We start from the raw sequence: 441444 nt of genomic DNA, 5'->3' as shown, positions 1-441444 counted from the left end.
GTCGAGCGCCGCTTCCGAGGCAGGTGCGCGATCGGGTTTGTCGACCTTCAGCATGCGCGCGGCTTCCCGCAGCTGCTGGATCTCGCGGGCCAGCCGGGCCTGTTCGCGGGCGCGCTTCTTGTAGCCGCGCACGGTGTCGGAAATGTCGGCCAGGTAGCGCACCCGCGCGGCCGGCACCACGGGGGTCTGGTTGGTGCTGTGGCGCCCGGAGACCGCCGGCAGGCGGCCTTCCTTGAGCTTGAGCCCGACCTCGGTCAGCCGCGGCTTCAGCGCCTGGTACAGGGCGGTGACGCCGTCGTCGTTGAAGCGGGCCGCCATGGTGCCGAACACCGGCATCTGGTCGGGACTCTTGCCGAAGGCTTCCTTGTTGCGCTGCACCTGCTTGGAGACGTCGCGCAGCGCATCGGCGGCACCCTTGCGGTCGAACTTGTTGATCGCCACGAACTCGGCGAAATCCAGCATGTCGATCTTCTCGAGCTGGCTGGCGGCGCCGAACTCCGGCGTCATCACGTACATGGGCACATCCACCAGCGGCACGATCGCCGCGTCGCCCTGGCCGATGCCGGAGGTCTCGACCACCACCAGGTCGAAGCCCGCGGCCTTGCAGGCGGCGATGACGTCGGGCAGGGCGGCGGAGATCTCGCTGCCGAAGTCCCGCGTGGCCAGGGACCGCATGTAGATGCGCGGGCCGTTCTGCCAGGGCCCGATCGCGTTCATGCGGATGCGGTCGCCCAGCAGCGCTCCGCCGCTCTTGCGGCGGGAGGGGTCGATGGAGACGACCGCCACGCGCAGCTGGTCGTCCTGGTCCAGGCGCAGGCGTCGGATCAGTTCGTCGGTCAGCGAGGACTTGCCCGCACCGCCGGTGCCGGTGATGCCCAGCACGGGAATGCGGCGCTCGCCGGCGGCGGCCTTGACTGCTTCCATGAGCTTGGCGTCGGCCGAGCCGTTCTCGATGGCGGTGATGAGCTGGGCCAGCGCGCGCCAGGCCATCTCGCCGTGGCCCTGGATCGCCTTCAGGTCGCGCGGCGCGAACTCGCTCAGGTCCTTGTCGCTGCGCGCCACCATCTCGCCGATCATTCCCGCCAGCCCCATGCGCTGGCCGTCCTCGGGGCTGTAGATGCGCGCGACGCCGTAGGCGTGCAGTTCGCGGATCTCGGGCGGCACGATCACGCCGCCGCCGCCGCCGAACACCTGGATGTGGGCGCCGCCGCGTTGCTTGAGCAGGTCCACCATGTACTTGAAGTACTCGACGTGGCCGCCCTGGTAGGAGCTGACCGCGATGCCCTGCACGTCTTCCTGCAGCGCGGCGGTGACGATGTCATCGACGCTACGGTTGTGGCCCAGGTGGATCACTTCGGCGCCCATGCCTTGCAGGATGCGGCGCATGATGTTGATGGCGGCGTCGTGCCCGTCGAAGAGGCTGGCCGCCGTGACGAAGCGAACCTTTTGGGTAGGGCGATAGCTGGCGAGCGCCTTGAATTCGGCGGACAGGTCGGTCATGGGTACTCCAGGGCAACCCGTACCTTAATTGACGTTTACGTAAACGTCAATTGGGCGTCCGAAAACACCCCAAAAGATGGGGCACGGGCGCCCGCTCAGCCATACAGGTACTTCGGCAGCCACAGCGTCATTCCGGGCCACAGGTACATGAACACCATGCAGACGATCACGATGAACATGTAGGGCATCATTCCCGAGAAGATCTGGTTGATCGTCACATGTGGTGGCGACACGCCCTTGAGGTAGAAGGCCGACATCGCAACCGGCGGCGACAGGAAAGCCGCCTGGAGGTTGACGAACACCAGCACGCCCCACAGGATCGGGTCGATCTGGAAATGCTGCAGCAGCGGCAGGAAGATGGGCACGAAGATCACGATGATTTCGGTCCACTCCAGCGGCCAGCCCAGCAGGAAGATGATCGCCTGCGAAATCAGCAGGAACTGCAGCGGCGACAGGTTCATGCCCAGCACCCATTGCTCCACCACGTGCTGGCCGCCCAAGATCGCGAACACCGCCGAGAACAGGGCCGAGCCGACGAACAGCCAGCACACCATCGCCGTCGTCTTGGCTGTAAGGAACACAGCTTCCTTGATACGCTGGAAGTTCAGCGTTTTCGCCTGCCATGCCATGAGAAAGGCGCCGGCGGCGCCGACGGCGGCAGATTCGGTGGCGGTGGTGAGGCCAAACAGGATCACCGCCAGCACGACAAACGTGAGGATGCCCAACGGCATCACCGAGGAGACCAGCATGCCCAGGATTTCGAACTGCTCCGCGTCGAAGCGCGCGTAGTACCAGGCGAGCGCGGCGAGCGTGATCAGGCAGGCGATGCCGAAGCCCCAGTAGAAGGTTTTCGGCACCGGCTCAGTCATGCGAGACTGGTAGTCGTCCGGGTCGCCCATCTGCTTGAGCGGCTCGTCGGTGCCAGGCGGCGCGGCCACGCGGCCGGCATCGCGCGCTGCGCCGGGTGGCTCCTGCACCCCGCCGGCCCCGGGGGGCTCCTGGACGCCGCCCGAAGACGGCGGCTCCTGCACGCCGCCGCTGTCGGACGGTGGTTCCTGGACGCCACCCGCATCGCTGCTCGATGCCGCCGGCTGCGCGCCAGCCGCTTCTTGCTTCTGGACCTGCGCGGTGGCAGCCTGCACCGGGGCATCCCCCTGCTGTGAGTGAATCACCACATACCACCAGACCAGGCCTAGCGTCACCGCGGCGAGCGCCAGCGGCACGAGGGCCCTGCCCAGGCTGGCCAGCAGCAGGCCGCGCGTGATCGGGCGATTCCCCTGGTATGCCAGCGCACGCGATGGCGACGCGACGGCCGTCAGCAGAGCCGGCAGCATGCGGCGCGAATAGTTTGTCGACAGGTGCACGAGCCAGGCCGGCAGGTTCACCTTCATCTGGTCGGGCGGCAGTTTCGGCGCGATCTTGGGGTTGATCATCACCCAACCGACGACGTACACCAGGTACAGCAGTGCGAGGAAGAAGCCAGGGAACATCGCCGCCGCATACAGCTTGACCACCGACTGGCCGGCGACGGCGGCATAGACGATGATCATTACGGATGGCGGGATCAGGATGCCCAGCGTGCCGCCGGCCGTGATCACGCCCGAGGCCAGCCGAACGTCATAGCCGGCGTTGAGCATGGGCCGCATCGCGATGACGCCCATCAGCACCACCACGGCGCCGACGAGGCCGCTAGCGATGCCCCAGAACGTGCAGATGATCAGCGTGGTGACCGCGAGCGAGCCGGGCACGCTGCGGAAGGCCAGCTGCACGCTGTGGAACATCTTGTCGACGAGAGCCCCGCGTTCCATCACGTACCCCATCAGCACGAACAGCGGGATGGAAATCAGCGTGTCGTTGGTCATCGCGCCGAAGGCGCGCTGCACCATGAGATCGAAGACGCGGTTGTCCCAGAACGGCAACGCCGGGTCGTAAAAGGCGATGTAGCCGAACATCATGCCCAGCCCCATCAGCGTGAAGGCCGTGGGGAACCCCAGCATGATCACGACCACGATCAGGGCCAGCATGGTCATGCCCAAGGCAGCGTTGCTGATGATCATGTCTTGTCCCCCAGGCCGCGGGTGCGCGCTGCCTCGTCGATGTCCTTCGCGCGGGCGATCGCCGCTTTGCGGGCCTCGTCATCGACCAGCGTGCTGGCGGCCAGCTGCTGTTCGACCACGTCGATCTCTTCGGCGTCTTTCAGGCGCGCAGGCCACGCACCCGTACGAAGGCAGACGACGCAGCGGACCATCTCCGCGATACCCTGCATCAGCACGATGGCGCCTGCGACCGGGATCACGAACTTGAACGGGTACAGCGGCAGCGGAACCGCGTTGAAGGTTTGCTCGTGCATGCGCCACGAGTCGTTGAAGTAGGTCCAGCCGGCCCAGGTGAGCGCCACGATGCCGGGCAGAAAGAACAGCACGTACAAGATCAGGTCGAGCGAAGCCTGGCGGCGCGGCGGCATGCTGCCATACAGGAAGTCACCGCGCACATGTGCGTCCTGGGCGAGGGCGTACGCACCCGCCAGCATGAACAGCGTGCCGTACATCATGTTGCTGGCGTCGAAGATCCAGGCCGTGGGCGCGTTGAGGATGTAGCGCTTGAAGACTTCCGTGCAGATCACGAGCATGAGAACCACGATCAGCCAGGCCGCGGCTTTGCCCACCCAGGTGCTGATGCTGTCGGCCGTGTGCAGCAGTCGTTGCGTGTTCATTCTTGTGTTTGTAGCGACTTTGCAAAAAAAAGCCAGCAGTCCGGGCTACGAACTGCTGGCCGCCGGTGGGGATCGCGGGTCAGACCTTCTTCGGGGTGTTGGCTCCGCCAAAGTACCGGTTCCAGGCCGTCTTGAAGTCAACCATGTAGTCCGACTGCCAACGGCCCGCGCGCTCGGCGAACGAACGCTGGGAATCGAGCACCTTCTTGAAGAAGGGGTTGTCCTTCTGCTTGTCGACCATGATCTTGTCCCAGGCATCGAGCTGGTTGCGCAAGATGGCGTCGGGCGTCTTGTAGAACTTCACGCCCATTTTCTTGAGTTCGGTGTAGTCCTGGCTGTTGCGGTGCGCGGCCTTCCAGCTCATGTCCGCGCTGGCGGCCTCCGCGGCAACCTCGATGATCTTCTTGAGCTCCGGCGCAAGCGCGTTGTACTTGGTCCTGTTGAACAGGATCTCGAATTGCTCGCCGCTCTGGTGGTAGCTCTGCAGCATGCAGACCTTGGACACATCCTGGAAGCCCAGCGCCTTGTCCGACGAGGAGTTGTTGAATTCGGCGCCGTCGATCAGGCCGCGGTCCAGCGCCGCCACGATTTCGCCGCCGGGCAGGGGGTTCACCGCCGCGCCCTGGGCCGTGTACATGTCGACCGCCAGCCCCACGGTGCGGAACTTCATGCCCTTCATGTCCTCGACCTTGGTGATCGGCTTCTTGAACCAGCCGTAGGGCTGCGTCGGCATGGGGCCGGACATCCATGAGATGACGTCCATGTTGAGCGACTTGTAGATCTCTTCCAGCAGTTCCTTGCCGCCACCGTAGTAGTGCCAGGCCAGCACCAGGTTCGGCTCCATGCCGAAGGCCGGGCCCGAACCCCACAGGGCCAGCGCCGTGTTCTTGCCGTAGTGATAGGCCACGACGCCGTGCCCGGCATCGAGCGTCCCCTTGCTCACGGCTTCGAGCAGTTGAAAGGCAGGCACCACCGCACCAGAGGGCAGCACTTCAATCTTGAGCCGCGCGCCGGCCATTTCGTTCACGCGTTTCGCGTAGTCGTTGGCGTACTCGTGGAAGATGTCCTTCGCAGGCCAGGTGCTTTGCAGGCGCAAGGTCGTGGTCTGCGCGATGGCGACCATCGGGGCCGACATCGCGCCAGCGGCGACTGCCGCGCCCTTGAGCAGACTACGGCGGCGGGGGAGCTTTGGTGCTGTCATGTTTGTCTCCAGGGTTCAACGGGAATGAGAAAAACTATCTTTGGCGCTGCCCCTTAAGCCTTCAAAGAGGGTTTGTACCGAGCACGTACCATTTCCCAAAGCCGTAAGCCGTCCAGCATGAGTGCTAAGTCCTACAAGACGCTCGGGCGGGGGTCCTACACTTCACGGATCCGAGGAACTCGCCATGCCGTCCCCGATCCAGCTTTTCGACCCGGCGTCCAGCACGTATACCTATGTAGTCTTCGACGAGTCCACATCGGAGGCTGTGATCATCGACCCTGTGGATGAGCAGCTCGACCGTGACTTGAGCGTGCTCAAGGAGCTTGGGCTCAAACTGGCGTGGACCGTGGAAACGCATGCTCATGCCGACCACATCACCAGCGCCGGCCTGCTGGCCGAGCATGCCGGTGCACGCACCGCGGCGCCCGAGGGCTGCAACATCGGCACGGCGTCCGTGCAGTTGAAGCATGGCGACACGCTTCGCTTCGGCAGTGAGGAACTGCTTGCCCTGCACACCCCCGGCCACACGGCGGGCAGCATGTCCTATGTCTGGCGCGGCAACGTCTTCACCGGCGACGCCCTGCTCATTGGGGGTTGCGGCCGCACCGACTTCCAGTCGGGAAGCTCCGCCGCGCTGTACCGCAGCATCACCGAGGTCCTGTTCGCCCTGCCGGACGAAACCATCGTCTGGCCCGCGCACGACTACCAGGGCCGGACGCACTCGAGCATTGGCCAGGAGAAGCGCACCAATCCCCGGATCGCCGGGAAGACGCTGGCAGAATTCACGGCGATCATGGAAGACCTGCATTTGCCCAAGCCCAGGCGGATCGACGAGGCCGTCCCGGCCAACCTGACATCCGGCCTGCGGCACGACGCCGGGGGCGGCGCGCTCTCGGTGCGGGTGGCACCCGGCTATGCCGGCGATGTGTCGCCCGAGCTGGCCTGCCAATGGTGGCGCCGGGGCGACGCCGTGCTGGTCGACATCCGCTGCGATGCCGAGCGGGAGTGGGTGGGCTACATCCCCGGCGCGGCGACGGTCTGCTGGAAGCAGTGGCCCGGCATGAAACTGAATCCGGTCTTCGACGAGTCGCTCAAGGCGGCGGTGCCGCCGGGCAAGAAGGCGCTGCTGCTGTGCCGCAGCGGGGTGCGTTCGATCGCCGCGGCCAAGCGCGCCACCGAGCTGGGCATCGAGGCGTACAACGTGCTCGAGGGCTTCGAAGGCGACCCCGACGAGCACGGGCAGCGCGGGCACCGCGGCGGCTGGCGCATGCGCGGCCTGCCCTGGCGCCAGGGCTGATCTCCCCAGAATCCTTTCGACGATTTCCAACGAGGCAAGCAATAGCATGGCTGTCAATCTGTCCGCTCCCCGGGCCGAGGACCTGCGTCCGGTCGCGGGGCTGCGCATCGGCGTCGCGGAAGCCGCGATCCGTAAAGTGAACCGAAAAGACCTCACCGTGGTCCTGATCGATGCGGGCGCCTCGGTGGCCGGCGTGTTCACCCAGAACCGCTTCTGCGCCGCGCCCGTCCAGGTGTGCCGCGAGCACCTCGCGGCCGGCGACATCCGCGCCATGGTGATCAACACCGGCAACGCCAACGCCGGCACCGGTGAAGACGGCCTGGCCCGCGCGCGGGCGACCTGCGCCGCGCTGGCGCGCCAGTTGAACATCGCGCCGCAGCAGGTGCTGCCCTTTTCCACTGGCGTGATCATGGAGCCGCTGCCCCTGGACCGCATCGAGGCCGGCCTGCCGGCGGCGGTCGCCGACGCGGCGCCGGGGCACTGGCTGCGCGCCGCCGAAGGCATCATGACCACCGACACGGTGGCCAAGGCCTTCAGCCGCAGCGTCAAGATCGATGGCGCCGAGGTCAGCATCACCGGCATCAGCAAGGGCGCCGGCATGATCCGGCCCAACATGGCGACCATGCTCGGCTTCATGGCTACGGACGCGAAGGTGGCGCCGGCCCTGATGCAGCAGCTGGCGCGCGAACTGGCCGAAGGCTCGTTCAACCGGGTGACCGTGGACGGCGACACCTCGACCAACGACTCCTTCGTCGTGATCGCCACCAACAAGGCCGCGCACGCGACCATCACTTCGCTGGACAGCCCGGCGGGGCGGGCGCTGCGCGAAGCCATGCTCGAAGTCGCCCGCCAGCTGGCGCAGGCGATCGTGCGCGATGGCGAAGGCGCGACCAAATTCATCGCGGTGCGGGTCGAAGGCGGCAAGACCGGCGAGGAGTGCCGCCAGGTCGCCTATGCCATCGCGCATTCGCCGCTGGTCAAGACCGCCTTCTTCGCCAGCGATCCCAACCTCGGGCGCATCCTGGCGGCGGTCGGCTACGCCGGCATCGCCGACCTGGACCAGACGAAGATCGACCTGCACCTGGACGAGGTGCATGTGGCCGTCAAGGGCGGACGCCATCCGGCCTACCGCGAGGAGGACGGCCAGCGCGTGATGAAGAAGAGCGAGATCACGGTGCGCGTCGGCCTGGGGCGCGGCGATGCCGCCGACACGGTCTGGACCTGCGACTTCAGCCACGACTACGTGAGCATCAACGCGGATTACCGCTCATGAACGAGCAGGTCGAACAGCTGATCCGGCGCGCCAGCCAGCTGCTGGAGCGCATCGAGGCGATCCTGCCGCAGCCGCTGTCGGCGCCCGACTGGGGCGCGTCGGTCGCCTGGCGCTACCGCAAGCGCGCCTCGGGCCACGGCGTGCTGGAACCGGTGCGCCACGTGGCCACCATCCGCCTGACCGACCTGAAGGAGATCGACGGCCAGAAGGAAAAGATCCAGCGCAACACGCTGCAGTTCGTGCGCGGGCAGCCGGCCAACAACGTGCTGCTCACCGGCGCGCGCGGCACGGGCAAGTCTTCGCTGGTCAAGGCCTGCCTGAACGAATATTCGTCCGAGGGCCTGCGCCTGATCGAGATCGACAAGACCGACATGGTCGACCTGCCCGATATCGTCGAAGTGGTTGCCTCGCGGCCCGAGAAGTTCCTCGTCTTCTGCGACGACCTGAGCTTCGACGAGGGCGAGCCGGGCTACAAGGCGCTCAAGTCCATCCTCGACGGCTCGGTGGCGGCGGCCACGCCCAACGTGCTGATCTACGCGACCAGCAACCGCCGCCACCTCATGCCCGAGTACATGAAGGAGAACCTGAGTTACAAGCACACCGACGATGGCGAGGTTCACCCGGGCGAGGCGGTGGAGGAGAAGATCTCGCTGTCCGAGCGCTTCGGGCTGTGGGTCAGTTTCTATCCCTTCAGCCAGGACGAATACCTGGCCATCGTGGCGCAGTGGCTCTCGGCCTTCGGCGTGGGCGCGCCGGCGATCGAGGCGGCGCGGCCCGAGGCGCTGGTGTGGGCGCTGGAGCGCGCCTCGCGCAGCGGCCGGGTCGCCTACCAGTTCGCGCGCGACTACGCGGGCCGGCTGTGACCGTGCTGGTGGCTGACGGCGACCGCCCGCGCGAGGGCGGGCCCGACCGCAAGGAGGTCGAGGTGGCCGTCGGCGTCCTGGTCCGCGGCGACGGCGCCTTCCTCCTCACGTCGCGTCCGCCGGGGAAGGTGTATGCGGGCTACTGGGAGTTTCCCGGCGGCAAGGTGGAGCCCGGCGAGACGGTGGAACAGGCGCTGCGGCGCGAACTGATCGAAGAGATCGGCGTGGTCATCGGTGCGGTGCATCCCTGGCAGGTGACCCGGGTCGACTATCCGCACGCGTTGGTGCGCCTGAACTTCTGCAAGGTGTTCGACTGGCAGGGCGAACTGCACATGCACGAGGGCCAGAGCTTCGCCTGGCAGACGCTGCCGGTGCAGGTCAAGCCGGTGCTGCCGGGCACGGTGCCGGTGCTTGCGTGGTTTGCCACAGAGCGCGTCTTCACCGGCGCCACTCACGACAGCTGACTAGCGCTCCTTGGGGTCGCCGAAAGGCTGGTCTTCGGGCGGGGCTTGTTCCGGCACCCGGAAGCTTTCGCTGGCCCAGGCGCCCAGGTCCAGGTTCTTGCAGCGCTCGCTGCAGAACGGCCGCCAGCGGTTGGACGGCGCGTAGACGCTGTCGCCGCCGCAGGCGGGGCAGCGCACCATGCGCGGCTTCGCGGATGGGTCCTGCTCTTGCATCAGGAGCAAAGCGTGAGTTCGAACTGTGCGTCTTCGGTGCTGGGTTGCAGCTTGTCGGGGCCGTCCTGCCGCATCAGCCGCACTGAAATCATGAGGCGGTTGCCGCTGATTTCAGGCACCAGGCCGAGCTCGGGGTTCAGGCGAAGCCGCAGCAACTGGAATGTACGGCCTTGCGGTAGGTTCTGCTGCAACTGGCCATGGCTGGCGAGCATTTTCTGGGGGGTGCCCGAGTCGCGCAGGAGCTTGAGCAGCAGATGGATCGACTCGGCCAGGGGCGCCAGCGTGGACGCCCAGCGCTCGAGGTCGGCGCGTCGCGATGCCGCGTCGCGCTGCTGCCAGGCGTAGTAGGCGGGCAGGTCGAATTCGCAGGTACCGCCTGGAATCCCCACGCGGCTGCGGATGCTCATGAGCCACTCGTTTTCGGTGAGCGACTGGCCCGCCTTGCCCGGCAGCTTGTTCAGGGTGTCGAAGCAGCGATCGAGCTTGCCGATGATGCCCTCGAGGGCCGCCTCGGAGATGGCCGGGTTGCCGCGATAGCCATTGAGGGCGCCGCGCTGCCGGTCGAGGTCCTTCATGACGTCGGCCTTGAGGTCGGCTCGCGCCGCCACGTCCATCACTTCGAAGATGGTGGCCAGCGCATAGTGGTGATCAATCGGGTGCGGGCGCGGCACCAGCTCGCCGAGGCGGCGGAACAGGTGCTCCAGACGCAAATAGGTGCGAATGCGCTCGTTGAATGGGTATTCGTAGAGGATCACGCGCGCATCATAGCCCCAAGCTGCGCGCAACCTCCTTCACTTTTGCGGCCAGTTCGTCCAGTGACAACCCCTCGTTGGAAATCACGATGTCGGCGGCCGCCAGCCGTTGCTCGCGCGAAGCCTGGGCGGCCATGATGCCCCGCACCGCTTCGGGGGCCAGGCCGCTGCGCTGGACCACGCGCGCCACCTGGGTCTCGGGCAGGCAGTCGACCACGAGCACCCGGTCCAGCTGGCGGCGCCAGCGGCCCGACTCCACCAGCAGCGGGATGTCGAAGACGATGCAGCGCGCCCCGGCCGCCAGCGCGGCATCGACCTGACGGGCGCTCTCCTGGCCGACCAGCGGATGGACGATGTCTTCCAGGGCCTTTCGCGCCCCCGCATCCGCGTACACATGGGACCGCATGCGCTCGCGATCGAGCGCGCCGTCGGGAGTGATGAAGTCCGCGCCGAAGCGCTGCGCGATGGCGGGAATGGCCGCGCCGCCGGACGCGGTCGTGGCGCGCGAGATGGCGTCGGCGTCGATGACCGCTGCGCCCAGGCCGGCCAGCATCGCCAGCACCGTGCTCTTGCCGCTGCCGATGCCGCCGGTGAGTCCGACACGCAGGGCGGTCATGGTCAGAGTCCTACGGCCTGCAGGATGGCGGCCGGGCCGAACACCATGGCGGTCAGGCCGGCGGCCGCGAGAAAGGGCCCGAAGGGCACATAGCCGCCCTCGCGCAGGCGGCTGAAGATCTTCATCAGGATGCCGATGATCGCGCCGATCACGGACGCCATCAGGATGATGGGAACCAGCGCCTGCCAGCCGAACCATGCGCCAAGCGCGGCGAACAGCTTGAAGTCGCCGTAGCCCATGCCCTCCTTGCCGGTCGCCAGCTTGAAGGCGTGGTAGACCAGCCAGAGCGAGAGGTAGCCGCCGACCGCGCCCCAGACCGCATGCGACAGGGGCAGCGGCGTCCAGCGCAGGGCGGCGAACACGAGGCCCGCCCACAAGAGGGGCAGGGTGATGTCGTCCGGCAGGAGGGTGGTGTCCCAATCGATCAGCGCCAGTGCGACGATGGCAGCCGAGAACAGGCACCAGGCCGCGCCTTCGGTCGTGGGCCCCCAGTGGCGGACGCAGAAGTAGAACAGCGCGCCGGTCGCGAGTTCGACCAGGGGATAGCGCAGGCCGATCGGGGTGCCGCAGCTGGCGCACTTGCCGCGCAGCGCCAAGTAGCTGGCCACGGGGATGTTTTCCCACCAGCGAATCTGGTGGCCGCATTGGCGGCAGCGCGAGCGCGGCCGCATCAGGTTGAATTCCTCGGCTGCCGGCGGGGCGTGGCCCGCCAGTTCGGCGCACTCGGCCGCCCACTGCCGCTCCATCATCTTCGGCAAGCGGTAGATGACGACGTTCAGGAAGCTTCCGACGAGCAGGCCGAACACGCCGGCCAGGCCGGCGTGCAGCAGGGAGGGGTCGAGCATCAGACGACGGAGCCGAGCTTGAAGATGGGCAGGTACATGGATACCACGATACCGCCGATCAGGCCACCGAGGAACACGATGATGATCGGCTCCATCAGGCTCGACAGGCCCTCGACCATGTCGTCGACTTCCGCTTCGTAAAAGTCGGCGGCCTTGCTCAGCATGTGGTCGAGCGCGCCGGATTCCTCGCCGATGGCGCACATCTGCAGCACCATGGTGGGGAACACGTTGGCGTTGGTCATGGCCGCCGTCAGGCTGGTGCCGGTGGAGACTTCCGTCTGGATTTTTTGCGTGGCGCCGACGTAGACCGAGTTACCCGACGCGCCGCCGACCGAGTCGAGCGCTTCCACCAGCGGCACGCCGGCGGCGAACATGGTGGCCAGCGTGCGGGTCCAGCGCGCGATCACCGACTTGTACACCAGGTCGCCGAACACCGGCAGCTTGAGCATGAGGCGGTCCATGAACACCTGGACCTTCTCGCTTCGCTTCCAGGCCTGGAAGAAGAAGTACACCCCCCCGCCCACGCTGCCGAAGATCAGCCACCAAAACTTGACGAAGAACTCGCTCAGGGCGATCACGAACAGGGTGGGCGCGGGCAGGTCCGCACCGAACGAGGTGAACACCTCTTTGAAGGCGGGAATCACGAAGATCATGATCACCGACACCACCACGAAGGCAACCACCAGCACCGAGATGGGGTACATCAGGGCCGACTTGATCTTGCTCTTGATCGCCTCGGTCTTTTCCATGTAGACCGCGAGCCGGTCCAGAAGGGTTTCCAGAATACCGGCCGCTTCGCCGGCCTCGACCAGGTTGCAGTACAGGTTGTCGAAGTACAGCGGGTACTTGCGGAACGCCGAAGACAGGGAGGTGCCGGTCTCGACGTCCGTGCGGATGTCGTTGAGCAGCTTCATCACGCTGGCGTTGGAGTTGCCCCGGCCCACGATGTCAAAGGCTTGAAGCAGCGGCACGCCGGCCTTCATCATGGTGGCCAGCTGGCGGGTGAAGATCGCGATGTCCTTCGGCTTGATCTTCTGGCCGGAGCGCATGCGGCGCTTCTTGATCTTGGTCGGCGTGACGCCCTGGCGCCGCAGGGCGGCCTGCACCTGGTTCTCGCCCGCGGCGCGGGTCTCGCCACGGACCTGCTTGCCGTTGCGGTCGCGGCCTTCCCACTCGAAGACGAATTCCGTCACTTTGGTTGCAGCTGCGGTAGCCATAGGCAAACTCCTCCTGTCCTTCTTGATTTATCCGTCAGAGGTTGGTGCAGCCCAAGACCTCTTCCAGCGAGGTGACTCCGAGCTTGACCTTGTTCAAGCCGGATTGCCGCAGGCTCTTGACGCCTTCGGACTCCGACTGCTTGGCAATGTCCATGGCGCTGCCGTCGGCCAGGATGATGCGCTGCATGTCCTCGCTGATCGGCATGACCTGGTAGATGCCGACCCGGCCCTTGTAGCCGTTGTTGCACATGGAGCAGCCCACCGGCTTGTAGGGGGTCCAGGTGCCGTCCACGTCTTCGTCCTTGAAGCCGGCTTCCAGCAGCGTCTCGTGGGGGATGTCGGCCGGCGCCTTGCAGTGGGGGCACAGCCGCCGCGCCAGTCGCTGCGCGGTGATCAGGATCACGCTGGAGGCGATGTTGAACGGCGCGATGCCCATGTTGCGCATCCGCGTGAGCGTGGTCGGCGCGTCGTTGGTGTGCAGGGTCGACAGCACCAGGTGGCCGGTCTGCGCCGCCTTGATGGCGATGTCGGCGGTTTCCAGGTCGCGGATTTCGCCGACCATGATCACGTCCGGGTCCTGGCGCAGGAAGGACTTCAGCGCGGCGGCGAAGGTCAGGCCGGCCTTGTCGTTCATGTTCACCTGGTTGACGCCGGGCAGGTTGATTTCCGACGGGTCTTCCGCCGTCGAGATGTTGATGCCCGGCTTGTTCAGCAGGTTCAGGCAGGTGTAGAGCGACACGGTCTTGCCCGAGCCGGTCGGGCCGGTGACCAGGATCATCCCGTAGGGCCGGTTGATGGCCTCGAGCAGGCGAGTCTTCTCCTCGACCTCGTAGCCGAGCGCGTCGATCCCCAGCTTGGCGCTGCTCGGGTCCAGGATACGGATCACGATCTTCTCGCCGAACAGCGTGGGCAGCGTGCTCACGCGGAAGTCGATCACCCGCTCCGGCCCGATCTTGAGCTTCATCCGGCCGTCCTGCGGCACGCGCTTCTCGGAGATGTCCATCTTGGAGATCACCTTGATGCGCGAAGCGAGCTTTTCCTTGATGGCGGTCGGCGGCGAGGCGATCTCGCGCAGCTCGCCGTCGATCCGGAAGCGAACCCGGTAGGTGTGCTCGTAGGGCTCGAAGTGCAGGTCGGATGCGCGCATGGTGAACGCGTCCACCAGCATCTTGTGCAGGAACTTGACGACCGGCGCGTCCTCGACCTCGGAAGGGGTCTGGTCGCCCTCGTCGGCGCTCTCGGAGTCCATCGTCGACTCGTCGAACTCGAAGTCGTCGCCGATGATGCTGTCCATGACCTCGCTCGCCGAAGTGGCGCTGGCCTCGATCATCTTGGTGAGCTTGTCGTACTCCGTGATGATCCAGTCCACGCCCATCTGCGTGGAGAACTTGATCTTCTCTGCCGCCTGCTGGTCGCTGGGATCGGCCGTGGCCACGATCAGGCGGTTGTTGCGCTTGGCCAGCACCAGCACGCGCAGCGCCTGGCACATCTTGGAGTCCAGCAGGTTCTTGGGCAGACGCTGCGGGTCGACGGCTTCCAGGTCCAGCAGGGGCGCGCCGAACGCGCCGGACATGGTGTGCGCCAGGTCGGTGGCCGACACCGCGCCGGAGCCGACGAGCTCGGCAATGAAACTGGTTCGGTTGCCCTGGGCCTTGCGCGAGACGTCCTCGGCCGTTTTTTGTTCCAGCTTGCCGGCTGAAATGAGCGCCCGGGCCAGGCCCGGCAGCGCGACGGAAGGCGAATCAGCGGCTAGGACGGAATCGGCGGCGGCCATGCGGAGTCAGTGTTTCTTTACCCGCTGGCTCAAGCTCAGCAAGGCCTTGCGATCATCGCTGATCAGTCAAGCTGTGTAAATCTCCCTCACAAGGGCAGTTGGCCGGATGAGACGAGAAGGCCGCCTGTTGCCAACAGTTGCAATTCAGGCCCGCGCCAGCTCGAAGCAGGGGTGGTAGCCAGCCACATTGCACAGCTCGATATCGATGCCGCCCAGGTTGGTGAAGTCGCAGCGGGTCCGTCGCGCGGAAGCCAGGAAGCGCTGCGTCCGCTCGGGAAAGCGGGAGATGCGCTCGAGCTCGTGCAGGCGGCTGTCGAAGTCCGGGCCGGCCTTGGCATTGAGCGAGTTGAACCATTGCTGCAGCTCGGCAATCACGGGCGTGGCCTGCGCCGGCGTGGCGTAGCGCGGCAGGCCTTCCCAGCGCAGGCGCTCGATGAACGCGGCCGGCGCGCTGTCCAGCGTCCGCCGCGGCAGCACGGGGGGCTCGCCGGCGATGGCGGCGAAGAGCGAGGCGCGGCGGTTGATCGCGGGCGCCGGGAGCGCCAGCGGACGGCGGCCCTCGCGGATGACCGCCGCCGCCGCTTCGATGTCGACCTCGCCCAGGGGCCGGTCGAAATGCGAATAGAAGGGCTCCCCGGCCCGGTAGCGCACCTCCAGCAGCGCCGCCTCCGGCAGCAATTCGGGCGCCGCGGCATGGCGGGACGCCAGCACGGCCGTGCCGGCGTGGCCGGCTTCGACCAGCACCCGGCCGAGCACTTCCAGGTTGGAGGTTGAAAAGAACAGGAAGTAGTCCAGCTGCCGCATCAGGGCAAATACCCGGTCGTGCTCGACAGGGGGCTGGTAGCTGAAGAGATCGTCGCGCCCGGTTTGCGCCTGCACTTGGCGGGCCACCGCCGCCGGGTCGCAGCTGGGCGAGTGCACCGCGCCGACGGCCAGCAGCCGGTAGCGGCCGGGCTCGGTCCGGTTCAGTTCGAGCAGCAGATCGACCTTCTGCGGGAAATTCTTGTCCTCCGACAGCCGCCCCAGATGGCCGAGCGTGACCACGCCCTCCGGGCGGCGCTGGCCCGCGGCCAGCGCGGGGGCGTCGGCCGCCAGCACGGGTTCGAAGAGGTGGATGAACTCCGCGCGCAGGTGCGGGAACAGCTGCAGGCTGAGCGCGCGCGAATACTCGGAGGTCGCGAGCAGGGCGTCGCCGGGACGCAGGAAAGGCTCGCACAGGCTTTCCTGCAGCAGGTAGCCGCTCCACAGGGCGGTCTTGATGTCGCGGACGATGCGAAAGCCCAGGCCCAGGCGGTCCCGCAGCGCGTGGTAGTAGTGGGCGTGCGGGCCCACGTTGCAGACGACGCAGTCCACCGGCGCCAGCGTTCGCGCCGCATAGTCCTCGTCGCGCAGCAGGCGCGGGAAGTCGTGGAAGCCCACGTCCAGCCCGGGGTGCGGCTGCTGCGATCCCAGCAGGCGGTTGATTTCCGCGTGCGCGAGGTTCACGCCATCGCGCTGCGGCAGCGCCGGGTCGCTGTCGAAACAATGCAGGCTGACGCGGATCATTGCAGCCGGTCGATCCCGTCGAAGTCTGCGGGCAGCGGTTCGCCCAGCAGGCCGAGGAGGATGGCGCCCACGTCCTCCAGCGCGCCGCGGCCGGCGACGGGCCCCGGCCCGACTCGCGGCCCGCTCACATACATCGTGCTGGTCAGCGCGACATCATGCGCATTGTGGCTGCCGGTGCGGAAGTACGGCACCGGCCCGATGCGGCCGAAGCGCGGCGACTGCGCGGCGTCGACCGGCACCTCGTCCTGGAACACCACGATGAGGTCGGCGGGCGTCTTGCGCGGATCGGCGTCGAAGGGGTCGTCCCGCACGCGGATCACGCGCTGCACCAGCGGCCGGCCGGAGCGCGGGTCCACCAGGCCGGCGAGCTCGCGGGTGATCTCCTCGCAGGTCGGGATGAACGCGTCGGCCGCCACCAGTCCTTGCGCCTCCCGCCCCGTGACGTTGAGCCGGATGTAGCCGTCCGCCACCGAGGGCATCGCGAACGCCCGCATGCGTGGCCACGCCGGCAAGTACCAGTTGGCCGGGCACCAGTTCATCGGGTCGCCGCGCGCTTCCTGCGCCGCCGGCGACTCCAGTTCGGCTTCGCCCTCGGGCGTTCGCAGGTCCCACACCTCATGCTTCCAGTGGCGGCGGAAGTGCAGGCGCGGCGGCGGCACGCCGGCCGACGCGTCGCCGGCGGCGAGCGCGGCCCGGCCGCCGAAGTTCCAGCGGTACATGAACTCCGGCAGCAGCAGGACACGTGCGCTCTCGAGGCAATCGGCGACGATCTGGTCCAGCGTCAGCACGGCCAGGTGGACGTCCGGGCCGCACGCGGCCGCGAGTTCGCCGATGGAGGCGTCCACCGCGCGGTAGACCTCGAGCATCGGATCGGCGCCGTCGCGGCGCAGGACGTTCAGGGGGTGCGGCTGGCTCAGGTGCCACAGCAGGTGTCCCGCGGTGTGGATTTCCGAGTACTGGGCCAGAAACAGGTCCCAGGGCTGCTCGCGCAGCAGATCGAGGCAGGCGCGGGTGCGCCGCTCCACCGACTGCACCTGCCCCTGCGCGTAGTCCAGCAGGGCCCGGGTGTCGTACATGCTCGGCACGACGTACGACAGGCCCTCTTCGCCCGACAGCGCATTGGTGATTGACGCCGCGCGGGTCATCTTGGGATCGGGCCCGTGGCGCGCGATCAGCTCGGAAATCAGTCCCGCGGGCCGAGAAGCCGGGTAAGCCTCGTTCAATTCGGTGGCCCAGCCGACCACCTGCGCGCCCTGCACGCCGTCCATCAAGGGCGCGGTCAGGTCGAAGGTGACGACCTCGCGGCGGTCACCGAGCGCGTAGAAGGCGGGCGCCTGCAGCCAGTGGTAGATGGACGCCTCGGTGTAGCGGTAGTGGCGCGGATCCCAGTGGTCCAGCCAATGGTCCCAGCGCTCGCGCTTGCGACCGGTGAGCATCGGAATCCAGCAGTGCTCGTTGCTGAACCGTTTGGTCGAATGCAGCTCGACCACCGCCGAGCGCTCGCGCAGCGCCGCGAGCTTGGGCAGGTGGCCGGCGGCCATCCAGTCGCGCAGCAGCGCCTCGTTGGGTGCGTCGAGCACGATCACAAGGACGCGGGGTCGGGTCATCGCGCGCCCGCTTGCCTGCAAAGGGGACCGGCCATGGCGAGCGCCTGCGCCAGCAGGGCGCGTTGGCGCGCATCGGCGGGCTCGCCCAGGCGGTGAATGGCATCGACCCGGTCCACGGGCAGGCCGTTCGCAATGATTTCGGCCGCATCCAGGGCGCACAGCAGCCCGGTCAATTCCCTGTCGACGAGCAGGCGCCCAGCCGCCTCGAAACCGTCGCGCACGGGCTGCCCGCGCATGCGCCCGTCGATCCATGCGCCTTGCGCGCTGGCCACGCCGTTGCAGCCGAGCGAGCGCGCCATCGCCAGCAGCTGCTCCGGCGGCGCGGCGCCGCCGCTGCTCACGAGCGCGAGGTGCACGGGCACGCGGCCGTCGCCTTCGACCAGTCGCCTGACGATGAGCTCATACACCTCGGGGGCGGTGCTGTAGCCGATCTGCGGCTTGGCGTTGACTTCGATCACCACGCCACCCGTTTCGCGCCAGGACTGGCGGATGTCGGGCAACAGCATGTCGACCCCGCACAGGTCCAGCCCCACGGCGCGGGTGGCGTCGATGGCAAGGGCGAGGTTGTCGGGATGGGCGTCCTCGGGCTGCACCAGCGTCTGGATGCCGCCGGCGGAGATATTGCACTTGCGGCGCAGCAGCACGCGCCGTCCCGCTTCGGGAACCTGATCGCGGCGCAGGCCCTGTTCCGCCAGCAGGGACAAGGCCTCGTCGTCGATGTCCAGCACCCGGCGGCCGGTTTGGCGCACCGCCCTGCGAAGGCGCGGTCCGGCCAGGTCGATCTCCACCAGTTGATCGACTGTGTGGATGCCGTCGCCGTCCACGGCGCCGGGGCGGCGGTGCAGGATCTTGATGACCTTGCCGTCGAGCACGTTGATGCGGTAGTCGGCGCCGGAATGGTGCTTTTCCACCAGCACGACGGCGCTGAGCGCTCTCGCCTCGGCAAAGGCCTGGCGCACCGCGGCTTCGTCCTCGAGCCCCGCGGCAACGCCCCGGCCCTGCTCCTGGTCGTCCGGCTTGATCACCACCGGAAAGCCGATGCGCCGCGCGGCCTGCACTGCCGCTTCCGCGTCGGCCGCCACTTCATGCCTGGGCACCGGCAGGCCGTGCATGCGCAGCACCTGCGCCGACGTCCGCTTGCTGTGGGCGATCTGCACCGCGAGTCCTGAGGTGCGATCGGTCATGGTGCTGTGCAGCCAGCGCAAGCGCGCGCCCTGGCCGAAGCGGAACATGCCGGGCAGCATGGGGGAGGTGGGGATGCCGAGCGCATGGCCGGCCTGTACCAGGTAGAAGTTGTTGGTGCCCTCCAGGGCTTGCTTGCGCAGGTCCAGCAGCAGTTGCGAGAAGCCGTGCTGCAAACCCGCGGCATCCCCGCTGGCCTCGCCCTCGCCCTCGGTTGCGGCCATCGCATGGGCGAGCCAAGCGAGGGTGCGGCTCGCCGCGGCCGGGGTGTGAAAGGGCAGGGCGACGTGGAAGCACAAGCCCCCGTCGACCGCGGTCGACGCGAACACGCGTCCGTCGCCGAATACCGGCACCCGCTGGCTGCGCTGCACGAGTCCGTACCACTGCAGCAGCCGCTGGACCGCGGCCTGCGGCGGGGGCAGCGCGGCGTCGAGGACGGGCGCCGGCTCGTCGAGCAGCTGCGCCATGACGGCATCGAAACGGTCCTGCCGGCCGGGGTCGGCCGCGACGAGCAGCTGTCCGGTCATCGTGGACTGCCCGATGCCGTGCGCGGCGCCGCGCAGGCCCGTCCACTGCTTGCTCAGGACGATGCCTCGGACGGGTACGGGCGGGGAGCTCATGGACGCTGCGCCTCGCGCAACAGGTGCTCGACCTGCTGCACGCGCTCCTGCACGGACGCGGCCTCGTTGGTGACGAAGAGCACCGGCACCTTGGTGAACTGCCGCGCCAGGGCGGAGGTGACCAGCCAGTTCAGCAGCGTGCCGCTGAACTTGAGGTTGCGGCGCATCTCCATCTCGTTCCTGTCTTCCGCCACGCCGGGCCGGCGCAGGGGCAGGATCACGATTGCTGAAAGCTGCTCCGACTTGCGTTGCACCTCGTAGAGGAATTCGCCCGTGACCCGGTCATCGGCGTGCGGCGCCATGGTCACCAGCCAGAAATCCATCAGGTCGGCCTCCCAGCGGTCGGCGACGAACCCGCCGGGCCGGCGGTACGCCTGCTCGCGCGCGGCGACGCATTGGCGGTAGGCCTTCACGCACGACTGGACCGCGGGCTTGAGTTCTTCCTGCGTCACCGCGGTTTTCTGCCGCAAGCGGCGAAACCGGGTTTCGGCATTGACCAGTGGCGCCATGCCCTCGGCCAGCGCGGGCACGCCCCAGTGGGCCGCGAGCGCGCTCACGAGCGTGGTCTTGCCAGAGCCCACGGGCCCGCAGACGGCGACTCTCTGTTGAGTTGGGTCCATTTCCGCGATGGTATCGACAGCGCCGATGGCGGATGGACTGGTCGGGGTGAGAGGATTCGAACCTCCGGCCTCTACGTCCCGAACGTAGCGCTCTACCAGGCTAAGCTACACCCCGATTTGCTCCACACAACCGGCTCTGATTTTGATCTCAGGCGCGGCGCTGAAGCAGTTGAGCCGCCAATTGTAGCAAACCCTCGCTGCATTCGTTGCGCGGCAGTTGGCGCGCCGCTTCAATTGCCCGATTTGCTTCGGCGGCCGCGGCCTCGCGGGTGACGTCGAGCGCGCCGGTTTCGCGCACGATGGCCACGATTTTCCCGAGCTCGCCCGAGCCGCCCGTCTGGATCGCATGCTCGATCAGCGCGCGTTGGTCGGGCGTGCCGCGCCGCATGGCGGCAATCAGGGGCAGCGTCGCCTTGCCTTCGCGCAGGTCGTCGCCGAGGTTCTTGCCCATCTCGCCGGCGTCGCCGTCGTAATCGAGCACGTCGTCGATCACCTGGAAGGCGGTGCCCAGGGCCTGGCCGTAGTTCGCGCAGGCTTCCTCGATCTGCGCGTCGGCGCCGGCGAGCACCGCGCCCAGGCGGGCGCTGGCCTCGAACAGCTTGGCCGTCTTGGAGCGGATCACGCGCAGGTAGCCCGCTTCGTCGAGGGAGGCGTCGTGCATGTTCATCAGCTGCAGCACTTCACCCTCGGCGATGACGTTGGTGGCGTCGGCCAGGATCTCCATCACCCGCATCTGTCCCGCATCCAGCATCATCTGGAAGGCGCGCGAGTACAGGAAGTCGCCCACCAGCACGCTCGCGGGGTTGCCGAAGCTCTCGTTGGCCGTGGCGCGGCCCCGCCGCAGGGTGGATTCATCGACCACGTCGTCGTGGAGCAGGGTGGCCGTATGGATGAATTCGACGACCGCCGCCAGGTTGAAGCGCTGCGCGCCGGTGTAGCCCAGTGCCCCGCACACCAGCAGCAGCAGGGCCGGGCGCAGGCGCTTGCCGCCGGCCGAGATGATGTAGCGTGATACTTCGCCCACCAGGGGCGCGCCGGAGTCGAGGCGGCGCGCGATGACAGCGTCCACCTCGGCCATGTCGCTGGCGATCAGGGATAGCACGGAGGCGGTACTGGCGGAGGAATCGGTCAAGGCGGCGAACTGCTGAAAGTTCGCCCGATTATAGGAACGAGGTACTTGCCCCAGGATGGCCGGGCAGGGTGGCTTCGTGAGTAAACACAAACTATGCTATACTCGCTGGCTTCGCGGAAATCCGTCTGCGAATCTCCCCATTTCACGAGGTCAACATGTACGCGGTCATAAAAACCGGTGGCAAGCAATATCGCGTTGCTTCCGGCGAAAAGATCAAAGTAGAACAGATTGCTGCGGACGTAGGCCAGGAAATCGTGATCGACCAAGTTCTCGCCGTCGGCAACGGCAGCGAGCTGAAGGTCGGCACTCCCCTGGTGTCCGGTGCCACTGTCAAAGCCACGGTCGTGGCGCACGGCTTGCACGACAAGGTCCGCATCTTCAAGATGCGCCGTCGCAAGCACTACCAGAAGCGCCAAGGGCATCGCCAGCAGTTCACCGAGCTGCAAATCGGCGCCATTGCCGCCTAAGGAGCAGGAACCATGGCACAGAAAAAAGGCGGCGGCTCTACGCGAAACGGGCGGGACTCCCAGCCCAAGATGCTCGGCGTGAAGGCATTCGGCGGTGAACTGATCAGCGCCGGTTCCATCATCGTGCGCCAGCGCGGCACCAAGTTCCACCCCGGCACCAACGTCGGCGTGGGCAAGGACCACACCCTGTTCGCCCTGGTGGACGGCCACGTGCAGTTCCAGACCAAGGGCGCGCTCAACAAGCACACGGTAAACGTGGTCCCGGCCTGATCGATCACTTCGATTGGCCAGATCGAAGCCCCGATTCGTCGGGGCTTTGTTTTTTATACTGGGTCGCCCATGAAGTTCGTTGACGAAGCCTACATCGACATCGCCGCCGGCGACGGGGGCAACGGCTGCGTGTCGTTCCGTCACGAGAAGTACAAGGAGTTCGGCGGCCCCAATGGCGGCGATGGCGGCCGCGGCGGCCATGTCTGGGCGCTGGCCGACCCCAACCTCAATACGCTGGTCGATTTCCGTTTCTCGCGCCGCCACGAAGCCAAGCGCGGCGAACACGGCATGGGCTCCGACATGTTCGGCGCGGCGGGTGACGACATCCTGCTGAAGATGCCGGTGGGCACCATCATCAGCGATGCCGAAACGGGCGAAGTGCTGTACGAGCTGCTCACGCCGGGCGAGCAGATCATGATCGCCAAGGGCGGCGACGGCGGCTTCGGCAACATGCGCTTCAAGAGCGCGATCAACCGCGCGCCGCGCCAGAAGACGCCTGGCTGGCCCGGCGAAAAGAAGAACCTGAAGCTGGAGCTGAAGGTGCTGGCCGATGTCGGCCTGCTGGGCATGCCCAACGCGGGCAAGTCGACCCTGATCGCGGCCGTCTCGAATGCGCGGCCGAAGATTGCCGATTACCCCTTCACCACGCTGCACCCGAACCTGGGCGTGGTGCGCGTCGGTCCGGAGCAGAGTTTCGTGGTGGCCGACGTGCCCGGCCTGATCGAGGGTGCCGCCGAGGGCGCGGGCCTGGGGCATCAGTTCCTGCGCCACCTGCAGCGCACGCGCGTTCTGTTGCATCTGGTGGACCTGGCGCCCTTCGACGACAGCGTCGATCCGGTCGCGCAGGCCAAGGCCATCGTCGCCGAGCTGAAGAAGTACGACCACGCGCTTTACGAGAAGCCGCGCTGGCTGGTCTTGAACAAGGTCGACATGATCGACGCGGCCGAGCGCGAGGCCCGCGTCAAGGATTTCGTCAAACGTTTCAAGTACAAGGGCCCGGTGTTCCAGATCTCGGCGCTCACGCACGAGGGCTGCGACCAGCTGGTCAAGGCCGTGTACCAGCACGTCCATTCGCTGCAGGTGGCCGAGCAGCCCGCGGCGGAAATCGATCCCCGCTTCCAGGATGTCTGACAAATCCTCCTCCGTGCTGCACGATGCCCGTCGCATCGTGGTCAAGGTCGGCTCCAGCCTGGTGACTAATGAAGGCCGCGGCCTGGACGAACAGGCCATCGGCGAATGGAGCCGCCAGCTCGCGGCGCTGGCGCGTGACGGCCGGGAAGTGATCATGGTGTCCAGCGGCGCGATCGCCGAGGGCATGAAGCGTCTGGGCTGGACCACGCGTCCGCACGAGATCCACGAGCTGCAGGCCGCCGCTGCGGTCGGGCAGATGGGCCTCGCCCAGATGTACGAGACCAAGCTGCGCGAACACGGCATGGGCTCGGCGCAGGTGCTGCTCACGCATGCAGATCTCGCCGACCGCGAGCGTTACCTGAACGCCCGCTCGACCCTGCTGGCGCTGCTGCGGCTGAACGTCGTGCCCGTGATCAACGAGAACGACACGGTTGTCAACGATGAGATCAAGTTCGGTGACAACGACACGCTGGGCGCGCTGGTGGCCAACCTGGTCGAAGCCGATGCGCTGGTCATCCTGACCGACCAGAAGGGCCTGTACAGCGCGGACCCGCGCAAGGACCCGGGCGCAACCTTCATCCATGAAGCGCGCGCCGGCGACCCGGCACTTGAGGCCATGGCCGGCGGCGTCGGCTCCAGCCTGGGCCGCGGCGGCATGATCACCAAGATCCTGGCTGCCAAGCGCGCGGCCGGCTCCGGCGCATCCACCGTGATCGCCTGGGGCCGCGAAACCGACTGCCTGTTGCGCTTGGCGCGCGGCGAGGCCATCGGCACCCTTCTGGTGGCGCCCACGCAGAAAAGCCAGGCGCGCAAGCGCTGGATGGCCGATCACCTGCAATTGCGTGGGTCCGTCACCGTGGACGAAGGCGCGGCCGCGAAGGTGCGTGCCGAAGGCAAGAGCCTGCTGCCGATCGGCATGACGGCGGTGGAGGGCGAGTTCTCGCGCGGGGACGTGATCGCGGTGCGCGACCCATCAGGCGGCGAGATCGCGCGCGGCCTGGCCAACTATGCGAGCGCCGAGGCGCGCCTGCTCTGCCGCAGGCCCTCGGCCGAGATCGAGCGGCTGCTCGGTTACGTCGCCGAACCCGAGATGATCCACCGGACCAACCTGGTGGTCACGCGCTAAGCGGATCGCCGCTAGCGCGCCTCCGTCCGGAAGCGCATTTCCGGCGAGGCCTTCAGGTCGCGCAGCACCTGCGCCGCCGACATGTTGGAGGCATTGCCGACGCAGGCGCCGTTGCGCGCGATCGCCAGCGTGTGGCGGGCCGCCGCCACTTCGTGGATCGGACGCCAGTCGTCCTGCGCCGGCGTCCATCCCGCCCCGGGGGTGTGACGCGCATACACCCGGTACAGCGCCCTGTCGCAGCGGATGCCTTCGTACATCGCGTTGACCGCGCCCGAGGTGCTGGTGGCCACCACCACGTACCTCACGACACGGTCGCTGCCGACGGTCACCGAATCGGGATCGACGCCGAAGCGCAGGGCAGAACCGGACAGGTCCACGCCGACCAGCTTGTCCGTGCGCAGCGCCGGCGGCGGCGGCGGCGCGGCTTCCCGCCAGTCGGGGTCGGAAGGGTTCAGCTGGGCAGAGGCTGCGAATGCGGCGCAGGCGGCCGCCAATCCCGCCAGTTCACGGCGCATGCTTGTCCTTGGCCTGTTGGCGCGCCACCGCTGCCTGCGGGTCGGGCTCGAAGGTGGCGCCGGGCGGCAACTCGAAGGCCGGTCCGTGCGCGACGTCATGGTGATGCGCGTGATCGGCGCTGTCGTGATCGCGCGCGCGCATGCCGCTGCGCAAGTAGCGGTTGCGGTGGTCGTGGCGAGGAAGGAAGCGCGCCAGTTCGGTCAGCGCCATCTCGTAGACGCCACGCTTGAATTCCACCACGACGTCCAGCGGCACCCAATAGTCGTTCCAGCGCCAGGCGTCGAACTCCGGGTGATTGGTCGCACGCAGGTTCAGGTTCCAGTCCTGCCCCATGAGTTGCAGCAGGTACCAGATCTGCTTCTGGCCCTTGTAGTGGCCGCGCGCGTCGCGGCGGATGTAGCGATCGGGTACCTCGTAGCGCAGCCAGTCGCGGGTGCGGGCAACGATCCGCACATGCTCAGGCATGAGGCCTACTTCCTCGTGCAGTTCGCGAAACATCGCCTGCTCAGGGGTCTCTCCGCGATCGATGCCCCCCTGCGGGAATTGCCAGCTGTGGGTGCGAATCCGCTTGCCCCAGAACACCTGGTTCTTCTGGTTGAGCAGGATGATGCCGACGTTGGGCCGAAAGCCGTCCCGGTCAAGCATAATCAACCCCAATTCTTAAACTGAGTTCATTATGCACGGCGCTAGGCGCGTCTGCCATAGGCTCAGCAGCAAGTGCCCACCCCCCGGACTCGATGAAAGCCTCCCAGTTCCTCATTTCCACCCAGAAGGAAGCCCCCGCAGACGCCGAAGTTGCCAGCCACAAGCTGATGATGCGCGCCGGCATGATCAAGAAGCTCGGCGCGGGCATCTATACCTATATGCCGATGGGCCTGCGGGTCATCCGCAAGGTCGAGGCCATCGTGCGCGAGGAAATGGACCGGGCCGGCGCCGTCGAGCTGACCATGCCGGTGGTCCAGCCGGCTGAACTGTGGCAGGAGAGCGGCCGGTTCCAGGCCTACGGGCCGGAATTGCTGCGTATCAAGGACCGCCACGAGCGCGATTTCATCGTGCAGCCGACCAGCGAGGAGTGCATCACCGACATCGGCCGGCAGGAACTGCGCAGCTACAAGCAGCTGCCGCGCAACCTCTACCAGATCCAGACCAAGTTCCGCGATGAGCGCCGGCCGCGCTTCGGCTTGATGCGCGGGCGCGAGTTCACCATGAAGGACGCGTACAGCTTCGACCGCGACCTCGATGGCGCCAAGCGCAGCTACCAGCAGATGGCCAAGGCCTACCGCGCCATCTTCGACCGCTTCGGCCTGCGCTACCGGGCGGTGGCCGCCGACAGCGGCGCCATCGGCGGCGACGTGAGCCAGGAGTTCCAGGTGATCGCTGCGACCGGCGAAGACGCTATCGTCTACTCCCAGGGCAGCGAGTACGCAGCCAACATGGAGAAGGCCGAGGCGCTGGCCCCTGCCGCTCCGCGCCCGGGGCCCGCGCGTGCCATGGAAAAGACGCCGACGCCGGGCAAGAGCACCTGCGAGGATGTGGCACAACTGCTGTCCGTGCCGCTGCAGACCACCGTCAAGTCGCTGGTGCTGGCCACGGAACGCCTGAACGAGCAGGGCGAGATCGTTGAAACCCTGGTCTGGCTGCTGCTGATTCGCGGCGACCACGACATGAACGAAGTGAAGGTCAGCAAGGTTGCGGGCCTGAACAAGGGCTTCCGCTTCGCCACTGCCGCGGAAATCGTTGACCACTTCGGCGCCGAGCCCGGCTACCTGGGGCCGATCGGCACCCACAAGCCGGTCAAGGTGGTGGTGGACCGCGAGGTCGCCGTCATGGCCGACTGGATCTGCGGCGCCAACGAGGAGGACTTCCACCTCACCGGCGTCAACTGGGGCCGCGATCTGCCCGAACCTGACCTGGTCGCCGACATCCGCAACGTGGTGGAAGGCGACCTGTCGCCGGACGGCCAGGGGCGGCTGTCGATCGAGCGCGGCATCGAGATCGGCCACATCTTCGTCCTCGGCACCAAGTACAGCGAGGCGATGGACGCCACCTTCCTCGACGAGGACGGCAAGCCCAAGCTGTTCCAGATGGGGTGCTACGGCATCGGCATCACCCGCCTGCCGGCGGCGGCGATCGAGCAGAACCATGACGAGCGGGGCATCATCTGGCCGGACGCGCTGGCGCCGTTCACGGTGGTGGTGTGCCCGATCGGCATGGACCGCAGCGCCGAAGTCAAGGCGGCGGCGGAAAAGCTCTACGGCGAACTGGCCGCGGCGGGCGTCGACGTGATCCTCGACGACCGCGGCGAGCGCCCGGGCGCCATGTTCGCCGACTGGGAACTGATCGGCGTGCCCCACCGCGTGGTGATTTCCGAGCGCGGCCTGAAGGAAGGCCAGTTCGAATACCAGCACCGCCGCGACGCTGCGGCCACCAAGGTCGCGGCGAGCGAAGCCCTGGGCTTCGTCAAGGGCCGCCTCAAGGCGTGATCGCGCGGCGCGCGTGCCTGCGCGTGGCGCCCCTCGCGCTGGGGCTGTCCATGCTGCCCCCGCTCGCGAGGGCGGGCGCCCAGATCGAGGAGCCGCTGGCCGACTCGATCCGCACCGCGCTCAGTTCGGCGATCGCCAATGCCGCTCCACCGAAGCCCGAGTTCGAGAGCACCGAGGCGCGCCTGGCCCACTTGCGATGGCTGGGCGAGATGAGCCGGCGCCTGCAACGACGCAAGCCCGAATGGCAGGAACGCAGGGAATTCCTGGAAACGGTCTGGTACGAGAGCCGGCGAGCGGCTCTGGATCCCAGCCTGGTGCTGGGCCTGATCCAGGTCGAAAGCGCTTTCCGCAAGTTTGCCGTGAGCCGCGTGGGCGCGCGCGGCTACATGCAGGTGATGCCCTTCTGGTCGCGCCTGATCGGCGATGGCGATGCCGGCAAGCTGTTTCACATGCAGACCAACCTGCGCTTCGGCTGCGTGATCCTGCGCCACTACCTGGTGGACCGTGAGCGGGGTGACCTGTTCATGGCCCTGGGGCGCTACAACGGCAGCCGGGGACGCCCGGAGTACCCGAACGCCGTGCTCGCCGCGAAGAAGCAGTGGGAGTGGAAGGACTCGCCGGACAAGCTCGCCGGCAACTAGCGCCCTGGCGCCTACTGCAGGAAGCCCAGCTTGCCCTTGGCGGCGGGCTTGGGCAGGTCTTCCACCCAGATCTCGTCGCGGCCTTCCAGCCGCGCATTGCCGAAGCCGGTCATCAGCGCACGCCGCATGTCACGCGGCGCCAGCAGCGCGAGCTGGTCCAGCACCTCGGCGCGCGGCTTCGGTTCGAAACGCCCGCCCCAGCCGTGTTCGGCTCGGATGCTGACGTACAGGCTGCAGGCGATCGCGCGCGCGGCGTCGGCCGAGGGCGGCTCGATCTCGAACACGTTCATGCGGTTGAGGATCGGCTCCGGGATGCAGCGCTCGTCGTTGGCGGTCATGATCCAGATCACCTGGCTGGCGTCGATCGCGACCTCGGCGAATTCGTCGATGAAGTCCGCGGCGGTATCGTGCTCCAACAGGCTGTACATGGCGCCCAGCGGGTCGTACTGCGCATCGGCGTTGGCCTTGTCGATCTCGTCGACCACGATCACCGGATTGGCGTACTGGCCTTCGACCAGGGCCTCGAACACCTTGCCGGGCTTGGCCCCCTTCCACTGCGAGGACGCGCCGGACAGCAGCCAGCCGGCCGTGACGGAGCACATGGGCACCAGGTTCATGCCGGTCCCTAGCAGTTCCGCCAGCTTGCGGGCGAAATGGGTCTTGCCGATGCCGGGCGGCCCGAGCAGCAGCATGGGCGTGACTTCGAGCCCGTCGCGCGAATCCTGCGCGAGCGCCACATGGCGCTTCACGTCATCCAGCGCTTCGGTGAAATTCGGCAACTGCTCGTAGAGCGCTGCCATGTCTGGCAGCCCGCTTGGCTTGACCTGGAAGCGCTCCGGGCCGCGCTCCAGCATGCGCTCATAGGTGGTGCGCAGGCTTTCGTGGTCGCGGCCGGGGAGCTTGGCCAGCTTGCGCTCCACATCGTGGGGCCTGAAGACATTGCGCAAGCTGGCGATCGGCAGCTTGAACGACGAGGACTGATGAGGAACGAGACTGCGCGCACTTTCCATCGGGTACTCCTAGAGTCTTCCCGTTCATTCCAGCATAAGCCATGCCAGAACTCAATGGAGTGGGCCGCGGGTAGGACAATCGCGCAACAGCCCTTCGCGATCCGCGCGTGACGGTGACGGCGCTTGCTGCGCGAGGGCGTTTACTGCGCCGTGGTTCCGAGCACCTGCTGCAGTTCGCCGCTCTGGTACATCTCCATCATGATGTCGGAGCCGCCGATGAATTCACCCTTGACGTAAAGCTGCGGGATGGTCGGCCAGTTGCTGTATTCCTTGATGCCCTGGCGGATCTCGTCGTCCTCGAGCACGTTCACCGTGGTGACCGACTTCGGGTCGACGCCGCAGGCCTTGAGGATCTGGATGGCACGGCCCGAGAAGCCACACATCGGGAAGCTGGCGCTGCCCTTCATGAACAGCAGGATGTCGTTGTTCTTGACGAGGTCGGCGATGCGGTGCTGGGTGTCACTCATGAAATTCTCCGGGGGCGCGCGTTCACTTGGATAAGCTCGATTATCCCGATTCGGGCCACGTTCCGCCGCTGCAGCGCTCAATGCCCGCCAGGTCGCGGCGGCTGGCCACCTGGCCGAAGCCGGCCGCCTGCAGCAGCGCGCGCACGTCGGCCGCCTGGTCATGGCCGTGTTCCAGCAGCAGCCAGCCGCCGGCATTCAGGCGGGCGGGGGCCTGGGCCACGATGGTGCGGATGTCGCGCAGGCCGTCGGGTCCCGCCGCCAGCGCATCCAGGGGCTCGTGCCTGAGCGCCGGCAGGTGCGGATCGGCTTCGGCCACGTAGGGCGGGTTGGAGACGACCAGGTCGAAGCGCCCGTCCACGCCCTCCAGCCACGACCCCTGCCGCAGCCCGACTTCCAGGCCGAGCTCGCGCACATTGGCGGCCGCCACTTCCAGCGCGCCTGCGCTGGCGTCCACCGCGCTCACCGCGGCGTCGGCGCGGTGCTGCTTGATCGCCAGGGCGATGGCCCCGCTGCCGGTGCCCAGGTCGACCACGCGCGGCGCTGCGCGCGAGCGGATGGTCTCGAGCGCCCATTCCACCAGCGTTTCGGTGTCCGGCCGCGGGACCAGCACGCGCGGGTCGACCTGCAGCGACAGTCCGAAGAATTCCTTGTGCCCGGCGATGTAAGCGAGCGGCTCTCCTGCGGCGCGGCGCTCGCATAGCGACCGGAAGCGCTGTGCGGCGGCCGGTTCGATCTCATCGGTGTCGTGCGCCAGCAGCCAGCCCCGGTCCGACCCCGGACGGCCGAGCGCCTCCAGCAGCAGGAGCTGGGCATCCAGCCGCGCCAGCCCGAGCGCGGCGGCCGAGGCCAGGGCATGGACAAGCGTCATTGGACAACCTCCGCCCTACGGGCTGCGGTGCCATGAGCCTTCGAAGCGGCTGTGCGGCTCATTGGATAACCTCCGCCCTACGGGCTGCGGTGCAATGAGCCTTCGGAGCGGCCGTGCGGCTCATGCCAGGCCGAGTTCTTCGAGTTGCTCGGCCTTGCGCGCCAGCAGCAGCGCCTCGATCACCTCGTCGAGCTCGCCTTCCATGATGAAGGTCAGCTTGTACAGCGTGAGGTTGATGCGGTGGTCGGTCAGCCGCCCCTGCGGGAAGTTGTAGGTGCGGATGCGGTCGCTGCGGTCGCCGCTGCCGATCAGGCCCTTGCGCGTGGCGGCCTCCTTGGCCGCGCGCTCGGCGCGTTCCTGCTCGCGGATGCGCGCCGCCAGCACCTGCAGAGCCTTGGCCTTGTTGCGGTGCTGGGAACGGTCGTCCTGGCACTCGGCCACGATGCCGGTCGGGAGGTGGGTGATGCGCACCGCCGAGTCGGTCTTGTTGATGTGCTGGCCGCCGGCGCCGGAGGCGCGGAAGGTGTCGATGCGCAGGTCCGCCGGGTTGATCTGCACGGCCTGCGCTTCGTCCGGCTCGGGCAAGGCGGCCACGGTACAGGCGCTGGTGTGGATGCGCCCCTGCGTTTCGGTGGCGGGCACGCGCTGCACGCGGTGGCCGCCCGATTCGAACTTGAGCTTGCCGTAGACGCCGTCGCCGACCACGCGGATCACCACTTCCTTGAAGCCGCCGACCTCGCCGGCGCTCTCGCTGACCACCTCGCAGCGCCAGCCCTGGCGTTCCGCATAGCGCGTGTACATGCGCAGCAGGTCGCCCGCGAACAGCGCCGACTCGTCCCCGCCGGTGCCGGCGCGGATTTCGAGGAAGGTGTTGCGCACGTCATCCGGGTCCTTGGGCAGCAGCAGCCGCTGCAGCTGATCCTCCAGCTGCGGCAGTTCGGTTTCCAGCGTGGCGGCTTCCTCGCGCGCCATGTCGCCCATTTCGGGGTCGCCCGCCATCTCCCGCGCCTGCTCGAGCTCGCTTTCCCGCTGCAGGTAGAGGCGGTACTGGCCGGCCACTTCGGAAACCTCGGCGTGCTCGCGCGTGAGCGCCCGATAGCGCTCCATGTCCTGCACGACCTCGGGCTGCTGCAGGAAGAAGTCGAGCTCCTGCAGGCGGACCGGGTAGCGTTCGAGTTGCTGGCGAAGGAAGGATTTCACGTTGGATCAGGGAATGTCTCGCTGCGCTTCGAAGGGGCGCGGCGCGCTGGGCAGCGTGGCCGCGCGCCGGTTTGCGCGGCGCCGGCGCTAACGCTCTTTGCGCAGGAAAAAGTGCTGGATCGCGCTCGTGGCGCGGTCGCGGGAGGCAGCGTCGCCGCTGCGCAGTTCGGCCATCGCGCCGTGCAGCATCTTCTGTGTGAGCCCGCGCGACAGCGCCTCGAGCACGGCCTCGACATCCTCGCCCTTGGCCAGCTGCTTGCGGGCGCGCGCCAGCTCCAGGGCCCGCCATTCGTCGGCCTGGGCATTGAGCTGCAGGATCAGGGGCACGTGGTGACGCTGGTCCATCCAGTGCAGGAAGCTCTGGACCCCGGCATCGATGATGGCTTCGGCCTGCTCGACCGCGGCCTGGCGGCTTTCCTGGCCGGTCTGCACGACGCTGGCCAGGTCGTCGACGGTGTAGAGGTACACGTCTTCCAGCGCCTTCACTTCGGGCTCGATGTCGCGCGGGACCGCCAGATCGACCATGAACATCGGCCGGTGGCGGCGCGCTTTGAGCGCGCGCTCGACCGCGCCCAGGCCGATGATCGGCAGCGTGCTGGCCGTGCAGCTGATGACGGCGTCGAACTCGTGCAGGCGCGACGGCAGGTCCGCCAGGCGCATGGTCTCGCCGCCGAAACGGGTGGCGAGCCGCTCGCCGCGTTCCAGCGTCCGGTTGGCCACCGCGATCGCCTTGGGGTTGCGGGCGGCGAAATGCGTGGCCGCCAGCTCGATCATCTCGCCCGCGCCCACGAACAGCACGCGGATCTGCCCCAGGTCCTCGAACAGCTGTCCCGCCAGCCGCACCGCGGCCGCCGCCATGCTGATCGAGTGGGCACCGATCTCGGTGGAGGTGCGCACCTCCTTGGCCACCGCGAACGAGCGCTGGAACAGCTGGTTGAGGGTGGTGCCCAGCGCGCCCGCCCGGTCGGCGGCGCGCACCGCGTCCTTCATTTGCCCGAGGATCTGCGCCTCGCCCAGCACCATCGAGTCCAGGCCGCTGGCGACGCGGAAGGCGTGCCGCGCCGCGTTGCCGTCCTGCAGCAGGTAGGCATGCGAGCGCAACACGCCGGGCTGCACGCCACCGGAATGCGCGAGCCAGTCGAGCGTGCGGTCGATGTCGCTGTGCTCGCCGGCGCAATAGATCTCGGTGCGGTTGCAGGTGGAAAGGATGGCGGCTTCGTGCCGGCGTGCAAGCGACTCGCGGAAGGCCCGCAAGGTCGGTTCGAGCTGGTCGACGGCGTAGGCGAACCGTCCGCGCAGGTCCAGCGGCGCGGTGGTGTGATTAATTCCCAGTGCCCAGACAGCCATCAGCGGCGTCCCCGGCGTCCGCAGGCCGCCATCCACCTCTGGTTGAGGCGGGAATCCGGGCGAGCTGGGCGGAGCGGCATCGGGGGATTATAAAATTTGCTGAGTTATCAAGTACTTGCGCCACCGCAATTCCCCCGAATGAGTCCGCTCGCGCTGTTCTGGCATCTGCTGAGCTTCATCGCCCCCGCCCTGGTGCTGGCGCTGCTGGTGGCCGGCGCCGGCCGCCTGCTGTTCCCCGGACGCGGGCGCTGGTGGGTGCATGTCGCCTGCCACACCGCCGCCGGCGGCGTGGTGCTGGCCCTGGGCCTGTGGCATTTCGGGGTGGACGGCAAGATGGCAAGCTACGCAGCCCTGGTGGTGGCCGTGGCGACCAGCCAGTGGCTTTGCAGCAGGGCCTGGCGCTGACCGGGCGGCGGCCGCGCCGAAGACGCGCTGAAGCGGTACGCTGGCGCAAAATGATCGGGTAAGCATGGGACAGACACAGCAAATCACGCCGCAGCTGCGGCAATGGATCGTCGACCAGGCCCAGGCGGGCAACAGCGCCGAATCGGTGCTCCAGGCCATGCTGGCTTCCGGCTGGCAGGAAGACGTGGCCATCGAGGCCATGGAGACGACGCTGCGGGGGCATCTCGAGCAACGAGCGGCCGAGCAGGGACTGCCGCCCGCCGTGCCGGTGCCGGAGCCCCATCTCGACGACGCGCCGCTGTACGTCGATGCGGGCGATCGCAAGGTCTGCGTGCTGCAGTCGATGTACAACCCGCGCGTGGTGGTCTTCGGCGACCTGCTGTCCGACCAGGAGTGCGAGCAGCTGATCGAGTTCGCGCGGCCGCGGATGGCGCGCTCGCTCACCGTGCAGACCAAGACCGGCGGCGAGGAGGTGAACCAGGACCGCACCAGCCAGGGCATGTTCTTTGCGCGGGGCGAGAACGAGCTGATTGCACGCATCGAGGCCCGCATCGCCCGTCTGGTGAACTGGCCAGTGGAAAACGGCGAGGGCGTGCAGGTGCTGCGCTACGTGCCCGGCGCCGAATACAAGCCCCACTACGACTATTTCGATCCCAACGAGCCGGGCACGCCGACCATCCTGCGGCGCGGCGGCCAGCGCGTGGGCACGCTGATCATGTACCTGGCCGAGCCGGAAAAGGGCGGTGGCACGAGCTTCCCCGACGTCCACCTGGAAGTCGCGCCCAAGCGGGGCAACGGGGTGTTCTTCAGCTACGACCGCGCGCATCCCTCGACCAAGAGCCTGCATGGCGGCGCGCCGGTGCTGTCCGGCGAGAAATGGATCGCCACCAAGTGGCTGCGCGAGCGGCGCTTCGAATGACCGGGCGGCGCACTGGCGGTCGGGGAGGGCACCCATGACAACGCCTGAACAATCCCAGCTTGGCAAGCCTTCGGCCTACGCCGACAGCTACGACCCCGCGCTGCTGTTCCCGATCTCGCGCGAGCCCAAGCGCCTGGAGCTTGGCCTGCGGCAGCCGCTGCCGTTTTCCGGCGCGGACCTGTGGACCGCGTTCGAGCTGTCCTGGCTCACACCGCGCGGCAAGCCGCACGTGGCGATCGCCCACCTCACGGTGCCCTGCGAGACGCCCAACATCGTCGAGAGCAAGTCCTTCAAGCTCTACCTCAACAGTTTCAGCAACACGTCCTTCGGGTCGGCCGATGAAGTGCGCGAGCGCATCCGCGCCGACGTGAGCGAAGCAGTCTGGCGCGGCGCGCCCACGCGGGCCACGGTCGGCGTGCGCCTGCTCGGCCCGGAGCAGTTCGACGCCGAGCCGATCCACGAACTCGATGGCCTGTGCCTGGACCGGCTGGACATCGAATGCAGCCAGTACACGCCGGCGCCGGAGCTGCTGACCGCGGCATTCGACGAGCAGCCGGTGGACGAGGTGCTGACCAGCAACCTTCTCAAGAGCAATTGCCTGGTAACCGGCCAGCCGGACTGGGGCAGCGTGCAGATCCGCTACTGCGGGCCGCAGATCGACCAGGGCGGCCTGCTGCGCTACCTGGTGAGCTTTCGCAACCACAACGAATTTCACGAGCAATGCGTGGAGCGCATCTTCGTGGACCTGTGGAAGCGTTGCCAGCCGGCCAAGCTGGCGGTATACGCGCGCTACACGCGCCGCGGCGGCCTGGACATCAATCCCTTCCGCAGCAGCCACCCGATGGCCGCGCCGCGCAACGTTCGCACTGCCCGCCAGTAGCCAGCCGCCGAACGGTCAGTCGCCGAAGGACTTCAGCGGCGCCAGCGGGGCGAACTCGCCCGCGCGTTTTTGCTTCATCGCGGCGATCGCTTCGCGCACATGGGCGTTGCTCCAGATCGCGCCCTGCACCCAACCCATCTGCTTGAGGGCGTCGTCGACCGAATGGTCGCGTGCGTAGTGGATCACCTGCTTGGTGCCCCAGATGGCGACCGGCGGCTTGCTCGCGATCTCGGCCGCGCACTGCAGGGCCGCCGCCAGCATCGCATCCTGGCTGTCGAACAGCTCGTTCACCAGCCCGCAGGCCAGCGCCTTCTGCGCGGGCAGCCGCCGTCCGGTGTAGGCGAGCTCCTTGGCCAGTCCCAGCGGGATCAGCTTGGGCAGGCGCTGCAAGGTGCCCACGTCGGCCACCATGCCGATGTTGATCTCCTGCACGCAGAAGAAGGCGTCGGCCGTGGCGTAGCGGATGCAGCAGGCGGTGACCATGTCCACCGCGCCGCCGATGCATCCGCCGTGGATTGCCGCGATCACCGGGATGCGAAGCGACTCCAGTTTGGTGAACGTGGACTGCAGGTCGCCCAGCAGGTCGAACACCGCCGCCCGGCCTTCGGGCGAGCTGTCATCCAGCGAAATCGCGCCGCCGAAGGTCTCCAGCGCCATGCCGGCCGAAAAATGCCTGCCGGTCGAGGAGATGACCAGCGCCCGCGCGCTGCCCTCGCGATGCAGGCTGGTGAGGACTTCGTCCAGTTCGCGCCAGAACGCCGGGTTCATGGTGTTCATCGCCTCCGGGCGGTTGAGCACCAGATGGGCGACATGGTCGCGGACCGTCAGCGCGAAGCAATCCATGGCAATCCTTTCTTGCGGTGATCCACGAATGTAGCGCCCGCCCCCTTCAGGGCGTGGCAAAGGCGGGACAGGCGAGCGTCTTATCGAGCGACTCGAGCGGCTTATCGCGCAGCGGCCGACAGCCAGTCACAGCGCAGCTTGTGCTCGCGGTGCGCGCGCAGCCGCCAGCCGACGTACAGGCCTGGCGCGGCCATGCCCAGCACGCACAAGGGGAAGCCCCACCAGTAGTCGAAGACGTATGAAGGCAGCAAGCCGACCCAGCCCGTGACCCACACCGTGAGCATCGCATCCCAGGCGTGGTACTCGATCGGATGGTCGTGACGGTGCGCCACATGCCACTTCTTGATTCGTTGCAACTCGTCCAGCGTCATGGCAACCTCACTGGCGGGGTGGTTCTGTAAGTTCCGCGTCAGGTTCAATGTAAGTTCCGCGTCAGCTTTCGTCAACTGGCGCATCGGGACTGCCGCTGCCGTGGTTGAGCTGGGCGCTGCTGCTGCGCTAGAACAGGTCGAGGGTGCGCTCGCCTGGCGCCGGTTCGGCCACTCGATGCGCGGACGCCGATTCGCCACCGCCTGTCGCTGCCTGCGCCGTCTCCGCCTTCGCCAGCTTGCCGACGCGAACACCGAGCAGGCGCAGCCGCCGCGACAGGTCGACGCGCTTGAGGCATTGGCCGGCGATCCGGCGGATCATGGCCGGATCACTGGTGAAGTCCGGAATGGTGTGATCGCGCGTGGCGGTGCGGAAATCCTCGAAGCGCAGCTTGATGCCGATGGTCTTGCCGACATAGCCCTTGCGCCGCAGGTCGCCCGCCACCTGCTCGCACAGGTGGGTGAAGATGGCACCCAGTTCGGCCCTGTCGCGCACCGCGTGCAGGTCGCGCTCGAAGGTCGTCTCCCGGCTCATGGAGACTGGTTCGCTGTAGGTCACCACCGGCCGTTCGTCGCGCCCCCAGGCCGCATCGTGCATCCAGCCGCCGTAGGCCTGGCCGAAGTTGTCGATCAGCCAGCCGCGCTCCTGCGCGGCAATGTCGCCGATCGCGTGCAGGTGCAGTTTCGCCAGCTTGGCTTCGGCCTTGGGACCGATGCCATTGATCTTGCGCACGGGCAGCGGCCAGATCCTGGCCTGCACGTCCTCCGGGTACACCACGGAGATGCCATTGGGCTTGTCGAACTCGCTGGCCATCTTGGCAATCAGCTTGTTGGGCGCCACGCCGATGGAGCAGGTGAGGCCGGTGCGCTCGAAGATCGCCTGCTGGATGCGGCGCGCCAGTACGCGGCCGCCTTCGAGCTGGCCCGAGGGCACCTCGGTGAAGTCGACATAGACCTCGTCGATGCCGCGGTCCTCGATCACCGGGGCGATCTCCGCGATCGTCCCCTTGAACAGGCGCGAGAAGCGGCGCACCTCCTCGAAGTCCACCGGCAGCACGATCGCCTGCGGGCACAGGCGAGCGGCCTTCATCATCCCCATGGCCGAGCCCACGCCGAACTGCCGCGCGGGATAGGTGGCCGTGGTGATGACGCCGCGGCCGACATAGTCCTTCAGGACCGGGAAAGCGTCCGGCGGGATCTCCGACAGCGGCAGGCCAGTGAAGCGCTCGCGCAGCAGTTCGTCGGCGCGCCGGCGGCCGCCCCCGATGACCACCGGCAGGCCCTTGAGCTGGGGAAACCGAAGCAGTTCCACGGACGCGAAGAAGGCATCCATGTCCAGATGGGCGATACGGCGAATCGCGGTCACGCCGCCATTTTCCGTGCTCTGGCCGGCGCTGGCCGGGGGCGTCTTCGCGTTTTGCTGAACTTCGGCCAGAATGCCTCACGCAAAAACCGGAGGGACAAGCATGAAGCGCTGGTTGAAGTGGGTCTTGGGAGTGATCGCCGCCGTCCTGGTCGTGGCCCTGGCGGCGGGTTTCGTGGGCTGGCAGATGGCCGCGAGCAAGATGGCGCGGCGCGTGGAGGTCCAGCCGCGCCCCGTCGCCTTTGTGAGCGACGCGCAATCGCTGGAACGCGGCAGGTACCTGTTCGAGTCGCGCGGCTGCGTGGATTGCCACGGCGCCAACGGTGGCGGGCGCATGTTCGTGAATGACAGCAATGGCTTGAAGATCGCCGGCCCCAACATCACACCGGGCGGTGTGACTGCCGGCTACAAGCCCGAAGACTGGGAGCGCTCGATCCGGCACGGTGTCGACCCGAAGGGGCGTCCGCTGATGGTGATGCCCGCCGAGGACTACAACCGGTTCACAGATGCCGACCTGGCCGCGCTGGTGGCGCATGTGCGCTCGCTGCCGCCGCAGAGCGGCGGCGCCGCCATCGTCGAGTTCCCGCCGCCGGTGCGCATCCTCTACGGCTTTGGCGCCATCCACGATGCCGCCTCCAAGATCGACCACACGCTGGCGCCGGCGCAGCCGGTGCCGGCCGGCGTGACCGCGCAGCACGGCGCCTACGTGGCCAACATGTGCATCGGCTGCCACGGGGACGGGCTGTCAGGCGGCCGGATCCCGGGCGGGCCGCCCGACTGGCCGCCGGCCGCCAACATCACGCCGGGCGAGGGCAGCGCGATGACGCGTTACCCGGAAGCGGCGGCGTTCACGGCCATGCTGCGTTCCGGCAAGCGGCCCGACGGCACCGCGATCAAGGTCATGCCCTTCGAGTCGCTGGCCAAGCTGAGCGACCTGGACGCCCAGGCGCTGCACGCCTACCTCAAGACGGTGCCGGCGCGCCCGGCAGGCGGCCGCTAGGCATCAGTGCCGGCCGGGCAGGAGGATGCTCCTGTCCACCGTGTTGATGTCGGTGCGGCCGCAAAAGGCCATGGACAGGTCCAGTTCGCGCTGAATGATGCGCAGCGCCGCCTCCACGCCCTGCTGGCCCATGGCGCCCAGGCCATACAGCATGGCGCGGCCGATGTAGGTGCCCTTGGCGCCCAGCGCCACGGCCTTGAGCACGTGCTGGCCGGAGCGTATGCCGCCGTCCATGTGAACTTCGATCCGGTTGCCCACGGCGTCCACGATCTCCGGCAGCGCCGAGATCGAGGAGGGCGCGCCGTCCAGCTGGCGGCCGCCGTGGTTGGAGACGATGATCGCATCGGCGCCGGTGGACACCGCGATCTGCGCGTCCTCGACGTCCTGGATGCCTTTCAGGATCAACTTGCCGCCCCAGCGCTTCTTGACCCACTCGACGTCGTTCCACGACAGCGCCGGGTCGAACTGCTTGTTCGTCCATTCGGACAGCGAGCCCATGTCCTCGACCCCGCGCACGTGACCGACGATGTTGCCGAACTGGCGCCGCTTGGTCCCCAGCATGCCCAGGCACCAGCGCGGCTTGGTCATCAGGTTCATCAAGTTGGCCAGCGTCGGCTTGGGCGGCGCCGACAGGCCGTTTTTCAGGTCCTTGTGGCGCTGGCCCAGCACCTGCAGGTCCAGCGTCAGCACCAGCGCCGAGCACTTGGCCGCCTTGGCGCGGTCGATCAGCCGCTCGATGAACTCGCGGTCGCGCATCACATAGAGCTGGAACCAGAAGGGGTGGCCGCCGGTGGCTTCGGCGATGTCCTCGATCGAGCAGATGCTCATGGTCGACAGCGTGAACGGGACGCCGAAATCCTTGGCCGCCCGCGCCGCCAGGATCTCGCCGTCGGCATGCTGCATGCCGGTCAGGCCCGTGGGCGCGATGGCCACCGGCATGGCCACATCCTGCCCGATCATGCGGGTGCGGGTGCTGCGGTTTTCCAGGTTCACCGCCACCCGCTGGCGAAACAGGATGCGCTCGAAATCCGCCTCGTTGGCCCGGTAGGTGCTTTCGGTCCACGAGCCGGTGTCGGCGTAGTCGTAGAACATCCGGGGCACGCGCCTCTTGGCGAGCACGCGCAGGTCTTCGATGTTGGTGATCACGGGCAAGCTCGTCTCCTGACTCTTCTGGATGCCCGAATGCTAGCCGCTGGCGCGGCCGTTGGTCTTGAGCAAATTTGACGGCCGTCGGAAATCTGCTCAAAACCGGCGCCGAAGCGCCTCAGCCCAGGCGCGTGCGATGCCGGGCGATCTGCGCCCGCACCTGCGCCGGCGCCGTGCCGCCCAGCGTGTTGCGGGCATTGAGCGAGCCACGCAGCGACAGCACGTCGTAGACGTCCTTTTCGATCACCGGGCTGAACTGCTGCAGCACCGACAGCGGCAGCTCGGACAGGTCCACGTTGTGCGACACGGCCGCCTTCACCGCGTGCGCGACGATCTCGTGCGCGTCGCGGAAGGGCAGGCCCTTCTTCACCAGGTAGTCGGCCAGGTCGGTCGCGGTGGCGTAGCCCTTGAGCGCGGCCTGTTCCATGGCCTCGCGCCGCACCGTGATGCCGCCCACCATCTCGGCGAAGATGCGCAGCGTGTCCTTGAGCGTGTCCACCGTGTCGAACAGGGGCTCCTTGTCCTCCTGGTTGTCCTTGTTGTAGGCCAGCGGCTGGCCCTTCATCAGCGTCAGCAGCCCCATCAGGTGCCCGACCACGCGCCCGGTCTTGCCGCGCGCCAGTTCCGGCACGTCCGGATTCTTCTTCTGCGGCATGATCGACGAGCCCGTGGTGAAGCGGTCGGCGATCTGGATGAAGCTGAAATTCTGGCTCATCCACAGCACCAGTTCTTCCGACAGCCGGCTGACATGGACCATGGCCAGCGAGGCGGCGGCGGTGAATTCGATGGCGAAGTCACGGTCGCTCACCGCGTCCAGCGAGTTCTGGCAGACGCCGTCCATGCCCAGGCTGCGCGCCACCATCTCGCGGTCCAGCGGGTAGCTGGTGCCGGCCAGGGCGGCGGCGCCCAAGGGCAGTTGGTTCACGCGCCGGCGCACGTCGGCCATGCGTTCGGCGTCGCGGCTGAACATCTCGACGTAGGCGAGCATGTGGTGGCCGAAACTGACCGGCTGGGCCACCTGCAGGTGGGTGAAGCCGGGCATCACGGTGTCGATATTCGCCTCGGCCAGCGCCAGCAGCGCCTTCTGCAGTTCCACGTACAGCAGGCCGATCGCATCGATCTCCGCGCGCAGCCACAGGCGGATGTCGGTGGCGACCTGGTCGTTGCGGCTGCGGCCGGTGTGCAGGCGCTTGCCGGCGTCGCCCACCAGCTGGGTCAGGCGGGCCTCGATGTTCAGGTGCACGTCTTCCAGTTCCAGCTTCCATTGGAAGGCGCCGGACTCGATTTCCTGGGCGACCTGCGCCATGCCCTTTTCGATGGCCGCCAGGTCGGCGGCCGAAATGATGCCCTTGGCGGCCAGCATGCGGGCGTGCGCCAGCGAGCCGTCGATGTCGGCGCGCCACATGCGGCGGTCGAAATTAACGCTGGCCGTGTAGCGCTGCACCAGCTCGCTCACGGGCTCGGAAAACAGGGCGGACCAGCCCTCAGACTTTTTATCGAGTTGGCTCATAGGCGTGGCATGGGGCGCGCGGATGGTTGGCCCCTGGAGTCGGGTCGGGCAAGATCACCAATAATCGGCGCAAAACCGCTTCTCGATGAACGATTCGCAAATTTTATCGACCTTCCCCACCCCTGCCGCCGCGGCCGGGCCGGCGCGCCGTCCGCTGGTCTACGACGCCTGCCAGGTCGGGGTGGTGCTGCGCGCCGTGCTGTTCGTCGAGACGGTGATGGCGGTGGGCGCCCTGTTCAGCGCGGGCAGCGTGGCCGACTGGCTGCTGCAGACGGCGGTGCTCAGCGGCGCGGCCTTGCCGGCCACGCTGGCCTGGCTGGTGGTGAGCTGCGGCCTCAAGAGCGTGCTGGCGCGCCTGCCGGCCGCCGGCCAGCAGGCTTTCGGCGTGCTGCTCGGCGCCCTGGCCGGACTGTACGGATGCGCTGTCCTGAGCATGTACGGTTTCATCGTCCGCGCGCCCTGGGTGGCCTCGGCCGCCGCCGGGGCGCTGCTGGCCGCGGCCCTGGTGGCGGCCCTGGTGCTGCGCGCCAAGGGCCGCATGCCGGCCGATGCGCAAGCCCGGTTGTCGGAACTGCAGGCGCGCATCCGGCCGCATTTCCTGTTCAACACCCTCAACAGCGCGATCGCGCTGGTGCGCGAGGACCCGGCCCGCGCGGAAGCGATCCTCGAGGACCTGAGCGACCTGTTCCGGCATGCCCTGGCGGCGCCGGGCGAATCCGTGACGCTGGGCGAGGAAGTGACGCTGGCCCGGCGCTACCTCGACATCGAGCAGGTGCGCTTCGGCGAGCGGCTGGAGGTGGCGTGGTCGCTCGATCCGGCCGCCGACGGCGCGCGGGTGCCGCCCCTGATGCTGCAGCCGCTGGTGGAAAACGCCGTCAAGCACGGGGTCGAGCCTAGCGGCGCGGGAGCGCAGGTGAGGATCAAGACGCAGCGCCGCAGCGGCAGCGTGGTGATCAAGGTGACGAACACGGTGCCCGCCGGACAGGGCGAGCGCGGCCTGGGCGTGGCACAGGACAACGTGCGCGAGCGGCTGCGGCTGCTGCACGACGTGGAGGGCCAGTTCCAGGCGGTCCTGAAGGACGGGGTCTACCAAGTGCGCGTCGAGGTGCCGGTGGAGCCGGCATGAGTCTGCAACCATGAGCCTGCAACTGCTGCTGGTGGATGACGAAGCGCTCGCGCGCTCGCGGCTGCGCACGCTGGTGGCCGAGTGCGCGCCGGTGGCGGTGGTGGCCGGCGAGGCCGCCAATGCCGTGCAGGCGATGGAGCAGCTGGCCCACAAGGAATTCGACGCCGTGCTGCTGGACGTGCGCATGCCCGGCACCGACGGCCTGTCGCTGGCCGGCGCCTTGCGCGCTTCGCGCCGGCGGCCCGCCATCGTGTTCGTGACGGCGCACGCCGAACATGCGGTGGCGGCATTTGAGCTGGAGGCCGTCGACTACCTGACCAAGCCGGTGCGGCTCGAGCGCCTGCGCGCCGCCCTCGAGAAGGTGGAACGCCATGCGCGCATGCCCGTTGCGGTCGAGGACGCCGAAACGGTGTTGCTCATCCAGGATCGCGGCCGCACCGAGCGCGTCCCCATGGCCGAGGTGCTGTACCTCAAGGCCGAGCTCAAATACATCACTGTGCGCACTTCAGCCAGAAGCTATATCCTCGATGCGTCGCTCAGCGAGCTCGAGGAACGCCACCAGGCGCACTTCCTGCGCGTGCACCGGAACGCGCTGGTGGCCCGGCGAGCCCTGCGCGCGCTGGAGAAGCACGACGACCCGGAAGAAGGCGAAGGCTGGGCAGTGCGCTTGAACGGCATCGACGAACTGGTCGCGGTTTCGCGGCGGCAGTTGAGCGCGGTGCGGGAGGCGCTTGCCGGCTGAGGGCAGGCGCATGCACAAAGCAGACCCGGAAATCGAGAAGGTGGCTCGCGAGCCCGGCGCGCCGCCGCTCGTCGCGCCGGGGCCCGCCGACTCCGACGATGCGTCGAACGCCTTGCTGCAGGTGCCGGTGCAGGTGCGCAGCGCCACGCTGATCGTCCTGGCGGTCCTGCTCGTGGCGGCAACGCTGAAATGGGCCAGTGCCTTCTTCATCCCGCTGATGCTGGGATTGCTCCTGAGCTACGCGCTGTCGCCCATCGTCGATGCGCTGCAGCGCCTGCGCGTCCCGCGCGCGCTCAGCGCCGGGGTGCTGATCCTGGGCCTGCTGGCCGGCGCGGGCGCGTCCATCTATTCCTTTGCCGACGACGCGAACGCGTTGATCGATTCGCTGCCCGAGGCGGCAGAGCGCGTGCGCGATGCGGTCCGCAAGCGCACGGCAAACGGCGCGCCACTGGACACCGTGCAGAAGGCGGCCCAGCGGCTCGAGCAGGCGGCGGCCGCGGCCGGTCCCGGGGCGCCGCCCCCGCCCCGGGGCGTGCAGCGGGTGGTGATCGAGAAGCCGCACTTCGACCTGCGCGAGCATCTTTGGAGCGGCACCCTGGGGCTGGCCAGCCTGATCGGGCAGACCCTGGTGGTGATCTTCCTGACTTTTTTTCTGCTGCTGTCAGGCGACACCTTCCGGCGCAAGCTGGTGAAGATCGCGGGACCGGAACTGTCCACCAAGAAGATCACGGTGCAGGCGCTCGACGAGATCACGGGGCAGATCCAGCGCTACCTGCTGGTGCAGGTGGCTACCAGCATCCTGGTGGGCGTGGCGACCGGCCTGTCGTTCTGGGCGCTCGGCCTCAAGCATGCCGGCGTCTGGGGCCTGGGCGCGGGCCTCTTGAATCTGATCCCCTACATCGGCTCGGCAGTGATCACCGGTGCCGCGGCGCTGGTGGCTTTCCTGCAATTCGGCGAGTTCGACATGGCGTTCTACGTTGCGGCGGCTTCGCTCGCCATCCACATCGTCGTCGGCAACCTGCTGGTGCCCTGGCTCACCGGCCGCGCCAGCCGCATGAATCCGGTCGCCGTCTTCATCGGCGTGCTGGCCTGGGGCTGGCTGTGGGGCGTTTGGGGCCTGCTGCTGGGCATTCCCATCCTGATGGTGGTCAAGGCCGTCTGCGACCGCGTCGACCAGCTCAAGCCGGTGGGCGAACTGCTGGGGGACTAGGGGGTTCTCAGCCGGTATTGCGCAAGGCGGCGGCGATGCCGTTGATCGACAGGTGGATGCCGCGCCGGGCGCGCTCGTCGAGCTTGCCTTCGCGGTGACGGCGCACCAGTTCGACCTGCAGGTGGTGCAGCGGGTCGATGTAGGGAAAGCGGTGCCGGATCGAGCGCTGCAGCGACGGGTTGGAGGCGAGCCGCTGGCGCTCGCCGGTGATCTGCTGCAAGGCGTCGACGGTCAGGTGCCACTCGGCTTCGATCAGCGCGAACACGCGCTTGCGCAGGCGCGCGTCGCCGACCAGCTCGGCATAGCGCGAGGCCAGGGCCAGGTCGCTCTTGGCCAGCACCATGTCCACGTTCGACAGCAGCGCGCGGAAGAACGGCCACTGCTTGTACATCTTCTGCAGCAGCGCCAGGCCCTCGCGCCGCGGACGCTGCGGGTTGTCGTCGAGGAAGTCGCGCACCGCGCTGCCGAAGCCGTACCAGCCGGGCAGCGTGAGGCGGCATTGGCCCCAGCTGAAGCTCCAGGGGATGGCGCGCAGGTCCTCGATCTTCTGGGTGGCTTTGCGCGAGGCCGGGCGCGAGCCGATGTTGAGTTCGGCGATCTCGCGGATCGGCGTCGAGTCGAAGAAGTACTCGGTGAAGCCGGGGGTGTCGTACACCAGCGTGCGGTAGGCCTGCATGCTGATGGCCGACAGGGATTCGGCGGCGGCCAGGAACTCCTTGGGCGCCGTCTTGGTCGGCTGCAGCAGCGTGGCTTCCAGCGTCGCCGCCACCAGGGTCTCGAGGTTGCGCCGGCCGATCTCGGGGTTGGCGTACTTGGAGCCGATCACCTCGCCCTGCTCGGTCAGGCGGATCTGGCCGCGCACGGTGCCGGGGGGCTGCGCCAGGATGGCCTGGTAGCTCGGCCCGCCGCCGCGGCCCACGGTGCCGCCGCGGCCGTGGAACATGCGCAGCCGGATGTTCAGCGCGCCGGCCATCTGGTCGAACAGTTCCACCAGCGCGATCTCGGCGCGGTAGAGCTCCCAGTTGCTGGTGAAGATGCCGCCGTCCTTGTTGCTGTCGCTGTAGCCGAGCATGATGTCCTGCTCGCTGCCGGAGCGCTGCACCAGCCGGGCGATGCCGGGCGTTCCGTAGAACTCGCGCATGATGGGCGCGGCGTGGCGCAGGTCCTCGATGGTCTCGAACAGCGGCACCACGATCAGGTCGGCGCTCGCCTTCTCGTCGAGCGTGCCGTGCAGCAGGCCGACTTCCTTTTGCAGCAGCAGCACCTCCAGCAGGTCGCTCACGCTTTCGGTGTGGCTGATGATGTAGTGGCGGATCGCCTGCGCGCCGAAACGCTCCCGCATGCGGCGGGCGGTCTCGAACACGGCCAGCTCGCGCCGCGCGAGTTCGCTGTAGCTGGCGCCCAGCACCCGCAAGGGCCGGGCGTCGGACAGCAGCCGCACCAGCAGGGCGCGGCGCGCCGATTCCTGCAGCCGCGCGTAGTGCGGTTCGATGCGCGCCACCGCAAGCAGTTCGGCGATCACCGCCTCGTGCTGGTCGGAGCTCTGGCGCAGGTCCACGGTGGCGAGGTGGAAGCCGAACACCTCGACCGCCCGGATCAGCGGATGCAGGCGCTGCTGCACCAGCGGCTGGCCGTGGTGCGCCAGCAGCGAGGCTTCGATGGTGCGCAGGTCCACCAGGAAGTCTTCCGCCTGCAGGTACGGGTTCTGGGGCGGCACCGCGTGGCGCGCCGCCTCGCCGCCGGTCAGTTCCCTGAGGCTGGCGGCCAGCCGCGAATACATGCCGGTGAGCGCCCGCCGGTAAGGCTCGTCGAGCCGGTGCTCGGTGACGTCGGGCGAGCTGTCCGCGAGCGCGCGCATCCCGGGCGTCACGTCCACCAGCAAGGCGGACTGCGACAACTCGCCGCCCAGGTAGTGCACCTCGGTCAGGTAGTGGCGCAGCGCCACTTCCGATTGCCGGCGCAGCGCGTACTCCAGCGTCTCGGCCGTCACGTTCGGGTTGCCGTCGCGGTCGCCGCCGATCCATTGCCCCATGCGCAGGAAGCTGGCGACCGGCTGCTGGCCGAGCTCGCGCTCCAGCTCGGCGTAGAGCTTGGGAATCTCGCGCAGGAAGGTCGCCTCGTAGTAGGACAGGGCGTTCTCGATCTCATCGGCGACGGTGAGGCCGGTGAAGCGCAGCAGGCGCGTCTGCCACAGCTGCAGGACGCGGGCGCGGATCTGCGCCTCGTTGGCGGCCAGCTCGCGCGGGGCCAGCGCGTCCTTGGGCAGGGCGCTCGCCTTGATTTCGTCACGCGCCGTGAGCAGGGTGGCGATCACGCGCTCGGCGTCCAGGATGCTCTTGCGCTGGACCTCGGTCGGGTGCGCCGTCAGCACGGGCGAGACATAGCTTTGCGCCAGCGTCTGCGACACGGTGCGCGGCGCGATGCCGGCCCAGCGCAGGCGGGCCAGCGCGACCTCGATGCTGCCTTCCTGCGTGTCGCCGGCGCGCTCATGGATGATGCGGCGGCGGATGTGGTGCCGGTCCTCCGCCAGGTTGGCCAGATGGCTGAAGTAGGTGAAGGCGCGGATCACGCTCACGGTCTGCTCGGTGGTGAGCGACTTGAGCAGGGCCTTGAGGGCGCGGTCGGCGTCGTGGTCGGCGTCGCGCCGGAACGCCACCGAGAGCTTGCGCACGCGCTCGACCAGGTCGAAGGCGTCGACGCCCTCCTGCTCGCGGATCACGTCGCCCAGGATGCGGCCCAGCAGCCGGATATCCTCCACCAGCGGGCGTTCGTTGTCGCGCGCGCGTCGCGACGGGGAAGGGCTGGCTTCAGGGGCGGAGGTCGGCATGGCTGGCTGTGTGTGCTTAGTTTTTCAGCAGCGCGCATGCTAGCATCCGCGGCAGTAGAAGCATTGCAGGTGACGATCTTGGGCCAGCTAGTGATTGCCACGCGGGAGAGCCGGCTCGCCCTGTGGCAGGCAGAACATGTGAAGGCGCTGCTGGAGCAGCGCGGGCATCCGGTGTCGCTGCTGGGCATGACCACGCGGGGCGACCAGATCCTCGACCGCTCGCTCAGCAAGGTCGGCGGCAAGGGCCTGTTCGTCAAGGAACTGGAAGTCGCGCTGGAAGAGGGGCGCGCCCACATTGCCGTCCATTCGCTCAAGGACGTGCCGATGGAACTGCCGGCCGGCTTCATGCTGGCCTGCGTGATGGAGCGCGAGGATCCGCGCGACGCCTTCGTCTCGAACCGGTACGCCACGCTCGACGAACTGCCGCAGGGCGCGGTGGTCGGCACCTCCAGCCTGCGCCGCGTGGTGCTGCTGCGCGCGCAGCGGCCCGACCTGCGGATCGAGCCGCTGCGGGGCAACCTGGACACGCGCCTGCGCAAGCTCGACGAGGGGCAGTACGACGCGATCGTGCTGGCCGCGGCCGGACTGAAGCGGCTGGGACTGGCGTCCCGCATCCGCGCCATCTTCGAGCCGGAGCAGATGCTGCCGGCCGCGGGGCAGGGCGCGCTCGGCATCGAGATCCGCAGCGATCGCGGCGACCTGGCCGAATTGCTGGAGCCGCTGTCGCACCATGCGACCACCCTGGCCGTCGCGGCCGAACGCGAGGTGAGCCGCGCCATGGGCGGCAGTTGCTCGATGCCGCTGGCCGCCCACGCGGCCTTCTCCGGCGAGTACCTGCAGCTGCGCGCCGCCTGGGGCGACCCCGAGGGTTCGGGCGCGCTGGTGCGGGCGCAGTCGGCGGCCGCCTGCGCGGACCTTGCCGCCGCGGTGCAGCTCGGCGCGGAAGTCGCGGCGCGTCTGCGCGCCGGCGGCGCGCACTCCTAGCGCGAACAGGCCCCGGCGATGCGCGTGCTCGTCACCCGGCCGCTGGCGGAAGCCGGCCCCTGGGTGCGCCAGCTGCGGGAGCGCGGCTTCGACACCCTGGCCCTGCCGCTGATCGATATCCGCTGCGTGCCCGATGCCGCACCCCTGCACGAGGCCTGGCGTGCACTCGCTTCTTTTCGGGCGGTCATGTTCGTCAGTGCAAACGCCGCGCGCGCGTTCTTCGCGCACCGGCCGGCCGATGCGACGTGGCCCGGGTCGACGCGTGCCTGGGCGCCCGGCACCGGCACGCGCCGGGCGCTGGCCGCGGAAGGGCTGCACGACGGCCAGATCGATTCACCCGCCGACGATGCGCCACGCTTCGATTCGGAAGCCTTGTGGGAACAGGTGGCGGCACAGGTGCAGCCGGCCGACCGGATCCTCATCGTGCGCGGCGGCGAGGCCGGCCAGCGCCAGGACAGTGGTCGCGACTGGCTCTCTGTCCAGCTGCGCGCCGCCGGCGCCCGGGTGCAAACCGTGATGGCCTACCTGCGCGCAGTGCCGGCGTGGACCGCGGCCGAGCGCGAACAGGCGGCAGCCGGCGCGAGCGGCGCCGTGTGGCTCTTCAGTAGCTCGCAGGCGGTCGCCAACCTGCAACTCTGCCTGCCCGGCCAGGACTGGGCCCGGGCCCGTGCGCTGGCCACGCATCCGCGCATTGCGCAGGCCGCGCGCGAAGCCGGTTTCGGTGTTGTTTGTGAATCACGGCCCGCCGTGGCCGATGTGACGGCAGCCCTAGAATCTTTCGAATGACATCGGATTCGGCAGGCCAGCCCCTCGACTCGAGCCGGGTTCCGGCCCCAGGGGAGCCGGAAAACCTCGCGAGCTCTCAGGGCGAGACCAGCGCCCCGGGCGCGGTGGTGGTGCCGCGCGCCCTGATGTACGGTTTGATCGTGGTGGCCGCGGTGTCGCTGGTGGCCAGCGGCATGCTCTGGCAAAAGCTATCGAACATCCAGGAGCAACTCGCCCGACAGAGCCAGGATGCCGGCAACAACGCCGTCGAGGCGCGCGCGGTGGCCAGGCAGGCGCAGGAGCTGGCCCGCGAAACCGCCTCGCGCCAGACCGTGCTCGACACGCGGCTGGGCGAAGTCGCGCTGCAGCGCTCGCAGGTCGAAGAGCTGATCCAGAGCATGTCCCGCTCACGCGACGAGAACATGCTGGTGGACATCGAGTCCTCGCTGCGGCTGGCGCAGCAGCAGGCGCAACTGACCGGCAGCGTGGAGCCCCTGCTCGCGGCCTTGCGCAGCGCCGACCAGCGCCTGGAGCGCGGCGGCCAGCCGCGGCTGGCGCGGGTGCGTGGAGCGATCCTGCGCGACATCGACCGGATCAAGTCGGCGGCCGTGACCGACGTCCCGGGACTGCTCGCGCGTATCGACGAAGTGGCGCGCCAGGTGGACGAATTGCCGCTGGCCAATGCCGTCGCTCCCGCGGCGCCGGAGCCGGCGCGACGGCAGGAAGCGCCATCCAGGCCTTCATGGTGGGAAGTGGTGCTGGCCGACATCGGGGAAGAGGCGCGCAAGCTGGTGCGCGTGAGCCGCATCGACCAGCCCGAGGCCGTGCTGGTGGCGCCGGACCAGGCCTTCTTCCTGCGCGAAAACCTCAAGCTCAAGCTCCTGAACGCGCGCCTGTCGCTGCTGTCGCGGCAGACCGAGGCCGCGCGGGCCGACACCGCCGCCGCCTCGGCGGCGCTGCGCAAGTACTTCGATCCGAACTCGCGCAAGACCCAGGCCGCGGCGACCCAGTTGCAGCAGGTGCAGGCGCAGCTGCGCGGACTGGAGCTGCCGCGCATCGACGAGACGCTGGCGGTGCTTGCCACCGCGGCGGCCGGGAGGTAGTCGCCGGTGCGCGCCGCTCTCTGGCTGCTGGCCCTGTTCGGGATCGCTGTCGCCATCGCGCTCTTCGCCGGCAACAACGAGGGCACCGTCACGGTGTTCTGGGCGCCCTACCGGGTGGACCTGTCGCTGAACCTGGTGCTGGTGCTGCTGTTCGCGGCCTTCGTGCTGGTGTACGGCGCGGTGCGCGCGCTCTCCGTGCTGTTCGACATGCCGAGGCAGGCGCTGCGCTGGCGCGCGCAACAGAAGGAGCGTGCCATGCATGGCGCCGTGCTCGATGCGATGTCGCACCTGCTGGCCGGCCGTTTCATCCGCGCGCGCAAGGCCGCGGAGGCCGCGCTTGGACAGGAGCATTCGCTGGCCACGGGCGGCCACGCGCCGGCGAACGGCGCGCAGTTGCGCACGCTTGCGCATCTGCTCGCGGCGGAAGGCGCGCACGCGTTGCAGGACAAGCCGGCACGCGAGGAGCACGTGAAGCTGGCGCTGGAGCAAACCTCCGCGCGCGACGCGCAGGAGACCCACGAGGGCGCGCTGCTGCGGGCGGCGCGCTGGTCGCTCGACGACCATGATCCGGACGCCGCCATGGGATGGCTGCGCCTGCTGCCGCAGGGCGCGGCGCGGCGCACGCTGGCGCTTCGCACCCGGCTGCAGGCCGCACGCCTGTCGCAGCAGACGCCCGAAGCCCTGGAAACGGCGCGCCTGCTGGCCAAGCACCGCGCGTTCTCCAGCGTCGCCGCCGACAGCATCGTGCGCGGCCTGGCGGTCGATTTGCTCAACGGCGCGCACGATGCCGTGCAATTGCAGCGCGCCTGGACTTCGCTGGAGCCGGGCGAACGCGCCATGCCTGAGCTGGCCATCCACGCGGCGCACCGGCTCACGCAGCTGGGCGGCGACGCCCAGCTCGCGCGCGACTGGCTGCTGCCCACTTGGGAGCAGCAGCACGGGCTGCCCGAAGCAAGCAAGGTCAAGCTGGTGCGCGCGCTGGAGTCGGGGCTGGACAGCATCGACGCCGGATGGTTGGCGCGCATCGAGACGGCTCAGCGCCAGGACCCGCGCGATGCCACGCTGCAATACCTGGCGGGCATGGCCTGCATGAAGCGCCAGCTCTGGGGCAAGGCGCAGCAGCTCATGGGCCAGGCCGTGGTCGGCCTGCAGGATGCCGGGCTGCACCGCGGCGCTTGGCGCGCGCTGGCCGAACTGGCCGAGCAGCGCGGCGATGCCTCAGCGGCCGCGCAAGCCTGGAAACGGGCGGCGACGCAGTAGCGCGCCGCGGCCCGGCCGGTACTTCTTACTGAACCGGAAGGCTGTCCTGCTCGAAGGGCAGCTGCAGGTTGCGCAAGTCGCGCTTGGTCTCCACCAGCACCAGCGGGCCCTCGTCCAGCACGATCACCGGCGGGCGTTCCCGCGGCACGCGCACCGGCTTGGGTTCGGCCGCGATCGCCGCTCGGACAGCCGCGATCTTGTCGGCATCCGAGTTGACCCACTGCAAGCCGCTGCCCTCGGCCACCTCGAGCAGCTGGGCCACCGGCAGTTCGTAGGCGCCCACCTTGGGCAGCCCGTGCGGTGCCGCCGGAGCCGGGGCCGGGGCCGGCGCAGGGGCCGGCGCCGCCACGGCAGGGGCGGGCGCCGCAGTCGCAGGGGCGTCCGCCCTCACGGGCTCGGCCGCAGCCGCCGCGGGCTCCTCGCTCACGAAGCCGGTGGGGTAGCGCGGACGCTCGGCGCGGTCGCCCGCGGCTTCGTCCTGCTGCGCAGGCGTCGCCGCCTCGTTGGACACCGGAGCGCCCTCTTCGCGCGGCTGGCGCTCGCGGCGGTCGCGTCCGTAGCGGTCGCGCGAGCGGCGTTCGCGGCGCTCTTCGCCTTCCTCGCGGCGGGCTTCCGGCGCTTCGGCCAGGCCCTCCATCGGCAACTGCTGCTGATCGACGGCGTCCGGCACCGGACGGTCGGCCAGATCGGCGGCAGGCAGGGCCTCGCGCGGACCGCGCTCGCCCCGGCGGTCGCCGCGCTCGCGGCGGCCTTCGCCACGCTCACCGCGCTCGCCGCGTTCACCGCGTTCACCGCGCTCGCGGCGACCCTCGCCGCGTTCACCGCGCGGCGGGCGCTCCTGGCGCTGCTCCGCCGGCACGCCATCCGTGACCGCGGCGGCTTCGGTGGGCAGCTGCGCGTCGCGGCGCTCACGCGGCTCGCGTTGTCCCTGCTGGCGCTCGCGGTTGTCGCGCTGCTCGCGGTCCGCGCGTTCGCCACGCTCCTGGCGTTCGCGACGCGGCTGTTGCTGGCCTTCGCCTTCGGCGCCCACGCGCTCGCGGCGCTCGTCACGCCGGCCTTCGCCGCGCCGGCCGCCTTGCTGGCGGTCGCCGCGCTCACCGCGTTCGCCACGGTCGCCGCGTTCGCCACGCTCGCCGCGGCCGCCACGGCGGCCTTCGCCACCGCGACCCTCGCGGCGCTCTTCCTTCTTGGCTTCGGGCGCGGGGGCCGGCGGCGTTGCGACCGGTGCAGCGCCGATGCCGAACAGGTTCTTGATCCACTTGGCAAAGCCGGTTTCGGCCGGGGCATGCACCGGTGCCGGCGTGGGCGTGGGGGCCTTGGCGGCCGGCTGCGGCCGGGCGGCTTCGGGCCGGGGTGTTGCCACCGGCGCCGGTGCGTCGGGCAGCACGCCCTTGATCAGCGGCTCCTGCTTGTTCACGCGCTCGTGCGTGCGGCGCGTGACCGTGGTCTCGTCCTCGAAGTCCTCTGCCATGTGGTAGCTGGCCTTCAGGTTGTCGAGGCGGGCATCGTCGTGCTTGAGGCGTTCGAGGCGGTAGTGCGGCGTCTCCAGCGTCTTGTTGGGCACCATGATGACGCTGATGCGCTGCTTGAGCTCGATCTTGGCGATCTCGGTGCGCTTCTCGTTCAGCAGGAAGGAGGCGACTTCCACCGGCACCTGCACGTGCACGGCGGCGGTGCCGTCCTTCATCGATTCTTCCTGGATGATCCGCAGGATCTGCAGCGCCGAGCTTTCGGTGTCGCGGATGTGGCCGTGGCCGCCGCAGCGCGGGCAGGGGATGGAGGCGCCTTCGGACAGGGCCGGGCGCAGGCGCTGGCGGCTCATTTCCATCAGGCCGAACTTGCTGATGGTGCCGAACTGCACGCGCGCGCGGTCCTGGCGCAAGGCATCGCGCAGGCGGTTCTCGACTTCGCGGCGGTTCTTGCTTTCCTCCATGTCGATGAAGTCGATCACGATCAGGCCGCCCAGGTCGCGCAGCCGCATCTGGCGCGCCACTTCGTCGGCGGCTTCCAGGTTGGTGCGGGTGGCGGTTTCCTCGATGTCGCCGCCCTTGATGGCGCGGGCCGAGTTGACGTCGATGGAGACCAGCGCCTCGGTGTGGTCGATCACGATCACGCCGCCGGAGGGCAGCTTGACCTCGCGCGCATAGGCCGATTCGATCTGGTGCTCGATCTGGAAGCGCGAGAACAGCGGCGCGTCGTCGCGATAGCGCTTCACGCGCGCCGCGTGCTCGGGCATCACGTGCGACATGAACTGGTGCGCTTGTTCGTAGATGTCGTCCGTGTCGATCAGGATGTCGCCGATGTCGTGGTTGAAGTAGTCACGAATCGCGCGGATGACGAGCGAGGACTCCTGGTAGATCAGGAACGCGCCCTTGCTGCCCTTGGCCGCGCCGTCGATGGCGGTCCAGAGCTTGAGCAGGTAGTTGAGGTCCCACTGCAGCTCGGCGGCGCTGCGGCCGATGCCGGCGGTGCGCGCGATGATGGACATGCCGTTGGGGTACTCCAGCTGGTCCATCGCCTCCTTGAGCTCGGCGCGGTCGTCACCCTCGATGCGGCGCGACACGCCGCCGCCGCGCGGGTTGTTGGGCATGAGCACCACGTAGCGCCCGGCCAGCGAGACGAAGGTGGTCAGCGCCGCGCCCTTGTTGCCGCGCTCTTCCTTTTCGACCTGGACCAGCAGCTCCTGGCCTTCCTTGATCACGTCGTTGATGCGCGCCTGCGAGACCGGCACGCCCTGGGCGAAGTAGCTCTTGGAGATTTCCTTGAACGGCAGGAAACCGTGGCGGTCCTCGCCGTAGTCCACGAAGCAGGCCTCCAGCGAAGGCTCGACCCGGGTCACCACCGCCTTGTAGATGTTGCCCTTGCGCTGTTCGCGCCCTTCGATTTCGATTTCGTAGTCGAGGAGCTTCTGTCCATCGACGATCGCCAGGCGCCGTTCCTCGGCTTGCGTGGCATTGATCAGCATCCGCTTCATTGCGTCACCCTTTTTGTTGTGAGCATCACAGACCCATGACGGGTCAACGGTGCCGGGCAGGCGCCTTGAAACGGAAGGAATTGCCGGTGTTGCGACCGGGCAGCCGAGGGTCTAGCTCAGCAGCCGGGGCAAAGGCACTTGGATGAGGGCGAGAGGTGGGCCGCTTTCGCGGCGGTGCTGCAGTGCTTCAAATTTCGTAGCACCGGGAGCCCGGATCAGGCGGGCTTGGGGCGATGCAAAGCCGCGGGCGGGGGCGGTGAGCCACTGCCAGCAAGCCAGGATGATCGCCATCAACACAGGAGTTCTCGCTTCGATCCGTCCGCAGCCATCCGCTGGCGGACTGGTATTCCGTATCGGTGTTTCAAGGGCGCCGGCTTCACGCTGGCTCGAGGCGGGCCCCGCCAGGTTCTGCCTGGCTGGCTGCGCGCTTCGGGCCGCGGTGGCACCGACCTTCCAGCGCAACCGGTGGCAATGCGTGGACTAAACTCCAAGGCAAATCAACCACTTACAGCGTTACGCTAGTGAAACGGATTATAGGGGGCGCCGCATCCCCCGCAAGCGCGCAGGTGAAATGGCTGGAGGTGGGGGAAGAATCCGCCGGCCAGCGCCTGGACAACTTCCTGATGCGCGAGCTCAAGGGCGTGCCCAAGACGCACGTCTACCGGATCATCCGCAGCGGCGAAGTCCGCATCAACAAGGGCCGGGCGGCCGCCGACAACCGGGTCGCCGAGGGCGACGTGGTGCGGGTGCCGCCCGTCCGCGTTTCGGCCGAGCCGGCCGGGGGTGACCGGCCGGCGCCGGCGCGTGAGTTCCCGCTGCTGTTCGAAGACGAGCACCTGCTGGCGATCGACAAGCCGGCCGGCACGGCTGTCCATGGCGGCAGCGGCGTCAGCTTCGGCGTGATCGAGCAGCTGCGCCAGGCCAGGCCGAGCGCCCGCCTGCTGGAACTGGTTCACCGGCTGGACCGGGAGACCTCCGGCATCCTGCTGGTGGCCAAGAAGCGCTCGGCGCTGGTCAAGCTGCAGGACCAGTTCCGCGACCGCGAAACCGGCAAAACCTACCTGGCGCTGGTCGCCGGGGACTGGCCCGAGCGGAAGAAAGTGATCGACCTGCCGCTGCACAAGTACCTGCAGGCCGATGGCGAGCGCCGGGTGAAGGTGGTCACCAAGGACGATCCGAACGGCATGCGGGCGATCACGCTGGTGAAGGTGGCCAGGAAGCTCGAAGGATTCACGCTGCTGGAAGTCACGATCAAGACCGGCCGCACCCACCAGATCCGCGTGCACCTGGCCGCCCAGGGCCATGCGATCGTGGGCGACGACAAGTACGGGGACTTCGAACTCAACAGGTCGCTGCAGAAGAAAGGGCTCAGGCGCATGTTCCTTCATGCGTGGCGGTTACAGTTCGCTCATCCCGCCAGCGGCGAGCGCATCGAATTGCTCGCCCCGCTGCCGCCGGACCTCGCGAAGTTCGCCGCCCATGAGATCCACCCGACCGCGCCGCTTTGACCTGATCGCCTTCGACTGGGACGGCACCCTGTTCGATTCCACCGCCATCATCGTGCGCTGCATCCAGCGCGCCGTCGCCGACGTGGGCGGCCGGGTGCCCAGCGACAGGGAAGCGGCCTACGTCATCGGCATGGGCCTGATGGAGGCGCTGGCGCACGCGGCGCCCGACGTGCCGAGGGACAGGTATCCCCAGCTGGGCGCGCGCTACCGCCACCACTACTCGGCGCACCAGGATGACCTGAGCCTGTTCGGGGGCGTGTTGCCCTTGTTGTCCGAGCTGAAGGCCCGCCATCACTGGCTCGCCGTGGCCACCGGCAAGTCGCGCCGGGGCCTGGACGAGGTGCTGCAGGGTTCGCCGCTCGCCGGTGTGTTCGACGGCTCGCGCACCGCGGACGAAACGGCAGGCAAGCCCGACCCGCTGATGCTGCGTGAGCTGATGCGCGAGTTCGGCACCGAGCCGGAGCGCACCCTGATGATCGGCGACACCACGCATGACCTGCAGATGGCCGTCAACGCCGGCTGCGCGGCCGTCGGCGTGAGCTACGGCGCGCATGAGCCGGGCGAGTTCGCGGCGCTGCGTCCGCTGTTCGTGGCGCGCTCGGTGGGCGAACTGCACGGCTGGCTGGTGGAGAACGCATGAGCGGCGGGGCGGCTGTGCCGCTGTGCAATTCCCGCGAGCTCGTCGATGGCGGCGTCGCCGTGCCCTTCGACGTGATCTACGGCGGGCAGACCTGCCGCGCCTTCGCGATCCGTTACCAGGGCCGGGTGCAAGCCTACCTGAACCGCTGCGCCCACGTCGCCATGGAAATGGACTGGCAGCCCAACCGTTTTTTCGACGACAGCGGCCGCTGGCTGCTGTGCGGCACGCACGGCGCCGTCTACCAGCCCGACACCGGTGCGTGCGCCAGCGGCCCTTGCCGCGGCGGCCTGGTCAGGATCGCCACCAGCGAACGGGACGGCGTCGTCCACTGGCATACTGACTACAACCTGAAACCCCTCGATTTCTAGCCGATAGATAGCGACAGATGAACGAACCCCAACCGCCGGAATACCCGCATGAAAGCGAGGCGCGCGCTCGGGCGGAAGCGGAACGCGCAACGCACGTGCAACCTTCCTGGGAACGCGCGACCGTGGAAAAGCTGCTGTTCGACTCGCTGGCGGAGCAGCGCCTGGCGCGTCGCTGGCGCACCGTCCGCAGCCTGGCCTGGCTGGCCTTTCTCGTGTTCCTGGCGTGGGCCCTGATGCACCGGGGCACGGCCAGCACGGACAAGACCGCGCCGCACACGGCGGTGGTCGAGATCAAGGGGGAGATCGCGTCGGACAGCGATTCGAGCGCCGAGGCCATCGTGGCCTCGATCCGCAGCGCCCTGGAGGACAGCGGTTCGCAGGGCGTGGTGCTGTTGATCAATTCGCCGGGCGGCAGCCCGGTGCAAGCCGGCATCATCAACGACGAGATCCGGCGGCTGAAGGCCAAGCACAAGAAGCCGGTCTACGCCGTCGTCGAGGAATCGTGCGCGTCGGCGGCCTACTACATTGCGGTCGCCGCCGACAAGATCTACGTCGACAAGGCCAGCATCGTGGGCTCCATTGGCGTGCTGATGGACGGCTTCGGCTTCACCGGGCTGATGGAAAAGCTCGGCGTCGAGCGCCGGCTGATGACCGCCGGCGAGAACAAGGGCTTCCTCGATCCGTTCAGTCCGCAGACCGACAAGCAGCGCGCCTTTGCGCAGCAGATGCTGGACCAGGTGCACAAGCAGTTCATCGATGTGGTGAAGGCCGGGCGCGGCGACCGCCTGAAGAGCGGCCCCGAGCTGTTCAGCGGCCTGTTCTGGACCGGCCAGCAGGCCGTCGAGATGGGCCTGGCCGACCAGCTCGGCAACCTGGACTTTGTCGCCCGCGAGGTGGTGAAGGCCGAGGATCTGGTGGATTACACGCGGCGCGAGAACGTGGCCGAGAAGCTGGTGAAGAAGTTCGGCGCCGCGATCGGCGAAGGTGCCATCCGCGCCATGAGGACCGTGCCCGCGGTTCGCTGACCGGCGCGCCTAGCGCCCAATCGCGAACACCGCCGGCCGGTCTTTCGCCACCGGCGCCGGGCGCGTGCGCCATTGCTGCACCGGCGCCATCGCCACCACGCACTCCGGCAGCGTGAGCGCGCTGGCCACTGCGATCCGCGTGTCGGGCCGCAGCACCTGGCACAGGGATTCCCACAGGGTCAGGTTGCGATAGGGCGTTTCGATGAAAAGCTGGGTCTGGCCCGTTTTCAAGGCCAGGCTTTCGAGCTCGCGCAGCCGCTGCCCGCGCTGCGCCGGGTCCTGCGGCACGTAGCCCACGAAGGCGAAGTGCTGGCCGTTCAGCCCGCTGGCCGCCAGCGCGAGCAGCAGCGAGACCGGCCCCACCAGGGGCACGACCGCGATGCCCAGGTCGTGCGCCGCGCGCACCACCGACGAGCCGGGATCGGCAACGGCCGGCATCCCCGCCTCGCTGAGCAGCCCCAGGTCATGCCCCTGCAAGGCCGGCGCCAGCAGCGCCGCCGCGTCGAAGCCGCCGGCGTGATCGCCCTTCTTGTGCACTTCGCGCGGCAACTCCGCGATCTGCTGTTCGCGCAAGGGCAGCGCGAGCGGGTGATGTTCGCCGATACGCTTGAGGTAGGCGCGCGCCGTCTTGGCGTTCTCGCAGACCCAGTGGGTGATGGCGGCCGCCTGCGCGAGCGTGCCCTCCGGCAGGACCTGCGCGAGCGGCGCCTGCGCGTCGCAGCCGAAGTCCAGGGGTGCCGGCACCAGGACGAGCCGGCCCGGGGCAGCGCCCGCCGTCACAGGATAGGCACTCCGGCCGCGCGCAGCATGCGGCAGGTGCGGATCAGCGGCAGGCCGACCAGTGCGGTGGGGTCGTCGCTTTCGATCGCTTGCAGCAGCGCGATGCCCAGGCCTTCGCTGCGGGCGCTGCCGGCGCAGTCGTAGGGCTGCTCGGCCCGCAGGTAGGACTCGATTTCGCCGTCGCCAAGGTCCCGGAACACGACCCGGACCGGCGCGAGGTCCAACTGCTCGAAGCCGGTTTCCGCGCACACGACGGCGACGGCGGTCTGGAACACGACGGCGCGGCCGCGCATGCGGCGCAACTGCGCCACCGCGCGTTCATGGTCGCCGGGTTTGCCCAGCGGCTCGCCGTCGAGGTCGGCCACCTGGTCGGAGCCGATCACGGCCGCGCCCGGATGCTGGCTGGCGACCGCGCGCGCCTTGGCCAGCGCCAACCGCAGCGCCAGGTCGCGCGGGGTCTCGCCTGCGCGCGGCGACTCGTCCACGTCCGGCACGGCGACCTCGAATGGCAGCCGCAGTCTCGAGAGCAGTTCGCGCCGGTATCGCGAGCTGGAACCGAGCACGACCGGGCGGCGGGGCAGGGTGGCGAGGGGCTCAGGCATGACGCGATTCTCTTACACTGATCGAATGAAGACCTTCTCCGCCCGGCGCCTCGATGTGCAGGCCTTTGCCGAAGATGGCGGCGAGCTCTCGGGCCAGGAGCCGCTGCGCGCCTACCCGCGCCTGCTCGCGGAAACCCAGGGGCGCGATCCGGACTCGCCGGTCAGCTGGACGGCCAGCGCGGAAATGCGCAACCCGCGCCATGTGCATCCGCAGGTGTGGCTGCACCTGAAGGCGCAGGCGCAACTGTCCCTGACCTGCCAGCGCTGCCTCGCGCCGGTGGAGATGCCCGTGGAGGTCGACCGTTCCTTCCGCTTCGTGGCCGACGAGGACAGGGCGGCGGCCGAGGACGACCAGTCCGAGGAAGACGTGCTGGCGCTCAGCCGCGCTTTCGACCTGGTGGAACTGGTGGAGGACGAACTGCTGATGGACCTGCCGCTGGCGCCCCGGCACGACAACTGCCCGCCAGTGAGCGTGAAGCTGGGCGAGGAGGACCTGGATGCGGCTGGGCCAGAGCGCGAAAATCCGTTCGCGGTCCTGGGCAAGCTGAAGCCCCCGCCCAAGTGATGAACCGGGTATGAGGGAAAGCCCGGGCATTAAGCTATAATGGTGGGCTTCGCACTGGCGGGAGCTACTTTTCGCTTGCGCTCTTTCCACAGTCTTTAACCGCCTCGCGGCACCCGCGGGGCCACTCGAATCCAGGAGCCCGTCATGGCCGTCCAGCAAAACAAGAAGTCGCCTTCCAAGCGTGGCATGCACCGTTCGCACAACGCGCTGAACGTGCCCGGCATCGCGGTGGAGCCCACCACCGGCGAGACGCACCTGCGTCACCACATCAGCCCCACCGGCTTCTACCGCGGCCGCAAGGTCCTGAAGACCAAGAACGAAGCCTGAAGCAGGCTTCGCTATTCCCCAGGGCCCGGCTGCGTCGCAGTTCGGGCCTTTGTTTTGCACCTTTCTCCAGCATCAGGCGCTCGCTGTCGTAGCGCTCTACATTTGAGGCCATGACTACCCTGGCTGTGGACTGCATGGGGGGCGATCACGGCCCCCGCGTCACCCTGGCCGCCTGCCGGCACTTCCTCGAGCATGAGCGCGACGCCCAGTTGCTGCTGGTCGGCCAGCCGCAGGCGTTCGCCGGATGGAAGCACCCGCGCGCCGTCGTCGTCGAGGCTTCGGAGGTGGTGGCGATGGACGACCCGGTCGAGATCGCGCTGCGGAGGAAAAAGGATTCGTCGATGCGCGTGGCGATCCAGCTGGTCAAGGACGGCCGCGCCCATGCGGCGGTGTCGGCCGGTAACACCGGCGCGCTGATGGCGCTGTCGCGCTACCTGCTCAAGACCGTGGAAGGCATCGATCGCCCCGCGATCGCCTATCCGCTGCCCAACGCCAAGGGAGGCGCCACCACGGTGCTGGACCTCGGCGCCAACGTCGATTGCACCGAGCAGCACCTGCTGCAGTTTGCCGTGCTCGGCTCCGCCCTCGTGTCCGCGCTCAAGCATGTCGACGCGCCCTCGGTGGGTCTGCTGAACATCGGCGAGGAGGCGATCAAGGGCAGCGAGATGATCAAGCGCGCCGGCGAACTGCTGCGATCCGCCGCCAATTCCGGGGACCTCAATTTCCACGGCAACGTCGAGGGCAACGACATCTACAAGGGCACCACCGACATCGTGGTGTGCGACGGCTTCGTCGGCAACGTCCTGCTCAAGACGAGCGAAGGCCTCGCCACCATGATCGGCGGGTTCCTGAAGGAAGAGTTCTCCCGCAACCCGGTCACCAAGCTCGCCGCCGCCATCGCCTACCCGGTGCTGAGGGCCTTCAAGAGCCGTGTCGACTACCGGCGCTACAACGGCGCCGCGTTGCTAGGCCTGCGCGGGCTGGTGTTCAAGAGCCATGGCTCCGCCGACGCACTCGCATTCGAGCGCGCGCTCGCCCGGGCGTATGATGCGGCCCGAAACAACTTGCTCGAACGCGTCCAGGCGCGCATCGCCCATGCCCGGCCCCTGCTGGCCGCCGGCGAACAGGATGCGCGAGCCGCCAACGCAGTCGCCTGATGAACAGATATTCCCGCATCACCGGCACCGGCAGCTACCTGCCGCCGCGCCGCGTGACCAACCAGGACCTCGCGGCCCAGCTCGCGACCACCGGGGTCGAGACTTCCGACAACTGGATCGTGGAGCGCACCGGCATCCGCGCGCGCCACTTCGCCGACCCCGGCACCACCACCAGCGACCTCGCGGCCCACGCCGCGCGCCGGGCGCTGGAAGCGGCGGGCCGCGTGCCGGCCGATATCGACCTCATCATCGTGGCCACTTCGACGCCCGACATGGTGTTCCCGTCGGCGGCCTGCATCATGCAGAACAAGCTCGGCATTGCCGGCTGTCCGGCTTTCGACGTGCAGGCGGTATGCAGCGGCTTCGTGTACGCGCTGACGGTGGCCGATTCCATGATCCGCACCGGCGCCGCCAGCAAGGCGCTGGTGATCGGCGCGGAAATCTTCTCGCGCATCCTCGACTTCAAGGACCGCACCACTTGTGTGCTGTTCGGCGACGGCGCCGGGGCCGTGGTGCTGGAGGGCTCCAATGAGCCCGGCATCCTGGCCACCGATCTGCATGCCGATGGCCGCCACGTGGGCATCCTGTGCGTGCCGGGCACCGTGGCCGGCGGCCAGGTGAGCGGCGATCCTTTCCTGAAGATGGACGGCCAGGCGGTGTTCAAGCTGGCGGTGGGCGTGCTGGAAGACGCGGCGCGAGCGACGCTGGCCAAGGCCGGCCGCACCGACGCCGACATCGACTGGCTGATCCCGCACCAGGCCAACATCCGCATCATGCAGGGCACGGCCAAGAAGCTGAAGATGCCGCTGGACAAGTTGGTCGTCACCGTCGATGAGCACGGCAATACCTCGGCGGCCTCCATTCCGCTGGCGCTGGACGCGGCGGTACGTGGCGGCAAGGTCAAGCGAGGCGACACGTTGATGCTCGAGGGCGTCGGCGGCGGCTTCACCTGGGGCGCCGTCCTGGTCGATTTCTAGTCCCGTGCGCCCCCGGAGGGCGCACCGGCCCATCCCAATCCAACCCAAGAATCACATGAAACCGTTCGCTTTCGTCTTTCCGGGACAGGGCTCGCAAGCGGTCGGCATGCTCGACGCGTGGGGCGACCATCCCGAGGTCGCCGCGGTGTTGCGCGAAGCCTCGGACGCGCTGGGCGAGGACGTCGGCAAGCTGATCAAGGAAGGCCCGAAGGAGGCGCTCGCGCTGACGACCAACACCCAGCCGGTGATGCTGGTGGCAGGCGTCGCGGCCTACCGCGTGTGGCGCGTCGAAGGCGGCGCCGAGCCCGTGGTGATGGCGGGCCATTCGCTGGGTGAGTATTCGGCGCTGGTAGCGGCCGGCGCGCTGACGCTGGCGCAGGCCGCGCCGCTGGTGCGCTTTCGCGCCCAGGCGATGCAGGAAGCCGTACCGGTGGGCGCCGGCGCCATGGCCGCCATCCTCGGGATGCCGGCGAAGCAGGTGATCGAAGGCTGCGCCGAGGCGGTGCGCAGCTTCGGCAGCAACACCGATGAAGTGGTGGAGGCAGTGAATTTCAACGACCCCGCGCAGACCGTCATCGCCGGCAGCAAGGCGGCGGTGGAAAAGGCCTGCGAGGTGCTCAAGGCGAATGGCGCCAAGCGCGCGCTGCCGCTGCCGGTGTCGGCGCCCTTCCATTCCAGCCTGATGAAGCCGGCGGCGGACAAGCTCAGGGAGCGGCTGGCGCAAACGCCGATGGAGGCGCCGCGCATCCCGGTCATCAACAACATCGAAGTGAAGGTCGAGAGCGATACGGCCCGCATTCGCGGCGCGCTGTACGAGCAGGCTTTCGGTCCGGTGCGCTGGGTCGAATGCGTCCAGGCCATCAAGGCCCGCGGTGTGACGACCATCGTCGAGTGCGGGCCCGGCAAGGTGCTCGCTGGCATGTGCAAGCGCATCGATGCGGAACTGACGGGCCTGGCCCTGTTCGATCCGTCATCGCTGACCGAGGTCAAGGGGCAACTTGCATGACCAGCATCAAGTTCGAAGGACAAATCGCGCTGGTCACCGGCGCATCGCGCGGCATCGGTGCGGCCATCGCCGCCGAGCTGGCTCAGCAGGGCCTCAAGGTGATCGGCACCGCCACCACCGAGGACGGCGCGGCACGGATCAGCCAGGCGCTGTCTGCGCATGCCGGCTGCAAGGGCGCGGCGCTGGACGTCAACGACGCGGCCGCGGCCGAGCGGCTGGTCGATGCGATCGTCAAGGAGCACGGCGCCCTGCACGTGCTGGTCAACAACGCCGGCATCACCCGCGACATGCTCGCGATGCGGCTGAAGGACGAAGACTGGGACGCCGTGCTGGACACCAACCTGAAGGCGGTGTTCCGGATGAGCCGGGCGGTGATGCGCACCATGATGAAGCAGCGCTACGGCCGCATCGTGAACATCACTTCGGTGGTGGGCGCCTCCGGCAACCCCGGGCAGGCCAACTATGCCGCGGCCAAGGCCGGCGTGGCAGGCATGACCCGCGCGCTGGCGCGCGAACTGGGCAGTCGCGGCATCACCGTCAACTGCATCGCCCCGGGCTTCATCGAAACCGACATGACGGCCAGCCTCCCGGAAGAGCAGCAGAAGTCGCTGCTCGGGCAGATCCCGCTGGGGCACCTCGGCAAGCCTGCCGACATCGCCCACGCGGTCGCCTTCCTGGCCTCGCCCCGGGCCGGCTACGTCACCGGCCAGGAAATCCACATCAACGGCGGCATGTTCATGGCCTGACCGGCCGCGCTAGGCGCCCCTAGGGTCGCCCAGCCGCCGGACGCTAGAATTGCCGATTCACCCACAACCCTCTGAGGGAACCAAATGAGCGATATCGAAGCACGTGTCAAAAAAATCATCGCCGAGCAACTCGGCGTGGAAGAGTCCCAGGTCACCAACGAAAAGGCGTTCGTCGCTGACCTCGGTGCCGACTCTCTCGACACGGTGGAACTGGTGATGGCGCTCGAAGACGAGTTCGGCATCGAGATTCCCGACGAGGACGCCGAGAAGATCACCACGGTGCAGAACGCCATCGACTACGCCAACGCGCACCAGAAGGCCTGATACCGCATGCGCCGTCGTGTCGTCGTGACGGGCCTGGGCTGCGTCAGCCCCGTTGGGAACTCCGTCGCCGAATCCTGGGCCAATCTGCTGGCAGGCCAGACCGGTATCGATGTGGTCAAGTCGTTCGACGCCTCGGCCCTGTCGGTCAGATTCGCCGGCGAGGTAAAAGGCTTCCAGATCACGGATTACCTGCCGGAAAAGGAAGCCCGGCACATGGATCGCTTCATCCATCTCGGGCTCGCCGCGGCCTGCCAGGCGGTGGAAGACGCCGGCCTGCCCACGGGCGACGCGCTGAACGGAGAACTGGCGACCCGCATCGGCGTGAACATCGGCTCGGGCATCGGCGGACTACCGATGATCGAGGAAACGCACAGCGAGCTGGTCAACCGCGGCCCGCGTCGCATCTCGCCCTTTTTCGTGCCCGCGTCGATCATCAACATGATCTCGGGCCATGTCTCCATCAAGTACGGATTCCAGGGACCCAACATCGCGGTGGTCACGGCCTGCACGACGGGCCTGCATGCCATCGGCCTGTCGGCCCGCATGATCGAAAGCGGCGATGCCGACGTGATGGTCGCCGGCGGCGCAGAGTCCTGTGTGTCGCCCCTGGGCATTGGCGGCTTTGCGGCCGCGCGCGCACTGTCCACGCGCAATGACGACCCCAAGACGGCTTCGCGCCCCTGGGACAAGGACCGCGACGGCTTCGTGCTGGGCGAGGGCGGCGGGGTGATGGTCCTTGAAGAATACGAACACGCAAAGAAGCGCGGCGCGAAGATCTATGCGGAGCTGTCCGGCTTCGGCATGAGCGCCGATGCTTTTCACATGACCGCGCCCAACGTCGACGGCCCCAAGCGCTCCATGCTGGCTGCCCTGCAGAACGCCGGCGTCAACGCCGACCAGATCGACTACCTGAATGCGCACGGCACCTCGACGCCGCTGGGCGACGTCAACGAGACCAACGCCATCAAGCTGACGCTGGGCGACCATGCGAAGAAGACCGTGGTGAACTCCACTAAGTCGATGACCGGCCACTTGCTCGGTGGCGCCGGCGGCATCGAATCGGTCTTCACGGTGCTTGCGGTTCATCACCAGAAGAGCCCGCCGACGATCAACATCTTCAACCAGGACCCTGAGTGCGACCTGGACTACTGCGCCAACACCGCGCGTGACCTGAAGATCGAATATGCGCTGAAGAACAACTTCGGCTTCGGCGGCACCAACGGCACGCTGGTGTTCAAGCGCTTCCAGTAAGCAGGGCAAGCCCGCCCCAGCCGACACCCAATGCACAACGCCCCATCGGTGAACTACCCGGTGGGGCGTTCGCGTTTGCAGGGAGCGCTGCTGGCGGCCGCCTGGACCGCGGGCGCGCTGGCGGTAGCCGGGTGGGCCTGGCAGGTGCAGCCGGCGCCCGGCCGTGCCGTGCCGGCGTTGCTTGCGGTGCTGCTGGCCGGGGCCTTTGCCGCGCGCCGCTGGATCCGTGGCCCGCGCGGCGTGCTGGCCTGGGACGGCCAGTTCTGGTGCTGGACCGTGGGCGACACGGCGCTCCAGGCTCATCCCGAGGTGGTGCTGGACCTGCAGCAGGCCATCCTGCTGCGCCTGGGCGCGGGCCGCGGGGCCCAATGGTTGTGGCTGGAGAGGCGCGCGGCGCCCGCGCGCTGGGATGACTTGCGCCGCGCGGTGTATGCGCGCGCCAGAACCGAGGGGCTGCCCGGCGCCCAGCCGCCGGCAGCGACACGATGACAAGAACGCCCTCGGCCACGCCTGCCCCGTCCGAGTCGGACCTGATGCTGGTCGAGCGGGCCACGGCCGGGGACCAGCGCGCGTTCGAACTGCTTGTGCTCAAGTACCAGCGCCGCATCGAAAGGCTGATCGGCCGCATGGTGCGCGACGCCGACCTGGTCGAGGACATCGCGCAGGAGACCTTCATCCGCGCCTACCGGGCGCTCGGCCAGTTCCGCGGCGAAGCGCAGTTCTATACCTGGCTGTACCGGATCGCGGTCAACACGGCCAAGAAGGCGCTGGTGGACCTCAAGCGCGACCCGCTGGTGTCGGAAACGGCGCTGAAGGCAGGGTCAGAGGACGAGGATGAAACTTCCGCGGTGGAGAATGAACTAACCAGCGCGGAGACGCCGGAGACGGTGCTGGCCGCCAAGGAAATCGCCGCCACGGTCAACTCGGCCATGGAAGCATTGCCCGACGAACTGCGCCAGGCCGTCACCTTGCGCGAGATCGAAGGCTTGAGTTACGAGGAAATCGCCGAAGTGATGAATTGCCCGATCGGCACCGTGCGGTCCCGGATCTTCCGGGCGCGCGAGGCCATATCGGCCAAGGTCAAGCCCCTGCTGGAGAACCAGGCAGGGAAACGTTGGTGAGTGGGATGGGGCGTAGCGACGTGATGGAACAGATCAGGACCAGGGAATTGATATCGGACATGGCCGACGGCCGGCTGGAAGGCGATGCCTTCACGCGCGGCGTGGAGCTTGCGGCCTCGGACCCAACGGCCCGGGAGGCGTGGCATGCCTACCACCTGATCGGCGACGTGCTTCGTTCCAGCGAACTCGCCGCGGGCACGCCGTCTCAGGCTTTCTTGAGCCGGCTGCAGGTACGGCTGCAGGGCGAGGAGGTCGACGCGACGACGCTTGCGCAGCAGCAGCCCCTCGTCGATCCGCGCGCGCTGGAGCCCGCCGCCAACGACAGCAGCTTCCGCTGGAAGCTGGTGGCCGGCCTCGCATCGCTGGCCGCGGTCGGCGCCGTCGCATGGACCGTGGTGGGTTCGCCCAGGCAGGACGCGGGCCAGCTGGCCACGACCCAGCCCGGCACCGTGCTGGCCGGCAGCGAGCGCGGCGTCATGATCCGCGACCCCCGGCTGGATGAACTGATGGCCACGCACCGGCAGCTCGGCGGTGGGTCATTGGTTCCCCCGGCAGGCTACCTGCACAACGCCACCTTCGACGGCCAGGGGCGCTGACGCATGCGCCTCGCCATGGCCGAAGCCTTGTCGTCCAAGCGCGTGTTCACCCGGGGCTTGCTCGCCTTCGGGCTGGGTCTCGGGTTGAAGTGGGGGCATGCGCAGCCGCCACCGGCCGGGCCCCCGGGCAGTGCCTCGCAGCCTAACGAGCGCGGCGTCAGCGAATGGCTCGCCCGGATGCACGACGCATCGCGCGGCCGCAGCTATGTCGGCATCTTCGTGATCTCGGCCAACAACGGGGTGATGTCCAGCGCCCGCATCTGGCACGGGTCCGAGGGTGACGTGCAGGTCGAGCGGGTGGAAGCACTCACCGGCGCGCCGCGTTCGGTGTTCCGCCGCAACGAGCAGGTCGTGACCTTCCTGCCGGAGTCGCACGTGGTGCGGACCGAGCGCCGCGAGTCGCTCGGCATCTTCACCAGCCTGGTCAAGAGCAGCGACAGTCCGATCCCCGACTTCTACACGGCGCGCCGGCTCGGCTCCGACCGGGTGGCCGGCTTTGAGGCCGACGTGGTGCAGCTGGCGCCCAGGGACAACCTGCGCTGGGGCTATCGCATCTGGAGCGAGAAGAAGTCAGGCCTGGTGGTGAAGCTGCAGACCCTGGACGGCGAAGGCAATGTCCTAGAGCAGTCCGCTTTCTCCGAGCTGGCGCTGGACGTGCCGGTGCGCACCGATAGCATCACGCGCATGATGACAGCCACCGAGGGCTGGCGCGTCGAGCGGGCCGAGGTGCTCAAGACCACGGCAGATGCCGAGGGCTGGCAGTTGCGGTCCGTGCCCGCCGGCTTCAAGCCGGTCAGCTGCTACAAGCGGCCGGTGCTGGGCGCGCCTGTGCCGGAGGGCACCATGCAATGGATTTTTTCGGATGGGCTGGCGGCGGTGTCATTGTTCGTGGAGGCCAATGACAGCCGGCGGCATGGCCAGGAAGCTCTTTTCGCGAGCGGTGCCACGCACACCCTCACGCGCCGGGTCCAGGAATGGTGGCTCACGGTCGTCGGCGAGGTTCCGCCGCGCACGCTTCGCGCCTTTGCGCATGGGCTGGAGCGGCGCAAGTAATGGCGGCCTGACCCCCGCGGATGAACCTTTTCGTGTCTACTGGTTCCCAGCGTTAATCGTTTCTCGAAAGGTCGACATGCACAGCATCGATAGGAAGAAATTGCGAGCCTGGAGCCTGATGCTGGCTCTGGCGTTCGGAGGGATGGGCATGGCCGCCGCGCAGCAGCCGGTGGCGGCTCCGACGCGAGCGCTGCCCGACTTCGCCGACCTGGCTGAGCAGGTGGGTCCGGCGGTGGTTGGCATCCGCACCCTGGAACGAGCTCGGCCCGGCAATGCGCCGTCCGGCAACATGGACGAGGACATGCAGGAGTTTTTCCGGCGCTTCTTCGGCCAGCCGATGCCCAATCCGCCCGGGCGGCAGGGACCGCGGCCCAACCGGCCGCAGCCCGACGACGAGCAGCAGCAGTCGAGGGGCCTGGGCTCCGGCTTCATCCTCACGCCCGACGGTTTCGTGATGACCAATGCGCACGTGATCGACGGCGCCGATGAGGTGATCGTCACGCTGACCGACAAGCGCGAACTCAAGGCCCGCATCGTCGGCCTGGACAAGCGCACCGACGTCGCGGTGGTCAAGATCGAAGCCACCGGCCTGCCCACGGTGCGGGTCGGCGATGTCGGCCGGCTGCGCGTGGGCGAATGGGTGCTGGCGATCGGCTCGCCCTTCGGCCTGGAGAGCAGCGTCACTGCCGGCATCGTCAGCGCCAAGCAGCGCGACACCGGCGACTACCTGCCGCTGATCCAGACCGACGTGGCGATCAACCCGGGCAATTCCGGCGGCCCGCTGATCAACATGCGCGGCGAAGTGGTCGGCATCAACAGCCAGATCTATTCGCGCTCGGGCGGCTACATGGGCATCTCGTTCGCCATCCCGATCGACGAGGCGATCCGCGTCAGCGACCAGCTTCGCGTGGCAGGGCGCGTGACCCGCGGCCGCGTCGGCGTGCAGATCGACCAGGTCACCAAGGACGTGGCCGAGTCCATCGGCCTGGGCAAGCCCATGGGTGCCTTCGTGCGCAGCGTCGAGAGCGGCTCGCCGGCGGACAAGGCCGGTGTCGAGGCCGGCGACATCATCACCAAGTTCGACGGCAAGGTGATCGATCGCGCCACCGATCTGCAGCGCCTGGTCGGCAACACCAAGCCGGGTGCGCGCGCCACCCTCACCGTGTTCCGCAAGGGCGCCTCGCGCGACCTCAACGTCACCGTGGCCGAGTTCGAACCCGAGAAACCGATCCGTCCCGCGGCGGCCAAGGAATCGGACAAGCCCAAGTCGTCGCCGGCGGCGCAATCGGTCGGGCTGGCGGTCAGCGACCTCACCGAGGCGCAGAAGAAGGAACTGAAGATCAAGGGCGGTGTCAAGGTGGAGGGCGTCTCCGAGAGTGCCGCGCGCGCGGGCATCCGCGAGGGCGACATCATCGTCCAGATCGGCAATGTCGACGTCAACAACGTGCGCGAGTTCGATGCCGCGCTGGCCCGCGTCGACAAGAGCAAGGCGATTCCGGTCCTGCTGCGACGCGGCGAACTGGCTTCCTACCTGGTCATCCGGCCCGCGCGCGGCTGAGGACCGGCCTAAAGCCCCAGCGCCCAGTCGGGTTTGGGGCTTTTTCAGGTTTCTCTGGTCGCCGAAAAGCGACGGGCTACGGAAGAGTTGTAAGTTTGCGTATGCTAACTTGGCTCGGGCTCAACTGCCTGATTCGATAGAATCGGACGCTTCCGGATCGACCTTGAGGCATATGGACCCCGGGTCCGGGCCGCAAGGTTGAGACTATTTCGCACCTGCGCCGCCGATCCACAGATCGCCCACAACTTGTCCCAGAGCCGGCGCCCGCCAATTGTTAATAAGCTGTGAGTAAGTTTCTTGTTGCTGACCTGCAACGACCGGTTTCGGCGCTCCCCGCGGCTGTACGTCCGGGGCTTTTTGCCTACAATGAAGCTCCAACTATCGCAGTTGCCATAGATTGTTGGTTCAGGGCGCGTCGCCACTCGACGCGCCCTTTTTTCTTTGTCAGCGCCGTTTGAATTCAAATACTTAAGCGTCCCCTTTGATGAATCACATCAGAAACTTTTCGATCATCGCGCACATCGATCACGGCAAATCGACGCTGGCTGACCGCTTGATTCAGCGTTGCGGCGGACTGTCGGAGCGCGAGATGGAAGAGCAAGTGCTCGACTCGATGGACCTCGAGAAAGAGCGTGGGATAACCATCAAGGCGCAGACCGCGGCGCTGCGCTACGAAGCGCGCGACGGCACGGTCTACAACCTCAATCTGATCGACACGCCGGGCCACGTCGACTTCTCGTACGAAGTCTCGCGCTCGCTCAGCGCCTGCGAGGGCGCGCTGCTGGTGGTGGATGCGAGCCAGGGCGTCGAAGCGCAGACGGTGGCCAACTGCTACACGGCGCTGGACCTCGGCGTCGAGGTGGTGCCGGTCCTGAACAAGATGGACCTGCCGCAGGCCGACCCCGAGAACGCCAAGCGCGAGGTCGAGGACGTCATCGGGATCGACGCCAGCGAGGCGATTCCCTGCTCCGCCAAGACCGGCCTGGGCATCGACGAGATCCTGGAGGCGATCGTGGCCCGCATCCCGGCGCCGCGCGGCAACGCCCAGGGACCGCTGCGCGCCATGATCATCGACAGCTGGTTCGACAGCTACGTGGGCGTGGTGATGCTCGTGCGGGTGGTTGACGGCCGGCTGGCCAAGGGCGAACGCATCAAGCTGATGGCCAGTGAGGCCACCTACGAAGCCAACCAGCTCGGCGTCTTCACGCCGGCCAACGAGTCGCGCGAGTCGCTGGAAGCCGGGGAGGTGGGCTACATCATCGCCGGCATCAAGGAGCTGCAGGCCGCCCGGGTGGGCGACACCGTCACCTTGATCAAGGCCGGCAGCGGCGGCGCCGCCTTCACCGCGACCGAGCCACTGCCGGGTTTCAAGGAAATCCAGCCGCAGGTCTTCGCCGGCCTGTACCCGACCGAGGCCAACCAGTACGACGCGCTGCGCGACAGCCTGGAGAAGCTGAAGCTCAACGATGCTTCGCTGCACTACGAGCCGGAAGTGAGCCAGGCCCTGGGCTTCGGCTTCCGCTGCGGCTTCCTGGGCCTGCTGCACATGGAGATCGTGCAGGAGCGGCTGGAGCGCGAATTCGACCAGGACCTGATCACCACCGCGCCCAGCGTGGTCTACCAGGTCGCGAAGAACGACGGCGAGGAGCTGATGGTCGAGAACCCGGCCAAGATGCCGGACCAGGGCCAGATCCAGGAGATCCGCGAGCCCATCGTCACGGTGCACCTGTACATGCCGCAGGACTACGTCGGGGCGGTGATGACGCTGGCCAACCAGAAACGCGGGGTGCAGATCAACATGGCCTACCACGGCCGGCAGGTGATGCTCACCTATGAGCTGCCGCTGGGCGAGATCGTCCTGGACTTCTTCGACAAGCTGAAGTCGGTGAGCCGCGGCTACGCCTCCATGGACTACGAGTTCAAGGAGTACCGGCCCTCCGACGTCGTGAAGGTCGACATCCTGCTCAACGGCGAGAAAGTGGACGCGCTGTCCATCATCGTGCACCGCAGCCAGGCGCAGTACCGCGGCCGGGCGGTGGTGGCCAAGATGCGTGAGATCATCAGCCGGCAGATGTTCGACGTCGCCATCCAGGCGGCCATCGGCGCGAATATCATCGCGCGGGAAACCGTCAAGGCGCTGCGCAAGAACGTGCTGGCAAAATGCTATGGCGGTGACATCACCCGCAAGCGCAAGCTGCTCGAAAAACAAAAGGCAGGCAAGAAACGAATGAAGCAGATCGGATCGGTCGAAGTCCCGCAGGAAGCCTTCCTCGCCATCCTGCAGGTCGAGGAATGAGCCGCCGCCTCCACGCCGGCCCGCGGAGGGCCGCATGATGCCGCTGCTCACCACCGCCGTCCTCGCGGCTTTCGTCGCCTATGCCGGCGCCTGGTACCTGGGCGCGCTGGAAGGCAATTTCGCACTGCTGCTCTTTGTCGCCACCGTGGTGACCGGCCTGTACTGGCTGGCCGAGCGCTTTTATTTCCTGCCGCGCCGCCGTGCCGCGGCGGCGACCCTGCAGGCGCAGGGCACACAGCGCCGCGCCGAACTGGCCGCCCGCGGCATCACCCAGGTCGACGGCGACCTGGCCGAAGCGCGCCAGCGCCTGCTGATGCAGCCCTGGTGGCTCGATTGGACCGCGGGCCTGTTCCCGGTGATCCTGGCGGTGTTCGTGCTGCGCTCCTTCCTGTTCGAGCCGTTCAAGATTCCGTCCGGCTCGATGATCCCCACGCTGCTGGTGGGCGACCTGATCCTGGTGAACAAGTTCGCCTACGGCGTGCGGTTGCCGGTGATCCATACCAAGCTGACCGAAGGCACGTCCCCCCAGCGCGGCGACGTGATGGTGTTTCGCTATCCGCCCAAGCCGAGCCTGGACTACATCAAGCGCGTGGTGGGCGTGCCGGGCGACGAGGTCGCCTACCTGAACAAGCGCCTGACGATCAACGGCAAGCCGGTCTCCAAGGAGCCGGTGTCGGACTTCTTCGACGAGGACGCCATGGCGTACTACAAGCAGTACGAGGAAGTGCTCGGGACCAGGCGCCACCGGATCCTGAACGACGACAAGGGCGCCGCATTCGTGCCGGGTGTGGAGAATTTCCCGAACCAGGGGAATTGCCGCTACAGTTTGGAGGGGGTCGTCTGCAAAGTGCCGGAAGGCCACTACTTCATGATGGGCGACAACCGCGATAATTCAGCCGATTCGCGCTTTTGGGGATTCGTCCCCGACCGGAACATCGTGGGGAAGGCCTTCTTCATCTGGATGAACTTCGGCAGCTTCAAGCGGATCGGGTCATTCGAGTAGTCAAATTCTGGAGGAGCGGGGGAATGAAACAAGGGCGCAAAGGGCAGGCGGGGATGTCCATGTTCACCCTGCTGTTCGTGGTGGGGGTGCTGGCCTGTGGCGCCGTGCTGGGGGCCCAGGTGTTTCCCACGACGGTGGAATACCAGGCCATCCTCAAGGCCGCGCAGCGGGCCTCGAACGGCAACACGGTGGCTGAAGTGCGCCAGATCTTCGACAAGGCGGCCCAGGTCGACGACATCAAGTCGATCGACGCCAAGGACCTGGAAGTCTCGAAGGACGGCGACAAGGTGGTCGTGAAGTTCGCCTACAACAAGGAATTCCACATGTTCGGTCCGGCGTTCCTGGTCGTGAAATACGCCGGCCAGTCCAAGTAAGGCCGGCGTGGATGGTCCCCTGGTCGCGTTGCAGGAGCGCTTGCAGCATCGGTTCGGCAACCCCGGCCTGCTCGCGCGCGCGCTGACGCACCGCAGCTTCTCGGCGGACCACAACGAGCGGCTCGAGTTCCTCGGGGACTCGGTCCTCAACCTGGCCGTCGCGGCGCTGCTGTACGACAGGCTGCAGGCCCTGCCGGAAGGCGACCTCTCGCGCGTTCGCGCCAACCTCGTCAAGCAGGACACCCTGCATCGCCTGGCGGTCGAACTCAGGCTGGCCGAGGTCATCCGCCTGGGTGAAGGCGAGGCGCGCTCGGGCGGCCACCGCCGTCCCTCGATCCTGGCCGATGCGCTCGAAGCCATCATCGGTGCCGTGCACCTGGATGCCGGCTACCCGGCGGCCGAGGCGCTGGTGCACCGGCTCTACAGGGGCATCGAAATCAACCCCGGCATGGCGGCCGGCGCCAAGGACCCGAAAACCGAACTGCAGGAATTGCTGCAAGGGCGGAAAATGAAGCTGCCTGTCTATCGCGTGGCCGGCACGCTGGGCGCGGCGCACAAGCAGACCTTCAATGTGGAATGCGAGGTGTCCGAGCTGGGCGTGGTCGAGCGGGGCATCGGTGCCTCGCGCCGCGCGGGCGAGCAGGCTGCGGCCGCCGCCATGCTACTCACGCTCAAATCGAAGGCTCGATGACCGACACTCCCGCACAGCGCTGCGGCCTGATCGCCATCGTCGGCAAGCCCAATGTCGGCAAGTCGACGCTGCTCAACGCCCTGGTAGGCCAGAAGGTCAGCATCACCTCGCGCAAGGCGCAGACCACGCGCCACCGCATCACCGGCATCCGCACGGTGGGTGCGTCCCAATTCGTGTTCGTCGACACCCCGGGCTTCCAGACCCGGCACGGCACGGCGCTGAACCGGTCGCTGAACAAGACGGTGCAAGGGGCCGTGGGGGATGTGGACCTGGTGCTGTTCGTGGTCGAAGCGGGGAAGTTCACGCCCGGCGACGCCAAGGTGCTTGCGCTGCTCAAGCCCGGCATCCCGGTGGTCCTGGTCGCCAACAAGCTGGACGAGCTGAATCGCCGGGCCGACGCGGCGCCCTGGCTGCAGGAGACGGCGGGCAAGCACGAGTTCGCCGAGATCGTCCCGATGTCGGCCAAGAACCGCAAGGACATCGAGCGGCTGTTCCCCATCTTCGAGAAATACCTGCCCGAGCAGCCCTGGTGGTACGGCGAGGATGAGTTGACGGACCGCAGCGAGAAGTTCCTCGCCGGCGAGACAGTTCGCGAAAAGCTGTTCCGCCTGACGGGCGATGAGCTGCCCTACACCTCCACCGTGGTGGTGGACAAGTTCGACGAGGAGCCGAGCCCCAAGCACAAGCGCCTCGTGCGCATCGCCGCCACCATCATCGTCGAGCGCGACAGCCACAAGGCGATGGTGATCGGCGACAAGGGCGAGCGGCTCAAGCGCATCGGCACCGAAGCGCGCACAGAGCTGGAGAAGCTCATGGACTGCAAGGTCTTCCTCGAACTGTGGGTGAAGGTGCGCTCGGGCTGGGCGGACGACGAAGCGCGCGTGCGCAGCTTCGGCTATGAATAGGGAGGCCCTGGGGCGGCTTGGCGCCGGCCTGGTCGCCTATGGCTAAGCGCATCGGAGACGAGCCCGCCTTCGTCCTGCACCGCTACGACTGGAGCGAATCCAGCCTGATCCTGGAAACCTTCACGCGCCACTACGGGCGCATCGCGCTCGTGGCCAAGGGCGCGAAGCGGCCGAGTTCGAACTTCCGGCCCGTGCTGCTGCCCTTGCAGCCGCTGCGCATCGCGTTCGGCGGCGACGCGGAAATCCGCACTCTGAAGGGCGCGGAGTGGACGGGCGGGCAGGGCATGCCCGCCGGCGGTGCGCTACTCTCGGGCCTGCACATCAACGAGTTGCTGCTGCGGCTGCTGGCGCGGGACGACCCGCATCCGCGCCTGTTCGACGCCTATGCCGGCGCCGTTGGCGTGCTCGGCTTCCAGCAGGCCGAGGCCATCGAGCCCGCGCTGCGGGCCTTCGAGCTGATCCTTCTGCGCGAAGTCGGCCTGCTTCCGGCCCTCAACATGCAGACGCTGACGCTGGCGCCCGTGGAAGCGGAGGAGCTCTACACCCTGCTGCCGGAAGCGGGCCTGATCGCCATGGGCGAGCAGGACGAACGACCGGGCCTGCCCGGCGATCACTGGTCGGCACTGGAGGCCGCCCTCGGCGACGCCGCGCCGTTCCAGGCCACCTTGCGCGCGGCGGCCTCGTGCGGACCCGGGCTGAAGCCGCAGCTGCGCGCGCTGCTGCACTACCATTGCGGGGTCAGCCAGCTTCGCACCCGCCAGCTGATGATCGATCTCCAGTTGCTATGAGCTCCGCTGCCCGCACCGCGCTCTCGGTCAACCTGAACAAGGTGGCCCTGGTGCGCAACACCCGCCACCTGGGCATTCCCAGCGTCACCCGCGCGGCGACGCTTTGCCTGCGGGCCGGGGCGCAGGGCATCACCGTGCATCCCCGCCCCGACGAACGTCACATCCGCGCCCACGACGTGCGCGAACTGCACGAGTTGCTGAAGGCCTGGCCGCGCGCCGAGTTCAACATCGAAGGCAACCCGTTCCACAACCTGATGGACTTCGTGCGCGAGCTGCGCCCGCACCAGTGCACGCTGGTGCCGGACAGCGAGGGCCAGTTCACCAGCGACCACGGCTGGGACATGCAGGCCAACGCCACCCGCCTAAACCCGATCATCGAGGAGGCGCGGGCCCTGGGCGTGCGCGTCAGCCTGTTCATGGATCCGGTCGCGGCCGCGATGCCCCTGGTGCGCGATGCCGGGGCCGACCGCATCGAGCTGTACACCGAGCCCTATGCCAAGGCCTTCGGCACGCCGGCCCAGGCCGAGGTGCTGCGCAGCTACGCGCAGGCGGCGCAGGCCGCGCTGGACTGCGGGCTGGGCGTGAACGCCGGCCATGACCTGAACCAGGCCAACCTCACCGAATTCCTGATGGCGGTGCCCGGCGTCAGCGAGGTCTCCATCGGCCATGCCTTCATCTCCGAGGCGCTGGAACAGGGCTACGAAGCCACGACCCAGGCTTACCTGGCGAGCATCGACGGCGCCTTCGCCCCATCATGATTTACGGCATCGGAACCGACGTCTGCGACGTGCGGCGCGTGCGTGCCTCCTTCGAGCGGCACGGCGAGCGCTTCGCGCGCAAGGTGCTGAGCGACGGCGAACTGGCCGTGTGGAAGGCGCGCTGCGCGCGCTGGCCCGAGCGCGGGCTGCGCTACCTGGCCACGCGCTTTTCCGCCAAGGAGGCCTTCAGCAAGGCGGTTGGCCTGGGGATGCGAATGCCCATGACCTGGCGGCTGTGCGAGATCGCCAACCTGCCCGGCGGCCGGCCCGCCATCGTGCTGCACGGCGGCCTGAAGGAATGGTTCGAGGCGCGCGGGCTCACGGCCCACGTCAGCGTCACCGATGAAAGCGAGTACGCGGCGAGCTTCGTCGTCGTCGAAAAGAAAGAATAGTGTCCTGTCTCGCAAATAACTTGCATTTCGTTCGGATGCCTGCGGGGATGATCGGCGGGTGGCCAGAGGGGGTCAAGACTGGGCGTCTTGACCCCCTCTGGGCGCACGCCGAGGGCCCCGCAGGCGCCGAACCCTTCGGGCTGCGCCGTATCGGGGCGCACGCCGCGTTGCGGCCACGGGTCAAGCCGCCCAGGCTTGACCCGCACCCGCGCCTTGCCTGCGCCCCGATACGGCGCAGCGAAACGCAAGCTATTTGCGAGACAGGACACTTGCAATGACCGAACATGCGCCCTTGGTCCTGGATATCGCCGGGACCGAGCTGACCGAGATCGACCGCGAGCGCCTCGCGCATCCGCTGACCGGCGGCATCATCCTCTTCGGCCGCAACTGGCAGGACCGCGAGCAACTCACCCACCTGTGCGCGCAGGTCAAGTCGGTCCGGCCGGACCTGCTCATCACCGTGGACCACGAGGGCGGCCGGGTGCAGCGCTTCCGCACCGACGGCTTCACCCACCTGGCGCCGATGCGCGCATTCGGCGAGATGTGGATGAAGGATGCGATGGCGGCCACCAACGCGGCGACGGCGGCGGGCTTCGTGCTGGGCGCGGAGCTGCGCGCCTGCGGCGTGGACTTCAGCTTCACCCCGGTGCTGGACCTGGACTGGGGCGAAAGCGGCGTGATCGGCGACCGCGCCTTCCACCGCGACGCGCGGGTCGCCGCGCTGCTGGCCAAGAGCCTGATGCAGGGCCTGCTGCGCGCCGGCCTGGCCAACTGCGGCAAGCACTTTCCCGGCCACGGCTTCGTGCGTGCGGACTCGCACACCGACATCCCGGTCGACACCCGGAGCTTGGCCGAGATCCTGGCGGAGGACGCGGCGCCCTACCGCTGGCTCAGCACCACGCTCGCCAGCGTGATGCCGGCCCACGTCATCTATCCGCAGGTCGATGACAAGCCCGCCGGCTTTTCCGAGCGCTGGCTGGAAGAGATCCTGCGCGCCGACCTGGGTTTCCAGGGCGCGATCATCAGCGACGACCTGAGCATGGCCGGCGCGCGTCAGGTCGGCGGCCGGGAACTGAGCTTCACCGAGGCTGCGGTGCTGGCGCTGAATGCCGGCTGCGACATGGTCCCGCTGTGCAACCAGTCGGTACAAAGTGAAGGCGGATGCGCGATCGACGAACTCCTGGACGGCCTGGCGCAGGCGCAGGAAGAGGGCCTGTGGCTGCCCAGCGAAGCCAGCGAGGAGCGCCGGCTGGCCCTGCTGCCGCGCGGGCCGGCCCTGAGCTGGGATGCGCTGATGGCGCACCCCGAGTACATGCACGCGCTGGACCTGTTGCCCTGACTACCTGAGCGAACCGGCGTACGCGAGCCCAGACGCGACGCCGCCGAAAAGGTCGCCCACGATCAGTTCCGATTCGGGGAACTCCCGGCGCAGCAGCTGCTGGAACGGCCGCAGCGCCGACGAACCGCCGGTGAGATAGAGGCCATCCAGCTGCGACGGTGAGAGTCCGGCGCGCCGTACGCACTCGTGGCCGCAGTCGACCACCGACTGCAGCAGCTCGGCCAGGTCCGCGGCCGAGGCCTCGGCGCTCAGGGCGGGCGCGAGCGACGCCTCGATGCACGACAGGTCGATCGCCGTGCCCGCCGCGGACATCGAGGTGCGGATCTTGGCCTGCTCGACTTCGCTGGCAATGCGGTGTCCCAGCCTGTCGCCCAGCACCTTCATGAGGCGATCGTGCAGCGAGGGGTCGCCGTAGTCCACGCGCAGGTCCTGCGCCTGCCGCAGCGCCTTGGGCGTGTAGAGCCAGTTGATCAGGTGCCAGGTGGCCAGGTCGAAGAAGACGCCGCTGGGCACTTCACGCCCGGTCGGGCCGGTGTGCCGCAGGCCCAGCAGCGGCATCACCCGCGCCAGGCTCAGCTTGCGGTCGTAGTCGGTGCCGCCGATATGCACGCCGGTGGTGGCCAGCACGTCGTCGCCGCGCTCGCGGTGGCGCGCGCGTGCCGGCCCCAGCCTGACGATGGTGAAGTCCGAGGTGCCGCCGCCGATGTCCACGATCAGCACCACGGTCTCGCGGTGCACGCGCCGCTCGTAGTCGAAGGCCGCTGCGATCGGCTCGAGCTCGAGCGAGATCTCCTCGAAGCCCGCGGCGGACGCCGCTTCGGTCAGCGCCTGCTGGGCGCGGCGATCGCGCCGCGGGTCGTCGTCGACGAAGTGCACCGGCCGCCCCAGCACCACCCGCCGTACGTCGTGGCCCAGGCGGGAACAGGCACGCGTGCGCATCTCGCGCAGGAAGCGCGCGATCACGTCCTTGAAGTTCACCATGCCCTCGGGCACGCGGGTCTGCTCCTCGAGCAGGCTGCTGCCCAGCAGGCTCTTGAGCGAGCGCATCAGGCGCCCGTCGACACCGGTGAGGTAGAGCGCGATCGCCTCGCGCCCGAAATGGATGCTGCGCTCCTCGGCGTTGAAGAACACCGCGGTCGGCAGCATCGGCTCGCCGCCCTCCAGCGGCACCGGCCGCGCCTTGCCATCCGGCCCGACGAAGGCGATCGCCGAATTCGAGGTGCCGAAATCCAGGCCGAGCGTGCCGGCGCGGCTCATGTACGCGTCAGGATTCGCGGCGCAGCGCGGGGAACAGGATCACGTCGCGGATGCTGGGACTGTCGGTGAGCAGCATCATGAGCCGGTCGATGCCCACGCCGCAGCCGCCGGTGGGGGGCATGCCGTACTCGAGCGCCCGCACGAAGTCCTGGTCGTAGAACATCGCCTCGTCGTCGCCGGCGTCCTTGGCGCCCGCCTGGGCCGCAAAGCGCGCGGCCTGGTCCTCGGCGTCGTTCAGCTCGGAGAAGCCGTTGCCGAACTCGCGGCCCGTGATGTACAGCTCGAAGCGCTCGGTGACCTCCGGCCGCTGGTCATTGGCGCGCGCCAGCGGCGAGATCTCGGTCGGGTGCTCCATGATGAAGGTCGGCTGCCAGAGCTTTTCCTCCACCGTCTCCTCAAAGTACATCACCTGCAGCGCGGCGAGCGAGCGCGTGGACAAACGGTTCTTCTCTTCGGTCAGGCCCAGCTTGCGCAGGGAATTGATCAACCACTCGCGGTCCAGGACCTTGTCGCCGGCGTCGGTGTGCTTGCGGATGGCCTCGGGGATGGTCAGGCGCTCGAAACGCTGCGTCAGGTCCACCGGCTTGCCGTCGTAGGTCAGCTGCAGCGTGCCCACGGCCTTCTGCGCGGCGTCGCGCACCAGGGCCTCGGTGAAGTCCATCAGGTCCTGGTAGTTCCAGTACGCCGCGTAGAACTCCATCATGGTGAACTCGGGGTTGTGGCGCACCGAGATGCCTTCGTTGCGGAAGTTGCGGTTGATCTCGAACACGCGCTCGAAGCCGCCGACGATCAGGCGCTTGAGGTACAGCTCGGGCGCGATGCGCAGGTACATCGCCTGGTCGAGCGCGTTATGGTGGGTCACGAAGGGCCGCGCGTTGGCGCCGCCGGGAATCGGGTGCAGCATGGGCGTCTCGACTTCGAGGAAGCCGTGCGACACCATGAAGTCGCGCATGCCGCTGATCGCCTTGCTGCGCGCCACGAAGCGGTCGCGCGTGGCCGGGTCCATCATCAGGTCCACGTAGCGCTGGCGGTACTTCACTTCCTGGTCGGCGACGCCGTGGAACTTGTCGGGCATCGGCCGCAGGTTCTTGGTCAGCAACCGGATGCTGGTGGCCTGCAGCGACAGCTCGCCGGTGCGCGTCTTGAACAGCTTGCCTTCGGCCCCGATTATGTCGCCCAGGTCCCAGTGCTTGAAGGCGGCATAGGCTTCCTCGCCGACGCCGTCGCGCGTGACGTAGATCTGGAAGCGCCCGGTGGCGTCCTGCAGGGTCGCGAAGCTGGCCTTGCCCATCACGCGCTTGAGCATCATGCGCCCGCCGACGCTCGCCTGGACGGCTTCTTCTTCCAGCCGCTCGGGCGCCTTGCTGCCATGGTGCGCCAGCAGGTCGGCGGCGCGGTGGCCCGGCTTGAAGTCGTTGGGGAACGCGACGCCATTGCCCTGTTTCACGGCCTCGCGCAGCGCTTTCAGCTTCTCGCGGCGTTCGGCGATCAGCTGGTTTTCATCCTGGGGCGGGGTGGGTCGTTCTTGCTCGGACATGGGTTTTGGGGGGATTTTCGAAGCCGGCGCGCGGCCGAACCCGGCATTTTAAGTTTTTGGCCGGGCTCCTTGCCCGGGTAGCCCGTTCAGTGAGTGATGCCCTCGCGCCGCACCACCTTGACGAAGGTCAGGGCCATGATGCGCAGGTCCAGCGCCAGCGTGCGGTGCCTCAGGTAGTAGGCATCGAGCTGCACCTTCTCCGGGATCGGAATCTCGTCGCGCCCATGGATCTGGGCCCAGCCGGTCAGGCCGGGCCGCAGCTCGTGCACGCCGTGCTCGGTGCGCAGCGCCACCAGGTCGTTCTGGTTGAAGAGGGCGGGGCGCGGGCCGACGATGCTCATGTCGCCCTTGAGGATGCTCCACAGCTGCGGCAGCTCGTCGAGGCTGCTCTTGCGCAGGAAGCTGCCGATCGGCGTCAGCCACTGCTCCGGCGAGGCGAGCAGGTGCGTGGCGACCTCGGGCGTGTCGACCCGCATGCTGCGGAACTTGGGCATGCGGAAGATCCGGTTGCCGCGGCCCACCCGGTCGGACCAGTACAGCACCGGCCCCCGCGAGGTCAGCCTGACGGCCAGCGCGACCAGCGCGATCGGCAGCGCCAGCACGGCCAGGGCGCCCAGCGCCAGGGCGAAGTCGATGGCACGCTTCAGCATGGCGCGAGGAACCCCTTGGCCGCCTCGCGCACGCCTTCGGCGGCGGAGCGGGCCGGCATCCATCCCAGCAGGCGCCTTGCCTTGCCGGCGTCCACCTGCAGCGAGTCGCACAGGCTTTCCGCGATCCGGCCGCGGCCGGTGGCCCATGCCGCCAGGCGCAGCGCCTGCGGCGGGCAGCGCAGCAGGTGCGGCGGCCGGCCCAGCCCGGCGGCGATGCAGCGCACCATCTCGGGCGTGGACAGGTCCTGCGAATCCGCGGCGAGGAACAGCTCGTTGGTGGCCGCGGGGTGATCCAGGCACAGCGAGATCAGGTCCAGCAGGTTGTCGATACCGACCAGGCTGCGTGCGTTGTGGATGCCGGCGAGCGGCAGCCACCAGCCGCGCGCGACGGCGCCGACCAGGCGGGCGAAGTTGCCCGGGGCGCCCGGTCCATAGATCAGCGGCGGGCGGATGATGGTCAGGCTGGTCGCCGAGGCCCCCAGCACCTCGGCCACGGCCTGCTCCGCACGCAACTTGCTGCGCGCGTAGGGCTCGACGGGGCCGGGCGCATCGGCCTCGGTGAAGGGCCGCTGCTCTCGCGTGCGGTTGCCGTTGACGCCGATCGAGCTGATGAGTACGAGACGGCCGACGCCGGCGTCCCGGGCGGCCCGGGCGACGGCGCTGGCGCCGCGCACGCTGGATTCGAAGGCCTGATCGCCGCCGCCCCGATGCGCGCGTGCCGCCAGATGCACTACGGCTTGCATGCCGGCGAAGGCGCGGGCCAGCAGCGCGGCGTCTTCGTAGCCGGGCACGGTGAGAGCGCGCACGCCGCCGGGCCAGCCCGCGGCGGCGCGCGACAGCGCCACGACATCGCCGGCGTCCCGCGCCAGTCGCGCCAGCAGCGCCCGGCCGACGAAACCCGAAGCGCCCGTCACCGCCACCCGCAAGGCCTTGTCTGCCGCCATCTCAGAACTTCCGGTACTTGCGCAGCGCGTTGAACGCGTAGCGCGAGAAATGCCAGGCGGCGGACGGCAGCGCCAGGCCTTCGACCTGGCGATAGGTCTTCCACACCTCGCGCGCGGAGCGCCCCTTGTTGCGGGACACCGATTGCGCCATGACGCGGTAGCGCATCAGGTCCTCGTCAAGGCCATGCGCGACGAAGCCGCGCTTGAGGATGCCGAGCCAGCACACGAAGTCGTCGTAGTACACGCGCTGCATCCGCACATCGCCGCAGATCGACCGGTCGACCAGCACGGTCGAGGTGGCGATAGCCGTGTTGCCCAGCAGCTGGCCGTAGCTGAGCGTGGGCGGCACCCCGATGTAGTCGCCGGTGCGCGACTCGTCGTGGCTGACGCGCCGGAAGCCGGTGAACACCAGGGGCGAGCGGTGCGCCTGCGCATGCGCCAGGCTGCGTTCCAGCTTGTTGGGCAGCCACATGTCGTCGCTGTCCAGGAACGCGACCCAGCGGCCCTGCGCCTTGGCTAGGGCGGCATTGCGGGCCGCCGCCGGTCCGCCGTTGCGCTCGAGCGGGATCAGCTGGATGCGCGCATCGCGGCGCGCCCACTCCGAGACCACCGCGCGCGTATCGTCGGGCGAGCAGTCGTCGGCGATCAGCATTTCCCAATGGGGGTAGGTCTGCGCGAGCACCGAATCCACCGTGCGGCCGATCACGCCGGCAGCCTTGTAGGCCGGTGTGATGATGGAGACCAGCTCGTCCTTCACGCAACCGCCCCCTTGCGTTGTGCCCTGGTGGCCGCCAGTGCCGCGCCGCCATGCATGCCGATCGACAGCAGCAGGGCGAGCCAGGCGAAGTCGGCCAGCGTGGCCGCCGCGCCGCGCATCGCCAGGGCCGCGGCCCAGACCGCGCACAGGCCGCCGCCCACCAGCAATTGCAGCCACAGCATCTTGCGCTCGTGGCCGCAGATCGTCAAAAAGCTCGACCAGAAATCGGAAAGCCGCAGCGCGCCGGCCGCGAGCACCGGCCAGAGAATCGCCAGCGCGGGTTCGTAGGCCGGATACCAGCGCTGCACGGCGGCCGACAGCGCCAAGCCCGCCGGAACCGCCAGCAGCACTGCCGCACCGAGCAGCGACAGCGACACGCGGGCGCTCAAGGCATAGGTGGGGGCCGCGCCCTGCAGGGCATAGCGGCGGGCCAGGGCAGGGTAGATGGAGGCGTTGAGCATGGCTTGGGTCGACTGCGCGATCAGCACCAGGACGCCGGCAAAGGCGTATTGCGCAAACTCGCGCGCGGGCAGCAGGGCGGCGGCGAACCAGCGGTCCGCGGTCAGCACGGCCGACGCCGCCAGCGAGATGCCGAGGAAGATCAGGGCCGTATTCCAGCGGGCGCGCCGGATCGTGCGCCAGGCCGCTGCGAGCAGCGTGGGGGCGCGCGCGCCGTGCGCCGCCGCCATGCGCGACAGCGTCGCCGCCGACAAGGCCAGGGACATCGCCGCCTCCACGCCCAGTGCCAGCGGCGCCGAGCCGGACAGCGACGCGGCCGCCGCGCTGAGAGCGGTCACGCTCACTGCGCGCCCCAGGTTTTGCAGCGAATAACGCACCGGCTGTCCCAGACTGCGGCTTTCGGTGGTGGCGACCAGGAACACCTGCTGCGAGAGGCCGTGGACGATGGCAATGGCGAACACCGGCGCGCTCAGCCCGGCCGCGCCCACGCCCAGCGCGGGGATCAGCAGAAGCACAACCGCGCAGAGGCAGGCCACCAGCGCCGACTGGAACAGCAGCACCAGCGCGCGCCGCACGCGCCCGCGCGCGGCCATGACCGGCATGTCCCGTTGCAGCAGCGATTGCAGGCCCAGGCAGGCCAGCATGCAGAAGGTGGTCGACACCAGCAGGCCCGCGCTGTAGATGCCGAAGGCGGCCACGTCGAGCAGGCGCGCCATCACCAGGATGCGCGCCATCATCAGCGCCATCGCCGTGCCCAGCAGGGGCAAGTACCAAAGCTGCGCGGCGCGCCAGGGCGCGATCGGCCGGGCGGGGCGTGCGGGCGCGGAAGCGGGTGCCATCGGCGGCTTCAACGGTCGCCCACGGGCATCTTTTCCCGGATGTAGTCGATGGGCCGCAGGAGCCAGCGCCGGTTCACGCGCACCGAGGGGTCGTCGGCATCGGCGGCCGGCGGCGCCACCAGCGCGCGCCACTCGCCGCGTTCCATCTGCACCAGCACCTCGTCTTCCGCGGCCTCGCTGTCGGCGAAGGACGCGTCGTCGGCCTTCAGCTGGCCGGTGCGTACCAGTTCGAGGAAACGCTGCGGATCGGCGCCGGGGGCGTAGCGGTAGGCCGAGGACGACAGGGCGCGCACCTGCTGCGCGTACTGCGGCAGGCGGCGCGACATCGCGTAGCAAAAGCGCAGCGCCAGCCGGCGTGCGCGCCGCTGGGCGGCGGCCTGCTGCTGCGCCGGCAGCTCGACCTGCAGCACGAGCTCCTGCAGCCGCGCAGGATCGGACGCGTCGGTCCGGAAGCCGGCTTCCTGGTAGATCGACGGCGCGGTGGCGATCACCTGCTTGCCCATGGCGGCCGCTTCGAGCGCGGCGCTGCCGCTGGCGACCACGATCGCATCGCAGTGCGCGATCAGGTCCATGGTGCTGGTGCTGTCGGCGCTGGCGATGACGTGGATGCCGCGCGCGCGCGCCCAGTCGGTGTAGTGGCGCTCGGGCAGCCGTCCGTCGTTCTTGCCGATGCGCTCGCCCCAGTTGGGATGGCAGCGCAGCACCAGGTCCTGCGGCGACAGGCCCAAGCGCTCCATGATCGCGTCGTAGGCGTCGGTGGGATCGCGCCAGGCCGACTCCCAGCCGGGATCGCCCCAGATCTCGTTGAGGCTGCCCGGCAGCAGCAGCAGCTTGCGCCGCCCGCCCTCGACCGGCCAGGCCGCGCGCGCGGCCTGGGTGTTGTAGGCCCGCCATTCGGTGGTATTGGTGCGTGTCAGCCGGGCAGCGACGCGGCCGGCCGCGTGCAGCGCCTGCGCGCGCGTCAGCGGCCGGAAGGACCACTCGTCCACCAGCGCGTGCACCGAGCGAAGGCCCAGGCAGTTCTCGTCGGGCAGCAGCTGCAGGCCGTCGCCGAACCAGCTGCGCTCCAGGCTGATCACGCGCTTGCCGCTGTCCCGCGCGGCTTCGAAGATGGCCCGGGTGGCGTCCATGCGGCCGTTGAACACGCACACGGCGTCCAGCCGCTCGCGCGCGATCCACTGGCGCGCCGCGCTGTAGGCCCGCTGCACCGAAGGCGCCAGCCGCCCGCGCAGCGCGGCGAATTCGGCGCTGCGGTAGTCCTCGGCCGACTCGAAGCGCCCCAGCGTGCTGGCGCTGGAGGCGGCCCACTCGAGCGCCTGCGCCGGTTCCGGGCGCGAATCTGCGCTGTCCAGCGCGCCGATGGAGCTCACGCCGCTGGCGGTGAACGACCGCACGCCGCCGACCCGGCAGAACAGGCATTCCATCCAGTCCGGCCGCACGTCGCGCAGTTCGCGCGTGTAGCAGGCGGGCAGGTCGGCGTCGCAGGCCAGGAAGACGGTCTCATGGCCGGCCTGGCGCGCAAGGCCGGCAAGGAACATCAGGTGTTCGACATGGGGGCGCCAGGCGTAGACCGAAGCAAACCCGATCCTCATGCGAAGAGGTCCCAGGTCACGGGCGTGCCGCGCTTGACCGCCCGCGCCACCGCGCGGCCGATCACCTGGCCCAGGAACTTGGGCGGCAGCCCCGATCCTGGCCGTATGGCGCGCACGTTCTCGGCGCTGAGCCGGGTGCCGGCCGGGAGGTCGGCCACCACATAGAGCGAGCGGCGGAACTGCAGCGACTTCTGCTCGGCGGCCGTGGGTCCGTAGCTCACCTGGCCCAGTGCTTCCCAGGCGCGCCGCGTTTCGGTGACCAGCGCGGCCATTTCAGCCGGCTCCAGCGAGAAAGTGCTGTCCACGCCGCCATCGGCGCGCGCCAGCGTGAAGTGCTTTTCCACCACGGTCGCGCCCAGTGCGACGGCCGCGACCGCGACGCCGGTGCCCATGGTGTGGTCGCTCAGGCCCACCTCGCAGCCGAACAGGCTGCGCATGTGCGGGATGGTCGTGATGTTGGTGTTCTGCGGCGTCGCCGGGTAGGTGCTGGTGCACTTGAGCAGCACCAGGTCGCGGCAGCCGGCGTCGCGCGCGGCCCGCACGGCCTCGTCGATCTCGGCCACGCTCGCCATGCCGGTCGAGACGATCAGCGGCTTGCCGGTGGACGCCGCCTTGGCGATCAGCGGCAGGTCGACGTTCTCGAACGAGGCGATCTTGTAGGCCGGCGCGCCGAGGGATTCGAGGAAATCGACGGCCGCGGCGTCGAAGGGCGTCGAGAAGCAGACCAGGCCCTTCTCGCGGCAGCGCTCGAAGATCGGCCGGTGCCAGTCGTAGGGCGTCGCGGCTTCCTGGTACAGCTCGTACAGGGTGCGGCCGTTCCACAGGCTTGTGGGGTCGCTGATGGCGAACTCGCCTTGCGCGATGTCCAGCGTCATCGAATCGGCGGTGTAGGTCTGGATCTTCAGCGCGTGCGCGCCACTGGCCGCCGCGGCGTCCACGATCTGCAGCGCCCGCTCGAGCGACTGGTTGTGATTGCCGGACATTTCGGCGATCACGAAAGGAGGAGCATCGGGCCCGATCGGCCGCCCCGCGATTGAGAAACCCATGTTTTGTTCGCTCAGTTCACCAAGTGAAGTTCGAACCGATGGCAGTCCACACCTTGGTGCGAGGCAAGGGCTTCCTGGAAGCCCATCCCGCGAAAAATCTGCAATGAGGCTGCATTATCGGGCTTCACCCAGGCCACCAGCGCGGGTGAGGGGACGGCGGCGCGCAGCGCCGCGATGGCGCCTTCGAGCAGGGGGCGCGCCAGCCGCAGGCCCCGGAACGCCGCATCGAGCGAATAGCTCACCGTCCAGCTCGAGCCCTCGCGCTCGAAGCGGACCTGCCCGACCGGCGTACCGGCCGGCGAGCGCGCGATCAGGATGCGGCAGTCGGCGGGCCGCGCCAGCCGCGCGCTGAACCACAGGTGGTGCCCGCGCGGCGCGATCGCGCCGGGGTTGAGGGCATGGCGGCGCGCCTCGGGGTCATTGGCCCAGTGCAGCAGCAGGGTCTCGTCGCCGGCTTCGGCATTGCGCCAGGCCAGCGGTGCGCCGGCGGACAGGGCCAGCGCGGCGGCCACGCGGGCGCTGCCCAGGCCGTCCACCAGCTCGCGGGTGCCGCGCACCAGCGCCAGCCGGCGGCGCGGCGACTGCACCAGCGCCTGCACGGCCGCGCCCAGCGCGCGTTCGTCCGGGTCCCCGGCGGCCAGCCACTCGATGGCGCCCAGCGCCGCCAGCTGCGGCAGCACCGCGCGCTGGTTCTCCGCGATCTGGATCGCCAGCGTGGGCGCGCCCAGGCAGCAGCGCTCCCAGGCGGCCACACCGCCCGAGCCGATCTGCAGGTCGTGCCGGGCGAAGAATCCGGACAGCTCGGGCGCATCGCACAGCACCCGCGTGCCCGGCCATCGGCGCGCCAGTTCGAGGTGGCGGTCCAGGTGCGGATTGCGCGACGAGGACACCAGCTCGATCTCGCCCTGGAAGCCCGCTTGCTCGCGGCAGGCGAGCAGGGCGCGCGAGCTGAAGTCGAGCGGGTCGGCCCCGCCCATGAAGATGCCGATGCTGGCCGCCTGGCGGCGAAATCGGTAGCGCTTGGCGTCGCGGTACGGCGGCGCCAGCAGCGCATAGCGCGGGCCGCCGAGCAGGCGCGTGCCGGCGGCGATCCGGCCCGCGTACTTGAGCGCGTGGTCGGCCAGGTTCTGGTCGACCAGCAAGGCGGCGGCGATGGGCCGGTCAGCCAGGTCGTCGATGACGGCGACACGGCAAGCGAGGTCCTGCGCGACCCGCGCATGCCAGCGCGCATCGAAGGCGTAGTGGTCCACCAGCACCCAGTCGGGCCGAAAGTCGCGCAGCGCGCCAATGGTTTCGCCGGCGTCCTGCGACCACGAGCACGCGGCCCAGGCGGCGTGCGGCGGATCGTTCGCGTCGGGCGTGCATCCGGCCGGCGCCGGCAGCCATGCGTGCGGCAGCCCGGTGTCGGCGATGAGCTGGCTGACCTCGTCGTGCGGCCTGCCGACGAACAGCAACTGCGCGCCTTCTTGCTGCAGGGCCTGCGCCAGCGAGATGCAGCGGCGCAGGTGGCCGGTGCCGATGCGGCGGGAAGCGTCCGTCCGCAGGGCAATGCGCATGCTAGTGCCCTGCCATCAGCGCACCCGGAACAGAGGCTCCAGCACTTCGCACTCGAGCATGGGGCGGATACTCGATCCGAGGCCGCGCGTGATGACGCCGAACACCTCGTCGTACACCGCCTTCAAGCGGTCCAGGTCGGCCTCGCTGTGCGCATAGCTCATGTTGTGCGTGCCGTAGCTGAGCACGCCGCGCTTGAGCATCTCCTGCATGAACAGGGTCTTGATCTCCCACATGCTGTGGCCGCGCGCGTCCTGGAATTGCAGGAACGACCAGGTCGGATGGCCGGCCAGCGAGAACACGTCGGCCAGCCCGTGGCGGTCGATCAGCGCCTGCGTGTCCTTCAGCAGGCGCTCGCCGCGCGCGGCCATCGTGGCGATGACCGGTTCGCGCTCCAGCTTGTCCAGGGTGGCGAGCGCGGCCGCCAGCGACAGCGTCTCGCCGCCGAATGTGAAGGAGAAGAACACCTCCTCCATCAGTTTCATCACCTCGGCCCGGCCCGCCACGGCCGACACCGGGTAGCCGTTGGCCAGGCCCTTGCCGAAGGTGGCGAGATCGGGCGTGACGCCGAACAATTCCTGCGCGCCGCCCTTGGCGTAGCGAAAGCCGGTGATCGTTTCGTCGAACACCAGCACGGCGCCATGGCGACGGCACAGGGCCTGCACTTCCTGCAGGAAGCCGGGCTTCGGCCAGGCCACGTTCATGGGCTCGAGGATGACCGCCGCGAACTCGCCGGGATGCTCGGTGAACAGTTTCTCCAGCGAAGCGGGCTCGTTGTACATCCAGGTGTGGGTCAGGGCCCGCACGGCCTCGGGCACCCCGAGGTGACGGGCGGTGGAGCCGATGTACCAGTCCTGCCAGCCGTGATAGCCGCACACGGCCACGCGCTCGCGCCGCGTATAGGCGCGCGCGATGCGGATCGCACCCGAGGTCGCGTCCGAGCCGTTCTTGCCGAAGCGCACTTTCTCGGCGCAGGGCACCAGCTCGACCAGCTTCTCGGCGACCTGGATCTCCAGTTCACTGCTGAGCGAGAAGATGGTTCCGCGCTGCAACTGCCGCTCGACGGCGGCCGTGACATCCGGATCGCAGTGGCCCAGGGTCACCGAGCACAGTGCGTTGATCAGGTCGAGGTATTCGTTGCCGTCGGCGTCCCACACGCGGCTGCCCAGGGCCCGTTCGGCGAAATAGGGCGAGACGCCGTGGGGAAACTGCGTGCGGCTCTTGCTGAAGGTCTGCGCGCCCAGCGGAATGACTTTTTCGGCACGCGCCAGCAGCGCCTCCGATTGACTGTATCGGTTCATCTTTCGTCTATCGCCGCATAGCCGGCGTTGATGTCCTTGTAAAGGACCTGGATCGCGAGACGTTCGCCCGCGTCGGTGTCGAAGCTGTCGGCGTGATGGGAAAAGGAGCGTTTCTCCACCAGCACGTACTGGGGGAAACCGAGGAACATGCGGGCGTGGTCGGTCTTGTAGCTGCTCACGCCCGCGGCATGGCTGTAGCGCCGCCGCACCGGCAGGCCGGGATCGAAATCGACGATGGCGAGGTAGCCGCCGCTCTTGAGCACACGGTCGGCTTCCGCCACCACGCGCGGCAGCAGGGCGCGGTCGGTGACGTAGAGGCAGAAGCCGAACCAGACCAGGTCGAACGAGGCATCGGCGAAGGGAAGCGCGTCGGCGGTGCCCACGGCCAGTTCGAGCGCCGGGAAGTCACGCTGGCCGGCCTGGATGGCCGTGGCGGAAGGATCGACGCCGCTGCCTTGCACGCCCGCGCGCTGCCGCAGCGACTCCAGGTTGAGGCCATTGGCGCAGCCGATTTCCAGCACGCGCGCACCGGGCTGGAGATAGCGCTCGATCACCGACAGGGGCAAGCTGACCCGGCCGGCATTCGAAGCGGCATACCCGCCGGCGTTGCGCTGGAAGTAGGCGTCGCCTTCGCCGCCCAGGAAGATGTCGCGCTGTGAAGTCGTGCTCATGCCGCCGCCCCCGCCTCGGCCGCCAGCGAACGCGCGTAGCCTTCGTTTCGCGCCAGGCCGGTGTTGATGCGGGCCAGTCGCGGCTCGCGCCGCAGCAACTCCAGCACGTCGTTCATGCGGAAGTCGGGTTGCACAGGGTACAGGTGCTCGAACACCTGCGAGACGAAGACGAAGTCGCTCGGCTCGTCCACCGTCCAGCGCAGCGCCGACAGGTCGGCCTCCTGGCGCACCTGCCGCAATGCAAAACGCTCGGGCTGGGTGTGGATGAAGGGGGTCACGTGCTCGCGCTCGCTGGGCTTGCGGGCCTCGCGCCAGGCCTGTTCCAGCACCTCGGCGCGCATGCATTCCACATCGAGCCCGTCGGGGAAGGTGGGCACCAGCGCATTGGACGCATAGTCCACGCCCGGCTCGCGCGCAGCCGAGACCACACGGCCGATGACGTCGGGGTCGATCAGCGGGCAGTCGCCCGTGAGCCGCACCACCCAGCCGGGGGCCAAGGGGCGCGCGGCGCCCATGAAGCGGTCCAGCACGTCGTCGAGGCTGCCGCGATGGCAGGGCACGCCCAGTCCGTCGCACAGCGACTGCAGCGGATCGTCGCTGGCATCGGTGCTGGTGGCCACGACCAGCTGGTCGATCTGCGGGCACCGCCGGGCGCGCTCGATCAGGTGTTGCAGCAACGGCTTGCCGCAGCTTCGCAGCAGCACCTTGCCGGGCAGACGGGTCGAGCTCATGCGAGCCTGGACGATGGCGACGGTCGGTCGGGCCGGGGAATTCAAGAACGCGGCTTCCAGAGTCGGGGATCGGTAAAGGCGGTATTGTCCACCGCCCATCCGGACCAGTCCATGGACGGCGCGCCGTCCCAGGCGGCGAGCAGTTCGCCGAGCTCGCCCGGATGGGACACGCCCACCACGGCGGCCGAGAACTGCGCGTGATGGCGGAAGTACCCGAGGCAGGCCTGCTGCGGCGTGACACCGCGCTGGACGCACTCCCGGTGGAAATCCACCAGCCAGGCGGCCTGTGCACCAAAGCGGTCGGCGGCAAAGGCGGCGGGCGCGAGCAGCACGCCCTGCAGGAACAGCGAACGCACGTGGATTTCCACGCCGGCCGCGTGCAGGCGTTGGGCGCTGCCGTCCTGCAGCAGGCGCTGGTCGGCGATGTTCGAAGGCAGCTGGACGACATCGAGCTCGAACCGGTCGAGCAGCGCGGCGATCTCCTGCCCGTCGTACACCGAGGCGCCGATGCGGCGGGCGAGACCGCGTTGCTTTTGCTCTCTCATCCACGCGTAGAGCGCGTCACCGCCGGGAACCAGCAGGTCCTGCGCCTGGTGCACCAGCAGGGCGTCGACCTGAGACTGGCCCAGGCGCTGCAGGGATTCGGCGAAGGCCGCATCGACTGCCGCCACGCCGGCCCGGTCCACCTGCCCGCTGCGCAGGGGCAGGGTCTTGGTGATCACGCGCCAGGCGCGGCCCGTGGCCGGCAGCAGCGAGCCGAGCACCTGCTCGGAATCACCGTAGGCGCGCGCGGTGTCCAGCAGCCGGACGCCGCCCGCCCAGGCTTGGTCCAGCAGCTGCGCCGTTTCGGTTTCGGGCACGCGCCCGCGCGCATTGGTGACGCCGTAGTCCAGCCCGAACTGGGCCGTGCCGAGCACGAGCTGTTGCATCAGGCGAGCTCGGCGCGCAGGGCCTCGATCACCTGGGTCACCTCGTCGTCGGTGAGTCCGGCGTGCATGGGCAGGCTGAAGGCGCGCTCGTAGTAGCTTTCCGCAGCCGGGAAATCGCCGCGCGAAAAGCCCAGCGCCCGGTAGTAGGGCTGCGTGTGGATCGGGATGTAGTGGACGTTGACGCCGATGCCGCGGCGCCGCAGGCCCTCGAACACCGCGGTGCGGCGCGCCTCCTGCCCCTTGGGCAGCTGCACCGGGTACAGGTGCAGCGCCGAGCGGCCGTCCTCGTCGGCCGGCGGCAGCACCAGCGGCAGGGCGGCGAGCTCGCGGTCGTAGCGCGCGCGCACCTGCTGGCGGCGGGCGATGAATTCCTCGATGCGTTCGAGCTGCTTGATGCCGAGCGCCGCCTGCAGGTCGGTCAGGCGGTAGTTGAAGCCCAGAAGCACTTGCTGGTAGTACCAGGGCCCATCGGGCGGATGGTCCATCTCCGGCGCTTCGCGCGTCATGCCGTGCGAGCGGGCGAGCTGCATGCGGCGCGCCAGCTCGGCGTCGCGGGTGAGCGCGAGGCCGCCCTCGGCGGTAGTGATGATCTTGACCGGGTGGAAGCTGAACACCGTGATGTCGGCCCAGGGATGGCCGCCGACCCGGTGCCCGCGGTAGGTCGAACCCACCGCGTGCGAGGCGTCCTCCACGATGGCGAAGCCGTATTCGTCGGCCAGCTGGCGCATGGGCTCCAGGCGGGCCGGGCGGCCCGCGAAGTCCACCGGGATCACCACCTTGGGCAGGCGCCCGGCTTGCCTGGCGTGCCCCAGCTTTTCGCGCAGCGCCTCGACGGACATGTTCATGTCGTGCGGATCCATGTCCACGAAGTCGACGTCCGCGCCGCAGTAGAGCGCGCAGTTGGCCGACGCCAGGAAGCTGTTGGGGCAGGTCCACACCAGGTCGCCCGGTCCCACGCCCAGCGCGATGCAGGCGATGTGAAGCGCCGAGGTGGCGCTGTTCACTGCCACCGCATACGGCGCGCCCACGTACCCGGCCACGGCCGCCTCGAAGGCGGGCACCCGCGGGCCCTGCGTCAGGAAATCCGAGCGCAGGACCTCGATGACGGCGGCAACGTCCTCGTCGGAGATCTGCTGGCGGCCGTACGGGATCATGCGGCCATCGCGCGCTGGTTGAATTCGCGGATCTCGGCGGGCGACAGGAAGCGCTGGTTGTTGCCCGAGTTGTATTCGAAGCCTTCGGGCACCGGCTTGCCCTCTTCACCCAGACCGTCCTTCGTGTAGTCCATGTCCACGTTGTAGAAGCGGATGGTCGGGCGGATCACGTAGTGCTTGGGGAATTCCAGCGTCAGGTGCGAATCGTCGGCCGGGCACATGATCTCGTGCAGCTTCTCGCCGGGACGGATGCCGATGGTGTGCGTCGGCAGCTCGGGTGCCATGGCCTGGGCCAGGTCCGGCATGCGGATGGATGGGATCTTGGGCACGAAGATCTCGCCGCCGCGCATGCGGGAAAAATTCTCCAGCACGAAATCCACGCCCTGCTGCAGGCTGATCCAGAAGCGGGTCATGCGCGGGTCCGTGATCGGCAGGCTCTTCGCGCCTTCGCGGATCAGGCGCTCGAACAGCGGCACCACCGAGCCGCGCGAGCCCACGACATTGCCGTAGCGCACCACGGCAAAGCGCGTGCCGGCCGAGCCCACCATGTTGTTGGCCGCCACGAACAGCTTGTCCGAAGCGAGCTTGGTGGCGCCGTAGAGGTTGATCGGGTTGGCCGCCTTGTCGGTCGACAGGGCGATCACCTTCTGCACGTTGTTCTCGATGGCCGCCCGGATCACGTTCTCGGCGCCGTGCACGTTGGTCTTGATGCACTCCATCGGGTTGTATTCCGCGGCGGGCACCTGTTTCAGGGCAGCGGCGTGGATCACGATGTCGACGCCGCGCATGGCCTGCATCAGGCGATCCGGGTCGCGCACGTCGCCGAGGAAATAGCGCATGCAGCCGGCGTCGAAGCGCTGCTGCATCTCATATTGTTTCAGCTCGTCCCGGGAGAACACCACCAGGCGGGCGGGCTTGTAGCCCGCCAGCAGGGTCTGCACATAGCGATGGCCGAAAGAACCCGTGCCGCCGGTGATAAGGATGGACTTGTCGTTGAACATGTAAGAAGCAAACGGGCGAAAACACGCCGGCCCGGGCGGCGGGGGAATTGACTGAGGGACAATAGGATACCTCCATGCCATCGCCCGCCCTGTCCCCGCACCTGATTCGCCCCCTCCACGTCGTCGTGGACGCGGCGCTGCTGTTCATCGCCTGGTGGATCGCGTTCTGGCTTCGGTTCAACCTGGACATGCCGGCGGAGTTCATCCCGGTGGCATGGGTGTCGCTGCCCTGGATGCTAGCCGCCAACCTCGGCATCCTGATTTTCGGCAACGTCTACCGGCAGGTCTGGCGCTATGTGAGCCTGTCGGAACTGCGCCAACTCGGCGTGTGCGTGGCGATCGGCGGAGCGACCACGGCTGCCCTGGTGCTGATGCAGCGCTACGAGGCCTTTCCCCGCACGGTGCTGGTGTTGCATCCGCTGCTGGCCGTCCTGTTCCTCGGCGGTGTGCGGGTGGCCTGGCGCATGCAGACCGAGCGCGGTTTCCCGGCCGTCGCCCAGATGCGGCCCCTTCTCATCATCGGGGCGCTGTCAGACGCGGCTGCCGCGCTGCGCGCGCTCAAGGGTTCGCACCACTGGGAGCCGGTCGGCATCCTCACGCCCCAGCCAGAGGACCGCGGCCGCTGGCTGCAGAACGTGCCGGTGCTCGGCACCATCGAAATGATCGCCCAGGCCGGCCAGCTGGCGGGCGCCAGCACCGCCCTGGTGGCCTCGCCCCCGGGCTCGCCGCAGCGGCGCGAAGCGCTGCTGAAGGCCAGCGGCTCCGGCGTGACGCTGCTGACGATGCGGCGGGCCGATGAGTGGCTGCAGCACGACCCGGCCGAGCCGCGCAAGGTGGAGATCGATGACCTGCTGGGGCGCGACCCGGTGCAGCTGGACGTCGCCGGCCTGGCAGAACTGTTCTCCGGGCAGACGGTGCTCGTGACCGGCGCGGGCGGCTCGATCGGGTCGGAGCTGTGCCGCCAGGTCTCGCGCTTCGGTGTCGGCAAGCTGGTCTGCGTGGACGTGTCGGAGTACGCGGTCTACCAGCTCGAGCAGGAGCTGCAGGCCGCGCATCCCCGCATGCACGGCGTCTACTACACAGCGAACGTGCGCGAGGTGGACCGGCTGCGCGCCATCATGCAGCGCCACCGCCCCGCCGTGGTCCTGCATGCCGCAGCCTACAAGCACGTACCCCTGATGGAGGAGCACAACGAGATCGAGGCGCTGCGCACCAACGTGGCAGGCACGCTGCACGCAGCGCGCCTGGCCGGCGAGTGCGGCACCCGGCGCTTCGTGCTGATCTCCACCGACAAGGCCGTGAACCCCACTAACGTGATGGGCGCAAGCAAGCGGCTGGCCGAGATGATGGTCCAGGCGCTCGCCGCGCGCTACCCGGACACGCGCTACGTGTCGGTGCGCTTCGGCAATGTGCTGGGTTCCAGCGGCTCGGTGGTGCCCAGGTTCACCACCCAGATCGCCCGCGGCGGGCCGGTGACCGTGACCCACCCGGAGATCGTGCGCTATTTCATGACCATCCCCGAGGCCGCGCAACTGGTGCTGCAGGCCGGGCTGATGGGCCGTTCCGGGCAGATCTTCGTGATGGACATGGGCGAGCCGATGAAGATCCTGGAGCTGGCGCGCATGCTGATCCGGCTTTCAGGCAAGACCGAGCAGGACATCCCCATCACCTTCACCGGGCTGCGTCCGGGCGAGAAGCTCTACGAGGAGCTGCTGGCCGACGACGAAACCACCGAGCCCACCCCGCATCCGAAGCTGCGCGTGGCCAAGACCGCGGCGGAGCCCCGTGACGAGGAAGCGGTGCTGCGCTGGATCGAGGACGTGGGGCCGGAGCCGCCGGGCGAGCAGGTTCGCGAGTGGCTGCGCGCCCAGGTGCCCGAGTACGGGCCGGGCAACGGCAAGCCCTGAGCCGGCGAGGCCTTACCCGGCGATCCCGGTGCGGGCCAGCACGTCGCTCACCAGCTCCAGCCGCACCAGAGGGTTGTCCAGCTCCATCAGGCGCTGCTTCAGCGCCAGCGGCAGTGGCAGCAGTTCGCACCAGCGGTTGGCCACCCAGCCGCAGTCGTCGAGCTGCCAGGGCCGCTGCATCGGCAACTGGCCGCCTTCGCCGGCCTTGGCTTCCAGCGAATGAATCAGCTGTTCCAGCGCGGTGGCCGCCAGCTTCAGGTCGTCCGGCACGGTCACCGGAAGGTCGGGCGGAAGCCGCTCGACATCGGCGACCCAGAGCCCATGCTTGAGCTGGTCGCTGTTGCGGATGCGGAAACGCTGCGCGCCGGTGGCGCGGATCATCATCAGGCCGGCGCGGGGCGCCTCGAACTCGCTGATGGTCGCCAGCGTGCCGACGGTGGAGAAGCTCTCCTGCACGCCGGGCTGCCGCACCTCCGCGCCCTGCGTCAGCGCGACCACGCCGAACGGGGCGCCGGCCTTGTGGCACTTGCCGATCATGTCCAGGTAGCGGACCTCGAAGATCCGCAAGGGCAGCAGGCCGCCGGGGAACAGCACCGTGCCCAGGGGGAACAGCGGCAGCGACTGCAAGGTGAGGGTGGAGGTCATTTCCCCCGCTATCATCCCACGACCCACTGAAGAGCGCGCGCCCGATGGCCTACCAAATCCTTTCGTTCTTGCTCGACGTTGCCGCGGGGCTGCTGGGCGGGGCGTGCCTGTTGCGCCTCTACATGCAATACCAGCGCATTCCGTTCGGCAACCCGGTGGGGCGCTTCGTGTTCGCGCTGTCCGACTGGATCGTCCTGCCGCTGCGCAAGGTCCTGCCCGCCGTGCGCCGCGTGGACACGGCCAGCCTGGTGGCCGCGTATCTCATCGAGCTGGCTCAGTTCGGGCTGCTGTGGCTGGCGACCGGCGGCGTGGGCGGGCTCGAGGTGCTGCCGCTGCTGGCCCTGTTCGGCCTGGCGCGCCTGGTCATTTCGGGCCTGACGGGCTTGGTGATCGTCTACGCGATCATGTCCTGGGTGCAGGCCGACTCGCCGCTCGTCGACGTGATCGACCGGTTGTGCGCGCCACTGCTGCGGCCGTGGCGCAAGATGGTGCCGCTGATCGGCGGCATCGACCTGTCGCCGCTGGTGTTCCTGGTGGTGCTGCAGGTCGCGGCCATCATCCTGGCCTACCTGCAAGCCGCGGCGCTGCGCTAGCAGGTAGTCGCAAAACTACTGCGCGGGCCGGTCCTTCGGCTGCGCTGCTCTGCGTACCGTTCGTACGCTTGCGCACCTCGCCGCCAACCTCGATTAGCTCACCGCGTCGGCCGGCTGGCGTTGCAGCATCGCCAGCGCATTAGCCACCGTCTTGCGCAAATCGCGCCGGTCGCAGATGAAGTCGACGGCGCCCTTTTCCTGCAGGAACTCGGAGCGCTGGAAGCCCTCCGGCAGCTTCACCCGCACGGTGGATTCGATCACGCGCGGCCCGGCGAAGCCGATCAGGGCCTTGGGCTCGGCGATCACGATGTCGCCCATGAAGGCAAAGCCGGCGCTGACGCCGCCGGTGGTGGGGTCGGTGAGCACGCTGATGTAGGGCAGGCCCTTCTTGGCCAGCCGCGTCAGGGCGGCATTGGTCTTGGCCATCTGCATCAGGGACAGCAGGCCTTCCTGCATGCGGGCGCCGCCGGTGGCGGTGAAGCAGATAAAGGGCACCTTCTGCTCGATGGCCGTTTCGACGCCGCGGGCGAAGCGCTCACCCACCACGCTGCCCATGCTGCCGCCCATGAAGTCGAACTCGAAGGCGGCGGCCACCAGGCTGATGCTGTGTACCGCGCCGCCCATGACGATCAGCGAGTCGGTCTCGCCGGTGTTTTCCAACGCTTCCTTCAGACGCTCGGGGTAACGGCGGCTGTCCTTGAACTTGAGCGCATCCACCGGCAGCACTTCCTGGCCGATTTCGTACCGGCCCTCCGCGTCGAGGAAGGCATTCAGGCGGGCGCGGGCGCCGATGCGGTGGTGGTGGGCGCAGGTGGGGCAGACGTTCTGGTTCTGCTCTAGGTCGTTCTTGTACAGCACGCTCTCGCAGCTGGGGCACTTGATCCACAGGCCTTCGGGCACCTGCCGGCGGTCGGCGGGGTCTGTCTGCTGGATTTTTGGCGGGAGCAGTTTTTCGAGCCAGCTCATGAGTGGTCCTGAAGGAGCGGAAGGGGGATTATGCGTCCAGCGCCGACCGGACTTCCGACAGGAAGCCGGCCACGGCTGGGATGACCTGGTCGCGTGGCAGCTCTTCGACGAGCTGAATGATCTTCGTGCCGATGACCACCGCATCGGCCACCCGGCCGATGGCGCGGGCCGTGGCCGCGTCGCGGATGCCGAAGCCCACCCCGACCGGAACCTTCACATGGCGGCGGATCCGCGGCAGCATCTGCTCGACCGCATCGATGTCCAGGTGGCCGGCGCCGGTCACGCCCTTGAGCGAGACGTAGTAAACATAACCGCTGGCGACCTGCGCGACCTCCTGCATGCGCTCATCGGTGCTGGTCGGCGCCAGCAGGAAGATCAGGTCCATGCCATGCGCCTTGAGCTTGGCTGCGAACTCGCCGCACTCCTCCGGCGGGTAGTCGACCACCAGCACGCCGTCGACCCCGGCCTCGGCCGCGTCGCGGACGAAGGCATCGGCGCCGTGCACCTGCTCGTAGCGCTCGACCGGGTTGGCATAGCCCATCAGCACCACGGGCGTGGCGTCGTCGGTGCGGCGGAACTCGCGCACCATGTCCAGCACCTGGCGCATGCCGATGCCCAGCGCCAGCGCCTTCTCGCCGGCGCGCTGGATCACGGGGCCGTCGGCCATGGGGTCGGAGAAGGGCACGCCCAGCTCGATCACGTCGGCGCCGGCCCGCACCATCCCGTGCATCAGCTCGGGGGTGATGTCCGCATGCGGGAATCCGGCGGTGATGTAGGGAATCAGGGCCTTGCGCCTGGCGTCGCGCAGGCGCGAAAAGGAGGCGGCGATACGGCTCATGCTTGATCTCCGCCCTTGACCTTGAGCCCGCGCATCGATGGCCGGTCGTAGAAGTCCACGCCCGCCAGGTCGGCCACGGTGCCGATGTCCTTGTCGCCGCGGCCGGACAGGTTCACCAGGATGCTCTGCTCCGGCTTCATGGTGCGCGCGAGCTTCATCGCGTAGGCGACGGCATGGCTGGATTCCAGCGCCGGGATGATGCCTTCGGTGCGGCACAGGTAGTGGAAGGCCTCCAGCGCCTCGCGGTCGGTGATGCCCACGTATTCGGCGCGGCCGGTGTCCTTGAGCCAGGCGTGCTCGGGGCCGACGCCCGGATAGTCCAGGCCGGCGCTGACGCTGTGGGTCTCGGTGATCTGGCCGTTCTCGTCCTGCAGGATGTAGGTGCGGTTGCCATGCAGCACGCCGGCGCTGCCGCGCTGCAGCGAGGCCGCATGCTTGCCGCTGTCCAGGCCTTCGCCGGCCGCTTCCACACCGACCAGGCGCGTGTTCTCGAACGGGATGTAGGGGTGGAAGATGCCCATGGCGTTGCTGCCGCCGCCGACGCAGGCCACCACGACGTCGGGCTGGCGGCCGGTCATCTCGGGCATCTGGGTCAGGCATTCGTTGCCGATCACGCACTGGAAGTCGCGGACCATCATCGGGTAGGGATGGGGCCCGGCCACGGTGCCGATGATGTAGAAGGTGTTCTCGACATTGGTGACCCAGTCGCGCATCGCCTCGTTGAGCGCGTCCTTGAGCGTCTTGCTGCCCGACTCCACCGGCACCACGCTGGCGCCCAGCAGGTTCATGCGGTAGACGTTCGGGCTCTGGCGCTTGACGTCCTCGCTGCCCATGTAGACCACGCATTCGAGGCCGTAGCGGGCGCAGATGGTGGCGGTGGCCACGCCGTGCTGGCCGGCGCCGGTCTCGGCGATCACGCGTGGCTTGCCCATGCGGCGCGCCAGCAGCGCCTGGCCGATCACGTTGTTGATCTTGTGGGCGCCGGTGTGGTTGAGGTCTTCGCGCTTGAGATAGATCTGGGCGCCGCCCTGTTCGCGGCTCATGCGGGCCGCGTGGTAGACCGGCGAGGGCCGGCCCACGAAATGGGCGAGCTCGTCGTTGAATTCGGCCAGGAACTCCGGATCCTGGCGGAAGCGTTCATAGGCATCGCGCAGCTGCGCGATGGCATGGGTCAGCGTCTCGCTGACGAAACTGCCGCCGTAGGCACCGAAGTGGCCCGCGCGGTCAGGTTGCTGATAGCTGGACATGGGTGGACTTTGCAAGAAGCGCGTCGGCGGCACGCACGGCCGCGACGAACCGATTGATCTTTTCCGGGTCCTTGATGCCTTTGGCGGCCTCGACCCCGGAGCTCACATCAACGGCCAGCGTTCTGCAACGCGGCCGCACTTGCACGATGCCATCGGCCACGTTTGCAGGTGTCAACCCACCAGACAAGACGAGGTGAGCGTTGACGTTTGCTGGAAGACGTGACCAATCGAATGCTTTCCCGGCGCCGCCGTAGCCCTCCACATGCGCATCCAGAAGGATGGCCTGGGCCCGTGCGTGCTCCGAGGCGAATCTTACCAAGTCGAAGGGCGAGCCATCGAGCGGGATGCGGGCGGCCCGCAGGAAGGCGTGTCGGCCGTCGCCGGTCGCTTCCTGGCACTGGGCGGGCGTCTCGTCGCCATGGAACTGCACCAGCGCCCCGGGCACGCGCTCGCAGCAAGCCAGGACCTGCTGCGGCGACTCGTTGACGAACAGCAACACCGGGGTGACGAAGGGCGGCAGTCGCGAGGCAAGCTCCGCGGCGCGCGCGATGGGAACGTGGCGCGGACTCTTTTCCCACAGCACGAAGCCGACCGCATCGGCGCCGGCGGCCACCGCCGCGTCCAGGTCCTGTTCACGGGTGAGGCCGCAGATCTTGATGCGTGTGCGCGCTGCCGTCATGGCAGCCAATCATACGCAGCGGTGCGACTCGGCAATTGCCACTTCGGGTCGTACACCGGCCCGACGAAATAGAGGCCGTCGGGCGCGAAGGTGGGGGCGGCCGCGTCCCGGCTCTTCGCGGCCAGCACGCCCTGCATCCATCCCGGCGGCTGCTGGCCCTGGCCGACGGCCAGCAGGCAGCCCATGATGTTGCGGATCATGTGGTGCAGGAAGGCGTCCGCTTCGAAGTCGAAGCGCCAGTAGGCGCCGCGGCGCGTGATCTCGATGCGCGTCATGGTCTTGACCGGGCTTCGCGCCTGGCATTCGGAGGCGCGGAAGGACGTGAAGTCGTGCTGGCCGACCAGCAGCGCCGCCGCCTGCCGCATGGCGTCGCCGTCCAGCGGCCGGAACACCCAGCCGACCCGGCCGGCGTCGAGGCTGGGGCGCACCGGCGACTCGAGCACCACATAGGCGTAGCGGCGCGCGACTGCGCAGGCACGCGAGTGGAATTCGTCGGGGACGTACCGCGCCCATTGCACCGCGATGTCGGCGGGCAGGTAGCGGTTGGTGCCGCGCACCCAGGAGAACTCCTCGCGGCGCAGCGGCGTGTCGAGATGGGCCACCTGCATCAGCCCGTGCACACCCGCGTCGGTGCGGCCCGCGCAGACGGTGGAGACGGGTTGCGCGGCGAACTGGGAGAGCGCGTGCTCGAGCCGGTCCTGCACGGTGCGGCCCGAGGGCTGGCTTTGCCAGCCCTCATAGGCCTGTCCGTGGTAACTGATGCCCAGCGCCAGCCGCATCGCCGCGACTTTACCGGGAGTTCGTTCTAGCCGATTTCCGCGAGCAAGCGCTGGGCCGCGGACTTCAGGTCGCCGGAAGCCTCGGTGAGCACTTCCTGCGCCAGGCTGCGGGCGCCATCCGGGTCGCCGATCGAATGGAACTCGCGCGCCAGCGCCAGCTTGGTGGACAGCGGGTCGTCGCCCATGTCGTCGAACCCGGCGGCGCCGAGCGGCGAACCTGCCGTCGTGGCCAGCGAGTCCTCGGTATCGGGACCGGTGTCGACCGCCTTGGCCGAGGTGCCGATGTCCAGTGACAGGGCACCCAGGTCGAACTCGATCATGCCGGCATCGGCGACCGGCGAGGCAGCGGCTGCCGCAGCTGCAGCCGCCACGGGGGCTGTCGGGGTGTCCAGGTCGAAGCTCAGCGCGTTCTCGTCGAGCGTCAGGTCGGGCGCATCCAGCCGTACGGCCGAGGGCGCTGCGGCGCTCGCCGGGGGCGTGATCGCGCCGAAATCCATGTCGAGCGAGGGCATGGGCTCGGCGACCGCCGCTTGCATGGGCTGCGTCTGCTCGTTGGCCGGCACCGGCGCAGGAGCGGACAGCGGCTCGTCGCCGATCGAAAAGTCCAGGTCCAGGTCGATGTCCGGGGCCGCGTCGGCTGCGGGCTCGACCGCCGGTGCGGCGGCCAGGGCCTGTGTCTGCACGGCGCTCGACGGTGTCACCACCGCGCGCGCGCCGGGCTCACCGCCGGGACGGTACAGCGAATTGGAGGGGTCGAGTTCCTGGCCCAGTTCGCACACGCGTTCCCATTCGGTACCGGTGCCGTGGGTCAGGCCATAGGCCTCGGTCGCGATCAACTCGAAAGCGCGGGCATCGCGGCGCTTGGCGTAGATTTCGAGCAGCTTGGCGTGGATGGCAACGCGCTGCGGCTGCGTGCGCATGGCCTCCTTCAGGATCTCCTCGGCCTGCAGGTCGCGGCCATACGCGAGGTACACATCGGCCTCGGCGACCGGGTCCACATCGCCGGCGGCGTCGAGCTGGCTGGGCGAATACACCAGCGAAGAGCCGCTGACGTTGCCTTCATTGGTGTCGATGCGCTGACCGCCGCTGGCGCCGAAGAATGAGTCGGGCTGCAGGCGGCTTTCGAGGAAGGAACTGTCGACGGTCGTCGACTTCTTGCGCTGCCGCAGACGGTAGAAGCCGAAACCGCCGAGCAGGGCGGCGACCGCGCCCAGGGCGCCGGCCGGGAGCATCCAGTTTTCGATCAGGTCGTCGAGCAGGCTGGGCTCGGGCGGCGGCGGGGGCTCCGCGCGCTTGACTACGGGCTTGGGCGCCGAAGCCGGCGCCGCGGCGATCACCGGCGCGGCAGGGGCTGCGGCGGAAGCAGCCTCGGCAGCCGGAGCGGCGGCGCTGGCGCTTGCCACGGCAGCGGAAGCGGGGGCAGCCGCTTCAGGCGCGGCCGCCGCGACCGGCGCAGCCGCCGAAGCGGGCGAAGCCGATGAGGCTGCGACCACGGCCGGCGTGGTGACGGGAGCGGGTGCGGAAGCGATCGCCGCCGGGGTCTTGGCCGCGGCAGCGGCGGCCGGGGCGGACGTGCTTGCCGCTGCGATGGAGGCGCCGACCGGGACCGGCACGCCACCCTTGGCGGCGCTGGCGGAAGCCGCAGGCGCTGCCGGGGCCGTCCCGATCTTGTTCAGGTCGGAAATGTTCTTGCTCAGTTCGGCCACGCGCGTCGCCGTATCCTGGGCGGCGCGGTCCCGCGCGATCTTCTGCTCTTCGGCGCCGGCCTTGCCTTGCGCGTTGCCCTTGGACAGGGTGAGCTTGTCGGGCGCCGTGGCGGCCGGCTGCTTTTCCTCGACCTGCGCCGTGATCTTGCCGGAGGCCTCGCGGTCCGCCGGGTTCACCTTCGTGACGGGCAGGCTTTCGGCGAAGCGGCGGCGGAACTCGTTGAAGTCGCGGCTTTGGGCGACCAGCACCTGCTTGGCCTCATCGGCCGGGATCTGGGCGGCGTCCTGGGCGCTCGGCACGTCGAGCACGGCGCCCGAGCGCAGGCGGTTGACGTTGCCGCCGACGAAGGCATCCTGGTTGGCGCGCAGCAGCGCGACCAGCATCTGGTCCAGCGAAACGTCGGCGGGCTTGTTGGCGGCCGCGATGCGGCCGGCGGTATCGCCGCCCTTGACCGTGACTTGCTTGGCGCTGCCTTCGCTGGCCGGCGCGCGGGGCGTTTCGGCCGCCACGGCGCGGGGCGCTTCGGCCGGCGCGGTGCGCGCGGCCCGAGCTGCAGCCGCGGGCGCAGCAGGCGCCGCCGCCGGGGTGGCGCGCGTCGCCGGGGCCGACGGGCTCAGCTCGGCGGCGAGCGGCTGACCCTGCCGCAGACTGGGCGGGTCGAACAGCATCGTGTAGTCGCGCAGGATGCGTCCGGACGACCAGGTGCTTTCAAGGATGAGGTCGATGAACGGCTCGTTGATCGGCCGCTGGCTGCTCAACCTCAGGAAGTGCCGGCCATCGGCCCGTTTCTCGAGCGAGATGCGGATGCCGGTCAGCGCGGGATTGAAGTCGAAGCCTGCAGACCTGAACGCCTCGGGTGCGGCGATGTTGGCCTTCAAGGACGCGAGTTCATCGGCGTCGATCTCCGGGATCTCGATCTCGGCGCGCAACGGTTCGCCCAGCGCCGACTGGACATTGATGCGACCCAGGGCGAGGGCATGCACATCCGTGGTGGAAATCCCGAGCAGGACGGCCGTGGCGAATGCCAGGGCGGTCGTCCGCCACTGCGGCTTTTCCGTGGATGGTTGAGCCCTCATTGCCTGGTCAGCAGGCAATTTTTTTCTCTTCATGCGGACAAACGCCTTGACGCTGAAATTGCTAAAAGGACCATAACATCAATGTCTTAGGGTGACAAGCTGAGACAAGTTTTTAACTTCGCGGCCACCTGTACCGCGTATTTACCCGCACTGGCTCGTTGTCACATGACAACGGCCTGTAACCGGTGATTACAGGCCGTCGCTACGGAAGAGCTTGGGAGAATTATGCGTCAAGCAGGATGCGCAGCATCCGGCGCAGCGGCTCGGCCGCGCCCCACAGCAATTGGTCGCCGATCGTGTAGGCGCCGAGGTATTCCGGACCCATGGCCATCTTGCGGATCCGGCCCACAGGGATGGTCAGCGTGCCGGTCACGGCCACCGGCGTGAGGTCCTTGAGCGTCGCTTCCCGGTTGTTGGGCACCACCTTCACCCAGGCGTTGTCGGCCGCGATCATGGCCTCGATGTCGGCCAGCGGCACGTCCTTCTTGAGCTTGAAGGTCAACGCCTGGCTGTGGCAGCGCATGGCACCCACCCGCACGCAGAAGCCGTCCACCGGGGTCGCCTGGGTGCCGAAGCCCTCGCCCTGGCCCAGGATCTTGTTGGTCTCGGCGCCGGCCTTCCACTCTTCGCGCGACACGCCGTTGCCCAGGTCCTTGTCGATCCAGGGGATGAGCGAACCGCCCAGCGGCACGCCGAAGTTCTCGGTCTCGGCGCCCGACATGGACTGCTGGCGGGCCAGTACCTTGCGGTCGATCTCCAGAATGGCCGACTTGGGGTCGTCCAGGAGGGCGCGCACCTCAGAATTCAAAGTGCCGAATTGCGTGAGCAGCTCACGCATGTGTTGCGCGCCGCCACCGGAGGCCGCCTGGTAGGTCATGCTGCTCATCCACTCGACCAGGCCGGCCTTGTAGAGCGCGCCCACGCCCATCAGCATGCAGCTGACGGTGCAGTTGCCGCCGATCCAGTTGCGCCCGCCCTTGCCCAGGGCGTTCTTGATCACCGGCAGGTTGACCGGGTCCAGGATGATGACCGCGTCATCCTTCATCCGCAGCGTGGAGGCCGCGTCGATCCAGTGGCCGTTCCAGCCGGCCGCGCGCAGCTTGAGGAACACCTCGGTGGTGTAGTCGCCGCCCTGGCAGGTGATGACGATGTCGCACTTCGAAAGCGCCGCGATGTCGAAGGCGTCCTTGAGCTTGCCTTCGTTCTTGGCCTGCGCGGGCGCCTTGCCGCCGGCGTTCGAAGTGGAGAAGAACACCGGCTCGATCAGGCCGAAGTCGCCTTCGGCCTCCATGCGATCCATCAGGACCGAGCCGACCATGCCGCGCCAGCCGACCAGGCCGACCAGCGGTTGTTGTTGGTTCGAGAGAGTCATCGTTGCGCGCCTTTCAGTTTTGAAACCTGGTTTCCCCGGCTCGTCTTGGGCCGGGGAGGGCGCGCGACGAACCGGAGCTTGCTAGCTCTTGGTAATGGTCTTTTTCGTGATCGCGGCGACCACGGCATCGCCCATCTGGCGGGTGCCAACCTTGGTGGTGCCTTCGGAATGGATGTCCGCCGTCCGCAGGCCCGCGGCCAGCACGTCCTTCACCGCGGACTCGATCCGGTCGGCGGCTTGGGGTTGGTTGAGGGAAAAGCGGAGCATCATGGCAGCAGACAGTATTGTAGCCAAAGGATTAGCTACCCCCTTGCCGGCGATGTCGGGTGCGCTGCCGTGGCTCGGTTCGTACAGGCCCTGGTTGGACGCGTTCAGGCTGGCCGAGGGGAGCATGCCGATCGAGCCGGTGAGCATCGCGGCTTCGTCCGACAGGATGTCGCCGAACATGTTGCCGGTGACCACCACGTCGAAGGCCTTGGGCGCCTTCACCAGCTGCATCGCCGCGTTGTCCACGTACATGTGGTCGAGCTTGACGTCGGGGTACTGCTGGCCGACCTCGGTCACCACGTCCTTCCACAGCTGGAAGGTTTCCAGCACGTTGGCCTTGTCCACGCTGGTGACGCGCTTGCTGCGCTTGCGCGCGGCCTGGAAGGCCACATGGGCGATGCGCTCGACCTCCGGGCGCGTGTAGCGCATGGTGTCGAAGGCTTCCTCCGCGCCGGGGAAATGCCCGTCGGGCGCGCTGCGGCGTCCGCGCGGCTGGCCGAAATAAATGTCGCCGGTCAGCTCACGGATGATGAGGATGTCCAGCCCGGCGATCAGTTCCGGCTTCAGGCTGGAGGCGCCCACCAGCTGCTCGTAGCAGATGGCGGGGCGGAAGTTGGCGAACAGGCCCAGGTTCTTGCGCAGTCCGAGGATGGCCTGCTCGGGGCGCAGCGCCCGCTCGAGCTTGTCGTATTTCCAGTCGCCGACCGCGCCGAACAGCACCGCATCCGCTTCCTTGGCCAGCTTGAGCGTGGCCTCGGGCAGGGGATGGCCGTGGGCTTCGTAGGCGGCGCCGCCGACCGCGGCGGTCTCCATCTCGAACTTCAGGTCCAGCACCTGCAGGACCTTGACGGCCTCGGCGACGATCTCGGTGCCGATGCCGTCACCGGGCAGCACTGCAATTTTCATTGGGCGTTCTTTCGTTGCAAAAACTGCCTTCACTTCCGCAGTGAAGGGATGTCGGGCTTCAGAGCGTATGGGCGAGCCAGGGCTTGGTCGCGAGGCGGTGGGCCTCGAATTCCTGGATCTTCTTGGCGTGACGCAGGGTCAGCCCCACATCGTCGAAACCGTTGAGCAGGCAGTACCTGCGGAAGGCTTGAACCTCGAACGGCAGCTCCTCGCCCTGCGGCGCCACGATCACCTGGCGCTCCAGGTCGATCGTCAGCTCATAGCCGGGGAAGGCATGAACCTGGTCGAACAGGCGCGAAACCTGCGACTCGGGCAGCACGATCGGCAGCAGCCCGTTCTTGAAGCAGTTGTTGAAGAAGATGTCGGCGAAGCTCGGCGCGATGACGGCGCGGAAGCCGTACTGGTCCAGCGCCCAGGGCGCGTGCTCGCGCGAGGAGCCGCAGCCGAAGTTCTTGCGCGCCAGCAGGATCGAGGCGCCCTTGTAGCGCGCCTGGTTCAGCACGAAATCGGGGTTCGGCTTGCGGCTGGCCGGATCCTGGCCGGGATAGCCGGGGTCCAGGTAGCGCCATTCGTCGAACAGGTTCTGGCCGAAGCCGGTCTTGCGGATCGACTTCAGGAACTGCTTGGGAATGATCGCGTCGGTGTCGACGTTCTCGCGGTCCATGGGGGCCACGAGTCCCTTGTGCACAACAAAACTCTTCATTTGGAACGCGCGGCCCAAGGGGCCGCTTCCTGAGGGTTACTTTTTCGCGGCGTTTTCGATGGCGTTGCCGGCCTTCTGGACATCTTCGCCGAGGCCGCGCACGGTGTTGCAGCCGGCGAGGGCCGCGAAAGCGGCGATTGCGGCGAGCAGGGAAGCGATCTTTTTCATGGCAAGTTTCCTTTCAAGCGAACTGTCTTATATCAACGAAATGGCCATGCACCGCCGCGGCGGCGGCCATGGCCGGGCTGACCAGGTGGGTGCGGCCGCCGGCGCCCTGGCGGCCTTCGAAGTTGCGGTTGCTGGTGGAAGCGCAGCGCTCGCCCGGCTCCAGCCGGTCGGCGTTCATGGCCAGACACATCGAGCAGCCGGGCTCGCGCCACTCGAAGCCGGCCGCCTTGAAGATCTCGTGCAGGCCCTCGCGCTCGGCCTGCTCCTTCACCACGCCCGAGCCGGGCACGACCATGGCCAGCTTGATGTTGCGGGCCACTTTCTGGCCGAGTTTCTTGACCACCGCGGCCGCCTCGCGCATGTCCTCGATGCGGCTGTTGGTGCAGGAGCCGATGAACACCTTGTCCACGTACAGGTCGTTCAGGGCCTTGCCCGGCTCCAGGCCCATGTAGGCCAGGGCGCGCTCGATCGCGCCGCGCTTGTTCGGGTCCTTTTCCTTGTCCGGGTCCGGCACCCGGCCGTCGATGCCCAACACCATCTCGGGCGAGGTGCCCCAGGTGACCTGCGGGAGGATCTTGGTTGCATCCAGCTCGACCACGGCGTCGAAACTGGCGTCGGCGTCGGAGTGCAGCGTCCGCCAGTAGGTGACCGCCTGCTCCCACTCCACGCCCGTGGGCGCCAAGGGCCGGCCCTTGACATACTGGACGGTGGTGTCGTCCACGCCGACCAGCCCGGCGCGGGCGCCGGCCTCGATGGCCATGTTGCACACGGTCATCCGGCCTTCCATGCTGAGCGAGCGGATCGTCGAGCCGGCGAACTCGATGGTGTAGCCGGTGCCGCCTGCTGTGCCGATGCGGCCGATGATGGCCAGCACCACGTCCTTGGCGGTGACGCCGCGCGCGAGCGGGCCCTCGACCTTGATCAGCATGTTCTTGGCCTTCTTGGCCAGCAGGGTCTGGGTGGCCATCACGTGCTCGACCTCGCTGGTGCCGATGCCGTGGGCCAGCGCGCCGAAGGCGCCGTGGGTCGAGGTGTGCGAGTCGCCGCACACCACCGTCATGCCCGGCAGGGTCGCGCCCTGTTCCGGGCCGATCACGTGCACGATGCCCTGGCGCTTGGACAGGAAGGGGAAGTAGGCGGCCGAGCCGAACTCGCCGATGTTCTTGTCCAGGGTGGTGACCTGCTCCTTGCTGATCGGGTCGTCGATCCCGTCGTAGCCGCGCTCCCAGCCGGTGGTAGGCGTGTTGTGGTCGGCCGTGGCGACGATCGAGCTCACGCGCCAGACCTTGCGCCCGGCCTCGCGCAGGCCTTCGAACGCCTGCGGGCTGGTCACTTCATGGACCAGGTGGCGGTCGATGTAGAGGATGGCCGTGCCGTCCTCCTCGGTGTGGACGACGTGCTCGTCCCAGATCTTGTCGTAAAGGGTGCGTCCCATCGGTACTTCCTTCGAATCAGACATTTTATTCAGCGCGGCGGGCGAGCCTGCTCCGACTCATCCGCGACGGCTGGACCGCAGGAAAGCGTTGTGTACTAGACTACTCCACGTTGGGAGACCGCTCATGTTCGTCCGCCTCTTTCAAGCCATCGCCTTCGCGCTTGCCACCTCCGCTGCCGCCGCCGGCGAGGTGCAGGTGGCCGTCGCGGCGAACTTCGCCGCGCCCATGACCCGCATCGCCGAGGACTTCACCGCGGCCACGGGCCACACCGTGAAGCTGTCCGCTGGATCGACGGGCAAGTTCTATTCGCAGATCGTCAGCGGCGCGCCCTTCGAGGTGCTGCTGGCCGCCGACGACGAGACGCCCACGCGGCTGGTGAAGGAAGGCCATGCCGTCGCGAGCTCGCAGTTCACCTATGCCGTCGGGCGGCTGGCGCTGTGGAGCGCGACGCCAGGGCTGGTCGACAACAAGGGGGCGGTGCTGGCTTCCGGCAAGTTCAAGCACCTCGCGATCGCCAATCCCAAGCTGGCGCCCTATGGCGTCGCCGCCTACGAGGCGCTCAAGTCACTGGGCCTTGAAGGGGCAGTGGCGCCGAAGGTGGTTCTCGGCGAATCCATCGCCCAGACCTACCAGTTCGTGGCCACGGGCAACGCCGAGCTCGGTTTCGTGGCCGTGTCGCAGGTGACCGTCCCCGGCAAGCCGGCCACCGGCTCCTGGTGGCTGGTGCCGCCCCACCTGTACACCCCGATCCGCCAGGACGCCGTCCTGCTCAAGGCGGGCGAGAACAACCCGGCGTCGCAGGCCTTGCTGCTCTACCTCAAGCGGCCGCAGGTCCGGCAGCTGATCGCCTCCTTCGGTTATTCATGACGCCGGCCGAGTGGAGCGCCGTCCGCCTCACCGCCGAACTGGCCGCGGTGACCACGCTGCTGCTGCTGTGCGTGGGCACGCCCATCGCCTGGTGGCTGGCTCGCACGCGTTCATCCTTCAAGCCGGTGCTCTCCGCGGTGGTGGCGTTGCCGATCGTGCTGCCGCCCACCGTACTCGGCTTTTACCTGCTGCTGCTGATGGGTCCCCAAGGCCCGGTGGGCCATCTCACCACGGCGCTGGGATTGGGGCGGCTGCCGTTCACCTTTGGCGGGCTGGTCGTGGCCTCGGTGCTGTACTCCATGCCCTTCGTGGTTCAACCCCTGCAGCAGGCTTTCGAGGCGATCGATGAGCGCATGCTGGAAGCGGCCGCCACCCTGCGGGCGGGGCGATGGGATCGCTTTGCGAGCGTGGCTTTGCCGCTGGCCCGGCCTGGGTTCCTCACGGCGACCGTGTTGGGCTTCGCGCATACGGTGGGCGAGTTCGGTGTCGTGCTGATGATCGGCGGCAACATCCCGGACAAGACGCGCGTGCTCTCAGTCGCGATCTACGACCACGTCGAGGCCCATGAACTCGCGGACGCGCACCGGCTTGCGGCCGGCATGGTGTTGTTCGCGCTGATGGTGCTGGTATCGCTGTATCTGCTGAACCGGCCGGCCCGCGAGCGGGAGCTGGCGGCGTGATCGAGATCGACCTGCGCCTGGCGTACCCCGCGTTTTCGCTGGAAGTGCAGCAGGCCCTGCCGGCGCAGGGCATCACGGCTTTCTTTGGCCCTTCGGGCTGCGGCAAGACCACCCTGCTGCGGGCCATCGCCGGCCTGGCCCGCGCGCAAGGTCGTGTGTCCCTGGGCGCCGAGAGCTGGCAGGACGATGCCCATGGCGTGTTCATCCCGCCGCACCGGCGCAGCCTGGGCTACGTGATCCAGGAAGCGGCGCTGTTTCCCCACCTGGACGTCCAGCGGAATCTCGACTTCGGCCTGAAGCGCACCCGTCCCGTCGAGCGCCGCATTCCCCTGGACCAGGTCATCGAACTGCTGGGGATCGCTCACCTGATGCAGCGCCGCACCACCACCTTGTCGGGCGGTGAGCGCCAACGGGTGGCGATCGCGCGCGCGCTGGCCACCAGCCCGCGGCTGCTGCTCATGGACGAGCCGATGGCCGCCCTCGATGCACCGCGCAAACGCGAAGTGCTGCCCTACCTGGAACGCCTGCACCGCGAGCTGAGCCTGCCGATCCTGTACGTGAGCCACGCCATCGACGAGGTGGCGCGGTTGGCGGACCACCTGCTGGTGATGGAGGCCGGCCGCGTGCGTGCCGCGGGCTCCCTGACGGACGTCATGTCGCGCCTGGACCTGCCGCCGTCGCTCGGAGACGACGCCGGCGTCGTGCTGGATGGCATCGTGGCTGAGCGCGACCCGCAGTGGCAGCTGGCGCGGCTGGACGTGCCGGACGCCGAGTGCCACTTCTGGGCGCGTGACCACGCCCATCCGGTCGGCCAGCGTGTGCGGCTGCGGGTGCTGGCCCGTGACGTCAGCATCACCTGCGCGCCGCAGACCGGCACCAGCATTGGCAACCAGCTGCCCGGACAGGTCGAGGCCATCGCAGGCGACGAGCTGCACCCGGCCTTGGCGCTGGTGCGCGTGCGCGTGGGCCGGGCGGCCGTGATCGCGCGGGTGACGCGCCGTTCCGTGCACGCCTTGCAGCTCGCGCCCGGCATGCCGGTCTGGGCGCAGGTCAAAACCGTGGCGTTGATGGAATGAGCCGGCTGCCGAACCAGCCGCCGCGCAGCGGCGGCGTGCTGTCCGCCGAGCTCAGGCTGGCCGGGCGCATGGATGCGCGGTTCTTCGCCCTGCTCGCGGCGGTGGAGGCCACCGGCTCCATACACCGAGCGGCTTCGACCGCGGGCCTGAGCTACAAGGGCGCGCGCCTGATGCTGGAAACCGCCTCCAACCAGGCGCACGCGCCCCTGCTCGAAAGCGCGGCCGGCGGTGCGGGCGGCGGCGGCACGCGGCTGACCGCTGGAGCGCGCGAGTTGCTGGCGGCCTGGCGCAGCCTGCAATCCGATCTCGATGGCTTCCTGCAAGCTCAGGAAGCCCGCCTTGCCACCCAGCCGGCCCTGGCCGGCCTGCTCAGGAGAATGTCCATGAAGACCAGTGCTCGCAACCAATACGCCGGCACCATCGCGAACGTGGAGGCCGGGCCGGTGTCCACCCAGGTCACGGTGGCGCTGAAGTCGGGCCACGAGGTGGTCTCCACCATGACCACCGTGGCGGCCAAGCGCCTGAAGCTGAAGAAAGGCATGGAGGCGCTGGCGCTGGTCAAGGCGTCCGACGTGCTGTTGGTATCCGACTTCGCCGGCTGGAAGCTGTCGGCACGTAACCAACTGGAAGGCACGGTGTCGCGCATCGAGAAAGGCGCCGTGTCATCGCTGGTGGTGCTGACCCTGCCCGGCGGCGCCACAGTCACCTCCAGCGTCACCAACGAAGGCGCCGAGGCGCTGGGGCTGAAAGTCGGCGCGCCGGCGACGGCGGTGTTCAAGGCTTACTCGGTGCTGGTGGCAGTGCAGGGCCAGGACCCGCCATGAAAGAAGGCCCGCTTGGCGCGGGCCTTCTTTTGCCGGATGCCTTCGCGGATCAGCGCTGCGCGATCGGCTTGACGTCGCGATTGGCCGAGCCGTTGAACAGCTGGCGCGGGCGGCCGATCTTGTACTCGGGGTCGCCGATCATCTCGTTCAGCTGCGCGATCCAGCCCACGGTGCGGGCCAGCGCGAAGATGGCCGTGAACAGCGACACCGGGATGCCGATGGCGCGCTGCACGATGCCGGAGTAGAAGTCCACGTTCGGATAGAGCTTGCGCGAGACGAAGTACTCGTCCTCCAGCGCCACCTTCTCCAGCGCCATGGCCAGCTTGAACAGCGGGTCGTTTTCCAGCCCCAGCTCGGCCAGCACCTCGTGGCAGGTCTCGCGCATCAGCTTGGCGCGCGGGTCGTAGTTCTTGTACACGCGGTGGCCGAAGCCCATCAGCTTGATGCCGGAGTTCTTGTCCTTGACCTTGGTGACGAACTCGCCGATCTTGGCCACGCCGCCCATCTTCTGGATGTCTTCCAGCATGTTCAGCGCCGCTTCGTTGGCGCCCCCGTGCGCCGGGCCCCACAGGCAGGCCACGCCGGCCGCGATGGCCGCGAACGGATTGGTGCCCGACGAGCCGCACAGGCGAACCGTGGAGGTCGAGGCGTTCTGCTCGTGGTCGGCGTGCAGGATGAAGATGCGGTCCATGGCGCGCACCAGCACGTCATTGGGCTCGTACTCCTCGCAGGGCGTGGCGAACATCATCCGCATGAAGTTCGACGTGTACGACAGCGAGTTCTTCGGGTACATGTAGGGCTGGCCCATGGAGTACTTGTAAGCCATGGCCACCAGCGTCGGCATCTTGGCGATCAGGCGGATCGCCGCGATCTCGCGGTGCTGCGGGTTGTTGATGTCGGTGCTGTCGTGATAGAAGGCCGACAGCGCGCCAACCAGGCCGGTCATCACGGCCATCGGATGCGCGTCACGACGGAAGCCGCGCAGGAAGAACTGCATCTGCTCGTTGACCATGGTGTGGTTGGTCACGCGCGAGACGAAATCCTTCTTCTGATCCACGTTCGGCAGCTCGCCGTACAGCAGCAGGTAGCAGGTTTCGAGGAAGTCGCACTGCGTCGCCAGCTGCTCGATCGGGTAGCCGCGATAGAGCAGCTCGCCTTTGTCGCCGTCGATGTAGGTGATCGCGGACTGGCACGAGGCCGTGGACAGGAAGCCCGGGTCGTAGGTGAACATGCCGGTCTGCGCGTACAGCTTGCGGATGTCGATGACCTCGGGGCCGATGCTGCCGCGGTAGACAGGCAGCTCGACGTTGGGGCTGCCGTTGGAAAACGACAGAGTGGCTTTGATGTCGGCGAGTTTCATATGAGTTTTCCTACGGTTTTGTCCCAACTTCCGGCGACGCGCCCTCGCGGTTTCGCAGCATCGCCAGCACTACTTTGATGTCGCTTCTGTCCAGCTCACCTTGCGGTTGCGTGCGTCCAAGCAGCAGGTCCAGCAGATCGTTGTCCGCCAGGTTCATCAATTCGGAGAGCGCATCGGCCTGCCTTTGCGTGAGTCGGGCCGCATGACGCTCGAAGAACCGTTCGATGAACAGGTCATTTTCCAGCAATCCCCGGCGGCAACGCCACCTGAGCTTTGACAGGGCCCGTTCATCGACCAGCGCTTCAGTCATGTTCGATTCGGTGCGCCTAGACGGCGCGCCGCACCATCAGTTCCTTGATCTTGCCGATTGCCATCGTGGGGTTCAGCCCCTTGGGGCACACATCCACGCAGTTCATGATGGTGTGGCAGCGGAACAGGCGGTACGGATCCTCCAGGTTGTCAAGCCGCTCGCCGGTGGCCTGGTCGCGGCTGTCGGCGATGAAGCGGTAAGCCTGCAGCAGTCCGGCCGGGCCGACGAACTTGTCGGGGTTCCACCAGAAGCTGGGGCAGCTGGTGGAGCAGCTGGCGCACAGGATGCACTCGTACAGGCCGTTGAGCTCCTCGCGCTCCTCGGGCGACTGCAGGCGCTCCTTCTCCGGCGGAATCTCGTCGTTGATCAGGTACGGCTTGATCGAGTGGTACTGCTTGAAGAACTGCGTCATGTCCACGATCAGGTCGCGGATGACCGGCAGGCCGGGCAGCGGCTTCAGCACGATCGGGTCCTTCAGCGTGAGCATGTTGGTCAGGCACGCAAGGCCGTTCTTGCCGTTGATGTTCATGGCGTCCGAGCCGCACACGCCTTCGCGGCAGGAGCGGCGGAACGACAGGGTGGGATCTTTCGCCTTGAGCTTCATCAGGGCGTCCAGCAGCATGCGCTCGTTGCCTTCGAGCTCGATCTCGACGGTCTGCATGTACGGCCGGGCGTCCTTTTCCGGGTCGTAACGGTAGATCTGGAAGGTGCGTTTTTGCATGGTCTTGTGCTTTGAATCTAGGCGCTATCGCGGCAATGCGGAAGTACGTACTAGAACGTACGGACCTTGGGCGGCACGGACTCCACGGACAGCGGCTTGAGCTGCACCGGTTTGTACGACAGGCGGTTGCCCTCGCTGTACCAGAGCGTGTGTTTCATCCAATTGGCGTCGTCGCGGCCGAGCGGTGCCACCGGATCGTCCGCCGGCCGCTCGTAGTCGCTCACGGTGTGCGCGCCACGGCACTCCTTGCGGGCCGCTGCCGAGGTCATGGTCGCCTGCGCGCATTCGATCAGGTTCTCGACCTCGAGCGCCTCGATGCGGGCGGTGTTGAACACGCGGGACTTGTCCTGCAGCGCAATGCTACCGACGCGCTCGCGGATCGCATTGATCTTGGTCACACCTTCGTTCATGCTGGCCTGCGTGCGGAACACGCCGGCGTGCTTCTGCATGCTGGCGCGGATGTCGTTGGCCACGTCCTGCGCGTATTCGCCGCTGCCGGCGTTCTCCAGGCGGTTGAGGCGCGCGAGCGTGCGCTCGGCCGCGTCGGCCGGCACCGGCTTGTGCGACTTGGTCCTGCTCGCGAATTCGACGATGTGATTGCCCGCGGCGCGGCCGAACACCAGCAGGTCCAGCAGCGAGTTGGTGCCCAGGCGGTTGGCGCCGTGCACACTGACGCAAGAGCATTCGCCGACGGCGTACAGGCCGTTGACGACCTGGTTGTGCACGTTGCCGTTCTGGATCACGACCTGGCCGTTGATGTTGGTCGGCACGCCGCCCATCTGGTAGTGGATGGTGGGCACCACCGGGATCGGTTCCTTGGTGATGTCCACGTTGGCGAAGTTCACGCCGATCTCGTACACCGAGGGCAAGCGCTTGTGGATGGTGTCGGCGCCCAGGTGGTCGAGCTTGAGCAGCACGTAGTCCTTGTTGGGACCGCAGCCACGGCCTTCCTTGATCTCCTGGTCCATGGAGCGCGAGACGAAGTCGCGCGGCGCCAGGTCCTTCAGCGTGGGCGCATAGCGCTCCATGAAGCGCTCGCCGTTGCTATTGAGCAGGATCGCGCCTTCGCCGCGGCAGCCTTCGGTCAGCAGCACGCCCGCGCCGGCCACGCCGGTGGGGTGGAACTGCCAGAACTCCATGTCTTCCAGCGGGATGCCCGCGCGCGCCGCCATGCCCAGGCCGTCGCCGGTGTTGATGAAGGCATTGGTCGAGGCCGCGAAGATGCGGCCGGCGCCGCCGGTGGCCAGCAGCACGGTCTTGGCTTCCAGGATGTACAGGTCGCCGGTTTCCATCTCCAGCGCGGTGACGCCGACCACGTCGCCCTCGGCGTCGCGGATCAGGTCCAGCGCCATCCACTCGACGAAGAAGCTGGTCTTGGCCCGGACGTTCTGCTGGTACAGCGTATGCAGCATGGCGTGGCCGGTGCGGTCGGCCGCCGCGCAGGCGCGCTGCACCGGCTTCTCGCCGTAGTTGGCGGTGTGGCCGCCGAAGGGGCGCTGGTAGATCGTGCCGTCGGGGTTGCGGTCGAACGGCATCCCCATGTGCTCCAGGTCGTACACGACCCTGGGCGCTTCGCGGCACATGAACTCGATCGCGTCCTGGTCGCCGAGCCAGTCGGAGCCCTTGACCGTGTCGTAGAAGTGGTAGTGCCAGTTGTCCTCGGACATGTTGCCCAGCGAGGCGCCGATGCCGCCCTGGGCCGCCACGGTGTGCGAACGGGTGGGAAAGACCTTGGAGAGCACCGCCACGTTCAGCCCCGCGCGGGCCAGTTGCAGCGAAGCGCGCATGCCGGAGCCGCCGGCGCCCACGATGACGACGTCGAACTTGCGACGGGTGATGTTGCTATTCGTGTAAGACATTCTTTAGACCCTCCACAGCACTTGCACCGCCCAACCGGCGCAGCCCAGGAGGTAGATGATGGTCACGATCTGGAGGACGAGGCGCACGCCGACGGGCTTGACGTAGTCCATCCAGACGTCGCGCATGCCAACCCACACGTGATAGAGCAGGCCCACGATGGTGGCGAAAGTGAGCATCTTCATGCCCTGGCCGGCGAACAGGCCGGCCCACTTGTCGTAGCCGATGGGGCCGCTGGTGAGCAGCAGCCGCGCCAGCACGACCAGGGTGAAGATCGCCATCAAGGCGGCGGTCACGCGCTGCGCGAGCCAGTCGCGCACACCGTAGTGGGCGCCGACGACGGTGCGCCGGGAGCCGTAGGTCACTGCCATGTTTTTTCTCCGGTTCTTGTCAGTACAGGCCGAACAGCTTGGCGCCGAGCAGCACGGTGAGCAGCAGGCTGGCTGCGAGGGTGATGGTGGCGGACTTGGTGCCGAAGCCCTTGCTCACGGCGCGGTGGCTCACGTCCATCCACAGGTGGCGCAGGCCGGCGATGAAGTGGTGCAGGTAGGCCCAGATCAGCGCGAGCGCGACCAGTTTGACCAGCACGCCCGGCACGAACCACAACCCGGTGTTGAAAGCGGCTTTGAACTTCGCGAAGGAAATCTCGGAAGAGACCGAGGTATCGAACAACCAGATGATGAAGGGCAGCAGCAGGAACATCAGCACGCCGCTGACGCGGTGCAGGATCGACACCCAGCCCGCCGCCGGCAGGCGATAGCTGGGGAGATCACTGAAGGCATTGATGTTCCGGAATTCAGGCCGCGGCTTGGCGAGCTCGGTCATGGCGTCGTTTCTTTCGTGGGGAAGCTTTGGATGGTCTTTGCGGACAACCCAAAATTCTATTGCAACGCAACAAGCTGACACGGGGGTTTCAGTTTTGGTCGAGCCCCCCGCGACGAGGGGGCCGCCCGGATCGCGGCGTGGGGTTTGATACAGTAATCGAAAGAGTACGAGGCAGGAGCCGGGGCATGGGTGGAAGACGGACGCTTTACGAACTGCTGGGTGTTGCGCAGACCGCGAGCGTGGCCGAACTGCAATCGGCCTACCGCCAGCGGGTGGCCGAATTGGAAGCGGCCTGCGCGGGCATGAATCTCCAGGACTACAAGGACCAGGCCCAGCTGCTCAGGGTGGCGCTGAGCACGCTGTCCGATCCCGTCACCCGGGTCGGCTATGACGCCAAGCTGACCGCCTCGTCGGCAGCCCCGGCTGCTGCCGCGGGATTGACGCTGGCGCCGCTGGAACCGAAGCCCGACGCCGCCGGCAGTGCCGGGGTCCGCGCCGATGCGCTGTCGATGCGGGCCGACGCCCTGGCCCTGCGCGCCGACGCCATGCTGGTGCGCGCCGGCCTCGACCTGCCGGCCGGGCGCTCCGGCGGCATGGCCGCCCCGATCGCGTCGGGTGCGGTCAAGATGCTGCGCCGGCTTGCCAGCGCCCTCGGACTGCTGGTGTTGGTCGGGATGGGCGCGTTCATGCTCACCCGCTGCACCGTGGGCGATCCGGCAGCGCGCCGCGTGGCCCAGGAAAGCCAGGCGGCCGAGAAAGCCGCGCTCCAGGAGTACTACCAGACGCACGGCGTGCGTCCGGCCAACATGGCGGAGCTTGAATTGCTGGAGGCGGAGCGCCGCCGGCGCAGCAACCAGGAACGGCAGCAGGATCTCAACCAGGACAAGCAGGAGCGGCAGGAGCGGCAGTTCGAGCAGGATGCCCGCCGCCGTGCCGACGAGGTTTCACGCCAGCTGAGACACGACGAGGAGAGAGCCCGCTACGAGGCACAGCGCGAAGCTCAGCGCGAGCGGAACGAAAAGATGGCGAAGGAAGAACGGGAGCGGATGCAGCAGGAGGCCGAGCTGTTGCGGGCCGAACGCGAGCGGGAACGCTGGCGCCAGGAGCTGCGCCAGTGAGGCCCGAGGCAGCCCGGCGCCCGTTACCGTCGGCGATCGTGGCCCTCGCTGCCGCGGCCCTTGTCGCGCTGGCGACCGGCTGTTCCGGTTCGGAGCCGCGCGCCGAGCAGTTCGTCGGCAAGTGGAAGAGTTCGCGCCTGGCCACCGCGCCCCTGCACATGCACGGGAACGGCGAATGGGAGATCCGCAGCGCCGACAGCCAGGTCATGCAGTACGGCCTCTGGCAGCTCGAGGGCCAGCGCATGGTCTGGAACATCAAGATCGACGGCCGCCTCGAGCGCGATGTGAACGCCATCGTCTCGGCAGGCAAGAATCGCTTCGAATTGCGCGAGCGGGACGGTTCAGTCACCCGTTTCGAGCGGCTGGAATAGGGCGGCGATCCGCAGTGAACCACTACGACCTGCTTGAAGTCAGCCACGGGGCCAGCCCCGAAGTCATACGAGCGGCCTACCGCAGTCTGATGCAGCGCTTCCACCCGGACAAGAATCCGGGTGACGCGGCCACCGGCGCCCGCGCCGCCGCCATCGCCGCGGCCTACGATGTCCTGTCCGATGCCGGCAGGCGCGCCGAGTACGACCGGCAACTGCAGACGGCGCAGGCCGAGCCGTTCCCGGCGCGGGCCGCGCCCGTTGCCATCCGGCGGGCGGCCGCGGCCCGCGCCGCCCCCGGGGGCAGATCCGGCATGGGCCTGTGGTGGTGGCTGCTGCCGGTCATCGCCGCGGCGGCCATCGGCGTGTTCGCCTCGCTCAAGCCGAAGAAGGCCGATCCGCGCGCCGAGCTTGCCGCGGTCCGGCAATCGTTTACCGCGAAGGCGGGCACCGAAGCGCAGCGCCGCGAGCTGCATGCGCGCAAGACCGCGCTGCTGGAGCAAAACCCTGAACTGTTCCGGTCGGCTTCCTCGGAGCGCTCCGAGGACATGGCGGCGCGCACCTTCGTCCTGCTCGATGGCCCGCAGACCATCAGGGTGGGGCAGGGCCATGGCGGTGCCGTCCAGCCCGCTGAGCTGAGCCTGGGCGGCGTCAGCCTGCTGGTCGGCAGCTTCGATGCGGCCGAGATGCTGGCACACATGGGCCGGCACAAGGAGCGCCTGGTCCAGGACCTGGTGGCGCGGCTGGCGAAGGAGAACCCCTCCCGCTTCACCGGGCCGGACGGGGAAGCGCAGCTCCGGCGCGTGGTGCGGGACGTGGTGGCCGGCACCCTGCGCACCGACCCGGCCCAGGAATATCCGTCCACCTGGTTCGAATCGCCGGGGCGTTACGGCGTCGTGGACGTGCTGCTGCCCGAGCGTTTCAGGCTCGGCCCCGTCCAGCCCTGAGGCAGCCTAGCTCAGCTCGTTGCGGTAGTGGTGCGTGTCGGTGCGGTACAGGCCCCGGCGCAGTTCCATCGGTGTGTCGTTGTACGTGTAGGCCACGCGCTCCACGCTCAGCAAGGGCGTGCCCGGCGCGACCTTCAGCAGTTGCGCCTGCTGCGCGTCGGCTGCCACGGCCCGGATCTTTTCCTGGGCGCGCACCATCCGGATGCCGAACTCGAGTTCGAACATGGCGTAGGTCGGCCCCTGGAAGTCAGCCATCTGTTCGGCCGACAGGCCCTTGAAGGCGTTGCCCGGCAGCCAGAGGTCTTCCACGATGGTGGGCACGCCGCCGAAAGCGAGCACGCGGCGCGCCTGCACCACCGCGTCACCGGTGCGCAGCGCCAGCGCCCGCGCGACTTCGGCCGGCGCGCGCACCCGCCTGCATTCGAGCACCGTGCGCTGCGCCGGCCCCTCGCTGTCGAGGTCGCCGGCGTCGGGCACGAGCTTGAGGAAGCGGTACTGCACATGCTGCTCGGCATGCGTCGCGACGAAGGTGCCCTTGCCCTGCCGGCGCATCACCAGGTTCTCGGCGGCGAGTTCGTCGATCGCCTTGCGCACGGTGCCCTGGCTCACGCGAAAGCGCGCGGCCAGGTCCATCTCGCTCGGAATGGCTTCGCCCGGCTTCCATTCGCCCGACTGCAGGCTCTGCAGGATCAGGCCCTTGATCTGCTGGTACAAGGGGCTGAACGCAGGCGTGGCCTGCATCTCGGGCGCGGCGTCGGCGGCGGAAGGATTCGGGGGCATGGGAGATCGCGTAACCTCGTCAATCATATCTTATATAAGACATAAGACAAATTGACTGCCTAGGGTTTTCGCGGGTACACTTCCGCGCTGTCCGGCACCGCATGGGCAGCGCATGGCGCCCGGCGCGCGCGTCGCCCAGCCGAACCTTTCGCCAACTTCCTTTCGGAGATTCCCCATGAGCAAGAAGCCCGTCCGCGTTGCTGTTACTGGCGCCGCGGGTCAAATCGGTTACGCCCTCCTGTTCCGCATTGCGTCGGGCGAGATGCTGGGCAAGGACCAGCCGGTGATCCTGCAGCTGCTGGAAATTCCCGATGAGAAAGCCCAGAAGGCGCTCAAGGGCGTGATGATGGAGCTGGAAGACTGCGCCTTCCCGCTGCTGGTCGGCATGGAAGCGCACGGTGACCCGAACACCGGCTTCAAGGACACCGACTACGCGCTGCTGGTGGGTGCCCGCCCGCGCGGCCCCGGCATGGAGCGTGCCGACCTGCTGGCCGCCAACGCCCAGATCTTCACCGCCCAGGGCAAGGCCCTGGACAAGGCGGCCTCGCGCAACGTCAAGGTGCTGGTGGTCGGCAATCCCGCCAACACCAACGCCTACATCGCGATGAAGAGCGCGCCCAGCCTGCCGCGCGAGAACTTCACCGCCATGCTGCGCCTGGACCACAACCGCGCGCTGTCGCAGGTCGCGGCCAAGACCGGCACCCGGGTCGGCGACATCGAGAAGATGGTGGTGTGGGGCAACCACTCGCCCACCATGTACGCCGACTACCGTTTCGCCACCGTGGGCGGCAAGGCGGTCAAGGACCTGATCAACGACCAGGTCTGGAACGCCGACGTGTTCCTGCCCACCGTGGGCAAGCGCGGCGCCGCCATCATCGACGCGCGCGGCCTGTCCTCGGCCGCGTCGGCCGCCAACGCCGCGATCGACCACATGCGCGACTGGGCGCTGGGCACCAACGGCAAGTGGGTGACCATGGGCGTGCCGTCCAACGGCGACTACGGCATCCCGAAGGACGTGATGTTCGGCTTCCCCGTCACCACCGCCAACGGCAAGTACGAGATCATCAAGGGCCTGCCGATCGACGAGTTCAGCCAGGAACGCATCAACAAGACCCTGAAGGAACTGACGGACGAACAAGCGGGCGTCGCCCACCTGCTTTGATGGCGGCTGCGCCCCATCCCCGCGACATCCTGATGGGCGCACAGGGCGGCGCGATCGCGCTGCCCGTGTGCGACCACTACAGCGGCGTCGAGGCCCGGATGCGCAAGAGCCTGCAGTTGCAGGCCGAGATGATCGAGGAGTTCGGCGCCTGCGTCTTCGACGTGACGCTGGATTGCGAGGACGGCGCGCCGGTGGGCGGCGAAGCCGAGCACGCGGCGCTGGTGGTGGCGCTGGCCTCGCTGGCCAGCGACAAGCAGCGCGTGGCCGTGCGCGTGCATCCGGTGGACCACGCCACCTTCGAGCAGGACATCGCCATCATCGCCGGCAAGGCGGGCCACAAGCTGTGCCACGTGATGCTGCCCAAGGTGGAGTCGGTGCAGGACATCGAGCGTGCCTGCGCGGCGCTGGACGCGGTGGACGCGCACCACCTGCCGGTGCAAGCCCTGATCGAATCGCCGGGCGCGGTGCATCGCGCCTTCGACATCGCGGCCCACCCACGCGTGCAGTCGCTCAGCTTCGGGCTGATGGATTTCGTGTCCGCGCACGGCGGGGCCATTCCCTCCGAGGGCATGGGCATCGACGGCCAGTTCACGCACCCGCTGGTGGTGCGCGCCAAGCTGGAGATCGCGTCGGCCTGCCATGCCAGCGGCAAGGTGCCCTCGCACGGGGTGGTGACCGAGTTCAGGAACCGCGAGGCCTTCGCCGGCGCGGCCCGCCGCGCCTCGCGCGAGCTGGGGTACACCCGGATGTGGAGCATCCACCCGGACCAGATCCGCACCATCGTCGAGGTCTTCGCACCGGGCGAAGGCGAGATTGAAACCGCGACAAAAATCCTCGTCGCCGCGGCGGCCGCCCAGTGGGCGCCGATCAGCTTCGAGGGAAAACTGGAGGACAGGGCGAGCTACCGCTACTACTGGCAGGTGCTGGAGAGGGCGCACCGGACCGGGAGGAAGCTGCCCCAGGAAGTGCAGGCCTGGTTCCAGGCCCTGCGCCCATAAGAACCCACGGAGACTACATGTCGAAGAAACTCGTTGCCGCGTTGCTGCTTGCAGGTCCTGCCCTCGTGCTGGCACAAACCAGCGCGCCGGCCAAGCCGGCCTCGCAAGCGGCCACCATCAAGAAGCGCGGCGGCCAGCAGGTGCCCAAGACGGCGGAAGAAGCCACTCCCGTCGACGATGACCCGTCGATCAAGCTCACGCCCGAGAACCTCGAGACCGCCAAGCAGGTCCACACCGGCGAGATGCGCTGCGAGCTCGGCGCCACGGTGCACGTCACGCCGCACAAGCGCGAAGGCTTCTTCATCGTCCGCACCGGCGCGCATCGCTTCCGCATGCATCCGGTGGACAGCCGCACCGGCGCGGTGCGACTGGAAGACCCGGTCGCCGGCGCGATGTGGCTGCAGCTGGCCAACAAGTCCATGCTGATGAGCCAGAAGGTGGGCCGGCGCCTGGCCGACGAATGCCAGAGCCCGGGCCAGATGGCCGTCGCCGAAGCGCTGAAGAAGAACCCGGCCCCCAGCATCCTCGACCCGCTGCCCGCCGCTGCCACGCAGAAGTAGGCGCGTTTCCAAACCATCCGAAGAATCGTTGGAGAAAACCATGCTGCAAACCTACCTTGACCACGTTGCCGAGCGCGCTGCCCTGGGCATTCCGCCGTTGCCGCTGTCGGCCAAGCAGACCGCGGAACTGATCGAGCTGCTGAAGAACCCCGGCGCCGCCAAGGGCGAGATGCTGGTTGACCTGATCACGCACCGCGTACCGGCCGGTGTGGACGATGCCGCCAAGGTCAAGGCCAGCTACCTGGCCGCGGTGGCGCACGGCACCGAGAAGTGCGCGCTGATCAGCCGCGCGAAGGCGACCGAGCTGCTGGGCACCATGCTGGGCGGCTACAACATCAGCCCGCTGATCGACCTGCTGGACGACGCCGAGGTGGGCCAGGTCGCGGCCGACGGCCTGAAGAAGACGCTGCTGATGTTCGATCAGTTCCACGACGTCAAGGACAAGGCCGACAAGGGCAACGCCAACGCTCAGGCCGTGCTCAAGAGCTGGGCCGAGGCCGAGTGGTTCACCAGCCGTCCCGAAGTGCCGCAAAGCCTGAAGGTGACGGTGTTCAAGGTCCCGGGCGAAACCAACACGGACGACCTGTCGCCGGCGCCCGACGCCTGGAGCCGCCCCGACATCCCGCTGCACGCGCTCGCCATGCTGAAGAACAAGCGCGAGGGCGCGTCCTTCCAGCCCGAAGAGGACGGCAAGCGCGGCCCGGTCAAGTTCCTCGACGAGCTCACGGCCAAGGGCAACCCGGTGGCCTACGTCGGCGACGTCGTGGGCACCGGCTCTTCGCGCAAGTCGGCCACCAACAGCGTGCTGTGGTGGACCGGCGAGGACATCCCCTTCGTGCCGAACAAGCGCTTCGGCGGCGTCTGCCTGGGCAGCAAGATCGCGCCGATCTTCTACAACACCATGGAAGACGCGGGCGCGCTGCCCATCGAGCTCGACGTGGGCAAGATGGAAATGGGCGACGTCATCGAGCTGCGTCCCTACGAAGGCAAGGCGCTCAAGAACGGCGAAGTCATCTCCACCTTCCAGGTCAAGAGCGACGTGCTGTTCGATGAGGTGCGCGCCGGCGGCCGCATTCCGTTGATCGTCGGGCGCGGCCTGACGGGCAAGGCGCGCGAGGCGCTGGGCCTGCCGCCTTCCACCCTGTTCCGCCTGCCGCAGGCGCCCAAGGACTCGGGCAAGGGCTTCACGCTGGCGCAGAAGATGGTCGGCCGCGCCTGCGGCCTGCCCGAAGGCCAGGGCATCCGTCCCGGCACCTACTGCGAGCCGAAGATGACCTCGGTGGGTTCTCAGGACACCACCGGCCCGATGACCCGCGACGAGCTGAAAGACCTGGCCTGCCTGGGCTTCTCGGCCGACCTGGTGATGCAGTCCTTCTGCCACACCGCGGCGTATCCGAAGCCGGTGGACGTGAAGATGCACCACGAGCTGCCGGATTTCATCTCGCACCGCGGCGGCATCGCGCTGCGCCCGGGCGACGGCGTGATCCACTCATGGCTCAACCGCTTCCTGCTGCCCGACACCGTCGGCACGGGCGGCGATTCGCACACGCGCTTCCCGATCGGCATTTCCTTCCCGGCCGGCTCCGGCCTGGTGGCCTTCGCCGCCGCCACTGGCGTGATGCCGCTGGACATGCCCGAATCGGTGCTGGTGCGCTTCAAGGGCAAGATGCAGCCGGGCGTCACACTGCGTGACCTGGTCAACGCCATCCCCCTGTACGCGATCAAGCAGGGCCTGCTGACGGTGGAGAAGAAGGGCAAGAAGAACATCTTCTCCGGCCGCGTCCTCGAGATCGAGGGCCTGCCCGACCTCAAGGTGGAACAGGCCTTCGAGCTGTCCGACGCCTCGGCCGAGCGCTCGGCCGCCGGCTGCACGGTGCACCTGAACAAGGAACCGATCATCGAGTACATCAACAGCAACATCACGCTGATGAAGTGGATGATCGCCAACGGCTACGCCGACGCGCGCACGCTGGCGCGCCGCATCGCCGCGCAGGAAGCCTGGCTGAAGAACCCGCAGCTGCTGAAGGGCGACGCCGACGCTGAATACGCCGCCGTGATCGAGATCGACCTGGCGCAGATCCACGAGCCCATCGTGGCCTGCCCGAACGACCCGGACGACGTGAAGACCCTGTCCGACGTGGCCGGCGCCAAGATCGACGAGGTGTTCATCGGCTCGTGCATGACCAACATCGGCCACTTCCGCGCCGCGTCCAAGCTGCTGGAAGGCAAGCGCGACATCCCGGTCAAGCTGTGGGTGGCGCCGCCGACCAAGATGGACCAGCGCCAGCTGACCGAGGAAGGCCACTACGGCGTGCTCGGCAGCGCCGGTGCGCGCATGGAAATGCCCGGCTGCTCGCTGTGCATGGGCAACCAGGCGCAGGTGAAGGAGGGCGCGACCGTGTTCTCCACGTCCACCCGCAACTTCCCGAACCGCCTGGGCAAGAACAGCAACGTCTACCTCGGCTCCGCCGAGCTCGCTTCGATCTGCTCCAAGCTCGGCAAGATCCCGACGAAGGCCGAGTACATGGCCGACATCGGCGTCATCAACGCCAACGGCGACAAAATCTACCAGTACATGAACTTCGACCAGATCGAGGACTTCAAGAGCGTGGCAGATGCGGTGACGGCGTAATAGCCAGGGCCGCTCCCCCCCAGCCTCCTCCGGGGAGGACGGGCGTGGGAGCGCATCAGCCAAGCCCCCTGAGCCAATCGGCTCGGGGGGCCTTTTCTTTTTCTCGCCCGGCCTGATGGGCAACGCGGGTCGATACCATGGCCCTGGTTGGAGGCTGTCATGAGCGGTTATCTCGACAAGGGCCAGTGGCGCGAGGGCTGGTACGACACGCACAAGACGCGCGGCGAGTTCGTGCGGACCGCTTCGGCATTCCGCCACTGGATCACCGCCGACGGCTCCAGCGGCTACCCCGCGCAGGCCGGGCGCTACCACCTGTACGTGTCGCTCGCCTGTCCGTGGGCGCATCGCACGCTGATCGCGCGCGTGCTGAAGGGGCTGGAGGACCTCGTTTCGGTCTCGGTGGTGGAACCCGTCATGACGCAGGGCTGGCACTTCAGCGAGGCGTTGCCGGATCACCTGCATGGCTTCCAGTACCTGCACCAGCTCTATGCGCATGCCGATCCGGCCTACAGCGGCCGGGTGACCGTGCCGGTGCTCTGGGACAGGCAGACCCACACCATCGTCAACAACGAATCCAGCGAGATCCTGCGCATGTTCAACGAGGCCTTCGCGGCGCTCGCCCGGACCGGCGTGGACCTCTATCCCGCCGGCCGGCGGCCACGGATCGACGAGGTCAATGCCTTCGTCTACGACAACATCAACAACGGGGTGTACCGCTGCGGGTTCGCCACCGAGCAGGGTGCGTACGAGCGCGCCTACGAGCGCCTGTTCTCGGCGCTGGACCGGGTCGAATCCGACCTTGGCCAGCAGGGCTGGCTGACCGGCGATTCATGGACCGAGGCCGACTGGCGGCTGTTCACCACGCTGGTGCGCTTCGATGCCGTGTACTTCGGCCACTTCAAGTGCAACCGCAATCGCATCGAGGACTTCCCGCAGCTCTCGCGCCTGCTGCGCACGCTCTACCAGGTCCCGGGCGTCGCGGCCACGGTCGACATGGACCATATCAAGCGGCACTACTACATGAGCCACACGCAGATCAACCCGACCCGGATCGTGCCGTCTGGGCCGCAGCTGAAGTTCATGGAGCTGGAGTTGGCTCCATCGGCGCCAGCTCTGTGACGATCTCGGTCTTGACCTGCGTCATCAGCTTGTGGACCGGGCAGCGCTCGGCGACGGAGAGCAGCTCGCGCCGCTGCGCGTCGCTCAAGGGGCCGGTGAATTCCAGCGTCACGCGCAGGCGGTAGGTTCCCTGGCGCTCCTGGCTGTCGTCGCGCTCGACGGCCACGCGGATGTCCTCCAGTGGGATCTGCTTGCGGTTGGCATACCACAGCACCGTCATGGCCTTGCAGGTGCCCAGCGCGCTGTCGTAGGCCTCGTGGGCGTTGATGCCCAGGTCTTCCCCGCCGTTCGCGACAGGTTCATCGACCGCGAACGAATGCTGGCGCACGTGCACGACATGCTTCATCCGGTGCGACCGGTCGCGGATCACGGAAATGGTCATCTTGAGTCCCCCAGAATCCGTGGCATTTGGCCACATCTTGCGGGACGGGGCGGCGGGGCCCTCAATGCGCCTGCAACTGCCGGTGCTCGCCCAGCTGCGGCGGGTGCCCGGTGACCGCGGCCGTGGCCAGCTTGAACAGCTGCGTGGTCTTGCTTTCCGTGATGTCCCAGTACTCGGCGTAGGCGATCTTGACCTGCACCAGCTCCAGGTCGGGGTCGCCGGCCCCGCCCGGGAACCAGGCCCGGGACAGCGCGTTGAACAGATGCTCCTTGAGGCGCTGGTCCTCGCTGATGCTGGCCTGGCCCGACACCGAGACGTAGGTGTCCTTCCGCGGGTCGGCATAGGCGACGTTGACGTTGCCATCGGCGCGCAGGCGCTTGCCCAGCTCGGTCTTCTTCGAGACGAAGAAGTACAGCGCCATGTCCGGCTCCAGCGACTTGTTCTGTGTCGTCAGCGGGTGGGCGTGCAGCAGGCCGCCGGGATGGCTGTGCGTCAACATGCCGAAGCGCATGTGCTTGATCAGGTCCCAGAGCTTCTTGTGCGGATCGGGCGATGTGGTCACGGCATGCTCCCTGAAGCCACGCACATGCTCGGGCCCGAGCGCCGGCCGGGCCGTCGTCCGGGGGCCGGGATGCTTGTGCGACGGCGCCGACAGCCGCGCCGATGGGTCAGGCGGCCGCCAGCTGGCGCAAAGCCTCGGCGGTCTTGTCGTCGGCGGGAAAGAAGGTTTCCAGGGCCAGTTCCTGCAGGGTCACGTCAATCGGGGTGCCGAAGATGGTCGTGGTGCTGATGAAGCTCAGCACCCCCAAGCTCGAGCGGAACTGGAATGGCATGGCGACGCCGAGGTGCTCGCCTTCCAGGCGCACGTCCTGCGTGCCTTCGGGCAGGGGCAGGGCTCGCAGTTCATCCAGCAGTTCCGCAAGCCGGGCGTCGCCAGTGGCGCCGACCTGCTGCCGCAGCCGCTCGAACAGGTGGGCGCGCCACTGCACCAGGTTGACGATCTTCGGCGCCAGGCCCAGCGGGTGCAGCGACAGCCGCAGCACGTTGACCGGCGGCTTGAGCAGCGACGCATCCGCGCCGGTGAGCAGGTGCGGCAGCATGCGATTGGCCGCCACCAGGTTCCAGTGGCGGTCGACCGCCAGCGCCAGGCACGGCTCGTGGCTTTTCAGGATCAATTCCACCGCGCGCCGCGCGGGCGCGAGCGCCGGGTCGTCCAGCGGCCGCTCGCGGTACATGGGCGCGTAGCCTGCGGCGACCAGCAGGGCATTGCGTTCGCGCAGCGGCACCTCCAGGCGCTCGGCCAGGCGCAGCACCATTTCGCGCGAGGGCACGGAGCGGCCGGTCTCGACGAAGCTCAGGTGCCGCGTGGAGATGTCGGCCTGCTGCGCGAGATCGAGCTGGGAAAGGCGGCGGTGCTGCCGCCAGTGCCGCAAGTGATCGCCGAAGCCGGGCGGGATGGCGTGGCGAGAGGTGGGCGTCGCGGTGTCCATGGCGTGATGGTAGAGCCGCGACCGGCGTCCGGCCATTACCTGCCAGGTCATCGACATGGTGCCGGGGCCGCCGAATCATGGGGCCACTTCGCAACCCAAGGAGCCCACCATGTCGATCTTCTCCTCGCCCCGATTCCTGCGGAACGTGCTGCTGGCCGATGCCGCCTCCTGCCTGGCCACCGGCGCCGCCCAGACCTTGCTCGGCGAACCGCTGGCGGAACTGCTGCGCCTGCCGCCCGCGCTGCTCTCGGGTACTGGCCTGTTCCTGCTCGCCTACGCGCTGGTGGTCGGCCTGGTGGCGACCCGCGAACCGGTATCGCGCCCGATGGTGGGCCTGTTCATCGCGGGTAATTTCGCCTGGGGCGCCGCCTGCATTGCCTTGCTGGCGGGTTCCTGGGTCATGCCCGGCGCGCTGGGGCAGGCGTGGGTCGCCGCGCAGGCCGCCACGGTGCTGGTGCTGGGCGAGTTGCAGTGGCTGGGCCTCAGGCGCGCCACCCCGGCCGGCTGGGCCTGACCCCGCCCTTGGGGGCTTTTTCTTTCTTGTATGCTGTGCAGCATCAAAGCGCCAGCGCCACGCTGCTGCTTGAATCACCGCACCCAGAGAGAACAGAGCCCCCATGACACGCGTCTTCAATTTCAGCCCCGGACCCGCTACCCTGCCCGAAGCCGTGCTGCGCCAGGCCGCCGAGGAAATGCTCGACTGGCACGGCAGCGGCATGTCGGTGATGGAGATGAGCCATCGCGGCAAGGAATTCATCTCCATCCATGCCGAGGCCGAGGCGCTGGTGCGTGAACTGCTGGGCGTGCCCTCCAACTACAAGGTGCTGTTCATGCAGGGCGGCGCGATCGGCGAAAACGCCATCGTGCCCATGAACCTGATCGGCAAGACCGGCAAGGCCGACTATGTGGTGACCGGCGACTGGTCCAAGAAGTCGGCCAAGGAAGCCAAGAGCTATGGCAAGGTCAACGCCGCCGCCTCCGGCGAAGCCAGCCATTTCACCGCCATCCCGAAGCAGTCCGAGTGGAAGCTGGACCCGGAGGCTTCCTATGTGCACATCTGCTCGAACGAGACCATCGGCGGCGTGCAGTACCACTGGACGCCGGACACCGGGGCCGTGCCGCTGGTGGCCGACATGTCTTCCGACATCATGTCGCGCCCGATCGACGTGAGCCGCTACGGCCTCATCTACGCCGGGGCGCAGAAGAACATGGGGCCCTCGGGCCTGACGCTGGTGGTGGTGCGCGATGACCTGATCGGCCATGCGCTGCCCATCTGCCCCTCGGCCTTCAACTACCAGACACAGGCGGAAGCCGACTCCATGTACAACACCCCGCCCACCTATGCGATCTACATCGCGGGCCTGGTGTTCAAGTACATCAAGGCGCAGGGCGGCCTGAAGGCGATGGAGGCGCACAACCAGGCCAAGGCCGCGATCCTCTACGACTACCTCGACGAGAGCCGCTTCTACCGCAGCCCGGTGGCGCGCGAGGCCCGCTCGCTGATGAACGTGCCCTTCAAGCTCAAGGACGACGCGCTGGACGAGGCCTTCCTCAAGGGCGCGCAGGCCAAGGGCATGATCCAGCTCAAGGGCCACCGCTCGGTCGGCGGCATGCGCGCTTCCATCTACAACGCCATGCCGGTCGAAGGCGTCAAGGCGCTGGTGGCCTACATGAAAGAGTTCGAGGCCCAGCATGGATAACCAGCCCTTCCGGGTCCTGGTCCTCAACCAGATTTCCCAGAAGGGTCTGCAGCGCCTGCCGGCGGAGCGCTACGTGGCCGGCAAGGACGTCGCCGAGCCGGATGCGGTGCTGGTTCGTTCGGCCGACATGCACGGCATGGAGATTCCCGCCAGCGTCAAGGCCATCGGCCGCGCCGGCGCCGGCACCAACAACATCCCGGTCAAGGCCATGAGTGCGCGCGGCGTCCCCGTCTTCAACGCGCCCGGCGCCAACGCCAATGCGGTGAAGGAACTGGTGCTGGCCGGCATGCTGATCGCCGCGCGCAACCTGGCGCCGGCGCAGCGCTTCGTTGGGCAGCTCGACCCGGCCGCCCAGGACCTGGACACGCTGGTCGAGGATGGCAAGAAGAATTTCGCCGGCTCCGAGCTCGCCGGCCAGACGCTGGGCATCGTCGGCCTGGGCAAGATCGGCTGCCTGGTCGCGGATGCGGCGATCAAGCTGGGCATGAACGTGCTCGGCCACGACCCCGAGATCACGGTGGACGCCGCCTGGAGCCTGCCGGCGCAGGTGAAGAAGGCCGCCAGCGTGGCCGAGGTGCTCCGCAGCGCGAATTTCGTGACCCTGCACGTGCCACTGGTCGATGCCACGCGCGACCTGGTCAACCAGAAAAACATCGGGCTTTTGCGGAAAGGCGCGGTGCTGCTGAACTTTTCGCGCGAAGGCGTGGTGAACGACGCCGCCGTGCTGGCCGCGCTCGATGCCCAGCTCAGCTGGTACGTGTGCGATTTTCCGGGGCCGGCCATCCTGCGCCATCCGCGGGTGGTGGCGCTGCCTCACCTGGGCGCGTCCACGCGCGAGGCCGAGGAGAACTGCGCCGTGATGGTCGCGGACCAGCTGCGCGACTACCTCGAGCACGGCAATGTCGCCAACGCGGTGAACTTCCCCAATGTCGCGATGGAGCGCGAATCGCGCTTCCGGGTGGCGATCGCCAATGCCAACGTGCCCAACATGCTGGGCCAGATCTCCACGGCCATGGCCCAGGCGGGCCTGAACATCCACAACATGGTCAACAAGTCGCGCGGCGACATGGCCTACACGCTGGTGGACGTGGACAGCCCGGTGAGCGACCGCGTGATGGCCGCGCTCAAGGCCATCGAGGGCGTGCTCGCCGTTCGCTACCTGCCCCAAGCAGAGTAGGGCGGGGGCGTTTCCCGGGCCTCCCCAAGGGCGGGCGCCCGGCGGCACAATGACCGCCGGACCCATTCCACCCCTTTCGAGGTCGAGATGCCCCACGCCTTCGAGAACACCCTCAAGACATTCAAGGCCGGCGCCGGCAAGAGCGGCAGCTTCTTCTCGCTGCCTGAACTGGCGCGCAAGTACCCTCGGATCGAGCGCCTGCCCCTCTCGATGCGCATCGTGCTCGAGTCGGTGCTGCGCAATTGCGACGGCAAGAAGGTGACCGCCGAGCACGTGCGGCAGGTCGCGAACTGGTCGCCCCAGGCCGAGCGCACCGAAGAAATCCCCTTCGTGGTCGCCCGCGTGGTGCTGCAGGACTTCACCGGCGTGCCGCTGCTGGCGGACCTGGCCGCGATGCGAAGCGTCGCCGCCCGCCTGGGCAAGCCGCCGGGCGCGGTCGAGCCGCTGGTGCCGGTGGACCTGGTGGTGGACCACTCGATCATGGTCGACCACTACGGCAGCCACGAGTCGCTGGACCTGAACATGCGGCTGGAATTCCAGCGCAACCGCGAACGCTACGAATTCATGAAGTGGGGGATGCAGGCCTTCAAGACCTTCGGCGTGGTGCCGCCCGGGTTCGGCATCGTCCACCAGGTCAACCTGGAATACCTGGCGCGCGGGGTGCATGTCACGCCAGGCGGCGTGTTCTATCCGGATTCGCTGGTTGGCACCGACAGCCACACGACCATGATCAACGGTATCGGCGTGGTGGGCTGGGGCGTGGGCGGCATCGAGGCCGAAGCCGCCATGCTGGGCCAGCCGGTGTATTTCCTGACACCCGACGTGGTGGGCTTCGAGCTCACCGGACGGCTGCGCGAGGGCTGCACCGCCACCGACCTGGTGCTCACGGTGACGCAGATCCTGAGGCAGCACAAGGTGGTGGGCAAGTTCGTCGAGTTCTTCGGCGAAGGCACACGCACGCTGGCCGTGCCCGACCGCGCCACCATCGGCAACATGGCGCCGGAATACGGCGCGACGATGGGCTTCTTCCCGGTTGACGACAAGACCATGGACTACTACCGCGGTACCGGGCGCGACAAGCAGCAGATCGCCGCCATCGAGGCCTACTTCAAGGCGCAGGGCATGTTCGGGGTGCCGATGGCCGGCCAGATCGACTATTCGCAGGTGGTGCGCCTGGACCTGGGCCAGGTGACGCCCAGCCTGTCGGGCCCCAAGCGGCCGCAGGACCGCATCGAGCTGGGCGAGGTCGCCAGCACCTTCAAGGACCTGTTCAGCAAGCCGGCCACCGAAAACGGCTTCAACGAGCCGGCCGAAGTGCTGCTCACGCGGCACCAGGTTCATTTCGCCGGGCAGGAGCGTGACACCAAGGTGCCGGCCGCGCCGCCGACGCCGCCGGCCGCCGAGCGCTCCCTGATGGAGATGGAGGGGAACAAGCCGACCCGCGAGGCGGCGCTGGCCGAAGCTGCGCCGCCCGAGATCGAGGTGCTCCCCGTGAGCATCGGCCATGGCGACGTGCTGATCGCCGCCATCACCAGCTGCACCAACACCTCCAACCCCGGCGTGCTGCTGGCCGCGGGCCTGCTGGCCAAGAAGGCGGTGGAGGCGGGCCTGCGCGTGCAGCCGCACGTGAAGACCTCGCTGGGGCCCGGATCGCGCATCGTCACCGAGTACTACCAGCGCTCGGGCCTGCTGCCCTACCTGGAGCAACTCGGCTTCGCGGTGGTCGGCTACGGCTGCACCACCTGCATCGGCAATTCGGGCGACCTGGCGCCGGAGATCAACGAGGCGATCTCCAAGAGCGACCTGGTGTGCGCCGCCGTGCTGTCGGGCAACCGCAACTTCGAGGCGCGCATCCACCCGAACATCAAGGCCAACTTCCTGGCCAGCCCGCCGCTGGTGGTGGCCTACGCGATCGCCGGCACGGTTCTGCGCGACCTCATGACCGAACCGGTGGGCAAGGGGCGCGGCGGCAGGGACGTGTACCTCGGCGACATCTGGCCCACCAGCGACGAGATCCACAAGCTGATGAAGTACGCGCTGGATGGCGAGGCCTACCGGGAGAACTACGGCCGGGTCAAGAGCGACCCCGGCGCGCTGTGGCAAGGCATTCATGGCGTCAGCGGCGAGACCTACAACTGGCCCGCCAGCACCTACATCGCGCAGCCGCCGTTCTTCGAGGGTTTCGCGCTGGCCGCCGCCGATGCGGCGGGAAGCAAGAAGGTCGAAGTGCGCGGCGCGCGCGTCATGGCCCTGTTCGGCGACTCGATCACCACCGACCACATTTCCCCGGCGGGTTCCATCAAGGAGAGCTCGCCGGCCGGCAAGTGGCTGCTGGCGCACGGGGTGGCCAAGCCCGACTTCAACAGCTACGGTTCACGCCGCGGCAACCACGAAGTGATGATGCGCGGCACCTTCGCCAATGTGCGCATCAAGAACCTCATGATCCCGGCCAAGGCGGACGGCTCGCGCGAGGAGGGCGGCGTCACCATCTACCGCGACGCCAACGGCAACGCGGAGAAGATGTTCATCTACGACGCGGCCATGAAGTACATCGCCGAAGGCCGCCCGACCGTGATCTTCGCTGGCGAGGAATACGGCACCGGCTCCTCGCGCGACTGGGCGGCCAAGGGCACGCAGCTGCTGGGCATCCGCGCCGTGGTCGCGCGCAGCTTCGAGCGGATCCACCGCAGCAACCTGGTGGGCATGGGCGTGCTGCCGCTGCAGTTCCAGGGCAACGACAGCTGGCAGTCGCTGGGCCTGGACGGCAGCGAGCTGGTGGACGTGATCCCCGATCCGCAGCTGCGTCCGCAAAGCGAAGCCCGGCTGGTCATCACCCGCGCCGACGGCCGCGAGGAGCGCACGGTCACCCTGCGCATCGACACGCCGATCGAGGTGGACTACTACCGCCACGGCGGCATCCTGCCCTTTGTGCTGCGTCAGTTGCTTGCCGGGGCCTGATCTCGGGGAAGCGCGTCAGGGGCACAATCCGTGCCCATGGCAGCTGAGATCCTGATCGCGGGCGGCGGCATCGGCGGACTCGCCGCCGCCCTGGCCTGCGCTCGCGCCCAGTGCCGGGTGCGCGTGCTCGAGCAGGCTGCGGCCTTCAGCGAGGTGGGCGCGGGCATCCAGCTCGGTCCCAATGCCACGCGGCTGCTGTGGCGCTGGGGACTGGAGCGCGACACGCTGCGTGTCGCGGCCGCCCCCGCGCAGTTGCGCGTGCGCAGCGCCGCCAGCGGCGAGGAGGTGGCGAGCATGGCGCTCGGCGACGAGTTCCTGCGGCGCTACGGCTCGCCCTACCTCACGATCCATCGCGCCGACCTGCAGGACCTGCTGCTGCGCGCGGCGCAGCAGGCGGAGGTGGGCCTGGAGCTGAATGCGCGGGTGTCGCGCGCCGAAGACCGCGGCGAAAGCATCGCCGCGCTCGCGGGCGGGCGCGAGCTCAGTGCCGACGCCCTGGTCGCCGCCGACGGCGTGTGGAGCCGCCTGCGCGCGCAGGTGGCGGGCGATGCGGCGGCGCGCGCCACCGGCCACCTCGCGTATCGCGCGCTGGCGCCCCTGGCTTCACTGCCGCAGCAACTGCGCACGGCCGACGTGACCGTGTGGCTGGGACCGCGCATGCATGTCGTGTGCTATCCGGTGCGTGGCGGGGAGTTCCTGAACGTGGTGGCGATCGTCGAGTCCTCCCTTCGCGGCGCACTGCCGCAGGACTGGGACCAGCGCGGCACCGCGGCCGACCTGCGCCAGGCCATGGGCCCGGTGGACGCCGTACTGCAGGCCCTGATCGAAGCCTTGCCCGGATGGCGGCTGTGGGCCCTGCACGACCGCGACCCCGTCGCCTCCGCGCGCGAGATGGCGCGCGGCCGCATCGCGCTGCTGGGCGACGCCGCCCATCCGATGCTGCCCTACCTGGCCCAGGGCGCGGGCATGGCGATCGAGGATGCGGCGGAACTGGGCGGCCAGTTGCAAGGCGGCGATGCCCGCGCCATCCCCGCCGCCTTGCAGCGCTACGCCGACAGCCGCTGGAAGCGCTGTGCCCGCGTGCAGGCGCACGCCCGCCGCAACGCCTTCATCTTCCATGCCGGCGGCCTCGTGCAATGGGGCCGCGACCTGTCCCTTCGGCTGCTTGGCGAGCGCCTGCTCGACCAGCCGTGGCTGTACGGGCGGTAGCCTGTATTTCTCCTTCCCCTTCGGGGGAAGGCAGGGATGGGGGCGCTTGGCGGCAAGTAACGCCCCCACCCCAGCCCTCCCCCGGAGGGGGGCGGGGGCGGACGGTCGCTCGCTAGAGATCCGTCCGCAGTTTCCAGATTTCCGGAAACAACACCACATCCAGCATCTTGCGCAGATAGCTCACGCCACCCGTGCCGCCGGTGCCGCGCTTGAAGCCGATCACGCGCTCCACCGTGGTGACGTGCCGGAAGCGCCAGAGCCGGAAGGCGTCCTCCAGGTCGGTGAGTTCCTCGCCCAGCTGGTACAGGTCCCAGTGCTGCTGCGGGGCGCGGTAGACCGACAGCCAGACCTGCTCGACCTGCGCGTTCTCTTCGTAGGGCCGTGTCCAGTCGCGCTCGGTGTGCGAGGCCGGCACTGGAAAGCCGCGCGCCGCCAGCAGGCGCAGCGCTTCGTCGTACAGCGAGGGCGATTCGTAGGCCGACTGCACCTGCGCCAGCAGGTCGGGCCGGTGGGCATGCGGCTTGAGCATCTCGGGATTCTTGTTGCCCAGCGCGAACTCGATGCAGCGGTACTGCGCGCTCTGGAAGCCGCTGGAGGCGCCGAGGTAGGGGCGGATCGCGCTGTACTCGGGCGGCGTCATGGTGGCCAGCACGTCCCAGGCGTGCACCAGCTGCTCCATGATGCGCGACACCCGCGCCAGCATCTTGAAGGCGCTGCCCAGCTCGTCGCGCGCCACCGCGGAAATCGCCGCGCGCAGCTCGTGCAGCATCAGCTTCATCCACAGCTCGCTGGTCTGGTGCTGGATGATGAACAGCATCTCGTTGTGGTCGGGCGAGAGCGGCTGCTGCGCGTTCAGGATCTTGTCCAGCTGCAGGTAGTCGCCGTAGCTCATGGAGCGGCTGAAGTCCAGCTGCGCGCCCTCCCGGCGCACGATGTCTTCGGGACGCGAATTGGAAGTCATCTCAGGTCACCGCCTGTTTCTGGTGGAACTCGGGCCGCTGCCATTCGCCGCTGTCCAACACCTGCTTGAGCTGCTCGACTGCGTTCCAAACGTCCTCGAAGCCGATGTACAAGGGTGTGAAGCCGAAGCGCAGGATGTCGGGCTGGCGCGCGTCGCCGGCGCGGAAGTCGCCAATCACGCCGCGCGCGATGAGCGCCTGCACGATCGCGTGAGCGCCCTCGCTGCGCGTGAGGCAGACTTGCGAGCCGCGCCGCCCATGGTCGCGCGGCGTGGCCAGGCCCAGGCCGTGGCCGGCGCAGCGCTCCTCGACCAGGCGGATGAACAGGTCGGTGAGCGCCAGCGACTTGCGCCGCAGCGCCGCCATGCCGCCCAGGGGTTCGGCCGCCAGCATCGTATCGAGCCCGCATTCCAGGGCCACCAGGCTGAGCACCGGCTGCGTTCCGCACAGGTAGCGCGCGATGCCCGCCGCGGGCCGGTAGTCGGGCGTGAACTCGAAGGGCGCGGCATGGCTCCACCAGCCCGCCAGGGGCTGCTCGAATTCGTCACGGTGGCGCGAGTGGACCCAGACGAAGGCCGGCGCGCCGGGTCCGCCATTGAGGTACTTGTAGCCGCAGCCGATCGCGAAGTCGGCATCGGCCTGGTGCAGGTCCACCGGCACGGCGCCGGCGCTGTGCGCGAGGTCCCAGACCACCAGCACGCCCGCCGCATGCGCCGCTTGCGTGACGGCGCGCATGTCATGCAGCGCACCCGTGCGGTAGTTCACTTGCGTGAGCATCAGGACCGCGACGTCGTCCGCCATCGCGGCTTCGACGTCTTCGTCCTCCACCAGGTGCAGTTCGCAGCCCTGTTCCTTGCACAGCGCCTGGGCGATGTACAGGTCGGTCGGGAAGTTGCTGCGCTCGCTCACCACCACGCTGCGCCCGGTCGAGTGCCGCCGGGCGACCTTGAGGGCGGCGCTGAGCACCTTGTACAGGTTGATCGAGGTCGTGTCGGTCACCACTACTTCGCCGGCCCGCGCGCCGATCAGCCCCGCGACCTTGTCGCCCAGACGCTGCGGCATCTCGTACCAGCCGGCGCTGTTCCAGGAGCGGATCAGCCCGACACCCCATTCCTCGGTCACGGCGCGCGCGACGCGCTCCGGCGCGGCCTTGGGCATCACGCCCAGCGAATTGCCGTCCAGGTAGATCAGCTCCGGCGGGATGGTGAACAGCTCGCGCAGGGCGCGCAGCGGGTCTTGCCCGTCGAGCGCGCGGCAGTCTTCGAGGGTGGTCATGGTCAAAACTCACGCAGCACGGCGCGCACCGGCGAGGCGTCGGCCGTCATCAGCTTCAGGGGCAGGGCGATCAGTTCGTAGTCGCCCTCGGGCACGTCGTCGAGCACCAGGTTCTCCAGCACGCGCAGGCCGAGCCGGCGGATCACCTGGTGGCTGTCCAGCGTCTTGCTGGGCGCCGGGTCGATGCTGGCGGTGTCCAGGCCGACCAGCGTCACGCCGCGCGCGGCGAGCCGTTCGATGGTGTCCGGCGCGAAGCCGGCCAGCTGCTCGTCGAAGCGATCCACCGGCATGCGCGCGTAGGTGCGCACCAACACCCGCGGCGGCAGGCCGGCGAGGGCGTGTTCGAGATGGCGCCACTCGATGAGCGGCCCGCAGCCGATCGCATGGATCACGCGGCAGGGGCCGATGTAGGCATCGAGGTCCAGCTCGCCGATCGGCCTGCCTTGCGGGTCGTAGTGCAGCGGCGCATCGGCATGCGAGCCGACGTGCGGCGAGAGCGTGAGCCGGCTCACGTTGACCGGGCAGCCGGGCCCCAGGCTGGCCGACCATTCCTGGGCGTACGGCGTGTCGCCCGGAAACACCGGCGACTGCGCAGACACCGGCGCGGAAATGTCCCAGAGACGCTTCATGCGGCGAAGTGTGCGCCGCGGGTTCAGGGCGTGGTGTCGGTTAATTCCAACAGCGCCGAAAAATCCTTGAGGCCTAAAGCATCGAGTCGGACAGGGGTGCCAGCCCATGGCGCGCCCGCGCGGAATCGCAGGCGTTGCTGCCGGCCTGGAACTCGCGGCAGGGCGATGGCCGCCACTCGTAGATGCCGCAGGCCACGCGCTGGCCGAGCTGCCCCGTCAGCGCCGCGCAGCGCGGCCGTGCATGGTCGGTGCCGCGCATGCGGCTGGTGAACGCGGTGACTTCAACCGCCAGTCCGTCGGGCACCTGGCCGCCGTTGCAGGCGAGCTCTTCCACGGCGAAATCGACGCGGAAGCTGGCGCAGCAGGCGCCGCAGGCCAGGCAGGGGTCAGCCATTCGTGCCCAGACTCAGACGCGGCCCAGCAGCAGGTACTCCATCAGCGCCTTCTGCACGTGCATCCGGTTCTCGGCCTCGTCCCAGACCACCGACTGCGGGCCGTCGATGACCTCGGCCTCGACTTCTTCGCCGCGGTGCGCCGGCAGGCAGTGCATGAAGAGGGCGTCGGGCTTGGCCGCGCGCATCATGTCGCGGTCCACGCACCAGTCGGCGAAGGCCTTGCGCCTGGCCTCGTTCTCGGCTTCGTAGCCCATGCTGGTCCACACGTCGGTGGTCACCAGGTCGGCGCCGCGGCAGGCCTCGGTCGGGTCCTTGAAGACCTTGTAGCTCTGCGCGCTGCGGATGCCGGCCACCGCCTGGTCCACCTCGTAGCCGGTGGGCGTGGCCACATGCACGGTGAAGCCGAGCAGGTCGGCCGCCTGCAGCCAGGTGTTGGCCATGTTGTTGCCGTCGCCCACCCACGCCACGGTGCAGCCCTGGATCGAGCCGCGGTGCTCGATGAAAGTGAAGATGTCGGCCAGGATCTGGCAGGGGTGAAACTCGTTGGTCAGCCCGTTGATCACCGGCACGCGCGAATGCCGGGCGAAGCGCTCGATCTTGTCCTGGCCGAAGGTGCGGATCATCACCAGGTCGACCATGCGGCTTATCACCCGGGCGCTGTCCTCGATCGGTTCGGCGCGGCCCAGCTGGCTGTCGCCCGTGGTCAGGTGCACCACGCTGCCGCCCAGCTGGTACATGCCGGCCTCGAAGCTCACGCGGGTGCGCGTGGATGCCTTCTCGAAGATCATCGCCAGCGTGCGGTCGGCCAGCGGGTGGTACTTCTCGTAGGCCTTGAACTTGCGCTTGATGATGGCCGCGCGCTGGAACACCCAGGCGTATTCGTCGGCCGTGAAGTCGCTGAACTGCAGGTAGTGCTTGATCTCTGCCATGGTCATCCGCCCAGGAAGTCCTTCACCACGGGCACCAGCCGCGCCACGATTTCGTCGGCTTCGGCCTCGGTCAGGATCAGCGCCGGCACCAGCCGGATCACGTTGTCGGCGGTCACGCTGATCAGGAGCCCATTGTCCGCCGCCTTCTGCGTGAGCACGCCGCAGGGCTTGGCCAGTTCGATGCCGATCATCAGGCCCTGGCCGCGGATCTCGGTCACGCCCGCATGGCCCTCGAATTCGCGCCTGAGCGCAGCCATCAGGCGGCCGCCCACGCGCTCGGCGTTTTCCAGCAGGCCGTCTTCTTCCACGATGCGGATGGTCTCGACGCCCGCCCGCGTCGCCAGCGGGTTGCCGCCGAAGGTGGTGCCGTGGTTGCCCGGCTGGAAGATGCCGGCCGCCCGCGGGCCGGCCACCACCGCGCCGATCGGCACGCCCGAGCCCAGGCCCTTGGCCAGCGGCATCACGTCCGGCACGATGCCGGCCCACTGGTGCGCGAACCATTTGCCGGTGCGGCCCATGCCGCACTGCACCTCGTCGATCATCAGCAGCCAGCCGCGCTCGTCGCACAGCTGGCGCACCTGGCGCAGGTACTCGGCCCGCATCGGGTTGACCCCTCCTTCACCCTGGATGGTCTCGAAGAACACGGCGACGACATTCCGGTTGCCTTCGGTCTTCGCCTTCAGGGCCCCGATGTCGTTCAGCGGCACGCGGATGAAGCCCTCCACCAGCGGGCCGAATCCCTTCTGCACCTTCTCGTTGCCGGTGGCCGACAGGGTGGCGATGCTGCGCCCGTGGAAGGCCTTCTCGTAGACCACGATTTCGGGCCGCTCGATGCCCTTGTCGTGCCCGTACTTGCGCGCGAGCTTGAGTGCGGCCTCGTTGGCCTCCAGCCCGGTGGAGCAGAAGAACACATTGCTCATGCCGGACAGCTCCACCAGCTTGGCGGCGAGCTTCTCCTGGTTGGGCACGTGGTAGTAGTTGGAGGTGTGGATCAACTTGGCCACCTGGTCCTGCAGCGCCGGCACCAGCTTGGGGTGGTTGTGGCCCAGGGTGTTGACGGCGATGCCGGCCAGCGCGTCCAGGTACTCGCGGCCGTTCACGTCCCACAGGCGAACGCCCTGGCCGTGCGACAACGCGATCGGCAGCCGGCCGTAGGTGTTCATGGTGTGGGGCGATGCAGCCTCGATCGATGCCATTTCATGTGCTCCGAAAAAGAAAAGCGGCTCAACGCAGTGAGCCGTTGAGGCCCAATTCTAGGCATACCGACTGCCGGTGAAAGTTGAGGATTGCGCATCACAGCGATGAGCGCCCAACCGCGCCGCGGGGCTGCAAGCCAACTGAAAGGAAGTCTTATATAAGATACAATACTTGTCGTGCTGCAGGGGCGATCCCCCATTGGAGCGCGATGCAATCCGACCTTCACAATGGTTTCGAGCAGCGCCAAAGAAGTCTTCATCCAGGGCATCACCCGTGACGGCAGGACCTTCCGTCCCAGCGACTGGGCCGAGCGCCTTGCCGGCGTCATGAGTCCCTTCCGCCCCGGTGGCGCGCAAAAGGGCAGCCACCTGAGCTACTCGCCCTGGTGCATCCCCACGGTCATCAACGGCGTCAAGTGCGTGGTCGTCAACAGCGCCCTGCGCGAGGCCGAGCCCATGGCCTGGGACTTCGTGCTGAATTTCGCCAAGGACAACAACCTCGAGACCGGCGAAGCCTGCCTGCTGCCCGAGCCGGGCCAGAAAAATCCTTAACCGGGCCGGCGCGAGCTGGACTTTCCGGCTGCGCTTGAAACCGGCTCAAGGCCATCTATCCTGAGTGCCGGGCAATCACAACACCGTCGCCGCTGCAAGCTGTGCAGCCGCTTTCCCCGCGGGATATAGCCCGAAACGAGCATCGCCATGCGCGATCAGTCCTTGGCAGCCCTTGCCGCCATGCTGGGCGTTCCGCCAGCCAGTTCCTTGCCCTTTCAGATCAAAGTCCGGCTGAGCACCTGCTGGGCAGCCCGGTGGCCGATTCAGCCAGCCGACCCGATTCACATCGCCATCGCCGCGCCAGACGCACGAAAGTGCAGTCCGCGCGGTCCCGGGGAAGTCGCCGCCTCGCCTTGCCGGCGACGCTGACCAAAGGGGAACACTATGGGAAAGCTGAGTTCCGCTGGTGCTATCGGGCGTTGGGTCGCCCCTGTGATGTTTGCGCTCGCCTTGCCAGTCTTCGCTCCAGCCGTGAGCTATGCGCAATCACCGGAGAACGTGAAGCAAGCCATGGCGTCATTGAAGGCGAAGACAGCGAAGTTGGGCGCACCCGGAATCAAGGGAGAAGATGCTGTTGCAGGAAAAACTGCGCCAGCGCTGTACTTTGGCGCGACCAAGATGAACAACAATTTTGCCGTCGTTGATGAAGTCAAGAAAGAGCACGGCGGTACGGCAACACTGTTCGTCAAGAGCGGCGATGATTTCGTGCGCGTGACGACGAATGTCCAAAAAGACGACGGATCAAGGGCGATCGGCACGGTCCTCGATCCCAAGGGCAAGGCCATGGCTGCAATCCGCGGTGGCGGCGCCTACTACGGTGATGCTGAAATCCTCGGCAAGCCTTACGTCACTGGGTATGAGCCTATCCAGGACGCCAGCGGAGGTGTGATCGGCGTCTACTACGTGGGATATCCGAAGGCGCAATGACCCCCGGGGGGTTCTAGCTCCCCCGCCGCAAGTCCCGCCATAAGCAAAAAAGCCGTCTTGCGACGGCTTTTTGCTTCTTTGCTGGCAGCGCACCCGTTTCAAACGGCGCTCGTGAGAGCGGGCTGACCTGTTTTTGAGCCTCAGGCGGCGGCGAGGGCCAGGGCTTTCACCTTGGCGGCCAGGCGGCTCTTGTCGCGAGCGGCCTTGTTCTTGTGGAAGATTTGCTTGTCGGCCACGGTGTCGAGGATGCTCTGGGCCTTGGCAAAGGCTTCGGTGGCCTTGACCTTGTCGCCGGCGGCGGCGGCCTTCTCGACGTTCTTCACCGCGGTGCGGTACTTGGAGCGCAGGGACGTGTTGGCTGCATTGAGCTTGACGTCCTGGCGCGCGCGCTTACGGCCCGACGCGAGGCGCGGGTTCTTTTTCTTGGGTTTGGCTGATGCCATGAATGTGTTTCCTTGTGTCTGAGGATGATGCCAGCAAAGCCCATGATTATACGGCGGCCGCGCTTGCCCTAAACTCGGCCAGCCTCCGGCGTTCCTGATGAGCCTTTTCAAAGCCGCTTCCACCGTCTCCCTGCTGACCCTGGCGTCCCGCATCACCGGGCTGGTGCGCGAGCTGCTCATGGCGGCCACCTTCGGCGCCAGTGGCCTCACGGACGCCTTCAACGTCGCCTTCCGCATCCCCAACCTGTTCCGGCGCCTGTTCGCCGAGGGCGCCTTCAGCCAGGCCTTCGTCCCGGCGCTGGCGCATTCGAAAGAGCAGGACGGCGAGGCCGCCACCCGGCGCCTGATCGACGGGGTGGCGACGGCGCTGGCCTGGGCGCTGATGCTCACCTGCGTCCTCGGCGTGGCGGGAGCGCCGCTGCTGGTCTGGGCGCTGGCCAGCGGCTTGAAGGGCACCCCGCACAGCTTCGACGCCGCTGTCTTCATGACGCGCTGGATGTTTCCCTACATCGGCTTCATGTCCCTGGTGGCGCTGTCGGCCGGCATCCTGAACACCTGGAAACGCTTCGCCGTGCCGGCCGCCACCCCCGTGCTGCTGAACCTGGTCATGATCGCCGCGGCGTGGCTGGGGGCGCCCTGGTTCGGCCGGCTGGGCATCGAGCCGATCTACGCCATGGCCGGCGGCGTCATGCTGGGCGGCGTGCTGCAGCTGGCCGTGCAGGTGCCGGTGCTGCGCCGGCTGGGCCTGCTGCCCCGCATCGGCCTGAGCTGGCAGGCCCTGAAGCAGGCGGTCGTCGACCCCGGCGTGCGCCGCGTCGCCACCATGATGGTGCCGGCGCTGTTCGGCGTGGCGGTCGCCCAGATCTCGCTGATGATCAACACGCAGATCGCCTCGTGGCTGCAGCCGGGCAGCGTGTCCTGGCTGACCTACGCCGACCGGCTGATGGAATTCCCGACGGCGATGCTGGGCGTGGCGCTGGGGGTGGTGCTGATGCCGCAGCTGGCGGTCGCGCACGCCGACCAGGACGGGCAGCGCTACTCGGCCATGCTGGACTGGGGCCTGCGCCTGGTGGTGCTGCTGGCGGTTCCCTGCTCGGTGGCCTTGCTGGTGTTCAACGTGCCCCTGGTCGCCACGCTGTTCCACTACGGCGCCTTCAAGGACCACGACGTGCGCCAGGTCGGCCTGGCGCTGGCCGGCTACGGCGCGGGGCTGGTCGGGCTGGTGGCGATCAAGGTGCTGGCGCCCGGCTTCTACGCGCGGCAGGACATGCGTACGCCGGTGCGCATTGCCATCGTCGTCCTGGTCATCACCCAACTGCTCAACATCGTGCTGGTGCCCTGGCTGCGGCACGCGGGCCTGGCCTTGTCCATCAGCCTCGGCGCGCTGATCAACGCCGGCTGGCTGCTGGCCGGGCTGGTGCAGCGCGGCAGCTACAAGCCTTCACCCGGCTGGGGAACCTTCCTGCTGCAGGTGATCGGCGCGACGGCGCTGCTGGCCGTGTTCCTGATGTGGGCCGCCAGCGGGTTCGACTGGACCGCGCTGCGCGTGCACGCCCTGGCGCGCGTAGCCCTGCTCGGCCTCGTGCTGGCCGGCTCGGCCCTGATCTATTTCGGCGCGCTGTGGGCCGCCGGCGTGAAACTTCGCCAGTTCATCGCGCGTTGAACGCGGCGCCGCGATGGCGCTTGACGCGCCATGGCCGCTCCATTAAAAAGAATCATGCTGTTGAACCTGTCCGCGCCGACGCCGCTGGAGTACTTCAGCGCGCTGGTGCAAAGCGACGAGGAGTTCCCACTCCTGGAAGCCGCGTCCAGCCTCGCGCAGGACGAATACCCCGAACTGGACATCCAGCAGGTCCTGGGCGATGTGGATCAGCTGCTGGCGCGCCTCAAGCGCCGGATCCCCGCCGATGCCGCGGCCTTGCAGCGCTTGCGCGCGCTCAACCAGTTCTTCTTCCGCGACCTGAGCTTCGGCGGCAACGTCAACGACTACTGCGACCCCGACAACAGCTACCTGAACGTGGTGCTGCGCACGCGCCGGGGCAACCAGATTTCGCTGGCGGTGCTGTGGATCGAACTGGCGCAGGGCCTGGGGCTGCACGCGCGCGGCGTGTGCTTCCCGGGGCATTTCATGGTCAAGGTGAACCTGCCCAAGGGCCAAGTCGTGATCGACCCGTTCACCGGCCTGTCGCTGTCGCGCGAGGAGCTCACCGAGCGGCTGGAGCCCTACAAGCGGCGCAGCGGCCTGGTCGACGATTTCGAGGTGCCGCTGGGCCTGTACCTGCAGGCCGCCTCGCCGCGCGACATCATCGCCCGCATGCTGCGCAACCTGAAGGAAATCCACCAGGCCCAGGAAGACTGGCAGCGGCTGATCGCGGTCGAGGACCGCCTGCTGACCCTGCTGCCCGATGCCTGGCCCGAGTACCGGGACCGCGGGCTGGCGCATGCCGAGCAGGGCCACGCCGCGCTCGCGGTGGTCGACCTCGAAACCTACCTGGTGCATGCCCAGGATGCGCTGGACCTCGACGTGATCGCCGATCGCGTCGCCGACCTGCGGCGCGAAAAGAGCTGAACGTTAGGGCCTGCTAACAGGCCCTAGTCCGCGCCCGGACGCGGCAGCAGTCCCGCCAGCGCGATGGTCGCGAACATCGCGCCCGCATAAAAGGTGACGCTGGCGCCGAACTGGTCCCACAGCCAACCTGCCAGCACGCTCGCCACCAGCAGGGCGATCCCGCCGACGAAATTGAAGAAGCCGAAGGCGGTGCCGCGCAGGTCGGCCGGGGCGGCATTCGCCACCATGGCCGAGAGCAGGCCCTGGGTCATCGCCATGTGCAGGCCCCACAGCGCGATCCCGGCCCACAGCAGCGGCCCGCTGTCGGCCGAGGCCAGCGCCAGGTCGGCCAGCACCAGGACCACCAGCCCGCCGGCCAGCAGTCGCCGGTGGCTCATGCGGTCGGCCAGCTTGCCGAAGGGATAGGCGCCCAGCGAGTAGACGAGGCTCATCGCGATCAGCACCAGCGGCGTCAGCGCCACGGCCAGCCCGCCCTGCTGCGCGCGCAGCACGAGGAAGGCCTCGCTGAAGCGCGCCAGGGTGAACACCGCCCCCACGCCCACCACCCACCAGTAGGCGAAACCCAGCCGGCGCAGGTTCTCGCGCCGCACGGGATTCACGCGCGGCCGGTCCGCCGCGGATTCCGGCTCGCGCACGCCGAAGACCAGCACCGCGACCGACAGCAGCCCCGGGATCACCGCGACCCAGAACACCGCGCGGAAGTCGTTGGCCCACAGCAGCATCAGGCCCATGGCCAGCAGGGGGCCGGTGAAGGCGCCCACCGTATCCAGCGACTGCCGCAGGCCGAAGGCGGCGCCGCGGATGCGCGGGTCGGCCAGGTCGGCGATGAGCGCGTCGCGCGGGGCGCCGCGCAGGCCCTTGCCCACGCGGTCGACCAGGCGCGCCGTGAGCACCATGCCGGCGCCGGTGGCCAGCGCGAACAGGGGCTTGGAGAGGGCGCCCAGCCCGTAACCGAGCACCGCCAGCGGCTTGCGCCGGCCGAAATAGTCGCTCAGGGCGCCGGAGAAGATGCGAACCATCAGGGCCGTCGCCTCGGCCAGCCCCTCGATGATGCCCACCGCCAGCATGCTGGTGCCCAGCACGGTGACCATGAACACCGGCAGCAGGCTGTGGATCAGCTCGGACGAGATGTCCATCAGCAGGCTGACGAAGCCCAGCGCCCAGATGGCGGCCGGCATCCGGGGCGTGGCGGCAGGATGAGCCATCGGCGGATTCTAGATTCAGGGTTCAGCCACACCCCGGAACCACGCGGCAGAGAAAGGAGGGGGCAGCGAGCGGCGATAATTTGCGGATGAGTGCCCAAGACGCGAGCCCGCCGGCCACCACGCTCAGCTACGAGCAGGCGGGCGTCAACTACGACCTGATCGACCCCCTGAAAATTTCCGCCCAGCGCGCCGCTGCGGCCACCGGCATCCACCTGGCCGCGCACGGCTTCAGCGAGGTGCCCGCTTCGCGCGGCGAGTCGGCCTATGTGGTCGATGTCGGCCCGTTCTACCTGGCTTCCATCGTCGAGTGCCTCGGCTCCAAGGCCCTGGTCGCCGACGAAATGCAGAAGCTCACCGGCCGCAGCTACTACGACGCGATCGCGCAGGACACGATTGCCATGGCGATCAACGACCTGATCACGGTCGGCGCCACCCCGCTGGTGGTGCAGGCCTACTGGGCGGCCGGCGGCTCGGACTGGTTCGGCGACGCGCAGCGCGCGCAGACCCTGGTGGCGGGCTGGAAGCGCGCCTGCGACACCTGCGGCGTGGCCTGGGGCGGCGGCGAGACGCCGGCGCTGGCCGGCATCGTCGAGGGCGGACGCATCGACCTGGCGGCCTCCTGCACCGGCCTGATCCAGCCCAAGGAGCGCCTGTCCGTCGGTGACCGGCTCGGCCCCGGCGATGCCATCGTGCTGCTGGCATCCAGCGGCATCCATGCCAACGGCCTGAGCCTGGCGCGCAAGCTGGTCGAGCGGCTGCCCCAGGGCTACCTCACGCCGCTGCCCGACGGCACGACCTACGGCCAGGCGCTGCTCGCGCCCACGGTGCTCTATTCGCCGGTGACCGAGGCTTTGTTCAAGGCCGGCATCGTGCCGCACTACTGCGCGAACGTCACCGGCCACGGCTGGCGCAAGCTGCTGCGCCATCCGGCCAAGCTCACCTACCGCATGCAGGCCATTCCGAAGGTGCCGGCGGTGCTTCGCTTCATCCAGGAGCAGGCGCGCCAGGACGATCGCGAGGCCTACAGCACGCTGAACATGGGTGCGGGCTTCGCGCTGTTCGTCGCCGAAAAGGACGCGCAGCGCACGGTCGATGTCGCCCAGGCCTGCGGCGTCGAGGCCCTGGTGGCCGGCCGCGTGGAGGCCGGCGACAAGCAGCTCCTGATCGAGCCGCTGGGCATCCGCTTCGGCGACGACGACCTGCAACTGCGTTGACCCCCGACGTGGTGATGAAGCAGATCGCCCTGGACATCGGCCTGGCCGCGGGCCCGACCCTCGCGAACTTCTGCGCCGGCCCCAACGAAGCCGCGCTGCGCCACCTGATGCTGTGGGCGGGCAGTCCGACGCGCTCGCCGGTGCCGACCTACCTGTGGGGCGCCGGCGGCAGCGGCAAGACCCACCTGCTCAAGGCGGTGGCCGAGGCCCTGCGCGGGCAGGGCGCCACGGCGGGATGGCTGGATGCCTCGGTCCACGAGCCGCCGCCGTTCAACGAGAACTGGGCCGTGGTGCTGATGGACGACACGCACCTGTACACCGCGGTGCAGCAGCACGCGGCCTTCAACTGGTTCGTCAACGCGCAGACCCTGCAGCGCGGCGTGCTGGCGGCCGGGGCCGTGCCGCCGGCCTTCCTGAAGCTGCGCGAAGACTTGCGCACGCGGCTGGGCTGGGGGCATGTGTTCCAGCTGCATGTCCTGTCCGAGCCCGAGCGGCGGGCGGTGCTGCGGCAGGCCGCCGACGCGCGCGGCGTGTTCCTGAGCGACGAAGTCATGGACTACATGCTCACCCGCTTCTCGCGCGACCTCGGCAGCCTGATGCAGCTGCTCGAACAGCTCGACGGCTATGCCCTGCGCACCCAGCGCGCCATCACCATCCCCCTGATCAAGTCCATGCTGGAGAACGAGTGAAAGCGGGAAAGAAGCCGATCGCGCTGTTCGATCTCGACCACACGCTGCTGCCGATCGATTCCGACTACGCCTGGGGCGTGTTCACCCAGGACATCGGCTGGACCGACCCGGCGGTGTTCAAGCGGCGCAACGAGGAATTCTTCGAGCACTACAAGGCCGGCACGCTGGATATCCACGACTATGTGCGCTTCGCCACCGATGCCGTCCGCGAGCGCGGGCCGCAGGCGGCCAGCGCGGCGCACGAGATGTTCATGGACAAGGTGATCCGGCCCGAAATCCGGCCGCAGGCGCTGGCGCTGGTGCGCAGCCACCAGCAGGCCGGCCACCAGGTGGCCATCATCACCGCCACCAATGAGTTCGTCACCGGCCCGATTGCCCGCGCCTTCGGCATCGATGAGCTGATCGCGGTGCGCCTGGCGCGCGGCGACGACGGCTGGATCACCGGCGAGATCGAGGGCGTGCCCTCGGCGCGCGAAGGCAAGGTACGGCGTATCGACGAGTGGCTGGCGGCGCAGGGGATGGGCTGGGACGCGGCGGAGATCACCTTCTATTCCGATTCGACGAACGACCTGGCGCTGCTCGAACGGGTGGACCACCCGGTGGCCACCAACCCCGACGCCCGCCTGCGCGCCATCGCCGCCGAGCGCGGCTGGCGCATACTGGATCTGTTCGCACACCCATGATCAAGAAATTCATCGACAAGCTGCTGGGCACCGGCAAGGGCGGCAAGCCGAACTTCGGCAAGCGCCGCGAGGTCGGGGCGCAGGAGCACGGCATCGATCCCTCGCTGGTGGACGAGCGCGCCCTGAACGTGGTGCACACGCTCAAGGAAGCCGGCTACGAGGCCTACATCGTGGGCGGCGCGGTGCGCGACCTGCTGCTGGGCCTGCGGCCCAAGGACTTCGACGTGGCCACCAACGCCACGCCGGAGCAGGTCAAGGGCCTGTTCCGGCGCGCCTTCATCATCGGCCGGCGCTTCCGCATCGTCCACGTGGTGTACGGGCGCGGGCGCGAGCACGAGGTGATCGAGGTCTCCACCTTCCGCGCCTACATGGACAACGCGGCGGCGGAGCAGGTGGCGGGCAACGAGAAGACCAGCCGCAGCGAGCTGGCCGGCATGAAGCACGCGGTGGACGCGAGCGGCCGGGTGCTGCGCGACAACGTCTGGGGCCCGCAGGAGGAAGACGCGACGCGGCGCGACTTCACCATCAACGCCATGTACTACGACCCGGAGACGCAGACCGTGGTCGACTACCACGGCGGCATCAAGGACGCCAAGAAGCGCGCGATCCGGATGATCGGCGATCCGCTGACACGCTACCGCGAGGACCCGGTGCGGCTGATCCGCGCCGTGCGTTTCTGTGCCAAGCTGAACGGCCTGGGCTTCTCGCTGGAATCCAAGACCCGAGCGCCCCTGATCGAGTGCCTGTCACTGCTGGCCGACGTGCCGCAAAGCCGCCTGTTCGACGAGATGCTCAAGCTGCTGCAGACCGGCCATTCGCTGGCCACGGTCGAACAGCTGAAGGCGCTGGGCCTCGCCGAGGGCATCTATCCGCTGCTCGACCTGGTGGTGGAGCGCGCCGAATCGTCTTTCGTGAAGGCGGCGCTGCAGGACACCGACCGGCGCGTGGGCGAGGGCAAGCCGGTGGCCGCCAGCTTCCTGCTGTCCTGCGTGCTCTGGTCCGACGTGCGCGACGGCTGGGCCGGGCGCCTCGCGCGCAAGGAGCATCCCTTCCCCGCGCTGCAGGGCGCGATCGACGACGTGTTCGACGCGCGCATCGGCGACGTGTCGGGCCGCGGCAAGCTGGGCGCCGACATGCGCGAGATCTGGATGATGCAGCCGCGCTTCGAAAAGCGCGTCGGCCAGACGCCGTTCACGCTGGTGGAGCAGCCGCGCTTCCGCGCCGCCTTCGATTTCATGCGGCTGCGCGCCGACATCGGCGAGATCGACGTCGTGCTGGCCGACTGGTGGCAGGAATTCAGCCTGGCGAGCGACGACCTGCGCGAGGACCTGGTGGCGCAATTGCGCGAGGAGCAGCATCGCGGCCAGCGCCGGGTGCGCGCGCCGCGCCCTGAGAAGGGCAGCGCGCTGGAGGCGCCGCAGCCCGCCGAAGCGCAGCCGCCTGCCGGCGACGAAGCTGCCGGCGCCGACGCGCCGCGCAAGCGGCGCCGCCGCCGTCGCAAGAGCCCCGGCCAAGGCCAGGGCGACACCCGCCCGGCCGCCGAATAGCGCTCCATGCGCGAGCCCGTCACCGCCTACATCGGGCTCGGCGCCAACCTGGGCCTGCCCGAGCAGGCGCTGCGGGCGGCGCTCGATCGCATCGCGCGCCTGCCGCTCACCGCGCTGGTGCGGCGTTCCTCGCTCTACCGCAGCGCGCCGGTCGATGCCGGCGGGCCCGACTACATCAACGCGGTGGCGGAGATCAGCACCGGCCTCACGGCGCCGGAACTGCTGGCGCAGCTGCAGCGCATCGAAGCCGATGCCGGACGGGAGCGTCCCTACCGCAACGCCCCGCGCACGCTCGACCTGGACCTGCTGCTGTTCGGCGCCGCCAGCATCGCCAGCGCTTCATTGCAGGTGCCGCATCCGCGCATGCACGAACGCGCGTTCGTGCTCGTGCCGCTGGCCGAGATCGCGCCGCAGTGCGTCAGCGAGCAGCAACTGCGATCGGTGAGCGGGCAGGCCATCGCACGCTTACCTGCCAGGTAATTGCCGGCCTACGGCCCAGTGGGCACCATGAGGGCAAGACAAAAGGAGCCCTCCATGAGCGACACCGGACTGATTGCGATTGCTTGCGGACTGATCATCGGCCTGGGGGCCATCGGCGCCTGCCTGGGCATAGGCACCATGGGCGGACGCTTCATCGAGGGCTCGGTGCGCCAGCCGGAGCTGATGGAGCCGCTGCAAGTGAAGATGTTCCTGCTCGCGGGGCTGATCGACGCCAACTTCCTGATCGGCGTGGGTATCGCGATGATGTTCGTGTTCGCCAACCCGTTCAAATAAGCGGGTTGGGCCCGGGGTTCAGAACCACTCGACGAAGCCGGACTGCTGCGCGTTCTGCGGGTTCGAGCCGGCGTCGCGCACGCGCTGCAGCGCGTCGTCGGTCTCCAGCCCGAGTGCCTTGAGCACGCAAGCGGCGGCGCTGCCGGTGCGCCCCAAGCCGGCCGCGCAATGCATCATGACCGCCTGTCCCTTGGACAGCGTCTGCGTGATGCGGGCCACGCCCAGGCGAAACGCCTGGGGGTCCTCCGGCACGCCGAAGTTGGGCATGGGCAGGTGCAGCCACTCGTAGGCCGCGCCGCCGCTCGACACGGCGGCGGCGTAGCGGGGCGACAGCTCCTGGATCTCGCTGCCCGGGGTGAGGCACACCACCAGCGCCAGCCTGGCGCGGCGCGCGTCCTCTTCGAACTGCGACCAGGGGCTGAAGCGTCCCGGCATGGAAGACAGCCAGAGCGATCCCGGCACATCGTCGGGCAGTTCGACGGCGCGAAATGTCATAGGCGCGTGCTGGTGCGCTGCTGGTTCACTTCGAGTTGGCTCACGGCGCCGGACTGGTTGCCCCATGAGTTGCGGATGTGGCTCAGCACCGCGGCCACGTCCTGGTCGCTGAGCACCGTCGCGAACGGCGGCATGCCGAAGGGCCGGGGGTTGCCCGCCGTGGCCGGCGGGAAGGCGCCGCCCAGGACGATCTGCACGAGGTTGGCGGTCACCGGCAGGTTGATGGCGCGGTTGCCGGCCAGCGCCGGGTAGGCGCCGGCCACGCCTTCGCCCTTGTCGCCGTGGCATTGCGCGCAATGCTTCTGGTAGATCTTCGCGCCGCGGTCGGCCATCTCCGAGGTCACCGGCACCGGCTCGCCGCGGTTGGCCGGGGGCGCGGCCGGCAAGGACTTCAGGTACACGGCCATCGCATGCAGGTCGGCGTCGCTCAGGTGCTGGGTGCTTTCCAGCACGACTTCGGACATGGGGCCCAGCGCCGAACCGCGCGGGGCGACGCCGGTCTTGAGCAGCTTCTGGATTTCGGCCAGGTCCCAGTCGGCCACGCCCGACTCGTGCGAAGTGAGCGCCGGCGCATACCAGTTGAGCATCGGGATCAGCCCGCCCGACAGGTCCGTCATGCCGGTGTTGGCGCCGAGCACGTTGCGCGCGGTGTGGCAGGCGCTGCAGTGGCCGAGGCCCTGCACCAGGTAGGCGCCGCGGTTCCACTCGGGTGGTTGCGCGCGCTCCGGTTCGTAAGTCTCGGGCTTGAAGTACATCGCGCGCCACACGGCCAGCGCGGCCTGCGTGCTGTAGGGCCAGCGCAGGCCGTGCGGCGTGTTCGGCTGCGCGACGGCCGGCACCGTGCGCAGGTAGGCGTAGATCGCGTCCGCGTCGGCGCGCGTGAGCAGCGTGTAGTTCGGATAGGGGAAGGCCGGATAGAGCAGCCGGCCGTCGCGCGCGCGGCCGTTGTGCAGGGCCCGCCAGAACTCATCGGTATTCCACTCGCCGATGCCGGTTGCTTTGTCTGGCGTGAGGTTGCTGCCATAGACGGTGCCGAACGGCGTCTCGATCGCGCGGCCGCCCGCGAACGGCGCGCCGCCGCGCTGCGTGTGGCAGGAGAAGCAGTTGCCCGCGCGCACCAGGTAGGCGCCGCGCGCCACCGTATCGGCCGAGGGCGCTGCCGTGCTTGAAAAACCGGCGTGGACCTTGTCCTCGCCGCGCAGGTTCAGCGCCACCACCAGCGCCGCCAGCGCGAGCGCGATCGCCGCCACCAGCACGAGCCAGATGAGCGGGCGTTTCATGGCTGCCTCCCGGCGGGCCGCTGTGCGCTGCCGCATTCCAGGGGCAACTGCCCCGGCAGTGCGGCCGCGGGGTGCGTGTCGGACGGCAGCGGCTGTGACGACAGCCAGGCGGCCACCGCGGTCAGGTCGTCCGGCGTCAGCTGCCTGGCGACGAAAGCCATGCAGTCGGGCGCATGCGCGCGGCGCTGCCCGGTGCGCCATGCGCCCAGCTGTGCATTGAGGTAGTCGCGCGGAAGCCCGAGCAGCCCCGGGGTGGTCGGCTGCGCGCCGGTCAGGCGCTCGCCGTGGCATTGCGCGCAGGCCGGCAGCTTGAACGCGGCATCGCCCTTCGTGACCAATTGGTGGCCGCGCTGCAATTGCTCCGGCGTGGCTTTCGCCGGTTGCGGCGGCGGGTAGGGCAGGTCGAGCGCGGCGAAGTGCTGTGCGATCTCGAGCAGGTAGGCGTCCGACAGCGGATCCAGCAGGCGCGCCATCAACCCGTAGTGGCGGCGGCCGTCGCGGAAATTGAGCAGCTGGTTGTAGAGGTAGCCCGCGGGCTTGCCCGCGATCCGCGGATAGAAGCCGTCCGGGGCCGCGCGGCCTTCCTTGCCGTGGCAGGCGGTGCAGGCCAGGGTGCGCTGGGCCATGGTGTCCTCGAACGCGGGCGCGGCCACGGCCGCGCGAGCGCCGGCCAAGGCCAGCAGCAGGAACACGAGCCAGGCGCGCATATCCCGACTATGCCACCGCTGGCCATGCGCAGGCGTCCTACAGCCGCGCCGGCATGGCAGGCCTAGTGTCATGCTCCGTGCAACGGCGTTCACCCTGCGAAGGATCACCATGAAATCTCCCAAGCAATCCGACACCGGAAAGGCGCGGAACGAGCCCGAGCCCCCGCCGCCCCGCGAGGACAAGCCCGGCACCAACGCCCCCCAGTCCCAACCCGACCCCAAGGCCGAGCCGATTCCCGGCCGCAGCCGGACCTGGCACCCGCGCAGTCCCTACACCACGGGCAATGACTGATGGCGGCACGATCATAATTGGCCCGATGTACCAGATACGGCCCGCTCAGGAGAGCGATGACAACGCCATTGCCGGCGTGCATGCGCAGGCATCGCACGCCGCTTACCAGGGCGTCACCGGCGGCGGGCAACCGCTGTCCATGGACAAGCGCGTCGCGTTCTGGCGCGACGCCATCGAATACGGCGAGCCGCTGATCCACGTGGCCCTCGCCGATGGGCGCGTGGTCGGCTTCGTCGGCTACGACCGCTCGCGCGACCCCAAGTCGAAGCCCACCACCGGCGAGATCTGGGCGCTGTACGTGGATCCTTCGCACTGGGCGCGCGGCGCCGGGCTGGCGCTGTGGGATGCCGCGCGCGAAGGCCTGGCGGAAGAAGGCTGCACGGAAGTGACGCTGTGGATTCCGCTGTGCAACGATCGCGCGCTGCGCTTTGCCGAGCACGCCGGATTCAAGCGGGAGCCCGCCAGCGCCAAGACCGCGCTGGTCGGCGGGGTCAAGCTCGAGGAAATCCGGCTGCGGCGGAAACTGGACTAGGGCAGGACTGTGGCCACCAGCCTGCTCGCACTGCTCGACGACATCGCCACGATCCTGGACGACGTGGCGGTGCTGTCCAAGATGGCGGTCAAGAAGACCAGCGGTGTGCTCGGCGACGACCTCGCGCTGAACGCGCAGCAGGTGGCGGGCATCCGGGCCGACCGGGAGATCCCCGTCGTCTGGGCGGTGGCGAAGGGCTCGTTCGTGAACAAGGCGATCCTGGTGCCGGGCGCGCTCGCAATCAGCGCGCTCGCCCCCTGGGCGGTGACGCCGCTGCTGATGCTCGGCGGCGCCTTCCTGTGCTATGAGGGCTTCGAGAAACTCGCCCACCGCCTGATGCACCGGCCCGGCGAGGACGAAGAGGAACATCGCGAGCTGATGCGCGCGCTGACCGACCCGCAGGCAGACTTGCGGGCGATCGAAAAGGACAAGATCAAGGGCGCGATCCGGACGGACTTCGTGCTCTCGGCCGAGATCATCGTCATCACGCTGGGCATCGTGGCGGCCCGCGATTTCCTGACGCAGGTCGGGGTGTTGGTGGGCATCGCGGTGCTGATGACGGTGGGGGTGTACGGCCTCGTCGCGGCCATCGTCAGGCTCGACGATCTCGGCCTGTACCTGAGCCGGGGCAGCGCGCAGTTGGCCCAGGCCCTGGGGCGCGGAATCCTGGCCGCGGCGCCCTGGCTCATGAAGACGCTGGCCGTGGTGGGCACCGCCGCCATGTTCCTGGTGGGCGGCGGCATCCTGGTGCATGGCATCCCACCGGTGCATCACGCCATCCAGCATCTCACGCAGGACTTGCCCGCCGTGGTCGACGTGCTGTCGAGGGCGCTGCTCGATGGCCTGTTCGGCGTGGCGGCCGGGGCGGTGGTGCTCGGCGCCGTCGCGCTGTTTCGCCGCGCGGCGCGTCGCCGCGCCACGGCGTGAGCGAGGCTCCGTCGGTCGATTGGAACGATGGCGCCGCGCCGCGCACGGCGCGCTGGCGTTCCGAAGCCGGCGTGCCGCCGCCCAGGCACCTGCAGCCGTCGAAGGACACCCTGAGTGCCGATGCCGCCTACCGGCTGGCCAGCGAAGGCCATGCGCTGGTCTGGCGCAGCGACTTCCACAACGCGCGGCATCTGTTGCAGGCCATGGCCCGGCGCGCCACGCGAAAGCCGCGCAAGGGCGGCGCGCCGCCGGCCTCGCTCACCGAAGCCTTCCATCTGCACCGGCAGGCGCAAGGCCAGCGCGCACGCATCCTGGGGCGGCTGCTGATCCCGCTGGAGGGCGACTATTCGATCGACCTGCCGCGCGCGCCCGATGTCCGCCAGGCCTGCGTTGAGGCCTGGGGACCGCCCGACGGCCAGCCCTCGCTCGTGGCGCTGCGCGAGTTGCTCGGGCTGGTCGGCGCGCATGAGTGGCGCAAGAAGGGCGTGGAGATTCCCGCGCTGGGACCGCCGCCTGCCAACCGCATCCATCCGCACTACGGCGTGTTCTCGCCCGTGCGCGGCGAATACCTGGACCTGGTCGCCCGGGCCCCGCTGCCTTCGCGCGAGCTGGCCTTCGACATCGGCACCGGTACCGGCGTCATCGCTGCGGTGCTCGCGCGGCGCGGCGTGCAGCGCGTGCTGGCCACCGACCTCGATCCGCGGGCGCTGGCCTGCGCGGCCGACAACCTCGAGCGCCTGGGCCTGTCGGGACGGGTGGACATCGTGCAGGCCGACCTGTTTCCGCCGGGGCGCGCCCCGCTCGTGGTGTGCAACCCGCCCTGGCTTCCGGGGCGCGCCAGCGCGCCGCTGGAGCGCGCGATCTACGACGAGGACAGCCGCATGCTGCGCGGCTTCCTGGCCGGCCTGGCGGCGCACCTCGCGCCGGGCGGCGAGGGCTGGCTGGTGCTGTCGGACCTGGCCGAACTACTGGGCCTGCGCGCGCCGGCCGAAGTGCCGACGCTGATCGAAGCGGCGGGCCTGCGCATGGTGGGACGCGAAGGCATTCGCCCGCGCCATCCCAAGTCCGCCGACCCGGACGATCCACTGCATGCGGCGCGCGCCAAAGAGACCACCTGGCTGTGGCGACTCGCCGCGCGATAGCGTGCAGACAGACCACGCGCGCAGACAGATCGCGTGTGCAGACAGCATCGGAGATGCGGGCGCCAATAACGTGAGCACTTCGAAGTAGGCGTGTTCCTACCGCGGCTCTGGCGTTTGGAGGATGTGACTGGACTTGCGCGTAACGGATGATTGCCGAGACACGATGGCTAAGGAGGAAGCCCGAATGTTCGTTCCAGCACCGCGCAATCACCATCACGGCGAAACCAGCGTCGCCGCTCCGCGCAATCCCTATGCCACCTTCGAAGGCGACGAGGAATACGCGCTCGGATGGGAGTGCGCCCATCCCAGCTTGCAGATCGATTCCTGGCGCGAGGAGACGGCCACAGAGGTGAAGGAGTTCACCTACTGAGCGTTATATCGTGACAGCGGTGGTCCTACAGGCCCTGCCTGCATCACCTCACTTCTTGCTCGGGGCGCGCAAAAGTAGGCTGTGAAGCAGTCGGCTCGTTTTGCCGGCTTCATTCAACCTACTCCCCTAGGGGGGACCTCAGAGAAGGAGCAAGACATGAGCAAGAAGACCCTGACCACCCTGGCAACGGCAGCGGCCCTGGTCATCGGCGGCGTCGCGATCGCGCAGACCTCCAGCAGCGGATCGAGCACGTCCGGCGGCGCGGCCCAGACACCGAGCACCTCGAGCAGCCCGGGCACAAGTTCGAGCCCGAGCTCCACCCCGAGTTCCGGCTCCAGCCCGGCCCCCAGCTCGACGCCGAGTTCCTCGGACACCTCGTCCTCCGGCGCCAGTTCTTCCACCATGGGCGCCAGCCCGAGCAGCAGCAACACGGCCGGCAGCACGGCCGGTAGCCCCGGCCCATCGGGCGGCGCGCAAGCGGGGCCGGCCCCCAGCTCGGGCTCGAGCAGTGCCACCAGCACCCCGAGCGCATCGTCCAGCAGCCCGGGCAGCGATAGCGCGGCCGGTGCCGGCGGCTCGATGAGCACGGCGCGGGCAGACCGGAACTAAGCCCGTTCCCAGCGGTCTCATACGGGCTTTGCGCCCGTGCGGACCGCTGTGACCTGACACCCAACGAACATGACCCGCCCGAAGCCGGACAGTGCCGGCGAACGATTTGAGTTGCTGGACGCTGTTCGCAGGGGTGTCTTGCTGGGGGTAGCCGTCCTGATGCTGGTCTTGCCGCCGGCGGCGGTCCACTTTCCGAGTGGCGGCCTGGCCGAGGCGGTGCCGCATCCGGCACGTCATGCGGCCTTCGGCCGCGAGTCCGTATCGCCCGACGTTCGGCGCATGGCCAACTGGGTCATCACCTCGCGCGACAACGGGCCGAAGTCTTTCGTCATCGTCGACAAGAAGCAAGCCAGGGTTTTTCTGTTCGATCCGGGCGGCAACCTGAAGGCGGCGGCGCCCGCGCTCCTGGGCTCGGCGCACGGCGACTACACGGTTCCCGGCATCGGCAACAAGCCCATCGAGCTGGTCCTGCCCGAAGAGAAGACCACGCCCGCCGGCCGCTTCGTCGCGGAATTGGGCAAGAGCAGCAGCCGCAACGAAGACGTGGTCTGGGTGGATTACGAATCCGCGGTGTCCATGCACCGCGTGATCAAGGTGCCCGAGCGCCTCAAGAGCCTGGCGTCGCCGACGCCGGACGACAACCGCATGTCCTTTGGCTGCATCAACCTGCCGGACGCCTTCTACGAGAAGGCGCTGCGACCGGCTGTGCAGCGCGGCGCCGTGATTTATGTGCTGCCCGAAACGCGCAGCTTGCGTGAGACCTTTGCGGCCTACTACGACGTCGATGCCCCGGTGAAACTGGCGCAACATGCGACACCGGCGCGCCGTTGACGCCGGCGCAACATTGACTCTCTCCTGAAACCCACCTGTTACCGTTGCACGGTTGCAGCCCGCTGACTCGTCGGTACCATGTCCGCCTCCACAGAGGGGGCATCAATGGCCTGTCTGGGCAAGGTACTGGTCGCCGGCTGGCTGGCCGCGGCCTGCGCCATCGCCGCGCCCGCGCACGAGAGACCAACGCAAGAACAGCGGGATCGTGCCGCGGAGCCTTCGCGCGATGCGCTCGAACTTGCCCGCCGGGTCACGGACACGGGCGAACACGAGTCGCGGCCTTTTGCCGTGGTCGACAAGCGTCAGGCGTCGATCCATGTGTTCGACAGGCTGGGACGGCTGCGAGGCGCCTCGCCGGTTCTTCTCGGCCAGGCCCGCGGCGATGAGATCACCCAGGGCGTGGGCGAACGTGCGCAATCGGGGAAGGTGCCCCTGGTCGAACGCACGACGCCCGCGGGCCGCTTCGTATCGAAGCCGGGTCGCAATCTGTCCGGCGAGCATGTGATCTGGATCCACTACGACAGCGCCTTCGCCATTCATCGCGTGCGGCCGGGACGCAGCCGCGACACCCACCTGGCGCTGCTGGCAGCGTCCAGTCCCGAAGAGCGGCGCGTCTCGCTCGGGTGCGTGGTGGTGCCGGTGCCCTTCTACGAGCAGGTGGTGCAGCGATGGCTCGGCCAAGGCCGAGCCGTCGTCTATGTGATGCCTGAAAGCGCGGCCCTGCCGGAAGCCGACACCGACGCCGCGTTCAAGGACCAGTGATCCGGCGGAGGGGGCCGGTGCGGCGGGGCCCGCTGGACAATGTTCTTGCGTTTCGCGGGCGGCGAAAGCCCGATACCTGTCTTTGTGGCGCGCGGCCCCGGCCAGCAACAAAGGAGTTTGGTTCGGCGTCCCGTCCTTGCCGCCAGCCGGGACCGCGAATCGTTGTAGGCAGGCTCCGGCTCGTTTCCGTCGAACTCAGGCGTCGGCGAACAGGTCCGCCAGCCCGCCTTCCGGCTCGAAGCGCCCGCCGCGCCAGTGCAGCCGCGTCGGACCGGGGAGGGCGCGCGCGCGCACCGAATGCCGCTCATCGCCCGGATAGCAGATGACCCGCACGCCCTGCAGTTCAAACGGCTCGGGCTCAACCAGCGGCGGCGTGCGCGCCCGCGCCTCGGCCATCGCGCTGTCCACGCCGGCATGCCGCGACAGGTGCGCCAGGCTCATGATCTGCGGCGGCGCCAGTTCGATCTCGCCTTCCCAGTACTGCCGCAGTGCCTCGCGCGGGGTGAGCCAGCAGCTCTCGGTCGCCTCGTGTTCGTCGTGACGGGGCGTCTGCCCTTCGGGCGCGCGCGCCAGGAAGAACCGGGCGTCGAAGCGCTTGCGAACCACGCCGCCCACAACCGGAGTGATCCAGCGCGACCAGGGCTGCAGGCGCGTCGCCGCCAGCTGCAGGGCCATGGGCGCCAGCACCTCGTCGAGCGCGCGCCCTTCGCGCATCATGCGCCAGGCGATCTCCGCCTCGGCCGCGCCAGCGCCCTGCGCCAGCAGCACGCCGGTTTCCTCGAACAGCTCGCGCAGGGCCGCGAAGTACAGGGCTGCCACCGCCTCGTCCGCCAGCCCGGGTTCGGCCAGCGCGACCCTGAGCTCGGCGCCCGCCGCATCGAGGCTGCGGGCGGCCAGCGCGTCGGTGGCATCGACCTTGCCCCCGGGGAACACATAGGCGCCGCCCAGCACATCCGACAGGCCATGCCGCTTGACCAGGAACACCTCGAGTCCCTGCGCGCCGTCGCGCAGCATCACGACGGTGGCCGAGTCCCGAGCCGGCTGGTCCAGTGCTTCCAGGTTCAGTTCCATGCCGCGAGGCTAGCACGGTCGGGCAGACCTCATGAAGCGCGGGCACATCCGCAAGCTCGGGGTGAGCGCAGGCCGCATCCGATTCGCCTTGTCGGTCTCCATCCGACAGGCGTTGCAGGCGAGACCTGACATGGGCACCGCTTTCGAAAACTAGGCTTCACGAGGGCGCCGAGATGCCCACGTCACACCCATACCAACATCAACCTCTGGAGTGTCTTCATGAGCAAGCTGAAGAGAGTCGTGGGACTTGCGTGCGGCTTTACCGCCGCGGGCGCCCTGGGCCTGGCGATCGCGCAGAGCAATCCGCCAAACAACCGCGCGCCGGATGCGTCGATCGGCGCCGGCCAACAGAGCACCTTCCACACCGGAATGGGTGAAACCGGTCTGCCGCCGTGGTCCCGGCCGATCCCGACCGCGGTGATTTCGATACTGCCCCGGCCCGAACCGGTTGCGGTGGCGCCTGCGCCTGAGTCCGTCGCTGCCGCGCCTGAGCCTGCGCCCACCACCACGATGGGCGCCCCGCCGGAAGAGAAGCCGGCCCGCACCGATCGCAACTGACAGGCAGCTGCGGACAGGACAAATCAGGCCGAACGGTCACCAACCGTTCGGCTTGGGCTGGAAGCTGGGCGCCGTAGCGCGCCAGCCGGGACTCAGCTTGAGTCGGCGGCCGTATCCGCCGGCTCTTGGGCGTCCTTGCGGATGGTGTGACGGGCGCGATGCTCGTGCCGGTCGAGCTTGCCCAGCGTGCGTTCCAGCGCGCGAATGAGCTTGACCGTGGCGCCGCGGAAGGCATCGTCCATCGATTCGCCGTTGTGGTTCACGGCGATCGGCGCATGGCCGTTCAGCCTGGCCTCGAGCATGCAGCGGCGGTCATCGCCCTTCTTGCCCCGGCTGTCGTCGGTCAGCTGCACCTCGATGCGTGAGAGTTCCTCGCGAAAGCGCCCCAAGGTGTCGTTGAGGTAGGCGGCGGCCCAACGTTCCAGGGCATCCTTGTTCGCAATGCCATTGCCGGTATTCACTTGTATTTGCATAGGCAAGTTCCTTTGCGCTTTCAGTTTGCGTGGCACGCGGACGGGTTGCTGTAGGAAAGGGGCCAAGCGGCTGTCGGACGGGTCGCACGCCACTTGCCGCGCTATGCTGGCCGCTTTCGTCCCTCCTTCGAAACGAGTCCCCAATGGCAGTGCTAGAAACGATCGACATCGAAACCGCGCCGCAGCCGGCGACCAGCATCATCGTGATGCACGGCCTGGGCGCCGACGGCACCGACTTCGTGCCCCTGGCGCAGGAGCTGCGGCTCGAGGCGGCCGGCGCGGTGCGCTTCGTCTTCCCGCACGCCCCGGTGATGCCGGTCACCATCAACGGCGGCTTTCGCATGCGCGCCTGGTACGACGTGCTGGGCCCGGACCTGCGCCAGCGCCAGGACGAGACCGGCCTGCGCCGTTCGCTCGCGCAGGTGGAGGAAATCATCGAGCGCGAAAAGGCGCGCGGCACGCCGGCCGGGCGCATCGTCCTCGGCGGCTTCTCGCAGGGTTGCGCGCTCTCGCTGCTGACCGGCCTGCGGCATCGCGAGCGGCTGGCCGGGATCGTCGGCCTCTCCGGCTACCTGCCGCTGGCGCACACCACCGCCGCGGAACGCAGCGACGCCAACGCGCTCACCCCGATCTTCATGGCCCACGGCCGGCACGATGATGTGGTGCCGATGTCCGCCGGCGAGGCCTCGCGCGATGCGCTGCGCGCGCTCGGTCACGACGTGGAGTGGCATGACTACCCGATGCCTCATTCCGTGTGCATGGAGGAGATCCAGGACCTGAACGCCTGGCTGCTCAAGGTGCTGGCATAGGGTTTGACTCCTTCCCCTCCGGGGGAAGGCGGGGATGGGGGCGCTCCGAAACTACGAAAGCGCCCCCACCCCAACCCCCGGTAGGGGAGGGAGCCGACAGCCACCCTCACCCAGCGGGGGGCAGCCAAGATTCAGACCTCGCCGCCGAACTGCTTGACCAGATTGGCGATGTACTTGTCCACCAGCTTCTCGAACTCGCCCTCGACCACCGGCTTCACCACCATGGACATGAGCGCTGGGAAGGGCAGGGTGATGTCGCCGTCGATCTTCAGTTCGAGGTGGGTGGACTTCTTGTTGTCCTTGATCTTCCAGTGGCCGCCGACCAGGGCGTTGCCCACGCCCTTGACCGGCGTCCAGCTCACCGTGCCCTTGGCTTTGTCGCTCTTGTACTTGCTGGCGTAGACGGTCTGGATGCCGACCTGGGCCGTGCCGACCTTTTCCATTTCCCACTTGTAGACGCCGTCGCCCAGGTCGGTGAGTTGCTGGACCTTGGGAAAATGCGAGACCGAGGCCGGGACGTCGGCCAGCAGCTCGAACACGTCGGCCGCCTTGGCCTTCACCTCGAATTCGTAGCCCAGGTCGATATGGACGGTCACGGCCATCTTCTTCTCCTCTTGTGGCGCTGGCAGGTGGCAGGTGGCCCATTCTGCCAGCCCATCATTTTTCCTACCAGATTCGGCCTTGACCTGGGTAAAAGCGGAAAAACGCTGGCCGTGCTACCGTGCGGCCCTTCGAGCGAGAAAAGAACGAGATCCGGTCCCAAATGAACAACCTGCAGGCGCGCCTTCACGCCCTCACGCCGGATCGGCTGAAGGGTATCCGCCGCGGCATCGAAAAGGAAAGCCTGCGCGCCATGCCGGACGGGGCGCTGGCCATGACGCCGCACCCGAAGGCGCTGGGCTCGGCCCTGACCCACCCCAACATCACCACCGACTACAGCGAATCCCAGCTCGAACTGATCACCGGGGTCCATGCCACGCCCGAGACCTGCCTGGAGGAGCTGATGCAGGTGCATCAGTTCACCTACCGCGCACTGGGCGACGAGATGATGTGGGTCTCCAGCATGCCCTGCGTGCTGCCCGCCGACGAGAACATCCCGATCGGCAGCTACGGCCCCTCGAACGTGGGCCGCGCCAAGAGCGTCTACCGCATGGGCCTGGCGCACCGCTATGGCCGGCGCATGCAGACCATCTCGGGCATCCACTACAACTGGTCGCTGCCGGGCGTGGGCAGCGAAGAGTATTTCGCGCTGATCCGCAATTTCCGGCGGCACGCCTTCCTGCTGCTGTACCTGTTCGGCGCGTCGCCGGCGGTGTGTTCCAGCTTCGTCGCGGGGCGCCAGCACATGCTGGAGTCGCTGTCCGCCGGCACCATGTACATGCCCTACGGCACCTCGCTGCGCATGGGGCGCCTGGGCTACCAGAGCGAGGCGCAGGCCAGCCTGGCCGTCAGCTACAACGGCCTCGAAGGCTATGCCGCCTCCTTGCACGAGGCCCTGACCCGGCCTTACCCGGCCTACGAATCGATCGGCATCGTGAACCCGGGCGGCGAGTACAACCAGCTCGCCACCACGCTGCTGCAGATCGAGAACGAGTTCTACGGCACCATCCGCCCCAAGCGCGTGATCCGCGCCGGCGAGCGTCCGCTGCACGCCCTGCGCGAGCGCGGCGTCGAGTACGTCGAGGTGCGTCTGCTCGACCTCAACCCCTTCGTGCCAGTCGGCATCACGCTGCAGAACGTGCGCTTTCTCGACATCTTCCTGCTGCATTGCCTGCTGGCCGACAGTCCGCCGGACACGCCGGCCGAAATCGCCGCGCTGGGCAGCAACCAGCACAAGACCGCTGCCTACGGCCGCGAGCCCGGCCTGATGCTCGAGCGCGATGGCGAAGAGGTCGAGCTCGTGAACTGGGGCGCGGAACTGCTGCGCGAGTTCGAGCCGATCGCTGCCATGCTGGATGCCGCCGTCGGCACCAGCGACTACGGCGATGCGCTGCGCGCGGCGAAGGGCCAGCTCGAAGAGCCGCACCTGCTGCCCTCGGCCCGCGTGCTGGACGTGATGCAACGGGACTACGCCAGTTCCTTCGTCGCGTTTTCGCGCGCCCAGTCGCAACAGACCAAGGCCAAGCTCCTCGCGCTGCCGTTCCCGGCCTCGCTGGATGCGAAGTTCGCGGCACTGTCGGCGGAATCGGTGCGCGAGCAGCGCGCGATCGAGGCCGCGGACGCACTCCCGTTCGAAGCCTGGCGCCAGCAGTACACCTCGGCCGAGCGCCTGGGCCTGAACAAGGCAGCCATCGCGCCGGCACTGGCCTCGGTCTGAAGTACCAAGCGGTTACAACTGCTGCCTGATCTTTCAGGAAGCAGGTCAGCGGTTGGCCGATACTTCCCGTTGAGCTGGAAAGCAGACTCAACGGAGCTGACAAATGAACCCATCCATTCGCGTCCTGGCAGCGCTGGCCTGCACCGCCGCACTCGCCGCCCCGGCCCTGGCCAAGGACCACGGGCACGACAAACACGACAAGCACGACAAACACGAGTACAAGCACGGGCACGGGCATGGGCACGACAAGCACGACCACGATGACGACGACCGGCGTTACCGCGGCCGCTTCAGCGACCAGCATCGCGAGGTCGTCCATCGCTATTACGTCGAGCACTACGGTCATGGTCGCTGCCCGCCGGGCCTGGCCAAGAAGCACAACGGTTGCGTGCCGCCCGGACATGCCCGTACCTGGGTCGTGGGCCAGCCGATCCCCACGGGCGTGACCGTCTATGCGGTGCCCCAGCCGGTGCTGGTCCAGCTCCCGCCGGCGCCCGTCGGCTACCGCTACGGACGCGTCGGCGCCGACATCACGCTGATGCGCGGCAACACGGTGGTCGACATCATGCTGAACGTGTTCTGATCCTCTCCCTGGTCAGGCAAGGCAGCGCTCTTGGGCGCTGCTTTTTTTCGCCCCTTCGTTTTGGCATGCGTCCTACAGCCCGCGCCTGAGCCGGGCATGAAAGTGGGGACTTCGATCAGGGAGTCCGCCATGTACTTCTGCATGCATTCGGCCCGGTGGCTGGTCTTCGCGGCCCTGGCAGCGGCCGCCTGGCCGGGCGGCGCGCAGCAGAAGCAGGCTTCGCCAGCAGCATCGCAGGCCGCGCCCTCGCCGTCAGCCGGCACGACCGCCGGCTACGGGGTCCGGTTGGGAGGCTTCTTCACCGACGATCAACGCCAGGCTGCCAAGCGCTATTACTCGCAGCGCTATGCGAAGGGCAAGGATTGCCCGGAAGGCATGGCGCGCGCTGGTGCGGGCAAGCCCTGCAAGCCCCCGGTCGAGGGCCGCTATTGGGCGGTGGGCCAGCCGCTGCAGAAATCCGTGGACACCTTCCCCGTGCCGGAGGCGCTGTTGTCGCAGCTGCCGCCGCCGCCCTCGGGCTACGAGTACCTGCGCGCTGGCGACGACATCCTGCTGGTCTCCAAGGGCATGCGCCTGGTGGTGGACATGATCGAGCACGTGATGGGTTAAGGGGCTGTCCCTATGCCCTTCGCCAAAGCGCTGGCACGGCATTGGGCGTATGCTCGGCGCCCATGAGCCAGAACCCCGACGACATCGCTTTCGAACTGCTGCCGCGCGACCTCGAGTCCTATCGCGCCGGCAATACCGGGATCGATTACGTGCATCGCTTCGAGTCCGGCCGGCCCGGACCGCACGTGCTGGTGAATGCGCTGACCCACGGCAACGAGTTTTGCGGCATGGTCGCCGCCACGCACCTGCTGGATGCGGGCGTGCGGCCCCAGGCGGGCACGCTCACGGTGAGCTTCGCCAACGTCCAGGCCTACGAGTCCTTCCGCCGGGACGACCCCTTCGCCAGCCGCATGCTGGTCCACAACCTCAACCGCATCTGGTCGCCGCAGTGGCTGGAAGGCACGGAAGACAGCCCCGAGCTGCAGCGCGCCCGCGCGCTGCGTCCGGTCGTGGCGGCGGCCGACCACATCCTGGACATCCACTCCACGGCGCAGCCTGTGCAGCCGTTCTGGGTGTACCCGGGTTTCGAACGCAACGCCGCGGCGGCCCTCGCGGTCGGCGTGCCCGAGGTCCATCTGGTGATGCCGCAGGGCCTGAACACCGGCACGCCGCTGATCCAGCACGGCCGGCACGGCCAGGCCACGCACGACGGCGTGGCGCTGGTGGTGGAATGCGGCCAGCATTTCCAGCAGGCCAGCGCCGAGATGGCGATGGAAGTGACCCTGCGCTTCCTCGCCCACTTCGGCCTGGTCGATGCCGATCCGGCCTGGGCCGCGCCGCGCCCCGCGCGGCGTTTCGAACTGCTGGCCACGCCCGTGATCAAGACCGAACAGATGCGCTTCGTCCGGCCGCTGATCGGCATGGAGACCTTCGCCGAAGGCGAGCTGATCGCGACCGACGGCGCCGACGAGATCCGCTCGCTCTGCGAGGGCTGCACCATCTTCATGCCGGCGCGCGCGCCGATCCCCGGGCGCGAACTGGTCTACCTGACCCGGCCCTTGTGACCGTTCAGAGCGCGGCGGGCAGCACTTTCAGGCCCACCCAGGCCGCGCCGATTACCGCATTCACCGGCACGCTCAGGGCGCTGGGGATGTAGAACAGCACCGACAGTTGCGGCGCCTCCAGCACCCATTCCACGAAGCCCCCGAGCCCGTAGAAGACCAGCCCGCACCAGAGCCAGCGGGCCATGTACTTGAGCAGCCAGTGGGCATGCTCGCGGTTCCAGCGCCGCGCCGCCGCGCGCTCCACGACATTGCCGCGCGTCACGTCCTTGTACAGCCAGCTGAAGAAGAAATAACGGTAGAGCAGCGTGCGAAACGGGATTTCCTGCATGAAGGCTCCTGGCTGGAGGCGGGCAACAGAGTCATCGTGGCAGCCCGCGCGGACACGCGCTGTAGGACGGCGCGCACAATGCCGGGGATGAGGACCTCCGTTCTGTCCGCATGGCTCCTGGCCGCGCTGCCGGCGGTGGCGTCAGCGCAGGAGGCCGGCAACCTGCTCGGTGATCCCTTCGTGCAGGTGACGGCTGCCATGGCCGCATGCCCGGTGCCGCGCGGCCCCTACGTCACCGCAGACAGCGTGCGCCGCGCCGCCCATGGGCGTACGCAGATGGGCGGCAGCTGCTATCGCGTGGGCCGTTGCCGGCTGCCCAATGCCTACCTCTACGACCGCGAGATCATCCCGCGCGTGTCGCTCTACATCCGCGAGGACGGACGCTTCGCGGACACCAGCGTCTGGGTGGTGGGCGCGGCCCGCATGGTGACCTTGATGGGCTGCGTGCAGTCGAAGGAGCAGGCCGACGCACTGCAGCAGGCGGTGGCGCTGGTGGACGACGTCCTGGGCGTGGCGAACCTGCTGATGGTCGGCACCCAGGGGCCGCCGCCCTACCGGCTGGTGGGCGACACCACGCCCGATTTCTGAGGGCATCAGAAAGAAAGCGACGCAACGGCCGGGCTGCGTTGGCTCAGCCTGTCGGGCTGCTGCCCGCGTAACGGCCGGGCAGCACAGGGCGTGGTCCTACGTGGGGGTGCAGCAGAGGCGGCTGACAATCGCCCCAAGATTCCTGGAGAGCCCGCATGTCCACCGACAAAATTGAATCGCAGGCAGACGTCTGGAATGCGCGATTCGACGACCGCGATGATGAAGATCTTGCCTGCCAGGTCTGGGCGCAGCGCCTGACCGCGCGCGAGCAGGCGATGGCGCAACCGATACGCAATTTCACGCTGCCCGAGGCTGCGAACGACGACAAGCCCAGCGCCGATTGATTCGCGTTCGCGCGCACCCGCCGTGGGCTGCGGTGTGCGCGCCTAGCTGACGCACAGGGCCACCAGCCCCACCACCATCAGCACCAGTCCCGCATGCTCCGCGGGCGCGAGACTCTCCTTCATCAGGCGGCGTGAGACGAGATAGCTGAAGAGAACTTCGACCAGCCCCAGCGCGCGCACATTGGCGGCCGACGTCAGCGCAAAGGCGGTGAACCACCCGAGCGAAGCCAGCGCCCCGGCCGAACCGGCCACGCTGGACACCCGCCACTCCTGCAGCACCGCGCGCAGCGCTTGCGGCGCGCGCAGGGCGAGCCCGCCACCGAGCGCCAGGGTTTGCACCGCCTGCGCCCACAGCACGCCCCAGGCGCCGACCAGCCAGGGCGAGACACCGGGCAGCTCCAGCGCCGCACCGCGATAGCCCACGGCCGAGAGCGCGAAGCCGGCACCCGACGCCAGTCCATACAGGACCGCGGCCCCGGCGCCGCCCCCGCCTGCCTGCGCGGCCGCGGCCTTGCGCGGCAGCGACAGCATGATCACGCCGGCGGTGGCCAGCACGATGGCTGCGATGACGACCCAGCGCGGAACCTCGTGCAGGAACAGGCCCGCGAACAGGACCACCTGCAGCGCGTCGGTCCGGGACCAGGCGACGCCGACCACGAAGTTGCGCTGCTTCATGGCCACCAGCATGGCGGCCGTGGCGGCCAACTGTCCGAAGGCGCCCAGCATCAGCCAGCCGAAGTAGCCGGCGTGGAACGGTGGCACCGGGCCCTGCGTGGCGGGCAGCGCATGCAGCAACGCGACGCACAGGGCCGCGAACGGCAGGCCGTACAGGAAGCGCGCCAGCGTGGCGCCCCAGGTGCCTGCGCGCGCCACCAGCGAGCGCTGCGCGGCGTTGCGCGCGGTCTGCGCGAGCGCGGCGGCCAGCACGATCGGCACCCAGGCCCAGGGCAGCAGCGTGGCGGAAGGCATGGAGGGATCATGCCTGAGCCGGAGCCTGCAAGCGCCGCTTCGGGCGGTTCCCACAAGAGGCCCATCCAGCCTCCTACCTCGCGGACCCGCGCGCGGGGCTTACAACGCAGTCATCACCATTCGCAGCAAAGGAGGGCTCCATGCCACGCGGCGACAAATCGGCCTACACGGACAAGCAGAAACGCATGGCCGAACACATCGAGGAAGGCTACGAGAAGCGGGGCGTCGGTGGACAGGAAGCCGAACGCCGCGCCTGGGCCACGGTCAACAAAGAGACCGGCGGTGGCAAGAAGAGCGGGTCCGGACGCGGCAAGGCCATGGACACCGGCCCATCGAAAAAGGGTGGAAAGCTGGGCGGCCGGGCGGCAGCAGCCCGCACGCCCGCGCAGCGCTCCGCCTCCGCGAAGAAGGCGGCTGCGACCCGCAAGCGCAACGCGGCACGAAATGGCTGAGCCGGCAGCGCCGGCGCCGCCAGTGACCGGCGCCGTTGGCGACCGACGCGGTCAGTGATCCTCCAGGCGGATCTTGCCCTCGCGCACGTAGCGCTCGAACTCGTCGCGCGTGATTGCCGTGGTGCTGGCGGCGCGGCCTTCATGCCAGCTCAGGGTGACGCTGTCGTCGGCGACCTCGATCTCGACCGGGCCATCCGGCACCGGCAACATCACACCGTCGCCGGCTCGGAACTCCACCGCGCCGCGAATAAGGGCATGCTGGGACATGACTGCTCCTCAAAAGTTGCTTGAGCCCATTTGAAGGGCTAGCCCGGCCGGCGGATGTCAGCCGACTTCGCTTTTGCGCGGAAAGGGCCTCAGGATCCGCGTTCGCAGGCGGCGCCGCTGGCGCGGATGAATGCCAGGCCCTTGGCCAGGGCGAGCGGACCGTCACCGCCGATGATGCGCAGGTTGCCGCCGTCGAGTTCGAGCACCAGCGAACCCACCTTGGTGGACTGGGTGCGCAGCACATTGCCCTCGAGCCGGCCGTGCAGCTCGCGCTTGCGCTGCTTGCGCGCCAGCGTGCCGGTCACCTCCTCGGGCGAGGATTGGGTCAGGTCCAGGCTGAATTCATGCAGCAGGCCGGTGCCGCACCACAGGCCTTCGACCCCGGTGGCCCCGGCCGGCGACAGCGCGGTGGACAGCAAGAGCAGCAGCCCGGTGGTGGCCGGCAGGCGGGCTAGGGACTTCATGCGCAGGAAATTACCACGTGCGGCCGTGCCTGAGGAATGCGGCGCCGGCTGACATGCGGCGCCGCCGCAAAGGGCTAGCCTGCGAACAGGAGGCTGACACCCCATGGCCCTGCCGCATGCCGAACACCTGGACATCATCAACGTCGGCCCCCTGGGGCCGAAGCTGCACGAGGCGGTCAGCACCAGCCTCATCAAGACGCAGCGGCTGCAGCTGCTGCACATGGTGCTGCCGGCGCACAAGGACGTGCCCGAACATCAAGTGGACGAGGAGTGCACCTTGCATTGCCTGGAGGGGGTGGTCGAAGTGGTGATGGGCTCGGACATCCGCCAACTGCGCGAGGGCAACCTGATGCTGCTGCCGGCGAAACAGCGGCACGGCCTGCGGGCCCGCACCGACAGCGCGCTGCTCGTCACGCTGGTGCTGCACGGTGGCGATGCCGGCGACCAGGGCGGCGCCGACGCGCGCGGCTAGGCCGGGCTTCACACGCGCAGCGAGGCCGCGGAGCCGGCGGTCGCGATCTTGCCGATCAGTTCCAGCAGGTCATGGGCGCTCACCGGCTTGGTGAGGTGGGCGTCGAAGCCCGCTGCCTTGGAAGCCGCCATGTCCGAGGCCTGGCCGTAACCGGTCAGGGCCACCAGGCGTCCCGCATAGCCTGAGCGCTTGAGGACGCGCGCGAGTTCATAGCCGCTCATGCCGGGCAGCCCGATGTCCAGGATGGCGATATCGGGCGTGAAGTCGCGCAGCACCTCCAGCGCGCCCTCGGGCGTGTAGGCCACGCGCGTCACGTAGCCGCTCATCTCCAGCAGGGCAGCGCAGGTGTCGGCGGCATCCTCGTTGTCGTCCACCACCATCACCCGGCCCGTGCCTTGCGCCGCGGCCGGCGCCACGACCTCCTCGTGCGGGGCCGGGGCCTCGCACAGCGGCAGCCACACCGTGAAAGTGCTGCCCTGGTGCACGCCCGCGCTGTCGGCGTGCACGCGCCCGCCATGCATGTCCACGATGCTCCTGACGATCGGCAGTCCCAGTCCGAGGCCGCCGCGCGCGCGGTCGGCGCTTTGCGGCGCCTGGTAAAACAGGTCGAACACGTGCTCGAGGTCCGACTGCGACATGCCGACCCCGGTGTCGGTCACGTCCACCCGAACCTCGTCCTCGCTCGCGATGGCCCGGACGGCGATCGCGCCGCCGGGGGAGGTGAACTTGATGGCGTTGACCAGCAGGTTGTTGAAGACCTGCACCAGGCGGACTTCGTCGCCGGCGACCCAGGCCTGACGCGCCTGCGGCGTGATGTCCAGCGTGATCGTGCGCTGGTACAGCGAGGGCCGGATCGAATCCACGACCTGCGACAGCACCTGCGCCACCGGCACCTGCTCGCGCTTGAGCGTCAACCGCCCGCTGGTGATGCGCGACACGTCGAGCAGGTCGTCGACCAGGCGCGTCACGTGCACCAGCTGCCGTTCGATGACGTGCCGCTCCTGCGCCGTGCTCTCGTCCCCCTTGAGCGCCATGAGCTGGACCGCGTTGGTGATGGGGGCGAGCGGATTGCGCAGCTCGTGGCCCAACATCGCCAGGAACTGGTCCTTGCTGCGGTTGGCGTCCTCCGCCATGCGCAGTGCCTCGGTGATCTGCGCCGCCAGCTTCTCGCGCTCGCCGGCGGCGTGCTGGCGTTCCGCATCGGCGTTGTCCCGGTCCACCGCCGCGTTGTTCAGTGCCTCGGCCACTTCGTCCAGTTCCTCGATGCGCAGGTGCGGCAGTTCCACCGGCCGGCCCAGGCCCAGCGCTCGCGCGGCCTTCTTCAGCTGGCCGATCGGTTCCAGGACCTGGCGCGACAGCAGCCAGGCCAGCAGCGCCGACAGTCCCAGCGACGCGGCCACCCCGACCGCGATGGCACGCAGGAAGGCATAGAAGCCCTTGTTCGCGTGCTCCACCGAGGCGGCCACGATCACCGTCCAGTCCACCTCGTCGAGGCGGGTGTAGCCGGAATAGCTTTCCACGCCTTCGGTGGTCGCGGCGATGCCCGCGCCCTGCGCGCCGCCGCGCTCGAGCAGGCTTCGGAGGGAGGCCGAGATGTGCGAGTTATCGGTGGGAGGCGAGCGGCAGATCAGCCGTCCGGTGGGATCCACCACCGAGGCCATGGTCGACTGCGGAATGGTCTGCCTGGTCAGTACGCTGGCGATCCGGGCGGTGGGCAGAACCGCCGTGATCACGTAGGTCAGCTCGCCGCCGCGCACGATGGGCACCCTGACCGCAAAGGTGTCGGTGCCGTCCTTGGGCGATTCGATCACCTGCGACACGATCGGCAGCCGCAGCCGCATCACCAGTTCCAGGCTCTGCGGGTCGATCGGTTTCGGCTCGACTTGGGAGCCGAAGGGATAGTTCGACCGAAAGAGCACGTGGCCTTCGCCGTCGCTCAGGACCACGCTGCGCCAGCCGAGCTGGTCCGAGATGCGCTCGGCACTCTGGTGGAAGGCTCGCAGGTCGGCACGCTCCAGCTCGTCCGAGGTGCTCATCTGCTCCAGCAGGGTGATGGTGGAGCGCAACTCCGCATCGACGGCGGTGGCCAGCGCGCGCGACATCTCGATGGCCGCGAGTTCCTGCTGGACGCGCCGTTCGTCGATGAGCTGGTTCAGGCCCCAGACCACGAGCACGAAGAAAGGCAGGAGCCCGCTTGCAGCGAGTAGCAAGAGGCGAAGGCGCAGCGGGGTGGCCTGCGCGCTGGGACCGGCGCTCATCAGTATTTCAGGTGGGTGGCTTCACCGAGCGGCCCACAAAGCCCATCCCGATGCATGCGACAAGCATACGCAGCAAGCGCCGGTCCGCAACCCCCCGTAGCTCGGCGTTACTTGTTGATATGGATGAGCTCACAAGAGCAACCGTATGGTTGCACAATGGCGACTGGAACACCGCCAAGGAGTACGGCATGAACTCATCCGATACCGATCGCATCGAGCGCAGCGTCATCATCGATGCGCCGCGCCAGCGCGTGTGGCGCGCCCTGGCCCAGGCCGAGGAATTCGGCAACTGGTTCGGCGTGAACCTGAAGGGCCAGAGCTTCGCGCCTGGGCAGCGCGCGCGGGGCCCGATCACCTATCCCAGCTACGAGCACCTCATGTTCGAGGTGGTTGTCGAACGGGTGCAGGCGCAGGAACTGCTGTCCTTCCGCTGGCACCCCTATGCGGTCGATCCGGCGGTCGACTACTCGCAGGAAGAGCCGGCGCTCGTCACCTTCACGCTCACGGACGCGCCGGCCGGCGGCACCCTGCTCACCGTGGTGGAGTCCGGCTTCGACAAGGTGCCGCCGCAGCGGCGCGCCGAGGCCTTCCGCATGAACAGCGGCGGCTGGGACGCCCAGATGGAAAACGTGCGCCGCCATGTCGCCGAATCCCCCTGAGGCCGCGGTCGGACTTTTTGCGCCGTCCCGCTCGCCGGCCGAGCTGGCGCCGGTCTTCTTCGCGCTGGGGGACGCCACCCGGCTGCGGCTGGTCGCCCTGCTGTGCGCGGGCGGCGCCTTTTCGATCGCCCAGCTCACCGCACACACCCACATCAGCCGGCAGGCCGTGACCAAGCACCTGCAGGTGCTGGCGGATGCGGGCCTGGTGCACGACCTGCGGGCCGGGCGCGAGCGGCTGTGGCAATTCGATCCAGCGCAGCTCGAGCAAGCCCGCCAGTCGCTGGAGATCATCGGCCGGCAATGGGAGGCGGCGCTGGGCCGGCTCAAGGCCAGTATCGAAGGCTAAGGCTGAGCACCCGGGCGCATGGCACAGGTTGCGCGCAAGTCCCTATCATGGCCATGCAGCCGCAAGGCTCGCGCCCGGTGGCGCGGCGCGCACGGCTGGCATCGACAGGGAGGTCATCCATGCGCCTGTCCCCCAACCGCGGCGCGCGCCTCGCAAGCCTGCTCGTGCTGGCGCCGGTCCTTTGCGCCGGCTTCGTCTCGATCGCCCGGGCCCAGGGCCAGCCCGCGGCCACCTTCGAGACCGAGCGCAATGTCTACACCGCCGGCGGGCACGTGCGGCCCGCGCGGCCGGTGCAGGGCGATTTCGTGGCGGCGGGCGGGCGCGTCGTCATCGACCAGCGCATCGGCGGTGACGCCACCCTGGTCGGTGGCACGGTCGACGTGCGCGCGCCCATCGGCGACGACCTGCGCGCCAGCGGCGGCGACGTGAGCGTGGACAGCACCGTGGGCGGCGAGCTGTTCGCCGCCGGCGCCAACATCACGCTGGGACGCGGCGCGGTGATCGCGCGCTCGGCCCGCATGCACGGCGCGAACATCAGCGTCGAGGGCCGCATCGAGGGCGGCCTGAAGGGCAGCGGCGACAGCATCACGATCAACGGCGAAGTGCGCGGCGACGTGGACGTGGCCGCCGCCCAGGTCGAACTAGGCCCCGCCGCGAAGATCGGCGGCGCCTTGCGCTACAAGTCGCCGGCCGTCTTGAAGCAGGCCCCGGGCGCCACGGTGGGCGGCGCGGTCACGCGCGATGCCGACAGCAAGCGTCCATCGCAGGCGGCCAGCATGCCGGGCAAGTGGAACCCGCACCGCGGCGAATGGCACTACGAGCGCCGCGGCACCGGCATCGTGGGCGGCATCCTGTCGTACCTGGGGCTGCTCGCCTGCGGCGCGCTGCTGCTGCTGGTCGCGCCGGTCTTCAGCACTCAGGCGCCGGAACGCATCCGCAGCACGCCCTGGGTGTCGCTCGGCATCGGTTTCGCCACCGTGTTCGCGGCGCCGGTGCTGGCGGTGCTGCTGTTCGTCACCCTGCTCGGCATCCCGCTGGGCTTCATCGTGCTGGCGCTGTATCCGGTGTTGCTGCTGGCCGGCTTCGTGGTGGGCACGCTCTTCATCGGCCGCCTGGTCTTCAAGCCCCTGCGCCGGGACGAGCCTCCCGGTTTCGGCACCGCGATCGGCTGGTTCGCACTGGCGCTGCTGATGGTGCTGCTGCTGGCCTGGGTGCCGGTGGCCGGCGGTATCCTGCTGGCGCTGGTGACCTTCGCGGGTATAGGCGCGTGCGCGGTGGAACTGTACGGGCGGCGCAAGACCGCGCCACCGCTGCCGCCCGCCGGGGCAGCGACGGCCGCGCCCTGATCACGCCCTGAACGTTCAACTCACGGGAACAAAGAACCGATGTACCAACCCTTCAACCTGACCGGCCGCGCGGCCGTGGTGACCGGCGGCAACGGCGGCATCGGCTACGGCATGGCCAGCGCGCTGCTGGCGGCCGGCGCATCGGTGGCGATCTGGGGCTCCAACGCCGAGAAGACGCAGCGCGCCCGCTTGCAACTCGCGCAGGACTGCGGCGATGCGTCGCGCGTGCATGCCTTTGTCTGCGACGTCGGCGACGAGGCGCAGGTGGAGGCCGCCTTCACGCAATCGGTGGCGGCGCTGGGGCGCGTGGACGCCTGCTTTGCCAACGCGGGCGTGTCCAGCAAGGGCGTGGTGCTCACCGAGATGAGCCTGGAGGAATTCAGGCGCGTGCAGCGCGTCAACGTGGAGGGCGTGTTCCTCACCTTCCGCGCCGCCGCCCGCCACATGGCGCAGCACGGGCAGGGCGGCTCGCTGGTGGCCACGGCCAGCACTGCGGCGGTGGAGGGCGCGGCGCGCAACAGCCACTATGGCGCGTCCAAGGGCGCGGTGACATCGATGGTGCGCGCGCTGGCTGTGGAACTGGCCCGGCACAGGATCCGCGTCAATTCCATCCTGCCGGGCTGGATCGAAACCGACATGACCGAGAAGTCGGTGCACAACAGCAAGTTCGCCGATGCCGTGCTGCCGCGCATCCCGGTGCGCCGCTGGGGCCGCATCGAAGACTTCGGCGGCATCGCGGTCTACCTGGCGAGCGACGCATCCGCTTACGCCACCGGCGAGCAATTCCTGATCGACGGCGGCTACACGAAGTTCTGAAGGGCAGGCTTCTGTCACACAGGCCGGGCAGGCGCCGGGGCAGAATCGATTTCGAAAGGAGCACCCCATGTCCACCCCCATGCTCGACAACTATCTCTTTTTCGACGGCCAATGCGCCGAGGCCATGAAGTTCTACGAGCGCGTCACGGGCGGCACGCTGAAGATGATGATGAAGTATTCGGAGTCGCCGGAAGGGCAGTGCCCGGCCGGCTCGGAGAACCGGATCATGCACTCCAGCATCATGGTCGGCGACCGCAACCTGATGGCTTCGGACAGCCCCGTGGGCGAGCACAAGCCGATGCAGGGCTTTTCCCTGTCGCTGTTCTATGAGAGCCCCGAGGAGGCCAAGCAGAAGTTCGACATGCTGGCCGAGGGCGGCACGGTCACCATGCCGATCGGCCCGACCTTCTGGGCCAAGGCCTTCGGCATGCTCACCGACCGCTTCGGCACCTCGTGGATGGTGAGCGGCGGAGAAGTGAAGCCGTCCTGACCGGCGATCCCAGGCGTCCCCAGCGGGCCGCCGCTTCCGGTCGCTCCCTCCCCAACCGGGGGAGGGTTGGGGTGGGGGCGCTTTCAGTGCACAGCGGCGACCGCCGGGCGCGCTTCCTGCCGCGGCGGCTGCGCGTGGCTGTACAGCCTGGAGATCTCGTCGTGCGTCTGGTGCGCCTTCAGCTCGCTGTGCAGTTCGCGCACGCCGGCCATGCGCAGCACCTCGCGGCAAAGATCTTCCATCTCCCGGCGCAGCACGTGCCCGTGCAGGCGCACCTGGCCTCGTTCGACCTCGACCTCCACCGCCTTCGGGTAGCGCACCACGCGGCCCAGCCGCGAGCGGATGCGGTCGCGCAACTGCTGGTCGGAGCTTGGCTGTGCGTGGCTCACGCGGTCCAGCCGGTGCGTGATCCACATCCCCTTGAGACGGCCGATGGCGCGCTTGCTCTTGGACTGGGCCTTGTAGCTCAGGTCATGGCTGGTCGACACCAGCCTGTCGCGCACCACCGCGCGGCGGCGCGCACCGCTTCGCGTATCGAGGTAATACATGGCCAGCGCGCCGGCTGCCAGGCCGCCGAGAAGGCCGCCGATGAGGGAAAGCGAAGGTTGCTTCATTGATTTGCTCCTGCGGCCTGGGACCCAGTACCGAACCCACCACTTTGCCTCGCTGAATCGGCTCGTCTGTCGGACGACGTTGATGCCTGCACATGCCGTTGCCATGCAGTGACATACTGCAGGCACATCAGTCACGGAGACAAGCCCATGGATTCCGTCGTCCGCCGGCAGACGCTGGCCGATCTGCTGCATCGCACAGCCAAGCGCTTCCCGGACAAGCCCGGGCTGATCTGCGGAGCCACCAGCTGGACGTTTGCGGAGTTCGATGCCGTGGTGGACCGCGTGGCGGCCGGCCTGGCGCAGCAGGGCATCGCGCACGGCAGCCGTGTCGCCGTGCTGGCGCGCAACTCGCACGCCTTTGCCGCGCTGCGCTTCGCGCTGGCGCGCCTGGGCTCGGTGCTGGTGCCGATCAACTTCATGCTCAAGGCCGACGAGGTGGCCTACATCCTGCGCCATGCGCAGGCGCAGATGCTCGCCACCGATTCGGGCCTGGCCGAACTGGCCCGGGCCGCCGCGCAGCAGGACACCGCCGTGAAGCAGCTCGTCTGGCTGCCCTCGGAAGAGCCCACGCAGCCGGTCGAAGGCATGCTCTCCTTCGATGAGCTTGCTCGCACGCAGGGCGAGCCGCCGCCGATGGCGCTGGGCAGCAACGACCTGGCGCAGATCGTCTACACCAGCGGCACCGAGAGCATGCCCAAGGGCGCCATGCTCACGCACGACGCCATCATCTGGCAGTACGCGAGCTGCGCGGTGGATGCCAGCATCGCGCAGGGCGACGTGATGCTGCACGCGCTGCCGCTGTACCACTGCGCCCAGCTCGACGTGTTCCTCGGCCCCGCGGTATACGTGGGCGCCACCAGCATCGTCACCGCCAAGCCCACCCCGGACAACCTGCTGCCGCTGCTGCAGAAGTGGGGCATCAGCTCTTTCTTCGCGCCGCCCACGGTGTGGATCTCGCTGCTGCGCTCGCCGCTGTTCGACCAGACCGAGCTGTCGAAGCTGCGCAAGGGTTACTACGGCGCCAGCATCATGCCGGTGGAGGTGCTGCGCGAGCTGGCGCGGCGGCTGCCGCAGGTCGGTTTCTGGAACCTGTACGGCCAGACCGAGATCGCGCCGCTGGCGACCATGCTCGGCCCCGAGGAGCAGCTGACCAAGCCCGGCTCCTGCGGTCGCGCGGTGCTGAACGTGGAAACGCGCGTGGTCGACGACCGCATGCAGGACGTCCGGCCCGGCGAGGTCGGCGAGATCGTGCACCGCTCGCCACACCTGATGCTGGGCTACTTCAACGACGAGGAGCGCACCCGGACCGCGTTCGAGGGCGGCTGGTTCCATAGCGGCGACCTCGCCACCATCGATGCCGAGGGCTACATCACGGTGGTCGACCGCAAGAAGGACATGATCAAGACCGGCGGCGAGAACGTGGCCAGCCGCGAGGTCGAGGAAATGATCTACCGTATCGCCGCCGTCAGCGAAGTGGCCGTGATCGGCGTGCCGCATCCCCGCTGGGTCGAGGCCGTGGTGGCTGTGATCGTGCGCAAGCCGGGGCAGGAGCTGAGCGAGCAGCAGATCCTCGATCACTGCGGCGCCCACATGGCCGGCTTCAAGGCGCCCAAGGCGGTGGTGTTCGTGGACGCGCTGCCCAAGAACCCGAGCGGCAAGCTGCTCAAGCGCGAGCTGCGCGAGCGCCACAAGGGTGCGTTTGGCTGAGCCGGGCGCTGCGGCCGGGCCACGGCGCTTACACCACGTTTCCATTGGCAACAGCTGAGGCAAGGCGGCTTGCCTAGGATCAAGCTCAGCTGTTTTCCGGGAGCAAAAAGTGGGAGCAAAGTGGATCGTCGCGGGTGCGTGCGTGATGGGCGCCTTGGGCGCGGGCGGGCCCGCGGCCGCCGACAACGAGGCCTACAAGTGCGGGCCCAACTCGTACTCGCAGCACCCGTGCTCGCAAAGGAAGGTCAACACCGAGGAATACCAGGCCCCGGCGGGGAAAAAGACCCCGACCGGAATCGCGCGCCGGCTGCCGGGTGAAACCGAAGAGGAGTTCACCGTCCGTCGCCGCCGCGTGAACCTGCCTGAATCCGACCAGGACGAGTGCAAGCGGCTGGACACCAAGATCCCGTTCGAGCAGGAGCGCCTGAAGCGCACCGTGCGCCCCGACGAGGCGACCGAGGCACGGGCGTCGATTGACGCCGCGCAAAAGCGATTCAGCCAGTTGAAGTGCTGAGCGCAGCCGCCGCTACCATGCGTTTCCTGTGGGGGCATGAATGGCAAGTGGAATGCATGATCGCGAGGGCGGCCTGAGCCGGCGCGTCCTGCTGGCTGCGGGCGCCGCAGCCTTCCCGATGGCCGGCGCCGGCCAGGGCATTGCGCCCTTGGTGGGAGCGGCCGGGCGTGGCGAGCTGCAGCAGGTCGCGACCCTGTTGCGCGCGGGCGCCGACATCGAGCAGCGTGATGCCAACGGCCGCACGGCCGTGCTGGCCGCCACCGCCGGCAACCACGTCGAGGTCGTGCGCGCGCTCATCGCCCGGGGTGCGAACGTCAATGCCCAGGACAACCAGCGCGACAGCGCCTTCCTGCTGGCCGGCGCCAGCGGTCTCACCGAGATCGTGCGCGCCACGCTGGCCGCCGGTGCCGACCTCAAGAGCACCAACCGCTATGGCGGCACCGCGTTGATCCCGGCCTGCCACCACGGGCATGTGGAGACGGTGCGCCTGCTGCTCACCACGGCCATCGACGTGAACCACGTCAACAACCTCGGGTGGACCGCGCTGCTGGAAGCGGTGATCCTGGGCGACGGCGGCCCCGACCACACCGAGATCGTTCGCATGCTCGTCGCGCGAAAAGCCGACCTCAACATCGCGGACCGCCAAGGCGTGACGCCGCTGGCGCACGCGAGGCAGCGGGGCCAAAAGGCGATCGCGGAGATGCTGGCCGCCGCCGGCGCGCGTTAGGGGGCAGTTCTCCCCCTTACGCCGGGAGAGTGCCCTTCTTACTCCCTCTCCCTCCGGGAGAGGGCTGGGGTGAGGGCGCGCGGCCGAAATTGGAATCCGAAAATTGGAATCTGACCCCAATTCGGGGTTCGCCTTTCACTCCGCCGGCCGCAGCGCAATGAAATCGCGGCGCAGCCCCTCATACGCCTTCCCCACTCGCAGCACGAAGGCGTCGGCGCCGTACGGGCCGATCAATTGCATGCCCATGGGCCACTTGCCGTTCGGATGGAAGCCGGCCGGCACGACCAGGGAGGGACATCCGGCGAGCGTCGCGTAGATCGTCACTTCCATCCAGCGGTGGTAGGTGTCCATGGCGCGCCCGGCGATCTCTTTCGGCCAGCGCCAGCTCACGTCGAAGGGCCAGCACTGCGCCGAGGGCAGCACCAGCACATCCCATCGCTCGAAGAGCGTGCGCATGTGCTGGTAGAACGCGCTGCGCACCTGGCTCGCGAGGCGGAACTCCATGTACGACAGGCCCAGCGAACACTCGTACTCCCACTGCGCTTCGGGTTTGATCTTCTCCTTCGCGCCGGGCAGCTGCATCAGCGCGCCCACGCGCGGACCGGCGATCGCGCGGCGCCAGGTCAGCCAGCATTCCCAAACTTTGGCGGCGTCGAACCCGAGCGGGATCTGTTCCACGACAGCACCGGCGCTCTCGAAATGCCGCAACGCGTCGCGGCAGGCTTCGAGCACGCCGGGCTCGGTTGCCAGATGGCCGCCGATGTCCGCAAGCCAGCCGATCTTGAGCCCGCGCAGCAGGGCCGGGTCGGTTTCTCCGTTCCACTCGAGCGGGGACTGCAGCGACAGCGGAGAGCGCGCGTCGTGGCCCGACTGGGTGACCAGCAGGCGCGCGACGTCGTCGATGCTGCGTCCCATCGGCCCCTCGGTGGAGAGCATGTCGATCCACACGTCGGGATTGCCCGCCTGCGGCACGCGCCCCTGCGTCGGCCGCATGCCATACACGTGGTTCCAGCCTGCGGGGTTGCGCAGCGACCCCATGAAGTCCGAGCCGTCGGCAATCGGCAGCATGCGTTGGGCCAGGCAAGTCGCCGCGCCGCCGCTCGAGCCGCCCGCACTCACCGCCGGGTCCCAACCGTTGCCGGTGGCGCCCCAGAGCGTGCTGAAGGTGTGCGAGCCCAGGCCCAGCTCGGGCGTGGTTGTCTTGCCGATCACGATGCAGCCGGCCGCCTTCATGCGCGCCGTCATGATCGAGTCGCGCGGCGGTTTGTTCCGCGCGAGCAGTTCGCAGCCCTTGGTCGTGGGAAAGCCCAGCGCGTCGGAGGCGTCCTTGATCGCGATCGGGATGCCGTGCAGCCACCCGCGCAGGCGCCCAGCCTTCAGTTCCTCGTCCGCCGCGCTGGCGGCGGCGAGCAGCACCTCGTCGGGCGCCAGGTTCACGATGGCGTTGAACACCGGGTTGCGCGCGTGGATGCGGTCCAGCGTCGCACGCATCAGCTCCAGGCAAGAGACCTCGCCACGCTGCAGCAAGGCACCGAGGGTGGAGGCGTCGGCGTTGGTGAGGTCGGCCACGCCTCATCATCGCCGAAGCGCCCGGCGCGCACCAGCACGGCGCTGCCCCCAGTTGCTGCGTTCTTGACTCAGCGGGCCATCCGCGTGCTTTGGTACGATTGCCTTACAAAAGACAAGGAGAAGAGGAGAGAGAGATGAGCGTGCCATCGCTTTGGTTGGCCATTCGTCCGGGTGCATGCCGGGTCCTGGTGTTGGCGGCCTTGTTGGCCGTGGTGGCGGACGCCGACGCGCGAGGCCGGCGTGGCGGCAGTCGCAGCAGCAGTAGCAGCGCGAGCAGGAGCGAAAGCTCCGGCACCACCGTCAACTTCCGCCCGTCCTCGTCCTCATCCAGCAATTCGTCGCAGGCCAGCCCGTACGCTGGCGGCCGCACGGATGCGGGCCGGACGCCCGGCAGTTCTGCCAAGCCGGAGGCCCCGATGACGCCGGAGGAAGCCGCCAGGCATGCGGCACTGCTGGAAGCGGACGAGCGCGATCAGGCGCAGAAGGTGGCCGCCAAAAAGGCTGCAGCCGAGAAAGCTGAAGCGGACCGGCTGGCCTTCGAGCAGGCTGCCAATGCCAGGCAGGCCGCCGAAGAGAAAGCCAAGGCCGACCAGCTCGCCGCCGAGCGCCGCAAGAAGCAACACGAAGACTCGACCGTCGTCTCAGACGTCGATCGCGTCCTGCAGCGCGCCCGGGCGGACTACCCGGTGCTCAGCACGCCGGAAGGCCAGCCCTTGCTCGCGCGCATCGTGGACAAGCAAAAAGCCCTGGTCGCCACCGGCATGTACCCGAGCATGGCCATGGTCCAGGCCGTGGCGGACCATGAGTTCCTGCTGCGACCGGCAGCGCCCCAGCCGGCTGCTCCGGAGGCGGAGCAGGCCACGGCCGGGCAGACACAAGCCTTCGGCGGCTGCCGATGGGTCACGCCCACCCAGTGGGCCTGCAACAAATAACGGGCTCCCTCTGGATTTCCTCCCTCTCCCTCCGGGAGAGGGCAGGGGTGAGGGCGCCCCCGCCCACAACTCACCCCGGAAACTTGATCACCGGCCCCGACACATCCTTCCCTGGAGGCACATAAGCAGGCGCAGGCTTCCCCGCCGGCCCGAGATGCTTGACGAACCGATAGATCGCCAGCAAGTCATCGTCCGACATATCCCGTAGCGCAAACCACGGCATCGGCGGGCGCAGTTCGGTCGTTCTGGCGTACTTCAGCCACTCCTTCTCCGTCATCTTCGGCATCGACAGCCGCAGGTTCGGCGGGTAGGTGGTGCCCCAGCCGCCGCTCCAGCCCACGTTGTCGCCCGTGAGCCATTCCTTCTCCGGCACCTTGCCGGCCGACTGCGGGTAGTTCGGCGTGTGGCAGTCGTTGCAGCCCGCGATGCGCGCGAGGTAGCGGCCACGCTCGATGCTGCCTGGCTTGCCGGGCACGGGCTTGGAAGCAGGCGCCGGGTCGGCGGCATACGCCGCGGCGGCGAGGCAGGACAGGGCTGCGATCGCGAGTACATGGTGCACGGGCTTCATGGGCGTGACTCTCCTTGGCGCCGGTTGAGTGAAACGGGATGAGGATGCCGTCGAGGCGCAGCCCGGCTGCTGCGTTGCAGGCTCAGCGCGCCATCAAGGCGCGCAGCTTAGGCACATCGACCTGCTTCATCAAGGCCGGCAGGCGGCTCTTGTCGGCCTGGAAGTAGACGACGATGTTCTGCACCGGCCACTGGGGCTGGGCCTTGGCATCGTCCACGCGCGCTTTCAGGAAGTGGTCCTGCACGGGGCCCCAGGCGCCCAGGAAGATCGCCGCCTCGCCGGTCACGTTGAACAGGTAGGCTGCATCGGCGCCGTCGATCTTCACCGATGTGGCCTTGCCGCCGAAGCTGTATTCGTCGCGGTTGACGTCCACGCCGATGGTAATGGCGCTGTCCTTGCCGGCTTCGGCCGCGGCGGCATCCGTCCGGTCCAGCGCGCCGCCGGCATTCATCGCCTTGGCCCGTTCGGCCTCGAGCTTTTCCATCTGCGCGCCCAGCCGCTGCACGGCAGCCAGGTCCTGTTTGGCGGCGGCCTTTTCCATTTGCGCCGCCAGGGCCTGCTGCCGCTTGTCGAACGAATCCATGGTGGCCTGCGCGCTGGCCGTGTGCAGGCCGGCGGACGCCTCGACGACCTTCTGCTGCCTGGCCTGCACGTTGTCGGCGCGGTTGAAGCGACGGATGAACGAATACCGATAGGGATCGTGGCCGCTCTTGCACACGCCGTCGCGCGCCGAGTTCGCGCCTTCATCCTCGTCGGCCTCCCAACCCTTGGGTGCCTTGGGCAGCGCCGCGGCGATCGCGCCGAAATTCGCCTTGACCCGAGCCGACTCCGCGGTGGTCAGGGGCCGAGTGACGCAGCCGCCGTCAGCATGGGCCGGCAGGGTGACGATGGGTTGGCACAGAACAACGACGGTGCCCAGAACGACAGCGCGGGTCGAGGCGAACAGGTGCATGGGGCGGCTTTCCGTCTTGATTTGGATAAACCGCGCGATCGTAATGGCTTGCCATGCGGCGGTCTATGGGGCGGTTGCCCGCTACTACCTTGCGCTTGAGCCACGGCCGGCGTCTCCTATTCCGGGGCAGAATCCCAAAAAAACCGGAGGGAACAAGCATGCTGCTGAAAAAGGCAGACGACAAGTCAAAGCGCCTCTCGTTGCTGGAGGATCTTCAGAAGTCGCCCCTGTTGGACGCCCGTCAAAAGACTTGGCTGCGGGATGAGTTGATGCGCTTACGCAAAGGCATTCAGGGCGAAAAAGAGTCGGCCTACTTCCTTGACCAGCATTTCAAGGGAGGCGAAAACCACGTTGTTCTCCACGATCTTCGCTTGGTGATTGACGGCGACGTAGCCCAGATCGACCACCTGATCGTCAATCGAGCCTTTGGCTTCTACCTGATCGAAACGAAGAACTACGCGGGCAGCGTCAGCATCAATTCAATGGGCGAGTTCACGGTGGACTACGACAGCCAGCGATTCGGCGTCCCTTCACCCATTGAGCAGAGTCGACGGCACGAGCGAATCCTGCGCACCTGGCTCGAACGGCTGGAGATCACCAATCGCATTGGTTCAGACTTCGAGTTTCACCATGTTGTGATGTTCCACCCGAAGGCCATCATCAACCGGCCTGCGGCCAAGGACTTTGACACCTCCAATGTGATCAAGGCTGACCAGTTTCCGAGCTGGCATAGGCGCTTCGTAGACAAAGACCTCGGAATTGGTTCCGTGTTCCGGGGCATCGCCAACATGCGCTCACTGGAAACGATCAAGGAATGGGGCGAAAAGCTCGCCCGGCAGCATCGGCCTGAGAATCCGTTTGAACTTCCGGAGTTCATGCAGCCCAAACAGCCGCCGAAAACACCTAGCGCGCCTAAGCCTGCCCCACCCCGCCAGGTACCTGCTGTCAAGGTCACGGATGCTTCAATGGGGGAGCCGCAGCAGAAGCGGTTGGTCTGCCTTCACTGCAATGCCAAGATCAGCTACGCAGAGGGACGCTACTGCTGGAGCAACTCCACGCGCTTTCGCGGTGGGCAGTACTGCAGGGAGCATCAAGCGTTGTTTTGATGTCGAGTGAAATTGGAATCCGACCCCAATTCCACTCACAAAAACCGGAGGAACCAGAATGCTACTGAAGAAGGTCGACGCCACGAGCGAATCCTGCGCACCTGGCTCGAACGCCTGGAGATCACGGACGGCCCTGGAGTGGCTTCGCATACGCGCTGACGAAAGCGTGGAGCTCAGTCCTGCCTTGCAACAGCACGAGAAGTAACGCGGCCTGATTGCGCCGAGGCTCAGCCAAGCTACCTACGACAGAGCGAGAGAAGCGCTGGTACAGGCCGAGCGCGGCGAAAAGTCGCGTGTGTAGCGGCCGGGCGCTAGGGGCGAGGCCAACGTGGAAATTGGAATCCGACCTCAACTCCCCTCGAACTGAGCCATCTCGGCGCGACATTCATCCCAGCAAATAGGCAAGAGCCCGGCCAGCTTCCTGCCGGCTGTACCTTCCGGAGTTCCAAAGAGCCTTGACGAGATCGAATAGTTGCTCCGGTTCATGCGCCATGTCCTTCACCTTGTTTAGAACCGCTTTTCGACGCGTTGCTACGGGTAGAGGACCACTGATCAGCCCCTTTTGGACAAAATGGCCTTCCGCATCTAACTCAGCCCCGATTGGAACAACTGCCGTTTCTAGGTCGCTCTTCCAAAGATACACATTTACCGGATCTAGAAGAGTATTGACAACTTTGGGCTGCGACTTAGAAACAGCTTGACGAAGTGAATTGCGTTGAGTGGATGTAAGCTTTGCCCATACGAGCTTAGCCAGCACTGAATCCTCAATGCCCTGAGCTTGGAATGGTGTTGTAAGCTCATTTGACATTGCATTCAGTAGCTTCTCGGACTTATGAGTCTTATTGGCCCGTGAGAACAGAAGTGGCTGAAGGGCTGCAATCGCCTGCTTTGCCGCAGTTACGTCTTGGGTCGCTAGGCCTGACTTGAACAATGGTTGGTTTGTGCCGTAAGCCGCATCCCAATCGAACAGCGCACGCCAGTCGGCGCCGAGTTCATCAAGCAAAAGACAAAGTTCGGATACTTGTCCTTTTCCGCCTACTGGAACAATGAGTAGATCTTGGTGCTCGGGGGCTAGGTTTGTCTGTAGTTCAATGAGCGCCCGCAAGAAGTTCACATCGTTTGGGCCTTCTACAACAACCACCCTTTTTGCAAGAAGAGCCTCTGCCGGACGCAGGCCGAACTTGCCTAGGAGTGACCGCATCGCCCGCTGAGACTTTGTCAAATTGACCGGGCGCTTCTGAGTCAGGCGCTGGTTGTCCACGTACAAAGGGAGCACACCGGCAAGATCAAACTGATTTAGCAAGTAAGGTGAATGCGTTGTTGCAAATACTTGACTATCACCAGTCGCGCAACTTTTTAGTTCTTGTGCAACGACGCGAATGGAGGTTGGGTGGAGGTGATTATCTGGCTCTTCAAATAGGTATAAGACAGTTTGACCCGTGACCTTCCCAACATCGCGATAGAGTTTGATGATGACTGCGCTTTGGTGTCCCGTTCCAAGTCGCCCGAGTGGTAACGAATTGGGGCCGATCCGAACTCGAATCCCTGCATTTGAAACGATCTGATCAACGGCAATGTGGCTCGAATCTAGACTTAGATTGTCGACGCCTAGCCATTCCCGCGCGATCTGATTGGGTGCGACAAGCATATCCCTTGCATGCCGACTAATGGAAGCTCTGACTTTCCCGTTTACTTGGTGAAGTGAATCTGCACCCCGTTGTTTTCTCAACGAGTCCAGCAGAGCTTCTTTAAACGGTTGCAGACCATCAGCGGAGATATCGCGAATCGCCGGCACATAAACTACCAAAAAAAAGGAGAGAAACCTCTCTCCTTCTGGATCATCTAGTTTTACCTCGTTCAAGTGGCGAGTCCATGTCCCCGTCTTCTTGAACTTAAATTTGTACGTAAAAGGCGTGTTCGGAGGCAGTGCGAACGCTGTTGCAAGTGCTCCGGTTGGTTTGTCAAACTCGAACTCTAGTTGACATGTTGTGTTCGGCCCGGTGTCCAGAGTGATGTTGTCTGGCAGCCGACTTGAATCTATGGCATTCCTGAAAGCCAAGCGCAATGCTCTCAGGAGATTTGATTTGCCAGAGCTGTTTGTGCCGCAAACTATTGTCGTGGGTGGAGGACGAAACTCAAAGTCATCAAGTGAGCGAAAGTGCCTGATCTTGATTCGCTGTATCTTCACTGTCTCCGTCTCCTCGTTTTTGCTCTTTCTTGTCCACGACGGGAAGTCGTGCGCGCGTATCTTCTTCTACTTTCCCCAAGAATCCTTCATTCCCGCCACCCGGTTGAACACGGTCTTACCCTCGCCATGATCCTTCCGGTCGGCCACAAAGTACCCATGCCTCTCAAACTGGAACTTCTCATCCCCCTTCGCCGACTTCAATGACGGCTCCACATACGCCGTCACCACCTTCAGCGAATCCGGGTTGATCTCCTCCAGGAAATCCTTGTCGCCGGCCCCGGGCTGCGCCGCGGAGAACAGCCGGTCGTAAAGCCGCACTTCGGCCTTCACGCCGTCGGCCACGCCCACCCAGCTGATGTTGCCTTTCACCTTGACGGCGTCGGCGCCGGGGGTGCCGCTCTTGGTGTCGGGCACCAGCTTGGCCTGGACTTCGGTCACGTTGCCGTTGGCGTCCTTGGTGGCGCCGATGCATTCGATGACGTGGCCGTACTTCAGGCGCACCTTGTTGCCGGGAAACAGGCGGAAGAAGCCCTTGGGCGGGGTCTCCTCATAGTCGCTGCGCTCGATCCACAACTCCTTGCCGCACATGAACTCGCGGCGGCCGCGTTCGGGGGCGTGCGGGTGCACGGGGGCGGAGCAGGCATCGAGGAAACCGGCGCCCATGATCTCGTCCCAGTTGGTGATGACCAGCTTCACCGGGTCCAGCACGGCCATGGCGCGGGCGGCCTTGGGGTCCAGGTCGTCGCGCAGGGCCTGTTCCAGCACGCTGTAGTCGATCCAGCTGTCGGCCTTGCTCACGCCGATGCGCTCGGCGAACAGCTGCAGGGCCTCGGGCGTGTAGCCGCGGCGGCGCAGGCCGACGATGGTGGGCATGCGCGGGTCGTCCCAGCCGCTGACGTGTTTCTCATCGACCAGTTGCTTGAGCTTGCGCTTGCTGGTCAGCACGTAGGTCAGGTTCAGGCGGGCGAATTCGTATTGGCGCGGGTGCGGCTGGTTGATCAGGCCGCCTTCGGCCAGGCGGTCGAGCAGCCAGTCGTAGAAGGGGCGCTGGTCTTCGAACTCCAGCGTGCAGATGCTGTGGGTGATGTTCTCCAGCGCGTCCTCGATCGGGTGCGCGTAGGTGTACATCGGGTAGATGCACCACTTGTCGCCGGTGTTGTGGTGCTCGGCGCGCTTGATGCGGTACAGGGCCGGGTCGCGCAGGTTGATATTGGGGCTGGCCATGTCGATCTTGGCGCGCAGCACGGCTGCGCCGTCGGCCAGCTTGCCGTCGCGCATCTCGCGGAAGCGGCTGAGGTTCTCCTCGATCGAGCGGCTGCGGTAGGGGCTGTCGGTGCCCGGACGGCTGAAGTCGCCGCGATTGGCCCGCATCTGTTCGGGCGTCTGCTCGTCCACGTAGGCGTGGCCGGCTTCGATCAGGTACTCGGCGGCGCGGTACATGAAGTCGAAATAGTCACTCGCGTGGTAGTAATGGCTCGTCCCGTTGGCGTCCCAGGAGAAGCCCAGCCACTTCACGGCGTCCAGGATGCCGTCGACGTATTCCTGCTCTTCCTTCTCCGGGTTGGTGTCGTCGAAGCGCATGTGGCAGACACCGTTGTAATCACGCGCCAGTCCGAAGTTCAGGCAGATGCTTTTTGCATGGCCAACATGTAAGTAACCGTTGGGTTCGGGCGGAAAACGTGTGCGGATCTTCGCGGGGTCGGCCTGGCCTTTCAGGTGGTCCGAGGCGTCCGCCGGATGGCCCGCCCAGTGCCGCTGCGCATAGGTGCCCTGCTCCAGGTCGCGCTCAATGATCTGGCGCAGGAAATTGCTGGGCTTGGCGGCGTCTTTTTCGGCGGGGGCATTCATATCGAAACCATTTTAGGGTGGGGCGCTCTAAGCACGGTCGAGCTGCCTCCGCAAGCTCGCCTGCGAACTGCAGAAGGCGACAGATCGTTACGTCCACTAACGGGTTTGCGGGGGAGCGGGGTATTCGCCAAGCCAGCGGCTGCGTTTAATAGGGGCATAGGGCAGATTTCACGGCCCAGCACAACAAATCCGGGAGTCCGTCATGAAGTTCAACCGTTCCCATGCGATCAAGGCTGCCGCCGGCGCCTTGGCGCTGGCAGCAGCGGGCGCCGCCAGCGTCGCCCATGCCGGCGGCAACGTGGCCTTCTCGATCGGCGCCAGCGTCCCTGGCGTGGCCATCGCCGCTACGAATGCTCCGTACTACGGCTACGGCTACGGCCCGGCCGTGGTCGCGCCGGCGCCGGTCTATGTGGCCCCGCCCGTGGTGGTGCGGCCCGCGCCGGTGTACTACCCGGCGCCGGTCTACTACGGCGCGCCGGTCGTGGGCGCCAGCTATTACTACGGCCCGGCCTACTACGGCCGCGGCTACTACGGCGGTAAGGGGCACGGCCACCATCACGGCCACGGTCACGGCCACTGGCGCTGACACGATTTTCCTGTTGCCACGAGAGAGAGGTTCTCCAAGCCTTGGCCCCGCACGGAAGTGTTGGGGCCATTTTTTTTGCCCGGCCCGGGCTCGAAGCGCTTACTGAGATCCGGTCGTGAACCTGAAACTGCTGCTGCCTGCCTGGCCGCCCGCGGTCCAGTTGAGGTTGACGGTGTACTGCGTGTTCGTCGCCAGCGGCACGGGCAGCACGGTGGCCCATCCGCGCGTGAACTGCTGTTCCGGGTCGGGCGTCTGGCCGTCGCCATAGATCACCTGAAGCGCCACCGTGCCCCCTGGGCCGGTGATCCTGGCCATCCCCAGGCGCAAATCATCCGGTCCGCGCACGATGATGGGTTGCCCCCAGCTGGGGTTCTGCTGGCTGGGCAGGGGTGAAGGCGACTCGTTGCGGTTGAAGGCGAGGACGCCGGTTGTCCCTTCGCAGGGGTAGGTGCGAACCGAGGTGACCGCCGGCGGCCTGGCAATGAACGGGAACCCGAACTCCATCGTCAGTCCAACGACGCCCTGGAAGGGCTGCGAATCGATGCCGACATCGCGCGCGCTGTCGATCATGAGTTGGCCGTGATAGGGCGCGGCGAACAGCCGCCGCACCGCGTCCGCCGAGTCTCCCGGCGCGAACAGCGGAAAGCTGATCACTTCGCCGATGCCTGCGCTGGAAGGGTAACCTGCCACAACCGCCCGGTTGGCCGGGTTCACGCCGGTGAAACCGGGCTTGCCGGGCTCTTCCGTGTGCGCGACCAGGTTGTTGAGCACCATGTAGCTCATGTGCGCCGTTGCCGAACGGTCCAGCGCCGCCGACTGCGCCAGCGTTCCGAAACCGCAGTGGTCGCGTTCGGAATTGGTGGTGGTGAAGGCCAATGCCTCCGGACTGCCGGCCGGATAGGTGGTGCCCGGGGCGTTGCCGCCAGAAGCGGGGGGAGTCTCGTCATCGTCACCGCCGCCGCATCCGGCCACGGCCATGACGGTGACCAGAACTGATGCGATGAGCGAGCGATTCATGAGGCTCCCTGCAACTCGCCCCTTCCCCAAAAAAAAGAGGCCCCAGTCCATCGGACTGGGGCCAACATGCTAGTCGCGGGACGGAGGGCCGGACCAGCTCACCCCGGAGGAGGAGGGGACTCAGAGGAGTCGGGGTGATGGACCTGTAGTAGACGCTGTGCCAGCCGCACCCCATGTAGGACAAGACCGACAAGAAATGACAGACAGCTTCCCCAGGGTATGAATCGCAAACCGCTGACCCCCGGGCTCCCCCCGCGCTACATGGCCTTGAACAGATGCGCGTACAGCCGGCTCACGGCGAGCCGCTCACTGCGCCCGCGCAGGCTCAGGTGCAGCTTGCCGGCTTCGTCGCGGTTGACGGCCTCGATCGCCTCGGCGCGCACGACGGTGCCCCGATGGACCTGCCAGAAGCGTTGCGCATCCAGCTGGGGCAGCAGTTCCTTCAGGGGCGTGCGTATCAGGTACTCGTGGCTGGCGGTGAGCACGCGCAGGTACTTGTCGGCCGCTTCGAAGTAGAGAACCTCGTCCACCGGCACCATGCGGATGCTGTTGCCCACGCTCACTTGCAGCACCTTCAGCGACTCATGCGGCGAGGACGGCGAGGATGGCGCGACAGACGCCGCCGGCAAGGCGCCGAGCAGGTGGCGCAGCTGCCCCAGCGTTGCCTCGAAGTCCCCGCTGCCGGCCGCCCGCCGCGACAGTACGTCCTTGATCTTCGCAACCGACTTCGCCAGGCGCTGGGGCTGCACCGGCTTGAGCACGTAGTCGACGGCCTGGGTTTCGAAGGCCTGCACCGCATACTGGTCGTAGGCGGTGATGAAGGCCAGTGCCGGAAAGGGCCGGCCCGGCGGCCACTCGTCGGCCAGCTGCGCGGCGGCTTCGATGCCGCTTTGGCCCGGCATGCGGATGTCGAAGAGCAGGACGTCGGGCTGCAGCGCGAGCGCCTGGGCCGCAGCCGATTCGCCATCGCCCGCGATCCCCAGCACCTGCAGCTCGGGCCAGGCGCGCGCCAGCTCGGCCTGCAGCGCCTGCGCCAGCAGCGGTTCGTCTTCGGCGATCAGGGCGGTCGGGTTCATGCGAGGGGCAGGGTGATCCTGGCATGGGCGCCGTCACCGTCGGTGCGGAACTCCAGGCTGGCGCGCTCGCCGTAGAGTGCTGCCAGCCGCTCGCGCACCTGCGTCAGGCCAAAGCCCGCGCCAGCAGTCGAAGCGCCCTGGCCCTCGCCCGCGCCGGTGTCGGCGACCTCGAGCACGAGCAGGTCACCGCTCGTGCATGCGCAGATCATGATCTGCCCGCCGCCGACCTTCGGCTCCAGGCCGTGCTTGATGCTGTTCTCCACCAGGGGCTGCAGCAGCAGGGCCGGCACGCGGGTCTGCGCCAGCGCCTTCGGCAGGGCCATCTCGTACCCCAGGCGCGGGCCCATGCGGATCGCCATCAGCTCCAGGTAATCGCGCAGCCGGTCGAACTCGGCCTGCAAAGGATGCGTGGTGGCGCGCGAGGCGTCCAGCGTGGCGCGCAGGTAGGCGATCATGTGGTCCAGCATCTCCTGGGCGCGCTGCGGGTCCACGCCGATCAGCGCGCGCAGGTTGGCCAGGGTGTTGAACAGCATGTGCGGCTCGAGCTGGGTCTCCAGCAGCTTCAGCCGGGCCTCGTCGGCGTGCTTGCGCGCCTCGCCCATCTTGCGCTGCAGGTAGTGGCTCTTGTTGATGCTGTAGAAGTAGTAGCTGCCCACCACGCCGGCGATCAGCGTGATGAGGAACGAAATCCGGAACTCGGCCGCCCGGTCCACCGGCGGGCCGGTGTACAGGCTGAAAGTGCGGCAGATGAGGTCGCCCAGGTAGCTGCCGGTGAAGAAGCCGGCGACGATCGCGGCCACCGGCAGCAGCAGGCCCGTCATGCCCTGGGGCCAGCCGGTTTCGATCGCCGACGGGAACAGGTGACGGCCCAGGTCGATCATGGCCCAGATCGACAGGCCGATGGCCAGCGAATACATCACCGAAGGCATGTAGGCGCTGTTGGGCATGAACGCGAACTGGATGGTGGCCACCGCCAGGCAGAAGGCGGCGGTCTGCAGCAGGTTCTGCAGCTTGTTGATCCAGTTGATGTTCATCGGGCGCCCGGGTCCCTATCGGTCGCGCATGCGCTCCTGCTCGCGCAGCAGCCGCTCGCGTTCCTTCTGCACCATGCGTTCGCGCAGGCCGCTGCCGCGGCCCAGCACGAACACCGAGATGCCATGCAGCGCCAGGCCGAGGCCCCAGCCCAGCACGGGGGCCATGCTCCAGCGGCGCGTTCCGAACAACTGGTCGGACATCGCGAACAAGGTGAGGTTCACGGCCACATAGACAGCGGCATGGAAGTACCAGCCGATCTTGGCGCCGGCGCGCTTGCGCGCCAGGCGCTCGATCTCTTCCGGCGACAACTGCGACTGCGGCGACTGCTGGGGCATATCAGGTTCATTCTAGGGTCAGGGCAGCAGATGCCTGCGCATGAAGGCCACGATCCTGGCGTCCACCTCGGGCAGCACCGAGCGGTCGAAGCCCGGCGGGTCGCCCAGCAGGTCCTGCGCGATCTCCCCCAGCACGTGCGGCGGCGGCGGGGGCGACAGCAGCGCGCCGTGGCCGGCGGCGGGCAGGTGCGCGACCAGCTCGCAGCGCGGAGCGCAGGCGGCCAGGATGGCGTCGCTGTGGAAGCGCGGCACCAGCCACTTGTCCCGGCCGGCCGTCACCAGGCCCAGCGGCACCTGGGGCGTGGCCAGCGAGGCGGCGTCGAAGTCGGCGGCGAAGGGCACGCCGGCGACGATGACGCGGATGCGCGGGTCCGTGTGGACGTACCAGGTGTCGTCGTCGAAGCGGTGGCGGATGACGTTCAGCGCCAAGCCCTTCTTCAGGTCGTCGAGGAAGTCGCCGCGCAGCCGGGTGGCCAGGCCCACGCACGAGGCGAAGTCGTTAGCAATGTCGGCTTCGCAGTGGCGGCGGAACTGCCCGGGCGACCAGCGGCCGCCGGCCAGCGTCAGCGCCGTGTGCCCGCCGGCCGACATGCCGTACATGCCGACCTGCTCGAACGAGACGATCGCCGCAAAGCGCGGGTCGGCGGCGACGGCGTCGATGGCGCGCGAGACCTCGGCGGGGCGGATCTTCCAGCTCTCGGGGCCGGGCGTGGAAGGGTCCTGCGCGTTGTCCCCCTGGTGGCGCGGCAGGGCCACGACGAAGCCCGCGTTCACCAGCGCGCGGGCCAGGTCCGAATGCACCCAGGCGTTACCGCCCGAGCCGTGCGAGATGACCACCAGCCGGCCGTTGCCGCGGGCGGGCGGCGCATCGGGGGCCAGCTTCAGCTCGAAGGGGCCGCGCTTCACGGACTGCTCGGGCGCGGCTGTGGGATAGAACACCGTGACCGGCCCGTCGGCCCCGACGGGCTTGAGCTGCGTGAGGCCGACGTTGGCTTGCGCCCAGGTGGCGGCGAGGGCCAGGAGGGTGGTGAGGCAGTGCCGCAGCATGGCGGGCCTCACCATGGATCCCGTTGCAGGGCCAGGCGCTCGCGTTCGCGCGCCACCAGCTTGTCGTGCAGGCCGCCGCTGCCAGCCACCAGGAACACCACCACGCCGTGGATGGCCAGCCCCAGGCCCCAGCCGAGCGCGGGGAAGACGACCCAGCCGCGGCCGCTCGCCGCGGCGATGGCCGCCAGCGTCAGGTTGACGGCGAGGTAGACGCCGGCGTGGATGTACCAGCCCATCTTGGCGCCGGCGCGCTTGCGGGCAATGCGTTCGATTTGCTGCGAGTCCATGGTGAGCTCCTTGCGTGTGAATTTCGATATCAGGCGGCGAAGGCCGGAACGGGTGCGGCGGCGGGCCGCAGCGCCAGGCGGGCCAGCTGGGCGGCGCGGCCGGCGAACAGGCCGCTGAAGACGCCGTAGAGGGCGGCGGTCGCGATGGCGATGTCGGCGTCGGCCTTCAGTTCCGGGTGCAGCGCCAGGCTGGCATTGACCACGTAGCGCGTCAGGAACACCGCGAGGATCAGGGCCATCGGCACCCAACTGCCCGGCAGGAAGAACTGGCGCGTCGCAGCGTCGTAGCGCACGCCGGCGGCCGGGCCGGTGCGCAGCAATGCAAAGGCAACGACAGTGCCGGACATGAGCCAGGCGGCGGCGACGGCGGGGGTGGCGCCAAAGGCCGAGACCATGCCGAAGATCGCGTAGCCGCCCATGGCGATGGGGAGCAACAGGATGCGCGCGAGGCCGGCTTGGCGGTCACGTGCCTGCGAGAAGCCCAGCACCAGCAGCGCGGCGAGCAGGCCCCAGACCCAGCCGGGCGTGTGCGAGAGGACCAGGCCGATCGTGCCGATCGAGGGGAACAGGCCCCAGACGAACTTGCCGAGCGTGCGGTTGGGCAGCAGGGTGAACGCGCCGGCCGCCACGCAGGCGCCCCAGTAGAGGCGCTGCATGATCTGGCGGTGCTTGGCGATGTTGCCCTGGGCCAGGTGGCGGAAGGACGCGAACAACCCCAGCAGCGTCGCCGGCACCAGCAGGTGGATCGGCGAGAAGCCGGCGATGTTGGGCAGTCCCGACACGTGGATGAACAGGGCCGACACGGCCGTGATCACCATCAGGGTGACCCAGGCGTAGCCAAAAGCCCGGTGCAGGCGCGGGCGCTGCGTCGCTCCCTTGCGGGCCCACAGCGCGACGGGACCGATGGCCAGCGCGCCGATGGCGGCGGTCAGGTGGATGGCGATTTCGGGGGCGAGCGGCATGGCGGGTCTCCAGGCGGTGGGTCGTTGGGACGCACTGTGGCGACCGCGCCGGGCAGCGGCGAGGGCCATGGGACGAAACGCAGGAAACGGACCGCCAGATGAACGCGCCGCGGCGTGAAATGCTTCGCCGGATCCCGCTTCCAGAACGCCTGCGGCTCAGGCGGAAGAGGCGCGGGCGCGATAATCCGCGCTCTGCAATGAAGGAGCGCAATTGGAATTCCTGCTGCTGGCCAAGGCCGCGGTGATGGGCGTGGTGGAGGGACTGACCGAGTTCCTTCCGATCTCCAGCACCGGACACCTCATCCTGGCCGGTTCGCTGCTCGGCTTCGATGACGAGAAGGCGAAAGTGTTCGATATCGCGATCCAGACCGGCGCCATCCTCGCCGTCATCATCGTGTACTGGCAAAAGATCCGCGACACCCTGGTGGCGCTGCCCACGCAGGCCAAGGCGCGGCGCTTCGTGATCAACGTGCTGATCGCCTTCCTGCCAGCCGTGGTCCTGGGCCTGCTGTTCGGCAAGGCGATCAAGGCCAACCTTTTCACCCCGGCCGTGGTCGCCACGACCTTCATCCTCGGGGGCTTCGTGATCCTGTGGGCGGAGCGGCGTCCGCCCTCGGCGGTGCGCATCGCCGACGTCGACGAGATGCGCTGGCAGGATGCGCTGAAGGTCGGGCTCGCCCAGTGCTTCGCCATGATCCCAGGCACCAGCCGCAGCGGCGCCACCATCATCGGCGCCATGCTGTTCGGCCTTTCGCGCAAGGCGGCCACCGACTTTTCCTTCTACCTGGCCATCCCCACGCTGATCGGCGCCGGCGCCTACAGCCTGTACAAGGAACGGGCGCTGCTGTCGATGGCGGACCTGCCGCTGTTCTCGGTGGGGCTGGTGTTCTCCTTCCTGAGTGCGTGGCTGTGCGTGCGCTGGCTGCTGCGCTACATCTCCACCCACAGCTTCACGCCCTTCGCCTGGTACCGCATTGCCTTCGGCATCGTGGTGTTGGCCACGGCGTGGTCCGGCGTCGTTCAGTGGGCGGAGTGATCCGCGGTTGATCAGCGGCTTCGCGCCATGGCGTGCGGCTGCCAGCTGCCCTCGGGTTGCGCCAGCCGGTCCGCGATGATGCGCAGCACCTGCGGGTGCGACACGATGCCCAGGTGGCTGGCGTGCACCTCCACGCTTTCGGAGCGCAGGGTCCGCCGCTCCAGGCAGCCGCGCCAGGACACGATGCCGTCGCTGCGGCTGTAGATCGAGGTGGTCGGCACGGGTGGGCACTCGCGGATGCGCGCCTCCACATGCGGCTCCAGTTGCGCCTTGTCGTGATTGAGCAGCTTGAACACGGTGCCGGCATGGTTGCCCTGCGCCAGCGCGGCGAAGGGCGTGGCCAGCGTGATCACCTGCCGCACCATCTCCGGCCTGCGCTTGGCGAGTTCGCGGGCGTACACGCCGCCCAGACTCCAGCCGATCAGGCTGACCTTGCGCTGGTGCCGCGCATGCAGGCGCTCCAGGCGCTCCTCCAGGCGCAGCAGCCATTCGTCGAAGCTGCCCTCCGGCCCAGTGTTGACGCCGCCGCCCCAGTCGTGGACGGTGAAACCTGAGTCCTTCAGGTAACGGCGCAGGTGGGCCGTGGTGAGCGCGCCGGCGCCCAGGCCCGGGTAGACGACGACCGGGTGGCCGTCGCCGACCACGTCGGCCCGTGGCCCGACCCGGGCGGCGGTGTAGTCGAACAAGGCGCGCAGGGGCTCGGCCGCGAGCAGCGACAGCGACGGCGGACGGAATGCGGGTGTCTGAAAGACGTGCGTGGTAGCCATGGGTTCACTGTCTCAAACGGCCCGGTGCGGCGTCTGTAGGGCATCGGTAGAGGTGCCCTGTAGGACACCACCAACAAAGGACGCACCTGATTGGGGCCCCGTTGGGGCCTATTGGGGGAACTCGTAGCCTCGCAAAGCGGCCTCGATGGCCGCGGCTGTAGCCAGTGGTTTCTCCATGGGGAACAAATGACTGCCATCGAGCATCATGATTCGGTCTTCGGTGACCTGCCTGCTCATGGCCATGCCCACTTGCTGGAGTTCCTCCGAAGCCAGGCCGCCGATGAATGCCGCCGGGCATTGCAAGGGGTGCCGCAGCAGCAGGCGGTCCAGGTTGTGGGGCAGGGTGTTGTAGATGGCGGTTTCCACGTCGCGGTCGAAACTGAGGACCCGCTCGCCGTCGTCATCCTCGGTGCAGCGCGCGACGTAGTCGCGCAGCACCTGTTCGTCCCACTGGGCAAAGGCCTTCTTGTGGCGGAAGTGCTCGAAGGCGTCCTCGACCGAGGGCCAGCGGTTCTTGCGCCGGCGGCTCACGCGGCCCGGCGACACCGAGCCCACGAGCTGGGTCTGCTTCATCGCGGCCAGGGCGGCGGCCTTCCAGCCCCCCAGCAGGGGCGAATCGAGCAGCAGCACGCCGCGCGCCAGCTTGGGATGTCGCGCCGCGCACATCAGGCTCAGGAACCCGCCGAGCGAATGGCCCACCAGGAAGGCGGGTTCACCGTGCTTGCCGACTTCGCGCTCGGCGAAATCCTGCAGCTGCTCGACCAGGTGCGGCCAGTTGCTGGTGACGGGATAGCGCGCATCGTGGCCGAACTTGTCCACCGCCTTCACGGTGAAGCCGCGGGCGCGCAGGTGCTTGAACAGCACCGTGTAGGTGGCCGCCGGGAAGCTGTTGGCGTGCGAGAAAACAATCAGGCTCAAATGAGCCTCTCATCCGGCCGCGTGATCTTCTTGATCGGCCGGGCGCGGGCGTTGTCGACCTTCAGCGGGACCTCGGTGGGCGCATCGCTCCACTGCGGATCCTCCAGGCTGTCGAACACCTCGCGCAGCTTCTGGCCCCAGCTGGAGTGCAGCATGCGGAAGTAGGGGTTCTGCATGTCGATGCAGACGACCTTGTCGCTCTGGAAGGTGTCGGCCTCGTACACCACCAGGTCCAGCGGCGGTCCCACCGACAGGTTGGACTTCATGGTCGAATCCATGGACACCAGCGCGCACTTGGCGGCCTCGTTCAGCCCGGTCTCGGGCGTGATGACGCGGTCGAGCACCGGCTTGCCGTACTTGTATTCGCCGACCTGGAAGTAGGGCGTCTCCATGGTCGCTTCGATGAAGTTGCCGGCCGAATACACCTGGAACAGCCGCATGTTCTCGCCGCGGATCTGGCCGCCGAAGATCAGGTTCACGTTGAACTCGACGCCGGCATGCTGCAGCGCCTCCGCATCGCGGTCGTACACATGGCGCACCGCGTTGCCGAGCACCCGAGCGGCATCGAACATGCTCTTGACGTTCCAGATCGTCATGGCCTCGGAGCCGTCGCCTTCCTTGAGCTGTTCGACCTGCAGGATCTCGCGCACCGACTGGGCGATGCTCAGGTTGCCCGCCGCCAGCAGCACCATGAAGCGGTCGCCGGGCCGTTCGTAGACGATGATCTTGCGGAAGGTGCTGATGTTGTCCACGCCCGCGTTGGTGCGCGAGTCGGACAGGAATACCAGCCCCGCATTGAGTTTGATGCCGACGCAGTAGGTCATGGTCTTCTCCTATCCATCTCCCAGCTTCTTCTTGAGCGCGTAGAGCGCATCCAGCGCTTCGCGCGGGCTCAGCGCATCCGGATCCAGCGCCGCCACCGCGGCTTCGACGGCACTGGGGGCGGGCGCTTCGGCCGCCGGCGGCGGCGCGAACAAGTCTACCTGCTCGCGGCTGAGCAACTGCTGGTTTTCCAGCGACGACAGCGCGTGCCGGGCGTGGTTGACCACGCCGGCCGGCATGCCCGCCAGGCGGGCCACCTGGATGCCGTAGCTGCGGCTGGCGGGCCCGGGCTGGATCTCGTGCAGGAACACGATGTCGGCGCCGGACTCCACCGCGCTCACGTGCACGTTCAGCGCGGCGTGGTGCCTGGCCGGGAACTCGGTGAGCTCGAAGTAGTGGGTGGCGAACAGCGTGAAGGCCTGCGTCCTGTCGTGCAGGTGGGCGGCGATGCCCGACGCCAGCGCCAGGCCGTCGAAGGTGGAGGTGCCGCGGCCGATCTCGTCCATCAGCACCAGCGACTGCGGCGTGGCCGCGTGCAGGATCTGCGCGGCCTCGGTCATCTCCAGCATGAAGGTGGACTGGGCGTTTGCCAGGTCGTCGGCGGCGCCGATGCGTGTGTGGATGGCATCCATGGGCCCGAGCCGGCAGGCCTGCGCCGGCACATAGGCGCCCATGGCCGCCAGCAGGCAGATCAGTGCCACCTGGCGCATGTAGGTGGACTTGCCGCCCATGTTAGGGCCGGTGATCACCTGCATGCGCTGCTTCGGTCCCAGGCGCGTGTCGTTGGCGATGAAGGCGCTGCCGGAGGTCTCGGCCAGGCGTGCCTCCACCACCGGATGCCGGCCCTGGGCGATCTCGATGGCTGGCTCCTTGATGAATTCGGGGCGGCACCAGTTCAGGGTGAGCGAGCGTTCGGCCAGCGCGCCCAGCGCGTCGAGCGCGGACAGGGCGCGCGCCAGCCGGGTGAGCGCGGGCACGTGCGCCTGCAACTCGTCCAGCAGGCGCTCGAACAGCCACTTCTCGCGCGCAAGTGCCCGGTCCTGCGCCGACAACGCCTTGTCCTCGAACGCCTTGAGCTCGGGCGTGATGAAGCGCTCGGCGTTCTTGAGGGTCTGGCGGCGGCGGTAGTCTGCCGGCACCTTGTCCAGCTGGCCCTGCGTGACCTCGATGTAGAAGCCGTGCACCTTGTTGTACTGCACGCGCAAGTTGGCGATGCCGGTGCGCGCCTTCTCCCGCGTTTCCAGCTCCAGCAGGAAGCCGTCGCAGTTGTCCTGGATCTCGCGCAGCTCGTCCAGTTCGGCGTCGTGCCCGGTGGCGATCACGCCGCCGTCGCGCACCAGCGCGGCCGGTTCCTCCAGCAGGGTCTGGGCGAGCAGGCCGGCACAGCCGGCGGGAGGCGCAAGCTGCTCCCGGACTTCGGCCAGCAGGCCTTCGAGGCCTTGCAGCCGCTGCGACAGCGCCGCCGCCTTCGCCAGCGACTGGCGCAGCCCCACCAGCTCGCGCGGGCGCACCTGCCGCAGGGCGATCCGCGCCGTGATGCGCTCGACGTCGCTGCACCCCTTGAGTTCGCCGCGTAGCGTTTCAAGCAGGCGGTCCACTCCCTCTCCCCCCCGGGGAGAGGGTTGGAGTGAGGGGCGCTCCCCCCGCAACACCCCAATCGCCTCATGCCGGCGCACAGCCTGCGAGCGATCGCGGCGCGGCTCCAGCAGCCACCCCTTGAGCTGCCGGCTGCCCATCCCGGTCATGCAGGTGTCCAGCAGCGAAAACAGCGTGGGCGAATCTTCGCCGCGCAGCGTCTGCACCAGCTCCAGGTTGCGCCGGGTGGTGACGGGCAGGTCGATCAGCTCGTCGTCGCGCTGGACCTGGAGGTCCTGCACGTGAGAAAGCGCCCGGCCCTGTGTGTGCTCGGCGTACGCCAGCAGGGCGGCGGCGGCCGCATGCGCCTGCGCCAGGTCGTCGGCGCGCCAGGCCGCCAACGTGGCGCTGCCCAATTGCTCCAGCAGCTTGCGCAGGCCCAGGCCGGCATCGAACTGGAACTGCGGCCGCTGCGTCAGCGACAGCGAGGCTGCCATCCGCAGCGCCTTGAGCCGCTGCTCGAAGGCCGGGGTGACCTCGGCGCTGAAGAGAAGCTCGCTCGGGCCAATGCGGGCGACCCAGGATTCGAGCTCGTCCCCCGCGCATTCGGCCAAATGGAGCGCGCCCTGCGTGACGCTGAGCCAGGCCAGCCCCAGCCGATGCCGCGAGCCCTGGTGCACGGCCAGCAGCATCGCCTCGGCCTTGTCGTTCATCAGCTCGGTGTCGGTCAGGGTGCCGGGCGTGACCACGCGCACCACCTTGCGCTCCACCGGGCCCTTGGAGGCCGCGACCTCGCCCACCTGCTCGCAGATCGCCACCGACTCGCCCTGCTTGATCAGGCGGGCGAGGTAGCCCTCGACCGAGTGGAAGGGCACGCCGGCCATCACCACCGGCTCGCCGGCCGAGTTGCCCCGCTTCGTCAGGGTGATGTCCAGCAGGCGCGCGGCCTTCTCGGCGTCGCTGTAGAACAGTTCGTAGAAGTCGCCCATGCGGTAGAACACGAGCGTGTCGGGGTGCTGCGACTTGATGGCGAGGTACTGCGCCATCATGGGTGTATGGGCGCTCAGGTCGGGTTTGGCAGCTGCGGCTGGATTCGGCACCGAGCGATTATCCGGTCTCCCGCGTCGCCATTCGGGCGCCGGAAGGGAATCATCGCGCCACCTCCGCTTCTTCCACGCAGGACATGCACACCAGGGCTTTCGCGACGTTGACCCCGAACATGCGCGCCGTCTTGAGGTCGCCAGGCGCGAACGCGCTGCCGCCAGGCGCGGAGTGGCCGGCTTGCGCCATCAAGCCCGACCAGGAGCCCAGCCGGTTGGCCGCCTCGTCGTAGGGCACGCCTGCGTGCTGCTCGGGCAGGATCGCGTTGCCGACCCAGAACATGCCATGTTGCATGGCGAAGACGAACAAGGCGGTGAGCGTCGATTGCTTGTCGCCTGCGGGAAGCGCGGAAACCGTGAATCCCGACGCCAGCTTGCCTTTGAGCGAGTGGGTCTTCCAGAGCCGGCCCGTCGCGTCCATGAAGGACTTGAACGTGCCGGAGACGCCTCCCAGGTAGGTCGGTGATCCGAAGACGAAACCGTCGAAGGCCAGGAGCCGTTCGGGCGCCGGGCTCAGGTCTTCGGCCTTCAGCAGTTGCGCGTGCACGCCCGGCACGCAGCGGGCGCCTTCGACGATGAGCTCAGCGATACGCTCGGTGTTGCCGTGGGCGCTGTGGTAGATGACTGCGAGGTTCTTCACTGCGGGGTCCTTTTTTTGACGATGGATCTCGTTCATGGGCGTCCTCATCGCGAGATCCAGGCGACGAGGAGCGCTGTTAGATAGAGGCCAAGGCCGAAGACGGCGTGGTTGGCGAGGCTTCTGGCGCGGTTCCTGGCGGGCGACGGCGTTTTGGCGGAGGCGATGCCGGCGCCCATGGCGGGCTGCATCACGAGCCAGGGGACGGCGACCGTGGCCACGCCCACGCTGAGCGCGGGCAACAGGGAGGGGCCGCGGGCCCACTCGGAGCCCTCGATGGCGACCAGCAGGGCGGCGAAGGCCACGCCGGTGGCGTAGTGGAACAGCCAACCGAGCGCGAGCTCGCCCTTCACGGGGGCCGCCTTGGCGATCGCCTCGTGCGCGAAGACGCCCCGGCGCCAGTGGCCCGCCCAGCGGCCGATCATGGCGAAGTTGAGCGTCGGCACGCCCAGGCGGTGGAGCAGCAGCAGCCAAAGGTCCATGGTCGCCGTTGCGCCGACGCCGATGGCGCAGACGCGAGCGATGTCTTCGGGATCGAGGTTCATGGGCTTCCTATTGACGAGGGACGGTAGGGGCGTCACTATGCAAGTTCAAGTTGACTTGAGGTCAAGGGGTTTTTTCGATGGACATCGCGGAAGTCGCCAAACGGTCGGGCGTTCCCGCCTCAGCCTTGCGGTTCTACGAGGAGAAGGGACTGATCGCCTCGACGGGGCGAGCCGGCTTGCGCAGGACTTTCGCCGCCGGCGTGCTGGACCGGCTGTCGCTGATCGCGCTCGGCCGGGCCGCCGGCTTCTCGCTCGATGAGATCAAGGGCATGTTCGCGGCGGACGGCCGCGCCAACATCGACCGCCGCGCCCTGGCAGGCAAGGCGGACGATATTGACGCAACGATCAGGCGGCTGCAGGCGCTGAGCAGCGGCTTGCGCCATGCCGCCGTGTGTCCGGCGCCCAATCACTCCGAATGCCCGACCTTCAAGCGCCTGCTGCGCGCGGCCGGAGCGGGCAAGCTCAGCGTGCCGGCGAAGAAGCCTGCGGGTCCTCGCCGCCCCGCAGGCTGATCGACGACGCGCCGGCTAGGGCGGGGGCGAACTCGCGTCGCCTTGGCGGCGGTCATCCACCCGCACGCGCGGCAGGCAATGCGGCAACTCGCGGGCCAGGAAGGCGAGCATTTGCTCGCGCATTTGGCAGCGCAGGTCCCACAGCTGGCCGGAGTCGGTGGCCGACATCAGGACGCGGACTTCCAGCGAACGCTCGGTCATGTTCTGAACCTGCACCGCGAAGCCCTTGCGGTCCCAGTGGGGCGAGGCTTCCACGATCTTCCGCGCCTGCGCCCGCAGCACGTCGATGGGCGTGGCGTGATCCACATGCAGGATCACCGTGCCGTACAGGTCCGAGCCGGTCCGGGTCCAGTTCTCGAACGGGTTCTCGATGAACCAGTTCAACGGGATGATGAGGCGCCGCTCGTCCCAGATGCGCAGCACCACGTAGGTGCCGGTGATTTCCTCCACGGTGCCCCATTCGCCCTTGATGATCAGCACGTCGCCCATGCGGATCGGCTGCGTCACGGCGATCTGCATGCCGGCGAACAGGTTGCTGAAGATCGGCCGCGCTGCCAGGCCGGCCACGACGCCGAGCACGCCCGCCGAGGCCAGCAGGCTGGTGCCGACGGCCCGGGCGGCCGGAAAGGTCATGAGCGCGATGGCCGCGCCCGCGATGCCGATCAGCACCATGGCGCTGCGCGAGAGCACGCGCGCCTGCGTTTCGATGCGCCGCGCACGCAGGTTGTCGCGCGACTCGGTGGAATGCCGCTTGATCAGGCCCTGGGCCAGGCCCGAGACCGCCGCCATTGCCAGCCAGGTGAGCGCGGCGATCATCAGCACCGCGTTGGCATGGCGCACCGCCGGCATGCGCGGGAACAGCGAAGACGGCAAAGCCTCCCAGACGGCCTGCAGCGCGATCAGCGGCATGGCGAAGCCGGCAGAGGCCTCGGTGGCCACCAGGACCGAGTGGATGACGGGAGCAAAAGTGAAGGTGCGGCGCAGCAGGCCGCCTCCCACGTAGTGCACGATGAGCGCGCTGACCACCGCGATCAGCGCGAGGATGATCGCTGCCGTCCAGGGATCCTGGTACAGCAGCTCCCTGAGCATGGCCGGTCCTCTGGAGCCTGTTGGCCGGCTCTATTCGCCGCCTTCCGGATCCCCGTCCAGTTGCGCGCTGGGCCGGGTGCGCGGCGGCACCAGCTCGGGCACATCCTGGCGCAGGGCCGCCTTCTCGCCGGCGCTGGCGAACTTGCTGTACTTGCCGAGGATGCCCACCAGCTGGCCATAGACCCGGGGGTTGCCGGCCACGCATTCCTTCTGCTCCAGAAATTCCGATTCGCCGGTGAAGTTGCCGATCAGGCCGCCGGCCTCGGTCACCAGCAGCGAGCCCGCCGCCACGTCCCAGGGCGACAGGCCGGTTTCGAAGAAGCCGTCCGTGAATCCGGCGGCCACATAGGCCAGGTCGAGCGCGGCCGCGCCGGGGCGGCGCAGGCCGGCGGTGCGTTGCATGACCTCGGCCATCATGCGCAGGTAGTTGTTGAAGTTGTCGCCGGGACGGAAGGGAAAGCCGGTGGAAATCAGGCAGTTGCGCAGGTCGGTCCGCTTCGACACGCGGATGCGCCGCTCATTGAGGAAGGCGCCGCGCCCGCGGGTGGCGGTGAACAGGTCGTTGCGCGTGGGGTCGTAGATCACGGCCTGCTCGACCCGGCCTTTCACCGCCAGCGCGATGCTCACGCAATAGACCGGGAAGCCGTGGATGAAGTTGGTCGTGCCGTCCAGCGGATCGATGATCCACACGTGGTCCGAACCCTGCGTGCCGTGCTGGCGGCCGGACTCCTCGGCCCAGATCGCGTGCTGCGGGTAGGCGCCCAGCAGCGTCTCGATGACGGCCGCCTCGCTGGCATGGTCCACCTCGGTGACGAAGTCGTTGACCTGCTTTTGCGACACGCGCACGGCTTCGACATCGAGCGCGGCGCGATTGATGATGGCGCCAGCGGCGCGGGCGGCCTTGACGGCCACATTGAGCATGGGGTGCAGGTTCGGGGACGACATCGATTTTGGGAAGAGCGGGCCGAAGAACGCCCCGGTGGTGTGCGGGGCGGCTAAAACGCCCCGGCGATGCGGGGCGGCGACAATGGGCATGATTTTACCGAAGCTCCCCGGGCAGCCCCTGTAAGCCGCCATGACGACCCGTTTCATCCTGATCCGCACCAGCCACGCCGGCAACGTGGGCGCCGCCGCGCGCGCCATGAAGGTGATGGGTTTCGACGACCTGGTGCTGGTCGCGCCGCGCTGGGACGACGTCCTGCGGCGCGACGAAACCATCCAGCGGGCCAGCGGCGCGACCGAGGTGCTGGACAAGGCGCGCATCGTGGGCACGCTGGACGAGGCGCTGGACGGCGTGAGCTACCTGTGCGCCACGGCCATGACGCCGCGGGATTTCGGGCCGCCGACCTTCACGCCGCGCGAGCATCTCCCGGCGCTGGCGCAATCGGGGCAGGGGGTCGCCTTCCTCTTCGGCTCCGAACGGTTCGGCATGAGCAACGAGGACGTGTACCGCTGCCATGCCGCGATTTCGATCCCGACCCACCCGGACTACGGCTCGCTCAACCTCGCGGCCGCGCTGCAGTTGGTCGCCTACGAGTGGCGGCTGGCGCTGGGGGGGTTCGGGCCGCCGAAGGAGCCCGGCGGCGCGCCGCTGGCCGATGCCCAAGCGGTGGCTGGAATGCTGGCGCACTGGGAGCAGGCACTGGTGGACGTGGGGTTTCTCGACCCGAAGGCCCCGAAAAAGCTCATGCCGCGGCTCAACCAGCTTTTCAACCGTGCCCAGCTCACCCCCGAGGAAATCCACATACTGCGAGGTGTCGCCAAGGCCATGTCCCAAGCGGCCAGCGGCTTAAGACGATAGACTGAGGCGCATAAGCTCATACGGCTTGTTGCTGAAATGTTCACCCGACTGCGTTCCGATATCCAGTGCATCCTCGACCGCGATCCTGCCGCGCGCAGCACGTGGGAGGTGGTCACCTGTTATCCGGGGCTGCACGCGCTGGTGCTGCACCGGCTGGCCCATTGGTTCTGGCTGAACGGCCTGCGCTGGCTCGGGCGGTTCGTCTCGCAGTTGTCGCGCTGGTTCACCGGCATCGAGATCCACCCGGGCGCGAAGATCGGTGACGGCGTGTTTATCGACCACGGCATGGGCGTAGTGGTGGGCGAAACGGCCGAAATCGGCGACGGCTGCACCATCTACCAGGGGGTGACACTGGGCGGCACCTCGTTGGCCAAGGGCTCCAAGCGCCATCCGACGCTGGGCCGCAACGTGGTGGTGGGCGCGGGTGCCAAGATCCTCGGCGGTTTCCTCGTGGGCGACAACGCCGCCGTGGGCTCCAACGCGGTGGTCACCAAGCCGGTGCCCGCGGGCGCCACCGCGGTGGGAATCCCCGCGCGCATCATCCAGGCCGACGACAGCATGCGGCGCGAGGCCGCCGCGGCCAAGATGGGCTTCTCGGCCTACGGAATCACCGAAAGCGACGACCCGCTGTCGCAGGCGATGAAAGGCCTGATCGACAACGCCTCGGGGCAGGAGCACCAGATCGCCCTGCTGTGGCAAGCCATCGAGAAGCTTTCCATGGCAGATCGGCAGGGCAGCTGCGTGCCCGACGACGCCGCGATCCGGGAACACTTCGAGGCCGACAAGCTCACGCAGCTGGTCGGGAAGTAGCCCCTTGTTTTTTCTCCCTCCCCCAGGGCAGGGGTGGGGGCGCTGCTGCCTGTAGCAAAGCAAAGCCCCGAGCGCCCCCATCCCAACCTTCCCCCGGAGGGGGAAGGGGCAAATCCCTTATTTCTGCCGGATCGCCGACTTCGGGCGGAAGGCCTTGCAGACCTCGTCGTGGGTCTCGAGGTAGGGCCCGCCGATCAGGTCCACGCAGTAGGGCACGGCGGCGAAGATGCCCGGCACCACCTGCTTGCCGTCTTCCTTCAGCCCCTCCAGCGTTTCCTGAATCGACTTGGGCTGGCCGGGCAGGTTGATGACCAGGCTCTGGCCGCGGACCACGGCGCACTGGCGCGAGAGGATGGCCGTGGGCACGAAGCGCAGGCTGATCTGGCGCATCTGCTCGCCGAAGCCGGGCATTTCCTTGTCGGCCACGGCCAGCGTCGCTTCGGGTGTGACGTCGCGCAGCGCCGGGCCGGTGCCGCCCGTGGTGAGCACGAGCGAGCAGCCGATGACGTCGACCAGCTCGGTCAGGGCGGCGCTGATCACCTCCTTCTCGTCGGGGATCAGCCTGGCCTCGAACGCGATCGGGTTCTTGAGCGCGCGCGTGAGCCAGTCCTTGAGCGCGGGCAGGCCCTTGTCTTCGTACACACCGCTGGAGGCGCGGTCGCTGACCGACACGATGCCGATCTTCACGGGATCGAATTCACTCTGCATGGTCCGTGCTCGCTGAAAGTTGGTCCTTGACCAGCTGGAAGATCTCCCGGTAGGCGCGGCCGCGGCGCGGCGCCAGCCCGCGCGAGATCGCATCCTGGTCGGGCACGTCCTTGCGCGCCTGGCGGATCAGGGCGCGCAGCTGCTGCGTGTCGGTGCCGGGGTGGGCCGCCAGCCAGCGCTGCAGCGCGTCTTCGTCGGTGATCAGCTCGTCGCGCCACTTCTCGGCCTCGTGCAGCGCAATGGCGTCGGCTGCCGAGCCTTTCTGCTGCACTTCGAGGGCGTCCCGGACGGCCTGCAGGGTTTCCTCGTCCAGCCCCCGCATCAGCTTGCCGACGAACTGGAGCTGCCGGCGCCGGCCTTCGAAGTTGGTGATGCGCTTCGTTTCCTCGAGGGCATCGCTGAGCTTGTCCGGCAGCGCCAGCCCGTCCATCAGGTCCTGCCGCAGCGTGAGCAGCGCCTCGCCAAGCTTTTGCAGCTGTTCGCTCTCGCGTTTGAGGTCGGTCTTGCTGACCTCGCCTTTTTGCTCGGCCTTGAGCTCCAGGTCGAGTTCGCTGCCTTCGGCGACGAACGTGCCCTTGACCCAATAGCCTTTCTTTGGTTTGCGTGACATGAGGGGGAAGGAAACAGGGCCCGGAAAGGGACCGAATAACTGCGCAAGTATCATAGTCGCCGCCATGACAACAACCCTAGAACGCGCCGAAACCGGCTTTTCCTACAGCCGCTCCCAATTCGAAGACCTGGTGGATGCCGCGCTGGCGCATGCCGCCCGGTTGGGCGCCACCGATGCGGGGGCCGAGGCCTCCGAAGGCTGTGGCCTGAGCGTGTCGGTGCGCAAGGGCGAACTGGAGAACGTCGAGCGCAACCGCGACAAGTCGCTGGGCGTGACGGTCTACATCGGCAAGCGCCGCGGCAACGCGAGCACCTCGGACTTCTCCCGGGCCGCGATCGAACAGACCGTGCAGGCGGCCTACGACATCGCGCGCTTCACCGCCGAAGACCCGGTCGCCGGACTGCCGGAGGCCGAGGACATCGCGGCGCCGGAAGAGCAGCCCGACCTGGACCTGTTCCATCCCTGGGACATCGACAGCGAAGAAGCCGCGCGGCTGGCACTGGTTTGCGAAGGCGCGGCTTTCGCCACCGACAAGCGCATCACCAACAGCGAAGGCGCCGGCGTGTCGGCGCAGCAGAGCCACTTCTTCAGCGCCCACACCCGGGGCTTCCGGGGCGGCTACGCGAGTTCGCGCCATTCGATCTCGGCGGCGCCCATCGCCGGCAAGGGCGACGGCATGCAGCGCGACGCCTGGTACAGCTCGATGCGCGATGCCGCGGAACTGGCCGACGCGGCGGCGATCGGCCGCTATGCGGCGGAGCGGGCGCTGTCGCGCCTGAAATCCCGCAAGATCGCCACGCGTGAATGCCCGGTGCTGTTCGAGTCGCCGCTGGCGGCCGGCCTGCTCGGCGCCTATGTGCAGGCCACCAGCGGCGGCGCGCTGTACCGGCGCAGCAGCTTCCTGCTCGATTCGCTGGGCAAGAAGGTGTTTCCCGAGCATGTGGACGTCCTCGAGAACCCGCACCTCAAGCGCGGCAAGGGCAGCGCCGCCTTCGACGAGGAAGGCGTGCGGACCAAGGCGCGCAAGGTGGTCGAGGGCGGGCGCGTGGAGGGCTATTTCCTGTCGAGCTATTCGGCGCGCAAGCTGGGCATGCGCACCACGGGCAACGCCGGCGGCTCGCACAACCTGTGGCTCAGTTCGCGCCAGACGCAGCCTGGCGACAACCTCGACGAGATGCTGCGCAAGCTGGACCGGGGCCTGTTCGTGATCGAGCTCATGGGGCAGGGCGTGAACTACGTGACCGGCGACTATTCGCGCGGTGCGAGCGGCTTCTGGGTGGAAAACGGCAAGATCGCCTATCCGGTGCACGAGATCACCATCGCCGGCAACCTGCGCGACATGTTCGCGGGCATCGCCGCGATCGGCGCCGATGTCTACAACTACGGCGCCAAGAGCGTGGGTTCGGTGCTGGTCAATCGCATGAAGGTGGCCGGCTCCTGACGCTGACTCCCTCCCCCTCCGGGGGAGGGCAGGGGTGGGGGCGCTGCGCCGTCAATTCAACCCCGGGCGCCCCCATCCCCACCTTCCCCCGGAGGGGGAAGGAGCAAGAGTTCCCTTGCAATCGGGCGCGCCGCCTGCATCTGCGAAGCTCGATGGGTGCGCGTGATCTTGATCTGCTGGACGCCTATTCCCGCACGGTGGTAGGCGTGGCCGAAGCGGCGGGGCCCAGCGTGGCCGCGATCGCCGTGGTCGGCGCGGGCGGCAGGACGGCCGGCCAGGGTTCCGGCTTCGTGTTCACGGCCGACGGCTACCTGCTGACGAATTCGCATGTGGTGCGCGCGGGCCGCCGCGAGGCGCCTGCGGCGTCGACGCGCTTCGAAGCGTCCTTCAGCGACGGGCGCCACTTCCTGGCGCGCTGGGTGGGCGACGACCCGCACACCGACCTGGCACTGCTGCAGGTGGATGCGGTGTCGCAGGGCAGCCTCGCGGCGGTGCCGCTCGGGCGCTCGGCCACGGTACGGCGCGGCGAGATCGCCATCGCGATCGGCAACCCGCTGGGCTTCGAGCAGACGGTCACCTCCGGCATCGTCAGCGCGCTCGGGCGCAGCATGCGGGCGAGCACCGGCCGGCTGATTCCCGACGTGATCCAGACCGACGCAGCGCTCAATCCGGGGAACTCCGGCGGGCCGCTGCTCGACTCCCGCGGCGAGGTCATCGGCGTGAACACCGCGATCATCCCGCGGGCCCAGGCCATCTGCTTCGCGGTGGCCATAGACACCGCTTCGCGCCTGATCCCGCACCTGATGCGCACGGGCAAGGTGCGGCGCGGCTACCTCGGCGTGTCGGGCGCGACGGTTGACCTCGACCGGCGCATCGTGGTCGGCGCCGGCATTTCGCAGGCGCGCGCGGTACGGATCACCGGCGTGGAGCCGGACAGTCCCGCGGCGCGAAGCGGCCTGCGGCCGGGCGACCTGATCATCGGGTGGAACGGCGTGGCGGTGGCGTCGGTGGATGAGCTCCACCAGGCGCTGGACGCCGACTCGCCGGGCCGCGAATGCCTGCTCAAGGTCCTGCGGCCGGGCCAGGCGTCGCCGCTGTATATCGGGGTGCGGCCCGAAGCGCTGCAGGGCGACTGAGGGAGAACAACTCCCTCCCCCTCCGGGGGAGGGCAGGGGTGGGGGCGCTTGAGCCTGTGCGGTGCCGAAGGCGCCCCCATCCCAACCTTCCCCCGGAGGGGGAAGGGGCAAGACAAGTCAACCCGCCAACGCCGCCTTCACCGCCGCCGACACCTGCCCCATGTCGGCCTTGCCCGCCAGGCGCTGCTTGGCGGCGCCCATCACCTTGCCCATGTCACCGGGGCCGGCGGCGCCGAGTTCGGCGACGATGGCCTTGACCTGCGCCGCGATCTCCTCGGCGGACAGGCGGGCGGGCAGGTAGGCCTGCAGCACCGTCACCTCGGACTTCTCCTGGTCGGCGAGGTCCTGGCGGCCCGCCTTCTCGAAGGCCTCGATGCTGTCCTTGCGCTGCTTGAGCATCTTGTCGACGATGCCGATCACGGCCGCATCGTCCAGTTCGATGCGCTCGTCCACTTCCTTCTGCTTCATCGCCGCGGTGAGCAGGCGGATGGTGCCCAGGCGCGCCGTGTCCTTGGCCCGCATGGCGGCCTTCATATCTTCGGTGATGCGTTCCTTCAGGCTCATGGTTTTCCTCGGTTTGCGGAAACAAAAAGGCCCGCCAGAGCGTCCCCGGGCAGGCCTTGCGTGTGTGCCGTCAGGGCGGCACGCGGGCGCGATCAGTACAGCTTCTTGGGCAGCTGCATGCTGCGCACGCGCTTGTAATGGCGCTTCACGGCCGCGGCCTTCTTGCGCTTGCGCTCGGCGGTGGGCTTCTCGTAGAACTCCCGGGCGCGCAGCTCGGTCAAAAGGCCCAGCTTTTCAATGGTGCGCTTGAAGCGGCGAAGCGCCACGTCAAACGGCTCGTTTTCCTTCACACGAATGGTCGTCATGCAATCCTGAATATTCAGTGTGGCGGATGAAGATCGAGGACATCCACCGAGTTTCCCCACCTGTAGGTTCGATCAGGCCGGTGGGGGTTTGCCAGCAAAGCCGCAGATTATAGCCTTTTTGGCAGCATGGGCAACCGGACGGCAGGCCTTGGTCCTCAGCTTTCCAGCTTGGCCTTCAGGAAGCCGACCGTCCCGTAGCGCGTCACGCCCGTGTAGAAGCGCTCCGTCAGGCGCCGCACCATGGCCGAGTACGCGTCGACCAGGGACGGCAGGATGCTGAAATTGTCGTAGTTGACGACAACCGCTACCTTCCGGTCGCTGCTCGTGACCACGGGTTCGAGGATTCGGTGCACGATCTGCTCGAGCTCCTCGATGTCGGCTTCGCTGTCGATGCCCAGGCCCTCGAAGTTGATGAAGAGCAGCTGCTGGTCGCGATCGAGCTCGAAGCGCTCGTGCAGGGGCTTGGCGAGCAGCCGGTCGCGCAGGCCGAGCCGATCGTTCGAAAAGATCGCGGCGTCCATCGGCTTCAGGTTCGGACTGATCGCAGGCTTGAATTCCATGCGCTCGAGGATGTCCTTTTCCAGGTCGACGCCGGGCGCGATCTCGATCAGTTCGAGGCCGCCCTGGTCGGCCAGCCGGAAAACGCAGCGTTCGGTCACGTAAAGCACCCGTTGCCCGCGCCGAAGCGCCTCGCGCCCGCTGAAGGTGCGGTGCTCGACCTGGCGCACGAACTTCTGCGAGCTTCCCTCGCCCTCGATGCGCAGCCTGCCGCCCTCGATGCTGACCGCGAGGTCGCCGGCGGTGAAGGTGCCGACGAAGACGACGGTCTTGGCGTTCTGGCTGATGTTGATGAAGCCGCCTGCGCCGGCAAGCCGCGGGCCGAACTTGCTGACGTTCAGGTTGCCTTCGGCATCGGCTTGCGCGAGGCCGAGGACGGCCAGGTCCAGGCCCCCGCCGTCATAGAAGTCGAACTGGTTGGGCTGGTCGATGATGGCCTGCGCGTTCACGGCCGCGCCGAAATTGAGCCCGCTGGCAGGGATGCCGCCCACCACGCCCGGCTCCGCGGTGAGGGTAAGGAGGTCGATCACCCGCTCCTCCGCCGCGACCGCGGCGACGCCTTCGGGCATGCCGATGCCGAGGTTGATCACGCTGTTGGCCTTGAGCTCGAGCGCGGCGCGCCGCGCGATCACCTTGCGCTCGCTCATCGGCATGGCGGCGATGCTGTCCATCGGCACGCGGATTTCGCCCGCGAAGGCCGCGTTGTAGGGCTCGATGAACGTCTGCATGTGGTGCGCCGGGTCGCTCGCCACGACCACGGCGTCCACCAGGACGCCCGGCACCTTGACCTGGCGCGGATTGAGCGTGCCGCGGTCGGCCACACGCTCGACCTGCGCGATCACGATGCCGCCGCTGTTGCGCGCGGCCATCGCGATCGCCAGCGCCTCCAGCGTCAGCGCTTCGCGCTCCATGGTCAGGTTGCCGTCCGGATCGGCGGTGGTCGCACGAATGATCCCCACCGAGATCGGAAAAGCCTTGTAGAAGAGGTAGTCCTGCCCGTCGATCTGCATGAGCCGCACCAGCTCCTCCGTGGTGCGCTCGTTGATGCGGCCGCCGCCATGGCGGGGATCGACGAAGGTATCCAGGCCGACGCGGGTGAGGGTGCCGGGCTTGCCGGCGGCAATGTCCCGGAAGAGGTGGGCGATGACGCCTTGCGGCAGGTTGTACGCCTCGATCTCGTTGGCGACCGCCAGCTTCTGCAGCGCCGGCACCAGGCCCCAATGGCCGCCGACGACACGCTTGACCATGCCCTGGTGCCCCAGGTGGTTCAGCCCGCGATGCTTGCCATCGCCCTGGCCCGCCGCGTAGACCAGTGTCAGGTCGCGCGGGGCGCCGCTGCCGGTTTCCGAATGCGTCGCCAGGAAGCGGCGCTCCAGTGCGATCGCGATTTCTTCAGCAAAGCCGATGCCGACAAAGCCGCCTGTGGCGACCGTGTCGCCGTCGTGGATCAGGCGAACCGCTTCGGCCGCGGTGACGATCTTGTTGCGGCGGCCGCGCGGCGCGGCGTGCTCCATGATGTTCGTGTGCATACCGGTCTCCTTCGGCGGCGGCACCATCATCGCCGCGGTGGAACGCGCGTCAAGAAAAACGTGGCGGGCGGCTGATCCGGCCCGCGCCGGCCGGCTAGCCCGTCCGTGCCGGGGCGAGGGCCTGCGCGCAGGCATGGGCGCTGGCCCAGGCCCACTGGAAGTTGTAGCCTCCCAGCCAGCCGGTCACGTCCACCACCTCGCCGACGAAGTACAGGCCCGGTTGCCGCGACTCCATGGTCTGCGAGGACAGCTCCCGGGTGTCCACGCCGCCGGCGGTGACTTCGGCCTTGCGCCAGCCCTCGCTGCCGGTGGGCACGAGTTCCCAGTTCGACAGCCGCTGCGCCAGCTGCTGCAGCGCCTTGTCGCCGGCCTCGTTGACCGGCCGCTGCCATGCCGCATCCTGCTGCACCCAGGCCTCGGCCAGGCGGGCCGGCACCCATTGCGCCAGCTCGTTGGCCAGCAGCCGGCGCGAGCGGGCCTTGGCCTGCATCAGCTCGGCGGCCAGGTCGATGCCGGGCGCCAGGTCGATCCGGATCGGCGTGCCTTCGCGCCAGTAGCTGGAGATCTGCAGCACCGCCGGGCCACTCAGGCCGCGGTGGGTGAAGAGCAGGTCCTCGTCGAAGGCGACCCGCTCCTTCTTCTCGCCGGTGGCGATGCGCACCGGCAGGGACAGGCCGGCCAGCTGCGCGAACGGCGCCCAGGCTTCGCCGTCGAAGGTCAGCGGCACCAGGGCCGGCCGCGGCGGCACCACCCGCAGGCCGAACTGCTGGGCCACGCGGTAGCCGAAGTCGGTCGCGCCGATCTTGGGGATGGACAGCCCGCCGGTGGCGACCACCACCGACCCGGCACGCACCGGGCCGCGGCTGGTCTGCAGTTCGTAGCCCGCGCCGTTCGCGGCGATGCCGCCGACGGTGCACGGCTGCCAGTGCGTCACTCCGCCGGCCGCGCACTCGGCCAGCAGCATGCGGATGAAATCGTCCGAGGAGTGGTCGCCGAACAGCTGGCCCTTGTGCTTTTCGTGGAAGGGGATGCGGTGCTTCTGTACCAATCCGATGAAGTCGGCCGGGGTGTGACGCGCCAATGCGGAGCGGCAGAAGTGCGGGTTGTCGCTCAGGAAGTGCTTGTGCGGCGCGCGCGGGTCGAGCTCGCGGTTGGTGAAGTTGCAGCGGCCGCCGCCGGAAATCCGGACCTTCTCGGCCACCTTCTCGCCATGGTCGAGCAGCAGGACCCTGAGGCCGCGTTGGCCGGCGATACCGGCGCAGAACAGGCCGGCGGCGCCGGCGCCGATCACGACCGCATCGAATGTGGAAAAAGGAGAGGAAGACGCGTCCGGCATGGACGCGGATTATCCGGCCCTAAGCCGCGCGCACTTTCGGCAACGCTTCACCCGCCACCGCCACGCCGCGCACCACGTCGCCGACCACGATCACGGCCGGGCTGGCCAGCCCCTCGCGCTCGATGGTGGCGGACAGCTCGCCCAAGGTGGTCACGGCTTCGCGCTGGTCCGGCAAGGTCGCCTTCTGCACGATCGCCACCGGCGTCTGCGCGGGCAGGGCCGTGAGCAGTTCCTGCTGGATGCGGGTGGCGCCGCTCACGCCCATGTAGATCACCAGCGTCAGCTTCGCATCGCGCGCCGCCACCGCCAGCGCATGCCAGTCGCCGCCGGGCGCGTCCGGATGATTGTGGCCGGTGACGAACACCACGCCATGCGCATGGTCGCGGTGCGTCAGCGGCACGCCCAGCGAGGTGACCGCGGCCAGGCCGGAGGTGATGCCGTTGATCACCTCCACCTGCACGCCCGCGGCGCGCAGGTGTTCCACCTCTTCGCCGCCGCGGCCGAAGATGAAGGGATCGCCGCCCTTGAGGCGCACCACGTTCTCGCCTTCGCGCGCGGCCATCACCATCAGCCGCTCGATGAAGGCCTGGGGCGTGCTCTTGCAGCCGCCACGCTTGCCGACGTGGATGACGCGCGCCGTCTTCGGCGCCAGCGCCACCACCTCGGGGCTGACCAGGTCGTCGACCAGCAGGACCGTGGCCGCCTGGATGGCCTTCACGGCCTTCAAGGTCAGCAGTTCCGGGTCGCCGGGGCCGGCACCCACCAGCGAGCAACGGGGGGCGATGGCGAGGCTGTCGATTCGATGGGAGGTCACTGCTTTTCTCCTGATGCTGCTGCATCGGCGAGACGCAAGATATGTTCCACCTGCAGCGCGATCGATGCCGGCACCGGCTGGGTACCCGACATGACCTCGCGGATGTAGGCGGCGGTGACCAGGGGATCGGTGTCCTTGGGCAGGCCGGGCACCTCGGTCACGCCCTTCTGGCCCTCTTCCAGCACCGTGGGCCGGCCCTGGATGAAGCCATCCATGCGCGGCAGCTTGCGAGCGTCGGCCACCGCTTCGCCTTCCGTGCCGCGCAGCAGCATGGCCGTCGAGCCCATACGTTCGAACACGGCGGCCATCGACTCGGCGTACTCCGCATGCGTGTAGCTGCCGACGATCACGGCCGGGCCCTCGCAGGGGTTCATCAGCTTCACCAGGCTGTGAGCGGAATTGCGCACCCCCACCACCTTGCGCACGTCCAGCAGGCGCTTGAGGCCCGGGCAGAGCAGTTCGGTGGACACGTAGGCCACTTCGCCTTCGGCGATGCCCCGGGCCTGGGCCAGCGGCAGGATGTCCAGCGGCTCCAGTACCTGTGACACCGACAGGCGGCTGGCTTCGGTGCGCGTGCCGTGGATCAGCACCGGCAGCCCGGCGCGGGCCACCAGCAGGGCCAGCAAGGGCGTGAGCAAAGGCAGCTTGCGCGCGCCGTTGTAGCTCGGCAGCACGACCAGGGGCCGCGCGGCGGCCGGGATGCGCGCCAGGCGCGCCGAGGTGGCATCTAGAAAGCCGGCCATCTCGTCGGCCGATTCGCCCTTGATGCGCATCGCCAGGCAGAAGGCGCCCACCTCGAGGTCGGTCACGGCGCCGTCGAGCACCTGCGCGAACAGGTCAGCCGCCTGCTCGCGCGTGAGCGGGCGGGCGCCTTGCTTGCCGCGGCCGATTTCCCGGATGTAGTGATTGATTGCCACGGTTCATTGTCCCAGAGGCCTGATGACCTATGGCTATAAGCAAAAAACTAAGCCACCCGGGCCAGCGGGACGATCGCGCGCACCATACGCTTCAACTCGGGCACGCACGAGCCGCAATTGGTGCCGCAGCGCAGCTTGTCCTGCACCGACGCCAGGCGCTGCTCGGTCGAGCCCTCGCAACGCGCCAGGTGGTCCTCGATCGCCGGGGCCGCCACGCCGAAGCAGCTGCACACCTGCTTGCCCTTGGACTGCACCGCCACCGGCGCCTTGGCGCCCGGCGACAGCAGCAGGCGTCCGTAGGCCTGTGCCGGCGCTTCCTGCAGCAGCAGGGCCTTGATCCAGGCTTCGGCGCTGGTGTCGCCCGCCAGCAGCAAGCCTTCCAGCCGCATGTCGGCGCCCTCGCGGCGCACCCGCACGCTGCGCCGCTGGCCGCGGCGGCGGTCGGCATAGCGCAGCGTCTCGACGCCGGTCAGGCCGAACAGGACTTCCAGGCGCTGCAGCACCTCGTCCGGCGGCGCCTCGTAGGCCGCGGCGCGCAGCAGCACGCCGGTGCGCTCGCGCGTGGCGGCCTGCGCCAGCGGCGCGTTGTTGGAGAAGGGCACGCAGGAGGCGAAGGGAAACAGGCCCATCAGGCCCTTGAGCTGCTCGCGCGCGCGCAAGGCGTCGCCGCCGGGCAGCCAGGCCGCGGCCAGCAGGGTCCAGGGCAGTTCCGCCTTGAGGATCTTCACGGCCGCGTGTTTCAGCTCGGGCTGCTTGGAGGTGGGGCAGTAGGCGGAGGTCGTGAGCGCATTGACGCCGGCCAGGCGCTCGCCCGTGCTGGACACGCCGGCCAGGAACTCGGGCCCCCAGTGCATGGCGATGAAGGCCTGGTTCACGCCGAGCGCAGCGCTCGCCTGCACCGGCAGCACGATCGAGCCACGCTTGGAGGTGACGTGCACCAAGTCGCCCTCGCGCAGCAGGCGGCGCGCGATGTCTTGCGGATGCATCTCCACCACCGGCTCCGGCACATGGCCGAACAGGCGGCCGAGGGTGCCGGTGCGGCTCATGCCGTGCCACTGGTCGCGCAGGCGCCCGGTGGTCAGCGAGAAGGGATAGCGCGACTCGCGCGCTTCGGCCAGCGGCCGGTACTGCACGGCGGCAAAGCGGGCCTTGCCGTCGGCCGTGGGAAAAACGCCGTCCTCGTACAGGCGCGCGCGGCCCTGCGCCGCGCCTTCGGCAAACGGCCATTGCTGCGGCGACCGCTCCAGCAGCCCGTAGCTGAGACCGGTGATGTCCAGGTCGCGGCCGCGGGTGGACTCGCGGTGTTCGAGCCAGATGGACTCGGGGGTGGCGTAGGGAAAGAGCGTGCGCCGCTGCCCCGGAGTTTCAGGATCCTCCGGGCTCCCTCTCCCGCTTGCGGGAGAGGGCGGGGGTGAGGGCAGCCTGGCCTCCAACCGCCGACCAAACTCCACCACGATCTCCCAGTCATGCCGCGCGCCCCCCGGCTTGCCCACCGCGGGCCGCACCCGGCTGATGCGCCGCTCACTGTTGGTGACGGTGCCGTCCTTCTCGCCCCAGGTGGTGGCCGGCAGCAGCAGGTCGGCGAACTCGCAGGTGGTGGTGGTGGCGAAGGCTTCCTGCACCACGACGAACTCGGCGCGCTGCAAGGCGCGCCGCACCGTCGCCTGGTCGGGCATGGACTGGGCCGGGTTGGTGCAGGCGATCCACAGGGCCTTGATCTCGCCGTCGGCCGCGGCCTGGAACATCTCCACCGCGGTCTTGCCGGGCTTGTCCGGCACGGAAGGCACACCCCACAGCGCCGCAACCTCGGCGCGGTGCTGCGGGTTGGCCAGGTCGCGGTGGGCCGACAGCAGGTTGGCCAGCCCGCCGACCTCGCGTCCGCCCATGGCGTTGGGCTGGCCGGTCAGCGAGAACGGTCCGGCGCCGGGGCGGCCGATCTGCGCGGTGGCCAGGTGCAGGTTGACCAGCGCGGCGTTCTTGGCGGTGCCGCTGGACGACTGGTTCAGGCCCTGGCAGTACAGGCTCAGGGTCGAGTTCGAAGTGGCGAACCACTGCGCCGCGGTGAACAGGTCTTCCTTGGGAATGCCACAGGTCTGGGCCACCTGTTCTGGCGTGCATTCGCGCACCACCGTCTTGAGCGCATCGAAGCCCGAGGTGTGCTGCGCGATGTACTCCGGCTGGGTCCAGCCTTCCCACAGCATGATGTGCAGCAGGCCGTGGAACAGCATGACGTCGGTGCCCGGCTGGATCGGCAGGAAGAGATCGGCGAATTCGGCGGTGTCGGTGCGGCGCGGGTCGCAGACGATCACCTTCATCTGCGGCTTCGCGGCCCTGGCTTCCTCGATGCGGCGGAACAGCACCGGGTGGGCGAAGGCGGTGTTGCTGCCGGCGATGAACAGGCAATCGGCGTGGTCCACGTCCTCGTAGCAGGCCGGCGGCGCGTCCGCGCCCAGCGTCATCTTGTAGCCGGCCACCGCGCTGCTCATGCACAGGCGCGAGTTGGTGTCGACGTTGTTGGTGCCGATCAGGCCCTTGGCCAGCTTGTTGAAAACGTAGTAGTCCTCGGTGAGCAGCTGGCCGGAGATATAGAAGCCGACCGCATCCGGGCCGTGGTCGGTGACCGCCTGTGCGAAGCGCGCGGCAGCCAGATCCAGCGCCCGGCCCCATTCCACCGGCAGCGGCGCCCCGTTGCGGCGCTCGCGCAGCATCGGCTGCAGCAGGCGGGTCTGGCGGGTCACCGGCGCGGCGGCGGTGAGGTGCAGCGTCGAGCCCTTGGTGCACAGCCGCCCGAAGTTGGCCGGGTGCTGCGGGTCGCCGCGCACGCCGGTGATCTGGCCAGCTTCGGACTGGATGATGACACCGCAGCCTACGCCGCAATAGGGGCAGGTTGATCTTGTTTCCGTCACTACTTCGTTTCCGTCATCGGCAGGGTCCTGCCTTCGGCGGATCGGCGTCGATCGCCAGCGTCGCCAGTTCCACCGGATCGAGCAACACCTCGCCGCCTTCGACGCGGCACGAGAAGCGCTGGGTGCAGCCTTCATCCGGCGCCTTGGCGCGCCCGTCCTCGAGGGCGATGGTCCAGTTGTGCAGCGGGCAGGCCACGCTCGTGCCGAACACGATGCCCTGCGACAGCGGCCCGCCCTTGTGCGGGCAGCGATCGAGCAGGGCGAACACCTGGTCCTGGTCGTTGCGAAATACCGCCACGTCCATGCCGCGCTCGCGCGCCACGCGCCGCGCGCCCAGCACCGGGATGTCCTCCACCCGGCAGATCACCTGCCATTCGTTGCTCTTCATGCCGTCTGTCCCTCCACTTGCAGCTTGCCGAACTGGCGCGTGTCGACCTGCGCCTTGTCCTGCTCGAACCAGGGATCGGGCTCGCCGTCCAGGGCGAACTGCAGCCGCTCCCACAGGGCCTTGCGGCCTTCGTGGTCCTCGAGCACCTTTTTCTTGATGTGGTCCAGGCCGACGCGCTGGATGTAGTGCACGGTGCGCTCCAGGTACCAGCCTTCCTCGCGGTACAGCTGCAGGAAGGCGCCGCTGTACTCCAGCACCTCGCCGGCGGTCTTCACCTTGCAGAAGAACTGGCCGGCCTCGGTCTTGATGCCGCCGTTGCCGCCGACGTAGATCTCCCAGCCGGAGTCCACGCCGATGACGCCCACGTCCTTGATGCCGGACTCGGCGCAGTTGCGCGGACAGCCGGAGACCGCGAGCTTGACCTTGTGCGGGGCGTACATGCGCCACAGGGCGCGCTCCAGGTCCTTGCCCATCTGGGTCGAGTCCTGGGTGCCGAAGCGGCACCACTCCGAGCCGACGCAGGTCTTCACGGTGCGCAGCGCCTTGGCGTAGGCGTGGCCGGAGGGCATGCCGATGTCGCGCCAGACGTCTTGCAGGTCTTCCTTCTTCACGCCCAGCAGGTCGATGCGCTGGCCGCCCGTGACCTTGACGGTGGGGATCTGGTATTTGTCCACCACGTCGGCGATGCGCCGCAACTCCGCCGCCGTGGTCTCGCCGCCCCACATCCGCGGGATCACCGAATAGGTGCCGTCCTTCTGGATGTTGGCGTGGCTGCGCTCGTTGATGTAGCGCGACTGCGGGTCGTCCCTGGCCTCCTTGGGCCAGGTGGAGATCAGGTAGTAGTTCAGGGCCGGGCGGCAGGATGAGCAACCGTTGGGCGTGCGCCATTCCATGAAGCTCATGGTGTCGGCGATGGTCAGCAGGCGGTTGGCCCGGATCGCGTCGCGCACGTCCTGGTGGCTGTGGTCGGTGCAGCCGCACATGGCCTTCTTCTTGGGGGCGGCCGAGTAGTCGCCACCGGCGGTGAACATGATGATCTGCTCGACCAGTCCGGTGCAGGAGCCGCAGGAGGCGCTGGCCTTGGTGTGCTTGCGCACCTCGTCCAGCGTGAACAGGCCCTTCTCCTTGATCGCCTTGCAGATCGTGCCCTTGCTGACGCCGTTGCAGCCGCAGACCTCGTCGGCGTCGGCCAGGGCCGCGGCCTTGTTCTGGCCCTGGTGGCCGGCGTCGCCCAGGTTGGATTCGCCGAACATCAGCTTGTCGCGCAGTTCGCCGATCTTGCGGCCCTCGCGCAGCAGCTTGAAGTACCAGCTGCCATCCACGGTGTCGCCGTACAGGCAGGCGCCCACCAGCTTGTCGTCCTTGAGCACCAGCTTCTTGTAGACACCGCCGAAGGGGTCGCTCATCACGATCTCCTCGGTGCCTTCGCCGCCCATGAACTCGCCGGCCGAGAACAGGTCGATGCCGGTCACCTTCAGCTTGGTGGAGGTGAGCGAGCCGGTGTAGCGGCCGATGCCGAACTGCGCCAGGTGGTTGGCCGCCACCTTGGCCTGCTCGAACAGGGGCGCCACCAGCCCGTAGGCGATGCCGCGGTGCGCGGCGCATTCGCCCACCGCGTAGATGCGCGCGTCGGTGACCGTCTGCAGGGTGTCGGTGACGACGATGCCGCGGTTGCAGTGCAGGCGCGCCTTCTCGGCCAGCTCGGTGTTGGGGCGGATGCCCACCGCCATCACCACCAGGTCGGCGTCGACGGCCGTGCCGTCCTTGAACACCACCTGCGAGACGCGGCCGTCCTCGTTGCCGCGCAATTCCTTGGTGTGCGCGCCGATCAGGAACTTCAGGCCACGCTCTTCCAGCGACTTCTGCAGCAGCTTGCCGGCGGTGTCGTCGAGCTGGCGCTCCATCAGCCAGGGCATGACGTGCACCACGGTGACGTCCATGCCGCGCTTCATGAGGCCGTTCGCCGCTTCCAGTCCGAGCAGCCCGCCGCCGATGACCACCGCCTTGCGGTAGGTCTTGGCGGCGTCGATCATGGCGTTGGTGTCGGCGATGTCGCGGTAGGCGATCACGCCCTTCAGGTCACCGCCGGGCACCGGCAGCATGAAGGGGTTGGAGCCGGTGCACAGCAGCAGCCGGTCGTATTCTTCTTCCGTGCCGTCGTCGGCGCGCACGACGCGGCGCACGCGGTCGATCTCCACCACCTTGCGGCCGGCGTGCAGGCGGATGTCGTTCTCCTGGTACCACTCCCAGGAGTTGAGGACGATCTCGTCCAGCGTCTGCTCGCCGGCCAGCACCGGCGACAGCAGGATCCGGTTGTAGTTCGGGTGCGGCTCGGCGCCGAACACCGCGATCTCGTACAGCTCCGGCTGCAGCTTGAGCAGTTCCTCGATGGTGCGCACGCCGGCCATGCCGTTGCCGACCATCACGAGCTTCATCTTCTTCATGGCTGGACTCCCAGGACAGTGGATTCGAGAGCGGGTTGCGGCCGGGCGCGGCCGCCGGCGCCGGCCCAGGTGCGAGTCCAGCGCGCCTGCATCACGCGCAGGACGGCGAGCACCAGCAGGGCGAGGCCCGCGAAGATCAGGAAACCGCCGGCGTAGCTGCCGAGGTATTGCTTGGTCAGGCCCATGGTGCTGGGCACCAGCCCGCCGCCCAGCGCGCCGACCTCGCCGATCATCGAGCCGGCCACCGCGGTGGAGGTGGGCCAGCGCAGGGGCACCAACTGGAACAGCGCGCCGTTGCCGGCGCCCAGCGCGGCGAAGCACAGGATCATGAGGAGCGTCGTCAGCACGAGCGAGCCGCCCGCGAAGCCGATCAGCGTGAGGCAGCCGGTGACGACCGCCAGCACCACGGTCAGCGTATTGACGCCGCCCCAGCGGTCGGACAGCCAGCCGCCCACCACGCGCAGCGCCGCGCCCATGAAGGCGGCCAGCATGGTCAGCTGCCCCGCCTGCACCTTGCTGACGCCGAACTGCTCAAAGTAGTAGGAGGGCAGGAAGCTGGTGAGGCCGATGAAACCGCCGAAGGTGACCGCGTAGATCACGCTGAAGACCCAGCCGTCGTGCTCGAACAGGCAGGCCATGTGGTCGCGCAGGGTGCCATGCTTGTTGACGTCACCCGGTTCGCGCGCCCAGACCACCATCACGACGACCGGCAAGAGCAGGAACAGGGCGGCCACGCCGTACACCGCCTGCCAGCCCAGCCACTGCGCCAGCGGCGGGGCGACCAGCACCGAGACCGCGGTGCCGACATTGCCGGCGCCCACCAGGCCCATGGCCAGTCCCTTGTGCCGCGCCGGGAAGGAACCGGAGCCCAGCGACAGCGCGACGCCGAAGCTGGCGCCGGCGATGCCGAGCAGCACGCCCATGGCCAGCAGGTCGTTGAAGGTATGGACGAAGAACAGGCCGAACAGCATGGCCACGCCGACCAGCGCCATCTCCACCAGGGTGGCGTTCTTGCGGCCGATGTACTGCGCCAGCAGGCCCAGCGGGAAGCGCATCAGGGCGCCGGCCACGATGGGGATGGACAGCATCAGCCCCATCTGCGCGGCCGTCAGCTGCAGCGACTCCTTGATGAAGGGCGCCATCGCGCCGTTCAGCACCCAGATCGCGCAGGAGAAGGAAAAATAGAGGAAGGCCGCGAACAGCGTGGGTGAATGGCCGGATCTGAGGAAGTTCTGGAACGCGCTCATCGTGTGTGTCTGGACCCCGGCGCGCACGGGCGCGCCAAAGAATTCGAGTACAGGTCAGCACACAGCGTCGTGCGCACGGCCGGCGGTACGGTGCACGGCCCGGGTGCGTCATCACACCCGATGACCCTCACTTGCACAGAGCGTGCCAACTGCGCAGGCCCGCTCTGTGCTTGAGCGCTTCGCATGACTTCTGTCTTGATCCTGTCCATGCCCGATTCCGGTGCACCGCCACTGGCTGCAGAGTTCGCTGCGGCCGGTTTCGTTGTGTGCGGTGAAAGCGATTGCGCCCACCTGGTGCGTGAAGGCCTGCGCGCCGCCCCCGACGTGCTCGTTTGCTGGGCGCCGCGCCCTGGTGCGGAACTGTTCGATGCCCTGGCCACGCTGCAAGCCCAGCAGTCCTTGCCCGTGCTTTTCTTCACGCAGGACGCCAGCGTGGAGGCGATGGAGCGCGCACTGTCTGCGGGCGTGCACGCCTGGGTGGTGCAGGGCTATGCACGCGAGCGCCTGCGGCCACTGGTGCACCTGGCCCAGCTGCGCGAGCGGCAGGAGCGCGCGCTGCGCTCCCGGCTCGCGGAACTGGGCGAGCAGCTGGAAGAGCGCAAGTGGGTGGACAAGGCCAAGGGCATCCTGATGCATGCCCGCCATGTGAGCGAGGAAGAGGCCTTCCAGCTGCTGCGCACCGCCTCCATGCAAGCCAACCGCAAGGTGGGCCAGGTGTCGCGCCAGGTGATTGACGCCGCCCACGTGGCGGAGGCCATCAACCGCGCCGGCCAGCAGCGCATGCTGTCGCAGCGCCTGGTCAAGCTCTATGCCCTGGCCCGCAGCCGCACCGACGGGGCGGCGGCCGCGCTGCTGATGAAGGAATCGGTGCAGCGGGTGGAGGACAACCTCAAGACGCTGGAGGCCAAGCTGTCGGCCGCCACCTATGGCGACCTGATCGCGGCGGCACGCGCCGGCTGGACCGGTATGCGCAAGCTGCTCGAGACCTCGGGCCGGACGGCGGACCTGGGTCAGCTCGACGAAGCCGCCGAGACCGTGCTGGCGCAGGCCGACGCGCTGGTGCTGGCCCTCGAAGCCTCGGGGCTGGCCGCCCAGGTGCACGTGATCAACGTCGCGGGGCGACAGCGCATGCTGTCGCAGCGCATGGCCAAGCTGGCGCTGCTGGAGGGGCCGCCCGCTGCGCTGGCGGAGACGGCGGGCGAGTTCGAACGCGGCCTGGCCGCGCTGTCGCAGGCGCCGCTGTCCACGCCCGAGATCCGCGCCATGCTGGAACAAGGCGAAGCTGCCTGGCGCGAGTTGCGCGCCGCGGTGCCCGGCGCTGCCCAGCCGGCCGGGCGCATGAAGCTGGCCGCGGCCAGCGAGGATTTGCTGGACTCGTTCGACCGGCTGACCGCGGCCTACCAGCACAGCATCCAGGTGCTGATCGGCGCGTAGGGCCTGTTATCGCTATGGAAGGGCTCGCGTGACCCAGAAAACGGGTGCCATCAAGGCGCAAAGCACAGCCGGGGCGGGGCCCCGGCGAGCATTTGCAACGCGGAGGGCGCCCGTTTCCTGGGCCACCCTTCGGGCCGGTGGCTGTCAGGCCGCAGGGCGTCGTTGCGACCTCGTTGTGTGCACGAGCACACGGCCTCGGCCGCGCCTAGCCCTGCAGCCTGACAGCCACCGGCGCGAGCCCTCCCATAGCGTTAACAGGCCCTAGCGTCTTTCGATGTCGATGCAGACCACCGCCGGCTGGTGGTTCCAGCGCAGCGTGATCGCATAGGGGTGCTTGCGGACCCGGGCCTGGATGCCCGCGCTGCCATGCAGCCGGACCGGCACCGAGATCTGCAGCGCCGGGCCCAGCGTCTTGCGCGCATTGCCGGCCAGCGTGTTGGCGATCTCGCCGACCGCGTCCAGCAGGTTGCCCTGCGACAGGTCGGTTTCGCCCTGCAGCAGCAAGAGCTCCTTGAGCAGCTGGCCGGGCATGGAGACGATCACGTGGCCGTTGAAAGCACCCGAGAAGGAAACGATGCCGTTGTAGTCGTGGCCCTGCAGCTCGCCGGTGGCGAGGTAGGCGGAGGTGATCTGCGGCTCCTGGCGGGTGACCACGCGGAAGTACTGGCGTACCGATTCCACGAACAGCTTGAGATCTTCGGCGCTGAGCGATTCCATGGTGGCTCCTACTTCCCTTCCGCGACGTCCAGCAGGGCGATCTTCAGCTCGTCGTCGCTGAACGGCTTGGCGACGAAGCCGCGCGCACCCAGCCGCAGGGCCTGGATCGCGGTCGATTTGTCGGACAGCGCGCTCAGCACGAGGATGTTGGTCCGCGGCAGCATGCGCAGCATTTCCTTGATGCATTCGATGCCGTCCATCTCCGGCATGGTGAGGTCCATGGTCACGACGTCGGGCTGGGTGGCGCGGGCCACGCGCAGCGCCTCGGCGCCGTTGCGCGCCAGCCCGACCAGCGAGACGTTGGACAGGCCGCCGCTTTGCACCACCCGCGAGATGCGCGAGCGGATCATGTTGGAGTCGTCGACGATGAGCAGTCTCATGGGTGGTCCTCTTCAGGCTGCGAACCGGATCCTGAACTCGGTGTACGCGCCGGGCGTCGAGGCCAGGGTCAGCCGCCCGCCCAGCTTTTGCACGTTGGCGTGTACCAGGTCCAGGCCCACGCCGCGTCCTGCGTGCAGCGACACGCCATCGGCGGTGGAGAAGCCGGGCCTGAAGATGTGAGCGACGATCTGCCGCTCGTCGAAGGCCTCGAGCTGTCCGGCGCTGTACCAGCCCAGGTCCAGCAGCTTGCGCCGCACCCGCGCCGCCGACAGCCCGGCGCCGTCGTCGCGCACGGTCAGCAGCCACTCGTCCTCGCTGCGGGACAGCTGCACGCTGACGCGGCCGGCCTCGTCCTTGCCATGCGCGCTGCGCGCAGCCGGCGCCTCCAGGCCGTGGGTGACCGCGTTGCGCAGCATCTGCACCGCGATCTCGCGCGCCAGGGCCGCTTGCGGCGGCGGCAGGTCCAGCAAGGCGCCCATGGCGATCGCCGGCTTGACCTTCTTGCCGCAGTCGCGCGCCACCTCCTCGGCCAGGCTGGCCAGCATGGTGTTGATCGAGCTGGAAGGGGCTTCCTGCGCGGGGCGCTGCTGGCCGGCCAGCGACTTCAGCGCGGCCACCTTGCCCAGCAGGTCTTCCAGCGGCAGCGGCAAGGCCAGCAGGGCCGAGCCGAGGTCGGCGGGATGGCCGCCTTGCCGGATCTGGTCCAGCGCGGTTTCGAAGGCATGCGCCTGGCCGGCCAGCGTCTCCAGGCCCAGCGTCGCGGCGTCGCCCTTGAGCGCGTGGACGCGGCGGCGCGCCTCGTCGATGTGCCGGAGGATGGCCGCCTCGCCCTGCGCGGCGGAGGTGTTGCGCAGCATCCCGTTGACTTCCAGCAGGTCCGACTCGGCCCGGGATACGAACTGCCGCAGCGTCGCGGGGTCGGCGTCGATCGCCTTCAGCAGCATCGCGAACTCCTTCTGCGAACGCTGGCGCTCCGCCTGCAGCTTGTGCTCCAGCTCGATGCGCGCCGAGATGTCCTGCACCGTCACCAGCAGGTGCCGCACCGCGCCGTTCTCGGCCACCCGGTTGAAGTGGAAGGACAGGTGCCGCGCCTGCTCCTGTCCCAGCCGGTTCTTCACGGCCACTTCCACTTCCGACAAGGGGTTGATGCCCTGCACCAGCGCTTCCTTGACGTGCGGCGCGAACAGCAGCTGCACGTACTCGCGGGCGTCGGACAGGTCCTTTTCCGTCAGCAGCGGCGCCAGCAGGGCGAAGAAGTCCTGGCCCGGCGCGAGGCCGCGGCCGAACAGGGCGTGCGCCGAGCGCGACAGCTGCGAGCCGAGCCTGAAGTCCGGGGTGATCAGGAACAGGCCCTCGCGCACCGACTGCAGGATTTCGCGGTTCTCCTCGTTGGCCGCGTCGATCGCCGCGTCCGAGGTCTGCAGGCGGCGCAGGAACTTGAACAGGATGAAGGCGAAGTTCAGCAGCGCCAGCAGGATGCCGCCAGTCTGCACCATGCGCAGGGTGCTGGCGCGCGAAGCACCGATGGCCTGCGTCTCGGTGACGAAGTCGTTGGCGATGTTCAGCAGGCGGATGTTGTTCGCCTGGCTGTAGGCGAGCGCCGCGGACAGGTCCTGCGGGCTGAAGCCGTCGGCCATCAGCGGCTGCAGCCTGCGGTGGTAGGGCGTCCAGATCTCGTCCACCTCGGCCTCGAGCCGGCGGCCGCGCTCGGAGGTCACGGCATCGAGGAACACCGGCTTGCCGTCGCCGCCGGGGAGGGTGGCGCCGCTCTTGAAGGCGGCGCGCGACAGCTCGAAGATCTTCGCGCCGGCACGCAGTTCCGCCAGCGTCTCGGGACGGTAAGGCTGTCCCGCGGCGCGGGCCGCATCCAGCTCCAGCAGCGTGCGAGCGATGCGCTGCGACACGTAGCGCTGGCGGCCGGCGAGGTTGATCGCGACGGTGTCCTGGTCGATCTTGAACGAGGTGTAGAAGTTCAGGACCAGGACGCCCAGGTCGAACAGCAGGAAGAAGGCCACCGCGATGATGATCTCGCGGTACTTCCCGAAGCTGAATCCGCGCCCGCGCGGCTTGGCCGCGGAGGCGGACCGGGCGTGGGCGGTGGAGGGGTCGAGGGGCAGGACGGCAGCCATGGGTTCTCCCTTGTCGCTCTTATTGCTGTTGTTGTTGCTGCTGCTGCGCTTCGATCATCACGCCCGAGAGCAGCGAGAAGGCGGTCGACCAGGCCTCGCGCACCTCGGGCGTGAAGTCCCTGCCCAGGCCGTTTTCCAGGGTGTCGAGCAGGGCGGCGCCCACCACCGGGTAGTGCGCGGGCAGCGCGCCATAGCCGACATGGCGGCGGGCGAGCTGCTGCGCCGCCGGCACCAGCGCCTCGAGCCGCGTGAGCCCGTTGACGACGGTCGCCAGCATGGCCATGAGCTTGCGGCCCTGCTCCTTCATATCGCCCTTGAAGAGCGGCCGCACCTGCGGCGCCAGCTCGAACAGGCGGGCATAGAAAAGGTCGGCTGCTTCCGGCGCGATGGGGACGACCTTGGCGAAGCTGGATTGCACCAGGGTGACTTGCTGGGGGGTCATGGACGCTCCTCTCTCGTTGCGGGTTGGATTGGGGGCCGGATGGGGGCTAGGCCACGGCCCTTTCCCTGCGGGCGGGGGCGCTGCGCGGGGCGATCGCCTCGACCTTGCGCTGCTTTTCGTACAGGAAGGACAGGATCTCCTGCCGGCAGTGGTTGTAGACCTTGTCCTCGGCCAGCGCGATGCGGTTGCGCGGCCGCGCCAGCGGCACGTCCATCACCTGGCCGATGGTGGCGGCGGGACCGTTGGTCATCATCACCACGCGGTCGGACATCAGCACCGCCTCGTCGACGTCGTGGGTGATCATCATCACGGTGTTGCCCAGCTCCGACTGGATGCGGATCACCTCGTCCTGCAGGTGGGCGCGGGTGAGCGCGTCCAGCGCCCCGAAGGGCTCGTCCAGCAGCAGCACCTTGGGCTCCATGGCGAGCGCCCGGGCGATGCCCACGCGCTGCTTCATGCCGCCGGAGATCTGCGAGGGCAGGCGGTCCAGCGCATGCGACATGTTGACCATCGCCAGGTTGTGCAGGATCCAGTCGCGGCGCTCGGCGGCGCTGCGAGTGCCCTTGAAGATCTTGTCGACCGCGATCTGCACGTTCTGGTAGACCGTGAGCCAGGGCAGCAACGAGTGGTTCTGGAACACCACCGCGCGGTCGGGTCCGGGCGCGTTCACTTCGCGGTTGTCCACGAGTACGCCGCCCGAGCTGGCCTTGAGCAGGCCGGCCACGATGTTCAGCACGGTGGACTTGCCGCAGCCCGAGTGACCGATCAGCGAGACGAACTCGCCGCGCTTCACGTCGAGGTCGATGTGCTTGAGGACGGGGTTCCCGCCGTTCGGGCCGGGGAAGGTCATGTCGACGCGCGACAGGGAGAGATAGGCGTGGGTCATGTCGGTTCCTTCAGCTGGCGCTGGTGCCGCGGGTGACCTTGCGGCCGATGAAGGCGACGATGCGGTCCAGGGCGAAGCCCACGAGGCCGACGTAGACGAGCGCCAGGATGATGTCGCTGATGCGCGAGGAGTTCCACGCATCCCAGATGAAGAAGCCGATGCCGACGCCGCCGATCAGCATTTCGGCGGCGATGATCGCCAGCCAGGACAGGCCCACGCCGATGCGCAGCCCCGAGAAGATGAAGGGCGCCGCCGCCGGCAGCATGATCTTTCCGAAGTACTCGACGCCGTTCAGGCGGACCACCTTGGCGACGTTGCGGTAGTCCTCGGGGATGTTGCGGATGCCGATCGAGGTGTTGATGATGATCGGCCAGATCGAGGTGATGAAGATGACGAAGATCGCCGAGGGATGGCCGTCGCGGAAGCCCGCCAGCGAGATCGGCAGCCAGGCCAGCGGCGGCACGGTGCGCAGCACCTGGAACAGCGGGTCGAGCCCGCGCAGCGCCCAGGTCGACTGGCCCACCAGCACGCCCAGGCTCACGCCGGCCAGCACCGCCAGCGAATAGCCGTAGGCCACGCGCTTGAGGCTTGCCAGCAGTTGCCAGGCGATGCCCACGTCGTTGCCGCCGCGGTCGTAGAAGGGATGCGCGATCAGCTCCCAGGTGTCCTGCACCACCTTGGTGGGGGCGGGCAGGCTCGCGCCGGGACGCGATCCCAGCACCTGCCAGATCATCAGCAGGAAGCCGATGATCACCAGCGGCGGCAGCACGTAGGTCAGGAAGCCGCGCGCGGCCAGGCGCGCCCAGGCCAGCGCGGCGTTCGGCGCCGCCGGCGCGGCGATGCGGAGGGTTCCCACGGTTTCGGTGGTGCTCATGATGCGGGCCTCAGGCGGACTTGATGTACTTGATGCTCAGGCTGTCGAGGTACTTCTTCGGGTTGGCCGGGTCGAACACCTTGCCGTCGAAGAACTTCTCGATGCCGCGCGAGGTGGACGCCGGGATGTCCTTCTTGTCCACGCCCAGTTCGGCTGCGGCCTGCCGCCAGATGTCCTCGCGGTTCACCTTGGCGATCAACGCCTTGGTGTCGATGCCCGGGGGCAGGTAGCCCCAGCGGATGTTCTCGGTCAGGAACCACAGGTCGTGGCTCTGGAAGGGATAGCTTGCGTGGTCCTTCCAGTAGCGCATCTGGAACTTGCTGTTCGCTTCCACGCGGCCGGTGCCGTAGTCGAAGTCGCCCTTGACGCGGTCGATGACGTCTTCGATCGGCGCGTTGATCCAGCGGCGGCGCGAACAGATCTCGGCCACCTCGGCGCGGTTCTTCGGGTCCTCGCACCACACCTGCGCTTCCATCACCGCCTTGACCAGCGCCTTGGTGGCGTTCGGGTTCGCCTGCACGTAGTCGGCGCGCAGCGCGAGCGACTTCTCGGGATGGTTCATCCACAGCTCGCTGGTGGTGAGCGCCGTGTAGCCGATCTTCTGGTTGATCAGCTGGCGGTTCCAGGGCTCGCAGACGCAGAAGGTGTCCATGCTGCCCACTTTCATGTTGGCCACCATCTGCGGCGGCGGCACCGTGATGGTCGTAATGTCGCGGTTCGGGTCCACGCCGCCCGCGGCCATCCAGTAGCGGATCCACATGTCGTGCGTGCCGCCGGGGAAGGTCATGGCGGCGTTCACCGGCTTGCCGGTCTTCACCCGCTTGGCGAGGAGAGCCTTGCCGAAATCCTTGTTGTCCAGGCCGACCTTGAGGTCCTTGTACTCGTTGGCCACCGAGATGCACTGGCCGCCGAGGTTGAGGCGCGCCACGATGTTGATCGGCACCTGCACGTTGTTGGTCGTCACCGCGCCGGTGGTGATCAGGTAGGGCATGGGCGTCAGGATGTGGGCGCCGTCGATGCCATTGCTCTTCGAACCCAGCACCAGGTTGTCGCGTGTGGTGCCCCAGGACGACTGCTTGAGCACTTCCACTTCGGTCATGCCGTGCTTCTTGAAGAAGCCCTTCTCGTCGGCGACGAACAGCGGCGCCGCGTCGGTCAAGGCAATGAATCCCAGCTTGGCGGCCTTGGTCTCCAGCGCCGTGCCCTGCGCCATGACGATGCCGGGAAAGGCGCCGGCGGCGCCGAGCGCCGCGGCGCCCTGCAGCACGGATCGGCGGGTGACCGTGGCCTTGGGGGTGATGTCTTGCATCGTGTGCTCCTGGTTGCGAAAGAGAAAAACGAAACGGCGCCCATCGCACTGCGTGCCTATGCACACAGGGATGGACGCCGTTGTCCTGGTGTCGGGTTGTTCGCGCGCCGCCGTTAGCGCCCGTTCAGGCAGAGCAATGCACGGACCGTGCCAGCCTGCTGGGGCTGATTCGGCCTGGGATCGGCGCCGTCATGGCGCGCTTTGGGGGCATGGCGCACCGGATTTGTGCGCCGCAACAGTGCCGGCGCTCAGCGCCCGCCCGGCAGCACGTCGGCCAGCGAGAGCACCGCTTCGGCCACATCCACCAGGCGGCGGTTCTGGTTCATCGCCATCTGGCGCAGCGCCTTGTAGGCCTCGTCCTCGGTCATGTGCCGGTGTGCCATCAGCAGGCCCTTGGCACGCTCGACGACCTTGCGTTCGGTGAGCGAGGCGCGCACCGCGTCGAGTTCGTCGCTCATGGCCTGCAGGCGGCGCGACTGCTCCTGCACCATGGCCAGCACCGAGCGGTCCAGTTGCGGGCCGAAGGGCGCGGCGTGCTCGGCGCCGGGGTAGGGGGCTTCGCTGGCGAGCGCTTCCAGCAAGGCCTTCTGGTCGCGCAGTTCCGTGCGGGCCTGCGCGATGCGCGCCTCGCACAACTGGCGCAGGTTCACCGTCAGCACGTCCTCGACGCCGCGCATCGCGTCGATGCGACGGGTGGCCCACTCGTACCAGTGCTGGCTCAAGCTGCTGTCCAGGGCAACGGGCCGGCCCGCGCAGCCGATGCGGCGCAGCCGCTCCACCTCGGCGATCACCGCCGGGTCGCGGCTCGCCTGGTCGGCGCGCAGCACCTCGGGGTCGGAGAAATCGGCGAAGGCCTGGAAGCAGCCCTGCTGCGAATCGATCAGGTGGCGCCACTGCTGCTGGCCCGCGAGGTCGATCGCGCCCGAGCCGAACAGGCTGGCGCCCAGCGCTCGCTCCTGGCCGGCGAACTCCTTGCCCTGCATGAAGTTGAACATGGCCACCAGCGCGCGCGAGATCTCCGGATCCATGGCGCTGTCGGCGGCTTCGAACACCACCGCCAGCAGGCCCGCCACCAGCCGGGTGTACGCCGCGCTCGATTCACGGGCGGGCAACTCCTGGCGCGCCACCCGCTGGCGCAGGGCGGGCAGGCCGTCCAGCCCGTGCAAGCCCACGGCCACCCGGCTGAACAGCCGTGCGCCATGGCGGACCTGGCTGGAGTGGATGTCCAGCCGGTCGAACTGCGCGCGCACCTGCTGCTCCATGCCGGCGCATTCGGCCACCTGCAGCAGGCGCAGCGGGCCGAACTGCTTTCCCTGCGAGCTGAGGAACACGTTCGACATGCCGCGCTCGCGCTGCAGGCCATGGATGAAGCGGCCAATCGCGGCCACCAGTTCGCTGGTGCGGGCGAGTTCCTCCAGCTCGGCAATTTCGCATTGCCGGGCGGCGAGCAGGAAGTCGGATCCGGAGGTCATTGATAGGGCCTGTTAAGCGTTAACTGGCCCTAGACCCCAGCAACAAGCATGCCGCGATGGGTAGAAGCCCGCGCAGCGGCAGAGGAAAGAGTCGGGCCGTTAAACTCCCCGCATGATCGTGCTGGGGATCGAGTCGTCCTGCGACGAGACCGGCGTCGCGCTGGTCGAGGCTGCCGCCGGGACGCAGGTTCCGGTGCTGCGCGCGCACGCGCTGCACAGCCAGATCGACATGCACCAGGCCTACGGCGGCGTGGTGCCCGAACTGGCCAGCCGCGACCACATCCAGCGCGTGCTGCCGCTCACCGAACAGGTGCTGTCCGATGCCGGCTGCGCGCTCGCCGACATCGACGTGGTCGCGTACACCCGCGGACCGGGGCTGGCCGGGGCGCTGCTGGTGGGCGCCGGCGTCGCCTGCGCGCTGGGCGCGGCCCTTTCAAGGCCGGTGCTGGGCGTGCACCACCTGGAGGGGCACTTGCTGTCCCCATTCCTCAGCAGCGATCCGCCGCAGTTTCCCTTCATCGCGCTGCTGGTGTCGGGCGGCCATACGCAGTTGATGCGCGTCGACGGCGTGGGGCGCTACGAACTGCTGGGCGAATCCATCGACGACGCGGCGGGCGAGGCCTTCGACAAGAGCGCCAAGCTGCTGGGCCTGGGCTACCCGGGCGGGCCGGCGCTGTCGCGCCTGGCCGAGCAGGGCGATGCCCGTGCGTTCAAGCTGCCGCGGCCCCTGCTGCACAGCGGCGACCTCGACTTCTCCTTTGCCGGCCTGAAGACGGCCGTGCTCACGCAGGCCAAGAAGCTCGGCGATGATCTCGAGGCGCGCAAGGCCGACCTCGCCGCGGCCACGCAGGCCGCGATCGTGGACGTGCTGGTCAGGAAGTCGATCGATGCGCTCGAACGCAACGGCATGAACCGGCTGGTGGTGGCCGGCGGGGTGGGCGCGAACAAGTCGCTGCGCGCCGAGTTGAGCGCCGCGTGCCGGAAGCGCGGCGTGCGGGTGCACTACCCGGAACTGCACCTGTGCACCGACAACGGCGCGATGATCGCCCTGGCTGGGGCGATGAGGCTGCAATCGGGCATAGAAAAGGCCAGCGAGGTCTACGCGTTCGACGTGAAACCGCGCTGGCCCCTGTCCGAGATCAGCTGACCTTGACGCGCCGGGCGGCGCGCCTTCGGACGGGTTACTTCACCTCGATCGTGCGTGCGGTGCTGACCGGCTTTTTCTTCGCCAGCGACAGCGCGAGCACGCCATTCTCGAGCTTGGCGACGGACGCCTCCGCATCGATGTCTTCGGCCAGCTCGTAGGCCGCCTTGTAGGGGCGCTTGGCTTCGGCACGGGTTTCGATGCGCACGACCGGGCCTTCGATCGAGATGGCCAGGTCCTCGCGGGCGACGCCGGGCATGTCGATGCTCAGGTTCCAGGCCTTCTCGTCCTGCTCGAGCTGGAGGCCCGGCTTGCCGTTGCCGAAGAAGGCATCGTTGACGAAGCGCTCGAAGTTGCGGTCGAAGGAGCGCAGTGACGGGGCGACGGCGCGGGTGCGAACGACGGGTGCGAAAAACATGTGGGCTCTCCTTGACAGACGGGCGGACCGGGAACGAAATCGTTCCACCAGGTCCCTTACACTGCGCGGCTTTCACCTTGATCGCCGCATGCCATGCATCTGTATGCAGCGACTTTCTTTTCAAGGGTTCCAGAGGAGATCGCACTCATGAAAATTCAACGCCGCAGGCTCTTGAAAACGCTGGCCGCAACGCTATGTATGCCGGCCCTGGCCCACGCGCAGACGGCCGGCGCACCGATCAAGCTGGCGCTGGTGGAGGGCCTCTCGGGCGGCAATGCCAATGGCGGCGAGGCCGTGTTCCGCAACCTGGTGTGGGCGGTCGAGCGCGTCAACGAGCGCGGGGGCGTCAGGACGCGCGAGGGCGCACGCACGCTCGAGCTCACGCGCTACGACAGCAAGGGGCAGATCGAAGAGGCGCTGTCGACGCTGCGTTCGGCGATCGACGACGGCGCGCGGGTGATCCTGCAGGGCAACTCATCCGCGGTCGCGGCGGCCCTGATCGAGGCGATCAACCGCCACAACGAGCGCGAGCCGCAGCGCCGCGTGGTGTTCCTCAACTATTCGGCGGTGGACCCGGCGCTCACCAACGACAAGTGCAGTTTCTGGCATTTCCGCTTCGACGCCCACGCCGACATGCGCCTGACGGCACTGATGTCGGTGCTGCGCGAGGACAAGGCCGTGAAGTCGGTGTACCTCATCAATCCCGACTACAGCTTCGGGCACGCAGTGCAACGCGAGGCCAAGCGCCAGCTGGCCGAGCAGCGGCCCGACGTGCGCATCGCCGCCGAGGAACTGCACCCGCTGTTGCGGGTCAAGGACTTCGCGCCCTACGCCACCAAGATCAAGGCGAGCGGGGCCGACGCCGTGATCACCGGCAACTTCAGCAACGACCTCACGCTGCTGGTGAAGGCCGCGCGCGAAGTCGGGTTCGACGGACGCTTCTACACTTTCTACGGCAACGCGCTGGGCGCGCCGGCGGCGATCGGCGACGCCGGCATCGGCAAGGTGCTGGCCGTGGCCGACTGGCTGCCCAACGTGCCGGCGCCGCAAAGCGATGCGTTCTACCAGGCCTTCCGCAAGCGCTACCCGAACCCGGCCGACGACTACGTGCACATGCGCCTGCAACTGATGATCGAGGCACTGGCGCAAGCCATCGAGAAGGCCGGCACGGCCGATGCGCTGCCGCTGGCGACTGCGCTGGAGCAGACCTCGGTCTCCTTCTCCGGCTGGACCGGGCGCATGCGCGCGGCCGACCACCAGTTCCAGCAGCCGCTGGTCGTCGGCGTGATGGACCGGCTGGGCACGCCGGGCGTCAAGTTCGACGTCGAGGGCTCGGGCTATGGCTTCCGGGTGGTGCGGCAGATCCCGCCGCCCAAGGCCGAAATGCCCCACAGCTGCAAGATGGTGCGCCCTGCTTGATACTCGGGCGATGCGCAGTACTGTCCAGAACCTCGAAGAATCCAAGATCCGCGAAGTCGCCAATGCCGGCATGGGGCGCAGCGACGTGCTGGCGTTCTGGTTCGGCGAGAGCGACGAAGTCACGCCGGACTTCATCCGCGAGGCCGCCATCGCGTCGCTCAGGCAGGGCGAGACCTTCTATGCCCACAACCTGGGCCTGCCGGAACTGCGCGAAGCGATCGGCGCCTACACCTCGAAGCTGCACGGGCCGGTCGGCGCCGGGCGCATCGCGGTCACCTCCGGTGGCGTCAACGCCCTGATGCTGGCCTGCCAGGCGCTGGTGGACGCCGGCGACGAGGTGGTGGCTGTCACGCCGGTCTGGCCCAACCTGACGGCGCAGGCCCTGATCATGGGAGCGAAGCTGCGGACCGTGCCGCTGCGGCCGCAAGGCGGCGCCTGGCAGCTGGACCTGCAGGCCCTGTTGGCGGCCATCACGCCGGCCACCCGGCTGCTGATCGTCAATGCGCCGAACAACCCCACCGGCTGGACCCTGACCCGGGACGAGCAGCGGGCCATCCTGGAGCACTGCCGCCGGACCGGGACCTGGATCCTGGCGGACGAGGTCTACGAGCGCCTGTACTTCGACCCCACGCCCAACGGCTGCGCGCCGAGCTTCCTGGACATCGCGCAGCCCGACGACCGGCTGGTCATCGCCCATAGCTTCTCCAAGAGTTTCCTGATGACCGGCTGGCGCCTGGGCTGGCTGGTGATGCCGCCGGCCATGACGCACCACATGGGCAAGCTCATCGAGTTCAACACCTCCTGCGCCAGCGTCTTCACGCAGCGCGCCGCCCTGGCTGCAATCACGCACACCGACGATGTGACGCCGCGGGTGGTGGCGCACCTCAAGGCCTGCCGCGACACCCTGGTGCCCCTGTTGCAAGCGCTGCCGGGCGTGGAGCTCAGCCCTGCGAAGGGCGGCATGTACGCCTTCTTCAAGCTCGACGGTTTCGACGATTCGCTGGTGCTGGCCAAGCGCTTGGTGGCCGAGGCGGGGATCGGCCTGGCGCCGGGCAATGCCTTCGCGCCCGAGGCCCAGGGCTGGCTGCGCTGGTGCTTCGCCTCCCGGGATCCGGGGCGATTGGAAAAGGGCGTGCGGCGCCTGGCGGGCTGGCTGCGATCGGGCGGCTGAGCGCGGCCCTCGAGGCGGGGGGCGACTGAAATCAGCGGGCGCCGCCGGCGCCGCTCGTCATCGGCGCATGCCAGCCGCGGCCGCAGCCCGGCGTTCGGGCAGGTGCCTGAACATGATGTGCCCCTTGGTCAGGGCGCAGGGGGAGAGTTCCAGGAGCAGGGCGGAAGGTGTCCGCACTGAGCGCGGGAATCCACCCGCGCTGCTGGAGCCGCTGGACGGGCTTAGTAGGAGCGACGACCGCCGCCGCCGTAACCACCGCCGCCGCCGAAACCACCGCCACCCGTGCGGGGCGCGCGCTGTTCCATCGGGCGGGCTTCGTTCACCACGAGACCGCGGCCGCCGTACTCTTGGCCATTCATGCCGCGGATTGCGGCCTCGGCCTCCGCGTCACTCGACATCTCGACGAAGCCGAAGCCCTTCGAGCGGCCGGTGTCGCGGTCCATCATGACCTTGACGCTGTTGACGGTGCCGAACTGGCTGAAGGCCTGTTCCATGTCGCTGTCGCGGAAAGTGTAGGGCAGGTTGCCCACGTAGATTCGATTGCCCATGAGGGACTCCATGAAAGTAGAAAGCTAGGGTGCGATAAAGAGCCCGGATGCAATCACAAATTCATGGGATTCATTCGAAAAGGCAAAACTGACCGATCACCGCGAGAGTCGCAGGCGCCTGCGCGCGCTGCAACCCGTATTATCGGTCAAACCGCCGCGGCGGTCCGAAACACCCTGCAGATGAGTTGGACAGCGTGCGCAATCACGCCTGTTTCGAAGGCCCCTGCGTCATCAGGCCGGACGCCCGGGCGACATCACGAGTGACCAGCGGCCCCAGGCCGCGTCGGTGTCGCGGCGCGCCGCCAGCCACCTGGTGAATTCTTCGCTTTTCAGCGCGGCCTCGGGCTCGCCCGCAGCCTCGGCATTCGCGAAAACCTGGTCGAAGCGTCGTTCGGCAGCGGCTTCCAGCGATTCGATCTCTACCGCTGCAGCTTCCATGAGGGCAAGCTCTTGCGCCCGATCATTCATATCAAGTCCCCTTACGTTGACGGCTAGTATGAGGCATCGCCCGCACCGCCTGCGGAATGCAACTGCAGAGTTACCCTTTGGCGAAGCGGCGCAGGCCCACCCTCCGGGGTTGTCGCGCATGAGCTCCGGGGCGGTGAAACGGGAGGCGGGCTATAATGGGCGGTTCCGCATCCTGCGGAGCGCACGTTGGGCGGCAGTTCCAGCCCCCAACGCAAGTTAAAACCACTCAAGGAAACCGCATGAGCATCAATAAGGCCGAGATCGTCAAGGCCAACGCGCGCGGCGCGAACGACACGGGCAGCCCCGAAGTGCAAGTCGCGCTGCTGACTGCCCGCATCAACGAACTCACCCCGCACTTCAAGACCCACGCCAAGGACCACCATGGCCGCCGCGGCCTCCTGCGCATGGTGAACCGCCGCAAGAGCCTGCTGGCGTACCTGAAGGACACGGATGCCGACCGCTACACGGCGCTGATCGGCAAGCTGGGCCTGCGCAAGTAAGCGCAAGCCTGAATGAAGGGCGCCTGAGCAAGCAAGAGGCTGGCTCAGGCGTTTTTCGCATCCGGAGAGACCCAAACCGACCACGCGCTGTGTCATTCCAAGAGCGGCCCCGCAAGGGCCACTGCTGGAATGGCATCGTGTTCGGCCAAGTCGCTCCGACTCCCAACCACAACAAGGAGAGTCGAACATGAGCATGTTCAACAAGGTCACCAAGAGCTTCCAATGGGGCTCGCACACCGTCACGCTGGAAACGGGCGAGATCGCCCGCCAGGCTTCGGGTGCCGTCATCGTCAACATCGACGACACCGTCATCCTCGCCACGGTCGCCGCTTCCAAGGCTGCCAAGCCCGGCCAGGACTTCTTCCCGCTGACGGTCGACTACATCGAGAAGACCTACGCCGCCGGCAAGATCCCGGGCAGCTTCTTCAAGCGCGAAGCCAAGCCGAGCGAGCATGAGACGCTGACCTCGCGCCTGATCGACCGCCCGATCCGCCCGCTGTTCCCGGAAGGCTTCTTCAACGAAGTGCACGTGGTCATCCACACGCTGTCGCTGAACCCCGAAGTCGACGCCGACATCGCCGCCATGATCGGCACCAGCGCCGCGCTGGCCGTCTCCGGCATCCCCTTCGCCGGCCCGATCGGCGCTGCGCGCGTGGGCTACGTCAACGGTGAATACGTCCTGAACCCGGGCCAGACGGCGCGCAAGATGTCCGACATGGACCTGGTCGTCGCCGGCACCGAATCGGCGGTGCTGATGGTCGAATCCGAGGCCCTGCAGCTGTCCGAGGAAGTCATGCTGGGCGGCGTGGTCTACGGCCACGAGCAGGCCAAGATCGCCATCAACGCGATCCACGAGCTGGTGCGCGACGCCGGCAAGCCGGTGTGGGACTGGCAAGCGCCGGCCAGGGATGAATCCTTCATCGCCAAGGTGAAGGGCATCGCCGAAGAGAAGTTCCGTGCGGCCTACCAGATCCGCAGCAAGCAGGCCCGCACCCAGGCCCTGCGCGAGGCCAGCGCCTCCGTGCACGCGGCGCTGAAGGCCGACGGCGTCGAGTTCGACGCCGTGAAGGTCGACGACCTGCTGTTCGGCATCGAGTCCAACATCGTGCGCAGCCAGATCCTGGCTGGCGAGCCGCGCATCGACGGGCGCGACACCCGCACCGTGCGCCCGATCGAGATCCGCACCGGCGCGCTGCCGCGCACCCACGGCTCGGCGCTGTTCACCCGCGGCGAGACGCAAGCCCTGGTGGTCACCACGCTGGGCACCGAGCGCGACGCGCAGCGCATCGACGCGCTGATGGGCGAGTACGAAGACCGCTTCATGTTCCACTACAACATGCCCCCCTTCGCCACCGGCGAAGTGGGCCGCATGGGCTCGACCAAGCGCCGCGAGATCGGCCACGGCCGCCTGGCCAAGCGCGCGCTCGTCGCCTGCCTGCCGTCCAAGGAAGAGTTCCCCTACACCATGCGCGTGGTGTCCGAGATCCTGGAATCCAACGGCTCCTCGTCGATGGCCTCGGTCTGCGGCGGCTGCCTGTCGCTGATGGACGCCGGCGTGCCGATGAAGGCGCACGTCGCTGGCATCGCCATGGGCCTGATCAAGGAAGGCAACCGCTTCGCGGTGCTGACCGACATCCTGGGCGACGAGGATCACCTCGGCGACATGGACTTCAAGGTGGCCGGCACGACCAACGGCATCACCGCCCTCCAGATGGACATCAAGATCCAGGGCATCACCAAGGAGATCATGCAGGTCGCCCTGGCGCAGGCCAAGGAAGCGCGCATGCACATCCTGGGCAAGATGCAGGACGCGCTGGGCGAGGCCAAGACCGAGGTCAGCACCTTCGCGCCGCGCCTGTACACGATGAAGATCAACCCGGAGAAGATCCGCGACGTGATCGGCAAGGGCGGCGCCACCATCCGCGCGCTCACCGAAGAGACCGGCTGCACGATCGACATCGCCGAGGACGGCACCATCACCATCGCCTCGACCGACGCCGACAAGGCCGAATTCGCGAAGAAGCGCATCGAGGAGATCACGGCCGAGGTCGAGGTGGGCAAGATCTACGAAGGCCCGATCACCAAGCTGCTGGACTTCGGCGCGCTGGTGAACCTGCTGCCGGGCAAGGACGGCCTGCTGCACATCAGCCAGATTGCGCACGAGCGCGTGGAGAAGGTCACCGACTACCTGAGCGAAGGCCAGGTTGTGCGCGTGAAGGTGCTGGAGACCGACGAGAAGGGCCGCGTCAAGCTGTCCATGAAGGCGCTGCTCGAGCGTCCGGCCGGCATGGGCGACGAGCGTCCGCCGCGCGAGCCGCGTGGCGACCGTCCGCCGCGCGAGCCCCGCGAACCGCGTGAGGCCCGCGAGCCGCGTGAGCCGCGTGAGCCGCGTGCGCAGGAAACCACCGTCGACACGCCGCCGCAAGAGTGAAAGCGGTCGAGATCAGCGCCTTCGGCCCGCCCGGCGTGCTGCGCCTGGGCGACCGGCCTGCGCCCGTGCCGGCCGCGGGTGAGCTGTTGATTCGCGTCACGGCCAGCGGGATCAACCGTCCCGACGTTCTGCAGCGCACCGGCAACTATCCGGTGCCGCCAGGCGCTTCCGACATCCCCGGGCTGGAGGTGGCGGGCGAGATCGTTGGTGGTGACGACCCGGAACTGGCCGCGGCCGGCTTCAAGAAGGGTGACCGCGTGTGCGCGCTGGTGGCCGGCGGCGGCTACGCCGAGCTGTGCGTCGCGCCCATCGGCCAGTGCCTGCCGGTCCCGAAGGGCCTGTCGGACATCGAGGCGGCCTCCTTGCCGGAGACCTTCTTCACCGTCTGGAGCAACGTGTTCGACCGCGGGCGCCTGCAGCCGGGCGAGACCTTCCTGGTCCAGGGCGGCACCAGCGGCATCGGCGTGACTGCCATCCAGATGACCAAGGCCCTGGGGGCCGGCAAGGTGATCGCCACCGCGGGCAGCGACGACAAGTGCCAGGCCTGCCTGAAACTCGGCGCCGACGCCGCGATCAACTACAAGACCCAGGATTTCGCCCAGGAGGCGAAGCAAGTCACCGGCGGCAAGGGCGTGGACGTCATCCTCGACATGGTCGCCGGCGGCTACGTCGCGCGCGAGCTCGAATGCCTGGCCGAGGATGGTCGCGTGGTGATCATCGCCGTGCAGGGCGGGACCAAGAGTGAAGTCAATGCCGGCCTGGTGCTGCGCCGCCGCCTGACGATCACCGGCTCCACGCTGCGCCCGCGTCCAGTCGCCTTCAAGGCAGCCATCGCCGCCGCGCTGAAGAAGAACGTGTGGCCGCTGATCGAGGGCGGCAAGATCAAGCCCGTGATCCACAGCACCTTCCCCGCCGCCGATGCATCCAAAGCCCACGAGCTGATGGAATCCAACCAGCACGTCGGCAAGATCGTCCTGACCTGGTAGAGACGGAAGAACATGCCTCAAAACAAGCTGATCGCCGGCAACTGGAAGATGAACGGCAACCTGGCGGCCAACGAGGCCCTGGTGCGCGCCGTGGCCGCGGGGATGGGCGAGGCGCGCTGCGAGGTCGCAGTCTGCGTGCCGGCGCCCTACCTGGCGCAGGTCAACGCGCTGCGCGCCGGCACCCGGCTCGAGCTCGGCGCCCAGGACGTGTCGCAGCACGCGCAGGGCGCCTACACCGGCGAGGTCTGCGCGGCCATGCTGAGGGAATTCGGCGTGCGCTACGCGATCGTGGGGCACTCCGAGCGCCGCCAGTACCACGGGGAGACCGATGCGCTGGTGGCCGAAAAGGTCAAGGCGGCGCTGGCCGGCGGCGTCACGCCCATCGTGTGCGTGGGCGAAACCCTCGCCGAGCGCGAAGCCGGCCAGACCCAGGACGTGGTCAAGCGCCAATTGGCGGCCGTGATCCACGTCAACGGCCACTGCATCAGCGAGATCGTGGTCGCGTATGAGCCGATGTGGGCGATCGGCACGGGCAGGACGGCCACGCCGGAGCAGGCGCAGGAAGTGCACGCGCTGCTGCGCGCGCAACTGAAGGCCGCCACCGGGCATGCCGAGCGCGTGCACATCCTCTACGGCGGCAGCATGAACGCGGGCAATGCCGCGCAGCTGCTGGCTCAGCCGGATATCGACGGCGGACTGGTCGGCGGCGCCTCGCTGAAGGCCGCGGACTTTCTGCAGATCATCGCCGCCGTCTGAGCTTTCAGGGCGCGCGGACAAAAAAACCTAGGAGTGACAGGACAAATGAACGTATTGCTCACCATCATCCTCGCGGCCCAGATGCTGACCGCGCTGGCCATGATCGGGCTCATCCTCATCCAGCACGGCAAGGGCGCGGACATGGGCGCGGCCTTCGGCAGCGGCGCCTCGGGCAGCCTCTTCGGCGCCTCGGGCAGCGCCAACTTCCTCTCGCGCACCACGGCTGTGCTTGCCGCCGTGTTCTTCATCTGCACGCTGGCGCTGGCGTATTTCGGCAACCTGCGGGCCCCCGAATCGGGCAGCGTGCTTGAACGCGCCGTCGTTGCGCCGCCGCCCGCACCCGCGGCCTCCGGGGCAGCGCAGATCCCCGGCACCGCGGCGCCCGCACAGTCCGGAGCCACGGCGACGCCGGCTGCACCTGCGGCATCAGGGGCTGCGCAGATCCCGACGAAATGAAGTGACTAAAGTGACGGGGCTTCGTAAGCAACAGCTTCGAAACAGCTTCGTTTCAGGGTAAACTCCTAGGCTGTCCGGACGGCAACAAAAATCACAAAAATCCTCGCGTCGGTCCGGGCGAGTTAGCAAACCGCCGTCGTGGTGAAATTGGTAGACACGCTATCTTGAGGGGGTAGTGGCGAAAGCTGTGCGAGTTCGAGTCTCGCCGACGGCACCAAACAAAAAAGCGGTCTCGCGGCCATGCCCGCGGGCCCCAGCGGTGACGAGAGCCCCTAGATGAACCTTGACCAGTACCTGCCTGTCCTTCTGTTCATCCTGGTCGGGGTTGGCGTCGGGGTTGCCCCGCAGCTGATTGGCTGGGGCGCAGCCCGGTTCCTGGGCTTCCAGAAGCCCGACGCCGCAAAGAACTCTCCCTACGAATGCGGCTTTGAAGCCTTCGAGGACGCGCGCATGAAATTCGACGTGCGCTACTACCTCGTGGCCATCCTGTTCATCCTGTTCGACCTCGAAATCGCGTTTCTCTTCCCCTGGGCCGTGGCGCTCAAGGACATCGGCGCGGTCGGCTTCTGGTCGATGATGATCTTCCTCGCCATTCTCGTGGTGGGGTTCATTTACGAATGGAAGAAGGGCGCGCTCGACTGGGAGTGACATCCCGGCACGTGCCGCGCAGGACAACCGCCATGGCAACTGAAGGCATTCTCGACAAGGGCCTGGTCACGACGACCGTGGACTCCGTCATCAACTGGGCCAAGACCGGCTCGCTCTGGCCCATGACTTTCGGCCTTGCATGCTGCGCGGTGGAGATGATGCACGCGGGCGCCGCGCGCTACGACATCGACCGCTTCGGCATGCTGTTCCGGCCCAGCCCGCGCCAGTCCGACCTGATGATCGTGGCCGGCACGCTGTGCAACAAGATGGCGCCGGCGCTGCGCAAGGTCTACGACCAGATGCCCGAGCCGCGCTGGGTGCTGTCCATGGGCTCGTGCGCCAACGGCGGCGGCTACTACCACTACAGCTATTCGGTGGTGCGCGGCTGCGACCGCATCGTGCCGGTGGACGTCTACGTGCCCGGCTGCCCGCCGACCGCCGAAGCCCTGCTCTACGGGATCATCCAGCTGCAGCAGAAGATCCGCCGCACCCAGACGATCGCGAGGGCCTGACGCGATGACGACCACCGCTTTCGCCGTCGACCCGGCTGCTCTCCAGCAAACCGTCACCACCGTCCTGGGCCCCCTGGCCAAGCGCGTCGACCTGAGCGTCGGCGAGGTGACCGTCACGGTCGCGCCGGACAACTACCTGGCCGCCGCCAAGGCATTGCGCGACGCGCCCGGCTGCCGCTTCGAGCAGCTGCTCGACCTGTGCGGCGTGGACTACTCCGGCTATGGCAACGGCGAGTGGGACGGCCCGCGCTATGCCGTGGTCTCGCACCTGCTGTCCGTGAGCCTGAACCAGCGCGTGCGCCTGAAGGTGTTCCTGGCCGACGACGACCTGCCGGTGGTCGACTCGGTGACGCCGCTGTGGAACTCGGCCAACTGGTTCGAGCGCGAGGCCTTCGACCTGTACGGGATCGTGTTCGAGGGGCACAGCGACCTGCGCCGCATCCTGACCGACTACGGCTTCATCGGCCACCCGTTCCGCAAGGATTTCCCCGTCTCCGGCTACACGGAGATGCGCTACGACGCGGAGCGCCAGCGCGTCATCTACCAGCCCGTGACCATCGAGCCGCGCGAGATCACGCCGCGGATCATCCGCGAGGACAACTACGGGGAGCTGCAGTGAGCGCCTAGCGCTCTGGGCAACGCCATGGCAGAAATCAAGAACTACACCCTCAACTTCGGCCCGCAGCACCCGGCGGCGCACGGCGTGCTGCGCCTGGTGCTCGAGCTGGACGGTGAAGTGATCCAGCGCGCCGACCCGCACATCGGCCTGCTGCACCGCGCCACCGAAAAACTCGCCGAGACCCGCACCTACATCCAGACGCTGCCCTACATGGACCGCCTGGACTACGTCTCGATGATGTGCAACGAGCACGCGTACTGCCTGGCGATCGAGAAGCTCCTGGGCCTGGAGGTGCCGGTCCGCGCAAAGTACATCCGCGTCATGTTCTCCGAGATCACGCGCCTGCTGAACCACCTGCTGTGGCTCGGCGCGCATGGCCTGGACTGCGGCGCGATGAACATGCTGATCTACTGCTTCCGCGAGCGGGAAGACCTGTTCGACATGTACGAGGCGGTGTCGGGCGCGCGCATGCACGCGGCCTATTTCCGTCCGGGCGGCGTCTACCGCGACCTGCCGGACAGCATGCCGCAGTACCAGGCCAGCAAGGTCAAGAACCAGCGCGCCATCGACAGGCTCAATGAAGACAGGCAAGGCAGCCTGCTGGACTTCATCGAGGCCTTCACCAAGCGCTTCCCCAAGTACGTCGACGAGTACGAGACGCTGCTGACCGAAAACCGCATCTGGAAGCAGCGCACGGTGGGCATCGGCGTTGTGTCGCCGGAGCGGGCGCTGAACCTGGGCTTCACCGGCCCGATGCTGCGCGGCTCGGGGGTGGCCTGGGACCTGCGCAAGAAGCAGCCCTACGAGGTCTACGACAAGATGGACTTCGACATCCCGCTCGGCAAGACCGGCGACAGCTACGACCGCTACCTGGTGCGCGTGCAGGAGCTGCGCGAGGCCAACAAGATCATCCAGCAGTGCGTGGCCTGGCTGCGTGCCAATCCCGGCCCGGTGATCACCGACAACCACAAGGTGGCGCCGCCGGACCGCGAGTCCATGAAGGCCAACATGGAGGAGTTGATCCACCATTTCAAGCTCTTCTCGGAAGGCATGCGCGTTCCCGAGGGCGAGTCCTACGCCGCCGTCGAACATCCCAAGGGCGAATTCGGCATCTACATCGTGAGCGACGGCGCCAACAAGCCGTACCGCCTGAAGATCCGTGCCCCTGGTTTTGCCCACCTCGCCGCGATGGACGAAATGTCGCGCGGCCACATGATCGCCGACGCCGTCGCGGTCATCGGCACGATGGACATCGTGTTCGGGGAGATCGATCGATGATTTCTGAAACCACCAAGGCCCGCTTCGCCAGGGAAGTGGCCAAGTACCCGGCCGACCAGAAGCAGTCCGCCGTGATGGCTTGCCTGGCGATCGTGCAGCAGGAGCTCGGGCACGTCAGCCGGGAAGCGGAAAAGGAAGTGGCCGACTACCTCGGGATGGCGCCGATCGCGGTGCACGAGGTCACCACCTTCTACAACATGTACAACCAGCACCCGGTGGGCAAGTACAAGCTCAACGTGTGCACCAACCTGCCGTGCCAGTTGCGCGACGGCGCCAAGGCGCTGCACCACCTGGAGAAGAAGCTGGGCATCGCCATGGGCGAGACCACGGCCGACGGCCTGTTCACGCTGCAGCAATGCGAGTGCCTGGGTGCCTGCGCCGACTCGCCGGTGATGCTGGTCAACGACCGCACCATGTGCAGCTTCATGAGCAACGAAAAGCTCGACCAGCTGGTCGATGGCTTGCGTGCCGCGGAGGGTCAATCGTGATGACGCCGCAGCAAGTTCTCTCGCAGTTCCAGGCCACCGGCGTCCAGACCTGCTTTCACGACCGCCACATCGACCCGCAGATCTACACCGGACTGAACGGCACCAACTGGCGCCTGAAGGACTACGAGGCGCGCGACGGCTACAAGGCCTTGCGCAAGATCCTGTCGGAGGGCCTCACCTCCGACCAGGTGATCGCCACCGTCAAGGAATCGGCCCTGCGCGGCCGCGGCGGCGCCGGCTTTCCCACCGGCCTGAAGTGGAGCTTCATGCCGCGCCAGTTCCCCGGGCAGAAGTACCTGGTGTGCAATTCCGACGAGGGCGAGCCCGGCACCTGCAAGGACCGCGACATCCTGCAGTTCAACCCGCACATCGTCATCGAGGGGATGATCATCGCGGCCTACGCGATGGGCATCTCGGTGGGCTACAACTACATCCACGGCGAGATCTTCCAGACTTACGACCGCTTCGAGGAAGCGTTGGAAGAGGCGCGTGCCGCCGGCTACCTGGGCAACAACATCCTGGGCAGCAGCTTCAGCTTCCAGCTGCACGCCTTCCATGGCTTCGGCGCCTACATCTGCGGCGAGGAAACCGCGCTGCTCGAATCGCTGGAAGGCAAGAAGGGCCAGCCGCGCTTCAAGCCGCCGTTCCCGGCGAGCTTCGGCCTGTACGGCAAGCCGACCACGATCAACAACACCGAGACGTTCGCGGCGGTGCCCTGGATCATCCGCAACGGCGGCCAGGCCTACCTCGATTGCGGCAAGCCGAACAACGGCGGCACCAAGATCTTCTCGGTCTCGGGCGACGTCGAGATGCCCGGCAACTACGAAATCCCGCTGGGCACGCCCTTCTCCAAGCTGCTCGAGCTGTGCGGCGGCGTGCGCGGCGGGCGCAAGCTCAAGGGGGTGATCCCCGGCGGGTCGTCGGCGCCGGTCCTGCCGGCCGACATCATGATGAACTGCACGATGGACTACGACTCCATCGCCAAGGCCGGCTCCATGCTGGGCTCGGGCGCCGTCATCGTGATGGACGAGACGCGCGACATGGTGGAGTCGCTGCTGCGCCTGTCCTACTTCTACATGCACGAGTCCTGCGGCCAGTGCACGCCCTGCCGCGAGGGCACGGGCTGGATGTGGCGCGTGGTCGACCGCATCCACAACGGGCATGGCAAGGCCGGCGACCTGGCCCTGCTGGATTCGGTGGCCGACAACATCCAGGGCCGCACCATCTGCGCGCTGGGCGATGCCGCCGCGATGCCGGTGCGCGCCATGCTCAAGCATTTCAGGCACGAGTTCGAGGCGAAGATCGCGGCCGCCTCCAGGACAGCCGGTGCCTCCACCCCGACCGCGGCCTCTTCCCAGGAGAAGAGGGTGAGCACGGAAGCGCGGAGCGCTTAAGCCATGATTGAAATCGAACTCGACGGAAAGAAGGTACAGGTCGCCGAGGGCAGCATGGTGATGCATGCGGCCGACAAGGCCGGCACCTATATCCCGCATTTCTGCTACCACAAGAAGCTTTCCATCGCGGCGAACTGCCGCATGTGCCTGGTGGACGTCGAAAAGGCGCCCAAGCCGATGCCTGCCTGCGCCACCCCGGTGACCAACGGGATGATCGTGCGCACGCGCAGCGACAAGGCGATCAAGGCACAGAAGTCGGTGATGGAGTTCCTGCTGATCAACCACCCGCTGGACTGCCCGATCTGCGACCAGGGCGGCGAGTGCCAGCTGCAGGACCTGGCCGTCGGATACGGCGCGTCGGCCTCGCGCTACGAGGAAGAAAAGCGCGTGGTGTTGCACAAGGATGTCGGCCCGCTGATCTCCATGGAGGAGATGAGCCGCTGCATCCACTGCACCCGCTGCGTGCGCTTCGGCCAGGAAGTGGGCGGCGTGATGGAACTGGGAATGATCCATCGCGGCGAACACAGCGAGATCACCACGGTGCTGGGCGACACGGTGGACTCCGAGGTCTCGGGCAACATGATCGACCTGTGCCCGGTGGGCGCGCTGACCAGCAAGCCGTTCCGCTACAGCGCCCGCCCGTGGGAGCTGTCGCGGCGCAAGTCGGTCAGCCCGCACGATTCCACCGGCGCCAACCTGATCGTGCAGGTCAAGAACAACAAGGTCCTGCGCGTGCTGCCGCTGGAGAACGAGGACGTCAACGAGTGCTGGCTGGCCGACCGCGACCGCTTCTCCTACGAAGCGCTCAACGAGGACAGCCGCTTGACCACGCCCATGCTCAAGCAGGGCGGCGAATGGAAGTCGGTGGACTGGCAGACGGCGCTCGAATACGTCGCCAACGGCCTGAAGAACGTCCGCGCCGAGCACGGCGCCAAGAGCATCGGCGCGCTGGTCAGTCCGCACAGCACGGTGGAGGAGCTGTTCCTCGCCAAGCAGCTGGTGAATGCGCTGGGCAGCGAGAACATCGACCATCGCCTGCGCCACGCGCAGTTCGCGCCGGCCGAAGGCGTGCGCTGGCTCGGCACCCCAATCGCCTCGCTGTCGCGCCTGCAGGGCGCGCTGGTGGTGGGCTCCAACCTGCGCAAGGACCATCCGCTGTTCGCGCTGCGGGTGCGCGCGGCGGTGCGCCGCGGCGCGCGGGTGGCGGTGATCCACGACAAGGACAACGACTGGGCGATGCCCATCGCCGCCCAGGCCATCGTGCCGCCTGCGCAATGGGCGCAGGCGCTGGCTGACGTGGCCGCGGCCGTGGGCGCGGCCAAGGGCGTGCAGGCTCCGGCCCAGGGCACGGCGACGGATGCGGCCAAGGCGCTGGCCGCCGCGCTGCTCTCCGGTGAGCGCAAGGCGATCCTGTTGGGCAACGCGGCCGCGCACCACGCGAGTGCCTCGGCGCTGCTGGCGCTGGCGAACTGGATCGGCGCGCAGACCGGCGCCACCGTCGGCTACCTGACCGAGGCCGCCAACACCGTCGGCGCGCAGCTGGTCGGCGCCGTCCCGGGCGCAGGCGGCCTGAACGCCAGCCAGATGCTGGCCGGCGGCCTCAAGGCCTTGATCCTGCTGAACAACGAACCCGAGTTCGATTCCGCCGCCGGCAGCCAGGCCGCCGCCGCGCTGGACCGGTCCGAGATGGTCATCACGCTCAGCCCATTCAAGGCCAACATGGCCTTCAGCGACGTGCTGCTGCCGATCTCTCCGTGGACTGAGACGCCCGGCAGCTTCGTCAATGCCGAAGGCCGGGTGCAAGGCTTCCACGCCGTGGTCAAGCCGCTGGGCGAAACCCGTCCCGGATGGAAGGTGCTGCGGGTGCTGGGCAACATGCTGGGCCTTTCCGGCTTCGACTACGAATCGGCCCAGGACGTGCTCGCCGCTGCCCGCGGCGCACAGGATGCCAAGGAAGCCTTCGTGCAGGGCAGCCGCCTGAACAACGCCACTTCCGCTGCGATCGAGCTGTCCGGCGATGGCAAGGCGCCCGTCAGCGCCGCGATCTACCAGCTCGACGGCATCGTGCGCCGGGCGCCGGCGCTGCAGCTCACGGCCGACGCGCTGGCCACGCGCGCGCCGAAGGAAGGAGCGCTGGCATGATCGACGGCATCTACAGCTTCGGCAACGGGCTGATCGCCGCCCCCTGGTGGACCGCGGCCGGCTGGCCCGTCATCTGGGCGCTGATCAAGATCATCGTCGTGGTGCTGCCGCTGATGGGCGCGGTGGCCTACCTCACGCTGTGGGAACGCAAGGCCATCGGCTTCACCCAGATCCGCATCGGCCCGAACCGCATCGGGCCGCTCGGCCTGCTGCAGCCGATCGCCGACGCGCTGAAGCTCCTGACCAAGGAAATCATCCTGCCCACGGTGGCTAACAAGGGCCTGTTCTACCTGGGCCCGATCATGACCATCATGCCGGCGCTGGCGGCCTGGGCCGTGATCCCCTTCGGCCCGGACGTGGCGCTGGCCAACATCAACGCCGGCCTGCTGTTCATCATGGCCATCACCTCGCTGGAGGTGTACGGCGTGATCATCGCGGGCTGGGCCTCCAACTCCAAGTACGCCTTCCTGGGCGCGCTGCGCGCCTCGGCCCAGATGGTCAGCTACGAAATCGCCATGGGCTTCGCGCTGGTGGTGGTGCTGATGGTCACGGGCAGCCTGAACATGACCGACGTGGTGATGGGGCAGGGCAAGGGCCAGTTCGCTTCCATGGGCCTGTCCTTCCTGTCCTGGAACTGGCTGCCGCTGCTGCCGATCTTCCTCGTGTACTTCATCTCCGGCCTGGCCGAAACCAATCGCCACCCCTTCGACGTGGTGGAAGGCGAATCGGAAATCGTCGCCGGCCACATGATCGAGTACTCGGGCATGAGCTTCGCCATGTTCTTCCTGGCGGAGTACGCCAACATGTGGCTGGTCTCCATCCTGGCCGTCATCATGTTCCTAGGCGGCTGGCTGTCGCCGATCGGCGCGCTGGACTTCATCCCCGGCTGGATCTGGCTGGGCATCAAGACCTTCATGGTCGTGACGGTGTTCCTGTGGGTGCGTTCCACCTTCCCGCGCTACCGCTACGACCAGATCATGCGCCTGGGCTGGAAGATCTTCATCCCCGTCACGCTGGTGTGGCTGGTGGTGGTCGGCGCGTGGATGCAAACGCCCTACAACATCTGGAAATGAACATGAGCTCGAACGCTCAAACCCTGCCGCGTCCCTCGGCGTTCTCGCTCAAGGACTTCATCTCCAGCTTCGCGCTGTGGGAGCTGTTCAAGGGCATGAGGATCACCGGGAAGTACATGTTTTCCCGGAAGATCACCATACAGTTCCCGGAAGAGAAGACGCCGCTGTCGCCGCGCTTTCGCGGACTGCACGCGCTGCGCCGCTATGAGAACGGCGAAGAACGCTGTATCGCCTGCAAGCTGTGCGAGGCGGTGTGCCCGGCGCTGGCGATCACGATCGAGTCGGACCAGCGCGCTGACGGCACACGCCGCACCACCCGCTACGACATCGACCTGACCAAGTGCATCTTCTGCGGCTTTTGCGAGGAAAGCTGCCCGGTCGACTCCATCGTGGAGACGCACGTCCTCGAATACCACGGCGAAAAGCGCGGCGACCTGTACTTCACCAAGGACATGCTGCTGGCCGTGGGCGACCGCTACGAACAGGAAATCGCGCGAGCCAAGGCGGCCGACGCGAAATACCGCTGATTCCGGGAAGACAAGGACCACCACAACCATGGACATCCGAACCGGATTCTTCTACCTGTTCTCCGCGGTGCTGCTGTTCGCGGCGTTCCGCGTGATCACCGCGCGCAACCCCGTGCACGCGGCACTGTTCCTCGTGCTCGCCTTTTTCCAGGCCTCCGCGGTCTGGCTGCTGCTGCGCGCCGAGTTCCTCGCCATCTCCCTGGTGCTGGTCTACGTCGGCGCCGTGATGGTGCTGTTCCTGTTCGTCGTGATGATGCTGGACATCGACGTGTCCAGCCTGCGCGCCGGCTTCTGGAAGCATTTCCCCGTCGCGGCCAGCGTGGGCGCGCTGATCGCCCTCGAAATGGCGGCCGTGCTGATGGGCGGCTTCCGCCCCGAGGAGCCGCGGCCGATGTCGGCTGCGGTGCAGGCGGCGGCGCAGGGCGTTCAGTATTCCAACACCAAGGAACTGGGCAAGCTGCTCTACACCAACTACCTGTATCCGCTGGAAGTCGCGGCCGTGATCCTGCTGGTGGCCATCGTCGCCGCCATCGCGCTGACCCTGCGCCAGCGCAAGGACACGCGCCATGTGGATGCGTCGGACCAGGTGCGCGTGAAGGCGCGCGACCGCCTGCAGATCGTGAAGCTGCCGCCCACCGTCGCGGCGCCGCCGGCCGAGCCCGTGACCGCGGCCGTGGAGAACAAGGCATGACCCTCACCCTCGGACACTTCCTGTCGCTGGGCGCGATGCTGTTCGCGCTGTCCGTGATCGGCATCTTCCTGAACCGCCGCAACCTGATCGTGCTGCTGATGGCCATCGAGCTGATGCTGCTGGCGGTGAACATGAACTTCGTCGCGTTCTCCTACTACCTGGGCGACATGCACGGCCAGGTGTTCGTGTTCTTCATCCTCACCGTCGCCGCCGCCGAGTCGGCGATCGGCCTCGCGATCCTGGTGCTGCTGTTCCGTAACAAGAACAGCATCAGCGTCGACGAACTCAACGCTCTCAAGGGTTAGGGAACATGTACCCCCACGCTCGTCACTTCGTGTACTCGCTGCCCCCCGGGGGGGTGCATCCCGTCCTTGGGGCGGCCCGGCGGACGGTCCAATAATGAGCCAGACCCTGAACGCATCCACGCTGCTGGCGGTCCCGCTGGCGCCGCTGGCGGGCTCGCTGCTCGCCGGCGTCCTGGGCACGACCTTCGGCGGCAACCGCATCGGCCGTGGCCTGTCGCACACCTTCACCATCCTCGGTGTCGCCGTGGCCTTCGTCATCTCGGCCATGACCATGTGGAGTGTCGGCCACGACGGCGCGCGCTTCAACCAGACCATCTATGAGTGGATGGTGGTCGGCGGCCTGAAGATGGAGATCGGCTTCCTGATCGACGGCCTCACCGCCATGATGATGTGCGTGGTGACCTTCGTGTCGCTGATGGTGCACATCTACACCATCGGCTACATGGAGGAGGACGAGGGCTACAACCGCTTCTTCGCCTACATCTCGCTCTTCACCTTCTCGATGCTGATGCTGGTGATGAGCAACAACTTCCTGCAGCTGTTCTTCGGCTGGGAAGCGGTGGGCCTGGTGTCCTACCTGCTGATCGGCTTCTGGTACAACAAGCCGAGTGCCATTTTCGCCAACCTCAAGGCCTTCCTGGTCAACCGCGTCGGCGACTTCGGCTTCATTTTGGGCATCGGCCTGATCGCGGCCTTCGCCGGGACCCTGAGCTATGCCGAGACCTTCGCCAAGGCCGGCGAGCTGGCCAAGCTCGGCTTCCCGGGCACGAACTGGATGCTGGTCACCGTGATCTGCATCTGCCTGTTCATCGGCGCGATGGGCAAGAGCGCGCAGTTCCCGCTGCACGTGTGGCTGCCCGACTCGATGGAAGGCCCGACGCCGATCTCGGCGCTGATCCACGCCGCCACCATGGTGACGGCCGGCATCTTCATGGTGGCGCGCATGTCGCCGCTGTTCGAGCTGTCCGACGTGGCGCTGTCCTTCGTCATCACCATCGGCGCGATCACGGCGCTGTTCATGGGCTTCCTGGGCATCATCCAGAACGACATCAAGCGCGTGGTGGCGTACTCCACGCTGTCGCAGCTGGGCTACATGACCGTGGCCCTCGGGGCCTCGGCCTATTCGGTGGCGGTGTTCCACCTGATGACGCACGCCTTCTTCAAGGCGCTGCTGTTCCTCGCGGCCGGCTCGGTCATCATGGGCATGCACCACAATCAGGACATCCGCTGGATGGGCGGCGTGCGCAAGTACATGCCGATCACCTGGATCACCTCGCTGCTGGGATCGCTGGCGCTGATCGGCACGCCCCTGTTCGCAGGCTTCTACTCGAAGGACAGCATCATCGAGGCGGTGCACGCGAGCCACGTGCCGGGCGCCGGCTTCGCCTACCTGGCGGTGACCGCCGGCGTCTTCATCACCGCCTTCTACTCCTTCCGCATGTATTTCCTGGTGTTCCACGGCAAGGAGCGCTTCGACCAGATCCCGGCGCACGAGCATGATCCGTCCGAAGAGCCCGACCCGCATCACCACCAGGACGAGCACTACACGCCGCACGAGTCGCCCTGGGTGGTGACGGCACCGCTGCTGCTGCTGGCCTTCCCGTCGGTGGTGATCGGCTTCCTGACGATCGACCCGATGCTGTTCGGCAACCTGCTGAAGGACGCGATCGTGGTCGACGGCGACAAGCACCCGGCGATGTCGGTGCTGCGCCAGGAGTTCCACGGCCCGCTGCAGATGGCGCTGCATGGCGTCACGACCCTGCCGTTCTGGCTGGCGCTGGCCGGCGTCGTCGCGGCCTGGTACATGTACCTGGTCAACCCGGCGGTGCCGGCGGCGATCCGCAGGATGTTCCAGCCGGTCTACACGCTGCTGGAGAACAAGTACTACTTCGACTGGTTCAACGAGAACGTGCTCGCGCGCGCGGCGCGTGGCCTGGGCGTGGGCCTGTGGAAGGGCGGCGACCAGGCCGTGATCGACGGCGCCATGGTCAACGGCAGCGCGCGCAGCGTGAACTGGTTTGCCGGCGTGGTGCGCTGGGTGCAGACCGGCTATATCTACCACTACGCGTTCGCGATGATCATCGGCGTGTTCGTGCTGATGACCTGGTTCGTGTGGCTCAACAAGTGAAGCAGAGCGGAGAACTACAACAATGGGTTTGCTGAGCCTCGCCATCTGGACGCCGATCTTCTTCGGCGTCGTGCTGCTCGCGCTCGGACGGGACGATCAGGCGCGCGCCGTGCGCTGGCTGGCGCTGATCGGGTCGATCGTGAGCTTCATCGTCACGCTGCCGCTGTACGCGCGCTTCGACAACGGCACCTCCGCCATGCAGTTCGTGGAGAAGACGCCCTGGATCGAGCGCTTCAACGTCTGGTACCACCTGGGCATCGACGGCATCTCCTTCTGGTTCATCCCGCTGACGGCCTTCATCACAGTGGTGGTGGTGATCTCCGCCTGGGAGGTGATCACCGAGCGCGTCAACCAGTACATGGGTGCGTTCCTGATCCTCTCGGGGCTGATGATCGGCGTGTTCTGCGCGCTCGACGGCATCCTGTTCTACACTTTCTTCGAAGCCACGCTGATCCCGATGTACCTGATCATCGGCATCTGGGGCGGCCCGAACAAGATCTACGCGGCCTTCAAGTTCTTCCTGTACACGCTGCTGGGCTCGCTGCTGATGCTGGTGGCGCTGGTCTACCTGTACACCAAGGCCGGCGGCAGCTTCGAGATCCTGGCCTGGCACAAGCTGGCGTTGCCCATGCCCGCGCAGACGCTGCTGTTCTTCGCGTTCCTCGCGGCGTTTGCCGTCAAGGTGCCGATGTGGCCGGTGCACACCTGGCTGCCGGACGTGCACGTCGAAGCGCCCACCGGCGGCTCGGCCGTGCTGGCGGCCATCATGCTGAAGCTCGGGGCCTACGGCTTCCTGCGCTTCTCGCTGCCGGTCACGCCCGACGCCTCGCATGAATACGCCTGGCTGATGATCGGCCTGTCGATCATCGCCGTCATCTACGTGGGCCTGGTCGCCATGGTGCAGCAGGACATGAAGAAGCTGGTGGCCTATTCCTCGGTGGCGCACATGGGCTTCGTCACGCTGGGCTTCTTCATCTTCAGCGACCTCGGGGTCTCCGGCGGGCTGGTCCAGATGATCTCCCACGGCTTCGTCTCGGCTGCCTTGTTCCTTTGCATCGGCGTGCTGTACGACCGCGTGCACTCGCGCCAGATCGCCGCCTACGGCGGCGTGGTCAACACCATGCCCAACTTCGCGGCCTTCTCGCTGCTGTTCGCCATGGCCAACTGCGGCCTGCCGGCCACGGCGGGTTTCGTGGGCGAGTGGATGGTGATCCTGGGCACCGTCAAGGCCAACTTCTGGCTCGGCCTGGCGGCGGCTTCGGCGCTGGTCTGGGGCGCGGCCTACACCCTGTGGATGTTCAAGCGCGTGTACCTGGGCGCGCCCGCCAACGACGACGTGCGCCAGCTCACCGACATCAACGCGCGCGAATTCCTCATGCTTGGCCTGTTGGCCATCGCCGTGCTCTACATGGGCGTGCATCCGAAGCCCTTCACCGACGTCATGAATGCCTCGGTGGCGGACCTGCTGAAGCACGTGGCCACGAGCAAGCTCTGAAAGAACTAGATGCTCGACAACACCAGCCTCTCCGTCGTCACGCCGGAAATCCTGCTGCTCACCATGGCCTGCGTGGTGGCCATGATTGACCTGGGCGTGAAGACGCGCCTGCGCGACCTGACCTACTGGCTCACCATGGCCACGCTGGCCGTCGTGGCCTGGGTCACCGGCTCGCTGGCCGCGGCCGACCAGACCTTCTACGCCTTTGGCAACATGGTGGTGAGCGATCCCATGGGCAACTGGCTCAAGTGCTTCGCCGCGCTGGCCATGATGGTCTGCCTGGTCTATGGCCGCCCCTACGCCGGCGACCGCGACATGCTGCGCGGCGGTGAGATGTTCACGCTGTCGATGTTCGCGCTGCTGGGCATGTTCGTGATGATCTCGGGCAGCAACTTCCTGGTGATCTACCTCGGCCTGGAATTGCTCACCCTGTGCAGCTACGCGCTGGTGGCGCTGCGCCGCGACAACGCCGTGGCCACCGAGGCGGCCATGAAGTACTTCGTGCTGGGCGCCATGGCCAGCGGCTTCCTGCTGTATGGCCTGTCGATGCTGTACGGCGCCACCGGCTCGCTGGACGTCGGCACCGTCTTCAAGATCATCAACTCCGGGCAGGTCAAGCACCAGGTGCTGGTGTTCGGCCTGGTTTTCATCGTCGCCGGCCTCGCCTTCAAGCTGGGCGCCGCGCCGTTCCACATGTGGATCCCTGACGTCTACCAGGGCGCGCCCACCGCGGTCACCGTGATCATCGGCAGCGCGCCGGAGCTGGCGGCCTTCGCCATTGCCATCCGCCTGCTGGTCGAAGGCCTGCTGCCGCTGGCCGTGGACTGGCAGCAGATGCTGCTGATCCTGGCAATCGGCTCGCTGCTGATCGGCAACCTGGCCGCGATCGCGCAGACCAACCTCAAGCGGATGCTGGCTTACTCGACCATCGGCCAGATGGGCTTCGTGCTGCTCGGCCTGCTGGCGGGCGTGGTCAAGGGCGCCGGCACCGCCGACACCGCGCTGGCGGCCAACGCCTACAGCTCGGCGATGTTCTACATCGTCACCTACGTGCTCACCACGCTGGCCAGCTTCGGCATCATCCTGCTGCTGGCGCGCGAGGGTTTCGAGAGCGAGGAGATCTCTGACCTCGCCGGCCTGAACGAGCGCAGCCCGCTGTACGCCGCGATCATGTCGATCTGCATGTTCTCGCTGGCCGGTGTGCCGCCGCTGGTCGGCTTCTACGCCAAGCTGTCGGTGCTGCAGGCGCTGGTGGCCTCGGGCCAGGCGATGTACATCGGTGTGGCGGTGTTCGCCGTCGTGATGTCGCTGATCGGCTCGTTCTACTACCTGCGCGTGGTGAAGGTCATGTACTTCGACGCCCCGATCACGGCGACGACCGTTTCGGCCCCGGCGGACGTGCGGGTGGTGCTGTCGCTCAACGGCGCGCTGGTGCTGATCCTGGGCATCCTGCCCGGCGGGCTGATGACGCTGTGCGCCCAGGCCATCATCAAGACGCTCGCGACCTGACGATGCGCGGCTGATTCGCGCCCGCCCGCATGTCGCAATCCGCCTCGATCTGGCTCGTGATCGTGGCCGCGCTGGTCGCGGCCAACCTGCCTTTCATCAACCAGCGCCTGCTGGGCGTGGTGCCGCTGTCGCGCCCCAAGTCACTGGCGGTGCGGCTGGCGGAACTGGTGCTGCTGTATCTGCTGGTCGGCGGCCTGGGCGTGCTGCTGGAGCAGCGGGCGGGCCAGGTGTCGCCGCAGGGCTGGCAGTTCTATGCCGTCACGGCGGCGCTGTTCGTCACTTTTGCCTTCCCCGGGTTCGTCTGGCGTTATCTTCTGCGCCACAGGCATTGAAAGGGCCGCCGCCTTGACGCCAGACCGCCATCTCATCGAAGAAAAAGTCGCGGGCCAGGAGATCCTCAAGGGGCGCTTCCTGCATGCGTTCCGCGACACGGTGCGCCTGCCCAACGGTGGCGAGACGACGCGCGAGTACGTGGTCCATCCCGGCGCGGTGATGATGATCCCGCTGCTGGACGACGGCCGCCTCGTGATGGAGCGGCAGTTCCGCTACCCGATGGGGCGGGTCATGATCGAGTTCCCGGCCGGCAAGATCGATCCGGGCGAAGCCCCGCTGGCCTGCGCCCAGCGCGAGCTGCTGGAAGAAACCGGCTACAGCGCGCGCGAGTGGGTGCGCGCCGGCGTGCTGCACCCGGTGATCTCGTACTCGACCGAGTTCATCGAGATCTGGTTCTGCCGCGGCCTCACGCTGACCCGGCCGCAACTGGATGAAGGCGAGTTCCTGGAAGTGTTCACTGCCACGCCGCAAGAGCTGCTCAACGGGTGCCGCGATGGGGCGATCACCGATTCCAAGACCCTGATCGGCGCGATGTGGCTGCAGAATGTCCTGTCGGGGGCATGGAAACTCGACTGGCAGCGATAATTCAAGCTGGTATGACTGTGAGCCCCCACGCTTGTCACTTCGTGTACGCACTGCCCTCCGAGGGGGCTGGCGCACCTTGGGGCGGCCGGGCGGTGCGGCCATGAAGGTTCTCAACCTCCAGTGCTCGCTGCACCACGCCTTCGAAGGCTGGTTCGGCTCCGAGGATGGCTTCCAGGAGCAGCTGTCGCGCGGCCTGGTGGAATGCCCGATCTGCGGCGACGTCGGCGTCAGCAAGATGCCCAGCGCGCCACGCCTGAATCTGGGCGCAGCTGAGCCGCAACCCAAGCGCGACGTCATGACGGCTGATGCGAACGTCCAGGCCGAATGGCTGAAGCTGGTGCGGCACGTCATGGCGAACACCGAGGATGTGGGCGAGCAATTCGCCGAGGAAGCGCGCCGCATCCACTATGGCGAGTCCGAGGAGCGTGGCATCCGCGGCCAGGCTTCGCGCGAAGAGACCGAGGCGCTGCTGGAAGAGGGCATCGGCGTGCTGCCCCTGCCGGTGCCCAAGGGCCTCAAGGGCCCGCTGCAGTAGTCCAGCAGGCGCCGCCGGCTCAGACCATGAATTGCAGCGCCGCCAGGCGCGCGTAGATCCCTTGCCGGGCCAGCAACTGGTCGTGCGAGCCTTGCTCCACGATGCGGCCGTGGTCCAGCACCACGATGCGGTCGGCTTTCTGCACCGTCGCCAACCGGTGCGCGATCACCAGCGTGCTGCGGTTGCGCATCGCCGATTCCAGCGCGGCCTGCACCATGCGCTCGCTCTCCGCATCCAGCGCGCTGGTCGCTTCGTCCAGCAGCAGCAGGGGCGGGTTCTTGAGAATGGCGCGGGCGATCGCGATGCGCTGGCGCTGCCCGCCTGACAGCCGCACGCCGCGTTCGCCGACGAAGCTTCCGTAGCCCTCTGGCAGGGCAGTGATGAAATCATGCGCGAAGGCCGCCCGGGCGGCATCCACCACCTCGTCGTCGCCGGCGCCGGGCCGGCCGTAGCGGATGTTCTCCAGGACGCTGGCCGAAAAGATCACGGCTTCCTGCGGCACGATCGCCATGCGCGCGCGCAGCGCACACAGGTCCACCTCGCGCGTGGAGGCGCCGTCGATCAGGATGCGCCCCTCGCCGGGATCGTAGAAGCGCAGCAGCAGCTGGAACACCGTGCTCTTGCCGGCGCCGCTGGCGCCGACGAGCGCCACGGTTTCGCCCGGCTCGACCTGCAGGCTGAAGTCCTTCAGGGCCGGCGTCGCCGGCCGCGAGGGGTAGTGGAAGGTCACCTGCTCGAAGCGCACGGCGCTGGCGCCGCGTGCGGGGGCCATGGCCTGGGGCCGAGCCGGCGAAGTGACCGGTGAACGCGCCTCCAGCAGTTCCATCAGCCGCTCGGTCGCCCCGGCGGCGCGCAGCAGGTCGCCGTACACCTCGCCCAGCACGGCCACGGCACCGGCCAGGATGATCACGTACACCACCGTGGCGCCCAGGTGCCCGGCCGTGATGCGCCCGGCGATCACCGCCTGCGTGCCCTGGTACAGGCCCCAGAGCAGCAGCGCCGCGTTGCCGATGATGATGAAGGCCACCAGCGCGGCGCGCGCCCGCGTCCGCCGGATGCCGGTTTCGAACGCACCCTGCGTGGCGTCGCGGAAGCGCTGCGCTTCGCGCGGCTCGGCGTTGTGGCTCTGCACGACCGGAATCGCGTTGAGCACCTCGGCGGCGAGCGCACTGGAATCGGCGACGCGATCCTGGCTGGCGCGCGACAGGCGCCGCACGCGCCGGCCGAACCACATGGTGGGCAGCACGACCAGCACGAGGATGAGCAGCACCTGCGTCATCACATAGGGATTGGTCCACACCAGCATCGCCAGCGCCCCCAGGCCCATCACCGAATTGCGCAGCCCCAGGCTCAGTTGCGAGCCCACGACGGTCTGCACCAGCGTCGTGTCGGTGGTCAGGCGCGAGAGCACCTCGCCGGTTTGCGTGGTCTCGAAGAATTCGGGGCTCTGCTCCAGCACGTGCGCATAGACCGCGTTGCGCAGGTCGGCCGTGATGCGCTCGCCCAGCCAGCTCACCATGTAGAAGCGCGCGGCGGAAAACAGGCCCAGGGCCACGGCCACCGCGAACAGCGCGAGGAAATGCTCGCGCAGCGCCAGCACCTGCTCACCTTTCTGCACGGCGTCGATCCCGCTGTCGACCAAGCCGCGCAGGGCCACGGGGAAGAGCAGGGTGGCCGTCGCCGCCAGCACCAGGAACAGGCCGGCCAGCGCGATCCGGGCGCGGTAGGGCCGCACGAAGGGCAGCAGCCCCGACAAGGCGCGCGGCGAAGCCTTGGTGCCCGGCGGCGCGGATGCGGAAGCCATCGAGGCAGTGTACTGAGCGGCTGGGGAGGGAAGCCGTTGAATTGCCTGGGCAATGGATGCCTTGACAATAACTGCCTAGGCAATTAATATCGCCACCCATGACAACGACCCCAAAGGCGCGCCGCGTGCCTGCGGCCAAATCCGCGCCCGAGCTCTACCGGCCGGAAAACTACAAGCCGGAGGAGAGCGTCGGCTACCTGATGCGCCGCATCCTGGACATCCTGGCCGATGCCGTCGACCACCAGCTGCAGCCGTCCGGACTCACCAGCGCGCAGTGGGTGCCGTTGTTCAAGATCTACATGGGACACGCGTCGACGGTGGCCGAAGTGGCCCGCGAATGCCACCTCGACATGGGTGCAATGACCCGTACGCTCGACCGGCTCGAAACCAAGGGGCTGCTGCGCCGCGTGCGCTCCAGCGAAGACCGTCGCGTGGTCAACCTCGAACTCACGGACGAAGGACGCGCCACCGCCAGCAAGATCCCCGCCGCGCTGTCGCGCGTGCAAAACGATCACATGCGCGGCTTCTCGGTGCAGGAGTGGGAACTGCTGAAAGACATGCTGCGCCGTGTCCTCGACAACGCGCGGCAACTCCAGGCCGATAGGCAGGAACAACAACAATGACACATTGGATGAAGCGCGCCCGCCCGGGCGTGCTGGTGGCAGCCTTGGCGCTCGCCGGCTGCGCCGACATGGCCGGCATCGCACCGCAATCGACCCTGCGCACGGCCGAATCCGTGGGTCTGGCGCCCGGCGCGGCGGCGCCAGCCTTCGTGCCGGCGGCCGAATGGTGGCGCGACTTCGGCGACCCCCAGCTCGACCAGCTCATCGCACAGGCGCTCGAGGGCAACCCCAACCTGAAGATCGCGCAGGCGCGCCTGGCGCGCGCCCAGGCGGCGACCGAAGGCGCCCGAGCGGCGACGCTGCCGCAGGTGGGCGGCGCGATCGACCTGCAGCGCCAGCGCTTCACCGAGCACGGCCTGTTCCCGCCGCCGTTGGCCGGGTCCATCGTCGACACCGGCACCTTGCAGATCGAAGCCAGCTGGGAGCTCGATTTCTTCGGCAAGAACCGCGCGGCGCTCGACGCCACGCTGCGGGCCGCGGATGCGGCGCAGGCCGATGCGCAGGCCGCGCGCGTGCTGCTGGCCGCCAACGTGGCGCGTGCCTGGTTTCATCTGGCACGCGTGGAGGACCAGCTGAAGGTCGCCCAGCGCACGCTGGCGCAACGCGACGAGACGCTGCGCCTGGTGCAGGACCGCGTGCGGGCCGGGCTGGACAGCCAGCTCGAGCTGCGGCAAAGCGAAAGCGCCTTGCCCGAGGCGCGCCAGCAGATCGAGGCGTTGCGCGAGCAATCCGAGATTGCGCGCCACGCGATCGCCGCGCTGACCGGGCAGGGCAACCGCCCGGTGCAGGCCACGCCTTCGCTGTCGGGGGCGAAAGCCATCGCGCTGCCTGCGGAGCTGCCCGCTGACCTGCTGGGCCGGCGCCCTGACATCGCGGCGGCGCGCTTGCGCGTCGAAGCCAGCGGCCATGAGCTGCAGAACGCGAAAGCGCAGTTCTATCCCAACGTGAACCTGGTCGCGTTCGCCGGCTTGTCCAGTCTCGGGCTGGGGCCCCTGCTGGACCCCGGCAGCCGGCAATGGGGTGTGGGCCCGGCCATCCGCCTGCCCCTCTTCGAAGGCGGCCGCTTGCGCGCCAACCTGCGCGGCGTCGCGGCGGACCGCGACGCGGCCGTGGAAAGCTACAACGGCGCCGTCCTCGACGCGATCCGCGACACGGCCGACCAGGTCGCCTCGCTCCAGTCCATCACGCGTCAGCAGGCCCAGCAGCGCGAGGCGCAGGCAGGGGCGGAAGCCGCCTACCAGATCGCGCTGCAACGCTACCAGGCGGGCCTGGGCACCTATCTCAACGTGCTGTCTGCCGAGACCGCGGTGCTGAACCAGCGCCGACTCGGCGTGGACCTCGCCGCCCGTGCGCTTGACACGCAGGTCGCATTGATCCGCGCGCTTGGCGGGGGCTGGCAGGGCGAGCGCGCCGCACCGGCCGTCGCCACGAAATGAACTCAGGCAGGAACAGATCATGAGCAATCAACAAGAGAACACCACGCCGGCGCCCGCGCAGCGCGCCGGCAACCCGCGCCGCCGCAAGGCGCTGCTGTCCATCGCCGCCGTCGTCGCGCTGGCCGGCCTGTCCTGGGGGTCCTACGAGTGGCTGGTGGCCGCCCACTACGAAGAAACCGACAACGCCTACGTGCAGGGCAACGTGGTGCAGATCACCCCGCAGATCGGCGGCACCGTGATGGCCATCCACGCCGACGACACCGATTTCGTGAAGGCCGGCCAGCCGCTGGTGCAGCTCGACCCGGCGGATGCGAAGGTCGCGTTGGAGCAGGCCGAGGCCAACCTCGCGCAGACCGTGCGCCAGGTGCGCATGGTGTATGCCAACAACGGCTCGCTGGCGGCGCAGGTGAGCCTGCGCGAGGCGGACGTGGGCAAGGCGCAGGCCGAGGTGGCGCGCGCCGAGGACGACCATCGCCGCCGGCAGTCGCTGGCCGGCAACGGCGCCGTCTCGACCGAGGAACTGAACCATGCCCAGTCGCAGCTGGCCAACGCCAAGAGCACGCTGGCGGCGGCGCAGGCCGCCGTGACGGCCGCGCGCGAGCAGCTGGCGAGCAACCAGGCGCAGACCGAAGGCACGACGGTGGAGCAGCACCCCAGCGTGCAGGCCGCGGCGGCCAAGGTGCGTGAGGCCTGGCTGGCCACCCAGCGCGTCGCGCTGCCGGCGCCGATGGATGGCTACGTCGCCAAGCGCACCGTGCAGCTCGGCCAGCGCGTGGCGGCCGGCGCGCCGATGATGTCCATCATCCCGCTGCAGCAAGTCTGGGTCGACGCCAACTTCAAGGAAGTGCAGCTGCGCAAGATCCGCCTGGGCCAGCCGGTCAGGCTCACGGCCGACCTGTACGGCCGCAAGGTCGAATACCACGGCACGGTGGCGGGCCTGGGTGCGGGCACCGGCTCGGCATTCGCGCTGCTGCCGGCGCAGAACGCCACGGGCAACTGGATCAAGGTCGTGCAGCGCGTGCCGGTGCGCATCGCGCTGGACCCGAAGGAGATCGCAGCCAACCCGCTGCGCGTGGGCCTGTCCATGGCGGCCGAGGTGGACGTCACCCGCCAGGACGGCCGGACCCTCGCCGATGCGCCGCGGGCCACGGTGCTGGCGCAGACCGAGGTGTTCGATTCGCAGGGCAAGGGCGCCGACGCCGAAGTGAGGCGCGTCATCGCCGCCAACCTGGGCCGGGGCAGCCCGACCGCCCAGGCGCGCGCAGCCAAGGGCCTGACAGCGCGTCCGCAAGTGGCGGAAGCCGCCGCTTCCACGGCGCATTGAAATGACGGCTCCGGCTTCCGCGCTGCAGCCGCTGCAGGGATCGGCCCGTGTCTGGGGCACGATCGCCCTGTCGACGGCGACCTTCATGAACGTGCTGGACTCGTCAATCGCCAACGTGTCCCTGCCCGCGATTGCGGGTGATCTGGGCGTGAGCCCCAACCAGGGCGTCTGGGTCATCACCAGCTTCGCGGTGGCGAATGCAATCTCGGTGCCGCTCACCGGCTGGCTGTCGCAGCGCTTCGGCCAGGTGCGCCTGTTTGTCGCCAGCGTCGTGCTGTTCGTGATCGCCTCCTGGCTGTGCGGGCTCGCGCCCAACATGGCGACGCTGATCGCCTTTCGCGCGCTGCAAGGTTTCGTGGCCGGGCCCATGATCCCGCTGTCGCAAACGCTGCTGCTTTCGAGCTATCCGCCCGCGCTGGCGGGCCTGGCGATGGCGATGTGGGCCATGACCACGCTGGTGGCGCCGGTCATGGGACCGCTGCTGGGCGGATGGATCACCGACAACATCAGCTGGCCCTGGATCTTCTACATCAACGTGCCGGTCGGGATCGTGGCTGCGTTCTCGTGCTGGTCCATCTACCGCAAGCGCGAGAGCGCGACGCGCAAGGTGCCAATCGATGCGGTGGGCCTGGCGCTGCTGGTAACCTGGATCGCGGCGCTGCAGATCATGCTGGACATCGGCAAGGAGTACGACTGGTTCCACTCGGGCCTGGTGGTCGGGCTCGCCGTCGTCGCTGCCGTGGGCTTTGCATTCTTCCTGGCCTGGGAACTGACCGAGGAGCACCCCGTGGTGGATCTGCGCCTGTTCACCCGGCGCAATTTCTGGACCGGAACGGTGGCCACCGCCGTGGCCTACGCGCTGTTCTTCGGCAACGTGGTGCTGTTGCCGCTGTGGCTGCAGCAGTTCATGGGCTACACCGCCACGGCGGCGGGCACCATCATGGCGCCGGTCGGGCTGATGGCGATCCTGCTGTCGCCGGTCGTGGGCCGCACCATCGGCAAGGTCGACCCGCGCCGCTATGTCACCTTTGCCTTCCTGGTGTTCGGCCTGGTGCTCTGGCTGCGGTCGCACTTCTCGACGCAGGCCGACTACGCGACCATCATGATCCCGACCATCATCCAGGGCGTGGCGATGGCCTTCTTCTTCATCCCGCTGTCGACGATCACGCTGTCCGGGCTGCGCCCCGAGCAGATTCCGGCGGCGTCGGGCCTGACCAACTTCGCCCGCATCACCGCCGGCGCCTTGGGCACTTCGCTGTCCACCACGCTGTGGGAGAACCGCGCGTCGCTGCACCACGCGCAGCTCGCCGAGAGCGTCAATGCCGGCAACCCCGCGGTGCAGTCGGCGATGGGCGGCCTGTCCGCTGCGGGCCTGTCGCCGGACCAGGTGCTGGCGCAGATCAACCAGCTCGCGAACCAGCAGGCGTTCACGTTGGCCGCCGATGACATCTTTTACGTCTCGGCGCTGATGTTCCTGCTGCTCATCCCGCTGGTGTGGTTGAGCAGGCCCCAGCGCATGGGCGCCGGCGCCGCGGATGCCGCGGCCGGCGCGCACTAGGGCCTGTTAACGCTATGGGAGGGCTCGCGTGACCCAGGAAACGGGCGCCATCAAGGCGCAAAGCACAGCCGGGGTGGGGCCCCGGCGAGCATTTGCAACGCGGAGGGCGCCCGTTTCCTGGGTCACCCTTCGGGCCGGTGGCTGTCAGGCCGCAGGGCGTCGTTGCGACCTCGTTGTGTGCACGAGCACATGGCCTCGGCCGCGCCTAGCCCTGCAGCCTGATAGCCACCGGCGCGAGCCCTCCTATAGCGTTAACAGGCCCTAGATACCCGGCTCCTGGCGCGCGCGCACCCGCTCGCGCTGCCACCACTCCATCAGGGCGTGAAAGCTGCCGCCGAAGCTTTTCTTCAGCAGCGCTTCATAGCCCATGGAGCACATCGCGGCGCTGCCCAGGTCCATGAACTGGCGGTTCGCGCCCTCGGAGCATTCGAGCACCATCCACTTGAGGCAGGCGTCGGGCAGGCGCTCCAATGAGGCGATGGTCTCGCTGCGGTTGGTCATGAAGTGCCCCTGGGGCGCTTCGGCATCGCAGTCCGCCGGCAGTTCGCCGGCAATCGCCCAGTCGCAGACGCACAAGGCCGCACAGCAGGCGAGCCGCCGACAACGCAATCCGGCATGCGATGCATCCATGTGGCCTCCAATCCGGCGGCCATGCCGCCGGGCTCCAGGCACTGGCCAGCATCTCAGAGGCGCAAGCGCTGGGCGTAACCGGTCATTTCAAGATAGCCCGCGCCCACGGTCCTGCCCTGCGCATCGGACAGGCGCGACAGGCCCTCCCAGTAGATCGCGCCGGTGGAGGCCCGGCTATCCAGTTCCTGGTCGTCGAGCACGGCCGCGACACGGTAGGTGCCGGCAAGCGTTCGGACACTCCACTCGACCGGGTACTCGGCACGCGACAGCGTGCTGGTCCAGCGCCGCTGCGGCGTGAATTGGACCGTGCCCGGGTCGAAGGTGGAGAGCCTGCCGTTCGCGCTGCGGAAGGACCCGCCGTCCCACAAGGCGCTGCCGTCGGCCCGGCGCAGGCGAAAGGCGGTGAGGGCGCTGCCGTCGTGCAGGTTCATGCCGATCCAGTCCCAGCCGACCGCATTCGGGTTGAGCAATTCATCGCTCCATTCGTGGTCCAGCCATGCCTTGCCGGCGGCTTCGAACCGGCGGCCCGACAGCGACAAGGTCCCCGCAGCCGCCAGCTGGGGCTGGCTGTAATAGAAGCTGGCCTGTTGCGGCGCCGGCCCCTTGCGCGACCAGCCGGCGCGGCCCTGCAGCACCATGGGCTGCGTCGGCGTGAAGCGCAGGTCCAGCGAGAACTCGTCGCTCTCGACGCGCGTCCAGTACACGCCCGAGTCCGCCCGCGCCAGGCTCCAGTCCCGCAGCCGCAGGCGCGTGTCCCCGGTTGCCGCGCTGGCCACTTCGAAGCCCTCGCGCGCGATTCGCTGGTCGTGCAGCAGCCTGCGCCCCTGCACGTCCGTGACGGCGGCGTGCGCGAAGACCAGCTGGCGCGCGGCAAAGCGCGATTGCATGTCCTGCGTGCGGTCCACGCGGGTGCGAAAGAAGGTCACTTGGAAGCCGAACTCGCGCCCTGCCGCCTCCAGGCGGCCGGTGATGTACCACCACTCGATGCGGGTGTCCGGGTGCGCGCCATGGTCGCGCGGAAAGACCAGGGGCGCCGGCGCCAGCGCGCCGGCATGGCGCGCGAGCAGGGCGGCCGGCAGCCCCCACAGCAGGTGCCGGCGCGTGGTCACCAGTCCTCCTTCACCGCCAGCACGGCGTCGCGGCCGGCCGCCGCCCCTCCGGCCAGCCGCGCCGTCAGCGTGCCGGCGGCGATCACCGCGGCGCACAGCGCGAGCAGCCGTCCCCAGGGAACGAGCAGGTCCATGGTCCAGTGGAAGCTTTGCGGGTTGACCACGTGCACCAGCACGACCGCCACCGCCAGCCCCAGCGCGAGCCCGGCGGCCGAGCCGATCGCCGTCCAGGTCGCACCTTCGCCGGCGACCACGCCCAGCACCTGCGCCCGTGTCAGGCCCAGGTGCGCGAGCAGCCCGAATTCCTTGCGCCGCGCCAGCACCTGCGCGCTGAAACTGGCCGCCACGCCGAACAGGCCGATGCCGATCGCCACCGCCTGCAGCCAGTAGGTGACGGCGAAGCTGCGGTCGAAGATGCGCAGCGACGCCTGGCGCAACTCCTGCGCCGACGCGAACTCGAGTGCCCCGGCCAGGCCGCCTTCGCGCTGGGCCAGCGCCAGGATCGCTTGCCGCGCCTGCGCCGGGTCGGCGCCGTCGGCCAGCCACAGCTGCAGGTCGTTGGCGCGGCGGTCGCCGGTGAGGCGCTGGTAGTCGTCCCGCTTCATGGCGATGGCGCCGCTCTGGCGCACATAGTCGCGCCACACGCCCGCGACGAAGAACGACGGCGCGGCGCGGCCCGCAGTTGCGAGCGGCTCCAGCAGCGGGAATTCACTGCCCACGCGCGCGCCATACAGGTCGACCATCGCCTCGCTGACATAGACGGGAACGGCGCCGGGAGGCGGCACCGCCTGCGCACCGACCATTGGCAGGGCGCGCGCGGGATCGTCCATGTCGCGCGCCAGCAGGCTCACGCCCGGCAGCGCGGGATCGAACAGCAGGGTGCGCGTGCGCTGCACGGCGACCCGGCGCACGCCGGGCGATTGCGCCACCGCTGCGACCAGCTCCGGCGAGAACCAGGCGGTCTCGGCCATGGCCGCCGACACCGCGGTCCGCACGTACAGGTCGGCAGGCAGTACCACATCCAGCCAGCGCGATACCGAGTCGCGGAAGCTCGCGACCATCACCGTCAGCGCCACCGCCAGGGCGAGCGAGGCGACCACGCCGCTGACGGCGATCGCGGCGCTCTCGCGCACCCGGCGGGCGCGCTCGATCGCCAGCAGCGGCAGCAGGTGGGCGCCCGCCAGGGGCACCAGCCGGTCGTACAACAGTGCCACCGCACCCGGCAGCGCGCCGATGCCGCCGACCAGCAGCAGCCCCACCGAGAGATAGGCGCCCAGCGGGATGCCGCGCACCGGTGGTAGCAGCGCGAGCAAGGCGCCGAGGGCGACCAGCGACAGGCTGAGCAACTGCCGCCGGGGCGAAGCGGCGCCGGTCCAGCCGAGGCCCTTGAGCGTTTGCGCCAGCGGCAGCTGCTGCGCGGCGCGCGAGGGCAGCCAGCCGCCGGCGGCGGCGGCGGCGCAACCCAGCGCCCCATACATCCAGGCCGCCGGCGTGCTCCACTGCAGCCGCGGCGCCACGCCCGGGAAATAGCCGCCGCCCAAGTCGCCCCCCAGCCAGCGCAGGCCCGCGTCCGCCAGCGCGGCGCCCAGCGCGATGCCGAGCAGGCTGCCGACGGCGCCCAATGCCAGCGACTCGGCCAGCACGAGGGCGCGCCGCTGCCCGGCGGTCAGGCCCAGCACGCCCAGCAGCGCGAACTGCTGCGCGCGCCGCGCCACGCTCAGGGCCAGCACCGAGTACACGAGGAAGGCGCCCGTGAACAACGCCACCAGCGCCAGCACGGTGAGGTTGACGCGGTAGGCGCGCGAGAGATTGCCCACGCGCTGCGCCGCGTCTTCCGGCGCCCCGGCCACGACCCCGTCCGGAAGCTGCAGCGACTTGAGGAATCCGGCGCGGGCGATGCCGGGGCGCAGCCGCACATCCAGGCGCGTCAGGTCACCCTGCCGACCGAACAGCGCCTGCGCCGCGCCGATGTCCATCACCGCGAGCGGCCCGCCGCCGGCGCCCACGGTGCCGGCGACGCGCACCGGCACGGCGCGCAGGCCTTCCTGCAGGCGCAGCTCGTCCTGGCCGGCGAACGCCTGGCGGGCCGAGGGATTGAGGAACACGGTGGCCGGGGCCAGGGGCGCGAAGCGATCGGCGCCCGCGGCGGCCACCGGCACCAGTTGCGGCGTGAGCGCGGCCGCCACCAGCACATCGAGGCCGACCACGCGCAAGGGCCTGCGCCGGCCCTGCGCGTCGATGGCGAAGGTGGAGATCTCGAGTACCGGGTTGGCCAGCGCCACCTGCGGGTGGGCCGCCACCCGGGCATACAGGTCTTCGTCGAGCCGGCCCTGGGCGCCCCGCAGTTCCAGGTCCGGCTGGCCACCGGCCGAACGCACCGCGCTTTCGAATTCCGAGAGCGCCGACTGGTTGATCAGGTGGACCGAGAAGGCCAGCGCGACGCCCAACATGACCGCCAGCACGGCGGTGGCGTTGCGCCAGGGATGGTGGCGCAACTCCTGCCAGGAGAATGTGCGAAGCAGGGTGAGCACCAGGGCATTGTGCCCGCCGCGGCCATCAGGCCGCTGGCTTGCGCCGGCCGCGCGGGGGGCGGTGATGCGCTTCGAGCAGCCCCTCGCTCGGCAGGGACTGGTCGAGCAGCCCCGGACTCTGGAGCAGGGCGGCCAGCACCATGTCGCGCGAAGCGGCCACCTGCTCCTCGGCGATGCGCGCCGCGGCCCCGGCATCGCCGCCCTCGAGCGCGGACAGCAGCGATTCATGCTCGTGCTGCATCTCGACGCTGCGATTGCGCAGCGCCAGCCCGATATGCATCACGCGCGTGGTCTCGTCAAACACCTGGCCCAGCAGGCGCAGCAGCCGGAAGTTGCCGCTGCCCTCGGCGATGCCCAGGTGGAAGTCGCGATTGGCGTCCAGGAAGCGCAGCGTGCTGGACGGATCGCCCGGCACGTAGCCTCGGCGGCACACCGCATCCACCTTCTTCAGCGCCCGCACGTCGACCCGCCCGGCAGCGAGGCGTGCCGCAGCCGGCTCGAGGACCAGGCGCAGGCCGTACAGCTCATGGACGTCGCGCAGGGTGATCGGGCTGACCGCGAAGCTGCGGCGCGGCGAGGCGAAGACCAGGCCCTCCTGGCGCAGGCGCGACAGCGCCAGCCGCACCGGCGACTTGCCGTAGCCGTAGCGATTGGCCAGGCTGGTTTCGGAGATGGCGGCGCCCGGCGCCAGCGCGCAACTCAGGATGTCGCGCCGGATCGCCCCGTAGACCTGGTCGGTCATGAGGGGTGCCTCATCGGCAGGGGCGGCTGGAGTACGTTTAGGCACAGGCGGAGGGGCGGACTCGGCTATATTCGCATCCTAGCTGAACCCAATTGACATGTCAGATTCGCCCATGAGACATTTGGGCATTCAAGGTTTCCATCGTGCCTGTGTTTGAATTCGATAACGTCGCCGACCGCCTCCAGTGGTCGGCCACCAAGTGGGAAAAATACCGCGGCCGCGACGTCATTCCCCTGTGGATCGCAGACATGGACTACCCCACGGCGCCCGCCATCCAGGCGGCGGTCGCGGCGCACGCCGCGCACGGCAACTACGGTTATATGTCGCCGCCGCGCGAGTTGGCCCAACTGCTGGTCAAGGACCATGAAACTCGCTACGGCTGGGCGGTGCAGCCGGAATGGATCGTCTGGCTGCCGGGCCTGGTGCTCGGCCTCAACCTGGCGGTGAAGACCTGCTGCGCACCCGGCGAGGGGGCGCTGTCGTTCTCGCCCATCTATCCGCCCTTCCTCACGGCCCCGGGCATCCAGGGTCGCGGCCTGGTGGACGTGCCGCTGCGGCCCACCGACGCGGCGGGCACCGGGTTCGCCATCGACTTCGAGGCGCTCGAGGCGGCGATGCACGCGCCCGCCGCGCCGCGCCTGCTGCTGCTGTGTCACCCGCACAACCCGATCGGGCGGCTCTACACTCGCGAGGAACTGGGCCGCCTGGCCGAGTTCTGCGAGCGGCACGACTTGTACGTCTGCTCGGACGAAGTGCACTGCGACCTCATCCTCGACCCGGACACGCCGCACCTGCCGTTCGCGAAGGTCCTGGCGGAGCGTGCGCCCCGCCTGCTGGCGCGTACCATCACGCTCCATGGTCCCGGCAAGACCTACAACATCGCTGGCCTCGGCATCGCCTGGGCCATCATTCCGGACGCCGATTTGCGCCAACGCTTTCGTGCATCGATGGGCAGGCTAGTCCCCGACCCGTGCTGCTTCGGGTTCACCGCATTGAAAGCGGCCTTCGAGCACGGCGAGCCCTGGCGGCTGGCCATGCTGGCGGCGCTGCGCCGCAACCGCGACCGGGTGTCGGCAGCCCTGGCTCGCATGGGACTGCCGCACACGCACCCCGAGGTGTCGTACCTCACCTGGATCGATGCGCGCGCGCTGGCCGCGCAGGTCGGCAATCCCGCGGCCTGGTTCGAACGGCACGGTGTCGGCCTGAACGACGGCGCCGATTTCGGCCGTCCGGGCTACCTCCGGCTGAATTACGCCACGCCGGCCCGCCTGCTTGGAGAGGCCCTGGACCGCATGGCGCAGGCGCTGGCCGGGCTCCAGAATCCCGCCGCGCCCCAACTGGCCACAATAGACGCGCTGCCTGCCTGATTCCCATCCCCCACCCACCCTGGAGACACAGAAGATGCTCAAGACCAAATGGACTCTCCGCGCGCTGACCGCGCTGGCGCTCGTCGGCGCCGCCGGCGCCGCTTCGGCAGGCCCCACGCTGGATGCGATCAAGCAGCGCGGCACCCTGGTGTGCGGCGTGCACACCGGCCTCGTCGGTTTCTCTGCCCCCGACAAGACCGGCAAGTACGCCGGCCTGGACGTGGACTACTGCAAGGCACTCGCCGCCGCGATCCTCGGCAGCCCCGACAAGGTGAAGTACGTGCCGCTGACGGCGCAGCAGCGCTTCACCGCGCTGCAGTCCGGCGAGGTCGACCTCCTCTCGCGCAACACCACCTGGAACTCCAAGCGCGATACCACCATGGGATCGGTGTTCGCCGGTGTCTGGTTCTATGACGGCCAGGCCTTTGTGATCAACAGCAAGAAGAACCCCAAGGTCAAGAAACTGGCCGACCTGAACAAGGCCTCGGTCTGCGTCGAAACCGGCACCACCACCGAGCGCAACATGGCCGACTACGCCCGCGCGCACAAGCTCACCTTCAAGCCGGTCGTGTTCGAGGGCCAGGAGGCCACCGAGAAGGCCTTCCAGTCCGGCCGCTGCGACGCCTACACCACCGATGCCTCGGGCATCGCGGCGATGCTGGTCAACCTGCCATCCAAGGCCGACTACGCGGTGTTGCCCGAGATCATCTCCAAGGAGCCGCTCGGCCCCATGCTGCGTCGCAATGACCAGGAGTTCTTCTCGATCGCCCGCTGGATGATCTTCGCGCTGCAGCAGGCCGAGGAGTCGGACGTGACCCAGGCCAACGTGGCGAAGATGAAGGGCGAGAGCAAGGATCCCGTGGTCCAGCGCCTGCTGGGCAGCACCGGCGAAGTGGGCAAGGGCCTGGGTCTGGACGCCGACTGGGCCGTGCGCGCCATCCAGGCGGTGGGCAACTACGGCGAGAGCTACGACCGCAATATCAAGCCGCTCGGCCTGCAGCGCGGGCCCAATAACCTGTGGAACAAGGGCGGCCTGATGTACCCGGTCCCGATGGACTGATCGCCCCCGCCGGGTAGGATATCGATCGGCTCGGTGCCAGGAGTCAGACTCCTGGAGTGCCGGGCCGATTTGCATGGCGCGTCGTGCGCAGCCTTCCTGCTTTGAACGTCATGTGGTCCTCCGAGCGCTTCCGCCGCTTCGTCTACCAGTTCGCCCTGCTGCTGCTGATCGCGGCAGTGGCGGGCTACGCCGTGTCCAACCTGGTGCACAACCTGCAAAGCCGCTCCATCACGATCGGCTTTTCCTACCTCCAGCATGAGGCCGGCTTCGACATCTCCGAGAAGCTGATCGCCTACGAACCGGCCCACAGCTACGGCCGCGCCTTCGTGGTGGGCTTGCTCAACACGCTTTACGTCTCGGCCTGCGCCATCGTGGTCGCCTCCCTGCTCGGGCTGGCCATCGGCATCGCCCGCCTCTCGCCGAACTGGCTGCTGCGCCAGCTGGCCGGCGGCTATGTCGAAACCGTGCGCAACGTGCCGCTGATCCTGCAGCTGCTGATGTGGTACGGCATGCTCACCGAGCTGCTGCCGCCGGTGGGCGAGGCCTGGCGGCTCGGGTTCACCTATCTCAGCCAGCGCGGCCTCACCATGCCCTGGCCCGAGGCGCACGCCGGCTGGTCGGCCGCGCTGTTGGGCGTGGTGGCCGCCGTCGTGGTCTCGCTGCTGTGGTCACGGCGCGCGCAGGCGGTGCAGGTCCGCACCGGCAAGCGCCTGCCGGTGGCTTGGCCCAGCCTGGTGGCCTTCGTGTTGCTGCCTTCCATTGCATGGGCCGCGCTCGGCGCGCCCACCGGGTTCTCGCGGCCCGAGCTCGCCGGCTTCGACTTCGAAGGCGGCAGGACCGTGTCGCCCGAATTCATCACCCTGTTCGTCGGGCTGTCGGTCTACACCGCCGCCTTCATCGCCGAGATCGTGCGCGGCGGCATCCAGTCCGTGCCCAAGGGACAGATCGACGCCTCGGAGGCGCTGGGCCTGTCGCGCGCGCAGCGGCTGCGCCTTGTCGTGCTGCCGCAGGCGCTACGCGTGATCATTCCGCCACTGACCAGCCAATACCTGAACCTCACCAAGAACTCCTCGCTGGCGGTGGCGATCGGCTATCCCGACCTCGTGAGCGTTTCCACCACCACGCTCAACCAGACCGGCCAGGCGATCGAGGCGATCGGCCTCATGATGGCCGTCTACCTGCTCATCTCGCTGGCCATTTCCGGGCTGATGAACTGGTACAACTACCGCGTGCGGCTGGTGGAGCGCTGACCGATGGATGCACCCACCACCAAGGTTTCGGCTGGCCAGTGGCTGCGCGCCAACCTGTTCAGTACGCCGGCCAACGCCTTCACGAGCATCGTCATACTGGCGCTGACGGTCTGGCTCGGCAGCAAGTTCGTCAACTGGGCCATCCTGAATGCCATCTGGGGCAAGGCACCGCTTGCCGCCTGCAACGCGCTCGCCGGTCAAGGCGCTTGCTGGGCGGTGGTGGCCGACAAGTGGCGCCAGATGCTGTTCGGCATCTATCCGCAGGACGAACAGTGGCGCCCGATGCTCGCCGTGGTGCTGTTCTGCGCGGTGCTCGTGCTGTCGGCCTTCCGCTGGTTCTGGCACGGCCGCCGGATCGCGGCGCTGTGGATCGGCGGCAGCGCGGTGTGCGCCTGGCTGATGGCTGGCGGGCTGGGGCTGGCCCCCGTGCCGACCTCACTGTGGGGCGGCTTGCCGATCACCCTGATGCTGGCCGTCTACGGCACCTTGCTCGCGTTCCCGCTGGGCGTCGCGCTGGCGATGGGCCGGCGCTCGCGCCTGCCCATCGTGCGCGCGGTGTCGGTGGTCTACATCGAGCTGGTGCGCGGGGTGCCGCTGGTCACCGTGCTGTTCATGGCCTCCCTCATGTTTGCGCTGTTCATGCCCGAGGGCATCAGCTTCGACAAGCTGCTGCGGGCGCAGGTGGCGATCATCCTGTTCAATGCGGCCTACATCGCCGAGGTGGTGCGGGCCGGCCTGCAGGCCGTGCCGCGCGGGCAGTTCGAAGCCGCCGAGGCGCTGGGCCTGGGCTACTGGAAGACGCACCGGCTCGTCGTGCTGCCGCAGGCGCTGAAGATCACCATCCCGGCCCAGGTGAACAGCTTCATCGACAACTTCAAGGACACCTCGCTGGTCATCATCGTCTCGATCTTCGACTTTCTCTATGCCGTCAAGCAGGCCGTGGTGAGCGACCTGGACTGGCGGCACTTTTTCGTCGAAGGCTACCTGTTCGCGATGGCGGTCTACTGGGTCTTCTGCTTCGCCATGAGCCGCTACAGCCAATGGCTCGAAAAGCACCTGTCACGGGAACTCCGGTCATGACAACCCTGCACGCATCCGAAATCGCCGTTCCTCCGGTCCCCAGCGCCGAGGCCGGGGACACCGTCATCCGCATCCGCGGCCTGTCCAAGTGGTTCGGCAAGTTCCAGGCCCTGCGCGATATCACGCTGGACGTGCGCCGCGGCGAGCGCATCGTGATCTGCGGGCCTTCGGGCTCGGGCAAGTCCACCTTGATTCGCTGCTTGAACCGCCTGGAGGCCCACCAGGCGGGCACGGTGGTGGTGGACGGCGTGGAGCTCAACGACTCGCTGAAGAACATCGGCGCCGTGCGCAAGGACATCGGCATGGTGTTTCAGCATTTCAACCTCTTCCCGCACCTGACGGTGCTGGAGAACTGCATGCTGGCGCCCATCTGGGCCAGGAAATGCCCACGCGCCGAGGCCGAGGCCACGGCACGGCGCTTCCTCGAACGCGTGCGTATCGGCGACCAGGCCAGCAAGTACCCCGGGCAACTCTCGGGCGGCCAGCAGCAGCGCGTGGCCATCGCCCGCGCGCTGTGCATGGCGCCGAACATCATGCTGTTCGACGAGCCGACCTCGGCGCTCGACCCGGAAATGGTCAAGGAAGTGCTCGACACCATGGTCGAGCTCGCGAAGGACGGCATGACGATGCTGTGCGTGACGCACGAAATGGGCTTCGCCCGCGCGGTGGCCGACCGCGTGATCTTCATGGACCGCGGCGAGATCGTCGAGGAGGCCCCGCCGGACGAATTCTTCTCGCGGCCGAAGTCCGAGCGCACACGCCGCTTCCTCGACCAGATCCTGGATCGCTAGGCGCCGAGGCGCAAGCCTCGCGCCCGGCCGGCGCGCCCCGGGCGCGACAGTTCGGTGAGCTAAGCTAGGGGCTCGCACCACTGCCGTCATGCCATGTCCGATCTCCCCACCTTCGATGATGTCGCCGCCGCCGCGCAGCGGCTGGCCGGCCACGCCCACCGCACGCCGGTGCTGCGTTCGGCCACGGCCAACGCGCGGCACCAGGCCGAGTTCTTCTTCAAGTGCGAGAACCTGCAGCGCATGGGCGCGTTCAAGTTCCGCGGCGCCTTCAACGCGCTGTCGAAGTTCACGCCCGCGCAGCGCGAGCGCGGCGTGATCGCGTTTTCCTCGGGCAACCATGCGCAGGCGATCGCACTGGCGGCGCGGCTGCTCGGCATGCCCGCGGTGATCCTGATGCCGCTGGACGCGCCGCAGGCCAAGATAGACGCCACGCGCGGCTATGGCGCGGAAGTCATCGGCTTCGACCGTTACAAGGAAGACCGCGAGGCGCTGACCCGGCGCGTGGCCGACGAGCGCGGCATGACCCTGGTCCCGCCCTTCGACCATGCCGACGTGATCGCCGGGCAGGGCACGGCCGCCAAGGAGCTGATCGAAGAGGTGGGCGCGCTCGACCTGCTGTTCGTGCCGCTGGGCGGCGGCGGCCTGCTGTCGGGCAGCGCGCTGTCGGCGCGGGCCCTTGCGCCGCACTGCAAGGTGTACGGCGTCGAGCCCGAGGCCGGCAATGACGCGCAGCAGTCTTTCCGCAAGGGCGAGATCGTCCACATCCCGGTGCCCACCACGCTGGCCGACGGCGCGCAGACGCAGCACGTGGGCCAGCTCACCTTCGGGGTGATCCGGCGCAACGTCGACGACGTGCTCACGGCCAGTGACGAGCAGCTGGTGCAGGCCATGCGCTTTTTTGCCGAGCGCATGAAGATGGTGGTGGAGCCGACCGGGTGCCTGGGGCTGGCGGGCGCGCTGCACGGCGGCCTGGACATCACCGGCAAGCGGGTCGGCGTGATCATCAGCGGCGGCAACGTGGACCTGGCGCGCTACGCGCAGCTGGTGGCCTGATGCAGGCCCGGCCGATTGCCCTGCCGGGCCGCGCGCCGCGCTTCCCGGTCGTGTGCGCACCGCTGGTGGCGCGCAGCACGACCCAGCTCGCGGCGGAGGCCGCCGCAGTCGCGGCCAAGGGGCCGGACCTGCTGGAATGGCGCGTCGACTTCTTCGAGCACATCGGCGATGCGGCCCGCGTGCTCGAGGCGGCGGAGCAGCTCAGGCGCGCCGCCGCCGGCATCCCGCTGCTGTTCACCCGCCGTTCCAGCCGCGAAGGCGGCCAGCCGATCACGATCGGCGAGGAGCAGGTGGTCGATCTCTATCGCGCGGTGTGCGCCAGCGGCCAGGTCGACCTGGTCGACTTCGAGATGGGCAATGCGCCCGCGCATGTGGCGGCGGTACGCGAAGCCTCGAAGGCCGCGGGCCTGCCGCTGGTGCTCTCCTTCCATGACTTCCAGGCGACGCCCCCGGCCGATGCGCTGGTGGCGCGCTTCGCGCAGGCCCAGGCGCTGGGCGCGGACGTGGCGAAGGTGGCCGTGATGCCCAAGAGCATGGAGGATGTGCTGGCGCTGCTGGCTGCCACTACGCAGGCCAGCCGGTCGCTGTCGATCCCGGTGGTGAGCATGTCCATGGGCCCGCTGGGGGCGGTCACGCGCATGTGCGGCTGGACCTTCGGATCCGCCATGACCTTCGCCGTGGGCGAGGCCAGCTCGGCACCCGGGCAGATGCCGATCAAGGACATCCGGCAAGCCATCGCGATGCTGCAGGGCTCGCAGGCTTGACCTCTCTCCCTTCCGGGGAGAGGGAGGGGGAGCAATTCAGGGATGCGGCCGGATCCCCTCGCTGGTGAGCACCAGCACGCGGTCGGCACGGGCCGCGGCGCCCTCGGAGTGGGTCACCAGCACCAGCGAGGCCCCCTGGCGGCGGGTTTGCGTCACCATCAGCTCCATCACCTTGGCGGCGGTGCCCGGATCGAGGTTGCCGGTGGGCTCATCCGCCAGCAGCAGGGAAGGGCGGTGCACCAGCGCGCGGGCGATGGCCACGCGCTGCAACTGGCCCCCGGACAGCTGCTGCGGCAGGCGCGCGCCCAGCTCCTGCAGGCCGACCGCGTCAAGCATGGCCGCCACGCGCTCGTTGCGCTCGCCCGCATCCACGCCCAGCAGCATCAGCGGCAGGGCGACGTTCTGCGCCACGTCGAGGTGCGGCAGCACGTGGAAGGCCTGGAACACGAAGCCGATGCGGCGCCGCCGCAGCAGCGCGCGCTCATCGGCCGTCATTGCGCCCAGGTCCTCGCCGTCCAGGTGGATGCTGCCCCCGTCCCAGTCGTCCAGGCCGGCCATGCAATTGAGCAGCGTGGACTTGCCCACGCCCGATTCGCCCACGATGGCAACGAATTCGCCGCGCGCCACCTGCAGGGTCACATGCTCGAACACCGGCACCTCGCCATAGCGTTTGGCCACGCCTGCCAGCACCAGGCTCACTGGAGAGCCTCCGCCCTGCGGGCTGCGGTGCTATGAGCCTTCGGAGCGGGAGCGGCCGTGCAGCTCATGGCAGCTCCCGTACCTGGCGCAACAGTTGCTGCTGCGCATCCGGCGCGTCGCAGGCGATCACGTGGCGTTCGGCCATGCCGCGCAGCCAGGTCAGCTGCCGCTTGGCGAGCTGGCGGGTGGCGAAGATGCCCTTGTCGCGCAGCTGCGCCATCGGCCACAGGCCATCGAGCGCCTCCCAGGCCTGGCGGTAACCGACGCAGCGCATGCTGGGCAGATCGGCATGCAGGTCGCCCCGCGCGCGCAGCGCCCGCACTTCGTCGAGGAAACCGGCGGCAAGCATCGCATCGAAACGCCCGGCAATGCGTTCATGCAGCCAGGCGCGCTCTTGCGGCTCGAGCGAGAAAAGCGGGATGGGCCCGTGGCCGCCCTGCTTGCGGCCGTGAAAGCTCGAGATCGGCTGCCCGGTGGCGCGCAGCACCTCCAGCGCACGCTGGATGCGCTGCGCATCGTTGGGCGCGAGGCGCGCGGCGGTCACCGGGTCGGACTGCGCCAGCTCCGCATGCAGCGCCGGCCAGCCCCGGCTGGCGGCGTCCTGCTCGAGGCGGGCGCGGATTTCCGGCTGCGCCGCCGGCATGGCGTCCAGCCCCTCGAAGAAGGCCTTGAAGTACAGCATGGTGCCGCCCACCAGCAGCGCCAGCCGGCCACGCGCATTGATCTCGCGCACCAGCCGCGCCGCATCGGCGGTGAACTCGGCAGCGCTGTAGCTCTGGCTCGGATCGCGGATGTCGATCAGGTGGTGCGGCAGGGCGTCGCGCTCGGCCGCCGTCGGCTTGGCGGTGCCGATGTCCATGCCGCGGAACACCAGCGCCGAATCGACGCTGATGATCTCGGCGTCGTGCTCGCGGGCGATCGCCAGGGCCGCGGCCGTCTTGCCCGCGGCGGTCGGACCCGCCAGCGCGATCGCGCGCGTTTCACGAAGGCCCGCCATGCCGCCTGACCAGGGTCCATGCCACCAGCGCGATGCACACGCTCCAGAACCACACGCCATCCGTGAGCGCAAACACCGTGCCGTCCAGCCGCGGGCCGATCCATCCGCCGACGGCGAAGGCGGTGAGCATCATGAGGAATCCGTTCAGGGCCGAGGCGGCGCCGGCCGCGTGCGGGAAGGGCCCGACGGCGCCACTGTTGCCGCAGGGCTGGTGCACCCCGTGCCCCAGCATGTACAGCAGGAAGGGCGCCAGGATCGCCCAGCCGCTTTGCACGCCCGCATGCGCCAGCACGCCCAGCAGCGTGCCGCCCGCCAGCGACACCGCGCCGGCGAGCGCCACCGAGCGCTTGATGCCCAGGCGCGGCAGCAGCCGGCGGCACAGGACGGTGCCGAGGATGTAGACGAAGGCGGTGGCAAACATCGCCAGGCCGTACTGCGTGCGGGTGTAGCCCAGCACCTTGATGAATATGAAGGACGACGAGCCCAGGAAGGTGAACAGGCCGGCGTAGGTGGCCACCGACAGCGCCGAGTAGGCGATGAAGCTCGGGTGGCGCAGGACGGTGAGCCAGGTCCGCAGCAGCGTGCCGGGATGCAGGGCCGCCGGGTTCTTGCGCGACACGGTCTCCTCGAAGCGCGTCGCCACCAGCGCCAGCGTTGCCGCGCCGAACACCGCCAGGGCGCCCAGCGCATAGCGCCAGCCGAACAGGTCGGTCAGCAGGCCGCCGACGGGCGCGCACAGGCAGGCGATCACACCCAGGCCGGTGAGCGCCTTCGACAGCGCACGCGCGCCGGCCTCCGGCGCGAACAGATCGCGCACGATGGCGCGCGCGCCCATCACCGTGGCGCCGATGGCCGCGCCCTGGACGGTGCGCCAGACGACCAGCAGCGTCATCGACCCGGCCAGCGCTGCGCCGACCGAGGCGACGGTGTAGGCGCCCAGGCCCAGCAGCAGGACCGGGCGGCGCCCGAAGCGATCGGAAAGCGGCCCCCAGGCCAGCTGCGACAGCCCGAAGGCCAGCAGCAGCGTGGTGAGCGTCAGCTGCGACTGCGAGACCGGTGCGCCGAAACTTTCGGTGAGCGCCGGCAGCGCCGGCAGATAGAGGTCAGTGGTGACCGGTTGGATGCCCAGCAGCAGCGAGAGCACCAGCACCACCAGAACTGGCGACATCGCAGGCGCGGAAGCCAGGGCGCGGTCGGCGGACGAGGAGGCAGCGGGCATGTGCGGCGAGGGTAGCAGAACCCTGCCGGCGCCAAGCCTGCCCCGCGTCAATGCCCGGTGCGCTACTTCAGGCTGTAGAGGTCGGCGAGGGCCTCGCGGTACCTGGCCAATCCCAGCGCCATGGTGCTGTGGTGCGAAGCGCCTTCGACCAGCAGGAAGCGCTTCTGGCCGGCCGCGGCTTCGTAGAGCTTGCGGCCGAGCTCGCTGTCGATCAGGCGATCGTTCTCGCCATGCACCACCAGCAGCGGCGAGCCGACCTTGGCGACCTTGCTGATCGACTCGAAGCGCTGTGTGATCAGCGGGCCGACCGGTAGCCAGCCCCACTTCATGCTGCTGACCACGTCCGGGATGGAGGTGAAGGTGCCTTCGACGATGGTGCCGCGCTCGTCATCGACCTGCGAGGCGAGGTCGATGGCGACCGCGCCGCCCAGCGAATGGCCGAAGATGTAGCGCGCGTGCTGCGGATAGCGCGCCGCCAGCCAGCCCCAGGCGGCGCGCGCATCCTCGTAGGCGGTGTCCTCCGAAGGCAGCCCGCCGGAGCTCCTGCCGAATCCGCGGTAGTCGATGGCGAGCACCGAAAAGCCCAGGCCGTGCACGCGCCGGATACGCGGCGCGGAGCCCGCCACGTTCCACTTCGCGCCGTGCAGGTAGAGCAGCACCGGGGCATCCGGGCGGCCCTCGGCGGCCATCCACAGGCCATGCAGCTTCACCTTGTCGCCGGTGACCTTGGAGTCGAACTCGATCCAGACGTCCTGCATGTCCTGGGCCTGCGCGGCGGAATTGCCCCAGCTCGCGTTGCTGGGCTGGAAGATCCAGCTGCGCTGCCGCTCGTCCAGCGTGGCGCAGCCCACGGCGATCACGGCAGTCAGGGCGAGGGCGGCGATGGCTGTCCGGCGTTTCATGCTTGTTCTTATTGCGCTGAGTCCAGGCGGGGCAAAAAAGTTCAGCGTCCGCGCAGGAAAAGCGCGTCCAGGTCACGCACGGCGAGCTGGCGCCAGGTGGGCCGGCCGTGGTTGCACTGGTCGGAGCGCTCCGTTTCCTCCATCTGCCGCAAGAGCGCATTCATCTCTTCCAGCGTCAGCTTGCGGTTGGCGCGCACCGCGCCGTGGCAGGCCATGGTGGCGAGCAGCTCGTTGCGGGCGCGCTGGATCACGGTGGACGCCTCGTGCTGAGCCAGCTCGGCCAGCACGGCGCGGGTCAGTTCCACCGGGTCGCCCTGCGCCAGGGTGGTCGGCACGGCGCGCACCGCCAGCGTCTTCGCCGAGAACGGCGCCACCTCCAGCCCCAGCATGCCCAGCGCTTCCGGGCATGCTTCGGCGGTCGCCATTTCCTGCGGCGTGGCCGCGAAGGTGGCCGGGATCAGCAACGGCTGGCTGGCGACGGCGCTGGCGTCCACCTGGCGCTTGAGCCGCTCATACACGATGCGCTCGTGCGCCGCATGCATGTCCACGATCACCAGGCCATCGGCATTCTCCGCGAGGATGTAGATGCCCTGCAGCTGCGCGAGCGCGCGGCCCAGCGGCCAGTCCCCCGCCGGGAGTGCCGGCGGCGGCGGCTCGGCGGCGTCCCGGGCGGCGTCGCCATCGCGGGCCTGGGCCGCAGGCTGCCAGAGCGCGTCCAGGTCCGACACGCGATGGCCCGCGGCGGACAGGTCCATGCCTGGCTGGGTCCAGGCCATGAAGGGCGCGGGCGCTTCCGCGGCGGGCTCGGTCGGCAGGGCCGGTGCGGCCGGGCCGCCGGCACGGGGTGCCGCCAGGGCGTTCTCCACCGCCCGCCGCACGGCCTGGTGCACTTCGCGGCTGTCGCGGAACCGGACTTCGATCTTGGTGGGGTGCACGTTGACGTCGACCCGGGCCGGGTCGATCTCGATGTGCAGCACATAGACCGGCTGGCGCTGGCCGTGCAGCACGTCCTCGTAGGCGCTGCGCACCGCGTGCGCCAGCACCTTGTCGCGCACGAAACGGCCGTTCACATAGGCGAACTGCTGGTCGGCGCGCGACCGGGCCACATCCGGGACGCCGGCGCGGCCGGTGATGCGGATCGGCCCGGCGGCGTAGGCCAGCGTGACGCTTTGCTCGATGAAATCGTGGCCCAGCACGTCGGCCAGGCGCTGCTCGGGCGTGCCGGCGCGCCACTGCTCCAGCAGCTTGCCCTCGTGCCACACGGCAAAGCCCACGTCGGGCCGCGCCAGGGCGTGGCGCCGGACGGCTTCGATGCAATGCGCGAGTTCGGTCGCGTCGGATTTCAGGAACTTGCGGCGTGCCGGCGTGCTGAAAAACAGCTCCTTGACCTCCACGCTGGTGCCGGTGGCGCGGGCAGCCGGGCGTAACTCGCCGCTGCGGCTGTCGAGCAGGAAGGCGCTCGGCTGGCTGGCCGTGCGCGACAACAGGCCGAGTTCCGACACCGAGGCGATCGCGGCCAGTGCCTCGCCGCGGAAACCCATGGTGCCCACCGACTCCAGGTCGCCCAGTGAAGCGATCTTGCTGGTGGCATGCCGCCGCAGCGCCAGCGGCAGCTCCTCGCGGGCGATGCCGCAGCCGTCGTCTTCCACCGCGATCAGCCGCACGCCCCCCGCCAGCAGGCGCACGGTGACCTGCGAAGCCCCGGAATCGAGCGCGTTGTCCACCAGCTCGCGCACCACCGACGCCGGGCGCTCCACCACTTCGCCGGCCGCGATCTGGCTGATCAGCTCATCCGGAAGTTCGCGAATCGGGCGGCGGGGGACGGGTGAAAGAACGGCACTCACGCCGGCATTGTAGGAATCGATCGCCAAAAAATTCGCCAGGGGCAGGTTTTCAGGTTGAGATAATGCCCCGCCATGGAATTGCTTGCCTTCCTTGTCGACTTCATCCTGAACGTCGACAAGCATCTCGAAACATTCATCCTGAATTACGGCACCTGGGTGTACGCGCTGCTGTTTCTCATCATCTTCGTCGAGACCGGCGTGGTGGTGATGCCCTTCCTGCCCGGCGACTCGCTGCTATTCGTGGTCGGGGCCATGTGCGGCGTTGGCCTCATGAGCTATCCGCTGTCGATGGCCTTGCTGCTGGCCGCCGCGGTGGCCGGCAACCAGAGCAACTACACGATCGGGCGCTACTTCGGGCCCAAGGTATTCCAGTGGGAGGACTCGCGCTTCTTCAACCGGCATGCCTTCGACCAGGCGCATGCCTTCTACGAGAAGTACGGCGGCATCACCATCGTGGTGGCGCGTTTCATGCCCTTCCTGCGTACCTTCGCGCCCTTCGTGGCGGGCGTGGCGCTGATGACCCGCACCAAGTTCACCTTCTACGACGTGACCGGTGGCGCGCTGTGGGTGTGCGGCATCATCACGGCCGGCTACTTGTTCGGCAGCGTGCCCTGGGTGCAGAGCAACCTGGACAAGATCATCTGGGCGATGATCCTGATCCCCGGCTTCATCATCCTGCTGGGCGCGTGGAAGGCACGGCGCAAGGCCAAGCCCGCCGCCTGAACCCGGGCGCCGCCAACGGCCTTCAGACGCTGCGGCTGCGCGCCAGCGGCGGGTTGGCCGAGAAATAGCGGTAGATGCCGCGCATGATCGCGTCGGCCAGCTGCTCCTGGTAGGCCTCGCTGCGCAGACGCGCTTCCTCTTCGGGGTTGCTGATGAAGGCGGTCTCCACCAGCACGCTGGGGATGTCGGGCGCCTTGAGCACGGCGAATCCCGCCTGCTCCACCTGCGGCTTGTGCAGCCGGCCGACGTTGCCGATCTCGCCCAGCAGGGCCCCGCCGAGCTTGAGGCTGTCCTTGATCTGCGCGGTGGTGCTCATGTCGAGGATCGCCTGGGCGACCTGCGCATCGTGGCTGCGCACGTTGATGCCGCCGATCAGGTCGGACTTGTTCTCCTTGTCGGCGATCCAACGCGCGGCGCTGCTGGAGGCGCCGTTGCGGCTGAGGGCGAACACGCTGGCGCCGCGGGCGGACGGCGTGAAGAAGGCATCGGCATGCAGGCTCAGGAACAGGTCGGCCTGCACGCGCCGGGCTTTCTGCACGCGCACGTGCAGCGGCACGAAGAAGTCGGCGTCGCGCGTGAGGAAGGCGCGCATGGGGTTGCCGTTGACGCCGCTGGCGTTGATGCGTGCCTTCAGCCGGTGCGCGATCTGCAGCACCACGTCCTTCTCGCGCGTGCCGCCGGGGCCGACGGCGCCGGGGTCCTCGCCGCCGTGCCCGGCGTCGAGCGCGATGATGATCAGCCGGTCGGTCTTCTGCGGCCGGACCGTGGGCGCCGGCTCGAAGGGCGTCGGCGGCGCCGGCCGCTCCAGCTGCCTGGCGATCAGTTCGCCCAGGGGGTCGGCGGCCGGCGAGGGCGGGGGCAGCGGCCGGTCGCGCAGCCGGTCGTTGATCAGCGCCTCCAGCGGATCGACGGTCTTGACGGGATGGAAGTCAAACACCAGGCGATGCTGGTAGGCGGCGACCGGCTGGAGGGTGAACACCTGCGGCACGGCCGCCTGCTTCAGGTCGACCACCATGCGCACCACGCCGGGCTGGTGCTGCGACGCGCGAATGCCCGCGATGAAGGGGTCGTCGGTCTGCACCTTGCCGACGAGCTCGCGCAGTTCCGGGCTCAGGTCCAGGCCCTGGATGTCCACCGCCAGCCGCGGCGGCGCCGCCAGTTGCGTCGACGTGATGCTGAGCCGCGCGTCCGACTCGATGGTCACCCGCGAATAGTCGGGCGCGGGCCAGACGCGGACCGCCACGATGGTGGCGCCGCGCGCGATCTGCGCCGTGCCCAGGAGCAGCGCAAGGGAGCCCCCGTGCAACAGCTCGCGCCGCCTCACAGGATCAACTCCTGGCCGGTGGGGGACTGGGCCCGCAGCGTGACCAGGCGCGTCTCGTCGGCCTGCGCCTCGAGGCGGATCACGAGGTCGGCGACCGGCAGCACCGCGGCTGCCTTCTCCGGCCATTCGGCGATCTTCAGTCCGGGGCCGCCGAACACGTCGCGAAAGCCGGCGTCTTCCCATTCGCGCGGATCGTGGAAGCGGTAGAAGTCGAAGTGGAAGATCCGGAGGCCAGCCGTCTCGTAGGGCTCCATCACGGTGTAGGTGGGGCTCTTGATGCGCTCATGCACGCCCAGGGCGCGCAACAGGTGCCGCACCAACGTGGTCTTGCCCGCCCCGAGCTCGCCCTGCAGCTCGATGAAGGCGTTGGCGATCGCCGGACGCGCCGCGAGCCGGGCCGCGTAGGCTCGCGTGGCTTCCTCGCCCGGCCAGACCAGCGCCTGGACCGTGCTTCCTACAATCGGCGGGTGACGTTCAAGAGCGCTCAGGTCAACGGTCCTCAACTGGTGACTGACATCCGGGGCTGGGCCCACGGGCTGGGATTCTCCCAAATTGGTGTGGCCGGCGTCGACCTGTCTTCCGCGGAAGCCGGCCTGCTCGCCTGGCTATCCAACGGTTATCACGGCGAAATGGACTACATGCAGGCGCATGGCCTGAAGCGCGCCCGTCCCGCCGAGCTCGTGCCGGGCACCCTGAGCGTGATCACCGCCCGCATGGATTACCTGCCCCGCACTACCCCCGAGGGCTGGCAGGCGATCGAGTTCGACCGCCTGAAGCGGCCGGGGGAGGGCGTGGTCTCGGCCTATGCCCGCGGCCGCGACTATCACAAGGTGCTGCGCTCACGCCTGCAGAAGCTGAGCGAGCGCATCGCGCAGGCGGTGGGCCCGTTCGGCCACCGCGTGTTCACCGACTCCGCCCCGGTGCTCGAAGCCGAGCTGGCGGCCCGCAGCGGGCAGGGCTGGCGCGGCAAGCATACGCTGGTGCTCAGCCGCGAAGCCGGCTCGATGTTCTTCCTCGGCGAGATCTATGTGGACATCGCGCTGCCCGAAAGCCTGCCGGTCACCGAGCATTGCGGCAGCTGCTCGGCCTGTATTGACATCTGCCCCACGCAGGCGATCGTCGGCCCCGGGCGGCTGGACGCGCGGCGATGCATTTCCTACCTGACGATCGAGCACGCGGGCGCGATCCCCGAGGCGCTGCGGCCGCTCATGGGCAATCGCATCTACGGCTGCGACGACTGCCAACTGGCCTGTCCCTGGAACAAGTTCGCGCAGCGCAGCGCCTTGCCCGATTTCGACGAGCGCGAGGGACTGGCGGGAGGGCAGCTGGCCGACCTCTTCGCCTGGAGCGAGGAGGAGTTCCTGCGGCGCACCGAAGGCGGCCCGATCCGCCGCATCGGCCACGAACGCTGGCTGCGCAACATCGCGGTGGCCCTGGGCAACGCCCTGCGCGCGAGCGGCGACCCGTCGCTGCGCGCGGCGCTGCAGGCGCGCGCCGACCATCCAAGCGCGCTGGTGCGCGAGCACGTGGCCTGGGCGCTGGGGCAAGGCTGAACAAGTGCGAGGCGCGCGTCCTGGCGAGGACTCATTCAGCGTTGCTATCGCAGCACGCCTAGCGCGAAGGGCAGGCTCGCCAGTCCCAGCAGGGTGGACAAGGTGACCAGGCCGGCCACGTAGGCGCCGTTGTAGCCCATGCGCGAAGCCAGCACGTAGGCGCTGGAGGCGGTGGGCAGGGCCGAGAACGCCAGCAGCACGGTGGTCTGCACGGCATCCAGCCGCAGCGCCAGAGCCAGCGCGAGCGCGACCAGCGGCACGATGAAGTGGCGGATGGCGAGCACACCGACGGTCAGCACTTTGTTGCTCGCCAGGCTCGCCAGTTGCAGGCCGGCGCCGGCGGCCATCAGTCCCATGGCGAGTGATGCGGCGCCGATCCGATTGACCGTGGGCTCCAGCCACCCGGGCATCCGGAAGCCCAGCAGGTTGGCCGCCAGCCCGGCCGCCGTGGCCACGATCAGCGGATTGCGCAGCAGCGAGCGCAGGAATCCGGTCTGTCCGTGCCGCGCCATCGGCCAGACGGCGCCGACGTTGAACAGCGGCACGCAGACGCCGATCAGCACCGCGATCAACTGCAGGCCGCGCGCGCCCGCCAGCCGTTCCGCCAGCGCCAGCGCGATGAACGAATTGAAGCGAAAGGCGACCTGCGCGGCGGCGGCGTGGTCGCGCCGGTCGATGTGCCGCCCGATCACCGGCAGGTACGGCAGGCCGTACGACAAGGCGATCGCGACAGACCCCATGAGCAGGCCGGCCACGATCAGGCTGGACGCCTCGCCCAGATCTAGCGGATTCCTGACGATCGACTGGAACAGAAGGACGGGGAACAGGAAGAAATAGACGAGGCTTTCGACCTTCTCCCACACCGCGCGATTCAGGGCCGTGTAGCGGCACACCAGGTAGCCGCACAGGATCAATGAAAAATCGGGGAACAGGAGCTGGGCGAAGTTCACGGCTCGAGCATATCGCAGGGTCACCGGGTTATCCCTGATGTGGATTCCAGCAATCCAGCCGGAACGAATCGCCCATACCATCCTTGGAAAGATTCCAACCGAACCTCAGGAGAGAAAGCATGAAACGCCGTCAATGGCTCGCCGCCGGTGCCGCGGCTCTGGTGGCCGCCTCGGGGCCCGTCCTGGCGCAGTCCGCCTATCCCAACAAGCCGGTGAAGCTGGTGGTCCCGTTCGCCCCGGGCGGCACGACCGACATCGTCGCCCGGGTCATTTCCGAGCCGCTGGGCAAGGCGCTGGGGCAGAGCGTCGTGGTCGAGAACAAGGCCGGCGGGGGCGGCGTGATCGGCGCCACCGAGACGGCGCGTGCCACGCCGGACGGCTACGCGCTGGGGATGGCCACCGTGTCGACGACGGCGGCCAACCCGGCGATCAATCCCAAGATCCCGTACAACCCGCTCACCGATTTCACGCCCATCACCAACATTGCGGCCACGCCCAACGTGATCGCGGTGCACCCGAGCTTCCCGGCCAAGGACTACAAGGCCTTCATCGCCGAACTCAAGCGTGCGCCGGGCCGCTATTCCTATTCTTCATCCGGCACGGGCGGCATCGGCCACCTGCAGATGGAGCTGTTCAAGACCATGTCGGGCACCTTCGTCACCCACATCCCGTACCGCGGCGCGGGGCCGGCGCTGAACGACACGGTCGCCGGACAGGTTCCGATGATCTTCGACAACCTGCCCTCGGCGCTGCCTTTCATCAAGGAAGGCCGCCTGATCCCCATCGTGGTGGCCGCGCCGCAGCGCCTGAAGGAACTGCCCAACGTTCCCACCTTCCAGGAAGTGGGCCTGGAGCCGGTCAACCGCATGGCCTACTACGGCATCTACGGGCCCAAGGGCATGCCGGCCGACGTGGTGGCCAAGCTCCACGAGGGCATCACCAAGGCGCTGCAGGACCCGGCCGTGCGCAAGCGCATCGAAGACACCGGCTCCCTCGTGATCGGCAACACGCCGCAGCAGTTCGGCGAGCAGATCAAGGCCGAATACGCTGTGTACAAGAAGGTGGTGGAGAGCGCGAAGCTGAAGCTGGATTGATTCACGCTTGAGCCGCGTCACAATCGCGCCATGAGCCGAACGGCCGTTCCGGAGGCTCATGGCGCCGCAGCCCGCAGGGCGGAGGTTTTCGAATGAGCGCGAGTGCCGGCTCCATCGACACCTTCATCGACGCCCTCTGGCTGGAGGAGGGCCTGTCCCGCAACACCCTGTCCGCCTACCGGCGCGACCTGTCGCTCTACGGCCAGTGGCTGGGCGCGCAGGGCCGGGCGATCGACAGCAGCAGCGAAGCCGACATCAACGGCTACTTCGCGGCCCGTCACGCCCAGACCAAGTCGACCACGGCGAACCGCCGCCTGACGGTGCTGCGCCGCTACTTCCGCTGGGCGCTGCGCGAGCGTTTGATCGCGTCCGATCCGACCTTGCGCCTGCAGGCGGCCAGGCAGCCCCTGCGCGTGCCGAAGACGCTGACCGAGACGCAGGTGGAGGCGCTGCTGGCGGCGCCCGACGAGGAGGCCCCGCTGGGCCTGCGCGACCGCGCCATGCTGGAGCTGATCTATGCCAGCGGCCTGCGGGTGAGCGAGCTGGTGTCGCTCAAGACCTTCCACCTGGGGATGAACGAAGGCGTGCTGCGGGTCATGGGCAAGGGCGGCAAGGAGCGGCTGGTGCCCTTCGGCCTGGTCGCGCGCGACTGGCTGGGCCGCTACCTGGCCGCCGGCCGCCCGGTGATCCTGGCCGGCCGGCAGACCGAGGACCTGTTCGTCACCGGGCGCGGCAAGGGCATGACGCGCGCGATGTTCTGGAAGCTGGTGAAGAAATATGCGGGCGAGGCCGGCATCCACTCACCGCTGTCGCCGCACACCCTGCGCCACGCCTTCGCGACGCACCTGCTCAATCACGGGGCCGACCTGCGGGCGGTGCAGATGCTGCTGGGCCACGCCGACATTTCCACCACCACCATCTACACCCATGTGGCCCGCGAACGGCTCAAGCAGCTGCACGCGCAGCATCATCCGCGCGGGTGAAATCCACTTGAATCAGTGGACCAGCTGCAGGGTGGCCGCATCGGGCTGGCCCGCGTAGTACTTGTCCAGGCACCGGGCAAAGAGCGGGGCGCCGCCGGCGGCGCGGTCGAACAGCGTGAGGCAGGAGCGCAGCTTCAGTTCGTCCGGGTAGCCGAACACCTGGTGCGCGGTGCGGCCCTCCAGCTGCAACAGCAGTTCGCAGCAGGCGCGCAGACGCGGCCCCAGCACCGGATGCGCCAGGTAGGCGCGCGCTTCATCCAGCGAGGCGATCCCGTAGTGCTTGGCGGTGGGGCTGGCGCCCAGCGCGGCCAGCTGCGGAAAGACGAACCACATCCAGTGCGTGCGTTTGCGGCCCTGCCGCAGTTCGTCCTGCACGCCATCGAACAGGGGATCCTGCGCGGCGACGAAGCGCTGCAGGTCGAAAGGGTCATCGCTCATCATGATGCTCCTCATCGATGACGAGACGGGCGAGACGCGCTCCCGCTCAATCGAACAGGTCGGGCTCGGTCTGCGCCAGGTGCTCGTAGATGGTCTGGAAGTGCAGCCATCCAATGTAGTCGCTGCCCACATGCTCGCGGCTGTAGCGTGCGCGCTCCGGCGACACCAGCTTGGGCGCGATGCCGGTGGCGTCGATCATCAGCTGCTGCCGGCAGCAGCGTTCGAGCGCGATGAACCAGAATGCCGCTGAATCGATGCTGTGGCGGCTGGCGGTCAGCAGGCCGTGGTTCTGGTGGATCGCGGCCTTGACCCCCTTGAACGCATTCGCGACCCGGTTGCCGCCCTGGACCTCGACGGCCACCTGGCCGGCTTCCTCGCCGATGACGACATGATCTTCGTAGAAGGCCGCGGCATCCTGCGTGATCGGCTCGAGCTTCTTGCCCAGCGACGCGAAGGCAGTGCCGTACACCGTGTGCGCATGGCACATCGCCAGGATGTCGGGGTGCGCCTCGTGCACTGCGGCGTGCAGCACGAAGCCGGCGCGATTCACCGCGTACTCGCCCTCGCGCACCTGGCCCTCATGGTCCACCAGGATCAGGTTGGACACCTTCACCTGGGAGAAATGCACGCACATCGGGTTGGTCCAGTAGAGCTCCGGGTGCTCCGGATCCCGCACCGTGAGGTGGCCGGCGAAGCCGTAGTCGAAACCCTGCTGGGCGAACGCCCGGCAGGCGGCGGCCAAGCGCTCCTTGCGATGCCGGCGCGTCTCGGCAGGCGTCTGGAATTCCGGGATCTCCGGGAATTTCAGCCCGGGCTGGGTGGGCTGGTAGACGGACACGCGCCGGGTCCTGTCGAGCATGGGATGCCTCCAAGGGGAATGCAATGGCGCCAATGATGGGGCATGCGGAGCGCGGCGACAAACGACGGCTGTTCATGGATGCATGAACCCGATTCACACCGCCGGTGCGCGACTCGCAGCCGCACCGGATCAGCGGCAATCGTCCGGGATGGGGAGAGGGCGCAGCGCCTCTTCGGAGAAACCCGTTTCCAGCCAGGCCAGTTCCTCATCGCTGAAGCCCGCGCGCCGGCGGGCGTCCTCGTTGAAGGGCGGATGCAGCCGCGGCGCGGCGTAGCGCTCGACCAGCCGGCCGTAGTGCGGCACCGGCTCCAGCCCGTCGCGTGCGCACAGCCACTTGTACCAGTGATTGCCGATCGCCACATGCCCGACCTCGTCGCGCAGGATGACGTCCAGGATCTCCACCGCGCGCAGCGCCGGCGGCGTGCCGACCCGGCGCAGCTTGTCCTGGATGAGGGGCGTGGCATCGAGCCCGCGCGCTTCCAGCGTCCGCGGCACCAGTGCCATGCGCGCGACGATGTCGTCCCTGGTTTTCTCGCACATGGCCCACAGGCCGTCGTGCGCCACGAAATCGCCATACTCATGGTGCAGGCTGCGCAGGTGTTCCTGCAGCAGGCTGAAGTGCAAGGCCTCTTCGGCGGCGACGCGCACCCAGTCGAGGTGGAACTCGCGCGGCATGCCGTCGAAGCGCCAGGCCGCGTCCAGCGCCAGGTTGATGGCGTTGAACTCGATGTGCGCGATCGCGTGCAACAGCGCGGCCAGGCCTTCGGGCTTGGACGGCGAGCGCCGCGGCACCCGGGCGGGGTGGACCAGCTCCGGCCGGCTCGGCCGGCCGGGCAAGGGCGCCGTCGGCTGCCGGGCCTCGGCTGCTATCAAAAGTGAAGCGGCACGGCCCTGCAGTTCGCGCACCTGCGCCACTTTGGTGTCGGGGTTGGCGATGCAAAGGACCTGCAGCGCCTGCTGTCGAAGCTCCATACCTACAATCGGGTGTCCTGTGGCAGAAATAGCTGGCATTTCGTTCGGATGCCTGCGGGGATGATCGGCGGGTGGCCCGAAGGGGTCAAGACTGGGCGTCTTGACCCCTTCGGGGCGCCCGGCGAGGGCCCCGCAGGCGCCGAACCCTCCGGGCTGTGCCGTATCGGGGCGCATGCCGCGTTGCGGTCACGGGTCAAGCCGCTCAGGCTTGACCCGCGCCCGCGCCTTGCCTGCGCCCCGATACGGCACAGCGAAATGCCAGTTATTTCTGACACAGGACACCAAGTTTTCACCCCGGAACACCATGGCGCTCTACGAACTCGACGGCAAGTCCCCACAACTCGGCGAAGGCGCATGGGTCGCTGACAGTGCAGAGGTGATCGGCGACGTCCAGCTCGGTGCGAACGCCAGCGTGTGGTTCGGCACGGTGGTGCGCGGCGACTGCGAATCCATCCGGATCGGCCGCAACAGCAACGTGCAGGATCTGTCCGTGCTGCATGCCGATTTCGGCAAGCCGCTGACCATCGGCGACAACGTCACCGTCGGCCACCAGGTGATGCTGCACGGCTGCACGATCGGCGACGGCTCGCTGATCGGGATCCAGGCGGTGATCCTGAATGACGCGAAGATCGGGCGCAATTGCATCGTCGGCGCCGGCAGCGTCATCACCGAAGGCAAGGAGTTCCCTGACAACTCGCTGATCATCGGCAGCCCGGCCCGGGTCGTGCGCACGCTGAGCGAAGAGCAGATCCGGATGGCGGCCGCCGGTGCCGGGCACTACGTCGAAAACGCGCCCCGCTTCGCGCGCGGGCTCAAGAAGATCGGCTGACGTATTTTGAGCGAGTTGCATCGATTCCTGTTCGACGGGCTGCCGGTGCGCGGCAGCATCGTGCGGCTGACGCACGCCTGGACCGAGATCCTGGCGCGGCGCCGGGAGGGCGGCGCGGGCGAATGGCCCTCTGCAGTGGCCGAACTCGTGGGCGAGATGGCAGCCGCCGGCGCGCTGATGCAGTCCAACATCAAGTTCAACGGCGCGCTGGTCCTGCAGATCTTCGGTGACGGCCCGGTCAAGCTGGCGGTCGCCGAAGTGCAGCATGACCTGCGCCTGCGCGCCACCGCCAAGGTGGTGGGTGAGGTGGCCGCCGATGCGCGCCTGGCGCAGATGGTGAACGTGGGCAACAAGGGGCGCTGCGCCATCACGCTCGATCCGCAGGGCAAGATGCCGGGCCAGCAGCCCTACCAGGGCATGGTGCCGCTGTACGGCGACCACCGCGAGAAGATCCAGAACCTGAGTGAGGTGCTGGAGCACTACATGCTGCAGTCCGAGCAGCTCGACACCACGCTGGTCATAGCGGCGGACGACAAGGTCGCCGCCGGCCTGCTGATACAGCGCCTGCCCGCCGCGGGCGAGGCCAACCTGGCCGGCGACCTGGCAAGCCGGCGCGGGAATCTGGAATCCGACCCCGAATACGTGGACGAGATCGGACGCAACGAGGACTACAACCGCATTGCCACGCTGGCGCGCAGCCTCACGCGCGAGGAATTGCTGGGGCTGGATGTCGACACGGTGCTGCGGCGCCTGTTCTGGGAAGAGAAGCTGCTGCGCTTTCCGGCGCAGCAACCGCGATTTGCCTGCACCTGCAGCCGCGAGCGCGTGGCCAGCATGATCCGCGGGCTGGGGCGGGAAGAGGCCGACGGCATCGTGGCCGAGCGCGGCGAGATCGAAGTCGGCTGCGACTTCTGCGGCCAGCACTACCGCTTCGATGCCGTCGATGCGGCGCAGCTGTTCGCCGCGCCGGGCGACCAGCCGCCGGTCAGCGGCGGGGTCCAGTAGCCGCCGCCGGCAGCGGCCAGCGGTCTTACTCGATCGGATCCCAGCCGATCATTGTCTTCGAGAGCTCCTGCGCGGCCGTCTGGCGCGCGCGCAGCTTCGGCAGATTCTTCTCGGCCCAGGCACGCAATGCCGGATCGCTGGCGCTGGACGCGGTCTGTTCGAGCAGCACGATGTCGGAGACGTTGTCCCGCATGCCCACGGTGCGCATGTACTGGTTGTCGAACTGGCCGTTGTCGCGCGCCGCCAGGCTGCTCATGGCCTCCTGCTTGGCCGGTGGCAGACCACTGCGCGGCTCGATGCCGCGCGCACGGAGCAGCGACAGGAGTTCCTCGCTCGACGCCTGCTGGTCCTGCGCCACCATCCGCGCGAAGTCTCGCAGGCGTGGATCCGCCGCCTCGCTCATCGCCAGTTCGGAGGCCCGCACGTCGTAACGGGTCGTGCCGGCAGCGACCAATGCGAACCGGCGGTCCGCGGCGCTCATGCCCGGCGCGCCCATGGCGGCGGTGGATCCGTCAACGGCAACATAGTCCTGGGGCATGCTGGTGCAGCCGGATACGATCAGGCAGCCGAAGGCGCCTACGATGCAAGCTGCGCGAAAGGGGACCTGGTTCATCACTGCGCTCTCCTGGCCGGTCCGGCGGCCGCGGCACAACGCTTGCCCGCGCACCCCGCCGGCGGCACCGATATGCTCTGACTTCCTGCCTCACGCTGCTGCAACAAGCTGTTGCCAGCAGCATCGCTGGCGACTGTTCTTCAGGAGCGAAGCCGCGAGAACAGCCGGTGCTCGCAGTCGGGATCGGAGCACTTGTCGCAAAGCCAGGTCCAGGGGCGTTCGCTCCTGCCCGTTTCCCTCGGTTCGCCGATGGCCAGGAGGGCATTGCGAAGCCGCTCGCCGCCGTGCCCGTAGACCACGCGGTACGGCACCTGCGCCGTGAGCAGCGCCGCGCGCACCAGCGCATCCACAGGCTCGCGCACCTGCGGGCCGTCACGCTGCAGGCCGTCGCCGGTCCAGGGCAGGTCCAGGCCGGTGAGCAGGCAATGCTCGTAGGTGCGCAGGCGCTCGAGCGCAAAGCCGTAGAGGCCGCCGTCCTCGACCAGCATCGCGCCGTAGATGGCGACCATCAGCGCCGTGGTGTCCGCGATGACCACTTCGGCCGTTCCCACGGCCTCATCCACGCGCCGCTCCTGCTCCTGCGCGATCGCCATCTGCTCTTCGGGGCGGGGCGCGCGCTGCTGGCGCTCGCTCCATGCCGGCAGCGCCTCCGGCACCGCCACCGCGCGCCGGCCCAGGCCATTGAAGTGCGCAGCCAATTCCACGGCGAGGGTGCTCTTGCCGGTGCTCTCGGCTCCCAGGAGGGCGATCTTCACAGCCTCTGATTCCGTTTGCGGCTGAGCAGGGGACCGCCCACCCAGGCCCGCCGTTTCAGGACGCGTCCCGACGGAACTGATCCATCACGCCGCCCAAGGTATCACTTGGACTGCGTGATGTTGACGAAGACCTCGTTGGGCTTGACCATGCCCAGCTCCGCGCGTGCCTTTTCCTCGACCATCTCCAGGCCTTCCTTCAGGTCCCGCACTTCGGAGGCGAGCCGGTCGTTGGCCTGCTGCGACTGCACGTTCGCGGCCTTCTGCGCCTGCAGTTTCTGCTGCAGCGAGGACACGCTGCCGACACTGCCACGGCCGAACCACAGCTGCGCGTGCACGACGAGCAGCAGCGCGATCAGGAAAGCCGGGACCAGTCGGTTTGCCACTTATCGCAGGTTGTAGAAGGCGGCGCGGCCCGGGTAGGAGGCGATGTCGCCCAGGTCTTCCTCGATGCGCAGCAGCTGGTTGTACTTGGCCATGCGGTCCGAGCGCGAGAGCGAGCCGGTCTTGATCTGGCCGGCGTTGGTGCCCACGGCGATGTCGGCGATGGTGGAGTCCTCGGTCTCGCCCGAACGGTGGCTGATCACCGCGGTGTAGCCGGCGCGCTTGGCCATCTCGATGGCGGCGAAAGTCTCGGTCAGCGTGCCGATCTGGTTGATCTTGATGAGGATCGAGTTGGCGATGCCCTTGTCGATGCCTTCCTTCAGGATCTTGGTGTTGGTGACGAACAGGTCGTCGCCCACCAGCTGCACCTTCTTGCCCAGGCGCTCGGTCAGCAGCTTCCAGCCGTCCCAGTCGCCTTCGGCCATGCCGTCCTCGATGCTGATGATCGGGTACTTGTCGGCCCAGCTGGCCAGGATGTTGGTCCACTCGCCGGCATCCAGCGTCAGGCCTTCGGCCTCGACGTGGTACTTGCCTTCCTTGAAGAACTCGCTGGAGGCGCAGTCCAGGCCCAGGGCGATCTGCTCGCCGGGACGGTAGCCCGCGGCCTCGATGGCCTGCAGGATCATGCCGATGGCCGCCTCGTGGTTGGCGACATTGGGCGCGAAGCCGCCTTCGTCGCCGACGGCCACGCTCATGCCCTTGTCGTGGATGATCTTCTTGAGCGCGTGGAACACCTCGGCGCCGTAGCGCAGGGCTTCGCGGAAGCTGGGCGCGCCCACCGGGATGATCATCAGCTCCTGCAGGTCGAGGTTGTTGTTGGCGTGCGCGCCGCCGTTGACCACGTTCATCATGGGCACCGGCAGCTGCATGCCGCCCATGCCGCCGAAATAGCGGTACAGCGGCAGGCCGGACTCCTCGGCGGCGGCGCGCGCCACCGCCATCGACACGGCCAGCGTCGCGTTGGCGCCCAGGCGGCCCTTGTTGTCGCTGCCGTCCAGGTCGATCAGGGTCTTGTCCAGGAAGGCCTGCTCGGAGGCGTCCAGGCCCAGCACCGATTCGGAGATCTCGGTGTTGATGTGCTCCACCGCCTTGAGCACGCCCTTGCCCAGGTAGCGGCTCTTGTCGCCGTCGCGCAGTTCGATCGCCTCGCGCGAGCCGGTGGACGCGCCCGAGGGGACGGCCGCGCGGCCCATGGTGCCGGACTCCAGCAGCACGTCGCATTCCACGGTGGGGTTGCCGCGCGAATCCAGGATTTCGCGGCCGACGATGTCAACGATTGCGCTCATTCAAGTTTCTCTTGGGATGGTTGGGATTCTTTGTCAGACGGGGGCGGCCACGCCTTCGACCAGCACCATGTTGAAGTAGTCGGTGGTGCCGGCGCGCAGCTTGCGCGCGGACGTGTACATCTCGCCGTCGTAGAAGGCCTTGGCCTGCTCGTAGCTCGGAAAGCGCAGCATCGCCACGCGGTGCGGCTGCCAGTCGCCTTCCAACACTTCATGGCGGCCGCCGCGCACCAGGTACTCGCCGCCGGCGGCCTTGACGGCCTCGGGCGCCTTGGCCATGTACTGCTTGTACTGCTCCGGGTTCGTGATGTGCATCGTGACGATCAGGTACGCGGGCGCGGCCATGCGGTCTTCCTTGTCAGGCGGTGAAACGGCTCTCGAGATAGCCGTTTTTCTTGGTCACGGCATCGAGCGCCACCAGCGTTTCCAGCAGCGCCTTCATGTGCTTGAGCGGCACGGCGTTCGGCCCGTCGCTCAGGGCCTTGGCCGGATCGGGATGCGTCTCCATGAACAGGCCCGCCACGCCCACGGCCACGGCCGCGCGCGCCAGCACCGGCACCATCTCGCGCTGGCCGCCCGAGCTGGTGCCCTGGCCGCCCGGCAGCTGCACCGAGTGGGTGGCGTCGAACACCACCGGCGCCCCGGTCTCGCGCATGATCGCCAGCGAGCGCATGTCCGACACAAGGTTGTTGTAGCCAAAGCTCGCGCCGCGTTCGCAGGCCATGAAGCTGTCTTCCGCCAGGCCCTTCTCGCGGGCGGCCGCGCGCGCCTTGTCGATCACGTTCTTCATCTCGTGCGGCGCGAGGAACTGCCCCTTTTTGATGTTGACGGGGCGTCCTGACTGCGCGACGGCGCGGATGAAGTCGGTCTGGCGGCACAGGAAGGCGGGCGTCTGCAGCACGTCCACGACCTTGGCGACCTCGGGCACTTCGGCCTCGGTGTGCACGTCGGTGATGACCGGCAGGGCCAGCTCCTTCTTCACCTTGGCCAGGATCTCCAGCCCGAGTTCCATGCCCGGTCCGCGGAAGCTGGTGCCCGACGTCCGGTTGGCCTTGTCGTAGCTGCTCTTGAAGATGAAGGGAATGCCCAGCGCGGTGGTGATTTCCTTCAACTGGCCGGCGGTGTCGATCTGCAGTTGCTCGGACTCGACGACGCAGGGTCCCGCGATCAGGAAAAAGGGCTTGTCGAGGCCCACATCGAATCCACACAGTTTCATGCCACGACCTTCAGAGGTGTCTTGCCCGATGTCTTGCCCTCGGCCTGGTGGTCCAAAGCCGCCTTGATGTACGAGTTGAACAGCGGGTGGCCATCCCAGGGCGTGGACTTGAATTCCGGGTGGAACTGCACGCCCATGAACCAGGGGTGCGCGTCCTGCGGCAGCTCGACGATCTCGGTCAGGTGCTCGCGCTGCGTCAGCGCGGAGATCACCAGCCCCGCCGCGCGCAGGCGGTCCAGGTACTTGACGTTGGCTTCGTAACGGTGGCGGTGCCGCTCGTTGACGACGTCGCCGTAGATCTTGTGCGCCAGCGTGCCCTTGGCGACGTCGGAGCTTTGCGCGCCCAGGCGCATGGTGCCGCCCAGGTCGGAGTTCTCGTTGCGGGTCTTGATCGTGCCGTCGGCGTCTTCCCATTCGGTGATCAGCGCGATCACGGGGTTGGGCGTGCGGGGCTCGAACTCGGTGCTGTTGGCCTCGGCGATGCCGGCCACGTGGCGGGCGTACTCGATGGTGGCCACCTGCATGCCCAGGCAGATGCCCAGGTAGGGAACCTGATGCTCGCGGGCGAAGCGCGCCGCCGCCACCTTGCCTTCGATGCCGCGCTTGCCGAACCCGCCGGGCACCAGCACCGCGTCGAAGCGGGCCAGCGAGTTGACGGTGTCCGGCGTGATCGTTTCGGAGTCGACGTAGTCGATCTTCACCCGCACGTGATTCTTCATGCCGGCGTGCCTGAGCGCCTCGTTCAGCGACTTGTAGCTGTCCGACAGGTCCACGTACTTGCCGACCATGGCGATGGCCACCTCGCCCTGCGGATGCTCGGTCTCGTACACCAGGTCGTCCCAGCGCTTGAGGTTGGCGGGCGGCGTGTTCAGGCGCAGCTTGTCGCAGATCAGGCCGTCCAGCCCCTGCTCGTGCAGCATGCGGGGCACCTTGTAGATGGTGTCCACGTCCCACATGGAGATCACGCCCCACTCGGGCACGTTGGTGAACAGCGAGATCTTGGCGCGCTCGTCCTCGGGAATCTTGCGGTCGGCGCGGCACAGCAGGGCGTCGGCCTGAATGCCGATCTCGCGCAGCTTCTGCACCGTGTGCTGCGTCGGCTTGGTCTTGAGCTCGCCGGCGGCCGCGATCCAGGGCACATAGGTCAGGTGGACGAAGGCCGCCTGGTTGGGCCCCAGGCGCAGGCTCATTTGCCGCGCTGCCTCCAGGAAGGGCAGGGACTCGATGTCGCCGACCGTGCCGCCGATTTCCACGATGGCGACGTCGGCCGCCGTGGCGCCGCCCACGCCGGCGCCGCGCTGGATGAACTCCTGGATCTCGTTGGTGACGTGCGGAATGACCTGCACCGTCTTGCCCAGGTAGTCGCCGCGGCGCTCCTTCTCCAGCACCGACTGGTAGATCTTGCCGGTGGTGAAGTTATTGACCTTGCCCATGCGGGTGGTCACGAAGCGCTCGTAGTGCCCCAGGTCCAGGTCGGTCTCCGCGCCGTCGTCGGTCACGAACACCTCGCCGTGCTGGAACGGCGACATCGTGCCCGGGTCGACGTTGATGTACGGATCGAGCTTGATGAGGGTGACTTTGAGGCCGCGCGATTCGAGGATCGCGGCGAGAGAGGCAGAGGCGATTCCCTTGCCCAGGGAAGACACCACACCGCCGGTGACGAAGACGAATTTGGTCATGTCATGGCCGGAAACCTGAGCTTCCGGGAGGTGGTAAAGCGAGATTCTATACGCATGTGTATCCAGTTCATCCAGAGGGTGGGCGCTCTGCTAAATTCGACCTCATGAACGATTTGGCGGGCAAACACATTGTCCTGGGCCTGTCCGGCGGCATCGCCTGCTACAAGGCCGCGGAGTTATGCCGCGCCCTGATCAAGGAGGGCGCCACCGTGCAGGTGGTGATGACCGAGGCGGCGGAGCAGTTCATCACGCCCGTCACCATGCAGGCGCTTTCCAACCGGCCGGTGTACGGATCCCAGTGGGACAGCCGCGAGCCGAACAACATGCCGCACATCAACCTGTCGCGCGAAGCCGACGCCATCCTGATCGCGCCCTGCAGCGCCGACTTCATGGCCAAGCTCCTGCACGGGCGCGCCGACGACCTTCTGAGCCTCATGTGCCTGGCGCGGCCGATCGGCAAGGTGCCGCTGTTGCTGGCGCCGGCGATGAACCGGGAGATGTGGGCCCATCCGGCGACGCAGCGCAACATGAAACAGCTCGACGCGGACGGCGCGCACATCCTCGGGGTGGGCACCGGCTTCCAGGCCTGCGGGGAGACCGGCGACGGCCGCATGCTGGAGCCGCCCGAACTGCTCGAGGACCTGGTCGCCTTCTTCCAGCCCAAGCGCCTGGCGGGCAAGCGGGTGCTGATCACGGCCGGCCCGACCTTCGAGGCCATCGACCCGGTGCGCGGCATCACCAACCTGTCCAGCGGGAAGATGGGATTCGCCATCGCCCGTGCCGCGCGCGAGGCCGGCGCGCAGGTCACGCTGGTGGCCGGCCCGGTGAGCCTGGCCACGCCGCGCGGCGTCACGCGCATCGACGTGCGCTCGGCGCGCGACATGATGGCCGCGACGCAGCCCGAAGCCGAGGGCGCCGACGTCTTCATCGCCACCGCCGCGGTGGCCGACTGGCGGCCCGCGACCGCCAGCGAGCACAAGATCAAGAAGGACGGCTCCGGCCAGGCGCCGGCACTGGCCTTCACTGAGAACCCGGACATCCTCGCCACCGTCGCGCAATCGGCGCGTGCCAAATCGGGCGCGCTGTTCTGCGTGGGCTTCGCTGCCGAAAGCCAGGATCTCGCCGCGAACGCCCAGGCCAAGCGCCTGCGCAAGGGCGTGCCGCTGCTGGTGGGCAACATCGGGCCGGCCACCTTCGGGGCCGAGGACAACGCCTTGCTGGTGATCGACGACCAGGGTTCGTTCGAGATGCCGCGCGCCCCCAAACTGCAACTGGCGCGCGCACTCGTCGCCCAGATCGCCAATCACCTATGAAAATCGACTTGAAAGTCCTCGATCCGCGCATGACGGATCAACTCCCCAGCTACGCCACGTCCGGCAGCGCCGGCCTCGACCTGCGCGCCTGCATCGACGAGCCGCTCACCCTGGCGCCCAACGCCTGGAGGCTGGTGGGCACCGGCATCGCGATCTGGATCCGCGACCCCGGCTATGCGGCGATGATCCTGCCGCGCTCGGGGCTGGGCCACAAGCACGGCATCGTGCTGGGCAACCTGGTCGGGCTCATCGACAGCGACTACCAGGGCCAGCTGATGGTGAGCTGCTGGAACCGCAGCGACGTCGAGTTCACCCTGCACCCCATGGAGCGGCTGGCGCAACTGGTGATCGTTCCCGTGGTCCAGGCGCAGTTCAACGTGGTCGCCGAGTTTCCCGCCACCCAGCGCGGCGACGGCGGTTACGGCTCGACCGGTAAGCACTGACATCGCTTGCGGGAAGCCACGGACGCGTCTGTGGCGTCCTACGGGTTCGCACGGCGGCTCCTACAGAGATGCGAGGCCTTGGCTTCGGAGCAGGTCAAGGTCGCGCGCCTGTAATTCAGGGCGGTCGGCCGCCACGGGCGGAGCCGTCTCGAACAAGGAGTGTCCCCATGCGTACCACCCGACTCGCCTCCATCGCCGGCGGCACAGCGCTGGCCCTTCTGCTCGCCGCCTGCAGCAGCCCCAGCAAGCCCGTCGCCTCGGCGGCACCGGTGCCGACAGCCAGTACGGCACCCCAAATTTGGGAATATGGGCGGGTGACCGACATCTCATCGCGCAGCGGGCCGATCGCGCCCGGCGAGATTGTTGGTGCGGTGGCCACCGGTTTCGTGGGCAGCCAGTCCGCCTCGAGCACGGTGAGCAGCCCCACCTCGGTGCTCGGCGGGCCCGCTGCCGGCAGTCAGGGGGGCCGCTCGCCAGCCTCGATGCCGCAGCCGGCGTATCGCATCACCGTCCAGACGCAGGGCGGCGCGACGCGCTACTACGATGTGGCCGCCACCAACGACTTGCGCGTGGGGGACATGGTGCAAGTCCAGCACGGCGTGGTCTATCGCTGACGGGAAGGTCCAGCCTGTCTGTGGCTTGCAGGTGCCGCCGAGCGGCCTGCATGCCGTCGCGTACGGGCCTGCACGGATCAGCAGACGCAGGCCTGTATTCGCTGTGACCCGATCAGCCGATGAGCGCGGCTAAGAGCGCGGCTGTCTGCACGCTCCTACCATTTGAAACGGGAGCTCCTACAGCAATGCGCGGCATTGGCCGCGGTACAGGTCGAGCAACACAGTCCTGTAATTGGGAAACAAGGCCAGCCGTCTCGGCTGCGCCGTGCCATCAAAGGAGTTTCCCATGCGTAACTACCGACTCGCCTCGATCGCCTGCGGCAGCGCGCTTGTCGCCTTGCTGGCTGGATGCGGCTCCAGCGTTCCGCTGACATCGACAGCCCCCGCCCCGTCGGCCAGCGTTGCGGCGGCGCCCACCGGCGTGGAATACGGCCAGGTGACCCGCATCGAATCCATCGCCGGCGCCACCACCCGCAGCGGACCCAGCATCCCGGGCGCCATCATTGGCGCGGTCGCCGGCGGCGTGGTCGGCAACCAGATCGGTTCCGGCAAGGGGCAGACGGCCGCCACGGTGCTGGGCGCGGCCGGCGGCGCTGCCGTGGGCAGTCAGGTCGGGCGCAGCACCACGCCGGCCCAGCCCACGTATCGGGTGACTGTCCAGACGCAAAGCGGGGCAGTGCGCTACTATGACGTGCCCGCCACCAACGACCTGCGAGTGGGCGACCGCGTGCAGGTCGAGAATGGCGTGATCTACCGCAGCTAAGACAGCGAGGCCACCATGCCAGCCAAGATTCGCGTCCTGCCGCGGGCCTGTGCCGCCGCGCTTGCCGCGAGCTTGGCCGCCTGCGCAGTGCCGCCCGACCCCTACGGGCCGAACAACTATCCGGCGTCGCCTTTGTCGACGACCAATCCCTACGGGACCAACCCGCCTGCGGGGGCGTACGGCACTGCACCGGCGCCGACCGCCACCGTCGTCGAATTCGGCCGCATCACCAACGTGGCGATGGTCAGCAACGGGCAGCCGGTCGTCACCGGCAACGACCCAGTCGGCACCATCATCGGCGGCATCGTGGGCGGTGTCCTGGGCAACCAGATCGGCAGTGGCGGCGGCAAGGGCGCGGCCACGGTGCTGGGCGCCATCGGCGGAGCAGCCGTCGGCAGCCACATGGCCGGCGGCAACCGCGTCTACAACACCGGCGGCCCGGTGTACCGGATCTGGGTGCAGACCGATTCCGGCGCGATGCGCACCTTCGACGTCAGCGCCACCGGCAACCTGCGCGCCGGCGACCGCGTGCGGATCGAGAACGGCCTGATCTACCTCGCCGGCTAGGGCGGCGCACCAGGCCCTGGTCAGCCGATCTTGAAGAAGCCGGTGCCGGCCGAGCCGCGGCCGACCTCTTCCTCGGTCGCCTCGCGCACGCCCTCGACCTTCAGGTGCAGCCGGATGGCGATGCCCGCCAGCGGGTGGTTGCCGTCCAGCACCACGTGCTCGGGATAGATTTCCGTGACGGTGTAGAGAGCGTCGGCCGGCGCGGCGGGATTGGCGCCCGCCGGCAGACCGTCGAAGGTCATGCCTTCCTCGAGTTCCGCCGGGAACAGCTGGCGCGGCTCGAGGAACACGAGCTGCTCGTCGTACTCGCCGAAGGCGTCCTCCGGCTCCAGGTGCAGGTCGAGCCGGTCGCCGGCCCCGTGGCCTTGCAGGGCCTCCTCGATCTTGGCGAGCAGGTCCTCGCCGCCGACCAGGAATTCCACCGGTTCCGTCAACTCGTCCAGCACCTCGCCCAATGTGTCCTTCAGCACCCAGGTCAGGGCGACCACGCACTGCGGCGTGACTTGCGCGTTTTCCATAGGAGAATTGTCGCAGTTCCCATGGACATCGCACACGCTTCGCCGCTGCTGGGCGGCCTCTCCCCGCAACAATTCATGCGCCGCCACTGGCAGAAGAAACCGCTGCTGGTGCGCGGGGCCGTGCCCGGCATGCGGCCCCTGCTGTCGCGCAGCGAGCTGTTCGCGCTGGCCGCCGCCGACCATGTCGAATCGCGGCTGGTGTCGCAATCGCGCGGCCAGTGGCGCATGCGCCGCGGTCCCTTCGCGCGGCGCGCGCTGCCGCCCCTGTCGCAAGCGAAATGGACCTTGCTGGTACAGGGGCTGGACCTGCACCACGATGCGGCCCACGCCCTGCTGCAGCGCTTCAGCTTCGCGCCGCAGGCGCGGCTGGACGACCTGATGGTGAGCTACGCCACCGACGGCGGCGGCGTCGGCCCGCACTATGACTCCTACGACGTGTTCCTGCTGCAGGCGCAGGGCCGCCGGCGCTGGCGCATCGGTCCCTGCAAGGACATGACACTGCGCGAGGACGTGCCGGTCAAGATCCTGTCGAACTTCGAGCCCGAGGAGGAACATGTGCTCGAGCCCGGCGACATGCTGTACCTGCCGCCGCGCTGGGCGCACGACGGCATCGCCGAGGGCGAGTGCCAGACCTACTCGATCGGCTTTCGCACGCCCAATCGCGGCGAACTGGCGCGCGATCTGCTGCAGCGCATTGCCGACGATGCGCCCGACATCGCCGGCGAATCGCTCTACTGGGACCCTTCCCAGCCGGCCACCGATGCGCCCGGCGAAGTGCCCGCGCCGTTGCTGGCGTTCGCGCAGGCCGCCCTGCATTCGGCGCTGGCCGACCGCGACGTGCTGGCCCGCGCGCTGGGCGAGTACATCACCGAGCCCAAGGCCAACGTCTGGTTCGAGCCGCGCGAGGAGGAGCCGGACCTCGCGGGCGCGCTGGTGCTGGACCGGCGCACGCGCATGATGTACGACCGCCGGCATGTGTTCATCAACGGCGAGAGCCTGCGCGCGGCGGGTCGCGATGCGACCCTGATGCGTGCGCTGGCCGACCGGCGCGCGCTCAGCGCGGCCCAGGTCGCCAAGGCCAGCGACCAGGCGCTGGAGGTCCTGGCCTCATGGTGCGAGGCCGGATGGCTGCATCCGCGGGAGGAGGTGGGGCCATGAGCCAACAGCAACAGGGCGAAGCCCTGCCTGAAGGCCGCTTCGCCGGGCGCGAGGCGTTCCGACAGGGAGTGCGCGATGCGCTGGCCTGTGCCGCGCGCGAGGGCTGGCCCGAGCTCATCCTGTCCGACGCCAGCTTCCAGGACTGGCCGCTGGGTGAGCGCGAGGTGGCGCAGTCACTGCAGGACTGGTCGCGCGCCGGCCGTCGCTGCATCCTGCTGGCCTGCCGCTATGACGAGGTGATTCGCCAGCACGCGCGCTTCGTCACCTGGCGCCAGGCCTGGTCGCACGTCATCGAAGCCCGCGGCTGCCGCTCGGCCGATCCGCTGGGGTTCCCGAGCGCCATCTGGAGCCCACAGTGGGTGCTGCAGCGCCTGGATGTGGAGCGCAGCAATGGCGTGTGCGGCAGCGAAACGCGGCGGCGCCTGCTCTTGCGCGAGCTGCTGGATGAGTGGCTGCTGAAGAGCTCGCCGGCCTTTCCGGCGGTGACGCTGGGGCTTTGACCGGACAGGTCCCAATGCCGCGCTAGGGGATTTCCTGCATATAATCGCAGGCTGAACGCAAGAGCTCGAGTCCTTGCGCTCGGTCAACGCAGCCAAACGACGGCTCTTGACAGTTTCCGGAAATTGTTTGCATCTCCCTAAAAGGAACCCGAAATGAAGAAATCGCTCGTCCTGGCGACCCTGATTGCCGCCGCCGCCCTCGCCGCTTGTGGCAAGAAGGAAGAGCCGGCGCCCGCGCCCGCTCCCGCCCCGGCTGCTGCTCCCGCCGCTGCCCCCGCCGCCACGGCTTCGGCCCCCGCTGCCGACGCTTCCGCTGGCGCCGCTTCCGCTGCCGCCGCTGCTGCCGCTGGCGCTGCCACCCCGGCCGCTTCCGCTGCCTCGGCTGCCGCTTCGGCCACCAAGTAATCGGATCTCCGATTCAGCAAAAAGCCGCCTTCGGGCGGCTTTTTGTTTTTGCCGCGGGGGCTAGCCTGCGGTGGGGTGTCTAGGGGGGCAGCACCTGCGCGAATCTCTTGAACCGTTCGCAGCCAGGCTGCAACCCATGTTCGGGTCGGGCGTTGCAGCCCGCGACTCATCTGCCACCTCACCGGAAGATCCGACATGAACTTCAAGTCCAGCTCCACCCCCCGCACTTCCCTCGCGTTTGCGGCCTTCGCGGCCTCGCTCATCTCGCTTGCAGGTCCCGCCGCTGCCGAAGCAAATTGTCCGCAAGGGGCGACCTGCAAGTGCGTCCCCACCACGTTTACCAAGTGCACCGTGGACGCGAAGGGCAATCAAACCTGCACCCAATCGAAGGGGGAAGTGTGTACTGTTGTGTCTGGTCCCGGGTCCGGGAAGCCGGCCCTCGCGCAGTCAACGCTCAGCCCCTCATTCCCGCTGCTGCGACGCTGATTTCCGCCCGTCGAGCCCGTGTCGACGGCAGGGTCACTCCAGTCCTGCCGGCGCGGGCGAACGCGTGCGCAGCTGCTGACCCCATGAGGGAGCGCGCCGGAGCTCGCCCGGCCTCTGGTCCTAGGCCTCGAGCCAGCCGCAGCCACTGGGGCCGTCGGCCACGGCGATGTCCGCGGGGTCGCAGCCCATCGCGGCCGCCAGTGCTTCACGCGCCAGGTCGGGGCGGTTGTTCTGTTCGGACAGGTGCGCCGCGACCACCTGCTTCAGGCCGGAGGTCCGCAGGGCGCGCGCGATGTCTGCCGCGGCTTCATTGTCCAAGTGCCCCCAGTCGCCGCCGATGCGGCGCTTGAGGAAGGCCGGGTAGCTGGAGGCTGCGAGCAGGCCGCCATCGTGGTTGCATTCGAGCAGCAGGGTGGCGCAGCCGGCGAGCTGCTCCAGCACATGGGCACTGGCGTGGCCGAGGTCGGTGAGCAGGCCCAGCCGCGTGGCGCCGTCGCCGCAACTCAGTTGCAAGGGCTCGCGCGCATCGTGCGGCACGGTGAAGGGACGCACTTCCATCGCCCCCACGACGAGCGGCACGCCGTCGGCCACCAGCCGCAGCAGGCCGCCCAGGTCGGGCTGCCCGATGGCCGCATAAGTGCCATGGCTCATGTACACCGGAATGTTCTGGCGCAGGGCAAACTGGCGCGCGCAGCCGATGTGGTCGGCGTGCTCGTGGGTGATGAACAGGGCATCGACCTGCGCGGCCGTCAGGCCCGCCTGGAGCAGGCGCTTGTCCAGCTGCCGGATGCCCAGCCCGCAGTCGACCAGCAAGTGCGTGACCTGCGCGCCCTCGCGCGCCTGGACCACCGTGGCGTTGCCAGTGCTGCCGCTGCCAAGGCTCTTGCATCGAATCATGGAGCCATCAAAGGACGAGGGGCGCCGCAGCGCCCCTCGTTATCCCTTGCTTATTTCAGGTCGTCGGCGATGACCTTGCAGATGCGCTGCGCCGTGGCGGAGGATTCGGGCGCGCCGCTCTGGTTCAGCACCGACACCGTGGTCTTCTCGCCTTCGCTCTTGAGCGCGATGCGGTACTTGATCGGCGGATTGGTCTTCTCGGAGCTGAAGAGCTTGGCGATGATCCCCGGCTCCTTGTTGGCGGTGGGCTCGACGTAGCGCACGAAATACGTGCCCTGGGTGCGGTCGCGGTCTTCCACCGTGAAGCCGGTGCGGTCGAGCGCGAGGCCGACGCGGCGCCAGGCGCGGTCAAACCCTTCGTCGATCTGCACCACCGGGGCGCCGGCGACATCGGCCACGCGCGAGCTGGGCTTGGCGGGCGCCGCGGCCACCAGCGACTTGGCCTGCTCGGGCGGCGTGCCCAGCTTGACCATCAGGCGGCGCAGGAATTCGGCTTCCAGTTCGGGATCGGCCGGGCGCGGCTGCCACACCGTCTGGTCCTTTTCGCGATTGGCGTACACCTCGATCATGCCGCGGTGGCTGAGGTAGATCTCGGTGCCGCCGCTGGCGGTGCGCTCCAGCCGGGTGCGGAATTTGTCGCGCTCGGACGTGGAGTACACCGAGTCGATCAGCTTGCCCAGGGTGTTGCGGATGAAGTCCTGCGGAATCTTGGCGCGGTTCTCGGCCCAGTCGGTCTCCATGATGCCGAGGTTGGACTGGTCCAGCGTGAGCAGGAAGCCGCTTTCCAGCCAGAAGTCGCGCACCGGGCCCCACACCTGGTCGGCGGGACGGGTCACCACCAGCCAGCGCTTCTGGCCGTCGCGCTCGACGCGTACGTCACCCAGGGTCGTGGCGGCAGTCGGCATGTCCGGCGCGGCCTGGCCGACCTGGAAGGCGCTGGCCGTCACGGTGCCGCCGGGCACCTGGTAGCGCGAATCCTTCGACAGCTGCGTCAGGTCGGGCGGGACATCGAGCGGGGCGCCCTTGCCGGCGCTCTTGTAGTCGATCTTGTCGCCATCGAGCACAGAACAGGCCGACAGCATGAGGACTGCGGCCAGGGCCAGCACGCCGGATTTTGCTTGGAGCTTCACTTGATCCCCTTCGGATTTTGTATGTTTCGTTTTCAGGCGAGCAGGCCGCTCGCGCGCAGCGCCGCCTCGACGACGCCTTCATTCGGCTCGGACAGTGGCGTCATCGGCAGGCGCAGGGCCGGTCCGCACAGGCCCAGGCGCGCCATCGCCCACTTGAGCGGAATCGGGTTGGCCTCGACGAACAGGTGACGGTGCACCGGCATCAGCTTGCGCTGGATCTCCATCGCGCCGCGCGCGTCGCCGGCGATCGCCAGCTTGCACAACTGCGCCATCAGGCGCGGCGCGATGTTGGCGGTGACGCTCACATTGCCCTGGCCGCCGCACAGCATCAGCGCCACGGCAGTGGGGTCGTCGCCGGAATACACGGCGAAGCCGCGGGGCAGGTCGCGGATCAGCCACTGCGCGCGCTCGATGTTGCCGGTGGCTTCCTTGATGCCGACGATGCCGGGCACCTGGGCCAGGCGCAGCACGGTTTCGTGCTGCATATCGGCCACCGTGCGGCCGGGCACGTTGTACAGCACGGTGGGCAGCTCAGGCACGGCTTCGGCGATGGCCTTGAAGTGCCGGTAGATGCCTTCCTGCGTCGGCTTGTTGTAATAGGGCACGACCTGCAACTGGCAGTCGGCGCCCACGGCCTTGGCATATTTCGCCAGCTCGATCGCCTCGGCGGTGGAATTGGCGCCGGTGCCGGCCATGATGGGCACGCGGCCGCGTGCCTGTTCGACCGACACGCGGATGATCTCGTGGTGCTCCTCGACGTCCACCGTGGGCGACTCGCCCGTGGTCCCGACCACGCCGATGCAAGCCGTGCCCTCGGCGATATGCCAATCGACTAGCTTGCGCAGGGTGGGGTAGTCCACGCTGCCGTCTTCGTGCATCGGGGTGGCCAGCGCCACGATGCTGCCTGTAATCGGTGTCATGTCGGGTTTCGTTGGGAAACAGTAATTCTAACGATTGGGTCAAGCTGCCTCGAGCGCATGCCGGGCTGGCGCAGCGGTGGGCTGCGCACGCACGGCGGCGATGCGCTGGACGAAGCGATCCGGCCCCTGGAGGAAACCGTCCTCGTAGGCGACCACACGCAGCGCTTCGCAGGCGCGCAGCAGTTCGCCGGGGGCAAGCAGGAAGTCCGGTCGAGACGGTTTGCCGACCGTCTCGTTGCCGGCAGCGAAAGTTTCGTAGATCAGTACGCCGCCCGGGCCAATACAGCCGAGGATGGCAGGCAAAAGCGGACGCCAGAGGTAATTTGTCACCACGACGCCCGCAAAACTGCGGCCGGAAAACGGCCAGGGGCCGTTCTCGATGTCGGCCACCAGCGTTTCGCCCAGGCCCTGCGCATGCGCCAGTGAAGCGGCGTCGCGGTCCACGCCGGTGACCGGGTGGCCCCGCTGCGCGAAGTGACGCAGGTGCCGACCCTGGCCGCAGGCCACGTCGAGCACGGCGCCGCCCGCGGGCACCAGGTGGGCCCAGCGCCGGACCCAGTTCGAGGGGATCTGCGAGTCGTGCATTAATCGGGCCGGACCTCGTCCTTGAGCGCGGCCAGCGCCATGTTCTCGACCAGCCCCGGCGCCAGCAGCTTCATGAAGCGCCCGAGCCGGCCGCGGGCGGTCATGACCACCTCGCGCTGCCGGCGGTTCATGCCGGCGATCGCCAGGCGCGCGCATTCCTCCGCGCTCATGGCGGCTTCTTCCTTCAGGCCGCTGGTGCCGGCCGGCTCACCGCGCGCGTTGTAGCCGCGGCGGCGCGTCTCTGTCGCCACCACCCCGGGATAGACCGTGGTCACGGCCACGCCCGCGGGCTTGAGCTCGATGCGCAAGGCTTCGAAGAAGCCGGCCAGCGCAAACTTGGTGGCGCTGTAGGCGGTGCGCCCCGGCACGCCCACCAGCCCTGCCAGCGAGGACACCGCCACGACCTGCCCGCGGCTGGCCTTCAGCTGCGGCAGCGCGGCGTGCGTGCACCACACGGCGCCCCACAGGTTCACCTTCATCAGGTCTTCGTACCAGTGCAGGTCCTGGGCGCGCACGTCGCCGAACAGGGCATGCGCCGACATCCCGGCGTTGTTGATCAGGACGTCGATGCGGCCGTAGGCCTGCACCGCCTTGTCGATCAGCGCCCGGCACTGCGCCTCCTGCGCCACGTCGGTCATGACGGCCAGGGCCTGGGCGCCGGCCTGCCGGCACAGCGCGGCGACCGCCTCCAGCTTGCCGCCGTTGCGCGCGGCCAGAACCAGCGCCGCGTCCTTGCCGTGGGCGCGCGCGAGCTGGCGGGCGATCTCGGCGCCGATGCCATCCGACGCGCCGGTGATGACGAAAACTTTCATGCCGATATTGTCGCGGCAGACCGGCGCCTGCGAACCGTGAACGAGCCGGATGTCTCGCCCTGGGAATCTAGTTGAAGCAGGCCCAGAACAGTTCGCTGAGTGTGACCATCAGCTGCGGCTGCGTGTAGAGGGCAAACACTGCCGCGAGCGCCGCGGCGGCGGCGCTCCATCCCAGCCACTTCTTCGCGCTCGCCGCCATGGTCAGGCCGGTTGCGGCGCGCCGCGCGGGATCGGCGCTTCGCGCACCGGCAGGTTCACCAGCGCGGCGAAGATGCCCAGCGCGATGGCCAGGTACCAGACGATGTCGTAGCTGCCGGTGCGGTCGTACAGCAGGCCCCCGAGCCACACGCCGAGGAAGGAGCCGATCTGGTGGCTGAAGAACACAAAGCCGCCCAGCATGGACAGGTGCGCCACGCCGAAGATCTGCGCTACCGTCGCGTTGGTGGGCGGCACGGTGGACAGCCACAGCAGCCCCATGACGCTGGCGAACACGTACACCGAGGCCGGCGTGAGCGGCGCCCACAGGAACAGCGCGATCGCCAGCGCGCGGCCGAGATAGATGGTGGCCAGGATCTTGCGCTTGGCCAGCTTCTGGCCCAGCGTGCCCGCAAGGTAGGTGCCGAAGATGTTGAACAGGCCGATCAGCGCCAGCGCGTAGCTGGCCACCTGCGGCGAGAGGCCCTTGTCCCGGAGGTAGCTGGGCATGTGCACGCCGATAAAGACCACCTGGAAGCCGCAGACGAAGTAGCCGGCCATCAGCAGCTGGAAGCTCGGGTAGCGGAAGGCCTCGCGCAGGGCTTGGCCGATCGTCTGCTCGCGGTGCCGGTGCGGCGCGCTGGCGTGGAAGCCGGGCTCGCGCAGTCCGTAGGCCAGCGGTCCGATCAGCAGGGCGAACACCGCCAGGATCAGCAGGGCGTGCTGCCAGCCGAAGCCGGCGATCAGGAAGCCCTCGACCGGCACCATCAGGAACTGGCCGAACGAACCGGCTGCCGCGGCCATGCCCATCGCCCAGGACCGCCGGTTGGCATCGACCTGCCGCCCGATGACGCCGTAGATCACGGCATAGGTGGTGCCGGCCTGGGCCGCGCCCAGCAGCACGCCGGCGGTGAGCGCGAACAGCTGGGGCGTCGGCGACAGCGCCATGCCCGCCAGCCCGAGGGCGTACAGCACGCCGCCGGTGACCAGTACGCGGAAGGCGCCGAAACGGTCGGCAGCCATGCCGGCAAAGATGCCGAAGCAGCCCCAGGCCAGGTTCTGGATGGCGATGGCGAAGGCGAAGGTCTCGCGGCTCCACCCTTGGGCCTGGGTGATGGGCTGCAGCCACAACCCGAAACCGTGGCGGATGCCCATGGAAAGCGTGACGACGGCGGCGCCACAAGCGAGCACCTGGGCCATGGAAAGTCTTTGCTGCATGGCAGCGAATCTAGCCGGATGGGCAATTCGTCCTCTCGTGAAGGGTCTCCGGGGATGATCCGTGTCTGTATAAACATACAGCCGGAAACTCCAGCGCGACTACAATCCCCGTCCCATGGCAGTCAAACCCGACACCGGTTACTCCGAAGGCTCGATCCGGGTGCTCAAGGGCCTGGAGCCCGTGAAGCAGCGGCCCGGCATGTACACCCGCACCGACAACCCGCTGCATGTGATCCAGGAAGTCCTGGACAACGCGGCGGACGAAGCGCTGGCCGGCTTCGGCAAGCGCATCAAGACCACCCTGCACAGCGACGGTTCCGTCAGCATCGAGGACGACGGCCGGGGCATTCCCTTCGGGCTGCATCCCGAGGAGAAGGCGCCGGTGATCGAACTGGTCTACACCCGGCTGCACGCCGGCGGCAAGTTCGACAAGGGCAAGGGCGGTGCCTACAGCTTCTCCGGCGGCCTGCACGGCGTGGGCGTGTCGGTGACCAACGCGCTGGCCAAGCGCCTGGAGGTCAGCACGCATCGCGAAGGGCAGGTGGCCCACATCGTGTTCTCCGGCGGCGACGTGATCGAGCAGCTGCACCTGCGCAAGCTGCAGGAGGGCGAGCGCCGCCAGGGCACCACCGTGCGCGTGTGGCCCGATCCCAAGTACTTCGAATCCCACGCCCTGCCCATGACCGAGCTGGCGCACCTGCTGCGCAGCAAGGCGGTGCTGATGCCCGGCGTCACCGTGTCGCTGGTCAACGAGAAGGCCAGGGACACCCAGAGCTGGCAGTACAAGGGCGGCCTGCGCGACTACCTGATGCAGACTTTGACGGCCGACCCCGTCATCCCGCTGTTCGAGGGCGAGGGATACGCGCAAAACAACGACAACTTCGCCGAAGGCGAGGGCGCGCAGTGGTGCGTGGCCTTCACCGAGGATGGCCAGCCGGTGCGCGAGAGCTACGTCAACCTGATTCCCACCAGCGCCGGCGGCACCCACGAAAGCGGCCTGCGCGACGGCCTGTTCAATGCCGTGAAGAGCTTCGTGGACCTGCACTCGCTGCTGCCCAAGGGGGTGAAGCTGCTGCCCGAAGACGTGTTCGCGCGCGCCTCCTACGTGCTGTCGGCCAAGGTGCTGGACCCGCAGTTCCAGGGCCAGATCAAGGAGCGCCTGAATTCGCGCGATGCGGTGCGCCTGGTGTCCAGCTTCGTGCGGCCGGCGCTGGAGCTGTGGCTCAACCAGCACGTGGAGTACGGCAAGAAGCTCGCCGAGCTGGCGATCAAGGCCGCGCAGTCGCGCCAGAAGGCGGGGCAGAAGGTTGAAAAACGCAAGGGCTCGGGCGTGGCCGTGCTGCCGGGCAAGCTGACCGACTGCGAAAGCCGCGACCTCTCGCACAACGAGGTGTTCCTGGTCGAGGGCGACTCCGCCGGCGGCAGCGCCAAGATGGGCCGCGACAAGGAATGCCAGGCGATCCTGCCGCTGCGCGGCAAGGTGCTCAACACCTGGGAGGTGGAGCGCGACCGCCTGTTCGCCAACACCGAGATCCACGACATCGCGGTGGCCATCGGCGTCGATCCGCACGGGCCGAACGACAACCCGGACTTGTCCAACCTGCGCTACGGCAAGATCTGCATCCTGTCCGATGCCGACGTGGACGGCTCGCACATCCAGGTGCTGCTGCTCACGCTGTTCTTCCGTCATTTCCCCAAGCTCATCGACGCGGGCAATGTGTACATCGCGCGGCCGCCGCTGTTCCGGGTCGATGCGCCGGCGCGCGGCAAGAAGCCGCCCTCCAAGACCTACGCGTTGGACGAAGGCGAGCTCACCGCCATCCTCGACAAGCTGCGCAAGGAGGGCGTGCGCGAAGGCGCCTGGAGCATCAGCCGCTTCAAGGGCCTGGGCGAGATGAGCGCCGAGCAGCTGTGGGAAACCACGCTCAACCCCGACACCCGCCGGCTGCTGCCGGTGCAGCTGGGCAAGCTCGATTTCCTGGCCACCGAGAGCCTGATCACCAAGCTCATGGGCAAAGGCGAAGCGGCGGCCCGCCGCGAGCTGATGGAACTCCACGGCGATGCCGTGGAAGTGGACATCTAGAGGGATATCCGCTTCTCAAGATGACCATCGCCAACTTCGCCGCCAGCACGCCTGACCGTACCAACGCGCGGGTGCGCCTGCGCCCGACCATGAGCAGCGACCTGGACTACGTGGTCTCGCTCGAGCAGTCGGCGGAGAACCTGGCCTTCATCACGCCCTGGGAGCGCACGCAGCACGAGGCGGCGATCCGCTTCCCGGATTTCCGCCACTTCATCGTCGAAGGCGGCCCCGACCTGTCGGCCGTCGGCTTCCTGATCCTGATCGGCTGCCGCAGCCCGCAGCAGTCGATCGAGCTCAAGCGCATGGTGATCCAGGCCAAGGGCTCGGGCTTCGGCCGCGCGGCCCTGCGCATGGCCAAGAAGATCGCCTTCGACGACCTCAAGGCCCACCGCTTCTGGCTCGACGTGAAGAAGCGCAACACCCGCGCCAAGGCGCTCTACGACAGCGAAGGCTTCGTGTTCGAAGGCGAGCTGCGCGAAGCGGTGAAGACCGACGGCGGATTCGAGTCGCTGATCGTCATGTCGATGCTGCGCCAGGAGTTCAGCGGGCGGCGCGAGTTGGGGCTGGAGCTGAAAGCGTGAATCCACTGGCTTCGTGCCTCGTCGCCGCGGGCCTGGCCCTGGTGCTGGCAGCTCCGGTGCGCGCCGAGGTCTGGGGCTATGTGGACGAGAAGGGGGTGCCGCATTTCGCCTCCGAGAAGCTCGACCAGCGCTACGAGCTGTTCTTTCGCGGCGGCGAGGATCCGCCCGGCCGCGCCAGCACGCCGCGTGCCGTGGCGGTGCCCACCGCGCCGCCCAAGCTGCTGGCCTACTTCGAGGTGGCGCCCGGCTACAAGCAGGTGCAGCACCACTTGCGCGCCGCCTCGCGCGCGCACGGCGTGGACTACGAGCTGCTGAAGGCGCTGATCGCCACCGAATCGGGCTTCGATGCCCAGGCGGTGTCGCCCAAGGGCGCGGTGGGGCTGATGCAGATCATGCCGGCTACCGCCCAGCGCTGGGGCGTGAGCGGCGATGCGAAGACACCGGTTGAAAAGAAGCTCGCCGACCCGGCCGTCAACATCCGGACCGGCACGCGGTACCTGCGCTACCTGATCGACCTCTATCCGGGCCAGCTCGACCTGGCGCTGGCCGCCTACAACGCCGGCGAGGGCGCGGTGATGCGCGCCGGCCGGCAGGTGCCCAATTACCGCGAGACCCAGAACTACGTGAAGACCGTGCTGCAGCTTTACGCCATGCTCAAGCCGCCGGCCGCGCTGGCCACGGGCCGGGTGCGCGTGGAATTCGCTGCGGCGCCTTCGCCGTCGGAACTCGACACCCTCAGTGATTGACAAGGCGCCTCCATACCGCGCCATGCCCGCGACCGGCGGGCGCAGGTGATTGCCAAGACATCTCATGGAACAAGACCTCCTTTCTTTCGACAACGCCGGCGGCGGCGACGACAGTCCCGACCTCGCGTCCTATGCGCAGCGCGCCTACCTCGAGTACGCGCTGTCGGTGGTCAAGGGCCGCGCGCTGCCCGACGTGTGCGACGGCCAGAAGCCGGTGCAGCGCCGGATCCTCTACTCGATGGCCCGCATGGGCCTGGGCTACAGCGGGACGGCTGGGGCGCGGCCGGTCAAGAGCGCGCGCGTGGTCGGTGACGTGCTCGGCCGCTTCCATCCGCACGGCGACCAGGCCGCCTACGACGCGCTGGTGCGCATGGCGCAGGACTTCTCGCAGCGCTATCCGCTGATCGACGGCCACGGCAACTTCGGCAGCCGCGATGGCGACGGCGCGGCGGCGATGCGCTACACCGAGGCGCGGCTGGCGCGCATCAGCAACCTGCTGCTCGACGAGATCGACGAGGGCACGGTTGATTTCGTCGCCAACTACGACGGCAGCACGCAGGAGCCGCGCCAGCTGCCGGCGCGCCTGCCGTTCACGCTGCTCAATGGCGCCAGCGGCATCGCGGTGGGCCTGGCCACCGAGATCCCCAGCCACAACCTGCGAGAAGTGGCCGACGCCTGCATCGCTTTCATCAAGAACGCGCGGCTTACTGACGAAGAACTGCTGGAGCTGATCCCCGGACCGGACTTCCCCGGCGGCGGACAGATCATCAGCGCCGCCTCCGACATCGCCGAGGCCTATCGCACCGGCCGCGGCTCGCTCAAGGTGCGCGCGCGCTGGAAGATCGAGGAGCTCGCGCGCGGCCAGTGGCAGCTGGTGGTGAACGAGCTGCCGCCCGGCGTGAGCGCGCAGAAGGTGCTGGAGGAGATCGAGGAACTCACCAACCCCAAGGTCAAGGCCGGCAAGAAGGCGCTGACGCAGGAGCAGGTGCAGCTGAAGCAGACCGTGCTGGCGGTGGTCGATGCGGTGCGCGATGAATCCAGCAAGGATGCGGCGGTGCGCGTGGTGTTCGAGCCCAAGACCAGCCGCATCGAGCAGGGCGACCTGATCGGCACGCTGCTGGCCCACACCAGCCTGGAAACGTCCGCGCCGATCAACCTGACCTCGATCGGCCTGGACGGCAAGCCGGTGCAGAAGTCGCTGCGCCAGATGATCAGCGAATGGATCGAGTTCCGCCACCAGACCATCGAGCGGCGCTCGCGCCATCGCCTGGACAAGGTGCTGGACCGCATCCACATCCTCGAAGGCCGGCAGCTGGTGCTGTTGAACATCGACGAGGTGATCCACATCATCCGCAACAGCGACGAGCCCAAGCCGGCGCTGATCGCGCGCTTCAAGCTCTCCGAGCGCCAGGCCGACGACATCCTCGACATCCGTCTGCGCCAGTTGGCGCGGCTCGAAGCGATCAAGATCGAACAGGAACTCAAGGAACTGCGCGAGGACCAGAAGAAGCTGGAGGAAATCCTCGGCAGCCCGGCGGCGCTGCGCCGTCTGATGGTCAAGGAGATCGAGCAGGACGCCAAGCAGTTCGCCGACGAGCGGCGCACGCTGATCCAGGCCGAGAAGCGCGCGGTCGCCGAGATCAAGGTGATCGACGAGCCGGTGACGGTGGTGGTCTCCAACAAGGGTTGGGTGCGCGCGCGCCAGGGCCATGGCCACGAGGCGGCCAGCTTCGCCTTCAAGGCCGGCGACGGCCTGTACGGCACCTTCGAGTGCCGCACGGTGGACATCCTGCTGGCTTTCGGCAGCAACGGGCGCGTCTACACGGTGCCGGTGTCGGTGCTGCCGGGCGCGCGTGGCGACGGCCAGCCGCTCACCACCTTCATCGAACTGGAGGCCGGCACACACCTGATGCACTACTTCGCGGGTGCGCCGGGCGCGTGGCTGCTGCTGTCGGGCACCGGCGGCTACGGCTTCCTGGCCACGGTCGAGAACATGATCTCGCGCCAGAAGGCCGGCAAGGCGTTCATCAGCGTGGGCGAGGGCGAGTCGGTGTGCCGGCCGTCGCCGGCCAATGTGGCGCCGCAGGTGCCGGCAACACACGTGGCCTGCGCCTCGGCCAACGGCCGCATCCTGACCTTCGAGATCGGCGAGCTGAAGCCGATGGCCAACGGCGGCCGCGGCCTGATGCTGATCGACCTCGATCCCAAGGACACGCTGGCCGGGGCCGCCGCCTACACGCGCAGCGTGCAGATCGAGGGCGTGGGGCGTGGCGGCAAGGAGCGCGAGGAGGTGCTGGAGATCCGCTCGCTCAACAACGCCAAGGCCGGCCGCGGCCGCAAGGGCAAGGCCGCCGACCTGGGCTTCAAGCCGACCGGCATTTTGCGCGTCGAGTAAGACCAGGCTTGCGTCAGCCAGGCCAGGCGGCGCATGCAGGGCGCCGCCAGCCTGCCTACACTTGGGCATGCATCGGCTGCTCGCCTGTCTTCTTGTCTCACTCGCGCTAACCGCCTGCGGTGACGTCTCCAGGCTGCCCGACGAGCGCAGCTTCGGTCCCAATCCGCAGCTGCCGCAGCCCACCCGCGGGCTGCTGCCCACCGTCCATGTCGCGCCGGCGCTGGGCTGGCCCGAGGGCGGCAAGCCCCAGTCGCCGCAGGGCTGGCGGGTCACCGCCTTCGCGCGCGAGCTGTCGCATCCGCGCTGGCTGCATGTGCTGCCCAATGGGGATGTGCTGGTCGCCGAGAGCAACAAGCCCGCCACGCCCGACGAGCCCGGCGGCTTCAAGTCCTGGGCCGCGAAGCTGGTCATGAAGCGCGCCGGCGCCGGTGTGCCCAGCGCCGATCGCATTACCCTGTTGCGTGACACCGACGGCGACGGCATCGCCGAAACGCGCAGCGTGCTGCTGGAGGGACTGCACTCGCCCTTCGGCATGGCCCTGGTGGGCGAAAGGCTCTACATCGCGAATGCGAACGGCATCGTGCGGGTGCCTTACCGCCCCGGCGACACGCGCATCGCGGCGAAGCCGGAAACCGTGACCGAGCTGCCGGCCGGCATCAACCACCACTGGACCAAGAACATCGTGGCCTCGCGCGACGGCGCCCGCCTGTACGCCACCGTGGGTTCCAACAGCAATGCCGCGGAACACGGCATGGAGATCGAACAGGGCCGCGCCGCGATCTGGGAGGTGGATCTTGCCACCGGCAACAAGCGCCTGTTCGCCAGCGGCCTGCGCAATCCCAATGGCCTGGCCTGGGAGCCCGTGACCGGCGCGTTGTGGACCGTGGTGAACGAGCGCGACGAGTTGGGCAGCGACCTGGTGCCCGACTACCTGACGGCCGTGAAGGAGGGCGCCTTCTACGGCTGGCCCTGGAGCTACTGGGGCCAGCATGTGGACACGCGCGTGCAACCGGCGCGGCCCGAGATGGTGGCGCGCGCGGTCGTGCCTGATTTCGCGCTGGGCAACCACGTCGCGCCGCTCGGCCTCGTGTTCTCGGACGCCAGGATGCCGCCGCCCTTCGACAGCGGCGCCTTCATCGGCGAGCACGGCTCCTGGAACCGGCGCCCGCTGTCCGGCTACAAGGTGGTGTTCGTGCCCTTCGCGAACGGCCGTCCCTCGAGCATGCCGCGGGACGTGCTGACCGGTTTCGTCAGCCCGGAAGGCAAGGCCTGGGGGCGGCCGGTGGGCGTGGCCCTGGATGGCCGCGGCGCTTTGCTGGTCGCGGACGACGTGGGGAACGCGGTTTGGCGGATTACCGCCGCCAGGGAGCGCTGATGCATCAGGACGTGATCGGATTCTGGTTCAAGGAAATTGCGCCGAAGATGTGGTGGTCGGCGGATCCGGCATTCGACGGGCAGATCAGGTCGCGCTTCCTCGTCACGCACCAGCAGGCGGCGCGGGGTGAATTGCACGAGTGGCGCGACGACCCGCTGGGGCGACTCGCCGAGATCATCGTGCTGGACCAGTTCTCTAGGAACATCCACAGGAACACGCCGCAGGCCTTTGCGCAGGATCCCATGGCCCTGGTGCTGGCGCAGGAGGCTGTCCGCCTGGGGGTGCTGGGCCTCTTGCCACCCGATGAACGCTGCTTCCTGTTGATGCCCTTCATGCACAGCGAATCGCCGGCCATCCATGTGCTGGCCGAGCGCCTCTTCCGGGAGTTCGCGCCCGGCTCGAACTACGACTACGAGCTGCGGCACAAGACCATCGTCGACCGGTTCGGGCGCTATCCGCACCGGAACGCGATCCTGGGCCGCGCATCGACAGCGGAGGAGATCGAGTTCCTGAAGCAGCCCGGTTCGCGCTTTTGAATCGCGCCGGCCCGGCGCCGGCGCCTGTCTTCAGACAATGCGCACGCTCAGATTGGGCAAGCCGTCGATGTGCATCTCGATCAGGTCGCCGCGCACGACCGGGCCCACGTTCTCCGGCGTTCCGGAGTAGATGATGTCGCCGGGGAACAGTTCGTTGGCCTCGGACAGTTTGCTGATCTGCTCGGCCACCGACCAGATCATCTGGTTCAGGTTGGCGTTCTGCTTGGTCTGCCCGTTCACCTTGAGCCAGATCGCACCCTTGGTGAAGTGGCCGGTCTGGGCCACGCGGTGCACCGCGCCGATCACGGCCGAGTGGTCGAAGCTCTTGCCGATCTCCCAGGGCTTCTTCTCGTCGCCCATTGCGCGCTGCAGGTCGCGGCGCGTCATGTCCAGCCCCAGCGAGTAGCCGTAGACATGCTCCAGCGCCTGGGCCACCGGGATGTTCTTGCCGCCCTTGCTCAGGACCGCCACCAGTTCGGCCTCGTAGTGGTAGTTCTTGGTCAGCGTGGGGTAGGGGTGGTCCCCCACCGTGCCGGCAGGCACATGCTGGATGGCGTCGGTGGGCTTCTGGAAGAAGAAGGGCGGCTCGCGGTCCGGGTTGGAGCCCATCTCCAAGGCGTGCGCGCGGTAGTTGCGGCCGATGCAATAGATGCGGCGGACCGGAAAGGCCTCGTCGCTGTTGACGATCGGGATGGTGGCGCCTGCCACCTGGAACGGTGTCCGGCGGCTGGCGGAGGACATCGCCGTGGTGCCGCAGGACGCGGTGACGGCGGCGGCGGTCAGGCCGGTGGCCAATGCGCCGCGGCGAGTGATGCTCTTCATGGAGGTCTCCTTTTGTGTGTTCGACTCCCGTCGAGTATTCAGTCAACCCTTGTCCGCTGTAAATGGCAATTTCCTGATGCGTTATTGCAGGGCTTGCATGAATCGGCCCCGGCCCCCGGTGGGGCGCGGGCTACTTCAATGCCGGGCCGGGCGTGGCGACCGCGCGCAACGTGGCCGCATAAGTGGCCAGGCGCGGGCCGCCGATGGCCACGGCGCGCCGGGCGGCGTCGGCGGCCTCATCGGGACGGCTCTGCTCGAACAGGACCTGCGCGAGGTTGTTCCAGGCATCGCCGGAGTCCGGATGGTCCAGCGTGGCCTGCCGGTATTGCGTCTGCGCCTGTTCGAGTTGCCGCGCGCGGTAGGCCGCATTGCCCAGCGCCAGTCTGGCGAACAGGTTCTTCGGCCAGGCGCGCAAGGCGGTCCGGTAGGCGTCCGGCCCCAGCGCGGCCGAGACGCGTTCGAAGTCCGCGGCGGCGGCCACGTAGTCGGTCTCGCTGGCGGTGGCGGGCAGGCGATCGGGCGGCAGCGCGACGAAGGCCCAGCGCTCGGCCTTGGCCCAGCTGCGATCGAATTCATCGACGCTCATCACCAGGCGCTGGAAGGTGCCGGAGCGCAGCAGCAAGGTCTTCCCGGCCAGGTCGAAGCCCACCACGACCGCGTAGTGCCACTGCGTCCGCAGCGGACCGCCAACGTCCTGGAGCACGACCACGGGGTGGCCGGCGGCTACTTCGCGCAGCAGGTCGCCGGGCTGGCCGCGCAGGACGTACGGCACGGCGCCCGACCGGCGCGAGGCCCCCAGCAGTTCCACCTGCAGGCTGCCCTGTCGTTGTGGCAGGTAGACCTGTGAAGTCAGTTCCGCCGGGGTGCGCGCGATGCCCGCACTCTGCAGGACCGTGGCCAGGGCGGCGGGGCCGCACTGGTAGTCCTCCTGGGGAAAGAAGGGCACCGCCGACAGCTCCACCCGTTCGGCCTGCGATGCCGGCAATCCCCGGCCGTAATCCGGTGCCGGGACCGTGGCGCATCCCGAGAGCGCGAGCGCGATGCTGGCCAGCACGCGCTTCGGCCAGCGCGCCGGCGATCCGAACATGGAAAGGATCAGAGCGCGATGACGATGATGAGCACCACCAGCAGGATCAGGATCCAGTCCTGCTGGCTGAGGGCGCCGCCTGCCGGCAGCCCGTCGATGCGCTCGGCCAGCGCATGCACTTCGGCCTCGCTCAAGGACGCGACGCGGTCGGCTGCGACCAGCCCGCTCAGTCCCATGGCCTGCATGCGCTCCTTGACGTTGGCGCGCTCCAGGAAGGACTGGACCTTGGCCCGGTCCAGTTCCACCTGGCTGGGAACGGCCAGGGCGTCGGTGTCGACGATCTCGGCCTGCGCAAGCGGCGTCTGCGCTGCGAGCGCCACCGCCGCGGTGAGCGCCAATGCGCGGGACATGCGAAGGGCTGTCTTGTTCATATTGGGGACCTCCCAGACAAAGTGACAAGTCATCCTATGCACAGCCCGAGCTCAGCAGTTAGGTACTCGCGTAACAATTGCCTCGACTTGCAGCGCCTATAGCCAGCGACGCACGGAAGACTTGTAGGCCAGGTAATCCGACGGGAACCGGGCTTCGAGGTAGCGCTCCTCGCGAGGAATGACCACCAGGGACATCAGTACCACGGCCGGGACGAGGGTGATGAGCAGCCAGAGGCTGTTGACCCAGACCGCGATCCCGAGCTGGAGCAGCGAGAAGGCCAGGTAGATGGGATTGCGGCTCCAGCGATAGGGCCCGGTGCGGACGATCGCGGTGGTGGGAAGGTTGCCAGGAACGGGTGTGCCGGCGCTGCGAAACGTGCGCACCGCAGAGACGAATAGCGCGACGGCGACCAGCACGGCAAAGACCCCTAGCGGCACGCTCAAAGCCGGAGTCAAGAGCCGGACGGGCCAGGCGAAATGAAGCAACAGGCCCAGGACGATGGCGCCCAGGTAGATCCAAGGCGGCCGCATCATTCCGAGGTTCGCGGCCTCCGGCGCTGTGCCGGCCCTTGCTCTCTCGTTGCGCTCATCGCTTGACATTGCTGACTCCCAAGCCCGCGCCCGTGGGTTCTCGCCTATCATGCGCGCGCCCTCACAACGGAAAAGCTCATGCGCCTTGTGATGTCTTCGACACTGCGCCTTGTTGCCGTTGCAGCCGCGCTGCTGGCACTGATCGCCTGCTCGGCCGTCCAAAGCTACACGCCGAATCCGTACTACGAAAAGTACCCGCGTGACTTTGGCGGACCGAACTGACGCTCTTCCCGCACGCTCGTCCATCGGCTCACGAGCAATGGCAAGTCCGCGGCTTTGATCGATCCTGATCGTGGTCAAAAAAAGAGAGCTCACAAATTGCGAGCTCTCTTTGGTGTGGGGACCTCTTGACTGCTAGTTCCTGAAGCAGTTCCAACGACTCAGATATGCAGCGCCTGCCCCAACGCCCGCAGCGCTGCCTCCTGCACCGCCTCACCCAGCGTCGGATGTGCATGGATCGTTCCGCCCACGTCCTCCAGGCGCGCCCCCATCTCGATCGATTGCGAGAACGCCGCCGCCAGTTCCGACACGGCACGTCCGACCGCCTGCCAGCCGACGATCAGATGGTTGTCGCGGCGGGCCACGACGCGCACGAAGCCATCGGTGGACTCCAGCGTCATGGCGCGCCCGTTGGCGCTGAAGGGGAACGCCGCCTGGATGCAGTCCAGCCCGGCTTCTTCGGCCTGGCTGGGTGAGAGACCGGCTACCACCACTTCCGGGTCGGTGAAGCAAATGGCCGGGATCGCCGCGGGCGCGAAGCGACGCCGGTGGCCGGCGATGATCTCGGCGACCATCTCGCCCTGGGCCATCCCTCGGTGCGCCAGCATGGGCTCGCCGCTCACGTCGCCGATGGCCCAGACGTCGCGCATCGAGCTGCGGCACTGGTCATCGACCTTGACCGCCCGGCCCGCCATGTCCAGCCGCAGGTTCTCCAGGCCGAAGCCCTCGGTGCGCGGGCGGCGGCCCGCGGCCACCAGCACCTGGTCGGCGGGCAGGGCGAATTCATCGGCGTTGCTGCTGCGCACGCGCAGCGCCTTGCCACCCTCGTCGAGGCCCTCGACGCTGCAATCCAGGTGCAGGACCACGCCGCGTTTCTTCAGAGCGGCCAACACCGGACGCGTCAGTTCCTCGTCGTAGGTGGGCAGCACGCGCTCGGTCATTTCGACCACCGTCACTTCGCATCCGAGCTTGCGGTAGGCCATTCCCAGTTCGAGGCCGATGTAGCCGGCGCCCACCACCACCAGGCGCTTGGGCAGCGCCGCCGGCGCGAGCGCCTCGGTCGAGGAGATCACCGCCCCGCCGAAGGGCAGGTTGGGCAGCTCGGTCGCGATCGAGCCGGTCGCGATCACGAGATGCTGGCACTGGATGCGCAGCGTCTCCTGCGCAGTGCGCACCTCCACGCTCTTGCCGTCGAGGACGGTCGCCCAGCCCTCGATCACCTGCGCGCCGGCGCGCTTGAGCAGCACGCCGACGCCGCCGGTGAGGCGCTGCACGATGCCGTCCTTCCACTTCACCGTGCGGGCGATGTCGATCGCGGCGGACTGCACCTGGATGCCCAGCGGCGAATGGTTGGCCCAGTGGCGGGCCTTCTCGAACTCGTCGGCTGCGTGGATCATCGCCTTCGACGGGATGCAGCCGATGTTCAGGCAGGTGCCGCCGAGCTTTTCGCCTTCGACCACGATGGTCTGCACGCCCAGCTGGGCCGCGCGTATGCCGGCCACATAGCCGGCCGGGCCGCCGCCGATCACCAGCAGCGTTGTCGTGAGCGTCCTCATCGCGCTACTCCACGAACAGCATGGCTGGCGCTTCCAGCAGCGCGCGGATCGCCTGGATGAATTCCGCCGCGTCCATGCCGTCGACCACGCGGTGGTCGAACGAGGACGACAGGTTCATCATCTGCCGAGCCACCACCAGGCCGTTGCGGAACATGGGCCGCTCGACGATGCGGTTGACGCCGATGATCGCGACCTCAGGATGGTTGATCACAGGCGTGGTGACGATGCCGCCCAGCGCACCCAGGCTGGTGATGGTGATGGTCGAGCCGCTCAGTTCGTCGCGCGCCGCCTTGCCGGTGCGCGCCGCTTCGGCCAGGCGCGCGATCTCGCGGGCGCTGTCCCACAGGTCCAGGGTCTCGGCATGGCGCATCACCGGCACCATCAGGCCCGAGGGCGTCTGCGCCGCCAGCCCCAGGTGCACCGGGTTGTAGCGCGTGACCACGCCCGCGTCGTCGTCGAAGCGCGCGTTCATCTGCGGGAAGTCGCGCACCGCCAGCACCACCGCGCGGGCCAGCAGCGGCAGCACGGTCAGCTTGCCGCGTTCGGCGGCGTACTTGGCATTCAGCCGCGCGCGCAGTGCTTCCAGCTCGGTGACATCGATTTCCTCGACATAGCTGAAGTGCGGGATGCGGCGCTTGGCCTCCTGCATCTTCTGCGCGATCTTGCGGCGCAGGCCGATCACCGGCACTTCGGTCTCGCCGCTGCGCTGCGCATAAGCGGTGGCAGCGGCGCGCCCCGCCATGGGCTGGCCGCGCGAGGCGAGGTAGACGTCCAGGTCCTCGTGCGTGATCTTGCCGGCGGGGCCGCTGCCATGGACGAACTGCAGTTCGATGCCCAGTTCCCAGGCGCGGCGGCGCACGGCGGGGGAAGCGATGGGCTTCTCGCCGGGGGCGCGCTGGGCGACGGGGGCACTTGTGGGTGGACGCTCGAGCGCCCCCACCCCGGCCCTCCCCCGGTGGGGGAGGGAGTCAGTCTTTGCTGCCTCCATCTCCCGGGGAGGAGCGGTCCCCGTTCCCTCCCCTTCCGGGGGAGGGTTAGGGTGGGGGCGCTGGGCCGCCGGTGCGGCCGCGGCAGCAGCCACCGCCCCCGCCTTCACGTTTCCAGCACCTTCCACCTCCAACCGGATCAGGTCACTGCCCACCGCGACCTGCTGTCCCACCTCGCCCACCAGTTCCATCACTTTGCCGGTCACCGGCGAGGGGATCTCGACCGTGGCCTTGTCGGTCATGACATCGGCCAGCACCTGGTCTTCTTTCACCATGTCGCCGGGCTTCACGTGCCAGGCAACCAGTTCCACTTCGGCAATTCCCTCGCCGATGTCGGGCGTGCGAATGACATAAGTACCCATCGCTCAACCCTCCATCACGCGCTTCATCGCGGCGCCCACGCGCTCGGGACCGGGGAAATAGGCCCACTCCTGCGCATGCGGATAGGGCGTGTCCCAACCGGCGACGCGCTCGATCGGCGCCTCCAGGTGGTAGAAGCAGTTCTCCTGCACCAGCGACACGAGTTCCGCGCCGAAGCCGCTGGTGCGCGTGGCTTCGTGCACCACCACGCAGCGTCCGGTCTTCTTCACCGAGTTGACGATGGTGTCCAGGTCGAGCGGCCAGATCGAGCGCAGGTCGATGACCTCGGCGTCGATGCCGGTTTCGCGCGCGGCGCATTCGCTGACCCAGACCATGGTGCCGTAGGCCAGCACCGTGAGGTCCTTGCCCGGGCGGAACACCGCCGCCGACTCCAGCGGCACCTGGTAGTAGCCCTCGGGCACGTTGCCCATCTCGTGCTTGGACCAGGGCACCACCGGCCGGTCGTGGTGGCCGTCGAACGGGCCGTTGTACAGGCGCTTGGGCTCCAGGAAGATGACCGGGTCGTCATTCTCGATCGAGGCGATCAGCAGGCCCTTGGCGTCATAGGGATTGCTCGGCATCACGGTGCGGATGCCGCACACGTGCGTGAACAGCGCCTCCGGACTCTGGCTGTGCGTCTGGCCGCCGTAGATGCCGCCGCCGCAGGGCATGCGGATGGTCATGGGCGCGGTGAAGTCGCCGGCGGAACGGTAGCGCAGCCGCGCCGCTTCCGACACGATCTGGTCGGAGGCCGGATAGAAGTAGTCGGCGAACTGGATCTCCACCACCGGCCGCAGTCCGTAGGCGCCCATGCCGACGGCGGCGCCGACGATGCCGCCTTCGGAGATCGGCGCGTCGAAGCAGCGCGACTTGCCGTACTTGGCCTGCAGTCCCTCGGTGACGCGGAACACGCCGCCGAAGTAGCCCACGTCCTGGCCGAACACGACCACGTTGTCGTCGCGCTCCATCATCACGTCCATCGCCGAGCGCAGCGCCTGGATCATGGTCATGGGCACGGACTTCATCTCGGCCTGCGCCGCGGTTTCAGATTTGACCTTGGTCAGCATGGCTCAGACTCCCAGTTCCTGGCGCTGCCGGCGCAGGTGCTCCGGCATGTCCTTGTAGACGTCCTCGAACATCCCGGCCGGGCTCGGGATGTGGCCGTCCAGCAGCGTGCCGTAGCTCTCGGCCTCCTTCTGGGCCGCGGCCACTTCGGCCTCGAGTTCCTTCTGCGCCTGCTCGTGCTGCGCTTCGGACCATTCGCCGAGCCGGATCAGGTGCTGCTTGAGTCGCGCGATCGGATCGCCCAGCGGGAAGCGCTGCCAGTCGTCGGCGGGGCGGTACTTGGAGGGGTCGTCCGAGGTGGAATGCGGACCGCCCCGGTAGCTGACCCATTCGATCAGCGTCGGGCCGAGGTTGCTGCGCGCGCGCTCGGCGGCCCAGCGCGAGGCCGCGTACACCGCGAGGAAGTCGTTGCCGTCCACCCGCAGCGAGGCGATGCCGCAGCCGACGCCGCGCGCGGCGAAGGTGGTCTGCTCGCCGCCGGCGATCGCCTGGAAGGTCGAGATCGCCCACTGGTTGTTCACCACGTTGAGGATCACCGGCGCGCGGTACACGTGCGCGAAGGTCAACGCGGTGTGGAAGTCGGCCTCGGCGGTGGCGCCGTCGCCGATCCAGGCCGAGGCGATCTTGGTGTCGCCCTTGATCGCCGAAGCCATGCCCCAGCCCACCGCCTGGATGTACTGGGTCGCGAGGTTGCCCGAGATGCTGAAGAAGCCCGCGCGCTTGTACGAGTACATCACCGGCAACTGGCGCCCGCGCATCGGATCGCGCTCGTTGCTCATGAGCTGGCACATCATTTCCCACATCGGGATGTCGTCGCGCGCGAGCAGCAGGCTCTGCTGGCGATAGGTGGGGAAGCACATGTCGCCCGGCTCCAGCGCGAAGGAGTGCGCGCTGCCGATGGCCTCCTCGCCGAGGCTCTGCATGTAGAAGGAAAGCTTCTTCTGCCGCTGCGCGATCAGCATGCGGGCGTCGAAGATGCGTGTCTTCATCATGGCGCGCAGGCCCTTGCGCAGCCGCATGGCGTCCAGGTCGGTCGGCGCCCAGGGGCCGACGGCCTGGCCGTCTTCGTCCAGCACACGGATCAAGCCATAGGCAAGGTCGTTGGTGTCGGCGGCCGTCGTCTGGATCTCTGGACGGCGAACGGCGCCGGCGGGAGAGATGTGGAGATAGGAGAAGTCCGTTGCGCAGCCGGGACGCCCGCTGGGCTCCGGCACGTGCAAGCGCAAGGCCTGGTGCTGGCTCATCTGCCTTCCTTCAGCCCGATTGTGTCGGGTGGTGGTCATTCGAATGACAGCGTCGCAACGGGTAAGCCGCGCGCTGCCGGTTTGTCGCCTTGGTGAAAGCGCCGCGGCTAGTTTAGGACAAAGCTGGGCAGCAGGGACGTAAGATGAACCCGTATTCGTGGCCGGGCTGCGGCCGCCGCCTCTGCTGCTCATGCCGTACAAACACACCCCGCCGATTCCGTCCACCGCCCCGCCTTTTCGCGCCATCGCCGACCTCGTGCGTGAGCACGCGCAGGCGCAGCCCGCGGCCATTGCCATGATCCACGGCGGGCGCCGCGTCGCCTGGGCTCAGCTGGACGCGATGGCCGATCGCATCGCCGCGTCGCTGCAGCGCGACGGCCTGGCGCCGACCGAAAGCATCGCGATCTGCGGCGCCAATTCGCTGGAGTACGCGGCCCTGTTCCTCGGCGGCCTGCGCGCGGGCGCGGCGGTCGCGCCGCTTCCGGCCGGGGCCTTGCCGGCCCAGATCGCGACCATGGTGCAGGACTGCGGCGCGCGGCACTTCTTCGTCGATGCCTCCGTGCCCGGGTTCGACACCGGCGCGAAGCGCATCCACATGGACGCCTCCGCCTCGCCCTCGCTGGAGCAGTGGCTGCTGCCGCACGGCGCACGGCCGCGGCCGGTCGAGGTGCGGCCCGAGTGGCCCTTCAACATCATCTACTCGTCGGGCACCACCGGCACGCCCAAGGGCATCGTGCAGCCGCACGGCATGCGCTGGATGCACGTGGCGCGCGCCAACAACTTCGGCTACGGCACCGATACCGTGACCATGCTGGCCACCTCGCTGTGCTCGAACACGACGCTGACCTGCTACTTCCCGACGGTGGCCAAGGGCGGCTGCGTCGTGCTGGGCGCGCCGCGGTTCGACGCCCGCGCCTACCTGGCGCTGGCGCAGCAGGTGCGCGCCACCCACACCATGCTGGTGCCGGTGCAGTACCAGCGCATCATGGCGCTGCCGGAGTTCAAGGATTTCGACCTCTCGGCCTTCCGCTACAAGTTCTGCACCAGCGCGCCGTTCCACGCCGAGTTGAAGGCCGACATCCTCAAGCGCTGGCCGGGCGGCCTGGTCGAGTTTTATGGCATGACCGAAGGGGGCGGCACCTGCATCCTGGAGGCGCACAACTTCCCGGACAAGCTGCATACCGTGGGACGGCCCGCGGAAGGCCACGACATCCGCGTGATCGACGAGGACGAGAAGGAACTGGCGGCCGGCGAGATCGGCGAGGTGGTGGGGCGCTCACCCGCGATGATGAGCCGCTACCACCAGCAGCCCGCCAAGACCCGCGAAGCCGAGTGGTACGACGCCGATGGCCACCGCTTCATCCGCACGGGGGACGTGGGCCGTTTCGATGAAGCCGGTTTCCTCACGTTGATGGACCGGCGCAAGGACATGGTGATTTCCGGCGGCTTCAACGTCTATCCAAGCGACATCGAGGCCGTGCTGCGCGAGCATCCGGGCGTGGGCGATGCCGCCGTGGTGGGCGTGCCGTCGGCGGAGTGGGGCGAGACGCCGGTGGCCTTCGTGGTGGTGCGCCCCGGCGGGCCCGCCGAGGATGAATTGCAGGCCTGGGCCAATGCGCGTCTGGGCAAGACCCAACGGCTGTCGGGAGTGCGCTATCTCGATGAACTGCCGCGCAGCGACATCGGCAAGGTGCTCAAGCGGCAGTTGCGCGAGAGCTGGTGAACTGCTCCCTCCCCCTTCGGGGGAGGGCTGGGGTGGGGGCGCTCCAACCTTGCAACTAAGCGCCCCCATCCCACCTTCCCCCGGAGGGGGAAGGTGCAGGGCCGCCTAGACTTCTGCAATCAACTCGATCTCGACGCAGGCCCCCAACGGGATCTGAGCCACGCCGAAGGCGCTGCGCGCATGCGCGCCCTTGTCGCCGAAGACCTGGCCCAGCAGTTCGCTGGCGCCGTTGGTGACCAGGTGGTGCTCGGTGAAGTCGGGCGCGGAGTTCACCAGGCTCATCACTTTGACGATGCGCTTGACGTTGTCGAGGTTGCCGACCGCGGCCTGCAGCGTGCCCATCAGCTCGATGGCGATGCCGCGCGCGGCCTGCTTGCCTTCCTCGGTGCCCATGGTCTTGCCCAGCTGGCCGACCCAGGGCTTGCCGTCCTTCCTGGCGATGTGGCCCGAGAGGAACACCAGGTTGCCGGTGCGCACGAAAGGCACGTAGGCGGCGGCGGGCGTGGAAACCGGCGGCAGGGTGATGCCGAGTTCCTTCAGCTTGTCGTTGATGCTCATCTGCGCTCCTTCTTTCCTTGAAATCAGGCGGCGATTGTAGAAGCGGGCGTCACGGTGACGGCCACATGCAGGCGGTGATCCGCGCCGCCCTGGATCACGCCGCGCAGCGGCGACACGTCGCCGTAGTCGCGGCCGATCGCGAGCACGACGTAGTCCTGGCCGGGCGTGCGGCCGTTGGTGGGGTCCAGGTCCAGCCAGCGGCCAGGGCCGCGCTCCTGCGGCACATGCACCGAAACCCAGGCATGCGAGGCGTCGCCTCCTACCAGCCGCGCCTGTCCCGGCGGCGGCTCGGTCAGCAGGTAGCCGCTGACGTAGCGCGCGGGCAGGCCCAGGCTGCGCAGGCAGGCCAGCATGACGTGGGCGAAGTCCTGGCACACGCCCTGGCGCTGGCGCAGGACATCCAGCGCCGGCGTGCCCACATCGGTCGCTTCGGGCCGGTAGTCGAAATCGCGGTGGATGCGCGCCATCAGCTCGCGCGCTGCTTCGACCAGGGGGCGGCCCGGCGCGAAGCTGTCTTGCGCGTAGTCGAGGAACTCGGGGTGCCGCGGCACGAAGGGTGAGGCAAAGGCGAACTCGGACGCGGGGTCGAACGCCGCCTCGCGGTGATAGCGCAGGCGCTCGCTCGCTTCATCCCAGCGGACCGCGCCGTCAACTACGGGCGCGGACGAGGTCAGCACGGTGCTGCTCGCCACCACCCGCAACCGGTCGTGATGCACCGGCAGGCTGAAGAAGGTGCGCGTGTTGCCGAAGGCATCGCGGGTGTCGCTGGACTGCGCGGGGGCGGGCGCGATAACGAGCTCGTGCGCCAGCAGTTGCTGATGGGCGGTTTCCAGCGGCCGCAGGTGCGCCATGTGCTGCGCGGTCTTCACCGGAGGCGCGTACTCGTAGCGCGTTTCGTGCACGATGTTCAGCAGCACGCCAATATCCTTCAAACGCCGACGCTGTGGCCCTGGTCGGCGGAGTGGGTGAAATAGCGCGAGCCCAGGCCGTCGGAGAGCCGGTACGCCGCATCCGTGCAGCGCTGCGCCAGCGCCTCGAGTTCGCCCGGCTCGCACAGGGCATCCATGGACCAGAGCTGCGGCTCGGGCACCTGGCGCGTCAGGGCATGTCGCGTTTCCTTCGTCCCTTCCTCCAGGCGGGCCAGGCCGGCGCGCAAGGCATTGGCCACCGAGGCCAGCGAGCGCGGGTTGTCGTGGTCCAGCACCAGCAGGTCGAGCAGGGGCTGCATGTCGTGCCGCTGCTGGTAGCGCGCATGGAAGGTGGCGGTGCCGTCGAACAGTGCGACCACCGCCTCGAAACCGAGTTCATCCGCCACCACGCCGGCCTCCAAAGCGCGGCCGAGCACCGACGCCAGGAAGGTGAGCCGTTCGATGTGCCGGCCGATCCACAGCAGCCGCCAGCCGTCATCGCGCATCATGCGGTCGGCCTGCGCGCCGGTCATCGCCGCGGTGGCGCCCAGCAGCGACTCCAGCACGCGCCGTGCCTCCACCGGTGAATGGTCGCCATCCTGGGTGACGATCAGGCAGCCGCGAACGAACTCCTGTTCGGCGCGCACTGTCAGCTTCCAGTGCTCCTGCGACAGGCGCTCGCGCACCGCCGACGCTGCATGGCGCAGGGCGCGCAGGTTGTGGCCCACGCTGGCGGCGCCGGCCTTCGCCAGCGCGTCGATCAGCGTGCGCTCGAACGCGCGGCGCTGCTGCACCGGCGGCGCATCGGCCGGCGCCAGTCCGGTGAATCGCGCCAGCTGCTCCAGCCAGCCGAGCAGCGGAGGCGAGGCCTGCTCTTCGCCCCCCAGGCTTTCGAGCAGCAGCCCGGCGAGCCGCGCGGCGTTCTCCGTGCGCTCGGTATAGCGACCCAGCCAGAACAGGTTCTCCGCGGCGCGGCTGGTGACGCCGCGGCGCGGCGCCGGATGGAGGGCCAGCTGGCCGGGCGGCGCGAGCGCGGCGATGTCCACCGGCCCGGGGGAGAGCACCCAGGTATCGGCGCTGCTGCCGCCGCGCTGCATCGAGGCGATGTCGGCGTTGGTGCTGGCGATGCGCGTGAGGCCGCCGGGCAGCACGCGCCAGGCCCCCGGGCCGCTGGAGACGGCGAAGACCCGCAGCATGAACGAGCGCGGGACGATGCGATCGCCCGCCATGCCGTGCGCCCAGGTGGGCATCTGCGCCAGCGGCAGCCAGGACTGCAGCGTGTGCTCGTCGGGCTCGCGTTCGATCCGGCGGACCAGTTCTGCCTGCTCGCCGGGCGAGAGCGAAGGGCCATGCGCGCTGCCGGCGCCGACGTAGGTGGGCTTGACGACCTGGCGGGCCAGCTGCGGCAGCGCGTCCTGCATGGCGACGCGCTCGCCGCACCACCAGGTCGGCAACGACGGCAAGGCGAGTTCTTCGCCCAGCAGGCGGCGCGACAGGGCCGGCAGGAATCCCAGCAGCCCCGGCGATTCGAGGAAGGCGGAGCCCGGCGCGTTGGCCATCAGGACGTGGCCGGCGCGGATCACCTGCAGCAGGCCCGGTACGCCGAGCTGCGAGTCGGAGCGCATCTCCAGCGGATCGAGGAACTCGTCGTCCAGGCGCTTGAGGATGCCGTGCACCGGCTCCAGGCCCTCGATGGTCTTGAGGAACAGGCGCTCGTCGCGCACCACGAGGTCGCTGCCCTCGACCAGCGTGAGGCCCAGGTGACGGGCGAGAAAGGCGTGCTCGAAGTAGGTTTCGTTGTAGGGCCCGGGCGTGAGCAGCACGATGTGCGGCTCGGCGGACGAGGGGCACATCGCGCGCAGGGACTCGACGAAGCCGTGATAGGTGTCCGCGAGGCGCTGGACGCGCAGTTCGCGGAACGCCTCGGGAAACAGGCGCGCGACGATCTGCCGGTTTTCGAGCAGGTAGCCCAGGCCTGAGGGCGCCTGCGTGCGCTGCGACACCACCCACCAGCGGCCCTGCGGGTCGCGCGCCAGGTCGAAGGCGACGACGTGCAGCCAGCTGCCCGCTGCGGGCCGGACCCCTCGCATGGCTCGCAGGAAGCCCGGGTGGCCCTGCACCAGCGCGGGCGGCAGCAGATTGGCACTGAGGCACTGCTGCGGGCCGTACGCGTCTTCCATGATGCGTTCGAGCAAGGCCGCGCGCTGCAGCACGCCCGCTTCGATCCGTTCCCAGCTTTCCGGCGCCACCAGCAGCGGAAAGAGGTCCAGCGACCAGGGCCGCTGCGGACCGTGCGCATCGGCGTAGACGTTGTAGGTGATGCCGTTGTCGCGCACCTGGCGTTGCAGGTTGGCGGTGCGGCGGTTCAGGTCGCCCAGGCCCTCGCGGCCCAGCGTGTCGAAGAAGCGCTGCCAGGGTGGGCAGGGCAGGGCGCCGGCGGCCGCAGCGGGCGACTCACCCCCGAGCAGCTCGTCGAAGTGACCGGCTGCGGCGGCCGCGGCGAGCGAGGCCGCGCGCGCGCCCGGCGTTTCGCCGTTGGCGCGGCCGGACGCCGGCGCGATCGGGCTGGATGGCTTGTCCACGGGGCGCATTGTCCCATCGAAGCAACGTATGCTCATCCATGGCGCATCGCGGCCCGGCGAAGGGCAGCACGGATCATGCCAAGCCCATGGTTTCGAGTCGAAAAAATTGTCTGCTGTGCCGGCACAATTTTGGTAGATTGCGCGCACGCAGTTCCAAGAGCGAGTCGAACAAACAAGAGAGATAAGAGAGATCCATGAGCGCCAACGACAGCACGCAGTTCCAGCCTCCCGTGTGGGAACAATCTGCCAGCCTGATGAATGAACTGCGGAGCGGCACCGGTGCCGCCAGCGCGCTGGAACGCATGAAAGCCGAACGCGCGCTGCGTCACCAGCAGCAGCACGGCAGCCCCTCGACCTTCCCTGCGGCCCTCGAGGACAACGCCACCCAGCGTTGATTGGCGCGCGCTGCGGCGATCAACGCCTGGCGCCTACCCGAGCAAATCGCGCAACGCAGCGTCGTACAGCGAGGTGAGGTTGTCCATCACCTCGAACACCCGCTCGCTCGTCGTGGCGACCGTTTGCAAGGCGTCGGCGCTGGCCGTCTTGCCCAGCGCGCTCTCGTAGAACAGCCACTGGCTGCGCGCCAGTTCCAGCTCGTTGCGGATCGCGGGCGTGGAGATCGACGCAGCCTGCAAGGTCGCCAGCCCCTGGTTGAACTCGTTGCGCGCGTTCGCGAGTTGGGTGCGCACGGCGGGCGTGTCGTGGCCGGCCGCCACCAGGAAGTAGGCACGCGCAGCGCGCTGCGACAGCATGCGCTGGCGGCCGGCGACGTTGACGATCTTCGCGTTGCCCTGCTGGCTCTGGGTTTCGAAGGCCTTGGTCAGGCGGTCGGCCGCCTCCAGCACCACGTCGGCGCTGCGAGCGACCTCCAGCGTGTCCCGGCGCGGCGTGGACACGATCTCCAACAGGCCCTGGCAGTCCCTGTCCAGCGCCTGCAGCAGGCGGCGCGTGTCGGCGGCCAGCGAACCGGCGCCCAGGTCGGACAGGCTGGTCGTGAGCAGCTGCCGGCTGGCCGCCTGGATGTCGCGCGCGCGATCCGGCAACACGTTCAGCGTGGCCTGCACATAAGCCTTGGACAGGCGCTGCGACAGCGCGCGCATCTTGCCCGACCTGTTGATGGCTCCGCTGAGCGGGAGCCCCTGTGCCGCCACGGGCAACGCGAGCGAGGCGGTGGGGAGCAGCAGCAGCGCACCGCAGCCGACGAAGGCGCGGCGGCGAATCCCCATTTGGCTGGTTCTATTCATGGCGAGTCCCTCCTGGAAAGGAACTGTAGGAGGCGCCCATGCAGCCGGCTATCCCCCGCCAGGACTAGCACGCATCGTCCGGAGGGACTAGTTGGCTTCGTAGGCCGGTGCCCTCAGGCGTGCAGCATCCACACCAGGGCGGTGCCGCCGATCGAGAGCAGCACGTGCCCGAACGCCACGGTGCTGGAATAGCCGATGACGGCGACCGGGCTGTCCGAGCGCTCCTGTACCGCGGCCAGTCCCGCCGTCATGGTCTGCGCGCCGGCGAGTCCGCCGAGCAGCAGCAGCGGGTTGAGCCGCAGCACGTAACGGCCGACGAGCAGGCCGGTGATCTGCGGCACCAGTGTCACCACCACGCCGCCGAGGAATACCGTGAGCCCGACTTCCTGCAGGGCCTTGACGAACACCGGCCCAGCTTTCAGGCCGATCATGGCGACGAAGCCGGCCAGGCCAATGGATTTCATGAAATCGATCGCGTCGGGCGCCAGGATGGCGAAGCTGGGCCGCACGGAATTGCGCCAGCCCATGGCCAGGCCGAGCAGCAGGGTCGCGACGCTGGAGCCGAGGGCGACATGGATGCCGCCGATCGGGAACGCGACTGCCGCGCCGAGCAATGCGCCCGCGAAGATGCCCAGGCCCAGCGCCAGGTAGTCGGTGCCCTGTTCCTGCAGCACGTCCCCCGCCAGCGCCGCCACGCGCCGCACCGCGGGTTCGAGGCCGTGCAAGGTCAGGAGATCGCCCTGGTAGATCTTCGTGCCCGGCCCGATGGGAATCTTCTCGCCCCCGCGCCGGATGGATTTCAGGAACACGCCGCGCATCTGCTGCGCATCGCTCGCGATGTCCGCCAGCGTGCGTCCGGACAGCGAGCGGCTGCGGATCACCACGTCGAAGGTGGCCGAGGGCACGTCCAGCAACTCGCGGTCGGCGACCTCGCGCCGCTCGCCCATGACGCGCAGCAGCGACTCCTGGGGCCCCATGGCGGCCACCACGTCGCCGGCCCGGAGGACGAACTCGCTCGACGCAGTCAGGACCTCACCGCCGCGCCGTACACGCTCGATGAAGATGCGTTCATTGGCGATGTGGCTTTCGGCCTGGCCGATGCTCATGCCATCCGCCTCGCCGCCGGGCACGACCTCGTAGGCCCGGAACTCGAACATCTGCCAGGCCGAACTCACGCCCGGCGCGACACGCTCGATGCCCATTTCCTCTTCGAGCTTGCGTGCCTCCGCCTTCAGGTCGACGCGCAGCAGCCAGGGGCCTACGTGTGAGCAGAACAGGATCACGCCGATGGTGCCGAACAGGTAGCACAGCGCGTCGGCCACCGGGATCTGGGAGATCAGCCGGTGCTTCTCCTCTTCGGGGATGTTCAGGCTGCGGATCGCCTCGCTGGTCGTGCCGATGATCGGCGACTCGGTCAGGCCGCCGGACATCATGCCGGACGCGAAACCGAGTTCGAGCTTGAGCAGCTTGGCCATGGCGTAAGCGGCCAGCAGGCCGGTCAGCGGGACCACGCAGCCCAGCACCACCCAGCGCCAGCCGCCCTCACGCACGCCGCGAACGAAACCCGGCCCGGCCGAATAGCCGATGCCGTACATGAACATCAGGAACAGGAGCGCCTTCGCGGTGTCGGAAACTGGCACGTGCCAGAAGTAGCCGACCAGCACCCCGGCCAGGAGCGATCCGGTCACGGGACCCAGGCCGATCCCGCGGACCTTCCAGCTACCGATCCAGTACCCCAGGCCGATCGCGAGGAAGACGGCGATCTCGGGGTACTTCTCGAAATAGCCGGCGAGCCAGCCCATGTTTCAGGGCTGGTTCACGACGCCAGGCGCGCTCCCGGCCACGCTCCCTCTCGTCGGTTCAGAAGCTGTGCTTCAGGCCGACGTCGATGCCGTCGGAGTTCTTGCCCGGGGCAGTGATCGAGCCGGCCAGGCTGGCGGCCGCCGAGCCGCGGTTCTCCAGGTGCGCGTAGGTCACATAGGCCGCCGTGCGCTTGGACATGTTGTGCACGTAGCCGACGGCGATCTTGCGTGCCGTCGGGTTGGTGGCGGCATCCGTCTCGTACGACGAGAACGAGGCCTTGAGCTCGCCGGCGCCGATCGGCATCACCGCGCCGACCAGGTAGCCTTCGGCGTTGACCTTCACCAGCGAATCCATCTGGTCGTCGTACCAGCCGCCCATGAGCCTCAGGAAGCCGAAGTCCCAGTGGCCGCCCACGTTCCAGGAGGTGACGTCGCCAATGGTGGCCGTCGTGGCATAGCGCGTGACCCCGTAGGCGGCCGCGATGCCGAAGGGACCGCTCGCCCATCCCAGCCGGGCCTGGTAGCCGCTGCCGTCCTTGTCGTTCACGGTGTTGTCGGGGTTCTCGCCCATGAAGTACTGCGCCTCGCCGAAGAAGCCGCCCAGGTTGCCCGGGAGGAAGTAGCCGATCATGTTCGAGGCGCGCACGCCCGTCACCGGCGTGATGTTGAGCTGATCCGCCACGTTGCCGCCGACGCCGTTGGTGGTGAAGGGGTCGACCTGGTCGCGGTTGCGGTAGGTGGCGACATAGTCGCGCCCGAGGCGCAATTCGCCGAACCGGCTCAGCAGGCTTACCGTCGACCGGCGGTTGAAGGTGAGGCCGCCGGCGCCGTTGTTGGGCGTCGCCCCCGCGGGGAGCAACTGGTTGTTGGTGTTGGAGGCCGCGCCTGTCCCGTTGTCGGCGTTCACCCCCGCTTCCAGCCAGAAGCCGGCACCTACACCGCCGCCCAAATCCTCGACGCCCCGGAAGCCGACGCGTGATTGGGTGTTGGCGCCTTGCACCAGACGGGTCGAATCCGCGACATCGCCCTTGCCCCAGGACGCTGCGATGTCGACCACGCCGAAGAGGCTGACGTTGCTGGTGGTTACCGCGGCGCCGCCGGTGCCACCCACCTGCGCTAGTGCCGCTCCAGCCATCGACAGCGGAACGAGGGAAATCAACTTCATCTTCGTCATGGTCATCAGCTCCTGTCAAAAAACTTCATCTAGCGGCAAGCACCATCGCGAAGTAGCCGAAGATCGTCAGCAGGATGCCGGACACGGCATATCCGACCGGGAATCCGATCCACGGTACGGAGCTGTTGATTTCCTTGGCCGCCTCGCGGCAGGGGCCGGAGTGCGAGCGCGCGCCCGCGACACCGCCCATCAGCACGGCGGGATTGATCTTGAAAACGTGATAGCCCAGCGCCCACACGATGAAGGGCGGGATGGTGCAGGCGACGAAGCCAACCAGGAAGATCTTGAGCGCGAGCGCCCCGGTCAGCTGAGACAGCAGCGAATTGCCGGCATTGATGCCGACGATGCACACGAACACCACCAGGCCCAGGTCCTCGAGGATGTTGCGCGCGGCGTTCGGCGTGTTGCCGAAGAAGCGCAGCCGCGACTGCAGCGAGGACACGATGACGCCGGACACCAGCAGGCCGCCGGCGTTGCCCAGGCCCACGCTGGCGCCGAAAGCCGGGAAGGAGATCGCGCCGATCAACAGGCCCAGGATCATGCCCACCGACAGCGTGAGCAGGTCGGTGCTGGTGTTGGGCGTGGCGATGCGGCCGAGGATCTCGCCGGCCCGCTTCACCGCATCAGTCAAGCCCGCGACGAACATGACGTCCAGGCGCTGCAGCTTCGTGCCGGTGCCCACCGGGATCGGCTGCCCTGCGCGTTCGATGCGCGTGACCTGAACCTGACCCGCCAGTTCACCGCGGCTGAACGAACCCAGTTCCCGCCCCACGGCCTCCTTGTTGGTCATCAGGATCTCGGCCTGCGCCAGCGGGACGTTCAGCGTCCTCGCGTCGTCGATTTCCGGCCCGAGCGCGCCCATGTGCTGGGTCATGTCCCCACGGGTGCCGGCCAGCGCGATGATGTCGTTCGCTTGGAGCCTGACGTCGGGGTCCGCGCCCAGCAGGTCCTCGCCACGCCGCACGTTCAGCACGCGATATTCCGGATACTTGTTCCGGAAATCCTGGATGCTCTTGCCAGCCCATTCGCGGTTTTCGAGCTTGTAGGCCCGCGCGGCGAATGGCCGGTAGCCGGTCAGCCCCGCGTCATCGACGTTGCGAACGCCGTTTTCCTTTTCGTACTGGATGGCGGCGGCTCTGGCATCGATGCCCCACCAGCGGGGTAGGTACTTGCAGATCAGGATGATGCCGACCGTGCCCCAGATGTAGCTGATGCCGTAGGACAGCGCGATCATCGCGGACACCTGTTCAGGCGTGGTGCCCGAAGCCAGTTGCACCGCGCCCTGTTCCACCGCCTGTTCAGCCGAGCCGATGGCCGCGGACATGGTCTGCGAACCGGCCACCAGGCCGCCGGCCGCGCCCATGGGCAAGTCGAGCCAGCGTGCACCGATGACGCAGAGTGCCAATCCCATGAGCGATGAGAGTAGCGCCAGGAAAGTGAACTTGAGCCCGTCCCCTTTCAAGCTGTTAACAAACGAGGGTCCGACGCGCAGCCCCACGCCATACATGAACAGGTAGTAGAAGAGGCTCTTCGCGAAGTTGTTCAACTCCAGCTTGACCCCGTACAGCGACGCCCAGGTGGACATCGCGCAACCAACGACGATCGCCGCTGCCACCATGCCCAGCCCGTAGCCCTTCACGCTGAACTTGCCGACCCAGACCGCGAGGCCCACGGTCACGAACAGCAGCATGAATGGGTTTTTCGCAAGCCACTCGAAGATGTCTTTCATGGTCAGCTCCCCAGCTGGTTGTTACTTCGGTTGTTACGTCGGTTTCGTCGCTGATGTGGCACAAACGCTATAGCTCCGGCGCCGGCTATTTCAAAGCTCCGGTGCCGGCCCCTTTTTCGAGGTGGCGCGTTGGCTAATGGCCTCGGGCTTGAGCAGTTTCAGGCCGAGCGAGGCGTTGTAGCCATGGATCTCCTTGACGTCGAGCTTGCGCATGAACTCGATCGTGTCCGCTTCGATCACCTGCCCAGGCACCATGATCGGGAAGCCCGGCGGGTAGGGGATCACGAAGTTGGCCGACACCAGCGGAGGCCCCTTCTGGATGCGGACATCCACGTCCGGATGGTTCAGCTTCATGTGTTCGCATTGCTCTTCGCGGTAGGCGGAGAAGAAGGCGGCCCGCATGTGTCCTTCCGAGGTGCCGCTCTTGGCGTTGTCGCGGTACACCTCGTGGAAACGGCTGAAGTTCGGCAGGTCGGGGACGTCCTCCATCAGCGCCTTCACGCGCGCCTTGAACGCTTCCTGTGCCGCGGCGCCGCCCTCGGCCAGCCTCTGCTCCACATCGCGTGACACATCAGCCAGCACCTTCAGCAGGTGGGCGACGTCGCTGCGCGAGTTGTTGATGTTGGTCTGCACCAGGATCGAATTGCGCGAGGTCTTGTTGATCTGGACGTCGTACTTGGAGGCCAGCAGCCCCTTGAACTGCGTGCCGTCGTAGCCCGCCCGGCCGGTGACGATGGTCAGCCGGGTGGGGTCGAGCGCGAACTCGTCGTTTTCCCAGGCCTCCAGCACCCGGTCCCAGCTCGCGTTCGGGCGGCCGTAGTCCTCGACCCCCGACTCGCGGAACTCCCGGGGCACCATCTCGCCCGGCGTGGTGATGTGGAAGTACTTGGAGATCAGCGGATGGTTGTTGACCTGCTTGCGCAGGTCCAGCGCCAGGTCGATCGACGACAGCACCAGTTCGTAGCCTTCCAACTCCATCTGCCGCCGAGCCAGGTCGAGCGAGGCGATGATCTGCAGGTTGGGCGAGGTGGACGTGTGCGTGTAGAAGGCCTCGTGGAACTGCTCCTCGACGTGCACGAAATCCTGGTCGCGCACGAAGATCATCGAGCCCTGGCGCAGCGCCGACATCGACTTGTGGGTCGAGTTGGTCTGGTACACGCGCAGGCGCGTGCGGTCGGGGTCGGGCATGAGCCGCGTGTCCAGCAGGGCGGGATCGTTGGGATCCAGGTCGTCGCCAACCTTGCCCTTCATCTTGGACTTCCATTCCTCGTAGGCGTCCCGGTAGGAGGCCGAGGCCAGCATTTCCTCGATCGCCTGGGCCGCGCCCATGCCCGTGCGCCGGCGGTGGAAGGCAGAGAAACGGGCGAAGCCGAACCAGGCCTCGTCCCACAGGAAGATCAGGTCGGGCTTGATCGCCAGGCACTCCTCCATCACGCGCCGGCAGTTGTACATGTGGCCGTCGAAGGTGCAGTTGGTCAGGTCCACCAGGCGCGCCTTGTCCAGCTTGCCTTCGGCCTTCAACGTGAGCAGCGCCTGCTTGATCGTGCGCAGCGGCACGGCGCCGTACATCGAGTACTGCACCATCGGGAAGGCTTCCAGGTACAGTGGCTGCGAGCCGGCGAGCACCAGGCCGTAGTGGTGCGACTTGTGGCAGTTTCGGTCGATCAGCACGATGTCGCCCGGCCGGCACAGGGCCTGCACCACGATCTTGTTCGAGGTCGAGGTGCCGTTGGTTCCGAAGAAGACGTGGTGCGCGCCGAAGGCGCGTGCTGCCTTCTCCTGCGCCTCCTTGATGTTGCCCACCGGGTCGAGCAGGCTGTCCAGGCCGCCGGAGGTGGCCGAGGATTCCGCCAGGAACAGATTGGCGCCATAGAAGTGGCCCATGTCACGGATCCAGTGCGACTTGAAGATCGACTTGCCGCGGGCGACCGGCAGCGCGTGGAAGGTGCCAACGGGCCGGGCCGCGTACTTCTTCAGGTTGTCGAAATAGGGCGTCTCGTAGCGTTCCATCACGCCGGCGAGGATGCTCAGGTGGATCTCCATCAGTTCCTCGACCTCGTAGAACACCCGCCGCACCAGCCGGCTCAACTCGCTGGTGGCGGCTTCCTCGACGCCGCGCTCGCTCACAAGGTACACGTCGAGCTCGGGGCGGATCTTCTTGATCCCGCTGGCCAGGCGCAGGCCGTAGTTGCGCGGCATGCCGTCGTCCTCGATCTCGCCGTGGCGCCGGAGCAGATCGCCCAGCGCGGGCAGCGCATGGCGCGACTTGAACTGAAAGCCGTCGTAGATCACCACGGCCTGGATGTTGGTGTTGACGATGGTGGCGACGAGCGCGTCTTCGAAAGTGAAGGTCGGCACCGTCTCATAGGTGAACGGATCCTCGGGTCGCCGGAGCTTGCGCAGCTCGCGTTGCGGCTGGTTGGTTCGCGCGCTTTCCGGCGCCACGGTGAGCAGTTCGAAGTAGGGCCGCTGCGCTACATCGGGCGCCATGCCGGGGGGCAGGCGGTCGGCAAAGCTCATGTCGCCGCTTTCCTCTTCGAGGTTCCAGGCGGCCGGGTCTCGCCGGTACGCGCTGGAGAAGATCGCCGTCTTGATCCGGTGCACGGCACTGGCGAAGCCGGGGGCGTCGCGCCCCTCGGCCAGTTCCCGCAGCGCGCGCATCAGTCCGGTGCCCGGGTAGGCCCAGTAGTTCTCGAGCGGCTCCATTTCCGCGAACAGCGCGCCGATTTCAGACGCCAGCTTGGCACGGTCACCGCGGCCCGCGGCATAGGCTTCCGCGCACGCCTGCAGCCGGCTCCATCGGTCGCGGCGCGCATCGGTGGCGGAAAAGAAGTCGGCCAGCGTGAGGTTGTCGCTGGACTGTGAAGCCGATCGGTCTCTCGACATGGGGATCCTCTCCGTGCGTGGTGGCCTCGCGGACTGCAGAGGCCTGCGCGTTCAGCGTACGTCAAGGCCATCCAGCGGGAAATGCGGGAAAGGGGAAATGCAGGTCCGTGCAGGACCCCATGCCGGGAACACTGCCCCTCACCCTAATTGACGTGCGCGGGTTCGGACCAAAGACTGTGCTGACCTGCGTCCATGCAGCGGCATGGCCGTGCCGGCAGCTCAGGAGGAAACGACGATGTCATATCGGCAGCTCATGTGTGTCGCAGCGCTCGTGCCCATCGCGCTGGCCGGCGGCTGCGGAGGCGGCAAGAAGGCGCCGGCCGCGGGGCCGATGGTCGCTGAGGTGACGACCGTCACCGTGCAATCGCGCGAGGTGCCCTACCTCTACGAGTTCGTCGGCCAGACCGAGAGCTCGCAGCAGGTGGAGATCCGGGCCCGGGTCGAAGGCTTCCTGGAAAAGCGCATGTACACAGAAGGCACGCCGGTCAAGCCCGGGCAGGTGATGTTCGTGATGGACAAGAAGCCGTTCCAGGCCGCGCTCCAGGCGGCCGAAGGCGAACTGGCCCAGCAGAAGGCACGCCTGACCACCGCGCGTGCCAATCTCAACCGTGTGCGGCCGCTGGTGCAGGAGGATGCGCTGGCCAAGAAGGAACTCGATGACGCGCAGGGCCAGGAGCAGGCCGCCGCCGCCGCGGTGGAGTCCGCGCAAGCCAAGGTGATCAACGCCAAGCTCAATCTCGGCTATACGACGATCACGGCGCCGGTGGCGGGCCTGTCGTCCTTCGCCAAGGTGCAGGACGGTGCCTACGTGAACGCGCAGAACAGCCTGCTGACCTATGTCGCCAAGCTCGATCCGATGCGCGTGAACTTCAGCGTGTCCGAGAACGAGACGCTGCGGCTGCGCTCCGACCTGTCCAAGGGACGGCTCAAACCAAGCCAGGACGACAAGTACATGGTGGACGTGGTGCTGGCCGACGGCAGCACCTTTCCCACGGCCGGCCGCATCACCTTTGCCGATGCCGCCTTCAGCGAAACGACCGGCACCTTCCTGATACGGGCCGAATTGCCCAACCCGCAAGGGACATTGCGGCCGGGGCAATTCGTGCGCGTCAAGGTGCGGGGCTTCTCGCGATTGAACGCGATCATCGTGCCGCAGGTGGCGATGCAGGAGGGGCCGCGCGGCACCTACGTGTGGATCGTCGGTCCCGACGGCAAGGCGGCGCAGCGCACCGTCGAGGCCGGAGTCTGGATGGGCGACAACTGGCTGGTCGATTCCGGCCTGAAGGATGGTGAGCACGTCATCGTCGGCGGCTTCCTGAAGCTGGCGCCCGGCGTGGCTGTGAAGGAAACCCCGGCAGCGGCGTCGCCCGCGAGCGCGCCGGCCAGCGCGGCTGCCGCCGCGGCGGGCGCGAGCGGAACCAAGCAATGAAATTTGCCCACTTCTTCATCGACCGGCCGATCTTCGCGTCGGTCATCTCGATCATCCTGGTCATCGCCGGCACGGTGGCGATGCTGAACCTGCCGATCGCGCAGTTCCCCGAGATCACGCCGCCGCAGATCCAGGTAACTGCCACCTACCCGGGCGCGAGTGCCGAGGTGGTGTCACAGAACGTGGCCGCACCCATCGAGCAGCAGGTCAACGGCGCGGACCGGATGATGTACATGAACTCCACCTCGAGTTCGACCGGGAACATGTCGCTGTCGATCTTCTTCGAGATCGGTACCGACCCCGAGCTGGCGCAGGTGGACGTGCAGAACCGGGTGAACCTGGCGCTGCCCCAGCTGCCTTCCGCCGTGAGCGCGCAGGGCGTGTCGGTGCAGAAGAAGTCGTCGGCCTTCATGATGATCATCGCGATCTTCTCGCCGGACGACAGCCTAGGCACCACGTATGTGGCGAACTACGCCAATATCAATGTGCTGGACGCGATCAAGCGTATTCCTGGCGCGAACCAGGCAGCGATCCTGGGCTACCCCGACTACGCCATGCGCATCTGGCTGCGGCCGGACCGCATGGCGAGCCTGAAACTGACCGCGACCGACATTCAGAATGCCGTCGCGCAGCAGAACCAGCAATTCGCCGCCGGCCGGCTGGGCGCGTCGCCCACCGCACGTCCGGTGCAGCAGACCATTCCGGTGGCGACCTCGGGCCGCATGATCGAGACCGAGCAGTTCGACAACATCATCCTGCGGGCTGAGTCCGGTACCGGGGCGATCGTGCGGGTCAAGGATGTCGGCCGCGCCGAGCTCGGTTCCAAGGACTATTCGATCCGGGGCAAGTTCAACGGCAAGACGGCCACGCTGATCGCCATTTACCAGCAGCCCGGTGCCAATGCGCTGCAAGTGGCCAAGGATGTGCGGGCCACGCTGGAACGCTTGCGCCCTGCCTTTCCCAACGGGCTGGAATACAACATCTCGCTGGACACCACGGAGTTCGTGAAGGAATCGATCAACGAGGTGGTTCACACATTCATCGAGGCGGTGATTCTGGTCGTTCTGGTGGTGTACCTGTTCCTCCAGAGCTTCCGCGCCACGCTGGTTCCCATCCTGGCGGTGCCGGTGTCCATCATCGGCGCCTTCATCGGCATGTCGGCCATGGGGTTCTCGGTGAACATGCTGACCCTGTTCGGCATGGTGCTGGCGATCGGCATCGTGGTGGACGACGCGATCGTGGTGGTGGAGAACGTCGAGCGCAACATGTCCGAATTCCACCTGCCGCCGCGCGAGGCCGCCAAGAAAGCGATGGACGAAGTGACCGGGCCGGTGATCGCGATCGTGCTGGTGCTGTGCGCGGTGTTCATCCCCGTGGCCTTCCTCTCGGGTATCACCGGCCAGTTGTACAAGCAGTTTGCGATCACGATCGCGGTGTCGGTGGTGCTGTCGGGCGTGGTGGCCCTGACCCTGGCGCCCGCGCTGTCGGCCATCCTGCTCAAGCCCCATGCGCCTGGTCCGCGCAAGGGCTTCTTCGGCTGGTTCAACCGCCAGTTCGATCGTCTCACCTCGGGCTACACGGCGGGCGTGAAGTGGGCCATCCGGCGCGCCTTCCTGGCGATCGCGCTGATCGTCGCAATGACGGCCGTGACGCTGGGCCTGTTCAGCCGCGTGCCGTCGTCGTTCCTGCCGGTGGAGGACCAGGGCTACATCTACACCGCGGTCATCATGCCGGATGCGGCGAGCCTGGACCGCACCGAGGTCATCACCGATCGTGTGCAACAGTGGTATTCAAAGCAACCAGGGGTCGTTGCCGTGGCGACCGCGCCGGGTTTCAGCCTCATCGATTCGCAGAACAAGACCAATGCGGGCGTGCTGTTCGTCTCGCTGGCGGGCTTTGCCGAGCGCAAGGACGCCGAACTCCAGGCCGACGCCCTGATCCGGCGGGCGTCCGAAGAATTCGCAGGCATCCGCGAGGCCGTGGTGGTGCCGCTGAATCCGCCGTCGATCCCGGGACTGGGCACGACGGGCGGCTTCGAGTTCTGGGTGCAAAGCGAGGGTGACGCCAGCTACCAGCAGATAGAAGGGGTGGCGCGCGACTTGATCGCGAAGGCGCGGCAACGGCCGGAACTCGCGGGCGTGAGCTCGACGATCAACTCGCGCGGGCGCCAAATGCTGGTGGACGTCGATCGCGAGAAAGCCGAAAGCCTCGGTGTGCCGGTCCAGGAGGTGTATTCGACCCTGCAGACGCTGTTCGGCTCGCTGTATGTCAGCCAGTTCCCCAAGAGCAGCCGCCTGTTCCAGGTGATCCTGCAGGCCGAGCCCGACTTCCGGATGCGGCCGGAAGACCTGCAGAACATGTTCGTGCGCAACAAGGCCGGCGACATGGTCCCGCTGAAGGCGATGTGCTCGACCCGCTACGTGACGGGCGCGGACATCGTCACCCGGTTCAACAACTTCCAGGCCGCCAAGATCACGGGCGGCCCAGCCCCAGGCTACAGCTCCGGCCAGGCGCTGGCGGTCATGGAAGAACTGGCGCGTGACTTGCCCCAGGGCTTTTCGTTCGCGTGGTCGGGGCAGGCGTTCGAGGAACGCACGGCAGGCTCCACCGCGGGACTGGTGTTCGCATTCGCCCTCGTGATGGTGTTCCTGATCCTGGCCGCGCAGTACGAGAAATGGACGCTGCCCATTGGCGTGCTGTTGGCGGTCCCGTTCGCGCTGTTCGGCGCCATCCTCGCGATCTGGATGCGGGGCACGGAGAACGATGTGTACTTCCAGATCGGCCTCACGGTGCTTATTGCTCTGGCGGCCAAGAACGCGATCCTGATCTTCGAGTTTGCCGTTGAGCTGCAGCACAAGGAGAAGATGAGCGCGCTCGATGCGGCGCTCGAAGCGGCGAAGCTGCGCCTGCGGCCGATCATCATGACCTCGCTGGCCTTCATCCTGGGGTGCGTCCCGCTGGCGATCGCGAGCGGCGCGTCCTCGGCGAGCCGCCATTCGCTGGGGACTGGCGTCATCGGCGGCATGCTGGGCGCGACGGTGATCGCGATCTTTGTCATTCCGATGTTCTATTGGGGCCTGATCGTGCTCAGCGATCGCTTCGCCGGCAAGAAGGCGCCCCATCCGAAGGAGCCGCCCGCGCCGCCCCACGGGTCGGTGCTGCCCGAAGGCACGCCTGCCGCGAAAGTCGACGATGGCTTCTAAGACACGCATCGCGGCCTTCGCGGCCTTCGCGGCCGTGGGCCTGCTGGTGGCCGGCTGCACGCTGGGTCCGAACTACCAGCGCCCCTCGCTGGCCGTGCCGGAGAAATACCGGTTCGCCGAGACGACGCCTGGGGTGGCCGGCGCCGCGGAAAGCGCCTGGTGGCAGGGCTTCAACGACCCGGCGCTCGACGCGCTGGTCGCGGAGGCGCTCGCGGCCAACTACGACCTCGAAGCCGCGGCCGCGCGCGTGGATCGATTCAACGGACTGCTGACCGTGACGCGTTCGGGCTTGTACCCGCAGGTGTCGGCCCAGCTGGGCGGCACCCGACAGCGCTTGAGTGACCGTTCGGGCACCGTGGTGCCGGCGGACAACCCTTTCAATTCGGTGACCGGCAGCCTGCTCGCGAGCTGGGAGATCGACCTGTTCGGGCGGGTGCGACGGCAGAGCGAGGCTGCACTCGCGGCCCTGCGCGGCAGCGAGGAGTTCCGGCGCGGCGTGGTGCTGTCGGTGGTGTCATCGGTGGCCGCCAGCTATGTGCGGCTGCGTGACCTGGACCGGCAGCTCGAAGTAGCGCGTGACACGGTCGGGATCCGCGAGGACGCGCTGCGCGTCTTCGAGCGGCGCTTCCGGGGCGGCGTCGTCTCCGAGGTCGAAGTGCAGCAGGCGCGCTCGGAACTGGCTGCCGCGCAGCGCACGGTACCCACGCTGCAGCAGTCGATCGCGCAAGAGGAGAACGCTCTCTCGGTCCTGGTGGGCCGCAACCCGGGGCCCATCGCGCGCGGCAAGCCGATCGACCAGCTCGCGCTGCCGGCCGTGCCGGCCGGCCTGCCGTCCAGCGTGCTGGAGCGCCGGCCCGATGTGCGCGAGGCCGAACAGGCGCTGGTGTCGGCGAACGCCGGCATCGGCGCGGCGCGGGCGCTTTACTTCCCCAGCATTTCACTCACCGGCGCGCTGGGCGTGGCGAGCACGTCGCTGTCCGGGCTGTCGTCGGCGTCGCAGGCCTGGAGCTATGGCGCGGCCGCGACCATGCCGATCTTCACCGGCGGCGCCATCTCGGGCCAGGTCCAGTCCGCCGAAGCCGCCACGCGTGAGGCGGTCGCGCAGTACCGCCGGGCCGTGCAGGTGGCGTTCCGCGAGACCGAGGACGCGCTGGTCGGGGTGGAGAAGACCGTGCAGGCACGCGATACCCAGCTGCGGCAGGTGCAGGCGCTGCAGCGCTATTCGATCCAGTCGCGCAAGCGCTATGAGGGCGGCTACACCAGCTACCTGGAAGTGCTGGATGCGGACCGCAGCCTCTTCAACGCCCAGCTGGATCTCTCGCAGACCCAGGCCGACGTGCTGCTGCAGCACATCGCGCTGTACAAGGCGCTGGCCGGCGGCTGGGTGGACCTGGCGGACCGTCCCACGCCGAAACCGCTCGCGGCAGAGCAAGCCGCGCGCTGACCGGTGCACCGGTCGGGGCACCGGGCGTCGCCGTCGGTCGTACATTGACCGGATGCGCTCTCCCGAGCTGGTTGTCCTGCATGAGCACCCGGAGTGGCAGAAGCCGCTTTTCGCTGCGCTGGAGAAGCGCGGCGTCGACTTCGCCCCGTTCCACGTCACGCATGCGGCGTTCACCAACACCGATCCACCCGCGGCGAAGCTGTATTTCAACCAGGCCAGCCCGAGCGCCTACCTTCGCGGCAACACGCGGGCCGTGCCGCTCGCGCTGGCTTACATGCGCACGCTGGAGCGCCTCGGCGCGCGCGTGCTGAACGGCGCCGACGTGTTCGCGCTCGAGTTGAGCAAGAGTGCCCAGGCGGCGCTGCTGCATTCGCTGGGCATAGACACGCCGCGCTCGCTCACCTTCAACGATCCCGCCGCGCTGCGGCGCCATGCCGGCGGGATCGCCTGGCCCGCCGTGCTCAAGCCGGACCAGGGTGGCAGCGGGGCCCGCATCCAGGTGGTCGAGTCGATCGAGGCGGTGGAAGCGGTCTTTCGCCAGGACCCGGGCATCTGGCTGCCGGACAACCTGTTCCTGCTGCAGGAGTACCTGCCGCACGACCCCGATCAGGGCATCGTGCGCCTGGAATTCCTCGGCGGCAAGTTGCTGTATGCGATGCGCGTCAGGACTCATGGCCGCTTCAACCTCTGCCCCTCGCCGGTGTGCAACCCGGACGTTGGCGAGGCCGCATGCGAGATCCCCGAGCCGCAGCAGGACGCGCCCCCGGTGGAGTTCCTTCCCTTCCATGAGGTGCCGCGCGAAGCCGTGGAGACGGCGCTGCGCATCGTGCGCGCGGCCCGCCTCGACGTCGGCGGCATCGAATACCTCGAGGCGCCCCATGGTCGGCGCGTGTTCTACGACATCAACGCCAACTCGAACCTGCGACCCTCGGTGGCGGAGTCGTTCGGCTTCGACCCGTTCGAGCGCGTGGTGGATTTCCTGGTGGCCCAGTTGAATCGATGAACGGCAAGCAGGGCGTCACAGGGCTGTCAAGTACTACTCGTAACCCGCGGCACGGGGCTGCCCGTTTCGCAGGCACGGCAGTGCAGCCCGCATGAATGCTGCATTTGCCAACGGCAGCCGGGACAAACCAACAGGGTTATCCACAGCGGCGGTGGATATCACCGCCCAGGTTTTTGTTTCGATCTTGCGAAGGATTTCGCAAATTCCTCCCGTTCTGTCCTCAGCCGCAGACGCGACAGCGTTGAGCGGTGTGCATGCGAACGCACACGCCCGCCGCAGCCCTGTTGACGCCGGCCCTGGCGGGATTCGTCGCCGGCACGGCCTTGCAGCTGCAGCAGCCCGCCCTGGATGACGGCCTGCTGTATGCGGCCGTGGCCGCGCTGGGCCTGCTGATGGCGTGCAGCATCGCACTGGTGCACAGCCGCCCTTTGGCAGGCGCAGCCCTGTTCGCGGGCGTCGCGGCGCTCGCCTTCAGCCTGTGCGGCGCCCGCGCGCTGGATATCCAGGCCCGCGGACTGGCAGCCGAACTGGAAGGGCGCGAGCTGACGGTCACCGGCGTCGTCGCCGCGATGCCGCAACGCGGCGACACCGGGGTGCGCTTTCGCTTCGAGGTGGAGTCGGCAACGCTCGAGCGCGAAGCGGTGCGCTTGCCGCCGCAGCTTTATCTGGGCTGGTACGCGGGCCCGGCCGACGCCGGCGCGGCCCCGCCGGACCTGCGCGCCGGCGAGCGCTGGCGCCTGCAGGTGCGGCTGAAGGCACCGCACGGGCATCAGAACCCGCACGGCTTCGACTACGAACTGTGGCTGTGGGAGCAGGGCATGCAGGCCACGGGCTACGTGCGCGCCGGACCGCGCAATGCAGCGCCGCAGCGCCTGGCGCAGACTTGGCGGCACCCGGTGGAACTGGCGCGGCAGTCGGTGCGCGACGCGGTCTTGCGGCAGGTCGCGGACCGCAAGACCGCCGGCATCCTGGCGGCGCTGATCGTGGGCGACCAGAACGCCATCGAGCGCGCGGACTGGGACATCTTCCGCGCGACCGGCGTCGCGCACTTGATGAGCATCTCGGGCCTGCACATCACCATGTTCGCGTGGGCGGCCGCGCTGGCGGTGGGCGCGCTGTGGCGGCGCGGCCAGCGCCTGTGCCTGGCCGTGCCGGCGCAGCATGCGGCGCTGCTGGGCGGGCTGGGCATCGCCTGGGCCTACGCACTTTTCAGCGGCTGGGGCGTGCCGGCGCAGCGCACGATCTGGATGCTCGCCGCGGTGAGCGCGCTGCGCCTGGCCGGCCGGCGCTGGCCTTGGCCGCAGGTCTGGCTGATGGCGTGCGCGTTGGTGCTGGCGCTCGACCCCTGGGCGATGCTGCAGGCCGGCTTCTGGTTGAGCTTTGTCGCCGTGGGCGTGTTGTTCGCCGCGGACCCGGGCGCGCAGGCGCCGCCCGCCCGCAGCCGGCTGCGACAGGCCGTCGACCGCCTGCGCGCGGCCCTGCACGAACAGTGGGTGGTGACCCTCGCGCTGACGCCGATGGCGCTGCTGCTGTTCGGCCAGGTCTCGGTGGTGGGCTTGCCGGCGAATGCGCTGGCCATTCCCTGGGTGACGCTGGTGGTCACGCCGCTGGCGCTCGCCGGCGTGGCCTTCAATGGCTTGTGGGCGCTCGCGGCAGCTGCCCTCCAGGGCTTGCAGGTCTGGCTGGAGTGGCTGGCCTCGCTGCCATTCGCGACGGTTTCGTTGCCCGCGGCGCCGCTGTGGGCCGGCGTCGCAGGCGTGACCGGTGGACTGCTACTGGCGATGCGCCTGCCCTGGCATGCGCGCTTGCTTGGCGTGCCCCTGCTGCTGCCGGTGCTGCTGTGGCAGGGCGTCCGCCCGCCCGCCGGCGAGTTCGAACTCCTCGCCGCCGATGTCGGGCAGGGCAATGCCGTCATCGTGCGCACCGCCGGTCACACGCTGGTCTACGACGCGGGACCGCGCTGGGGCCCGGACAGCGACGCCGGACACCGCGTCCTGGTGCCGCTGCTGCGTGCCTTCGACGAGCGGGTGGACATCCTGATGCTCAGCCACCGCGACACAGACCACACCGGCGGGGCGGCGGCGGTGCTGTCCATGCAGCCGCAGGCGGCCCTGGTGAGCTCGCTGGAAGACGGCCATCCCTTGCTGGCATGGCCCGCTTCGACGCGCTGCACCGGGGGCCAACGCTGGCGCTGGGACGCTGTGGACTTCGAACTCCTGCATCCCGCGGCCGCCGACTACGGCGCGGCGGCCCGGCCCAATGCCCTCAGCTGCGTGCTGCGCGTCTCCAATGGGCAGCGCAGCGCGCTGCTGCCCGGCGATGTGGAGGCGCGGCAGGAGGCCCAGCTCGTGGCCAGCGGCGCGCCGCTGTCGGCCGACCTGCTGCTGGTGCCGCACCATGGGAGCAAGACCTCGTCCAGCGCGGATTTCCTGGACGCGGTGCATCCTTCGCTCGCGCTGGTGCAGGCCGGCTGGCGCAATCGCTTCGGCCATCCGGCGCCCGTGGTCCTGGAACGCCTGCGGGAACGCGGCATCGCGGTGATCGACTCGCCGCACTGCGGCGCGGCCGGCTGGCGATCCTGGCAGCCCGGGCAGGTCACCTGCGAGCGCGAACTGCGGCCGAGGTATTGGCGCCACCCGGTCCCTTGATCGGCAGGCTTCCTGCGACATGGCGGGCTCCGGACCCCTTTGAAGGGCGCGGAAATTGCTATCCTTCATGGACAGGACACCAGCCCTCCATGCACAAATTCGACGAGATGCTCTCGCGCGTGCCCGCAGGCGGCCCGCTGCAGTTCCAAAGCCAGGTCCAGGGTGGACCGGACCCGTCGCAGGTCCAGCTGCAGGGCGTGCGCGACCACTACCGGGCCTACGCCGACTGGCTGGGACAGCAGCCGCCGGGCGTGATGCAGTCGCGGCGCGCCGAAGCCGAGATGATCTTCCGCCGCGTCGGCATCACCTTCGCCGTGTATGGCGCCAAGGACGAGGACGGCGCGGGCACCGAGCGCCTGATCCCCTTCGACCTGATCCCGCGCATCATTCCCGCGGCCGAATGGGCCAGCATGGAGCGCGGCCTGGTGCAGCGCGTCACGGCACTGAACCGCTTCCTGCACGACGTCTACCACGAGCAGGAGATCCTGAGGGCCGGCGTGATCCCGGCCGAGCAGGTGCTGAACAACGCGCAGTACCGCAAGGAGATGCAGGGCGTCTATACGCCGCATCGCGTGTACTCGCACATCGCCGGGGTCGACATCGTGCGCGCGCCCAATGAGCAGGGCGAGGGCGAGTACTACGTGCTGGAAGACAACCTGCGGGTGCCCAGCGGGGTGAGCTACATGCTGGAAGACCGCAAGATGATGATGCGGCTCTTCCCCGACCTCTTCAGCACCCACCAGGTGGCGCCGGTGATGCACTACCCGGACCTGCTGCTGGAAACCCTGCGCGCCTGCGCGCAGCCCGGCGCGTCCGATCCCACGGTGGTGGTGCTCACCCCCGGCATGTACAACAGCGCCTACTTCGAGCATGCCTTCCTGGCGCAGCAGATGGGCGTGGAACTGGTGGAAGGGCAGGACCTGTTCGTCAAGGACCGCTTCGTGTACATGCGCACCACGCGCGGCCCGCGCCGGGTGGATGTGATCTACCGCCGCATCGACGACGACTACCTCGACCCGTCGGTGTTCCGCCCGACCTCGACGCTGGGCTGCCACGGGCTGCTGGATGCGTACCGCTCGGGCAACGTGACCATCTGCAATGCCGTCGGCGCCGGCGTGGCGGACGACAAGTCGATCTACCCCTACGTGCCCAAGATGATCGAGTTCTACCTGGGCGAGAAGCCGATCCTGAAGAACGTGCCAACGCACATGTGCCGCGATCCGCAGTCGCTGAAATACGTGCTGTCCAACCTGAAGGATCTGGTGGTCAAGGAAGTGCACGGCGCCGGCGGCTACGGCATGCTTGTCGGCCCCGCCGCCAGCCAGCAGGAGATCGAAGAGTTCCGCAGGGCGCTGGAGGCCCGCCCCGAGGGCTACATCGCCCAGCCCACGCTCTCACTGTCGAGCTGCCCCACCTTCGTCGAGAGCGGCATCGCGCCGCGCCACATCGACCTGCGGCCCTTCGTGCTTTCGGGCAAGGAGGTGCAGATGGTGCCGGGCGGCCTCACGCGCGTGGCGCTCAAGGAGGGCTCGCTGGTGGTGAACTCGTCGCAGGGCGGCGGCACCAAGGACACCTGGATCCTGGAGGTCTGAGATGCTGTCACGCACCGCCGACCACCTGTTCTGGATGTCGCGCTACACGGAGCGGGCGGGCGACATGCCGAAGGCATTCGCGGGGAGCACTGACAAGTGCGCGAAGCGCTTGTCATGTGCTCACCAAAACACCGGCAATCGCGAAGCGATTGTGGCGGGGTTTTTGGCCCGCCAGGAGCGCTAGATGCTGTCACGAACCGCCGATCACCTCTTCTGGATGTCCAGGTACACGGAGCGGGCCGAAAATACCGCGCGCATGCTCGATGTGAATTACCAGACCTCGCTGCTGCCGCAATCGGCGGCCGTGGCGCAACTGGGCTGGCAGGGCATGCTGTCGATCAGCGAGCTGATGCCGGCCTACAGCGCCAAGCACGGCGAAATCAGGCCGCGGCAGGTGATGGAATTCATGGTCAAGGACGAGAGCAATGCGTCCTCGATCCTGTCGTGCCTGAAGGCCGCGCGCGAGAACGCGCGGGCCGTGCGCGGCTCGCTCACCACCGAGGCCTGGGAAACGCAGAACCAGACCTGGCTCGAAGTGAACCGCATGATCCGCGAGGGCGAGTTCGAGCGCGATCCCGGGCAGTTCTTCGAGTGGGTGAAGTTCCGCTCGCACCTCTCGCGCGGCGTCACGGTGGGCACCATGCTGATGGACGAGGCGCTGCATTTCATGCGCCTGGGCACCTTCCTCGAGCGTGCCGACAACACCGCGCGGCTGGTGGACGTGAAGTTCCACGCCGTGCAGAGCGACTTCTTCGGCACCGCCAGCGAGAAGGACCAGGAGTACGACTTCTACCACTGGAGCGCGATCCTGCGCAGCGTCTCGGCCTTCGAGGTGTACCGCAAGGTCTATCGCGACGTGATCCGGCCCGAGCGCGTCGCCGAACTGCTGATACTGCGGGCCGACATGCCGCGTTCGCTGCACGCCAGCTTGAACGAGGTGGTGGCCAACCTGGCGGCCGTCGCCAACGACGAGTCGGCCGAAACGCAGCGCCGCGCCGGCAAGCTGCGCGCGGAGCTGCAGTACGGCAACATCGAAGAGATCCTCACCAACGGATTGCACGCCTTCCTCACCCAGTTCCTCGATCGCGTGAATGATCTGGGCTCGCGAATCAGCCGGGACTTCCTGATCCCGGTGCTGAATTGAGCGGCGCGCAGGCGCTGGAGCAGGGCGTGGCCTTGCTCGACGGCGGACGCTTCCACGAAGCGGTGCAGGTCTTCGGCGCCCTGTTGCGTGCCAATCCGGCCTCGGCGGAGCCCCGGCTGGGGCTGGCGCGTGCCATGCTGGGCATGGGCGATGGCTGGGCGTCGGCCGCGTGGCTGAGCGATGCCTGCCGCTCGGCGCCGCATCGGCCCGAACTGTGGCTGGAACTGGGGCGCCTGCTGGTGGCGCAGCAGCGTGAGAGCGAACTCGAGCCGCTGCTGCACGGCGCCATCGCGGCCAACCCGGACTCGGTGCCGCTGCTGCAGATGCAGGGTGAGCTTTACCTGCGCCGCAAGGCCCATGTCCCGGGACTGCGCGCCTGGCAGCGTCTGGCCGAACTGCAGCCGCAGGATCCCGCCGCGCTCCTGAATTACGGCTTTTGCCTGGAGCAGGCCGGGGCCGTCGAGAAGGCGGTGATGGTCTACCGGCAGGCCCTGGCGAGAAAGCCTGACCTGATGGAAGCGCACGTCAACCTCTCCGGCGTGCTGTGGCGCGTGGAGGACTTCGAGGGTGCGCTCGCGCATGCGCAGCGGGCGGTGCAACTGGCGCCCGAGCATCCCTATGCCGTTCGCATCCTCGGCACCGCCTACCTGAACCTCAATCGACTGGATGAAGCCGAGGCGCAGTTGCGGCGTGCGTTGCGGCTGCTGCCCGGCTTTTCGCTGGCCGAGATCGACCTGGCATTCACCCTGCTGCTCGCGGGCCGGCTGAAGGAGGGCTGGCCGCTGTACGGGCTGCGCTGGCGCGACAAGGAGCGCATGAAGCGGCCGGATTTCTTCAACCCCGAGTTCGAATGGAAGGGGCGCGGGCTGCAGCCGCTGCGCGGCAAGCGCATCGCCATCTATGCGGAGCAGGGGCTGGGCGACGTGATCCAGTTCGCGCGCTATGTGCGCGTGCTGCAGGCCGAGGGCGCGACCGTGGTGGGCGTGGTGCAACCCGAACTCGTGCCGCTGATGGAGCACAGCCTGGAGGGCCTGCAGTGCCTCACGCCGCAGCGCACGCTGCAAGCCGACTATCACGTGGCCCTGCTGGACCTGCCGATGCACCTGGGCACGACGCTGGACGACATCCCCGTGCAGCAGCCCTACCTGCGCGCGCCGGAGCAGAAGCGGGCCGAATGGGCCGCGCGCATGCCCGACGCGCAAGGGCGCCTGCGCGTGGGCCTGGCTTGGTCCGGCTCGCTGCAGCAGGTGAACAACAACAACCGGGCGATGCGCCTGTCGCAGCTGATGCCGGTCATCGGCCTGCCGCAGCTCCAGTGCTTCAGCCTGCAGAAGGCCGACGTCGGCGCGCATACCGACATCGCGGCGTCGCCGGAGCTGCTGCTGGACCTGACGCCGCATTGGCAGGACTTCACCGACAGTGCGGCCATGATCGCCCACCTCGATCTGGTGATCACCGTCGACACTTCCATCGCCCACCTCGCCGGCGCGATGGGCAAGGAAGTCTGGGTGATGCTGCCTCCCAATGCCGACTGGCGCTGGCTGCTGGACCGCGAAGACTCGCCCTGGTATCCGCGCATGCGGCTGTTCCGGCGCGGCTTCAGGGAGGCGAGGGCGCAGCAGGTGCAGCGGGTGGTGGAGGCCTTGCGGGCGCGCTGGCCGGGCACGGGAGAGCCTTCCTGAAGGGCGTGCAATGCGTGCGCTTGCCCTCTTCATCCTTGCCGCGTTTGCACAATACGCCATGGCCATCGACCTCGAACCGCTGTGGGACTTCGGCAAACCCGAACAGAGCGAGCAGCGCTTCCTCGCCGCGATGCAAGGCGCTTCTGCGGACGACCGGCTCATCCTGCAAACCCAGGTCGCGCGGACGCATGGCTTGCGACGCGACTTCGCCCGGGCGCGGGAGATCCTGGCGCCGATCGAGGCCAAGCAAGCGGCGGCCTCGCCGGAAGTGCAGGTTCGCTACTTCCTCGAGCTGGGGCGCACCTATGCTTCGGCGGCACACTCGCCGGAGCTGCTGACGCCGCAAGCCCGGGCCACGGCAGGCGCGCATTTCCTGCGTGCCTACGAGGTGGCCGAGCGCGCCCGCCTCGACCGCCTGGCCATCGATGCGCTGCACATGATGCCCTTCGTGGAGACCGAGCCGGACCGCCAGCTGGCGTGGAACCGGAAGGCGCTGGCCCTGGTGGAACGGACGGACCAGCCGGATGCGAAGGCGTGGGAAGGCCCGCTGCGCAACAACCTGGGCTACGCCCTGCACCAGCAGGGCGAGTACGAAGCGGCACTGGGCCAGTTCCGGCTGTCGCGCGCGGCCTATGAGCGCGCGGGGCGCGCGCGCGATGTGCGAATCGCCGACTGGATGATTGCCTGGACCTTGCGCGTCCAGAAAAAGTACCCGGAAGCGATTGCCCTGCAGCTCGAACTCGAGCGGGCCTGGGACGCCGCCGGCGAACCCGATCCCTACGTGTTCGAAGAGCTGGAACAGTTGTACCGTGCGGTCGGTGACGAGGCCCGGGCCCAGTACTATGGCGCGAGGCTGAAGAAGGCCCCGGTGAAGTGATGCGTTAGCGCCAACGTAGCGCCCAGCCGCCCGCCTCGCGTTCGACCGAACTGCCCAGCGCGCTGCCTTGCTCCCTGAACATGCGCTCCAGCCACTCGCGTGCCGAAGGCCCGGCGCGCACGAGGCGAAAGCGCCGGAGCTCCATGGGCACGATCATCAGGCGCAGCAGCGCGCCGCTTCGCGCATCGAGCGTGGGAAAGTAGAGGCAGCCCCAGTCGCTGCGCAGCTCGCCGTGCGCGCCTATGCCCTCGTAGTCGTTGATCAGGTCGCCGCAGCCGTAGAGGATGAGCCTTCCCTTGTGGACTTCGACCGCCAACGGATGATGCGAGGAGTGGCCGTGGACCAGGTCGCAAACACCTTCCTCGATCAGGCGATGCGCGAAGCGGCGGTGCGCCGCGGGGATCGCGAGGCCCCAGTTGCCGCCCCAGTGGATGGAGACGATCACCCGGTCGCCGCTGCGCCGGTGCCGCGCCACCGCGGCGCTGACCTGCGCCAGGCTGCGATCCGACAGGTCCGGCAGCCAGGCCACGCCCGATGCGGTGGCGGTGGCCGCCCATTCCGGCGGCACGCCGCTGCTCGGTGTGGCCAGCGAGAACAGCAGCAGGCGCCCGCCCGTCGGCAACTCGAAGGCAGCGGGCGCCCAGGCGGCAGCGCGGTCGGGGCCGGCGCCCGCGGTGCGCAGGCCGGCGCCATGCAGCGACTCCAGCGTTTCCTGCAGTCCGGCGCGGCCCCAGTCCAGCACGTGGTTGTTGGCGAGCGCGCAGGCATCGATGCCGGCCGCGGTGATGCAGTCGAGATTGCCCGGGTGCATGCGGTAGTGGATGCCTTTGCCGGGCCAGGCCTGGTCGCTGCGGGTGACCGAGGTCTCTAGGTTGATGATGCGCAGGTCGGGCCGCGCGGTTCGCAGCTCCGCCAGCGCATCGCCCCAGATGTAGTCGGCGGCGACCGGCGCGGGGATGGGCCCGTTCGCGCGCTCGGCCAGGCCCACGTAGTCGCGGGCGTCGCGCACCCATTGCTCCTGCAGCTGCGGCGGGCTGGACTGGAGCATCACCTGATCGATGCCGCGGCCGGTCATCACGTCGCCGGCCAGGAAAAGGGCCAGATGGCTCATCGTTGCACTTGCCTGGCGGGAGTGCCTATCATGACCCCGATGAAGTACCGTGGAAGCTGCCACTGCGGCCAGGTGGCCTATGAAGTCGAGGGCGAGATCAGCGGTGTGATCTCGTGCAACTGCTCGATGTGCCAGCGCAAGGGCTCGCTGCTGTGGTTCGTGCCGCGCGAATCACTGACGCTGCTGACGCCGGAAAACGCGTCCAGCGTCTACAAGTTCAACAAGCACGTGATCGCGCATCACTTCTGCCCCAGCTGTGGCATCCATCCCTATGGCGAGGGGCGGGATCCGCAGGGGCGGGCGATCGCGGCCATCAATATCCGTACGCTGGAAGACGTCGACTTGGCGGAGATCGCGGTGACGCCGTTCGATGGCCGGTCGAAATAGATAGGCGGTGCATTGCGGGGGGTAGTGGGGCGATGCATCCCATGGCGGGACCCGCCGCCCCCATCCCAACCTTCCCCCGGAGGGGGAAGGAGAGAATCCCGCCTCAGCCTTGCAACCGGTCCAGCGAGCGCTGCAGGTTCTCCCGGGCGCGCGATTCCAGCATCGCGTGAAAGCGGTCGGTGCTGTACAGCCGGGGCCGGTCGAGGAAACCGCGCAGCACCTGCTTGCGCCCCCGCCGGTACTCGGGCTCGGCGACGTGGGCGAACTCTTCGCGCACCTGCGCGTCGGATTGTTCGAAGCGCGCGCGTTCGGCACCCAGGATCGCCAGGTCGATGTCGACCAGCAGCTGCGCATCGGGGTCGGTGGGCAGCGCCTCGTGGCGGGTGGCCATGACCAGTTCGTACACGCGCTGGGCGATGTCCTCGGGCAGGCCGGCCTGGCGCACGCTGTCGCGCGCCCATTCGGCGCTGCGCTCCTCGTTGTCCTCGCGCCGCGGGTCGTAGAAGGCGTCGTGGAACCACAGTGCGAGCCCGATCTCGGCCGGACGCCGGGCGTCGGTGCGCACCTGGACGAACAGCTCGAAAATCTCCAGCAGGTGCTGCAGCGTGTGGTAGCGGCGGTGCTTCTCGCTCCAGCAGGCGACCAGCCGCTGGTGCAGGGCCTCGTCGGGCTGGCGCGCGCCCAGTTCGATCCAGAGGGCGCGCCAGGCCGCGAGATCGATCACGAGCCGCGCTCCGCGGTGCGCGCGGCCTTCACCGCGCGGCCGAGCTCGATCACCGCCATGGCGTAGTAGCTGGACCAGTTGTAGCGTGTCACCACGTAGAAGTTCTCGGTGCCGGCCACGTACTCCGGCGGGTTGTCGCCGTTCTGCAATTCGATCAGGGCCAGCGGGCCGGGATGTTCGAGCGCCGGTCCGCTGAGCACGGCGCCCTTGGCGGTGAAGCTCTCGACGCTGAACGTGGGCAGGATGTCCGGCGCCAGCAGCGCGTCCTTGTCCAGGGTCTCGGGGTTGAAACTCACGGGGTAGTGGGTCGGCATGCCAGGCTGCCAGCCGTAACCTTTGAAGTAGTTTGCAACGGAGCCTATCACGTCGGCGGGACTGCCCGCCAGATCGACGCGCAGGTCGCCGTCGAAATCGATGGCCCAGCGCGACCAGCTGCTGGGCATGAACTGCGGCATGCCCATGGCGCCGGCGTAGCTTCCCAGGGGCCGCAGCGGGTCGGCGTTGGTGACGCGCTGCGTGACCAGGAACTGCTCGAGTTCGCCCCGGAAGTACTTGGCGCGCTCCGCGGCTCGCGGGTGCGATGCGGGAAAGTCGAAGGACAGCGTGGCCAGCGCGTCGATCACCCGGAAATTGCCCATGTGCTGGCCGTACAGCGTCTCGACGCCGATGATGCCGACGACGATTTCCGGCGGCACGCCGAATTCGCGCTCGGCGCGCGCCAGGGTGGCTTCGTTGTCGTTCCAGAACTTCAGCCCGGCGGCGATGCGGACCGGCTCGACGAAACGGCTGCGGTAGGCCTGCCAGTTCTTGGCCGTGCCGTTCGGCGCCGGCTGCATCAGCCGCGCGACCAGGGGCAGCATCTGCGCGCGGCCGAGGGCGGCGCGCACCCAGCCCGGGTCCATGCCGCGTCGGCTGGCCATGTCTTCGGCCCACTGCATCGCTTCCTCGCGCGCGGCATAGGGCTCGCCGCGGTAGGGGGAAGCGGCGTTGACGTTCTTGCGCCCGGGCTTTTGCGCGTGGGCGGTGCCGGCGAAGGCCGCAAGCGCGGCCATCGTGGCGATGACGAGGAGGGATTTCAAGGCGGGGCGCATCAATTCAGAGTCAGTGCATCAGGTCGGAGCCTCGGGCCAATGGAGCCGGCGCAGATCGCGCTGCAGCAGGGGCAGGCTGGTGGAAGGCGCGCGCGCGTAGCGCAGCGCCTCGAGTTGCAAGAGCCAGTCGGCCAACGGCGCGCCCGCCGCGCCGAAACGCGCGGTGACGGCGCCGGCGATCTGCCGCGGCGGCGCGGCGGCGGGCAGGACGACGCCGGCGGCCGCCAGGCGCCCGCGCACGCGCCGCAGCAGGCGCAGCCAGGGGTCGCGCTCGCGCCGGTCCCATAGGGTCCAGGCGGCGCCACCCAGGGCGACCAGCACGATCACCGAGATCAGCAGATGGCTCAGGTCTTCCCAGCTCGGCGAGGAAAAGCCGATGTCCTTGAGCAGGTTCAGCTGCCGGCTTTGCGTGTAGTTCAGGATGCGCTGGTTCCAGGCGTTGTTGATCGCTTCCCAGGCAGCGCGCAGGTTCACCGTCAGACCGGGCGTCATGTTGCCCAGGGCCGAAGCCAGCGCGTTGCGCGGCGGCTGCAGGCGCCGCAGGGAGCCCACGCGTTCGGGCGCGATGGCACCGGTGGGGTCCACCCGGACCCAGCCTTGGCCCTGCAGCCAGACCTCGGCCCAGGCGTGGGCGTCGCTTTGGCGCACCACCCAGAAACCATCCACCTTGTTGAGTTCGCCGCCCTGGTAGCCGGTGACCAGGCGCGCGGGAATGTCCATGGCCCGCATCAGGACCACGAACGCCGAGGCGATGTGCTCGCAGAAGCCCTCCTTGCGGTCGAACCAGAATTCGTCGGCGGTCTCGGCGCCGTACACCCCAGGATCCAGCGTGTAGCCGTAGCCGCCGGTGCGCAGGCGCTCCAGCACCGCCCGCACCAGCGCCTCGGGGCCGCCCGTGCGCAAGCCGGCATCCGACTTCAGCTGCTGGGCCAGGGCCAAGGTGCGCGGGTTGCGGTTGGCGGGCAACTGCAGGTACTCGGGCAGCACCGCGGCGAAACTGCGCGGGCCGTGCCGGAACGAGGTGTGGCTTTCCGCCTGGTAGCGCAGCAGGTCGGTGACCGGGCGGCTGGCCAGCCACTGCAGCTCGCTGGTCATGATGGTGTCGACGCCGGGCGCCTCGGGCGGCTTGGCTGCCGCATCGAGCACCAGGATCCACGGCCGGTTGCTCGGCTCCAGCGTGACCTCGTAGCGCAGGGGCTGGCCCGACACCTGCAGCTGCGAGCTCCCGGTCAGGGCGGTGGTTCCCGATCCCAGGCGCGGCGACACCGGCCGCCATTCGCGGCCGTCGAAGGTGGAGAGCACCGGGCCGCGGAAGTACAGCTCGCCAGGCGCGGGGGCCGGGCCCAGGAAGCGCACCCGCATGGCGATGCTCTCATCCAGCACGATGGAGGCGATGCTGCCGACCTGCATGTTGGCCGACAGCCCGCTGCGCCCCGCCATGGCGTCGCCCGGCATGCCCCACAGTGGCCCGAAGCGCGGGAACAGCACGAACAGCACCGCCATCACCGGCGCGCCCAGCAGGGCCATCCAGCCGGCGGTGCGCGCCGACTCGGCCAGCGAAGGCTTTCCGACCGGCATGTGCGCGTTGACCAGCGCCGTGAGCAGCCCCAGGAGGCCCAGCAGCATCGCCGCAGCCGTCAGCAGCGACTGCGAGAAGAAGAAGTTGGTGAGCATCGTGAAGAAGCCCAGGAAGAACACCACGAAGATGTCCCGCCTGGCGCGCATCTCCAGCGTCTTCAGCGCCAGCAGCGTCACGATCAGCGTGACGCCGGCGTCGCGCCCGAGCAGCGTGCGGTGTGTGGCGAAGGTCGCCGCGACAGCCAGCACCAGCAGGCCGACCACCCAGACCGAGCCGGGCAGGGGGCGCGAGCCCAGTGCCAGCAGCGCGCGCCAGGCGAGCAGGCCCGCCGCCATCGCCACGCACCAGACCGGCAGGTGCGGCGCCTGCGGCAGCACCAGCCAGGCGATCACGCCCAGCAGGAACAGCGTGTCCCGGCTGTCGCGCGGCAGCTTGGCGAGGCGGCTCAGCATGTGGCGAGTGCCTCCAGGCAGCGCCGCTTATGCGCCTCGCCGCTGGCGGGCGCGATCTGCTGGCCGGGCAGGCGCAGCCCGTAGTCCATGCCCAGCCGGTCGGCCTGCAGCACCCAGGCGGCCAAGCGCGACAGGCGCCGCTCCGTGTCCTGGAGGCCCGCCTGCGCGAAGTCCAGCCACAGCTCGTAGCGTTGCGCCTGCTGGGCGTCGCGGCTGACCAGCTCTTCGCTCTTGGCCGCCTTCTTCCAAACCACCAGCTTGAGCGGGTCACCGCGCCGGTAGGCGCGAACGCCTTCGAATTCGCCGGTGGCCTGCACCCGCGCGGTGGCGCCGCCACCGGCGCGCGGCTCACCGGCCGGCAAGGGCGGCGGGACGGCTTCGGGCGCCGGATAGACCAACACCTGCGCAGCCGGCCGCCACACCGTCCACACCCGGAAGATGCCGAGCGGGAAGCGCGTCTCGGCCGTGAGCATGGGCACCCGGTGCAGGCCGCGCCGCCCCGGCTTGAAAGCCACCTGCACCGTACTGCTGCCCAGCGCGGGGACGTCCGTGTAGGCCCAGCGGTCGTCCTGGTCGAGGTCGAGCACCGCCAGCCCGATGCCGTAGCGCGCCGACTTGCGGTTGTTGGAGAGGGCAATGCGCAGGCAGGCGCTGGTGCCGGCGAACTGCGGGTCCGGCGCCATCAGGTTCATGGTGAGCCCGCGCAGGGTGGCGTGGCAGACATGCATCCCGACCACGCAGCAGCCGGCGAGCAGGAAGGTGAGCAGGTAGCCGAGATTGAGCTGGTAGTTGATCGATGCGATCACCAGCACCAGCAGGGTCGCGCCCATCATGAAGCCGGGGCGGGTGGGCAGGATATAGACGTTGCGCTGCGTCAGTGTGATGCTGTCCGACAAGGGCAGCCGCGCCTGCCACCACGCGCGGAACTGGCGGCGCGCGTGTGCGACCGGGTTGAGCACGAAGTAATGCTCCTGTCCGGCGGCGGGAACGGCCGCGGGGGCGTCGGGGGCGTTGGTCGCGGAAGCCACGGGTGAACTCATCCTGGGGCGAGGCGGCGGGTCAGGGCAGCGGCACTGCTTCCATCATGGCGCGCACCTGCTCGGTCGGCCCACGGCCGGCGTCGCCGACCGGGATCAGGCGGTGGGCAATGGTCTGCGGCAGGATGGCCTGCACATCGTCGGGCGCCACGTAGTCGCGGCCGCTGATCATGGCCTGCGCCTTGGCGGCGCGGATCACCGCGATGCCGGCGCGCGGCGACAGGCCCTGCAGGAACCAGCGGCCCGAGCGCGTGGCGGCGATCAGGTCCTGCAGGTAATTCAGCAGCGCACCGGCGGCATGCACCTGCAGCACCTGCTGCTGCAGCGCCTGCAGGTCCTGGGGGGTGAGCGTGCCGCGCATGGCCTCCACCATGCCGCGGCGGTCGTCGCCGGCCAGCAGCTCGCGCTCGGCCGCGCGGTCGGGGTAGCCCAGCGAGATGCGCATCAGGAAGCGATCGAGCTGGGACTCGGGCAGGGCGAAGGTGCCCAGCTGGTCGTGTGGGTTCTGCGTGGCGATCACGAAGAACGGCGAGGGCAGCACCCGGGTTGCGCCTTCGACCGTCACCTGCTTCTCTTCCATGGCCTCCAGCAACGCGCTCTGCGTCTTGGGGCTGGCCCGGTTGATCTCGTCGGCCAGCAGCACCTGCGCAAACACCGGGCCGGGATGGAAGACGAAGGCCTCCTTGCCGCGCTCGTACACCGACACGCCCGACAGGTCGCTGGGCATGAGGTCGGCGGTGAACTGGACGCGCGAGAAGTGCAGGCCGAAGGAGCGCGCGAGCGCATGCGCCAGCGTCGTCTTGCCCACCCCCGGCACGTCTTCGATCAGCAGGTGCCCGCCCGCCAGCAGGCATGCCACGCAGTCGCGCACCTGGGACGGCTTTCCGACAACCACCGTGTTAAGCTGGTCCAGCAGTGCCTTCAGTTTTTGTTGTGCTTCCATTCGTGAAACCTTATCCGAATTTTCCGAGGAGACAGGGACGCAATGAATAAAACCGGGTATTTCACACATCCCGACTGCCGGCGCCATGAAATGGGCGCCGGCCACCCCGAATGTCCCGAGCGGCTGGACGCGATCGATGACCGGTTGCTGGCCAGCGGACTGATGGATGCGCTGGACCGGCGCGAGGCGCCCCTGGCCTCGACCGGCGACATCGAACTGGCGCACGACAAGCTGCATGTCGCCGCCATGCGCGGGCTGGGCGAGGAACTGGCGGAGGAGATCTCGGCCGGGGGCCAGTCGTATGCCCGGATCGATCCCGATACCGCGATGAACGTCCACAGCTGGAACGCGGTGCTGCGGGCCTCCGGCGCGGTGCTGGGGGCGGTGGACGCGGTGATGGCGGGCGAACTGGAAAACGCCTTCTGCGCCGTGCGCCCGCCCGGGCACCATGCCTGCCACGACCGCGCCATGGGGTTTTGCATCTTCAACAACATCGCCATCGGCGCCAAGTACGCGCTGGCCCGGCACGGCCTGCAGCGGGTGGCGATCGTCGACTTCGACGTGCACCACGGCAACGGCACCGAAGACATCGCGTCCGGGGACGAGCGCATCCTGATGGTGAGCTTTTTCCAGCATCCCTTCTATCCGTACTCCGGCACCCATCCGACGGCGACCAACATGGTGAACCTGCCGGTGCCGGCTTACACGCGCGGCATGGCCATCCGCGAGCTGATCGACGACGCCTGGATGCCCCGGCTGGAAGCGTTCAAGCCCGAGATGATCTTCATCAGCGCCGGCTTCGACGCCCATCGCGAAGACGACCTGGGCCAGCTGGGCCTGGTCGAGCAGGACTACGCCTGGATCACGATGCGGATCAAGGACATCGCGGCCCGGCATGCGAAGGGCCGCATCATCTCGTCGCTGGAAGGCGGCTACAACCTCAGCGCCCTGGGACGCAGCGTCGAAACCCATGTTCGCGTGCTGGCGGGTGTTTGACCGGGACTTCACGATGAACGACACGCCCACTTCCGACGCCGTCCAGTACGAGCGGGACAGCCGCGGCGTCATCACGCTCACCATGAACCGCCCGGCGAGCTTCAACTCGCTGAGCGAAGAGATGCTCGGCGCGCTGCAGGCCGCGCTGGACCGCGTCGCCGCCGATGAAGGCGCCCGCGTGGTCGTCCTGGCCGCCAACGGCAAGGCCTTCTGCCCCGGACACAACCTCAAGGAGATGGTGGAGCGGCCCTCGCTGGACTACTACCGGAAGCTGTTCGACCAGTGCAGCCGCATGATGCTGTCCATCCTGAAGCTGCCGGTGCCGGTGATCGCGCGCGTGCATGGCATTGCCACGGCGGCGGGGTGCCAGCTGGTGGCGCAGTGCGACCTGGCGGTGGCCTCCGGCAACGCGAGTTTCGCGGTCAGCGGCGTCAACTACGGGCTGTTCTGCTCCACGCCCAGCGTCCCGCTGCTGCGCAACGTCTCGCCCAAGCACGCGATGGAAATGCTGCTGACCGGCGACTTCATCACGGCGCAGCAGGCGGCGGAGCGCGGCCTCATCAACCGCGCGGTGGAGCCCGAGCAGCTGGACGCGGAAGTCGCCAGGCTGGTGGCCAGCATCCTGGACAAGCCGCGCGAGGCGGTCGCCCTGGGCAAGGATCTGTTCTACCGCCAGCGCGAAATGGGCATCGAAGCGGCCTACCAGCTCGCCGGCCACACAATGGCGCTGAACATGATCGACACCTGCGCGCAGGAAGGCTTCAAGGCGTTCACCGAAAAGCGCAAGCCCGCCTGGAAGACCTGATTCGGCTGGCTCAAGAACAAGAACAATAATCGGCCCCCATGATCGATATAGACAAGCTGGTCCGTGACCTGGGCCATCCGGGCGTGCCGCTGGAATTCGCTGTACTGCTGGGCTGCCTGGTCCTGGCCTTCGCCGTCACCTGGCTGATCGGCCGCAAGAAAGGACCGGACTCGGTCTGGTTCGGGCGCGCCACGATCGATGGGCTGCTCTTTCCGCTGCTGGCGCTGGGCCTGACCTATGCGGCCCTGGCGTACTTCTCCAAGCACCAGCCGGCCCCGGTGCTGCGCATCGCCATTCCGGTGTTGATCTCGCTGGCGGGCATACGCTTCCTGGCCCGGGTGCTGACGGTGGTGTTCCCGAACTCGGGGCTGGCCCGGTTGATGGAGCGCGTGTTCTCCTGGCTGGCGTGGATCGCGGCGGTGCTCTGGATCGTGGGCCTGCTGCCCGCGGTCATGGAGGAGATGGACGCCATCAACGTTGTCTTCGGCAAGACGAAGATCAGCCTGCTGTCCTTCGTTCAGGCGGTGCTGTCTTCCGGCGCTGTGATGGTGGTGGCGCTGTGGGTTTCGGCGGTGCTCGAAAAACGTGTGCTGAGGCAGACGGTGCACGACCTGTCCCTGCGCAAGGTCGCTTCCAACGCAATCCGCGCGACGCTGCTGCTGATCGGCTTGCTGCTGGCGCTGTCGGCGGTGGGCGTGGATCTCACGGCGCTGTCGGTGCTGGGGGGCGCGCTGGGGGTGGGGCTGGGCTTCGGCCTGCAGAAACTCGCGTCCAACTACGTCAGCGGCTTCGTGATCCTGTTCGAGCGCAGCCTGCGCATCGGCGACACGGTGAAGGTGGACAACTTCGAGGGTGTCGTCACCGACATCAAAACCCGTTACACGCTGATTCGCGCCGGCAACGGACGCGAGGCCATCGTGCCGAATGAAAAGCTGATCACCGAGCGCGTGGAAAACCTGTCGCTCGCGGACACGCGCATATTGATCAGCACCGACATCACCGTCGGTTACGACAGTGACCCGGACCAAGTCCAGCGCATCCTGTGCGACGCCGCCCTGGTCCCGGACCGGGTGCTCAAGGACCCGGGCCCGGTCGTGCACCTGACTCGCCTGGGCCCGGATGGCCTCGACTTCACACTGTACTTCTGGGTCATCGATCCCGGCGCCCAGGGTCCCATGAAATCGGAAGTGCACCTGGGTGTGCTTCGCGGCCTGCGGGCCGCCGGAATCAACATTTCCTACCCGCAGCGGGTGGTGCACGTTCGCAGCGACCGCAGCGACACTGACCCAGCGAATCCGGCCGGCACGGCAAGCTAACCGTTACGCGCGTGACTTCGGGTCGCGCCGCGCGCCGCCTATAATCTCGAAAAATCGAACGACCGTTCGCTTTTTGCTGCCCTGCCCTGACCGGGGGCGCGGGCGGATGAGATTCGCTTGGTGCCGCGCCCCATAGAATCCCGGATTCCGTTTACGTAAACGTCAATTTCCCTACCCTCAAGGAGCCCCACAGCATGAAGGTCCTGGTACCCGTGAAGCGGGTGGTCGACTTCAACGTGAAGGTCCGCGTCAAGTCGGACAACACGGGCGTCGACATCGCCAACGTCAAAATGAGCATGAACCCGTTCGACGAAATCGCCGTCGAGGAGGCCGTGCGGCTGAAGGAGAAGGGCGTGGCCACCGAGGTGATCGCCGTCTCCTGCGGGGTGGCGCAGTGCCAGGAGACCCTGCGCACGGCCATGGCCATCGGCGCCGACCGCGCCATCCTGGTGGAAACGGCCGACGAGCTGCAGCCGCTGTCGGTGGCCAAGCTGCTCAAGGCGGTGGTCGACAAGGAGCAGCCCGGGCTGGTGATCCTGGGCAAACAGGCGATCGACGACGACTGCAACCAGACCGGCCAGATGCTGGCGGCCCTCCTCGATGCGCCGCAGGCCACCTTCGCCTCCAAGGTCGAAGTGGCCGACGGCAAGGCCAAGGTTACGCGCGAAGTCGACGGCGGCCTGGAGACCGTGTCGGTCACGCTGCCGGCGGTGGTCACCACCGACCTGCGCCTGAACGAGCCGCGCTACGTGACGCTGCCCAACATCATGAAGGCCAAGAAGAAGCAGCTGGACACCCTCAAGCCGGCCGACCTGGGCGTGGACATCAAGCCGCACCTGAAGATCGTGAAGGTCACGGAGCCGCCCAAGCGCTCGGCCGGCATCAAGGTGCCGGACGTGGCGACGCTGGTGGCCAAGTTGAAGAACGAAGCGAAGGTGATCTGAGATGACTGCACTTGTTATTGCCGAACACGACAACGCCTCCATCAAGGGCGCCACGCTCAACACCGTCACGGCGGCCGCCAAGTGCGGCGGTGAGGTGCATGTGCTGGTGGCCGGCCACAACGCCGGCGCTGCCGCGGCCGCTGCCGCCAAGATCGCCGGCGTGGCCAAGGTGATCCACGCCGACGGCGAGCACCTGGCGCACGGCCTGGCCGAGAACGTCGCGGCGCAGGTGCTGGCGCTGGCCAGCGCCTACAGCCACATCCTGTTCCCGGCCACCGCCGCCGGCAAGAACGTCGCCCCGCGCGTGGCCGCCAAGCTCGATGTCGGCCAGATCTCCGACATCACCCGCGTCGACGCCGCCGACACCTTCGAGCGCCCGATCTACGCCGGCAACGCCATCGCCGTGGTGCAGAGCCTGGACGAGAAGAAAGTGATCACCGTGCGCACCACCGGCTTCGACGCCGCTGCCGCCGAGGGCGGCTCGGCCGCGGTCGAGACCGTGGGCGCCACCCCCGACAGCGGCAAGAGCGCCTTCGTGGGCAACGAGATCGCCAAGAACGACCGCCCCGAACTGACGGCCGCCAAGATCATCGTCTCGGGCGGGCGCGCGCTGGGCTCGGCCGAGAAGTTCAAGGAAGTGATCACGCCGCTGGCCGACAAGCTGGGCGCCGCCATTGGCGCCAGCCGCGCGGCGGTGGACGCGGGCTACGCCCCGAACGACCTGCAGGTCGGGCAGACCGGCAAGATCGTGGCGCCGCAGCTGTACGTGGCCTGCGGCATCTCCGGCGCGATCCAGCACCTGGCCGGCATGAAGGACTCCAAGGTGATCGTGGCGATCAACAAGGATCCGGAAGCGCCGATCTTCTCGGTGGCCGACTACGGCCTGGAAGCGGACCTGTTCACCGCGATCCCCGAGCTGGTGAAGGCGCTTTAAGCCTTCCCGTCACGGGCCAGAGGGCCAGGGACGGGGACTGGGGAATCAGTCTCCATGTCCTTGCCCTGGCCCTCGCAGTTTCCCCAGCCTACCCAAGCCCCTGTCCCTCGGAGTTCTCTCATGACCTACAAAGCCCCCGTCAAAGACATGCTGTTCGATATCCGCCATCTGGCGCAAATCGACGAGATCGCGAAGATCCCGGGTTTCGAGGATGCCGGCTTCGACACGGCGCAGGCAGTGCTCGAGGAATGCGCCAAGTTCAACGAGGGCGTGGTCGCGCCGCTGAATGTCACGGGTGACCGCAATCCCTCGTCTTGGAAGGACGGCGTCGTGACCACGACGCCCGGCTTCAAGGAAGCCTATCGCCAGTTCGCAGAGGGTGGCTGGCAGGGCGTGCAGCATCCGGCCGACTTCGGCGGCCAGGGCTTGCCCAAGACGATCGGTGCGGCGTGCATCGAGATGATCAATTCCGCGAACCTGAGCTTCTCGCTGTGCCCGCTGCTCACCGACGGCGCGATCGAGGCGCTGCTGACCGCGGCATCGGACGAACTGAAGGCGACCTACCTCGAGAAGCTCGTGTCGGGCCAGTGGACCGGCACCATGAACCTCACCGAGCCCCAGGCCGGCTCCGACCTGGCGCTGGTGCGCAGCCGCGCCGACCCGCAGCCCGACGGCTCGTACAAGGTCTTCGGCACCAAGATCTTCATCACCTACGGCGAGCACGACATGGCGGAGAACATCGTGCACCTGGTGCTGGCCCGCGTGGCCGGCGCCCCTGAAGGGGTGAAGGGGATCAGCCTGTTCGTCGTGCCCAAGTTCATGGTCAACAAGGATGGCTCGCTGGGCGCGCGCAACGACGTGCATTGCGTGAGCATCGAGCACAAGCTGGGCATCAAGGCCTCGCCGACCGCGGTGCTGCAGTACGGCGACCATGGCGGCGCGGTGGGCTATCTCGTGGGCCAGGAAAACCGCGGCTTGGAGTACATGTTCATCATGATGAACGCGGCCCGCTACGCCGTGGGCATGCAGGGCATCGCGATCGCCGAGCGCGCCTACCAGCAGGCGGTGGCCTATGCGCGCGAGCGTGTGCAGTCGCGCCCTGTCGACGGCTCGATCAATGCCAGCGCGCCCATCATTCATCACCCGGACGTCAAGCGCATGCTGATGACCATGCGCGCGCACATCGAGGGCTGCCGCGCCATGGCCAGCGTGGCCGCCGCAGCCTACGACGCGGCGCACAACCATCCCGATGCGCAGGTGCGCCAGCAGAACCAGGCCTTCTATGAGTTCCTGGTGCCGCTGGTCAAGGGCTTCAGCACCGAGATGAGCCTGGACGTCGCCTCGCTGGGCGTGCAGGTGCACGGCGGCATGGGCTTCATCGAGGAAACCGGCGCGGCGCAGCACATGCGCGACGCCAAGATCCTCACGATTTACGAAGGCACGACGGCCATCCAGGCGAACGACCTGGTGGGCCGCAAGACGGCACGCGACGGCGGACAGGTCGCCAAGGCGATCGCCGCCCAGGCCGAGAAGACCGAGGGCGAACTCGCCAAGCGCGACAGCGTTGCGGCACGTGCCATGCTCAAGCGCCTGGCGCCCGCGCGAAAGGCCTTCCTCGAGACGGTCGACTTCATCGCCGGGAAGACCAAGGTATCGCCCAACGCGGCCTTCGCCGGTTCGGTGCCCTACCTGTTGCTGGCGGGCATGTACGTCGCCGGCTGGCAGATGGCGCGCTCGCTGCTGGTGGCCGAGGACCTGCTGGCCAAGGGGGAAGACAAGGCTTTCATGGAGGCCAAGATCGCCACCGCGCGTTTCTACGCCGACCATATCCTGTCGAAGGTGCCGGCCCTGCGCGATTCGGTCGTCGACGGCGCGGACAGCGTCACGGCGCTGGCGCTGGAGGCGTTCTGATCGTTGAGAGGGCGGGCCGGGTGCCCGCCCTTTTTTTCTTTGCTGTCCCGCCCTTGACAGCGCGCGGACCGCAGCACTTTTGCGTTGGCCCAGAATCCCATCATGTCGAAGATCCCGCCCGTCCTGCAGAACCTCCAGATCCCCGTGATCGGCTCACCGCTGTTCATCATCAGCAACCCCAAGCTGGTGATCGAACAGTGCAAGGCGGGCATCGTCGGCGCCATGCCGGCGCTGAACGCCAGGCCGGCGTCGCAGCTGGACGAGTGGCTGCACGAGATCACCGAGACGCTGGCGGCCCATAACCGGGCGCACCCGGACAAGCCGGCCGCGCCGTTCGCGATCAACCAGATCGTGCACAAGAGCAACGACCGGCTCGAGCACGACATGGAGATGGTGGTGAAGTACCGGGTTCCGGTCATCATCACCTCGCTGGGCGCGCGCACCGACGTCAACGAAGCGATCCACAGCTATGGCGGCGTCGTGATGCACGACATCATCAACAATACCTTCGCCCGCAAGGCGATCGAGAAGGGCGCCGATGGCCTGATCGCGGTGGCGGCGGGCGCAGGCGGCCACGCCGGCATCAAGAGCCCGTTCGCGCTGGTCCAGGAGGTCCGCCAGTGGTTCGACGGCCCGCTGGCGCTGTCGGGCTCCATCGCCACCGGCGGCGCCATCCTGGCTGCCCAGGCCATGGGCGCGGACTTCGCCTACATCGGCTCGGCCTTTATCGCCACGCATGAGGCGCGCGCGTCCGAGGCTTACAAGCAGGCCATCGTCGACGCCAATTCCGATGACATCGTGTACTCCAGCCTGTTCACCGGCGTGCACGGCAACTACCTCAAGCCCTCGATCGTGGCGGCCGGACTCGACCCCGACAACCTGCCCGAGAGCGACCCCACCAAGATGAGTTTCGGTGGCGGCGAGGGCAGCAAGGCCAAGGCCTGGAAGGACATCTGGGGCAGTGGCCAGGGCATTGGCGCCATCACCGAAGTGATGGGCGCGGCCCAGCTCATCGCACGGTTCAAGCGCGAATACGAGGAAGCCCGGCAGCGGCTGGTGACGCGAGAAGTCGCTCTCGCCTGAGCTTCCCGGCTGGGCGTCGCCACCCGTTTGCGCGCCGGAGCTTGCATTGGCTGGCGTTTCGGTCGATACTGTATGGACATTCAGTATCGATGCGCGCAGCCTTGGACGAAGTACACATCCCCGTCGAAGCGCTGAAGGGGCGCGGCTCCGCGACCCGGCTGGCGCACCGTTTCGAGCGTGACGCGAGGCAGGCCTTCGACGACGGCTGGGGCACGCTGGCCGAGGACCTGGCGCAGGCGCCGCAGCAGCTGCCCACCGAAGTGATCTGGGAAGACGCGCGCAGCATCATCGGCAGCAACGACTCCCCGGACATCTTCTTCGAGCGTTCGCTCAATCCCTACCGCGGCTGCGAGCACGGCTGCATCTACTGCTATGCGCGGCCCACGCACAGCTACCTGAACCTGTCGCCCGGCCTCGACTTCGAAACGAAGATCGTCGCCAAGCGCAACATCGCGGCGGTGCTGCGCGCCGAGCTGTCGAAGAAGGCCTACGAGCCGAAGCTGATCGCCGTCGGCACTGCCACCGACTGCTACCAGCCGCTGGAGCGCGAGCTGCGGCTGACCCGTGCCGTGATCGAGCTGATGCACGAGACCCACCATCCGTTCTCGCTGGTGACCAAGTCCAGCGGCGTGGAGCGCGACCTGGACCTGATCGCGCCAATGGCGGCACGCGGGCTCGCCTCGGTCTGCGTGACTCTCACCACGCTCGATGCCGAACTCGCGCGCCGGCTGGAGCCGCGCGCCGCCGCGCCGCACCGGCGCCTGCGCACCTTGAAGACGCTGTCGGAGCACGGCGTGCCCACGGTGGTCAGCCTGGCGCCGCAGATTCCTTTCCTGACGGAAGACATGGAACAGGTGCTGGAGGCGGCACGGGAGGCGGGGGCGCGCAGCGCCTTCTATCACGTGCTGCGCCTGCCCTGGGAGGTGAACCCGCTGTTCAAGCAATGGCTGGAATTGCACTACCCGCAGCGCGCCGCACGCGTGATGGCGCGCGTGCGCGAACTGCATGGCGGCAAGGACTACGACAGCGACTTCGCGACCCGCTTGAAGGGCCGTGGCGCCTGGGCCCAGCTGATCGCGCAGCGCTTCGAGAAAGCGGCGCAGCGCCTGGGCTTCAACCGGGAGCGCATCCGGCTGGATACCTCGCAATTCCGGCCGCCGGGGCCGGAAGGGCAGGGGCAGCTGTTCTGAGCGTCTGCGGGCCTAGGTGAAGAAGCCGCGCAGCTTGTCAGCCCAGCTCTCTTCGGCAGGCGAGTGCTTGGTGCCGCCTTTCTTCAGCGACTCGTCCAGCTCCTTGAGCAGCTTGCGCTGGTGCTCGGTCAGCTTGACCGGAGTTTCCACCGCCACGTGGCAGTACAGGTCGCCGGGGTAGCTGGAACGCACGCCCTTGATGCCCTTGCCGCGCAGGCGGAACTGCTTGCCGGCCTGGGTGCCTTCGGGAATGTCGATGGCGGCCTTGCCTTGCAGCGTCGGCACCTCGATCTCGCCGCCCAGGGCGGCCTGCGTGAAGCTGATGGGCACCACGCAGTGCAGGTCGTCGCCGTCGCGCTGGAAGATGGCGTGCTTCTTCAGGCGGATCTCGATGAACAGGTCGCCCGGCGGGCCGCCGTTGGTGCCCGGCTCGCCGTTGCCGGCGCTGCGGATGCGCATGCCGTCGTCGATGCCGGCGGGAATCTTGACCTCGAGCGTCTTCTGCTTCTTGACGCGTCCCTGGCCATGGCAGGCGGTGCAGGGGTCGGGAATGATCTTGCCGGTGCCGCGGCAGTGCGGGCAGGTCTGCTGCACCGAGAAGAAGCCCTGGCGCATCTGCACCACGCCCTGGCCGTTGCAGGTCGTGCAGGTCTTGGGCTGGGTGCCGGGCTTGGCGCCGCTGCCGTGGCAGGTGTCGCAGGCTTCCCAGGTCGGGATGCGGATCTGCGCTTCCTTGCCGGTGGCCGCTTCCTCCAGCGTGACCTCCATCGCGTAGGACAGGTCGCTGCCCCGGTAGACCTGCCGGCCGCGGCCGGCGCCGCCGGGGCGGCCCTGGCCGAAGATGTCGCCGAAGATGTCGCCGAAGGCCTCGGCGAAGCCGCCAAAGCCTTCCGCGCCCGCGCCCATGCCGCCGCGCATGTTCGGATCCACGCCGGCGTGGCCGAACTGGTCATAGGCCGCGCGCTTCTCGGCGCTGGAAAGCATCTCGTAGGCTTCCTTGCCCTCCTTGAATTTCGATTCCGCGTTCTTGTCACCCTCGTTGCGGTCAGGGTGGTACTTCATCGCGAGCTTGCGATAAGCCTTCTTGATCTCCTCTTCCGAAGCGTTCTTCGGCACGCCGAGGATCTCGTAATAGTCTCTTTTCGTGGCCATCGGTTCTCGTGTTCTTTCAGCGGAATCGCCGCGTCGACCTTACCCGTGGGCAAGTGTCGAACGCGGCGAGTTGACGCGGCGCGCAGCGTCCGCCGTCAACCCTTCTTGACTTCCTTCACTTCGGCATCGACGACATTGTCGTCGGCGGGCTTCGAGGCCGATTCCGCACCCGGGCCGGGGCCAGGGCCGGCGCCGGCCGCTTGCCCGGCCTGCTGCGCCTGCATGTCGGCGTACATCTTCTCGCCCAGCTTCTGGCTCACGGCCATCAGGGCATTGGACTTCTCGTCGATCGCGGCCTTGTCCTCGCCCTTGAGAACGCCTTCCAGGTCCTTGACGGCCGCCTCGATCTTTTCCTTCTCGCCGCCGTCGAGCTTGTCGCCGTACTCGGTGAGGCTCTTGCGCACGCTGTGCACCAGCGCCTCGCCCTGGTTGCGGGCCTGCACCAGCTCGAGCTTCTTCTTGTCCTCGGCGGCGTTCAGCTCGGCGTCCTTCACCATCTTCTGGATTTCGGCCTCCGACAGGCCCGAGTTCGCCTTGATGGTGATCTTGTTCTCCTTGCCGGTGCCCTTGTCCTTGGCGTTCACGTGCAGGATGCCGTTGGCGTCGATGTCGAAGGTCACCTCGATCTGCGGCAGCCCGCGCGGCGCCGGCGGAATGCCTTCCAGGTTGAACTCGCCCAGCAGCTTGTTGCCAGTGGCCATCTCGCGCTCGCCCTGGAAGACCTTGATCGTCACGGCCGGCTGGTTGTCGTCGGCCGTCGAGAAGGTCTGCGCGAACTTCGTCGGGATGGTGGTGTTCTTGGTGATCATCTTGGTCATGACACCGCCCAGGGTCTCGATGCCCAGCGACAGCGGCGTCACGTCCAGCAGCAGCACGTCCTTGCGCTCGCCACCCAGCACCTGGCCCTGGATGCCGGCGCCCACGGCGACGGCTTCATCCGGGTTCACGTCCTTGCGCGGCTCCTTGCCGAACAGCTCCTTGACCTTTTCCTGCACCTTGGGCATGCGGGTCTGGCCGCCCACCAGGATCACGTCGTGGATGTCGGAGATCGACACACCCGCGTCCTTGATCGCGGTGCGGCAGGGCGCGATGGTGCGCTCGATCAGGTCGTCCACCAGTGCTTCCAGCTTGGCGCGGGTGAGCTTGATGTTCAGGTGCTTCGGGCCGGTCGCGTCCGCCGTGATGTAGGGCAGGTTGACGTCGGTCTGCGCGCTGTTGGACAGCTCGATCTTGGCCTTCTCGGCCGCTTCCTTCAGGCGCTGCAGGGCCAGCACGTCCTTGGACAGGTCCACGCCCTGTTCCTTCTTGAACTCGCCGATGATGTAGTCGATGATGCGCTGGTCGAAGTCTTCGCCGCCGAGGAAGGTGTCGCCGTTGGTGGAGAGCACCTCGAACTGCTTCTCGCCGTCGACATCCGCGATCTCGATGATCGAGATATCGAAGGTGCCGCCGCCCAGGTCATACACCGCGATCTTGCGGTCGCCCTTTTCCTGCTTGTCCAGGCCGAAGGCCAGCGCCGCCGCCGTCGGTTCGTTGATGATGCGCTTGACTTCGAGGCCCGCGATGCGGCCCGCGTCCTTGGTGGCTTGGCGCTGGCTGTCGTTGAAATAGGCCGGCACGGTGATCACCGCTTCGGTGACCGCCTCGCCGAGGTAGTCCTCTGCCGTCTTCTTCATCTTGCGCAGCACTTCCGCCGAGATCTGCGGCGGCGCGAGCTTCTTGCCGCGCTCTTCCACCCAGGCGTCGCCGTTGTCGGCGCGCACGATCTTGTAAGGCATGAGGTGGATGTCCTTCTGGACTTCCTTCTCCTCGAACTTGCGGCCGATCAGGCGCTTGACGGCGTAGATGGTGTTCCTGGCGTTGGTGACCGCCTGGCGCTTGGCCGAGGCGCCGACCAGGATCTCGCCGTCTTCCTGGTAGGCCACGATCGACGGCGTGGTGCGCGCGCCTTCGCTGTTCTCGATCACCCGGGGCGTGTTGCCCTCCATCACGGCGACGCACGAGTTGGTCGTGCCCAGGTCGATGCCGATGATTCGTCCCATGTCTTTTCTCCTAACTGGCGGCCCTGGCGGGCCAATTCAAATCAGATTGTTCGTTACTTGTGGATAAGCTGTGGGGTTTCAAGCCCGATCGAGCTATTTCGGGGCTGACACGGTCACCAGCGCAGGCCGCAGCACCCGGTCGGCGATCAGGTAGCCCTTTTGCAGCACGCTGACGATGGTGTTGGCCTCCTGGCCCGAATCGGCCGGCACCATGGAGATCGCCTGGTGACGGTGGGGGTCGAACTTGGAACCGGGCTGGGGGTTGATCTCGACGACCTTGTTGCGCTCCAGGGCGCTTATGAGCTGGCGCAGCGTCGCCTCGGCACCCTCGCGGATCTGCTCCGGCGTGGCCTCCTTCACGCCCAGGCCGGCCTCCAGGCTGTCGATCACCGGCAGCATGGCCTCGGCGAATCCTTCCACCGCGAACTTGCGGGCCTTGCTGACCTCTTCCTCGGCGCGGCGGCGCGTGTTCTGCACGTCGGCCTGCGCGCGCAGGTATTGCTCGGCGAGCTGGCCGTTCTTGGCCTTCAGGTCGGCGAGCTCGGCCTGCGCCAGGTTCAGGGATTCGGCTTCATTGCTGATTTCCTGGGGGGCGGGTGCCTCGGCAGGCTGGGGCGTGGCCTGCGGCGCGGTCGCCGGCTCCAGGGGCTCCAGAGTGGGTTCGATCCGGTCGGGTTCGGTCATTCTTTGTCGGGGTCAAAACGGGCTCGCCACCAGCTTGGGGCCGGGAAACCCTTTTCAAGGCCGCAGCCCGGCCCATCCTTGCGAATCAGGGGAGGCGGCGGCGGAACGGCTGGCATTGTAGAGTGCTGGAAACCCTCCAAGGACCCCGCCATGGCCCGCCGTCTCATCAGTTCAGGCTCCAGTTTCGAGCGCGACATCGGCTATTCCCGCGCCGTCGTGGACGGCGAGTGGGTATTCGTCTCCGGCACCACCGGCTTCGACTACGCCAGCATGACCATCGCCGGGGACGTCGCGGCCCAGGCCGAGCAGTGCCTGAAGAACATCACCAAGGCGCTGGAGGAGGCCGGCTCGTCCCTGGCCGATGTGGTTCGCGTGACCTATGTCCTGCCCGACGCGCAGGACTTCCCGGCCTGCTGGCCGGTGCTGCGCCAGTATTTCGGCGAGATCCGGCCGGCCGCGATGATGATCTCGGCCGGGCTGGCCGACCCGCGCATGAAGATCGAGATCGAGGTGACCGCGCGTAAACAGGGCTGAAGCGTCCCAGACGGCTGGGCCGGCCGGCTGCTCCGTTCGCACCCGCCATGCCGCAGTTCGTCGCATATCCGGGCGGCTCATCTTGACCGCGACCGCGGCCCGGTCCTATCGTGACCGGGATGCCCGAGTTCGCCGCTTCCCAGGTGCCGCAGCGCCGCCTTGCCTTGCCCGAATGGCGGCGCATCGCCCTGGTCGTCGCGCTGGCCGCCGCGGCCGCCGCGGCCTTCTACCCGATGTCGCACAACACCTACATCGAGCTGTTTGGCGAAACGCTGTTCGTGGGCGTGCTGCTGCTGGCGGCCTACACGGGCGCGGGCGCATGGAAACAGAACCTGGCGCCGCGCTGGGTGGTGCAGCTGCTGGCCGTGGCGGTCGCGGCGCCGATCGGGCCGCTGGTCGTGCAGCTGCTGACCGCCGGCGGCGACTTTTCGGCCTTCGTGGCTTCCAAGGGACATGTGCGCGGCTACGTCATGGTGACGCTGGGCGCCATGGTGATCGGCATCATGGTGGCGCTGGGGGCGCTCTTTCGCGAACGCAACGCCAGCGCGCGGGCGCTGCTGCTGCAGTTCCAGCTGGAGCGCGAAACGCTGCAGCGCCAGGCCGCCGATGCCCGCCTGAAGCTGATGACTGCGCAGATCCAGCCGCACTTCCTGCTGAACACGCTGGCCAATGTGCAGGAGCTGGTCGAGTCCGGCTCGCCGCGCGCGGCGCCGGTGTTCCGCAGCCTGATCGCCTACTTCCGCGCCGCCATGCCCCAGTTGCAGCAGGAGGATGCGACGCTGGCCGACGAGGACCGGCTGGTGCAGGCCTACCTCGAACTGATGCACATGCGCATGCCCGACCGCCTGTCGTATTCGGTGCGCATCGGGGACGAAGTGAAGTCGCTGCGCTTTCCGCCCATGGCGCTGCTCACCCTGGTGGAGAACGCCATCGAACACGGCGTCGATCCGGCCTGCGAGCCGGCGCATGTCGAAGTCGGCGCACGCCGCGATGGCAGCTCGGCCATCCATCTGTGGGTGTCCGACACCGGCGTGGGCATGTCGGAGCACGCGGGGCCGGGCACCGGCCTGGCCAACCTCGAAGCGCGTTTGCAGGCCGCCTTCGGCACCGGCGCGAAGGTCGAGCTGAGCGAGGTGCAGCCGCACGGCGTGCGGGCGGATATCCGGCTGCGTGTGCAGAAGGATGTATGAGCGCCGCCGGGCCGCCCCTAGGCGCGAAGGCCCCCTCGGGAAGCAGCGCAGTACACGAAGTGACAAGCGTGGGGGTTCAATGACGGCCGCCACTGCGCTGATCGCCGACGACGAGCCGCTGCTGCGCGAGCGGCTCGCGGGCCTGCTGCAATCGGCGTGGCCGCAGCTGCAGGTCGTGGCGCAGGCGCGAAACGGCCGCGAAGCCCTGGAGCTGTTCGAAGACCTGCAACCGCAGATCGCCTTCCTGGACGTGCACATGCCGGGCATGAACGGCATCGAGGCGGCGCGCTGCATCGGCACGCGCGCCCATGTGGTGTTCGTCACGGCCTTCGACAAGTACGCGGTGGAGGCCTTCCGCCATGGGGCGATCGACTACCTGATGAAGCCCGTGGAGCCGCAGCGGCTCGAAGACACGGTGCGCCGCCTCCAGCAGCGCCTGCCGGCCGCGCTGCCCGCACAGCCTGCGGGCTATGACCAGACCCTGGAGCGCCTGGCGCAGTCGCTGCGGCAGCAGCTCGCGCCGGCGCCCACGCTCAAGTGGATCAAGGCCTCGGTGGGCGCGACGGTGCGCCTGATCCCGGTGGAACAGGTGGCCTATTTCCGGTCAGACAACAAGTACACCCTGGTGGTGTGGGACGGCGGCGAGGCGCTGATCCGCAAGACCATCCGCGAGCTCGCCGATGAACTGGACCCGCAGCGTTTCATGCAGGTGCACCGCGGCGCGATCGTCGCGCTGGACCGCGTCAGCCACTTCATGCATGCGGCCGATGCCGGCGAGCTGCATCTGAAAGGCCGGCCCGAGCGGCTGCCGGTGAGCCGCAGCTACCTGCACCTGTTCCAGCAGATGTGAGCCGGCTGCGGCCGGGCCCAGTAGTCTGCGCGGCAGAACGACTTCGGCCCAAACCGCCGATAAACCGGTATCGTTTGGCGCTCCGGCCTGCGCCAATAGCTACGGCTATTGGCTTGTCCGTATCACCAAACGCTCCTCGGTTTTCGCCAGTTTTGGCTCGAAGCCTTCTGCCCCGCAGACTCCTAGCGCACGTCGAGCAATTCGACGTCGAACTTCAGCACGGCGTTCGGCGGGATCACGCCGCCGGCGCCGCGCGCGCCATAGCCAAGCTGCGGCGGAATGATGAGGGTGCGCTTGCCGCCGACCTTCATGCCGGCCACGCCTTCGTCCCAGCCCTTGATCACCATGCCGGCGCCGAGCGCGAAGTCGAAGGGATCGTTGCGGTCGCGGCTGGAGTCGAACTTGGCGCCCTGGGCGCCGTCCTTGTACAGCCAGCCGGTGTAGTGCACGCGCACGTGCTGGCCGGCCTTGGCCTCGGGCCCGTTGCCGACGACTTCGTCTTCGTATTGCAATCCGGAGGGGGTGGTGTTCATGGAGGATGTTCCTGGTTTCAGCGCCGCGCGAGGTCGCGCATCAGGGCCGTGACGCCGTAGGTCCACGGCGCCACGCGGTCGCTGGTGTTGACTCGGTTGGCGAGTGTACCGAGAAGCGGCGACGCCACCGTGACCAGGTCGCCCAGCTCGTGCGTGAAGCCCAGCCCGGGTCCGCGCCGGTCCTGGATCGGCGCGAACATGGTGCCCAGGAACAGCACGAAGCCATCCGGGTATTGGTGCACCGGGCCGATCGCCTGCGCCACCAGGTCGAGCGGATCGCGGCTGATCTTCGACAGCGAACTCGCGCCCTGCATCACGAAGCCCTCGTTGCCTTCGACGCGCAGGGCCAGGTCGCAGCGGCGCACGTCGTCCATGCCGAAGCGCTCGTCGAACACCCGGATGAACGGGCCGATGGCGCAGCTGGCGTTGTCGTCCTTGGACTTGCCCAGCAGCAAGGCGCTGCGTCCCTCGAAATCGCGCAGGTTCACGTCGTTGCCCAGCGTGGCGCCCTGCACCTGGCCGCGGCTGTTGACCGCCAGCACGATCTCGGGTTCGGGGTTGTTCCATTCGCTGGCCGGATGGAGGCCGATCTCGGCGCCGGTGCCCACGGCGCTCAGGGGCTGCGACTTGGTGAAGATCTCGGCATCCGGTCCGATGCCCACTTCGAGGTACTGCGACCACAGGCCGCGCGCCTGCAGCAGCTGCTTGAGCTGCTGCGCCTGCGGCGAGCCGGGCGTGACGGCGCCCAGGTCCTCGCCGATGAGGGCCACCACTTCCTGCCGCACCGACTCGGCCCGGGCCGGATCGCCGCGGGCTTGCTCCTCGATGACGCGTTCCAGCATGGAGGCAACGAAGGTGACGCCGGCGGCCTTGATCGCCTGCAGGTCGCAGGGCGCCAGGAACCAGGGCCGGGCGGCATCGCGCGCGTCGAAGGCGGTGTTGGCCAGCACCTCGCGCGTGGCGCCGATGCGCGGCCCGCGATGCGCGCGCAGCTTGCCGGCGAGCTCGTCCAGCTCCAGCAGCTCGCTACAGGTGGCGGCCAGGCCCGAGATGTCGTGCACGCCCTCGGGCGTGACCTGCACCAGCAGCGGCCCGAAGCCGGCAATCTGCACGCGGCCAACCAGCAGCGCGTCCTGCGCATCCGCGGGCAAAGCCGCCGAAAATTCCAGCCAGGTCTTCATGGCTTGGCCGCCGCCGGTTGCGATTTCTTCTTGGCCTGGAGCGCCGACCACTTGGCCGCGAAGGCGGGCAATTCGCCCAAGCGCTTGAGCAGGTCGGAACCGGCGGGTGTGACCATGTAGCCTTCGTTGCCGTGATGGACTAGGCCGGCTTCGCGCAATTCCTTGATCCGCGTGTTGAGGGTGTTGGGCGTGATGCCGCCCACGCTGTCCTGCAGGAGCCGGAAGGTCTGGGCGTGGCCGTCGCGCAGCGCCCACAGGACCCGGATCGCGTAGCGCGCTTCCAGCAGCCCCAGCAACTGGCTGACGGCGGCGTTCTCCTTCGAACTCATCGGGGCTGGACCTCCTCTTTGCCGCTTCGGCATCCCGCGCGGTTTTTCTGGCGCGGGGAGGGCAGTGTACGCATTAACTGCTACACAAACAATAGCAGTGCGCAATGGCCGCAGGCGCGACGGCTACAGATAGATCTTCTTGAGCAGGCGGATCAAGGTCTTGACCTCGGCGGCGCTCAGCCGCCCCGCGGCCTGCGCTTCCAGTTCGGTGGCCGTGCGCTCCGCATCCCGCATCAGCTTCTGGCCGGCGGCCGTCAGGTGCAGGCCCATGGCGCGGCCGTCGCGCGGATGCGGTTGCCGCTGGACCAGCGCGCGCTTTTCCAGGTTGTTGATCATGCCGACCAGGTTGGGCGGCAGGATGCCCAGCGCGCCGCATAGCTGGCGCGATGTGATGCCGGGGTTGTGCGTGACCAGCGACAGCACGGAGAAGTCCACCGGGCGCAGGTCGTAGACCGACATGCGGTCCAGGAACACCTCGATCACCGCCAGTGCCGCGCGCCGGGCGTTGTAGCCGATCAGCGTTTCGAGAAAGGTCGTGTCGACCTCCTCGACGGCCTGGGCAGGTCTGCTGCGTGTCTTCGCGGCGGGGCGCGGCATTGAGGAGGTCAGGACTCCGCCGTGAAGCCGATCTTCTTGACCAGCGGTCCCCAGCGGGTGTGCTCGTCCCGCTGGCTCTTGTCCATCTCGGCGGGCGTCGAACCTTGCGCAACGAGGCCCATGAGCGCGAGCGAATCGATCACCGTCTTCTCCTTGAGCGCCTGGTTGATGGAGGCATTGGCGGCGGAGACCACGCTGGCCGGCGTGCCCGCGGGTGCATAGAAGCCGAACCATTCCTCGGTGGTGAGGTCGGGGAAGCCCTGCTCGGCATACGTGGGCACTTCGGGCGTGAAGGGCGTGCGCTGCGCGCCTGAGGTGGCGAGGATGCGCACCTTGCCCGCGCGATGGTTGGCGAGCGCGTCGCCGGTGGGCGTGGAGCAAGACGCCAGGTTGCCGCCGATCATATCGGCCACCGCGGGTGCCGAGCCGCGATAGGGCACGTGCTTCAGTTCGGTTTGGGTATTGAGCCCGAGCAGCGCGGCCAAAAAATGCGGCGTGGACCCCGCTGCAGGCGAGCCGTAGCTCGCCTTGTCGGGGTTCGCCTTGGCCCACGCGAGGTAATCGCGCACCGACTTCACGCTGGCGGGGGCCATCGGGCCAACCGACAGGGCATGCGTCATCACCGCCGCGATCGACACCGGCACGAAGTCTTTGAACGGGTCGTAGCTGAGCTTCTGATAGATGTGCGGGTAGATCGACATCATCGAATAGGGCGTCAACAACAGCGTGCTGCCGTCCGGCTTGGAGGCTTTCACCACTTCGCATGCGATACGGCCGCCTGCGCCCGGCTTGTTGTCGACGACGGCGGCGTTCTTCGTGTATGCGGTACCACCCATGCGCTCGGCGACCCGGCGCGAGGTCGCATCGGCTGTGCCGCCGGCCGGAAAACCGTTGATGATCTTTACCGTCTCGAAGAGCTGCGCAAATGCGGCGTGCGGGAACGCGCCCAGCGTGCCGACCGCGGCGGCCGATTGCAGAATTTGGCGTCGGGTCGTCATGGGATCTATCTCCTGGGTTGCGATGGAAGCGGGGTTCAGGACTCTGCCGTGAAGCCGACCTTGCGGACGATGCCACGCCACTGGTCCGTGTCCGCGCGCAGCAGGTCGCCCAGTACTTGCGGCGTGGACGACGCGACCTCCATGCCGAAGTTGGCCAGGCTGGACGCCATGTCGGGCTGAGAAAGCGCGGGTTGCAGATACGCGGCGGTGCGCCGCACGACTTCCGGCGAAGCCTTGCCCGGCAGGAAAACGCCGTACCACTCGCGAACATTGATGTCGTAGCCCTGCTGTCGGTAGGTGGGCACATCCGGCAGGAACTTGCTGCGCTCGGCACCCGAGACGGCCAGCACGCGCAGCTTGCCCGACTTGATGTGCGGCAGGTAGTCGCCGACGGGTGAGGACATCGAGGAGATCTGACCGCCCAGCAGGTCCTGGATGCCGGGCGCCGAACCGCGATAGGGAACATGTTTGAGGTCCTGCCCTGTCGTCTTGGACAGCAGTCCCGCGATCAGGTGCGGCATCGAGCCGGCGCCGGGTGAGCCGTAGTTGGCCTTGTCCGGGTTCGCCTTCGCCCACGCAATGAAGTCCTTCACTGTCTTCACGCTCTCCGGAACCGCCGGGCCCACGCCCAGCGCATGGTCGAACCAGCAGGCGATGGACACCGGCTGCACGTCGGTGTCGGGCTTGTAGGGCAGACTCTTGTAGACGAACGGGTAGACCGACAGCATCGACGACGGCGTGAGCAGCATCACACTGCCGTCGGCCGGGCTGTCCTTCAATGCGGTCACGGCGATCTGGCCGCCGGCGCCGGGCTTGTTCTCCACCACCACATTGGCCGCGTAGTTGCCGCGCAGCTTGTCCGCGAGCCGGCGAGACATCGCGTCGCTGGTCCCGCCGGGCGGGAAGCCGCAGAGGATCTTGGCCAACTCGATGTTCTGCGCACTGGCGCTGCCCGCATAGCCGAGGGAACCCAGGGCGGCCAGGCTCGCAGCCTGCCTGACGAAATCGCGACGGTTGCTCATGCTTGTCTCCAGGTGTGAAACGGATACGGATCAGCGCGGCGCCATGCGCAACGCGCCGTCCAGGCGGATCACTTCGCCATTGAGGTGCGTGTTCGTGACGATATGGCAGGCCAGCTGGGCGAACTCTTCGGGTTTGCCCAGGCGTGGCGGGAAGGGGATCGATGCCGCCAGCGATTGCTGCACCGGCTCGGGCAGCTGGCGCATCAGCGGGGTGGCGAACAGGCCCGGCGCGATGGTGCAGGCGCGGATGCCGTGTTGCGCCAGGTCGCGCGCCATGGGGAGCGTCATGCCCACCAGCGCGCCCTTGGATGCGCTGTAGGCCTGCTGGCCGACCTGCCCGTCGAAGGCGGCCACCGAGGCGGTGAACAGCATCACGCCGCGCTCGCCGTCCTCCAGCGGCGCGAGCTTGGCGCACTCGGCGGCGAACAGCCGGCTCATGTTGTAGGTGCCGACCAGGTTGATGTTGACGACGCGGGCGAAGTCCTCGAGCGGGGCGGCGCTGCCGTCTTTCTGCACCACACGCTTGGCGGTGCCGATGCCGGCGATGTTCATCAGGATGCGGGCCGGGCCGTGCTTGCCAGCAGCCTGCGCGAGCGCCGCGGTGACGCTGGCGGTGTCGGTGATATCGCAAGCGATGGGGATGCCGCCGATCTCCGAGGCGACTTGTTGCGCGAGGGTGATGTTGACGTCCAGCACGGCGACCCTGGCCCCGAGGCGCGCGAGCTCGCGGGCAGTCGCTTCGCCCAGGCCGGAGGCGCCGCCAGTGACCAGCGCGGCCTGTCCTTCGATCTTCATGCAGTCTCCTTGGCAGGTGTCAGGGTGAATGGAAGGGCGTCGTCATGGAAGGCCTGGACCAGGCCGTCGCGGTGCTTGAGCACGGCGCGCTGGTTGATGGAACCCTTGTCGGTGACTTCGCCCTTGTCGATCGAGGGCGGCTCGTGCATCAGGTGCAGGCGGGCGACGCGGTTCGCGCTGCCGGTGGCCTGCGGCGCCAGCTCGTCGAGTACTTTCTGGAAGTGCGCCTGCACCGGGGCGCTTTCCAGCACCGCCTTCAGGGAGGCGGACTCCGGCAGGCCGGCCAGCTGGCGGACCTTCGCGGTGGGAAACAGCAGGGCGCCGACTTCCTTGCGGTTCAGGCCGGTGATCACGGCGTCCTGCGCGTAAGGCGCGGCGGCCGCGATGATCCTGGCGCGCAGCGGCCCGACGCTGACGAAGGTGCCTGTGGCGAGCTTGAAGTCCTCGGCGATGCGGCCGTCGAACTTCAGGCCCTTGTGCGGGTCCTGCGGGTCGATCCACAGCACCGCGTCGCCGGTGCGGAAGAAGCCTTCCTCGTCGAAGTTCTCGGCCGTTTCAGCGGGCGCGCGCCAATAGCCGGGCGTGACGTTCGGTCCCTTGTAGCGGACCTCGGTCTTGCCTTCGACCGGCACCAGCTTGAGTTCCATGCCCGGGGTGGGCAGGCCGAGGTGGCCGGACTTGACCTCGGGGCTGGTGACGAACACCGCGAAGGGCGAGGACTCGGTCATGCCCAGGCCCGTACCCATCACGATGCGCTCGCCGATTTCGGCTTCCTGCACTTCGTGCAGCAGGTCCCAGACCGGCTGCGCCAGCGCCGCGCCGGCATAGAAGAACATGCGCACGCGCGACAGCAGCTGGCGGCGCAGCGCGGCGTCGGCCTTCATGGCATGGGCGATCGCCTCGAAGCCGGTGGGCACGTTGAAGTAGACGGTCGGCGCGATCTCGCGTAGGTTGCGCAAGGTCTCCTGCATCAGCGCCGGCGTGGGCTTGCCATCGTCGATGTAGAGCGTGCCGCCGTTGTAGATCGTCAGGCCCACGTTGTGGTTGCCGCCGAAGGTGTGGTTCCACGGCAGCCAGTCCACCAGCACCGGCGGCTCCTCGGCCAGCACCGGCATCGACTGGCGCATCTGCTGCTGGTTGGCGCACCACATGCCGTGCGTGTTGATCACGGCCTTGGGCAGCTTGGTGGAGCCCGAGGTGAACAGGAACTTGACGATGGTGTCGGGGCCGGTGGCCTGCATCGCCGCGTCGACTGCCGGCGTGGCCGGGGTGGAGGTCAGTTCAGACCAGGGCGTGGTTTGGCGGGCGTCGATGCTGCCGCTGCCAATCACGATTTCGACGTCCGTGGGCACGGCCGCCTGGATGGCCCTGGCGTAGGGCGCCGCGTCGGCCGCGAACACCAGGCCCGGCGTGAGCGTGTCCAGCACGTGCCGCAGCTTGTCGTAGTCCTGGCTGATGGTCGAATAGGCAGGCGACACCGGGCAATGCGGCACGCCGGCGTACAGGCAGCCGAGGGCGAGCAGCGCGTGCTCGAGGCCGTTTTCGCTCAGGATCGCGACCGGGCGGTCCGGGCCCAGCCCGCGGGCGATCAGCGCCTGGCCGATCCGGCGCGCCGCTTCCAGCGCCTCGCCGTAGCTGAGCTGCTGCCAATCTCCGGTACTGCCGTCAGCCTGCCGCCGCCGGCGCGCCATGAAGACGCGGCCCGGATCGGTGCGCGCCCAGTGCGCCAGGCGGTCGGTCATGCGGTGCGCATAACTGTCCAGCGGCTGCTCGGCGCGCAGGTAGACGGTGCCTGCATCGCCTTGGCGCAGCACGGCGCGCGTGACGCCGAACTTCAGGGGCCGGTACCTGGGCGCGGTGGTCATTGGACAACCTTCGCCCTGCGGGCTGCGGTGCTGTTCGCCTTCGGAGCGGCCGTGCGTCTCATGGGTTCTCAGGATTTCTTGACCTTGGCGCCGCGGCCTTCGAGGAAGTCGCGCACGCGGCTCTTGGCTTCGGGGGCGCTCTGCGCGATGGCGGCCATCAGGGCTTCGGTGAGGAAGCCCTGGTCGGCCGGCTGCTCCGCGATGCGGGGCAGCGCGTGCATGAGCGCGTAGTTGGTCAGCGGCGCATTGGCGGCGACGCGCTGCGCCAGCTCCAGCGCCTTGTCGAAGGCCTGGCCGGCCGGCACCAGGTATTGCGCGAAGCCGACGCGCTCGCCTTCGCGGGCGTCGTACACGCGGCCGGTGAACATCATGTCGGCCATGCGCGCCTCGCCGATCAGGCGCGGGATGCGCACTGCGCCGCCGCCGCCGACGAAGATGCCGCGCGAGCCTTCTGGCAGGGAGTAGAAGGCGGTCTCGTCGGCCACGCGGATGTGGCAGGCGGCGGCGAGTTCGAGGCCGCCGCCGACCACCGCACCGTGCAGCGCGGCGATCACCGGGGCCGGGCCGAACTGCACGGTTTCCAGCGCCGCATGCCACATGCGCGAGTGGTGCAGGCCGCCGCCCGCATCGCGCTCCTTGAGCTCGGACAGGTCCAGGCCGGCGCAGAAGTGCTCGCCCTCGCCGTCGAGCACGACGGCGCGCACGCTGCCCGGCAGCTTCTCGAACAGGTCGCGGATGCCGAGGATGAGGCCGTCGCTGATTGCGTTGCGCTTGGACGGGCGGGCCAGGCGCACGATCGCGACCGGGCCCTGCAACTCAAGTTTGATGTCGGGGGAACTCATGGGGTCACATTTGCCGGTTGGCGGGATTATTTGTTATAGATCATAATCAGTTCAAGGCGGACGTGCTAGGACTTACCCTAGCTTCACGGCCCGCGGGAGACGAGATGGACCACGCCAACCTCATTGCCATCGACATGCACACGCATGCCGAAGTCAGCTGCTGGAATCCCTTCGACAACTACGGCGAAGAGTACGACCGGGCCGCCGACAAGTACTTCCGCTCCAACCGGCGGCCGACCATCGCCGAGACCATCGCCTACTACCGCGAGCGCAGGATCGGCCTGGTGATGTTCACGGTGGACAGCGAAGCCCAGCTCGGCCGCAGGCGCATCCCGAACGAGGAGATCGCGCAGGCCGCGCGCGAAAACAGCGACATGATGATCTGCTTCGCCAGCGTCGACCCGCACAAGGGCAAGATGGGCGCGCGCGAAGCCGAGCGGCTCATCAAGGAGGAGGGCGTCAAGGGCTTCAAGTTCCATCCCACCGTGCAGGGCTACCACCCTTACGACCGGATGGCCTGGCCGATCTACGAAGTCATCAATGCCCACAAGTTGCCGGCCACCTTTCACACGGGCCACAGCGGCATCGGCTCGGGGATGCGTTGCGGCGGCGGCCTGCGGCTGGAGTACAGCAACCCCATGCACCTGGATGACGTGGCGATCGACTTCCCGGACATGCAGATCATCATGGCGCACCCGAGCTTCCCCTGGCAGGACGAAGCCCTGTCCGTGGCAACGCACAAGCCCAACGTCTGGATCGACCTGTCCGGCTGGAGCCCGAAGTACTTTCCGAAGCAGCTCATCCAGTACGCCAACACCCTGCTGAAGGACCGCGTGCTGTTCGGCAGCGACTACCCGCTGATCACGCCTGATCGGTGGATGAAGGACTTCGAAGAGGCAGGATTCAAGCCCGAAGTCATGCCCGGCATCCTCAAGGGCAACGCGCTGAGGCTGCTGGGCCTGGACAACGCGGGCGCGTGACGCGCTCCACGCCACGGCGCTTGGCCGGCATCCGGGCCTGAGCGCCCGGCCGCTGCGCAGTCGCCGCCGGCCCGGCGCCGATGCCGGCATCGGTCAGGCCCGCGGCATCGACCCGCCGCGGTTCCGGCCGTGCCGTTGCGCGTTGCTGCGGCGAGGCGCGCGAAGCCGGCGCGCAACGCGCCAGGCGCACGATCAGCGAAGTGTTTTTTGCAAGCGACATGTGCGCGCAATTCGGCATGTCGCCGCGCAGGGCTGTGTAAAGCTGCAGTCGCTCCCGGCGGCGAGCTCTCGCCATTGAACGCCCATTGATGCTCACCAAAGAACGCATTTCGAGTCATGCATGCTCGTTGATGGTGCGTGTGCGTGATCGAAACATGGCGCAGCAGGTCGACGCACAGATCGCGCACAGCGACGATGCGCACTTTCCCTAGGGAACTGCAGCCCCTTGTTTTTATCTACCGATCACCTACAGTGAACGCAGATTTCCGCTTACAGCCTATGTTGTTTGACACACGCGCACGTGGAGTACAGTGGGGCGACCGGGGGTTGGTCACTGCTGTACTGCAGGCGCACGACCCGAAGGAGGTTCCATGGATGTAGTCCGCAATTTCCTGGCGCGATACGAACAGACGCGCGAGGAAGAATTGTCGCTGGAGGAGTATCTCGACCTCTGCCGGCGCGACAAGATGGCCTACGCGACCGCTGCGGAGCGCATGCTCGCCGCCATCGGAGAACCGGAGCTGATAGACACCCGCCACGATCCGCGCCTGTCTCGCATCTTCGGCAACAAGATGGTGCGCATCTATCCCGCGTTCAAGGATTTCTACGGTCTCGAAGAGCCGATCGAACAGGTGGTCGCGTGCTTCCGTCACGCGGCGCAGGGCCTGGAGGAAAAAAAGCAGATCCTCTACCTGCTCGGGCCGGTGGGCGGCGGCAAGTCCTCCATCGCGGAACGGCTCAAGCAACTGATGGAGCAGATTCCGTTCTACTCGATCAAGGGCTCTCCGGTCAACGAGTCGCCGCTGGGCCTGTTCAACAACGAGGAAGACGCGCCGATCCTCGAATCGCAGTTCGGCATCGCGCGCCGTTATACCCAACGGATCATGTCGCCCTGGGCCGTCAAACGCCTCGAGGAATTTGGCGGGGACATCCGCAAGTTCCGGGTGGTCAAGCGCTTCCCGAGCATTCTGCGGCAGATCGCCATTTCCAAGACCGAGCCAGGCGACGAGAACAACCAGGACATCTCCTCGCTGACCGGCAAGATCGACATCCGCAAGCTCGAGACCTACGCGCAGGATGACCCGGATGCCTACAGCTACTCCGGCGGCCTGTGCCTGGCGAACCAGGGCCTGCTCGAGTTCGTCGAGATGTTCAAGGCGCCGATTAAGGTGCTGCACCCGCTGCTGACCGCCACCCAGGAAGGCAACTTCAAGGGCACCGAGGGCTTCGGCGCGATTCCGTTCGACGGCATCGTGATGGCCCACAGCAACGAGAGCGAGTGGAAGGCGTTCAAGAACAACAAGAACAACGAGGCCTTCCTCGACCGCATCTACATCGTCAAGGTGCCGTACTGCCTGCGCGTCAACGAGGAAGTCAAGATCTACGAGAAGCTGATTCGCAACTCCTCGCTCAAGGAAGCGGTGTGCGCGCCCGGTACGCTCAAGATGATGGCGCAGTTCTCGGTATTGACGCGCCTGAAGGAGCCGGAGAACTCGAGCATCTTCTCGAAGATGCAGATCTACGACGGCGAGAACCTGAAGGACACCGATCCCAAGGCCAAGAGCTACCAGGAATATCGCGACTACGCCGGGGTCGATGAAGGCATGACGGGCATCTCGACGCGCTTCGCGTTCAAGATCCTGTCCAAGGTTTTCAACTTCGACTCCAACGAGGTGGCGGCCAACCCGGTGCATCTGATGTACGTGCTCGAACAGCAGATCGAGCGCGAGCAGTTCCCGGCCGAGATCGAGCAGAAGTACCTTGCCTTCATCAAGGAGCACCTGTCGGCCCGCTATGCGGAGTTCATCGGCAAGGAGATCCAGACCGCGTACCTCGAGTCCTATTCGGAGTACGGCCAGAACATCTTCGACCGCTATGTGACCTACGCCGACTTCTGGATCCAGGACCAGGAGTACCGCGACACCGATACGGGCGAAATCTTCGACCGCGCCGCGCTTAACGCCGAACTGGAAAAGATCGAGAAGCCCGCGGGACTTTCCAACCCCAAGGACTTCCGCAACGAGATCGTGAACTTCGTGCTGCGCGCCCGCGCCAACAACGCGGGCAAGAACCCGGTGTGGACAAGCTACGAGAAGCTGCGCACGGTGATCGAGAAGAAGATGTTCTCCAATACCGAGGACCTGCTGCCGGTCATCAGCTTCAACGCCAAGGCCAGCGCCGACGAGCAGAAGAAGCACGAGGACTTCGTCAACCGCATGGTCGAAAAGGGCTACACGCATCGCCAGGTCCGGCTGCTGTGCGAGTGGTACCTGCGGGTGCGCAAGAGTTCCTGAGCCAACACGAAAGGGTCGAGACGGAGCACCAGTGACTTCCCCTTCCAGGCCGGAGCGATCCATGCTCCATCAGGTGATCGACAGGCGGTTGTCGGGCAAGAACAAATCCATCGGCAACCGCGAGCGATTCCTGCGCCGTTATCGCGACCAGATCCGCGATGCGGTGCGCAAGGCGGTCGGCGACCGCAGCATCAGGGACATCGAACAGGGCACGGACATCACCTTGCCCCGCCGCGATGTATCGGAGCCCGTGTTCAACCATGGCTCCGGCGGCATCCGCGAGTCGGTGCATCCCGGCAACCGCGAATACGTCAAGGGTGACCACATCCCGCGGCCGCAGGGCGGCGGCGGCGGTGGTGGCCGCGGCGCCTCGCCCGACGGGCAGAGCGAAGACGACTTCGTCTTCCGCATCAGCCGCGAAGAGTTCATGAACTACTTCTTCGACGACCTGGCGCTGCCCCGGCTGATCCGCACCCAGTTGCTGGCCGATGCGCCGGAGTGGAAGACGCGCCGCGCGGGTTTCGTCTCGGAAGGCAATCCCACCAGCCTGCACGTGGTCCGCTCGATGCGCGTGGCGCTCGGGCGCCGCATCGCGATGGGCAGCGATGCCCGCGCGGAACTGCGCAAGGCCGAAGAACACCTGGCCTTCCTGCAAGGCCGGCCGGAGACGCCTTCGTCCGAGATCGACGCCATCAAGGCCGAGATCGAACAGCTGCGCGCCCGGCTGGCGCGGGTTCCCTTCCTGGACCCGTTTGACCTGCGCTTCCGCCACCGCGTGCGCGAACCGCTGCCCACCAGCAAGGCCGTGATGTTCTGCCTGATGGACGTGTCCGGCTCGATGGACGAGGCGCGCAAGGACCTGGCCAAGCGCTTTTTCATCCTGCTGTATCTATTCCTCACGCGGCACTACGAGCGCACCGACGTCATCTTCATCCGCCACCACACGCAGGCCGCCGAAGTGACGGAGGACGAGTTCTTCCACGCCACCGAAAGCGGCGGCACCGTGGTGTCCAGCGCGCTGGTCCTGATGAACGAGATCATCCGCGAGCGCTACATGGGCAGCGAATGGAACATCTACGGCGCGCAGGCCTCCGACGGCGACAACTGGCAGCAGGATTCGTCCAAGTGCCGCGACCTGCTGGACGGCAAGCTGCTGCCGCTGTGCCGCTACTTCGCGTACGTGCAGGTGGCCGACGAGGACCAGAACCTGTGGGAGGAATACATGCGGGTGCGCGATGCCAACACGAACTTCGCCATGCAGAAGATCGTCACGCCCGCGCAAATCTTCCCGGTGTTCCGCGACCTGTTCAAGAAGAGCCCGGCGGGGGCGGGCGCGGCATGAGCCGTCCTCATGGCACCGCAGCCCGCAGGGCGGAGGTTCTCAGATGAATGGCGACGACGTCCCGGTCAGGGCCAAGCGCCTGCCCAGTCCCTCGGACTGGACCTTCGAGCTGATCGAGGAATATTTCGAGGCGATCAAGAACACTGCCCACAAGTACGGGCTGGACACCTACCCGGTGCAGCTGGAGCTGATTTCCGCGGAGCAGATGCTGGATGCCTATGCCTCCGTCGGCATGCCGGTGAACTACCGCCATTGGTCGTTCGGCAAGCAATTCATCTCCAGCGAGAAGAGCTACCGTCGCGGCCACATGGGGCTGGCCTACGAGATCGTGATCAATTCCGATCCCTGCATCGCCTACCTGATGGAGGAGAACACCATGCCGATGCAGGCGCTGGTCATGGCGCACGCCTGCTTCGGCCACAACTCCTTTTTCAAGGGGAACTACCTGTTCCGGATGTGGACGGACGCCAGTTCCATCATCGACTACCTGGTGTATGCCAAGTCGTACATCGCCGAATGCGAGGAGCGCCACGGGCTGGATGCGGTCGAGGAGGTGCTGGACGCCTGCCACGCGCTCATGAACTACGGCGTGGACCGCTACCGCCGGCCGCAGAAGATCTCCATGATGGAGGAGCAGACGCGCCGCAAGGAGCGCGAGGCCTACCTGCAGCAGCAGGTGAACGACATGTGGCGCACGTTGCCGAAGTCGGCAGGCAAGCAGTCCAAGAAGGAGCATCGGCGATTCCCCGAGGAGCCGCAGGAGAACATTCTGTACTTCATCGAGAAGAATGCGCCCTTGCTGGACCCATGGCAGCGCGAGATCGTGCGCATCGTGCGCAAGATCGCGCAGTACTTCTATCCCCAGCGCCAGACGCAGGTGATGAACGAGGGCTGGGCGACCTTCTGGCACTACACCCTGCTCAACGACATGTACGACCAGGGCCTCCTGACCGAGGGCTACATGATGGAGATCCTGAGCTCGCACACCAACGTGGTGTTCCAGCCTCCGGTCGGCCATCCGGCGTACGGCGGCATCAATCCGTATGCGCTGGGCTTCAACATGTTCAGCGACATCCGGCGCATGTGCGAGAACCCGACGGAGGAGGACCGGCAGTGGTTCCCCGAAGTGGCCGGTTCGGACTGGCGAAAGACGCTGGACTACGCCATGCGGCACTTCAAGGACGAGAGTTTCATCGGGCAGTACCTCTCGCCGAACCTGATGCGCGAACTGCGCCTGTTCGCGGTGGTCGATGACGCCACCCAGAAGGAACTGGAGGTCTCGGCCATCCACGACGAGTTCGGCTACCGCCGGGTGCGCGAGTCACTGTCGCGCCAGCATGACCTCAACTGGCGCGAGCCGAACATCCAGGTCTGGAACGTCAACCTGCGCGGCGACCGTTCACTGACCTTGCGCCACACGCGCCACAACGACCGCCCGCTGGACAACAGCGCGGAGGAGGTCGTCAAGCACGTGGCGCGGCTGTGGGGCTTCCGGGTGCGGCTCGAAAGCGTCGACAGCCACGACCGCGTGCTGCAGCACTGGGAAGTGACGCCAGCGCCGCATCACAACAACAGCTAGATCGGCCAGATCCTCTTGTAACTAGGGCAGCTTCGCCAGCACCTGCTTCATCTCGTCGCGGGTGATCGCGCGCAGGGTCTGGAACTGCACATTGCCTTGGGCGGCGGTCGCCAGGCTGAAAGCGTTGGCTGATGTGTCGTCCTTGGCCTCCAGCAGGATGACGATGTCGTATTGACCTTGCACCCAGTAGATGTCCTTGATCGTCGCCCCGAAGGCCTCGGCGGCCTTGCGCGCCGCGTCGGCGCGGTCGACCGTGCCCTTGATGTTGCGAAGGCCCTGCTCGGTGAACTTCGCCAGCGCGATGAATGTTGGCATGTTGGTCTCCAGGTCTGAGGACAGGAAACGCCGCGGGCGCGGCGATGCCGAAAACTTTAGACCACGCGCACCGAGTTGCAAGCTCAGCAGGCAGCTGATTCTGGGCTGCGCGCGCCGAGAGATGAACCGCGCGCGGCAGCTCAGCGCCTGATCACCAGTTGCGAAGCGCTGTTCTGGGTGCTGTCGTAGGCCATGCCGGGCCCCGCCACGTTCCCGACAGTGAAGACCGTCGACAGGATGCCGGCCATCCACGGGCTCAGGAGCGTGCAGCTGCCGTTGCTCGCCGTGGTGCAGGAAGCGGAACCGCCGGGCGCGAAGCTGCCCGTGACCACAGCGCCGGCCACGCCGGTGCCGGTGTTGACGTTGCGCACCGTGGCCGTCACCTGGGCGCGCCAGGCGGAGCCGGCCTTGATGGATTGCCCGGCGAGCGAGCGCACCGCGACGGCGGCCACCGGCGGCTCGGTGGGGATGCCGGTCGCCATCGAATACAGCAAGCGGTTGGGCGAGCCCGTGTTGAGTGAGGTCAGCCGGCCGGCAGTCGCGTTGACGGCGATGAATTCGCCGACGGCGGCCGGGCTCGCCGACGGGTTGGCCGCCAGCGCAAGCGCCGCGACCCCGGTGACATGCGGCGTGGCCATCGAGGTGCCGCTGATGGTGTTGGTCGCGTTGCCGGCGGTGTTCCAGGCCGAGGTGATGTTCACGCCGGGTGCGAACACGTCCACGCAGCTGCCGTAGTTGGAAAACGACGCGCGCGCGTCCGCATCGGTCGTCGCGCCCACGGTGATGGCGGTCGGCTCGCTCGCCGGCGAGCTGTTGCAGGCGTTGGCGTTCTCGTTGCCGGCGGCCACCACCATGGTCACGCCCTTGGCGACCGCATTGGCCACCGCCGCGTTCACCGCTGCCGAGTTGGCGCCGCCAAGTGACATGTTGGCGACCGCCGGCCGGAGCGTGCTCTTGGCCACCCAGTCGATGCCGGCGATGACGCCGCTCCAGGTACCCGAACCCTGGCAGTTGAGCACCCGTACCGGAATGAGCGACACCTGCTTGGCCACGCCCCAGGTCGTCCCGCCCACCGTGCCGGCCACGTGCGTGCCGTGGCCGTTGCAGTCGTTGGTGCCGTTGGCGTCGGAAACGGAACTGAAACCGGGCAGCAGGCGCCCGGTGAATTCCACGTGGTCCGGGCGGATGCCGGTGTCGATGATGAAGGCGTTGACGCCCGCGCCCGTCCGGCTGTAGTGGTAGACCGTGTCCAGCGGCCGGTCGGCCTGGTCGATCCGGTCCAGCCCCCAGGTGGCAGCGTTCTGCGAACCGGACAGCGACACCGTCTGGTCCTGTTCGATGAAGGCGACCCGGGGATCGTGGCGCAGTTTCTCGACGGCGTTGTCCGACAGCGTGGCTGCAAAGCCCTTGAGCACCGACGAATAGCTGTGATGGCGACGGCCGCCATGGGCGCGAACGGTGCGGTCGGATTCGTCGTCCGGATCCGCCACCGTGTTGTTGAACACCACGATGTATTGCCCGGCGATCGGCTTCGAAGGCCCGAAGCGATGCCCGCTGCGGTTCTCCGGCGGTCCCGGCTGCGCGCTGGCGGTTGCGGCACTCAGCGCCAGGGCGGCGCCGAGCAGCGCGAGGAGGAGACGGGCCTTCGGTTGGGTCATGGTCGATCTCTCAGCGGTGAGCCGGCGCAGATTGCGCCAAAAGTTCACGCTGGAGTATAGGCTTCTTACCGCCGAGCCAAGGCGGTTAAGCCATTGGTGTGACAATTGTCACGAAGTACGGATGACCGAGATGTGTTCGGTGCCGCTTTCGGGCAGCCAGACCTCGCCGGGACGGCCCAGGATCTGCCGCACGTTGATGGCTTCGCGCGGGAAGGCAAAGCGCTCGAACTTCTCGCTGCGCGGGTCGAAGGAGAAGACCGCATTGCCGCCGAAATCGCTGACCCAGACGATGTCGTGCTCGTCGACGTAAACGGCATAGGCCTGCGGGCTGCTGCCCGGCAGTTTCCACTGCCGCCAGCTGCGGGCCCGGGGATCGTGCACCGCCAGCTGGCCGCTGTTCCATTCGCTGACCCAGATGCGGCCATGGCTGTCGCTCCAGACCCGCCGCGCGCCCTGGTTGCGGGTCGGCGGCTCGACGACCGTGGAGTCGCCGGTCTTGCGGTCCACCCGCGCGATGAACGATCCCGCCAATGAACACCACCACACGTCACCGGCAGGGGTGGCGCAGATGCCGTAGGGCCCACGGCCGCGGGGGGCCTGCTTGACGCTCACCTCGCCCGTCTTCGGGGTCACCTTGCCCAGAAAGCCGCCCTGGCCCGTGAACCAGAGGTCGCCGTCGCCGTCGAAGGCGCAGGTGTTGAGGTTCGCGTAAGGCGTGCCTGCGGGCAGCGGGAAGGTCTGCACCTTGCGGTCGGGCCAGCCGACCCTGGCGATCGCGTTCTGTCCGCTGTCGGTGATCCAGGCCGCCTTGTCGGGACCCTGGATCACGCCATGCGGCGACGAACCCGATCCGAGGGCCACCAGCTCGGTGCGACCGCTCTTCGGCTCGAACCAGCCGAGATGCCCGCTGGCCTGCGCCGTGAACCACACACCGCCGTCCGGCGCCGGCGCGACGTCGTGGATGCCGGTGCGCCGTGGTGCCTGCAGCGGCCAGGACTGGGTCCTGGGCTGCGCCTGCAGCAGGCGATGGGGCGCGGCCGCGGCCGCGGCGGTGGCGACAAGAAGGACTCGGCGGGCGACGGGCATGGGCTTGAAAGCGGTGCGCTGGTGATCTTAGTCACTCGCGGGATGTGCATGCGAATTTCGTCGCACAAACCGCCGGGTCAATTTCGCTGTTGAGCTGAGCTCATGCGCAATAAGGTTGCGCCGTCCCCAACCCGTCCTTCCTCCGAGCGCCATGAGAACCTCTTCGCAGATCCCGAGCCGCAGCCACTCCAGGCCTGGCACATCGCGTGGCTTCACGCTGGTCGAACTGATGGCCGTCGTCGCCGTTGCCGCGGTGCTCGCGGGTGCAGCCGTGCCGTCCATGACCGGCTTGATGCGCTGGTCCCGGCTTACTTCGGCCTCCCAAGACCTTTTCGCCGGCTTCACGATGGCACGCAGCGAAGCCATCAAGCGCAACAGCCGGGTGGCCGTGTGCAAGTCGGCCAATGGGGTGTCATGCGCGGCCTCGGGCGGCTGGGAGCAGGGCTGGATCGTGTTCCACGACGCCAACAACAACGGCATGCGAGAGGCCGGTGAGCCGGTCGTCACGCGCGCCCAGGCCTTTCCGGGTGAGCTGCGCGTGAGCGGGAACCTGAATGTCCAGCGCTACGTTTCCTATGCCCCTAACGGCGCCGCCCGGCTGGCCAGCGGCGCCTTCCAGGCCGGCACTATCACCGTGTGCAACGCGTCGGCGGGCGCCACCGATGCGCGCCAGATCGTGCTGAGCTCCTCCGGCCGTCCGCGCGTGCTCAAGACCCGGCTTGCGAACTGCGCCTGAACCCGATCACGAAGGAATCCCCCATGAAGATCAAGCCCGCTCTCCTGGTCCTGTCGTGTGCCGCAGCCTTCACCGCTTTCGCTTCGGCCACGCCGCCCCCCGCCGCTGCCATGCTCGAGGCCATGAAGGTCTCGGCCGCATCCCACAGCTTCGCCTCGGACTTGCAGTTCGCCCACGGCGAGGCGATGCGGCGCAACAGCCCGGTGGTGTTGTGCAAGTCCGTCGATGGCGCATCGTGCGCGAACGCCGGCGCCTGGTCGCAAGGCTGGATAGTGTTCGAGGATGCCAACGGCAACGGCCTGCGCGACGGCCTGGAGGAGTTGATCGTGCGCGTGCCGGCCTTCTCCAGGAGCCTGCGGTTCGCCGGCAGCATGAATGCGGTGCGCGCCATTTCCTTCGGCGCCGGTGGCGGGGTTCAGCTGGCGGGCGCCCGGGCGGCCGAGGCCACCCTGACGATCTGCAGCGATGCGGCGGGGCCGGTGCACGGGCGGCAGCTGACGCTGGCGTCGCGAGGCGCGCTGCGGCTGGAGCAGGGCAGCGCCGGTTGTACCTGAAGCGCTTTAACGGCGGACTTCGTCCACCAGCGTCTTGAACTCGTCGACGTCCTCGAAGCTGCGATAGACGCTGGCAAAGCGCACGTAGGCCACCTTGTCGAGCTTCCGGAGTTCACGCATCACGAGTTCGCCGATGCGGTTGGAGGGAAGCTCGCGCACGCCGAGGTTCAGCAGTTTTTCCTCGATGCGTTCGACCGCGCCGTCGATCTGCTCGGTGCTCACCGGGCGCTTGCGCAGCGCCAGGTTCATGGAGGCGCGCAGCTTCTCACGCTCGTAGTCGATGCGCCGGCCGTCCTTCTTGACCACCGCCGGAAAGCTGACGTCGGGCCGCTCGTAGGTGGTGAAGCGCTTTTCGCAGGCGGCGCACTGCCGCCGGCGGCGCACCCGGTCCCCGTCCTCGGCCACGCGCGTTTCCACCACCTGGGTGTCGTTGTGGCCGCAGAAGGGGCATTTCATGTCGTCAGGCCCGAACGCGCGCCGGACCGCTCCAGGCGCGCGAGCGCCCCCTCGGGGGGCAGAGAGGACACGAAGTGCCGAACGTAGGGGCCGACATCATTTATAGACGGGGAACTCGCGCGTCAGCGCGTTGACCTTCTCGCGCACCTTCGCGATGTTCGCCGGGTCGCGCGGGTTGTCGAGCACGTCGGCGACCAGGTTGGCCGTCATGCGCGCTTCGTTCTCCTTGAAGCCGCGCGTGGTCATCGCCGGCGTGCCGACGCGCACGCCGCTGGTGACCATCGGCTTTTCCGGGTCGTTCGGGATCGCGTTCTTGTTGATGGTCATGTGGGCGTCGCCCAGCACCGCTTCGGCTTCCTTGCCGGTGATGCCCTTGGCGCGCAGGTCCACCAGCATCACGTGGCTTTCGGTGCGGCCGCTCACGATGCGCAGGCCCCGCTCGACCAGCGTCTGCGCCACCACCTGCGCGTTCTTCACGACCTGCTGCTGGTAGGTCTTGAACTCGGGGGCGAGCGCTTCCTTGAACGCCACCGCCTTGGCCGCGATCACGTGCATCAGCGGGCCGCCCTGCAGGCCCGGGAACACGGCGCTGTTGATCGCCTTTTCATGCTCCGGCTTCATCAGGATGAAGCCGCCGCGCGGGCCGCGCAGGCTCTTGTGGGTGGTGGAGGTGACGACGTCGGCGTGCGGCACCGGGTTGGGGTAGACGCCGGCGGCGATCAGGCCGGCGTAGTGGGCCATGTCCACCATGAAGATCGCGCCGATGTCCCGGGCCACCTTGGCGAAACGCTCGAAGTCGATGCGCAGGGCATAGGCGGAGGCGCCGGCCACGATCAGCTTGGGCCGGTGCTCGTGGGCTTTGCGCTCCATGGCGTCGTAGTCGATCGCCTCGTCCTTGTCCAGGCCGTAGCTCACCACGTTGAACCACTTGCCGCTCATGTTCAGCGGCATGCCATGGGTCAGGTGGCCGCCTTCGGCCAGGCTCATGCCCATGATGGTGTCGCCGGGCTTGAGGAAGGCCAGGAAAACGGCTTCGTTGGCCTGCGCGCCGGAGTGCGGTTGCACGTTGGCCGCTTCGGCGCCGAACAGCTGCTTGATGCGCGCCAGCGCGAGCTGCTCGGCCACGTCCACGTTCTCGCAGCCGCCGTAGTAGCGCTTGCCCGGATAGCCTTCGGCGTATTTGTTCGTGAGCTGCGTGCCCTGCGCGGCCATCACGGCGGGCGAGGCGTAGTTCTCGCTCGCGATCAGCTCGATGTGCTCTTCCTGGCGGCGGTTCTCCGCGACGATCGCGGCCCAGAGTTCGGGATCGGTTTGTTCGACAAGGATGTTTCGTTGGTACATGCGGCAGTCCTCCAGACGGTGGCCACTCTGTTCATGGAACAAGGGCTGCCCAGGCGAACGGCTGAACGCCGGAGCCAGCCGGCGGTACGCTTCCCAGTGGTTGCGCGCGGGGTCGCGCGATGGTGTCCACGTCAGCACGGCCACCCGCCCGGGGCGCCGCGCCTATCGCCAGTTGCGTACACCGCAAGTGTAGCGGAGAGCGACGCGCCGATCAGGAATCCAGGGCGGCGACCTTGTCCTCGACTGGAGTCGGCGCCGCCGGCTCGGCAGGCGCGACGGTGCGGATCACCGGCAGGGGGACGCTGCGGCCGGCGGCCACCAGCTTCAGCCGCTCGTGTTCGGCCATCACCTTGTCGGCATAGCCACCGTCATCGCCGGTGTTGGCGGCGCCGACATAGAAGCGCAGTCCCGCCTCCAGCGAGCCGGCGCGCTGTATGCATTCCTGCAGCACCTTCACGCCCACCCGCAGGTTGGTCAGCGGATCGAAGGCGGCCAGCTTGCCGCCGAAGTTCTGGTACTTGTCCTGGTGCACGCCGGTCATGACCTGCATCAGGCCCTGGGCGCCGACGGCGCTTTGGGCGAAAGGATTGAAGCCGGACTCGATCGCCATCACGGCCAGGATCAAGGTGGGATCGAGCTTGCTGCGGGCGCCGATTTCGTAGGCTTCGGCCACCAGCGCACCCACGGGCTCGGGTGCCACGCGATACTTTTTGCTTAGCCAATACGCGAGCGCTGCCTGTTGTTTGGGCAGTTCGCGCGGATCGGCGGCCGTCGCGCGGTCAATCGCGTCGAGCTGGATCGGCATGCCGATGGCGGCCTCCTGCCGCGCCTGCAGCCAGCCTCTGAGCTTGATCTCGCCGGCATCGCGCAGGTCGGGGCGCACCACGGCCAGCACGGCGCAGAAAATCGTGGCCAGGCCCACCAGGGCAAAGCCGTTGTGCGTGATTTCGAAGAAGCCCTGGGCGACGTCGGAGGCGAAACATCGCAGGCCCTGGGCCATCCTTCCTAACGCTGTCATAGCACTTCCTCTCTTGGCGCGGGCCTGCCTCGTGGTGCTGCTTCAGGGCAGCATCACTCCGTCAGGCTCCTCGTTTTGGATTGGTACGCCGTCGAATTGCGGGAGCCTTTCGGGGGCTCGGCACGGCAGTTCGACGTAGCCGGGGTCGGCAGCGGATTCGGGTTGCCACGAACTCAGCGTGGCACGGGCGCATTCTAGGTTGGCTTTAAATAACAGGTCAAGAATATGAACTCGACTTTTTATCCAAGAACCAAGGGGTCGCACCTGCATCGATGGACGGGGCGGGCATGCGCATGCGCGCGTGCTGCGACATTTGCCACGGGCAATCATTCGTCCACGCATCATTGAAAAGCCGCCCTTGAAAACGGCGCGCGCCTGTCCTAACTTGTGAGGACCCGAGGGATCGGGTGCCGGCCGGTAGGGCCACCTCGTGGCAGCCCCGGCCAATTTTGGAAGCAATCCATTGCTTCCGACGCGGATCGGGACGTCAATCTCCCCGTTCGCGAACCCAGGCGGCAAGGACAGCTTGTCAGGCCGCCGAGCCCGGCAGGAGCTTGCAGAGCGCCTGTCCGGGCTTTTTCATGGGGGCATGGGCACTGCTGCCGAACCGGTTGAGCCGCAATCGAGGCGAGAATAGCGGTTTGCCTTCGACGAAGGCGGTCCCTTTCGATTGCACAAGAAGTCTCTCCCGTGACCCCAGCTACCCTGAAAACCAACGACACGCGCGCCCTCGATGCCCTGACCGGTGGCGCTTTTTCCGCGCCCACCTCCGGCGAGCGCACGGCGCGCGTGCGCGAGTGGCTCGCCGCCAATCCGAGCGTGGAGCAGATGCAGGAGGTGTTCCGCGAACTGAGCGCGCGCGACAAGGGCGCGGCCCGGCTGCTGCGCGAAAAGCTCGACGAGATCAAGCGCAACCGCGGACAGGAAGTGATCGCGGCGGAGTGGGCAGAGAAGGCCACCGCCCTGCTGGCGCTGCCCAAACTGAATATCGCCGACGCCATGGCCTGGCAGCGCGACGCCGCCAAGGCCGGCGCGCCCCTGAGCCGCGAACCGCTGGCCTCGGTCAAGACGCAACTGGCCGAGCGCGTGCGCGGCATCGAGGACCTGCAGCATCGGGTGCAGGTGCAACGCGAGGCGGCGGTGCTGCTGGCGCAGCGCATCGAGGTGCTTTCGACCAAATCGTGGCAGGACGCGCAGGCGGCGCTGGACGCTCTGGGCAAGGATGTCCCGGACTGGCAGGGCCAGGCCGAGGCGCTGTTGGCCGATCCGAACTGGCCCAGCGTGGACGGCCGCTTCCCGCCCTTGCTCGAATCCTCGCGCACCCAGTTGCAGGTGGTGTGGGAGTCTTTCCGCAGCGCCGTGGCGCAGGCCCGGGCCGCCGCCGAAGACCCGGCAGCAGCGCTGCCGCCGGTGCCGGTGTGGGCCGACGAACTGCGCGCCGCGCGCGGCGTGCCCGTCGAGGCGGCGCCGGCCAAGGCCGCCAAGCCCAAGGTCGATCCCGAAGTGCGCGAGCGCGCCAGCCACGCGGTGCGCGATGCGCTGGCCAAGCTCGAACAGGAAGTGGCGCAGGGCCACGGCAAGGCCAGTGCGGGCGCGGCGAATGCGCTGCGCAACGCGCTGAAGGAACACGGCAAGCTGGTTGACGACAAACTGGAGAACCAGGCGCACGCCGCGCTGGCCGCTGCCGGCGAACTGGAAGGCTGGCAGCGCTGGCGCGCCGACCAGTTGCGCCAGGAACTGGTGACCAAGGCCGAGGCGCTGTTCGAGCACCCGGCGCCGGTCGAGGGGCAGGAGCCGCAGCCGCCCAAGCCGCGCTATGGCGGGCGCAAGATGCAGGAGCAGTTGCGCGCGTTGCGCGAGCAGTGGAAACAGACCGACCAGGGCGGCGCGCCCAACCACGCGCTGTGGAAGCGCTTCGACGAGGCGTGCAACGAAGCCTACAAGGTGGTGGAAGCCTGGCTCGACAAGGTCAAGGCCGAAGCGGCCGAGCACAAGGCGCAGCGCCTGGCTCTGATCGATGAAGTCAGGGTCTGGGCGGCTGCCAATGCCACGGCCAAGGATGACGACTGGAAGGGCTTCGCCCGCGTGCTGCATCAGTTCGAGAGCCGCTGGCGCGATGCCGGGCACCTGAGCGAAAAGACCTTCGCCGAACTGCAGCCGCGCTGGAAGGAAGCGATCGCCGCGGCCTGGGATCCGCTGGAGGCCGTGCAAAAGCAAAGCCTGGAGCGCCGCCACGCGATGATCGAGGAGGCCAAGGTGCTGGGCGCGGCGCCCCAGATGCGCATCGACGCAGTGAAGTCGCTGCAGCAGCGCTGGCAAGGCGAGGCCCAGGCGATCCCGCTGGACCGCAAGCACGAGCAGAAGCTGTGGGATGCTTTCCGCAAGCCGATCGACGAGGCCTTCAACCGCAAGAGCGAGGAACGCGAGAAGGCGGCCGCGGCGCTGAGCGAGCGCGACCGCGCCGTGCTCGAGGCCTCGAAGGCACTGGAAGCGGCCAACGCCACCGGCGACGCGCCGAAGATCAAGGCGGCGATGACGGCGCTCGAAGCCGCGCTGCGCGGCCAGGCCCAGGCGCAAGCGGCCGCGGCCGCCGCACAGGAAGCGGCGCCGGCCGAATCTGCTGCGCCGGCAGGCACCGCCGAAGCGGCCGCTGAAGGGACCGAGACCACTGAGCCGGCTGAGGCGACTGAAGCCACCGAGGCGGCTGCCGCCGAACCGGCGCCGACGCCCAAGCCGACCCCCAAGCCGGTGATCGCCATGCGCGGGGACGACCGTCCCGGCATGAAGAAGACCGAGCCTGCGCCGGCGCGCGGCAAGTTCGGCGATCGCAAGGGTGGCCCGGGCGGCGGCAAGTTCGGCGACCGCCGCGACGAGCGGGGCCGTTTCGGCGACCGCGGTGACCGCGGCGAGCGCGAGGATCGCGGTCCGCGCCTGGGCGACGTGGCCTTCCGCGCGCAGCGCGACGCGCTGGATCATGCGCAGGCGGCGCTCAAGAAACTGGCGGCCCAGGCCCACGGCGAGGCGCTGACGCAATTGATCACGGCCTGGGAGCAGCGCAATCCGGAGCAGGTGCCCAGCGCGCACGATCTGGGTAAGTCGGTGGGCCCGGCTGGCCGTGCCGCCTGGGTGAAGTCGCTGCAAGGCGCCCCGGCCGGGGACGCCTCGGAAGCGCTGCTGCGCCTGGAGATCGCGGCCGAGACGCCGACGCCGGCCGAGCAACTGGAAGCGCGCCGTGCCCTGCAGCTCAAGCTGCTGACGCGGCGCAACGACCCGTCACCGGCGCAGACCTGGGCCGATGACGCGGCACAGGTGTTCGCCTCGGGTCACGAGGGCTCGAAGTCACGCCGGCTGCAGGCGGCGCTGAAGGTGCTGCTGCGCCGCTGAGCGGCGCCTGCGGGCGGCGATCAGGCGCGGCGGCGCGCGCCGAAGAAGCCATCGAAGAGCGAAGCGAGCGCCGCGTGTTCCGCGGCGAAGCGCTCCGGCGCGACAAAGTAGGCTTCGCACGCCACGGCGAAGAACTCGTCGATGGACTCCGCACCGTAGGGATCGAGCCAGGTCTGCGCGCCGCCGAAGCGCTCGGCGATGATGGCTTGCTCGCGGAAGGCCTCGTACTCGCGCTCCATGAGCTCCAGCCAGGCGCGGCGCGCCGCCGGCGGCAGCGGCGGACAGCCGTCGGCCCGGCCGTCGCGCATGTCGATCTTGTGGATGAATTCGTGGATCACCACGTTGTAGGCCTCGTGCGTGCCTGCGTTCATGCCGGCGGCGTCCCTCCAGCTGAGCATCACCGGGCCGCCGTCCATCGCCTCGCCGGCAATGACCTCGTCCCACTGGTGCACCACGCCGGATTCGTCCATCTCGGTGCGGCGCGCGACCACTTCGTCGGCATGCACCACGATGCCCACGAAGTCGTCATACCAGGACAGGCCCAGGTTCAGCACCGGCAGCACTGCCTGGACCGCGATCGACAGGGCGACTTCGTCGGTGACCACGAAGCCCTTGGCGCCGTGGAACTCCTTGGCAGCGAGCAATTCGCCGGCCATCTGCCGCAGTCGCTCGCGCTCGTCGGCGGGGCGCAGCACCAGGAAGCGGTAGCGCTGGAGCACGGCAACCCAGAGCGCGTCGGGGATGTCACGCGCGGGCGGGCGCCTGCGGAGCCAGCCGAACATCAGAGCAGCTTGATGCGCTGCGCGCCCGCGCTGCCCAACCGCAGCACTTCCTGGCGTGGCGGCTGGGCGCGCAGGTCCCAATCGGTCAGGACGATGCGGCGCCGCCCGACGCCGAGTTCGTGTTCGGCGGGCCGGTGGGTATGCCCGTGGATCATGACCTGCGCATCCGCGGCATCCAGCCAGGCACGCGCCGCATCTTCGTCCACATCGGTGTACTGCCCGTCCTTGCGCGCTTCGCTTTCCGCCCGCATCGCCCGCCCGATCGCCACGCGCTCCTCCAGCGGCCGGGCCAGGAATTCACGCTGCCACTGCGGCGAGCGCACCTGCTCGCGGAAGCGCAGGTAGTCGGTGTCGCCCAGGCACAGCGCGTCGCCATGGGTGAGCAGCCAGCGCGAGCCGGCGAAGGAAAGCACCGTGGGGTCCTGCAGCAGCACGGCGCCGCAGCTGCGCAGCAGGCCGTGGCCGACCAGGAAGTCGCGGTTGCCGTGCATCAGGAACACCGGCACGCGCTGCACCGTGGCCTGGAGCACCGCGGCGCAGTCCGCGGCGAAGCCCGGCTGCTGCGCCAGGTCGTCCCCGACCCAGACCTCGAACAGGTCGCCGAGGATGAACACCGCGTCGGCCGCGGTCGAGGCCATGTAGCCGCGCCAGGCGTCGAAAGTCTCGAGCTCCTGCGCCTGCAGGTGCAGGTCGGAAATGAATTCGACGCTGCGCCAGCGCGGCGGAGCCTGCAGCTCCGTCATGCGCGGCGGCGGCGGGATGTTCACGATGTCAGGCGTCAACCGGCCTTCAGGCCTGGACGGCCTTCAGGATCACGACGTCGTCCTTGGGCACGTCGTCGTGGAACCCCTTGCGGCCGGTCTTCACGCCCTTGATGCGATCGACCACGTCCTTGCCGTCGACCACCTTGCCGAACACCGCGTAGCCCCAGCCCTGCGCGCTGGGCGCGGTGTGGTTGAGGAATTCGTTGTTGGCCACGTTGATGAAGAACTGCGCGGTGGCCGAATGCGGCGCCTGCGTTCGCGCCATCGCCACCGTGTAGTTGTCGTTCTTCAGGCCGTTGTTGGCTTCGTTCTCGATGGCTGCGTCGGTGGGCTTTTGCGTCATGCCGGGTTCGAAGCCGCCGCCCTGGATCATGAAGCCGTCGATCACGCGGTGGAAGATGGTGCCGTCGTAGTGGCCCTTCTTCACGTAGCTGAGGAAGTTCTGGGTGGATTTGGGCGCCTTCGTGGCGTCGAGTTCCAGCGTGATCACGCCGTAGTCCGAGATATGAAGTTCGACCTTGGGATTGCTCATGGCGATGTCCTGGTTACTTGACGAGTGTGGCCGATTTGATGATCACCGGCGTTTGCGGCACGTCGCTCGGGAAGGGGCCCGCCGCCGAGGTGGGCACGGCCTTGATCTTGTCGACAGTGTCCATGCCGCTCACCACCTTGCCGAACGCCACATAGCCTGGCGATTGCGGTGAGGGATCCAGCCGCCGGTTGTCGACGACGTTGATGAAGAACTGCGCCGTCGCGGAATTCGGGTCGCTGGTGCGCGCCATCGCGATGGTGCCGGTGGCGTTCTTGGGGCCGCCCTTTTCCAGCGTTTCGCGGCCTTCGTGCGCCACCGGCGGACGGGTCGGGCGCTGCGCGAATTTGGCGTCGTAACCGCCGCCCTGGATCATGAAGCCATTGATCACGCGGTGAAAGATCGTGCCGTCGTAGTGCTTGTCCTTCACGTACTGGAGGAAGTTCGCCACGGTCTTGGGCGCCTTGTCGGGATAGACCTCGAGCACGATGTCGCCCATGCTGGTTTCGAGCTTGACCTTGGGCGCGTCCTGCGCGGCGGCGATGCCGCAGGACAGCCAGAGGCCGGCGGAAAGGGTGAAGGCCGCGGCGCGGCGGGTGATCGAGCTCAAGCTTGTTTTCCTTGTGATGGGGACAAGGAACGAATGGTAGCCGCAGCCCGCCGGGGCGTGCCGCGGCTGCCCGGCGGCTAGCGCGCCGGCTGTGTCAGCAGCTGCCGCGAGAGGGCGAGTTTGGCCGCGACGGACTTGTTGCCGGCTTCGAGCTGCTGCGCCCGCGCGTAGGACTGGCCGGCCAGCCGCGTGTACACGTCGCCCAGGTTCTCGTGCGCGGTCGCGTAGTCGGGGTTGGCGCGCACCGCGGCCTCGAGCGCGACACGCGCCTTGTCGAAGTCGTTCTGCGCCGCATACAGCACGGCCAGGTTGTTGTACGGCTCCGGCAGTTCGGGATAGTCCTGCGTCAGCTGCGTGTAGGTGGTGATCGCTTCCGCCTTGTTGCCCGATTCGGCCTGCACCACGCCCTTGAGAAAGCGCATCTGCGGATCGCGCGGCTTGGCCACCAGGTACTGGTCGGCCTTGGCCAGCGCCTCCTGGAACTTGCCCGACTTGAGGAGTTGGCTGACGTCGCCATAGTCGTCGGCCCATGCCGCCAGGCAGGCGCATGCGGCGGCCGTGAACAGCGACAGGCGCAGGGCGCGGGCGAGGGCGGAGCGGGTGTGCAACATCCGGGGCAGGGCTATACTGCGCGGGATTGTAGCCGCCGGTCCTGCGCGCGCTGCCCTTCGTGTCCCGTCCCACGGATATTTGGCATTTCGCTGCGCCCCATACCAAGCACTCATGAGCCTGCGCATCTACAACACGCTGTCGCGTGCACTGGAAGATTTTTCCCCGATCGAGCCCGGCCACGTCCGCATGTACCTGTGCGGCATCACCGTGTACGACCTGTGCCACATGGGGCATGCGCGCTGCAACATCGCCTGGGACGTGGTGCAGCGCTGGTTCAAGGCCAGCGGCTACCAGGTCACCTTCGTTCGCAACATCACCGACATCGATGACAAGATCATCCGCCGCGCCGTCGAAAACGGCGAGACGGTGCGCGGCCTGGCCGAGCGCATGACCGGCGAGATGTACCGCGACTTCGACGCCCTGGGCATGGAGCGGCCCACGCACGACCCGCGCGCCACCGACTACGTGCCGCAGATGCTGGACATCGTCAGGCGCCTGGAGGACAACAAGCTGGCCTACCGCGCCGAAGGCGGCGACGTCAACTTCGCGGTGCGGGCGCTGCCCGGCTACGGCAAGCTTTCGGGCAAGTCGCTGGACGAGCTGCACGCCGGCGAGCGCGTCGCCGTGCTGGAGGGCAAGCAGGACCCGCTGGACTTCGTGCTCTGGAAGACCGCCAAGCCCAGCGAGCCGGCGGACGCCAAGTGGGACAGCGAGTTCGGCCCGGGCCGCCCCGGCTGGCACATCGAGTGCTCGGCGATGGCGCGCGCGCTGCTCGGCCAGCCCTTCGACATCCACGCCGGCGGGATGGACCTGCAGTTCCCGCACCACGAGAACGAGATCGCGCAGAGCGAAGGCGCGTTCGGCACGCCGCTGGCGCGCTACTGGATGCACAACGGCTTCCTGAACATCGACAACGAGAAGATGTCCAAGTCGCTGGGCAACTTCTTCACCATCCGCGACGTGCTGCAGAAGTTCGACGCCGAGACGGTGCGTTTCTTCGTGCTGCGCTCCCACTACCGCAGCCCGCTCAACTACAGCGACGTGACCCTGGAGGATGCGCGCGGCGCCCTCAAGCGCCTGTACACCACGCTGGACGCCGTCGCCCCCGCACCCATGGGCCCCATCGACTGGCAGGACCCCTTCGCGGCGCGCTTCAAGGCGGCGATGGACAACGATTTCGCCACGCCGGAAGCGATGGCGGTGTTGTTCGAACTGGCCGCCGAGGTGAACCGCACCAAATCCGCGCAGCTCTCCGGCCTGCTCAAGGCGCTCGGCGGCTGCCTGGGCACGCTGCAGGGCGATCCCAAAGCCTTCCTGCGCGCGGGCGCGACGCTCGACGAGGCGACCATCCGCGACCTGATCGAGCAGCGCGCCGCGGCCAAGAAGGCCCGCGACTTCGCCGCAGCCGACCGCATCCGCGCCGAGCTGCTGGCCCAGGGCGTGGTGCTCAAGGATTCGCCCAGCGGCACCACCTGGGAGGCCGCCTCTTGAGCGTCGACCCCAACCAGGTGGTGCTGGCCACGCCCGCCTACTGGAAGGAGGCCTGCGGCTACCTGGCGAAGAAGGACCGGGTGCTCAAGCGCCTGATCCCGCAGTTCGGCGACGCCTGCCTGCAGTCGCGCGGCGACGCCTTCACCACGCTGGCGCGCAGCATCGTCGGCCAGCAGATCTCGGTGAAGGCGGCGCAGACGGTGTGGGAGCGCTTCGCCAAGCTGCCGCGCAAGGTGTCTCCAGCCAACGTGCTCAAGCTCAAGGTCGACGATATGCAGGCGGCCGGCCTGTCGGCGCGCAAGATCGAGTACCTGGTCGACCTGGCGCTGCATTTCGACTCCGGGGCGATCCACGTCGATGCCTGGCAGCGCATGGGCGACGAGGAAATCATCGCCGAGCTGGTGGGCATTCGCGGCATCGGCCGCTGGACTGCGGAGATGTTCCTCATCTTCCACCTCATGAGGCCCAACGTGCTGCCGCTCGACGATATCGGCCTCATCAACGGCATCAGCCGCAACTATTTTTCCGGCGATCCGGTCAGCCGCAGCGATGCGCGCGAGGTCGCCGCCGCCTGGGATCCATATTGCAGCGTCGCAACTTGGTATATTTGGCGCTCTTTGGATCCCCTGCCGGTGGATTACTGAGCCGGCAGTCCGTGTAGTTCGCAGTAGTAGTACAAGACAAGGAGCAACCTTGGCCAAGAAAACCTTCCTGGATTTCGAGCAGCCGATCGCGGAACTCGAAACCAAGATCGAAGAGCTGCGCTACGTCCAGACGGAGTCGGCGGTCGACATCTCCGAGGAGATCGACCAGCTCTCGAAGAAGAGCCTGCAGCTGACCAAGGACATCTACAGCGACCTCACGCCCTGGCAGATCACCAAGATCGCGCGCCATCCCGAGCGTCCCTACACGCTGGACTACGTCCGGGAAATCTTCACCGACTTCATCGAACTGCACGGTGACCGCCATTTCGCCGACGACCAGTCGATCGTGGGCGGCCTGGCGCGCTTCAACGGCAACGCCTGCCTGCTGATCGGCCACCAGAAGGGGCGCGACACCAAGGAGCGCGGCCTGCGCAACTTCGGCATGAGCCGTCCGGAGGGCTATCGCAAGGCGCTGCGGCTCATGAAGACGGCCGAGAAGTTCAAGCTGCCGGTGTTCACCTTCGTCGACACCCCGGGCGCCTATCCCGGCATCGATGCCGAGGAGCGCTGCCAGTCCGAGGCGATCGGCCGCAACATCTACGAGATGGCGCAGCTGGAAGTGCCGATCATCACCACCATCATCGGCGAGGGTGGCTCAGGCGGGGCGCTGGCCATCGCCGTGGCCGACCAGGTGCTGATGCTGCAGTACTCGGTCTACTCGGTGATCAGCCCGGAAGGCTGCGCGTCCATCCTGTGGAAGACGTCCGAGAAGGCCCAGGATGCGGCCGATGCCATGGGCATCACGGCACACCGCCTGAAGGCGCTGGGCCTGGTGGACAAGATCGTCAACGAGCCGGTGGGCGGTGCGCACCGCGACCACAAGCAGATGGCGGCTTTCCTGAAGCGGGGGCTGAACGACGCCTGGCGCCAGCTGGGCGACCTCAAGACCCGCGAACTGCTCGACCGCCGCTACGAGCGCCTGCAAAGCTACGGGCGCTTCTCGGATACCAAGGCCGAGTCGCGCTGATCCGGCCGGCCGGGCGTGCCGCCCGGCGGTTCACTGGAGTTTGTAGACCAGTTCGGTCTCCACCGTCAGCACTTCGTCGACGGGTTCGAACTTCCAGCCCGACACCGCGTCGACCGTCGCGCGATTGAGCGCTCGGTTGGTGCTGGTCACCACCTTCACCTCGCCGGTGCTGCCATCCGGGCGGATGTCGAACTGCACCTTCACCACGCCGGAGGGACGCTCGCGCAGCAGGGCAGCGGAAAGGCGCGGCTCGTCCGTCTGCACCGGGACGATCTCGCGCCGCGGCGGCGGTGCAGCGGGCGTGGGAGTCAATGCGGCCACCGCGGGCTCGGGAAGCGGCGGCTGTGCGGCCGGTGCGCTGGCCGGCGATGGCGCTGCCTTAGGCGCGGGCCTCGCCGCTGCCGTCGCCTCCGCTGGTGCCGGCGCCGGCGCGCGCCGGGCAGGCTCGGCGGCGGGAGCAGGCGCGGCCGCCGCCGGAGTTGCGGGCTTACGGGCCGGCGCGTTCGCGTTCTGCAGGATGAATCGGTAGGGGCTGAGCGCTGCGCGCCGGGCGGCTTCGCTTGGCGCCTGGTCGGCGGCCGCCGGGGCGGGGGGCGGGCTCTGGGCCAGCGCGGCGCAGGCGCATAGCAGCAACGGTCCCGCAATCGCAACTCCTGCGCGGCGTGCCTTGTGGGTCACCGCGCCGCAGGCGAGTGTATGCATGTGAACTACCTTTTGTTTCGACCCATTCTAGATTTGATGAGCTGGACCCGAACCTCGGGGAAACCGCAGAGGTGTCGCAGCCGCACCAGATAATTCCGCATGGCCCTCCCATTCGATGCCGCGATCGCCGCTTTCGAGCCACCGCTGCCACTGGCGGTGGCCTTGAGCGGGGGCGCGGATTCGACGGCGCTGCTTGTGGCGTCCGCGCGCCGCTGGCCGGGCAACGTGAGCGCGATCCACATCAACCACGGCCTGCAGCCGGCTGCCGCCGATTTCGAGCGGCATTGCGCGGCCTTGTGCGCGCGGCTGGGCGTGCCGCTCCAGGTGAGCCGCGTGCAGGCGCGCCACGCCAGCGGCCAGAGCCCTGAGGATGCCGCCCGCATCGCCCGCTACGAGGCGATCGACGCGGCCGCCCGGGACGGCGCGGCACCGCTCCCACCGCGTTGCGTGGCCCTGGCCCATCACGCCGACGACCAGGTGGAAAGCGTGCTGCTCGCGTTCTCGCGCGGGGCCGGGCTCGCGGGGCTCGCCGGCATGCGGGCGCACTGGGAGCGCGACGGCATCAGCTATTGCCGTCCGCTGCTGCAGGTGGCGGCGGTGGACATCCGCGCCTGGCTGAAGTCAGAGGGCATCGCCTGGATCGAAGACCCGACCAACCTCGACGAGCAGTTCACCCGCAACCGCATCCGCGCGCGGCTGTTGCCGGCGCTGGGCGAGGCGTTTCCGTCGTACCGGGATACCTTCGCGCGCAGCGCGCGGCACGCCGCGCAGGCGCAGGCCCTGCTGGAAGAAGTGGCCGCGCAGGACCTGGCGCTGTGCGGCGTGCCGCCATCGATCCAGGCACTGCGCGCGATGTCGCGCGCGCGCCAGGCCAACCTGCTTCGGCACTGGCTCAAGTCGGCCCACGGCCAGCAGCCCAGCGCGGCGCAGCTCGAGGAACTGCTCGATCAGCTCGCCGCGTGCAGCACCCGCGGGCATGACATCCAGGTGAAGGCGGGTAGCGGCTTCGTGCGCCGGCGGGGCGAGACTTTGGCCTTCGAGGCCTAGGGCCTGTTAGCGCTATGGGAGGGCTCGCGCCGGTGGCTGGCAGGCTGCAGGGCTAGGCGCGGCCGAGGCCGTGTGCTCGTGCACACAACGAGGCCGCAACGACGCCATGCGGCCTGCCAGCCACCGGCCCGAAGGGTGATCCAGGAAACGGGCGCCCTCGGCGTTGCAAATGCTCGCCGGGGCCCCGCCCCGACTGCGCTTTGCGCCTTGATGGCGCCCGTTTCCTGGGTCACGCGAGCCCTCCCATAGCGCTAACAGGCCCTAGGTATAATCCCGAGGTTTCGCGCGGTGCGGCCCGCGGCTGCGGCATCTCCCCGCCGACGTCCACATTCACACCTTTCCCCAGTTTCCGATGGCATTGATCGTTCACAAATACGGCGGCACGTCCATGGGCTCGACGGAGCGCATTCGCAACGTCGCCAAGCGCGTCGCCAAGTGGCACCGGGCGGGCCACCAGATGGTCGTCGTGCCCAGCGCCATGAGCGGCGAGACGAACCGCCTGCTGGGACTGGCCAAGGAACTCTCGCCGGCCAAGAGCACCGATGCGCTGCAGCGCGAGCTGGACATGCTGGCGTCCACGGGCGAGCAGGTCTCGGTCGGTCTGCTGGCCATCGCCCTGCAGGCCGAAGGCATCGAGGCCGTCAGCTACGCCGGCTGGCAGGTGCCGGTGCGAACCAACAGCGCCTACACCAAGGCCCGCATCGAGTCGATCGATGACCAGAAGGTGCGCGCCGACCTGGCCGCGGGCAAGGTGGTGGTCATCACCGGCTTCCAGGGCGTGGACGACAAGGGCAACATCACCACCCTCGGGCGCGGCGGCAGTGACACCTCGGCGGTGGCGGTGGCGGCGGCGCTCAAGGCCGACGAATGCCTGATCTACACCGACGTGGACGGCGTCTACACCACCGACCCGCGCGTGGTGCCCGAGGCGCGCCGCCTGCACACCATCAGCTTCGAGGAAATGCTCGAGATGGCGTCAATGGGCTCCAAGGTGCTGCAGATCCGCTCGGTGGAGTTCGCCGGCAAGTACCAGGTGCCGCTGCGCGTGCTGTCGAGCTTCACCCCCTGGGACATCCCGCTCGACGAGGAAGCCCGCTCGGGCACCCTGATCACTTTTGAGGAAGACGAGAAAATGGAACAAGCCGTCGTTTCGGGTATCGCGTTCAACCGCGACGAAGCCAAGATTTCCATCCTGGGCGTTCCCGACAAGCCCGGCATCGCCTACAACATCCTGGGTGCGGTGGCCGGCGCCAACATCGAAGTCGACGTCATCATCCAGAACATCTCCAAGGACGGCAAGACCGACTTCAGCTTCACCGTGCACCGCAACGACTACGCGCGCACGGTCGACCTGCTCAAGTCCAAGGTGCTGCCCACGCTGGGCACCGACCAGCTCGAGGGCGATACCCGCATCTGCAAGGTCAGCATCGTCGGCATCGGCATGCGCAGCCACGTCGGCATCGCCTCCAAGATGTTCCGCGCGCTGTCCGAAGAAGGCATCAACATCCAGATGATCTCCACCAGCGAGATCAAGACCTCGGTGGTCATCGACGAGAAATACATGGAACTGGCCGTGCGTGCCCTGCACCGCGCGTTCGACCTCGACCAGGAAAGCTCCTGAAGAGCCTTGGGTTGGGGCATATAATCCCGACTGACAGGAAACGTGACCGAGTGGCCGAAGGTGCTCCCCTGCTAAGGGAGTATGGGGTGTAGAGCCTCATCGAGGGTTCGAATCCCTCCGTTTCCGCCAAGACAAGAGCCCCGTGCGACCGCGCGGGGCTTTTTCATTGGGCGGCCGCCGTCTTCATTGCACCAGCTGCCAGATGCCCTGGGCCGTCTTGCAGAAGTTGTACTCGCCCCCGCCGCGGATCGTCTTGTAGCGCGTGGTGAACTCGGCCTTGCGGCATTCGGCTCCCGCGCGTTCGAAGCGCCCGAGCTGCGTGATGCTGCCGCTGGCCCCGCTCTTGTCGTTGGCCCATTCCACTTTGGTTCCGGGCTCCGCGTTCATCGCCTTGTCGAGGGCATCCTGCATCAGCTGCATGTCCTTCTGGTTGAAACGCGTGATCGGGGCATCATCCCGCAGGAAATTCAGGTTCGAGGCCAGCGCAGCGCCGGCCTGGCAGGCCAGCAGGCAGACCAGCACGCCGAGGGATTTCAGGCTCATCGAATGCTCCTCGAGGGAAATCGGACCGTGCCGCCCTAGCCGTTGCGGGGTGGCTGGGTGTCCTGCCTGGCGTCCTCGGCCTGTTGCGGCTGCATGCGCGGCAGCACGAAGAAGACCCGCACCCGCATGCCGTCGGCGGGCTCGGCCCAGATGCTGCCACCGTGCGCCTCGATGATGGAGCGGCAGATGGCCAGCCCCAGGCCGGCGCCGCGGCGGTCCCTGCGCGCGGCCTGCCAGAACGGCTGGAACATGTCGGCGAGTTCCTCCTCGCTCAGCGCCGCGCCCGAGTTCGCCACGCTGAAACGCACGCCCGCCGAGACCGGTTGCGCCTCCAGCAGGGTCGCGCCGCCGCGCTCAGTGAACTTCATGGCGTTGTCCAGCAGGTTGGCCAGCACGCGCAGGATGCGGTTGGCGTCCACCTGCACCGTGGGCAGTTCGTCCGGCGCGCGCACTTCGAGCCCGACGTCGGCCCGAGCGAACAGGGGCTGCGCCGCACGCGCGGCCCGCGCGACCAGGTCGGCCGCCCTGACCGGGGCGACCTGGAGCATGGAACGCCCGGAGGGCGCCGTGGCCACCGCCAGCAGGTCGTCGACCAGCGCCGACATGCTGCGCGCGTTCTCGACGATCATCCCCGCCGCGCTGCCCAGATCCTGGCCGCCTGGCAGCCGGCCCGCCTTGCGCTCCAGGGTCATGGCGGCCAGCATCAGGCCGCTCAGAGGATTGCGCAGGTCGTGGGTGACCACGGCGAGGATCTCCTCGCGCTCGCGCACGGCTGCGCGCAACTGCTCCTGCGTGTGATAGAGGGCCGTGATGTCCTCGTTGACCCCGACCGCGCCGGTGATCTCGCCGGCCTCGTTACGGATTGGGGCGGCCCAGTTGATGATGGTCTTGGACGAGCCGTCGAAGCACTGGATGTGCAGCAGCTCGCCGACCGAGGTTCTTCCCTTGTGCAATGCGCGCGTGAGCGCCCATTCGTCCGGTGCGACGGGCCGGCCGGTATCCACCCACCATCCCTTGTACTTGCCGGTGCGCTCGGGCGTCTCCTCCCAGATGCGCCTGCCCGCGGCGTTCTGCATGGTGATGCGGCCATCCTTGTCCGCGATCCACACGCCCACCGGCAGCAGGTCGATCACGGCGCGGAACAGGCGCTCGTTGGCGCGCAACTGGCGTTGCGTTTCATAGAGCGCCGTGATGTCTTCGCTCACCGTCACGCCGCCGCCGATGCCGCCGTGCTCCTCGGGAATGGGGGCGGCCGAGTTGATGATGGTCTTGAACGATCCGTCGAAACACTGGATGCGCACGGTATCGCCCGTCGAGGTCTCGCCGCGTGTGATCGCGCGGGCCAGCGCCCAGTCCTGCGCGGCGATCGGCTCGCCGCTGTCGGCCCACCAGCCGCGGTACTGGTCGTATTCCGACAGGCCGACATAGCGCGCGCCATGCCAGATGCGCTCGGCCGCCGGATTGATGCGGATGACCCGGCCTGCCCGGTTAGCGATCCAGACGCCCACCGGCAACAGCTCGAACACGGCCTTGAGCAGGCGCTCGTTGTCGCGAACCGCCTGTTCCAGCCGCATGCGCTCGCTGATGTCCTGGAAGACGCCGACCGCGCCGATCACGACGCCGTTCTCGTCCCGGATAGGCGCCGCGCTCACGAGGATGGGGATGGTGCTGCCGTCGGGCTTTTGCAGCAGGTATTCCTCGCCGAGCATCGTCTCGCCGCGCCGCAGCACGCGCGAGGAAACGCGCCCTTCTTTCGGCACAGGACGGCCGTCCGGATACATGATGGGATAGCTCACCGGCACGTCGGGGGCGAGTCCCATTCCGGCCAACTCCTGCGTGTACCTGTTGGAGGATCTCGCTCCTTCGGCGTCGTACAGCAACAGGCCCATGGGCAGCGTATCCATCACGGTCTGCAGCCACCGGTTTTTCTGCTGGACGCTTTCGAACAGGGAGTTGCGCTCGGCCTCGAGGGTTTTTCGCCGCGAGATGTCGCGGCCGAAGCCGTGCCATTGCCCGTCGGGCAGCAGGTTGGCGCTGACCTCCACCTGCAACCAGCTGCCGTCCTTGCGCCGCAGCGACCACTCGCCCGACTGGGTGCCGCCGCTGGCCAGCCGCCGGCGTGCTTCGTCCAGGCGCCTGGCATCGTCGGGCGCGAGGAAGTCGGCGATGTTGCGGCCGGTGATCTCGGTCCGGGCGTAGCCCAGCATCCGGCAGCCCGCGTCGTTCACGTAGGTGAACCGGCCCTCGCGATCGGCCACGAAGATGCCGTCCGGTGCGTTCTGGACGAGTGATCGAAGTGCGCCGTCGCTCAAGCCTGCCGCGACTTCTTCCATTCCGCCGGCCGCCATGCCATTGTCGATTGCTCGTCCATTGGCATCATGCTGGGCGCGCACGGGAGTCGCGTCAACTGAACGGGGCGCCGGAAACGCTTGTTACGCAGGCCCGCTGTCGGTCCCCATCAATGCGGGTGCGGCGAGACCCTCTTCAATGGCAGCGGAACCGGCTTGGCCAATGGCAGACGCGCGGCCTGTGCCGTGGGCAGGCCCAGGTAGGTGGCGGTCACCTCAAGGATGAGGGAGAACCGACGGAGGATGGAATTCGTCTTTCGCTCGTGCATGATTGTCCCCTGTTCGTATATGCACCCATGATGAGCACTCAGCTGGTGCGTTGATGCCAGCGCAACCGTGCAATTCGTGTCAGACGAGTCCGACAAGCGGGCCGTCCTTGTCCTGCAAACGGAGGATGAAATGGAAAGCGTGAACACGGCCGCGAAGGCCCCGGACAAGGTCGCGCTGGTGATCGGCGCGGGCGACTCGACCGGCGGCGCCATTGCGAGGCGCTTTGCCGCAGGCGGCTATATTGCCTGCGCGACCCGGCGCGACGCGGCCAAGCTCGAGCCCCTGGTGGAGAGCATCCGCGCCGCCGGCGGGCGGGCGCATGGCTTCTCGTCCGACGCCCGCAAGGAGGAGGAGGTCACGGCCCTGGTCGAGCGCATCGAAAGCGAGTTCGGGCCCATCGAGGTGCTGGTGTTCAACATCGGCGCCAACGTGCCCTCCAGCATCCTGGAGGAGTCGGCGCGCAAGTACTTCAAGATCTGGGAGATGGCCTGCTTCAGCGGTTTCCTCAACGCACGCGAGGTGGCCAAGCGGATGGTCGGCCGCGAGCGCGGCACCATCATCTTCACCGGAGCCACCGCGTCGCTGCGCGGCTCGGCGAACTTCGCCGCCTTCGCCGGTGCGAAGGCCGCTTTGCGGGCCCTGGCCCAGAGCATGGCGCGCGAGCTCGGCCCGCGCAACATCCATGTGGCGCACGTCGTCGTCGATGGCGCGATCGACACCGAGTTCATCCGAACCAACTTTCCGCAGCGCTATGCGCTCAAGGACAAGCAGGGCATCCTGAGTCCCGAGCACATCGCCGAGAACTACTGGTACCTGCACCAGCAGCCCCGCGACGCCTGGACCTTCGAGCTGGACCTGCGGCCCTACATGGAGACCTGGTAGGCCCTGGCCGGGCGCGCGACTACATCTTGCCGTCGTGCAGCGCGCCCCCGCCCAGTTCGGCCATGGCGGGCGTGACTTCGGCGAATTGCAGCACCTTGCCGCCCCATTGGCCGACGAACTTCTGCGCATCGGCTTGTGCCGCGAAACTGGCGATCGTCGGGCCCATGGAGCCATGGCGCTTGCTGCCGGCCACGTAGAAGCCTGTCTTGGCATCGAACCAGTGGCCGCGCGGCTTGTCCCAGTCGGCCTTCGCCATGTCCTGCGCGAAGGCGGCGCGCACGCTGCGGGCCTGCTCGGGCCGCAGCAGCGCGGCGAACATCTCCACCGTGTCGCAGAAGAACACCGGGGCGGCCGCGCCGACGTAGTGCACCTGCGCCTTGGGCCCGGCGTACTCGGCCAGCATCATGCCGTCGAGCTCGCAGGCCGTGGCTGTTTCGATCTCCGCCGGCTTGGGCGTGGCGCTGTTTTCGTCGCGGCCGCAGGCGACGAGCGAGGCAAGGGGCAGGGCGCAGGCGGCGCACAGCAGGCGGCGGCGCGACAGGGCGGTGGTGGTCATTAGCGGAATCTCCATTGGGCGACGGCAAGGGGCGCGGCGATCCACCCCAGCATCACCAGCGCCAGCAGCCAGGGCTTGGCGAGCGCGGCGGGCACGATGCTGGTAAGGCCGTAGAGGTTGCGCACCTCCTCGAGCGAAAAGACGTTCAGGATGCGGAACACGTCCGCGGGATTGAGCAGCAGCAGGTAGGGGAACCATTCGCTGCCGGCTTCGCCGCCCAGCCCCACCAGCAGGCCGAGCAGCACCAGGTCGAACACCAGCACGAACAGGAACCACAGCGCGATCGCCAGGCCGGACGCGCGGGTGCGGTCGCTGGCCAGCACCGACAGCATCACCGCCAGGCTCAGGAAGGAAAGACCGAGCAGCACCGAGCTGAACATGAAGCCGGCCAGTGGCTCCAGCCCGGCGGCGCCAGTCCGGGATGTCAGCAGGACGGCCACGAGCCCGAAGCCCAGGAGCGTGGACAGCGTCAGCGCTGCGGCCAGGCCCAGGTACTTGCCCAGCAGCAGTTCAAGGCGGGTGATCGGCAGGGCCAGCAGCAGGTCCAGCGAGCCGCGCTCGCGTTCGCCGACGACGGCGTCGAAGCCGAGCAGCAGGGCGATCAGCGGGATCAGGTAGATGGCCAGGCTGACCAGGCTGGTGATGGTGAATTCGATCGAACGCAGGCCCACCACGCCTTGCTGCGCCCCGCCGAAATAGGCGATGACCAGCGCGAACACGGTGAACACCAGCGAGACGGCGAGCACCCAGCGGTTGCGCAGGCGGTCGCGCAGTTCCTTCAGGGCGACGAAGAGGATCTGGCGGAATTCCATGGTGACTCTCAGTGTCCGAATCAGTGTCCGAAGCCGAAGAAGACGTCCTCGAGCGAAGGCTCGTGGATGCGGAAGTCCTGGATCGCGCTGCCCAGGCCGGCGAGGGCGGCCAGCACGGCCATCTTGGCCTCGCGCGGGAACTGCCCGTCGAACAGGGCGCCCTGCCAGCGGTGGCCGCTGACCGGCAGCGTGTCCAGCGCGGCGCGCACGGCGGCGGCGCCGGCCTCAGTGGTGGCCAGCTCCATGCGCAGGGGCAAGGCCATCTGCTCGCGCAGCCCTTGCACGCTGCCCAGCGCCTGCACCCGGCCGCCGCTCAGGATGGCCAACCGGTCCACGCGCTCCTGCAGCTCGGCCAGGATGTGCGAGGTGACGATCATGGTCACGCCGTCGGCGCGCAGCTCGCGCAGGGTTGCGTAGAAGTTGCGGATCGCCTCGGGGTCCAGGCCGGTGGTGGGTTCGTCGAGGAACAGCACCTGGGGCCGGCCGAGCAGTGCCTGCGCGAAGCCGAGGCGCTGGCGCATGCCCTTGCTGTATTCGCGCACGGCGCGCCCGGCGGCATGGGTCAGGCCCACGCGTTCGAGCACGGCGGGGCAGTGAGCCAGCGGGGCGCCCTTCAGGCGCGCGAAGTAGCGCAGGGTTTCGAGGCCGGTCAGGTTGTCGTACAGCACGACGTTCTCCGGCAGGTAGCCGATCGCGCGACGCACCGCGCGGAAGCCGCTGCCGCGCACCGGCGCGCCGTGGATGCGGATGTCGCCGGCGGTCGCCCGCACCAGACCCAGCATCATCTTGAACAGGGTGCTCTTGCCGGCGCCGTTGTGGCCAATCAGCCCGAACACTTCGCCGCTGCCGATCTCGAGGTCCACGCCGTCGACGGCGCGCACCGCGCCATAGTGCTTGACGGCACCGCGCACGCTGATCGCGGCCGCCTCAGTGGGGGAGGGCATGCTGTCTTTCATTCCAGTCGCTCCATGTCTTGTGCGCAGGCGTCATCCGCGGGCCGGGCTCGACCACGCTGGGGACGCGCAGCACCGGGAACTGCTGGCTCACCAGGCGCAGCGCCTGCACCGCGGGGCTGGCCAGCAGCAGGCGCGCCGCCGGGTGGCGCCAGACCAGCCGGTCCACCAGGTCGTTGGCTTCGTAGCGGACGTCGCCGCGGCCGTTGCCGTCGCGGTCCCAGCCGAGGTAGTTGCTCCAGTAGTTGCCTTGGGGGCCGCCCCAGGTCTCGTCCTTCGAGCCCACGTAGCGCACCTGCTCGCGGTTGCCGATGAAGTCGTTGCCGTCGACCTGGTTGCGGGTCGAGCCGGCCGACAGGTGCACGCCCACCCGGTTGTCGACGATCAGGTTGCCGGTGAGGCTGGCGTACTCGACGTCGTAGATGAAGAAGCCGCGCGCGTTGCCCGCCACCACGTTGTTCTCGATGCGTGAGTCCTGCAGGGTGCGCAGCATGATGCCGTGGTCGCTGTTGCCCCAGGCGCGGTTGTTGCGCACCACCTGGTCACGCACTTCCATCAGGGCCAGGCCGCCGCGATTCAGGTAGCTGTCGTTGTCCTCCCAGAGGTTCCGGTAGGAGTTCATGTAGTGCGTGCCGTAGCGGCTGTGGTGCAGGCGGTTGCCGCGGAAGATCGCGTCGTGCGACACGTCCACGTAGAGGGCATCGCGCACGAAGCTGATATGGTTGCGTTCGATGCGCGCCCCGGTCGTGTTGTAGAGCTGGATGCCGTTGCCGCGCTGCGAGGAGCTGTATTCGCGCTTGCCGACGATGAGGTTGTCCTCTACGCGCACGTCGTTGGCCTTCTCGATCCACAGGCCGAATAGGTTGTAGACCAGGTCGTTGCGGCGGATGACCGCCCGGTGCGAGCCGGGCGTGATGTAGATGCCCGCGTTCTGGTCCAGCAGGCTGTCGCCGGAGTCGCGCACGATCAGGCCTTCGATCGTCACGTCCGCCGACTTCACCCGGATGGTGTCGCCCTGCATGCCGCCGCTGATCGTGGGCTTGCCGATGCCGCGCAGCGTCACCGGCCTGGCGATCACCAGGTTGCCAGGGAACTTGCCGGAATGCACTTCGACCACATCGCCCGCCGCCGCGCGATCCAGCACCGGCTGGATGGCCTCGCCGGGGCGCACCGTCCAGGTCGCGGCCTGAGCGGAACAACCGAGGGCGAGTGCCATGACGGCGAGCAGGCGCTTCATCACGTCACCAGCCAGCCCAGGGCCTTCAGCACGAGGAACAGGCTCGCGCCGATCAGCAGGTTCTTGAACGAGACGTAGCAGACCATGTCCATCACGGAGGCGACCCGGTAGCGGCGGCCCCACCAGGGACCGTCCTTCACATAGCGCTTGGCGCGCAGGCGGACCAGCACTTCGTACAGGCTCCAGCCGAACCACCAGCCGATCACTGCGCCGGCGCGCAGTTCGCCGAGCGCGGCCATCACCCAAGCCAGCGTGACGGCGACGGCCAGCGCGATGCCGGCGGCGCGTAGCAGGCGGTGCGGGGCGCCCACGCCGCGGCGCCACGGCCAGACGTGGTCCCAGATCTCTGCGCACAGCCAGCCGCAGACGCCGGGAGCGCCGGCGGCGTACGCGGGTTGCGCGGGGTCGGTGGGCATGCGGGGATCGACCATGGCTTAGAGTTTCTCTACCGGAATGATGGGGATGAAGTAGCCGTCGCGATTGATCGGCGTCATCTGCAGCCCAGAAGCTTCGCGGCGCTTGCGCTCCTTCACCAGCGGCGGGCAGGCGTGGGTGTCGGTGTAGAGGATCATGCAATCCAGGCAGTGCAGGCACTCGCGATGGTCGATGCGGCCGTCGGCGTCGATCGCCTGGGCCCCGCAGCCGTGGGCGCAGGCCTTGCAGCTGCTGCACTCCTGCTTGCGGCGCAGGCCGAACCAGCGGAAGGTGGACGGCATCGCGAGCGAGGCGCCCAGCGGGCACAGGTACTTGCAGAAGGGCCGCTCGACGAAGATGGACAGCGCCAGCAGGCCGGCCGCGAACAGCGTGTAGGGCCAGGAGCGCTGGAACCAGCCGACCAGGAAGGTGGTCTTGAAGGGCTCCACTTCGGCAAGCACTTCCGCCGTGGTCATGGAGAACATGGACACTGCCAGCAGCCCGAAGAAGATGCCGTACTTGACCCACTTCAGCTTGTCGTGCAGAGCCTTGGGCAGCGCGCGCTGGAAGCGCTTCAGCCCGATCGCGCCGGCCACCTTGTAGATCAGCTCGGAGAGCGATCCGAAGGGGCACAGCCAGCCGCAGAACAGGCCGCGGCCCCAGATGAACACGGTGACGATGATGAAGATCCAGAACAGGAAAATCAGCGGGTCGCTCAGGAACAGGGTCCACTCCCAGTGGAACAGCAGCGAGTGGAACCAGGTGAGCACCTGTGTCACCGAGGGCTGCGCCATCATGCCGAAGCCGACGAACGCGATGCTCAACACCCAGGCCGAATACTTGAAGGCGTTGACCGGCCACTTGTTCTTGCGGCTGGACCGCCGCGTCAGCTGGTCACGCAGCGCGTAGACGATGGCCACCGCCACCAGCAGCAGCGTGAACAGCACGATCTCCACCGCGCGCGCCTTCCAGACCTTCACCCAGGGCGCCGCGGCTTCCTCCACCTGCGGGCGGCCGCCCTCCAGCGCCCAGGCGGGCAGCCAGTAGCCAGACTCGAAGCTGGCGAAGCTGCGCGCCCCGGTCGCCCGGTCGACGCGGTTGCCCAGCATGACGAGCTTCCAGGGATAGGCGGCGGAGAAGGCGCCTGAGCGCACGATGAAGATCGCGGACTCGCTGAACTGCGGCGCGCCGGCCGCTTCCAGTCCGTACAGGTTCAGGTAGTCGAGGTCGCGGAAGGTGAAGGTGTCCAGGCCCTGGCGCAGCTGCACGCGGTCATAGATGCCGCCGCGCACGAAGCCGGAGCCCTTGAACGACTCCTTGCCGGCGGTGCGGATGACGAAGATCGCCTGCTCACCCGGCTTGAGCCGCGACATCAGGCTGTCCCAGCCGTCCTTGCCCAGCAGCGAGCGGCCGATGTCGGGCGCGTTCAGCGCGCCGAACCACAATTCGATGAAAGGTTCCGAAGCGCGCGGCAGGCCGAGCTGCTCCGGCGCGACCACCAGGCGCTGCACCGCGCCTTGCTTGGCCAGCGCGGCCCAGTCCAGGGTGCGGGTGCTGTCGGTGAATTTCGCCGGCGGGCGCACGGTGGGCGCGAGGATGCCGGTCTGGCGCGCGACCGCGCCGCCGGAGCTCATCATCACCTGGTTCTGCGCGATCACCGTCACGGTGGCGCCGGAGATCGCATCGAGGCCCACCACGCCCTCGTCGGGGCGGGAGCGGCCGATCTCCACCTTGTCGCCGACGAACTTCCCGAGATATTGCTCGTTGAATTTCGTCAGCGCGGATTCGGGAATGCCCAGCAGCAGGATGGGCTCGGAATGCTTCAGGACCTTCACGCCGACGAAGCGGCCCTTGAGGTCCATGCCGATCAGCGTCACCACCGGCTTGCCGGAGTAGGCCGGCGTGTCGGTGATGTCGGTCGACAGCATCACGTAGCCCAGCAGCTTGGGCTGGCCCCGTTCGTCGGTTCCGTAGGCCTCCACGTACGGCGGCCGGCCCTTGCGCTCGGAGAAGCTCGTCGCGCCGGGAAATACCTGGGCGCACGGTGTGTAGTCGCACAGCCGGGGCGAGGTCTGGATCTCCTCCGGCAGCTTGGCCTCGTAGGCGTCCGCCCAGGACAGGCCCGGGACGAGCAATGCAGCGGCCAGCGCCCAGAGGCGCAAGAAAAACTGGAACGGGGTCATGGTGTCCGGAAAAAGCCCCGCGCGCGTGGCGCGGGGCCGGGGCGGGGCGTCAGGCCTCGACGATCATGCGGCTGCGCATTTCCAGGTGCAGTGCGTGGCAGAAGTGCGTGCAGTAGCACCAGAACACGCCGGGCTTGTCGGCCACGAAGGTCACCGACTTCGTCTCCTGCGGGTTGACGATGAAGTTGACGTTGTAGTTGGGGATGGCGAAGCCGTGCGTCAGGTCCTCCACCTTGTCCAGGTTGGTCAGGATCAGCGTGACCTCGTCACCCTTCTTCACCTTGAACTCGCGCATGCTGAATGCCGGCGCCAGCGAGGTCATCTTCACGGTGACCTTCTTGCCGTTGCGGGTCACGCCGCTTTCCTTGGCGTCCTTCACCGCGATCGGCGAGTCGTCCAGGCTGTAGACCTGCTTCGGCTTGAGCAGCTCGCGCTTGAAGATGATGAAGTCGTGCGGCTCGCCGCGCACCGGGTGGTCGGCCATCAGCACCATCTTGTCGCCCGAGATGTCGATCAGCTGTTCGTTCTCGGGGTGCAGCGGGCCGACGGGCAGGAAACGGTCCTTCGAGAACTTGCAGCCCACCGCGAGGTACTTGCCGTCGGCGGCAGCGGTCTCGGACTGGCTGGCGTTCAGGTGACCCGGCTGGTACTGCACGTCGATGCGGTCCACCACGTATTTGGCGTTCTTGTCGCCCTTGTGGAACTTGATGGCCGCTTCGACGTTCCACTTCACCACCTGGCTGTCCAGGAACAGCGTGGTGTAGGCATTGCCACGGCCGTCGAAGGCGGTGTGCAGCGGGCCCAGGCCCAGTTCCACCTCGGCGACGATCGCCTCGTCGGGCTTGGCCAGCTTGCCGTCGAAGTAATCCAGCACCTTGGCCAGCTCGATGACCGTGCCGGTGGGCGACAGCTTGCCGGCGCAGATGAAGTACTTGCCGTCGGGGCTGGCGTTGACGCCGTGCGGGTTCTTCGGCACCGACACGTAAGCAGTGAGCGCCGTCTTCGGGTCCTTGTTCGCTTCGCGGGTTCCGTCGACCACAGGCACCTTGGAGGTGCCGACGGTCTTGAACTTGCCGGCCTTGACGGCTTCCTCGATGCGCGCGATGTTGAAGAACAGGCAGGCGTCGCGCTCGGCGGACATCATGTCCTCGTACTTGACGCCCATCTCGACGTTGTACTGGTTGGTCGCGGCCAGCTTGCCGTCATAGGACGTGGCCGTGAGGTCGCAGTTGCCGTCGATCAGCACCTGCCAGCGCACTTCCATCGTCTCGGCGTCCACGCAGGTGAACATCGAGCGGTACTTGGTGCCGTCGTCGGTGGCCGCGTTGGGCAGCGGAATCGAGAACTCGGCGCCGCAGAACACACGCGTCGTGTAGTTGATCTTCGGGTCCACCGGGTCGCGCTTGTCGGGGAAGATGCCGTGGAAGCCCTGCACGTTGGGCAACTCGGTGATCTTGTCGCAGACGAAGTGGTCCAGGCGGATGCGGCCGATGCGGCTGTTGATCTTGTCGTTGATCCAGGCGTAGCGGCCGTCGTAGTTGCCGTCCTTGTAGGAGGCATGCACGTGGTGGGTGTCGGCCACCGTGTACTTCAGGCTGCCGTCGGCCTTGGTGCCCATGATCTTCTTGGACTCGTTGGTGATGCCCCAGCCGACCAGCGCGTCCGGCACGAACACCGGGATGCGGGTGATCTCGCGCCCCGAAGGCAGGCCCAGCACGCGCATGTCGCCGGTGTGGCCGCCGCTCCAGAGGCCGTAGTAGCTGTCGAGCTCGCCCGGCTTGAGGTGCGCGGCATTGCCATGCTCGCCCGGGTTGCCCAGGGCCGGCGCCGAGGCCTTGGCGGCCGGCGCGTTGGCGGGCTTGTCGGAGCAGGCGGCGAGGCCGACGCCGGCCAGGCCGGCAGCTGCGGCGGTGCCGAGGAAGCGGCGGCGCGCGGGGGTGAGCTCTTGTTGCAAAGTATCTTTCGCTCGGGTCATCGTAGGGTCCTCAGTTACAAAACCTTCCGCGTGCAGCGGATCGCCGCGACGCTCTTCTTCTTGCACGCAGACATGATCTGTGCCCGCAGGGATGGGGCAGTTGCGGTACATCAAGCGCTGGTGAGCGCCTGCGCCGGGACGAAGGTGTACTTGCGATGCGTCAAGTCGAGCGCAGATTGAACGCGACCGTGCAGACCTGCGTCCCTAGAATCGGCGACGCATTCGTTCCCCAAACCACAAGAGCGTCACCATGAAATTCACCGCACTCGCAGTCGTCATCGCCGCTGCTGCCCTGGCAGGCTGTGGCAAGCAGGAGGCCGCCGCGCCCGCGGCGCCCGCAGCAGCTCCGGCAGCTGCCACGGCGCCTGCCGCGGCACCGGCGCCCGCCGCGGCCACGGCTGCCGCCGACAACGCTGCCGGGAAGTCCGTCTACGGCAAGACCTGTGCGATGTGCCACGCGGCCGGCGTCGCCGGCGCGCCCAAGCCCGGCGACAAGGCCGAGTGGGCGCCTCGCATCGCCCAGGGCATGGACACCTTGTACAAGCACGCGATCGAGGGCTTCACCGGCCAGAAGGGCTCGATGCCTCCACGCGGCGGCTCCAGCACCTCGGACGATGACATGAAGGCCGCGGTCAACTTCATGGTCGACCAGTCGCGTTGAACACCATGAGGGATCCCGCCCGGCGCCGGCTGCTTGCCGCGGGCGCCTGCCTGGCCGCCTGGCCCCTGCTGGCGGGCGCCGCGCCCACACGCACGCGCCTGCGCGAATCGCGCGCCTTCATGGGCACGCGGGTCGACCTGACCGTGCAGGGCGAGGATGCGGCATCGCTGGCCCCCGCCATGCAGGCCGCCTTCGGCCGGATGGAAGCGCTCGCGGCCCTCATGAGCCACTACGAGCTGACCAGCCGCGTGTCGGCGATCGGATTGGCTTCCGGACTGCAGCCGGTGGCGGTCGAACCCGAGCTGATGGCAGTTCTGCGCATGGCGCAGGGCGTCTCGGGCAGGACGCACGGGGCCTTCGATGCCACCGTGGGTTCGCTGGGCCTCTGGCACTTCGATGGACCCGACCCGGGCATGCCCGAGCCCGCGCAGATCACGCGCCGGCTGCCCAGCGTCGATTGGCGCAACCTGCGGCTCGACGAACGCAGCCAGACCGCCTACCTCACGCAGCGCGGCATGCGCCTGGACCTGGGCGGCATCGCCAAGCTGTACATCCTGCAGGCCGGCCTGGACGCACTGAAGTCGCACGGCGTGCGCAGCGCGCTCGTCAACGGCGGGGGCGATGTGCTGGCGCTGTCGGCGCCGGGCGATGCGCCGTGGCGCGTGGGCATCCGCGATCCGCGCCAGCCGCAGCGCCTGCTGGGCGCGCTCGACATCGGCAGCGGCATCGTCGCGTCCTCCGGCGACTACGAACGCTTCTTCACCCGGGCCGGACGGCGCTGGCACCACGTGCTGGATCCCCGCACCGGTCAGCCGACGCAAGGCGTGCGCGGCGTCACGCTGGTGGCGGACACGCTGGAGGGTGTCAACGGCCTCGGCGCAGCCGCCATGGTGCTGGGCGCCGGCGAGGGCCGCGAACTGCTGCGGCGCACCGCCGGCACCGAGGCCATGGTCGCCGGGGCCGACGGCAACATCTGGCTGAGCGAGCGGCTGCGCGAGCGCTTGCGGCCGGTGTAGCCGCCCACACGCCGACGCCCGTCAGCGGTATCCCACGTCCAGCCCGGCCGCGGCCGGCGCCGACGCCTTCCTGTGCGCGGCCAGCTGCCGCAGCAGCACCGGCACCACCATCGCCGCGCCCACCAGCGTGACGACCAGGCCCGGTGCGATCAGCAGCAGCGCGGCCGCCAGGCAGACCAGCTGTTCCCAGCGTTTCATCTCGACCAGCATGAAGCGGCTGAGCGCAGCGGCCAGCACCACGATGCCCAGTACGCAGCCGACGAAGGTGATCGAGAAGTCGTACCAGGTGAAGCCCTTGGCCACCAGCAGCAGCGAGGGCGAGAACACGAACACGAAGGGCACCAGCACCTTCGCCAGCCCCAGACGGAAAGCCATGTTGCCGGTCTTGAACGGGTCGCTGCCGGCCATGCCGGCGGCCGCATAGGCGGCGAGCGCCACCGGCGGCGTGATGTCCGCGAGCACCCCGTAGTAGAAAACGAAGAAGTGCGCCACCAGCGGCTGCACGCCCAGCTGCACCAGCGTGGGCGCCGCCACCGTCACCATGATGATGTAGTTGGCGGTGGTCGGGATGCCGCAGCCCATGAGGATGCAGACCACGCCGGTCATGACCAGGGCGGCGAACAGCGTCAGCGCCTTCATGTCCGCCACGAAGGCCGGGATGACGCTGGTCAGGCCGCCCGCGATCACCTGGGCCCAGCCGGTGATGATGAAGCTGATCTTGAACCCCACGCCGGTCAGCGTGACCACGCCGATCACGATGCCGACGGTGGCGGCGGCCGCGCCCACGGCGAGCGCGTACTTGGCGCCGGTTTCGAAGGCTTCCACCATGACGCCGTGGGCGATGCGGCCCGTGATGCCCGCAAGCTTCCAGCCGGCGATCGCCAGCGCGATGCCCGCGGCGAACAGGGCCAGCTTGATCTCGTCGGTGTTGACGCCCAGTTCGGCGAAGGCGATCACCGCCAGCAGCGCGTGCAGCGCCCCGCACAGCACCCAGTTGGCCGGCCGGTTGCCGCTCACGCGCGTGGTCAGGCCGACGATGGCGCAGGAGCTGATGCCGGTGAAGGCCGCCAGGTAGGGCGTGCGGCCGGAGACCAGGATGCCGATCAGCAGGAACAGGGGAATCAGGGTCGGCCAGCGCTGCTTCAGCGACTCGCGCAGCTTCGGCATTTCTTCGTCGGTCAGGCCGCGCAGGCCGTATCGCTTGGCCTCGAAGTGCACCTGCATGAACACCCCGAAGAAATGCATGAAGGCCGGCACCACGGCTGCGGCGATGATGGTCTGGTAGGAGACGTTCAGGAACTCCACCATCAGGAAGGCCGCCGCGCCGAGCACCGGCGGCGTAATCTGCCCGCCGGTGGAGGAGGCGGCTTCCACCGCGCCGGCGAATTCGCGCCGGTAGCCGACCCGGATCATGGCCGGGATGGTGAGCGAGCCCACCGTCACCGCGTTGGCGACCGACGAGCCGGACAGCATGCCGAACATCGCGGAGCCGAACACGCTCACCTTGGCCGGGCCGCCGGCGTAGCGTCCCGCCACGCTGGCGGCGATGTCCAGGAACAACTGTCCCAGCCCGATGCGCGTGGCCATCACGCCGAACAGCACGAAGTGGAAGACGTAGGTCGCCACCACGCCCACCGCCACGCCGTAGATGCCCTGGCTGGTGAGGTACTGGTGGTTGATCATCTGGCTCCAGGTGGCGCCGGCGTGCTTCAGCAGGCCGGGGAAGTACGGTCCCGCGAGCGCATACGCCGTGAAGCCGATGGCGATCAGCGGCAGCGGCCAGCCCATGGAGCGCCGCGTCGCCTCCAGCAGCGTGAAAAACAGGACGGAGCCCATGACCACATCCAGCGTGCCGGGGTTGCCGACGCGGAAGGCCAGGTCGTCGAACACGTAGGGGATGTAGAGCACGCTCAGCGCGCAGCCGATGGCCAGCAGCCAGTCGGTGAGCGGCACGCCGCCGGGGGCGTGCCAGCTCGACGCCAGGTGGGTCGACTCGTAGCCGCGCTTGCTGCGCGGAAACACCAGGAAGATCAGGCCCAGCACGAAGGCCAGGTGCACGCCGCGGTGCGTGGTCTCGCGCAGCAGGCCGAAGCCGGCCGTGTAGTAGTGGAACATCGACAGCGCGATCAGCAGCGCCATCACGAGCCAGGTGGCCGGCGGCACCGTGGTCCGGAAGCGCATCTCCGGATCGAACTTCTCCTCCAGCTCCTGCAGCTTGCGCTCGTCCAGCGCGGTGTCCGTCGTCATGCGAATCCCTCTCGAAACAAAAACAGGGAGGCGCTTGCCGCTGCCTCCCTGCGTGCTGCGGTCCGTGCGGCCGGCTTACTTCAGCAGGCCCGCTTCCTTGTAGAACTTCTCCGCGCCGGGATGGAAGGGGATGCCCACGCCCTGGACCGCGTTCTCCTTGGTGATGAACTTGCCCTTGGCGTGGCCGGCGGCCAGCGTCTTTTGCGTCTGCTCGTTGTACATGGCCTTGGTGATCTCGTAGACCGTCTCGACAGGGACCTTGGCGCTGGTCACCAGCTGGGCTCCGACAGCCAGCGTCTGCACCGCGGCCACGTCCTTGTAGGTGTTGGCGGCGATGGTGTCGACGGCGAAATAGGGGTTCTGCTTGCGCAGCGACTCCGACGGGGCACCGCTCAGCGGCACCAGTTCGATGCCCACGCCGCTGGACGCCAGTTCCGCAATCGCGCCGGCGGGCGCCCCGCCGACGAAGAAGAAGGCGTCGAGCGAACCGTCCTTGAGCTTGTCGCCGGCCTGGTTGGGCTTGATGTAGTCGGGCTTGATGTCCGATTCCTTGACGCCATAGGCGGCCAGCACCATGCGGGCGTTGATCAGCGTGCCGGAACCCGGCTCGTCCAAGGCGACCCGCTTGCCCTTGAGGTCGGCCACCGACTTGATGCCCGAACCCTTCTTCACCACCAGGTGGATGCTCTCGGGGTACAGGTTGGCGATCATGCGCAGGTCCGCGACTTTCGGCTTGCCCTCGAAGGCGCCGGTCCCGGTGTAGGCCCAGGTGGCGACATCGGACTGCGAAAGGCCCGCTTCCATGGAGCCGCCCGCGATCGCGTTCACGTTGGCCAGCGAGCCGTTGCTGGCCTGCGCCGTCGCGATGATCTTGCCGGGCTGGGACACCGCATTGGCGATCATGCCGCCGACCGGGTAGTAGGTGCCGGCCGTGCCGCCGGTGCCGATGCGGAAGAATTGCTGCGCCTGCGCGCCGCTGGTGAGGGCCAGCGCCGCCACGACGGCGCCCAGCAGGTGTTTGACATTCATTGGAGACTCCGGTGAGGACAAACGAGCGGCCAGTACACCACAGCCGTTAGGCGCCGCTGGCTAGTGGTTTCACTGCCCCTTGCCTTGAACTCCCTCCCCCACCGGGGGAGGTCAGGGGTGGGGGCTCGGGACCTTGCGCAGTCCCCCGAGCGCCCCCATCCCAACCTTCCCCCGGAGGGGGAAGGAGTAAAACAAGACTCAGCGCTTCGGCGTGTCGTCCACCGAAGCGCTCCAGCGGTCACCCCAGCCGCGCCGGGCATCGTCGAGCTCGCGCCGGCCGCGCTTGGTGGGGCGGCCTTGCTCGATCGACAGCGCAGGTTCGGGCGCCAGGCGGCGCTGCTCGGCCGCGCGCTCGCGGGCCTCGATGCTGGCGGCGGTCTCCTCGTACAACTGCCGGGCCACGGGCGCCGGGCCGCGCATGCCGGACAGGCCCTTGACCACCACCTCGCGCTGCACCGCGCCCTGCCGGAGCAGAACGGTGTCGCCGACCTTCACCTCGCGCGCCGGCTTGGCCTGCTGGCCGTTGACTTCGACCCGCCCCTTGCCGATCTCCTCGACCGCCAGCGACCTCGTCTTGTAGAAGCGCGCGGCCCACAGCCACTTGTCAATTCGAAGCTTGTCCATCCGGATGAAGATTTTCCGCCAACGGCAAACGCACGATGGCATCCAGCCCTTTGACTTGGCCATGGGCCACGCGGTTCTCGAGCACGATGGCGCCACCGAGCGCGCGCACGATCTCCTGGCAGATGGCCAGGCCGAGCCCGGAGCCGGCGCGCACGTCGCCGGCGGAAAACGCCTGGAACAGCCGCGCCTGCAATTCCGCCGGGATGCCGGGGCCGCTGTCGGTCACGGTCAGGGCCGCGAAGCGGCGGTCCGCCACCACCTGCACCGACAGACTGCCGGCCGCCGGCATGTGCTTGATCGCGTTGTGCAGCAGGTTGCGCGCCAGTTCGCGCAGCATCCAGGGGTGCGCCCGCACCGGTGCCGGCGCGGTGGCGATCTCGAAATCGATGTCGCGGTCGGCGATCAGCGGCGCCAGCTCCAGCGCAACCGCGCGCACCGTCTCCGACAGGTCCGTGACCTCGGGCCCGGGCTGCTGGCGCAGCTGCTCCACCTTGGCCAGCGACAGCATCTGGTTGGCCAGCGCCGTTGCGCGGTCGACGGTGGCGTTGATCTCGGCCAGCGCCTGGGCCGGCGCCACGTCGCCGCGCAGCGCCGACTGGACCTGCGTCTTCAGCACCGCCAGCGGAGTGCGCAGCTGGTGCGAGCTGTCGCGCACGAAGCGCTTCTGGTGTTCGAGCAAGTGAGACAGCCGCGTCATCACGTCGTTGGTGGCCTCCACCAGGGGCAGCAGCTCGCGCGGCGCGTCGTTCGCCACGATGGGGGTGAGGTCGCCTTCGGGCCGCGCCTGCAGTTCCTGGCTCAGCCGCCGAACCGGCCGGGTCGTGCGTTGCACCACCACGACCACCACCAACGCGAGGACCGCCACCAGCACGGCCTGGCGCAACAGGGTATCGATGAGGATCTGGCGTGCCAGCGTGCGCCGCAGCTCGAGCGTCTCGGCCACCTGCACCACGGCCATGCCGCGGCCGTGGGCGCTGGACACCGGTTGCAGCAGCACGGCCACACGCACGTCGTCGTCGTTGTAGCGGTCGTCGTAGAAGTCGACCAGCGCGGCATAGGGCGGCCGCGCCGGCAGCTTGCCGCGCCAGAACGGCAGCTCGGCGTAGCCGGACACCATTTCGCCCCTGAGGTCGGACACGCGGTAGACCATGCGGCTGCGGTTGTCGGCCTCGAAGGCTTCCAGCGCGGAATAGGGCACCGTGGCACGCAGCCGCGCCTCGGCGTCGTAGCCTTCCACGTCGAGCTGCTCGCCGATGACCTTGGCCGAGGCCAGCAGGGTCCGGTCGTAGGCGGTGTTGGCGGCGGCGAGGGCGCGTGAATACAGGCTGGCGCCGTTCAGCGCGATCAGCAGCACCACCGGCACGAGGATGCCGAGCAGCAGGCGCCGCCGCAGCGAAAGCGCGCCGCTCATTGGATAAGCTCCGCCCGGCGGGCTGCGGTGCTGTTCGCCTTCGGAGCGGCCGTGCGGAGCATTCGACAACCTCCGCCCTGGCGGGCTGCGGTGCTATTCGCCTTCGGAGCGGCCGTGCGGCTCATCCGGCCTTCAACAGGTAGCCCAGCCCGCGCAGCGTGACCAGCGAGACACCGGTGGGCGCCAGCTTCTTGCGCAAGCGGTAGGCCACCACCTCGATGGCCTCGTACTGCACCTCGGGCTCGCCGGCGAATACCAGTTCGAACAGCTTCTCCTTGGCCATCGCCTGGCCTTGCCGCGCCAGCAGCGCCGCCAGCAGCGCCGATTCGCGCGGCGTGAGCTCCAGCACGTCGTCCCCGTGGTACACCGCGCCGCTGGCCTTGTCGTAGCGCAGGCGGCCGAACTCCAGCGACTCGTCTGCCGGCTTGGCCGCCGCCGGGCCCGGCCGGCGGCGCGCCAGCGCGCGCAGGCGCGCCTCGAGCTCATCCAGGTCGAAGGGCTTGGGCAGGTAGTCGTCCGCGCCGGAATTGAGGCCGAGGATGCGGTCACCCACCGTGCCGCGCGCGGTGAGGATCAGGACCGGCGCGGCGAGCCCCTCGGCGCGCGCCTGCTGCAGCACGTCCAGCCCGTCGAGGCCGGGCAGGCTCAGGTCCAACATCACGACGTCCGGCCGCGCCGACTTCCACAGGGACAGCGCCTGCCGGCCGTCGCCGCAGGCATCGAGGTGGAACCCCCGCCGCGTCAGCGTGCGCTCGAGCGTGCTGCGCATGGAGGGATCGTCTTCGACCAGCAAAACTTTCATTGGAGAGCGAGCTTAGTGCAGGCGGCTCAGGGGGCGGGCCCAGTGGACGGACTAGTAGTTTCCCCAATCATGCAGGACAGCCGTTTGACAGGCACCGGGCGCATCATCCACGAGTCCTGTTACGAACAACTAGGAGTCACCCCATGCGTAGAGACGAGTTCCTCAAGAGCCTGGCCGCGCTGGCCGCGGCCGGCGCGCTGCCGCTGCACGCCCGCGCCGCCGCCAACGTGAAGATGATGATTCCGGCCAACCCCGGCGGCGGCTGGGACACCACCGGCCGCGCGCTGGGCAAGGCCATGCAGGAAGCCAAGTCGGCCGACAGCGTGACCTACGAGAACAAGGGCGGCGCGGCCGGCGCGCTGGGCCTGGCGCAGTTCGTCAACGGCAGCAAGGGCGACGCGAACGCGATGATGGTGATGGGCGCCGTGATGCTGGGCGGCATCATCACCGGCAAGCCGCCGGTGAATCTGTCGCAGGCCACGCCGATCGCGCGCCTGACCAGCGAGTACAACGTGTTCGTGCTGCCCGCCAACTCGCCGTTCAAGACCATGGCCGACGTGGTGGCGCAGCTCAAGAAGGACCCGGGCAGCGTCAAGTGGGGCGGCGGCTCGCGCGGCTCCACCGAGCACATTGCCGCGGCCATGATCGCGTCGAAGGTGGGCGTCGATCCTTCCAAGATCAACTACGTGGCTTTCCGCGGCGGCGGCGAGGCCACCGCGGCCATCCTCGGCGGCAACGTCACGGTGGGCGGCAGCGGCTACTCGGAGTTCGCCGAGTACATCAAGGCCGGCAAGATGAAGCCGATCGCCGTCACGGCGCCCAAGCGCCTGAACAACGTGCCCACGCTCAAGGAGCAGGGCATCGACGTCGAGATCGGCAACTGGCGCGGCGTGTACGGCGCGCCCGGCCTCAACGACGCGCAGCGCAAGGCGCTGACCGACATGGTGCTGGCCGCGCTCAAGACCAAGTCGTGGCAGGAGTCGCTCGAGAAGAACGACTGGACCCCGGCGGTGCTGACCGGCCCGGCGTTCGACAAGTTCGTTGATGACGAATTCGCGAGCCTGCGCGCCACGATGGTCAAGTCGGGCATGGTCTAGTGGCCTATAACCCTGAAATCGGAAGTCGCTGTCCACGCGATACGTGGCGCGCTGCGGCGTTGCAAATGCTCGCGATGCCACCGGGCATCGCTGTGCTTTGCGCCTTGCATCGCACCCCGTCTCGCGCGTCCCTCGACTCCCATTTCAAGGCTACAGGCCACTACCCAGTACGGTCGCGCCAGCCATGACGCATGAACCGCAATCGGTGCTGGCGCAGACCCTGGTCGGCGCCGGGGTGGCCGCGGTCGGCATCGCGCTGGCCGCCGGCGCCGTCTCGATACCGTCGGGCGCCGGCTATGGCGGCGTCGGACCGAACTTCCTGCCCTGGCTGGTCGCCAGTGTGCTCTTCGTGTGCGGCATCCTCATCGTCGTGGAGGCGCGCACCGGCGGCTTTCGCAGCATGGCGCCGCCCAGCGGCGAAGACCGCGGCAACTGGTGGGCTTTCGTCTGGGTGTCGGCCGGGCTGCTGCTCAACGCGGCGCTGATCACCACCATCGGCTTCATCCTCAGCTGCACCCTGTGCTATGTGCTCGCGGTGCAGGGGCTGCGCCGGGCGC

The 441444-nt window shown here is 68.1% G+C and carries 430 protein-coding genes, 3 tRNA genes, 3 pseudogenes and 1 riboswitch (2 of these 437 cut by a window edge); of the genes and pseudogenes, 212 read left to right on the top strand and 224 right to left on the bottom strand.

Annotation, left to right across the window (positions count from 1 at the left end; all coding sequences use genetic code 11):
- The 4 genes from icmF to UC35_RS03760 all read right to left on the bottom strand — a co-directional run.
- Positions 1–1500, bottom strand: the 5' portion of a protein-coding gene (gene icmF / locus UC35_RS03775; RefSeq protein WP_061496329.1) for a fused isobutyryl-CoA mutase/GTPase IcmF. It extends 1794 nt beyond the left edge of the window; the window shows 1500 of its 3294 coding nt (coding positions 1–1500); its start codon is at positions 1498–1500; its stop codon lies beyond the left edge, outside the window.
- 95 nt (positions 1501–1595) lie between these two features.
- Positions 1596–3551, bottom strand: a complete 1956-nt coding sequence (locus UC35_RS03770; RefSeq protein ID WP_061503663.1) for a TRAP transporter large permease subunit — start codon at positions 3549–3551, stop codon at positions 1596–1598.
- 2 nt (positions 3552–3553) lie between these two features.
- Complete coding sequence (locus UC35_RS03765) at positions 3554–4213, bottom strand: TRAP transporter small permease subunit (RefSeq protein ID WP_061496326.1); 660 nt, start codon at positions 4211–4213, stop codon at positions 3554–3556.
- A gap of 79 nt (positions 4214–4292) precedes the next feature.
- Positions 4293–5414, bottom strand: coding sequence for a TRAP transporter substrate-binding protein (locus tag UC35_RS03760; RefSeq protein WP_061496325.1), 1122 nt, complete (start codon positions 5412–5414; stop codon positions 4293–4295).
- Between the two features lie 184 nt (positions 5415–5598).
- Between UC35_RS03760 and UC35_RS24160 the strand changes: the two are divergent.
- The 5 genes and pseudogenes from UC35_RS24160 to UC35_RS03740 all read left to right on the top strand — a co-directional run.
- Positions 5599–6102, top strand: a pseudogene (locus tag UC35_RS24160) (MBL fold metallo-hydrolase); the annotation flags it as partial.
- A gap of 174 nt (positions 6103–6276) precedes the next feature.
- Positions 6277–6711, top strand: a complete 435-nt coding sequence (locus UC35_RS24155) for a rhodanese-like domain-containing protein (RefSeq protein ID WP_227820542.1) — start codon at positions 6277–6279, stop codon at positions 6709–6711.
- A 46-nt stretch (positions 6712–6757) separates the two neighbouring features.
- Positions 6758–7984, top strand: coding sequence for a bifunctional glutamate N-acetyltransferase/amino-acid acetyltransferase ArgJ (gene argJ, locus UC35_RS03750; RefSeq protein WP_061496320.1), 1227 nt, complete (start codon positions 6758–6760; stop codon positions 7982–7984).
- On the top strand, positions 7981–8847 hold the full coding sequence (locus tag UC35_RS03745) for an ATP-binding protein (protein ID WP_061496319.1): 867 nt from the start codon (positions 7981–7983) through the stop codon (positions 8845–8847). Before argJ ends, UC35_RS03745 begins: the two co-directional genes overlap by 4 nt.
- A complete protein-coding gene (locus UC35_RS03740; protein ID WP_061496316.1) occupies positions 8844–9311 on the top strand; it encodes an NUDIX domain-containing protein in 468 nt (155 codons plus the stop codon). Before UC35_RS03745 ends, UC35_RS03740 begins: the two co-directional genes overlap by 4 nt.
- Here the strand turns inward: UC35_RS03740 and UC35_RS03735 are convergent, their stop codons facing one another.
- The 12 genes from UC35_RS03735 to UC35_RS03680 all read right to left on the bottom strand — a co-directional run bounded on the left by UC35_RS03735 (position 9312) and on the right by UC35_RS03680 (position 21380).
- Positions 9312–9524: a DNA gyrase inhibitor YacG gene (locus UC35_RS03735; protein ID WP_061496314.1), complete on the bottom strand. Its 213-nt coding sequence runs from the start codon at positions 9522–9524 to the stop codon at positions 9312–9314. It lies immediately after the preceding gene.
- Positions 9524–10279, bottom strand: coding sequence for a cell division protein ZapD (zapD, locus tag UC35_RS03730; protein WP_061496312.1), 756 nt, complete (start codon positions 10277–10279; stop codon positions 9524–9526). Before zapD ends, UC35_RS03735 begins: the two co-directional genes overlap by 1 nt.
- A 7-nt stretch (positions 10280–10286) precedes the next feature.
- On the bottom strand, positions 10287–10892 hold the full coding sequence (coaE, locus tag UC35_RS03725) for a dephospho-CoA kinase (protein ID WP_061496310.1): 606 nt from the start codon (positions 10890–10892) through the stop codon (positions 10287–10289).
- 2 nt (positions 10893–10894) lie between these two features.
- Positions 10895–11737, bottom strand: a complete 843-nt coding sequence (locus UC35_RS03720) for a prepilin peptidase (protein WP_061496308.1) — start codon at positions 11735–11737, stop codon at positions 10895–10897.
- Positions 11737–12954: a type II secretion system F family protein gene (locus tag UC35_RS03715; protein WP_061496306.1), complete on the bottom strand. Its 1218-nt coding sequence runs from the start codon at positions 12952–12954 to the stop codon at positions 11737–11739. The genes UC35_RS03720 and UC35_RS03715 overlap by 1 nt, the downstream gene beginning before the upstream one ends.
- A gap of 34 nt (positions 12955–12988) precedes the next feature.
- Complete coding sequence (gene pilB, locus UC35_RS03710; RefSeq protein ID WP_061496304.1) at positions 12989–14728, bottom strand: type IV-A pilus assembly ATPase PilB; 1740 nt, start codon at positions 14726–14728, stop codon at positions 12989–12991.
- 144 nt (positions 14729–14872) lie between these two features.
- Positions 14873–16273 carry a glycosyltransferase gene (locus tag UC35_RS03705; protein WP_061496302.1) on the bottom strand — a complete coding sequence of 467 codons (1401 nt, stop codon included), beginning with the start codon at positions 16271–16273 and terminating at the stop codon, positions 14873–14875.
- On the bottom strand, positions 16270–17880 hold the full coding sequence (locus UC35_RS03700) for an alkaline phosphatase family protein (protein WP_158513854.1): 1611 nt from the start codon (positions 17878–17880) through the stop codon (positions 16270–16272). The genes UC35_RS03705 and UC35_RS03700 overlap by 4 nt, the downstream gene beginning before the upstream one ends.
- On the bottom strand, positions 17877–19682 hold the full coding sequence (locus UC35_RS03695) for an acetate--CoA ligase family protein (protein WP_061496298.1): 1806 nt from the start codon (positions 19680–19682) through the stop codon (positions 17877–17879). The genes UC35_RS03700 and UC35_RS03695 overlap by 4 nt, the downstream gene beginning before the upstream one ends.
- Positions 19679–20302, bottom strand: a complete 624-nt coding sequence (locus UC35_RS03690; protein WP_082792609.1) for an AAA family ATPase — start codon at positions 20300–20302, stop codon at positions 19679–19681. The genes UC35_RS03695 and UC35_RS03690 overlap by 4 nt, the downstream gene beginning before the upstream one ends.
- Before the next feature lie 38 nt (positions 20303–20340).
- A tRNA-Pro gene (locus UC35_RS03685) sits at positions 20341–20417 on the bottom strand.
- A gap of 33 nt (positions 20418–20450) precedes the next feature.
- Positions 20451–21380 (bottom strand): polyprenyl synthetase family protein, encoded by a 930-nt coding sequence (locus tag UC35_RS03680; protein ID WP_082793500.1) that lies wholly within the window; start codon positions 21378–21380, stop codon positions 20451–20453.
- 209 nt (positions 21381–21589) lie between these two features.
- On the opposite strand from UC35_RS03680, the gene rplU reads away from it, so the two are divergent.
- The 4 genes from rplU (at position 21590) to proB (ending at position 24428) form a co-directional block, all read left to right on the top strand.
- Positions 21590–21901, top strand: a complete 312-nt coding sequence (gene rplU, locus UC35_RS03675) for a 50S ribosomal protein L21 (RefSeq protein ID WP_061496293.1) — start codon at positions 21590–21592, stop codon at positions 21899–21901.
- 12 nt (positions 21902–21913) lie between these two features.
- A complete protein-coding gene (gene rpmA / locus UC35_RS03670; RefSeq protein ID WP_061496291.1) occupies positions 21914–22171 on the top strand; it encodes a 50S ribosomal protein L27 in 258 nt (85 codons plus the stop codon).
- A gap of 69 nt (positions 22172–22240) precedes the next feature.
- Positions 22241–23302, top strand: coding sequence for an Obg family GTPase CgtA (gene cgtA, locus UC35_RS03665; protein ID WP_061496289.1), 1062 nt, complete (start codon positions 22241–22243; stop codon positions 23300–23302).
- Positions 23295–24428 carry a glutamate 5-kinase gene (gene proB / locus UC35_RS03660; RefSeq protein WP_061496287.1) on the top strand — a complete coding sequence of 378 codons (1134 nt, stop codon included), beginning with the start codon at positions 23295–23297 and terminating at the stop codon, positions 24426–24428. Before cgtA ends, proB begins: the two co-directional genes overlap by 8 nt.
- Positions 24429–24439: 11 nt before the next feature.
- Here the strand turns inward: proB and UC35_RS03655 are convergent, their stop codons facing one another.
- Together UC35_RS03655 and UC35_RS03650 are read right to left on the bottom strand one after the other, a co-directional pair.
- A complete protein-coding gene (locus UC35_RS03655) occupies positions 24440–24943 on the bottom strand; it encodes a CNP1-like family protein (RefSeq protein ID WP_158513853.1) in 504 nt (167 codons plus the stop codon).
- Positions 24933–25589 (bottom strand): RNA pyrophosphohydrolase, encoded by a 657-nt coding sequence (locus UC35_RS03650; RefSeq protein ID WP_061496283.1) that lies wholly within the window; start codon positions 25587–25589, stop codon positions 24933–24935. The genes UC35_RS03655 and UC35_RS03650 overlap by 11 nt, the downstream gene beginning before the upstream one ends.
- 92 nt (positions 25590–25681) lie before the next feature.
- Here UC35_RS03650 and UC35_RS03645 point away from each other — a divergent pair, with 92 nt between their 5' ends.
- Together UC35_RS03645 and UC35_RS03640 are read left to right on the top strand one after the other, a co-directional pair.
- Positions 25682–27427, top strand: coding sequence for a proline--tRNA ligase (locus tag UC35_RS03645; RefSeq protein ID WP_061496281.1), 1746 nt, complete (start codon positions 25682–25684; stop codon positions 27425–27427).
- Positions 27428–27477: 50 nt separating this feature from the next.
- Positions 27478–28068 carry a lytic transglycosylase domain-containing protein gene (locus tag UC35_RS03640; RefSeq protein WP_082793498.1) on the top strand — a complete coding sequence of 197 codons (591 nt, stop codon included), beginning with the start codon at positions 27478–27480 and terminating at the stop codon, positions 28066–28068.
- 11 nt (positions 28069–28079) lie between these two features.
- On the opposite strand, the gene UC35_RS03635 is transcribed toward UC35_RS03640, so the two are convergent.
- The 5 genes from UC35_RS03635 to hemA all read right to left on the bottom strand — a co-directional run bounded on the left by UC35_RS03635 (position 28080) and on the right by hemA (position 32960).
- Positions 28080–29078, bottom strand: coding sequence for an AAA family ATPase (locus UC35_RS03635; RefSeq protein ID WP_061496277.1), 999 nt, complete (start codon positions 29076–29078; stop codon positions 28080–28082).
- Positions 29079–29218: 140 nt separating this feature from the next.
- Positions 29219–29545 carry a Grx4 family monothiol glutaredoxin gene (gene grxD, locus UC35_RS03630; RefSeq protein WP_061496276.1) on the bottom strand — a complete coding sequence of 109 codons (327 nt, stop codon included), beginning with the start codon at positions 29543–29545 and terminating at the stop codon, positions 29219–29221.
- Between the two features lie 40 nt (positions 29546–29585).
- Entirely contained in the window at positions 29586–30413 is an 828-nt protein-coding gene (gene prmC, locus UC35_RS03625) for a peptide chain release factor N(5)-glutamine methyltransferase (RefSeq protein WP_061496274.1), read from the bottom strand.
- Positions 30414–30533: 120 nt separating this feature from the next.
- Positions 30534–31613 (bottom strand): peptide chain release factor 1, encoded by a 1080-nt coding sequence (gene prfA / locus UC35_RS03620; RefSeq protein WP_061496272.1) that lies wholly within the window; start codon positions 31611–31613, stop codon positions 30534–30536.
- Between the two features lie 87 nt (positions 31614–31700).
- Complete coding sequence (hemA, locus tag UC35_RS03615) at positions 31701–32960, bottom strand: glutamyl-tRNA reductase (RefSeq protein WP_061503662.1); 1260 nt, start codon at positions 32958–32960, stop codon at positions 31701–31703.
- A 138-nt stretch (positions 32961–33098) separates the two neighbouring features.
- Between hemA and UC35_RS03610 the strand changes: the two genes are divergently transcribed.
- The 3 genes from UC35_RS03610 to queF all read left to right on the top strand — a co-directional run bounded on the left by UC35_RS03610 (position 33099) and on the right by queF (position 35164).
- Positions 33099–33365, top strand: a complete 267-nt coding sequence (locus UC35_RS03610; protein WP_061496270.1) for a hypothetical protein — start codon at positions 33099–33101, stop codon at positions 33363–33365.
- Positions 33366–33429: 64 nt separating this feature from the next.
- Positions 33430–34284 carry a 2OG-Fe(II) oxygenase gene (locus tag UC35_RS03605; RefSeq protein ID WP_061496267.1) on the top strand — a complete coding sequence of 285 codons (855 nt, stop codon included), beginning with the start codon at positions 33430–33432 and terminating at the stop codon, positions 34282–34284.
- A gap of 34 nt (positions 34285–34318) precedes the next feature.
- Positions 34319–35164, top strand: a complete 846-nt coding sequence (queF, locus tag UC35_RS03600) for an NADPH-dependent 7-cyano-7-deazaguanine reductase QueF (protein WP_061496265.1) — start codon at positions 34319–34321, stop codon at positions 35162–35164.
- A 15-nt stretch (positions 35165–35179) separates the two neighbouring features.
- Here queF and UC35_RS03595 read toward each other — a convergent pair whose 3' ends face one another.
- From UC35_RS03595 to UC35_RS03585, 3 genes are all read right to left on the bottom strand, one after another.
- A complete protein-coding gene (locus UC35_RS03595) occupies positions 35180–36007 on the bottom strand; it encodes an enoyl-CoA hydratase-related protein (RefSeq protein ID WP_061496263.1) in 828 nt (275 codons plus the stop codon).
- A gap of 101 nt (positions 36008–36108) precedes the next feature.
- Complete coding sequence (locus UC35_RS03590) at positions 36109–36378, bottom strand: hypothetical protein (RefSeq protein ID WP_061496260.1); 270 nt, start codon at positions 36376–36378, stop codon at positions 36109–36111.
- A 127-nt stretch (positions 36379–36505) separates the two neighbouring features.
- The gene (locus tag UC35_RS03585; RefSeq protein ID WP_061496258.1) at positions 36506–37708 is read right to left on the bottom strand and encodes a Y-family DNA polymerase; all 1203 of its coding nucleotides are present in this window, start codon (positions 37706–37708) and stop codon (positions 36506–36508) included.
- A 133-nt stretch (positions 37709–37841) separates the two neighbouring features.
- Here UC35_RS03585 and UC35_RS03580 point away from each other — a divergent pair, with 133 nt between their 5' ends.
- Positions 37842–38738, top strand: a complete 897-nt coding sequence (locus UC35_RS03580; protein ID WP_061496256.1) for a c-type cytochrome — start codon at positions 37842–37844, stop codon at positions 38736–38738.
- Positions 38739–38741: 3 nt separating this feature from the next.
- On the opposite strand, the gene UC35_RS03575 is transcribed toward UC35_RS03580, so the two are convergent.
- Both UC35_RS03575 and argH read right to left on the bottom strand, forming a co-directional pair.
- The gene (locus tag UC35_RS03575; RefSeq protein ID WP_061496253.1) at positions 38742–39890 is read right to left on the bottom strand and encodes an alpha-hydroxy acid oxidase; all 1149 of its coding nucleotides are present in this window, start codon (positions 39888–39890) and stop codon (positions 38742–38744) included.
- 112 nt (positions 39891–40002) lie between these two features.
- Positions 40003–41394 carry an argininosuccinate lyase gene (gene argH / locus UC35_RS03570; RefSeq protein WP_061496251.1) on the bottom strand — a complete coding sequence of 464 codons (1392 nt, stop codon included), beginning with the start codon at positions 41392–41394 and terminating at the stop codon, positions 40003–40005.
- Positions 41395–41479: 85 nt separating this feature from the next.
- Here argH and UC35_RS03565 point away from each other — a divergent pair, with 85 nt between their 5' ends.
- The 3 genes from UC35_RS03565 to UC35_RS03555 are packed head-to-tail and all read left to right on the top strand — an operon-like array spanning position 41480 to position 44472.
- Complete coding sequence (locus UC35_RS03565) at positions 41480–42520, top strand: sensor histidine kinase (RefSeq protein ID WP_061496249.1); 1041 nt, start codon at positions 41480–41482, stop codon at positions 42518–42520.
- 10 nt (positions 42521–42530) lie between these two features.
- A complete protein-coding gene (locus tag UC35_RS03560) occupies positions 42531–43262 on the top strand; it encodes a LytR/AlgR family response regulator transcription factor (protein WP_173861246.1) in 732 nt (243 codons plus the stop codon).
- 10 nt (positions 43263–43272) lie between these two features.
- Complete coding sequence (locus UC35_RS03555) at positions 43273–44472, top strand: AI-2E family transporter (protein ID WP_082792605.1); 1200 nt, start codon at positions 43273–43275, stop codon at positions 44470–44472.
- 7 nt (positions 44473–44479) lie between these two features.
- Here UC35_RS03555 and ppc read toward each other — a convergent pair whose 3' ends face one another.
- Positions 44480–47299, bottom strand: a complete 2820-nt coding sequence (ppc, locus tag UC35_RS03550) for a phosphoenolpyruvate carboxylase (protein ID WP_061496247.1) — start codon at positions 47297–47299, stop codon at positions 44480–44482.
- A gap of 36 nt (positions 47300–47335) precedes the next feature.
- Between ppc and hemC the strand changes: the two genes are divergently transcribed.
- The 4 genes from hemC to UC35_RS03530 are packed head-to-tail and all read left to right on the top strand — an operon-like array spanning position 47336 to position 51411.
- On the top strand, positions 47336–48283 hold the full coding sequence (gene hemC / locus UC35_RS03545) for a hydroxymethylbilane synthase (protein ID WP_061496245.1): 948 nt from the start codon (positions 47336–47338) through the stop codon (positions 48281–48283).
- An 18-nt stretch (positions 48284–48301) separates the two neighbouring features.
- A complete protein-coding gene (locus UC35_RS03540; protein ID WP_061496243.1) occupies positions 48302–49069 on the top strand; it encodes a uroporphyrinogen-III synthase in 768 nt (255 codons plus the stop codon).
- Positions 49066–50151 carry a uroporphyrinogen-III C-methyltransferase gene (locus UC35_RS03535; RefSeq protein WP_082792603.1) on the top strand — a complete coding sequence of 362 codons (1086 nt, stop codon included), beginning with the start codon at positions 49066–49068 and terminating at the stop codon, positions 50149–50151. Before UC35_RS03540 ends, UC35_RS03535 begins: the two co-directional genes overlap by 4 nt.
- Positions 50152–50157: 6 nt before the next feature.
- Positions 50158–51411 (top strand): heme biosynthesis HemY N-terminal domain-containing protein, encoded by a 1254-nt coding sequence (locus UC35_RS03530; protein ID WP_061496241.1) that lies wholly within the window; start codon positions 50158–50160, stop codon positions 51409–51411.
- Between the two features lie 25 nt (positions 51412–51436).
- Here UC35_RS03530 and UC35_RS03525 read toward each other — a convergent pair whose 3' ends face one another.
- Positions 51437–54385, bottom strand: a complete 2949-nt coding sequence (locus tag UC35_RS03525) for an Rne/Rng family ribonuclease (RefSeq protein ID WP_061496239.1) — start codon at positions 54383–54385, stop codon at positions 51437–51439.
- Between the two features lie 521 nt (positions 54386–54906).
- On the opposite strand from UC35_RS03525, the gene UC35_RS03520 reads away from it, so the two are divergent.
- The 4 genes from UC35_RS03520 to UC35_RS03505 are packed head-to-tail and all read left to right on the top strand — an operon-like array spanning position 54907 to position 57926.
- On the top strand, positions 54907–55893 hold the full coding sequence (locus tag UC35_RS03520; RefSeq protein ID WP_061496237.1) for an RluA family pseudouridine synthase: 987 nt from the start codon (positions 54907–54909) through the stop codon (positions 55891–55893).
- Complete coding sequence (locus UC35_RS03515) at positions 55865–56533, top strand: HAD family hydrolase (RefSeq protein WP_061496235.1); 669 nt, start codon at positions 55865–55867, stop codon at positions 56531–56533. Before UC35_RS03520 ends, UC35_RS03515 begins: the two co-directional genes overlap by 29 nt.
- Entirely contained in the window at positions 56530–56901 is a 372-nt protein-coding gene (locus UC35_RS03510) for a Rieske (2Fe-2S) protein (protein ID WP_061496234.1), read from the top strand. Before UC35_RS03515 ends, UC35_RS03510 begins: the two co-directional genes overlap by 4 nt.
- A 17-nt stretch (positions 56902–56918) precedes the next feature.
- Positions 56919–57926, top strand: coding sequence for a S49 family peptidase (locus UC35_RS03505; protein WP_061496232.1), 1008 nt, complete (start codon positions 56919–56921; stop codon positions 57924–57926).
- A gap of 9 nt (positions 57927–57935) precedes the next feature.
- Here UC35_RS03505 and UC35_RS03500 read toward each other — a convergent pair whose 3' ends face one another.
- Positions 57936–58706, bottom strand: a complete 771-nt coding sequence (locus UC35_RS03500; protein ID WP_061496230.1) for an SAM-dependent methyltransferase — start codon at positions 58704–58706, stop codon at positions 57936–57938.
- Entirely contained in the window at positions 58703–59308 is a 606-nt protein-coding gene (locus UC35_RS03495; RefSeq protein WP_061496227.1) for a Maf family nucleotide pyrophosphatase, read from the bottom strand. The genes UC35_RS03500 and UC35_RS03495 overlap by 4 nt, the downstream gene beginning before the upstream one ends.
- Before the next feature lie 25 nt (positions 59309–59333).
- On the opposite strand from UC35_RS03495, the gene UC35_RS03490 reads away from it, so the two are divergent.
- The 22 genes from UC35_RS03490 to nagZ all read left to right on the top strand — a co-directional run bounded on the left by UC35_RS03490 (position 59334) and on the right by nagZ (position 78535).
- Entirely contained in the window at positions 59334–59873 is a 540-nt protein-coding gene (locus tag UC35_RS03490) for a YceD family protein (protein ID WP_061496225.1), read from the top strand.
- Positions 59874–60017: 144 nt separating this feature from the next.
- Positions 60018–60200, top strand: coding sequence for a 50S ribosomal protein L32 (gene rpmF, locus UC35_RS03485; protein ID WP_061496223.1), 183 nt, complete (start codon positions 60018–60020; stop codon positions 60198–60200).
- 110 nt (positions 60201–60310) lie between these two features.
- A complete protein-coding gene (plsX, locus tag UC35_RS03480) occupies positions 60311–61357 on the top strand; it encodes a phosphate acyltransferase PlsX (protein ID WP_061496221.1) in 1047 nt (348 codons plus the stop codon).
- Positions 61357–62334, top strand: coding sequence for a beta-ketoacyl-ACP synthase III (locus UC35_RS03475; protein ID WP_061496219.1), 978 nt, complete (start codon positions 61357–61359; stop codon positions 62332–62334). The genes plsX and UC35_RS03475 overlap by 1 nt, the downstream gene beginning before the upstream one ends.
- 55 nt (positions 62335–62389) lie before the next feature.
- The gene (gene fabD / locus UC35_RS03470; protein ID WP_061496217.1) at positions 62390–63340 is read left to right on the top strand and encodes an ACP S-malonyltransferase; all 951 of its coding nucleotides are present in this window, start codon (positions 62390–62392) and stop codon (positions 63338–63340) included.
- Positions 63337–64086, top strand: a complete 750-nt coding sequence (fabG, locus tag UC35_RS03465; RefSeq protein ID WP_061496215.1) for a 3-oxoacyl-ACP reductase FabG — start codon at positions 63337–63339, stop codon at positions 64084–64086. The genes fabD and fabG overlap by 4 nt, the downstream gene beginning before the upstream one ends.
- Before the next feature lie 84 nt (positions 64087–64170).
- Positions 64171–64410, top strand: a complete 240-nt coding sequence (gene acpP / locus UC35_RS03460) for an acyl carrier protein (RefSeq protein ID WP_013902185.1) — start codon at positions 64171–64173, stop codon at positions 64408–64410.
- A 6-nt stretch (positions 64411–64416) separates the two neighbouring features.
- Positions 64417–65661, top strand: a complete 1245-nt coding sequence (gene fabF / locus UC35_RS03455) for a beta-ketoacyl-ACP synthase II (protein ID WP_061496213.1) — start codon at positions 64417–64419, stop codon at positions 65659–65661.
- Between the two features lie 30 nt (positions 65662–65691).
- Positions 65692–66150, top strand: a complete 459-nt coding sequence (locus UC35_RS03450; protein ID WP_061496212.1) for a hypothetical protein — start codon at positions 65692–65694, stop codon at positions 66148–66150.
- Positions 66147–66782 (top strand): RNA polymerase sigma factor RpoE, encoded by a 636-nt coding sequence (rpoE, locus tag UC35_RS03445; RefSeq protein WP_061496209.1) that lies wholly within the window; start codon positions 66147–66149, stop codon positions 66780–66782. Before UC35_RS03450 ends, rpoE begins: the two co-directional genes overlap by 4 nt.
- A 5-nt stretch (positions 66783–66787) precedes the next feature.
- On the top strand, positions 66788–67378 hold the full coding sequence (locus tag UC35_RS03440; RefSeq protein ID WP_082792599.1) for a sigma-E factor negative regulatory protein: 591 nt from the start codon (positions 66788–66790) through the stop codon (positions 67376–67378).
- A 3-nt stretch (positions 67379–67381) separates the two neighbouring features.
- Positions 67382–68431 carry a MucB/RseB C-terminal domain-containing protein gene (locus UC35_RS03435; RefSeq protein ID WP_082792597.1) on the top strand — a complete coding sequence of 350 codons (1050 nt, stop codon included), beginning with the start codon at positions 67382–67384 and terminating at the stop codon, positions 68429–68431.
- Between the two features lie 76 nt (positions 68432–68507).
- Positions 68508–69989, top strand: coding sequence for a DegQ family serine endoprotease (locus tag UC35_RS03430; RefSeq protein WP_082792595.1), 1482 nt, complete (start codon positions 68508–68510; stop codon positions 69987–69989).
- Positions 69990–70473: 484 nt separating this feature from the next.
- Positions 70474–72285, top strand: coding sequence for a translation elongation factor 4 (gene lepA / locus UC35_RS03425; protein ID WP_061496202.1), 1812 nt, complete (start codon positions 70474–70476; stop codon positions 72283–72285).
- A gap of 37 nt (positions 72286–72322) precedes the next feature.
- A complete protein-coding gene (lepB, locus tag UC35_RS03420; RefSeq protein ID WP_061496200.1) occupies positions 72323–73288 on the top strand; it encodes a signal peptidase I in 966 nt (321 codons plus the stop codon).
- A gap of 23 nt (positions 73289–73311) precedes the next feature.
- Positions 73312–73662 carry a DUF4845 domain-containing protein gene (locus UC35_RS03415; RefSeq protein WP_061496197.1) on the top strand — a complete coding sequence of 117 codons (351 nt, stop codon included), beginning with the start codon at positions 73312–73314 and terminating at the stop codon, positions 73660–73662.
- A gap of 7 nt (positions 73663–73669) precedes the next feature.
- Complete coding sequence (rnc, locus tag UC35_RS03410; RefSeq protein WP_061496195.1) at positions 73670–74353, top strand: ribonuclease III; 684 nt, start codon at positions 73670–73672, stop codon at positions 74351–74353.
- Entirely contained in the window at positions 74350–75258 is a 909-nt protein-coding gene (gene era / locus UC35_RS03405; protein ID WP_061496193.1) for a GTPase Era, read from the top strand. Before rnc ends, era begins: the two co-directional genes overlap by 4 nt.
- Before the next feature lie 38 nt (positions 75259–75296).
- A complete protein-coding gene (recO, locus tag UC35_RS03400; RefSeq protein ID WP_061496191.1) occupies positions 75297–76046 on the top strand; it encodes a DNA repair protein RecO in 750 nt (249 codons plus the stop codon).
- Positions 76043–76804 carry a pyridoxine 5'-phosphate synthase gene (locus tag UC35_RS03395; protein WP_061496189.1) on the top strand — a complete coding sequence of 254 codons (762 nt, stop codon included), beginning with the start codon at positions 76043–76045 and terminating at the stop codon, positions 76802–76804. Before recO ends, UC35_RS03395 begins: the two co-directional genes overlap by 4 nt.
- Positions 76801–77196, top strand: coding sequence for a holo-ACP synthase (gene acpS / locus UC35_RS03390; RefSeq protein ID WP_061496187.1), 396 nt, complete (start codon positions 76801–76803; stop codon positions 77194–77196). Before UC35_RS03395 ends, acpS begins: the two co-directional genes overlap by 4 nt.
- A gap of 274 nt (positions 77197–77470) precedes the next feature.
- Complete coding sequence (nagZ, locus tag UC35_RS03385) at positions 77471–78535, top strand: beta-N-acetylhexosaminidase (protein ID WP_061496185.1); 1065 nt, start codon at positions 77471–77473, stop codon at positions 78533–78535.
- Here the strand turns inward: nagZ and UC35_RS03380 are convergent, their stop codons facing one another.
- The 15 genes from UC35_RS03380 to pseB all read right to left on the bottom strand — a co-directional run bounded on the left by UC35_RS03380 (position 78536) and on the right by pseB (position 94957).
- Positions 78536–79792: an Hsp70 family protein gene (locus UC35_RS03380; protein WP_061496183.1), complete on the bottom strand. Its 1257-nt coding sequence runs from the start codon at positions 79790–79792 to the stop codon at positions 78536–78538.
- Between the two features lie 7 nt (positions 79793–79799).
- The gene (lysS, locus tag UC35_RS03375; RefSeq protein ID WP_061496181.1) at positions 79800–81329 is read right to left on the bottom strand and encodes a lysine--tRNA ligase; all 1530 of its coding nucleotides are present in this window, start codon (positions 81327–81329) and stop codon (positions 79800–79802) included.
- Between the two features lie 86 nt (positions 81330–81415).
- On the bottom strand, positions 81416–81976 hold the full coding sequence (locus UC35_RS03370) for a sugar transferase (protein WP_061503657.1): 561 nt from the start codon (positions 81974–81976) through the stop codon (positions 81416–81418).
- The gene (locus UC35_RS03365) at positions 81973–82923 is read right to left on the bottom strand and encodes an NAD-dependent epimerase/dehydratase family protein (RefSeq protein ID WP_061496179.1); all 951 of its coding nucleotides are present in this window, start codon (positions 82921–82923) and stop codon (positions 81973–81975) included. The genes UC35_RS03370 and UC35_RS03365 overlap by 4 nt, the downstream gene beginning before the upstream one ends.
- A gap of 1 nt (position 82924) precedes the next feature.
- Positions 82925–83680, bottom strand: coding sequence for a glycosyltransferase family 2 protein (locus UC35_RS03360; protein ID WP_061496177.1), 756 nt, complete (start codon positions 83678–83680; stop codon positions 82925–82927).
- Positions 83677–84978: a lipopolysaccharide biosynthesis protein gene (locus UC35_RS03355; protein ID WP_061496175.1), complete on the bottom strand. Its 1302-nt coding sequence runs from the start codon at positions 84976–84978 to the stop codon at positions 83677–83679. Before UC35_RS03355 ends, UC35_RS03360 begins: the two co-directional genes overlap by 4 nt.
- Before the next feature lie 8 nt (positions 84979–84986).
- Positions 84987–86570 carry a hypothetical protein gene (locus UC35_RS03350; RefSeq protein ID WP_061496174.1) on the bottom strand — a complete coding sequence of 528 codons (1584 nt, stop codon included), beginning with the start codon at positions 86568–86570 and terminating at the stop codon, positions 84987–84989.
- Positions 86567–87616 (bottom strand): pseudaminic acid synthase, encoded by a 1050-nt coding sequence (pseI, locus tag UC35_RS03345; protein ID WP_061496172.1) that lies wholly within the window; start codon positions 87614–87616, stop codon positions 86567–86569. The genes UC35_RS03350 and pseI overlap by 4 nt, the downstream gene beginning before the upstream one ends.
- An 11-nt stretch (positions 87617–87627) precedes the next feature.
- The gene (pseG, locus tag UC35_RS03340) at positions 87628–89172 is read right to left on the bottom strand and encodes a UDP-2,4-diacetamido-2,4,6-trideoxy-beta-L-altropyranose hydrolase (RefSeq protein ID WP_061496170.1); all 1545 of its coding nucleotides are present in this window, start codon (positions 89170–89172) and stop codon (positions 87628–87630) included.
- A gap of 15 nt (positions 89173–89187) precedes the next feature.
- Positions 89188–90471 carry an aminotransferase class III-fold pyridoxal phosphate-dependent enzyme gene (locus tag UC35_RS03335; protein ID WP_061496167.1) on the bottom strand — a complete coding sequence of 428 codons (1284 nt, stop codon included), beginning with the start codon at positions 90469–90471 and terminating at the stop codon, positions 89188–89190.
- On the bottom strand, positions 90468–91142 hold the full coding sequence (locus tag UC35_RS03330) for a class I SAM-dependent methyltransferase (protein WP_061496165.1): 675 nt from the start codon (positions 91140–91142) through the stop codon (positions 90468–90470). The genes UC35_RS03335 and UC35_RS03330 overlap by 4 nt, the downstream gene beginning before the upstream one ends.
- On the bottom strand, positions 91139–91918 hold the full coding sequence (locus UC35_RS03325; RefSeq protein WP_227820441.1) for a cytidylyltransferase domain-containing protein: 780 nt from the start codon (positions 91916–91918) through the stop codon (positions 91139–91141). The genes UC35_RS03330 and UC35_RS03325 overlap by 4 nt, the downstream gene beginning before the upstream one ends.
- A complete protein-coding gene (locus UC35_RS03320) occupies positions 91915–92802 on the bottom strand; it encodes an aldo/keto reductase (RefSeq protein ID WP_061496160.1) in 888 nt (295 codons plus the stop codon). The genes UC35_RS03325 and UC35_RS03320 overlap by 4 nt, the downstream gene beginning before the upstream one ends.
- Positions 92802–93956, bottom strand: a complete 1155-nt coding sequence (gene pseC / locus UC35_RS03315; RefSeq protein WP_061496158.1) for a UDP-4-amino-4,6-dideoxy-N-acetyl-beta-L-altrosamine transaminase — start codon at positions 93954–93956, stop codon at positions 92802–92804. The genes UC35_RS03320 and pseC overlap by 1 nt, the downstream gene beginning before the upstream one ends.
- Positions 93953–94957, bottom strand: a complete 1005-nt coding sequence (gene pseB / locus UC35_RS03310) for a UDP-N-acetylglucosamine 4,6-dehydratase (inverting) (protein ID WP_061496156.1) — start codon at positions 94955–94957, stop codon at positions 93953–93955. The genes pseC and pseB overlap by 4 nt, the downstream gene beginning before the upstream one ends.
- Positions 94958–95031: 74 nt before the next feature.
- Between pseB and UC35_RS03305 the strand changes: the two genes are divergently transcribed.
- Positions 95032–96864, top strand: a complete 1833-nt coding sequence (locus UC35_RS03305) for a polysaccharide biosynthesis protein (RefSeq protein WP_061496154.1) — start codon at positions 95032–95034, stop codon at positions 96862–96864.
- A 12-nt stretch (positions 96865–96876) separates the two neighbouring features.
- Here the strand turns inward: UC35_RS03305 and UC35_RS03300 are convergent, their stop codons facing one another.
- A complete protein-coding gene (locus tag UC35_RS03300; protein ID WP_061496152.1) occupies positions 96877–97509 on the bottom strand; it encodes an LON peptidase substrate-binding domain-containing protein in 633 nt (210 codons plus the stop codon).
- A gap of 44 nt (positions 97510–97553) precedes the next feature.
- Between UC35_RS03300 and UC35_RS03295 the strand changes: the two genes are divergently transcribed.
- Positions 97554–98102, top strand: coding sequence for a YggT family protein (locus UC35_RS03295; RefSeq protein ID WP_061496151.1), 549 nt, complete (start codon positions 97554–97556; stop codon positions 98100–98102).
- Between the two features lie 93 nt (positions 98103–98195).
- Here the strand turns inward: UC35_RS03295 and accD are convergent, their stop codons facing one another.
- The 11 genes from accD to leuC form a co-directional block, all read right to left on the bottom strand.
- Positions 98196–99068 carry an acetyl-CoA carboxylase, carboxyltransferase subunit beta gene (accD, locus tag UC35_RS03290; RefSeq protein ID WP_061496149.1) on the bottom strand — a complete coding sequence of 291 codons (873 nt, stop codon included), beginning with the start codon at positions 99066–99068 and terminating at the stop codon, positions 98196–98198.
- 28 nt (positions 99069–99096) lie between these two features.
- A complete protein-coding gene (trpA, locus tag UC35_RS03285; RefSeq protein WP_061496147.1) occupies positions 99097–99906 on the bottom strand; it encodes a tryptophan synthase subunit alpha in 810 nt (269 codons plus the stop codon).
- Entirely contained in the window at positions 99903–101153 is a 1251-nt protein-coding gene (trpB, locus tag UC35_RS03280; protein ID WP_061496145.1) for a tryptophan synthase subunit beta, read from the bottom strand. Before trpB ends, trpA begins: the two co-directional genes overlap by 4 nt.
- Complete coding sequence (locus UC35_RS03275) at positions 101131–101832, bottom strand: phosphoribosylanthranilate isomerase (protein ID WP_061496143.1); 702 nt, start codon at positions 101830–101832, stop codon at positions 101131–101133. Before UC35_RS03275 ends, trpB begins: the two co-directional genes overlap by 23 nt.
- On the bottom strand, positions 101829–102611 hold the full coding sequence (gene truA / locus UC35_RS03270) for a tRNA pseudouridine(38-40) synthase TruA (RefSeq protein ID WP_061496141.1): 783 nt from the start codon (positions 102609–102611) through the stop codon (positions 101829–101831). Before truA ends, UC35_RS03275 begins: the two co-directional genes overlap by 4 nt.
- 26 nt (positions 102612–102637) lie before the next feature.
- Entirely contained in the window at positions 102638–105394 is a 2757-nt protein-coding gene (locus UC35_RS03265) for a FimV/HubP family polar landmark protein (protein WP_227820440.1), read from the bottom strand.
- Between the two features lie 223 nt (positions 105395–105617).
- Positions 105618–106766, bottom strand: coding sequence for an aspartate-semialdehyde dehydrogenase (asd, locus tag UC35_RS03260; protein WP_061496137.1), 1149 nt, complete (start codon positions 106764–106766; stop codon positions 105618–105620).
- An 81-nt stretch (positions 106767–106847) separates the two neighbouring features.
- Positions 106848–107939 (bottom strand): 3-isopropylmalate dehydrogenase, encoded by a 1092-nt coding sequence (gene leuB / locus UC35_RS03255; protein WP_061496134.1) that lies wholly within the window; start codon positions 107937–107939, stop codon positions 106848–106850.
- A 58-nt stretch (positions 107940–107997) separates the two neighbouring features.
- Positions 107998–108642: a 3-isopropylmalate dehydratase small subunit gene (gene leuD, locus UC35_RS03250; protein ID WP_061496133.1), complete on the bottom strand. Its 645-nt coding sequence runs from the start codon at positions 108640–108642 to the stop codon at positions 107998–108000.
- A gap of 36 nt (positions 108643–108678) precedes the next feature.
- A complete protein-coding gene (locus tag UC35_RS03245; protein WP_061496131.1) occupies positions 108679–108810 on the bottom strand; it encodes an entericidin A/B family lipoprotein in 132 nt (43 codons plus the stop codon).
- Positions 108811–108823: 13 nt separating this feature from the next.
- Positions 108824–110245 (bottom strand): 3-isopropylmalate dehydratase large subunit, encoded by a 1422-nt coding sequence (gene leuC / locus UC35_RS03240; RefSeq protein WP_061496129.1) that lies wholly within the window; start codon positions 110243–110245, stop codon positions 108824–108826.
- A gap of 124 nt (positions 110246–110369) precedes the next feature.
- On the opposite strand from leuC, the gene modA reads away from it, so the two are divergent.
- The 4 genes from modA to UC35_RS03220 are packed head-to-tail and all read left to right on the top strand — an operon-like array spanning position 110370 to position 113693.
- Positions 110370–111113, top strand: a complete 744-nt coding sequence (modA, locus tag UC35_RS03235; RefSeq protein ID WP_061496127.1) for a molybdate ABC transporter substrate-binding protein — start codon at positions 110370–110372, stop codon at positions 111111–111113.
- The gene (modB, locus tag UC35_RS03230) at positions 111110–111793 is read left to right on the top strand and encodes a molybdate ABC transporter permease subunit (RefSeq protein WP_061496125.1); all 684 of its coding nucleotides are present in this window, start codon (positions 111110–111112) and stop codon (positions 111791–111793) included. The genes modA and modB overlap by 4 nt, the downstream gene beginning before the upstream one ends.
- Entirely contained in the window at positions 111790–112869 is a 1080-nt protein-coding gene (modC, locus tag UC35_RS03225; RefSeq protein ID WP_061496123.1) for a molybdenum ABC transporter ATP-binding protein, read from the top strand. Before modB ends, modC begins: the two co-directional genes overlap by 4 nt.
- Positions 112866–113693 carry a TOBE domain-containing protein gene (locus tag UC35_RS03220; RefSeq protein ID WP_061496121.1) on the top strand — a complete coding sequence of 276 codons (828 nt, stop codon included), beginning with the start codon at positions 112866–112868 and terminating at the stop codon, positions 113691–113693. Before modC ends, UC35_RS03220 begins: the two co-directional genes overlap by 4 nt.
- A gap of 49 nt (positions 113694–113742) precedes the next feature.
- Here the strand turns inward: UC35_RS03220 and UC35_RS03215 are convergent, their stop codons facing one another.
- From UC35_RS03215 to sdhC, 6 genes are read right to left on the bottom strand one after another with little or no spacing between them, the layout of a single operon-like run.
- On the bottom strand, positions 113743–115053 hold the full coding sequence (locus tag UC35_RS03215; protein WP_061496119.1) for a citrate synthase: 1311 nt from the start codon (positions 115051–115053) through the stop codon (positions 113743–113745).
- A 10-nt stretch (positions 115054–115063) separates the two neighbouring features.
- Positions 115064–115363 carry a succinate dehydrogenase assembly factor 2 gene (locus UC35_RS03210; RefSeq protein ID WP_061496117.1) on the bottom strand — a complete coding sequence of 100 codons (300 nt, stop codon included), beginning with the start codon at positions 115361–115363 and terminating at the stop codon, positions 115064–115066.
- 16 nt (positions 115364–115379) lie between these two features.
- Positions 115380–116084: a succinate dehydrogenase iron-sulfur subunit gene (locus tag UC35_RS03205; RefSeq protein WP_061496115.1), complete on the bottom strand. Its 705-nt coding sequence runs from the start codon at positions 116082–116084 to the stop codon at positions 115380–115382.
- Positions 116085–116134: 50 nt separating this feature from the next.
- Positions 116135–117943 (bottom strand): succinate dehydrogenase flavoprotein subunit, encoded by a 1809-nt coding sequence (sdhA, locus tag UC35_RS03200; RefSeq protein WP_061496113.1) that lies wholly within the window; start codon positions 117941–117943, stop codon positions 116135–116137.
- A 3-nt stretch (positions 117944–117946) separates the two neighbouring features.
- Positions 117947–118312 carry a succinate dehydrogenase, hydrophobic membrane anchor protein gene (sdhD, locus tag UC35_RS03195; protein ID WP_061496111.1) on the bottom strand — a complete coding sequence of 122 codons (366 nt, stop codon included), beginning with the start codon at positions 118310–118312 and terminating at the stop codon, positions 117947–117949.
- Positions 118313–118331: 19 nt separating this feature from the next.
- On the bottom strand, positions 118332–118766 hold the full coding sequence (sdhC, locus tag UC35_RS03190; RefSeq protein WP_061496110.1) for a succinate dehydrogenase, cytochrome b556 subunit: 435 nt from the start codon (positions 118764–118766) through the stop codon (positions 118332–118334).
- A gap of 185 nt (positions 118767–118951) precedes the next feature.
- Here sdhC and UC35_RS03185 point away from each other — a divergent pair, with 185 nt between their 5' ends.
- Genes UC35_RS03185 through UC35_RS03175 form a run of 3 tightly spaced genes read left to right on the top strand, consistent with a single transcriptional unit; the run spans position 118952 to position 121199 of the window.
- Positions 118952–119884 (top strand): hypothetical protein, encoded by a 933-nt coding sequence (locus UC35_RS03185; protein WP_061496109.1) that lies wholly within the window; start codon positions 118952–118954, stop codon positions 119882–119884.
- 38 nt (positions 119885–119922) lie between these two features.
- Complete coding sequence (locus tag UC35_RS24150; protein ID WP_061496108.1) at positions 119923–120255, top strand: hypothetical protein; 333 nt, start codon at positions 119923–119925, stop codon at positions 120253–120255.
- Positions 120256–120269: 14 nt separating this feature from the next.
- Positions 120270–121199, top strand: a complete 930-nt coding sequence (locus tag UC35_RS03175; RefSeq protein ID WP_061496107.1) for a J domain-containing protein — start codon at positions 120270–120272, stop codon at positions 121197–121199.
- A 6-nt stretch (positions 121200–121205) separates the two neighbouring features.
- Here the strand turns inward: UC35_RS03175 and UC35_RS03170 are convergent, their stop codons facing one another.
- Positions 121206–121979, bottom strand: coding sequence for a GntR family transcriptional regulator (locus UC35_RS03170; protein WP_061496106.1), 774 nt, complete (start codon positions 121977–121979; stop codon positions 121206–121208).
- A 175-nt stretch (positions 121980–122154) separates the two neighbouring features.
- Here UC35_RS03170 and UC35_RS03165 point away from each other — a divergent pair, with 175 nt between their 5' ends.
- From UC35_RS03165 to UC35_RS03145, 5 genes are all read left to right on the top strand, one after another.
- Positions 122155–123141 (top strand): malate dehydrogenase, encoded by a 987-nt coding sequence (locus UC35_RS03165; RefSeq protein WP_061496105.1) that lies wholly within the window; start codon positions 122155–122157, stop codon positions 123139–123141.
- A complete protein-coding gene (locus UC35_RS03160; RefSeq protein ID WP_061496104.1) occupies positions 123141–124139 on the top strand; it encodes an HpcH/HpaI aldolase/citrate lyase family protein in 999 nt (332 codons plus the stop codon). The genes UC35_RS03165 and UC35_RS03160 overlap by 1 nt, the downstream gene beginning before the upstream one ends.
- A gap of 17 nt (positions 124140–124156) precedes the next feature.
- Complete coding sequence (locus tag UC35_RS03155) at positions 124157–124699, top strand: hypothetical protein (protein WP_061496102.1); 543 nt, start codon at positions 124157–124159, stop codon at positions 124697–124699.
- A gap of 40 nt (positions 124700–124739) precedes the next feature.
- The gene (acnB, locus tag UC35_RS03150) at positions 124740–127331 is read left to right on the top strand and encodes a bifunctional aconitate hydratase 2/2-methylisocitrate dehydratase (RefSeq protein WP_061496100.1); all 2592 of its coding nucleotides are present in this window, start codon (positions 124740–124742) and stop codon (positions 127329–127331) included.
- Positions 127332–127490: 159 nt separating this feature from the next.
- Positions 127491–128450, top strand: a complete 960-nt coding sequence (locus UC35_RS03145; RefSeq protein ID WP_061496098.1) for a glutathione S-transferase family protein — start codon at positions 127491–127493, stop codon at positions 128448–128450.
- Here UC35_RS03145 and UC35_RS03140 read toward each other — a convergent pair.
- The 3 genes from UC35_RS03140 to UC35_RS03130 form a co-directional block, all read right to left on the bottom strand.
- Positions 128410–128832 (bottom strand): OsmC family protein, encoded by a 423-nt coding sequence (locus UC35_RS03140; protein WP_061496096.1) that lies wholly within the window; start codon positions 128830–128832, stop codon positions 128410–128412. The two genes, UC35_RS03145 and UC35_RS03140, sit on opposite strands and share 41 nt — an antisense overlap.
- Before the next feature lie 61 nt (positions 128833–128893).
- Complete coding sequence (locus UC35_RS03135; protein WP_082792588.1) at positions 128894–129394, bottom strand: pyridoxamine 5'-phosphate oxidase family protein; 501 nt, start codon at positions 129392–129394, stop codon at positions 128894–128896.
- Between the two features lie 106 nt (positions 129395–129500).
- Positions 129501–130322 (bottom strand): helix-turn-helix domain-containing protein, encoded by an 822-nt coding sequence (locus UC35_RS03130; protein ID WP_061496093.1) that lies wholly within the window; start codon positions 130320–130322, stop codon positions 129501–129503.
- Between the two features lie 109 nt (positions 130323–130431).
- On the opposite strand from UC35_RS03130, the gene UC35_RS03125 reads away from it, so the two are divergent.
- The 5 genes from UC35_RS03125 (at position 130432) to UC35_RS03105 (ending at position 137366) form a co-directional block, all read left to right on the top strand.
- Positions 130432–130836, top strand: a complete 405-nt coding sequence (locus tag UC35_RS03125; protein ID WP_061496091.1) for a hypothetical protein — start codon at positions 130432–130434, stop codon at positions 130834–130836.
- 103 nt (positions 130837–130939) lie between these two features.
- Positions 130940–132022 (top strand): 3-phosphoserine/phosphohydroxythreonine transaminase, encoded by a 1083-nt coding sequence (serC, locus tag UC35_RS03120; RefSeq protein WP_061496088.1) that lies wholly within the window; start codon positions 130940–130942, stop codon positions 132020–132022.
- Positions 132015–133199: a phosphoglycerate dehydrogenase gene (locus UC35_RS03115; protein WP_061496086.1), complete on the top strand. Its 1185-nt coding sequence runs from the start codon at positions 132015–132017 to the stop codon at positions 133197–133199. The genes serC and UC35_RS03115 overlap by 8 nt, the downstream gene beginning before the upstream one ends.
- Positions 133200–133286: 87 nt before the next feature.
- Positions 133287–136157: an aconitate hydratase gene (locus UC35_RS03110; protein ID WP_061496084.1), complete on the top strand. Its 2871-nt coding sequence runs from the start codon at positions 133287–133289 to the stop codon at positions 136155–136157.
- A 36-nt stretch (positions 136158–136193) separates the two neighbouring features.
- Entirely contained in the window at positions 136194–137366 is a 1173-nt protein-coding gene (locus UC35_RS03105) for an FAD-dependent monooxygenase (protein WP_061496082.1), read from the top strand.
- A 112-nt stretch (positions 137367–137478) separates the two neighbouring features.
- On the opposite strand, the gene kynA is transcribed toward UC35_RS03105, so the two are convergent.
- The 6 genes from kynA to UC35_RS03075 form a co-directional block, all read right to left on the bottom strand.
- A complete protein-coding gene (gene kynA / locus UC35_RS03100) occupies positions 137479–138327 on the bottom strand; it encodes a tryptophan 2,3-dioxygenase (protein WP_061496080.1) in 849 nt (282 codons plus the stop codon).
- Between the two features lies 1 nt (position 138328).
- Positions 138329–139600 (bottom strand): kynureninase, encoded by a 1272-nt coding sequence (gene kynU / locus UC35_RS03095; protein ID WP_061496078.1) that lies wholly within the window; start codon positions 139598–139600, stop codon positions 138329–138331.
- Positions 139601–139602: 2 nt separating this feature from the next.
- A complete protein-coding gene (gene kynB / locus UC35_RS03090; protein ID WP_061496076.1) occupies positions 139603–140229 on the bottom strand; it encodes an arylformamidase in 627 nt (208 codons plus the stop codon).
- A 73-nt stretch (positions 140230–140302) separates the two neighbouring features.
- Positions 140303–140623, bottom strand: a complete 321-nt coding sequence (locus UC35_RS03085; protein ID WP_061496074.1) for a YkgJ family cysteine cluster protein — start codon at positions 140621–140623, stop codon at positions 140303–140305.
- A gap of 12 nt (positions 140624–140635) precedes the next feature.
- Entirely contained in the window at positions 140636–141553 is a 918-nt protein-coding gene (gene argF, locus UC35_RS03080; protein WP_061503655.1) for an ornithine carbamoyltransferase, read from the bottom strand.
- 2 nt (positions 141554–141555) lie between these two features.
- On the bottom strand, positions 141556–142749 hold the full coding sequence (locus UC35_RS03075; RefSeq protein WP_061496072.1) for an aspartate aminotransferase family protein: 1194 nt from the start codon (positions 142747–142749) through the stop codon (positions 141556–141558).
- Between the two features lie 228 nt (positions 142750–142977).
- Between UC35_RS03075 and UC35_RS03070 the strand changes: the two genes are divergently transcribed.
- On the top strand, positions 142978–143301 hold the full coding sequence (locus tag UC35_RS03070; RefSeq protein WP_061496070.1) for a DUF3579 domain-containing protein: 324 nt from the start codon (positions 142978–142980) through the stop codon (positions 143299–143301).
- A 384-nt stretch (positions 143302–143685) separates the two neighbouring features.
- Positions 143686–144228: a Cache 3/Cache 2 fusion domain-containing protein gene (locus UC35_RS03065; protein ID WP_061496068.1), complete on the top strand. Its 543-nt coding sequence runs from the start codon at positions 143686–143688 to the stop codon at positions 144226–144228.
- A gap of 140 nt (positions 144229–144368) precedes the next feature.
- Here the strand turns inward: UC35_RS03065 and rpsT are convergent, their stop codons facing one another.
- Positions 144369–144671: a 30S ribosomal protein S20 gene (gene rpsT, locus UC35_RS03060; protein ID WP_061496066.1), complete on the bottom strand. Its 303-nt coding sequence runs from the start codon at positions 144669–144671 to the stop codon at positions 144369–144371.
- 97 nt (positions 144672–144768) lie between these two features.
- Between rpsT and murJ the strand changes: the two genes are divergently transcribed.
- Together murJ and UC35_RS03050 are read left to right on the top strand one after the other, a co-directional pair.
- On the top strand, positions 144769–146334 hold the full coding sequence (murJ, locus tag UC35_RS03055) for a murein biosynthesis integral membrane protein MurJ (RefSeq protein ID WP_061496063.1): 1566 nt from the start codon (positions 144769–144771) through the stop codon (positions 146332–146334).
- 54 nt (positions 146335–146388) lie between these two features.
- Complete coding sequence (locus tag UC35_RS03050; protein ID WP_061496061.1) at positions 146389–147240, top strand: SirB1 family protein; 852 nt, start codon at positions 146389–146391, stop codon at positions 147238–147240.
- Positions 147241–147263: 23 nt separating this feature from the next.
- Here the strand turns inward: UC35_RS03050 and UC35_RS03045 are convergent, their stop codons facing one another.
- Entirely contained in the window at positions 147264–148445 is a 1182-nt protein-coding gene (locus UC35_RS03045) for an MFS transporter (RefSeq protein WP_061496059.1), read from the bottom strand.
- 86 nt (positions 148446–148531) lie between these two features.
- Between UC35_RS03045 and UC35_RS03040 the strand changes: the two genes are divergently transcribed.
- Genes UC35_RS03040 through atpE form a run of 6 tightly spaced genes read left to right on the top strand, consistent with a single transcriptional unit; the run spans position 148532 to position 153352 of the window.
- Positions 148532–149659: an AIR synthase-related protein gene (locus UC35_RS03040; RefSeq protein ID WP_061496057.1), complete on the top strand. Its 1128-nt coding sequence runs from the start codon at positions 148532–148534 to the stop codon at positions 149657–149659.
- A gap of 14 nt (positions 149660–149673) precedes the next feature.
- Positions 149674–150348: a DnaA regulatory inactivator Hda gene (hda, locus tag UC35_RS03035; RefSeq protein WP_061503653.1), complete on the top strand. Its 675-nt coding sequence runs from the start codon at positions 149674–149676 to the stop codon at positions 150346–150348.
- Positions 150345–151031, top strand: coding sequence for an HAD family hydrolase (locus tag UC35_RS03030; RefSeq protein ID WP_082792583.1), 687 nt, complete (start codon positions 150345–150347; stop codon positions 151029–151031). Before hda ends, UC35_RS03030 begins: the two co-directional genes overlap by 4 nt.
- Positions 151028–152578, top strand: a complete 1551-nt coding sequence (pcnB, locus tag UC35_RS03025; RefSeq protein WP_061496055.1) for a polynucleotide adenylyltransferase PcnB — start codon at positions 151028–151030, stop codon at positions 152576–152578. The genes UC35_RS03030 and pcnB overlap by 4 nt, the downstream gene beginning before the upstream one ends.
- A 6-nt stretch (positions 152579–152584) precedes the next feature.
- Positions 152585–153058 carry a 2-amino-4-hydroxy-6-hydroxymethyldihydropteridine diphosphokinase gene (gene folK, locus UC35_RS03020; protein WP_061496053.1) on the top strand — a complete coding sequence of 158 codons (474 nt, stop codon included), beginning with the start codon at positions 152585–152587 and terminating at the stop codon, positions 153056–153058.
- Between the two features lie 54 nt (positions 153059–153112).
- Positions 153113–153352: a F0F1 ATP synthase subunit C gene (gene atpE / locus UC35_RS03015; protein WP_061496051.1), complete on the top strand. Its 240-nt coding sequence runs from the start codon at positions 153113–153115 to the stop codon at positions 153350–153352.
- A gap of 18 nt (positions 153353–153370) precedes the next feature.
- Here the strand turns inward: atpE and UC35_RS03010 are convergent, their stop codons facing one another.
- From UC35_RS03010 to UC35_RS03000, 3 genes are read right to left on the bottom strand one after another with little or no spacing between them, the layout of a single operon-like run.
- Complete coding sequence (locus UC35_RS03010; protein ID WP_061496049.1) at positions 153371–153847, bottom strand: tyrosine-protein phosphatase; 477 nt, start codon at positions 153845–153847, stop codon at positions 153371–153373.
- A complete protein-coding gene (locus UC35_RS03005) occupies positions 153844–155127 on the bottom strand; it encodes a c-type cytochrome (RefSeq protein ID WP_061496047.1) in 1284 nt (427 codons plus the stop codon). Before UC35_RS03005 ends, UC35_RS03010 begins: the two co-directional genes overlap by 4 nt.
- On the bottom strand, positions 155124–155834 hold the full coding sequence (locus UC35_RS03000) for a c-type cytochrome (RefSeq protein ID WP_061496045.1): 711 nt from the start codon (positions 155832–155834) through the stop codon (positions 155124–155126). Before UC35_RS03000 ends, UC35_RS03005 begins: the two co-directional genes overlap by 4 nt.
- A gap of 109 nt (positions 155835–155943) precedes the next feature.
- Between UC35_RS03000 and UC35_RS02995 the strand changes: the two genes are divergently transcribed.
- The 5 genes from UC35_RS02995 (at position 155944) to UC35_RS02975 (ending at position 159097) form a co-directional block, all read left to right on the top strand.
- Positions 155944–156126, top strand: coding sequence for a hypothetical protein (locus tag UC35_RS02995; protein ID WP_061496043.1), 183 nt, complete (start codon positions 155944–155946; stop codon positions 156124–156126).
- A gap of 25 nt (positions 156127–156151) precedes the next feature.
- Entirely contained in the window at positions 156152–156658 is a 507-nt protein-coding gene (locus UC35_RS02990; RefSeq protein WP_061496041.1) for a GNAT family N-acetyltransferase, read from the top strand.
- A 9-nt stretch (positions 156659–156667) separates the two neighbouring features.
- Complete coding sequence (locus UC35_RS02985) at positions 156668–157585, top strand: DUF808 domain-containing protein (protein ID WP_061496039.1); 918 nt, start codon at positions 156668–156670, stop codon at positions 157583–157585.
- On the top strand, positions 157582–158727 hold the full coding sequence (locus tag UC35_RS02980; RefSeq protein ID WP_061496037.1) for a N5-glutamine methyltransferase family protein: 1146 nt from the start codon (positions 157582–157584) through the stop codon (positions 158725–158727). The genes UC35_RS02985 and UC35_RS02980 overlap by 4 nt, the downstream gene beginning before the upstream one ends.
- 184 nt (positions 158728–158911) lie before the next feature.
- Positions 158912–159097: a hypothetical protein gene (locus tag UC35_RS02975; RefSeq protein WP_061496035.1), complete on the top strand. Its 186-nt coding sequence runs from the start codon at positions 158912–158914 to the stop codon at positions 159095–159097.
- Between the two features lie 113 nt (positions 159098–159210).
- Here UC35_RS02975 and UC35_RS02970 read toward each other — a convergent pair whose 3' ends face one another.
- Positions 159211–159684 carry a hypothetical protein gene (locus UC35_RS02970; RefSeq protein WP_061496033.1) on the bottom strand — a complete coding sequence of 158 codons (474 nt, stop codon included), beginning with the start codon at positions 159682–159684 and terminating at the stop codon, positions 159211–159213.
- Between the two features lie 91 nt (positions 159685–159775).
- Between UC35_RS02970 and UC35_RS02965 the strand changes: the two genes are divergently transcribed.
- Both UC35_RS02965 and UC35_RS02960 read left to right on the top strand, forming a co-directional pair.
- The gene (locus tag UC35_RS02965) at positions 159776–160537 is read left to right on the top strand and encodes a hypothetical protein (protein ID WP_193788636.1); all 762 of its coding nucleotides are present in this window, start codon (positions 159776–159778) and stop codon (positions 160535–160537) included.
- A 105-nt stretch (positions 160538–160642) separates the two neighbouring features.
- Positions 160643–161299: a L,D-transpeptidase gene (locus UC35_RS02960; protein WP_145979319.1), complete on the top strand. Its 657-nt coding sequence runs from the start codon at positions 160643–160645 to the stop codon at positions 161297–161299.
- Between the two features lie 195 nt (positions 161300–161494).
- On the opposite strand, the gene UC35_RS02955 is transcribed toward UC35_RS02960, so the two are convergent.
- A complete protein-coding gene (locus UC35_RS02955) occupies positions 161495–162370 on the bottom strand; it encodes an NUDIX hydrolase (protein WP_061496031.1) in 876 nt (291 codons plus the stop codon).
- Between the two features lie 219 nt (positions 162371–162589).
- Between UC35_RS02955 and UC35_RS02950 the strand changes: the two genes are divergently transcribed.
- A complete protein-coding gene (locus UC35_RS02950) occupies positions 162590–162928 on the top strand; it encodes a hypothetical protein (RefSeq protein ID WP_061496029.1) in 339 nt (112 codons plus the stop codon).
- Positions 162929–163020: 92 nt separating this feature from the next.
- On the opposite strand, the gene UC35_RS02945 is transcribed toward UC35_RS02950, so the two are convergent.
- Positions 163021–163401 (bottom strand): HPF/RaiA family ribosome-associated protein, encoded by a 381-nt coding sequence (locus tag UC35_RS02945; RefSeq protein ID WP_061496027.1) that lies wholly within the window; start codon positions 163399–163401, stop codon positions 163021–163023.
- A 143-nt stretch (positions 163402–163544) separates the two neighbouring features.
- On the opposite strand from UC35_RS02945, the gene UC35_RS02940 reads away from it, so the two are divergent.
- Positions 163545–164210, top strand: a complete 666-nt coding sequence (locus tag UC35_RS02940; RefSeq protein ID WP_061496025.1) for an alpha/beta hydrolase — start codon at positions 163545–163547, stop codon at positions 164208–164210.
- 131 nt (positions 164211–164341) lie between these two features.
- Here the strand turns inward: UC35_RS02940 and UC35_RS02935 are convergent, their stop codons facing one another.
- Positions 164342–164812 (bottom strand): SRPBCC family protein, encoded by a 471-nt coding sequence (locus tag UC35_RS02935; protein WP_061496024.1) that lies wholly within the window; start codon positions 164810–164812, stop codon positions 164342–164344.
- 161 nt (positions 164813–164973) lie between these two features.
- Between UC35_RS02935 and gshA the strand changes: the two genes are divergently transcribed.
- From gshA to UC35_RS02915, 4 genes are all read left to right on the top strand, one after another.
- Positions 164974–166527, top strand: a complete 1554-nt coding sequence (gshA, locus tag UC35_RS02930) for a glutamate--cysteine ligase (protein ID WP_061496022.1) — start codon at positions 164974–164976, stop codon at positions 166525–166527.
- Between the two features lie 103 nt (positions 166528–166630).
- The gene (locus UC35_RS02925; RefSeq protein ID WP_061496021.1) at positions 166631–167110 is read left to right on the top strand and encodes a hypothetical protein; all 480 of its coding nucleotides are present in this window, start codon (positions 166631–166633) and stop codon (positions 167108–167110) included.
- Positions 167111–167239: 129 nt separating this feature from the next.
- A complete protein-coding gene (locus tag UC35_RS02920; RefSeq protein WP_061496018.1) occupies positions 167240–167719 on the top strand; it encodes a hypothetical protein in 480 nt (159 codons plus the stop codon).
- Between the two features lie 62 nt (positions 167720–167781).
- On the top strand, positions 167782–168723 hold the full coding sequence (locus UC35_RS02915; protein ID WP_061496016.1) for a succinylglutamate desuccinylase/aspartoacylase domain-containing protein: 942 nt from the start codon (positions 167782–167784) through the stop codon (positions 168721–168723).
- Between the two features lie 4 nt (positions 168724–168727).
- Here UC35_RS02915 and UC35_RS02910 read toward each other — a convergent pair whose 3' ends face one another.
- Positions 168728–169051: a hypothetical protein gene (locus UC35_RS02910; protein ID WP_061496014.1), complete on the bottom strand. Its 324-nt coding sequence runs from the start codon at positions 169049–169051 to the stop codon at positions 168728–168730.
- 87 nt (positions 169052–169138) lie between these two features.
- Here UC35_RS02910 and UC35_RS02905 point away from each other — a divergent pair, with 87 nt between their 5' ends.
- Both UC35_RS02905 and UC35_RS02900 read left to right on the top strand, forming a co-directional pair.
- Positions 169139–169639 (top strand): BON domain-containing protein, encoded by a 501-nt coding sequence (locus UC35_RS02905; RefSeq protein WP_145979317.1) that lies wholly within the window; start codon positions 169139–169141, stop codon positions 169637–169639.
- 155 nt (positions 169640–169794) lie between these two features.
- A complete protein-coding gene (locus tag UC35_RS02900; RefSeq protein ID WP_061496011.1) occupies positions 169795–169983 on the top strand; it encodes a hypothetical protein in 189 nt (62 codons plus the stop codon).
- Positions 169984–170025: 42 nt separating this feature from the next.
- Here the strand turns inward: UC35_RS02900 and UC35_RS02895 are convergent, their stop codons facing one another.
- Positions 170026–170952 (bottom strand): DMT family transporter, encoded by a 927-nt coding sequence (locus UC35_RS02895; RefSeq protein ID WP_061496008.1) that lies wholly within the window; start codon positions 170950–170952, stop codon positions 170026–170028.
- 140 nt (positions 170953–171092) lie between these two features.
- On the opposite strand from UC35_RS02895, the gene UC35_RS02890 reads away from it, so the two are divergent.
- On the top strand, positions 171093–171404 hold the full coding sequence (locus tag UC35_RS02890) for a hypothetical protein (RefSeq protein ID WP_061496006.1): 312 nt from the start codon (positions 171093–171095) through the stop codon (positions 171402–171404).
- 51 nt (positions 171405–171455) lie between these two features.
- Here the strand turns inward: UC35_RS02890 and UC35_RS02885 are convergent, their stop codons facing one another.
- The gene (locus UC35_RS02885) at positions 171456–171671 is read right to left on the bottom strand and encodes a hypothetical protein (protein ID WP_061496004.1); all 216 of its coding nucleotides are present in this window, start codon (positions 171669–171671) and stop codon (positions 171456–171458) included.
- A gap of 89 nt (positions 171672–171760) precedes the next feature.
- Entirely contained in the window at positions 171761–172135 is a 375-nt protein-coding gene (locus UC35_RS02880; RefSeq protein ID WP_061496001.1) for a hypothetical protein, read from the bottom strand.
- A gap of 103 nt (positions 172136–172238) precedes the next feature.
- On the opposite strand from UC35_RS02880, the gene UC35_RS02875 reads away from it, so the two are divergent.
- Positions 172239–172607: a cupin domain-containing protein gene (locus UC35_RS02875; RefSeq protein WP_061495996.1), complete on the top strand. Its 369-nt coding sequence runs from the start codon at positions 172239–172241 to the stop codon at positions 172605–172607.
- Between the two features lie 8 nt (positions 172608–172615).
- On the opposite strand, the gene UC35_RS02870 is transcribed toward UC35_RS02875, so the two are convergent.
- Positions 172616–174865, bottom strand: coding sequence for an ATP-binding protein (locus UC35_RS02870; protein ID WP_061495994.1), 2250 nt, complete (start codon positions 174863–174865; stop codon positions 172616–172618).
- 188 nt (positions 174866–175053) lie between these two features.
- Between UC35_RS02870 and UC35_RS02865 the strand changes: the two genes are divergently transcribed.
- The 5 genes from UC35_RS02865 (at position 175054) to UC35_RS02845 (ending at position 178522) form a co-directional block, all read left to right on the top strand.
- A complete protein-coding gene (locus UC35_RS02865; protein WP_061503651.1) occupies positions 175054–175524 on the top strand; it encodes an SRPBCC family protein in 471 nt (156 codons plus the stop codon).
- Positions 175505–175870, top strand: a complete 366-nt coding sequence (locus UC35_RS02860; protein WP_061495991.1) for an ArsR/SmtB family transcription factor — start codon at positions 175505–175507, stop codon at positions 175868–175870. The genes UC35_RS02865 and UC35_RS02860 overlap by 20 nt, the downstream gene beginning before the upstream one ends.
- Positions 175871–175989: 119 nt before the next feature.
- The gene (locus UC35_RS02855) at positions 175990–177216 is read left to right on the top strand and encodes a bactofilin family protein (protein ID WP_061495990.1); all 1227 of its coding nucleotides are present in this window, start codon (positions 175990–175992) and stop codon (positions 177214–177216) included.
- A 39-nt stretch (positions 177217–177255) separates the two neighbouring features.
- A complete protein-coding gene (locus UC35_RS02850) occupies positions 177256–178032 on the top strand; it encodes an SDR family NAD(P)-dependent oxidoreductase (protein ID WP_061495988.1) in 777 nt (258 codons plus the stop codon).
- A gap of 67 nt (positions 178033–178099) precedes the next feature.
- A complete protein-coding gene (locus tag UC35_RS02845; protein ID WP_082792577.1) occupies positions 178100–178522 on the top strand; it encodes a VOC family protein in 423 nt (140 codons plus the stop codon).
- 83 nt (positions 178523–178605) lie between these two features.
- On the opposite strand, the gene UC35_RS02840 is transcribed toward UC35_RS02845, so the two are convergent.
- On the bottom strand, positions 178606–179136 hold the full coding sequence (locus UC35_RS02840; RefSeq protein WP_061495984.1) for a BON domain-containing protein: 531 nt from the start codon (positions 179134–179136) through the stop codon (positions 178606–178608).
- A 147-nt stretch (positions 179137–179283) separates the two neighbouring features.
- Between UC35_RS02840 and UC35_RS02835 the strand changes: the two genes are divergently transcribed.
- The 3 genes from UC35_RS02835 (at position 179284) to UC35_RS02825 (ending at position 182084) form a co-directional block, all read left to right on the top strand.
- Positions 179284–180843 carry an acyl-CoA synthetase gene (locus tag UC35_RS02835; protein ID WP_061495982.1) on the top strand — a complete coding sequence of 520 codons (1560 nt, stop codon included), beginning with the start codon at positions 179284–179286 and terminating at the stop codon, positions 180841–180843.
- A 109-nt stretch (positions 180844–180952) separates the two neighbouring features.
- Positions 180953–181357 carry a hypothetical protein gene (locus UC35_RS02830; protein WP_145979316.1) on the top strand — a complete coding sequence of 135 codons (405 nt, stop codon included), beginning with the start codon at positions 180953–180955 and terminating at the stop codon, positions 181355–181357.
- Positions 181358–181409: 52 nt separating this feature from the next.
- Positions 181410–182084, top strand: a complete 675-nt coding sequence (locus UC35_RS02825) for an ankyrin repeat domain-containing protein (RefSeq protein WP_173861244.1) — start codon at positions 181410–181412, stop codon at positions 182082–182084.
- Positions 182085–182219: 135 nt separating this feature from the next.
- Here UC35_RS02825 and UC35_RS02820 read toward each other — a convergent pair whose 3' ends face one another.
- Positions 182220–183653 (bottom strand): amidase, encoded by a 1434-nt coding sequence (locus UC35_RS02820; RefSeq protein ID WP_061495978.1) that lies wholly within the window; start codon positions 183651–183653, stop codon positions 182220–182222.
- Between the two features lie 134 nt (positions 183654–183787).
- Between UC35_RS02820 and UC35_RS23845 the strand changes: the two genes are divergently transcribed.
- Positions 183788–184585: a hypothetical protein gene (locus UC35_RS23845; protein WP_158513852.1), complete on the top strand. Its 798-nt coding sequence runs from the start codon at positions 183788–183790 to the stop codon at positions 184583–184585.
- 70 nt (positions 184586–184655) lie between these two features.
- Here UC35_RS23845 and UC35_RS02810 read toward each other — a convergent pair whose 3' ends face one another.
- A complete protein-coding gene (locus UC35_RS02810) occupies positions 184656–185153 on the bottom strand; it encodes a hypothetical protein (protein WP_061495974.1) in 498 nt (165 codons plus the stop codon).
- Positions 185154–185235: 82 nt separating this feature from the next.
- Positions 185236–186105: an ABC transporter C-terminal domain-containing protein gene (locus UC35_RS02805; protein WP_061495972.1), complete on the bottom strand. Its 870-nt coding sequence runs from the start codon at positions 186103–186105 to the stop codon at positions 185236–185238.
- A gap of 158 nt (positions 186106–186263) precedes the next feature.
- On the opposite strand from UC35_RS02805, the gene UC35_RS02800 reads away from it, so the two are divergent.
- Positions 186264–187211, top strand: coding sequence for a nuclease-related domain-containing protein (locus UC35_RS02800; protein WP_061495970.1), 948 nt, complete (start codon positions 186264–186266; stop codon positions 187209–187211).
- 385 nt (positions 187212–187596) lie between these two features.
- Here the strand turns inward: UC35_RS02800 and UC35_RS22895 are convergent, their stop codons facing one another.
- From UC35_RS22895 to UC35_RS02795, 3 genes and pseudogenes are all read right to left on the bottom strand, one after another.
- Positions 187597–189072 carry an ATP-dependent nuclease gene (locus UC35_RS22895; RefSeq protein WP_145979314.1) on the bottom strand — a complete coding sequence of 492 codons (1476 nt, stop codon included), beginning with the start codon at positions 189070–189072 and terminating at the stop codon, positions 187597–187599.
- Positions 189073–189165: 93 nt separating this feature from the next.
- Positions 189166–189399, bottom strand: a pseudogene (locus tag UC35_RS24460) (AAA family ATPase); the annotation flags it as partial.
- A 66-nt stretch (positions 189400–189465) separates the two neighbouring features.
- Positions 189466–191247 carry a glutamine--tRNA ligase/YqeY domain fusion protein gene (locus UC35_RS02795; RefSeq protein WP_061495968.1) on the bottom strand — a complete coding sequence of 594 codons (1782 nt, stop codon included), beginning with the start codon at positions 191245–191247 and terminating at the stop codon, positions 189466–189468.
- A gap of 202 nt (positions 191248–191449) precedes the next feature.
- Between UC35_RS02795 and UC35_RS02790 the strand changes: the two genes are divergently transcribed.
- Positions 191450–191833 (top strand): hypothetical protein, encoded by a 384-nt coding sequence (locus tag UC35_RS02790; protein WP_061495966.1) that lies wholly within the window; start codon positions 191450–191452, stop codon positions 191831–191833.
- 99 nt (positions 191834–191932) lie between these two features.
- On the opposite strand, the gene UC35_RS02785 is transcribed toward UC35_RS02790, so the two are convergent.
- The 7 genes from UC35_RS02785 to UC35_RS24425 form a co-directional block, all read right to left on the bottom strand.
- Positions 191933–192850, bottom strand: a complete 918-nt coding sequence (locus tag UC35_RS02785; protein WP_061495964.1) for a CAP domain-containing protein — start codon at positions 192848–192850, stop codon at positions 191933–191935.
- Between the two features lie 257 nt (positions 192851–193107).
- On the bottom strand, positions 193108–193926 hold the full coding sequence (locus UC35_RS02780) for a LytR/AlgR family response regulator transcription factor (protein WP_061495962.1): 819 nt from the start codon (positions 193924–193926) through the stop codon (positions 193108–193110).
- Complete coding sequence (locus UC35_RS02775; protein WP_061495959.1) at positions 193923–194960, bottom strand: sensor histidine kinase; 1038 nt, start codon at positions 194958–194960, stop codon at positions 193923–193925. Before UC35_RS02775 ends, UC35_RS02780 begins: the two co-directional genes overlap by 4 nt.
- A gap of 15 nt (positions 194961–194975) precedes the next feature.
- Positions 194976–195296, bottom strand: coding sequence for a 2TM domain-containing protein (locus tag UC35_RS02770; RefSeq protein ID WP_061495957.1), 321 nt, complete (start codon positions 195294–195296; stop codon positions 194976–194978).
- 18 nt (positions 195297–195314) lie between these two features.
- Positions 195315–196358, bottom strand: coding sequence for an alpha/beta hydrolase family protein (locus tag UC35_RS02765; RefSeq protein WP_227820439.1), 1044 nt, complete (start codon positions 196356–196358; stop codon positions 195315–195317).
- The gene (locus UC35_RS02760) at positions 196352–196630 is read right to left on the bottom strand and encodes a 2TM domain-containing protein (RefSeq protein ID WP_061495953.1); all 279 of its coding nucleotides are present in this window, start codon (positions 196628–196630) and stop codon (positions 196352–196354) included. The genes UC35_RS02765 and UC35_RS02760 overlap by 7 nt, the downstream gene beginning before the upstream one ends.
- A gap of 29 nt (positions 196631–196659) precedes the next feature.
- Complete coding sequence (locus UC35_RS24425) at positions 196660–197592, bottom strand: DUF6622 family protein (protein WP_082792570.1); 933 nt, start codon at positions 197590–197592, stop codon at positions 196660–196662.
- 211 nt (positions 197593–197803) lie between these two features.
- Between UC35_RS24425 and UC35_RS02750 the strand changes: the two genes are divergently transcribed.
- Positions 197804–198628, top strand: a complete 825-nt coding sequence (locus tag UC35_RS02750) for an undecaprenyl-diphosphate phosphatase (RefSeq protein ID WP_061495952.1) — start codon at positions 197804–197806, stop codon at positions 198626–198628.
- Between the two features lie 11 nt (positions 198629–198639).
- Here UC35_RS02750 and UC35_RS02745 read toward each other — a convergent pair whose 3' ends face one another.
- The 6 genes from UC35_RS02745 to UC35_RS02720 all read right to left on the bottom strand — a co-directional run bounded on the left by UC35_RS02745 (position 198640) and on the right by UC35_RS02720 (position 204992).
- Positions 198640–199395, bottom strand: coding sequence for a serine aminopeptidase domain-containing protein (locus tag UC35_RS02745; protein ID WP_061495950.1), 756 nt, complete (start codon positions 199393–199395; stop codon positions 198640–198642).
- Between the two features lie 108 nt (positions 199396–199503).
- Complete coding sequence (locus UC35_RS02740) at positions 199504–200313, bottom strand: alpha/beta hydrolase (protein ID WP_061495948.1); 810 nt, start codon at positions 200311–200313, stop codon at positions 199504–199506.
- Entirely contained in the window at positions 200310–201137 is an 828-nt protein-coding gene (locus UC35_RS02735) for a proteasome-type protease (protein WP_061495946.1), read from the bottom strand. Before UC35_RS02735 ends, UC35_RS02740 begins: the two co-directional genes overlap by 4 nt.
- Positions 201138–201146: 9 nt before the next feature.
- Positions 201147–203759, bottom strand: coding sequence for a DNA mismatch repair protein MutS (mutS, locus tag UC35_RS02730; protein ID WP_082792567.1), 2613 nt, complete (start codon positions 203757–203759; stop codon positions 201147–201149).
- 100 nt (positions 203760–203859) lie between these two features.
- A complete protein-coding gene (locus UC35_RS02725) occupies positions 203860–204486 on the bottom strand; it encodes a flavodoxin family protein (protein WP_227820438.1) in 627 nt (208 codons plus the stop codon).
- A gap of 8 nt (positions 204487–204494) precedes the next feature.
- Positions 204495–204992: a DUF2938 domain-containing protein gene (locus UC35_RS02720; RefSeq protein WP_061495942.1), complete on the bottom strand. Its 498-nt coding sequence runs from the start codon at positions 204990–204992 to the stop codon at positions 204495–204497.
- Between the two features lie 77 nt (positions 204993–205069).
- Between UC35_RS02720 and UC35_RS02715 the strand changes: the two genes are divergently transcribed.
- A complete protein-coding gene (locus UC35_RS02715) occupies positions 205070–205504 on the top strand; it encodes a helix-turn-helix domain-containing protein (protein WP_061495940.1) in 435 nt (144 codons plus the stop codon).
- A 15-nt stretch (positions 205505–205519) separates the two neighbouring features.
- Here the strand turns inward: UC35_RS02715 and UC35_RS02710 are convergent, their stop codons facing one another.
- Together UC35_RS02710 and UC35_RS02705 are read right to left on the bottom strand one after the other, a co-directional pair.
- Positions 205520–206593 (bottom strand): mechanosensitive ion channel family protein, encoded by a 1074-nt coding sequence (locus tag UC35_RS02710; protein WP_061495938.1) that lies wholly within the window; start codon positions 206591–206593, stop codon positions 205520–205522.
- 30 nt (positions 206594–206623) lie between these two features.
- The gene (locus UC35_RS02705) at positions 206624–207538 is read right to left on the bottom strand and encodes an inositol monophosphatase family protein (RefSeq protein WP_082792565.1); all 915 of its coding nucleotides are present in this window, start codon (positions 207536–207538) and stop codon (positions 206624–206626) included.
- Between the two features lie 130 nt (positions 207539–207668).
- Here UC35_RS02705 and UC35_RS02700 point away from each other — a divergent pair, with 130 nt between their 5' ends.
- The gene (locus UC35_RS02700; protein ID WP_061495934.1) at positions 207669–208394 is read left to right on the top strand and encodes an RNA methyltransferase; all 726 of its coding nucleotides are present in this window, start codon (positions 207669–207671) and stop codon (positions 208392–208394) included.
- 36 nt (positions 208395–208430) lie between these two features.
- Complete coding sequence (gene cysE / locus UC35_RS02695) at positions 208431–209204, top strand: serine O-acetyltransferase (protein WP_061495932.1); 774 nt, start codon at positions 208431–208433, stop codon at positions 209202–209204.
- 117 nt (positions 209205–209321) lie between these two features.
- Here the strand turns inward: cysE and mog are convergent, their stop codons facing one another.
- Entirely contained in the window at positions 209322–209912 is a 591-nt protein-coding gene (mog, locus tag UC35_RS02690) for a molybdopterin adenylyltransferase (RefSeq protein WP_061495930.1), read from the bottom strand.
- Positions 209902–210522: a ribosome biogenesis factor YjgA gene (gene yjgA / locus UC35_RS02685; RefSeq protein ID WP_061495928.1), complete on the bottom strand. Its 621-nt coding sequence runs from the start codon at positions 210520–210522 to the stop codon at positions 209902–209904. Before yjgA ends, mog begins: the two co-directional genes overlap by 11 nt.
- 64 nt (positions 210523–210586) lie before the next feature.
- Here yjgA and pmbA point away from each other — a divergent pair, with 64 nt between their 5' ends.
- Together pmbA and UC35_RS02675 are read left to right on the top strand one after the other, a co-directional pair.
- Positions 210587–211963 (top strand): metalloprotease PmbA, encoded by a 1377-nt coding sequence (gene pmbA / locus UC35_RS02680; RefSeq protein WP_061495926.1) that lies wholly within the window; start codon positions 210587–210589, stop codon positions 211961–211963.
- 152 nt (positions 211964–212115) lie between these two features.
- Positions 212116–213099: a S1C family serine protease gene (locus UC35_RS02675; protein WP_061495925.1), complete on the top strand. Its 984-nt coding sequence runs from the start codon at positions 212116–212118 to the stop codon at positions 213097–213099.
- Between the two features lie 117 nt (positions 213100–213216).
- Here UC35_RS02675 and UC35_RS02670 read toward each other — a convergent pair whose 3' ends face one another.
- The 10 genes from UC35_RS02670 to UC35_RS02625 all read right to left on the bottom strand — a co-directional run bounded on the left by UC35_RS02670 (position 213217) and on the right by UC35_RS02625 (position 226107).
- A complete protein-coding gene (locus UC35_RS02670; protein WP_061495923.1) occupies positions 213217–213663 on the bottom strand; it encodes a GatB/YqeY domain-containing protein in 447 nt (148 codons plus the stop codon).
- Between the two features lie 92 nt (positions 213664–213755).
- Positions 213756–213968, bottom strand: coding sequence for a 30S ribosomal protein S21 (gene rpsU, locus UC35_RS02665; protein ID WP_012346814.1), 213 nt, complete (start codon positions 213966–213968; stop codon positions 213756–213758).
- 155 nt (positions 213969–214123) lie between these two features.
- A complete protein-coding gene (locus tag UC35_RS02660; RefSeq protein WP_061503648.1) occupies positions 214124–216055 on the bottom strand; it encodes an acyl CoA:acetate/3-ketoacid CoA transferase in 1932 nt (643 codons plus the stop codon).
- A gap of 94 nt (positions 216056–216149) precedes the next feature.
- On the bottom strand, positions 216150–217391 hold the full coding sequence (locus UC35_RS02655) for an NAD(P)/FAD-dependent oxidoreductase (protein WP_061495921.1): 1242 nt from the start codon (positions 217389–217391) through the stop codon (positions 216150–216152).
- Positions 217392–217410: 19 nt separating this feature from the next.
- Positions 217411–218205 carry a uroporphyrinogen-III C-methyltransferase gene (gene cobA, locus UC35_RS02650; RefSeq protein ID WP_061495920.1) on the bottom strand — a complete coding sequence of 265 codons (795 nt, stop codon included), beginning with the start codon at positions 218203–218205 and terminating at the stop codon, positions 217411–217413.
- Complete coding sequence (gene ybiB, locus UC35_RS02645; protein WP_061495918.1) at positions 218202–219122, bottom strand: DNA-binding protein YbiB; 921 nt, start codon at positions 219120–219122, stop codon at positions 218202–218204. The genes cobA and ybiB overlap by 4 nt, the downstream gene beginning before the upstream one ends.
- 47 nt (positions 219123–219169) lie before the next feature.
- Complete coding sequence (locus UC35_RS02640) at positions 219170–222028, bottom strand: nitrate reductase (protein WP_061495916.1); 2859 nt, start codon at positions 222026–222028, stop codon at positions 219170–219172.
- A 13-nt stretch (positions 222029–222041) separates the two neighbouring features.
- A complete protein-coding gene (gene nirD, locus UC35_RS02635) occupies positions 222042–222416 on the bottom strand; it encodes a nitrite reductase small subunit NirD (RefSeq protein ID WP_061495914.1) in 375 nt (124 codons plus the stop codon).
- The gene (nirB, locus tag UC35_RS02630) at positions 222413–224860 is read right to left on the bottom strand and encodes a nitrite reductase large subunit NirB (RefSeq protein ID WP_061495912.1); all 2448 of its coding nucleotides are present in this window, start codon (positions 224858–224860) and stop codon (positions 222413–222415) included. The genes nirD and nirB overlap by 4 nt, the downstream gene beginning before the upstream one ends.
- Positions 224857–226107: an MFS transporter gene (locus tag UC35_RS02625; RefSeq protein ID WP_061503647.1), complete on the bottom strand. Its 1251-nt coding sequence runs from the start codon at positions 226105–226107 to the stop codon at positions 224857–224859. The genes nirB and UC35_RS02625 overlap by 4 nt, the downstream gene beginning before the upstream one ends.
- A 183-nt stretch (positions 226108–226290) precedes the next feature.
- On the opposite strand from UC35_RS02625, the gene UC35_RS24420 reads away from it, so the two are divergent.
- Positions 226291–227541, top strand: coding sequence for a type IV pili methyl-accepting chemotaxis transducer N-terminal domain-containing protein (locus UC35_RS24420; RefSeq protein WP_082792563.1), 1251 nt, complete (start codon positions 226291–226293; stop codon positions 227539–227541).
- A gap of 261 nt (positions 227542–227802) precedes the next feature.
- Here UC35_RS24420 and UC35_RS02615 read toward each other — a convergent pair whose 3' ends face one another.
- The 8 genes from UC35_RS02615 to UC35_RS02580 form a co-directional block, all read right to left on the bottom strand.
- Complete coding sequence (locus UC35_RS02615) at positions 227803–228258, bottom strand: chemotaxis protein CheX (protein WP_061495908.1); 456 nt, start codon at positions 228256–228258, stop codon at positions 227803–227805.
- An 8-nt stretch (positions 228259–228266) separates the two neighbouring features.
- Positions 228267–228638, bottom strand: a complete 372-nt coding sequence (locus tag UC35_RS02610) for a response regulator transcription factor (RefSeq protein ID WP_061495906.1) — start codon at positions 228636–228638, stop codon at positions 228267–228269.
- Positions 228639–228650: 12 nt separating this feature from the next.
- Complete coding sequence (locus tag UC35_RS02605) at positions 228651–230768, bottom strand: ATP-binding protein (RefSeq protein WP_061495903.1); 2118 nt, start codon at positions 230766–230768, stop codon at positions 228651–228653.
- 19 nt (positions 230769–230787) lie between these two features.
- On the bottom strand, positions 230788–231210 hold the full coding sequence (locus tag UC35_RS02600; protein WP_061495901.1) for a globin family protein: 423 nt from the start codon (positions 231208–231210) through the stop codon (positions 230788–230790).
- A gap of 46 nt (positions 231211–231256) precedes the next feature.
- Positions 231257–232096: an ABC transporter ATP-binding protein gene (locus tag UC35_RS02595; RefSeq protein WP_061495899.1), complete on the bottom strand. Its 840-nt coding sequence runs from the start codon at positions 232094–232096 to the stop codon at positions 231257–231259.
- A gap of 10 nt (positions 232097–232106) precedes the next feature.
- The gene (gene ntrB / locus UC35_RS02590; RefSeq protein WP_061495897.1) at positions 232107–232970 is read right to left on the bottom strand and encodes a nitrate ABC transporter permease; all 864 of its coding nucleotides are present in this window, start codon (positions 232968–232970) and stop codon (positions 232107–232109) included.
- A gap of 10 nt (positions 232971–232980) precedes the next feature.
- Positions 232981–234279 (bottom strand): CmpA/NrtA family ABC transporter substrate-binding protein, encoded by a 1299-nt coding sequence (locus UC35_RS02585; protein WP_061495895.1) that lies wholly within the window; start codon positions 234277–234279, stop codon positions 232981–232983.
- 248 nt (positions 234280–234527) lie between these two features.
- A complete protein-coding gene (locus UC35_RS02580; protein WP_061495893.1) occupies positions 234528–235751 on the bottom strand; it encodes a nitrate regulatory protein in 1224 nt (407 codons plus the stop codon).
- 112 nt (positions 235752–235863) lie between these two features.
- Between UC35_RS02580 and tsaD the strand changes: the two genes are divergently transcribed.
- Positions 235864–236898 carry a tRNA (adenosine(37)-N6)-threonylcarbamoyltransferase complex transferase subunit TsaD gene (gene tsaD / locus UC35_RS02575; RefSeq protein ID WP_061495890.1) on the top strand — a complete coding sequence of 345 codons (1035 nt, stop codon included), beginning with the start codon at positions 235864–235866 and terminating at the stop codon, positions 236896–236898.
- Positions 236899–236932: 34 nt separating this feature from the next.
- On the opposite strand, the gene UC35_RS02570 is transcribed toward tsaD, so the two are convergent.
- Positions 236933–237313: an Hsp20/alpha crystallin family protein gene (locus tag UC35_RS02570; protein ID WP_061495889.1), complete on the bottom strand. Its 381-nt coding sequence runs from the start codon at positions 237311–237313 to the stop codon at positions 236933–236935.
- A 198-nt stretch (positions 237314–237511) separates the two neighbouring features.
- On the opposite strand from UC35_RS02570, the gene UC35_RS02565 reads away from it, so the two are divergent.
- Positions 237512–238732, top strand: coding sequence for a branched-chain amino acid ABC transporter substrate-binding protein (locus UC35_RS02565; protein WP_061495887.1), 1221 nt, complete (start codon positions 237512–237514; stop codon positions 238730–238732).
- A 10-nt stretch (positions 238733–238742) separates the two neighbouring features.
- On the top strand, positions 238743–239903 hold the full coding sequence (locus UC35_RS02560) for a pyridoxal phosphate-dependent aminotransferase (protein WP_061495885.1): 1161 nt from the start codon (positions 238743–238745) through the stop codon (positions 239901–239903).
- Positions 239904–240124: 221 nt separating this feature from the next.
- Here UC35_RS02560 and UC35_RS02555 read toward each other — a convergent pair whose 3' ends face one another.
- Entirely contained in the window at positions 240125–240451 is a 327-nt protein-coding gene (locus UC35_RS02555) for an RNA recognition motif domain-containing protein (RefSeq protein ID WP_061495883.1), read from the bottom strand.
- Between the two features lie 231 nt (positions 240452–240682).
- Positions 240683–240919 (bottom strand): hypothetical protein, encoded by a 237-nt coding sequence (locus tag UC35_RS02550; protein ID WP_145979313.1) that lies wholly within the window; start codon positions 240917–240919, stop codon positions 240683–240685.
- Between the two features lie 239 nt (positions 240920–241158).
- Here UC35_RS02550 and rpsO point away from each other — a divergent pair, with 239 nt between their 5' ends.
- The 23 genes from rpsO (at position 241159) to UC35_RS02435 (ending at position 262310) form a co-directional block, all read left to right on the top strand.
- Complete coding sequence (gene rpsO / locus UC35_RS02545; RefSeq protein WP_061495879.1) at positions 241159–241419, top strand: 30S ribosomal protein S15; 261 nt, start codon at positions 241159–241161, stop codon at positions 241417–241419.
- A 187-nt stretch (positions 241420–241606) separates the two neighbouring features.
- On the top strand, positions 241607–243850 hold the full coding sequence (gene pnp, locus UC35_RS02540; RefSeq protein ID WP_061495877.1) for a polyribonucleotide nucleotidyltransferase: 2244 nt from the start codon (positions 241607–241609) through the stop codon (positions 243848–243850).
- Positions 243847–244836 (top strand): NAD(P)H-quinone oxidoreductase, encoded by a 990-nt coding sequence (locus UC35_RS02535; protein ID WP_061495874.1) that lies wholly within the window; start codon positions 243847–243849, stop codon positions 244834–244836. Before pnp ends, UC35_RS02535 begins: the two co-directional genes overlap by 4 nt.
- A 12-nt stretch (positions 244837–244848) precedes the next feature.
- Complete coding sequence (tpiA, locus tag UC35_RS02530; protein ID WP_061495872.1) at positions 244849–245592, top strand: triose-phosphate isomerase; 744 nt, start codon at positions 244849–244851, stop codon at positions 245590–245592.
- Positions 245593–245637: 45 nt separating this feature from the next.
- The gene (secG, locus tag UC35_RS02525; RefSeq protein ID WP_061495870.1) at positions 245638–246048 is read left to right on the top strand and encodes a preprotein translocase subunit SecG; all 411 of its coding nucleotides are present in this window, start codon (positions 245638–245640) and stop codon (positions 246046–246048) included.
- 132 nt (positions 246049–246180) lie between these two features.
- Positions 246181–246265 (top strand) — tRNA-Leu (locus UC35_RS02520).
- A gap of 59 nt (positions 246266–246324) precedes the next feature.
- A complete protein-coding gene (locus tag UC35_RS02515; protein WP_061495868.1) occupies positions 246325–246696 on the top strand; it encodes an NADH-quinone oxidoreductase subunit A in 372 nt (123 codons plus the stop codon).
- Between the two features lie 32 nt (positions 246697–246728).
- On the top strand, positions 246729–247208 hold the full coding sequence (locus UC35_RS02510; RefSeq protein ID WP_061495865.1) for a NuoB/complex I 20 kDa subunit family protein: 480 nt from the start codon (positions 246729–246731) through the stop codon (positions 247206–247208).
- A 4-nt stretch (positions 247209–247212) separates the two neighbouring features.
- Positions 247213–247827, top strand: coding sequence for an NADH-quinone oxidoreductase subunit C (locus UC35_RS02505; protein ID WP_061495863.1), 615 nt, complete (start codon positions 247213–247215; stop codon positions 247825–247827).
- Positions 247828–247851: 24 nt separating this feature from the next.
- Positions 247852–249105: an NADH-quinone oxidoreductase subunit D gene (locus UC35_RS02500; protein ID WP_061495861.1), complete on the top strand. Its 1254-nt coding sequence runs from the start codon at positions 247852–247854 to the stop codon at positions 249103–249105.
- Positions 249102–249593, top strand: coding sequence for an NADH-quinone oxidoreductase subunit NuoE (nuoE, locus tag UC35_RS02495; RefSeq protein ID WP_061495859.1), 492 nt, complete (start codon positions 249102–249104; stop codon positions 249591–249593). Before UC35_RS02500 ends, nuoE begins: the two co-directional genes overlap by 4 nt.
- Positions 249593–250987 (top strand): NADH-quinone oxidoreductase subunit NuoF, encoded by a 1395-nt coding sequence (gene nuoF / locus UC35_RS02490; RefSeq protein ID WP_227820437.1) that lies wholly within the window; start codon positions 249593–249595, stop codon positions 250985–250987. The genes nuoE and nuoF overlap by 1 nt, the downstream gene beginning before the upstream one ends.
- A gap of 3 nt (positions 250988–250990) precedes the next feature.
- The gene (nuoG, locus tag UC35_RS02485; RefSeq protein ID WP_061495855.1) at positions 250991–253129 is read left to right on the top strand and encodes an NADH-quinone oxidoreductase subunit NuoG; all 2139 of its coding nucleotides are present in this window, start codon (positions 250991–250993) and stop codon (positions 253127–253129) included.
- A complete protein-coding gene (gene nuoH / locus UC35_RS02480; RefSeq protein WP_061495852.1) occupies positions 253126–254202 on the top strand; it encodes an NADH-quinone oxidoreductase subunit NuoH in 1077 nt (358 codons plus the stop codon). The genes nuoG and nuoH overlap by 4 nt, the downstream gene beginning before the upstream one ends.
- A 2-nt stretch (positions 254203–254204) precedes the next feature.
- Positions 254205–254729, top strand: a complete 525-nt coding sequence (nuoI, locus tag UC35_RS02475) for an NADH-quinone oxidoreductase subunit NuoI (RefSeq protein WP_061503646.1) — start codon at positions 254205–254207, stop codon at positions 254727–254729.
- 28 nt (positions 254730–254757) lie between these two features.
- Positions 254758–255420, top strand: coding sequence for an NADH-quinone oxidoreductase subunit J (locus tag UC35_RS02470; protein ID WP_061495850.1), 663 nt, complete (start codon positions 254758–254760; stop codon positions 255418–255420).
- Positions 255417–255725: an NADH-quinone oxidoreductase subunit NuoK gene (nuoK, locus tag UC35_RS02465; RefSeq protein WP_061495848.1), complete on the top strand. Its 309-nt coding sequence runs from the start codon at positions 255417–255419 to the stop codon at positions 255723–255725. Before UC35_RS02470 ends, nuoK begins: the two co-directional genes overlap by 4 nt.
- Positions 255726–255819: 94 nt before the next feature.
- On the top strand, positions 255820–257853 hold the full coding sequence (nuoL, locus tag UC35_RS02460) for an NADH-quinone oxidoreductase subunit L (protein ID WP_061495845.1): 2034 nt from the start codon (positions 255820–255822) through the stop codon (positions 257851–257853).
- Between the two features lie 22 nt (positions 257854–257875).
- Positions 257876–259348 carry an NADH-quinone oxidoreductase subunit M gene (locus tag UC35_RS02455; RefSeq protein ID WP_061495843.1) on the top strand — a complete coding sequence of 491 codons (1473 nt, stop codon included), beginning with the start codon at positions 257876–257878 and terminating at the stop codon, positions 259346–259348.
- A 9-nt stretch (positions 259349–259357) separates the two neighbouring features.
- Positions 259358–260857, top strand: coding sequence for an NADH-quinone oxidoreductase subunit NuoN (nuoN, locus tag UC35_RS02450; RefSeq protein WP_061495841.1), 1500 nt, complete (start codon positions 259358–259360; stop codon positions 260855–260857).
- 29 nt (positions 260858–260886) lie between these two features.
- Positions 260887–261189, top strand: a complete 303-nt coding sequence (locus UC35_RS02445; RefSeq protein ID WP_061495839.1) for a DUF2818 family protein — start codon at positions 260887–260889, stop codon at positions 261187–261189.
- A 13-nt stretch (positions 261190–261202) separates the two neighbouring features.
- A complete protein-coding gene (locus UC35_RS02440; protein WP_227820436.1) occupies positions 261203–261775 on the top strand; it encodes an NUDIX domain-containing protein in 573 nt (190 codons plus the stop codon).
- A gap of 100 nt (positions 261776–261875) precedes the next feature.
- Positions 261876–262310 (top strand): DUF1178 family protein, encoded by a 435-nt coding sequence (locus tag UC35_RS02435; RefSeq protein ID WP_061495836.1) that lies wholly within the window; start codon positions 261876–261878, stop codon positions 262308–262310.
- 19 nt (positions 262311–262329) lie between these two features.
- Here UC35_RS02435 and UC35_RS02430 read toward each other — a convergent pair whose 3' ends face one another.
- The gene (locus UC35_RS02430) at positions 262330–264114 is read right to left on the bottom strand and encodes an ABC transporter transmembrane domain-containing protein (RefSeq protein ID WP_061495835.1); all 1785 of its coding nucleotides are present in this window, start codon (positions 264112–264114) and stop codon (positions 262330–262332) included.
- Positions 264115–264212: 98 nt separating this feature from the next.
- Between UC35_RS02430 and UC35_RS02425 the strand changes: the two genes are divergently transcribed.
- The 4 genes from UC35_RS02425 to UC35_RS02410 are packed head-to-tail and all read left to right on the top strand — an operon-like array spanning position 264213 to position 269055.
- Positions 264213–264737: a MarR family winged helix-turn-helix transcriptional regulator gene (locus UC35_RS02425; RefSeq protein ID WP_061495833.1), complete on the top strand. Its 525-nt coding sequence runs from the start codon at positions 264213–264215 to the stop codon at positions 264735–264737.
- Between the two features lie 8 nt (positions 264738–264745).
- A complete protein-coding gene (locus tag UC35_RS02420) occupies positions 264746–266173 on the top strand; it encodes an efflux transporter outer membrane subunit (RefSeq protein WP_061495831.1) in 1428 nt (475 codons plus the stop codon).
- Positions 266174–266192: 19 nt separating this feature from the next.
- Positions 266193–267497 carry an efflux RND transporter periplasmic adaptor subunit gene (locus UC35_RS02415; RefSeq protein WP_061495829.1) on the top strand — a complete coding sequence of 435 codons (1305 nt, stop codon included), beginning with the start codon at positions 266193–266195 and terminating at the stop codon, positions 267495–267497.
- A gap of 1 nt (position 267498) precedes the next feature.
- Positions 267499–269055: a DHA2 family efflux MFS transporter permease subunit gene (locus tag UC35_RS02410; protein ID WP_061495827.1), complete on the top strand. Its 1557-nt coding sequence runs from the start codon at positions 267499–267501 to the stop codon at positions 269053–269055.
- Between the two features lie 261 nt (positions 269056–269316).
- Here UC35_RS02410 and UC35_RS02405 read toward each other — a convergent pair whose 3' ends face one another.
- From UC35_RS02405 to UC35_RS02390, 4 genes are read right to left on the bottom strand one after another with little or no spacing between them, the layout of a single operon-like run.
- Positions 269317–269685, bottom strand: a complete 369-nt coding sequence (locus UC35_RS02405; RefSeq protein ID WP_145979311.1) for a hypothetical protein — start codon at positions 269683–269685, stop codon at positions 269317–269319.
- Positions 269686–269738: 53 nt separating this feature from the next.
- Positions 269739–270794 carry a lipocalin-like domain-containing protein gene (locus UC35_RS02400; RefSeq protein WP_415752692.1) on the bottom strand — a complete coding sequence of 352 codons (1056 nt, stop codon included), beginning with the start codon at positions 270792–270794 and terminating at the stop codon, positions 269739–269741.
- On the bottom strand, positions 270791–273325 hold the full coding sequence (locus UC35_RS02395) for an ABC transporter permease (protein ID WP_173861243.1): 2535 nt from the start codon (positions 273323–273325) through the stop codon (positions 270791–270793). The genes UC35_RS02400 and UC35_RS02395 overlap by 4 nt, the downstream gene beginning before the upstream one ends.
- Positions 273326–273350: 25 nt before the next feature.
- The gene (locus UC35_RS02390) at positions 273351–274067 is read right to left on the bottom strand and encodes a GntR family transcriptional regulator (RefSeq protein ID WP_082792555.1); all 717 of its coding nucleotides are present in this window, start codon (positions 274065–274067) and stop codon (positions 273351–273353) included.
- Positions 274068–274216: 149 nt separating this feature from the next.
- Between UC35_RS02390 and UC35_RS02385 the strand changes: the two genes are divergently transcribed.
- From UC35_RS02385 to aroD, 7 genes are all read left to right on the top strand, one after another.
- The gene (locus UC35_RS02385) at positions 274217–275434 is read left to right on the top strand and encodes a MalY/PatB family protein (protein ID WP_061495823.1); all 1218 of its coding nucleotides are present in this window, start codon (positions 274217–274219) and stop codon (positions 275432–275434) included.
- Positions 275435–275468: 34 nt separating this feature from the next.
- A complete protein-coding gene (locus tag UC35_RS02380; RefSeq protein ID WP_061495821.1) occupies positions 275469–276494 on the top strand; it encodes an amino acid ABC transporter substrate-binding protein in 1026 nt (341 codons plus the stop codon).
- A gap of 110 nt (positions 276495–276604) precedes the next feature.
- Positions 276605–277744, top strand: coding sequence for an amino acid ABC transporter permease (locus UC35_RS02375; protein WP_061503642.1), 1140 nt, complete (start codon positions 276605–276607; stop codon positions 277742–277744).
- A gap of 3 nt (positions 277745–277747) precedes the next feature.
- Entirely contained in the window at positions 277748–278824 is a 1077-nt protein-coding gene (locus UC35_RS02370) for an amino acid ABC transporter permease (protein ID WP_061495819.1), read from the top strand.
- Positions 278821–279615 (top strand): amino acid ABC transporter ATP-binding protein, encoded by a 795-nt coding sequence (locus tag UC35_RS02365; protein WP_061495817.1) that lies wholly within the window; start codon positions 278821–278823, stop codon positions 279613–279615. Before UC35_RS02370 ends, UC35_RS02365 begins: the two co-directional genes overlap by 4 nt.
- 93 nt (positions 279616–279708) lie before the next feature.
- Positions 279709–280668 carry a threo-3-hydroxy-L-aspartate ammonia-lyase gene (locus UC35_RS02360; RefSeq protein WP_061495815.1) on the top strand — a complete coding sequence of 320 codons (960 nt, stop codon included), beginning with the start codon at positions 279709–279711 and terminating at the stop codon, positions 280666–280668.
- A complete protein-coding gene (gene aroD, locus UC35_RS02355) occupies positions 280668–281432 on the top strand; it encodes a type I 3-dehydroquinate dehydratase (RefSeq protein WP_061495813.1) in 765 nt (254 codons plus the stop codon). Before UC35_RS02360 ends, aroD begins: the two co-directional genes overlap by 1 nt.
- A gap of 36 nt (positions 281433–281468) precedes the next feature.
- Here aroD and UC35_RS02350 read toward each other — a convergent pair whose 3' ends face one another.
- The 5 genes from UC35_RS02350 to mutL form a co-directional block, all read right to left on the bottom strand.
- Entirely contained in the window at positions 281469–282131 is a 663-nt protein-coding gene (locus UC35_RS02350; protein ID WP_061495811.1) for an ABC transporter ATP-binding protein, read from the bottom strand.
- 64 nt (positions 282132–282195) lie between these two features.
- Entirely contained in the window at positions 282196–283128 is a 933-nt protein-coding gene (gene miaA / locus UC35_RS02345; RefSeq protein ID WP_061495809.1) for a tRNA (adenosine(37)-N6)-dimethylallyltransferase MiaA, read from the bottom strand.
- Entirely contained in the window at positions 283112–284347 is a 1236-nt protein-coding gene (locus UC35_RS02340; protein ID WP_227820435.1) for a multidrug effflux MFS transporter, read from the bottom strand. Before UC35_RS02340 ends, miaA begins: the two co-directional genes overlap by 17 nt.
- Before the next feature lie 62 nt (positions 284348–284409).
- A complete protein-coding gene (locus UC35_RS02335) occupies positions 284410–285249 on the bottom strand; it encodes an alpha/beta hydrolase (RefSeq protein ID WP_061495807.1) in 840 nt (279 codons plus the stop codon).
- A gap of 41 nt (positions 285250–285290) precedes the next feature.
- On the bottom strand, positions 285291–287093 hold the full coding sequence (gene mutL, locus UC35_RS02330; RefSeq protein ID WP_061503640.1) for a DNA mismatch repair endonuclease MutL: 1803 nt from the start codon (positions 287091–287093) through the stop codon (positions 285291–285293).
- A 72-nt stretch (positions 287094–287165) separates the two neighbouring features.
- Between mutL and UC35_RS02325 the strand changes: the two genes are divergently transcribed.
- Positions 287166–287816, top strand: a complete 651-nt coding sequence (locus UC35_RS02325) for a VTT domain-containing protein (protein WP_061495805.1) — start codon at positions 287166–287168, stop codon at positions 287814–287816.
- Positions 287817–287838: 22 nt separating this feature from the next.
- Here the strand turns inward: UC35_RS02325 and UC35_RS02320 are convergent, their stop codons facing one another.
- Both UC35_RS02320 and tsaE read right to left on the bottom strand, forming a co-directional pair.
- Positions 287839–289140 carry an N-acetylmuramoyl-L-alanine amidase gene (locus UC35_RS02320; RefSeq protein ID WP_061495803.1) on the bottom strand — a complete coding sequence of 434 codons (1302 nt, stop codon included), beginning with the start codon at positions 289138–289140 and terminating at the stop codon, positions 287839–287841.
- Positions 289137–289628 carry a tRNA (adenosine(37)-N6)-threonylcarbamoyltransferase complex ATPase subunit type 1 TsaE gene (gene tsaE, locus UC35_RS02315; protein ID WP_061503638.1) on the bottom strand — a complete coding sequence of 164 codons (492 nt, stop codon included), beginning with the start codon at positions 289626–289628 and terminating at the stop codon, positions 289137–289139. Before tsaE ends, UC35_RS02320 begins: the two co-directional genes overlap by 4 nt.
- A gap of 27 nt (positions 289629–289655) precedes the next feature.
- Between tsaE and queG the strand changes: the two genes are divergently transcribed.
- On the top strand, positions 289656–290693 hold the full coding sequence (gene queG, locus UC35_RS02310) for a tRNA epoxyqueuosine(34) reductase QueG (RefSeq protein WP_082793481.1): 1038 nt from the start codon (positions 289656–289658) through the stop codon (positions 290691–290693).
- A 44-nt stretch (positions 290694–290737) separates the two neighbouring features.
- Here the strand turns inward: queG and UC35_RS02305 are convergent, their stop codons facing one another.
- Positions 290738–291643: an AEC family transporter gene (locus UC35_RS02305; RefSeq protein WP_061495801.1), complete on the bottom strand. Its 906-nt coding sequence runs from the start codon at positions 291641–291643 to the stop codon at positions 290738–290740.
- A gap of 119 nt (positions 291644–291762) precedes the next feature.
- Between UC35_RS02305 and UC35_RS02300 the strand changes: the two genes are divergently transcribed.
- Complete coding sequence (locus UC35_RS02300) at positions 291763–292737, top strand: tripartite tricarboxylate transporter substrate binding protein BugE (protein ID WP_061495799.1); 975 nt, start codon at positions 291763–291765, stop codon at positions 292735–292737.
- A 92-nt stretch (positions 292738–292829) separates the two neighbouring features.
- Positions 292830–293720, top strand: coding sequence for a site-specific tyrosine recombinase XerD (gene xerD, locus UC35_RS02295; protein ID WP_061495797.1), 891 nt, complete (start codon positions 292830–292832; stop codon positions 293718–293720).
- A 12-nt stretch (positions 293721–293732) separates the two neighbouring features.
- On the opposite strand, the gene UC35_RS02290 is transcribed toward xerD, so the two are convergent.
- From UC35_RS02290 to UC35_RS02280, 3 genes are all read right to left on the bottom strand, one after another.
- On the bottom strand, positions 293733–294158 hold the full coding sequence (locus tag UC35_RS02290) for a DUF1810 domain-containing protein (protein ID WP_227820434.1): 426 nt from the start codon (positions 294156–294158) through the stop codon (positions 293733–293735).
- Positions 294159–294204: 46 nt separating this feature from the next.
- The gene (locus UC35_RS02285) at positions 294205–295017 is read right to left on the bottom strand and encodes a class II aldolase/adducin family protein (RefSeq protein WP_061495793.1); all 813 of its coding nucleotides are present in this window, start codon (positions 295015–295017) and stop codon (positions 294205–294207) included.
- A 129-nt stretch (positions 295018–295146) separates the two neighbouring features.
- The gene (locus UC35_RS02280) at positions 295147–295989 is read right to left on the bottom strand and encodes a ferritin-like domain-containing protein (protein ID WP_061495790.1); all 843 of its coding nucleotides are present in this window, start codon (positions 295987–295989) and stop codon (positions 295147–295149) included.
- 304 nt (positions 295990–296293) lie between these two features.
- Between UC35_RS02280 and UC35_RS02275 the strand changes: the two genes are divergently transcribed.
- Together UC35_RS02275 and UC35_RS02270 are read left to right on the top strand one after the other, a co-directional pair.
- The gene (locus UC35_RS02275; protein WP_061495787.1) at positions 296294–296818 is read left to right on the top strand and encodes a gamma carbonic anhydrase family protein; all 525 of its coding nucleotides are present in this window, start codon (positions 296294–296296) and stop codon (positions 296816–296818) included.
- A 6-nt stretch (positions 296819–296824) separates the two neighbouring features.
- Entirely contained in the window at positions 296825–297823 is a 999-nt protein-coding gene (locus UC35_RS02270) for an Hsp33 family molecular chaperone HslO (protein WP_061495785.1), read from the top strand.
- Positions 297824–297848: 25 nt separating this feature from the next.
- Here UC35_RS02270 and UC35_RS02265 read toward each other — a convergent pair whose 3' ends face one another.
- The 7 genes from UC35_RS02265 to UC35_RS02235 form a co-directional block, all read right to left on the bottom strand.
- Positions 297849–298436, bottom strand: a complete 588-nt coding sequence (locus UC35_RS02265; protein ID WP_145979310.1) for a DUF4142 domain-containing protein — start codon at positions 298434–298436, stop codon at positions 297849–297851.
- A gap of 140 nt (positions 298437–298576) precedes the next feature.
- A complete protein-coding gene (locus UC35_RS02260; protein ID WP_061495782.1) occupies positions 298577–299191 on the bottom strand; it encodes an AAA family ATPase in 615 nt (204 codons plus the stop codon).
- A gap of 101 nt (positions 299192–299292) precedes the next feature.
- Positions 299293–299574: a septum formation initiator family protein gene (locus tag UC35_RS02255; RefSeq protein WP_061495780.1), complete on the bottom strand. Its 282-nt coding sequence runs from the start codon at positions 299572–299574 to the stop codon at positions 299293–299295.
- The gene (gene eno, locus UC35_RS02250) at positions 299575–300858 is read right to left on the bottom strand and encodes a phosphopyruvate hydratase (RefSeq protein WP_061495777.1); all 1284 of its coding nucleotides are present in this window, start codon (positions 300856–300858) and stop codon (positions 299575–299577) included. It abuts the gene before it with no gap.
- 33 nt (positions 300859–300891) lie between these two features.
- Complete coding sequence (locus UC35_RS02245) at positions 300892–301200, bottom strand: DUF1330 domain-containing protein (RefSeq protein ID WP_061495775.1); 309 nt, start codon at positions 301198–301200, stop codon at positions 300892–300894.
- Between the two features lie 13 nt (positions 301201–301213).
- Positions 301214–302071 carry a 3-deoxy-8-phosphooctulonate synthase gene (gene kdsA / locus UC35_RS02240; RefSeq protein ID WP_061495773.1) on the bottom strand — a complete coding sequence of 286 codons (858 nt, stop codon included), beginning with the start codon at positions 302069–302071 and terminating at the stop codon, positions 301214–301216.
- Positions 302068–303750, bottom strand: coding sequence for a CTP synthase (locus UC35_RS02235; protein WP_061495771.1), 1683 nt, complete (start codon positions 303748–303750; stop codon positions 302068–302070). The genes kdsA and UC35_RS02235 overlap by 4 nt, the downstream gene beginning before the upstream one ends.
- 104 nt (positions 303751–303854) lie before the next feature.
- Between UC35_RS02235 and coaBC the strand changes: the two genes are divergently transcribed.
- The 5 genes from coaBC (at position 303855) to UC35_RS02210 (ending at position 307450) form a co-directional block, all read left to right on the top strand.
- Complete coding sequence (gene coaBC, locus UC35_RS02230; RefSeq protein ID WP_061495769.1) at positions 303855–305063, top strand: bifunctional phosphopantothenoylcysteine decarboxylase/phosphopantothenate--cysteine ligase CoaBC; 1209 nt, start codon at positions 303855–303857, stop codon at positions 305061–305063.
- The gene (gene dut / locus UC35_RS02225; RefSeq protein ID WP_061495767.1) at positions 305060–305506 is read left to right on the top strand and encodes a dUTP diphosphatase; all 447 of its coding nucleotides are present in this window, start codon (positions 305060–305062) and stop codon (positions 305504–305506) included. Before coaBC ends, dut begins: the two co-directional genes overlap by 4 nt.
- A gap of 167 nt (positions 305507–305673) precedes the next feature.
- The gene (locus tag UC35_RS02220) at positions 305674–306120 is read left to right on the top strand and encodes a hypothetical protein (RefSeq protein ID WP_145979309.1); all 447 of its coding nucleotides are present in this window, start codon (positions 305674–305676) and stop codon (positions 306118–306120) included.
- 286 nt (positions 306121–306406) lie between these two features.
- Complete coding sequence (locus UC35_RS02215; protein WP_061495763.1) at positions 306407–306883, top strand: glycine zipper 2TM domain-containing protein; 477 nt, start codon at positions 306407–306409, stop codon at positions 306881–306883.
- 15 nt (positions 306884–306898) lie between these two features.
- Positions 306899–307450 (top strand): glycine zipper 2TM domain-containing protein, encoded by a 552-nt coding sequence (locus UC35_RS02210; protein WP_061495761.1) that lies wholly within the window; start codon positions 306899–306901, stop codon positions 307448–307450.
- 20 nt (positions 307451–307470) lie between these two features.
- On the opposite strand, the gene UC35_RS02205 is transcribed toward UC35_RS02210, so the two are convergent.
- Positions 307471–307968, bottom strand: a complete 498-nt coding sequence (locus tag UC35_RS02205) for an FKBP-type peptidyl-prolyl cis-trans isomerase (protein WP_061495759.1) — start codon at positions 307966–307968, stop codon at positions 307471–307473.
- A 21-nt stretch (positions 307969–307989) separates the two neighbouring features.
- Between UC35_RS02205 and UC35_RS02200 the strand changes: the two genes are divergently transcribed.
- The 3 genes from UC35_RS02200 (at position 307990) to UC35_RS22885 (ending at position 310031) form a co-directional block, all read left to right on the top strand.
- Entirely contained in the window at positions 307990–309126 is a 1137-nt protein-coding gene (locus UC35_RS02200) for a cupin domain-containing protein (RefSeq protein WP_061495757.1), read from the top strand.
- Positions 309123–309626, top strand: a complete 504-nt coding sequence (locus UC35_RS02195; protein ID WP_061495755.1) for a hypothetical protein — start codon at positions 309123–309125, stop codon at positions 309624–309626. The genes UC35_RS02200 and UC35_RS02195 overlap by 4 nt, the downstream gene beginning before the upstream one ends.
- Before the next feature lie 153 nt (positions 309627–309779).
- Complete coding sequence (locus UC35_RS22885) at positions 309780–310031, top strand: hypothetical protein (RefSeq protein WP_082792549.1); 252 nt, start codon at positions 309780–309782, stop codon at positions 310029–310031.
- Between the two features lie 606 nt (positions 310032–310637).
- Here UC35_RS22885 and UC35_RS02190 read toward each other — a convergent pair.
- The 7 genes from UC35_RS02190 to UC35_RS02165 all read right to left on the bottom strand — a co-directional run bounded on the left by UC35_RS02190 (position 310638) and on the right by UC35_RS02165 (position 316274).
- Positions 310638–311414, bottom strand: coding sequence for an MBL fold metallo-hydrolase (locus UC35_RS02190; protein ID WP_061495753.1), 777 nt, complete (start codon positions 311412–311414; stop codon positions 310638–310640).
- A gap of 50 nt (positions 311415–311464) precedes the next feature.
- Positions 311465–312544: an outer membrane protein assembly factor BamC gene (gene bamC, locus UC35_RS02185; RefSeq protein ID WP_415752691.1), complete on the bottom strand. Its 1080-nt coding sequence runs from the start codon at positions 312542–312544 to the stop codon at positions 311465–311467.
- Between the two features lie 32 nt (positions 312545–312576).
- Positions 312577–313464: a 4-hydroxy-tetrahydrodipicolinate synthase gene (gene dapA / locus UC35_RS02180; protein ID WP_061495751.1), complete on the bottom strand. Its 888-nt coding sequence runs from the start codon at positions 313462–313464 to the stop codon at positions 312577–312579.
- A 39-nt stretch (positions 313465–313503) separates the two neighbouring features.
- The gene (locus tag UC35_RS02175; RefSeq protein ID WP_061495749.1) at positions 313504–314049 is read right to left on the bottom strand and encodes a class I SAM-dependent methyltransferase; all 546 of its coding nucleotides are present in this window, start codon (positions 314047–314049) and stop codon (positions 313504–313506) included.
- Positions 314049–314861 carry an SDR family oxidoreductase gene (locus UC35_RS02170; RefSeq protein WP_061495747.1) on the bottom strand — a complete coding sequence of 271 codons (813 nt, stop codon included), beginning with the start codon at positions 314859–314861 and terminating at the stop codon, positions 314049–314051. Before UC35_RS02170 ends, UC35_RS02175 begins: the two co-directional genes overlap by 1 nt.
- A 67-nt stretch (positions 314862–314928) precedes the next feature.
- A complete protein-coding gene (locus UC35_RS24360) occupies positions 314929–315060 on the bottom strand; it encodes a hypothetical protein (RefSeq protein WP_265331336.1) in 132 nt (43 codons plus the stop codon).
- Between the two features lie 2 nt (positions 315061–315062).
- The gene (locus tag UC35_RS02165) at positions 315063–316274 is read right to left on the bottom strand and encodes an MFS transporter (RefSeq protein WP_193788635.1); all 1212 of its coding nucleotides are present in this window, start codon (positions 316272–316274) and stop codon (positions 315063–315065) included.
- Between the two features lie 115 nt (positions 316275–316389).
- On the opposite strand from UC35_RS02165, the gene UC35_RS02160 reads away from it, so the two are divergent.
- The 6 genes from UC35_RS02160 (at position 316390) to UC35_RS02135 (ending at position 323990) form a co-directional block, all read left to right on the top strand.
- Positions 316390–318357, top strand: coding sequence for a DNA topoisomerase IV subunit B (locus tag UC35_RS02160; RefSeq protein WP_061495743.1), 1968 nt, complete (start codon positions 316390–316392; stop codon positions 318355–318357).
- A gap of 20 nt (positions 318358–318377) precedes the next feature.
- Entirely contained in the window at positions 318378–318938 is a 561-nt protein-coding gene (locus UC35_RS02155) for a GNAT family N-acetyltransferase (protein ID WP_061495741.1), read from the top strand.
- Complete coding sequence (locus UC35_RS02150; RefSeq protein WP_061495739.1) at positions 318935–319684, top strand: lytic transglycosylase domain-containing protein; 750 nt, start codon at positions 318935–318937, stop codon at positions 319682–319684. Before UC35_RS02155 ends, UC35_RS02150 begins: the two co-directional genes overlap by 4 nt.
- A 64-nt stretch (positions 319685–319748) precedes the next feature.
- Positions 319749–322079, top strand: a complete 2331-nt coding sequence (gene parC, locus UC35_RS02145) for a DNA topoisomerase IV subunit A (RefSeq protein WP_061495737.1) — start codon at positions 319749–319751, stop codon at positions 322077–322079.
- A 67-nt stretch (positions 322080–322146) separates the two neighbouring features.
- Positions 322147–323454, top strand: a complete 1308-nt coding sequence (locus UC35_RS02140) for a PQQ-dependent sugar dehydrogenase (RefSeq protein ID WP_061495735.1) — start codon at positions 322147–322149, stop codon at positions 323452–323454.
- Positions 323454–323990: a DUF924 family protein gene (locus tag UC35_RS02135; RefSeq protein ID WP_061503636.1), complete on the top strand. Its 537-nt coding sequence runs from the start codon at positions 323454–323456 to the stop codon at positions 323988–323990. Before UC35_RS02140 ends, UC35_RS02135 begins: the two co-directional genes overlap by 1 nt.
- A 30-nt stretch (positions 323991–324020) precedes the next feature.
- Here the strand turns inward: UC35_RS02135 and UC35_RS02130 are convergent, their stop codons facing one another.
- The 4 genes from UC35_RS02130 to UC35_RS02115 form a co-directional block, all read right to left on the bottom strand.
- A complete protein-coding gene (locus UC35_RS02130; protein WP_061495733.1) occupies positions 324021–324812 on the bottom strand; it encodes a fumarylacetoacetate hydrolase family protein in 792 nt (263 codons plus the stop codon).
- A gap of 130 nt (positions 324813–324942) precedes the next feature.
- Positions 324943–325899, bottom strand: a complete 957-nt coding sequence (locus tag UC35_RS02125; RefSeq protein WP_061495731.1) for a PA2778 family cysteine peptidase — start codon at positions 325897–325899, stop codon at positions 324943–324945.
- An 8-nt stretch (positions 325900–325907) separates the two neighbouring features.
- Positions 325908–326270, bottom strand: coding sequence for a PA2779 family protein (locus UC35_RS02120; RefSeq protein ID WP_061495730.1), 363 nt, complete (start codon positions 326268–326270; stop codon positions 325908–325910).
- A gap of 96 nt (positions 326271–326366) precedes the next feature.
- A complete protein-coding gene (locus UC35_RS02115) occupies positions 326367–326870 on the bottom strand; it encodes a methyltransferase family protein (RefSeq protein WP_082793477.1) in 504 nt (167 codons plus the stop codon).
- A gap of 69 nt (positions 326871–326939) precedes the next feature.
- On the opposite strand from UC35_RS02115, the gene UC35_RS23840 reads away from it, so the two are divergent.
- Complete coding sequence (locus UC35_RS23840) at positions 326940–327083, top strand: hypothetical protein (protein WP_158513851.1); 144 nt, start codon at positions 326940–326942, stop codon at positions 327081–327083.
- Positions 327084–327241: 158 nt separating this feature from the next.
- Here the strand turns inward: UC35_RS23840 and lpdA are convergent, their stop codons facing one another.
- From lpdA to UC35_RS02095, 4 genes are read right to left on the bottom strand one after another with little or no spacing between them, the layout of a single operon-like run.
- A complete protein-coding gene (gene lpdA, locus UC35_RS02110) occupies positions 327242–328636 on the bottom strand; it encodes a dihydrolipoyl dehydrogenase (protein WP_061495726.1) in 1395 nt (464 codons plus the stop codon).
- 4 nt (positions 328637–328640) lie between these two features.
- A complete protein-coding gene (locus UC35_RS02105) occupies positions 328641–329984 on the bottom strand; it encodes a dihydrolipoamide acetyltransferase family protein (protein ID WP_061495724.1) in 1344 nt (447 codons plus the stop codon).
- A 3-nt stretch (positions 329985–329987) separates the two neighbouring features.
- Complete coding sequence (locus UC35_RS02100) at positions 329988–331007, bottom strand: alpha-ketoacid dehydrogenase subunit beta (protein WP_173861276.1); 1020 nt, start codon at positions 331005–331007, stop codon at positions 329988–329990.
- Positions 331008–331052: 45 nt separating this feature from the next.
- Positions 331053–332291: a 3-methyl-2-oxobutanoate dehydrogenase (2-methylpropanoyl-transferring) subunit alpha gene (locus UC35_RS02095; protein ID WP_061495722.1), complete on the bottom strand. Its 1239-nt coding sequence runs from the start codon at positions 332289–332291 to the stop codon at positions 331053–331055.
- Between the two features lie 190 nt (positions 332292–332481).
- Between UC35_RS02095 and UC35_RS02090 the strand changes: the two genes are divergently transcribed.
- A complete protein-coding gene (locus UC35_RS02090; protein WP_061503634.1) occupies positions 332482–334014 on the top strand; it encodes a class I adenylate-forming enzyme family protein in 1533 nt (510 codons plus the stop codon).
- Between the two features lie 105 nt (positions 334015–334119).
- On the opposite strand, the gene UC35_RS02085 is transcribed toward UC35_RS02090, so the two are convergent.
- Genes UC35_RS02085 through UC35_RS02075 form a run of 3 tightly spaced genes read right to left on the bottom strand, consistent with a single transcriptional unit; the run spans position 334120 to position 338071 of the window.
- Positions 334120–334572 carry a RidA family protein gene (locus UC35_RS02085; protein WP_061495720.1) on the bottom strand — a complete coding sequence of 151 codons (453 nt, stop codon included), beginning with the start codon at positions 334570–334572 and terminating at the stop codon, positions 334120–334122.
- 23 nt (positions 334573–334595) lie between these two features.
- Entirely contained in the window at positions 334596–335489 is an 894-nt protein-coding gene (locus UC35_RS02080; protein WP_061495718.1) for a transglutaminase family protein, read from the bottom strand.
- 11 nt (positions 335490–335500) lie between these two features.
- Positions 335501–338071, bottom strand: coding sequence for a circularly permuted type 2 ATP-grasp protein (locus UC35_RS02075; RefSeq protein WP_061495716.1), 2571 nt, complete (start codon positions 338069–338071; stop codon positions 335501–335503).
- Between the two features lie 185 nt (positions 338072–338256).
- Between UC35_RS02075 and UC35_RS02070 the strand changes: the two genes are divergently transcribed.
- Positions 338257–338457, top strand: coding sequence for a hypothetical protein (locus tag UC35_RS02070; protein WP_061495714.1), 201 nt, complete (start codon positions 338257–338259; stop codon positions 338455–338457).
- Positions 338458–338490: 33 nt separating this feature from the next.
- On the opposite strand, the gene UC35_RS02065 is transcribed toward UC35_RS02070, so the two are convergent.
- From UC35_RS02065 to UC35_RS02045, 5 genes are all read right to left on the bottom strand, one after another.
- The gene (locus UC35_RS02065; RefSeq protein WP_082792547.1) at positions 338491–339306 is read right to left on the bottom strand and encodes a type IV pili methyl-accepting chemotaxis transducer N-terminal domain-containing protein; all 816 of its coding nucleotides are present in this window, start codon (positions 339304–339306) and stop codon (positions 338491–338493) included.
- A 113-nt stretch (positions 339307–339419) separates the two neighbouring features.
- Positions 339420–341108 carry a TrkA C-terminal domain-containing protein gene (locus UC35_RS02060; protein ID WP_061495710.1) on the bottom strand — a complete coding sequence of 563 codons (1689 nt, stop codon included), beginning with the start codon at positions 341106–341108 and terminating at the stop codon, positions 339420–339422.
- Between the two features lie 58 nt (positions 341109–341166).
- Entirely contained in the window at positions 341167–342282 is a 1116-nt protein-coding gene (locus UC35_RS02055; protein WP_227820431.1) for a porin, read from the bottom strand.
- Positions 342283–342307: 25 nt separating this feature from the next.
- On the bottom strand, positions 342308–344011 hold the full coding sequence (locus tag UC35_RS02050; protein WP_061495706.1) for an aspartate:alanine exchanger family transporter: 1704 nt from the start codon (positions 344009–344011) through the stop codon (positions 342308–342310).
- A 90-nt stretch (positions 344012–344101) separates the two neighbouring features.
- Positions 344102–346897, bottom strand: coding sequence for a decarboxylase (locus UC35_RS02045; protein WP_061495704.1), 2796 nt, complete (start codon positions 346895–346897; stop codon positions 344102–344104).
- Positions 346898–347132: 235 nt separating this feature from the next.
- Here UC35_RS02045 and UC35_RS02040 point away from each other — a divergent pair, with 235 nt between their 5' ends.
- From UC35_RS02040 to UC35_RS01995, 10 genes are all read left to right on the top strand, one after another.
- The gene (locus UC35_RS02040; protein WP_061495702.1) at positions 347133–348326 is read left to right on the top strand and encodes an efflux RND transporter periplasmic adaptor subunit; all 1194 of its coding nucleotides are present in this window, start codon (positions 347133–347135) and stop codon (positions 348324–348326) included.
- Positions 348323–351529: an efflux RND transporter permease subunit gene (locus UC35_RS02035; protein ID WP_082792543.1), complete on the top strand. Its 3207-nt coding sequence runs from the start codon at positions 348323–348325 to the stop codon at positions 351527–351529. The genes UC35_RS02040 and UC35_RS02035 overlap by 4 nt, the downstream gene beginning before the upstream one ends.
- Positions 351519–352973, top strand: a complete 1455-nt coding sequence (locus UC35_RS02030) for an efflux transporter outer membrane subunit (protein ID WP_061495700.1) — start codon at positions 351519–351521, stop codon at positions 352971–352973. The genes UC35_RS02035 and UC35_RS02030 overlap by 11 nt, the downstream gene beginning before the upstream one ends.
- Before the next feature lie 52 nt (positions 352974–353025).
- Positions 353026–353976: an ATP-grasp domain-containing protein gene (locus tag UC35_RS02025; RefSeq protein WP_061495698.1), complete on the top strand. Its 951-nt coding sequence runs from the start codon at positions 353026–353028 to the stop codon at positions 353974–353976.
- Positions 353977–354230: 254 nt separating this feature from the next.
- Positions 354231–356624, top strand: coding sequence for a DNA internalization-related competence protein ComEC/Rec2 (locus UC35_RS02020; protein WP_061495696.1), 2394 nt, complete (start codon positions 354231–354233; stop codon positions 356622–356624).
- Positions 356625–356713: 89 nt separating this feature from the next.
- Positions 356714–358216, top strand: a complete 1503-nt coding sequence (locus UC35_RS02015; RefSeq protein WP_082792541.1) for a circularly permuted type 2 ATP-grasp protein — start codon at positions 356714–356716, stop codon at positions 358214–358216.
- Between the two features lies 1 nt (position 358217).
- Entirely contained in the window at positions 358218–358400 is a 183-nt protein-coding gene (locus UC35_RS02010) for an alpha-E domain-containing protein (protein WP_061495694.1), read from the top strand.
- Positions 358401–359360, top strand: a complete 960-nt coding sequence (locus UC35_RS02005) for an alpha-E domain-containing protein (RefSeq protein WP_061495692.1) — start codon at positions 358401–358403, stop codon at positions 359358–359360.
- Positions 359357–361042, top strand: a complete 1686-nt coding sequence (locus UC35_RS02000) for a tetratricopeptide repeat protein (protein ID WP_061495690.1) — start codon at positions 359357–359359, stop codon at positions 361040–361042. The genes UC35_RS02005 and UC35_RS02000 overlap by 4 nt, the downstream gene beginning before the upstream one ends.
- Positions 361043–361100: 58 nt before the next feature.
- Entirely contained in the window at positions 361101–361919 is an 819-nt protein-coding gene (locus UC35_RS01995) for a tetratricopeptide repeat protein (protein ID WP_145979307.1), read from the top strand.
- A gap of 4 nt (positions 361920–361923) precedes the next feature.
- Here the strand turns inward: UC35_RS01995 and UC35_RS01990 are convergent, their stop codons facing one another.
- Positions 361924–363030 (bottom strand): CapA family protein, encoded by a 1107-nt coding sequence (locus UC35_RS01990; protein ID WP_061495687.1) that lies wholly within the window; start codon positions 363028–363030, stop codon positions 361924–361926.
- 39 nt (positions 363031–363069) lie between these two features.
- Here UC35_RS01990 and UC35_RS01985 point away from each other — a divergent pair, with 39 nt between their 5' ends.
- Positions 363070–363417, top strand: a complete 348-nt coding sequence (locus tag UC35_RS01985; RefSeq protein WP_061495685.1) for a GFA family protein — start codon at positions 363070–363072, stop codon at positions 363415–363417.
- Positions 363418–363520: 103 nt separating this feature from the next.
- Here the strand turns inward: UC35_RS01985 and UC35_RS01980 are convergent, their stop codons facing one another.
- From UC35_RS01980 to UC35_RS01960, 5 genes are read right to left on the bottom strand one after another with little or no spacing between them, the layout of a single operon-like run.
- Positions 363521–364141, bottom strand: coding sequence for a hypothetical protein (locus tag UC35_RS01980; protein ID WP_061495683.1), 621 nt, complete (start codon positions 364139–364141; stop codon positions 363521–363523).
- Positions 364138–365232: a lytic murein transglycosylase B gene (gene mltB / locus UC35_RS01975; RefSeq protein ID WP_061495681.1), complete on the bottom strand. Its 1095-nt coding sequence runs from the start codon at positions 365230–365232 to the stop codon at positions 364138–364140. Before mltB ends, UC35_RS01980 begins: the two co-directional genes overlap by 4 nt.
- An 18-nt stretch (positions 365233–365250) precedes the next feature.
- The gene (locus tag UC35_RS01970) at positions 365251–367263 is read right to left on the bottom strand and encodes a transglutaminaseTgpA domain-containing protein (RefSeq protein WP_061495679.1); all 2013 of its coding nucleotides are present in this window, start codon (positions 367261–367263) and stop codon (positions 365251–365253) included.
- Positions 367257–368303, bottom strand: coding sequence for a DUF58 domain-containing protein (locus UC35_RS01965; protein ID WP_082792539.1), 1047 nt, complete (start codon positions 368301–368303; stop codon positions 367257–367259). The genes UC35_RS01970 and UC35_RS01965 overlap by 7 nt, the downstream gene beginning before the upstream one ends.
- A 19-nt stretch (positions 368304–368322) precedes the next feature.
- On the bottom strand, positions 368323–369243 hold the full coding sequence (locus UC35_RS01960) for an AAA family ATPase (RefSeq protein ID WP_061495677.1): 921 nt from the start codon (positions 369241–369243) through the stop codon (positions 368323–368325).
- A 42-nt stretch (positions 369244–369285) separates the two neighbouring features.
- On the opposite strand from UC35_RS01960, the gene UC35_RS01955 reads away from it, so the two are divergent.
- From UC35_RS01955 to UC35_RS01920, 8 genes are all read left to right on the top strand, one after another.
- On the top strand, positions 369286–370239 hold the full coding sequence (locus tag UC35_RS01955; RefSeq protein ID WP_061495675.1) for a histone deacetylase family protein: 954 nt from the start codon (positions 369286–369288) through the stop codon (positions 370237–370239).
- Positions 370240–370252: 13 nt separating this feature from the next.
- A complete protein-coding gene (locus UC35_RS01950) occupies positions 370253–371044 on the top strand; it encodes an enoyl-CoA hydratase (RefSeq protein WP_061495673.1) in 792 nt (263 codons plus the stop codon).
- A gap of 38 nt (positions 371045–371082) precedes the next feature.
- Positions 371083–372360: a mechanosensitive ion channel family protein gene (locus UC35_RS01945; RefSeq protein WP_061495670.1), complete on the top strand. Its 1278-nt coding sequence runs from the start codon at positions 371083–371085 to the stop codon at positions 372358–372360.
- A gap of 194 nt (positions 372361–372554) precedes the next feature.
- Positions 372555–373304: an electron transfer flavoprotein subunit beta/FixA family protein gene (locus UC35_RS01940; protein WP_061495668.1), complete on the top strand. Its 750-nt coding sequence runs from the start codon at positions 372555–372557 to the stop codon at positions 373302–373304.
- A 1-nt stretch (position 373305) separates the two neighbouring features.
- Entirely contained in the window at positions 373306–374238 is a 933-nt protein-coding gene (locus tag UC35_RS01935; RefSeq protein WP_061495666.1) for an electron transfer flavoprotein subunit alpha/FixB family protein, read from the top strand.
- Positions 374239–374358: 120 nt separating this feature from the next.
- Positions 374359–376149 (top strand): acyl-CoA dehydrogenase, encoded by a 1791-nt coding sequence (locus UC35_RS01930; protein ID WP_061495663.1) that lies wholly within the window; start codon positions 374359–374361, stop codon positions 376147–376149.
- Positions 376150–376251: 102 nt separating this feature from the next.
- On the top strand, positions 376252–377232 hold the full coding sequence (locus UC35_RS01925; protein ID WP_061495661.1) for an NAD(P)H-dependent flavin oxidoreductase: 981 nt from the start codon (positions 376252–376254) through the stop codon (positions 377230–377232).
- Positions 377233–377321: 89 nt separating this feature from the next.
- Entirely contained in the window at positions 377322–378422 is a 1101-nt protein-coding gene (locus tag UC35_RS01920; protein ID WP_061495659.1) for a PA0069 family radical SAM protein, read from the top strand.
- A gap of 12 nt (positions 378423–378434) precedes the next feature.
- Here the strand turns inward: UC35_RS01920 and dnaJ are convergent, their stop codons facing one another.
- From dnaJ to grpE, 3 genes are all read right to left on the bottom strand, one after another.
- Positions 378435–379574 (bottom strand): molecular chaperone DnaJ, encoded by a 1140-nt coding sequence (gene dnaJ / locus UC35_RS01915; RefSeq protein WP_061495657.1) that lies wholly within the window; start codon positions 379572–379574, stop codon positions 378435–378437.
- A 95-nt stretch (positions 379575–379669) separates the two neighbouring features.
- Positions 379670–381616 carry a molecular chaperone DnaK gene (dnaK, locus tag UC35_RS01910; RefSeq protein ID WP_061495656.1) on the bottom strand — a complete coding sequence of 649 codons (1947 nt, stop codon included), beginning with the start codon at positions 381614–381616 and terminating at the stop codon, positions 379670–379672.
- Between the two features lie 93 nt (positions 381617–381709).
- Positions 381710–382300, bottom strand: coding sequence for a nucleotide exchange factor GrpE (grpE, locus tag UC35_RS01905; protein WP_082792537.1), 591 nt, complete (start codon positions 382298–382300; stop codon positions 381710–381712).
- Between the two features lie 150 nt (positions 382301–382450).
- Between grpE and UC35_RS01900 the strand changes: the two genes are divergently transcribed.
- From UC35_RS01900 to UC35_RS01890, 3 genes are all read left to right on the top strand, one after another.
- On the top strand, positions 382451–382834 hold the full coding sequence (locus tag UC35_RS01900) for a RidA family protein (RefSeq protein WP_061495654.1): 384 nt from the start codon (positions 382451–382453) through the stop codon (positions 382832–382834).
- A 119-nt stretch (positions 382835–382953) separates the two neighbouring features.
- Complete coding sequence (locus tag UC35_RS01895; protein ID WP_061495652.1) at positions 382954–384024, top strand: sensor histidine kinase; 1071 nt, start codon at positions 382954–382956, stop codon at positions 384022–384024.
- Positions 384025–384103: 79 nt separating this feature from the next.
- A complete protein-coding gene (locus tag UC35_RS01890) occupies positions 384104–384874 on the top strand; it encodes a LytR/AlgR family response regulator transcription factor (protein WP_061495650.1) in 771 nt (256 codons plus the stop codon).
- Positions 384875–385056: 182 nt separating this feature from the next.
- On the opposite strand, the gene UC35_RS01885 is transcribed toward UC35_RS01890, so the two are convergent.
- The 9 genes from UC35_RS01885 to UC35_RS01845 form a co-directional block, all read right to left on the bottom strand.
- Entirely contained in the window at positions 385057–385407 is a 351-nt protein-coding gene (locus tag UC35_RS01885; RefSeq protein ID WP_061495648.1) for an FKBP-type peptidyl-prolyl cis-trans isomerase, read from the bottom strand.
- Between the two features lie 17 nt (positions 385408–385424).
- Positions 385425–386588: a fumarylacetoacetate hydrolase family protein gene (locus UC35_RS01880; RefSeq protein ID WP_061495646.1), complete on the bottom strand. Its 1164-nt coding sequence runs from the start codon at positions 386586–386588 to the stop codon at positions 385425–385427.
- Entirely contained in the window at positions 386585–386917 is a 333-nt protein-coding gene (locus UC35_RS01875; protein ID WP_061495644.1) for a winged helix-turn-helix transcriptional regulator, read from the bottom strand. The genes UC35_RS01880 and UC35_RS01875 overlap by 4 nt, the downstream gene beginning before the upstream one ends.
- 123 nt (positions 386918–387040) lie before the next feature.
- On the bottom strand, positions 387041–387514 hold the full coding sequence (locus UC35_RS01870; RefSeq protein ID WP_061495642.1) for a MarR family winged helix-turn-helix transcriptional regulator: 474 nt from the start codon (positions 387512–387514) through the stop codon (positions 387041–387043).
- An 8-nt stretch (positions 387515–387522) separates the two neighbouring features.
- Positions 387523–388512 (bottom strand): Bug family tripartite tricarboxylate transporter substrate binding protein, encoded by a 990-nt coding sequence (locus UC35_RS01865; protein ID WP_061495640.1) that lies wholly within the window; start codon positions 388510–388512, stop codon positions 387523–387525.
- Between the two features lie 35 nt (positions 388513–388547).
- Positions 388548–389534, bottom strand: coding sequence for a Bug family tripartite tricarboxylate transporter substrate binding protein (locus UC35_RS01860; RefSeq protein WP_061495638.1), 987 nt, complete (start codon positions 389532–389534; stop codon positions 388548–388550).
- Positions 389535–389564: 30 nt separating this feature from the next.
- Positions 389565–390329: an SDR family NAD(P)-dependent oxidoreductase gene (locus tag UC35_RS01855; protein WP_061495636.1), complete on the bottom strand. Its 765-nt coding sequence runs from the start codon at positions 390327–390329 to the stop codon at positions 389565–389567.
- Positions 390326–392194: a feruloyl-CoA synthase gene (locus UC35_RS01850; protein ID WP_061495635.1), complete on the bottom strand. Its 1869-nt coding sequence runs from the start codon at positions 392192–392194 to the stop codon at positions 390326–390328. Before UC35_RS01850 ends, UC35_RS01855 begins: the two co-directional genes overlap by 4 nt.
- Before the next feature lie 68 nt (positions 392195–392262).
- The gene (locus UC35_RS01845) at positions 392263–393036 is read right to left on the bottom strand and encodes a crotonase/enoyl-CoA hydratase family protein (protein WP_061495633.1); all 774 of its coding nucleotides are present in this window, start codon (positions 393034–393036) and stop codon (positions 392263–392265) included.
- Between the two features lie 104 nt (positions 393037–393140).
- Here UC35_RS01845 and UC35_RS01840 point away from each other — a divergent pair, with 104 nt between their 5' ends.
- The 4 genes from UC35_RS01840 (at position 393141) to UC35_RS01825 (ending at position 399450) form a co-directional block, all read left to right on the top strand.
- Positions 393141–394016: an amidohydrolase family protein gene (locus UC35_RS01840; protein WP_061495630.1), complete on the top strand. Its 876-nt coding sequence runs from the start codon at positions 393141–393143 to the stop codon at positions 394014–394016.
- A gap of 590 nt (positions 394017–394606) precedes the next feature.
- Positions 394607–396529 (top strand): PrkA family serine protein kinase, encoded by a 1923-nt coding sequence (locus UC35_RS01835; protein ID WP_061495628.1) that lies wholly within the window; start codon positions 394607–394609, stop codon positions 396527–396529.
- Between the two features lie 61 nt (positions 396530–396590).
- Positions 396591–397871, top strand: a complete 1281-nt coding sequence (locus tag UC35_RS01830; protein WP_061495626.1) for a YeaH/YhbH family protein — start codon at positions 396591–396593, stop codon at positions 397869–397871.
- Positions 397872–397914: 43 nt separating this feature from the next.
- A complete protein-coding gene (locus UC35_RS01825) occupies positions 397915–399450 on the top strand; it encodes a SpoVR family protein (protein ID WP_061495624.1) in 1536 nt (511 codons plus the stop codon).
- A gap of 21 nt (positions 399451–399471) precedes the next feature.
- Here the strand turns inward: UC35_RS01825 and UC35_RS01820 are convergent, their stop codons facing one another.
- From UC35_RS01820 to UC35_RS01810, 3 genes are all read right to left on the bottom strand, one after another.
- The gene (locus tag UC35_RS01820) at positions 399472–399765 is read right to left on the bottom strand and encodes a GYD domain-containing protein (protein WP_061495623.1); all 294 of its coding nucleotides are present in this window, start codon (positions 399763–399765) and stop codon (positions 399472–399474) included.
- 140 nt (positions 399766–399905) lie between these two features.
- Entirely contained in the window at positions 399906–401423 is a 1518-nt protein-coding gene (locus UC35_RS01815; protein ID WP_082792533.1) for a S8 family peptidase, read from the bottom strand.
- 108 nt (positions 401424–401531) lie between these two features.
- Positions 401532–402509 carry a hypothetical protein gene (locus UC35_RS01810; protein ID WP_061495621.1) on the bottom strand — a complete coding sequence of 326 codons (978 nt, stop codon included), beginning with the start codon at positions 402507–402509 and terminating at the stop codon, positions 401532–401534.
- A gap of 151 nt (positions 402510–402660) precedes the next feature.
- On the opposite strand from UC35_RS01810, the gene UC35_RS01805 reads away from it, so the two are divergent.
- Together UC35_RS01805 and UC35_RS01800 are read left to right on the top strand one after the other, a co-directional pair.
- On the top strand, positions 402661–403245 hold the full coding sequence (locus tag UC35_RS01805; RefSeq protein WP_061495619.1) for a GspH/FimT family pseudopilin: 585 nt from the start codon (positions 402661–402663) through the stop codon (positions 403243–403245).
- Between the two features lie 23 nt (positions 403246–403268).
- Positions 403269–403799, top strand: a complete 531-nt coding sequence (locus tag UC35_RS01800) for a GspH/FimT family protein (protein WP_061495617.1) — start codon at positions 403269–403271, stop codon at positions 403797–403799.
- Positions 403800–403805: 6 nt separating this feature from the next.
- Here UC35_RS01800 and nrdR read toward each other — a convergent pair whose 3' ends face one another.
- The 3 genes from nrdR to UC35_RS01785 all read right to left on the bottom strand — a co-directional run bounded on the left by nrdR (position 403806) and on the right by UC35_RS01785 (position 406614).
- Positions 403806–404255: a transcriptional regulator NrdR gene (gene nrdR / locus UC35_RS01795; RefSeq protein WP_061495615.1), complete on the bottom strand. Its 450-nt coding sequence runs from the start codon at positions 404253–404255 to the stop codon at positions 403806–403808.
- 96 nt (positions 404256–404351) lie between these two features.
- A complete protein-coding gene (gene glyA / locus UC35_RS01790) occupies positions 404352–405596 on the bottom strand; it encodes a serine hydroxymethyltransferase (RefSeq protein WP_061495614.1) in 1245 nt (414 codons plus the stop codon).
- Between the two features lie 40 nt (positions 405597–405636).
- Positions 405637–405782, bottom strand: a riboswitch (ZMP/ZTP riboswitch).
- 25 nt (positions 405783–405807) lie between these two features.
- Positions 405808–406614, bottom strand: a complete 807-nt coding sequence (locus UC35_RS01785) for a transglycosylase SLT domain-containing protein (protein WP_061495612.1) — start codon at positions 406612–406614, stop codon at positions 405808–405810.
- A 690-nt stretch (positions 406615–407304) separates the two neighbouring features.
- On the opposite strand from UC35_RS01785, the gene UC35_RS01780 reads away from it, so the two are divergent.
- The gene (locus UC35_RS01780) at positions 407305–409998 is read left to right on the top strand and encodes a DUF349 domain-containing protein (protein ID WP_227820429.1); all 2694 of its coding nucleotides are present in this window, start codon (positions 407305–407307) and stop codon (positions 409996–409998) included.
- A 20-nt stretch (positions 409999–410018) separates the two neighbouring features.
- Here the strand turns inward: UC35_RS01780 and UC35_RS01775 are convergent, their stop codons facing one another.
- The 5 genes from UC35_RS01775 to UC35_RS01755 all read right to left on the bottom strand — a co-directional run bounded on the left by UC35_RS01775 (position 410019) and on the right by UC35_RS01755 (position 413294).
- Positions 410019–410780 carry a zinc-dependent peptidase gene (locus tag UC35_RS01775; protein ID WP_061495608.1) on the bottom strand — a complete coding sequence of 254 codons (762 nt, stop codon included), beginning with the start codon at positions 410778–410780 and terminating at the stop codon, positions 410019–410021.
- Positions 410780–411523: a UDP-2,3-diacylglucosamine diphosphatase gene (locus tag UC35_RS01770; RefSeq protein ID WP_061503630.1), complete on the bottom strand. Its 744-nt coding sequence runs from the start codon at positions 411521–411523 to the stop codon at positions 410780–410782. The genes UC35_RS01775 and UC35_RS01770 overlap by 1 nt, the downstream gene beginning before the upstream one ends.
- Before the next feature lie 46 nt (positions 411524–411569).
- A complete protein-coding gene (locus tag UC35_RS01765) occupies positions 411570–412076 on the bottom strand; it encodes a peptidylprolyl isomerase (protein ID WP_061495606.1) in 507 nt (168 codons plus the stop codon).
- Between the two features lie 13 nt (positions 412077–412089).
- Positions 412090–412674 carry a peptidylprolyl isomerase gene (locus UC35_RS01760; RefSeq protein ID WP_061503629.1) on the bottom strand — a complete coding sequence of 195 codons (585 nt, stop codon included), beginning with the start codon at positions 412672–412674 and terminating at the stop codon, positions 412090–412092.
- An 86-nt stretch (positions 412675–412760) separates the two neighbouring features.
- A complete protein-coding gene (locus UC35_RS01755) occupies positions 412761–413294 on the bottom strand; it encodes a tetratricopeptide repeat protein (protein WP_061495604.1) in 534 nt (177 codons plus the stop codon).
- A gap of 112 nt (positions 413295–413406) precedes the next feature.
- On the opposite strand from UC35_RS01755, the gene cysS reads away from it, so the two are divergent.
- From cysS to UC35_RS01740, 3 genes are read left to right on the top strand one after another with little or no spacing between them, the layout of a single operon-like run.
- Complete coding sequence (gene cysS, locus UC35_RS01750; RefSeq protein ID WP_061495602.1) at positions 413407–414786, top strand: cysteine--tRNA ligase; 1380 nt, start codon at positions 413407–413409, stop codon at positions 414784–414786.
- Positions 414783–415430, top strand: coding sequence for a DNA-3-methyladenine glycosylase family protein (locus UC35_RS01745; protein WP_061495600.1), 648 nt, complete (start codon positions 414783–414785; stop codon positions 415428–415430). The genes cysS and UC35_RS01745 overlap by 4 nt, the downstream gene beginning before the upstream one ends.
- Before the next feature lie 49 nt (positions 415431–415479).
- Positions 415480–416457 carry an acetyl-CoA carboxylase carboxyltransferase subunit alpha gene (locus tag UC35_RS01740; protein ID WP_061495598.1) on the top strand — a complete coding sequence of 326 codons (978 nt, stop codon included), beginning with the start codon at positions 415480–415482 and terminating at the stop codon, positions 416455–416457.
- Between the two features lie 30 nt (positions 416458–416487).
- On the opposite strand, the gene UC35_RS23395 is transcribed toward UC35_RS01740, so the two are convergent.
- Positions 416488–417159, bottom strand: a complete 672-nt coding sequence (locus UC35_RS23395; protein ID WP_145979306.1) for a TonB family protein — start codon at positions 417157–417159, stop codon at positions 416488–416490.
- A gap of 99 nt (positions 417160–417258) precedes the next feature.
- Between UC35_RS23395 and tilS the strand changes: the two genes are divergently transcribed.
- The 3 genes from tilS (at position 417259) to UC35_RS01720 (ending at position 419956) form a co-directional block, all read left to right on the top strand.
- Positions 417259–418206, top strand: a complete 948-nt coding sequence (tilS, locus tag UC35_RS01730; protein WP_061495594.1) for a tRNA lysidine(34) synthetase TilS — start codon at positions 417259–417261, stop codon at positions 418204–418206.
- Positions 418207–418558: 352 nt separating this feature from the next.
- Positions 418559–419827 (top strand): aspartate kinase, encoded by a 1269-nt coding sequence (locus UC35_RS01725; protein ID WP_061495591.1) that lies wholly within the window; start codon positions 418559–418561, stop codon positions 419825–419827.
- Positions 419828–419863: 36 nt separating this feature from the next.
- Positions 419864–419956 (top strand) — tRNA-Ser (locus UC35_RS01720).
- A 54-nt stretch (positions 419957–420010) separates the two neighbouring features.
- Here the strand turns inward: UC35_RS01720 and UC35_RS01715 are convergent.
- Both UC35_RS01715 and UC35_RS01710 read right to left on the bottom strand, forming a co-directional pair.
- A complete protein-coding gene (locus tag UC35_RS01715; RefSeq protein ID WP_061495589.1) occupies positions 420011–420370 on the bottom strand; it encodes an RT0821/Lpp0805 family surface protein in 360 nt (119 codons plus the stop codon).
- A 35-nt stretch (positions 420371–420405) separates the two neighbouring features.
- Complete coding sequence (locus tag UC35_RS01710; protein ID WP_061495587.1) at positions 420406–422718, bottom strand: PAS domain S-box protein; 2313 nt, start codon at positions 422716–422718, stop codon at positions 420406–420408.
- 399 nt (positions 422719–423117) lie between these two features.
- Between UC35_RS01710 and UC35_RS01705 the strand changes: the two genes are divergently transcribed.
- A complete protein-coding gene (locus tag UC35_RS01705; protein ID WP_061503628.1) occupies positions 423118–423870 on the top strand; it encodes an SDR family oxidoreductase in 753 nt (250 codons plus the stop codon).
- Between the two features lie 19 nt (positions 423871–423889).
- Here the strand turns inward: UC35_RS01705 and UC35_RS01700 are convergent, their stop codons facing one another.
- From UC35_RS01700 to nosZ, 6 genes and pseudogenes are all read right to left on the bottom strand, one after another.
- Positions 423890–424426 (bottom strand): nitrous oxide reductase accessory protein NosL, encoded by a 537-nt coding sequence (locus UC35_RS01700; protein ID WP_061495585.1) that lies wholly within the window; start codon positions 424424–424426, stop codon positions 423890–423892.
- Complete coding sequence (locus UC35_RS01695; RefSeq protein WP_061495582.1) at positions 424426–425238, bottom strand: ABC transporter permease; 813 nt, start codon at positions 425236–425238, stop codon at positions 424426–424428. The genes UC35_RS01700 and UC35_RS01695 overlap by 1 nt, the downstream gene beginning before the upstream one ends.
- Before the next feature lie 20 nt (positions 425239–425258).
- Positions 425259–426182, bottom strand: a complete 924-nt coding sequence (locus UC35_RS01690; protein WP_227820428.1) for an ABC transporter ATP-binding protein — start codon at positions 426180–426182, stop codon at positions 425259–425261.
- Positions 426166–427428 carry a nitrous oxide reductase family maturation protein NosD gene (locus UC35_RS01685; RefSeq protein ID WP_061495578.1) on the bottom strand — a complete coding sequence of 421 codons (1263 nt, stop codon included), beginning with the start codon at positions 427426–427428 and terminating at the stop codon, positions 426166–426168. The genes UC35_RS01690 and UC35_RS01685 overlap by 17 nt, the downstream gene beginning before the upstream one ends.
- A pseudogene (locus UC35_RS01675) lies at positions 427428–430025 on the bottom strand (4Fe-4S binding protein). Before UC35_RS01675 ends, UC35_RS01685 begins: the two are co-directional and overlap by 1 nt.
- 49 nt (positions 430026–430074) lie before the next feature.
- Positions 430075–432000 (bottom strand): TAT-dependent nitrous-oxide reductase, encoded by a 1926-nt coding sequence (nosZ, locus tag UC35_RS01670; protein ID WP_061495571.1) that lies wholly within the window; start codon positions 431998–432000, stop codon positions 430075–430077.
- Between the two features lie 250 nt (positions 432001–432250).
- Between nosZ and UC35_RS01665 the strand changes: the two genes are divergently transcribed.
- Both UC35_RS01665 and UC35_RS01660 read left to right on the top strand, forming a co-directional pair.
- Positions 432251–432661 (top strand): c-type cytochrome, encoded by a 411-nt coding sequence (locus UC35_RS01665; RefSeq protein WP_061495568.1) that lies wholly within the window; start codon positions 432251–432253, stop codon positions 432659–432661.
- 5 nt (positions 432662–432666) lie between these two features.
- Positions 432667–433677, top strand: coding sequence for an FAD:protein FMN transferase (locus UC35_RS01660; protein WP_061503627.1), 1011 nt, complete (start codon positions 432667–432669; stop codon positions 433675–433677).
- Positions 433678–433698: 21 nt separating this feature from the next.
- On the opposite strand, the gene UC35_RS01655 is transcribed toward UC35_RS01660, so the two are convergent.
- From UC35_RS01655 to UC35_RS01635, 5 genes are all read right to left on the bottom strand, one after another.
- Positions 433699–435924 carry a TRAP transporter permease gene (locus tag UC35_RS01655; protein ID WP_061495565.1) on the bottom strand — a complete coding sequence of 742 codons (2226 nt, stop codon included), beginning with the start codon at positions 435922–435924 and terminating at the stop codon, positions 433699–433701.
- Between the two features lie 75 nt (positions 435925–435999).
- Positions 436000–436953: a TAXI family TRAP transporter solute-binding subunit gene (locus UC35_RS01650; protein WP_061495562.1), complete on the bottom strand. Its 954-nt coding sequence runs from the start codon at positions 436951–436953 to the stop codon at positions 436000–436002.
- Positions 436954–437151: 198 nt separating this feature from the next.
- Complete coding sequence (locus UC35_RS01645) at positions 437152–437577, bottom strand: RNA-binding S4 domain-containing protein (RefSeq protein WP_061495559.1); 426 nt, start codon at positions 437575–437577, stop codon at positions 437152–437154.
- Positions 437558–438988: a sensor histidine kinase gene (locus tag UC35_RS01640; protein ID WP_061495557.1), complete on the bottom strand. Its 1431-nt coding sequence runs from the start codon at positions 438986–438988 to the stop codon at positions 437558–437560. Before UC35_RS01640 ends, UC35_RS01645 begins: the two co-directional genes overlap by 20 nt.
- Before the next feature lie 121 nt (positions 438989–439109).
- Positions 439110–439790: a response regulator transcription factor gene (locus tag UC35_RS01635; protein WP_061495554.1), complete on the bottom strand. Its 681-nt coding sequence runs from the start codon at positions 439788–439790 to the stop codon at positions 439110–439112.
- Between the two features lie 143 nt (positions 439791–439933).
- Between UC35_RS01635 and UC35_RS01630 the strand changes: the two genes are divergently transcribed.
- Together UC35_RS01630 and UC35_RS01625 are read left to right on the top strand one after the other, a co-directional pair.
- Positions 439934–440887 carry a Bug family tripartite tricarboxylate transporter substrate binding protein gene (locus UC35_RS01630; RefSeq protein ID WP_061495550.1) on the top strand — a complete coding sequence of 318 codons (954 nt, stop codon included), beginning with the start codon at positions 439934–439936 and terminating at the stop codon, positions 440885–440887.
- Between the two features lie 184 nt (positions 440888–441071).
- On the top strand, positions 441072–441444 hold the 5' portion of the coding sequence (locus UC35_RS01625) for a tripartite tricarboxylate transporter TctB family protein (protein WP_061495548.1). 140 nt of this gene lie beyond the right edge of the window; only the first 373 of its 513 coding nucleotides appear in the window; it begins with the start codon at positions 441072–441074; the stop codon falls past the right edge of the window.

The sequence above is a fragment of the Ramlibacter tataouinensis genome, assembly GCF_001580455.1.
Taxonomy (GTDB): domain Bacteria; phylum Pseudomonadota; class Gammaproteobacteria; order Burkholderiales; family Burkholderiaceae_C; genus Ramlibacter; species Ramlibacter tataouinensis_B.
Note: the sequence above shows the minus strand (reverse complement) of the source record. Positions and strands in the feature narration are given on the sequence as shown.

What these genes read in the sequence shown, in the direction of transcription:
- UC35_RS03765 (WP_061496326.1), bottom strand. Translation starts at nt 4,213, where the DNA reads ATGAACACGCAACGACTGCTGCACACGGCCGACAGCATCAGCACCTGG.
- UC35_RS03760 (WP_061496325.1), bottom strand. Translation starts at nt 5,414, where the DNA reads ATGACAGCACCAAAGCTCCCCCGCCGCCGTAGTCTGCTCAAGGGCGCG.
- argJ (WP_061496320.1), top strand. Translation starts at nt 6,758, where the DNA reads ATGGCTGTCAATCTGTCCGCTCCCCGGGCCGAGGACCTGCGTCCGGTC.
- UC35_RS03745 (WP_061496319.1), top strand. Translation starts at nt 7,981, where the DNA reads ATGAACGAGCAGGTCGAACAGCTGATCCGGCGCGCCAGCCAGCTGCTG.
- UC35_RS03735 (WP_061496314.1), bottom strand. Translation starts at nt 9,524, where the DNA reads ATGCAAGAGCAGGACCCATCCGCGAAGCCGCGCATGGTGCGCTGCCCC.
- coaE (WP_061496310.1), bottom strand. Translation starts at nt 10,892, where the DNA reads ATGACCGCCCTGCGTGTCGGACTCACCGGCGGCATCGGCAGCGGCAAG.
- UC35_RS03720 (WP_061496308.1), bottom strand. Translation starts at nt 11,737, where the DNA reads ATGCTCGACCCCTCCCTGCTGCACGCCGGCCTGGCCGGCGTGTTCGGC.
- UC35_RS03715 (WP_061496306.1), bottom strand. Translation starts at nt 12,954, where the DNA reads ATGGCTACCGCAGCTGCAACCAAAGTGACGGAATTCGTCTTCGAGTGG.
- pilB (WP_061496304.1), bottom strand. Translation starts at nt 14,728, where the DNA reads ATGGCCGCCGCCGATTCCGTCCTAGCCGCTGATTCGCCTTCCGTCGCG.
- UC35_RS03705 (WP_061496302.1), bottom strand. Translation starts at nt 16,273, where the DNA reads ATGATCCGCGTCAGCCTGCATTGTTTCGACAGCGACCCGGCGCTGCCG.
- UC35_RS03700 (WP_158513854.1), bottom strand. Translation starts at nt 17,880, where the DNA reads ATGACCCGACCCCGCGTCCTTGTGATCGTGCTCGACGCACCCAACGAG.
- UC35_RS03695 (WP_061496298.1), bottom strand. Translation starts at nt 19,682, where the DNA reads ATGAGCTCCCCGCCCGTACCCGTCCGAGGCATCGTCCTGAGCAAGCAG.
- UC35_RS03690 (WP_082792609.1), bottom strand. Translation starts at nt 20,302, where the DNA reads ATGGACCCAACTCAACAGAGAGTCGCCGTCTGCGGGCCCGTGGGCTCT.
- UC35_RS03680 (WP_082793500.1), bottom strand. Translation starts at nt 21,380, where the DNA reads ATGGCCGAGGTGGACGCTGTCATCGCGCGCCGCCTCGACTCCGGCGCG.
- rplU (WP_061496293.1), top strand. Translation starts at nt 21,590, where the DNA reads ATGTACGCGGTCATAAAAACCGGTGGCAAGCAATATCGCGTTGCTTCC.
- rpmA (WP_061496291.1), top strand. Translation starts at nt 21,914, where the DNA reads ATGGCACAGAAAAAAGGCGGCGGCTCTACGCGAAACGGGCGGGACTCC.
- cgtA (WP_061496289.1), top strand. Translation starts at nt 22,241, where the DNA reads ATGAAGTTCGTTGACGAAGCCTACATCGACATCGCCGCCGGCGACGGG.
- proB (WP_061496287.1), top strand. Translation starts at nt 23,295, where the DNA reads ATGTCTGACAAATCCTCCTCCGTGCTGCACGATGCCCGTCGCATCGTG.
- UC35_RS03655 (WP_158513853.1), bottom strand. Translation starts at nt 24,943, where the DNA reads ATGCGCCGTGAACTGGCGGGATTGGCGGCCGCCTGCGCCGCATTCGCA.
- UC35_RS03650 (WP_061496283.1), bottom strand. Translation starts at nt 25,589, where the DNA reads ATGCTTGACCGGGACGGCTTTCGGCCCAACGTCGGCATCATCCTGCTC.
- UC35_RS03645 (WP_061496281.1), top strand. Translation starts at nt 25,682, where the DNA reads ATGAAAGCCTCCCAGTTCCTCATTTCCACCCAGAAGGAAGCCCCCGCA.
- UC35_RS03640 (WP_082793498.1), top strand. Translation starts at nt 27,478, where the DNA reads ATGCTGCCCCCGCTCGCGAGGGCGGGCGCCCAGATCGAGGAGCCGCTG.
- UC35_RS03635 (WP_061496277.1), bottom strand. Translation starts at nt 29,078, where the DNA reads ATGGAAAGTGCGCGCAGTCTCGTTCCTCATCAGTCCTCGTCGTTCAAG.
- grxD (WP_061496276.1), bottom strand. Translation starts at nt 29,545, where the DNA reads ATGAGTGACACCCAGCACCGCATCGCCGACCTCGTCAAGAACAACGAC.
- prmC (WP_061496274.1), bottom strand. Translation starts at nt 30,413, where the DNA reads ATGACGCTTGTCCATGCCCTGGCCTCGGCCGCCGCGCTCGGGCTGGCG.
- hemA (WP_061503662.1), bottom strand. Translation starts at nt 32,960, where the DNA reads ATGGCTGTCTGGGCACTGGGAATTAATCACACCACCGCGCCGCTGGAC.
- UC35_RS03610 (WP_061496270.1), top strand. Translation starts at nt 33,099, where the DNA reads ATGAGTCCGCTCGCGCTGTTCTGGCATCTGCTGAGCTTCATCGCCCCC.
- UC35_RS03605 (WP_061496267.1), top strand. Translation starts at nt 33,430, where the DNA reads ATGGGACAGACACAGCAAATCACGCCGCAGCTGCGGCAATGGATCGTC.
- queF (WP_061496265.1), top strand. Translation starts at nt 34,319, where the DNA reads ATGACAACGCCTGAACAATCCCAGCTTGGCAAGCCTTCGGCCTACGCC.
- UC35_RS03595 (WP_061496263.1), bottom strand. Translation starts at nt 36,007, where the DNA reads ATGGATTGCTTCGCGCTGACGGTCCGCGACCATGTCGCCCATCTGGTG.
- UC35_RS03590 (WP_061496260.1), bottom strand. Translation starts at nt 36,378, where the DNA reads ATGACGCTGGACGAGTTGCAACGAATCAAGAAGTGGCATGTGGCGCAC.
- UC35_RS03585 (WP_061496258.1), bottom strand. Translation starts at nt 37,708, where the DNA reads ATGGATGCCTTCTTCGCGTCCGTGGAACTGCTTCGGTTTCCCCAGCTC.
- UC35_RS03580 (WP_061496256.1), top strand. Translation starts at nt 37,842, where the DNA reads ATGAAGCGCTGGTTGAAGTGGGTCTTGGGAGTGATCGCCGCCGTCCTG.
- argH (WP_061496251.1), bottom strand. Translation starts at nt 41,394, where the DNA reads ATGAGCCAACTCGATAAAAAGTCTGAGGGCTGGTCCGCCCTGTTTTCC.
- UC35_RS03565 (WP_061496249.1), top strand. Translation starts at nt 41,480, where the DNA reads ATGAACGATTCGCAAATTTTATCGACCTTCCCCACCCCTGCCGCCGCG.
- UC35_RS03560 (WP_173861246.1), top strand. Translation starts at nt 42,531, where the DNA reads ATGAGCCTGCAACTGCTGCTGGTGGATGACGAAGCGCTCGCGCGCTCG.
- UC35_RS03555 (WP_082792605.1), top strand. Translation starts at nt 43,273, where the DNA reads ATGCACAAAGCAGACCCGGAAATCGAGAAGGTGGCTCGCGAGCCCGGC.
- ppc (WP_061496247.1), bottom strand. Translation starts at nt 47,299, where the DNA reads ATGCCGACCTCCGCCCCTGAAGCCAGCCCTTCCCCGTCGCGACGCGCG.
- hemC (WP_061496245.1), top strand. Translation starts at nt 47,336, where the DNA reads ATGCTAGCATCCGCGGCAGTAGAAGCATTGCAGGTGACGATCTTGGGC.
- UC35_RS03540 (WP_061496243.1), top strand. Translation starts at nt 48,302, where the DNA reads ATGCGCGTGCTCGTCACCCGGCCGCTGGCGGAAGCCGGCCCCTGGGTG.
- UC35_RS03535 (WP_082792603.1), top strand. Translation starts at nt 49,066, where the DNA reads ATGACATCGGATTCGGCAGGCCAGCCCCTCGACTCGAGCCGGGTTCCG.
- UC35_RS03525 (WP_061496239.1), bottom strand. Translation starts at nt 54,385, where the DNA reads ATGAAGCGGATGCTGATCAATGCCACGCAAGCCGAGGAACGGCGCCTG.
- UC35_RS03515 (WP_061496235.1), top strand. Translation starts at nt 55,865, where the DNA reads ATGAGATCCACCCGACCGCGCCGCTTTGACCTGATCGCCTTCGACTGG.
- UC35_RS03510 (WP_061496234.1), top strand. Translation starts at nt 56,530, where the DNA reads ATGAGCGGCGGGGCGGCTGTGCCGCTGTGCAATTCCCGCGAGCTCGTC.
- UC35_RS03505 (WP_061496232.1), top strand. Translation starts at nt 56,919, where the DNA reads ATGAACGAACCCCAACCGCCGGAATACCCGCATGAAAGCGAGGCGCGC.
- UC35_RS03495 (WP_061496227.1), bottom strand. Translation starts at nt 59,308, where the DNA reads ATGCCTGAGCCCCTCGCCACCCTGCCCCGCCGCCCGGTCGTGCTCGGT.
- UC35_RS03490 (WP_061496225.1), top strand. Translation starts at nt 59,334, where the DNA reads ATGAAGACCTTCTCCGCCCGGCGCCTCGATGTGCAGGCCTTTGCCGAA.
- rpmF (WP_061496223.1), top strand. Translation starts at nt 60,018, where the DNA reads ATGGCCGTCCAGCAAAACAAGAAGTCGCCTTCCAAGCGTGGCATGCAC.
- plsX (WP_061496221.1), top strand. Translation starts at nt 60,311, where the DNA reads ATGACTACCCTGGCTGTGGACTGCATGGGGGGCGATCACGGCCCCCGC.
- UC35_RS03475 (WP_061496219.1), top strand. Translation starts at nt 61,357, where the DNA reads ATGAACAGATATTCCCGCATCACCGGCACCGGCAGCTACCTGCCGCCG.
- fabD (WP_061496217.1), top strand. Translation starts at nt 62,390, where the DNA reads ATGAAACCGTTCGCTTTCGTCTTTCCGGGACAGGGCTCGCAAGCGGTC.
- fabG (WP_061496215.1), top strand. Translation starts at nt 63,337, where the DNA reads ATGACCAGCATCAAGTTCGAAGGACAAATCGCGCTGGTCACCGGCGCA.
- acpP (WP_013902185.1), top strand. Translation starts at nt 64,171, where the DNA reads ATGAGCGATATCGAAGCACGTGTCAAAAAAATCATCGCCGAGCAACTC.
- fabF (WP_061496213.1), top strand. Translation starts at nt 64,417, where the DNA reads ATGCGCCGTCGTGTCGTCGTGACGGGCCTGGGCTGCGTCAGCCCCGTT.
- UC35_RS03450 (WP_061496212.1), top strand. Translation starts at nt 65,692, where the DNA reads ATGCACAACGCCCCATCGGTGAACTACCCGGTGGGGCGTTCGCGTTTG.
- rpoE (WP_061496209.1), top strand. Translation starts at nt 66,147, where the DNA reads ATGACAAGAACGCCCTCGGCCACGCCTGCCCCGTCCGAGTCGGACCTG.
- UC35_RS03440 (WP_082792599.1), top strand. Translation starts at nt 66,788, where the DNA reads ATGGGGCGTAGCGACGTGATGGAACAGATCAGGACCAGGGAATTGATA.
- UC35_RS03435 (WP_082792597.1), top strand. Translation starts at nt 67,382, where the DNA reads ATGCGCCTCGCCATGGCCGAAGCCTTGTCGTCCAAGCGCGTGTTCACC.
- UC35_RS03430 (WP_082792595.1), top strand. Translation starts at nt 68,508, where the DNA reads ATGCACAGCATCGATAGGAAGAAATTGCGAGCCTGGAGCCTGATGCTG.
- lepA (WP_061496202.1), top strand. Translation starts at nt 70,474, where the DNA reads ATGAATCACATCAGAAACTTTTCGATCATCGCGCACATCGATCACGGC.
- lepB (WP_061496200.1), top strand. Translation starts at nt 72,323, where the DNA reads ATGCCGCTGCTCACCACCGCCGTCCTCGCGGCTTTCGTCGCCTATGCC.
- UC35_RS03415 (WP_061496197.1), top strand. Translation starts at nt 73,312, where the DNA reads ATGAAACAAGGGCGCAAAGGGCAGGCGGGGATGTCCATGTTCACCCTG.
- era (WP_061496193.1), top strand. Translation starts at nt 74,350, where the DNA reads ATGACCGACACTCCCGCACAGCGCTGCGGCCTGATCGCCATCGTCGGC.
- recO (WP_061496191.1), top strand. Translation starts at nt 75,297, where the DNA reads ATGGCTAAGCGCATCGGAGACGAGCCCGCCTTCGTCCTGCACCGCTAC.
- UC35_RS03395 (WP_061496189.1), top strand. Translation starts at nt 76,043, where the DNA reads ATGAGCTCCGCTGCCCGCACCGCGCTCTCGGTCAACCTGAACAAGGTG.
- acpS (WP_061496187.1), top strand. Translation starts at nt 76,801, where the DNA reads ATGATTTACGGCATCGGAACCGACGTCTGCGACGTGCGGCGCGTGCGT.
- nagZ (WP_061496185.1), top strand. Translation starts at nt 77,471, where the DNA reads ATGACCGAACATGCGCCCTTGGTCCTGGATATCGCCGGGACCGAGCTG.
- UC35_RS03380 (WP_061496183.1), bottom strand. Translation starts at nt 79,792, where the DNA reads ATGAGCCGCGCCGGCACGCTCGGCCTGGATTTCGGCACCTCGAATTCG.
- lysS (WP_061496181.1), bottom strand. Translation starts at nt 81,329, where the DNA reads ATGTCCGAGCAAGAACGACCCACCCCGCCCCAGGATGAAAACCAGCTG.
- UC35_RS03365 (WP_061496179.1), bottom strand. Translation starts at nt 82,923, where the DNA reads ATGGCGGCAGACAAGGCCTTGCGGGTGGCGGTGACGGGCGCTTCGGGT.
- UC35_RS03355 (WP_061496175.1), bottom strand. Translation starts at nt 84,978, where the DNA reads ATGGCACCCGCTTCCGCGCCCGCACGCCCCGCCCGGCCGATCGCGCCC.
- UC35_RS03350 (WP_061496174.1), bottom strand. Translation starts at nt 86,570, where the DNA reads ATGAGGATCGGGTTTGCTTCGGTCTACGCCTGGCGCCCCCATGTCGAA.
- pseI (WP_061496172.1), bottom strand. Translation starts at nt 87,616, where the DNA reads ATGGGTTTCTCAATCGCGGGGCGGCCGATCGGGCCCGATGCTCCTCCT.
- pseG (WP_061496170.1), bottom strand. Translation starts at nt 89,172, where the DNA reads ATGCGCATTGCCCTGCGGACGGACGCTTCCCGCCGCATCGGCACCGGC.
- UC35_RS03335 (WP_061496167.1), bottom strand. Translation starts at nt 90,471, where the DNA reads ATGAACCGATACAGTCAATCGGAGGCGCTGCTGGCGCGTGCCGAAAAA.
- UC35_RS03330 (WP_061496165.1), bottom strand. Translation starts at nt 91,142, where the DNA reads ATGAGCACGACTTCACAGCGCGACATCTTCCTGGGCGGCGAAGGCGAC.
- UC35_RS03320 (WP_061496160.1), bottom strand. Translation starts at nt 92,802, where the DNA reads ATGCAACAGCTCGTGCTCGGCACGGCCCAGTTCGGGCTGGACTACGGC.
- pseC (WP_061496158.1), bottom strand. Translation starts at nt 93,956, where the DNA reads ATGATCCCGTACGGCCGCCAGCAGATCTCCGACGAGGACGTTGCCGCC.
- pseB (WP_061496156.1), bottom strand. Translation starts at nt 94,957, where the DNA reads ATGTTCAACGACAAGTCCATCCTTATCACCGGCGGCACGGGTTCTTTC.
- UC35_RS03305 (WP_061496154.1), top strand. Translation starts at nt 95,032, where the DNA reads ATGCCATCGCCCGCCCTGTCCCCGCACCTGATTCGCCCCCTCCACGTC.
- UC35_RS03300 (WP_061496152.1), bottom strand. Translation starts at nt 97,509, where the DNA reads ATGACCTCCACCCTCACCTTGCAGTCGCTGCCGCTGTTCCCCCTGGGC.
- UC35_RS03295 (WP_061496151.1), top strand. Translation starts at nt 97,554, where the DNA reads ATGGCCTACCAAATCCTTTCGTTCTTGCTCGACGTTGCCGCGGGGCTG.
- accD (WP_061496149.1), bottom strand. Translation starts at nt 99,068, where the DNA reads ATGAGCTGGCTCGAAAAACTGCTCCCGCCAAAAATCCAGCAGACAGAC.
- trpA (WP_061496147.1), bottom strand. Translation starts at nt 99,906, where the DNA reads ATGAGCCGTATCGCCGCCTCCTTTTCGCGCCTGCGCGACGCCAGGCGC.
- trpB (WP_061496145.1), bottom strand. Translation starts at nt 101,153, where the DNA reads ATGTCCAGCTATCAGCAACCTGACCGCGCGGGCCACTTCGGTGCCTAC.
- UC35_RS03275 (WP_061496143.1), bottom strand. Translation starts at nt 101,832, where the DNA reads ATGACGGCAGCGCGCACACGCATCAAGATCTGCGGCCTCACCCGTGAA.
- truA (WP_061496141.1), bottom strand. Translation starts at nt 102,611, where the DNA reads ATGCGGCTGGCGCTGGGCATCAGTTACCACGGACAGGCCTATGAGGGC.
- UC35_RS03265 (WP_227820440.1), bottom strand. Translation starts at nt 105,394, where the DNA reads ATGAGGGCTCAACCATCCACGGAAAAGCCGCAGTGGCGGACGACCGCC.
- asd (WP_061496137.1), bottom strand. Translation starts at nt 106,766, where the DNA reads ATGACTCTCTCGAACCAACAACAACCGCTGGTCGGCCTGGTCGGCTGG.
- leuB (WP_061496134.1), bottom strand. Translation starts at nt 107,939, where the DNA reads ATGAAAATTGCAGTGCTGCCCGGTGACGGCATCGGCACCGAGATCGTC.
- leuD (WP_061496133.1), bottom strand. Translation starts at nt 108,642, where the DNA reads ATGAAGAGTTTTGTTGTGCACAAGGGACTCGTGGCCCCCATGGACCGC.
- UC35_RS03245 (WP_061496131.1), bottom strand. Translation starts at nt 108,810, where the DNA reads ATGAAAAAGATCGCTTCCCTGCTCGCCGCAATCGCCGCTTTCGCGGCC.
- leuC (WP_061496129.1), bottom strand. Translation starts at nt 110,245, where the DNA reads ATGGGACGCACCCTTTACGACAAGATCTGGGACGAGCACGTCGTCCAC.
- modA (WP_061496127.1), top strand. Translation starts at nt 110,370, where the DNA reads ATGTTCGTCCGCCTCTTTCAAGCCATCGCCTTCGCGCTTGCCACCTCC.
- modB (WP_061496125.1), top strand. Translation starts at nt 111,110, where the DNA reads ATGACGCCGGCCGAGTGGAGCGCCGTCCGCCTCACCGCCGAACTGGCC.
- UC35_RS03220 (WP_061496121.1), top strand. Translation starts at nt 112,866, where the DNA reads ATGAGCCGGCTGCCGAACCAGCCGCCGCGCAGCGGCGGCGTGCTGTCC.
- UC35_RS03215 (WP_061496119.1), bottom strand. Translation starts at nt 115,053, where the DNA reads ATGAAACTCGCCGACATCAAAGCCACTCTGTCGTTTTCCAACGGCAGC.
- UC35_RS03210 (WP_061496117.1), bottom strand. Translation starts at nt 115,363, where the DNA reads ATGACTGAAGCGCTGGTCGATGAACGGGCCCTGTCAAAGCTCAGGTGG.
- UC35_RS03205 (WP_061496115.1), bottom strand. Translation starts at nt 116,084, where the DNA reads ATGCAAAAACGCACCTTCCAGATCTACCGTTACGACCCGGAAAAGGAC.
- sdhA (WP_061496113.1), bottom strand. Translation starts at nt 117,943, where the DNA reads ATGTCTTACACGAATAGCAACATCACCCGTCGCAAGTTCGACGTCGTC.
- sdhD (WP_061496111.1), bottom strand. Translation starts at nt 118,312, where the DNA reads ATGGCAGTGACCTACGGCTCCCGGCGCACCGTCGTCGGCGCCCACTAC.
- sdhC (WP_061496110.1), bottom strand. Translation starts at nt 118,766, where the DNA reads ATGACCGAGCTCGCCAAGCCGCGGCCTGAATTCCGGAACATCAATGCC.
- UC35_RS03185 (WP_061496109.1), top strand. Translation starts at nt 118,952, where the DNA reads ATGGGTGGAAGACGGACGCTTTACGAACTGCTGGGTGTTGCGCAGACC.
- UC35_RS03170 (WP_061496106.1), bottom strand. Translation starts at nt 121,979, where the DNA reads ATGCCCCCGAATCCTTCCGCCGCCGACGCCGCGCCCGAGATGCAGGCC.
- UC35_RS03165 (WP_061496105.1), top strand. Translation starts at nt 122,155, where the DNA reads ATGAGCAAGAAGCCCGTCCGCGTTGCTGTTACTGGCGCCGCGGGTCAA.
- UC35_RS03160 (WP_061496104.1), top strand. Translation starts at nt 123,141, where the DNA reads ATGGCGGCTGCGCCCCATCCCCGCGACATCCTGATGGGCGCACAGGGC.
- UC35_RS03155 (WP_061496102.1), top strand. Translation starts at nt 124,157, where the DNA reads ATGTCGAAGAAACTCGTTGCCGCGTTGCTGCTTGCAGGTCCTGCCCTC.
- acnB (WP_061496100.1), top strand. Translation starts at nt 124,740, where the DNA reads ATGCTGCAAACCTACCTTGACCACGTTGCCGAGCGCGCTGCCCTGGGC.
- UC35_RS03145 (WP_061496098.1), top strand. Translation starts at nt 127,491, where the DNA reads ATGAGCGGTTATCTCGACAAGGGCCAGTGGCGCGAGGGCTGGTACGAC.
- UC35_RS03140 (WP_061496096.1), bottom strand. Translation starts at nt 128,832, where the DNA reads ATGACCATTTCCGTGATCCGCGACCGGTCGCACCGGATGAAGCATGTC.
- UC35_RS03130 (WP_061496093.1), bottom strand. Translation starts at nt 130,322, where the DNA reads ATGGACACCGCGACGCCCACCTCTCGCCACGCCATCCCGCCCGGCTTC.
- UC35_RS03125 (WP_061496091.1), top strand. Translation starts at nt 130,432, where the DNA reads ATGTCGATCTTCTCCTCGCCCCGATTCCTGCGGAACGTGCTGCTGGCC.
- serC (WP_061496088.1), top strand. Translation starts at nt 130,940, where the DNA reads ATGACACGCGTCTTCAATTTCAGCCCCGGACCCGCTACCCTGCCCGAA.
- UC35_RS03115 (WP_061496086.1), top strand. Translation starts at nt 132,015, where the DNA reads ATGGATAACCAGCCCTTCCGGGTCCTGGTCCTCAACCAGATTTCCCAG.
- UC35_RS03110 (WP_061496084.1), top strand. Translation starts at nt 133,287, where the DNA reads ATGCCCCACGCCTTCGAGAACACCCTCAAGACATTCAAGGCCGGCGCC.
- UC35_RS03105 (WP_061496082.1), top strand. Translation starts at nt 136,194, where the DNA reads ATGGCAGCTGAGATCCTGATCGCGGGCGGCGGCATCGGCGGACTCGCC.
- kynA (WP_061496080.1), bottom strand. Translation starts at nt 138,327, where the DNA reads ATGACTTCCAATTCGCGTCCCGAAGACATCGTGCGCCGGGAGGGCGCG.
- kynU (WP_061496078.1), bottom strand. Translation starts at nt 139,600, where the DNA reads ATGACCACCCTCGAAGACTGCCGCGCGCTCGACGGGCAAGACCCGCTG.
- kynB (WP_061496076.1), bottom strand. Translation starts at nt 140,229, where the DNA reads ATGAAGCGTCTCTGGGACATTTCCGCGCCGGTGTCTGCGCAGTCGCCG.
- UC35_RS03085 (WP_061496074.1), bottom strand. Translation starts at nt 140,623, where the DNA reads ATGGCTGACCCCTGCCTGGCCTGCGGCGCCTGCTGCGCCAGCTTCCGC.
- argF (WP_061503655.1), bottom strand. Translation starts at nt 141,553, where the DNA reads ATGGCAGAGATCAAGCACTACCTGCAGTTCAGCGACTTCACGGCCGAC.
- UC35_RS03075 (WP_061496072.1), bottom strand. Translation starts at nt 142,749, where the DNA reads ATGGCATCGATCGAGGCTGCATCGCCCCACACCATGAACACCTACGGC.
- UC35_RS03070 (WP_061496070.1), top strand. Translation starts at nt 142,978, where the DNA reads ATGGTTTCGAGCAGCGCCAAAGAAGTCTTCATCCAGGGCATCACCCGT.
- UC35_RS03065 (WP_061496068.1), top strand. Translation starts at nt 143,686, where the DNA reads ATGGGAAAGCTGAGTTCCGCTGGTGCTATCGGGCGTTGGGTCGCCCCT.
- rpsT (WP_061496066.1), bottom strand. Translation starts at nt 144,671, where the DNA reads ATGGCATCAGCCAAACCCAAGAAAAAGAACCCGCGCCTCGCGTCGGGC.
- murJ (WP_061496063.1), top strand. Translation starts at nt 144,769, where the DNA reads ATGAGCCTTTTCAAAGCCGCTTCCACCGTCTCCCTGCTGACCCTGGCG.
- UC35_RS03050 (WP_061496061.1), top strand. Translation starts at nt 146,389, where the DNA reads ATGCTGTTGAACCTGTCCGCGCCGACGCCGCTGGAGTACTTCAGCGCG.
- UC35_RS03045 (WP_061496059.1), bottom strand. Translation starts at nt 148,445, where the DNA reads ATGGCTCATCCTGCCGCCACGCCCCGGATGCCGGCCGCCATCTGGGCG.
- UC35_RS03040 (WP_061496057.1), top strand. Translation starts at nt 148,532, where the DNA reads ATGAGTGCCCAAGACGCGAGCCCGCCGGCCACCACGCTCAGCTACGAG.
- hda (WP_061503653.1), top strand. Translation starts at nt 149,674, where the DNA reads ATGAAGCAGATCGCCCTGGACATCGGCCTGGCCGCGGGCCCGACCCTC.
- pcnB (WP_061496055.1), top strand. Translation starts at nt 151,028, where the DNA reads ATGATCAAGAAATTCATCGACAAGCTGCTGGGCACCGGCAAGGGCGGC.
- folK (WP_061496053.1), top strand. Translation starts at nt 152,585, where the DNA reads ATGCGCGAGCCCGTCACCGCCTACATCGGGCTCGGCGCCAACCTGGGC.
- atpE (WP_061496051.1), top strand. Translation starts at nt 153,113, where the DNA reads ATGAGCGACACCGGACTGATTGCGATTGCTTGCGGACTGATCATCGGC.
- UC35_RS03010 (WP_061496049.1), bottom strand. Translation starts at nt 153,847, where the DNA reads ATGACATTTCGCGCCGTCGAACTGCCCGACGATGTGCCGGGATCGCTC.
- UC35_RS03005 (WP_061496047.1), bottom strand. Translation starts at nt 155,127, where the DNA reads ATGAAACGCCCGCTCATCTGGCTCGTGCTGGTGGCGGCGATCGCGCTC.
- UC35_RS03000 (WP_061496045.1), bottom strand. Translation starts at nt 155,834, where the DNA reads ATGCGCGCCTGGCTCGTGTTCCTGCTGCTGGCCTTGGCCGGCGCTCGC.
- UC35_RS02995 (WP_061496043.1), top strand. Translation starts at nt 155,944, where the DNA reads ATGAAATCTCCCAAGCAATCCGACACCGGAAAGGCGCGGAACGAGCCC.
- UC35_RS02990 (WP_061496041.1), top strand. Translation starts at nt 156,152, where the DNA reads ATGTACCAGATACGGCCCGCTCAGGAGAGCGATGACAACGCCATTGCC.
- UC35_RS02975 (WP_061496035.1), top strand. Translation starts at nt 158,912, where the DNA reads ATGTTCGTTCCAGCACCGCGCAATCACCATCACGGCGAAACCAGCGTC.
- UC35_RS02965 (WP_193788636.1), top strand. Translation starts at nt 159,776, where the DNA reads ATGACCCGCCCGAAGCCGGACAGTGCCGGCGAACGATTTGAGTTGCTG.
- UC35_RS02960 (WP_145979319.1), top strand. Translation starts at nt 160,643, where the DNA reads ATGGCCTGTCTGGGCAAGGTACTGGTCGCCGGCTGGCTGGCCGCGGCC.
- UC35_RS02955 (WP_061496031.1), bottom strand. Translation starts at nt 162,370, where the DNA reads ATGGAACTGAACCTGGAAGCACTGGACCAGCCGGCTCGGGACTCGGCC.
- UC35_RS02950 (WP_061496029.1), top strand. Translation starts at nt 162,590, where the DNA reads ATGAGCAAGCTGAAGAGAGTCGTGGGACTTGCGTGCGGCTTTACCGCC.
- UC35_RS02945 (WP_061496027.1), bottom strand. Translation starts at nt 163,401, where the DNA reads ATGCAAATACAAGTGAATACCGGCAATGGCATTGCGAACAAGGATGCC.
- UC35_RS02940 (WP_061496025.1), top strand. Translation starts at nt 163,545, where the DNA reads ATGGCAGTGCTAGAAACGATCGACATCGAAACCGCGCCGCAGCCGGCG.
- UC35_RS02935 (WP_061496024.1), bottom strand. Translation starts at nt 164,812, where the DNA reads ATGGCCGTGACCGTCCATATCGACCTGGGCTACGAATTCGAGGTGAAG.
- gshA (WP_061496022.1), top strand. Translation starts at nt 164,974, where the DNA reads ATGAACAACCTGCAGGCGCGCCTTCACGCCCTCACGCCGGATCGGCTG.
- UC35_RS02925 (WP_061496021.1), top strand. Translation starts at nt 166,631, where the DNA reads ATGAACCCATCCATTCGCGTCCTGGCAGCGCTGGCCTGCACCGCCGCA.
- UC35_RS02920 (WP_061496018.1), top strand. Translation starts at nt 167,240, where the DNA reads ATGTACTTCTGCATGCATTCGGCCCGGTGGCTGGTCTTCGCGGCCCTG.
- UC35_RS02915 (WP_061496016.1), top strand. Translation starts at nt 167,782, where the DNA reads ATGAGCCAGAACCCCGACGACATCGCTTTCGAACTGCTGCCGCGCGAC.
- UC35_RS02910 (WP_061496014.1), bottom strand. Translation starts at nt 169,051, where the DNA reads ATGCAGGAAATCCCGTTTCGCACGCTGCTCTACCGTTATTTCTTCTTC.
- UC35_RS02905 (WP_145979317.1), top strand. Translation starts at nt 169,139, where the DNA reads ATGAGGACCTCCGTTCTGTCCGCATGGCTCCTGGCCGCGCTGCCGGCG.
- UC35_RS02900 (WP_061496011.1), top strand. Translation starts at nt 169,795, where the DNA reads ATGTCCACCGACAAAATTGAATCGCAGGCAGACGTCTGGAATGCGCGA.
- UC35_RS02895 (WP_061496008.1), bottom strand. Translation starts at nt 170,952, where the DNA reads ATGCCTTCCGCCACGCTGCTGCCCTGGGCCTGGGTGCCGATCGTGCTG.
- UC35_RS02890 (WP_061496006.1), top strand. Translation starts at nt 171,093, where the DNA reads ATGCCACGCGGCGACAAATCGGCCTACACGGACAAGCAGAAACGCATG.
- UC35_RS02885 (WP_061496004.1), bottom strand. Translation starts at nt 171,671, where the DNA reads ATGTCCCAGCATGCCCTTATTCGCGGCGCGGTGGAGTTCCGAGCCGGC.
- UC35_RS02880 (WP_061496001.1), bottom strand. Translation starts at nt 172,135, where the DNA reads ATGAAGTCCCTAGCCCGCCTGCCGGCCACCACCGGGCTGCTGCTCTTG.
- UC35_RS02875 (WP_061495996.1), top strand. Translation starts at nt 172,239, where the DNA reads ATGGCCCTGCCGCATGCCGAACACCTGGACATCATCAACGTCGGCCCC.
- UC35_RS02870 (WP_061495994.1), bottom strand. Translation starts at nt 174,865, where the DNA reads ATGAGCGCCGGTCCCAGCGCGCAGGCCACCCCGCTGCGCCTTCGCCTC.
- UC35_RS02865 (WP_061503651.1), top strand. Translation starts at nt 175,054, where the DNA reads ATGAACTCATCCGATACCGATCGCATCGAGCGCAGCGTCATCATCGAT.
- UC35_RS02860 (WP_061495991.1), top strand. Translation starts at nt 175,505, where the DNA reads ATGTCGCCGAATCCCCCTGAGGCCGCGGTCGGACTTTTTGCGCCGTCC.
- UC35_RS02855 (WP_061495990.1), top strand. Translation starts at nt 175,990, where the DNA reads ATGCGCCTGTCCCCCAACCGCGGCGCGCGCCTCGCAAGCCTGCTCGTG.
- UC35_RS02850 (WP_061495988.1), top strand. Translation starts at nt 177,256, where the DNA reads ATGTACCAACCCTTCAACCTGACCGGCCGCGCGGCCGTGGTGACCGGC.
- UC35_RS02845 (WP_082792577.1), top strand. Translation starts at nt 178,100, where the DNA reads ATGTCCACCCCCATGCTCGACAACTATCTCTTTTTCGACGGCCAATGC.
- UC35_RS02840 (WP_061495984.1), bottom strand. Translation starts at nt 179,136, where the DNA reads ATGAAGCAACCTTCGCTTTCCCTCATCGGCGGCCTTCTCGGCGGCCTG.
- UC35_RS02835 (WP_061495982.1), top strand. Translation starts at nt 179,284, where the DNA reads ATGGATTCCGTCGTCCGCCGGCAGACGCTGGCCGATCTGCTGCATCGC.
- UC35_RS02825 (WP_173861244.1), top strand. Translation starts at nt 181,410, where the DNA reads ATGCATGATCGCGAGGGCGGCCTGAGCCGGCGCGTCCTGCTGGCTGCG.
- UC35_RS23845 (WP_158513852.1), top strand. Translation starts at nt 183,788, where the DNA reads ATGAGCGTGCCATCGCTTTGGTTGGCCATTCGTCCGGGTGCATGCCGG.
- UC35_RS02810 (WP_061495974.1), bottom strand. Translation starts at nt 185,153, where the DNA reads ATGAAGCCCGTGCACCATGTACTCGCGATCGCAGCCCTGTCCTGCCTC.
- UC35_RS02805 (WP_061495972.1), bottom strand. Translation starts at nt 186,105, where the DNA reads ATGCACCTGTTCGCCTCGACCCGCGCTGTCGTTCTGGGCACCGTCGTT.
- UC35_RS02800 (WP_061495970.1), top strand. Translation starts at nt 186,264, where the DNA reads ATGCTGCTGAAAAAGGCAGACGACAAGTCAAAGCGCCTCTCGTTGCTG.
- UC35_RS02795 (WP_061495968.1), bottom strand. Translation starts at nt 191,247, where the DNA reads ATGAATGCCCCCGCCGAAAAAGACGCCGCCAAGCCCAGCAATTTCCTG.
- UC35_RS02790 (WP_061495966.1), top strand. Translation starts at nt 191,450, where the DNA reads ATGAAGTTCAACCGTTCCCATGCGATCAAGGCTGCCGCCGGCGCCTTG.
- UC35_RS02785 (WP_061495964.1), bottom strand. Translation starts at nt 192,850, where the DNA reads ATGAATCGCTCGCTCATCGCATCAGTTCTGGTCACCGTCATGGCCGTG.
- UC35_RS02780 (WP_061495962.1), bottom strand. Translation starts at nt 193,926, where the DNA reads ATGAACCCGACCGCCCTGATCGCCGAAGACGAACCGCTGCTGGCGCAG.
- UC35_RS02775 (WP_061495959.1), bottom strand. Translation starts at nt 194,960, where the DNA reads ATGAACATCAACTGGATCAACAAGCTGCAGAACCTGCTGCAGACCGCC.
- UC35_RS02770 (WP_061495957.1), bottom strand. Translation starts at nt 195,296, where the DNA reads ATGCCCCAGCAGTCGCCGCAGTCGCAGTTGTCGCCGGAAGAGATCGAG.
- UC35_RS02765 (WP_227820439.1), bottom strand. Translation starts at nt 196,358, where the DNA reads ATGGTGAGGCCCGCCATGCTGCGGCACTGCCTCACCACCCTCCTGGCC.
- UC35_RS02760 (WP_061495953.1), bottom strand. Translation starts at nt 196,630, where the DNA reads ATGGACTCGCAGCAAATCGAACGCATTGCCCGCAAGCGCGCCGGCGCC.
- UC35_RS24425 (WP_082792570.1), bottom strand. Translation starts at nt 197,592, where the DNA reads ATGCCGCTCGCCCCCGAAATCGCCATCCACCTGACCGCCGCCATCGGC.
- UC35_RS02745 (WP_061495950.1), bottom strand. Translation starts at nt 199,395, where the DNA reads ATGGCTACCACGCACGTCTTTCAGACACCCGCATTCCGTCCGCCGTCG.
- UC35_RS02735 (WP_061495946.1), bottom strand. Translation starts at nt 201,137, where the DNA reads ATGACCTACTGCGTCGGCATCAAACTCAATGCGGGGCTGGTATTCCTG.
- mutS (WP_082792567.1), bottom strand. Translation starts at nt 203,759, where the DNA reads ATGATGGCGCAGTACCTCGCCATCAAGTCGCAGCACCCCGACACGCTC.
- UC35_RS02725 (WP_227820438.1), bottom strand. Translation starts at nt 204,486, where the DNA reads ATGAACGAGATCCATCGTCAAAAAAAGGACCCCGCAGTGAAGAACCTC.
- UC35_RS02720 (WP_061495942.1), bottom strand. Translation starts at nt 204,992, where the DNA reads ATGAACCTCGATCCCGAAGACATCGCTCGCGTCTGCGCCATCGGCGTC.
- UC35_RS02715 (WP_061495940.1), top strand. Translation starts at nt 205,070, where the DNA reads ATGGACATCGCGGAAGTCGCCAAACGGTCGGGCGTTCCCGCCTCAGCC.
- UC35_RS02710 (WP_061495938.1), bottom strand. Translation starts at nt 206,593, where the DNA reads ATGCTCAGGGAGCTGCTGTACCAGGATCCCTGGACGGCAGCGATCATC.
- UC35_RS02705 (WP_082792565.1), bottom strand. Translation starts at nt 207,538, where the DNA reads ATGTCGTCCCCGAACCTGCACCCCATGCTCAATGTGGCCGTCAAGGCC.
- UC35_RS02700 (WP_061495934.1), top strand. Translation starts at nt 207,669, where the DNA reads ATGACGACCCGTTTCATCCTGATCCGCACCAGCCACGCCGGCAACGTG.
- cysE (WP_061495932.1), top strand. Translation starts at nt 208,431, where the DNA reads ATGTTCACCCGACTGCGTTCCGATATCCAGTGCATCCTCGACCGCGAT.
- mog (WP_061495930.1), bottom strand. Translation starts at nt 209,912, where the DNA reads ATGCAGAGTGAATTCGATCCCGTGAAGATCGGCATCGTGTCGGTCAGC.
- yjgA (WP_061495928.1), bottom strand. Translation starts at nt 210,522, where the DNA reads ATGTCACGCAAACCAAAGAAAGGCTATTGGGTCAAGGGCACGTTCGTC.
- pmbA (WP_061495926.1), top strand. Translation starts at nt 210,587, where the DNA reads ATGACAACAACCCTAGAACGCGCCGAAACCGGCTTTTCCTACAGCCGC.
- UC35_RS02675 (WP_061495925.1), top strand. Translation starts at nt 212,116, where the DNA reads ATGGGTGCGCGTGATCTTGATCTGCTGGACGCCTATTCCCGCACGGTG.
- UC35_RS02670 (WP_061495923.1), bottom strand. Translation starts at nt 213,663, where the DNA reads ATGAGCCTGAAGGAACGCATCACCGAAGATATGAAGGCCGCCATGCGG.
- rpsU (WP_012346814.1), bottom strand. Translation starts at nt 213,968, where the DNA reads ATGACGACCATTCGTGTGAAGGAAAACGAGCCGTTTGACGTGGCGCTT.
- UC35_RS02660 (WP_061503648.1), bottom strand. Translation starts at nt 216,055, where the DNA reads ATGCACACGAACATCATGGAGCACGCCGCGCCGCGCGGCCGCCGCAAC.
- UC35_RS02655 (WP_061495921.1), bottom strand. Translation starts at nt 217,391, where the DNA reads ATGCCGGACGCGTCTTCCTCTCCTTTTTCCACATTCGATGCGGTCGTG.
- nirD (WP_061495914.1), bottom strand. Translation starts at nt 222,416, where the DNA reads ATGAAGAGCAACGAATGGCAGGTGATCTGCCGGGTGGAGGACATCCCG.
- nirB (WP_061495912.1), bottom strand. Translation starts at nt 224,860, where the DNA reads ATGAAGAAGATGAAGCTCGTGATGGTCGGCAACGGCATGGCCGGCGTG.
- UC35_RS02625 (WP_061503647.1), bottom strand. Translation starts at nt 226,107, where the DNA reads ATGAGCGCGTTCCAGAACTTCCTCAGATCCGGCCATTCACCCACGCTG.
- UC35_RS24420 (WP_082792563.1), top strand. Translation starts at nt 226,291, where the DNA reads ATGACTTCTGTCTTGATCCTGTCCATGCCCGATTCCGGTGCACCGCCA.
- UC35_RS02615 (WP_061495908.1), bottom strand. Translation starts at nt 228,258, where the DNA reads ATGGAATCGCTCAGCGCCGAAGATCTCAAGCTGTTCGTGGAATCGGTA.
- UC35_RS02610 (WP_061495906.1), bottom strand. Translation starts at nt 228,638, where the DNA reads ATGAGACTGCTCATCGTCGACGACTCCAACATGATCCGCTCGCGCATC.
- UC35_RS02605 (WP_061495903.1), bottom strand. Translation starts at nt 230,768, where the DNA reads ATGGCTGCCGTCCTGCCCCTCGACCCCTCCACCGCCCACGCCCGGTCC.
- UC35_RS02600 (WP_061495901.1), bottom strand. Translation starts at nt 231,210, where the DNA reads ATGACCCCCCAGCAAGTCACCCTGGTGCAATCCAGCTTCGCCAAGGTC.
- UC35_RS02595 (WP_061495899.1), bottom strand. Translation starts at nt 232,096, where the DNA reads ATGACCCACGCCTATCTCTCCCTGTCGCGCGTCGACATGACCTTCCCC.
- ntrB (WP_061495897.1), bottom strand. Translation starts at nt 232,970, where the DNA reads ATGAGCACCACCGAAACCGTGGGAACCCTCCGCATCGCCGCGCCGGCG.
- UC35_RS02585 (WP_061495895.1), bottom strand. Translation starts at nt 234,279, where the DNA reads ATGCAAGACATCACCCCCAAGGCCACGGTCACCCGCCGATCCGTGCTG.
- UC35_RS02580 (WP_061495893.1), bottom strand. Translation starts at nt 235,751, where the DNA reads ATGACCTCCGGATCCGACTTCCTGCTCGCCGCCCGGCAATGCGAAATT.
- tsaD (WP_061495890.1), top strand. Translation starts at nt 235,864, where the DNA reads ATGATCGTGCTGGGGATCGAGTCGTCCTGCGACGAGACCGGCGTCGCG.
- UC35_RS02570 (WP_061495889.1), bottom strand. Translation starts at nt 237,313, where the DNA reads ATGTTTTTCGCACCCGTCGTTCGCACCCGCGCCGTCGCCCCGTCACTG.
- UC35_RS02565 (WP_061495887.1), top strand. Translation starts at nt 237,512, where the DNA reads ATGCCGGCCCTGGCCCACGCGCAGACGGCCGGCGCACCGATCAAGCTG.
- UC35_RS02560 (WP_061495885.1), top strand. Translation starts at nt 238,743, where the DNA reads ATGCGCAGTACTGTCCAGAACCTCGAAGAATCCAAGATCCGCGAAGTC.
- UC35_RS02555 (WP_061495883.1), bottom strand. Translation starts at nt 240,451, where the DNA reads ATGGGCAATCGAATCTACGTGGGCAACCTGCCCTACACTTTCCGCGAC.
- UC35_RS02550 (WP_145979313.1), bottom strand. Translation starts at nt 240,919, where the DNA reads ATGAATGATCGGGCGCAAGAGCTTGCCCTCATGGAAGCTGCAGCGGTA.
- rpsO (WP_061495879.1), top strand. Translation starts at nt 241,159, where the DNA reads ATGAGCATCAATAAGGCCGAGATCGTCAAGGCCAACGCGCGCGGCGCG.
- pnp (WP_061495877.1), top strand. Translation starts at nt 241,607, where the DNA reads ATGAGCATGTTCAACAAGGTCACCAAGAGCTTCCAATGGGGCTCGCAC.
- tpiA (WP_061495872.1), top strand. Translation starts at nt 244,849, where the DNA reads ATGCCTCAAAACAAGCTGATCGCCGGCAACTGGAAGATGAACGGCAAC.
- secG (WP_061495870.1), top strand. Translation starts at nt 245,638, where the DNA reads ATGAACGTATTGCTCACCATCATCCTCGCGGCCCAGATGCTGACCGCG.
- UC35_RS02515 (WP_061495868.1), top strand. Translation starts at nt 246,325, where the DNA reads ATGAACCTTGACCAGTACCTGCCTGTCCTTCTGTTCATCCTGGTCGGG.
- UC35_RS02510 (WP_061495865.1), top strand. Translation starts at nt 246,729, where the DNA reads ATGGCAACTGAAGGCATTCTCGACAAGGGCCTGGTCACGACGACCGTG.
- UC35_RS02505 (WP_061495863.1), top strand. Translation starts at nt 247,213, where the DNA reads ATGACGACCACCGCTTTCGCCGTCGACCCGGCTGCTCTCCAGCAAACC.
- UC35_RS02500 (WP_061495861.1), top strand. Translation starts at nt 247,852, where the DNA reads ATGGCAGAAATCAAGAACTACACCCTCAACTTCGGCCCGCAGCACCCG.
- nuoE (WP_061495859.1), top strand. Translation starts at nt 249,102, where the DNA reads ATGATTTCTGAAACCACCAAGGCCCGCTTCGCCAGGGAAGTGGCCAAG.
- nuoF (WP_227820437.1), top strand. Translation starts at nt 249,593, where the DNA reads ATGACGCCGCAGCAAGTTCTCTCGCAGTTCCAGGCCACCGGCGTCCAG.
- nuoG (WP_061495855.1), top strand. Translation starts at nt 250,991, where the DNA reads ATGATTGAAATCGAACTCGACGGAAAGAAGGTACAGGTCGCCGAGGGC.
- nuoH (WP_061495852.1), top strand. Translation starts at nt 253,126, where the DNA reads ATGATCGACGGCATCTACAGCTTCGGCAACGGGCTGATCGCCGCCCCC.
- nuoI (WP_061503646.1), top strand. Translation starts at nt 254,205, where the DNA reads ATGAGCTCGAACGCTCAAACCCTGCCGCGTCCCTCGGCGTTCTCGCTC.
- UC35_RS02470 (WP_061495850.1), top strand. Translation starts at nt 254,758, where the DNA reads ATGGACATCCGAACCGGATTCTTCTACCTGTTCTCCGCGGTGCTGCTG.
- nuoK (WP_061495848.1), top strand. Translation starts at nt 255,417, where the DNA reads ATGACCCTCACCCTCGGACACTTCCTGTCGCTGGGCGCGATGCTGTTC.
- nuoL (WP_061495845.1), top strand. Translation starts at nt 255,820, where the DNA reads ATGAGCCAGACCCTGAACGCATCCACGCTGCTGGCGGTCCCGCTGGCG.
- UC35_RS02455 (WP_061495843.1), top strand. Translation starts at nt 257,876, where the DNA reads ATGGGTTTGCTGAGCCTCGCCATCTGGACGCCGATCTTCTTCGGCGTC.
- nuoN (WP_061495841.1), top strand. Translation starts at nt 259,358, where the DNA reads ATGCTCGACAACACCAGCCTCTCCGTCGTCACGCCGGAAATCCTGCTG.
- UC35_RS02445 (WP_061495839.1), top strand. Translation starts at nt 260,887, where the DNA reads ATGTCGCAATCCGCCTCGATCTGGCTCGTGATCGTGGCCGCGCTGGTC.
- UC35_RS02435 (WP_061495836.1), top strand. Translation starts at nt 261,876, where the DNA reads ATGAAGGTTCTCAACCTCCAGTGCTCGCTGCACCACGCCTTCGAAGGC.
- UC35_RS02430 (WP_061495835.1), bottom strand. Translation starts at nt 264,114, where the DNA reads ATGGCTTCCGCATCCGCGCCGCCGGGCACCAAGGCTTCGCCGCGCGCC.
- UC35_RS02425 (WP_061495833.1), top strand. Translation starts at nt 264,213, where the DNA reads ATGACAACGACCCCAAAGGCGCGCCGCGTGCCTGCGGCCAAATCCGCG.
- UC35_RS02420 (WP_061495831.1), top strand. Translation starts at nt 264,746, where the DNA reads ATGAAGCGCGCCCGCCCGGGCGTGCTGGTGGCAGCCTTGGCGCTCGCC.
- UC35_RS02415 (WP_061495829.1), top strand. Translation starts at nt 266,193, where the DNA reads ATGAGCAATCAACAAGAGAACACCACGCCGGCGCCCGCGCAGCGCGCC.
- UC35_RS02410 (WP_061495827.1), top strand. Translation starts at nt 267,499, where the DNA reads ATGACGGCTCCGGCTTCCGCGCTGCAGCCGCTGCAGGGATCGGCCCGT.
- UC35_RS02405 (WP_145979311.1), bottom strand. Translation starts at nt 269,685, where the DNA reads ATGGATGCATCGCATGCCGGATTGCGTTGTCGGCGGCTCGCCTGCTGT.
- UC35_RS02390 (WP_082792555.1), bottom strand. Translation starts at nt 274,067, where the DNA reads ATGACCGACCAGGTCTACGGGGCGATCCGGCGCGACATCCTGAGTTGC.
- UC35_RS02380 (WP_061495821.1), top strand. Translation starts at nt 275,469, where the DNA reads ATGCTCAAGACCAAATGGACTCTCCGCGCGCTGACCGCGCTGGCGCTC.
- UC35_RS02375 (WP_061503642.1), top strand. Translation starts at nt 276,605, where the DNA reads ATGTGGTCCTCCGAGCGCTTCCGCCGCTTCGTCTACCAGTTCGCCCTG.
- UC35_RS02370 (WP_061495819.1), top strand. Translation starts at nt 277,748, where the DNA reads ATGGATGCACCCACCACCAAGGTTTCGGCTGGCCAGTGGCTGCGCGCC.
- UC35_RS02365 (WP_061495817.1), top strand. Translation starts at nt 278,821, where the DNA reads ATGACAACCCTGCACGCATCCGAAATCGCCGTTCCTCCGGTCCCCAGC.
- UC35_RS02360 (WP_061495815.1), top strand. Translation starts at nt 279,709, where the DNA reads ATGTCCGATCTCCCCACCTTCGATGATGTCGCCGCCGCCGCGCAGCGG.
- aroD (WP_061495813.1), top strand. Translation starts at nt 280,668, where the DNA reads ATGCAGGCCCGGCCGATTGCCCTGCCGGGCCGCGCGCCGCGCTTCCCG.
- miaA (WP_061495809.1), bottom strand. Translation starts at nt 283,128, where the DNA reads ATGGCGGGCCTTCGTGAAACGCGCGCGATCGCGCTGGCGGGTCCGACC.
- UC35_RS02340 (WP_227820435.1), bottom strand. Translation starts at nt 284,347, where the DNA reads ATGCCCGCTGCCTCCTCGTCCGCCGACCGCGCCCTGGCTTCCGCGCCT.
- UC35_RS02335 (WP_061495807.1), bottom strand. Translation starts at nt 285,249, where the DNA reads ATGAAACGCCGGACAGCCATCGCCGCCCTCGCCCTGACTGCCGTGATC.
- UC35_RS02325 (WP_061495805.1), top strand. Translation starts at nt 287,166, where the DNA reads ATGGAATTGCTTGCCTTCCTTGTCGACTTCATCCTGAACGTCGACAAG.
- UC35_RS02300 (WP_061495799.1), top strand. Translation starts at nt 291,763, where the DNA reads ATGAAACGCCGTCAATGGCTCGCCGCCGGTGCCGCGGCTCTGGTGGCC.
- xerD (WP_061495797.1), top strand. Translation starts at nt 292,830, where the DNA reads ATGAGCGCGAGTGCCGGCTCCATCGACACCTTCATCGACGCCCTCTGG.
- UC35_RS02290 (WP_227820434.1), bottom strand. Translation starts at nt 294,158, where the DNA reads ATGAGCGATGACCCTTTCGACCTGCAGCGCTTCGTCGCCGCGCAGGAT.
- UC35_RS02285 (WP_061495793.1), bottom strand. Translation starts at nt 295,017, where the DNA reads ATGCTCGACAGGACCCGGCGCGTGTCCGTCTACCAGCCCACCCAGCCC.
- UC35_RS02280 (WP_061495790.1), bottom strand. Translation starts at nt 295,989, where the DNA reads ATGGAGCTTCGACAGCAGGCGCTGCAGGTCCTTTGCATCGCCAACCCC.
- UC35_RS02275 (WP_061495787.1), top strand. Translation starts at nt 296,294, where the DNA reads ATGGCGCTCTACGAACTCGACGGCAAGTCCCCACAACTCGGCGAAGGC.
- UC35_RS02265 (WP_145979310.1), bottom strand. Translation starts at nt 298,436, where the DNA reads ATGAACCAGGTCCCCTTTCGCGCAGCTTGCATCGTAGGCGCCTTCGGC.
- eno (WP_061495777.1), bottom strand. Translation starts at nt 300,858, where the DNA reads ATGAGCGCAATCGTTGACATCGTCGGCCGCGAAATCCTGGATTCGCGC.
- UC35_RS02245 (WP_061495775.1), bottom strand. Translation starts at nt 301,200, where the DNA reads ATGGCCGCGCCCGCGTACCTGATCGTCACGATGCACATCACGAACCCG.
- kdsA (WP_061495773.1), bottom strand. Translation starts at nt 302,071, where the DNA reads ATGAAACTGTGTGGATTCGATGTGGGCCTCGACAAGCCCTTTTTCCTG.
- UC35_RS02235 (WP_061495771.1), bottom strand. Translation starts at nt 303,750, where the DNA reads ATGACCAAATTCGTCTTCGTCACCGGCGGTGTGGTGTCTTCCCTGGGC.
- coaBC (WP_061495769.1), top strand. Translation starts at nt 303,855, where the DNA reads ATGAACGATTTGGCGGGCAAACACATTGTCCTGGGCCTGTCCGGCGGC.
- dut (WP_061495767.1), top strand. Translation starts at nt 305,060, where the DNA reads ATGAAAATCGACTTGAAAGTCCTCGATCCGCGCATGACGGATCAACTC.
- UC35_RS02220 (WP_145979309.1), top strand. Translation starts at nt 305,674, where the DNA reads ATGCGTACCACCCGACTCGCCTCCATCGCCGGCGGCACAGCGCTGGCC.
- UC35_RS02215 (WP_061495763.1), top strand. Translation starts at nt 306,407, where the DNA reads ATGCGTAACTACCGACTCGCCTCGATCGCCTGCGGCAGCGCGCTTGTC.
- UC35_RS02210 (WP_061495761.1), top strand. Translation starts at nt 306,899, where the DNA reads ATGCCAGCCAAGATTCGCGTCCTGCCGCGGGCCTGTGCCGCCGCGCTT.
- UC35_RS02205 (WP_061495759.1), bottom strand. Translation starts at nt 307,968, where the DNA reads ATGGAAAACGCGCAAGTCACGCCGCAGTGCGTGGTCGCCCTGACCTGG.
- UC35_RS02200 (WP_061495757.1), top strand. Translation starts at nt 307,990, where the DNA reads ATGGACATCGCACACGCTTCGCCGCTGCTGGGCGGCCTCTCCCCGCAA.
- UC35_RS02195 (WP_061495755.1), top strand. Translation starts at nt 309,123, where the DNA reads ATGAGCCAACAGCAACAGGGCGAAGCCCTGCCTGAAGGCCGCTTCGCC.
- UC35_RS22885 (WP_082792549.1), top strand. Translation starts at nt 309,780, where the DNA reads ATGAAGAAATCGCTCGTCCTGGCGACCCTGATTGCCGCCGCCGCCCTC.
- UC35_RS02190 (WP_061495753.1), bottom strand. Translation starts at nt 311,414, where the DNA reads ATGATTCGATGCAAGAGCCTTGGCAGCGGCAGCACTGGCAACGCCACG.
- dapA (WP_061495751.1), bottom strand. Translation starts at nt 313,464, where the DNA reads ATGACACCGATTACAGGCAGCATCGTGGCGCTGGCCACCCCGATGCAC.
- UC35_RS02175 (WP_061495749.1), bottom strand. Translation starts at nt 314,049, where the DNA reads ATGCACGACTCGCAGATCCCCTCGAACTGGGTCCGGCGCTGGGCCCAC.
- UC35_RS02170 (WP_061495747.1), bottom strand. Translation starts at nt 314,861, where the DNA reads ATGAAAGTTTTCGTCATCACCGGCGCGTCGGATGGCATCGGCGCCGAG.
- UC35_RS24360 (WP_265331336.1), bottom strand. Translation starts at nt 315,060, where the DNA reads ATGGCGGCGAGCGCGAAGAAGTGGCTGGGATGGAGCGCCGCCGCCGCG.
- UC35_RS02165 (WP_193788635.1), bottom strand. Translation starts at nt 316,274, where the DNA reads ATGCAGCAAAGACTTTCCATGGCCCAGGTGCTCGCTTGTGGCGCCGCC.
- UC35_RS02160 (WP_061495743.1), top strand. Translation starts at nt 316,390, where the DNA reads ATGGCAGTCAAACCCGACACCGGTTACTCCGAAGGCTCGATCCGGGTG.
- UC35_RS02155 (WP_061495741.1), top strand. Translation starts at nt 318,378, where the DNA reads ATGACCATCGCCAACTTCGCCGCCAGCACGCCTGACCGTACCAACGCG.
- parC (WP_061495737.1), top strand. Translation starts at nt 319,749, where the DNA reads ATGGAACAAGACCTCCTTTCTTTCGACAACGCCGGCGGCGGCGACGAC.
- UC35_RS02140 (WP_061495735.1), top strand. Translation starts at nt 322,147, where the DNA reads ATGCATCGGCTGCTCGCCTGTCTTCTTGTCTCACTCGCGCTAACCGCC.
- UC35_RS02135 (WP_061503636.1), top strand. Translation starts at nt 323,454, where the DNA reads ATGCATCAGGACGTGATCGGATTCTGGTTCAAGGAAATTGCGCCGAAG.
- UC35_RS02130 (WP_061495733.1), bottom strand. Translation starts at nt 324,812, where the DNA reads ATGAAGAGCATCACTCGCCGCGGCGCATTGGCCACCGGCCTGACCGCC.
- UC35_RS02125 (WP_061495731.1), bottom strand. Translation starts at nt 325,899, where the DNA reads ATGTTCGGATCGCCGGCGCGCTGGCCGAAGCGCGTGCTGGCCAGCATC.
- UC35_RS02120 (WP_061495730.1), bottom strand. Translation starts at nt 326,270, where the DNA reads ATGAACAAGACAGCCCTTCGCATGTCCCGCGCATTGGCGCTCACCGCG.
- UC35_RS02115 (WP_082793477.1), bottom strand. Translation starts at nt 326,870, where the DNA reads ATGTCAAGCGATGAGCGCAACGAGAGAGCAAGGGCCGGCACAGCGCCG.
- UC35_RS23840 (WP_158513851.1), top strand. Translation starts at nt 326,940, where the DNA reads ATGCGCCTTGTGATGTCTTCGACACTGCGCCTTGTTGCCGTTGCAGCC.
- lpdA (WP_061495726.1), bottom strand. Translation starts at nt 328,636, where the DNA reads ATGAGGACGCTCACGACAACGCTGCTGGTGATCGGCGGCGGCCCGGCC.
- UC35_RS02105 (WP_061495724.1), bottom strand. Translation starts at nt 329,984, where the DNA reads ATGGGTACTTATGTCATTCGCACGCCCGACATCGGCGAGGGAATTGCC.
- UC35_RS02100 (WP_173861276.1), bottom strand. Translation starts at nt 331,007, where the DNA reads ATGAAGTCCGTGCCCATGACCATGATCCAGGCGCTGCGCTCGGCGATG.
- UC35_RS02095 (WP_061495722.1), bottom strand. Translation starts at nt 332,291, where the DNA reads ATGAGCCAGCACCAGGCCTTGCGCTTGCACGTGCCGGAGCCCAGCGGG.
- UC35_RS02090 (WP_061503634.1), top strand. Translation starts at nt 332,482, where the DNA reads ATGCCGTACAAACACACCCCGCCGATTCCGTCCACCGCCCCGCCTTTT.
- UC35_RS02085 (WP_061495720.1), bottom strand. Translation starts at nt 334,572, where the DNA reads ATGAGCATCAACGACAAGCTGAAGGAACTCGGCATCACCCTGCCGCCG.
- UC35_RS02075 (WP_061495716.1), bottom strand. Translation starts at nt 338,071, where the DNA reads ATGCGCCCCGTGGACAAGCCATCCAGCCCGATCGCGCCGGCGTCCGGC.
- UC35_RS02070 (WP_061495714.1), top strand. Translation starts at nt 338,257, where the DNA reads ATGAGCGCCAACGACAGCACGCAGTTCCAGCCTCCCGTGTGGGAACAA.
- UC35_RS02065 (WP_082792547.1), bottom strand. Translation starts at nt 339,306, where the DNA reads ATGAATAGAACCAGCCAAATGGGGATTCGCCGCCGCGCCTTCGTCGGC.
- UC35_RS02060 (WP_061495710.1), bottom strand. Translation starts at nt 341,108, where the DNA reads ATGGGCTGGCTCGCCGGCTATTTCGAGAAGTACCCCGAGATCGCCGTC.
- UC35_RS02055 (WP_227820431.1), bottom strand. Translation starts at nt 342,282, where the DNA reads ATGACGAAGATGAAGTTGATTTCCCTCGTTCCGCTGTCGATGGCTGGA.
- UC35_RS02050 (WP_061495706.1), bottom strand. Translation starts at nt 344,011, where the DNA reads ATGAAAGACATCTTCGAGTGGCTTGCGAAAAACCCATTCATGCTGCTG.
- UC35_RS02045 (WP_061495704.1), bottom strand. Translation starts at nt 346,897, where the DNA reads ATGTCGAGAGACCGATCGGCTTCACAGTCCAGCGACAACCTCACGCTG.
- UC35_RS02040 (WP_061495702.1), top strand. Translation starts at nt 347,133, where the DNA reads ATGTCATATCGGCAGCTCATGTGTGTCGCAGCGCTCGTGCCCATCGCG.
- UC35_RS02035 (WP_082792543.1), top strand. Translation starts at nt 348,323, where the DNA reads ATGAAATTTGCCCACTTCTTCATCGACCGGCCGATCTTCGCGTCGGTC.
- UC35_RS02030 (WP_061495700.1), top strand. Translation starts at nt 351,519, where the DNA reads ATGGCTTCTAAGACACGCATCGCGGCCTTCGCGGCCTTCGCGGCCGTG.
- UC35_RS02025 (WP_061495698.1), top strand. Translation starts at nt 353,026, where the DNA reads ATGCGCTCTCCCGAGCTGGTTGTCCTGCATGAGCACCCGGAGTGGCAG.
- UC35_RS02020 (WP_061495696.1), top strand. Translation starts at nt 354,231, where the DNA reads ATGCGAACGCACACGCCCGCCGCAGCCCTGTTGACGCCGGCCCTGGCG.
- UC35_RS02015 (WP_082792541.1), top strand. Translation starts at nt 356,714, where the DNA reads ATGCACAAATTCGACGAGATGCTCTCGCGCGTGCCCGCAGGCGGCCCG.
- UC35_RS02010 (WP_061495694.1), top strand. Translation starts at nt 358,218, where the DNA reads ATGCTGTCACGCACCGCCGACCACCTGTTCTGGATGTCGCGCTACACG.
- UC35_RS02005 (WP_061495692.1), top strand. Translation starts at nt 358,401, where the DNA reads ATGCTGTCACGAACCGCCGATCACCTCTTCTGGATGTCCAGGTACACG.
- UC35_RS01995 (WP_145979307.1), top strand. Translation starts at nt 361,101, where the DNA reads ATGGCCATCGACCTCGAACCGCTGTGGGACTTCGGCAAACCCGAACAG.
- UC35_RS01990 (WP_061495687.1), bottom strand. Translation starts at nt 363,030, where the DNA reads ATGAGCCATCTGGCCCTTTTCCTGGCCGGCGACGTGATGACCGGCCGC.
- UC35_RS01985 (WP_061495685.1), top strand. Translation starts at nt 363,070, where the DNA reads ATGAAGTACCGTGGAAGCTGCCACTGCGGCCAGGTGGCCTATGAAGTC.
- mltB (WP_061495681.1), bottom strand. Translation starts at nt 365,232, where the DNA reads ATGCGCCCCGCCTTGAAATCCCTCCTCGTCATCGCCACGATGGCCGCG.
- UC35_RS01970 (WP_061495679.1), bottom strand. Translation starts at nt 367,263, where the DNA reads ATGCTGAGCCGCCTCGCCAAGCTGCCGCGCGACAGCCGGGACACGCTG.
- UC35_RS01965 (WP_082792539.1), bottom strand. Translation starts at nt 368,303, where the DNA reads ATGAGTTCACCCGTGGCTTCCGCGACCAACGCCCCCGACGCCCCCGCG.
- UC35_RS01960 (WP_061495677.1), bottom strand. Translation starts at nt 369,243, where the DNA reads ATGGAAGCACAACAAAAACTGAAGGCACTGCTGGACCAGCTTAACACG.
- UC35_RS01955 (WP_061495675.1), top strand. Translation starts at nt 369,286, where the DNA reads ATGAATAAAACCGGGTATTTCACACATCCCGACTGCCGGCGCCATGAA.
- UC35_RS01950 (WP_061495673.1), top strand. Translation starts at nt 370,253, where the DNA reads ATGAACGACACGCCCACTTCCGACGCCGTCCAGTACGAGCGGGACAGC.
- UC35_RS01945 (WP_061495670.1), top strand. Translation starts at nt 371,083, where the DNA reads ATGATCGATATAGACAAGCTGGTCCGTGACCTGGGCCATCCGGGCGTG.
- UC35_RS01940 (WP_061495668.1), top strand. Translation starts at nt 372,555, where the DNA reads ATGAAGGTCCTGGTACCCGTGAAGCGGGTGGTCGACTTCAACGTGAAG.
- UC35_RS01935 (WP_061495666.1), top strand. Translation starts at nt 373,306, where the DNA reads ATGACTGCACTTGTTATTGCCGAACACGACAACGCCTCCATCAAGGGC.
- UC35_RS01930 (WP_061495663.1), top strand. Translation starts at nt 374,359, where the DNA reads ATGACCTACAAAGCCCCCGTCAAAGACATGCTGTTCGATATCCGCCAT.
- UC35_RS01925 (WP_061495661.1), top strand. Translation starts at nt 376,252, where the DNA reads ATGTCGAAGATCCCGCCCGTCCTGCAGAACCTCCAGATCCCCGTGATC.
- UC35_RS01920 (WP_061495659.1), top strand. Translation starts at nt 377,322, where the DNA reads ATGCGCGCAGCCTTGGACGAAGTACACATCCCCGTCGAAGCGCTGAAG.
- dnaJ (WP_061495657.1), bottom strand. Translation starts at nt 379,574, where the DNA reads ATGGCCACGAAAAGAGACTATTACGAGATCCTCGGCGTGCCGAAGAAC.
- dnaK (WP_061495656.1), bottom strand. Translation starts at nt 381,616, where the DNA reads ATGGGACGAATCATCGGCATCGACCTGGGCACGACCAACTCGTGCGTC.
- grpE (WP_082792537.1), bottom strand. Translation starts at nt 382,300, where the DNA reads ATGACCGAACCCGACCGGATCGAACCCACTCTGGAGCCCCTGGAGCCG.
- UC35_RS01900 (WP_061495654.1), top strand. Translation starts at nt 382,451, where the DNA reads ATGGCCCGCCGTCTCATCAGTTCAGGCTCCAGTTTCGAGCGCGACATC.
- UC35_RS01895 (WP_061495652.1), top strand. Translation starts at nt 382,954, where the DNA reads ATGCCCGAGTTCGCCGCTTCCCAGGTGCCGCAGCGCCGCCTTGCCTTG.
- UC35_RS01890 (WP_061495650.1), top strand. Translation starts at nt 384,104, where the DNA reads ATGACGGCCGCCACTGCGCTGATCGCCGACGACGAGCCGCTGCTGCGC.
- UC35_RS01885 (WP_061495648.1), bottom strand. Translation starts at nt 385,407, where the DNA reads ATGAACACCACCCCCTCCGGATTGCAATACGAAGACGAAGTCGTCGGC.
- UC35_RS01880 (WP_061495646.1), bottom strand. Translation starts at nt 386,588, where the DNA reads ATGAAGACCTGGCTGGAATTTTCGGCGGCTTTGCCCGCGGATGCGCAG.
- UC35_RS01875 (WP_061495644.1), bottom strand. Translation starts at nt 386,917, where the DNA reads ATGAGTTCGAAGGAGAACGCCGCCGTCAGCCAGTTGCTGGGGCTGCTG.
- UC35_RS01870 (WP_061495642.1), bottom strand. Translation starts at nt 387,514, where the DNA reads ATGCCGCGCCCCGCCGCGAAGACACGCAGCAGACCTGCCCAGGCCGTC.
- UC35_RS01865 (WP_061495640.1), bottom strand. Translation starts at nt 388,512, where the DNA reads ATGACGACCCGACGCCAAATTCTGCAATCGGCCGCCGCGGTCGGCACG.
- UC35_RS01860 (WP_061495638.1), bottom strand. Translation starts at nt 389,534, where the DNA reads ATGAGCAACCGTCGCGATTTCGTCAGGCAGGCTGCGAGCCTGGCCGCC.
- UC35_RS01855 (WP_061495636.1), bottom strand. Translation starts at nt 390,329, where the DNA reads ATGAAGATCGAAGGACAGGCCGCGCTGGTCACTGGCGGCGCCTCCGGC.
- UC35_RS01850 (WP_061495635.1), bottom strand. Translation starts at nt 392,194, where the DNA reads ATGACCACCGCGCCCAGGTACCGGCCCCTGAAGTTCGGCGTCACGCGC.
- UC35_RS01845 (WP_061495633.1), bottom strand. Translation starts at nt 393,036, where the DNA reads ATGAGTTCCCCCGACATCAAACTTGAGTTGCAGGGCCCGGTCGCGATC.
- UC35_RS01840 (WP_061495630.1), top strand. Translation starts at nt 393,141, where the DNA reads ATGGACCACGCCAACCTCATTGCCATCGACATGCACACGCATGCCGAA.
- UC35_RS01835 (WP_061495628.1), top strand. Translation starts at nt 394,607, where the DNA reads ATGGATGTAGTCCGCAATTTCCTGGCGCGATACGAACAGACGCGCGAG.
- UC35_RS01830 (WP_061495626.1), top strand. Translation starts at nt 396,591, where the DNA reads ATGCTCCATCAGGTGATCGACAGGCGGTTGTCGGGCAAGAACAAATCC.
- UC35_RS01825 (WP_061495624.1), top strand. Translation starts at nt 397,915, where the DNA reads ATGAATGGCGACGACGTCCCGGTCAGGGCCAAGCGCCTGCCCAGTCCC.
- UC35_RS01820 (WP_061495623.1), bottom strand. Translation starts at nt 399,765, where the DNA reads ATGCCAACATTCATCGCGCTGGCGAAGTTCACCGAGCAGGGCCTTCGC.
- UC35_RS01815 (WP_082792533.1), bottom strand. Translation starts at nt 401,423, where the DNA reads ATGACCCAACCGAAGGCCCGTCTCCTCCTCGCGCTGCTCGGCGCCGCC.
- UC35_RS01810 (WP_061495621.1), bottom strand. Translation starts at nt 402,509, where the DNA reads ATGCCCGTCGCCCGCCGAGTCCTTCTTGTCGCCACCGCCGCGGCCGCG.
- UC35_RS01805 (WP_061495619.1), top strand. Translation starts at nt 402,661, where the DNA reads ATGAGAACCTCTTCGCAGATCCCGAGCCGCAGCCACTCCAGGCCTGGC.
- UC35_RS01800 (WP_061495617.1), top strand. Translation starts at nt 403,269, where the DNA reads ATGAAGATCAAGCCCGCTCTCCTGGTCCTGTCGTGTGCCGCAGCCTTC.
- nrdR (WP_061495615.1), bottom strand. Translation starts at nt 404,255, where the DNA reads ATGAAATGCCCCTTCTGCGGCCACAACGACACCCAGGTGGTGGAAACG.
- glyA (WP_061495614.1), bottom strand. Translation starts at nt 405,596, where the DNA reads ATGTACCAACGAAACATCCTTGTCGAACAAACCGATCCCGAACTCTGG.
- UC35_RS01785 (WP_061495612.1), bottom strand. Translation starts at nt 406,614, where the DNA reads ATGACAGCGTTAGGAAGGATGGCCCAGGGCCTGCGATGTTTCGCCTCC.
- UC35_RS01775 (WP_061495608.1), bottom strand. Translation starts at nt 410,780, where the DNA reads ATGTTCGGCTGGCTCCGCAGGCGCCCGCCCGCGCGTGACATCCCCGAC.
- UC35_RS01770 (WP_061503630.1), bottom strand. Translation starts at nt 411,523, where the DNA reads ATGACGGAGCTGCAGGCTCCGCCGCGCTGGCGCAGCGTCGAATTCATT.
- UC35_RS01765 (WP_061495606.1), bottom strand. Translation starts at nt 412,076, where the DNA reads ATGAGCAATCCCAAGGTCGAACTTCATATCTCGGACTACGGCGTGATC.
- UC35_RS01755 (WP_061495604.1), bottom strand. Translation starts at nt 413,294, where the DNA reads ATGTTGCACACCCGCTCCGCCCTCGCCCGCGCCCTGCGCCTGTCGCTG.
- cysS (WP_061495602.1), top strand. Translation starts at nt 413,407, where the DNA reads ATGAGCCTGCGCATCTACAACACGCTGTCGCGTGCACTGGAAGATTTT.
- UC35_RS23395 (WP_145979306.1), bottom strand. Translation starts at nt 417,159, where the DNA reads ATGCATACACTCGCCTGCGGCGCGGTGACCCACAAGGCACGCCGCGCA.
- tilS (WP_061495594.1), top strand. Translation starts at nt 417,259, where the DNA reads ATGGCCCTCCCATTCGATGCCGCGATCGCCGCTTTCGAGCCACCGCTG.
- UC35_RS01725 (WP_061495591.1), top strand. Translation starts at nt 418,559, where the DNA reads ATGGCATTGATCGTTCACAAATACGGCGGCACGTCCATGGGCTCGACG.
- UC35_RS01715 (WP_061495589.1), bottom strand. Translation starts at nt 420,370, where the DNA reads ATGAGCCTGAAATCCCTCGGCGTGCTGGTCTGCCTGCTGGCCTGCCAG.
- UC35_RS01710 (WP_061495587.1), bottom strand. Translation starts at nt 422,718, where the DNA reads ATGGCGGCCGGCGGAATGGAAGAAGTCGCGGCAGGCTTGAGCGACGGC.
- UC35_RS01705 (WP_061503628.1), top strand. Translation starts at nt 423,118, where the DNA reads ATGGAAAGCGTGAACACGGCCGCGAAGGCCCCGGACAAGGTCGCGCTG.
- UC35_RS01700 (WP_061495585.1), bottom strand. Translation starts at nt 424,426, where the DNA reads ATGACCACCACCGCCCTGTCGCGCCGCCGCCTGCTGTGCGCCGCCTGC.
- UC35_RS01695 (WP_061495582.1), bottom strand. Translation starts at nt 425,238, where the DNA reads ATGGAATTCCGCCAGATCCTCTTCGTCGCCCTGAAGGAACTGCGCGAC.
- UC35_RS01690 (WP_227820428.1), bottom strand. Translation starts at nt 426,182, where the DNA reads ATGCCCTCCCCCACTGAGGCGGCCGCGATCAGCGTGCGCGGTGCCGTC.
- UC35_RS01685 (WP_061495578.1), bottom strand. Translation starts at nt 427,428, where the DNA reads ATGAAGCGCCTGCTCGCCGTCATGGCACTCGCCCTCGGTTGTTCCGCT.
- nosZ (WP_061495571.1), bottom strand. Translation starts at nt 432,000, where the DNA reads ATGACCCGAGCGAAAGATACTTTGCAACAAGAGCTCACCCCCGCGCGC.
- UC35_RS01665 (WP_061495568.1), top strand. Translation starts at nt 432,251, where the DNA reads ATGAAATTCACCGCACTCGCAGTCGTCATCGCCGCTGCTGCCCTGGCA.
- UC35_RS01660 (WP_061503627.1), top strand. Translation starts at nt 432,667, where the DNA reads ATGAGGGATCCCGCCCGGCGCCGGCTGCTTGCCGCGGGCGCCTGCCTG.
- UC35_RS01655 (WP_061495565.1), bottom strand. Translation starts at nt 435,924, where the DNA reads ATGACGACGGACACCGCGCTGGACGAGCGCAAGCTGCAGGAGCTGGAG.
- UC35_RS01650 (WP_061495562.1), bottom strand. Translation starts at nt 436,953, where the DNA reads ATGAATGTCAAACACCTGCTGGGCGCCGTCGTGGCGGCGCTGGCCCTC.
- UC35_RS01645 (WP_061495559.1), bottom strand. Translation starts at nt 437,577, where the DNA reads ATGGACAAGCTTCGAATTGACAAGTGGCTGTGGGCCGCGCGCTTCTAC.
- UC35_RS01640 (WP_061495557.1), bottom strand. Translation starts at nt 438,988, where the DNA reads ATGAGCGGCGCGCTTTCGCTGCGGCGGCGCCTGCTGCTCGGCATCCTC.
- UC35_RS01635 (WP_061495554.1), bottom strand. Translation starts at nt 439,790, where the DNA reads ATGAAAGTTTTGCTGGTCGAAGACGATCCCTCCATGCGCAGCACGCTC.
- UC35_RS01630 (WP_061495550.1), top strand. Translation starts at nt 439,934, where the DNA reads ATGCGTAGAGACGAGTTCCTCAAGAGCCTGGCCGCGCTGGCCGCGGCC.